Below are 455048 nucleotides of genomic sequence, written 5' to 3'. Positions count from 1 at the left end.
ATCCGTTGCATCAAACAAACACCGGCGCCTGGTGCGCCGGTTTCTTTATCAATTCACCACTCAGCGGAAATTCTTCTCGCGCCGGATCAACCCCACCGCCAGCGTCAGCGTCAGGATAAACAGCCAGATCAGCGACCATGCCGGCACCGACAGCCCCAGAACCGGCGGCAGCGGCGCGGTGCACAGGCCATCCGCGTAGAACACCTGCGGCAGCGCCTTGGCAGTCGGCAGCGCGTTGACCCAGTTCTCCAGCGGATCGATGCCGCAGCTGGCCTTGGGATTGAGCAGCAGCGACACGTGGTAGACCGCCACCGCAATCCCGGCAATGCCGGACAGCATGCCCAGGCCCTGCCACAGCGAGCGTGTATTCTGCGCCACGGCGGCCAGCAGCGAGAAGATGCCGATGCCGATAAAGGCAAAGCGCTGCATCACGCAGAGCGGGCAAGGCTGGTAGCCCTTTTCAAACTGCAGGTAGAGCGCAACGCCGACCAGGCCGAAGGAAACGAGGGCGATCAGCAGGAAATAGGCGCGTGAGTTGGCTTGCATAGTGGGTGATCAGGTAATCCGGTAAGCGGTGCCGTCAGTGGATGGCGCGGCATTGCTGCGCATTATTACCTATTTTGCAGCGCCTGCAGTTGGCGTCACATGCAGCGCAAGCCCCCTGCCCTGTGGCGGATTGACGCAGGGGTGCTATGCGCCGGCTGCCTGCTGCCTGCCACGCCGTACGCGGCAAACGGTACAGGCAATGGGGCCGCAAGGGGTGCCCTGGCGGCAACGCGGGATGCTCGAAACCCACGGCATCCTCACGCATGCCGAGCCTTTCCATGACCGCCCGCGAGCGGGCATTGGCGAGTGTCGTGAAAGACACGATCTCATCCAGCCCCAGCCGCTCAAAGCCCCAGGCAAGCGCGCCGCGTGCCGCCTCGGTCGCGTAGCCGCTGCCCCAGGCGTGCCGCGCCAGGCGCCAGGCGATCTCCACGCAGGGCGCGAACGGCAGCGCCGCGGTGGGCTCGTGCAGTCCGACAAACCCCAGGAAAACACCGTCCGCCTTGCGCTGCGCCACCCAGACGCCCCATCCCTTCGCTGCGATCAGGCTGCGGCAGTGGTCGGCCAACGCATCGCTTTCAACACGCGCCAGCGGCGCAGGGAAATAGCGCATCACCTGCGCGTCGGCATTGAGCGCGGCAAACGGCGCATAGTCCGCCTCGCGCCACTGGCGCAGCCGCAGGCGTTCGGTCTCGAAGGCGATGCCGTCGTCCATGGCTCAGTCCAGATGGCGCACGCGGTCGATGGCCTGCTCGATGCGTTCCACCGCGATCACTTCGAGCCCGTCGATCTTCTGTTTGGGCGCGTTCGCCTTAGGAATCACGGCGATCGTAAAGCCCAGCTTGGCGGCTTCCTTCAGACGCTCCTGCCCGCGCGGGCTGGGCCGGATCTCGCCGGCCAGGCCGACTTCGCCGAACACCACCAGGCCGCGCGGCAGCGGCTTGTTGCGCATCGACGAGTGGATCGACAGCAGCACCGCGAGATCGGCGGCGGGTTCGGTGATCTTGACCCCGCCCACAGCGTTGAGGAACACGTCCTGGTCAAAGCAGGCTATGCCCGCGTGCCGGTGCAGCACTGCCAGCAGCAGCGCCAGCCGGTTCTGCTCAAGGCCCACCGCCAGCCGGCGCGGGTTGGGCACATGGGCGGTATCGACCAGCGCCTGGATCTCCACCAGCAGCGGACGCGTGCCCTCCTGCGTCACCAGCACGCATGAGCCCGGCACGGTCTCTTCGTGCTGCGACAGGAACAGCGCCGACGGATTGCTGATGCCGCGCAGGCCGCGCTCGGTCATGGCAAACACGCCCAGCTCATTGACCGCGCCGAAGCGGTTCTTGAAGGCGCGGATCAGCCGGTGCGAGGAATGGGTATCGCCCTCGAAATACAGCACCGTATCGACGATATGCTCCAGCACGCGCGGACCGGCCAGGCTGCCTTCCTTGGTCACGTGGCCGACCAGGATGATGGTGATGCCGCTGCTCTTGGCAATGCGCGTCAGCTGCGCCGCGCATTCGCGCACCTGCGCGACCGAGCCCGGCGCGGAGGTCAACGCCTCGGAGTACAGCGTCTGGATCGAGTCGATCACCGCGACTTCGGGCTTTTCCACTTCCAGCGTGGCCTGGATCTTCTCCAGCTGGATTTCGGCGAGCAGCCCCAGTGACGGGCTTTCCACGCCCAGCCGCTGCGCGCGCAGCGCGATCTGCGCACCGGATTCTTCGCCGCTGACGTAGAGCACGCGGCGCTGGCCCGCAAGGTTGGCCAGTGCCTGCAGCAGCAGCGTGGACTTGCCGATGCCGGGATCGCCGCCGATCAGCACCACCCCGCCCGACACCAGGCCGCCGCCCAGCACGCGGTCGAATTCATCGATGCCGCTGGAAAAGCGCGGCACGTCGGCGGCATCGATCTCCGACAGCTTGCGCACCGTGGCCGAGGCCGCCAGCGGCTGGAAGCGCTTGTTCGCGGCGGACTCGGCCACCGTCTCCACCAGCGTGTTCCATTGCTGGCAATGCGGGCACTGGCCGGCCCAGCGCGGCGTGGTGCCGCCGCATTCAGTACATGTATAGACAGTCTTGGTCTTGGCCAACGGATGTCCTTGCAGGAAAAAACGAGCCGGGCCCACAAGTGGCCCGGCCGGCAGATGGCAAGTGCGCGGGCCAGCGCCCGCACCAACGCCCCGGATCAGGCCACGGCAGGCGCGGCGCTGTCCGAAGCCGTGATCGTCGCCACCGAGGTCGGCACGCGCGGGGCCAGTGCGCACATCAGCTCATAGCCCACCGTGCCGCTGGCTTGCGCCACCTCGTCGATCGGCAGGCCCTGGCCCCACAGCGTGACCGGGCTGCCGACCCTGGCCTTCGGGCACGGGGTCAGGTCCACGCACAGCATGTCCATCGACACGCGCCCGACCAGTTCGGTGCGCACGCCATCGACCAGCACCGGTGCGCGCTGCTCGCCCCAGCCCGACGCATGGCGCGGGTAGCCGTCGGCATAGCCGCATGCCACCACGCCGATGCGCATCGGCCGCTCGGCGGTGAACAAGGAGCCGTAGCCGACGGTATCGCCCGGCTGCAGGTCCTGCACCGAGATCAGTTCGCTGTGCAGCGACATGGCGGGCTGCAGGCCGGTGCCGGCAATATCGGCATCGCGCCCGGTCGGCGAGGCGCCATACAGGATGATGCCGGGGCGCACCCAGGCGCGGTGCGCCTGCGGGTGCCACAGCACTGCGGCCGAGTTCGACAGGCTGGCCTCCCCCGGCAGGTTGGCCGTAGCGGCGTCGAAAGCCTCGATCTGGTGGGCCACGCCTCGGGCACTATCCGCATCGGAAAAATGGGTCATATGGACGATACTGCCCACACAGGGCATGGCGCGTGCGCGCTCCCAGGCGGTACGGTAAGCGGCCGGATGGAAGCCGAGCCGGTTCATGCCGGTATTGAGCTTGAGCTGGATCGCCAGCGGTCCCTTGGCGCGTGCGCTTTCCAGCATGCGCAGTTGCTCGTCGCAATGGATCGCGGTGGTCAGGCGGTATTGTTCGATGACGGCAACATCCTGCGGCTGGAAGAAGCCCTCCAGCAGCAGGATCGGGCCCTGCCAGCCAAGGTCGCGCAGCAGCACGGCCTCGTTCAGGTCCAGCAGGCCGAAGCCGTCGGCGCCCCGCAGGGCGGCAAAGACGCGGCGGATGCCATGGCCGTAGGCATTGGCCTTGACCACCGCCCAGATGCGCGACTCCGGCGCCTTGCCGCGGATGATGTCGAGATTGTTGGCCAGGGCGGGTTGGTGGATGACAGCGTGGATGGGTCTTGGCATGGAAGTCACATCTCAGGAAGCGGACGAGCAAGCCGGCGGCGCCGCTGGCGGCGTGGGCGGCCGGCGCGGGCGCTGGAAGTACGGCTCTGTCTCAGTATCGATGGCGCAAACGTCACCTGTCGGTGTGCAGCAGCATGTTGCGGCGACTGGCATGCGGGAATGTGCGGAATTGGCACGCCCTTGTATCCCAGTCACCATATCGGTTCGACCACGCACCAGATCGGGGAAGACCCGGTCGGCTGGTCGCGATCGCAGCCGTTATTTGAACACATTCAGATGCCGTTGCCGGGGGTCATTGGGGAATCGGCACGGCAATCCGCTGTCAAAAAGAGCCCTTGCCGGGGTTCGGGAATGTCATGTTTTCGTGATATAAAGCCGGACGCTCCGGCCATGTTCTAAAAGCGAAGCATTATGTCAATGACTGTCAGGCAAGCCTCAAGGCGCCGCAGCGCAGCACCACAGACACAATTCGACACGGCCGCGGCACAAGGTTCCCTGCAAACCATGGCCTCCCCGGTGGGCGCCAGCCTGGCCAACCTGAGCGGAGCTCGCGATGGAGAAAAAGTCGACAGCATGAAGAAGGGTTTTTACACCATCATGGCCGCGCAGTTTTTTTCTTCGCTGGCCGACAATGCCTTACTGATCGCCGCCATCGCCCTTCTCACCGAATTGCATTCCCCGCAGTGGATGACCCCGCTGCTCAAGCTGTTCTTCGTTCTTTCCTACGTCGTTCTCGCCGCCTTCGTCGGCGCCTTTGCCGACTCCATGCCCAAGGGGCGGGTGATGCTCATCACCAACGCCATCAAGGTGGTCGGCTGCGCCATCATGATGTTCGGGCTGCACCCGCTGCTGGCGTATGGCGTGGTGGGATTCGGCGCGGCGGCGTACTCGCCGGCCAAGTACGGCATCCTGACCGAGCTGCTGCCGCCGGAGAAACTGGTGCTGGCCAATGGCTGGATCGAAGGCCTGACGGTGGGCTCGATCATCCTGGGCACCGTGGTCGGCGGCGCGCTGATTTCCGTGCACGTGTCAGGCATGCTGCTGCAGCTGGATGTCCCGTTCCTGAACACCGGCATCGACACCCCGGCCGAGGCCGCGATGGTGGTGATCATGCTGTTCTACGTGGTCGCCTCGATCTTCAACCTGTTCATCCCCGATACCGGCGCCCGCTATCCGGCGCAGGAAAAGAACCCGATCAGGCTGATCGCCGAGTTCGGCGACTGCTTCGTGGCGCTGTGGCGCGACAAGCTGGGACAGATCTCGCTGGCGGTGACCACGCTGTTCTGGGGCGTGGGCGCCACGCTGCAGTTCATCGTGCTGAAGTGGGCCGAGAAATCGCTGGGCCTGAACCTGTCCCAGGGCGCGCTGCTGCAGGCCGTGGTGGCCGTGGGCGTGGCCGTGGGCGCGATCCTGGCCGCGGCGCGCATCCCGCTGCGCAAGTCACTGTCGGTGCTGCCCTTTGGCGTGGCAATGGGCGCCACCGTGATGATCATGGCGTTCTACACCAAGGATGCAATGCCCAATGTCACGCTGGACGTGATGGGCCTGCAGATGCCGCTGTACATGGCCATTGCCTATGTGTTCCTGATGGTGGTGGGCGCCATGTCTGGCTACTTCGTGGTGCCGATGAACGCGCTGCTGCAGCACCGCGGGCACGTGCTGCTGTCGGCCGGCCACTCCATCGCGGTGCAGAACTTCAATGAGAACGTCTCGGTGCTGCTGATGCTGTGCCTGTATGCGCTGCTGATCAAGCTGAACGTGCCGATCGGCGTGGTCATCGTCGCACTGGGCCTGTTTATCTGCGTGACCATGGCGCTGGTGCTCAAGCTGCACAAGTACAACGCGCGCACCTTCAACTCGCTGGCGATGATCGGCGAGGACAAGCACCACTAGCCGGCGCAGCGAAGGTCAGGCCGCGTCCTGCGCGGCCTGCGGCCCCGGTCTTGGCGGCTCCGCCGCCCGCGCCAGCGCCCGCTCTTCCCACCCCGGCGGCACCACGAACCCGCGCGAGCATTCGCGCCACCAGCCTGGCGCCTCTGGCCCGGCCGGCTCCAGTTCGCACAGCATCACCGGAGATTCGCGCCGCCAGCCGTGGTCATGGCGCGGGTCGGCAAAGCGCTGCGCCAGCATCGCGCGCAGCGCGCCGGCTTCTTCCGTGCCGGATTCGGGCACCAGCGCGCCCGACAGCCAGCCGGTACGTGGCAGGCGGCACCAGCGCAAGCCGGGCCGAGCGGCTGCGCGGGCGGCCCAGTCATCGAGCGTGGACCACCAGCCGTGCAAATGGTCTGGCGCGATGCCCAGCGCATCCAGCCCCGGCGGCACCCGGCCATCGTGATAGAACAGCCAGCCCAGCAGGTAGACCTCGCTGCGGTCCACCGTATGTCCCAGCAGGGCCTGTGCCTCCGCGGTGCAGCCCAGCGGCAGCTGGCGGTGCACGATGTGGCCCAGCTTGTCGCCAAGGCGGTCGACCAGGTTCGGGCCGACGAAATCCTGCGCCCGCGCTACCTGGCTGTCGCCAGGCGCCATCAGGTAGAACTTGGCCGCCATCTCCCAGTGGACCACCGCGCCCGACGCCTGCTCGCGCCAGATAAAGTCCAGCTCACCCAGCGTGCGGATACCCTGCCGTCCTGCGCACCGCACCGGCACGTTGGCGGCCAGCAGCGACAGCCCCTGCATATGGCGCAGCGCAAAATGCAGCAGCCGCTCGGCATGGCGGCCCAGGCGCAGGCTGCGGCTGGCGGGATCCTGGTCGGGATCGTCGGCGGAAGGGGCGACGTGGCCGTCGGCCAGTTCGTCGATGGTGGCGGGCAGCGTGGCGGGGTCAGCGGCTTCCAGCCAGTGTTGCCAGGCGGCCAGCGTGCCGGCGGGCCAGCGCGCCGGGGCCGCGCCCGGCACCGCCGCCAGCAGCGGCGGCGAGAGCGTGGTCCAGGCCAGGTCGCGCGTGCGCGCCGACGCGGCGCGGCGCCACAGCGGCGGGCCCGACGGCCTGTTGCCGTCGCCGCCGCGGGTCAAGGAGAGGTCAGGCCCCAGCTCCCGCACGGTCATGGACCTCCCTGGCCAGGCACAGGTCTTCCCACGCGCGCGCCTTGTCGGTCAGGGTGCGCAGCAGGTAAGCCGGATGGTAGGTCACCACCACGGGGATACCTTCATAGCTATGTACGGTGCCGCGCAGCTTGCCGATGGGCGTGGTGCTGCGCAGCAGCGACTGCGCCGCAAAGCGGCCCAGCACCACGATCACCCTGGGCTTCACCAGCGCGATCTGGCGGCGCAGGAACGGCTCGCACTGCGCCACCTCCTCGGGCTCCGGGTTGCGGTTACCGGGCGGGCGGCACTTGAGCACGTTGGCGATAAACACATTGCGCCCGCGCGCCAGCCCGAGCGCGCCGAGCATATTGTCGAGCAGCTTGCCGGCCTGGCCCACGAAGGGCTCGCCCTGCAGGTCTTCGTTCTCGCCGGGGGCTTCGCCCACCAGCATCCATTCGGCCTGGCGGTCGCCCACGCCGAATACGGTATTGGTGCGGTGCTGGCACAGGCCGCACGCGGTGCAGCCGGCCACGGCGGCGTCCAGCGCCGGCCATTCCATGCTGGCAATGGCGGCTTCGCGATCTGCTTGCGCCGAGCCGGGTTCCGGGCCGGCCGGAACCAGAGCAGGCGCCGCCGGTGCCCGGGAGACCGGCGGCGCCACTGGCGCCGGCACCGGCATGGCGGGTTCCGCAGCCGGAGCGGCAACCACTGCGGCAACCTCGGCCACAGGCGCCTCGGCAACAGGCATCGCTGCCTGCGCCACGGCCACCTCCGGCGCAGCCTCTGCCTGCGCATCCGCGCGCTCGCGCGGCACCCATTCGGTCGGGATGCCCAGGACTTCCAGGAACTGTGCGCGGCGGCTCATGCCCTGCCCTCCGTGCCTTCATTGGCGGCGGACTCGGCCGGCCAGCTGCGGCGCAGCACCAGCGCATCCTCGCGCTTGCTGCCCAGGGCCGGGTAATAGCCCTTGCGGCGCCCGATCTCGGCAAACCCCGCCGCCTGGTACAGCGCGATCGCCCCGGTATTGGACGGCCGCACTTCCAGCAGCATGGTATGGATGCGGTGCGCGTGCGAGGTGGCCAGCACCACCGCCAGCATCAGCCGCCCCAGCCCCTGGCGCTGGCGCCGCGGCTCGACGGTGATATTGAGCAGGTGCATTTCATCGACCACCGGCATCAGCACGGCGTAGGCCACCAGCGTGCCAGCCGGGTCGCGCAGCGTCAGGCCGAGATGCCCGGACTTGACCGAGTTCTCGAAATTGCCGCGGGTCCACGGATGGCTGTAGGCACGCGCCTCGATGCCCGCCACGGCCGCCAGGTCGAGCGCGCTCATGCGGCCCAGCGCCCAGCCGTGCGGCAGCACCGGCATGGCGGGCACGGCCGGCCAGTGGTTGCGGGGATCGAGCGGATAGGCTGCACTCACGATGCGCTCCCGGTCTGGGCCGCGGCACGGGCGGCAGCGGCGGCTTCGCGTTCGGCGATGGTCTGCGCGACCTTGTCGCGCAGGTAGATCGGCATGGCCTGGTCGGCGTCGATGGCCTCGCCGCGCGCCAGTGCGCGCAGTGCAATCGCGATCATCGGCTGCGCATGGGGCATCGCCTCCGGCAGCACGCGCGCGGCACGCGCCAGGCCCGCCAGCCGCTCGCCGAAAACCGTCGAGGCATTGCCGGCCAGCCAGAAATCGCCGTCGGGCAGCGGCACGGTTTCCGGCGCGCTGACCTGCATCGGCGTGACTTCCGCCCATTCCCGCGCGCTGGCATGCCAGCGGAAAGCAGCGGAATAGGCTTCATCCATGCGCGCGTCCAGGGCCACCAGCACCGCGGTGTCGTCCGGCAGCGCCGGAGTAGCGGCGCGCGCGCGCTCGGCGCACGTCATCAGGGTATTGACCGGAACCACCGGCAGCCCGGCGCCGAAGGCCAGCCCCTGCGCCACGCCGCAGGCGGTGCGCAGGCCCGTGAACGAGCCCGGGCCGGCGCCAAAGGCAATCGCAGCGCAGTCCGCCAGCGCAATGCCGGCTTCGGCCAGCAGCTCGCCGGCAGCCGGCAGCACGCGTGCCGACGAGCGTGCACCAGTGTGCTCATGGCGCACCAGGCACTCGACTCCGGCACCCGGCACCGCACGTCCGAGCGCGACCGAGCACCACTCTGTAGAAGTTTCAACAGCAAGAATCCAGGACATGGCGCGATTGTATCCGGTGACGCCCGGAATCGAGGGCTTCTTCGGTTTTATACGGACGGCGCGGCGCCGCCGGGCGGCTATCATCGGCCTGCACTTTCGCAATCCAGACAGCACACACGGAGGAACCCCCATGAGCGACCTGCAGGCACGCTTCGACCAGGCCCAGATCGACGTCAAGCAACTGAGCGAGCGCCCCAGCAACATGTCCCTGCTGCGCCTGTACGCCCTGTTCAAGCAAGGCAGCGAAGGCGATGCCCACGGCGACAAGCCCGGCATGACCGACTTTGTCGGCCGCTACAAGTTTGAAGCCTGGGAAGCCCTGCGCGGCACCGCACGCGAACAGGCGATGGAGCAGTACATCGCGCTGGTGGAAGAACTGCGCAGCGGCGCAGCCAGCTAAGCCGGCGCAGCCAGGCCCGGCGGCCTCAGGCCGCCGGCACCGGCCGCGGCCGGATCCGCCACGCCGCGATCATCGCACTGGCAATCACCACGCCCACGGCCAGGAAGGTTTCATCGAAGGCACGGATGCGCGCCGCCTGCACGGCGGCGTCGCCGGCCTGGCCCAGCACCGCGCCGTGCTCCGCCAGCCGCCATTGCAGGCCCACGCCCGCCAGGCTCACGCCGATGGCGCCGCCCAGCTGGCGCAGGAAGTTGATGCAGCTCGAGCCCTGCGCGATCAGCGTGAAGTCCACCCCCCGCATTGCCCCCAGCGTCAGCGACGGCAGGATGCAGCCCAGCCCGATCCGCCCCAGCACCGCCAGCGCCACCAGCACCAGATATGGCGTGGAGCGCGAGCCCAGCGCCATCAGCAGGAACGACAGCGACAGCAGCGCCAGCCCGAACGACACCTGGATATGCGGCGCGATCTTGTGGGTGAAGCGCCCCGATATGGCGATCGTCAGCGCCAGCATCACGCCCGCCGGGAACAGCACCAGGCCCGCGCGCGACGGCGTGTATTCCAGCGCCATCTGCATATAGACCGGCAGCAGGTAGGTCGAGCCGAACAGCCCCGCGCCGTAGATAAAGGCCACCACCGCCCCGGCCGCGAACTGCCGGTAGCTGTAGAGCCGCAGGTTCATCAGCGGATGCGCCGCGCGCAGCTGCCACAGCACGAACGCCGCCAGCATCAGCACGCCGAAGCCCGACAGCGCCAGGCCCGCGGGCACGCTGTCGCGCATCTCGACCACGCCGTTGAGCAGGCTTACCGTGGCAATACCGGCCAGGCCCAGCCCGCGCCAGTCCAGCGGCTGGCGCTCGCCCATCATGATCGAGTCCACCGCCATGAAGCGCCGCGCCATCAGCACGCCGATCAGCGTCAGCGGCACCACCACGAAGAAGATCGAGCGCCAGCCGAAGGCCTCGACCAGGAAGCCACCCAGGCTGGGCCCCAGCGCCGGCGCCAGTACCACGCCAAAGCCGAACATGCTGATCGCCTTGCCCTGCTCGCGCTCTTCGAACACGCGCAGGATCAGGATATTGGGCAGCGGCTGCATAATGCCTGCGGCGACGCCTTCGGCCACGCGCATCGCGATCATCACGCCGTAGGTCGGTGAAAAGCCGCCAAAGAGCCCGCCCGCGCCCAGCAGCAGCGAGGCCCCCAGGAAGGTGCGGCGCAGCCCGTAGCGGTTCAGCAGCCAGGGCGTCAGCAGCATCGACAGCGTCATCGCAATCATGAAGCTGGCCGCCACCCATTGCGCCCGCTCCTGCCCCAGCACGAAATGCCGGCTCAGGTCCGGAATCGCTACGTTGATGATGGTGGACGAGACGATCGACGAGATCGTGCCCAGCATCAGCGTCACCAGCACCAGCCAGCGCAGCCGCTCGCCGTAGCGCACACGCAGCGCCAGCCGGGTCGGCAGACCCGGCCGCTGGCCGGAACCCTCCGGCGTGGCGGGACCCTCGCTCACCCCAGCCGTCCGGTGTCAGCGATCTCGCGGATCTTGCGCACGGTGTCGATATCGGCCTCGTGGTAGGCGGACTTGACGATCTCGGCATAGCGGTCATCGCCGCTGGCGTCGACCGCCGGCATGGTGGTGTTGTAGACAAAGCGCAGCAGCAGCGCGCCCGGGCCCGGGGTCTCGATCGCCATGGTCAGCGTGCCGCCGGCATGCTCGGCCGTGGCCGCGGTTTCATAGCGCACCTGCCGGCGCGGCTCGAACACCACATGGTCATGGATCGACGCCTCGCCAAAATGCAGCACGCGATCGATCCAGTTGTCGCCGCGGCCGACTACTTCGGCGCGGTCCAGCCCCAGCACGAAGAGTTCGGGCGACTCGGCGCGCAGCACCAGCCCTTGCCACAGCTGGTCAGGCGTCAGCGGATCCAGTTGAGGATTGCCTGGATCGTTGATCTCAACCAAGTGCTCGAAACGCAACTTCATTCTCCAGATCGTCAGTAAGTCGATATTATGAAGTCTCCGCGTATTCGGGAGACCTTTTTGTCTGCGCGGTGCAACATGGCTTGACACGGACCATTGCCCTTTATCGACCAATATCCACGCCAACTGGAGTCCCGCATGACTGCCGCGCCGCTGGCCGAAACCGATCCTCTGCAGATCCTTGTCTACGCCGACTCGCTGTCATGGGGCATCGTGCCCGGCACGCGCCGGCGCCTGCCCTTCCCGGTGCGCTGGCCCGGCCGGCTGGAACTGGGCCTGAACGCCGACGGCGGCGCCCCGGTGCGCGTCATCGAAGACTGCCTGAACGGCCGCCGCACGGTCTGGGACGACCCATTCAAACCCGGCCGCAACGGCCTGCACGGGCTGGCGCAGCGCGTTGAAATCCACTCGCCGCTGGCGCTGGTGGTCCTGATGCTGGGCAACAACGATTTCCAGTCGATGCACCCGCACAACGCCTGGCACGCCGCCCAGGGCATCGCCACGCTGGTGCAGGCGATCCGCAGCGCGCCGATCGAGCCGGGCATGCCGGTGCCTCCGGTGCTGGTCGTCACCCCACCCCCGATCCGCACTCCGCGCGGGCCGCTGGCGCCCAAGTTTGCTGGCGGCGAACATAAGTGGACGGGCCTGCCGCAAGCCGTGGCCGAGGTCTGCACGCAACTGGGCTGTCCGCTGTTCGACGCCGGCACCGTGATCCAGAGCAGCGAGGTCGACGGCGTGCACCTGGATGCCGACGCGCACCTGGCACTCGGCGACGCGCTGCGCCCGGTGGTGCGGGAGCTGTTGCGCGGCTAGCGCGCCGTTCCTGGCACCTGGCTGGCCGGCTGAAACATCACTCCTGACAGCAGTTGTCAGGAGACCCGGCGCACAATGCGGCCGCTTTCACACGGAACGCCGCCAGGAGGCTGTCATGGAGTTGCTGATCAATATCGATGTCGACGATTTGCCGCGTGGCATCGACTTCTACGCGCAGGGGCTTGGCCTGAGGCTGAACCGCAAGCTGTTCGACGGCACCGTTGCCGAAATGCTGGGCGGCAACACCCCCATCTACCTGCTCGCCAAGCCCGCCGGCACCCGCCCCACCACCCGCGCCGATACCCGGCGCGACTACCGCCGCCACTGGACGCCGGTCCACCTCGACTTCGTCGTGGCCAACCTGGAACAGGCCATCGAACGCGCGCTGGAAGCCGGCGCCGAGATCGAGGACTGGCCGCAGGACTTTGACTGGGGACGGCAGGCAAGGCTGTCGGACCCGTTCGGCCATGGCTTGTGCTTTATCGAGTGGAAGGGCCAGGGATATGGGGCGGTGGCCGGCTGAGCCAGTGGCGCACCGTCACCGTGGCGCCAATGATTACCGGCAGCAGGCCGGCACCGTTTCGCGTCCCGGTGACTTTTCAGCGCAAGACTGGCCTGATCCTGCTGGACCAACTCCGGATCGTGGACAAGTCCCGGCTGGTCAGGCGGGCCGGCGGCCTGAGTGACAGGATCGTGGAAGACACCTTGCGGACATTGCGCGAAGTCTTTGCAGGCTGAGCCTTGGCACAGAAGCATTTAATGCCGGCCATCTGGCGTTGTTTGGATTCATAAGCTTATGAAAAAGAAATAGACGCCAGATTCATTCCCGCCGCGCCATCTTGACGCAATTGCGTTAATCTGTGGCCCTTGCCCCGGTCAGGCGATCCCTGCCCAGGCGACTGTCTCACTCGCCACATAACCAGAATATCTCCAGAACTCCTATGCGCAGCACGTCTCTCATCAAGCGCCTGGCGGTCGCAGTGTCCGCCCTTGGTTTTTTCGCCGCCGGCAGCGCGTCGGCCCAGGAACAGACCATCCGCGTCGGCACGGTCAGCGGCCCGGATGCCGAAGTCTGGCAAGTCGTCCAGAAAGTGGCCAAGCGCAATGGCCTGAACGTCAAGGTCGTCGAGTTCAACGACTACGTGCAGCCCAACGCCGCACTGGATGCCGGTGACCTGGACGCCAACAGCTTCCAGCACCAGCCCTACCTGGACAGCCAGGTGAAGCAGCGCGGCTACAAGATGCAGAGCGTGGGCTACACCTATATCTCGCCGCTCGGCATCTACGCGAAGAGCCTGAAGTCGCCGAAGGACCTGCCGCAAGGCGCCAAGGTGGCCGTGCCCAACGACCCGTCCAATGAAAACCGCGCCCTGCTGCTGCTCCAGTCGCAAGGCGTGATCAAGCTGAAGGCAGGCGCCGGCACCAACGGTGTCAACGCCACGCCGCTGGACGTGGCCGAGAACCCGAAGAAGCTGAAGCTCGTGGAACTGGATGCAGCGCAGCTGGCCCGCGCCCTGCCCGATGTCAGCGCCGCCGTGATCAACACCAACTACGCGCTCGCGGCCGGCCTGCAGCCGACCAAGGACGCGATCGCACTGGAAGACATCCACAGCCCGTACGCCAACATCATCGTCGTGCGCACGCAGGACAAGGACAAGCCGTGGGTCAAGAAGCTGGTGGCAGCGTACCAGTCTGAAGACGTGCGCCAGTTCATGAAGGCCCAGTACAAGGGCGCGATGGTGCCGTCGTTCTGATTGCCCGTGGCACATCCGGATCGCCGTAACGCAGTCCGGCCAGCGATGCTGCGTGTGCCCGCCGGAGGTGCTTGCAAATTTGTGAACCTTCGGTAAAATGCGCCGCTCACCTTGCCCAGGTGGCGGAATTGGTAGACGCACTAGGTTCAGGTCCTAGCGGTGGCAACACTGTGGAGGTTCGAGTCCTCTCCTGGGCACCAGAGATTCAAGCAGAAAGCCCGCACAAAAGTGCGGGCTTTTTGTTTTTTGCGGCCGCCAACGGATATTGAAGCGGTTCAGCGTTGTTCCGGCTGCCCCAGAACCGGCGGAGCCGGCGGCGGCAGCGGCGTGGCAACCGGCTCCAGTCCGGTCGTTCGCACGATCGTGGCTGCCGCCGGGGACGCCAGGAACCGAACAAACCGCGAAGCCGCCGCGCTCTGGTGGCCCGCCACCATCCCGGCGGAGAAGAAGACGTGCTGCTGCAGTTCGGCTGGCACCCGGCTGCCCGCTGCCACCTTGCCCTCCGATATCAGCTTGTCGAGACCCGAGTCCGCCAGGATCACCACATCGAAGGTCTCGCCGCGTGCCAGCCGGCTGGGGAAGCCAACCACGTGGTTGGCGTGCTGGCGCTGGTGGAAGCCCGCCTCGGCATGGCCGTGCTGCCGGGCCTGGCACTGCCACGCGATCATCCCCGCATGTGCGCCATCGCGCTGACCGAGCCTGCCGCGGACCTTGTCCTGGCGCTGATACGCCGTCGCGACCGGGCGTTGCAGCCTGCGGCCAAGGCGCTGTTTGACATCCTCACTTCCGACGCTGACGTGTCCACCGATTGACCAGCAGCAGCGGCCCACCGCAGCTCAACCGGATTTCTTGCGCCAAAGCCGGCCGAGGGACTTGCAAAATCCGCAGCGCGCTGTAAAATCCGGCGCTCACCTTGCCCAGGTGGCGGAATTGGTAGACGCACTAGGTTCAGGTCCTAGCGGTGGCAACACTGTGGAGGTTCGAGTCCTCTCCTGGGCACCAAGGTTTCAAAGCGAAAAGCCCGCACGAACGTGCGGGCTTTTTGTTTTGCCGCGACGGACTCGTCATTCATCCGCGCACAGCTTTGCCGCCGTCTGGTCCAGCTGCGCCTTCACCATTGCCAGCAGCGAATACACGTTGTGGCAACCCTCCGAACGCTCGCTCTCGATTTCAACCAGCAACAGGATGGCACTCAGCCCGGCGCTGATTTGCTCAAAGGACTCGATCGTGCCGGCCGGCACGATATGCCGGGGTCCTGAAGGGTGATGGGTAGACATTTGCATCGCGCTTATCTCCTACTAGCCAGAGAGAGCCCGCCTGCCCAGACGAGAAGAAGGTGGCGGGCCTGACAACGGGGGTGACATACCGGGGAACCTCAGCAGAAGAAGACCCGGCCAGCCTTGCAGCTGCCCCGCCCGGCCCGCCATGGAAACATGGTTGCCCGCGCGACTCTTGATTGAATGAGATCGAATCTGCCGAGGTTCTTTCGGGTTGTCACCCCCGCTCACCGAACCCTTCGGTGAGGCCTGCAGTTTCTCGCCCCCGCCATCGTGCGGCGATAAGACGTTTCGCATTCGCCACTCCCCGCCCCCATCGCCTACAGTATTCCTATCCAAGGGCGCGGCCGACCCGCCTGACCTAAGAACTGCGGAGAACCACCGTGGGCAAACTGCAAGAGCGTCGCCGTTTCCTGGGAGCCGCGCTGGGCGGCCTGCTGGTCCCTGCCCTGCCCGCCTGCGGTGGGGATGACGACGATCCGCCCAGGCCGCCCGGTCCGGTTCCCGAATCCCAGATCACCCAGGCCATCGCCCAGATCGACAAGCTGGCCGCTGACCTGATGGCCAGTTCCGGCGTGCCGGGCATGGCCGTCGCCGTGGTGCGCGGCAATCAAACCGTTTACGCCAAAGGCTTTGGCCGCAGGCTGGTAACCGACCCCGCGCCGGTCGATGCCGACACTGTGTTCCAGCTTGCGTCGGTGTCAAAGCCCATCGGGGCAACCGTGGTGGCCCGGCAGGTCGGCCGCGGCGGCATCAGTTGGGATACGCCGGTGCGCGCGCACCTGCCGTGGTTCGCGCTCGCGGAAGCGGAAGTCACGGAAGCCGTCACCATTGGCGATCTCTACGCCCATCGCTCCGGCCTGCCCGACCACGCCGGCGACCGGCTTGAAGACATGGGCTTCGACCGCCAGCAGGTGCTGACGCGCCTGCGCTACCTGCCGCTGCATCCGTTCCGGGCGGTCTATGCGTACACCAACTTTGGCATGACCGCCGCCGCCGAGGCCGTGGCCACCGCGGCCGGCATCGACTGGGCCACGCTGTCCGAGCAGGCCATCTACCAACCGCTGGGCATGGCGCGCACCAGTTCGCGCTACGCCGACTTTGCCGCGCGCGACAACCGCGCCCTCGGCCATGTCAGGATCAACGGCGCCTGGGTGCAAGGCATGGGCACGATGCCGGATGCGCAGTCGCCCGCCGGGGGCGTCAGCTCATCCGTCAACGACATCGCGAAATGGCTGGCGATGCTGCTCGCCAAAGGCGAGTTCGCAGGCCAGCGCATCGTCGACGCCGCCGCGCTGGCACCCGCGCTGAGCCAGCAGATGCAAAGCAGCCCGCCCGTCAGCGGACGGCCGGCCGGCTACTACGGCTATGGCTTCAATGTCGGCACGACCGAACTCGGGCTGGCCTCCTATAACCACTCCGGCGCGTTCGCGGTGGGCGCGGCCACCAACCTTACCGCGGTGCCGTCGCTGAACCTGGCCATCGTCACGTTGACCAACGGCTATCCCATCGGCGTCCCGGAAACCCTGAACGCACAATTCTTCGATCTCGTGCAGTACGGCGCCATCCGGCGCGACTGGGGCAAGATCTATGGCGATGCGCTTGCGCCGCTGCTGGCACCGGAAGGCCGGCTGGTCGGCCAGGCACCCCCGGCCAACCCGCTGCCGGCGCGCGCACTCTCGGCTTACACCGGCATCTACCAGAACGACTACTACGGTCCGCTGCAGGTGGCCGACCAGGGCGGCACGCTGGTGATGACGCTGGGCGCCACCCCTCTCACCTTGCCGCTGAGCCACTGGGACGGCGACGTCTTTACCTTCACGCTCAATAACGAGAACGCGACGCCGGGCACGATCTCGCAAGCGGCGTTCTCCAGCGACCGCGTGTGGCTGGAGTATTACGACCACGAAGGATTGGGCATGTTTGTCCGCTAGTACTGCAAGTTGCCAGGCCAATTCATCCAGGGAAGAAAGACCATGACCAGACTGCGCGCCGTTCTCCTCGCCACCGTCATCGCCCTGCTCGGCGCCTGCGCGGCGCCCACGCCGCCAGCGGAGGCCCGGCGCCCGATGCCGGCCGGCCAGCCCACCGCCGGCAAGGCCGAAGTGCTGTGGCTGGGCCAGGCCGCCACGCGCATCACCACGCCCGGCGGCAAGGTCATCGTGGTCGACCCATGGCTCACCACCAATCCCAAGACGCCGCCAGGCTTCAAGCAGCTCTCGGCGCTGGGCAAGGTCGACCTGATTCTGGTCACGCACGCCCACAGCGACCACCTGGGCGATGCCCCCGCCCTGGCCAGGCTGACCAACGCGCCGATCTACAACGGCGGCGGCCTGGGCCAGGCCCTGGTCAGCCTGGGCATGGTCCCGGCCGCGCAGGCGCAGCGCTTCGGCAAGAGCGGCACGGTCATGCCCTTTGGCCCGACCGGCCCCAGAATCACCGCAGTGCATGCCGAACACTCGTCGGAACTGGCGCTGAAGAACCCCGCCACCGGCAAGGACGAAACCCACTACGGCGGTGAGCCCGTCGGCTACATCATCGAGCTGGAGAACGGCTTCAAGATCTGGCACATGGGCGATACGGGACTGTTCGGTGACATGCGGCTGATCGGGGAGGTCTACAAACCCGATCTCGTGCTGATCCCCATTGGCGGCCATTTCACCATGGGACCGCAGGAAGCCGCCATCGCGGTGCGCGACCTGATCCGGCCGCGCTTTGCGATCCCGATCCACTATCAGACCTCGCCGCAGTTGAGCGGGACACCGGAAGCGTTCAAGGCGGCGCTGGGCGCTGGCGCCGCGGCAGGCGTGATCGTGCCGCAGCCGGGGGAGAAGGTGGATTTCTGATGCCGGGATAATGCTCACGCAACGCGATATCGCCGAATGACCTCCGGATCCGGGTCGATGCCCAGGCCCGGGCCAGCGGGTACCGCGATCATGCCATCGCGCGGCACCACGGCATCGCCAAGCACCTGCGCCTCCATGTCGAAGTAGCGCCATTCGATCATGGCCGCGGCATCCCCCAGCGCTGCCGTGGCATGCATGCTGGCCAGCAGCCCCGGGCCGTCGTAGAAGGTATGGACCATCACTTGCGTGTTGTGCGCCTCGGCCAGCGCAAAGACGTTGCGCAAGGCGCTGATGCCACCCATCTTGGCCGGGCTGGGTTGCACCACATCGACGGCGCCCACGCTGAGCAGGTGCTGGAACTCCATCAGCGTGGTGGCATTCTCGCCGGCGGCGACCGGGATGGCGCACTGCTGGCGCAGGGCGGCCAGTCCGGCATAGTTCTCCGGCGGCCACAGGGGCTCTTCCAGCCACCGTAGCGACAAGGGTTCCAGCGCGCGCGCCATGTCGATGGCCTCATGGAGCGGCCACGGGCAGTTCGTATCCAGCGTGATCTCGATGTCCGGGCCCGCTGCTTTGCGGGCGGCGCGGATGACCGCGAGGTCGACCTCGTGCAGCTTCAGGCTCCGGTAGCCATCGGCGATGGCGCGGCTGACATTGACCGCCATCGTTTCGGGATCGGCATACCGGATCAGGCTGGCATAGGCAGGCAGGCGGTCCCGGCGCGCGCCGCCGAGCAGTTGGTGAACAGGCAGCCCGGCCGCTTTGCCGCAAAGGTCCCACAGGGCGATATCGAGCGCGGACAGCCCGTAGAAGATGGCCCCGCTGCGCCCGAAGACATGGAACCTGCGTTGCAGGTCCAGGCCGATGGCATCGATCCGGGTTGCGTCCCGGCCGAGGCAGGCCGGCGCCAGCATCTGTTCGATGGCCGCCTTGACCGCCGGAATCCCCACGAAGCCGAAGGTCTCGCCCCAGCCAACCAGCCCATCGTCGGTCGTCACCTTGAGCAGCAGCGAGTCGGCGGCCTGCATCCCGGCGCCGCCCCAGACGCCCGCGGCGGAGACGCCGCCCACCGTGAACGGAATGCGCAGGACGATGGCTTCGATGCTCGCGATCTTCATGGCGCCCTCCCTCCGTTACCCGCAGTCCGCCCGTGCAACGCATAAGGCGATGCCGGGCAGAGTTCAATATAGGCGAGAAGGCAAGCAACCGAGTGACGGCGGGTCGCCTACTCGATCGTCACCTTCCCGTCCTTCACCAGCCTGGCGAACTTGACCGTCTCGTCCTGGATCCGCTTGGCAAACTCCTGCGGCGTGCTCGCCATCGGCTCGGCCCCGACCGCCACCATGCGCTGCTGGAAGTCCGGCGATTTCACGATCTTGACGATCTCGGCGTTCAGCCGGGTGACGATGGGCGCTGGCGTGGCGGCCGGCGCCAGCACGCCGAACCAGGTGCCGATATCGAAGCCCTTCAGCCCCGCCTCTTCCAGCGTCGGCACATCAGGCAGGACGCTGGAGCGCCGCGCGGTGGTCACGGCCAGGGCGCGCAGCTTGCCCGACTTGATGTGCTGCAGCACCGGCGTCAGGGTATCGAACGACATCGTCACCTGTCCGCCGAGCAGATCGGTGGTCAGCGGGCCACTGCCCTTGTAGGGCACGTGCAGCAGCGGCGCACCCGTGGCGGCCTGGAACTGGGTGCCGATCAGGTGCTGCGCGGTGCCGTTGCCATTGGAGCCATAGGCAAACTCCGGCGCTGCCTTCTTCGCCAGGGCCACCAGTTCGCTGACGTCCTTCGCCGGCGTCTTGGCGGCATTGATGACCAGCACGTTGGGCACCATGGCGACCGTGGCAATGGGTGCCAGGTCCTTCTGGAAGCTGTAGGGCAGCTTCTTGTAGACGCTGCTGGCAATCGTATGGTGGACCGCGCCCATCAGCAGGGTGTAGCCGTCCGGCTTGCCCTTGGCGACGTAGTCCGCGCCCACGGTGGCGCCGGCGCCGGGCCGGTTCTCGACGATCACGGGCTGGCCCAGGCTCTTCGACAACTGGTCGCCCAGCGCGCGGGCCAGCACGTCGGTAGTCCCGCCCGACGGGAACGGCACCACCACGGTGATCGGCTTGGCCGGCCATTCCTGTGCCAGGCAAGTGCCGCTGAGGATAAAGCCGGCTGCCAGCACGGCCACGCCGGAAATACGACGCACGAGTTCAGTACCACGCATGCTTTGTCTCCTGAATGTTCTATGTTTGCAGCCGGTCTTCGGCTGATTAGTGCTTGATAGCGCCTTGGCCCCCTGATGTCTGCCTGCTGGACCTGCGCGATGCGCAGCAGGTTGGCGGTGCCGGCCACGGTGAACGGCAGGCCGGCCGAGATGACGATCTGCTGCCGGCCACGCCGAACTGCTCCTTCAGCACGGTGTGGCTGGCCAGGTTGGTCATCTCCAGCACATCCACCACTTCATGGCAGAGCACCGCAGGCTCCAGAGGCGCGCGTCAGCAAGATCGCGCGAAAGTCGTTGACGTTGGTCAGCGTGGGGCCGGTGATGACGGCATCCCCCAGCGCCTCGAAAAATCCATGGCCGTCGTTGGCGGCCAGCGCATCCTGCGGACGCAGTCCGGCGCGCCAGGCACGTTCCAGCGTGTCGGGGCCGATCACGGCACCCGCGATCTCTTCCTGGCCGTCGACGCCGTCGGTGTCGCCCGCAATCGCATGAATGCCGGGTTCGCCGCGCAGCGTCAGCGACAGCGACAGCAGTAACTCCACGTTCCTGCCGCCCCTGCCCGCGCCCCGCACTGTGACCGTGGTCTCGCCGCCGGACAGCAGCACGCACGGTGCCGCAAACAGCTGGCCATGCCTGGCGGCTGCCAGCGCGATACCGCCCATGACCTTGCCGACATCGCGGGCCTCACCTTCGATGGCGTCGCCCAGCACGTGCACGGCGAAGCCTGCGTCGCGGCCCACCTGCGCCGCCGCTTCCAGCGCCAGCCGGGGCGTGGCGATGAACTCGGTGCGGATGCGCGGCAGGCGCGGGGCGCCGGACTTGAGCGTCTCGGCCGCGTCGGACGCCAGCACTGCCATCACATTGGGCGGAAGGTCGATCGCATACTGCTTGACGATGGCCAGCGCATCGGCGCGCGTGGTCGGGTCAGGCACGGTCGGGCCAGAGGCGATATCGATGGGGTCATCGCCCGGCACATCGGAAACCAGCAGGTTCAGCACGCGCGCCGGATAGCATGCGGCTGCCAGCCGGCCGCCCTTGATGGCGGACAGGTGCCGGCGCACGCAATTCATCTCCGAAATCGTGGCGCCGGACTTCAGCAGCGCGCGATTGACGCGCTGCTTGTCGTCGAGCGTAATGCCGGCAAGCGGCAGCGGCAGCAGCGACGATCCGCCGCCGGAGACCAGGCAGATCACCAGGTCGTCCTCGGCCAGGCCCGCCACCATCGCCAGCATGCGCTGCGAAGCGGCCAGCCCGGCATCGTCCGGCACGGGGTGAGCGGCCTCCACGATCTCGATGCGCGAGCACGGCACCGCATAGCCGTAGCGGGTAACCACCAGGCCTTCAAGCGGCCCGGGCCATGCCGCTTCCAGCGCGCTCGCCATCGCCGCCGAGGCCTTGCCCGCGCCAATGACGACGGTGCGTCCGCGCGGCGGCGGCGGCAGGTGCCGCGCCAGGGTCCTGGCCGGCTGGCCGGCTGCGACCGCCGCATCGAACATGCGCCGCAGCAACACGTTGGGCTCGGAAAATTGCAGGCTCACGAAACGGCCCTTGCGCTCAGGCGGCCTTCGCTTGCTGGCCAGCGGCAAGCAGGTCGCACACCGCCCTGGTCACTTCAGCGGTAGTCGCCTTGCCGCCCAGGTCGCCGGTGTGCAGCGCGGGGTTGGCGGTGACGGCTTCGACGGCCTGCATCACGCGCTGCGCCGCCTCGTTTTCGCCCAGGTGTTCCAGCAGCATGACCACCGACCAGAAGGTGCCGACCGGGTTGGCCAGGCCCTTGCCCATGATGTCGAAGGCCGAGCCGTGGATGGGCTCGAACATCGACGGGTAGCGGCGCTCCGGATCGATATTGCCGGTCGGGGCGATGCCCAGGCTGCCAGCCAGCGCCGCCGCCAGGTCGCTCAGGATGTCGGCATGCAGGTTGGTGGCGACGATGGTGTCCAGCGAGGCCGGACGGTTCACCATGCGCGCCGTGGCCGCATCGACGAGTTCCTTGTCCCAGGTAACGTCCGGGAAGTCCCTGGCTACCTGCACGGCCACCTCATCCCACATCACCATGGCGTGACGCTGCGCGTTGGATTTGGTGATCACCGTCAGCAGCTTGCGCGGACGCGACTGGGCCAGCTTGAAGGCAAAGCGCAGGATGCGCTCCACCCCTACGCGGGTCATCATGCTGACGTCGGTGGCCGCCTCGATCGGGTGGCCCTGGTGCACGCGGCCGCCCACGCCCGAATACTCGCCTTCCGAGTTCTCGCGCACGATCACCCAGTTCAGGTCTTCCGCGGCGCAGCGCTTGAGCGGCGCATCGATGCCGGGCAGGATGCGCGTCGGGCGCACGTTGGCGTACTGGTCGAAGCCCTGGCAGATCTTCAGGCGCAGGCCCCAGAGCGTGATGTGATCGGGAATATGCGGGTCGCCGGCGGAGCCGAACAGGATGGCATCCTTGTCGCGCAGCGCATCCAGGCCGTCGGCGGGCATCATCACGCCGTGCTGGCGATAGTAGTCGCCACCCCAGTCGAAGTCTTCGAACTCAAAGCGGAAGTCAGCACCGGCAGCCGCCAGCGCCTCCATCACTTCACGGCCGGCCGGCACCACCTCCTTGCCAATGCCATCGCCGGGGATCGTTGCAATGCGGTACGTCTTCATCCGTGTCTCCTGGTCCAGATCGATTCAAATACGAGTTGAGTGCATGGGGCGGATTCTGGGCCGTGGACAAGGTTTTGGATCGCTTGTAGAGTTAAACCATTGTTAACCTGAAATTAAAGATGGAATGGCGCTATCGTCCGGCATCCAACCGTCAGAACTGGGATTCTTCACGTCGGTGGCCACGGCAGGCAGCCTGAGCGCGGCCGCGCGCGACCTTGGGATCACTACCGCCGCGGTCAGCAAGCGGCTGGCGCAGATGGAAGCGCGCATCGGCATGCCGCTGGTGACGCGCACCACGCGGCGCATGAGCCTGACGCCGGAGGGCGAGGTCTACCTGGAGCACGCGCGGCGCATCCTCAGCGAGATCGACGACCTGGACCAGATCCTGACCCGCTCAAAGGGCCGGCCGAGCGGCCTGCTGCGGGTCAATGCCACGCTGGGGTTCGGGCGCATGCATGTGGCGCCGGTGATTTCCGAGTATGTCGCCACCTACCCCGAGGTCGATGTCCAGCTCCAGCTGTCCGCCGACCCGCCGCCGCTGACCGAAGATGCCTTCGACGTCTGCGTCCGCTTCGGCCAGCCGCCCGACGCCCGCATCGTGGCCCGGAAGCTGGCGCCGAACCGGCGCCTGCTGTGCGCCTCGCCCAAGTACCTGCGCAGCCACGGCACCCCGCACACGCCCGCCGACCTGCGCCAGCACAACTGCATCGGCATCCGCCAGGGCAGCGACGCCTATGGCGTGTGGCGCCTGACCTCAGGCAAAGGGACCAAGGCGCGGACCGAATCGGTCCATGTGCGCGGCAACCTCACCACCAATGACGGCGAGATCGCGGTCAACTGGGCGCTGCAAGGCCACGGCATCCTGATGCGCGCCGAGTGGGACATCGAGCGGTTCCTGCGCAGTGGCCGCCTGGTGCAGGTACTGCCGCAATACGCGACGCCCGAGGCGGACATCTATGCCGTCTACCAGCAGCGGCACCAGCTGTCGTCCCGGATCCGGCTGTTCGTGGAATTCCTGGCGGCCAGGTTCAGTGAGTTTGGGAAGTAAACGCAGCAGGTTGTTTTCCGGCGTCCGGGCCGCCAGGCGTGTATTCGAATCTACCGGTTGAACGACCGGAAAGGGACAGAAGCGCCCAAACCCCGGGCCCGCGCCGCCCCCTGTGGAATCCCCACCGACGGCCCACAGATCACGATGGACCGCCTGTGCTGGCCGTTGGTCCACGGAGTGGGCGAGTGTATGCAAATTCCGCCATGGGCGGAACGCCCCGTTCGGGGGAAAAAAGAGACTAACGAGATTCGCTGCGGCACCAGAAGCGGACTGCGGTGCGGGCCCGGGCCAGCTAAATCGATCTTCACTTCAGATCTGAACGCAGCTTATGTGGGACGTTCCCCGCCCTTGACACGCGCTACCAGGCTTCCGTCCGGCCCAGGGCCGCGAGCAGTCGAGCGTTCAAGCAGGCGAAAGCAACTCAACCCCTATTGGCTCTCGATCCACTGAATCGCGAAGCGCATCAACTCCTTGCCGTTGGGGATGTCCAGCTTTTCCTTGATGTTGGCCTGATGCGCCTCGATGGTCTTGACGCTGCGATTCAGTTTCCCGGCGATCTGGCGGGTGCTGAAGCCAAGCCCGATCAGGTGCAGGACTTCGAACTCCCGTTCCGACAAGCTTGCGATCGAGCCCGCGCGGCTTCTTTGAGGAGCCTTCAGGGCCCGCGCCAGCTTGTCATGCATGGCGGCGCTCAGGTAGACATTGCCTGCCAGCACCTCGCGGATGGCATTCACAATATGCTCCGTGGCCTCGAGTTTCATCAGATACCCGTTGGCGCCTGCGCGCAGTGCGCGTTCGGCAAACAGCGTTTCGTCATGCATGCTGAGGACAAGGATTGCCAGCCTTGGATAGTGTTGCCGCAGCATCCTGACAAGATCCAGGCCGGAGTTCGAGTGCAGGCTGAGGTCGACAACGGCCACGTCAGGCTGGCAGGCCATCAACGCCAGAGCCTCTTCGGCACTGCCGGCCGCACAGCAGACGTGCAGGTCCTCATGCAGATTCAGCATTTGGCTTAACCCCTCGCGGATGATGGGGTGGTCATCCACGATCAGGATCTGGGTTGCGCGGCCCGGGCTAGATGGCTTCTGTTGCATGGCCCGGACTCTCTGGTATCGGATAGCTGATGGCAACCGTGGTGCCGCCCAGAGCATTGCGGGTGATCGTGCAGGAGCCGCCCAGGAGGCTCGCCCGGTGACGCAGGTTGTGAAGTCCCAGTCCCGAGGCACGCTCCATTTGCTCCGGGTCCACCCCCACCCCGTCGTCACTGATGGAAAGCCGCTGCATCCCGCCTTCGCGCTCAAGGTCGATCCCGATGTGGTGTCCCTGGCTGTATTTCAGCGCGTTGTTCACGGCTTCCTGCGCCGCACGATAAAGGTTGATCTGCATCGGCGGATCGAGCAAGTCCACGTCCGAGCCGATGCGCAGCGTGCAGTCAATGCCATCCAGCGCGCAGGTCGTCTGCGCCAGCCTCTGCAGGGCGAGCGCAAGGCCACCGGATTCCATGGCGACCGGGTCCAGGCCGTGGGCAATCTTGCGAGTCATCAAGGACGCCTGCTTCACCAGTCCGACGATGGTAGCCGCGTCCGCCGCAGCCGGGTGGCCATGCTTCTGCAGCGTTTGATTCAGGCTCGTGCAGTAGAAGCCCAGGCTGGTGAGGTGCTGCCCGAGGCCGTCATGCAGCTCCCGGCCGATGAGTCTCTGCTGCTGGTCGCCGATCCGGATCAGCTCCGCTTCCAGCAGGCGACGCCGCGCCATCTCCTGCTTCAGTTCATGGTTTGCCCGCTGCAGGTCCCGGGTTCGCTCCCGCACGCGCCCCTCCAGTTCGATGTGGGATGCCTGCAGCAGGCTATGGACGCGCTTCTCCTGGGCATGTGCCGCCACCAGCAGCAGCCCGGTGACTGCCACGACGTTCGCGAAGGCGCACCATCTCACAAGGCTATCCACTGGAGACACTGCGGCAAAGGGACCGGTGCCGTTGGTGGTGCCCCAGATGGCAACGATCGAGACCAGCAAGGTTGCGAAGGTGGTGCCAAGGTGATCGAAACGCAGAGCCGCCCAGATGATGAACGGAAGAATCGCCAGGGCTGAAGGGTAGTAGCCGTGCCCGGCAAGCTCGGGAGCGCCGAAGATGAGGTAACTTGCCCAGAGCATGGCAACGGTCAGTCCGCACGCTTCCACGGCCTGCTTTGTGGAGTGCACAGGGCCAGGACTCGCAAGCAGGCTGAGCAGGGGCGGAGCCACTACCAGCACCCCCATCATGTCACCGAGCCACCATTCCAGGACTGCTTTGCCGTACTCGGAAGCCGACACCCGGCCCCCGCCAAGGAGAGCAGTCGCACCAATCAGGGCACTCACTGCTGTGCTGACTGTCGCGGCCAGGATGATGAAGGCCAATACGTCCCTGACGCGGTCGAGGGTAATCCGGAACCGGGCCACGCGCGTCAACAGCAACGTGGCAGTCAAGGCTGCAGCCGTCGCGCCGAAGCCAATCAGCGCGGCCATTGGCAGTGGCACGCCGACCGACATATTGGCAAAAAAGGAGCCAATGGCAATTCCCGGGGCAGCTGCGAAACCCATGACAAGGAGCGCAACCAGGGCCACGCCGCTGGCAGGCCACACCAGAGACACCGCACCGCCCACTACTGCATAAGCCAGTCCCAGCTTTGCACTTGCGAAATACGCCAAAGCGACAAGTCCGGTATGGACGAAAAGTCTGAGCCTTAAGTTGCGCGGGACAATAAACATGGTTCGCTTCAAACCCCCGGGAACCGACACTGTCACATCCAGTCATTTCTGTGGTTAAACGGAATGACGACACTCTTGCGAAAGTGAATGTTCCATGCACCTGCGGCAAATCACGAGCCTGCACCGAATCGATGCAAGGCGAAGCGCTGCAAAACCATGGTGCCACAACACTACTATGAATCTACGCCAGAACTCCCTTGCGCGGTAAGAGTTGCCGGATGGATTCGATCGCCACCGTGCAGTAATGCAGGACTGAATCTGCCTGCCCACCGGCTAGGGCAATCCCCTAGCCTCTTTTCGGAAAAAAGCCCGATTCATATGCTTGTCGCCAAGGCCTACATTTCATTGCACTTGTGCGAAGTTGCGACCCTCAAACTGAAGCGAAAGAAGAATCGTTTCGGTGTTTTTGCAACGACCTGAAATGGAGGTAAGAAAAATGGTAAAGACAGTCATACTGCTCGCTGCGGCGGGTGCGGCGCTTAGTGCCGGAATCGCCTATGCCGGCATCGGGACGCGGGATGTCTACACTGACGGCGCCAGCGTGATGGGGCCGCGAGACCCATATTCCGATGGGGGCAAGACCACAAAGTTTGACGTCTATTCAGACGGGGCGAAAGTCTCGGATAGGCGCGACGTGTACACCGATGGCGCGAGAATCACCAACCGCGATGGACTCGTTGACCACAGCATGTAAGGAACTACAGAAAAGAGTGTCCCCTCAAAAAATTCGTGGCCGGGACTCAGCGTCTCCGGCCACAGACCAGCACCTCCCCCAAGTAACAGCCTCGGGGGATTTTTTTGCCGTGAGCGGAGCGGTATTGCCGAGGCCGCTGCAGCAGTCAACAGCAAAAAAATCGCTCCGACCGATGGCCGGATTTCAGTGCGGCCATGATGTCGCCAGTGTGCGGCTCCGCTGTCGGGGTTGCACCTTACGGAGTGCGCTTGCGCTGAAGCGCCACCCCCTGCTCGAGCAGCTTTTCGATCTGTGATTCCGTAAGGCCCGCCTCGCGCAGCACCTCCACCGTGTTCGCGCCGATCTCTTGCGGAGCTTCACGGTACGTTGCCGGCGTGCGGCTAAGCTTGACCGGCGAAGCGACCGACTTGAATTTTCCAATTTCAGCCACCATGCCCCGGTGTGCCGTGTGCGGGTGGTTCAGCGCCTCGACCACGTTGTGGATGACACCGCACGGCACGCCAACTGCCACCAGGCGTTCGAACAGCGACTGCGCTTCGAAGCGGCTGAAGGCGGCCTCAAGATCGCGCTTGAGCTCGAAACGATGCACGGCTCGCTGAGCATTGGTTGCGTAGCGCGCATCGACCGCCAGTTCCGTTCGGTCCACCGCTTCGCACAGCCGCTGAAACTGGCCATTGTTGCCGACCGCGAGATAGATGGGCTCGGTGGCAGTGGCATAGGTGTCGTAGGGCGCGATGTTCGGATGGCCATTGCCAGACCGCATCGGAGCCTTGGCGGTGAAGAGCGTGTTGATGGAGTGTGGGTATAGGGAGAACAGAGCGTTGTCATACAGTGCCGACTCAATGGACTGTCCTTTACCGCTGCGCTCACGCTCATGCAAGGCCAACAACACCCCGATCACGGCGCTCAGACCAGTCGTCACATCGACGATCGGCACCCCAACGCGCGTGGCCGTTCCATCCGGGTCACCGTTGATGCTCATGATGCCACCGAGCGCCTGTACCGCGGCGTCGTAGCCGGGCAGCCCACCGAGCGGCCCCGTCGCACCGAAGCCCGTGACACGACAATGGATCAGCCTTGGAAAGCGCAAGGAGAGCACGTCGTCGTACCCCATCCCCCAACGCTCCAGGGTGCCGACCTTGAAGTTCTCGATAAGCACGTCCGCTTCGGTGAGCAGCTGCATCAGTACTTCGCGTCCTTGCGGCAACGCGAGGTCGAGGCACACAGTGCGCTTGTTGCGATTGATGCCCGCGAAGTACGAAGCCATGCCAGCCTCATTAAAGGGCGGCCCCCAGGTGCGCGTCTCATCGCCCATCGGACCTTCCACCTTGATCACGTTGGCACCGTGATCCCCGAGGATCTGCGCACACAGGGGACCACCAAGTACGCGGGACAGATCCACGACCTTCAAGCCTTCCAGCGATGCCATGATTTCCAACCTCCGAAAAGTTGACGTTCGACGCGTGTGGTTCAGTTCGCCGCAAGCGGCGGCAGTTCGGCCCCCACGTTCCAGAGCGCCGGCCTGCGCTCCCGGGCGGCTGTCACGCCTTCCACCGCTTCGGAGCGCATCTGCTGCGCAAACTTGACGGAGGCAGTGTCCAGGTAGTGCGTCAATGCCTCGTGCGACTGTGCCGAAAGTGGGCGCATCTGCGTCAGAAGGCACTTGGTTGCAGCGCTGGCTGCGGGTGCCGTGGCAACGACGGACCCCAGAATTTCCCGCACGCGCGCAGGCAACGCCTCCTCGGATTCGGCAAGGTAATCCAGCAACCCGAGACGGTGGGCCTCCGCGCCATCGATCCGTTCACCGGTGAGCATGAGGCGGCGCGCTACTTGAACGCCAATGCGTGCGCTGACGAAAGGCAGGATTTGCCCGGGCACCAGGCCAATACCGGCCTCTGGAAAGCCGAACCGGGCCGCGGGTGAACCGATGGCGATATCCACCGCGCATACAAGGCCCGCGCCTCCGCCCATGGCTGCGCCGTGCACACAGGCCACCGTGACCTTCGACGACCGGATGAGCCGGGCAAGGAACTCGCCATAGCGCCGGTTACCCACCGCGATGGGATCCTGGCCATCCGCGCCGGGCTTGACCGCCAGGCGGTCCGAGATATTGCCGAGATCCCCACCAGCACTGAAGGCCTTTCCCGCTGCGGTGAAGAGGATGATCCGCACGTCATCCATTTGCTCGGCCTGATCAACCGCCTTTGACAAGGCCGCAACCATGTCGGCGCCCAGTGGATTCCTCGCATCGGATCGGTTAAGCTCGATGCGAAAAACGGCTCCGTGAACGACGGTGCGAACGAACGGTGCGTCCGTGATGACAGACGGCCCTGTAGCTTCGATAGGTGTGGAGGATACGCTGGAAGTCACGCTGTTCAATCCTGAATGTTAATGTTGGGAATCACGACAACTTGCAAGCGGCAGCCGCAACGCTATTCGACATGAGCTTTCGCAACCTTGACATCGGCCTGCTTCGCACGTTCGTTGCCGTGGCAGAGAAAGAAAACTTCGCTGTGGCGGCAGAGCAGGTCTTCCGCACCCAGGCGGCCGTGTCGCAGCAGATGCAAAAGCTGGAGACCGCGCTCGACTGCGTGTTGTTCGAGCGCGTTGGACGCAGCAAACGCCTGACCACGGCGGGCACCAGGCTCCTGGACTACGCGCGTCGCATCGTCGGCCTGAACGATGAGGCTTATCGCGCCATGACCCAGAGAGCCTTCGACGAACCGGTGAAAGTCGGAGCTTGCGCGGATGCCGTCGACTCGCTCATTCCCGAATACCTGAAGATGTGTGCAGAGGTTTTTCCCGGCCTGCGCGTGGACATCCAGGTTGGCCGCCGCCGTTGGCTGACCTCGTCCCTGCGCCGCGGCGAGATTGACCTGGTCGTCATGCTTGACCCTGTGCCCAACCCGGAGTTCGATCAGGTCGTGCTGCGCACCTCTCCCGTAACCTGGATCGCAGGCGCGCGATACCACCATCAGCCCGGCGCGCCGGTACCGCTCGTGCTCATCGAGGGGGCCTGTCCGTTTCATAGCATGGCAATCAAGTCCCTGTCGGACGCGAACATCCCCTGGCGTGTCGCTTTCCAAACCTCGACGCTGGCGGGTATCCGGGCGGCATTGCGAGCGGGCATGGGGGTCACGCCTCGCACCGTGGAGATGCTGGCCCCTGACCTGAAGGTCCTGGACCCTCACGCCGGCATGCCAGCGCTGCCGACCATCAGCTACCGGCTCTATGCGCGCACCGACAAGCTTAGCGAGAGCGCACTGGGCATCAGCCGCCTGATCTCGCCGCGCTGAACGTGCTATGGGCTTCATGGCTGCTGCATTCCCGCGTCAATGATGATTTTTCCCCAGAGCTTGGTGTCGCGCCGCTGCAACTCCTGCAGATGCATCGGGGCAACCTTGGCCGGAATCAGGCCCTTGCCGATGAGGAAATGACGACCATCGGGCGAGTCCAGCGTATCGGCGATCCAGCGCGACAACAGCCTGGCCACAGGCTGGGGCGTCGACGCGTTAGCGCTCCAGATGCCGATCCACGAACTGACGTCAAAGTCCGGGAATCCGCTTTCCGCCAGTGTCGGCACATCAGGTAATGACTGCACTCGTTCGGAGCTGGAGATTGCCAGGGCGCGCACGGTTCCGGCCTGGATCTGCGGCAGCGCGGTGACCATGTCGCACAGGTAGTAGTCGAACTGGCCGCCAAGCAGGTCCGTCATGGCCTGGCTGCTGTTCTTGTACGGAACGCTGACTGCCTTGACGCCTGCTCGTTGCTTGAACAACTCCCCGCTGATACGGCCTCCCACGTTGGCGCTCGCAAAGGAAAGCGGATTGCTCTCCTTCCTGGCCCATGCCAGGAACTCCTTGAACGTTGCTGCGTGAACACGCTTTGGATTCACGAGCAACACGAAGGGTGTGCTGGCCATTGTGGCCAGCGGCGTGAAGTCCGCTTCCGGGTCATAGGGAAGTTTGCGGTAGATGGTGGCGTTTGCCGCGTGCGTCGATGAGCCGGACACCAGCAGCGTGTAAGCATCGGTCGACGCGCGGACTGCAGCGTCGGCTGCAATGTTGCCGTCAGCACCGGACTTGTTTTCTACGATCACGGGCTTGCCGGCACGCCTGGAGAGTCCGTCGCCCACGAAACGCGCGATGCTGTCCGAAGCCCCGCCGGCTCCGTAAGCAACGATGATGCGCACCGGCTTGTCGATGCGATCAGTGCCGGGAGTGGACGTTGGCTGGGCGCTGGCTGCAGCGCCCCACAGGATGGCACCCAGCGCGCTCACGGCGACGCGGCATCGTCGCTTGGCGAGCCGCCGCGTGGTGCTCTGAGCTTGGTAGTCCGGTTGCTGTGTCGCTTGCATGGCTCATGTCTCCTGGTTCGTTGTCGGTCGCAAAGTGCCCTGCCGCCCGGTCAAGGTGTGGGCGCTGTCCCCGCTGTCCCCGCCGCCGTTTCTGGCAGAAGGTCCGCGGGACATTCGATTTCCATGTCCAGCAGCATCTGTGCATAGCACTTGCCCAGCGGATCGGAACGCAGGCTGCAGGAACCACCGCCACCCAGTGCCTTTTCCAGTACAAAGTTGAAGGCGCCGATTTCCGGCAGTTCGTAGCGTTTCACCGGGCCTTCAATCAGATGCGCAAAGTAGTCGCGTACCCTCTGCGCCGTCGCCTGCGCGCTGACCACAGGCAGCCACGCAGGATCGCGCACCATCAATCCGATGTTGGCATCGTTGCCTTTGTCGCCGCTGCGCCCGACCGCCAGTGTGCCGAGCGGAATACGCACGAGGCCGCGCGCGTCCTGCCGCGGCTCGTCCCCAGGCGGTCTCCGGGGCGTGTGCGAAGTCATTGCCGGCCGCTCCGAGGGCACACCACACGCCGGCACCGCCACCGTTGTCGCCGGCTCGTCAGCCAGCCTCCATTGCACCGTCACCTCCTGCTTGGGGAGCAGGAACGAGGCCGTGCGGATCACACTCTGGATATCCGAACGCCCGCCAAAGTGGCTGCGCGTTCCCGGCCCCATGGAGGTGCCGGCTGACGCCGCCTCCTTCTGCAAGAACGTCAACGCTTGCTTGTCATCGTGCTGGGCAGCAATGCGCAGCACCACCTCCCGGCTGTCTCGTACGCGACGATGCGGCCCGTACATGGATTCGGCGCCTAGCAACTCCACCAGGGTGTCGCTGTAGTCGGCATGGCCGGCCTTGGCCATCAGGCCGCGGCTACGCGCCAGCAGCGCTTGCGCCGTACGCTCGGCCTTCTCCAACGCCCGCTGTCCGCGAATGGCCATCATCAGTGCAATCTGGTAGCCCTGCTGGTAGGTCGCTGTCACCTTGTAGCAATCGCCGGGCGCCCTTCCCCGCGCCCCACTGACGCGCACGCGGCCGCCACTGGCTTCGAAGCCCGGCAGGTCCTCGATGCGGACCTCGGAGAAATCGCAGACCACATCAGGCAGCGCATAGGCCTGCGGATCACCGATCTCGTAGAGCAGCTGCTCGCCCACGGTCTGGCGCGTCACCAGTCCGCCCGCGTCACACGGCTGGTAGAGCTCGAATACGCCGTCGGCTGTCATGCGCACCAGCGGGTAGCCAATGTTGGTCCAGTCCGGTACGCGCTCCCAGTCCGTGAACAGCCCGCCCGTGGCCTGCGCCCCGCACTCCACCAGGTGGCCTGCAAGGCTGCCCTGCGCCAGCCGGTCGTAGTCCTGCATCGACCATCCGAACTCGTGGATGGCAATGCCAAGCAGCGCGGCACTATCCACGCAACGGCCGGTGACGACAATGTCCGCGCCGCCGTCCAGTGCCTCGGCAATGGGCAGGGCACCGAGGTAGGCATTGGCCGACATCAACCGCGGGAGGCTGGCATCGGCCTCGTCACCGGGCCAAGGCAGGAATCTCCCCTGAAGTGCCAGCACGTCGTCGCCGGATACGATCGCCACCTTCAGCTCCAGCCCTTGCTCTCGCGCCAAGGCAAGGATGGCATCGCGGCAGCCTGCCGGGTTAAGGCCGCCTGCGTTGGACACCAGGCGCACCCCATGCTGCTTCAGAGCCCGCAGGTTGGGCCTCAGCGCCGCGCTGACAAAATCCGTTGCATAACCCAGCTCCGGCGCCCGAAGGCGCGCTCGCTGAAGGATCGCCATGGTGGTCTCGGCCAGGTAGTCGAAGACGAGGTAGCCCAGTTCCGGCTCCTGCAGCAATTGCGGGACGGCAATCTGCGAGTCGCCCCAGAATCCCGATGCGCCGCCAATGACAACCGCGCGGCCGGACTTTGCGTTTTGGCCCATTCATGCTCTCCTGTAGTGTGTGCGGACGTGCTTGTGGTCGTGCCCCGCGGGTCCGATCTGCGTTTCGGCTTCCGTGCAGTCAGGTCGCCTCCTGGGCTTGGATGGCACCCTCCTCGGCGCCCGTGCCGACTTCGATCAGCACCTGGCCGGCATTGAGCTGCATGCCCTCCTGGACAAGCAGGCGCGCAATGCGTCCCGTGCTTGGCGCGGCCAGGGGCATTTCCATCTTCATGGACTCCATGACGGCCAGGGTCTGGCCTCGCTCGACGGCGTCGCCCTCACCCACCATGACGGCGATCACGCGCCCGCTCATCGGCGCCCGCACGCTGCCTCCCCGCGCCTCGCCGTCGCTGGCCTCGAAGCGCGCCAGCCGCCTGAACACGAAGGTATCCGCGCCATCCTGCAGCCACCATTCGTCGCGCCGAGGCGAGTCGCACAGCAGCTGGCGGTACACGCCATCGACGGCCAACCCGAGCGTGCCGCCATGTCCCCGGGCTGAGCCGGCGATCGGCGCCCAGTGCACATTGCCGACGCTGCAGACAGGCTCGTCGTCACACGCTTCGGAACGCTTCCCGTCGCGCGCGGGCACCGCTGCGCCAGCCCGGAAGCTGATGAGAACTTCGCCCCCGTCATCGGACGGCCGCAGTTCGACTGCGCTGGCCGTCCCTTGCGCGGCGGCGCCCGCGTTGAGCGCATGGGTCGCGTCCACGAGCCACAACGCCCGCGTCTGCGCCGGGCCAGCCGGCAGCCGGCGAATGCCAGATGACTCGCGGCCGACTGCGCCTGACAGCAGCAAGGCCGCCGCGGCGCGTGCATGCACCGACGGCTGTGCTCGCCAGGCCGGGCCGCCCATGTCTTCGCCCGCCAGGAAGTCGGTAGTGACTTCACCGGTCACGAAGCGTGAATGACGCAGACAGCGGGCGAGCAGGCCAAGGTTCGTTCGGACGCCCAGCAGCGCCGTGCGCTCGCAGGCCCGGACCAGGCGGTTGATGCTTTCCTCGCGCGTCTCGCCCCAGGACATGATCTTCCCGACCATGGAGTCGTAGTCGGAACCGATCTCCATGCCGTCCTGCAGCGCGCTATCAACGCGGATGTCGGGCGACGGCCGCCAGACGTCGACGCGGCCCACCTGAGGCAGAAAGCCCGCCGCAGGGTCCTCCGCACACAGCCGCACCTCGATGGCATGGCCGCGCATGCGTACATCCTCCTGCCCGAACGCGAGCCGCTCACCCTGGGCAATGCGCAGTTGCTGCTCCACCAGGTCCAGCCCCGTGACCAGTTCTGTCACGCCGTGCTCAACCTGGAGCCGCGTGTTCATCTCCATGAAATAGAAGCGTCCTTTTCCGTCAAGCAGGAATTCGAGCGTGCCGGCGCCCGTGTACCCGATGGCCTCGCAGGCGCGCACAGCGACCTCTCCCATCGCGCGGCGCAGCTCGGCGTTCACCGCGGGCGAAGGGGCTTCCTCGATGAGCTTCTGGAAGCGCCGCTGTGTCGAACAGTCGCGCTCACCGAGGTGCAAGCAGCGACCATGTTCATCGCACAGCACCTGGATCTCGATGTGTCGTCCCCGTTCGATGGCGCGCTCGATGATGATCTCGTCAGAGCCGAATGCGCCTGCCGCCTCGGAGCGCGCCTGTCGCAGCGCCGCCAGCAAGGTCGAGGCATCGCGCACGACCCGCATGCCGCGGCCGCCCCCGCCTGCCGCCGCCTTCAGGATGACCGGGAAGCCGATGCGCTCGACCGCAGCGATTGCCTCCTCGTCGGTCGCGCAGCCCTGTTCTCCTGGCACAGTCGGCACGCCGGCTTTCTGCATGGCGAGCTTTGCCTGGGCCTTGTTTCCCATCAACGCAATGACGTCTGCAGAGGGCCCTACGAAGGTAATTTCCGCATCGGCGACCGCCTGCGCGAACTCCGCGTTCTCAGACAGGAATCCATAGCCCGGATGTATCGCCTGGGCTCCGGTGCGCCGGCATGCCTCGATCAGCGCATGGGCATGCCGATAGCTGCGGGCAGCCTCGGCCGGTCCAATGCGCACGGCCAGATCGGCCTCGCGCACGTGGAGGCTGCGGGCATCGGCGTCCGAATAGACGGCGACCGTGCGCAAGCCGAGCTTGCGCGCGCTGCGCAGGACCCGCAGTGCGATTTCTCCGCGGTTGGCGACAAGCAGTGTGTCAAAGCGCATGTGACTCTCCGTTGATCAGGCCGCCCGTTTCGGCAGGATCCCCATGTGCTTGCAGATGATCGTCAGCATGATCTCGTCGGCTCCCCCGCCAATGGAGATCAGCCGCAGGTCCCGCCAGGCGCGCGATACACGGTTGTCCCAGGTGAAGCCCATGCCGCCCCAGTACTGCAGGCAGGAATCGGTCACCTCACGGCACAAGCGGCCGGCCTTGAGCTTGGCCATGGATGCCAGCTCGGTCATGTCGCCGCCCGACATGTGCACCTGTGCCGCGCGGTAGATAACGGATCGCAGCAGCTCGACTTCCGTCTTCAGCTCAGCCAGCCGGAAATGGACCGCCTGGTTGTCCAGGATCGAGCGCCCGAATGCCTTGCGCTGACGGGTGTATTCAATGGTTTCGTTGATCGCATTGGTGAGCGCGGTGACCCGGCGGGTAGCGCCACTGAGGCGCTCCTCCTGGAACTGACGCATCTGGTAGGTGAAGCCCATGCCCTCATCTCCGATGCGGTAGCGCTGGGGCACGCGAACGTCGTCGAAAAATACCTGGGCGGTGTCGGAGGACCACATGCCGACCTTCTTGATCTTGTTCATCGTGATGCCGGGACGCAGCTTCCCGCCTTCCCTCAGCGGCAGGCAGATGAGCGACTTGTTGCGGTGGATATCTCCATCGCTGGTGTTCGCCAACAGGCACATCCAGTCGGCTTGCAGCCCGTTCGTGATCCACATCTTGGAGCCGTTGATCACATAGTCGGAGCCATCCTTGCGCGCCGTGGTCTTCAGCGATGCCACGTCCGAACCGGCACCCGCTTCCGACACGCCCAGGCACACCACGAAGTCGCCCGCGACGGTCGGCTTGAGAAAGGTCTCCCGCAATTCGTCGGAGCCAAATCGCGCCAGCGCCGGAGTTGCCATGTCAGTCTGCACCGCGATGGCCATGCCGACGCCGCCTGCGCTGATGCCGCCGATGGCCTCGCAAAAGGCAATCTCATATGAGTAATCCAGCCCCATGCCGCCGAATTCCACGGGCTTGTTCACGCCGAGATAACCCGCCGAGCCGAGCTTCTTGAACACTTCGTGCGCGGGAAAGATTTCGTCAGCCTCCCATTTTTCGACATGGGGTTCGATCTCCCGGTCGATCAGCTTGCGTACGCTATCCTGCAGCGCGATGTGGTCGGGGGTCATCATCTTTCGTGTCTCCTTGTGGTTCGAAGGGATGGGGCGCGGCAAGCCGCCCGGCACGCGAAGGTGCCGGCGCGCAGCGCCGCCTTGTGGCTAGAGGCGGGCGACGCCGAACTGCATCGGTTGCACGGTGCGGTGCTTCGCCTGTTCCACCGTGGCCAGGGCCATGCCCAGCCAGGACCGCGTGTCTCTCGGGTCGATGATCCCGTCATCGAGCAGCAGGCTGCTGGTGTGGATCGCGCTGGATTGACGATCGAAGGTAGCGACGATGTCGCGGCTCTCGGCCTCGATCGCCCGTTCGTCGGCGGAGTTTCCGCTGCGGCGGGCGGCGTTCTCGGCGACCAGCCGCATGGTCATGGCGGCCTGCTCGCCGCCCATGACCGCCGTGCGCGCATTCGGCCAGGAGAAAAGGAAGTCGGGGCGAAAGGCGCGGCCGCACATGCCATAGTTGCCGGCGCCAAAGGACGAACCGCACAATATGGTCAGGCGCGGCACCGGCGCATTGGACAGCGCCTGGATCAGCTTGGCGCCGTGCTTGATCATCCCCGCCTGCTCATGCTCGCGCCCGACCATGAAGCCGGTGATGTTCTGCAGGAAGACAAGCGGCCGGCCCAACTGCACGCACGACTGGATGAACTGCGCCGCCTTGGTGGAGCCATCGCAGTCGAGCGGCCCATTGTTCGTCAGGATCCCCACGTGGTGCCCCTGGATACGGGCATGACCGCAGACGGTGTGAGCCCCGTACATCGCCTTGAATTCCCTGAAGCGGGATCCATCGACAATGCGCGCAATCACTTCGCGCATGTCGACGGGCGTGCGGGTGTCGACCGGCATCAGCCTCAGCAGGTCCCCGGCAGGCTCAAGGGGCTCGTCCCAGCTCTCGCCGCCCGGCACATCGCGCCAACCGATCGTATCCATCACCTCTCGCAGGCAGGCAATGCCATCAAGATCGTTGTCGGCGACGTGGTCGGCGAGGCCGGAGACGCTGGCGTGCATGTCGGCCCCACCGAGCTCCTCATCGCTCGCCTCCTCGCCTGTCGCGGCACGCAGCAACGAGGGCCCGGCCAGGTACGCATGGGCCTGGCGCCGCACCATGATGACGTGGTCGGAAAGTCCCGGCAGATAGGCACCACCAGCGGCCGAAGATCCATGGATGAGAGACACCACCGGCACGCCGGCCGCGGACAGCCGCGCCAGGTTGTAGAACATGCCGCCACCCACGACGAAGCGTTCGACCCGGTATTTGCGCAGGTTCCCCCCCGCGCTTTCGACCAACTGGACAAATGGCAGCTTCTGGGCAAGCGCAATCTCCTGCGCCCGAATCAGCTTCTGGCCGGTCAGCGCCTGCATCGCACCGGCGCTGATGCCCGAGTCGTTTACCGCGATCATGCAGCGCACCCCCTCGATATAGCCGATGCCGACTATGAGTGCCGCACCGGGTACGCTGGTGGCCGGGTCCGGATCTTCGAGGCCGCAATACCCGGCCAGGGTCATGAGTTCAAAGAACGGGCGGTCGGCGTCCAGCAGGTGCGCCAGCCGCTCCCGTGGCAACAGCTTGCCTCGGGCATGAAATGAATCTGCCGCCCTTGCAGATTTTCTGACCGTCCGTTGCTCCAGTTCCCGCACCTGGCCCAGCATCGCCAGCATGTGCTCACGGTTGCGTTCGGCGCCTGACGTCAAAGGACGTGCGCCTGAAATCGTTGCGTCCTGAGTGATATTGTTCTCTGCCATCTTCTGCCCTTGTGGCCATCGCATGCTGGCTCGTACGTGGATTCGAAGCGTGTCTGACTGCTGCATGATGGCCTCCTGGCACGAGAGCTTCCAGTTAGAAATTCATCCCGATTTGATAAGAAAACCTTATGTTTTCTCGTGGAAGTGCCTCACGCGGGAACGTGCAGCCGCACTCGCCGCCTGCCATGCCATGGCATCGCGTCGACAGCAGCCGACGCGGCATAGCGCGGAGCCGTCAAGGCACCGTTCAGGATCGAGTGGGAAATTTCGGGAAGCAGCAGCCCGCGGTCATGCCGCGGTGGAAGCCGAGACGTCATGGCCATCGTCCAGCGCGCAACCGCGCCGGCCGGCTCTTGGCCTGGCCAGCGCATCAACAATCAGCCGGTCTTCCAGATGCCGCTGGGGTGGCTGGCGTTTGTTGCGGCCATAATCTCGCCAGTGTGCTGGCCGCGCCGTGGAATCGCGCCCGCCGCCATGGCCTTGCCATCGAAGCGCGGCGCGGGGGCAGCCTGCAGATGGCCCTCCGCTTCGAAGTAGACGCCCCGCGCGGCAAGGTGCGGATGCCCGGCGGCCTCTTCCGGGCTCAGCACCGGGCCGAAACAGACGTCGGTGTTTTCCAGCAGAGCGCACCATTGCGCGCGAGTCCTGGTGGCAAAGAGTTCTTCGAAGTGCCGATGCAGCTCCGGCCAACGCTCGCGGTCCCATTGCCGGGCGAAGCGCGGATCCTCGGTCAGGCCCAGCTTTTCCAGCAGCAGCGCGTAGAACTGCGGCTCGATCGAGCCGAGCGTGACGAACTTCCCGTCCGCGCAGCGGTAGGTCGAATAGAAATGAGAGGCATCGTGGATATTGTTGCCGCGCTCGCCGGTGATGAAGCCCTTGCGGCGCGTGGACAGCAACAGCTGCAGCATATGGGCCGAGCCATCCACGATGGATGCATCCACCACGGTTCCCTTTCCGGTGGCGCGGGCGTTGAGGATGCCTGACAGCAGGCCCACCGCCAGGTAAAGCGCGCCACCGCCGACGTCGCCCACCACGGTAATGGCCGACGACGGCGGCTCTGCAGGCGTGCCGTGGTAGTACAGCGCGCCGGAAAGCGAGATGTAGTTGTTGTCATGCCCCGCGGCCTGCACCATCGGGCCGCTCTGCCCCCATCCTGTCATGCGCCCGTAGACCAGGCGGGGATTGCGTTGCAGGCAGACATCCGGGCCCAGCCCCAGGCGCTCCATGACGCCGGGGCGCATGCCTTCGATCAGCGCGTCGGCATCCTGGATCAGTGCCAGCACCAGCTCACGCCCTTCGGCCGTTTTCAGGTCGGCAACCACCGAGCGCTTGCCCCGGTTCAGCACGTAGCCTTCGGTGGATAGCGCCGCATCGTTGGCCGGTGCCGCGCGTTCCACGGCAATCACATCGGCGCCGAGATCGGCGAGGTGCATCGCGCAGAACGGGCCTGGACCGATCCCGCAAATCTCGACAACTTTTACACCGGAAAGCATGAACGATCCCCCTGATTCAGCATGAAAGTGAAGGTCTTCCGTACAGTACGTTGGAGTCTTGGAGGCTATCAGCCGTCCGGCCAGGCGCGGCCTCCCCGGAACAGGGAGGGCGGCCCGGCCTGCGACACCGCTCAGTCAAGCGTGATGCGCGCGTTGGCCGCGATCCGTCCCCAGATCTCGGCGTCGCGCCGCATCAGCTTCAGGAATGCCTCGGGCTCCAGCGTTCCCGGCTCCAGGCCTTGCTCACGAATCGCCGTTTGCATGGCCGGCTTGGCCAGGATTGCCAGCACCGCCGCGGATAGCTTGTCCGTCACCGCCTTCGGCGTCGCCGCCGGCACGAACAGGCCATACCAGCCGTTTGGCTCGAAATCACGGTAGCCCAGTTCGGTAAAGGTCGGCACCTCCGGCAGCAGCGCCAGCCGGCGCTCGCCCGTGACGGCCAGTACCTTGATCTTCGGGGAGTTGAGCGCGGCCTTGCCGCTGGCCACATCCACAAACCCGGAACTCACCTGCCCACCCAGCAAGTCCTGGATCAGTGGCGAGCCGCCCTTGTAGGCCACGTGGGTCAGGTCGACGTCCCCCTGCATCCGCAGCAATTCCCCGTGCATGTGGGAGGAGGTGCCGTTGCCGTAGGAGCCGTAGCTGATCTTGCCAGGCGTGGCCCGGGCCGCGGACAGCAGCTCGCTCACGCTGGCAACGCGGGTGGATACCGGAGCGGCAAATACGTCCGACGAGAGCGCCAGGCGCGCCAGCGGCGCGAAGTCGCGGAAGGTGTCATAGGGCAGTGACTTGTAGGCGCCCTGCAACTGCACCAGCGGCGTTGCGCCCAACAGCAGCGTATAGCCGTCCGGTGCAGCCTTCGCGACCGCGCCTGTGCCAATCGCGCCGCTGCCACCGGGCCTGTTCTCGACCACCACCGTCTGGCCCCACATCGCCGTCAGCTCGCGGCCGAGCAAGCGGGCCACGGTGTCGGATCCGCCTCCGGCCGGGAATGGCACGACCAGCCGGATGGGCTTTTGCGGATAGGCAGAATCGTCCGCGGCGTGCGACCAGGCCGGCAGTGCGGCGATGCACGCCAGCGCGGCCAGGGCAGCACGCCGCCGCGGCACAGTGATGATGGGCATGGGCCCTCCTTGGGGCAGGATTGGGTCAGTCGATCAATTCGAACTGCGGCAGGCTCACGTCGTCACTCGCCTTCTCGAACACCACTCGCACGCGCTTGCCGATAGCAATGGCCTCGGGCGATGCGTTGAGGATGTTCGCCATCATGCGCACACCTTCGTCAAGTTCGACGATGGCAACGGCGTACGGCAGCCGCGCCTTCATGAAGGCATTGGGTGCGCGATGGTTGATGGTGAAGGTATAGATCGAGCCAAAGCCGCAGACCTCCGTCCAGTCGACCTGGTCCGATTCGCACGCAAGGCACAGCGTGCGCGGATAGAACTGGCGGTGGCCACAGGCGCGGCAGCCTTGCACCACCAGCCGGCCCTGCGCCGCCGCATGCCAGTAGCCTTCGGTGATCTCGGTGGGACGCGGCAGGGGACGTTGTGCTTCGCTCATGCTTCAGACTCCGAGGATCATGGTGGTGTTGCAGGAGAAGACCAGTCCGGGCGCATGGCACAGCGCCAGTTCGGCATCGGGCAATTGCCGCTCGCCGCACTCCCCGCGCAACTGGCGCACGGCCTCGATCAGCACGAACATGCCGAACATGCCAGGGTGGCCGTAGGAAAGGCCGCCGCCGGAGGTATTGATGGGGAAGCGGCCACCCGGGCCCAGGGCGCCATCGGCGACGAAGGCACCGCCCTCGCCTCGCTTGCAAAAGCCCAGTTCTTCCAGCGACTGGATGACGCCGATGGTGAAGTGGTCATAGATCTGCACCACGTCGATGTCTTCGCGGGTGACGCCAGCCATGCCGAACGCTTCGTCCGCCGTCTCGGCGACGCGCGTATCCAGCCAGTCCGCCGTGCTGAACGGGGTGTAGTGGTGCGAGAAGGTCTCGGCTGCGCCCATCACATAGACCGGCTTCGACTTCAGGTCTCGGGCACGATCGGCGGAGGTGATGATCAGTGCGCCACCGCCATCCGTGACGAGGCAGCAGTCACGCGTACGCAGCGGCGACGCGATCACAGGCGACGCCATGACCTCCTCGATGCTGGTTTGCTCGCGCCGGTATGCCTTCGGATTCAGCTGCGCCCAGCGCCGCGCCGCCACTGCCACCTCGGCGAGATCCCTGGACGTGGTGCCGTAGCGATGCATGTGCAACTGGGCAACCATTGCGTAGTAGCCGATCGGGCTGAGCTGGCCATAAGGCGCGATGAACTGGCCACGCGGCGACTCCGGCGTATCCGGGGCGACGGCGCCACTCTTGCGCGAGCCGTCGGACAGTTGCGTACTGCCATAGGTCACCAGCGCCACCGAACACATGCCGGCGGCAATGGCCGCCATCGCATGGCGGATGTGCATCAGGTTGGACATGCCGCCGACGTTGCTGGAGTCGACGTACCGTGGCTGGATACCGAGGTATTCGGCCAGCTGCACGGTGGCAAAGCGGTCATCGGTATGCGCGAACACGGCATCCACATCGCGCAGCGACAGCCCCGCGCCCTGCAGCGCCAGCCGCGCGGCCTGCGCCTGCAACTCCAGTGCCGTCTTGCCGGGCACCTTGCCCAGGTCGGATTCCGCGGCACCCACGATGGCGACCGAGCGAGAGAGGTTCTTGGTCATGGTGAATTCAGAGTGCGCGCGCGATGACTTCGCGCATGATTTCGGCCGAACCGCCGTAGATCCGGTTCGGACGCACGTCGGTGTAGGCACGGGCGATGGGGTATTCGCGCATATAGCCGTAGCCGCCAAAGAACTGCATCAGGTCATCGATGGCCCGCGTGGCCTCGCCGGCCCAGTACTTGGCCATGGCGGCACCATCGGGCGTCAGCGTGCCGGCCAGGTATTGTTCAAGGCAGCTGTCGACGAAGGCACGCGTGGCACACGCATGCGTCTTGATTTCGGCCAGGCGGAAGCGGATGAACTGGTTGTCGATCAGCGCCTTGTCGAAGGCACGGCGTTCCTTGACATGCGCGATGGTCCAGTCAAGCGCCACCTCCAGCGCCACGGCGCAACGCAAGGCGATCAGCAGGCGCTCACGCACCAGCCCGCTCATGGCGTAGCCGAAGCCGGCATTGCGCTCGCCGACCAGCATGTCGTCCGGCACGAGGACGTCCTCGAAGAAGAGTTCAGCGGTGTCCTGGGCCTTCTGGCCGATCTTGTCCAGCAGGCGGCCGCGGCTGAACCCGGGGCTGGTGGTGTCGACCCAGAACAGGCTGATGCCGCGCGCACCGGCGGCCGGCTCTGTCTTGGCGAACACCAGCACGCGGTCAGCGTGGTAGCCATTGGTGATAAAGGTCTTCTGGCCGTTGAGCCGGTAACCACCATCCACCTTGACAGCGCTGGTGCGGATGGCCTTCAGGTCGCTACCCGCCCCCGGCTCGGTCATCGCGATCGATCCAACCACATCGCCGCTGGCCATGCGCGGCAGGAACTCACGCTTCTGCGCCTCGGTGCCGAACTCCAGCAGGTACGGCGCGACGTTCTCCGAGTGCGTGGTGAACCCCGTCACGCCGCTGGCCAGGGCCCGGGCGATCTCTTCCACCACGATGGCGCTGTGCAGGAAGTCGCCGCCGGCACCGCCGTAGGCTTCGGGCAAGCCGGGGCACAGCAGGCCGTGGGCGCCGGCATCGCGCCAGAGATCGCGCGGAACCAGGCCAGCGGCTTCCCATTCGGCGTGTCCGGGCATGACCTTGTCAGCCAGGAAACGGGCGACGCTGTCGCGGTACATCTCGTGCTCCGGCGCGAACATCTTGCGCGGCGCGTGGTAGCTGGCTTCTTGTCGGGACATGGCATCAGTTGCGCTCAATGCGCGATTCGGTTTTCGGTTGGCCAGTAGCTGGCCTTGACGGCGCGCTTGAGCAGCTTGCCGGTTTCGGTGCGCGGCAGCGCCGCGACGAAGTCGACCGAGCGCGGGCATTTGATCGGGGAGATCCTGCTGCGGCAAAGCGCGATCAGTTCTTCGGCCAGGACCGGCGACGCCCGCTCAGGCTCGTGCAACTGGACCACCGCCTTCACTTCCTCGCCGAACTCGGTATTCGGCACGCCGACCACCGCCACGTCGAAGACCGCCGGATGGCTCATCAGCACGTTCTCGGATTCCTGCGGATAGATATTGACGCCGCCAGAGACAATGGTGTTGGCAAGGCGGTCCGTGAGGTAAAGGAAGCCGTCGGCATCGACGTAGCCGACGTCCCCATAGGTGGCCCACCCACGGTCGTTATAGACCTGCCGGGTTTTCTCCGGATCATTGTGGTAAGCAAAGGTCCCGCCGCCGGAGAAGTAGACCACGCCGGTCTGGCCCTGCGGCACTTCATTGCCATCGTCGCCGACGATGTGTACCTGCCCGAACTCGGGCCGTCCGACCGACCCCTTGTGCGCGAGCCATTCCACGGAGTCCAGCGAGGTGCGCCCGACCAGTTCGGTGCCGCTGTAGAACTCATAGAGGATCGGCCCCCACCAGTCGATCATCTGCTGCTTGACTGAGATCGGACACGGCGCGGCGGCGTGGATCGCATAGCGCATGGTGGACAGGTCGAAGCGCTCGCGCTCCGCCGCAGTCAGCCGCAGCAAGCGCACGAACATGGTCGGCACCCACTGGCTATGGGTCACGCCGTAGCGCGCGATCGCATCCAGCGCCGCCAGCGGCTCGAACTTTTCCATCATGACCGAGGTGCCTCCGGCGCGCATCGTGGCCATGTTCCAGCGCACCGGGGCAGTGTGATAGAACGGCGCGGTCGACAGGTAGACCGTATCGCGGTCCAGCGACTTCCAGCCCAGGCGAGCGTCATCACCGGTGCGGAAAAAAGCGTTGGCGCCTTGCAGTGGACGCTTGATGCCCTTGGGCCTGCCCGTGGTGCCGGAAGAATATGAGAAGTCAGTTCCCTCCACCGTGCGCGGCAACGTGACATCGGCCGGCATCTGCTCCAGCCACGCTTCATAGTTGCTGTAGCCCGGCTCGCTCCCATCCAGAAGCACCCGCGTGACCCGAAGCGATGCCAGGGCGCCGGGCGCAAGGTCGCCAAGGGTCTGCGCCGAGCAGAACAGTACCCGGGCGCCACAGTCCTGCACGATGTACTCCACCTCGTCGGCTTTCAGGTGACGGCTGATCGTGGTGTAGTACAAGCCGATCCGGTGCGCGGCCCAAAGGATCTCGAAATAGCGGACATGGTTCTCCAGCAGCACGGCAATGCCGTCGCCCTCGCGCAGACCGGCAGCCAGCAGTGCGGCAGCGCACTGTCGCGAACGCTGCTCCAGTTCGGCCCACGTCACCGCCTGGCCGGACGGCACCATGCGGTAGGCAACCCGGTCGGGCGTGGCACGGGCGAATTGCTCGATCACGGACATCTTGACTCCTTGATTACGGATGCAGGTCGGCGACGCCGTGGCTCAGCACGACCACATTGCGCTCGTCTGCGAGCGCACGGAACCGGACCTGCCCTTCGCCGCGCCACATCTCCACGCGCAGCGTTTCACCAGGCACGAATGGCGATGAAAAGCGCACCGAAAGGCTGGCCAGGCGCGACGGATCGCCACCGCAAGCCTGCTTCAGCAGCGCCCGGCATGCCATGCCGTAAGTGCAAAGGCCATGCAGGATCGGCCGCTCGAAGCCGGCCTGCCGGGCGGCGGCGGGCAGTGCGTGGATGGGATTGCGATCGCCATTGAGGCGGTACAGCAAGGCCGCGGAAGGCTGGGTCGGCATCGACATGATCATGTCAGGCGCGCGCTCCGGCACCGCCGGCAATGGCTCGAGCGGTGCATCGCCGGGCGTGGCGGCGCAGGCAAAGCCACCATCAGCCCGGCAGAACGACACATGCTCGACGGTCGCCAGCAACTCGCCGCTGGCCTGGTCCTCGATGCGCCGCTCAGTGACCACCAGCGCGCCCTTGCCGGCGCCCTTGTCCACCACGCGGCTGACGCGCGTCTGGCTGCGTACCGCGCCAGACGCCGCGGGCACTGAAAAAAAGCGCATCCGGTGCTCGCCGTGCAGGATCTGCATCCAGTCGATGCCCGTACCCGGGTCGCTTGCCCATGCACCTGGCGCGCCGACGGTGGCGAGGAAGGTGGGCACCACGCTCAGTCCTTCCTCAAAGACAAAGGGCAAGTCCGCCTCGTCCATCGGATCGGTGCCAAAGCCGAGGCTCAGCGCATAGCGAATGTTGTCATTCGCCGCATAGCTGGAAACCTGGTCAAAGAACGCCCACGAGCGCAGGCGGTGATAGTCGATGGCCATCGCTGCGTACCTCCGTTCTCAGATCGGGTCCCAGGAAAACACCTCGGGCGAGCGCTCCAGCGGCGTGAAAGCGCGCTTCACCGCCGGCACGGCATGCTCCGCCAGCGTCTCCAGCGTCCAGCCTTCGGCGCGATGCACCGACGCCACCGGGCGCGGCTGGCTCATGACGATCAGCTCATTGCCGCGCACGGCCAGCACCTGGCCATTGACGTCCGCCGAATCATCGCCAGACAGGAACGCGGCAACCGGGGCAACCTGCTCCGGCTTCATCGCCTGCATCCGCTCAAGGCGCTTCTTCTCGGCCTCGGTTTCGCTGGGCAGCGTGCCGATCAGGCGGCTCCATGCGAACGGGGCAATACAGTTGGAACGGACATTGAAGCGGGCCATGTCCAGCGCGATGGATTTCGACAGCGCCACGATGCCAAGCTTGGCGGCGGCGTAATTGGCCTGCCCGAAATTGCCGACCAGGCCGGTGGTGGAGGTCATGTGGACGTAGGTGCCGCCTTGCTGTTCCTTGAAATAAGGCGCCGCGGCACGGCTGACAAAGTAAGCGCCGTTCAGGTGCACATCCAGTACCGCCTGCCATTCAGCGGTGCTCATCTTGTGGAAGATGCGGTCGCGCAGGATGCCGGCGTTGTTGATCACGCCATCGATGCGGCCGAACTCGCGGATGGCGGTATCGACAATGGCCTGCGCGCTCTCCGCAGTCGCGACCGAATCGGTGTTCGCCACAGCCTTCCCGCCGGCTGCGCGGATCTCGTCAACCACCTTCTGGGCTGGTCCGGCATCACTGCCCTCGCCGCTGCCGCTGGAGCCCAGGTCGTTGACGACCACCCTGGCGCCCTGCGCGCCGAGCAGCATGGCAATGGCACGGCCGATGCCATTGCCGGCTCCGGTGACGAGGATGACCTTGTCCTTGAAATTGTTTTGCATGGCGTTGTCTGCAAGAAGAGAGTGATGAATTTGTTCGCGCTTACTCGGGCTTGATGTTGCCGTCCTTGATGACCTGCTCCCAGCGGGCTTTTTCGGCGCGCACGAAGCTGTCGAACTGCCGCGTCGACCCGCCCGCGGCCGTACCGCCCTGCTGCGCCAGCTTCTCGCGCAGAGCAGGATCGGCCAGCGCCTTGTTGACGGCAACATTCAACGCCTGCACCACCGCGGGCGGCGTTCTGGACGAGACAAAGAGGCCGAGCCAGACCGAAACGTCGAAGTCGCGGTAACCGGATTCGGCCATGGTCGGCGTATCCGGGAGTTCCGGGGCACGCTGCCTTGTCGTGACCGCAAGCGCGCGCAGCTTGCCGGCTCGCACCAGCGGCAATGCGGTGATGAGGTTGTCCACCATGAAATCGACTTGCCCCGCCACCAGGTCGGTCAGCGCCGGCGATGCGCCCCGATAGATCACGTCGACGGCGGTAATGCCGGCGCGCTGCTTCAGCAGGTCCCCGGCGAGATGGCCGGAAGAACCGCTCGTCGACACCGCCATGGACAAGCCGTTGGGGCGCGTCCTGGCATAGGCCGCCAGCTCGGCAATGGTCTTGACCGGCAGTTTCGGGTTGACCACCACGACGTCCGGCATCGTCAGCACATGCGCCACCGGTGCAAAGTCCTCGAACTTGTAAGGCAGCTTGTCGTGCAATGCGTAGTTGGCCGCATTGGGGCCAAGGCTGCCCATCACCAGCGTGTGGCCGTCCGGTTCCGCGCGCAGCATGGCCTGCATCCCGATCACGCCGCCCGCGCCAGGCAGGTTCTCCACGACGACGGGCTGCCCCAGCTGCTCAGACAGCGTCTTGCCGAGCAGGCGGCTGGTCAGGTCAAGGATGCCGCCGGGCGAACTTGGCGCGATCAGGCGCAAAGGACGCTTGGCCTGGAAGGTCTCGGGGGACGGGCTGGCGAATGCAAGGCCCGAGGTGGACACGACAGCGAGGCAGGCTAGCGCCTGGCAAAGAAAACGCCGCTTCATGGTTGTCTCCTGTTTAATTTTTTTCGGACACTTATGTCCGCCTAGCGGTCATTACCGCCCGTTTTTTCGAACTTTACGTCCGGCCTTGCTACAATGTCAACCTGAAATCAGACCTCGTACAGACATGACTACTACCGACAACGATGGCTTCGTACGCTCTTTTGCCCGCGGACTGGCCGTTATCCACGCGCTCGGGCGCAGCGGCACGCACACCGTTGCCAGCATCACGGCATCCACTGGCCTGCCGCGGACCGTGGTGCGGCGGATCCTGCTCACGCTGTGCGAGCTGGGCTATGCGGCGGAATCCGAAACGCGGGGTTTTCGCCTGACCCCGAAGATCCTTACCCTCGGCATGACCTACCTGACCTCGCTGCCCTTCTGGGGGCACGCGCAACGCGCGCTGGAAACCCTGTGGACGCAGGTCACCGAGTCGTGCGGCATGTGTGTGTTCGACGGGCACGATGCGGTATATGTCCTGCGCATTCCGTCGCTGAAGATCCGCTCACTGGGGCTTGGCGTGGGCAGCCATGTGCCGGCCTTCGCCACAGCACCAGGCCGGGCGGTGCTGGGCTTCCAGACCACGGAATTTCTCTCGCAGTTTCTCGACGAGGCCTCCCTGCGCGCCTACACGGACCGCACCGTGCACGACAAGGCAGCATTGCTTGAAGCGTTCGCTGCCGTGCGCCGCGATGGCTATGCGTGGGTGGATGGAGAATTCGACCAGCACATCGCAGGCCTCGCCGTACCGGTACGCGACGAACACCACAACGTGGTGGCATCGATCAGCGTCAACCTGCCCTCGGGCGAAGTCACGAGGGAGGAAGCGGTGAAGCGCTTCCTGCCGCCCTTGCGAGCGGCCGCGGAACAGTTGACTGGCCTGGCGCCGGCATTCCTGAACCCGGTCGTGGTGCCCACGCAGCGTGAAGCAGCGGTCAGCATGCAAGCTTGAGCAAGGCTGCATGCCAGCAAACGCCGACTTCCAGTGTTGCTTGCGAAGTTCGTGCTTGAGCACCTTGCCGACGCTCGACAAAGGCAACGCCTCCACGAATTCAACGCTGCGGGGGACCTTGTAGCCGGCAATGCGTTCTCGGCAGCTTGTCGCCAACCTTCACGTCGGCGAAACGGGGGGGCTTGCATGGTTCTGTTCTCCTTGTGCGCGATCAGCCGCGGCGTTCCACCAGGGTGCTGCGCATGTCGGCGACATGTTCGCCGTCCTGGTTGGTCACGCGGGTGGTGTTGACGACAAGATGCAGCGCCCCCCCTCTTGTCGTGGACGTCGCTGACCGTCGTGTCGAAGTGCAGCGTGTCGCCGGCGTAGGCCATGCGGTGATAGTCGAAGGCCTGTTCAGCGTGCAGGATGCGGCCCAGGTCCATTTGCAGCACCTTCATGCGGTCGATGCCCGATGCGGCCGACACATCGCTGTTCAGGCACATGAAGAACGTCGGCGGCACCGGCAGTGAGCGATGCCCCGCGTCGCGCGCGGCGGCTTCGTCGATATAGACCGGATTCGTTTCGCCGGTTGCCTTGGCGAAGAAGCGCAGGCGCCCCTTCTCCACCTCGATGGAGCCTTTGCCGAGGTCCATGCCAATCATGCTCTTGTCAGCCATCTGATCTCCTCTGGATTGTCGGGATCTGGTTCAGCCGCGGCCGTACAGCGTCACCACGCAGGCGCCGCCCAGGCCGAGGTTGTGCTGCAGCGCCAGCTGCGCGCCTTCCACCTGCGTCGGACCGGCGCTGCCGCGGATCTGGCGAGTCAGCTCGTAGCACTGCGCGAGGCCGGTGGCGCCCAGCGGGTGGCCCTTGGACAGCAGCCCACCTGACGGGTTGACCACGACCTTGCCGCCGTAGGTGTTGTCACCGTCCCGCACCATCCTCTCGGCCTCGCCGGCCCTGGCGAAGCCCAGCGACTCATAGCTCAGCAGCTCGTTCTGCGCGAAGCAATCGTGCAGTTCGCAGACCTGGATATCCGACGGGCCGACGCCGGCCTGCTCGTACACGGCCTGCGCGCCCGCCTCGGCCATATGGAAGCCCACCAGGCCGATCATCGAAGGCGGCTCGAAGCTCGGGGCCACGTCGGTGGTCAGCGACTGGGCCAGGATGCGCACGTCGGTGCGCAGGTTGTGCTTGTTCGCGAAGGCTTCGGTGCAGACAATGGCAGCGGCGGCGCCGCAGGTCGGCGGGCAGGCCATCGAGCGGGTCATCACGCCGGGCCACATCACCTTCTCGGCCATCACGTCTGCTTCCGTGACGACGGTGCGGAACACGGCCAGCGGGTTGTTGGCAGCGTGGCGGCTGGCCTTGGCGCGGATCCTGGCGAAGGTCTCCAGCCTGGTGCCGTAGCGCTGCATGTGCTCGCGGCCGGCGCCGCCGAACAGCGTCAGCGCGCGCGGGCACGCCGGCCTCGACCGCATCCTGCACCATCGGGGCGGCGATGTTGGTGAACTCGACCATGGCCGCCTCGCGGTCAGTCCACGCGCTCTTCAGCGGGCCCGGCTGCATGAACTCGAAGCCCAGCGCCAGCGCGCATTCCACCGCGCCGCTCTCCACTGCCTGGCGCGCCACCATCCCCGCTGTCACAGCAGCCGCTCCGCCTCCTCGATCAGGGCGGTCGGCGACAGCATGTCGCCACGCGCGAACCGCACCAGTGCGATGGATCGCACCAGTGGAGGATCGCCCGGGACGTGGGCAGTGAGCAGGTCGATGTCGTATGCCGGCCCCGCGCTGTCCGCCGCGAGCAGCACGTTCATGGCACTAAGCCGCAAGTGTCTTTGCTCGATGGAAAAGCAGGAGCGTGCGTCCGCCAGGACCTCGGCCAGGCATTCCAGTTGACGGTCAAGCGCCCCGGTTTCGGGGCCGAGCTGCGCAAGTTCCTGCTCGTTCGCGGCAATCTGCCCGCCCAGGGCGGCCTGCTCGCCGGGACTTGCGTCGGCATCGCCGCCGAGCACCGAACGCATGCCGGTGCCTTGCTGCTGGAGCAGGCGCAGGCGCGCCACCAGCAGCGCCTGCTCGCGCGCGAGCACGTCGCGGCGTGACTTGCCGGCAGCGAAACGGGCGAGACCCTCCATGCTGAACTGATCGAACATGCGCCGGACAATTTCCTCGCGCAGCGCGGCCTCGCTGCGAGCGATGATCCTGACCTTGTGATCGCCGAAACTGACGGTGGTTTGCGGCACTTCCGTGCGCATGACATCCCCTTCCAGCGCAACCCCGAGCGTGCGCCGCTCGGTCATCGCCATCCCCAGCACCGCAAACGCCTGCGGCGCATCGGGCGACTGTTCGAAGAACGCGCGCAGTTCAGGAGAGCGGCTGAAGGCCAGCGGCACGTCACGCGGCGCGCCGAAGAAGGCGTGAACATAGGGATCGTCACCCCATGCCTGCATGCTGGCTTCCCGCGGCGCGGGAAGACCCTGGACGAGTTCGCGCACGTAGTCCTGCGCTTGCTCGAGCGCAGGCCGAAGCCGCTGCTGGTAGCGTGACACCAGCCGCAAGCGCGGATAGATCCGGGTCACGCGCTCGGTCAGCTCGGCAATCTCCTGCTTGCCGTGCGCATGGACTTGCGCATTGCGCCAGCGCAACCACCGCAGAAAACCCATTGGCATGCTCCCACCCGGCGCCGCCTTACTCAGCGGGCACGCCTGGGCGTGACAGAAATGGCAAGGGCTTCGGTGTAGACGGCCTGCACCTGGTCACCGCGTCTAACCGCCTTCAGTTGCTCCGGATCCTCGACATGCACGTCCACCGTCTTGCCCTTTGGCCCCTTGAGCGTCACCATGCCGGTCTTGGCGTTGACGGCCACCACATCGGCAGTGACCGTCACCTCGCGCCCGACCATGCCGCCGGGCTTGGCGCCAGGAGCGGCCCGCTCGGCGGTCTCGCGTTCGGTGCTGGAGCGCATGCCGCTCTGCTTGGCGAGAGCCACTGACAAGGCCTGCGTGTACTCGACGGTGACCATGTCGCCCACGCGGAGCTGCTCGAAGTTGCGCACGTCCTCGCCGACCTGTACGTCCGTGACCTTGCCCTGCTTGTTCTTGAGCGAAATGGTGCGCGTGGCGGCATCGATGGCCACCACCGTGGCAGTGGCCTTGACCGTGCCGGTGGTCCTGGTAGCCCCCACGCCCGACACCGTGTCCACGCGCGTCTCGGGCTGTGCCAGCACCGGAAGAGTTGCCGCGGCAAGTATCGCCGCCACGATTAGCTTGCTGGGATGCATGACTTACTCCTCGAGCCCCGTCTGCTGGCATGCCGTCGTTCGGCGGCGCCGGCACGACGCCGGCGCTTCTACCGGAAAGGTCTATAAACCATAGCATACGAACGGTTATTCGCCTGCCCCGCGTCCCTCACGCCACATTTGTCGTCGGCGTTCACGGACTGGCCCCTGATTCAGGTATTCGACTATCCACGCACGTCGGAGGCATGCCAATGCATCAACCCAAGATCGTCGTGGTCGGCGCAGGACTGGTTGGCGGCTCGGCGGCCCTGTTTGCGGCCGTGGCTATCCCGAGCGCGGAGGTGGTCATCATCGATGTTGCGCGAATCCGGGCCGAAGGCCAGGCGCTGGAAGCTCCCCCGCCGCGAAGCCAGCGGCCCCCGCAGGGCATCTCAAAGATCTCTGGAGATTTCTAGTCCCGGTGGGAATCGGCATCGTGCTCTGGTTCCTGCCGGCGCCGGCCGGCCTCGCGGTGAAGGCGTGGCACATGTTCGCGGTATTTGTCACCACCATCGCCGGCATCATGACCGCCCCTGCCCATGGCGGCCGTCGCCATCATCGGCGCCAAGGAAATCATCATGGCGGCAATTTTCCTTGGCTTGCTGGTGCTCTGGATTTTCGGTGAGGACCTGGCCATCGGCGCAACGCTGGCGGCGGCTCTCGGCGTCTCGCTGCTGTTCATCACCGGCGTGCTGACCTGGGAGGATGCCCTGAACGAGAAATCCGCCTGGGACACCATGATCTGGATCGGCCTGCTGATCATGCTGGCCTCCAAACTCAATGAGTACGGCATGGTTGCCTGGTTCGGCAAGGAGTTCGGGGCACACCTCGAGGGCTTCCACCGGCTGGCCGTCTATATGCTGGTGGCGGCGATCTATTGCTACGCTCACTACTCCTTCGCCAGCGCCACGGCACACATCAGCGCCCTCTTCCCGCTATCCATGGCGCTGATGGTCGCGGCCGGTATCCCGCCTTTCACCGCGGCGCTTTGATCGCGCATGCGCTAACAAGCACTTTTCATATTCTTTGGTTGGCGGAGCAAATCGCGCTAACAATAGCTTACATACACGGACATCCGCTTGATTTACCCTCCGCTGCCTGAACCTTGCCCGCCCGGGCCCACCACACGAAAAACAGGCAAAAATGAAGAAGATCCACGCGTACCCGCTGATGGCAATCGCCATGCTGACCGCCTCGGGGGCCGCCTTTGCGCAGCATGTCGTCGGGGGGATGGGCGAGGAAGTCAGGATCGGCGCGTTCTCCGGTCCGACGCACCGCACCGACAGCAGTCGCGGCACGCCCACTGGGCGCAGGGACAATACGGCAAAGCCAGGCCGGCAAGCCGCCGATCCGCGTAGCGCACGTCCGGTCAGCACGCGCGGACCTGCACCCACGCTTCCCGGCAAGCATTTGCCATAGCCGCGCACATGCGAACCTCACCGAAGCCAACCTGGCACAGAACCAGTTGCTGCCGGCACGGAACGCGTCAGCTGACGCCTATCACGGAGCGCTCGCCGCCGCGGCGACATTGGCGCTGGCAACCAGCTCGGTTGGCGCGGCGCGCGATGGGGGTGGATGGCCGGTGCGGTGACGCGGCCTGTGCCCTGCTCCCGGCGTCGGGGACGAAAGCAATGGGGGCGAAACCTTGTGGCACGCGCGCTTTTGCACGCACGAGAAGGCAGCGGGCCGGCCCAGATCAGCCCTGTCGCGGCTGCACCGTCGCCGCAAGGCCGGGCTTGCGCAGCATTTTCTCGACCTCTCCCGCATGCAGTTCCTCCAGCTGGATCAACTGCCGCGCATACTCCTCCAGCGCGACTGAGCGCCCCTCGACCAGGCTTAGCAGCTCACGGTACAGGTCCAGGGCCTCCATCTCGGTCGCGAGCGATTCACGCAGGATCGCGCCGATATCGGTCGTGTGGGTGTCCAGCAGCTCGCCGATGCCAAGCGAGGGATAGGCGCCGAGGGTCGTGATCCATTCGCCGGCCTGGTGCGCGTGCAGCAGCGACTCATTCGCCTGCTCACGCAGCCACGACACGATGGGAATGCGGCCGAAGCCGAATATCAGGAACGAATAGTGCGTGTAGCGCACTACCCCGGCGAGCTCGGCTTCGAGTATTCGATCCAGCACACCGACGACTTTCTCCTGTTCCATTTCCGTCATGGCAGGTTCCCCCCGTGAGGTGGATTCGACAGTACGCCAGCACCCGCGGCGGCACGCCGCGCAGTGTCTAGCGGTAGACGAGGACAGGAACCCGGCAGTGGGTAAGAACCTTCTGGGTTTCACTGCCGACCAGCAGCCCCTCCAGGCCCCTGCGGCCGTGCGACGCCATGAAGATCACGTCACACCCGTGCCTCGCGGCCGCATCGATGATGCCCTTGTAGGGTACCGAAGTCGTCATATCCGTTTCGCATGTGACTCCCGCGGCCCTGGCCGCAGCAACAACCGCTTCCAGCCTGGCGCTTGCATGTGCGGCCTCTTGCTCTTCGAAGGCCTTGCGCCTGGGATGGCCGGCATCGCCTGACGCCACGTAGGGATACTCTTCCATGCACGTATAGGCCGTCAGCCTGGCGCCGCCGGCTTTGACAAAGCCAATGGCCGCATCCATTGCCATTTTTGACAGTTCCGAGCCATCGGTGGCCAGCAAGATGTGCTTGAACACGATTCTTCTCCTTGGGCGATTGATCCCGGCGGGCAGCGACAGCCCGCCAGTCAAGTTCAGTATGGACAAGAATCCGCCTCTCGCCACCCACGCCGATGCACCCGCGCACACGCCGACGCTGCCGCGGCGCCCTCACCCATCGATCTTGAAGCCGATATCCTTGATGAACTGCCCCCAGCGCGCATGATCGGTCCGGATCTGCGCGGCGAAGGCCTCAGGCGTGACCGCCTGCGGCGGCAGCACGCCAACGCCTGCCAGCCGCTTCTGGTAGGCCGGGTCGGCCAGCACCTTGCGCACCGCAGCAGAGACCGCATCGACCGTGGCCTTGGGCATGGCCTTGGGGCCGAACAGCGCGAAATAGCCGCTGAGCTGCTCCATCTCAGGAAAGCCCTGCTCACGGAAGGTAGGCGCCCCGGGCGCCAGATCAGAGCGTTCCGGGATGGTGGTGGCCAGCGCCTTGGTCTTGCCGGCCTGGTATAGCGGCACGCCGGTGGTCAGGCCGTCGATCATCAGCGGCACCACGCCGCCCACGAGGTCCTGCGTGGCCGGCGCCGAGCCCTTGTACAGCACCGGTTCAAGGTTGGTGCCTGCCAGCCGGTTGAACAGCAGCGGACCGAAGTGCGACGAGGTGCCCGGACCGTACGAGGCCGAGTGGATCGGCTTGGTCGGATTCGCCTTGGAATAGGCGATCAGTTCCTTCAGCGTGGAGTACGGCGCATCCTTGTTGGCCGCCAGCAGCACCGGGGCGCGGCCAAGTTCCGCCAGCGCGGTGAGGTCGGTCAACGGGTCGTAAGGAACGCGGTTGATATGCGCGCCCGAGGTGGCCGAGGAACCCAGCGTCACCAGCAGCGTCTGCCCGTCATTCCTGGCGCGGATCACGTCCTGCGTGGCGGGAATGGTGGCCCCGCCGGGCTTGTTCTCCACCACCACCGACTGCCCGGTCACGCGCGTCAGGTAGTCGGCAAACAAACGTGCCACCACGTCGGTGCCGCCACCAGGCGGATAGGCCACGACCAGCCGGATGGCGCGCGCCGGCCACTGCTGCGCGATGGCGTGCGGCGCGACGCCGGCGGTCGCCGCGATGGCCGCGGCGCTCAGGAACTTTCGACGATCCATGTGTGAAGTCTCCGCGTTATCGTTGTTTGCCGCGATGGCGGCGGGTACTTCATGTTAGAGGCTGATGCGCCGTGGGACAGGCCCGGGTTTTCCTCCATGCGGCGGAGCCGGGCGCGGACTGCCGGTGGCTTGCCTGCCTTGCATTCGCCTACATCGCCTGCGGGCTGCTGCCGTTGTCGTCCCGCGTCATGCGCTGCGTTTCTGGCGCACGGTCGCCGGCACGCAAGTCCGCGCCGGCGAAAACCCCCGCGATCACCTCGCCTTGCCAGGAGAAATAGGGATTGAACGTCAGCCGCGCATGCACCTTGCCGGCTTCGCGATAGCCCCAGTCCGAATACCACACGGCCTCGCCACGCTCGCAAGCCCGCGTCGCCAACTCATCCTGCCCGTTCCAGCAGATGCGCAGGCGGCCCTGTTCCCCGTACAGCGGATTCGCCGGCGAGAACAGCAAACCCATATGGGAGAACTGGCTGATCCGCAATTGCGGCAGCGTATCGCCACGCACCAGCACGCGGCCGCTGTCCGCCGTGGTTTCCGGCCTCTGGCCATACCAGATCAGGCGGCTTGCGGGATGCGTAAACCTGTCCTGGAACACGGTCAGCAAATAGCGGGTATCGAGCACCGAATCGTGCTGCGCCACCGCCATGAAGACCGGCTTGTCGTAGGCCCCCTGCTCCAGCCGCAGGCGCGCCGCGCGACTGCTGCGGTAGAACTGGGCGAAGCCGTTGGTTGGCACCGTCATGTAGCGCACGGCGTTCTGCATCGGCCGGCGCCCGTCCGGCTCCAGCAGCCATGGGCGGATCCAGCCAATCAGCGGGGTCAGCCAGTCGTAGCGGCTGTTGGACTGGAATGCCGGTGAAAACAGCACCAGCCCCGCCACGTCCGGGTGAGCGTAGGCGTATTCAAGTGCCAGGTTGGCGCCAGTGGAGAAGCCTCCCAGGTAGACCTGCCCGACATCGCGGCGCAGCACCTCGGCCTGCTCCCGCACCACGCGCTGCCAGTCTTCCAGCGTCACGTCCAGCAGGTCCTCCGGCCGGGTGCCATGACCGGGCAGCAGCACGGTCCTGACCAGGAAGCCCTGCGCGGCGAGCTGCCGGGCGAGGTCATGGAACGACCACGGCGAATCGCCAAGGCCGTGGATCAGCAGGATGCCCTTCTCCGGCTTCGTTCCGGCACGGGACAGCGCCGGCAGCCATTCGCCGGGGCCGTTCCACGCGAGTTCGGCTGCCTTGTCGGCAAGCTGGAAGTGGCGCCGCGCCTGCAGCTGGCTGAGGGTTTCGCTACGGTAATCGCTGAAGCTCGCGCGCGCGGGCAGCGAGCCGCCGCTGCCGATGCCGGCGCACGCTGCCACGGTCAGTGCCATGGCACCCAGCACGGCCCTGGCTGCGTTCAGCTTGTTGCGGTTGGATCTCAACCTGTCCTCCACATCGTCTGCCCTCACTGGCAGCGTCGCTGCCGTGCGCCAGATTCCGGGCATGATGGCCCGGCCCTGCCAATCGATAAACCGCGTAGCTTAGCTGCCCGCAGCCAACGGCGTGCTGACAGGCAACTGGCAAAGCCGTCAGCAAGCACGCTGCGACTACCGCATGCGCGCGCGCCGCGGCCTTCCTGACAGCCCTGACAGGCTGGCGTCACCGTTCCAACCGCCTCCGTTGGCTATAAACCAGCATGCCAATGACTTGTGGATCCGGCGGGTCCGACTGCCATGCCTGCGTTCTCCCTCACCTCCTATCTGCTCGCGGCGCTCGGGCCTTATGCGCGACGGTTGTGGTTTGCAGCCGCGGCGCTCTGCGTGCTCGCGCTCGGCACGCTCGGCCTGGTCCGGCGCAGCCAGTCCGATGCGCCCCCACCGCCGCCACCGCCTGTTCCTGTGCGCGTGGCGCGCGTGGAGGCACGCGACGTCGCCCGCCAGGCGGAAAGCGTCGGCACCGTCCGGCCCTTGCGCGACGTGGTGGTGCGCACGCAGATCGACGGCCAGCTGATGCGCCTGCATGTGCGCGAAGGCCAGCAGGTGGCCCGCGGCGAGCTGCTGGCCTCGCTCGATGACCGGCCGATCCAGGCCGCACTGGGTCAGGCCCGCGCCACGCTGGCGATGAACCTGGCGCAGCTGCGCGCGGCCGAGCTCGACCTTGGGCGCTACCGCACGCTGATCGCCGCCGATGCCATCCCGCGCCAGACGCTGGACCAGCAGCTCGCCACCGTCGAGCAGCTGCGCGCCACCGTGCAGGGCAACCGCGCCGCTATCGTCGCCGAGGAAGTGCGCCTGTCATACACCCGCATCCGCTCGCCCATCGCCGGGCGCATCGGCTTGCGCAACGTCGATGAAGGCAACCTGGTGCGGGTCGGCGATGCCGACGGGATCTTCACCGTCACGCAGCTGTCGCCCATCACCGTGGAATTCACCATGCCGCAGTCGGCGCTGCCGGTGCTGCAACACCTGAGCGCCGGCGGCGCGAACGCGGCCGTGCACGCGCATGCACGCGACGGCGGCGCGCCGCTGGCGCAGGGGCGCCTGCTGGTGATCGACAGCCGCGTGGGCACCGGCAATGGCGCGGTCCGGGTCAAGGCCGAGTTCGACAACCGCGCCGGCGAGCTGTGGCCGGGCCAGTTTGTCGCGGTGCGGCTGCACACCGGGCTGCTGCGCGATGCGCTGGTGGCCCGGCCCGCGGTGCTGCGCTACGGCGAACAGGACCAGCCTTATGTGTTCCGCGTCAGGCCGGACAACACCGTGGAGATCGTGCCCGTCAGCGTGCGCTACCAGGACCGCCAGCAGGTCGTGCTGGAGGGCGTCGCCGCCGGTGACCAGCTGGTGTCGGACGGCCAGTCCCGGCTGCGCGCCGGCAGCCGCGTCTCCGTGCCGATCGCAACCCCGGCCCCGAGAGCCTGAAGTGAAATCATCCTCTTCGCTATATGGCTGGTGCATCGATCACCCGATCGGCACCGCCTTGCTGGCTGCCGCCCTGGTGCTGCTGGGTGCGGCCGCATATTTCCGGCTGCCGGTGGCACCGCTGCCCGAAGCCGAAGTGCCAACCATCCAGGTCAACGCCCTGCTGCCCGGCGCCAGCCCGGACACCATTGCCTCGTCGGTTGCCACACCGCTCGAAGTGCAGTTCAGCGCAATCCCCGGCATTGCCGAGATGACTTCGACCAGTGCGCTGGGCTCGGTCACCATCGTGCTGCAGTTCACGCTGGAGACCCGGCTCGACAGCGCCGTGCAAGAGGTACAGGCGGCCATCAACCGCGCCACCAGCCGGCTGCCGCCGGACATGCCGGCAATGCCGACCTGGCGCAAGGTCAATCCCGCGGACAGTCCGGTGGCGATCCTTGGCATCACCTCTGACACGCTGCCGCTGACCGAAGTCAGCGACTACGCCGAGCGCGTGCTGGTGCGCCAGCTCGGGCAGCTGCCGGGCGTGGGGCTGGTCAACGCCACCGGCCTGCGCCGCCCCGCGATCCGTGTGCAGGCCTCGCCGGCGGCGCTGGCCGGCGTGGGCCTGACGCTGGCCGACGTCCGCGGCGCAATCCGCGCGGCCAGCCGCAACGCGCCCAAGGGCGCGCTGTACGGCGAGGCGCGCGTCAGCACGCTGGAGACCAATGGGCAGTTGCTGGAACCGGACGACTATCGCGAGCTTGTCGTGGCCTGGCGCAACGGCGGCCCGGTATTCCTGAAAGACGTCGCGCGGGTTGCGGTCGGGCCTGAAGACGCCTACGTCAATGGCTTTCCGAATGGCCGGCCGGGCGTGGCGCTCGCCGTCATGCGCCAGCCCGGCGCCAACATCGTGCAGACCTTCGATCGCATCAACGAAGCGCTGCCGTCCCTGCGGCGTGCCTTGCCCGCCGATGTCCGCGTGGAGATCCTGAACGACCGTACCCGCACCATCCGCGCCTCGCTGCACGAGGTCGAGCTGACCCTGCTGATCGCTGTGATGCTGGTGATCGGCGTGATGGCGCTGTTCCTGCGCGAGTGGTCGGCCACGCTGATCGTGACGGCGGTGCTGGGCGTGTCGCTGGCGGCCACCTGCGCGGCGATGTACCTGATGGGGTTCAGCCTGAACAATCTCACGCTGGTGGCGGTGGTGGTGGCGGTCGGCTTTATCGTCGACGACGCCATCGTGGTGGTGGAGAACATCCACCGCTACCGCGAATCCGGACTCGGCCTGCGCGAGGCCGCGCGCCGCGGCGTGGCCGAGGTCGGGCCCACGGTAGTGTCGATCGGCCTGTCGCTGGTGGCGGTGTTTATCCCGTTGCTGTTCATGTCCGGGGTCGTGGGCCGCCTCTTCCGCGAATTCGCGCTGACCTCGGCGATGGCGATACTGATCTCGGTGGTGGTGTCGCTGACGCTGGCGCCCGCGCTGGCGGGCATCGCCATGCGCAAGGCGCATCACGATACGGGCGCGCGCCAGGCGGACCTGTCCACGTGGCTGGGGCAGCGCTACGCAGCCGGGCTGCGCTGGTGCCTGCGGCGCCAGGCGCGCGTGCTGGCGGTGTTCGGCCTGACGGTATGCGCCAGCGTGGCAGGCTTCGTGCTGATCCCCAAGGGCTTCTTCCCGCTGCAGGACACCGCATTCGTGCTGGGCACCTCGCAGGCGGCGGCGGATATCCCCCATGCGGACATGGTCGCCAAGCATCGCGCCCTCGCCGACATCATCGCTGCCGACCCGGCCGTGCTGACGGTCACCCATTCGGTCGGCATGACCGGCGGCAGCCAGACCCTGGCCAACGGCCGCTTCTGGATCGTGCTCAACGACCGTTCCGACCGCGACGTCTCGGCCAGCGGCCTGATCGACCGCCTGCGGCCCAGGCTGGCCGCGGTGCCGGGCATCCGGCTCTACCTGCGCGCAGCACAGGACATCAACATCGGCGCGGGGCAGCCGCGGGCCCAGTACCAGTACGTTCTCAAGGGCAACGAAACCGCCGAGCTCTATGCGTGGTCGCAGCGGCTCACCAGCGCGCTGCAAGGCGAGCCGCTCTACCGCGACCTGTCCAGCGACCTGCAGCTCGGCGCCAATGTCATCCGCATGCGCATCGACCGCGCGGCGGCAGCGCGGCTGGGTCTCACCTCAGCCGATATCGACGAGGCCCTCTACAACGCCTTCGGGCAGCGCCAGATCAACGAGTTCCAGACCGACACCAACCAGTATCAGGTGGTGCTTGAAGTCGACGACGACGGGCGCGGGCATATCGAGACGCTGCAGTCGTTCCGCCTGCGATCCCCGCTGTCGGGCGAGATGGTGCCGCTCGCCGCGGTGGCGAGCATCGCGCCGCCGGGCGCCGGGCCGGTCTCGATCCTGCACCACGGCATGCTCCCTGCGGTCAACCTGTCTTTCAACCTCGCGCCGGGCGCACCGCTGGGCGATGCGGTGGCACGGCTGGAGCAGGTACGGCAGCGCATCGGCATGCCGGCCGCCATCCAGGGCACGTTCCTGGGTTCGGCCCAGGCGTTCCAGGAGGCCCTGGCCGGGCAGCCCTGGCTGATCCTGGCGGCGCTGCTGGCGGTCTACATCATCCTTGGCGTGCTCTACGAAAGCCTGGCGCATCCGCTGACGATCCTGTCCACGCTGCCGTCGGCGGCCATTGGCGCGCTCGCGCTGCTGTGGCTGGGCGGGTTCGACTTTTCCATCATGGCGCTGATCGGCGTGATCCTGCTGATCGGCATCGTCAAGAAGAACGGCATCCTGCTGATCGATTTTGCGCTGGCGGCGCAGCGCACCCGCGGCATCAGCGCCGGCCAGGCGATCTACGAGGCGGCGCTCACACGCTTGCGCCCGATCATGATGACCACGCTGGCCGCATTGCTGGGCGCGGTGCCGCTGATGCTGGGCTTCGGCACCGGCGCGGAACTGCGCCAGCCGCTGGGCGTGGCCGTGGTAGGCGGCCTGCTGCTCAGCCAGGCGCTGACGCTCTTCACCACGCCAGTGGTCTACCTCGCGCTGGACCGGCTGTCCCGCTATCGCCGGCCCCTGGCGGCGGTGCCGGGCGCTGCCACACCTAATGGCAGGCCGTGATGGCTGCATGGGTGGTGGTGGGCTGCGGGGCTCAGCCGTTCGCGTCAGCGGGCCGTGGCTCGCTGCGCGCGCCGTCCGTGTACGTGTCGCGCGGTTCACGCACCCGGGCGCCGTCGCTGTACACATCGAAGCGGCCCTTGGCTGTCGCCGCGCTGGCCGCGCCATCGGTATACGGGTCAACGGCCCGCGGTGCAGCCTTGGCCGACAACGAAATGCTTGCGCCGACCATCATCAGCAAGGTCGGGATCAGGGCGCGCAGCAGCGCGGAACGGTGGCCTGTGCTGTCGTGGTGGTGGGATCGCTTGGGTGAGGTCATGGAAGGACTCCTGTGCAAGTGGGAAAACCGGCCCGGCCGGGCACGCATGGAGTCTAGGGAGCGCAGCCGACGCCACCCTGACGCAACGCTGACAATTGCGTCAGGCTGGAGCGGCGGCGCGTCTTCAAACAGTCTTTTCCACCAGTGTGAACAAAAGCGGCACGTGCTCCTGTCATGCTTGCGGAGCGCGCGCCGCAAGGCCTGGCCGCACAGCTTCGGTGCGGCACCGGGAAACTGACAGGATTGACAGGTTGGAGCCGCACACATCTTCTATATTGTTTAGATTCCGAGGATTGGACCAATGAAACTCTTGCTGGTCGAAGATGAGATCAAGACGGTCGATTACCTGCGCCGCGGCCTGTCCGAGAATGGCTACGTAGTCGATACCGCGCACAACGGCGTGGACGGCCTGCACCTGGCCTGTACCGAGCCCTACGACGCGATCGTGCTCGACGTGATGCTGCCCGCGCTGGATGGCGTCTCGGTGCTGAAGTCCCTGCGCCGCGAGCAGCAGACCCCGGTGCTGATGCTGACCGCGCGCGACGACCTGGATGACCGCCTCAATGCCTTCGATGCCGGCGCCGACGACTACCTGTCCAAGCCCTTCTCTTTTCTGGAGCTGCTGGCGCGGCTCAACGTGCTGACGCGGCGCGGCCGGCAGACTGAGCCGTCGCAGCTGACCGTGGGCGATCTGCGCATCGACCTGCTGTCGCGGCGCGCCACGCGCGGCACGCGGCGCCTGGAACTGAGCGCACGCGAATTCACGCTGTTGTCGGTGCTGGCCAGGCGGCAGGCGCAGATCGTGTCCAAGACCGCGATCACGGAACTGGTCTGGGACATCTCGTTCGACTGCAACACCAACGTGGTCGAAGTTGCGGTCAAGCGTTTGCGCGCCAAGCTGGACTGGCCCGGCGAAGCCAAGCTGCTGCATACCATCCGCGGCATGGGTTACGTGCTGGAGCACCGCGACGGATTGAGCGCATGAACCGGCAACGCTCGATCGCGGCGCGGCTGGCCGCCATGTTCGGGCTGGCGGCAGCCCTGGTCTTCACCGTCACCGGCATGGTGCTGTACCGCGTGCAGTGCGTGGAACTGGAAAAGCGCCAGCTCGGAGAGATCCGCGCCCGCTTCGACCTGGCCGGCACCAAGGCCGCGGGCCTGGGCACCGAAAAGCAATGGGAGCACTTTGCCGCCATGCTGCGCACCCTGACGCCGGCCGATCACAGCGTGCGCTACTTTGTCGAAAGTACCGACCGCCGCTTCGACTACGGCGAGCCCTTCCCGCGCGAGGCCGACACCAGCCCGCGCGCACCCGACGTGTGGGCGGTGGAGTTCGGCGACCACCGCTTCCTGATGCTGAAGCGCCGCATCCCGGCGCTGAATGATCGCCCCGAGGTGGCGCTCGCGGTCGCGGTGGACCAGGCGGCATTCTTCGAGACCAGCCGCACGCTTGGCATCGCCCTGGTGATGTCGTCGGTGCTCGGCGTGATCGCGGTGAGCCTGCTTGGCTGGCGCATTGCCAAGTCCGGCCTGGCGCCGATCGAGCGCCTGTCGCAACATGCCGGCGCGCTCGACCCCAAGCAGCTGGAGCACCTGCCCGACGCCGACCTGCCCGCCGAGCTGGGCGGCCTGGTGCATGCCTTCAACGGCGCGCTCGACAAGCTCGAGCACGCCTACCAGCAGCTATCCGCCTTCAATGCCGACGTCGCGCACGAACTGCGCACGCCGCTGGGCAATGTCATCGGCCAGACCCAGGTGGCGCTGTCGCGCCCGCGCAGCACCGAACAGCTTGAAGAGATCCTGCAGTCCAACCTGGAAGACCTGGAGCGCCTGAGCCGCATCGTGATCGACATGCTGTTCGTGGCGCAGTCCGACCGCGGGGCGCTGGCGCGCGACCTGGTCGAGGTCTCGGTCGCCCAGGAAGTCCGGCGCAGCGCGGACTTCCTCGACATGCTGTTCGAGGAAGCCGGCGCCACGCTGCACGTGACCGGCGATGCACGCGTGCGCGTCAACGTCTCGCTGCTGCAGCGCGCGCTGACCAACCTGATGAGCAACGCCCTGCAGCACGGCCGGCCCGGGCGGCCGGTGACGGTCACGATCGCGCAATCGGCGGACACGCTGACCATCGCCGTGCGCAATGAATCCGATCGCCTGCACACGATCCGGCCCGAGCGGCTGTTCGATCGCTTCTACCGCGCCGACGCCGCGCGCAGCGACAGCCGGCAGAACCACGGACTGGGGCTGGCCATCGTCAAGGCAATCGCCACCATGCACGGCGGCAGCGTGTTCGCGCAGGTGCAGGCGGACGCGATCCGGATCGGCATGACACTGCCGGTCAGCGAGCCGGCGCAAGCCGCACCCGCGCCGGCACGGCCGCTGCCGCGCCCCGCGGCGGCCTGATTGCGCCGTGTTGATGCCTCAGGCCGCGCCCCGGAGCGGCCCGAACCGCTCCACGTACAACCCCGCCACCCAATCGACAAACACCCGCACCCGCGGTGCCAGCTGCCGGTGGAACGGATACCGCGCCGACACCGGCAAGTCCGGGCAGGGCCAGGCCTCAAGCACCGGCACCAGCCGTCCCGCGCGCAGGTGCTCTTCCACGCGGAAGCGCGGCACCTGGATCAGGCCGCAGCCGGCCAGCGCCGCGCTGGTATAGCACTCGGCATCGCTTACCGAGATCCAGCCGCGCGCCTTGAACTCCTGCACCTCGCCATCGACGGTCAGCGTGAAGGGATAACGGCGGTCATGGTTGCGCGAGAAGAATCCCACGCCGATGTGCTGTGCCAGCTCCGACGGGTGTTCCGGTTTGCCATGCGCGGCCAGGTATGCGGGGCTGGCGCACAGCACCTCCGGCATTTCCGCCAGCCGCCGGGCCACCAGCGAGGAATCGCGCGGCTGGCCGGCACGCACCACGCAATCGATGCCCTCCCCGGCCAGGTCGACCAGCCGGTCGCCGCTGCTGACGATCAGGTCGATATGCGGATAGCGCTCCCGGAACTCGCCGATGCGCGGCAGGATGATCATGGTGGCGTGGGTGCCATGCAGGTCCAGCCGCAGCGTGCCGCGCGGGTTGGCCACCTGCGTGCTGAGCGAGGTCTCGGCGTCTTCCAGGTCCTGCAGCACGCGCTTGCTGCGCTCATAGAACGCCTGCCCGTCCAGCGTGGGGCGCACCTGGCGCGTGGTGCGCTCCAGCAGGCGCGCGCCGACGCGGGCCTCAAGTTCCTTGATGGCGTGCGTGGCGGTGGCGCGTGGCATGTCCAGCGCGCTGGCGGCGCCGGTGAAGGAGCCCAGTTCCACGATCCGGGTAAAGAGTTGCAGCGCGTCGAAGCGGTCCATGCGGAGGGGCTGTCATAGCGGAAAGGTCACTTCCGGATTGGAATCAGGTTCCGGGCGCGCGTCAAGCCAGATCTCCGCTCGCCTGTCCGGGGTCGGGTCCTTGACTGCGGGCAGGGACCACGAATCAGCCAGGCATCGATGCTGCTAGCCTATATTTCATTAATAGTCTTCTGCCGTTCTCCCACGTGTCCCGTGCCGGGCCATGTGGCGAGTATGCAATCCGGTTAGTGCTGGGAGATGGGATATGAGCGCCGTTCCTGAGTCGCGGGTCACCGGCACCACTTCGGCCCCAGGGAAACGTCCCGTCACTTCCACCCGGCATGTGTGGACCCGATACTGGGCCATTGCAAAACTTTACTGGTTCTCGCGGGAAAAATGGAAAGCCTCCGGCTTGCTGGTCCTGCTGATCCTGCTGCTGTTGGGCCAGACCCAGACCGAGGTACTGATCGTCCAGCAAACCGGTGAATTCACCTCGGCCCTGGCAGCGCAAGACGCGGATCGTTTCTGGGCCTCGATCAGGAAGTGTCTCTATATCCTGATGGTTGCCGTCCCCATCTACGCGGTCTATTACTACCTGAGGAACAAGCTGAGCCTGCTCTGGAGACGCTGGCTGACGCATCACTATCTGGACGGGTATTTCAAGGGCCGGGTCTACTACAAGCTCAATTCAGATGCCGCGATCGACAATCCGGACCAGCGCATCGCCGAGGACATCAATACCTTCACGCGGCAATCCCTGTTCTTCCTTTCAATCGGTATCGGCGCGCTGCTGCAGCTCATCGCCTTCAGCGCCGTCCTGTGGTCGATCTCAAGAGAGCTGGTCTACTTTCTTGTCATTTATGCCATTGCCGGTACATTTGTCTCCATCTTCTTCTTCGGCCGCGTCCTGATCGGCCTGAACTTCTTCCAGCTAAGGCGGGAGGCGGATTTCCGCTTCAGCCTGATCCGGGTGCGTGAGAACGCCGAGTCCATCGCTTTCTATCGCGGCGAGGCGCTGGAGTCATCCCATGTGAGAGGCCGTTTTGGCAAGGCCTTCCAGAATTTCGACCGGCTCATCAAGTGGCAGCTGAGCCTGAACATGTTCCAGTATGCCTATGGCTTCCTGACCATCCTGCTGCCCAGCGCCATCGTCGCTTCACGCGTGCTTTCCGGCGAGCTTGAAGTCGGCAGCGCCATCCAGGCGGCCGGCGCGTTCGCCGCCATCCTGAACGCGCTGACCGTGATCGTCGACAACTTTGAAGACCTGAGCCGCTTCGTGGCGGGGCTGGATCGACTGGACACATTCTCCATCTCGCTGACCGGGACGGCAGCAGCCTCCGTGAAGCCGGCCACCACGATCGAGTCCATCCATGACTCCCGCCTGGCGCTGGAACATGTGACCTTGCGCACGCCGAATCAGGAGCGAACGCTGGTCACCGACCTGACGCTGTCGGTCAACCCGGGAGAGGGCCTTCTTATCGTCGGCGCCAGCGGCGGCGGCAAAAGTTCGCTGATGCGCGCGATCGCCGGATTGTGGAACAACGGCACGGGATGCATCGTGCGGCCAGTGCCGCAGGAAATGCTGTTCCTGCCGCAGCATCCTTACATGGTGGTCGGCAGCCTGCGCAGCCAGTTGCTATACCCGAACCACATCGGCCAGCGGATCCCTGACGAGGAGCTTCTGAAGCTGCTGGAAGCGGTCAACCTGAAGGACATCGCCGGCCGCTTTGGCGGCCTGGACACGGAAGTGGACTGGGGCAAAGTCCTGTCCCTTGGCGAGCAGCAGCGGCTGACCATCGCCCGCGTACTGCTGTCAAAGCCGCGCTATGTCATGCTGGACGAAGCGACCAGTGCCCTGGATATCAGCAATGAGGAAGCCATGTACCAGTTGCTGGCCGACATGCAGTCGACGCTTGTCAGCGTCAGCCACCGGCCCACGCTGCTGAAGTTCCACCACCAGGTGCTGGAACTGCCCGGGAACGGAAAGTGGTGGCTGCATCCGACCAGGGACTATCGCTTTGGCTGGTAGGCATCCGGCCCGCCCCCAACCATCATCGTGCAGTGCTAACGTCGAACGTCGCCCAAATCGAGGACCAGTTGCTGTCGCAGCGCCTGCAAGGCAACCGCGCCGACCTGGGTTCGATGCGGCGCGGGCCGGTGCGGCTGCAACGGGCCCGCGCCGCGCATTCGCCTGGCGGCGCCTGGCCCAGCACCCTTACTGCATGTGCTGCCCGCCATTGATGGCGATATTGGACCCGGTCACGTAGGCCGCTTCCTCCGAGCACAGGTAGGCAATCAGCGCTGCGACTTCTTCCGGCTTGCCGACGCGGCCGACCGGAATCTGCGGCAGGATCTTGGTCTCCATGATTTCCTTGGGCACGGCGTTGACCATCTTGGTGGCAAGGTAGCCCGGAGAGACGGTGTTGACGGTCACGCCCTTCCTTGCCACTTCCAGCGCCAGCGACTTGGTGAAGCCGTGCATCCCGGCCTTGGCGGCGGCATAGTTGGTCTGGCCGAAGGCGCCCTTGGATGCGTTGACCGATGAGATGTTGATGATGCGTCCCCAGCCGCGTTCGACCATGCCTTCGCAAAGCGGCTTGGTGAGATTGAACACCGAGTCGAGATTGGTCCGCATCACGGCGTCCCAGTTCGGCTTGTCCATCTTCTTGAAGGCCATGTCGCGGGTAATGCCGGCGTTGTTCACCAGGATATCCACGCGGCCTACGTCAGCCAGGATCTGCGCCGCGCAAGCCTGGCAGGCATCGTAGTCGGATACATCCACCTCGTAGGCACGTATCTCGCGGCCGCCGGCGGCCATCGCGGCAAGCCAGTCCTGGGCGGCCGCATTGCCCGGCGAGTGCGTCACCACCACCGCATAGCCTGCGTCGTGCAGCTTGATGCTGATGGCTTCTCCCAGCCCACCCATACCACCTGTTACCAGTGCAATTTTCTTCATCATCCTGCCTGCTTCATTCTCGTAAAGTTGAAAGACCCCTGCCTTGCCGGGACGGGCTCTTGCCTGATTGTCCCGAGCACATTCCCGCTGCCCTGGCGCGGACAAAGCGAGGGCGAGCCGGGCCGGATGACTCCGGGCCCAGCTTGTATACCGATGCGGGAAGATTGGCGTCGCAGTGCTGTGGCCTGCAAGCCTGCGATCTATGTTCAGCGCGCTGGCCTGGCCTGCTTGGCCAGCCGCACGCCGTTATTGCTTGGAAGCGCGGGGCGCCGCCTGCTGGGCCGCGCCGGAGGCCGCTGCGGCGGTCTTGGCAAAGTTGGCCTTGGCGACTTCAGCCGTCTGCTTCGCGGCGTCCTGGAAGGATTGAAAGGTGCTGCTGGCGGCTGCAACGCTCGATTGCAGCAGCGCGGTGATCGCTTCAGACCCGGCTGGCGCGTTCTTCACGAAGTTGTCAACGAAGGCTTGCACATTGCGGTTGTGCTGTTCGTACTGGCCCTCGACTGCCTTGGTCAGCTCCACCTGCGTGTTCGATGCGATTTCGTACACATGGCGTGCATATGCAACCGCCTTCTCCGCGGCAGGCTGTGCCAGATTGCCCTGCACGGCGAACACTTCACGCAGGTCCTTTCCGGCCAGCACCGCTTCGATATTGCCCTGGCCTTCGGCAAGCGTCGTCCTGACTGCCTGCAGGTTCAACTCGGTCAACTTCTGGAAGCCGTCAAAAGCCATGTTCGTCAGCGCGAACAGTTGGTTCAGACTGGACTTTTGCACTGCAGCAAATTGCTCGGGCATAAAAGGGGACATGCAAAATCTCCTGTGGATTGATCGAACGGATTCGCGCAACAGATTGCAACGTGAATCCGCTTCGGTTTGGCTTCCGGATTGACAGCGCCACCAATCCTGCAGCGCAGCATCCGAGTGCGAATCCTAGAGGGTTTCCTCTAATTTGATCCCTAGGTATATACCCAAAAAGTCTTTAAAACAGGACAATAAAAGTGCATCGTACGTCTCTAAATTTACATGTGCTTACGCAGAAATGTTGCAGTGCATGACATGTGTAGGGCGCACTTCACCCCAGACGCTTGGAACGGATCTCTGAATACAGCAAGGGGAAAATGGAAATGAGCCCTGAGCGGCCACACAGGGCAGCCCGAGCTGCCGGTATGCCTCACGTCGCAGCCTTCCTGAGCCGCAACGCATTGGTAATGACCGAGGCAGAACTCAGGCTCATCGCCAGCGCCGCAATCATGGGCGACAACAACAGGCCTGTCATTGGATACAGAACGCCCGCCGCCAGCGGAACGCCCAATGCGTTATAAACGAACGCAAAACCGAGGTTCTGCTTCATGTTTCGAATGGTCGCTTGCGAGAGTTTCCGGGCACGGGCAATCCCGCGCAAATCCCCCTTGACCAGCGTGACCTGAGCGCTGTTCATCGCGACATCAGTGCCCGTGCCCATGGCAATACCGACGTCGGCCTTCGCCAGCGCCGGCGCATCGTTAATGCCGTCGCCCGCCATCGCCACCACCGCGCCTGCCTGTTGCAGCGAACTGACAAGTTCAAGCTTGTCCGCCGGCTTCACCTCGCCGTGGAACTCGTCAACGCCAAGTTTCCCGGCCACCGCCTTCGCCGTCGCAATCCCGTCGCCGGTCGCCATCACGACACGGATACCTTCTCCCCTGAGATGCGCCAGCGCCTCCGGCGTGGTGGCCTTGACCGGATCCGAAACGGCGAGCAGGCCAGCAAGCTTGCCATCGACGGCAAGATACATCACGCTGGCGCCTTGCGCCCGCAGCTCATCGGCCTGCGCCACGAGCGGATCGATGGGAACGCCTTCGGCTTCCATGAGCGCAGTATTCCCGATCGCGACCTTGCTGCCTCCCAACTTGCCTCTTACCCCAATCCCGGAGCTCGACTCGAAGCCCTCCGGCTTTTCCAACTGCAGGCCGCGCTCACGGGCTGCTGCAACAATCGCGGCAGCCAGGGGATGCTCGCTGCCCTGATCCAGGCTGGCAGCTAACCGCAGCATGTCCTCCTCGGCATAGCCATTGGTGCCGATCGCGCGCTCAAAAGCCGGCCGACCCTCGGTAAGCGTCCCGGTCTTGTCGACAATCAGGGTATCGACCTTGCGCAGGTTCTCGATTGCAGCGGCGTCGCGGAACAGCACGCCGCTGGAAGCGCCCTTCCCGCTTGCAACCATGATGGACATCGGCGTGGCGAGACCCAGCGCGCACGGACATGCGATGATCAGCACCGCGACGGCATTGATCAGTCCGAACACCCAGCTCGGCTCGGGGCCGAAGAGTCCCCACGCGACAAAGGTCAGCACCGCAATGCCGATGACACCGACGACGAAGACGCCGGCAACCTGGTCGGCCATCCGCTGCATCGGTGCCTTCGATCGCTGCGCTTGCGCCACCATCTGGACAATCTGGGACAGCACGGTCTGGGAGCCGACCTTTTCGGATTGGATGACAAGGCTGCCCGAAGTGTTCATCGTGGCGCCGATGACGCGGTCGCCGACGCGCTTGGTGGTCGGAATGGGCTCGCCAGTGATCATCGATTCGTCGACCGCGCTGGTGCCTTCCGTTACCACGCCATCGACCGGCACCTTCTCGCCGGGCCGCACGCGCAGCAGGTCGCCCACGTGGACATGGGCGAGCGGCACGTCCTCTTCGGCGCCGTCGGGACCGATACGCCGCGCCGTCTTGGGCGCCAGTCCCAGCAGCGACTTGATGGCGGCGGAAGTCTGGGAGCGGGCCTTGAGTTCAAGCAACTGACCCAGCAGCGTGAGGGAAATGATCACCGCCGCTGCCTCGAAGTAGGCACCGATACGGCCATGCTCGGCGAACACCTGCGGAAATGCGCCAGGTATGACGGTCGCAATGACGCTGTAGACATAGGCCGCACCGGTGCCGATTCCGATCAGCGTCCACATGTTCGGACTACGGTTGACGATCGAGTGGAAACACCGCACAAAGAACGGCCAGCCTGCCCACAGCACCACAGGCGTCGCCAGCGCAAGCTCGACCCAGCTCTGGGTCGACACCTCCATCCAGCCAAGACGATGCCCGAACATGGCCATGACGAACACCACACCGGTGAGCGGTAGCGTCCACCAGAAGCGGTGACGGAAATCCACCAGCTCGGGGTTCTCGCCTTCATCCAGTTCCGGCAACAACGGTTCCAACGCCATGCCGCACTTGGGGCAGTTGCCGGGATGATCCTGGCGGATCTCCGGGTGCATGGGACAGGTATAAATCGTTCCCTCGGCAGCGGGCTGCGCCGCCCCGGCTCCAGTGCCAGCCGGTTCATGAACATGGTCATGGTGATGCGCATGCTCGTGATGAACAGGACCGGACTGGTCCTGAGTCGAGCCATGTGCACCGGCGCTGTGGCGGCCAGGCTCGGTTGCATCGCGTTCGTTGCTTGTCCTGTTCATCCTGGCTGCTTCCTTCAGTTGTCGGGCCGGGCATCCACTGCGTCATCCGGCGTGCCTTTTACCTTCATGACACGCTCATGATGCGAAGACGACGGCCATTCGCGGTGGGACGTCCATGTCACGCCTGATGACCCCAGCCTAGAGGTTCCCATCGTTGGAAGGTCAAGGCCAAGGAAGCACGGGACTGTGCTCAAAGGCCAACGCGCCTCGGTCCAGGATCAGTTGGCCGCCAATGAGACGTCGCCTTCAGGGGCGAGGTCAGCCGCCGAAGAGATGACTACGGTCGATGGACGCGCACACCTTTTGCATTCGGCGCGCCCCGCAAGAGGACACCCAGGTCTACGGTGCTCCATGCCGTGGAGATGGACAACGCCGAAAGAACCAGCGTTGGGCGGCGAGGCAACCGCCTTGCCCTGTGCGTTTGGGCTCCCGTCAGCGCGCCTTGTTCGCAAGCCCTTCAACTTCAGCGCGCAGCCGCTCTTCCTGCTCCCGCAGTTCTGGCGTGAATTCAGCACCGAAGTCCTCGACCTCGAACAGCGGGCGAATTTCGATTTCGGACTCGCTTTCCATGGGATTGGGGCAGCGCCTGACCCATTCGACAGCCTCATCCATTGACTCGACTTGCCACAACCAGAACCCGGCAACGAGTTCGCTGGTCTGCGGGAACGGCCCGTCCGTCACAGTCCGCTGATCGCCCGAAAAGCGCACCCGCTTTCCCCTTGCGCTAGGGTGCAAGCCCTCGCCCGCAAGCATGACGCCCGCCTTGACGAGCTCTTCATTGAACTTGCCCATTGCCGCAAGCAACTCCGTGCTTGGCATCTTGCCGCTTTCTGATTCGCTCGTGGCCTTCACCATCACCATGACACGCATTGTGGTTCTCCTTGAAGGAATCGTTGGCGCCACAAGACCCCGAAGCGGGAACCGCCGCGGCGGCGGGCGCCGGAAGCAGGATCCAATCAGAATAGTTGAATTCGACGGCACCTGACTTGCGCGGACCGCGCCAGTACCTCTACAGTTCGACCAATGAAGAATGAAACCGCCGTAGCAGCGCTCGCTGCACTTGCCCAGGATTCCCGATTGGCGATCTTCCGCTTGCTGGTCCAGGCCGGCCCGGACGGCGTCAGCGCGGGCCGGATCCGCGAAGCGCTGGGTGTCGCACCCGCGACGCTGTCCTTCCATCTGAAAGAACTGGTCCACGCGGGTCTCATCAAGAATACGCAGGAAGGCAAGTTCGTGATCTACCGGGCGCAATTCGAGACGATGAACGCGCTCATTGCCTTCCTGACGGAACATTGCTGCCAAGGCAATCCGCAGGGCTGCGGCGTGCCGGAAGTGGCATGCAAGCCGGCGGCCACCAAAGGCCGCGGCGTCTCGACCGAAGCGGCCTGAGCCATGGCAGCCCGAGCATCACGGCCGCCGGGATCGGAGTGCCTTGGGGCGGGCGTCAGGCCTTGCGCCCCGCTTCATACCAACCTTGGGTCCGATTGACGATGCTGACCACCAGCAGCATGACCGGCACTTCAATCAGCACGCCGACCACCGTTGCCAGCGCCGCCCCGGACTTGAAGCCGAACAGGCTGATGGCCGTCGCCACGGCCAGCTCGAAGAAATTGCTGGCGCCGATCAGCGAGGACGGGCCCGCCACGCAATGCGCCACACCCAGTTTCCGGTTCAGCAGATACGCCAGGCCGGAGTTCAGGAACACCTGGATCAGGATGGGCACGGCCAGCAGCGCGATCACCAGCGGTTGCTCGATGATGGCCTGGCCCTGGAACGCGAACAGCAGCACCAGCGTCAGCAGCAGCGCGGCGATGGAATAAGGACCGAGCTTGCCCACGACCCGCTGGAAATGCGCCACGCCCTTGCTCAGCAGCAGCTTGCGCAACACCTGCGAAATCGCCACCGGCACCACGATATACAGCGCCACCGACGTCAGCAGCGTATCCCACGGCACCGTGATCGACGACAGGCCAAGCAGCAGCGCCACCACCGGCGCGAACGCCACCACCATGATGGCATCGTTCAGCGCCACCTGCGACAGCGTGAAATACGGGTCGCCCTTGCACAGCTGGCTCCACACGAACACCATCGCCGTGCACGGCGCCGCGGCCAGCAGGATCAGCCCGGCGATATAGCTGTCGAGCTGCTCGGCGGGCAGCATGGGCGCAAACAGGTGCCGCACGAACAGCCAGCCCAGCAGCGCCATCGAGAACGGCTTGACCGCCCAATTGATGAACAGCGTCACACCGATGCCGCGCCAGTGGGATTTCACCTGGCCCAGTGCGCCGAAGTCGATCTTCAGCAGCATCGGGATAATCATGATCCAGATGAGGATGCCGACCGGCAGGTTCACCTGGGCGTACTCCATGCTGCCGATCGCCTGGAACGCGCCCGGCATCGCCTGCCCCAGCGCAATCCCGACGACGATGCACAGGGCCACCCAGATGGTCAGGTAGCGTTCAAAGAAGCCGATGGCGGGCTTGGTCGAAATGGGGGCGTGGGTGGTTGCGTTCTGATTCATTGGAGTTCCGGCGCCTTCAGTTCTTCGCGATCGCGTTGAGCGCGTCCTGCAGCTGCGCATTGCTCATGCCTTCCAGCGGCAACGCCAGCAGTTGCAGCATGCGGTAGCCAATGGCCTCGCGCGTCAGCTCGAATGCCAGGCGCTTGCCCTCGTCGCCGCCCAGGGCGTTGGACGGATCGGCATAGCCCCAGTGCACCTTGACCGGGCTGCCCGGCCAATATGGGCACTGTTCCGCCGCGGCGCTGTCGCAGACCGTGATCACGATCCGCATTTCCGGCGCGTTGTCGCCGACGAATTCGTCCCAGCTTTTGCTGCGGTAGCCGCTCACGTCGACGCCGGCACTGGTCAGCGCTTCCAGTGCGAACGGGTTCAGGCGCCCGCTCGGTGCGCTGCCGGCGCTGAAGGCGCGCACATCCTTGCCGAGCTTGCTGGCCCAATGGTTGAGCATCCCTTCGCTCAGCACGCTGCGGGCAGAGTTGTGGGTGCACAGGATCAGAACGTTTGTAGTCATGGACAGTAAAGAGTCAGCGTTGGCCGATGTCCCGTACGGCCTGTTGCAGGCCTACGGCATCCAGTTTATCGATGGGGAGTGCGAGCAGGTACTCGATGCGTCGCGTGAGGATTACCGCCGCTTCGCGGACCAGCTTTTGCCTGCGCTCGTCCGATACTTCACCGGCTGCAGGATCCGCCACGCCCCAATGCGCGGTCATCGGCTGGCCCGGCCAGACCGGGCAGAGTTCACCGGCGGCCTTGTCGCACACCGTGAACACGAAGTGGAGCGCCGGGGCGCCATCTCGCGCGAATTCGTCCCAGCTCTTGCTGCGGAACCCGCCGGTCGGAAGACCCAGCTTTTCCAGCGCTTCCAGCGCGAACGGGTTCACCACGCCAGTCGGGTGGCTGCCTGCCGAATAGCCGCGGAAGCGGCCTTGGCCAAGATGGTTCATCAGTCCCTCGGCCAGGATCGAACGGGCCGAATTGCCGTTGCAGACGAAGAGAACGTTGTAGACGCTGGCGCTCATGGCGAGTCCTTAGCAGCACGACGAGTTGGAGTTCACTGCAATTCCGATCGGCTTGCCGCGCGGGGCACGCGGTGCACAGCAGGCGGAGCCTTCGGCGGACGCCGCTTCAGCCTTGCCTTCACCAAATACCGGGACGTTGCCCAGCGTATGGAAGTGCTCCCATGCAATGCCCTGCGGATCGGTGACCCAGTGCTTCTCACTGCGGGCATAGCAGCAAGTGGTTTCACCCTGGTCCAGCAGCGCCATGTCGGCCGCCTCGGCGCGCGCTTTCAGTTCAGCAAGCTCGGCGGCGTCATCGGTCTGGAAACCGAGATGGTCGACGCCCGTCCCCTGGCCGCGCGTGGAGATCGCGAAGTTGATGCGCGGATCCTCGAGCATCCATTTGGCGTAGTCGCTCTCGACTCGCGTCGGTTCAGCGGCAAAGAGCTTCGAATAGAAGGCAATGCTCTTGCCAAGGTCGTCGACATGGACGTGAACGTGAAAGCGCTTCATCGGAACATCTCCATCAGCAGTGGCAGGGAACCGCCGCTTTGTCCTCGACACCTTCGCAGCAATTGGCGGTCAGGTAGCCGAGCAACGCACTCATATGCGCGAAAGCGGCGCGGTAGATCAGGTTGCGTCCGTCCCGCTCCTGCGTCACCAGGCCGGCGTGTGCCAGTTCCTTCAGGTGGAACGACAGGGTGGCCGCAGGCACGTCCAGCCGCTCGGCCATCGCGCCGGGCGTCATGCCACCCGGGCCGGCGACGACCAGCATCCGGAAGACCTGGAGGCGCAGCCCGTGGGCCAAGGCTGCAAGGGAGCGGACAACATCATATTCTTCCATATTTCTACAATACTAGAAATATAGGATTGATGCAATGCCTGATCCGGTGAAGCGCCGCTGGCACCCTGCCCGTCGTCCGAGTTGTCCAGAGGACAACCGCGCCTGCGATAGCCGCGGACTAGTCCATCAGATCCGTGTACTCACCTTTCGCATAGGGCCGGGTGCGGTTCCACGGAGCGGGTTGCGGCAAGGCAGCGGCGGTCACCCGCGTGATCTTCTTTTGCGTGCCGCTGGCATTGCGCGACTGGACCAGGCGCGGATATTGGCCGGCCACGTCCCACTGGACCGTCACCTGTTCATCGCCGCGCTTCGCGCGGTACTCCTGCACACCGCCGCGTGCAGGACCGCTCGCGCTCATGGTCTTGAGCGCTGCCGGATCCAGCAGGTGGTAGGCGGTCGCCCATGAGCCGTCGAAGCCGATGTTGCCGTATTCGGCCGGGCTGACTTCGAAGGTCTTGCGCATGGCGTCGCTGACCAGCCGCACCGACAGCTTGCCGGACGGCTGCCGCTCGATCCAGCGCGCGGCGGCCGACATGTCCATGTGCTTGTGGCCCTTGTCTGCCTTGGCGTGCTCGGCTTCGTCGTGCGCCCCGTGCGGGATCTCGCGCTCGATCCAGACCGTGCCGCCCTCGCGGTAGACACGTTCGGTGAAGTAGATGTCGCGGCGCACGCCGTCGGCCCCGAGCGCCGACAACTCATGCTGCACGCGCAGCGCCAGCGGGCCGGAGGCCTTGGACGGTTCCGCCGCCACGGCAGTGAAGGCTGCCGAGACCAGCAGCAGTGCGAGGACGGGAGTGGCTTGCTTGGTTTTCATGAAATCCGTTCAGAAAGCGAAAATGCGCACGCCGGCAACCGGCGCGCGCATGGCATCAAAAGACCCTGTGCTCAGTCGTGCAGCAAGGCCGCGGCCGGCATCACAGGCCCAGCGCGGACTTTACGACGCTGAACACCTTGGTGTTGTCGATGGTGCCCTTGAGCGCGGCGTTGCCCGGCCCCGTCGAGAACAGCATCACATCGCCGCCGCCGTGGGTTTCCGAGCCCGGCGAGCCAAGGTTGACGCCAACTTCCTGCAGATAGCCGTCGGCCGTGGTGTCCACCAGCGCGGGGTTGTCGCGCGGGGTCTTGCGCGGACCGCCGCCGTTGCCGAACACCAGCGTGGTGTAAGGCAGGCCGTCGGCCGCCGTGGCCGGCTGCCTGGTCTTGATGTCCGTTGCCGTGCCCAGGATCGGGTTGCCGCGATGCGAGTAGCCGTTGATCGTCATCGTATGGTCGTGGTCGGCAGTGACCACGATCATCGTGTTCGACAGGTCCACCATCGACAGCGCACGCTTGATGGCATCGTCAAACGCGATCGTGTCTTCCAGCGCGCGCTTGGCGTTGGTGCCATGCAGCGCATGGTCGATCCGGCCGCCCTCCACCATCAGGAAATAGCCGTTGCCGTTCTTCTGCAGGATGCGGATGGCCTTCTCGGTCATGTCGGCCAGGCTGGGCTCGTCGACATTGTTCTTGACGCGGTCCAGCTCGTAGTTGAGGTGGTCCATGTTGAACAGGCCGAGCAGCTTGCTGGTGGATGCCGGGTCAACGGCCTTGAACGCGGTGCCGGTGGTCACGTAGGTGTAGCCCGGGAACTGCGTGGTCAGGTCGACGCCATCGGTGCGCTTGCCACCCGTGACGCTGTCGGGCAGGAACTGGCGGCGGCCGCCGCCAAGCAGCACGTCCAGGCCATCCTTGAGCGCGGTGTTGTAGCCGGCGTTGCCGGGCGTTGCCTGCGCGGCGATATTGTTCTCGCCGTCGCGGTGGCAGACGTGCGAGAAAGTGGCCGCCGGCGTTGCGTGGGTCACGCGCGTGGTGGTCACCGCGCCGACCGACTTGCCGGCGGCCTTGGCCAGTTCCAGCACGGTCACGACCGGCGCGCCGTTGCCGCTGGGACAGGTGCTGTCGCCGGCGCTGGTCACATAGGCCTTGCCGGTGCCGTCGCTGGCCTTGGTATCGGCCGACATCGAGATGACCTCGTTGTTCATCTTCACGCCGGTCATGTAGGCCGCCATCGACGGTGCGCTGTCGGTGGTCTGCGCGTCGTTCGAATACGTCTTCACGCGCGCGGTGCGCTTGAGCGACTCCATGTTGAGCTTGCCGGTCTCGCCATACTTGTAGATGCGCGAAGCGGTGACGGTGGTCGGGCCCATGCCGTCGCCCAGGAAGAAGATGACATTCTTGGCCTCGCCCGCGGCTTGCGCAGGGAGAGCAATGCAGGCGCAGGCAGCCGCAAGTGCGGACAGGCCGGTACGAATGATGAGTTTCATGGCGTTATTCCGTCAGCGATAGTGGCTTAGAGGCCGATGGCCGTCTTGATCAGGCCGAACACGTCGGTGTTGTCCATCACACCGGCGAAGGATTCGGCACCGTTGCCCAGTGCGCCGATAAAGACATCGGTGCCGCCATGGGTCTCGCCACCCGCCGCCGTCGGGATCGCGGCTTCCTGGTGATAGCTCTTGTCGTAGACCTGTGCATCGGTCAGCGCGGTGCGCGTGGCCGGGCGGTTCTCGCCGGTGCCGAAGCCGATAATGGTGAAAGGATTGCCGCCGGAGTCCGTGGACAGGGCGCCGGTCACGTAGTTCTTCAGCAGGCCCAGCACGCCGGGGTTGCTGTCGCTGGTGGGGCCGGTGCGCTTGGCGTAGCCGTTCAGCACCAGCGTGTGGTCATGGTCGGCGGTGACGACGATCAGCGTGTTCTTCAGGCCCGGGTCGATCACGTTGAGCTTGTCGATCGCGGTCTTGATCGCGGTGTCGAAGGCCACGGTGTCCTGCAGCGCCTTGCGCGCGGTGGTTTCATGCAATGCGTGGTCGATGCGGCCGCCTTCCACCATCAGGAAGAAGCCCTTCCTCTTCGCGGCAAGCACGTCGATGGCCTTGCCGGTCATCTCCGCCAGGCTCGGTTCATCGCCGGGCACGCGGTCCAGGTCGTAGGCCATATGGCTGGACGTGAACAACCCTGCCACCTTCTTCGCGCTGGCGGCGTCGATCTTGTCGAACTCGGCCTTGCTGGAAACGTAGGCATAGCCGGCCTTGGTCAGCTCGCCGACCAGGTCGCGGCCGTCGGTGCGGGCGCCGCCCGCGGCCTTGTTCTGGAAGTGCTTGCGGCCGCCGCCGAAGATCACATCGACGCCATCACCAAGCGCGCTGTTGTAGCCAGCGCCGTGCGGCACCAGTTGCGCGGCGATGGTGTTCTCGGCGTCGCGGTGGCACACGTGCGCGTAGGTCGTGGCGGGGGTTGCGTGCGTGATGCGGGTGGTGGTGACCACGCCGGTGCCGTAGCCTGCCGCCTTCATCTGCTCGAGCAGCGTCGGCACGCTCTGGCCGTTGCCGGAAGCCGGGCAGGTGCTGTCCGCGCCGGACAGGTAGTCCTTGCCGCTGGCGTCGAAGGCATTGGTCTCCGGCGTCATCGAGATGACTTCGTTGTTCATCTTGACGCCAGTCATGTAGGCCGCCATCGACGGCGCACTGTCGGTCACCTGCGCGTTGTTCGAATAGGTCCGGATAAACCCGCTCTCGGGGAGCGTATCCATGGTCAGGTCCCCATCCTCGCCGACCTTGTAGATCCGCGCCGCGGTCATGGTCGTCATGCCCATGCCGTCGCCAAGGAAGAACACGACGTTCTTCGCCGGCGCGGTGCTGCCGGCAGCCGGCGGCTGCGTGACCGGCGCATTGTTGTCATCATCGCTGCCGCACGACGCTACGGCCAGCGCCAGCAGCGGGGCTGCCAGTATTGAAAGACGCCTCATATTTCCTCCCCGTTGGTTTTGGCGGGAGGATGCACGACGAATATTTCGGCACCGTGACGTGTCACAGGACGGCATCGTTGCCGCTGCAGGAAAACATGCGAAAGTGCAGCATCAGGCCGTTCGCTATGTTCGCGAACGGCCCACCTGTGCGGCAAGCTGCCGCAGTAGCGATGCTGCCTGGTGGCGCCGAACACTGATATATTGTCGCCAAAACAGGCACCGCTCTCGTGAGCAAATCGCATCGCCGGCCATGGTTCGCCGGCTTCCTCCTCGTTGTCTTCCTGGCAGCCCAGCTGGCAGTGGCGGCGTACGCCTGTACCGGCAGCCGCTACCAGGCGGAACACAGCGGCACGATGGCGGCGATGACCGAATCCTGCGCCGATATGGCCGCCAGCGACACCCAGCAGGACATCGACCAGAGCGGGCTTTGCCTGGCGCATTGCCAGGCCGATTCCAGGAACGCCGACCATGCTTCGCCGCAGCTTCCGGCCTTCATGCCGGTGCTGATGCGCGTGCTTGAGCCAACGCGCGTGGTCCTGGCGGAGGTTCGCGTTGGGCTGCGCGCCGAGGCAGAGGCGCGCGCACCGCCTCCCCTCACCGTCCTTCACTGCAGTTTCCAGACTTAGCCTCCGGCTCGACGTCACCTGGTGCTGCCTGCTTCCATGCGGGCAGCAGTCGTCGTCCCTGGAGGCTTTATGCTTTTTCTACGTCACCTGTCCGTGGCGCTGCTCAGCGCGCCCGCAATCGGCCTGGCTGCGCCGCAAGGCGCGCCCGGGCAATCCGCCCCTTCCCTCTCCCTTGAGGAAGCCGTCGCGATCGCGAGCGCCCATGCCGGCGACGCCGAATCGTCGCGCGGCGCCGTGGAGGCCGCCGGGCAAATGGCCGTCGCCGCCGGCCGCCTGCCGGATCCCGTGCTCAAGCTCGGCGTCAACAACGTGCCGGTCAACGGCTCGGACGCGTTCTCGCTGAGCCGGGATTCCATGACCATGCGCTCGATCTCGGTGATGCAGGAATTCACGCGCGCGGACAAGCGCCGCGCCAGGGCCGCGCGCTTCGAAGCCGAAGCCGCCGCTGCCGACGCGCAGCGCACAGTGGGGCTGGCAGGCGTGCAGCGCAATGCGGTCAATGCCTGGCTCGACCGGTGGTATGCGGAGCAGGCCGGCGTGCTGCTCGGCCATCACGGCCATCCGCTTGAACTGGCGCTGCAGGCCGCCACCGCGGCCTACCGCGGCGGGCGCGGCTCGCGTGCGGAGGTACTGGCGATGGAGCTGGAAATCCAGAAGCTGCACGACCGCGAGGACGAGAACCGCGCCGCGCTGGCAACGGCCACGCTGAACCTGGAGCGCTGGGTCGGCGCCGCTGCGCGGCGCCCGCTGTCGGCGCGGCCACCGCTTGAAGTGCCGCCGGGCGCCCGGCAACTCGCCAGGGGCGAGTTCGAGGCCGTGCCCGAACTGTCGGCTGCGCAGCGCGACGTGGCGCTGGCCGAATCGGAGATCCAGGTGGCAACGGAAGCCCGCAAGCCGGACGTGACGGTCGAGCTGATGTACAGCCAGCGCGGCTCGGCCTACTCGAACATGGGCTCGCTCAATGTCAGCTTCCCATTGCCGTGGGACCGGGGCAACCGCCAGGACCGCGAAATCAGTGCGCGGCTGGCGCAGGCCAATGACGCGCGGGCCAGGCTGGAAATGGTCCGGCGCAATACCCAGGCCATGGTCGGCGCCAGGCTGGCCGAGCTGCAGCGCAACCTTGACCGGCTGCGGCGCTACGACGACAAGACCTTGCCGCTCGCGCGGGCACAGGCGGATGCGGCACTGACGGCCTACCGCGCCAGCACGGGCACCTTGGCGGCGGTCGCCGAAGCCAACCATCGCGCCATCGACACCGCCATGGATCGCCTGCTGCTTGAGGCAAAGACCGCGAAGCTGTGGGCGGACCTGAACTACCTGGTGCCATTGCCTACCGCCCAGGCCGAAGCCGCAGTGAGGGAGGCAAAATGAAGAAGCACATCATTGCAGCAGCAGCCGGGCTGGTCGTCGCCGGCATCGCCCTCTACGGCGCTTACCACTTCGGGTTCACGCGCGGCACACAGACTGCGCAACCGTCGAGCACGGCTGGCGCGCAATCCACCGTGCTCAAGGCCGGCGACATCGATCCGAAGACCGGCAGGAAGATCCTGTACTGGCACGATCCCATGGTGCCGGGCCAGCGCTTCGACAAGCCGGGCAAATCTCCCTTCATGGAGATGCAACTGGTGCCGGTCTACGCGGACGGCGATGGCAGCGGCAGCGGTGTCACCGTCGACAGCCATGTCGCGCAAAACCTCGGCATTCGCACCACCGAGGCAAAGCCTGGACGGCTGGCCGCGATGCTACAGGTGCCCGGCAATGTCGCCATCGACGAACGCAGCGTGCAGGTCATCCAGGCGCGCACCAACGCCTTTGTGCAGCACGTCGCGGTCCGGGCCACCCTTGACCCGGTCCGGCGCGGACAGGCGCTGGTCACCCTGTACTCGCCCGACTGGGTCGCGGCGCAAGAGGAATACCTGGCCGTGTCACGCATGGCAGCGAGCGAGCATCTGGACGACCTGCGCAGTGCTGCCAGGAATCGCATGCTGCAGGCAGGCATGACGCCGGGCCAGGTCAGTGCGGTCGAAAGATCCGGCAAGCCGCAGCCCGGTGTTGCCATCGCCAGCCCGGTCGATGGCCTCGTGACCGAGGTGGCGGTGCGCGAGGGCATGACCGTGTCGCCGGGCATGACGCTGTTCCGCCTGGCTGACCTGAGCCAGGTGTGGGTGATTGCCGAGGTACCAGAGGGCCAGGCCGGCACCATCCGGCCCGGCGCGGCGGCCACGGTACTGCAGGGCGGCACGGCCAGCCCCCTTGCCGGCAAGGTCGACGCCATCCTTCCCGACGTCAACCCGGCGACCCGCACCGTCAAGGCCCGCATCATCCTGCCCAACCCCGGCAGGCGCCTGCTGCCGGGCATGTTTGTCACGGTCGGCTTCGACAGTGGCGCGCAGAAGGAAGCGTTGCTGATCCCGTCGGAGTCGGTCATCCGCACCGGCCAGCGCAGTATCGTCATGGTCGATGCCGGCCAGGCAGGGTTCGTTGCCACTGAGATCAAGACCGGCCGCGAAGCCGATGGCATGGTCGAGGTGCTGGACGGACTGGCGCCGGGACAGAAAGTGGTCACGTCCGGCCAGTTCCTGATCGACTCGGAAGCCAGCCTGCGCGGCAGCGCGCAACGCATGTCCGCCCCGCTTGCGGCCTCCGCACCTGCCGCACCATCGGCCGAGCATGAAGGCACAGGCCGCATCGAAGCCGTGAACGGCAGCGAGAGCCTGACCATCTCGCATGGCCCCATCCCGTCGGCACAGTGGGGTGCGATGACCATGGATTTCGCCGCGCCGCCGACAGGCCTGCCCAAGGGACTGAAGCCTGGCGACCGCATCCGCTTCCGCTTCCACCTGGACCGCGACGGCGCGGCCATGCTGTCGTCGGTCGAGCCCGCCGGCACCGCCCAGGGAGCCCGGCCATGATCGCGCGCCTGATCCTGGCCTCGATCCGCCACCGCATCCTGGTCCTGCTGGCCACGGTGATGCTGACCGCATGGGGCCTGTGGGCGGTGCGAAGCACGCCGCTCGACGCCCTCCCCGACCTGTCCGATGTGCAAGTGATCATCCGCACGCCCTTCCCGGGCCAGGCGCCGCAGATCGTCGAGAACCAGGTTACGTATCCGCTGACCACCACCATGCTGTCGGTGCCCGGCGCCAGGACGGTCCGGGGTTACTCTTTCTTTGGCGATTCGTTCGTCTATGTGCTGTTCGAGGATGGCACCGACCTGTACTGGGCGCGCTCGCGCGTGCTGGAATACCTGAACCAGGTGCAGTCCCGCCTGCCTGCCGCGGCCAGGCCGGCGCTGGGGCCGGATGCCACCGGCGTCGGCTGGATCTACGAGTACGCGCTGGTGGACAAGACCGGCCAGCATGACCTCGGCCAGTTGCGCGCAATGCAGGACTGGTTCCTGCGCTTCGAACTGAAATCGCTGCCCAATGTGGCCGAGGTCGCTTCGCTGGGCGGCATGGTGAAGCAGTACCAGGTGGTGCTGCTGCCGGACCGGATGCGCGCCTACAACCTGTCGCAGGGCAAGGTGCTGGCGGCGCTCAGGGGCGCCAACCAGGAGGCCGGCGGGTCGGTGCTGGAAATGGGCGAGGCAGAGTATATGGTGCGCGCCAGCGGCTACCTGAAGACGCTCGACGATTTCCGGCAGATTCCGCTGGTGACCAGCGATGCCGGCATTCCTGTGCGGCTGGGCGATGTCGCCATCGTCCAGCTCGGCCCGGAGATGCGGCGCGGCATCGCCGAACTTGACGGCCAGGGCGAGGTTGCCGGCGGCGTGATCGTGATGCGCTCAGGCAAGAACGCGCTGGAAACCATCGAGGCGGTCAAGGCGAAGCTAGCCACGCTGCAGAAGAGCCTGCCTGCCGGTGTGCAGATCGTCACCACCTACGACCGCTCCGCGCTGATCAAGCGCGCGGTGGAAAACCTGACACACAAGCTGGCCGAAGAGTTCGCCGTGGTCGCGCTGGTGTGCCTGCTGTTCCTGTTCCACCTGCGTTCCGCGCTGGTGGCGATCGTGTCGCTGCCGCTGGGCGTGCTGGCCGCCTTTTTGGTGATGCGCTACCAGGGCATCAATGCCAACATCATGTCGCTGGGCGGCATTGCCATTGCCATTGGCGCCATGGTCGATGCCGCGGTCGTGATGATCGAGAACGCGCACAAGCAGCTGGAACACTGGCATGCCGAGAACCCCGGCCGGGAGCTGGCAGGGAACGAGCGCTGGGGCGTGATCGGCCGGGCCGCCACCGAGGTCGGGCCCGCGCTGTTCTTCTCGCTGCTGATCATCACGCTGTCGTTTATCCCGGTCTTTACGCTGGAGGCGCAGGAGGGCCGGCTGTTCTCGCCGCTGGCCTTTACCAAGACCTATTCCATGGCCGCGGCGGCGGGCCTGTCGGTGACGCTGGTGCCGGTGCTGATGGGCTACATGATCCGCGGCAGGATTCCTTCGGAGCAGTCCAACCCCTTGAACCGATGGCTGATCCGCGCCTATCGGCCGGTGCTGGCACGGGTGCTGGCCTACCCGAAGACCACCCTTGCGGTCGCCGCGGTGCTGCTGGCCGCGACGGCGTGGCCGATGCTGCGTACCGGCGCCGAATTCATGCCGCCGCTCGACGAGGGCGACCTGCTCTATATGCCGTCGGCATTGCCAGGCCTTTCCGCCGGCAAGGCGGCGCAGCTGCTGCAACAGACCGACCGCCTGATCAGGACCGTGCCCGAGGTGGCGACCGTATTCGGCAAGGCCGGCCGCGCCGATACCGCGACCGATCCGGCGCCCCTCGAGATGTTCGAGACCACCATCCAGTTCAAGCCGCGCGACCAGTGGCGTGCCGGCATGACCACCGACAAGCTGGTGGAAGAGCTCGATCGCGTGGTCAAGGTGCCGGGCCTGTCCAACATCTGGGTGCCGCCGATCCGCAACCGCATCGACATGCTTGCCACCGGCATCAAGAGCCCGGTCGGCATCAAGGTGGCGGGCGCGGACCTGAAGGAGATCGATCGCCTGGCAACGCGCATCGAGGAAGCCGTCAGGACAGTGCCGGGGGTGACGTCGGCACTGGCCGAGCGGCTGAGCGGCGGGCGCTATGTCGATATCGACATCAATCGCGTGGCGGCGGGCCGCTACGGGCTGAACATCGCGGATGTGCAGAGCGTGGTATCGTCGGCCATCGGCGGCGACAATGTGGGCGAGGTCGTCGACGGGCTGGCGCGCTTCCCTATCAACGTACGCTACCCGCGCGACTACCGCGACTCGGTGGAGCAACTGCGCAGCCTGCCCATCGTCACGGACAAGGGCCAGCAGATCGTGCTGTCCGACCTGGCGCGCATCCAGGTGGTGCAGGGAGCGCCGATGCTGCGCAGCGAAAATGCGCGACTGTCGGGCTGGGTGTATGTCGACATCCGCGGGCGTGACCTGCGCTCGGCCGTCCGGGATATGCAGGCCGCCGTTGCGAAAGCGGTGCCGATGCCGGCTGGCTATTCGCTGAGCTGGTCGGGGCAGTTCGAATACCTGGAGCGGGCCGCCGCAAAGCTGAAGGTGGTAGTGCCGTTCACGCTGCTGATCATCTTCGTGCTGCTGTACCTGGTGTTCGGCCGTCTCGATGAAGCCCTGCTCATCATGGGCACGCTGCCGCTGGCGCTGATCGGCGGCTTCTGGCTGCTCTACCTGCTGGGCTACAACCTGTCGGTTGCCGGCGTGGTCGGCTTCATCGCGCTGGCGGGCGTGGCGGCGGAATTCGGCGTGATCATGCTGCTCTACCTGAAGCAGGCATGGACCGCGCGCGCGAACCAGGGCGATGCCAGCCTGTCCGCGCTGCTTGAGGCCATCCAGGAAGGCGCGGTGCTGCGCGTGCGCCCCAAGGCAATGACCGTCGCCGTCATCCTTGCCGGCCTGGTGCCGATCATGTGGTCGCATGGCACCGGCTCCGAGGTCATGCAGCGCATTGCCGCGCCGATGGTGGGCGGCATGCTCACCGCGCCATTGCTTTCGCTCTTCGTGGTGCCGGCGGTGTATTTGCTGATGCGCCGGCGCCAGACCAGACCTCAACCAGTTTCCGTACACCCCTCACTTCAGAAGGAACCACTATGAATTCCATCAAGACGCTCGCCCTCGCGCTGGCTTTCGCCACCACGCCGGCCGCATTCGCAGCGGGATCGATGGACGGCATGGACATGAAGCCGTCCGCACCCGCGCAGCAGGCGCCGCAACCCGTGGCAGCCGAGATCAAGAAGATCGATGCGCAGGCCGGCAAGGTCACGCTCAGGCACGGACCGATCGCCAACCTCGGCATGGGACCGATGACCATGGCGTTCCCCGTCAAGGATCGCGCATCGCTGAAGGATTTCAAGGAGGGCGAGGCGGTATCCGTGACGTTCGACAACGTTGATGGCAAGCCTACGGTCATGCAAATGCGGCGCAAGTGAGGGCTACCGTCGCTGGAGGTGATTGCGCGTTCGGCGCGCAATCACTGTGTGCTCACGCTTTGGTGCCCAGACGCTCCTTCAGGAACTCGATAAAGCGCTGTGTCTTTGCCGGCAGCAAGCGTGTTTCGGTCAGCGCATAGACCGGCGTCGGCCTGGTCTGCCTGCCAGGCAATATCCGGCGCAGGCGGCCGGCCGCCACGTCCTCTGCCGCCACCTCCTCGGCCAGCAAGACCACGCCCAGGCCCAGCATTGCCAGGCGGCAGCATCTCCCCCGGTTGCTCGTGGGCGATCCGTGCTTCGTCCAGATGCGCTTGCAGCGCTCGTAGTAGAGCTGCCCGGCCTCGGTCAGCTCGACCTTGCGCATCGTGCGATGCAGCAGCCGCAGGCCAATGGCCTTCTCCAGCGCGCTGATCCGCCTGGAAAGCGCGTGTGCAGGAGGTGATTTTGGGTGCCCTGCAGGGCTGAGGGAGGCCGCCTATGCAGGCGGGGTGCAGGTGCAACCTGGCCTTGCCTGCGGACTGAGATCGTGCGCGCCTTGACCGCGGCGCATGCAATCAGCCCCGGCTGGTTGGACCGGGGCTGTCAGATAAGTTAGTGCAGTTGGCGCTTCAGGTCAGCAAGTTCCGAATGCATCGAACTGACTGCATCCTTGACCTTTGCATCGAGACTGCCGGCCTGCTGGCAAGCGCGGTCTGCACGATCACCGATCCGTTCGAGATCATCGACCCACTGCCGGATCCGATCCTCATCCTTGGAAGACACGACCTTCGATGCCGATTTGCACTCCTTGTCGAGCTCATCCACCCAGTTCATCAAGTCTTGTGGAATCCCCGTATCGGCATGACAAGTCCGGGATGTCTCGCTGATGGTTTGCTGCAGATGACTAAAACGTTGCTGCATTTCACTGGCTTGCAACATGATGCCCCCTTCGTGAACACCAATTCACATGAGTTCAGGCAGCAGATGATTGTGTGTTGCCTGTGCCATTGTCATTCGCCCGCATCAGTTGGCTGCCAATGAAGCTCCATTGCCCAGCCTCGAAGCGCGCGAAGGCACTTTTTCAGTCTAGGTCAAATTCAACCGCACGCTCCGATGTGATCGCCGGGGTTCCGCGGCATTACTAGGCATTAGCCGCGCCTCGCTATATCTTGAATTCAAGACAGTCCGGCGCTCGGGCTGAGCTACGGACATCGTAAATTGCCGGAGGCTGAAATGCTGGAAAAAAAGCGGTCTTACAAGGGATTCCACGTTGCGCTCTTCGTGCCGGAGGTGATTGAGCCAGGCAAGCCAGGCGGGCGAGTTCAGATCTCCACGCGCAATGAGGACATGGGCATCCGCTTTACGCCGGACTGGCCCCACCCGCCCGCAACGCTGGAGGAGGCAGAGGAATGGCTTTTCGCCTACGCCGCCGGGATCATCGATTGTGAACTGGCGGGCGGCTTCGGCATTGATCTCAGGAACGAGTAAGTCAGTCCGGCGACGAAAGATCTGTGGAAGCCGGTCGGCGCGTCTCCTGCGCCTGGCGGGGATGGCGGTGTTCGTGGAGATTCTGGCATGCCGTGCAGCGCGTGGCGGTCGGGTACGCTTGCAGGCGGGCGAAACGGATCGCCTGCTGGCAGTCAATACAGACGCCATACTGGCCGCTCCTCATCCGTGACCGGGCTGCTTCAATGTCAGCCAGTTGCATGCGATAGTGTTTCAGCATCGCGTCGCCCTGGCGCTGCACAGTCTTTTCGTCCGCCACTTCACCATCATCAAGGTGTTCACGTTGTGTTGGCGCCACAACAGGCGAATCCGCGGTTCCGGCGACGGCACGAATGCGCAACTCCTCAGCGTCCATTTGGGCCACCAACTTCGCCAACTCTTCCTTTGTCAGCCCGTCCATGACTGGCCTCCTGGGTAAACATCCTGCGGGTCGCACGTAAGCAGACCGTCCAGCGTGGCGCGTCTGGGCAATCGCACCTGGCGGGCACAGTTGTTGTATTGCCGCTCAGATGTGTCGCCACTTAGATCGAGGCTCCCGCAAGGGGCTGTAGCCATTTGCCGGCATGGCAAAAAACACGTGCCCCTTGCGGGACCAGCACGGGTCACTGCCGTGCAGGTCCCTCAGTCACGAATACCTAACGGTGGCTGGCAGCCAGCGCGACGATAGCGCCTGTGGTAGCCGCGATGGCGGCCACAGTACCCATGCTTTGCCACGGATGCTCATGAACGTAGCGATCGGTCGTTGTCGCCCACTCGGAGACTTTGGCGCGGCTTTCTTCGCGCAGCGTAACGATGCGCTCCTGCAGCGCGCGCTGCCGGGCCTTGAGTGCATGGCGCTCAAGGCTGGTCCCTACGCCGGTTTCGGCTTTGACATCATGAAGAAGTGCCTGAACGTCGGCCATCAGCGTATCGACGTCGCGGGCCAATGCGTCCTTGCGCATAGAGAAATCAGATTGGATGTCGTTCATCTTGCCCTCCTGTTAGCGAAATCATCGCGGTGCGTCGCGCAGCACGATTGGCACTGTGTCAAATATAGGACTGGGCTGACAGCCCGGCATGACAAAGAACACGCTACGACGAAGCCGTCCGGAAGGAGGCAAGAGGACCGTAGAACCAAGGCGACGGAAGCATCGCCGCGCTTACGCGCCAAGCCTTTTGTCGCTGATGGCTATCAGGTGCCGAATGCGGTACTGCCGACGCTGCCGCCCCCGTCCCGCCGGAACTGTACGCGGCGCTGCGCATGCAGGGAGTCGCGCGGCACCGGAGTCACGCCTTTCGCGTCCCTCGCCTTATCCGCTCCAAATATTTTCCTGAAGCGACCTCGATTCGCACCGTGTCCCCTTCCTTGACGAACTGAGGAACGAGAACTTCCATGCCGTTCTCCAGCGTGGCAGCCTTGAAGGTAGAGGATTCATGCTCGTGCAGGCCCGGCGGCGTGGACATGATGGTTACCTCGACCGCAGGGGGGAATGCGATGGTGACTGGCTCGCCCTCATAAAGCTGCACCGGGATTCGCATATTGGGACGAAGAAACTTCTGGTATGCGCCCATGGTTTCCGCAGGAAAACTGATCTGCTCGAAGGTGTCGGGATTCATGAAGAAAAAGGCGTCACCATCGGTGTACAGATATTCCATCTCCTGGTGATCAAGCGCGACCTCTTCGAGCTTGTTGCCCGGGTGTAACCGCAACTCCTTGATGTGGCCAGTCTTAAGGCTCTTGAACTTGGCGAAAACTGCGCTCCCCTGTTGGCCGCCGCCGGCGTGGTACCCGGCGCTGGTAACGCTATGAAGTTCACCTTCAAGCATGATGACCATGCCCGACTTCAGTTCGGAAGCTTCGACCATTGGTGTCTCCGCGTGGGCGGCAGGATTTCGCCTTCAGCCTAGCACACGCGGAACGAGAAACTCGATGGCGCTGACCGCATTGGGAGAATTGCGCACCGGCGACAGCGGGATGCTGCAGCGCCGCATGCACTAGGCTGACAGCAGGAAACGCCAGCGACGAATGTGCGACGCCGTCCAGTGTATTTGCCCTGGTTGCAGCGAGTAAAGGAATGGCAGCGTCCAGGCCTTTTGATTCGCATGGCCATCATCTATGATGTGATTCATGTAATCATCGTATTGCCATCTTGAGGATCCCATGGAGCAAAAGACCGCTCGGCTTACGTTGCTCATCGATCCCAACAAGAAGGCCGCCTTCGAGCGCCTCTGCGCACAACAGGATCTGACTGCCTCGCAGGTGATACGGCGGCTTATCCGCGACTACCTGGCCCAGCATGGCGTCCAGTACGTGCCCAGCGGCGTAGGCACGGACAAGGCGGAAGCCAAGGGCAAAGAGAGGCCACCGGTCGGCGCGTCGTCGCGGCGCGACGCGGCACCTCCTGCCAAGCGCCGTACGACCCGTCGTGGAGCCTGATCCATGAGCACCGTGCCCCCTCTCACGCAATGGCTCCATCTCGACTGGATGCTTGTTGTGGTTGGGGCCTGGCTGCTTATCGGCGTGGCAGGGGTCCTGGCGCTGCATCGGTTTGCCCTGGTATCCCACGTGCTGTTCCCCATCGGGGGACTGCTAGGGCTTGCGCTGTTCAGCCTGGCGCTGCACGCTGTGTCCGGCACGCCCGAGGCAGCCGTGCTGCCCATTGGCCTGCCATCGCTGCCGTTCCACGTCCGGCTCGACAGCCTGTCCGCCTACTTCCTGATGGTAATGGGGGGAGCGGCGGCTGGCATCTCCACGTTTGCGGCTGGCTACTTCCGCACGGGCGAAGGTACGCCGCCAGGCCTGCTTTGTCTTGAATACCACCTGTTTCTTGCCAGCATGGCCGGGGTGATCCTGGCCGACGACGCCTACTCGTTCATGGTGATGTGGGAAACCATGGCGCTGGCTTCATTCTTCCTGGTGACCGCCAACCACCGCATCGCCGAAGTGCGCGCCGCCGGCTATCTCTACATCACGATGGCGCGCATCGGGGCGATTGCGATTCTGCTGTGCTTTGGCGTGCTGCAGGCCAATACCGGCGACTATACGTTTGCCAACATGCGCGCCCAGGCGCTGACGCCGTTCTGGGCCTCCGCCGGTTTCCTGCTCGCGTTGTTCGGATTCGGCGCCAAGGCCGGCATCCTGCCTCTGCACATCTGGCTGCCGGAGGCGCATCCGGCCGCGCCGTCACCGGTATCGGCAATGATGAGCGGCGTCATGCTCAACACTGCCATCTACGGCCTGTTGCGCGTATCTTTCGACCTGCTGCCGATGCGCCTGTGGTGGTGGGGCGGATTGCTGCTGGCGATTGGATTGGCCACCGCGCTGTTCGGCGTGGTCTTCGCAGCTGTTCAGACCGACATGAAGCGGCTGCTGGCTTATTCGTCGATCGAGAACATGGGCCTGCTCTTCGTTGCCATGGGGCTGACACTGCTGTTCTCGGCCTACGGCATGAAGCCGATGGCCGCCCTCGCCCTGACGGCCGCGCTCTACCATGTCGCCAGCCATGCATTCTTCAAAAGCCTGCTTTTTCTGGGAACCGGTAGCGTGCTGCATGCCACCACCGAGAGAAGCCTGGGCAAGCTAGGCGGACTGATTCGCTACATGCCATGGGTGGGCTGGCTGACACTGCTGGGCGTGCTGGCCAGCGCCGGGCTGCCGCCGCTTGGCGGTTTCGTCTCGGAGTGGCTGCTGCTGCAGAGCTTCCTGTTCACGCCTGGTCTGCCGGAACCGATACTGACCATGCTGATCCCGGTGGTCGCCGCGCTGATTGCGCTGGTGGCGGCACTGGCCGGTTACACCATGGTCAAGTTCTTCGGCGTGATCTTCCTCGGCCAGCCCCGTGAGCCCAGACTGGTCAACGCGCACGACGCCGGCCGTTGGGAGCGCGCGGGCATGCTGTGGCTGGCGCTGGGCTGCATCGCGCTTGGCCTGCTGCCGACGCAATTCGTCCAGTTGATCGATCCGGTGACGCAGCAACTGGTGGCGAGCGGACTCGGCGCCCGGACCGCGGCCAGCAGCTGGCTGCTGGCGCCGAATGGCCTGGCCCAGGCCAGCTACGGGCCGGTTATTTTCCTGTCAGGCATCCTGGCCAGCGTTGCGCTCGCCTACCTGCTGGTGCGCCGCTTGTACCACGGTCGGCTTCGCCGCAGCCCGCCCTGGGCTTGCGGCTTTCCCTGGGGCACCGCGCGCATGCAGGACACTGCCGAGGGGTTCGGGCAGCCGATCCGCCAGATCTTTGAGCCGTTTTTCCTGATGCGCCGCGACCTGCCGACGCCATTCGATGAGCAGCCGCACTACCGGGTCACAGTGGCGGATCATTTTTGGCGCTGGATGTATGTCCCCGTGATCGATCTGGCGTCGTACCTGGCCCGGCTGATCGGCCTGATGCAACAGGGACGCATCTCGGTTTACCTGCTGTACAGCTTCCTGACCCTGGCCGCCACGCTGCTGGCCGTGATGTGAAGAGGGCCGCATGAACCTGACCGGGATCCTGTCACAGCTGCTTGAGATCGTGATTTCGATCGCGCTGGCGCCGCTGCTGACCGGCTGGGTCAATCAGTGGCGGGCCTGGCTGCAGAACAAGTCGGCACCCAGCCTCTGGCAGCCCTATCGCATGCTGCACAAGCTGTTCAACAAGGACTCGGTGGTCGCGGACAATGCCTCGCCGCTGTTCCGCGCCACGCCTTACGTGGTGTTCGGCTGCATGGCGCTGGCTTGCTCGATCGTCCCGACCGTGTCCACCGATCTGCCACTGGCACCGGCCGCCGACGCGATTGCCCTGGTCGGCCTGTTCGCGCTGGCGCGGGTTTTCATCTCGCTGGCGGCGATGGACGTCGGCACCGCTTTCGGGACCCTGGGAGCGCGGCGCGAGATGCTGATCGGCTTCCTGGCGGAACCGGCGCTGCTGATGGTGCTGTTCTCCGCCTCGCTGGTCTCCAAGTCGACCTCGCTCACCACCATCGTCGAGACGATTGCTCACCGGGACCTGGCCATCTATCCCGGCCTGGCGTTTGCCGGCGTGGCGTTCACCATGGTCTCCCTGGCCGAGAACGCCCGCATACCGGTCGACAATCCCGCCACCCACCTCGAGCTGACGATGATCCACGAGGCGCTGATCCTGGAATATTCGGGGCGGCATCTGGCCCTCCTTGAGTGGGCGGCAAGCCTGAAGCTGTTCGCCTATTCCTGCATCGGCCTGGCGCTGTTTTTCCCATGGGGCGTTGCAGAAGCGCAAGCTCCCCTGGCCATGCTGCTGGCGCTGCCCGCGCTGCTGTTCAAGCTCATGGTGGGCGGGATCCTGCTGGCGGCGCTGGAGACGGCGAGCGCCAAGATGCGCATCTTCCGCGTGCCGGAGTTCCTGGCCACCGCCTTTCTGCTGGCGGTGATCGGCATGCTGGTCCACTTGCTGCTGGCACGCTGAACCCCCGGAGGCCAGTCCAGTGACCGTACTCCTCACCCAGTTTGTCAACCTGCTCGGCGCGGTGCTGTTGATCCTCGCCTTCGCCATGATCTCGCAACGACGGATCCTGTCGCTGATCAACTTGTTCACGCTGCAGGGTGCGACCCTGGCCTTGGCCACGGCTATCGTCGGCTACGTGACGGGCCAGCCGCACCTCTACCTGTCGGCCGGCCTGACCGCGATCCTCAAGGCGTTGCTCATCCCTTATCTGCTGCACCGCGTGATCGATCGTCTCCGGATCCGCAGGGACGTCGAGACGCTGATCAACATTCCCACCACGATGCTGATCGGCATCCTGGTCGTGATCTTCGCCTTCAACCTCACCATGCCGATCTCGCGGCTGTCGCTGAAGCTCGCCAGCGGCACGCTGGGCATTGCGCTGGCCTGCGTGCTGCTGTCCTTCCTGATGATGATCACGCGCTCCAAGGCGGTGCCGCAGGTCATCGGCTTCCTGGCGATGGAGAACGGCCTCTTCTTTGCGGCCACCGCCGCGACCTATGGCATGCCGATGGTGGTCGAGCTGGGCATCGCGCTGGATGTGCTGATCGGCGTGCTGATCCTGGGCGTGTTCATGTTCCAGATCCGCGAGCAGTTCGACAGCCTGGACATCCGTCACCTTGAGAAGCTGAAGGAGGATTGAGTTGACCGCGCTGGCCTTTCTGCTTGGATTTCCGCTTGCCGGCGGGCTGGTGCTGGCGCTGACGGGACATCGCGAGCGCGCCCGCGACATCAATGTCGCCTTCAGCCTGGGCACATTCCTCGCCGCCTGCGTGCTGACGGCGCAAATCGTCGCCGATGGTCCCATGCTGGCATGGGACCGGGAGTTCTACATCGATGCCCTGAACGTCTTCCTGGTTGCGCTGACCGCGTTCGTGGGGCTGACCACCTCGATTTTTTCGCGGCCGTACATGCGGGTGGAGCACGACCACGGCAAGATGACGCCGCCGCGGCTGCGTCTGTACCACAGCATGTACCAGCTCTTCACCTTCACCATGCTGCTGGCGCTGACGACCAACAATATGGGTATCGTGTGGGTTGCGATGGAGGCCGCCACGCTGACCACGGTGCTGCTGGTCAGCGTCTACCGCACCGCCGCGAGCCTCGAGGCCGCCTGGAAGTACTTCATCCTGTGCGGGGTGGGGATTGCCCAGGCGCTGTTCGGTACGGTGCTGCTGTACATGGCCGCCGAGCAGGTCATCGGCCCGGAGGGCGGGGCCCTGCTGTGGACCAACCTGGACGCGGTCAAGCGCCAGCTCGATCCCAACATCATCACGCTGGCGTTTGCCTTCCTGTTTATCGGCTATGGCACCAAGGTCGGCCTGGTCCCACTGCACAACTGGCTGCCCGATGCCCACGCCGAGGGGCCAACCCCGGTATCCGCCGTGCTCTCCGGCCTGCTGCTCAATGTGGCGCTCTATGCCGTGCTGCGCTGCAAGGTGCTGACCGATGCGGCGCTTGGCAACCATCTGACCGGCCGCCTGATGATGGGGTTCGGCCTGCTATCGGTGGTCGCGGCTGTCTTCTTCCTGATCCGGCAACGCGACATCAAGCGCATGTTCGCGTATTCGTCCATCGAGCACATGGGCATGATGACCTTCGCCTTCGGCATGGGCGGGCCGATCGCCAGCTATGCCGGCCTGCTGCACATGACGGTGCATTCGCTGGTCAAGTCAGCGATCTTCTTCGCCGTCGGCCACGCCGCGCAGAAGGCGGGCACGCAAGTCATGGACGATATTCGCGGGTTGATCCGTGTCAGTCCCACGGTCGGCTGGGGCCTGATGGTAGGAGTGCTCGCCATCCTGGGCATGCCCCCGTTCGGGGTCTTTGCCAGCGAGTTCCTGATCGTCACCACCGCCATGCGCGAACAGCCGTGGGCCACGCCCTTCCTGCTGTTGGCACTTGGGCTGGCGTTCGCCGCGGTGTTCAGCCGGGTGCAGCCGATGGTCTTCGGCGACACCACGCTCATGCCGCTGGCGCATCCGCCAGCGCTGGTCCCGGTGTTCACGCACCTCGCCCTGGGGCTGATGCTGGGCCTCTATGTTCCGCCCTATCTCGACACCTGGTACCGGCAGGCAGCCGCAATGCTTGGGAGCTGAACCGATGACTCTGTCCGATCCCGGCCTCAACCTGGAGCGGTTGCCCGCGCCGCTGCCAGTCTGGCATGGCCGGGTCGATCCAGACGGCTGGTCGGTCACGGCCCGCGCGGTGGCGGACGCTGGCGGGCGCCTCGTTGCGCTGTGGGGCGTTGATCGGAGTGCCATCGGCGGCACGTTGACGGCATGCGTCACATACGCCGCGGCGCGGGGGCTGATGTGGCTCGAACTGCGACTGGATGGCGTCGCGCCCGCCGTGCCGGACCTGGCCGGCGTATTCCCATGCGCGGGCCGGATGCAACGTGCCATGACCGACCTGGTGGGTATCCCCGTGCAGGACAGCCGCGATGGCCGGCCCTGGCTGGACCACGGCCTGTGGCCGGCAGGGGCGCGGCCGCTGCAAGGCGGCGCGCCGGCGGGTGCGGCCACCGGCGGCATATTGCCTGCCAACTATCCTTTCGTGCGCGTGGAGGGCGACGGCGTGCACGAGATCGCGGTCGGGCCGGTGCATGCCGGCATCATCGAACCCGGCCACTTCCGCTTTTCGGTGGTCGGCGAGAAGGTGCTGCGGCTGGAGGAACACCTGGGCTACACCCACAAGGGCATCGAGCGGCGTTTCACCGAACTGGCGCCGCCCGAGGGCTACCGGTTGGCCGGCCGGGTCTCGGGCGATTCCACCGTGGCCTATGCCTGGGCCTATTGCATGGCGCTGGAGTCCGCCTGGCGCTGCGCGCCTCCACCGCGGGCGGACTGGCTGCGCGCCCTGATGCTCGAGCGTGAGCGGGTGGCCAATCACCTGGGTGACCTGGGGGCGCTGGGCAATGACGCGGGGCTGGCCTTCGGCCTGGCGCAATTCTCGCGCCTGCGCGAAGACTGGCAGCGGTTGTCCGCAGAGGCTTTCGGTCACCGGCTGATGATGGACGCCGTGGTACCGGGCGGCGTTGCGCAAGACCTGGCACCAGCCATGGCTGAGCGCCTGGAACAGCAGTGCGGTCACATCGAGCGGGAAGTACGCGTGCTGCGTGCGGTGTACGACGAACATGCGGGCCTGCAGGACCGATTTCTTGGAGCAGGCTGCGTCACGCCGCAGCTTGCCGCCCGGCTTGGGCTTACCGGCCTGGCCGGACGTGCCAGCGGTTGCGCCGCGGACCTGCGCTGCGACCATGCCTGGCGGCCCTACGATAGCGTCGCCGTGAAGATGGCCACGCACCGCGGCGGCGATGTCGCCGCCCGGGTGGCGGTGCGCTTCGATGAGGTGCTGGAGTCGCTGCGACTGATCCGTGCCATCTGTGCAGGCCTGCCGGAGGGTGCCACGCGAATCGTTCCGCAAGCGCCCGCCGGCGCCGCCATCGGGGTCGGATGGGTGGAGGGCTGGCGTGGCGAAGTCCTGGTCGCGCTCGACCTTGCCGATGACAGCCGCATTCTGCGCTGCCATTGCCACGACCCGTCGTGGCAGAACTGGCCGGTGCTGGAGCATGCCATCATCGGGAACATCGTGCCGGACTTTCCGCTGATCAACAAATCCTTCAACCTCAGCTATTCGGGGCACGATCTCTGATGTGGAAAATCCTCAGGCAGATCGCACATACCGGCATCGTTACTGAGCCTGCTCCGCGCGGCGCGGCGGACGAGGCCGCCTCCATCCAGCGCATCCACCGGGAGCTGCTCGACATTCTCGGGCAGGCGCTGACGATCCGGCAGGTCGACGCAGGCTCCTGCAATGGCTGCGAACTGGAAATCCACGCACTCGGCAATCCTTACTACAACATCGAAGGCCTGGGCATCAAGTTCGTCGCAAGCCCGCGCCATGCCGACATGCTCCTGGTGACGGGACCCGTTTCGCGTCATATGGAAGAGGCCCTGCTGCGCACCTATGCGGCAACCCCGGAGCCGAAACTGGTGGTGGCGATAGGCGACTGTGGCTGTACTGGCGGGATCTTCGGGGAGAGCTATGCGAGCTGCGGCCGCGTCGCCAATGTCATCCCGGTAGACATAACGGTGCCGGGCTGTCCACCGCCGCCGATAGAGATCCTGCGCGCAATACTAAGCGCCGTCCGGCAGACCGGTGCCACAAGACGCTAGTGATCCGGCCCTGGCAACAGCGGTGTGCACCTGAGGTGTGCACCTGAGCGTGGGCACCGGCTGGCCCCTTCCTGCATCACCCGCGTTCCTTCGCCACTGACCTTGGCGCTCCAAGCGTCGGCCGGGTGGCGTAGTCCACCTCGTACTGCTGCAAATAGTCGCGAATCATCTGGCGAACGACTTGGGATGGCGTCTGGTCCTGGGCGGCGCAGAGCGCCTCAAAGGCCTTTTTCTTCTCCGGATCGATCAATACGGTCAGGCGGGCAGTCTTGGATTCCATGCGTCTAACAATGTCATCATATAATAATGGAATTATAATAGTATACATCTCCAAGATGCGCCGGCATGTCTTAGTAGATGCTGGCAGGGCGCGCGGTCCCGCGCAAACGAGTCTTCAGGGGGCACAACTTTTTGATGAGGGGCGCAGTGGTAGAAGTGACGATAGCGGTAACTGCCGGGAATGCATTTCAAGGGCGGAATTCCGCACGGCTGGCTTTCACGGCCAATCAATTTGAGTGCGAGATCCTGCTTACCAGTGGCCCCTGGGTTGCAAACGCCAAGCGCGTGATGGAGGTCATGCGCCTGTCCGCCCGGGTGGGAACGCACATCCGCATCCAGGCGGACGGAGCGGACGAAGCCGCCGCTGTCGTCACCATCGCGGCATTGTTGCGGGGAGAGGCGCTTCCCAAGGCGCTTTGATGGAATCCTGAGCTATGCATGCCGACCGCACCTCGTTCGACGCCTACCTGAAGTTCCTTGCCGAGGCGAGCCACGACGGTACGCCCAAGGTGTTGGAAACCCAGCACGCCCTGTCCCTGCATTTCGACGCGCTCGCGACCCAGAGCTTCATGTCGCGCAAGGATCCCGACAAGCTCGTGCTGGGCTATACCCGGACGATGATGGGATTCCTGTTGTTGCACCCAGTCCCGGCCAGGATCTCAATGATCGGCCTGGGTGGCGGTTCGCTTGCCAAGTACTGCTACCGGCATCTGCCCAACACCAAGATCGTGGCAATTGAAATTAATCCGGCGGTCATCGCCCTGCGCGAGCAATTCCAGATCCCGCCGGACGACGAACGACTTGAGGTGGTTTGCGCAGATGGCGCCGACTATGTTGCGAACCAGGATGCGCGACCGGACGTGATCCTGGTGGACGGGTTTCTGGCCGATGGCATGCCGGTGCAGCTGGGGACGGCAGACTTCTATGCCGCCTGTCATGCCCGCCTGGCCGATACCGGCGTGCTGGTCGCGAATTTTCTCGAAAGCGATCCCGATATCCCGCTTTACCTGGAGGAAGTCAGCACCGCGTTCGGCCAGTCGATGTCGATTTCTCTTTCCGAAGACAGTTCCAACTACACGCTGTTTGCCTGGAAGGGGGCGCACAAGCTGCCCTCCCTGGACGCGCTGATTGCACGAGCGCGCATCCTGGAAACCGCGCATTCGCTAAGCCTGACCGCGGCCGCTCGCCGCCTGAAACGCGGCGAGCGCCTTGCGTCGGATCGTGCGGCCTGGTCGAAGCTGGCAAGACCGCAGCTCCGGTATTGACACCGCCCTCCCCCGCGCAAGCCTCCTTACCAACGCAACCATGCCTATCCTGTACTTGCGCAAGCTGACTGGGAAGGAGCGCAGTCCCGGCAGCAATCGGCAACTGGCCTGCTACCTGGCGTTTGTGGCCGGAGCAACCAACGCAGGCGGCTTCCTGGCCGTGCAGCAGTACACCTCGCACATGTCGGGCGTTGTGTCCGCCATGGCCGACAACCTGGCGCTTGGCAGTTTCTGGCTGATGTTGGACGGCCTTGGGGCCTTGCTGTCGTTCCTGGCGGGCGCCGCCTGCTCAGCGGTACTGATCAACTGGGCCCGGCGCGAGCGACTGCATAGCGAATACGCATTGCCGCTCATGCTGGAAGCCTTGTTGTTGGTGTGTTTTGGCCTGCTAGGCAGCAATCTCGAACACCACGAATGGTTGTTCGTGCCGGCAACAGTCATGGTGCTCTGTTTCATCATGGGCTTGCAAAATGCCATGGTCACCAAGCTGTCGAATGCCGAGATCCGCACCACGCACGTGACCGGCATGGTCACCGACATCGGTATCGAACTGGGCAAGCTGTTCTATTGGAACCTGTCCAGGGCCGATTCGAGCAAGCCGCCGGTGCTCGCCAATCGGCATAAGCTGCAGGTACTCATCACACTCGTCGTATTGTTCTTTGCCGGCGGCGTCATTGGCGCCCTGGGGTTCAAGCACGTCGGGTTCAGCGCCACACTTGCGCTGGCAACCCTGTTGCTTGCCCTCGCTGCGGTTCCGGTGCTGGACGATGTGCGTCTGCATTTGTGGCGCCGGGATCTTCTGGCTCATTTGATCGCACGTTCCCGGCGTTGGGCTCGCGCAGTCAAGGAAGATGTGCACGCCGTGTGGCTGGCCGCGCAAGATCCCCGCACGCCATGGTATGCGAAAGCACTGGCCTTGCCGGTCGCCGCCTATGCCTTGTCGCCCATTGACCTGTTTCCCGATTTCATTCCGGTGCTCGGCTATCTGGATGACGTGGTGGTGGTGCCGCTGGGCTTGTTGCTGGCAATACGGTGGATTCCGGTCGCGGTAATGCGCCAGCATCGCGCGGCGGCCGCGGCATCCGCCCACCGCCCCGTCAGCCACGTTGCGGCGCTGGTGATCGTGACGCTCTGGGCCGGTGCAGCGGTGTCGGCAATGATCTGGCTTGTGCAGCATCTGTCTGGGCGGGGAGGCACATGAAACGGCGGCCCGATCAGGCGCGGCCATCGGCCAGTCCCACAGCAAGGTCCCGGCCTGAGCTGACGACACGGCTCGATGGCCTCGTAGAGGGAAAGAGATGAGCGACGAACAGTATCACCGTGCCGTGGACCTGATCCACTTGCTCTATGCAGCACTGGCCGGCCTGATGACGCCCGGCGGCGGCGAGGAAGCCCGTGAGCTGGCCGAGAGCGCTATGCAAGAGGCGTCGGAATTCCTCAGACTACCGCCGGGGGCACGTTAGTTGAACTAGATCGCGGCGCACAGTTGGGTTGAATGTAGCGCGCATCCTACCTCGGCCAGCTCCTGACCGACTTTCTGATAACCGCACCAATGAATAGTCAAAAGATCAGATTTCTTCGCTCACGAATTCCCACATTTGAGTGCACCCCTGGATGTCATGACTGTTGTGGTCCTGTGACAACCTCAACGGAGGAAATGTCGAGGCTTCCCGTCAAAAGCGATGCCGAGCACGAAACGGCGCTGGCAAACCTGAGTTGCCCTCACCTTGATACCAAGGGATGCAGCGTGTATTCGGAGCGCCCGTTGATTTGTCGCTTGTTTGGAACGACCCCAAGGCTTGCCTGCCCGAACGGAAACCGGCCGGTCAGAATGATCGATCCGGAGATTGAACAAGAGATTCAGCGCTTCTTTCTAGAGACACGTCACGTGCTGGTCTGACTGAGGCATGAAGCTACCGCTGGCAACCGCTGTCAAACAGCCTCCCAGAGAGAGGCTCCTTCCACACAGAGCTTGCCATTCATTCTAACGTTCCATAGAATGAAAAAATGAGAACGTTAAAGAACCACCTGTACGAGCAGGTCGCGCGCATCGGGAAAGCCGTAGCCAGCCCGAAACGTCTGGAGCTTATCGAGCTTATGTGCCAGGGTGAGAAAACCGTCGAGGTTCTGGCCGCCCAGGCAGAAATCAGCGTGAAGCTCGCCAGCGCTCATCTCAAGGAGCTGCGCCAGGCTCGTCTCGTCGAGACCCGCAAGGATGGGAAGTACGTCCAGTACCGCCTGGCCAGCACCAGCGTGGCCGACCTCTGGGTAACGCTTCGTTCAGCGGCCGAGGAGCGGCTAGTGGAATTGCAGGTGGCCCTGGCGTCAATCATCGGGCATGGCGACGACCTCGAAGGATTCGACCGTGCTGCCATCTTGAAGAAGGCCAGGGCCGGAGAAGTGCTGGTTCTCGATGTGCGCCCAGCAGAGGAGTTCGCCACGGCCCACTTGCCGCATGCTCGCTCCCTGCCACTCGACGAACTCAGGAAGCGGCTTGCCGAGCTGCCCAAAGACATGCCCGTTGTCGCGTACTGCCGCGGCCCCTTCTGCCTGATGGCCAAGGACGCTGTCGAGTTCCTGCGCAAGAAGGGCTATCGCGCCTTCCACCTGACTGATGGCGTGGCCGAGTGGCGCGCTCACGGGCTGCCCATCGAGGCATAGGGCAAGGAGACGGATGTCATGGCACGGAAAGCGCGGGCCGACTAGGCGCCAGTGTCCAGACACAGGAAACCGTCATGTTCTTCCGCCAACGTCCCACTGAAAACGCCGCCTTTTCCTATTTCTTTGGATGTGCCGGCCGGCCGGACCTGGCCGGGAGAGAACGCGAAATGGCCGCCCGACTGCACGATAGCTTGCATCGCAAGCTGTTGAATCTCCCTGCCGAGCTTGAGATTTATCCTGGACATCAAGCCGGCAGCGCCTGCGGCGCAGGCCTTTCTGGCAAGCCTGCATCGACCATCGGGTTCGAGAAACGCTTCAACCCGATGCTCGCAATGTCGCGCGATGCCTTTGTCGATGCGGTGGTTGCCGACATCCCGCAGCAACCGGAGAACATGGCTCGCATCATAGAGGTCAATCTGCGTGGCATTAAGCCCGAAGGTGCGCGCGATTGAAGCCGCTCTCGATTGACTTCGGCATACGTGCCAATCTTGGCCAGATTCTGCAGCAACTGCTGCAGGTGCTGTTCGTAGGCATGACCATTGGCATGATGCGCAACGTTGTACCGGCGCTCGCCGAGACCGAGTTCGGCGTGCCACGTGGGTCGTTCATGCTACTGGTGGCCTTCGTCGTGGCATTCGGCTTCGTCAAGGGTGCTATGAACTTCGTTGCGGGTCGCCTGGCGGAGCACATCGGCCGCAAACGAGTGCTGCTCATCGGATGGCTTGTAGCGCTACCGATTCCGCTGCTTATCTATTTCGCGCCATCGTGGAACTGGATTGTCCTGGCAACTACCTTGCTCGGTGTGAATCAGGGCCTGACCTGGTCAATGACCCAGACGGCCAAGCTCGACATTACGCGAGCCGACCAGCGCGGCCTGGTTATCGGGCTGAACGAATTCTCTGGCTACGTGGGTGTCGCCGTGGCAGGAGTGGTCACGGGCTATGCGGCTTCCATCTCGGGTCCGCGCGAAGGATTGCTGTGGTTCGGCGCTGTCGTCATTGGGCTGGCGACATTGCTCGCCTGGCTGGTGGTGATGGAGACGCTGCCCTGGGCCCGGGCTGAGGTCAAACGCCACACCGCCGGCACATCCGCGACAGTGCTTCACCCACGCTACCCGCCGGGCGTAAGCGAGCAACCATCGAGCAGCGAGATGTTCGTCCTGATGAGTTGGCGCGACCGTCGAATGGCCGCGCTCTGCCAGGCCGGGCTAGTGGAGAAGTTCGTTGACGCGCTGGTTTGGGCCTTGTTTCCCATCTACCTGCACCAGCAGGGAGTGAGCCTGCCCGGCATTGGCTGGATAGTGGGTGTCTACGGCTTTACCTGGGGCGGTGCCCAGCTATTCACCGGTAGATTCTCGGACAAGGTCGGCCGTCAGCGCCTCAATGTCGGGGGTATGTGGGTGTGTGGCGCTGGCGTGGCCCTGCTGCCGCTAGGCAGCGGCTCGGTTTGGTGGAGCACCTCGGCCGCCGTGACCGGGCTGGGCATGGCGATGTTGTACCCCAATCTGAGCGCTGCGGTAGCCGACATCGCACACCCCAGTTGGCGGGCGTCTGCCATTGGCATCTACCGCTTCTGGCGCGACCTCGGGTATGGCATCGGCGCGCTCTGCCTGGGCGCAGCTGCAGCGCTCGGTGGCCGCGTCGAGAGTGCATTCTGGTTCGTCGCCATCGCGATGGGACTGTCTGGCCTTGTACTGTATCACTGGGGAGAGGAGACGCATCCGCGTCTCAACCCAGCACGCTGATTTCAAGCCACACGTACAGCTTCTGCATGGAAGCGCACAAGAATATGTTTGATGAGAACCCCGCGAGCGATCTCGCCGGACAAAAAAACGCCAACCCGTATCGGTTGGCGTTTTGCTTGGGGTATTACTGGTATCAGAACTGGTTCATGGTGTTGTCTTTACCCGCCGCTTTCAGGGCCGCTTCGCCGCTGAAATACTCCTTGTGGTCGTCGCCGATGTCCGAGCCGGACATGTTCTGGTGCTTGACGCAGGCGATGCCCTGACGGATTTCCTTACGCTGCACGCCAGCCACATAACCCAGCATGCCCTGGTCGCCGAAGTATTCCTTGGCCAGGTTGTCGGTCGACAGCGCGGCGGTGTGGTAGGTCGGCAGCGTAATCAGGTGGTGGAAGATACCTGCTTCGCGCGACGCGTCGGCCTGGAAGGTCCGGATCTTTTCGTCGGCGAGCTTCGCCAGTTCGGTCTGATCGTATTCCACGCTCATCAGCTGGGCGCGGTCATATGCCGACACATCCTTGCCCGCGGCCTTCATCGCGTCATACGCCTGCTGGCGGAAGTTCAGGGTCCAGTTGAACGACGGGCTGTTGTTGTACACCAGCTTGGCGTTCGGGATGACCTTGCGAATCTCGCTGACCATGCCGCCGATCTGGGCGATATGCGGCTTTTCGGTTTCGATCCACAGCAGGTCAGCGCCGTTTTGCAGTGCGGTGACGCAATCCAGTACGCAACGCGCTTCGCCCGTGCCGGCGCGGAACTGGAACAGGTTGCTGGGCAGGCGCTTGGGACGCAGCAGCTTGCCGTCGCGCTTGATGATGACGTCACCATTGCCCAGTTGGTCGGCCGACAACTCCTCGCAATCGAGGAAGGAATTGTACTGGTCGCCCAGGTCGCCCGGCGTGTTGGTCACGGCGATCTGCTTGGTCAGGCCGGCACCCAGCGAATCAGTACGGGCCACGATGATGCCGTCGTCCACGCCCAGTTCCAGGAAGGCGTAGCGGATGGCGCGGATCTTGGCCAGGAAGTCCTCATGCGGCACGGTGACCTTGCCATCCTGGTGGCCGCACTGCTTCTCGTCGGACACCTGGTTTTCGATCTGGATGCAGCATGCGCCCGCTTCGATGAACTGCTTGGCCAGCAGGTACGTTGCTTCGGCGTTGCCGAAACCCGCGTCGATGTCCGCGATGATGGGCACGACGTGGGTGACGTGGTTGTCGATCTTCGCCTGGATGGCGGCCTTGGCAGGGCCCTGGGCAGCGTCCAGCTCGCGGAACAGGCCGCCCAGCTCACGGGCGTCGGCCTGGCGCAGGAAGGTGTACAGCTCGCGGATCAGCGCGCTGACGGAGGTTTTTTCGTGCATCGACTGGTCCGGCAGCGGGCCGAACTCAGAGCGCAGCGCGGCCACCATCCAGCCGGACAGGTAAAGGTAGCGACGCTCGGTGCTGTTGAAGTGCTTCTTGATGGAGATCATCTTCTGCTGCCCGATGAAGCCGTGCCAGCAGCCCAGCGACTGGGTGTACTTCGACGAGTCGGCATCGTAGGCGGCCATGTCGGCGCGCATGATCTTGGCAGTGTACTTGGCGATGTCCAGGCCAGTCTTGAACTTGTTCTGGGCACGCATGCGGGCGGCATACTCGGGATTGATGGCATTCCACGCGCTGCCGTGGTTCTCTTTCAAACCGGCAACTGCCTTGATGTCGTCTTGATACTGGGCCATGGGAATTTCCTAAGAAGAAAGCGCGTTTGAAAAAAATAGTTGAGTGTGCTGGCGGATGTCGAGGCGAGCAGCGTGGGTTCATTGTAGGGCGTTCTTGATGCGTCGCGGCAAAGTCTTATATAAGACATAAGAGTTGATTTTTCCTTATTTTTCAATGAGATAAACACTAAATTCCGCAATGTGGAAAGCATTTTCAAGGAACGAAAGATAGCGCCGGGGGAAAGCCGGAGCAAATTCCACAATGTGAAACGCTCTTTCAGTTGCCGGAGGCAGGCCGGGCACGGATGGGATGATCGTCAGAAACCGGCCAGAGTCGGTCAATAAAAATGGGATCGGGCTACCACCGCGATGCGGCCATCCAGTGGTTTTGCGCACGCAGGTCTTCGAGATGTTCTTCGAGTAGGCACCCAGGCCGGGCATCGGCCTAGTGTGGCGCCTGCATGCCGAGATGCGACGCGCGCAGCGTCTGGCTGGGCAGCACGCCGAACAGCCGGCGGTACTGCATGGCGAACCGGCCGATGTCCCAGACCCCGAAGCGCATACAGATGCTCGTGACCGTCTCGCCTGCCTTGGCATGCTTCAGCGCCTGGCGCGCGTGGTGCAAGCGGTGGAGCACCAGGTACCGGTGGGGGCTGATGCCGACGTACCGGTTGAACACGTTGCGAATGGTACGTTCCGAGGCACTGGTAGCTGCGCACAGATCTTCAAGCAGGATGGGCGTGTGCCGCGCCGCTGCCAGCAAGTCCATGGCCTGGCTCAGGATGCGCCGGTGATTCTGGTGCCTGGCAGTGTCGGTGCTACGCGCGGCTAGCGGCAGCAGGGTGTTGAACGCGAGCCGGAGGAGTTCGCTGCGTGCGGTCTGCTCGCCAGCCGGGTGATGCAGTTGGGCAGGCTGGCGATCATCGATGAAGAGCAGGCGCTGGGTCAGCGCAAGCAGGGCGCCCAAGCTTGGACCGCCGGTCAGGACAAGATTGCGGGCGAGCAATGACAAGTCGGCATTGTCTGCGTATGTCGCCATCCACCGGCAGACGAGCTCGCATGGCATGGAGATTGTCATCCAGCTTGCCGGGCGGCTGGCGTCGATATGGAACATGCGGTCCGGCGCCATCCAGCCGATTGCATGGCGGTCGAACCGGCGCCCGTCGACCACCGTGCATTCATGTCCGCTCAGCGGCAGGAACAGGTTGAAGCATCCCGGCATGCCTGCACCACTGTAGATCGTCGCGGCGCCTTCCTGTCCGGCCATCAAGGCAACGCCATTCAGCTCGAGCACACGCAGGCGCCAGTCCCGTCGCTGCGCCGAGCGCAGCATGTACCGGCCGTTTACGCCATACAGTGACGCTTCGAATTCATCAAACTCCGCATAGCTGGCGTTGGTCATCGTCACCCTCTTGCGCTCAAGTGAATTGGAGTGCCCTGCGGCGGGATGGCTGACACCTGGCGCAGGCTCGGCAGGCACCATCCGATTTGCCGATTTTACGTAGCGTCTGGCCAGAGTCCAGGAGAATAATGGCCGTCACCGCGATGGTTGCCGACCGTGAAGCAGGCTGCCATGCCGCCAGCGCACAGGCTGGCGACGATCGCACACATCGGGTCCTCGAGCCGCCGCGGGCTTTCCAATCCCCTTCAGACGGAGCAAGCCATGGGAACGATTACAACCAGGGACGGGACCGAGATCTACTTCAAGGACTGGGGCGCGGGGCAACCAATCGTCTTTCATCACGGCTGGCCCCTGACCGCCGACGACTGGGATGCCCAGCTTCATTTCTTCCTGGCCAGGGGGTTCCGGGTCATTGCGCACGATCGCCGCGGCCACGGCCGCTCCACCCAGACCGCCATCGGCAATGAGATGGACACCTACGCCGCCGACGTGGCCGCGCTCGTTGCGCACCTCGACCTGAAGGACGCTGTCCATGTCGGCCACTCGACTGGCGGAGGTGAAGTGGCACGCTATGTCGCGAAGCATGGCGCCGGGCGCGTGGCCAAGGCGGTCCTGATCGGTGCCGTACCGCCGATCATGGTCAAGACGGACGCCAATCCGGGGGGCTTGCCGGTGGAGGTGTTTGACGGCTTTCGCGAGCGGGTAGCCACCGACCGCGCCCAGTTCTACAAGGAAGTGCCGGTGCCCTTCTATGGCTACAACCGCGACGGCGCCAAGGTCTCGGAAGGCGTGAAGGACAACTGGTGGCGACAGGGCATGATGGGCGGGGTCAAGGCCCAATACGATTGCATCAAGGCGTTCTCGGAAACCGACTTCACCGAAGACCTGAAGGCAATCGACGTGCCGGTGCTGGTCATGCACGGCGACGACGACCAGATCGTGCCCATCGGGGCCTCGGCCCCGTTGAGCGCGGAGCTGCTGCGCAACGGCACCCTGAAGGTCTACAAGGGCCTGGCGCATGGCATGTGCACGACCCATCCGGATCTCATCAACAACGATCTGCTGGCGTTCGTGCAACGCTGACCAGTGTCGCAGAGGCACGATTGCCAGTGCCAGGGAGGACGATCATGACAGGCCCCGCCTACACCAGCGAGTCCACCGGGCTTCTGCTGGTGGATCCGTACAACGATTTCCTGAGCGAAGGCGGCAAGCTGAACGGCCTGGCCAAGCCGGTGGCGGACAAACTCGGGACGCTGGCAAATCTGCGTGCGGTGACCAGCGCGGCGCGTTCGCGCGGCATACAGGTGTTCTACGTGCCGCACCATCGCGCCCGCCCGGACGAGCATCTCGGCTGGCAGCACGCCAGCCCCTACCAGCTCGGTGCCAGCCGCGCGCAGGTCTTTGCCGAAGGCACCTGGGGCGGAGACTGGCATCCTGATTTCCGCCCCATGGCCGGCGACGTGATTGTCCATGAGCACTGGGGCGGCAGCGGCTTCGCCAACACGGACCTGGATTTCCAGCTCAAGCAGCACGGCATCCGGCAGGTCGTCCTGGTGGGCTTGCTGGCGAACACCTGCATCGAAGCCACGGGGCGGTTCGCGGCGGAACTTGGCTACCATGTGACCCTGGTGCGGGACGCGACCGCGGCATTCTCGCCGGAAGCCTTGCATGCCGCGCATGAGATCAACGGGCCCACGTTCGCGCATGCCATCCTGACCACCGCCGCATTGCTCTCCGCGCTGGGCGCGCGCTGACGGGGAATTGCGCTACATTGACGGCTGCCCGCATGGGCAAAACCCCCGCATAACAGGAGGCATCATGGGCGAGTACACATCGATCGACGTAGCGGACGGCAACTTCCGGGCCTACCTTGCCAGGCCGACATCAGCGGCCAACGGCAAGGCCATTGTGGTGATCCAGGAGATCTTCGGCATCAACGACGACATGCGTGCCACCTGCGATCATTTCGCGCAACACGGTTTCACCGCCATCTGCCCGGATCTCTACTGGCGCCAGCAGCCGAACGTCGAACTCACCGACAAGAGCGATGCGGAATGGCAGAAGGCCCTGGCGCTCTACCAGGCCTTCGATGTCGATGCGGGCGTGGGCGACCTGGATGCGACCATCCAGTTCACGCGGCGGCTGGACGGCATTACCAGCGGCGTGGGCACGGTCGGCTACTGCCTTGGCGGACTGCTGGCATTCCTGACCGCAGTCCGCACCAATGCCGAAGCGGCTGTCTCCTACTACGGCGTCGGCATCGACAAGCATCTCGGCGAGGCCGCGACGTTCACCACGCCGCTGCTGATGCATATCGCCGAGGAAGATGAATTCGTGCCGCCGGAAGCGCGGGCGCGGATCGTCGCGGCGCTGTCGGACAAGCCCAATGTCGAGATATACACGTATCCCGGCTGCATGCACGCCTTCGCGCGAAACCAGGGCGTCCACTATGTCGCCGACGCCGCCGAACGGGCCAATGCCCGGACGCTTTCATTCTTCCAGGCTATGCCATAGCCTGCGCCGCAACCACGCTCCGTCCGGCGGGACCGGGAACGGCGCCGTTGCGGTCCCGTTCCGGTCGTACCGTGTCGCGCATGAGGCGACGCGATTAAGCCCGTAGGCGACCCTCAGTCTCCAACGGGCGAAAACTATCCTGGCTTGGCGCCTGATCCGATGATGAGTTCAAGCTCGGTCTTGAAGCCTTCACCGACGTCGAACTGCTTAAGGCATTCATAAACCTCGTTCCAGGCCCTCAATCTCGCCGCGACGTCGAGGTCCGCTACCACAGCCCGGTATGCCCCGGCGGCTTCCTGCATCAGTTGCAGAGCATCGGACGCGCTCGGCAAGACGAGCTGCGCTCGAACATGCTGTGTTTTCACATCGCCAAGACCGCTGTCGTTCATCAGGCGTTCCATCACGCCATCGCCTCCCAGTGCGAAGATTCCAGGTTGTCCGGGGGCGGGCGGAGACTTGCCCGCGTGGCGTAGAAGGATCGCCATCGGCTGGGCCATAAAGGGATTGTTGGCCGGCGTCGTGAAGACTAGCGCCGCGAAACGCGCGCCAGGCTTGAGTACGCGTCGGACAGATTCCAATGCCTCACCAGGTGACGGGAAAAGCATCAATCCCAATCGACACATCGCCGCGTCGAACGGCGCCAGTGTCTCGTCCAATTCGTCTACTGCGCATTCCAGCGTTTCGATATTCTGAAGACCGGCACGAGCGGCATTTCGGCGGACATGCTCCAGCATGGTGCCCGATATATCACTGGCGACCACTTCGCCGCCGGCACCCACACGCATCGCTGCCTGGATGCTCTGGCTGCCGGCACCGCAGGCCAGATCGAGAACGCGCATGCCCGGCCGGATACCGGCCATATCGATGAGCGTGTCCGTGGCGCCCGAAAGATTGGTGGCAAACACATGCTCCCACTTCGCCCAGCCGGGTGCTGCCGACTCCCACGTATTGCGAAGATTGGATTTCACGCTGCTGTCGGTCATCTGGAGACTCCCTCAGGACGCCGCCTGTACAGGAGCATTGTAGTGCGCAAGCGATGCGTGTGGCCCCCGTCATCCAGCGCCCGTAAGTTGGCGGCTTCGACGCAGAAGGCTTACGTTCTGCGCACATTTGGAGGCTGTGCCAGTGAGTGACCGCCTTCCTGAACGACTCCAACAGTTGAGTGGACACTCGATCGGCATCCCAAAAGAAAAAACCGCAGCCAAAGCTGCGGTTTTTTCATCCTGCTAGCACCCTACCCGCTTAAACTTCCTCATACAGCGGCAGCGTCAGAAACTCAGCAAAATCCTCCGACGTAGACATCTGCTCAAAAATCTCGGCAGCCCGGTCATAGGTCTTGGTATCGCCACCCACCAGTGCCTTCACCTTCGCCAGCTCTTCCGGAATCAGCTTGCGCACCAGCTCGGCCGTCACCTTGGTGCCGTCTTCCAGCTTGCCCTTCGGCGAGCGGATCCACTGCCACACCTGCGAGCGCGAGATCTCGGCAGTAGCAGCATCTTCCATCAGGTTGTGGATCGGCACGCAGCCGTTGCCATCCAGCCAGGCGCCCAGGTAGTGGATGCCGACGTTGATGTTCATGCGCAGGCCATGCTCGGTGATCGGCGTTTCCGGCTTGAAGTCGAGCAGGTCGGCGCCCTTCACTTGCACGTCGGGGCGTTGCTTGCCGAACTGGTTGGGCTTGTCGCCCAGCACTGCCACGAATTCCTTCATGGCCGGCTCGACCAGGCCCGGGTGGGCAACCCAGCCGCCGTCGTAGCCGTCGGTGGCATCGCGGCGCTTGTCGCTGATGATGCCTTCCATGGCGATGGCGTTCTTCTCCGGATCGTTCTTGATCGGGATCAGCGCGCTCATGCCGCCCATGGCGGGAGCGCCGCGGTGGTGGCAGGTCTTGAGCAGCAGCAGCGCGTAGGCACGCATGAACGGCGCGGTCATCGTGACCTTGGCGCGGTCGGCCAGGCAGAAGTCCTTGTCGTTCTTGAACTTCTTGATGCACGAGAAGATGTAGTCCCAGCGGCCGGCGTTCAGGCCAGCGCTGTGCTCGCGCAGTTCATACAGGATTTCGTCCATCTCGAACGCCGCCAGGATCGTTTCGATCAGCACGGTGGCCTTGATGGTGCCTTGCGGCAGGCCGATCTCGTTCTGCGCCATCACGAAGATGTCGTTCCACAGGCGCGCTTCCAGATGGCTTTCCATCTTGGGCAGGTAGAAGAACGGGCCGGCGCCGCGGGCGATCTGCTCGCGGGCGTTGTGGAACAGGAACAGCGCGAAGTCGAAGATGCCGCCCGAGATGCGCTTGCCGTCGATGGTGACGTGCTTCTCGTCCAGGTGCCAGCCGCGCGGACGCACTTGCAGGGTGGCGATCTTGTCGTTCAGCTTGTATTGCTTGCCCTTGGATTCCAGGGTCAGCGTGCGGCGCACGGCGGCCTTCAGGTTGACCTGGCCCTGCAGCTGGTTGTGCCAGTTGGGGGTGTTGGAATCCTCGAAGTCGGTCATGTAGCTGTCAGCGCCCGAGTTGAAGGCGTTGATGACCATCTTGGCCTCGACCGGGCCGGTGATTTCCACGCGGCGGCATTCCAGGGCCTGGGGGATCGGGGCAACCTTCCAGTCGCCTTCGCGGATGCTCTTGGTTTCCGGCAGGAAGTCGGGGATCTCACCGGCGTCCAGGCGCTTGGCGCGTTCCACGCGCGCGGCCAGCAGTTCCTGACGGCGCGGCTCAAAGGCGCGGTGCAGCTTGTCTACCAGGGCCAGGGCTTCCGGCGTGAGGATATCTTCGTAGGCCGGCAGGATCTCGCCGGTAATCTTCATGCCCGCGGGCAGCGTGATAGCCATCAGTCTTCTCCTGTGATCGATAGCGGTAAGGCTTGGTTGAAGGGACCCTGCTACACCGCCACGCCACGGACGCGGACGAATTCAAGCAGGTCGTTCATGTCGTGCCCGGTGCCGGAGGGGGCTACGTCGAGCCGCTCCGCCGGATGGCCGGCACGGTTGATCCAGAACGTGGTGTAGCCGAACCACGTGGCGCCGCAGGCGTCCCAGCCGTTGGACGAGACAAAGAGCATCTCTTCGGCGGGCAGGCTGAAGGCTTGCGGCCCCAGCGCGTAGGCGGCCGGCGCGGTCTTGTACTGGCGCACGGCGTCCACCGACAGCACGTGGTCGAACAGGCCATGCATGCCGGAGCTCTTGACCGAGATGTCCAGCATCTCGGCATTGCCGTTGGACAGGATGCCCAGCGGCAGCCCGGCGCGGCGCAGGCGCTTGAGCGCTCCCAGGTTCTCCGGGAACGCGGACAGGCACGCGTATTCCTTGAGCAGCTGCGCCTCGGCGGCTTCATCCAGTGTCAGGTTCAGGCGCTCGGCGGCGTAGCGCAGCGCGTCCACGGTGATCGCCCAGAACGGCTTGTAGCGCGAGCCATCGGGGGCGGCCATGGTGCGGATGCGCGTGTAGTCGATCTGCCGGTCCCGCCACAGCAGCGCCAGCGCCTCGCCGCGGCCCGGGAACAGTTGTTCCGCGCGCGCGGTGACGGAATACACGTCGAACAGCGTGCCATAGGCATCGAAGACGACTGCGCGGATCTTGTTCATGAGGGCCTGGGCAACCTGCAACGGTACGGGCGACTGGGTGGATGGACGAGCAGACCACAGCTGCGTGGCTCTGTACACCATTGAATGCATCGAATTGTAGGGAGACGCTGCAGTGCGGCAAAGTGGTCGCGGGTCACTTGATCTTTTACTTTTAGGCAACTAATCTTGGCTGACTAAAACAAAACTCCGCACCAAATCCTCCTCACTGCCGGCCATATGGACGCAACGCCACCGCTTGCGTGACCGTGCCGGCACACCGCAGGCACATCAGGCAAACATTTGTGGACCACTTCAAACAACTGGAGACCTTTGTATCCGTCGCGTCGCGCGGCAGCCTTTCCGCAGCGGCGGCGGCTGAAGGCGTGGCGCCGGCCATCATCGGGCGGCGCATCGACGCGCTGGAGGAGCGCCTGGGCGTCAAGCTGCTGGTACGGACCACGCGCAAGATCAGCCTGACCTTTGAAGGCTCTGCCTTCCTGGAAGACTGCCAGCGCATCCTGAACGACCTGCACAATGCCGAGGCCAGCGTCTCGGCGGGCGGGGTCAAGGCCAGCGGGCACCTGCGCGTGACCGCCCCGGCGGGCTACGGCCGCAAGCACGTGGCGCCGCTGGTGCCACTGTTTATTGAGTCGCATCCGGATGTGTCGATCACGCTGGACCTGTCTGACCGCGTGGTCGACCTGGTCAATGAAGGCTTCGACTGCGCCATCCGCCTGGGCGACCTGCCCGACTCCAGCCTGGTATCGATCCGGCTGGCCGAAACGCGCCGCGTGGTGGTGGCCTCGCCCGAGTACCTGGCGCGCGCCGGGCGCCCTATGGCGCCGGAAGACCTGCAGCGCCACAACTGCCTTGCCTTTGGCGCCAGCGCCAATGTGCAGCGTGGCTGGGTGTTCCAGGAGGAAGGCCGCGCGGTCACGGTCAAGGTCGGCGGCACCATGGAATGCAGCGACGGCGCGGTGCTGCATGAGTGGTGCCTGCAAGGCAACGGGCTGGCCTGGCGCTCCTGGTGGGAGGTCGGCAGCGAGATCGCCAGCGGGCGGCTGGTGACGGTGCTGGACGAGTTCCAGGCGCCGCCGATCGGCATCCATGCGGTGTTTCCACAGCGCAAGCACCTGCCGCTGCGGGTGCGGCTGTTTATCGATCACCTGAAGAACACCTACGGCAACCCGTCCTACTGGCGCCGGGCCGAACAGGCCGCAGCCCCCACGCCGGTCGCCGAGGTCCTGGCGGACTGAAGGATAGGCGCCTGCCGGTGTGCTGAGACGCTTTTATTGCAATTGATTCCGCGCAATGCCCTTCTCGGCACACTGACTACAATGGATTCGTGACAGGCGCTTACCGGCGCCCCGGCATCCGCCGATGCCAGCTGGCTGCCCTGCCCCGATCCCTAGTCAGAAAAGGAGCCCCGCATGTTCCAACATATCCTGCTACCCACCGACGGCTCGGAACTCTCCAAGAAAGCCATCAACGGCGGGCTGGAGCTCGCCAAGGCCATCGGCGCGCGCATCACGGCCTATGTCTGCCTGGAGGAGTACCCCTACACGCCGTTCAGCGAAATCGTGGTCGAAGCCCCGCAGGCCTTCAAGGACCGCATCGAGAACCAGGCCAAGCTGTATCTGAAAGAGGTCGAGAACCTGGCCACGGCGGCGGGCGTGACCTTCGACGCCGATATGTCGACCTTTGCGGTGCCCTACCTGGGCATCATCGACGCGGCCGAGCGCCATGGCTGCGACGTGATCTTCATGGCATCTCATGGCCGGCGCGGGTTGTCCGGCCTGCTGCTGGGCAGCGAGACGCAGAAGGTGCTGACGCATACCGACATCCCGGTGATCGTCTACCGCTGACCCCCGGGCGCACAGCGCCAGCAAAGCAAAACCGCCCGCACCGGCATGACCGGTGCGGGCGGCTTTTTGCTTGCGCAGGCCGCTTACGAAGCCTTGCTGATGCGCTGCTCGATATGCTTGGCGCGGTCTTCCGAGCCCGGGTGCGACGAGAACATGCCGGACTTGCCGCCGTCCAGCTTGGCCAGTTTCTGGAACGCCGTCACCAGGCCACGCGTGTTGGCCTTGTTCTTGGTCAGCAGGTCGAAGGAATAGTCATCCGCCGCGCTTTCCTGCGACTGCGAGAACTGCGCGTTGATCAGCTTCTCGCCCAGTTCGCCCAGTTGCGACTGCGACAGTGCCGCCACCGCGCCGTTGCCGGCAGCTGCCGCCGCGCCGCGTGCGGCCGTGGCGGTGTAGGCGACCTGCATGGCCTTCTTGGTGTGGCCCAGCGCCACGTGGCCCAGCTCATGGCCCAGCACGCCGCGCACTTCATCGTCGGTCATCATGTCCATCAGGCCGCTGTAGACACGCACGCAGCCATTGGCCATGGCCCAGGCGTTGACGTCCTTGGTCATGTAGACCTTGGCGTTGACGTTGGGCACGTCGCTGTTCTTCAGCCCGCTCATGATCTTGACCAGGCGCTTGCTGTAGGTGGTGTTGGCAGCGGCGATCTTGTTGGTCTTGTCCGATTCAGCGCAGGCCTGGTCGGACAGGCTCTTGACGTCGGCATCGGACAGCGTGGCAGCCTTGGCCAGCGAAGTGCCGGCGCTCATCACGCCATCGAGATTGGTGGGCATGCCGCCGGAACAGCCGGCCAGCAGTGCGGCCGCCATGGCGCAGGAAGCGAGCGAGAGAGATGCTTTCATGATGTTGTTCTTGGTGGGTAGCTCGGAAAGTGCCGATAAAGGCCACGGCACTTTAAGCCATCTCTCTTACGGCGGGAATCACCCAAATGCCGCAACTTGGCAAAAGTGACAATTTATTGCGTTTCAGCAAATTCGAGCCCGCCGCGGGCCCAGTGCTTCGATGTCGGCTCAAGCGGGGCCGCCCCCCCCAACCTGTTCGCAGGCAATCACTGCTTGCGACTGCCATCTCCCGTTTCGCTGCCGCCAACCTTGACATCTTGTGGGGGTAGTGACCGGGGCAGCGCTGACGCCGCCGCGTCCCCAATCGCCTCGATCTCCCGCGCGACTTCGTGCGCGCGGGTCGATAGTTGATATTTGAAATATCCAAAAGCGACAAGAGCCGCAAGCGCGTATGCGGTGACTGCCATCCAGACTGGAATACCCCACAGCGGCCGGAAGTTCCGTTCTTTGGAGACTTCCAGATCGCCGGATAGTGCATCCCGCACCGGCGGACGTTGTGACTTCAATAGTTCGTAGAGCTTCTGCCGGATATGCTCATGCTGCCGGTCTCCCCCGGTTTCCACCCGATAGCGGCCCATGAACCCAAGGCTCATGACGAGATAAAACAACTCGATCAGGTCGCATTTGCCGTGCGGGTCCTCAATGGCGCGGGCGAAAGCAGGCCGCCCTCTGGCATTTTCTCCGGCCAACGCAATACGTTCATTACTTCAACCCTCCGATTGATGGGTCCGCCTTAATTACCTCGCCGAATCTCACTAAGCGCGCTGCCTCTTCCTCACGATTCGCTTCGTCGTCCACCCGCCCGACTGCCACGTAAGGATCGTCGTCAGCAGGCCGAGCCCTTACCCTGTTGTAGCCGTTTGCATTTCCATCCATAACCATGACCTTGACGCGATCTCCTGGCAGGAAAATGACCCACATGCCATAAGTGGTTGTGCCATATTCGGGAATTTCCGCCTCAGCCTTGTACCAGGAACCCCATGCGTGCCCATCAAGTTTCTTGTTGGCGATCCAGCGGACCGTGACCTTTAGCCCTGGCCGCCAGCGGACCGGAAACGTGCCACAGCAGGCGCCACCGCTCTCTGTCGGTATATAGTCGGGTCTTACCGGAACAATGTTTGGCCCGCCGCCTCCGATGCCGTTGTCGTGCCCCGCTATGTTGAAGGTGTGAACGTAGTAAGGGGTGTAGTTCAGGCCCTCAACATCGCCTGACATCAGGGCGTCAGGATCGTCGTTTGGGAGAGTGCCAACAACGGAGCTTTGATTGCAGCCTGGCAGAATCGCGAGGCATACCGCCATCAAGGCCGACATGAACAAGGATTTCATGCGTTGACCTCCCGGTTCGCATTTTTCGCCAACTGCTCCCAGACGGATGGATGCACCCCATCCGCGCAGGCGATCATGGCTTGCCCGGAACGAGCACGCTCTTCCAAGGCGCGTCGCATTTCATCGTGGGCGTCGAAGTCGCGGCCGTATCGGTACGAGAGTTCGCAGAAGTACATTCGATCCGCTGGCTCTGTCAGCCCCCACTCGGCGGCACGCTGGTAACGGGGCAGAAAATCCATGAAGCGCGCGAGATAGGGACCTGCCCCATCCACCACGCTATCCTCTACGAGCGCCGCGAGCAACTGATCCGGCTCGCAGTGTTCCGCAGTCGGTCCAGTTGCTCCTGGCTAAGCTGGATGGAAAGCGGCGTATCCTGCGTGCTCTCGCCCTCCATCGGCCCGTCAATGCACTGCCATTCCTCGCTGTAGCCGCGGTATTTCCATTGCTGAATGGGTTGCATGATCCGCTCCACGATGTCGTCGCCCCAGACTTCCATCGTCACCAGCAGGTTGCGCGGGTCGTAGTAGCGAATCAGGGCGGTCATGCCTTCGCCAATGTCCGCAACGAGAAACTGATGCAAATGACGGGCGAGGCGGTCAATGTCCACGCGGCTCCAGATGAGCGTGAAGCATGGCGCCCGCAAATCCATCGCGTCGAATTGCGCCAGCCAGGGTGCTTTGGGATCGTCCACCCGCGCCAGGAACAGGCAGGCGTCGCCGGCATCGGCTTCGGGCAGGCCGGCATACACATTTCGAAAATCGGCGCCCGATTCGCGCAGCAATGCACCAATGCGAGTCGGATGCACGGCGCCATCGGCCAGCACGTAGATATGAACTACGCTTTCTTCTTCTGTCATCGAGCTGCTGTTCCTGGTTATTTATCGAGGAACCACGGCGGCATTGCGTGCGGCCGCCTTGAGCAGGCATTCCAGGCAGACTTGCCTCGCCTTTAGCTCCACCGGAAGACTGCTGGGACCGGTCAGGTTCTTGCTGGCCGCGTGCACGATCCACCCGCCATTGGTGCCGTTCTCAATGCCGCCTTCGTTCAGCTTGATGTAGCTGCCACCGCCGTCGAGCAGCACTTCCTTTGCCTTGAGGCTGATCTTCCCGGCAGTGGCGTTGATTTCAAGCTTTGCCAACAGGTTGATATTGTTCTTGAGAGCTTGCAGGTCGATGTCGCCCATGTTGGCAACCAGCTTCATGCCGGCTTCATATACGAACAGACACAGTGCCTTGCGAATGCTGGCAAAGAAGCCCCCGCCCGTGGTCACGGACAGGTGCTCCCCGGTAGTCAACGCAGTATGCGTGCCGCTGGCGATGTGCGTGGAACCCGCTGCGGTCGAGACAATGCCAGCGGGGCTCGCTGATACCAGGTGCGGCGCCGTGAACTCCTTCAGCTCGCCACCGCCCTGGATTTGCTCAAACTGCTTTTCCAGCAATCTTGCAATGTCGCGCTGTTCGCCATCCTGCGCCTGCGCCTCGGTCGCCTTGTCGCCCATGGTGCTGGCGATATCCAGGGCCTTTTGCATCAGTTGAATGACATCGCTGACATTCATCATGTTGCCTTCGGCGTTCCGGCGCGAGAAGGTGGTGATAAGCATGCCGAGTGCGGCACGCAGTGCTCCATGCGCATCGGTTCGAAGCTCAAAGCCTTCGCCGCGCTTGTCCTTGCGCCCCTCCCAATCGTTGACGCGGACGTTGTGGCCCAGCGCCAGCAGGCTGTTCTGGTGGTCCGACGCGACCTGCACCTGCTGCTGGCCCTGGGTATCGTCGTAAAGCGTGTGGTTGCGGCCTTCGCCGAACAGTTCCTTGCTCTGGTAGCCGGACAAGGCATGCTGGCTCGGCAGATCCCACGGCGGCAGGTTCAGCCGGTTATTGACCGGTCCCATGATGATGGGCCGGTCCGGGTCGCCACCCTCATAGCTGACAATGACTTCCTGGCCGATGCGAGGCAGGTGCGTGTTGCCGAAGCGGTCGCCGGAGGAGAAGCCGGTGACGCGAATCCAGCAGGAGCTATTCTCGTCGTAGCTGCCATAGCGGTCCCAGACGAATTGACAGCGCACCCTTCCCAGGTCATCACACCAGATTTCCTGATTGGCTGGGCCGACGACCCTGGCTTTGTGATGACCGCCGATGTAGGGCTTTTCGACCAGTTCAGGCCGGAAGATTTCGCTAGTGGGCTGCGCCTCGAACTCGACCTCGCAGCGCCAGGACTGGCCGCTGCCGGCGAACTCGCCCACGTCCTCGATCAGCAGGCGCGTGGCGAAAATCAGGTACTCGCAGTTGGCCTTGGTGCGCAGGAAGCGCTTGAGGGTAAAGGTATGGCCCGACGCCATCGCGCGCACATTACCCTTGCCGCGCGTCCGTACGCCGTGCTGCCGCAGGCGTTCCATGTTGATGCGCGCCAGCATCTCGCCTTCCTTGCGGGCATCGTTGCCGCTCTTGGGTTCGGCGTAATCGCCCGGCCAGTGATACAGCTCATAGGTCGCGTGGCTGGTGTCGCGCGGGTCGGCGGCGCAGACATTGAGGTCGGCGCGCGGTTGGTTGTGGTCGTAATCGCCTTGCGCCCAGGCCCCCGAGACGAGCCGGTCGCGCACCTCGAATTCGTGAAGGTGTTCCTCGTCCGCCCGGTCCGAGGATGGATACCAGCTAATGGCATGGTAGGCAGGGCTGGGGATATTCCGGAAAGCGCCATTGCCATCGGTCAACACCATGCGGTGGTGGCCGTCCGAATGCTCCCAGTGGAAATTCACGCCCCATTCCGCGAGCAGGCGGCGCACGAACTGGTAGTCCGTCTCGCCGGCCTGCATCTGAAATCGGCGCTTGGGATACTGGCTATCCAGCAGGCGGCGCTCGACCGGGAAAGTGTATTTGCTGAGCACCGCCTCCACGATTTCCAGCACAGTCATGTTCTGATAAGGCCGGATGGTGCTGGTGAGCGTGGCCAGCCACAGCCACGGGCGCAGGGTCAGGCGGTACAGGATGCGTTCGTGTTCGTAGTAGGGGCCGCGTACGTCCGTGACGAGGCCGGTAATCTCTCTCTTGCCGCTGCCGAAGCCGCCATCCGGACCGGTGCCGGAGCCGTCCAGCTCGATGCTGACGGTCAACTCCTTGCCTTGCATGGCCTCCATATCAAAGTCACCCGCCGGCCCGTATAGCACGTTGCGTTCGTCGGGCGTCTTCAGTTCCAGTTCGTATTCGAACAGGGAATTGATACTCTCGGTGCCGGACAGTTTGGAGAACAGCAGCAATGGCTGCCCCAACAGTTCCGGCAGACCGTCGCCGGAAACGGTGACGGTACGGAAGGAAAACCGCAATCGGCTACCCATGCAATCACGCTCCGTGGAAAGTGGACTGTCGCCGCCGTCAGCAGCCAGTGGCTCGGTCGTCCATCGACCAGCCAATGAGAGTGCAGCAACGCGGCCTCGATAATAGGAGCAGCGAAGTGGGGAATAAATCAGACGATTCCTAATTACGCAGCCCAAAACGCCTGAAAACAGAATTAAGCAAGACTGAAATCGCGTTAGGATCCCTATTCCGCAAAGACGTGCGGACACATGGACTGCGCTGACGCTTCAGAACTTTCCAATTGTGAAGAATTGAAAAGGCGGTAAGGCACGAAGCAAAAGGGGCGGCACACATAACTTGAGAATGCGCGCCGCTCTGGAAGATGCGGGCATTGACCTGTCCCGCGTCAGGCTTCTAAATAGCCGGCGTGAACCCGGCCAGGCTTGGGCGGTAACTCTGCATGGAGTTTGAGTTTTGAACACCCGTTGAACAGCTACCCGCTAACCCGCCCCCAGCATTGGAAAATAAAAAAACGCGCCGTCCCTGAGAGAGAACGGCGCGGCGCCTAAATCAGAAGGCGTGATGGTCGCACGCCTTCCTTAACCGCCGGACCCACGTTCCGGCGGGGGTGACCAGGAGAGTCAGGCCACTTTCTTGTCTTCGAAGAACTGCTCGTCTTCGGTCGAACCCTTCAGTGCGGTCGTCGACGACTGGCCGCCTTCGATGGTCTGGGTCACGGCGTCGAAGTAGCCGGTGCCGACTTCGCGCTGGTGCTTGACCGCGGTGAAGCCCTTCTCGGCGGCCTTGAACTCGGCTTCCTGCAGTTCCACGAACGCGCTCATCTGGTTGCGGGCGTAGCCGTAGGCCAGGTTGAACATCGAGTAGTTCAGCGAGTGGAAGCCGGCCAGCGTGATGAACTGGAACTTGTAGCCCATCGCGCCCAGTTCCCTCTGGAACTTGGCAATGGTGGCGTCGTCCAAGTTCTTCTTCCAGTTGAACGACGGCGAGCAGTTGTAGGCCAGCATCTTGCCCGGGAACTTGGCGTGCACGGCTTCGGCAAACTTCTTGGCGAACTCGAGGTCCGGCTTGCCGGTTTCGCACCACACCAGGTCAGCGACTTCAGCGTAGGCCAGGGCGCGCGAGATCGACTGCTCCAGGCCGTTGCGCACGCGGTAGAAACCTTCCACGGTGCGCTCGCCGGTGCAGAACGGCTTGTCGTTGTCGTCCACGTCCGAGGTCAGCAGGTCCGCGGCTTCGGCGTCTGTACGGGCGATCACCAGGGTCGGCACGCCCGAGACGTCGGCGGCCAGGCGCGCGGCGGTCAGCTTGGCGACGGCTTCGCGGGTCGGCACCAGCACCTTGCCGCCCATGTGGCCGCACTTCTTCACCGAAGCCAGTTGGTCTTCGAAGTGAACGCCGGCGGCGCCCGCTTCGATCATCGACTTCATCAGCTCGAAAGCGTTAAGCACGCCGCCGAAGCCGGCTTCGGCATCCGCCACGATCGGGGCGAAGAAGTCGGTGTCGCCCTTGCCTTCGCTCCACTGGATCTGGTCGGCGCGCTGGAAGGTGTTGTTGATGCGCTTGACGACTTGCGGCACCGAGTTGGCCGGGTATAGCGACTGGTCGGGGTACATTTCACCGGCCAGGTTGGCGTCGCCTGCGACTTGCCACCCCGACAGGTAAATAGCCTTCAGGCCGGCCTTCACTTGCTGCATGGCCTGGTTGCCAGTCAGCGCGCCGAGCGAGTTGACGAACGGCTCCGTGTGCAGCAGGTTCCACAGCTTCTCGGAACCGCGGCGGGCCAGGGTGTGCTCGACCTGGACCGAACCACGCAGGCGCACCACGTCTTCGGCGGTGAAATTGCGCTTGATCCCTTTCCAGCGGGGATTGGTATCCCAGTCTTTCTGCAGGGCCTGGATCTGTTCTTGGCGGGTCATGGTCACTCTCCTGATGATGCGGGGATGGCTGAGAATCTGTTGATCACCTGACCTGGGCTACGTCGCGGTGGCTGCGTCGCCTGCTGTTTTTCGCGCCTCATGTCATGAGTCTTATATAAGAGTGTAGAGAACCCTCCCGCGTTGCAACAACATTGATCTGCAGTCCTCGCTTAGTTTTTTTCTTACAATAATTCAATGGCTTATAGATTTTATTTCACGATGCGGGAAATGATCTTCCATCATGAGAAATGGCCTTGTGCTCCGCAAACCATGTATTTTTGCGGTCCAAAACATCTTTCCACATCGTGAAATATGCGCAGGATGCGCTGCCTTCGCTAGCGCAGGCGAGCGGCCAGCAGCGCCGGTGAGGCCGGCTCCCCTTCCATATGCTCGACAAATTCCCGCACCATGATGGCAAAGCCCTGGGCGTCGGCCAGCGGCAGCCAATGGTGCGCGGGCACGGTGCGGCGCCAGAGTTGCGTGGTCCAGCGGTGCACGTCTTCAGTTAGCGCCGGCTTCACATACCGGTCATGCAACGGCACGATCACCTGCACCGGCGCATGGGCATGACAGTGGCGCGGGGCACGCAGTACGGGCACGAAGTTGGCACGGTACAAGCGCACACCATGGCAACCGTCGGCTGTTTGTGTGGGGCTGGGCCCCGTGCGCAGGCCCTCGGTCAGGCGCAGGTAGCGCGGCCACGCACGGCCGAGCCACAGCCGCCAGGTCAGTTCAGGCAGCCACGGCAGGTGGAAGGCGCCGATATACCACGATGCTGCGAGCTGCCGCAGGGTCTTGCCCAACGCAGCCAGCGACCGCTGCCCGCGCAGTTCGCGCAAGCCGATTGCCGCGTGGTCCAGGCAGGGACCAGAGCATGAGGTGAATGAGGCGATGCGCCCTTGCAGCCGAGCATCGGTCACGAACTCCCAGCTCTGGATCGAACCCCAGTCATGGCCGACAAGGTGCACCGGGCGCTGCGGCGAGACCGCGTCGATGACTGCGATGAAGTCATCGGCAAGCTTCTGCAGCCGGTAAGCGTCAGTCGCGCGCGGCGCGGTTGAGCGCCCTGCCCCGCGCACGTCATAGGCCACCACGTGGAAGCGCCCCGCCAACTGCGCCGCCACGTCGTGCCAGACCTCGCTGCTGTCGGGATAGCCGTGCACCAGGACGATGGTGGGCCGCCCTGGCCCGGGCTCGCCCCAACTGGTGGCGCACAGCCGCACGTCGCCGGCGTGGATAAAGCACTGCCGGGGGAAGACCTGCGGCGGCAGGGATTGCGGAGCGTTCATGGCCGTCGATTCCATTGTTCGATGTCATCGCCGGCCATGCTACGCAAAAGCAAACGGCGCCGCGAATGGGCGCCGTCCGTTTGAAACGAGCCGGGGCTCAGGCCGCGGCGGTATCGCGTGCGCGGCGATAGGCCACCCAGTCGCCGCTGTCGATGCGCGGCAGCGTGGCCACCGCGGACTCGGCCACCGGATACAGCAGGCAGGCGACTGGCTGGCCGTTGTGCAACACGGCCCGTTCCTCGCGCACGAACAGCGTGGCCTGGCCGGGATAAACCTCTTCGATCTCGTCGAGCACCGGCAACAGCGCGTCGGCGATCTCGTAGAGATCGCCCACGACCGGCCCGCCACTGGCGTCCAGCACCAGGCCGGGATAGGTGCCGAAGTCATAGAGCCTGCCGGCCACCGTACCCGTGCCCAGCAGCGTGGGCGCGGCAATGCCGTGGCGCTGCGCGGCGGCGTTCAGGTCGTTGACCTCGCCGGCGCGCAGCGTGCCGTAGACAAAGACGCGCGGCATGCTCAGTTCCCCAGCCTTTCGTCCGAGACCAGCACGCCGTCGGCGTCGACGTAGATCCAGTTGCCCGGGCGCACCACTGCGCCGGGCATCTGCACCGCGACGTCGCTTTCGCCAACGTTGCGCTTCTGGCTTTTCTGCGGATGCACGGCCAGCGCGCGGATGCCGATGTCGCACACGTCCAGCTCGGCGGTATCGCGGATGCAGCCGTTGACGACGATGCCGACCCAGCCGTTCTTCTCGGCCAGCAGGCCAAGGTTGCCGCCCACCAGCGCGCAGCGCAGCGAGCCGCCACCGTCGATCACCAGCACGCGGCCCTGCCCCGGCGCTTCCAGCGCGGTCCGCACCAGCGAGTTGTCTTCGAACACCTTGAGCGTAGCCGCGGGGCCGGCAAAGGCGCCCTGCTTGCCGAAGGCGCGGAACACCGGCGCCATCACGCGCAGGGTGCCGTCGGCAAGGCGGTCTTCATGCGCGTCGCACAGGTCGGTGGTGACAGGCTTCATCGATGGTCTCCTGATAGGCAAGAAAGTATCCGGTCGGGCCGCTCGGCCTCACTGTTGCTGGCTGGCCAGCGCCTGCGCGCGGATGGCGCTCAGCGTGGTGCGCGGCGTGATCACGTCCGGGTCCACCTGGATCTCGATCAGCGTGGATACCGGTGCGGCCAATGCCTCGCGCAGTGCCGGGGCAAAGGCTTCGGTCGTGGTCACGGTGGCGCCGCGCGCACCATAGGCGCGCGCCAGCGCGGCAAAGTCGGGGTTGTGCAGCTCGGTGCCCGAGACATGGGTCGGGTATTCGCGTTCCTGGTGCATCCGGATGGTGCCGTACATGCCGTTATTGACGACGATGAAGATCACCGGCGCCTGGTATTGCATCGACGTAGCCAGTTCCTGGCCATTCATCAGGAAGCAGCCATCGCCGGCCAACGCCACCACGGTGCGTTGCGGGAACGCGATCTTGGCGCCGACCGCCGCCGGCACGCCATAGCCCATCGCGCCGCTGGTCGGGGCCAGCTGGCCGCGGCCGCCGCTGGTGAACGGGCGATAGTGGAAATAGCGGTGCAGCCAGCCGGCGTAGTTGCCGGCGCCATTGGTCACGACCGCGTCGGCCGGCAGCAGCTGGTCCAGCGTGCGGATGACTTCGGCCATGTCGACCCCCTGTCCCGTAAATGGGGGCGGCTGCAGGTAGCGTTCGTAGTCGGCGTGCGCGGCTTCTGTCCACGCCTGCCAGCGCGGCTCGGCCGTGGGCTGCAGGCCGGCCAGGCGCGCGGCAATGGCCGGCATCGACGCCTGGACCATCAGGTCGGCCTGGTAGACGCTGCCCAGCTCCTCGGCGCCGGCGTGCACGTGGATCAGCTTTTGCGCGGGCCGCGGCGCGGCGATCAGCGCGTAGCCGCCGGTGGTCATCTCGCCCAGGCGCGGGCCGATGGCCAGCACCAGGTCGGCATTGCGGACGCGCTCGGCCAGCGCTGGGTTGATGCCAATGCCGACATCGCCGGCGTAGTTGGGATGGCAGTTGTCGAACAGGTCCTGGCCGCGGAAGGCGCAGCCCACCGGCAGCGCGAAGCGCTCGGCAAAGGCCTGCAGGTCGGCGCAGGCCTGCGGCGTCCAGCCGCTGCCGCCGGCCAGCACGAAGGGACGCTCGGCGGCGTCGAGCATCTCGGCCAGCCGCGCGAGGTCGGCCTCGCCGGGCCAGCTCATGACGCGCTGGTAGGCCTGCAGCTGCGGCACTACCGCAGTCTGCGCCAGCATGTCTTCGGGCAGCGCCAGCACCACCGGGCCCGGACGGCCCGAGGTGGCGGTCTGGTAGGCGCGCGCAATGTATTCGGGGATGCGTTCGACCCGGTCGATCTGCGCCACCCACTTGGCCATCTGGCCGAACATGCGGCGGTAGTCGATTTCCTGGAAGGCCTCGCGGTCCATGAAGTCGGTGCCGACCTGGCCGATGAACAGAATCATCGGCGTCGAGTCCTGGAAGGCGGTGTGCACGCCGATACTGGCATTGGTGGCGCCCGGCCCGCGCGTGCAGAAGGCCAGCCCGGGGCGGCCGGTCAGCTTGCCGTAGGCCTCGGCCATCACCGCGGCCCCGCCCTCCTGGCGGCAGATGATGAAGCGCAACTGATCGCGGCGGCGGTGGAAGCCGTCGAGCACGGCCAGGTAGCTTTCGCCCGGCACGCCGAAGGCCAGCTCGGCGCCGTGCGCCAGCAGCGCATCGACCAGGATATGGCCGCCCGGCAGCGGCGTGCCGTGTTCGGGATCGTCAGGCTGGGTGGTGTTGGCCGGCGTCATTGACATGAAAGCATCCTCAGGCAATCGAATTCGGAAGGCGGTGCTTGGGTGGCCCGGCCCGGGCTAGGCGGCCTCCGCCTGGCCCGCCGCCGCGCCGCGGCGCGAGCGGTTGCCGTTGCCCACTGTCACCGCGGTGAAGATCGACAGCAGCTGGAAACCGCCGATCATGAAGAACACCCAGGCCGGCAGCTTTGCATCCATCAGCGCACCGAAGAACAGCGGGCCGCACGCCAGGCCGATATCCAGGCCCGAGTAGACCACGCCATAGACGCGCCCGGTGGCACCGGCGGGGGCGGCGGCGCGCACCAGCAGGTCACGCGACGGCCCGGCGGTACCGGCGCCAAAGCCGATCACGCCCATCAGCACCGGCACCAGCAGCGCCGGCACCAGGTTCAACCCGACCAGCACCGCCATCAGCCCCGATACCGTGAAGCTCACCGCGATCAGCCGGTCATGGTTGCTGGTGCGGCCGGCGGCAAAGCCACCGACTATCATGCCGCCGGCGCTGCACAGCATGTAGATGGTGTAGGACGCGGTCGCCAGCGTGAACGGCATGCCGTACAGGTAGGTCAGCGCGGTCGGGGCAAAGCTCTGGATGCCGGCCGCGGAGAACGTGGTCAGCAGGAAGAAGGCCCAGCACACCCACACCTGCGGCAGGCGCAGAAAGCCCAGCACGCTGCCGCCGGATGTGGCCACCCCGGCCGCAGCCTTGGCCGCGGGCCGGCCCACGGCGCCCTGCACTTCGCGCGGGTCCAGCACATGGCGCAGCACTACCAGCACGGCCAGCACGATAAAGGCGACTGCCGAGGCCGCCGCCAGCGCCACGCGCCAGCTGGCGAGGTTGGCGATCGCCACCAGGAACAGCGGCGCCGCCGCCCAGCCCAGGTTGCCGGAAATGCCGTGAACCGAAAACGCGTGTCCCAGCCGGGGCTGCGACACATGCTTGTTCAGCAGCGTGAAGTCGGCCGGGTGGAATACGCCATTGCCCAGCCCCGCCACGGCCGCGCCGAACAGCAGCGCGGCGTAGCCGGAACTGGTCGACAGCAGCAAGGCCGCGGCGCCCAGGAAGGCCAGCCCGGCAAACAGCACCGGCCGCGCGCCGAAGCGGTCGACCACAAAGCCGGACGCGGTCTGCACCACCGCCGAGACCGCGAAGAACACCGTCATCAGCAGGCCCAGCTCGGCATAGCTCAGGCCGAATTCCGCCTTGATCCATGGGAACAGCGGAGCCAGCAGCAGGTGGTAGAAGTGGGAGACCCCGTGAGCCAGGCCAACCAGCCCGATCACCTGGGCGTCATGACGAAGAGGGTTGCGCGTGGGATCGAGTGCGGCGGTGGACATGGCGCTGGTGGCAGGGGCTATGCGGCAGGACGGAAGGCGGCAGCCCAAAAAAATACGGGCCGAAGCCCGCATCATAGAGGAAAACCCCTGTCCTCTGCAGCCAGGTGGCGGCCACGCCTCCCGCCAACCGCGCTTACATCTGCTTGAACAGGTGCGCGTACTGTCGCGCCACCGGCAGCAGTTCAGGACGGTCGCGCAGCCGCAGCGACAGCCGTCCCAGCGACTGGTTGACCGCGCTGGCCACGCAGGTGATGTTGACCACGGTGCCGCGGTGCACCTGCCAGAAGCGCTCCGGGTCCAGCTGCTGGGTCAGCTCGCGCAGGCTGGTGCGGATCAGCGCTTCGCCGGCGCCGGAGACCACGTTGACGTACTTGTCGGTGGCCTCCAGGTAGATGACTTCGTCCACGGGGATGATGCGCACCTCCTGCCCCACCAGTGCCTTGATAAAGCGCAGGTACTGCCGCTGCGGCGCACCGCCCGGGCCTGGCGTGGCGTGCTCCAGCGATTCCAGCCGCGCCAGCAGCTGGCCAAGCCGGTCCGTCTCCGCGATCGAGGCTTCGGCCTCGGTGTCTTCATCGTCGGCGGGGCCGGCCAGGCGGTCCTTCAGACGCTGCACCGTGGCCTCAAGCCGTTCGCGCTGGACCGGCTTGAGCACATAGTCCACCGCGGCGCGCTCGAACGCCTCCAGCGCGAACTGGTCGTATGCGGTCACGAAGACCACCAGTGGCGGGGTGTCGAATTCGATCAGTTCGCGCGCCACGTCCATGCCGCTCATGCCCGGCATGCGGATATCCAGGAAGGCCACGCGCGGCTGGTGCTCGCGCGCCGCCGCCAGCGCGGCCACGCCGTCGTGGACCACGGAAACGATACGGGCCTCGGGCCACAGCGACATCAGTTCGGATTCCAGCACGCGCGCCAGCAGCGCTTCGTCGTCGGCGATCAGAAGGGTCGGGGTCATGGGGGCGTTGGGGTGGTGGATGGGTCCTGGCGTTGTCAGCGGCACCGCCACGGGCGGTGCCAGCCGTTCGTCTTGTCAGGCTTGCTGGCAGGCGGGGCGCCTCAGAGCCGTTGCATGGCTGGGGCCGATACTGGCATGCCCTCCGGCACGCTGGTGACTGTCTGGGTCAGGGTGGGCGCTTCGGCCGGGCGCTCCAGCGGCAGCGTCAGCCGCACCACCACGCCGCGCGGGGTGTTCTCCTCCATCTGCATGGAGGCCGCCGCGCCAAAGATGCGCGCCAGCCGCTCGCGCACATGGGTGATGCCCAGGCCCGAGCCCTTGCCCGAGGCATGACCGAAGCCCACGCCGGTATCGGCGATGATGACCTGCACCGCATTGTCGCCGGCCGCACGCGCCGACAGCCGGATATGGCCGCCGATCATGCAGGGCTCGATGCCGTGCGTGACCGCGTTTTCCACCAGCGGCTGGATCAGCATGGGCGGGATCTCCACCTTCGCCAGTTCGCGCGGCAGGTCGATGTCGAACGAGAGCCGCTGGCCGAAGCGCATGCCCTGGATGTCCAGGTAGCTGCGCAGCAGCTCGAACTCCTGCCGCAGCGTGCATTGCTCGGCGCGGGTATGCGCCAGCGACATGCGCAGGAAGCCGATCAGGCGCTGCAGCAGCTGGCGCGCGGCGGGCGGGTCGGTGGCGATCAGCCCGTCGAGGTTGGCCAGCGAGTTGAACAGGAAATGCGGCTCGATCTGCGCCTGCAGCGCCATCAGCTGTGCGCGCACCAGCTGCTTTTCGGCTTCCTCGCGCTGCAGGGCGTCCAGCGCGGCCTGGCGCTCCAGGGATGCGAGCTTCTCGCGCGACCAGTAGAAATAGATCATCGAGGCCGCGGCCAGCATGCCCACCACCAGGCACATGCGCAGCATGCCGCCGGCTTCGTCCGCCGACTTGGGCGGCAGGTCCAGCGCCACGCGCGTGGCCCAGCTGCCGAACACCACGCCCGCGGGCACCGCGGCGGCGGCCAGCAGCAGGAAGGGCCAGCGGCGCGGCCGGTCGTTCCACCAGATCACCACGCGCGGAATGTCGATCAGCACCCAGATCGACAAGCCGATCAGCTGGCTGTAGACAAAGTTGTGCCACAGGCTGCCGCCGGTCTGGAAGCCGTAGTTCAGGCTGATGGCGATCACCGAGTTCATGCACAGCACGAACAGCAGGTCGCGGCCGAGGATATTGAGCCGGGAGGGGATGGCGGTGGCGACGTTGGAGAAGCAGCGGTCCATGGCGTTCATGTTAGCGCGGACTGAGCCTGGCGCAACGGGAATGTGATGAGGCGGGCAGCGCGGGCCACCTCAGCCACCCTGCCCGGCACGCCGGCCGGCCAGCGCGCGCCACCATTGGCCGGACAGCACATAGCGCGGGAAGGTGATCCACTGCTCGGCCAGGATGCGGCCGGCGATGTCCGCCGGCCCGGCAAAGGGTTCCGGCGCGTGGGCTTCCAGCCGGTGCCCCCGGCCCTGCAGGGCCATCGACATGCCCATGCACACCAGCCCCAGCGCCACCGCCGGCAGGCTCAGGCGCAACAGGCCGTAGAGGCCCAGCACGGTGCCGGCCATGAACATCGGCACGGCCACGATATGCAGCAGCAGGTTGCGGGGATGCTGGTGGTTGCGGGCATAGCCGCGCCACTGCCAGCGCAGCAGCGGTTCGTCGTCGCGCATGATCGTCTCTGTCTCCCTTGTCCGGCCCTTGCAGACCGGCGGCCGCGCGCAAACTTTGTTGCACTGCGGTACACGTACGGCGCTCGCCGGATGGCAAGCCGCGGGCACGTGCAAGGAATGTACCCCTCACCCGGGCACGAAGAAAGTCTCTTGCGACGAACGGCGGGCACGGGGCGCGAACGGCACCGTGCCGGGGCGGACGGCGGCTGTCAGGCAGCGCCCGGGTGCCCCCTGCGCCGCCTGGCGATGGCCACAGCCAGGCCGGAATCAGGCCGCCAGGGCCTGGCGCTCCTGCTCGGACAGCGCGCTGCTGACGGTGTCGGGCGACAGGTGCGGCGCGAACATGTTGATAAAGGCGTGCGCATAGCCGCGCAGGTAGGCGCCCCGCCGCACCGCCACGCTGGTGGTGTTGGGCGCGAACAGGTGGTCGGCCGAGATCCGCACCAGGCCGGAATCCTTGCGCTCGTCATAGGCCATCGAGGCAATGATGCCCACGCCCAGGTCCAGTTCGGCGTAGGTCTTGATCACGTCGGCATCCAGCGCGGTCAGCACGATCTCCGGCTGCAGGCCGGCCTCGGCAAAGGCGCTGTCGATCTTGCGGCGGCCGGTGAAGCCGGCGTCATAGGTGATGAGCTGGAAGCCGGCCACGTCTTCGAGCGTGGGCTCGGGCAGGCGCGTGAGCGGATGGCCGGGCGAGACCACCAGCACGTGCTGCCAACTGTAGGCCTCGAACGAGGTCAGCCCGGCCTCGGTGGCCAGGGCCTCGGTGGCGATGCCGATATCGGCCTGCCCCGTCAGCAGCAGCTCAACGATATGCGTGGGCGACGCCTCCTGCAGTGCCAGCGTCACATGCGGGTATTCGCGGCGGAAGGCCTGCACCACGCGCGGCAGTGCATAGCGTGCCTGGGTGTGGGTGGTGGCAACGGTCAGGCGGCCGGTATGGCGGCCGGCGTATTCGTCGCCGGCCTGGCGCAGGTTCTCGGCCTCCAGCAGCAGGCGTTCGACGATGCGCACGATCTCGCGCCCGGGCTCGGTCAGGCCGGTCAGGCGTTTGCCGTAGCGCTCGAAGATCTCCACGCCCAGTTCTTCTTCCAGCTCGCGGATCTGGCGCGACACGCCGGGCTGCGAGGTGTAGAGCGCGTTGGCGACTTCGGTCAGGTTGAACTGGCGGCGCACCGCCTCGCGGATCGATCGGAGTTGCTGGAAGTTCATGACGTCGCCTTTTCTTGTTGGGTGGACGTGGTACGCGGTTGCGTGAACACGCGCAGCTGGCGCGGGCGCACCGCGAGCAGTTCGCCTTCGCGGAAGCCCGCATGGCGGAAGCGCTCCAGCGGCAGCGCGACTTCAATCACGTCCTGGTTGTCTTCACGTTCAAGTTCAAGCTGCGCCACCGGGCCCAGCGTCAGCGCGCGGCGCAGCGTCACGGCAATGCCGTCGGCGCCGGGCGAATAGCGTTCCAGGTCGAGGTCATGGGGGCGCACATAGGCCACCGCGTCGCCGGCGGTCTCATGGCCGCTGCCGACCACCGGCAGCACCGCTTCACCGGTATGCAGCAGGCCGCCGCTCTCGCCCACTTCCAGCCGGCCGTGGAAGAGGTTCACGTTGCCGAGGAAGCCGAACACGAAGGGCGTGGCCGGATGGTTGTAGACGGCCTCGGGCGAGCCGTACTGCTCCACGTGGCCGCGGTTCATCAGCACCACCTGGTCGGCCACTTCCAGCGCCTCTTCCTGGTCATGGGTGACGAACACGCTGGTCACGTGCAGTTCATCGTGCAGGCGGCGCAGCCAGCGGCGCAGTTCTTTGCGCACCTTGGCGTCGAGCGCGCCGAACGGTTCGTCCAGCAGCAGCACGCGCGGCTCCACCGCCAGGGCGCGCGCCAGCGCGATACGCTGGCGCTGACCGCCGGAGAGCTGCGACGGGTAGCGGTCGGCCAGCCAGTCGAGTTGCACCAGTTCCAGCAGCGAACGCACCTTGTCGCGGATCTGCGCTTCGCTCGGGCGCTCGGCGCGCGGCTTGACGCGCAGGCCGAAGGCCACGTTCTCGAACACGCTCATATGCTTGAACAGCGCGTAGTGCTGGAACACAAAGCCCACCTGGCGCTGGCGCACATGCTGGTCCGAGGCATCGCGCCCGGCCAGCACGATCTGGCCCGCATCGGCGCGCTCCAGGCCGGCGATGATGCGCAACAGCGTGGTCTTGCCGCAGCCGGACGGCCCCAGCAGCGCGGTCAGCTCGCCTTCGTCGAAATCGAGCGAGACGTTGTCCAGCGCGACAAAGTCGCCAAAGCGCTTCTCTACGTTCTTGACCTGGATGCTCATGATGCTTGTCCTTGCAAACTTGCCAGCGGCCGCTCTGGTGCAGCCTCTTCGGTTTCCTTGCGGGCGCGCAATTCCACCAGCGTCTTGATGCCGAGCGTGACCAGCGCCAGCAGCGTCAGCAGCGAAGCCACCGCAAAGGCCGCCGCGAAGTTGTACTCGTTGTAGAGGATCTCAACATGCAGCGGCATGGTGTTGGTCAGCCCGCGGATATGGCCCGATACCACCGAGACCGCACCGAACTCGCCCATCGCCCGCGCATTGCACAGGATCACGCCATACAGCAGGCCCCAGCGGATATTGGGCAGCGTGATATGGCGGAAGGTCTGCCAGCCCGAGGCGCCCAGCACGATCGCGGCCTCTTCCTCTTCACTGCCCTGCGCCTGCATCAGCGGGATCAGCTCGCGCGCAACAAAGGGGAAGGTCACGAAGATGGTGGCCAGCACGATGCCCGGCACCGCGAACATGATCTTGATGTCGTGCGCTTCCAGCCACGGTCCCAGCCAGCCCTGCGCACCGAACAGCAGCACGTAGACCAGGCCGGAAATCACCGGCGACACCGAGAACGGCAGGTCGATCAGCGTGATCAGCAGGTTCTTGCCGCGGAAGTCGAACTTGGCGATGGCCCAGGCCGCCGCCACGCCGAACACCACGTTCAGCGGCACCGCGATCGCCGCCACCGTCAGCGTGAGCTGGATCGCGGCGAGTGCGTCGGGTTCGATCAACGCTTCCCAGTAGGTCTGCACGCCCTTGCGCAAGGCTTCATAGAACACCGAAGCCAGCGGCACGAACAGGAACAGCGTGAGGAACAGCACCGCCACCGTGATCAGCGTGTAGCGTACCCACGGCGCTTCGCCGGTAGCGTCAAACCTGTGATGGGCCTGGGCGTTGGCTTGCCCGCCCAGGCGTCCCGCAACTGCGCCGGCCATGTCAGAACTCCTTGCCCGTGGCGGGCGCTTCAGGTGCCAGCGCGGCGCGCACACCGGATTGATGGCGGCGCGTCCAGGCCTGCAGCAGGTTGATCAGCAGCAGCAGCCCGAAGGAAATCACCAGCATCACCACCGCCACCGCGGTGGCGCCGGCGTAGTCGTATTGCTCCAGCTTGGAATAGATCATCAGCGGCGCGATCTCGGACACCATCGGCATGTTGCCGGAGATAAAGACCACCGAGCCGTACTCGCCGGTGGCGCGCGCGAACGATAGCGCAAACCCCGTCAGCAGCGCCGGCAGGATGGCGGGCAGGATCACGCGCTGGAAAGTCTGCAGGCGGTTGGCGCCGAGGCTGGAAGCGGCCTCCTCCAGCTCCTGCTCAACATCCTCCAGCACCGGCTGCACCGTGCGCACCACGAACGGCAGGCCGATAAAGGTCAGCGCCACCACCACGCCCAGCGGCGTAAACGCGACCTTGATGCCAAGCGGCTCGAGATAGCGGCCGATCCAGCCATTACCGGCAAACAGCGCCGTCAGCGCGATACCGGCCACCGCAGTGGGCAGCGCGAACGGCAGGTCCACCAGCGCGTCGATCAGGCGCTTGCCCGGGAAGCGGTAGCGCACCAGCACCCAGGCAACCACCAGCCCGAACACCGTATTGACGATGGCCGCCACCAGCGACGCGCCAAAGCTCAGCTGCAGCGACGCCACCACGCGCGGCGCCGTGACCGAGGTCCAGAACGCGTCCCACGTCATCGTGAAGGTCTTCAGGAACGTGGCCGACAGCGGGATCAGGACGATCAGCGTCAGGTAGAACAACGTGAAGCCCAGCGACAGGCCGAAGCCGGGCAGCACCGTAAAACGCTGCCTGGACGGCCTGCGCGGCGCGCGCGCGGCGCCGGAATCAGGGGCGCGAGGGGCGGCTGGCGGCGTGTCCGCGAGGGAAATGGATGGAGGCATGTCGTCTCGTCTGTGAGCGGTGCGCCGCCGGACCATGATGGCTGGCCCCGGCGGGCCGTTCTTTATGACGCCAGCGCATATTGCGCCGGCCTACGAGACAGATTCTGCAGAGTCATCCTTATAAACAGAACGAATCTTTATGAATTTTCTTAGACGGTTTAGATATAAGGGATAGTAGACACTACCTCGATGCCCGACTCCCAGGCGCCGGATGATTCACTTATGGAGCCGGTATCGCCTGCCTGCGCGATACGCTGGATCAGGGTATCGAGCAGCGCGAGGCCTTCAGGCCACTCGCCCAGTGCGGAATCGGCATTGATGTGGCCCAGGCTGCCCGCATCGACCAGTTCACTGCCCCACAGCGTGCCCCAGCTGAAAGCGGTGCGCTGCGGCATCCAGGGGTCGTTGCGGCTGGCGACCAGGATGGTCGGGAACGGCAGCCGGTAGGTCGGCAGCAGCGCCGCCACGCCAAATTTGTCCGGATCTGCCGGCGCCACCAGCAATGCGCCGGCAATGCCGACCGGATCCAGCGCCGCCTGGCGCAACGACGCCAGGCAGCCGAAGCTGTGCGCCACCAGCACCGCGCCGCGCGCGGCCACGCGCTGGGCGCGCATCACGCCTTCGGAGACGCGCTCGGCCCACAGCGGCAGGCTGGGGCGCGACCAGTCGTGCTGCTCCACCCGCTGCCAGTCGGGGAAGCGCTGCTCCCAGCGGCTCTGCCAGTGTCCCGGGCCGCTGCCGTGCAGCCCCGGTACAGTCAGCACCTGCAGGTGCCGCGGAATGTCCAGGCGCGTGCCATGGCCGCCGGATAGCCGGTTCGCTTGGGTCATACCACCTCCTTGTCCAATGCATGCGCGGCGCTCGCCAGGCCTGTGCGCAGCCCTGCCGCACTGACCGGCGCGCCGGCGAAGGCGCCCTGCCCCAGGCCGATGCCCGCGGCCTGCAGGCGCTCGACGCTTTCGGCGTTCTGCAGGCGCCGCCCGATCAGCGTTACGCCGGCGTTGGCCGCGCTGGCACGCAGGCCCGACAGCTGGCGGTCGGTCCAGGTGCGGCGCATGTCCAGCTTGAGCCAGTCCGGCAACGCGTGCGCCATCAGCGCACCGGCTTCCGCCGGATCCGACGCCTGCAGGCTTACCGCGAAGCCGTTGCGCCGATAGTTGCCAACGACATGCAATAGCAATGCCAGGTCGTCATTGGCGCTGGCCGGCACCTGGATCACAAAGCGCTCCAGCGGCAGCCCCAGCGACTGCAATGCGCGCCGGAAGGCAGCGCCGTGGTCGTCGGTGACGGCGGCCAGCAGCCGGTTATGCACGTTCAGCACCAGCTTGTGCTCGCCCTCGGCGGCAAAGTAGTTGATGGCATGCAGCAGGCGCGAAAGCCGGTCCAGCGACACCAGGCTGTTGTCGTCGGCCGCCATCGCAAACAGCTTCCATGCCGCCAGGCCCACGCCGTCCTCTGCGTAGGTGTGGATCGAACCTTCATGCGCCACCACCTGCCGGTCTGCCAGCGTCACCAGCGGCTCGAACGCGCTGGTCAGCGAGCAGTTGAAGAACTGGCCCTGCACCTGCCCGCGCGCGTCGCGCCACAATTGCCGGTCAGCCAGAGGCTGGCGCGGCAGCGATTCCAGATAACGTTGGAGCGCAGGCACTGCGCCCGCGGGTTCATGCACGCCTGGCATGGCATTCCTTGGGTTGACCGGGCCCCTCGGCCCCTTGGTCGGATTAGTGATGACGGGCGCGCCATGCGCCCTCTGTGCGGTCGCACCGCATCGGCCTGCCTGCTCATGATAGGAGGTCAGCGCGCGCGAGCGAATGAAGATTACGGCCTGTCGATATGCGCGGCGCACATTGCCGCGGGTGGCACGGTCACGCTGCCCAGCTCACGTTCAGCGGCGCGGTCGTGGCGGCCGGGTCGGCATGCGCACCTGCATGCGACGGTACCTGCGCCTGCGGCGCTTGCCGCATCACCCGCTTCAGCACCGCGGCCTCCAGCTGCGCAAAGCCCGCCGCGCCGCGTTCGCGCGGGCGCGCCAGCGCCACGCGCTCATCCATGGCAATGCGGCCGTCCTCGATCAGCACGATGCGGTCGGCCAGCGCCACTGCCTCCGACACATCGTGCGTAACCAGCAGCGCCGTGAAGCCAAGGCGGCGCCACAGCGATTCGATCAGCCCCTGCATCTCGATGCGCGTGAGCGCGTCCAGCGCGCCCAGCGGTTCATCCAGCAGCAACAACTGCGGGTGGTGAACCAGCGCGCGCGCCAGGGCCACGCGCTGGCGCTGGCCGCCGGAAAGCCGCGCGGGCCACTCCCTGGCGCGGTCGGCCAGGCCCACCTGCGCCAGCACATCGGCGGCTTCACCGCGGCGTGTGCGCGGCAGGCCCAGCGCGACGTTGTCCAGCACGCGCTTCCACGGCAGCAGCCTTGCGTCCTGGAACATCACGCGCACGTCGGCGTGCCGCGCGCGGCCTTTCGCCGCGGATTCACCGTCGACGGTGATACTGCCGCCATCGGCTGCTTCCAGTCCCGCCACCAGCCGCAGCAGCGTGCTCTTGCCGCAGCCGCTGCGCCCGACAATCGCCAGGAACTCGCCCGGCGCCACGTCCAGCGCCACGTTGTGCAGCACTTCGCGGCCGTCATAGCGCTTGACCACCTGGCGCACGTGCAGCGCCACGCCACCTGCCTTGCGCGGCGCCTCTGCCGCCGGCTGTGCCGCCTCGCGGCGCGCGAGGCCCGCTTCCAGTTCCACCAGCGCAGCCTGCTCTACCGGATACATCTGCATCTCGATCTCCTTGCTTGATTGGGACGACGGGCCGGTCAGGCCGCGGCGTAGCCCGGATGCCAGCGCAGCCAGTAGCGCTCCAGCCCGCGCGACAGCCAGTCGGCCAGCTTGCCCAGCAGCGCATAGAGCAGGATGCCCACCAGCACCACGTCGGTTTGCAGGAACTCACGCGCGTTCATGGTCATGTAGCCGATGCCCGATTGCGCGGAGATGGTCTCCGCCACGATCAGCACCACCCACATCAACCCGAGCGCGAAACGCACGCCTACCAGGATGCCCGGTAGCGCGCCGGGCAGGATGACCTCGCGGTACAGCTGCCAGCCGGACAGGCCGTAGCTGCGCGCCATCTCCACCAGCCCCGTATCGACCGAGCGGATGCCGTGATACGTGTTCAGGTAGACCGGGAAGAACACGCCCAGCGACACCAGGAACAGCTTGGCGGTCTCGTCGATGCCGAACCACAGGATCACCAGCGGGATCAAGGCCAGCGCCGGGATATTGCGCACCATCTGCAGCGAGCTGTCGAGCAGCGTGGCCGCGGTGCGGAAGGTGCCGGTCAGCAGCCCCAGCAGCAGGCCCAGCCCGCCGCCGATGGCAAACCCCACCAGCGCGCGCCAGGTGCTGACCCCGACGTGCTTCCACAGGTCGCCCGAGCGCGCCAGCTCCCACGCGGCCTGCACCACGGCCAGCGGGGCCGGCAGCACGCGGCTGGAGAGCCAGCCGTTCTGCGAGGCCAGCTGCCAGACAACGATCAGCAGCACCGGCACGATCCACGGAGCCAGCGCGCGCGCCAGCGCCCGAGGTCCCTGGCGCAGCGGCTGCAATAGAGGAGCGTTCATGGTTGCCCTCCCCTCAGCTCTGCGCGGCGCGCGGCACGATGCCAGTCGCCATGACTTCGCCGAACGGGCCCGACAGCACCTTGCCCGGCAGCTTGTCGCGCACCGAGCGCGGCAGCAGCGGGAACACCAGTTCGGCAAAGCGGTAGGCCTCTTCCAGGTGCGGGTAGCCGGACAGCACGAAGGTGTCGATGCCCAGCTCGGCGTATTCACGCATGCGCTCGGCCACGGTGTGCGGATCGCCGACCAGCGCGGTGCCGGCACCGCCGCGCACCAGGCCAACGCCAGCCCACAGGTTGGGGCTGATCTCCAGCGCCTCGCGCGTGCGGCGCGCGCCGCCCGCGTGCAGCGCGGCCATGCGGCGCTGCCCTTCGGAATCCATCTTGGCGAACACGGCTTGCGCACGCGCCACGGTCTCGTCATCGAGCCGGCTGATCAGGTCGTCCGCGGCAGCCCAGGCGGCGGCTTCGGTCTCGCGCACGATCACATGCAGGCGGATACCGAACTTCACCGTGCGGCCATGACGCGCGGCCTGCCGGCGCACGTCGTCGAGCTTCTGCGCCACGTCAGCGGGCGGCTCGCCCCAGGTCAGGTAGGTATCGACCTGCTCGCCGGCCAGCGCATGCGCCGGCGCCGACGAACCGCCGAAGTACACCGGCGGATGCGGTTGCTGCAGCGGCGGATAAAGGACGGTGGCCCCCTTCACGCTCAGGTGCTTGCCCTCGTAGTCCACCTTGTCGCCGTCATGGCTGGCGGCCAGCACCTGGCGCCAGATGCGCAGGAACTCGGCCGAGGCCTCGTAGCGCGCGGTGTGGTCCAGGAACAGGCCATCGCCTTCCAGCTCGGCGGTATCGCCACCGGTGACCAGGTTGATCAGCAGCCGGCCGTTGGAGATGCGGTCGAAGGTTGCCGCCATCCGTGCAGCCAGCGTCGGCGCCATCAGGCCGGGGCGCACCGCGACCAGGAATTTCAGGCGCTGCGTGACGGCGGCCAGGGCCGATGCGGCCACCCATGGGTCTTCGCATGAGCGCCCGGTCGGGATCAGCACGCCTTCGTAGCCCAGCGTATCGGCGGCGACGGCAACCTGCTTCAGGTAATCGAAGCTGACCTCGCGCGCGCCTTCCGAAGTGCCGAGGTAGCGGCTGTCGCCGTGGGTGGGGATGAACCAGAATACTTGCATGTCGTTGTCCTATTGTTCTTGCCGATGGAGGTGGCTATCGCTTCGCCTGCTGCTGCGGCACGTCCCAGCGCGCATCGGCCACCTTGACTGGCCTGGGGATCAGCTTGAGCGAGTGGAAGGCGTCGGCGATGCGCTGCTGCTCGGCCAGCACCCCGGCGCTGACCGGGCGTGCGCCGTACGAGAAGCGCGAAACGGCGAGCTCAAGCACATCGGCCGGCAGCCCGGTTTCGCCGGTCAGCACCGTGGTGGCCTCCTTTGGGTTGCTTTGCGCCCAGGTGCCCAGCGTGGCCAGTTCGTCCAGGATCAGGCTGACGATCTCCGGCTTGGCTTGTGCATAGGGGCGCGAGGCCAGGTAGAACTGGTGGTTGCTGACCACGTTCTTGCCGTCCGCGCCGCGGCCATCGGCGAGCACGCGCGCACCCAGTTGCTTCTCGGCCGCGGCGAGGAACGGGTCCCAGATCACCCAGGCATCGACCGCGCCGCGCTCGAAGGCGGCACGCGCATCCGCCGGCGGCAGGTAGACCGGCTGGATCTCGTTGTAAGGGATGCCGGCCTTCTCCAACTGGCGCACCAGCAGGTAATGCACGTTCGAGCCCTTGTTCAGCGCCACGCGCTTGCCGCGCAGTTCCGCCACCGAACGGATCGCCGAGCCCTTGGGCACGACGATGGCTTCCGCCACCGGCGCCGGCGGCTCATTGCCGACGTAGACCAGCTGCGCCCCCGCGGCCTGCGCAAAGATCGGCGGCGCCTCGCCGACGGTGCCGAAATCGACGGCACCGACGTTCAGCCCCTCAAGCAGTTGCGGGCCGGCGGGGAACTCGGTCCATTTGACGGTGATGCCTTGCGGCACCAGACGCTTTTCCAGCGTGCCGCGCGCCTTCAGCAGCGTCAGCGTGCCGTACTTCTGGTAGCCGATGCGCAGCACCTTGGGGTCGATGTTCTTCGACTGCGCTTCGGCGCGGCCGGGCAGTAGCCCATAGGCCAGGCCGGTGGCAAGCACCAGCGCGGCGGTAATCAGGCGGCGGCGCTGGTTGGCCGTGCGCAACGGGTTCGTCAGTGTCATGCGATGTCCTCCATGGCCCGGGGCAATGCCCTGCTGGCCGGATTGATGTCCAGGATGGCTGCGGCAGCACGCATCCCTGCCGGCCCCGCGTGGCGGGTGGCATGGCGTCGCTGCCGTCGCGCCGGGCAGGCCGGCGCCACTTCAGTCAATCAGTCAGTTCAGGCGGAACATCGCTCGGCCACCGCGATCGCGGCGGCACGCTGGACCAGGGCGCCGGGCACCACGTCGAGCGGCACCTCGATGCGGGAATGCGCCAGCGCATCGCGCACGCGCAGCACGCCCTCGTCCAGGCGCGCGGACAGCGCGGCATCGAAGCGCGCCTGGCGCACGCCGGCGGCGTCAAAGGATTCGATCTGCTGGTCCACGGCAAAGATGCCGGGCAGGATCTGGCGCGAGCCCAGCGCGGACAGCACCGGGCGCAGCGCGTAGTCGATCGCCAGCGCATGGGCCAGGCTGCCGCCGGTGGCAATCGGGAGCACGATCTTGTCGCGCAGGCCGGTCTGCGGCAGCAGGTCCAGGAAGGCCTTGAGCAGGCCGCTGTAGGCGGCCTTGTAGACCGGCGTGGCCAGTACCACCACCTGCGCCTCGGACACGGCATGCGTGGCGGCGGCGATGACGGGGTCGTCCACGCGTGCCGCCAGCAGCGGACCCGCCGGCAGTTCGCGCAGGTCGAGGTGGCGGGTGCGTTCGCCGGCAGCCTCGAGCGTGGCACGCAGGTGCGCCAGCACCAGGCCGGAGCGGGACTGGACCGACGGGCTGCCGGAGAGCGTCAGGATGGACATCGCGCTTCCTTCTTCTGATGGACCGGTCGGCGCCGCGGCCGCCCCACGCGGCCCGGCGCGCCGGTCTCGTGGGTTATTTCTTGCCGGGCTGGTAGATCTGGTCGAACGTGCCGCCATCGGCAAAGTGGGTCTTCTGGGCTTTCTGCCAGCCGCCGAAGGCTTCATCGATGGTGAACAGCTTCACCTTGGGGAAGTTGGCCGCGTACTTGGCCGCCACCTTCTGCGAGATCGGGCGGTAGTAGTTCTTGGCCGCGATCTCCTGGCCCTCGTCGGTGTACAGGAACTGCAGGTAGGCCTCGGCCGCCTTGCGCGTGCCCTTCTTGTCGACCACCTTGTCGACCACCGCCACCGGCGGCTCGGCCAGGATCGACACCGACGGCGCGACAATGTCGAACTTGTCCGGGCCCAGTTCCTTGATCGCCAGAATGGCTTCGTTCTCCCACGCGATCAGCACATCGCCCAGGCCGCGCTCGACAAAGGTGGTGGTGGCACCGCGCGCGCCCGAATCCAGCACCGGCACATGCTTGAGCAGCTCGCCGACAAACTCGCGCGCCTTGACGTCATTGCCGCCCGGCTGGCGCAGCGCATAACCCCACGCCGCCAGGTAGTTCCAGCGTGCGCCGCCCGAGGTCTTGGGATTGGGCGTGATCACCTGCACGCCCGGCTTGACCAGGTCGCCCCAGTCCTTGATGCCCTTGGGATTGCCCTTGCGCACCAGGAACACGATGGTCGAGGTGTACGGCGAGGCGTTGTGCGGCAGGCGCTTCTGCCAGTCCGGCTTGATCAGGCCCTTGTCGGCGATGGCGTCGATGTCATAGCCCAGCGCCAGCGTCACCACGTCGGCATCCAGCCCGTCGATCACCGAGCGCGCCTGCTTGCCCGAGCCGCCGTGCGACTGGCGCACGGTCACGGCGTCGCCGCCCTGGGCCTTCCAGGCCTTGGCAAAGGCGGCATTGACATCGACATACAGCTCGCGTGTCGGATCGTAGGAAACGTTCAGCAGGTTGGCGGCCGCAGCGGTCTGCGCCGCGCTCAGGGCGCCAAGTACGGCCAGGCTGATAGCCAGTTTGCGGATCATCTTGTGTTGCTCCCGTCAGTGTCGTGAATGGGCGCGAGGCGCCTCTTGCCTTGTCCGCCTTGGGTGGCGGACTTGTGTCAGGAGCAAGACTACCGAGGGGGCTATCTGAACGGAACGAATGGTTTCGCCGATCCTTTGCTGTTTTTTGCATAAGATCGGACGGAAATATGGACATGCCGGCGCACGGGGCATGCGGCATCGCTGAGCGGAAGGAGGATGATGGGTCACGCCCCAAAAAGAAAACGCCCGCACCGGCAAGCCGGTGCGGGCGAAGTTTCCGTTCTGGAAACGGGTAGACAAGTCATGAAGAGCGCCCCCGCATCTCCATGACAGGACGAATGTTATCGGCTTGCCTGCGACCTGGGGTTGATCAAGGTCAAGTGCGGGCCAGCCTGCCGCGCCTGCGCCTCAGCCGCCCTGGCGGGCGAGCAGGTCAGCCATTTCGTCGGCATGCTCCTCTTCCACCGCCAGGATGCCCTCCATCATCCGGCGCGAGGTCGGATCGCGTTCTCCCAGGAACTGGATGATCTCGCGATAGCTGTCGATGGCGATGCGCTCGGCCACCAGGTCTTCCTTGATCATTTCCGTCAGCGAAGTACCCGCCACATATTCAGCATGGGAGCGGCTGGTCAGGCCGTCGGGTGCGAAGTCGGGCTCGCCGCCAAGCTGGACGATGCGCTCGGCGATCTGGTCGGCATGGCCTTGTTCTTCATTGGAATGGGCCAGGAATTCATCGGCGACGCTCTTCGAGTTGGGCCCCTTGGCCATGTAGTAGTGTCGGCGATAGCGCAGCACGCAGACGATTTCGGTGGCCAGCGCATCGTTGAGCAGCTTCAGCACGGTATCGCGATCCGCGGCATAGCCCGCGGTCACGGCGCCATCGTCGATGTGCTTGCGGGCGCGCTCGCGCAATGTCTTGACGTCAGAGAGGAAAGGCTTGTCGGTCATTGAAGGGCTCCTTGGGGATGGGGCTGCGTCAGCGCAGCGCCTTGTACGGAAACTCAACCCTTCCGCAACGCGAGAAGTGTGCCACTCGGCGGATGGCGCGGAACGGCGCGGCTGGCGACGACCCGCGGCATCGTGGCGTGAAAAAATTGCACGGGACGGGACCGCCTTACACGCAACGCGCGATGGCAAGACGAAAAAAAGCCCCTGCGATGCAGCGCAGGGGCCTGACCATGATCGACCGCCTGTGTGCTCCGGCAGTCGATCGAGCCACGGTAGCCTTAGTCCAGCTTCCGCCCGAACGTGAACTCCCCGTCGACATAATCCACCGGCACCACATCCTTGGCGGCGAACTTGCCTTCCAGGATCGCCCGGGCCACCGGGTTCTCGATCTGCTGCTGGATCGCCCGCTTGAGCGGACGCGCGCCAAACACCGGGTCGTAGCCTGCGCTGGCGATCTTCTCCAGCGCCGTCTCGCTCACCTCCAGCGTCATGTCCATGCGGGCCAGGCGGGCCTGCAGGCGTTGCAGCTGGATGCGTGCGATCGACTCGATATGCTTCTGGTCGAGCGCGTGGAACACCACCACTTCATCGATCCGGTTCAGGAACTCCGGCCGGAAATGCGTGCGCACTTCCTGCCAGACCGCACCCTTGATCGCTTCCTGCGGCTCGCCGGTCATCGACTGGATGATCTGCGAACCCAGGTTGGACGTCATCACGATCACCGTGTTCTTGAAGTCCACGGTGCGGCCCTGGCCATCGGTCAGGCGGCCGTCGTCCAGCACCTGCAGCAGCACGTTGAAGACGTCCGGGTGGGCCTTCTCGACTTCATCCAGCAGCACCACGCTGTACGGCTTGCGGCGCACGGCCTCGGTCAGGTAGCCGCCTTCCTCGTAGCCCACGTATCCGGGCGGCGCGCCGATCAGGCGGCTGACGCTGTGCTTCTCCATGAATTCGCTCATGTCGATGCGGATCAGGTGCTCTTCCGAATCGAACATGAACTCGGCCAGGGCCTTGCACAACTCGGTCTTGCCGACGCCGGTCGGGCCCAGGAACAGGAACGAGCCATAGGGCCGGTTCTCGTCCGCAAGCCCGGCACGCGAACGGCGGATGGCATCGGACACCAGCCGCACGGCTTCGTCCTGGCCGACCACGCGCCCATGCAGCCGGTCTTCCATCTTGAGCAGCTTCTCGCGCTCGCCCTGCATCATCTTCGATACCGGGATGCCGGTGGCGCGGCTTACCACTTCGGCGATTTCCTCGGCGCCCACCTGGGTGCGCAGCAGCTTGTTGGGCTGCTTCTGCTCGCTGGCCTCGGCATCGGTCGCCGCCTTGAGCTTGCCTTCCAGGCCCGGCAGCTTGCCGTATTGCAGCTCGGCCACCTTGTCCAGCTTGCCTTCGCGCTGCAGCTTGGCGATCTCCAGCTTGACCTTCTCGATCTCTTCCTTGAGCGCGGCCGTGCCCTGCGCGGCGCCCTTCTCGGCTTTCCAGATCTCGTCCAGGTCGGCGTACTCCTTCTCCAGGCGCGCGATTTCCTGCTCGATCAGCTCCAGGCGCTTCATCGACGCCTCATCGGTCTCTTTCTTGACCGCCTCGCGCTCGATCTTCAGCTGGATGGTGCGGCGCTCGAGCTTGTCCATCGACTCCGGCTTGGAATCGATTTCCATCTTGATGCGCGCGGCCGCCTCGTCGATCAGGTCGATCGCCTTGTCGGGAAGGAAGCGGTCGGTGATATAGCGATGCGACAGCTCCGCCGCGGCGACGATGGCCGGGTCGGTGATTTCCACGCCGTGGTGCAGCTCATACTTTTCCTGCAGCCCGCGCAGGATGGCAATGGTGGCTTCAACGCTCGGCTCATCGACCAGCACCTTCTGGAAGCGGCGCTCCAGCGCGGCGTCCTTCTCGATGTACTTGCGGTACTCGTCCAGCGTGGTCGCGCCGATGCAGTGCAGCTCGCCGCGCGCGAGCGCCGGCTTGAGCATGTTGCCCGCGTCGATCGCGCCCTCGGCCTTGCCGGCGCCGACCATGGTGTGGATCTCGTCGATGAAGACGATGGTCTGGCCCTCGTCCTTGGCGACGTCGTTCAGCACCGCTTTCAGGCGCTCCTCGAACTCGCCGCGGTACTTGGCGCCGGCCAGCAGGCCGGCCATGTCCAGCACCAGCACGCGCTTGTTCTTCAGGCTCTCCGGCACTTCGCCGTTGACGATGCGCTGCGCCAGGCCTTCCACGATGGCGGTCTTGCCCACGCCCGGCTCGCCGATCAGCACCGGGTTGTTCTTGGTGCGGCGCTGCAGGATCTGGATGGCGCGGCGGATCTCGTCGTCACGGCCGATCACGGGATCGAGCTTGCCGATGCGGGCGCGCTCGGTCAGGTCGATGGTGTACTTCTTGAGGGCCTCGCGCTGGCCCTCGGCCTCGGCGCTGTTGACCGAATCGCCGCCGCGCACGGCCTGGATGGCCGACTCGAGCGACTTGCGGTTCAGGCCGTTTTCACGCGCGATGCGGCCGGCGTCGCCCTTGTCGTCGGCGACGGCCAGCAGGAACAGCTCGCTGGCGATGAACTGGTCGCCGCGCTTGATGGCTTCCTTCTCGGTGGCGTTGAGCAGGTTGACCAGGTCGCGGCCGATCTGGACCTCGCTGGTGCCCTGCACTTGCGGCAGGCGCTTGATGGCGGCGTCGAGCGCCGTCTGCAGGCCCTGCACGTTGACGCCGGCGCGCGCCAGCAGCGCCTTGGCGGCGCCGTCGTCCTGCGCCAGCAGTGCGCGCAGCAGGTGCTGCGGTTCGATGTATTGGTTGTCGTTGCCCAGTGCCAGGCTTTGCGCATCAGCCAGTGCTTCCTGGAACCGGGTGGTCAGCTTGTCAAGACGCATAAGGATTCCCTCTCTCGGATAAGGTCGTGTCCTGATGCGGGGGCGTCGGCGCCGGTCTTCGCTGCCGGAGCGCCCGTATGCCCTGCCGGACACTGGATGTCTTTCCGAAAGATAAGGCTTTGTCGCGACATTTCAAGGCCGCGCCGGCAAGCAATGACCCCGATCCGCTGCTATGTCGACAACCGCCGCTCCCACGCTCGCAAGTGCCGCAAGCGATACGCAGCTAGGCGGCGCGGCAGGCCCCCTTGTCCGCCAGGTTGCGCACCAGCACCAGTGATTCGCCCTGCACCACCACGCGCCCGTCCGCGCCGGTGACCACGCTGGCCAGGTTGACCAGGTCCTTGCCGGCGCGCAGCCGCATGATGCGCACGCATGCCGTCAGCGGCTCATCCAGCCGCGCGGCTGAAGCGAGGCGCAGCGACTGCTTCATCCACCCCGTGCCCCGTCCGGGCAGCCGCGTGCCGAGCAGGTCCGAGAACATGCCGGCCAGCAGCGGCAGCGGCACCACCGGCCCGCCAAACCCGCGCGCGCGGGCAAAGGCCGGATCGGCGTGGTAGGGGTTGGCGTCGCCGGTCAGGGTGATGTAGTCGTCCAGGTCCGCCTGGGTGAAGGCGCGTGCCGCACCGGCTTCCTGACCGGGGCGCAGGCCGTACAGTGAGGCGTCGCCCGCCTCTGGCGCCGGTGCCGTGTCGCCGGGCAGCCGGGCCAGTCCCTCCGGCCCGGCATCCGGCAGCCAGAGCGATTCGCCCACGGCCGTGACGCGCTGCGCCTCGCCCGGCCCGCCCGCGCTGCCAACGGTGGTGCCGTAGCCCGCCAGTCCCGCCGGAGTGTGCTGCGGCGCCAGCGCGATCTGCACTGTGTCGCCAACGAAGGCCGGCGTCGGGAACATCAGCGTCTGCCCGACCGGCAACGCCGGCCCTGGCAGCTGCCGCCAGGTGTGGGCGCACAGCAGCGAAAACAGGAACATGCCGTGCGCCACGGTGGCACCGAAATGCGTGCCACGGGCAAAGGCCGGATCGCAGTGGATCGGGTTGTCGTCGTGCGACAAGGCGGCGAAGCGGTCAAAGTCGCGCTGCGACAGCACGCGCGGCAGGGCATCGTTCATCAGTCAGGCACCTGTACGGCATTAGCGTTGACGGTAATCGCGTTGCCGGCCGCAGGCGACGCGGCGAACGGCGGCACGTTGGACGGCAGCAGCGCCGGCGCGGGCGTGTTGAGGGTGCCGCCGCGCGGCGTGGTGCGCAGCACCTGCGACGGCGGCAGCGCCTTGCCCGCGGTGAGGTTGTCGTAGACCGCATCCAGGGCCCGGTTCAGGTAGACGTGCAGCGGCACATAGCGGTTGCTGTAGCCCGGCACCAGGCCGATGAAGGCATCGAAGTGCTGGGCGTTCTCGACCTCCACGTATGACAGCTTGCTGGTCACGCCCTCCTGCTGCCGGTTCAGGCCGAGATACGGACGCGAGGTATGGTTGACCGGCAGCAGCCCGTCGCTGCGCCCGTGCACGATCACCGCCGGCTTGCCGCGCAGGTTGCCGTTGCGCAGCGTCAGCGCCTGGCCGGCCTGCAAGGCGCGTGCCGCGGCGTCGGAGCCGGCCAGCAGGCTGCGCAGGCAGTTGGCGCCGTCGTAGTTCAGGTCTTCACGCAGCGTCGACGGTGAAACAGACGCCAGGTTCAGGTACGGGCCATGCTGCGGATCGAGGTCATTGATCAGCTGGACCGGCGGCTGCGGCGGCACGCCGTTGCCGGTGGCGAACATCGACGCCAGCGCCGCGGGTGCGATTGCCGCGGGCTTCAGGTCGGTCAGCGTGCTGGCAAAGCTGTAGCCGCACAGCCGGTCGGTGACGCTGGCCTGCGCATAGGCGTTGGCATAGTTGACCGAGATCGCGGCGGCCACGTCGAACACGGCCAGCGACGGGTGCAGATCGTCCGATTCCGCTTCCCAGCCGGCGTCATGCAGCGCCTGCAGCGCGCTGGCGCTCTGTTCGTCCGTGTTCGCGCCGCTCACCAGCCCCTTTTCCGCCAGCGTCTGGCAGCGGTTGGCAAAGAACGTCGCCGTGGCCGGGTTGGTGTAGAACGGCGCCTGGGTCAGCGCGGTGGCCCGCGCGGCGCAGTGCTGCAGCAGGTTGGCCGTGGTGGTGTAGTCGTACAGCGTGCGGCCCGAAGCTGCCACCGGCGTCGCGCCGCGTTGCACCACGATGCCGGTATTGGGCGGCATGTTCAGGTTGGGCTCGCCCACCGCCACGCCGTCGATCAGCCCGCCGGCATCCTGCTCGGCCGCCGCCACCGCGGCACCGCCGCCGTTGGACACGCTGGACGCGATCACCACGATCCTGTCCTTGTCCAGGGTGCGCTGGCGGGTGCCGTTGGCCGACACGGCGCCGAAGCGGTCATTGATCGCCCAGATCGCAAATTCCACCGCCTGCAGCGTGAACTTGCCCCAGTCCTTCTCCGGGTTGCGCTGTGAATGCGCGTGCTTGAACGCCAGCCGGTGCGGGTTGGCAGCGGTGAAGTCCGCCAGCGAGGTGGCCCCCGCCGGCGCGGCAAACTGCGCGTTCTTGCCGGCCGCCGCGCGCGTGGCGCGGGTGCCGTCGATCAGCGGCACGGTGTCGGTATCCAGGTCATGCGGCGCGGCGCCGGTGCCCTTGTCGGTATAGGCTACCGCGCAGCCGCGCTTCAGGCCCCACTCGCCGGTGGCGATTGCGCCATAGACGCCGCGCGAACCGGACGAGGTAGCGGTGATCATGCATGGCTTCGAGGTGTTGAACGACGCGGGAATCTGCACCAGCATGGTCACGTTCTGCTGGCCCGAGCCATCGTCCGAAAAGGCCAGGTACTCCACGCCGGCCACCTTGCCGTCGGAACCGGTGACATTGCCCTGCGCGTCGACATTGGGGCCGTAGAGCGAGCCGTAGCCGCCGCTGGCGGTGGTGTCGACGATGGCACGATAGTTGGTATGGATCGCATAGCGCCGCAGCTCCGCCGCGGTCGGCGCGGTGGGATTGGCCGGCAGTGGCGCGGTGGCGCTGGCCAGGCCGTCCTTGCCCAGGCCCGCAGTGAGCAGGTCGTCGGTGGTGCCGTTGTAGCTGTTGATCGTGACCGTGCCGATATTCGCCGGCTTGGTATTGGGGTTGCTGCCGTTGCCGTTGTTGTTGTCATCGCCCGAGACGCAGGCGGCTGCCAGCATCGATGCGGCGGCCGCCAGCACCGTGAGCCTGAGGCGGCGTTTCTGTTTCTGCTGCGGCGGGATCTGCGTGGAATGCATGTCAACCTCCTCCTGTCGCACCCGGATGGCCGGGGCTGTCGAATTGTCTTCAGATCGAGGACTGCGGAGACTGCGAACTGCGGAAATCGGAAACACGGCAACCGCTGGCGCGGCCATGCGCCTCAGCCAGAAAACTGTGCGCGCAGCTTGTGTTTTTCCACCTTGCCGGACGGCGTGCGCGGCAGCGCGTCGAGAAAGCGCACATGGCGCGGCACCTTGTAGCCGGCCAGCTGCGCCTTGCAGTGGGCGATCACGGCATCGGTCTCCAGGACGGCGCCCGGGCGCAGCACCACCAACGCCATGCCGACCTCGCCCCAGCGCGCATCCGGCGTGCCGATTACTGCGGCCTCGGCCACGCCCGGCAGCTGGAACAGCACGTTCTCGACTTCGGCCGGATAGACGTTCTCGCCGCCCGAGATAAACATGTCCTTGGCCCGGTCGACGATGTAGTAGTCGCCGTCCTCGTCACGATAGGCGATATCGCCGGAATGCAGCCAGCCGCCGCGGATCGCGGCCGCAGTGGCCTCGGGCAGATTCCAGTAGCCTGGCGTCACGCCGGGGCCCTTGATCAGCAGTTCGCCACGCTCGCCCGGGCCCACGTCCAATCCAGCCGCATCGACGATGCGCGTCAGCATCGACCCCACCGGCTTGCCGATGGTGCCGATCTTGCGGCGCGCGGTGTCTTCGTCGCAGACAAAGACCGTGGGGCCGGTCTCGGTCATGCCGAAGCCGAAGCAGATGGTCACGCCCTTGGCCAGGTAGGCCTCCAGCAACGGCCTGGGCACCGGCGAGCCCCCCGCTGACATATTGCGCACGCCGGCGAAGTCCGCGTGCGCGAAGCGCGGGTGCTGGCTCAGGAACAGGTAGACCGCCGGCACCGCGAAGAACATGGTAATGCCCTCGCCGCCGGCGCGGTCGAGCTTGCCCAGCACCACCTGCGGCTCGAACTGCCGCATGATGTGCACCGTGCCGCCCGCGTGCAGCACCGGGTTGGCATACAGGTTCAGGCCGCCGGTGTGGAAGAACGGCAGCACATTGAGGAACACATCGTCGCGCGTGATCTTGTTTGCCAGCATCGCGTTGACGGCGTTGAAGAAAACCATGCCGTAGGTCTGGATCACGCCCTTGGGCTTGCCGGTGGTGCCGGAGGTGTAGAGCAGGTGCCAGACTTCGGACTCATCGCGGCACGGCATCTCGATGATGCGGCCGGAAGCGGCATCGAGCACTGCCTCGTACTCGGTCCAGCCGCCGGGAACGTCGGCGGCCTCGTCGTCGGCCAGGTGCAGCACCGCACGCAGCGGCATGGCGCGCGCGAGATCCGCGGCCACTGCGAGGAAGCCGTCGCCGGCCACCAGCACCTCGGGCGTGCAGTCCTGCAGGATCGGCAGCAGCTCCGCCGCCGGCAGGCGCCAGTTCAGGCACACCATCACCATGCCGGCCTTGGCACAGCCATACAGCATCTCGAAATAATCCGAGCTGTTGTGCGCCAGCACCGCCACGCGCGTGCCCGGCGCCAGTTGCAGGTGGTCGCGCAGGTATTCCGCGAAGCGGCTGGCGCGTTCGTCGAATTTACGATAGGTCACCTGGCGGCCGCTCTCCACGTCCACCAGCGCGACCTTGTCGGGGAAATGCTGCGCATTCTTGTGCAGCCAGTCGATGACGTACATGCGCTAGCCTCCGCTCAGCTTGCCACGTCCTGCACGGGCCCGGTGCCGCGCAGCCGCCCCACTACGCCCTGCGGGAAATAATAGACGCTCAGGATAAACAGCAAGCCCAGCCACAGCAGCCAGCGGTCCGGATGCAGCAGCGACGACAGCAGCGGCAGCGCGGCGGTGGCTTCGCTGGCCAGTTTCATCACGTCCTGCAGGTAGGTTTGCGCCACCAGGAACAGCACCGTGCCGATCACCGCGCCATAGAGCGTGCCCATGCCGCCGATCACCACGATCAGCAGGATGTCGACCATGATCTCGAACGACAGCGAGGTATCGGGCCCGTTGTAGCGCAGCCAGATCGCCATCAGCACGCCCGCCAGCGTGGCGAACATCGCCGACAGCACCGTCGACACGGTGCGGTACACCACGGTGCGGTAGCCGATCGCCTCGGCGCGGAAGTCGTTCTCGCGGATCGCCTGCAGCACCCGGCCAAAGGGCGAGTTGACAATGCGCAGCAGCACCAGGAACAGCACCACCGCGCCGGCAAACACCAGGTAGTAGCTGAGCAGCTTGCCGCTCAGCGGCACGCCCAGCCATTCGGCCTCGCCCAGCGTGAAGCCGGGACGCAGCACCTCCGGCACCTTGAAGGTCAGCCCGTCCTCGCCTCCGGTCCATTCGGACAGCTGCGACACCAGCGTGGCAAAGGCGGTCGCCACCGCCAGCGTGATCATGGCAAAGAAGATCGCGCGCACCCGCAGCGAGAACAGCCCGATCAGGAACGCCAGCAGCGCTGACACCGCGAGCGCACCCACGGTGCCGGCCAGCAGCGCGCCCCAGCCCGGCTCCATGCGCGACATGGCGATGGCCACGCCATAGCCACCGATGCCGAAGAACATGGTGTGGGCAAAGGAAACGATGCCGGTATAGCCCAGCAGCAGGTCATAGCTGGCCACCAGCACCACGAAGATGCAGATCTTGGCCGCCATGTTGAGCGCGCGCGCGCCGGGGAAGGCGAAGGGCGCGCACGCCAGGGCCGCCAGGATCACCAGCAGGATCACGGTCAGCACGCGGCTGCGCGGCAGGTCGCCGGAGAGAAGTCGGATCATGGTCGTTACCCTCAGCGCCGCGCCACCGGAAACAGCCCCTGCGGGCGCCACAGCAGCACCAGCATCATCAGCAGGATGTTGGAGAACAGAGCCACCTTTGGGAACAGGAAACCGGTGTAGTTGGCCATCAGCCCCACCAGCAGCGCACCGACAAAGCAGCCCGTGGTCGATCCCAGCCCGCCGATGATGATGACGATAAAGATCAGCACATTCACCTGCGCACCGATCGCCGCGGTGATGTTCTGCTGGTACAGCCCCCACAGCACCCCGCCCAGCCCCGCCAGCGCCGCACCCGCGACGAACACGCCGATAAACAGGCGCCGCACGCGGTAGCCAAGCGCTTCGACCATCTCGCGGTTCTCCACGCCGGCGCGGATCAGCAGGCCGATGCGGGTGCGATTCAGCAGCAACAGCATGGCGATAAAGATCACCAGCCCCAGCGCCATCGCGATCAGCCGGTATTTCTCGATGGCGGCATCGCCGAGCAGCACCGCGCCGCGGAAAGTGGTGGGCACCTGCAGCGCGATGGTCTCGGGGCCCCAGATTGCCTTGATCAGCTGCTCGGCCACGATCATGCCGCCCATCGTGATCAGGATCTGCTTCAGGTGCTGGCCGTAGACCGGGCGCACCACCACGCGCTCGAAGAACAGCCCGACCGCGCCCGCGGCCACCATGGCCGCCGCGATTGCCAGCGCAAACACGGCCAGGTTCTGCGCCAGGCTGTCGGCCTCGACCCAGCCCGCCATCGGCAGCAGCACCGACGCCGCCACGTAGGCGCCCAGCGCGATAAAGGCGCCGTGGCCGAAGTTGAGCACGTCCATCAGGCCGAACACCAGCGTCAGGCCGGAGGAGACGACGAAGATGATCATGCCCATCGCCAGGCCGGCAATGGTCAGCGTGAGCCAGGTCGACGGGCTGCCGACCAGCGGATAGGCCAGCAGCATCAGCAGCGGCGCCAGCGCCAGCGGGGTCCAGTCGAGGCGCACCTTGGGCAGGTCCGACGGTGCGGCGGCCGGCAAAGTCGTTGAAGTGGTCATGTGTATTGTCCCGCCTTACTGGTGCGCAGCCAGCGACAGCCCCAGCAGCTTCTGCTGCAGAGACTCGTCTTCAGCCAGCGCCGCCATCGTTCCCGTGTGCACCGTCCGCCCATCGTCCATCACCGCCACCGTATCCCCCACCGACTTCGCCATATGGAAGTTCTGCTCCACCAGCAGGATCGACACCTCGGTCTGCTTGAGCTCGCGGAACACATGGATCATGTTCTGGATGATGGCCGGCGCCAGGCCCTTGGTGGGCTCGTCGACGATCAGCAGCTGGCGCGGCTCGATGATGGCGCGCGCCACCGACAGCATCTGCTTCTGCCCGCCCGACAGCACGCCGGCGCGCTGCTGCCAGAAGGTCTTAAGCGCCGGGAACATGCGGAACACCCAGTCCAGCCGGCGCTCGTCGATGGCGCCGGTGCGCGCTGCCAGGCGCATGTTCTCGGCCACGGTCAGGTCGGAGAACACGCTCATGTTCTCCGGCACGTAGGCAATGCCGGCCTGCGCGATCGCGGGCGTGCTGTGGCGCGTGATGTCGGTGCCGTCAAAGGTCACCGTGCCCGCGCTGGCCTGCCACAGGCCCATGATGGTGCGCAGCGTGGTGGTCTTGCCGGCACCGTTGCGCCCCAGCAGCATGGTCACGCCGCCACGCGGCACCTCGAAGCTCACGCCGTGCAGGATGTGGTACGGGCCGATATGGGTCTGCACGCCCTGCAGCCGCAGGATCGGCCCGGTTGCTTGTGCGTCAGCCATGGCTGCCCTCCTCTTCCGGCATGCCCAGGTAAGCCTGCTGCACCACCGGCGAGGCGATCACCTCGGCCGGGTCGCCGTCGGCCACCAGGATGCCGTTGTGCAGCACGATGATGCGGTCGGCCAGCGAGCGCACCACGTCCATCTTGTGTTCGACCAGCAGCACGGTCTTGCTGCGGTCCTGGCGGATCTCGCGGATCAGGTCAAGGATCACCGGCACTTCATCAACGCTCATGCCCGCGGTGGGCTCGTCGAACATGAACACGCGCGGCTGCAGCGCCAGCAGGATGCCGACCTCCAGCTTGCGCTGGTCGCCGTGCGGCAGCGAGGCCACCGTCAGCTGGCGCTTGCCGGCCAGCGCCACGCGCTCCAGGATCGCCATGGCCTGCGCCTGCACGTCGCGGTGGCTGGTCCACATCGAGAACAGGTCGAGGCCGCGCTGCCGGCGCGCCTGCACCGCCAGGCGCACGTTCTCCAGCACCGACAGCTGCGGGAACAGGCTGGTCAGCTGGAAGGCGCGGCCGATGCCGCGGCGCGTCTTCTGCGACACCGGCAGGCGCGTCACGTCCTCGCCATCCAGCAGGATCTGCCCGGCCGTGGGCGGCAACTGGCCCGAGACCAGGTTGAAATACGTGGTCTTGCCGGCGCCGTTTGGGCCGACGATGCAGGTCAGCTCGCCGGGCCGGAACGCGCACGACACCGCATTGACGGCCACGTGGCCGCCAAAGCGGATGGTCAGGCCGCGCGTCTCCAGCAGCGGCTGCGCCCCGACGGCAGTCGCGCCGGCGTGCCCGGCGGCCGGCTGCGACGGCGCCGGCACGGACCGGGCGAAGGAGGCTGGCGCGTTCATCAGCGGTGGTTGCGCACGGGCACGGCCATCTCTTCGGGCTTGATCTCGCGCACGAGCTCAGGCACGCCCCAGGCGAAGGCCGGATCCACCTTGATCTTGAAGTGGTACATCGACTGCATGGCCTGGTGGTCTTCCTTGCGGAAGGTCATCTTGCCCTTGGGGGTGTCGAATGACATGCCTTCCATCGCCGTGATCAGCTTCTCGGTGCCGGTCTCGCCGCTGGTCTTCTTCAGCGCCTCGACCAGCGCGATGCCCGCGGTCATGCCGCCGGCCGTGAAGAAGTCGGGCGGCGCCTTGAACTTGCTGTAGTGGTTGGACACCAGCCACTCATTGGCCTTGTTCTTGGGGATGCCGAAGTAGTAGTACGTGGCCCCTTCCATGCCCGGGAAGTTCTTGTAGCTGGCCATCGCCGGCAGGATGTTGCCGCCGGTGGCAATCTCGATGCCGTAGCGCCTGGGATCCAGATCCGCGATCTTGAACGGGTTGCCGGCACCGGCCCAGATAATGAAGATCACCTTGCGGCCTGGCTTGTCCTTGAGCGAATCAAACAGCCGCTGCGCGCCTGCGGTGAAGTCCGTGGTACTGGTCGGCAGATATTCCTCGTGCACGATCCTGGCGTTCTTCAGCGCGCCCTTGAAGGCCTTGACGCCGTCGCGGCCAAAAGCGTAGTCCTGCGCCAGCGTGGCGATCTGCACGCCCGGCTTGTCCAGCGCCACGGCGTTGGAGATTGCGTCCTGCGACGAATTGCGGCCGGTGCGGAAGATATAGCGGTTCCACTTGTCGCCGGTGATCGAGTCGGCCACCGCGGGTTCGACCAGCAGCACCTTCTTGTATTCCTCTGCCACCGGCAGCATCGCCAGCGCGGTGCCGGAAGAGGTGGGGCCGACCGCGATATCGGCGCGGTCGTCGCTGTAGGCGGCGGCCAGCTGGGCCTTGGCCACGTCCGGCTTGCCCTGGGTGTCTTTCTCGATCACCACCAGCTTGTTGCCGTTGACGGTCATGGTGCCGTTGGTGGCGTACTCCAGGCCCATCATCAGGCCGGTCTGGGTCTGCTTGGCGTAGGCTTCGAGCGCGCCGGTCTTGTCATAGACGTGCGCGATGCGGATGTCCTTGGCCAGCGCGGTGCCGGCGGCAAGCAGGCCGGCGGCCATGACCAGGGCACGTACGGCGAGTGGGTTGCGTTGCATTGCTGTCTCCTGTGTTCGGTCTCGTTTGTGTTTGTCTGGATGAAACCTGCTGCAACTGCCTGGGAAAGCTCTACAGACTATTCGCGCGCGCGCCCTGCCAGGAAGCGCCGCATGCCGTCGGCGGTCTCGGCACTGGCGATCTGTGCGACAAAGGCCGCGCGCTCCCGCTCAAGGCCGGCCGCCAGGGTGTCGGCGTCCCAGCGCAACAGCGCGCGCGTGCGGGCCACGCTGCCCGGCACCTTGCGCATGACGCCGCGCGCCAGCGTCGCGGCATCGGCCTCGGCCGAACCCGGTGCGGCCAGCGCGGTGGCCAGGCCAAGTGCCTCTGCCTCCGGCGCGGCGACGATCGCATTGTTCAGCTGCCACGCGCGCGCCCGCGGCGTGCCGACCAGCTGCGGCAGCATCGCGGTCCAGCCGCCGTCCGGGCTGAAGCCAACCACCGTGTAGTACGGCGCGATGCGCGCATCCCGCGCCAGCACCGCCATGTCGCACGCCAGCACCAAACCCAGCGAGCCGCCCGTCAGCCAGCCCTCCACGGCCGCCACCACCGGGCAGCGCAGCGCTGCCAGGCGCAGGATCGAACGGTTCAGCAGTGCCAGCAGCCGGTCGGCGTAGCTGGCTATCGCGTCGCCCTGCGCAGCGAATGCCGCGACATCGCCGCCGGTGGAGAAATTTTTCCCGGCATGCGTCAGCACCACGGCATGGATCGCCGGGTCGGCTTCAATCTCGTCCAGCGCGGCGAGCAGCGCTTCCAGCAACTCGGGCACCAGGCTGTTGTGCCGCTGCGGCCGGTTCAGGCGCAGCAGCGCCACGCCATCGACGGCGCGCTCCCACTGCACCAGGGGTTCTGCGTCAGCGTTCATCGCGGCTGCAGGCCGTGCGAGATCAGGTCGAAGGCGGTGTCGACCACCTTCTCCATCGAAGGCGGGCGCTTCCAGCGCGCATAGCGCATGCCCAGGAAGTTGCTGATGCCGATCAGGCACCAGGCGCGCACCTCGGCATCGCCGGGCACGATCTCGCCCTGCTCCTCGGCGCGCGTCAGGCGCCGGCTGTAGAGCTCGGCAAACACCTGGAAATAGCTGCTGTAGATGGTCTCGTCCACCGAGTACGAATCCAGCACGATCCGGTACAGGTTCTTGTGGCGCGAAACGAAAGAGAGAAATGCCTTCAGGCCCAGGCGCTCGGCTTCCATCTGGGTGGCCGCGGCGGCAACGTGCTTGCGCAGGTGGGCGCGCACCAGTTCCAGCATGTGCGCGACCAGCGCGCGGAAGATGTCCTCCTTGTCCTTGAAATACAGGTAGAAAGTGCCCATCGCAACCTTGGCTTCCTGCGTGATCTCGGAGATCGACGCGGCGTAATAGCCTTTCTCACCGAACACCTTCTCGGCCGCGCGCAGCAGCGCCTCGCGCGTCTTCTGCCCGCGCGCGGTCTTGGGCGGGCAGATGCCGCCGGCATGGCCGGGTTCGCGGGTTGCGCCGGTTTCGGGCGGTGCGCCCGTGTCGGTCTGGGACATCTTGTCTCCGGTGGCGCTGCGCGCCTTGTCATTGGAATGCCAGCCGCTTCATGTCATGCCGGCGCAGGCAGGTGCCTCCTCCGCGCCTGCCTGCGCCGGGAATCGCCACTCAGGCAAAACCTGATAGCTGATTCATGTTTCATCGTATAAATTGCCCACCGTGGATGTCAATAGAGAGGCACCCTCACCCGGTGGCATCCAGGCCGCTGCCCTTTACCCTCCTGCCAGGAGAGAACCGTCGTTGGACGCTCCCGATTCGGCACCTGCCGGCCCCGCTTCGCCGCCGTTCGCCAGCCACCCGGCACGCGGCGCCTTGCCAGGCTGGCGCGAAACCGGCCAGGGACGGCCGCTGCTGTTGCTGCACGGCTGGTCCGTCACCGGCGAGGCCTTCGACGGCCAGCGGGCGCTCGCACTGGCGGGATTCCGCGTGATCGCGCCCGACCATGCCGGCCACGGCCTGTCGCGCGAGCGCGACGGCACCACGATCACGGCGCTGGCACGCGACGTCGCCGGACTGGTTGCACACCTCGGGCTGACAGACGTGGTGGTGGCTGGCTGGTCGATGGGGGCGATGGTGGCATGGGCGCTGCTGCGCGACCATCCGGGTCTTCCGCTGGCAGCGGTCGGCAGCATCGACATGACACCGAGGCTGGTGACCGATGCGGCCTGGCCGCATGGCCTGCACGGCCACTATGAGATTGCGCACGCCGCGCAGATGGCGGCCCGTATCCGGGCCGACTGGACCCGGCTGGCGCCGTCAGTCGCGCTGGGAATGTGGTCGGCGGGAAGGCGCCCGGAAGACGCCGCAATGCAGCGCATCGCGCACATGGCGGGCCAGTGCGATGCGTGGGCGCTTGCCGCTTTATGGGAAGACATGGCGCGCCAGGATTTCCGGGAGACATTGCGCGGTGCCGGGCTGCCGCTGTTCCACTTGTACGGGGAAGCCAGCCGGCTCTATGCGCCCGCGGTGGGCACCGCTACGCTCGCACTGCGGCCCGGAGCGGGATTCAGCGTGGTGGCCGGCGCCGGCCACAGCCCGCACATGGAGCAGCCGCAGGCATTCAATGCCGCGCTGCTGGGCCTGATCGCCCGGGCCGCGTCAGGCCAGCAGGCGGTAAGTCCAGAGGCCGAACGCGGTCAGCAGCAGTGAGCCGCCCAGGTGCAGCAGCAGGTGCAGCCCCGCCCAGCCATAGTCGCCGGCAATCAGGTTCGCCACCACCTCGCTGGAGAAGGTCGAGAACGTGGTCAGCCCGCCAAGGAAGCCGGTGATGGCCAGCAGGCGCCATTCCGGCGGCAGGCCCGCGTGCGTATCGAAGAACCCGACCGCCAGGCCGACCAGGTAGCCGCCCAGCAGGTTGGCCGCCAGCGTGCCATAGGGCAGCGCGGGATTGATCGCGTTCCACAGCACCGCAAAGCCCCAGCGCAGCCACGCACCCGCCGCGGCGCCTACGCCCACGGCGACAAAGCCGAGCGGCCCCATCAGGGCTGGCTCCCGCCCTGCTTCTCCGGTGGTGCGCCAGCATCGTCGCCGCTGGCATTGAACGATGCGATCCCCCAGCGCTGGAGGGCGGCTTCGTCGGTCACGCGGGCGTCGACCCAGCGCGCCCCTTCCGGGGTGTCTTCCTTCTTCCAGAACGGCGCTTCGGACTTGAGGTAGTCCATGATGAACTCGCACGCGGCAAAGGCATTGCCGCGATGCGCCGACGCCACCGCGACCATCACGATCTGGTCCAGCGGCTGCATCGGCCCGACGCGGTGGATGATGGTCACGCCCAGCAGCGCCCAGCGCGCGCACGCAGCCGCTTCGATCTGCGCCAGCGCCTTCTCGGTCATACCCGGATAGTGCTCAAGCTCCATCGCGCTGACCGCGCTGCCGTCGCTGACATCGCGCACCGTGCCGATAAAGCTGGCCACCGCGCCGACCGCCGGATTGCCGGCACGCAGCGCAGCGACTTCCGCGCCGAGATCGAAATCCTCACGCTGCACCCTGACGCTCATCTCAGCCTCCGGTCACTGGTGGGAAAAAGGCGACTTCGCAGCCGTCGGCAATCGCCGTATCGGGGCGCGCCACCGCATGGTCGACGGCCATGCGCAGCGCGCGGCCTTCGGCCAGAGCTTCGGCCCAGGGGCCGCCGCGCTGAATCAGCCAGTGGCGCAGTTCGCCCACGGTGCGCACGTCGGCCGGCACCTCGGCGCGCTCTTCAGCCACGCCCAGCTGCTCGCGCACGCTGGCAAAGAATCGGAGTTCGATGGTCATCACAGCTTCTGTGTCCTGGTAACGCTGGCCGGCTATGCGAGCAGGCCGTCAAACGGAATGAACTGCACGGTATCGCCGCGCGCGATCGGCTGGTTGGGCGGATTGTCGATCAGGCCGTCGCCCCAGACGGTGGAGGTCAGCACGCCCGAGCTCTGGTTGGGGAACAGGTCCAGGCCGCCCTCGGCATTGATGCGCGCGCGCAGGAACTCATTGCGGCGGTCGCCCTTGTTCAGTTCGAAGTCCGCGCGCAGCGGCAGGCGCCGCGGCGTCACGCCGGCCACGCCCTGCAGGCGCAGGATGAACGGGCGCACGAACAGCAGGAAGGTCACGAAGCTGGACACCGGGTTGCCCGGCAAACCCAGGAAGAACGCCGGCCCGGCATCGTTGTTGACCTGCCCGAACGCCAGCGGCTTGCCCGGCTTGATCGCGATCTGCCACATGTCGAGCCGCCCCTCGGCCTCGACCGCGGGCTTGATATGGTCTTCCTCGCCGACCGAAACGCCGCCCGAGGTGATGATCAGGTCGTGTCCCTGCGCCGCGCGGCGCAGCGTCTCGCGCGTAGCGGCCAGCGTGTCGGGAACGATGCCGAAGTCGCTGACCTCGCAGCCCAGGTTTTCCAGCAGGCCGCGCAGCGTGAAGCGGTTGGAGTTGTAGATGGCGCCTGGCTTGAGCGGCTCGCCCGGCATCGCCAGTTCATCGCCGGTGAAGAACACGGCGACGCGCACGCGCCGCACCACGTCCAGCTTCGCCTGGCCGACCGATGCGGCCAGCCCCAGCGCCTGCGGCGTCAGCCGCGTGCCGGCCGGCAGGATCACGCTGCCGGCCTCGATATCCTCGCCCGCGCGCCGCACCCATTCACCGGATTGCGGCACGTGGTTGACGATCACGTCCTCGCCCTCGGCGGTGCATTGCTCCTGCATCACCACGGCGTCGGCGCCCGGCGGGATCAGCCCGCCGGTGAAGATGCGCGCGGCGGTGCCGGGTTCCAGCGCGGTGCCGACATGGCCGGCGGGAATCCGTTGCGACACGCGCAGCCGCGTGCCGGCAGCGGGCACATCGCCCGCGCGCATGGCGTAGCCGTCCATCGAGGTATTGTCTGCCGGCGGCACGCGCAGCGTGCTGGTCACGGGCGCGGCCAGCACGCGGCCGTTGGCGTGGAGCGTGTCGATGGATTCAAGCTGCGCCAGCGGACGGGCGGCGCCGAGCAGCGCGTCGAGCGCCTGGGCCATGGTCAGCATCGGGGGGCGGGAAGGTGCTGCGGCTTGGGTCATGGTGCGATGTGGGAAAGTGTTGGCCCACGAAAAACGGCCCGCGCATTGCCGGCACCACTTGGTTGGGGCAGGCAATCCGGGGGCCGAAGATCGGGCCCGCAGCCTGATTGTAGCGAGTTGGCGCGGGCCCGGCATGCGGCAGCGCCGCAGCGGGCTGCACGCGCCCGCGCGCTTACAGGCCGGTGTGGCCGGCGATATAGGCCTTGACCTGTGCGGCGTCGGCCGGCATCACTTCAAAGCGCTGCGGCAGGCTCTCGATGCCCTCGAACTTTGCGGGGCGCTCCGGCTCGTGGCCGAGCGCTTCGCGGATAGTGTCGGCAAACTTGGCCGGCAGCGCGGTTTCCAGCACCACCATCGGCACGCCGGCGCTGAGATGCTCGCGCGCCACCTTGACGCCATCGGCGGTGTGGGTATCGATGGTGATGCCGTAGCGCGAAGACAGGTCGCGGATGGTCGCTACGCGGTCGTCGTGCGTGCTGCGGCCCGAGACAAAGCCGAACTCGCGGATGCGGTCGAATTCCGGCGTGCCCGACAGGTCGAAGCCGCCCTTCTCTTCCACGTCGCGGAACAGCACCACCAGCTTGCCGGCGTCCTGGCCGAGCAGGTCGAACACGAAGCGCTCGAAGTTCGAGGCCTTGGAAATATCCATGCTCGGGCTCGAGGTGTGGTACGTCTCGGCCGACTTGCGCACGCGGTAGGCACCGGTGCGGAAGAACTCGTCGAGCACGTCGTTCTCGTTGGTGGCCACTACCAGCTTGTCGATCGGCAGGCCCATCATGCGCGCGATATGGCCGGCGCAGACGTTGCCGAAGTTGCCCGACGGCACGCAGAACGACACCTTCTGGCCGGGGCCGCTGGTGGCCAGCAGCCAGCCCTTGAAGTAGTACACCACCTGGGCCACCACGCGTGCCCAGTTGATCGAGTTGACCGTGCCGATCTTCTGGCGCGCCTTGTAGTCGAGGTCGTTGGAGACCGCCTTGACGATGTCCTGGCAATCGTCGAACACGCCTTCGACGGCAAGGTTGAAGATGTTGGCGTCCTGCAGGCTGAACATCTGCGCGGTCTGGAACGCGCTCATCTTGCGGTGCGGGCTCAGCATGAACACGCGGATGCCGCGCTTGCCGCGCATGGCGTATTCTGCCGCGCTGCCGGTATCGCCGGAAGTCGCGCCCAGGATGTTCAGCTCCTGCCCGGCGCGGCCCAGCGCGTACTCGAACAGGTTGCCGAGCAGCTGCATCGCCATGTCCTTGAAGGCCAGCGTCGGGCCGTTGGACAGGCCCAGCAGTTGCAGCCTGGTGCCACCTTCCTCGCCGAGCGTGCGCAGCGGCGTGATGTCGGCGGTGTTGTCGCCCTCGCGCGCGTTGCAGTACACCTCGGGCGTATAGGTCTTGCGCGTCAGCGCGCGCAGGTCCTCGGCAGGAATATCGTCGCAGAACTTGCGCAGGATCTCGTAGGCCAGGTCGGCATACGACAGCTTGCGCCAGGCCTCCAGTTCGTCGGCGGTGACTTGCGGGTACTGCGTAGGCAGGTACAGCCCGCCGTCCGGCGCCAGGCCGCCCAGCAGGATCTCGGAAAACGATTGCGGCATCTCATGGCCGCGGGTCGACTGGTATTTCATGTGAATCAGCAGGTCCGGCCCTTAGTTCAGTTCTTCCATGCGCAGGCGCGTCACGGCGGACAGCACGGTGGGCAGCGCCTCGATCTTGGCGATCGCCGCGTTGACGTGCTTCTCGCGCGTGATGTGCGTGAGGATGATGATGTCGGTCTGCGGCTCGCCCTCGCGCGATTCCTTCTGCAGCATGGCGTCGATCGAGATGCCGCCCTCGGCCAGGATGCGGGTGATCTCGGCCAGCACGCCGGTCTCGTCGGCCACGCGCATGCGCAGGTAGTACGAGCTGTTGATCTCTTCGATCGGCAGCACCGGCACGCTCGACAGCTCGTCCGGCTGGAACGCCAGGTGCGGCACGCGGTGGTTGGGATCGGCGGTGTGCAGGCGGGTCACGTCGACCAGGTCAGCGATCACGGCCGAGGCGGTCGGCTCGGCGCCGGCACCCTTGCCGTAGTAGAGCGTCGCGCCCACGGCGTCGCCCTGCACCAGCACCGCGTTCATCGCGCCTTCGACGTTGGCGATCAGGCGCGAGGCCGGCACCAGCGTCGGATGCACGCGCAGCTCGACACCGTCGTCGCGGCGGCGGGTGATGCCCAGCAGCTTGATGCGGTAGCCCAGTTCCTCGGCGTACTTGATGTCGATGGCTGACAGCTTGGTGATGCCTTCCACGTGGGCCTTGTCGAACTGCACCGGCATGCCGAAGGCGATCGCGCTCATCAGCGTGACCTTGTGCGCGGCATCGACGCCTTCGATGTCGAAGGTCGGGTCGGCTTCGGCGTAGCCGAGCTGCTGGGCTTCCTTCAGCACCACGTCGAAATCGAGGCCCTTGTCGCGCATCTCGGACAGGATGAAGTTGGTGGTGCCGTTGATGATGCCGGCGATCCACTGGATGCGGTTGGCGGTCAGGCCCTCGCGCAGCGCCTTGATGATGGGGATGCCGCCGGCCACCGCGGCTTCGAAGGCGACGATCACGCCCTTCTTGCGCGCGGCTTCGAAGATCTCGTTGCCGTGCACGGCCAGCAGCGCCTTGTTGGCGGTGACCACGTGCTTGCCGTTCTCGATCGCCTTGAGCACCAGCTCACGCGCGATGCCGTAGCCGCCGATCAGTTCGATGACGATATCGATGTCCGGGCGGCTGACCACCTCGTTGGCGTCGCTGACGATCTCCACTTCCCCGTTGGTCAGTTCGCGCGCGCGTTCGGTGTTGAGATCGGCCACCACGGCAATCTCGATGCCGCGGCCGGCGCGGCGACGAATTTCTTCCTGATTGCGCTTGAGCACGTTGAACGTGCCGCTACCGACGGTACCGATGCCGAGCAGGCCAACTTTGATGGGGTTCATGGACAATCTTCTGAGTTGCTAAGGATGAATTGCGGCGCGGCCCGCGAAATCAGGCCGCTGCCTTGCCGTGGCGTTTTCGGTACGCCTCGAGGAAGCGCGCGATGCGGCCGATGGCCTCGCGCAGGTCTTCCTCGTGCGGCAGGAACACGATGCGGAAATGATCGGGCTTGGCCCAGTTGAAGCCCGAGCCCTGCACCAGCAGCACCTTGGACTCCTGCAGCAGTTCGTAGATGAACTCCTGGTCGTCCTGCACCGGGTACATCGACAGGTCGAGCTTGGGGAACAGGTACAGCGCCGCCTTGGGCTTGACGCAGGTAACACCCGGGATCGCGGTGATCAGCTCGTAGGCCAGGTCGCGCTGGCGGCGCAGGCGTCCGCCTTCATTGACCAGGTCGTTGATGCTCTGGTAGCCGCCCAGCGCGGTCTGGATCGCCCACTGGCCCGGAACGTTGGCGCACAGGCGCATCGACGACAGCATGTTCAGGCCTTCGATATAGTCGATGGCCGGGCGCTTGTCGCCCGACACCACCATCCAGCCGGCGCGGTAGCCGCATGAGCGGTAGTTCTTCGACAGGCCGTTGAAGGTCACGGTCAGCACGTCGGTCGAGAGCGAGGCGATCGAGGTGTGGGTGTGGCCGTCGTACAGGACCTTGTCGTAGATCTCGTCGGCATAGATGATCAGGCCGTGCTCGCGCGCGATGGCGACGATCTCGAGCAGCAGCTCGTCCGAATACAGCGCCCCGGTGGGGTTGTTCGGGTTGATGATGACGATGGCCTTGGTATGCGGCGTGATACGGGCGCGGATATCGGCCGGATCGGGCATCCAGTCGTTGGACTCGTCGCAGATATAGTGCACCGGCGTGCCGCCCGAGAGGCTCACCGCGGCGGTCCACAGCGGGTAGTCCGGCGCCGGCACCAGCACTTCGTCGCCGGCATTGAGCAGCGCGTTGACGGCCATCACGATCAGTTCGGAGGCACCGTTGCCCACATATATATCGTCCAGGCCAACGCCTTCGATATTTTTTTGCTGGGTATAGTGCATGATCGCCTTGCGTGCGGCGAAAATGCCCTTGGAATCAGAATAACCTGCCGAATTCGGCAGGTTTCGCATCATGTCCTGCTGAATCTCTTCCGGCGCGTCAAAGCCGAACACGGCCAGGTTGCCGATATTCAGCTTGATGATCTTGTGCCCTTCTTCCTCCATCTGCTTGGCCTTTTCCAGCACCGGTCCGCGGATGTCGTAGCAAACGTTATTGAGTTTGTTGGATTTCTGGATGGGTTTCACGGCGATGTCGGGCAAGCGTAGCGTGCCGCGTCGGCGGCACCGGACAGGGAATCTGGGCGAATCTGAATTAATGCCGAAGCCCCGTGCGGAAGCCCCGCGCCGGGGCGACGTCCGCTGCAATGCAACGCGAACGTGGCAGACAGGGAGGCAAAAGCTATAATTTATCGGATTATGACAGACTTCGGCAGGGATTCTTGCATTGCAGCGTGCGCTTGCCGCGCACACGCCAGGTGCCTGCGCACTGTCGTCCATCCTGTCGCCCACACCGTACCCGCCCGGGGTGCCGGCCATCCGCCCCACGGGCCGGCCCGCCAGCCCGTGGCGGCCGCCGCAGAGGCCTCCAAGTGAAACTCCACGCCGACCAGCCCCAATCGCTCAATACCGTCACGGCCTACGGGCCGGGCTACATCGAGATCAACCTCGTCCGTCACACCAACTCGGTCCTGGTCATGCCCGAGGGCGAGGTCCGGCCCTGGCCGGTCAGCCGCTTCGAAGACCTGGAGCCTGCGCATTTCGAGCAGCTGGTGGAACTCGGCCCCGAAGTGGTGCTGCTCGGCACCGGCTCGCGGCTGCGCTTCCCGCACCCGCGCCTGACCGCGTCGCTGTCGCGCCGCCATGTCGGGGTGGACGCCATGGACCTGCAGGCCGCCTGCCGCACCTACAACATCCTGATGGCGGAAGGCCGCAAGGTGGCGGCGGTGCTGCTGCTCGAAGCGGAAGCCGCCTGATCTTTGCAAAAGTTGAGCCGGCGCCACGCTTGAAGTCCGGCAGGGCGCCCCAATCTGCCCCGCCAAGGTGGCAGCCCCCTCACCCGATTCTCCCGATCCCCCTGCCCCTCCCCCAGGAGCCACAAGCATGACCGTCAGTCTGAACAAGGCCGTACCCGACTTCAGCGCGCCGATGACCGGCGACGCCACCTTCCGCCTTGCCGACTACCGCGGCAAGACGGTGGTGCTGTACTTCTACCCGAAGGACAACACGCCGGGTTGCACCACGGAGGCCATGAACTTCCGCGACCAGTATGAGGACTTCCAAAAGGCCGGCGTGCAGGTGTTCGGCATCTCGCGCGACAGCATCCGCTCGCACGAGAACTTCAAGGCCAAGCTTGAGCTGCCCTTCGAGCTGATCTCCGACGCCGACGAAGCCGTGTGCACGCTGTTCGATGTCATCAAGCTGAAAAAGCTCTATGGCAAGGAGCACCGGGGCATCGAGCGCAGCACCTTCATCATCGACGGCAAGGGCATCCTGCGCCACGAGCTGCGCGGCATCAAGGTGCCGAACCATGTTGACGAAGTCCTGGAAATCGTGCGCGGGCTCTGAGGTATCGCGTCGGTATCGGCCTTGCCACGACACGGACGCCAGCCCGGCCGTGCTGTGTCGCAACACGCCGTTGGCAAACCCAATTGCCAAACCCAAAACCTTCGGATACATTGGCCCGTAATGAGTTCAGATTCCGGATGCCACGCTGTTTCGACTCCCCGGCCCAGGCGGTTCGCGCCACAGGCCGGTAGCGGACCTGCCGTGTCGGCAGTCCGCAAAAGAGCCGCCAATCCTGTTATGCAGGCATGGCGGCTTTTTTGTTTGCAACCGCGTCTGTCCTCATGCCTGTCCGCGCCGGGAGCCTCGCGCATGCATGCCCCGGCCATCGGTCGCCACGCCGTCTCCGACGTATCGCGGCGTCGCGGCACGGATACCCTCGCCCCCTTCTTGTCCCCCTGAAAGGAAAGCCAAGCATGCCGCTGCCTACCATGCCCGCCAAGCCTGCCCAATTGCTGGATCCGAGCGAGTTTGCTCCGGTCTCCGCGGTGCCCAAGGCCAAAGCCGCCACACAGGGCAAGAAACCTGTGCCGGCGCTCGAGCGCGTGGCATTGCTGGAAACCGGCGACACCGAGGTGCCTGAGGTCCAGGCCCGCGCCGCCGGTGGCACCCGTGCCCGCAGCACCGAGACCCCGGCCGTATCGACGCCTGCCGTCAATGCCGCACCGGTCAGCCTGGTCAAGCCGTCCACCGGCCCCACGCGCCGCGCCCGCAAGTCCGAAGGCCCGAGCAAGCTGTTCGTGCTCGACACCAACGTGCTGATGCACGACCCGGCCTCGCTGTTCCGCTTCGAGGAACACGACATCTATCTGCCGATGATGACGCTCGAAGAGCTGGACAACCACAAGAAGGGCATGAGCGAAGTCGCGCGCAACGCGCGCATGGTCAGCCGCACGCTCGATTCGCTGGTGGGCGGCACCGACGGCGTGCTCGACGAAGGCCTGCCGCTGGCCAAGCTGGGCAACCGCGACGCGCAGGGCAAGCTGTTCTTCCAGACGCGCCTGAACGACATCAAGCTGCCTGAAGGCCTGCCGCAGGGCAAGGCCGACAACCAGATCCTGGGCGTGGTCAGCGCGCTGCAGCAGCAGTACCCCGAGCGCCAGGTCGTGCTGGTGTCGAAAGACATCAACATGCGCATCAAGGCGCGCGCACTGGGCCTGCCGGCCGAAGACTACTTCAACGACCAGGTCCTGGAAGACAAGGACCTGCTCTATGCCGGCGTGCTGCAGCTGCCCGGCGACTTCTGGACCAGGCACGGCAAGGGCGTGGAAAGCTGGCAGGACCCGAAGTCAGGCGCCATGTTCTACCGGCTCACCGGGCCGCTGGTGCCGTCGTTCCTGGTCAACCAGTTCGTCTACCTGGAACCGGTCGACGGCAGCCTGCCGCTGTACGCGCAGGTCAAGGAGATCAACGGCAAGACCGCGCTGCTGCAGACCCTCAAGGACTACACGCACCACAAGAACAATGTGTGGAGCGTGACCGCCCGCAACCGCGAGCAGAACTTCGCGCTCAACCTGCTGATGAACCCGGACATCGACTTCGTCACGCTGCTCGGCCAGGCCGGCACCGGCAAGACCCTGCTGGCGCTGGCAGCCGGGCTGGAACAGGTGCTGGACCAGAAGCAGTACAACGAGATCATCGTCACGCGCGCGACGGTGCCGGTGGGCGAAGACATCGGCTTCCTGCCCGGCACCGAGGAAGAGAAGATGCAGCCCTGGATGGGCGCGTTCGACGACAACCTCGAGGTGCTGCAGAAGAGCGACGACAGCGCCGGCGACTGGGGACGCGCCGCCACGCAGGAGCTGATCCGGTCGCGCATCAAGGTCAAGAGCATGAACTTCATGCGCGGGCGCACCTTCGTCAACAAGTTCGTCATCATCGACGAGGCACAGAACCTGACGCCCAAGCAGATGAAGACGCTGGTGACGCGCGCGGGCCCGGGTACCAAGATCATCTGCCTGGGCAATATCGCGCAGATCGACACGCCGTACCTGACCGAGGGTTCGTCGGGCCTGACCTACGTGGTCGACCGCTTCAAGGGCTGGAGCCACAGCGGCCATATCACGCTGGCGCGCGGCGAACGCTCGCGCCTGGCCGACCACGCCGGCGACGTGCTCTGACACCGGCAACCTGCGGGCGCGCCCTGCCGGTGGCGGGGCGCGCCCGCAGCGCCTGAGCACCGTCGTCAACGGCAAGCACTTTGGGGCTATGATGGCCCCATGTTTGCCGTTGCCCCGCATCCCCACTGGAGGCGTCGATGAATACCCAGCATCTGCCCGGCGGGCATGCGCCTGCCGTCGCCCACAGCCAGCACAGGCAGCGCCTTGCACTGGCCATGCTGGCAGCCGCCGGCATGGCGCTGGCCGCCAGCTGGCGCCCGGCCCATGCCGCCGCCGAAGAAATGGTGATCCGCACCATGGGCCCGGTCAGCTACGTCTGCGGCGGTGTCGCCGAGGACGAGCGCCAGGCGCTGGCCGCGAAGGAAAAGGACTTCAACATGGGCATCCTGTTCACCCAGGGTGCGAACGGTGAATTCCTGTCGGACGTGGCGGTCCGGCTGATGCGCGACGGGCAGGAAGTCGCCAGCTTCCGCGCCGCCGGCCCGCGCTGCCTGATACGTGCGCCCGAAGGCAGCTACAATATCGAGGCCAGTTACAAGGGCCAGGCCAAGTCCATCAAGGTCAGCACCGGTACGCGCAACGCCCAGCTACGCTGGTAGCGGCAAGGCTTCCGGTGCGCCGGCAGGCCGGCGACCGGAAACCCAGGATGCCATTGCGCCGTACCCGAATCCCTACCCATCCACTGCGTGCGCAGGGCCTGCTTGCCCAGGTCCGGCTGCCGCTGCTCTGCGCCACCGCCCTGCTGCTGGCGGCCTGCGCCAGTTCCCCGTCTTCGCGCCACGCCGGCCTGCCGCGGACGCCGGGCAAACCCATGATCGACCCCAGCGCCGGACTGGAAGAGATTTCGATCCAGGCGATGTCCCTGGTCGGCACACCCTATCGCTACGGCGGCAATACACCGGACTCCGGCTTCGACTGCAGCGGGCTGGTGCGCTACGTGGTGTCGCGCGCGGCCAATGTGAACCTGCCGCGCACCACCGAGGCGATGGGCGTCCGCGGCAGCTCGCTGGACCGCAGCGAAGTGGCATCCGGCGACCTGGTGTTCTTCAACACCACCGGCCGCGCCAATTCGCACGTGGGCATCTACGTCGGACAGAACCGCTTTGTCCATGCACCGTCGTCCGGCGGCACGGTCCGTCTCGAAGACATGGGCAAGCCTTACTGGGCCTCGCGCTACAACGGCGCGCGCCGCGTGGTCGCGGCGGTCAACCAGCCGCCCGCGCCAGTGGCAGCCCCGGCCGCGCCACCGCTGCCTGAGCCGGCGCCGGCCTCGGCACCGCTTGGGGTAGACGACGATCCCATCGCGGCCTTCGCCAACCAGTGAAGCGCCCAAACAAAAAGCCAGGCATCAGCCTGGCTTCTTGTTGGTACGGCGGCCCCTGCCTTACAGGATATGCCGCCCGATCCACCATGCGATCGCCGCCATGAAGGCCGACGCCGGGATCGTCAGCACCCAGGCCCAGACGATATTGCCGGCCACGCCCCAGCGCACCGCCGACATCTTCTGCGCCGAGCCGACGCCGACGATGGCGCCGGTGATGGTATGCGTGGTCGATACCGGCACGCCCAGCGCCGAGGCAAAGAACAGCGTAATCGCCCCGCCCGTCTCGGCGCAGAAGCCGCCGACCGGCTTGAGCTTGGTGATCTTCTGGCCCATGGTGCGCACGATCCGCCAGCCGCCGAACAGCGTGCCCATGCCGATGGCCACGTAGCAGCTGACGATCACCCAGGTCGGTGGCTGGCCGCCGGCGACCACATGGCCGCTGGCAATCAGCAGCATCCAGATGATGCCGATGGTCTTCTGCGCGTCATTGCCGCCGTGGCCCAGGCTGTACAGCGAGGCCGAAACCAGCTGCAGCCGGCGGAACCAGCGGTCCACCCGCGACGGCGGCGTGCGGAAGAAGGTCCAGCCCACCATCACCATCATCAGCGAACCGAGCAGGAAGCCCAGCAACGGCGAGACCAGGATGAACGCCACGGTCTTCAGCAGGCCGCTGCCCACCAGCGCGCCCGTGCCGGCCTTGGCCACCGCCGCACCCACCAGCCCGCCGATCAGCGCATGCGACGACGACGACGGGATGCCGTAATACCAGGTGATGACGTTCCAGGCGATCGCCCCGACCAGGGCCCCGAATATCACGTAGTGGTCGACGATATTGACGTCGATGGTGCCGGTCCCCACCGTGGCCGCCACCTTCAGGTGAAAGACAAAGATTGCGACGACGTTGCACATCGCCGCCATTGCCACCGCATGGTGCGGCTTGAGCACGCCGGTGGACACCACCGTGGCGATCGAGTTGGCCGCGTCGTGGAAGCCGTTCATGAAGTCGAACAGCAGCGCGAGCGCCACCAGCAAGGCGATCACCCACAGGCTCATTTGTATGGTCTGCATGCCGATTGCCGCCTCAGGCGTTTTCCAGGACGATGCCTTCGATGATGTTGGCGACGTCCTCGCACTTGTCGGTGATCGTCTCGAGCTGTTCGTAGATGGCCTTCAGCTTGATCAGGCGCTTGACGTCGGTCTCGTCGCGGAACAGCTTGGACATCGCCGAGCGCATCACGCGGTCGGCTTCAGATTCAAGCTGGTCGATCTGCTGGGCGGTCTTCAGGATGGTGCTGGCATTGCCCATGTCCTCGAGCAGGCCCACCGCGATCTTGACCTGGTCGCAGCACTGCACGCAGATGGCCGCCAGGCGCAGCGCTTCGTCGGTCAGGTTGGTCACGTCGTACAGCGAGATAGTCTCGGCCACGTCTTCCATCAGATCCAGGATGTCGTCCATGGTCGTGATGAGCTTGTGGATCTCGTCGCGATCCAGCGGCGTGATGAAGGTCTTGTGGAGCAGGTCGATGGTGTCGTGCGTGATCCGGTCGGCCTTCTTTTCAGTGGCCTGGACGCGGCGGGCATGGGCCTCGGCGTTGGGCAAGTCGTTGACCAGTGCCTGGAGCTCATGGGCGGCGGTCACCGCGCAGTCGGCATGCTGGTTGAAATATTCGAAGAACTTGCCCTCCGTGGGCATGAATCGGCCGAACATGGAATGTTCCTTGTGGCAGCGTGGTGACGCTGCTGATTGTGTTGCAGGATTGAGCGGACGCGTTGCATGACAGTCGCGGGTGGCGACTGTCATCAAAGCGCAATATTTTACAGGGTTACTGGGACATTGCCCGCGAATTTGGCGCAAACAAGACGGCGCCGCACGGACGATTGCAGGCTGGCTTGACTTCGTCAGGTATCGTTGTCGAAGAAAGCCGGGCCGCCGCTGAAGTTGTCGAACTTGGTGAACTGGCCCAGGAAGGTCAGGCGCACCGTGCCGATCGGGCCGTTACGCTGCTTGCCGATAATGATCTCGGCCGTGCCCTTGTCCTGGGAGTCTGCGTTATAGACTTCGTCGCGGTAGATGAACAGGATCACGTCGGCATCCTGTTCGATAGCGCCGGATTCGCGCAGGTCGGACATCACCGGACGCTTGTTGGGACGCTGTTCCAGGCTTCGGTTCAGCTGCGACAGTGCAATCACCGGACAGTTGAGTTCCTTGGCCAGACCCTTGAGCGAACGGGAGATTTCTGAAATTTCCGTGGCGCGGTTCTCGCCGCCGCCCGAACCTGACATCAGCTGGAGGTAATCGATGATGATCAGGCCAAGCTGCCCGCACTGGCGCGCCAGGCGCCGCGAACGGGCACGCAGCTCCATCGGGTTCAGCGCCGGAGTTTCGTCGATGAACAGCTGGGTGTCGTTCATGCGCTGGATCGCATGCGTCAGCCGCGGCCAGTCTTCATCCAGCAGGCGGCCAGTGCGCAGCCGGTGCTGGTCGAGGCGGCCTACCGAGCCGAGCATACGCATGGCCAGCTGGGTGCCCGCCATTTCCATCGAGAACACTGCCACCGGCAGGCCCTGCTCCACTGCCACATGCTCGCCGATGTTCAGCGAGAACGCGGTCTTGCCCATCGACGGGCGGCCGGCCACGATGATCAGGTCGCCCGGCTGCATGCCGCTGGTCATCTTGTCCAGGTCGATGAAGCCGGTCGGCACGCCGGTGACGTCGGTGGTGGAATCGCGGTGGTACAGCTCGTCGATGCGCTCGACCACCTGGGTCAGCAGCGGCTGGATTTCCTGGAAACCCTTCTGGCCGCGCGAGCCTTCTTCGGCAATCGCAAAAACCTTGGACTCGGCCTCATCCAGCAGCTCGCGCACCTCGCGGCCCTTGGGCGCGAACGCGGCCGAGGCGATATCGTCGGCCGCCGTCACCAGCTTGCGCAGCACCGAGCGCTCACGCACGATCTCCGCGTAGCGGCGGATATTGGCCGCGCTGGGCGTGTTCTGCGCCAGCGAATTCAGGTAGGCCAGCCCGCCCACCTCCTCGGCCTTGCCGGCGACCTGCAGCATTTCATAGACCGTGATCACGTCGGCCGGCTTGGTGGCCGAGATCAACCGGGCGATGCTCTGGAAGATCATCCGGTGGTCAAAACGATAGAAATCCGCCTCGGAAATGAAGTCCGCAATGCGGTCCCAGGCGGCGTTGTCCAGCAGCAGGCCACCCAGCACCGATTGCTCGGCTTCGATGGAATGCGGCGGGACTTTGAGGTTCTCGAGTTGGGGGTCGGCGACGGGCGCGTTCATGGGGAGGCATTATAACGGCGGGAGGACGCACTTCGCCGGACATTTGGCGACCGGGCAGGCAAAGACAAGCGGGCAACAAAAAAAGGCAGGAGCCGGGGCTCCTGCCTTTCTTGCTTGCGGTGCTTCAGCCGGCGCAGCGCGCCGGCAAGGCGGCACGTCCTTAGACGCTCTCACCCACGACCGACACGGTCACGTCGACCACGACGTCCGTGTGCAGCGCAACGCTGACCGGGTGGTCGCCCACCATCTTCAGCGGACCGTTCGGCATGCGAACCTGGGCCTTTTCCAGCTTGAAGCCTTGGCCAGCCAGGGCTTCAGCGATGTCGGCATTGGTCACGGAACCGAACAGGCGGCCGTCCACACCCGACTTCTGGCTGATCTGGACGCTCAGGCCGCTCAGCTTCTCGCCTTCGGCTTGCGCGGCGGCCAGCTTCTCGGCAGCGGCCTTTTCCAGCTCGGCGCGCTTGACTTCGAATTCGGCGATCGCGGTTTGCGTAGCACGGCGGGCCTTCTTGCCCGGGATCAGGAAGTTACGGGCGTAACCGTCCTTCACCTTGACGATGTCACCCAGGTTGCCCAGGTTGATGACTTTTTCCAGCAGAATAATTTGCATCGTATTCTCTCCTTAACGGACCTATGGCCTGATCAGTTCTTGTGCAGGTCGGTGTACGGCATCAGCGCGAGGAAACGCGCACGCTTGATGGCCGTATCCAGCTGACGCTGATAGTGAGCCTTGGTACCGGTCAGGCGGGCGGGCGTGATCTTGCCGTTGTCGCCGATGAAGTCCTTCAGGGTGTCCAGATCCTTGTAGTCGATCTGTTCCACGCCAGCCACGGTGAAGCGGCAGAAGCGCTTGCGCTTGAACAGCGGGTTCTGTTGCTGGAAGCGCTTCTTGTTCTTGTTGTCACGTTTGACGAATGCCATGATTCAATCCTTTTCGAATGCTTTACATCCAGTGATGTGAAAGACGAGAGCCTTGCTGTTGCGGTGCTTGCGGGCCAGGAATCCTTCGCAGTCGAGCAGCGTGCCGAGCGGTAAGCGCTCCAGACGCTGGCCAACCTGTCCGACCCCCATCGCTGAGATTGCAAACTCGACCTGCCGCGGCGTTTGCGCCTCGACGGCCTCGCCGCTGTACTGCAGGATGCAGTTCACGACGGGAACCCCGGCCGGGGTATAGCGCAGGGCATCGCGTTCCGCCAGGGTGGCGGCAAGCCGAAGCTGGTTCAACGCGGGACCTCTTGCTGGTTGCAATCCATGCTGCCGTAGCCGACGCTGTCAGCCATGGCGCGCACCGCAGTCCGCACTCAGGCGGCCTGGCCTTCGGTGGTCGTTTGCGCGGCCTTGCGGGCTTCTTCGCGCTGCACTTCCTTCATCATCGGCGAAGGTGCGGTCTCGGCCTTCTTGGTCTGCACGATCAGGTGGCGCAGGACGGCGTCGTTGAACTTGAACGCGTGTTCCAGTTCAGCCAGCGTTTCCTTGCCGCATTCGATGTTCAGGCAAACGTAGTGAGCCTTGGCCAGCTTCTGGATCATGTAAGCCATCTGGCGACGGCCCCAGTCTTCCACGCGGTGAACGTTGCCGTTCTGCGAGGTCACGAGCTGCTTGTAGCGCTCGATCATGGCCGGCACTTGTTCGCTCTGGTCCGGGTGGACGATGAAGACGATTTCGTAATGACGCATTGACGCTCCTTTTGGATTAGCCACCCGGGCGTCACGAGTCCGGTGTGGCAAGGTTGAATAGCCTTACATTATAGCGCGCATGGCGGCAAGTGCGCAAGCCGCTGATTACACAGGCAAATCAGTACACAGGCAAATCAGGCGTTGGCAAACACGGCCTGCAGCCTTGCCGGATCCCGCGCCAGGCCTGAGTCGGCTGCCAGCGCCAGGGCCAGCAGCACGCGCGCCTTATAGGGATTGAGGTCCGTTGCGGAAACAAAAGCTCCATCCGTCGGGCTGAGCTGGGGCGGAATCGCCACATGGCCGGCCCCGGTGCGGGAACTGCGCACCACGGCCACCCCCGCGGCAGCGGCATCGGCCAGCGCCCCGGCCAGCACCTCATGCACCGAGCCATTGCCGGCGGCAGCCACCACCAGCCCGGCTATACCCGCGCGGACCAGCGCATCCACTGCCACCCTGCCCGGCTGCGCGTAGCTCGCCACGATCTCCACCATCGGCCACGCCGCCGGCATCGGCCCGATCACCCAGGCCGCGCGTGGCGCGCGGGCGAAGCGCACGTAGTCGTCCTGCACGAAACCCAGCGGCCCGCAGGCCGAGACAAAGGCGTCCACCGCCGATGTGTGGGCCTTGGCCACATCCCGCGCAGCGTGGATCTGCTGGTTCAGCACCACCAGCACACCCTTGCCGCGCGCATCGGGATGAGCGGCCACGCGCACCGCATCCAGCAGGTTCAGCGGCCCATCGGCCGACAGCGACGTCGACGGCCGCATTGCCGCTGTCATCACCACGGGCACCGGACACGATTGCGTCAGGTGCAGCGCCATCGCAGTTTCTTCCAGCGTATCGGTGCCGTGGGTGATCACGATGCCAGCCACGTCGGGCTGCGCGGACCAGTGCTCAACCCGCGCCGCCAGCGTTTGCCAGAGCGTGAAGGTCATGTCCTTGCTGTCGACCTGGGCCACCTGCTCGGCCTCGATGCGAGCCGCCGACTGCAGCGCGGGCACCGCTGCCAGCAACGACGACACCGGCACGGTCGCCGCCTGGTAGCGTGCGCTGCTGGCAGAGTTTCCGGCCGCGCCAGCAATGGTGCCGCCGGTGGCCAGTACGACGATGCGAGGCAATTGGGTCATGGAGCGTGCAAAGAAAGTGGAAAGGCAGGAATGCCGATTGTAACGGGCGCGCCCCGCCTCGCCGCGGCTCTCGCCGGTGATCCGCATTCCGTCCATGAGACACGCCCCAAAAATTCTGCTTGCGCTCAGGCCGATACTGTATAAAATCACAGCATACTGTTTAAACATACAGTGCCCGGTCAGACGGATGCAGGATAAAGGATCGACCGATCCTCTTACCCGAAACCCCGCGGCCCCGCACGGAACGGCGATCCCATGGCGACCCTGACACCCCGGCAGCAGCAGATTTTCGATCTGATCCGCAACACGATCCGCCGCACCGGCTTTCCGCCCACGCGCGCCGAAATCGCCGCAGAGTTTGGCTTCTCCTCGCCCAATGCCGCGGAAGAACACCTGAGGGCGCTGGCACGCAAGGGCGTGATCGAACTGACCCCGGGCGCTTCACGCGGCATCCGCCTGAAGGTGGCACACAGCGATTCGGAAATGCCCGACCAGTTTTCGTTGCCGATGGCCGGCGTGATGCAGCTGACGCTGCCGCTGGTGGGCCGCGTTGCTGCCGGCAGCCCGATACTCGCCGCCGAGCATATCGACCGCCAGTACCAGGTCGACGCCTCGGTCTTCGACGAACGCCCCGATTACCTGCTGCGAGTGCGCGGCCTGAGCATGCGCGATGCCGGCATCCTCGACGGCGACCTGCTGGCCGTGCGCCGCGCCAGCGAAGCCGCCAACGGCAAGATCGTGGTGGCGCGCCTGGGTGATGACGTGACCGTCAAGCGCCTGCAGCGGCGCGGTGGCCATATCGAACTGATCGCAGAAAACCCGGACTTCACCAACATCATCGTGGAGCCTGGCGAGGAGTTCTCGCTGGAAGGCATCGCCGTCGGGCTGATCCGATCTTCCGGCTTCTAGCCGGGCACCGCAGGCCAACCGCCTGCGCGGGCCCACCCGCTTCCATTGCTTTGCAGACGCCGCCCGGCTTGCCGGGTGTTGACCCCGCTTTGCCTAAAAGAGGTGCCACCATGCCGCAAATCCACCAAGTCGCCGCCCGTCGCCCGGTCAAGCCCGTGCCGTTCCGCCAGAGCAAGGGCGTACGCGTCTACCAGGGTACGCAGCGCCGCACCATGGTCGGCAGCATGGCGGCGATCTGCCGCATGCTTGAACTCGAAACCGCCGAAAAGCTGGCCGCCTGAAATCTGCCGGCTGTCTCCGAGCAGCTGCGGGCGCCGTCCTCAGCTACGCGGCGCACACGCCTTGGCTTCGGCTTCCAGCTCCGTCGGCGTCAGCTGCGGGAACCACGTATCGCTCTTGCGCAGCTCCAGCGCCGTACCATCCGGCTTCGCCGTCAGCGAAATCAGATAGGCGTATTGGTATTCACCGCCAGACGTGGTCTGGCCGATGCGGATCTCGGTCTGGCTCTTCGCCGGATAGTTGACGACCGCGGCGTCATCGCCCAGATTGTTGCGCAGGCATTTCGCAACCTCACCCATCTTGGCGGGCGTGAACAAGCGCATCGGCGCACGCGCGCGAATGTCCTTTTCAGAAGTGCCGGTGGCACACCCTGCCACCATGGCTGCCATCGCTACGCCAACCGCTGCCGCTCGAACAGACATACCGCCCCCGGGAAATGCAGAACGGCGCCCTCGCGAGGCGCCGTTCTGGGAAATGCTTTGGGGTGGCTGATGGGACTCGAACCCACGACGACAGGAATCTCAATCCCGGCATCAATCGCCATTTTCCCCTTTGGAATCAACGCTTTCGGCCTCGTTTTTTTCCCATGAACGCTCAATTTTTCACAAGCATTCATGCGGCTTCTACGGGTGCCGTGGGAAAAATTGTAACCCGTGCGAGCCCCATGCGCCACCTCAATTTTTGGCCCGCCAACGGCGCCCCTTGCCTGCAGCAACCCCCGAGACATACCCGACCACCACCGGCGCAAACTTTCCGTAGCCCGCCTTGTACGCGGCTTTTTTGCATGATTTTTGCATGGCGGAGCAAGGAGGGGATGACCACTGTGGCCGAGATCTGGCGGAAAGAAGCAGTGATCTAAAGCGTGCCGGAGACCGCCGGCGTCATGGCTTACACCACGCCGCCATCCGGGATCGAGCGAGCCGAAACAGATCGGGAATCGTCGTTGTGCTTAATGATCTCGGCCATCTCCGCGCGCGAGACATCCACGATGTCGTCAAGCTCAAGCCCTTCTGCATACGTAAGCGCCTCTTCACCGCGCGCAATATGAAAAATCGTGCCCCGCCAGCTGTCCACGCCGTCCCCGGGACCGGATAGGCGGATGCCAAACTCGACATCCTGATCAAGGACGCGAACGGTCACTAGATCTCCCACGTCAACTTGAATACCGTCAACCGCGTATTCTCGGGCCACGACTATCACGGGCCGTTGCGTGTAGCCTCTGGCAAATATCGCTTGCATTTTTCGCTCCCGCTGAGCATCGCCCCAAACTGCAGAGGCAACCGGGACATCCACGACAGGCGTGGGACCGCTTGTTCCTGCGCTTTGACTGCAATGCATCGAGCTCGCTACACTGCGACGGCGAGGTACAGCCCGCCCAGAATGATCAGCCCAGCAACCAGCGCGAAGTAATAGCGCGCGCCGTGCACGGGGAGTTCTGGGTGGCCGGGTAGGTGAGAAACGTGGCGCTTCATCGCGGTTAGCGTGCAGAAGACTGAGTTAAGCATAGGCCTCTGAGAACAGGAACGCCATGTTGGCACCGGCGCCTGACGACGGCTCGAATACACCCTCCCTTCGATCTCTCGACCCGACCGAGGGCTTTTTTGCACGGATCGGCGGTTTTGCACAACGTATAGCGCGCTTTCCTGACACGAATGCGCCTCTGACCAGCTATTTGCCATCTCCATCCACGAAGGTAGGAGGTTGCCCGACATCGAGTTCGACTCATCGCGCCTACAACGAAGACATGCCCCAACCAAGGAGGTGCATTAATGTCTGTCAATACCGTCCAGGTTGTGCTGACCGAAGAATCCCGATGGGCCGTAGAAACCGATGATCCAAGCGGCACGCGTGTAACCTATCCCTCCCGCGGCGCAGCGATTGCCGCAGGCGTTCAAATGGCAATGGCGCAGGATGCCGTCCTCACGATCCATGGCGTGGAAAACGAGCCAAGTGAGATCGATTTTCGCGATTGCGACGCGAGCGCGCTCACTTGCATCCGTGATGCCGATTAAGGTCATGCCCTCAGTTGGATTCTAAGTGGGCGGTCCTGCGACACGCCTGCCTCCACTTCGGGCCCTCGCCACCCTGGTCGAGGGCTTTTCTTTTGCCAGACAGGCCCGATTGAGCATCTGTCCAACATTGATTGCTCATGTGTAGGCCCTAGACTCGAATTGCATACTGATGCGGGGGTCCCAAAATGCGACACGTTCACATCATGCCGCATCTCGGCCATTGGGACATCTGTCGAGACGGCAGTCCGAATATCCCGTTCACTACGAAAGCGGACGCCGTCCGTGACGGCTGGACAGCCGCCTGTGCCGAACGCGTCGATCTCTACGTTCACAGGCTAGACGGGACAATGCACCGGTACTTGAGCCGGGTCGATGGAACCAATCCAGAGCGCGACGAAGAATAGCGCCGGCATGCTTGCTGGGAAGAAACGCCTGATCGTCTCGTCTGGGTCGCCGGCGGCTAGCGCGTTGCCGAGTTGGTCGACGGCGATCAGCACGTTTCAGAAGTAGCGCTTCATCACTCCCCTCCTTCGCGGGGCGGCCAGCAGCGAACTCGCCGGCCACCCGGCCGCGCAGACCCTTCGGCGCCCCTTTCAACATCCGATCTGCGCTCGGCGTCGCCATCTGCTTGACGCGGCTCTGCAACTGGCGCCCGTTGATCAGGATGGGTGATTCCGGGTTCTTTTCGTTCCAGCTATGCAGCCAGGCTGACGCCCGGTCCTGAATGCCCTTGTCGCGCTCGGCCAGGCCGCGCGACCAGAGATCCAGGATGTCGGCTTGCGTCTTCTGCACCAGGGCGATGTCCTGGCGCGTCGGCATGCGGCGGCGGGTGAGTACCGACATCGACAACGGCGGCTCGGCATTTCCCACGTCGTTCAACAGGGACTACCCGAACGAGATAGTTGGCGGCATGACCCTTCGCGACTACTTCGCCGCGAAGGTTGTCGTTGGCGATGAAATCGGCGTCCGCTATGCGGAGCAACTGCTCGGCCGCGCCATGCCTGACTACGCCGCCCACCCGCTAGCCAACGCGATCTTCTGGGCTGATGCGCGTGCCCGCCTCCGCTACATCGAGGCCGACGCCATGCTCGCCGCTAGGGAGGCAGCATGACAACCCTGAAGGCATACGAGGTCCACTTCGGCGATCACCACGAAGCTCGAGCGCAGGTCCGCCGACGCCTACGACTTCGCGGCACACGCCAACCCATCGACCACCCACCGTCACTACGATCGGCGCAAGGTCAAACGGGCAGCAGCAACAGAATAAGGGAGCAGAAAACAGAAACGGCACCAGTGGCGCCGTGGGGAAATTCCGCATCATGGGACGGTTAGAAAGCCCGTAAGGCCTTGATGCGAAAGAAAATTTGGGGTGGCTGATGGGACTCGAACCCACGACGACAGGAATCACAATCCTGGACTCTACCAACTGAGCTACAGCCACCGTAGAGGTCATCAGCGCGTTACGTTGCTGATCGACGAAAACCAAGATTATACAAACAGTTTGCCGGAATGGCTAGTATTCCGCACAATTTTTTTGAGAGAAAAGCTCAGGTTCTGGACGGGCTCCACTTTGCTTCAAGCAGCACTGCCTGCTTGATGGCTTCGACGGTCTCCGCTTCGGTATCGAACTGCCCCAACAGGCGGCGCGACTTGCCGTTCAGCACGGCTTCCTGCAACGCCTTGCCAGCAGCTTCCGAAGTGCCGGGATGCCAGCAGTAGCGTGCCGTCCATTTGCCGTCCTGCAGTTGCTCGGCAACCCAGATCACCCTGAAGTCTTCATAGACAACGCCGAACGGCGCTTCGTTTTCCACGTTTTCTTTTTCCACGCTGCTCCCCCTGCCGGCTCGGTCCGCATGCCATGCCTTGTCTCGCCTGGGGCTATGCGAGGGATCGTATCACGGCCGCCGACCAGGGCGCCCGCCCGGCGCTGGCACCTTCGCGCCTGCCGCTGATTCGCTCGCGGAAATATGCTGTGCACAGCCCCTACCTCTGCAGGGTTCATGCCGCAAATGCGCGAAGCGATACTTGTGCCTGAGGGACATTGACCCCCCTCGACCTTCCCGTCAGGCGGCCCGCCCCATCGGGCCGCCTGCCTCTTTTTGGCCACCCTGCCTTCTCATTGTCGTGGCGCCAGCACCTGGCGAAGGAACCTCACGAGCATCTGAGAGCCCAATCGACGTCATCGACAAAAATCGACACGTCTACGAACGGCAGGAAACGGGAATGCAAATCAAGTGTAGATGGCCAGCGCGGATTCTTGCGCTGACGGCATTGGCGGCCACCTTGCTCGGCGGATGCGCTGGCGGCGGGGTCGACGGCAGGGAATCGAGCATCACGACGTACGGCACGCTGGACGTAGGCATCAGCCATACGCGCTAGCCTGCTGGCGTGACCGATGGAACTCTTTACGGGGACAACCGTCTAATCCCCTCGTCGGCGCAAGCAAAGCGAGCGCGCAAAAAAAGAGTCCGCAGCGCGGACTCTTAAATTTAGCGATCTCAAATGCCCTGAAGGCGGTTGCACTGTAACTGTCATCCTGGGAATGCACCATTCGGGTAAACGAAGAGCAACAAGCCTGGCGTAGCAACAAGAGTACGGCGACGAAAAAAAAGCCCGCCGAAGCGGGCTAATAATCAGTTGAAGAAAGCCCTGTATTCGAGGGCAGGCACAGTGTATGAAAGTGCCCTGCCTCAGCGAATTAGGGGAATCCCTTTCCTGGCGCCGGTTTCCGGGCGATCAGGCATTGCAAGTGCGGCGCGCGGTACCCCCGCGCAGCCATGCACATTTTCACGATTCGGAGTTAGAGCGCGGCCTCGGCAGAACGCGCAGCCCACGCTCGCTTACGCGGCCAGAGGCTCTTGTGCCTGCGGCCGCAAGTGCGCGCGCGCCTCTTCGAACAGTGCATCCACATCGGCTCGCGTGCGTGCCGCATTCATGCGCTTGGCATCCGACAGCACGCGGCGCCAGCCACGTCCGCCCGCGATGCCACGATGCAGGCCAAGCATGTGGCGCGTGACCGCGCCCATATAGCCACCCCGCTCCACCAGGTCGCCGATATAGCGCTGCATCGCCAGCTCGACATCGAGCCGCGACGGCGCCGGCGCACTCGCATCGCCATAGAAGCGCGCATCCATTTCGGCCAATACATAGGGCTGATGGTATGCCTCGCGACCGATCATCACGCCATCGACGTGCTCGAGGTGGGCCGCCACCTCGTCATAGCTGACGATGCCACCGTTGATCAGGATCTCCAGCTCAGGAAACTCCTGCTTCAGCTGGTACGCCACCTCATAGCGCAGCGGCGGAATCTCACGGTTTTCTTTCGGGCTCAGGCCCTTCAGGATCGCATTGCGCGCGTGGACGATAAACGTGCCGCAACCCGCCTCGGCCACCCGGCCGACGAAATCACGAACAAAATCGTAGTGCTCGATCTTGTCGATGCCGATGCGATGCTTGACGGTGACCGGGATATCCACCGCATCGCGCATCGCCTTGACGCAGTCGGCCACCAGTTGCGGCTCGGCCATCAGGCACGCGCCGAAGGCCCCGCGCTGCACGCGCTCGGACGGGCAGCCGCAGTTCAGGTTGACTTCCGCATAGCCCCACTGCTGCCCCAGCTTGGCCGCCATGGCAAGATCTGCCGGCTCGCTGCCGCCCAACTGCAGCGCGACCGGGTGTTCGGCCGCATCGAAGTCCAGGTGGCGCGGGACGTCGCCATGCAGCAGCGCGCCGGTGGTCACCATCTCGGTGTACAGCCAGGTGTGGCGGCTGAGCTGGCGGTGGAACATGCGGCAATGGCGGTCGGTCCAGTCCATCATCGGGGCCACGGATACCCGGCGCGGGCTTGCAGCAGCGATCTTCCCTTGATAATCAGTCATTTCACAACGATCCGCCTGGACCGATATTCCTACTTAGAAAAACTCAAAAACTGCCTCGTCAGCCTGTCGGGAAACGGCAAGTTCGCTGATGAGCGGAAGCGCTTGAGTTTACCATCGAGGGCAGATCGAGATCGATCGAAGCAACACAGGTGCACTCGCGATGCTGAAACGGCTCCTTGGCATCACTCCACGTGCACGGCTTAACTGGGCTATAGAAGACGTGCAGCACAGATAACATGCACATTCGGACTGCGCTGATTGATTCCCGAAGCCCTCTGCGTGCAAATGGGAACGTGCGCGCCCGCCCCTGACAGGGGCCCCGCACCACCGCGCGGCAGGATGATTTTCAACACTGGGAAATTACAAGCATCTTCAACAGATGCTGCCTGCATTCTCAGGCTCATCAACATCAAGGCCGGGCGATGGCCGGGCTGTACGACAGCCTGGGGAACCCGGCGCATTGGGTTGCAGCCACGCCGGGGACAAACGTGTTTGGCCGAAGCAATTTCACGATCCACGGCGGAAGCTACCCTGGCTCTGCAGGTTGCATCGACTTCACCAGTTCAATGAACTCCTTTGCCAAGGAGTTTTTGTACTATGCGAAAGACATGGAACTGGAAGTTCGCTATTAAGGCTGTCGGTTCCGGCATCCTCGGTCTCGTCGCCATGCTGATGCTTGTAGAGATACGGGGAGCCTGGACAGGCCCTGAAAACTATCCGTTCGGCGGCCAAGGACCATCTGCGGCGATGTGGGCATATCAATCACAGGCGAACTACCTGCTGTCGTGCTTCGCACTCCTGCTTGGTTACTCACTTGCAATTTGGGCGTTGCTGGCAATGAACCGCAGCATTTGGCTGCGCTGGCTGGCCGGGATGCCGGTGCTTCTCCTCTGGGCATGGATGGCACTCGATGGTTCTCGACTCGACCTCTGAACGTTCGCTGACAGGAGCCGGGGCGGATGCGCACGCCTTCGTAACCTGACACGTCCCCCCAAACCGCGGTTACAGGCTACCGCGTCGAGGTTCACAGCGCCCGGCCCCCGCAGTATCACCGCGGCGCAGTCCGCTCGATCCAGCCTGCAAACGTCGTCAGAAATTTGCCGAGAAAGCCCTTGGTCGATTCATTGGCGATCCCGCCCTGCTCATCAAACAGCTTGTCGACGCCGCTGATATACGCCTCAGGCTGCTGCAGCATCGGGACATTGAGGAACACCATCGACTGGCGCAGGTGCTGGTTGGCACCGAAGCCACCGATGGCGCCGGGCGAAGCGCTGATGACGGCGCCAGGCTTGCCGTCCCAGACGCTGCTGCCGTAGGGCCGCGAGCCCACGTCGATGGCGTTCTTCAGCGGCGCGGGCACGGAGCGGTTGTATTCCGGGGTCACGAACAACACGGCGTCGGCGCGGCGGACGCGGTCGCGGAACGTGGTCCAGGCCTGGGTAGGTTTGTCGTCCAGGTCCTGGTTGTACAGCTGCAGCTCGCCGATCTCGACAATCTCCAGCTTGAGTTGCTGCGGCGCCAGCGCGATCAGCGCCTTGGCCAGTTTGCGGTTGTATGACTCCTTGCGCAGGCTTCCCACCAGTACAACGACATCACGAGGATTACTCATTGCGGCTCCTTTGACTGTGTGGACGGAATGACGCGGACGGCGCACGCGGCCAGGGTTGGCCTGGCCGCGTGCGCCGGTCCAGCCGTCACTCTACCCGAGTCGGCGCCGCCACGTCCTGCGCAGCGGATGTCAGGCAGTCTTGCCGAGCGACGCCAGCGGATGTTCCTCGGCGCGCCACGGGCTGTCGAAGAACGACAGCACCTTCTCGCGGCTGACATCATCAAGCCGCGCATGCTGCCAGCGCGGCTTGTGGTCCTTGTCGACAGCCAGTGCGCGGATGCCCTCGACACCGTCGCCGTTGCGGAACACGTAATGCATCATGTCCAGTTCCATGCGCAGCTCGTCTTCGAGCGACATGCTGCGCGCACGGCGGATCTGCTCCAGCGTCACGCACAGCATCAGTGGCGAGCGGCTGCGCAGCATGGCGGCGGTCTGCGCGGCCCAGTCGCCCGGGGCGTCGCTGACGGCGGCGAGGATGTCCGGCATGGTGTTGCCCGCGAACAGGCTGTCGATCTGCGCCGACAACCCGGCCAGCGTGCTTTGCGCCGGCACGCAGTCATCGCGGTGCGCAGCGGTAAAGCCTTCGATGTGCGCCAGCACGGCGTCGCCGCTGGCAAACTGCTGCGTGCGCAGCGAATCGACCAGCTCGGCCAGCCGGTTGCGCGGCAGATAGGCGTCGGCCAGCCCGGCGTAGAGTGCGTCGGCGGCATGGATCACGGTGCCGGTCAGCCCCAGGTACTCGCCGATGCGGCCCGGCGTGCGCGCGAGGAACCAGCCGCCGCCCACATCCGGGAACAGGCCGATATTGGTTTCCGGCATCGCCATCTTGGTGCGATCGGTGACCAGGCGCAGCCGCGCCCCTTGCGAGATGCCCATGCCGCCACCCATCACCACGCCGTCCATCAGTGCGATATAGGGCTTGGCATAGCGGTGGATCAGGAAGTTCAGCGCGTATTCTTCGACAAAGAACTGGTCGAGCAGCGGATCGCCTTCGTGCGCAGCCTTGTGAAAATAGCGGATATCGCCCCCGGCGCAGAAGGCCTTGCCGCCGGCACCGGCAACCACCACGGCCGCCACCTCGGGTGCGGCGGCCCAGGTCTGCAGCGCCTGGGTGATGGCGCGGATCATGTCGAGCGACAGGGCGTTGAGCGCCTGCGGGCGGTTCAGCGTCAGGTATCCGATGCCACCGCGGACCTCGGTCGTGACGAATTCAGTCATGTCGTACTCCTCCAATGCAACTCGCGATTTTACGCCAGTCGCATCGGCAAGCGCACCCCTGTGGGCAGCTTGCTGCGCATGTGCAGTCACTGCGCATGCGCCCGGCACCGTCACGCCAGCCGGAACGTCGCCACCAGCGAGGTCAGGCGCTGCGCCTGGTCTTCGAGCGATGCCGCCGCGGCGGCCGCCTGCTCCACCAGCGCCGCATTCTGCTGCGTCATGCTGTCCATCTGCGACACCGCCACGTTGACCTGCTCGATGCCGTTGGACTGCTCGTCCGAGGCCGCGCTGATATCGCCGATGATGGCCCTGACACGCTGCACCGCGTCGACGATGTCCTGCATCGCCCGACCGGCGTCATCGACCAGCCCCGAGCCCTCACGCACATTGGCCACCGAGGCGCCGATCAGCGCGCGGATTTCCTTCGATGCGCCGGCGCAGCGCTGCGCCAGGTCGCGCACATCGCCAGCCACCACGGCAAATCCCCGGCCGTGCTCGCCGGCACGCGCGGCTTCCACGGCCGCGTTCAGCGCCAGGATATTGGTCTGGAACGCAACCTTCTCGATCACGTCGATGATGTCGACGATCTTGCCCGAGCTGGCATCGATCGATTGCATGACGTTGACCACGCGCAGCACGGCCTCGCTGCCGCGCTCGGCCAGGCTCGCGGCATCCGTTGCCAGCCCGCGGGCCTCGCGCGCGCTGTCGGCATTCTGGCGCACGGTACTGGTCAGTTCCTCCATGCTGGAGGCGGTCTCTTCCAGCGAGGCCGCCTGCTGCTCGGTACGCTGCGACAGGTCGGCGTTGCCGCTGGCGATCTGCTTGCTGGCCGAGGCAATCGAGTCCGCGCCGCCACGCACGTCGCCCACCATGGCCACCAGGCTGGCCTGCATCCGTCCCAGCATGCCGAGCATGCGCGCGGTCTCGTTGCGCGCCGACTCATCGGCCAGCACCTCGCCGCCGGAAGCGGCGACGCTCAGGTCGCCACCCGCGATCTTCTCGAAACGCCCGATCGCAGTATCCAGCGGCTGCACGATCGAACGGCGCAGGCGCCATGCCACCACGGTGCTGAATGCCAGGCCCACTGCCAGCACGCATGCCGACAGCGCGAACAGGTTGCGATAGCGTTGCTGCGATGCCTCGTAGACCTGCTTGGCGCTGGCCACCTGCAGCTTGTTCAGTTCGGCATTGACGGCGGTGAAGGCGATGTCGAGCTGCGGGATGGTTTCGAGCACGGCCTTCATCACGCCATCGCGGTCGCCGGCATGCAGCGCAGTGATCATCGGCGCGACACCCTGCTTGAAGAGCGCATCGCGCCTGGCGGTGACATCCTCCACCGCCCTGGCTTCGTCAGCCGAGCGCGGCAAGGCGAGATAGGCCTGCCAGGCCTTCTCTGAATCGCGCGCAAAGCCTTCCGCGGTCGCGGCGCGCGCCTTGGCATCGGCGGGGTCCGTGGCGAAGGTCGCCTGGTCCAGCAGTACGCGCACCAGCAGCTGGTTCGAACGCGCTTCGGCCAGGTTGACCGCGGCCGACAGCTGCTGCCCATAGATCTGGTGCGTCGCCTCGTTGCTGCGCGACATGCCGAGCCAACCCACTGCGCCGACAATCAACAACAACAAGTTTGTGACGATGGTGAGGAACCACAATCTGGCTCCGATGGTAGTGTTCTTGAACATGAAGGCTCCGGGGGAAGAGGAATCGGGGAAATCGGGAGCGCGAGCCGCGCCGCCGCCCTGTTCAACTACGGCACGCTGGCTGCGTCCTTTACCGGTATTCACCACCTTCACACGCGTGACAGAATTGCGTGGCAGTACAGCAATCCACCATGTGGCGGATGCGCCGCGAGACCCCGCGCAGCGCCGTTTGGAGGAGTCCCTCGTGGCAATTCCATGCGGAATATGCAAACTGGCGGCATGAACACTGAATCGCTCGATCCCGGACTGGTGCTGCTGGCCTTTGCGCCAGTGTTCCTGCTGACCATCGGCGCCGAGGCATGGTACTGGGCCCGCCGCGACCCGACCGTCTACAGCCTGCGCGACACCGTATCCAACGCAGCGCTGGCGCTGATGCACCAGGCCTCGGATGCGTTCTTCCTCTGGCTGATGATCCGCACGGTCTATACCTGGTGCTACCAGCACGGCCTGCGCGCCATGCCCGAGACCCTGTGGTCATTCGCGCTGCTATTGCTGCTGCAGGACTTTCTCTATTACTGGTTCCACCGCGCCAGCCACCGCGTGCGCTGGCTGTGGGCTTCGCACGTGACGCACCATTCGTCGGAAGGCATGAATTTCTCGACGGCGTTCCGGCAGAGCCTGACGTATCCGCTCTCAGGCATGTGGCTGTTCTGGATTCCGCTGGCATGGATCGGCTTCACGCCGGACTGGGTGATCCTGGCGGTCGGCGTGAACCTGGCCTTCCAGTTCTTCGTGCATACGCGGCTGGGGCAACGCTGGCAGCTGATCGAGTCGCTACTGAATACGCCATCGGTCCATCGCGTCCACCATGCGAAGAACCCGCAGTACATCGACCGCAACTACGCCGGTGTGCTGACGATCTGGGACCGCCTGTTCGGCACCTTCGTCCCCGAGCATGAGGCCCCGGTGTACGGCATCACCCGCCAGGTGCGCACCCATAACCCGCTGACGCTGACCTTCCACGAATGGCGTGACATGTTCGCCGATGCCTGGCGCGATCGCGACCTGCGCTACCTGTGGAAGCCGCCCGAGTGGCGCAGCCCGCGCGCACCGGCACTGGAGCCGCTGCCCGGCACGCAATAAAAAACCGCGCCTTCGGGGCGCGGTTTTTTTATTGCCGGCGTCAGCGCTTATGCGCCTTCGCGGGAAGCACGCTTGCGCTCGTGCTCCTTCAGGTGGCGCTTGCGCAGGCGGATGCTCTTGGGCGTGAGCTCGACCAGTTCGTCGTCGGCGATGAATTCCACCGCATATTCGAGCGACATCTGGATCGGCGGCACCAGGCGCACGGCTTCGTCTGTACCCGAAGCACGAACGTTGGTCAGCTGCTTGCCCTTGATCGGGTTGACCACCAGGTCGTTGTCGCGGCTGTGGATGCCGATGATCATGCCTTCGTACAGCGCATCGCCCGGCTTGACGAACATGCGGCCACGGTCCTGCAGCTTCCACAGCGCGTAAGCCACGGCGTCGCCGTCGTCCTGCGAGATCAGCACGCCGTTGTGGCGCTCGCCCAGGCCGCCCTCGCGCACCGGCGCGTAGTCGTCGAAGATATGGCTGATCAGGCCGGTGCCGCGCGTCAGCGTCATGAACTCGCCCTGGAAACCGATCAGGCCACGGGCCGGGATGCGGTATTCCAGGCGGGTACGGCCCTTGCCGTCCGACGCCATGTCGAGCAGTTCGCCCTTGCGGCGGCCCAGCTCTTCCATCACGCCGCCCTGGTGGCTGTCTTCGACGTCCACGGTCAGCAGTTCGTACGGCTCGCACTTGACGCCGTCGATTTCCTTGAACACCACGCGCGGACGCGACACGGCCAGCTCGTAGCCTTCGCGGCGCATGTTTTCCAGCAGGATGGTCAGGTGCAGTTCACCGCGGCCAGACACTTCAAAGATGGTGTCGTCGCCGGTATCGGCCACGCGCAGCGCCACGTTGGACTTCAGTTCGCGGTCCAGGCGCTCGCGCAGCTGGCGGCTGGTCACGAATTTGCCTTCACGGCCGGCCAGCGGCGAGGTGTTGACGCAGAAGTTCATGGTCAGCGTCGGCTCGTCCACCTTCAGCATCGGCAGCGCGTCCTGGGCCTCCGGCGCGCACACGGTGCAGCCGATACCCAGTTCTTCGATGCCGTTGATCAGCACGATGTCGCCGGCTTCGGCCTCGGACACGATCTCGCGCTCCAGGCCCTGGAACTTCAGCACCTGGTTGATGCGGCCCTTGATCGGGTTGCCTTCCGGGCCGAACTTGACCACCACGTCCTGCAGCGGACGGGCGCGGCCACGCGAAATGCGGCCCACGCCGATCTTGCCGACGTAGCTGGAGTAGTCCAGCGAGATGATCTGCAGCTGCAGGGGGCCGTCCCGATCGTCGTCACGCACCGGCACCTTGTCCAGCACGGTCTCGAACAGCGGCTTCATGTCGCCGTCGCGCACGTCTTCGGTCAGGCCGGCAAAGCCGTTCAGGCCCGAGGCGTAGATCACCGGGAAGTCGAGCTGCTCGTCGGTGGCGCCCAGCTTGTCGAACAGGTCGAAGGTCTGGTTGATGACCCAGTCCGGGCGCGCGCCCGGGCGGTCGATCTTGTTGACCACCACGATCGGCTTCAGGCCCAGCGCCAGCGCCTTGCGCGTGACGAAGCGGGTCTGGGGCATCGGGCCCTCGACCGCATCGACCAGCAGCAGCACGCCGTCGACCATCGACAGCACGCGCTCCACTTCACCGCCGAAGTCGGCGTGGCCCGGGGTGTCGACGATATTGATATGGGTGCCGTTGTACTCGACGGCACAGTTCTTCGCGAGAATCGTGATCCCGCGTTCCTTTTCCAGGTCGTTCGAGTCCATCACCCGCTCGGCGACTTGCTGGTTGTCGCGGAAGGTGCCTGCCTGGCGCAGGAGCTGGTCGACCAGGGTGGTCTTGCCATGATCGACGTGGGCGATGATGGCGATATTTCGGATGGCGCGGGTCATTGCTGCGTCTCGCTTTGGAGAATCTGAGGTAACCCAACATTCTAGCATGTTGCAGCGCAAGACGCGTTGATCGGAACCGCCACTTACCGAATGAATATCATTGCGAAAAGTGGAATAACCAATTTCCGTTCTTGCTTATCGTTAAACGTGAACATATATTTGCCTCAGCAAAGATTGCAAAGGCAAAGATGTCACGGCTCCCTTCCTCCGATCAACCAGCCGAATCCACGGCCGGCCTGTTCGATCCCGCCCAGTACCAGATGTGCGACAGCGTCGGCTACCTGATGCAGCGCGCCAGGAACATGCTGGCGCACGGGGTCGAGCAGGAAGTCAGCAGCCTGGACATCACGCAGGCACAAGCCAGCTGCCTGATGATGCTGGCGACCGGCCGCGCCTCGACCGTCACCGACCTGGGCCGCGAACTGAATACCGACATGGGCTCGGTCACGCGCCTGCTCAGCCGCATGGAAAAGCGCGGGCTGATCGAACGCCGGCGCCGCGACGCCGACCGCCGCGTGGTCGACCTGTCGGTCACGCCACAGGGCCAGGAACTGGTGGAACGGCTGCCCGCCATCTTCTGCAAGGTGCTTGCCCACCACTTCCGCGGTTTTTCCGAGGATGAGATCCAACTGCTGCGCAGCATGCTGCGACGGATCATCGAAAACAACAGCGGGTAGCGGGCGTGCCTGCCGGCTTCCGGCAAGCCAGAACGTCCGGTCAACCGGACCCCGCAACAGCCCGTAGAAAAAAACAGCATGGCTCCGGCAACGGAGCGTCATCATGAAACCAGCTCTCACTCCCCAAGCCTCCCAGCCAGCCCGCACAAGCGCGCTCGTGCGCCGCGCCGGCACACTGGCGCTGACCGCCGTGGCCGTGGCGGTGCTGGCCGGCTGCGCGGCCCTTGGCAATTCGCACAGCACGCAGACCGTGGCCGACCCGGCCACGATGGCCACCTCGCAGACCTTGCCCGACGAGCATGGCCAGTGGCCCTCGCAGGATTGGGTCGCGCAGTTCAAGGACCCCCAGCTGAGCGCCCTGGTCGATGAGGCGGTCAAGGACAACCCGAGCCTGCAGGCCGCGTTCGCCCGCGTGGAAGCCTCGCGCGCCATGGCCGATGCCACCCGCAGCGCGCTCTATCCGCACCTTGAGTTCGAAGGCAGCCTGATCCGCCAGCGCTTCTCCGAGAAAGACCTGTTCGAAGGCACCCCGCTGGCGGGATCGTGGCAGAACCAGTCGCGCCTGCAGGTGGGCCTGTCCTATGACTTCGATTTCTGGGGCAAGAACCGCGACGCGCTCGAAGCCGCGCTCTCCGACGACCGCGCCGCCGAGGCGGAAAGCCAGGCCTCGCGCCTGATCCTGGCCACCTCGATCGCCCGCAACTACGCCCGCCTGGCTGCGCTGTATGCCCAGCACGACGTGGCAGAGCGCGCCATCGCCCAGCGCAGCGACCTGACCGAGCTGTCGCGCCAGCGCCTGGCCGCCGGCCTCGACACCCAGGTCGAGACCACGCAGGCGCGCGGCACGGTGGCTGCTTCGCGCACCGACCTGCAGCGCGTCGACGAGGAAATCGCCCTGGCGCGCAACCAGCTTGCAGCGCTGCTGGGCAAGGGCCCGGACCGCGGCCTGCAGATCCAGCGCCCGGTGCTGCTGGCGCAGGCCACGCCGACGCTGCCCGACAACCTGACCATCGGCCTGCTGGGCCGCCGGCCGGACCTGGTGGCGGCACGCTGGCGCGTGGAGGCGGCGTCCAAGGACATCAGTGTCGCCAAGAAAGAGTTCCTGCCTGACGTCAGCCTGACCGCCTTTGCCGGCCTGGCCGCGCTGGATCCGTCCAACCTGCTGATGGGCGTCAGCCGCACCTTCGGCATCGGCCCGACCATCCGCCTGCCGATCTTCGAAGGCGGCAAGCTGCGCGCCAACCTGAAGGGCAAGTACGCCGGCTACGACATCGCCGTGGCCAACTACAACCAGGCCCTGGTCGATGCGCTGCGCGAGACCGCCGACACCATGACCAGCATCCGCAGCGTCGACAAGCAGATCCAGACCCAGCGCGAAGCGCTGGACCTGGCCGAGCACGCCTATGCGCTGGCCACCACCCGCTACAAGGCCGGCCTGGGCACGCAGCTGACCGTGCTGAACGCCGAGAGCAATGTGCTGCAGCAGCGCCGCCTGGCGACCGACCTGCAGGCGCGCCGGCTGGACCTGCAGATGGGCCTGATGAAGGCGCTCGGCGGCGGCTACGAGGAGCCTGCGGAAGGCCACGAGAGCGCGGGCCACGGACCGGCGCAGCAACAGCACAACACCCAGGCGGGCGCCCGCGGCTGATCCGCGCACCCAGTGATCGAAGACAAGATTATTCAGAAGACATCATGAGCAACAACCAGCAAGCGGCCGGCACCAACGCCCCCCAGCACCCTGCCCAGCAAGCGCCGGCCACCACCAACAACAACGGCAAGCGCAAGCGCATGCTGCTGTCGCTGACCGCGGCAATCGTGGTCGCCGGCATCGGCTATGGCGTTTACTGGGGCATGTACGCCCGCCACTTTGAAAACACCGACGACGCCTATGTCGCCGGCAACGTGGTCCAGGTCACGCCGCTGGTGGGCGGCACCGTGGTGTCGATCTCCGCCGACGACACGCAGCTGGTCACCGCCGGCCAGCCGCTGATCCAGCTTGATCGCGCCGATTCGCAAGTGGCACTGGAACAGGCCGAGGCCCAGCTGGCACAGGCCGTGCGCGAAGTGCGCACGCTGTACGTCAACAACGGCTCGCTCGCCGCCAACGTGGCGCTGCGCGAAGCCGACGTGGCCAAGGCCCGCGACGACCTGCGCCGCCGCCAGGCCATCGCCGGCTCGGGCGCGGTCTCGAATGAAGAGATCTCGCATGCGCAGTCCGCGCTCAAGGGTGCGGAGTCGGCGCTGCTGGCCGCGCGCGAGCAGCTGGCGTCGAACAAGGTGCTGACCGACCAGACCACGGTGGAGAAGCACCCCAACGTGCAGCGCGCCGCCGCCAGCCTGCGCTCGGCCTACCTGTCGTTCGCGCGCTCGGCCATGCCGGCGCCGGTCACCGGCTACGTTGCCAAGCGCTCGGTGCAGGTCGGCCAGCGCGTGGCCGCCGGCGCGCCGCTGATGGCCGTGGTGCCGCTGGACCAGGTCTGGGTCGACGCCAACTTCAAGGAAGTGCAGATCACGCATATGCGCATCGGCCAGCCGGTGACGCTGGAAGCCGACGTGTACGGCTCCAAGGTGGAATACCAGGGCAAGGTCGCAGGCTTCTCGGCAGGTACCGGCTCGGCCTTCTCGCTGCTGCCGGCGCAGAACGCCACCGGCAACTGGATCAAGGTGGTGCAGCGCCTGCCGGTGCGCATCGCGCTTGACCCGCAGCAGCTCAAGGACCACCCGCTGCGCGTGGGCCTGTCGATGACCGTCAAGGTCGACGTGCGCCGCGAGGAAGGCGCCGCCATGGCCCCTGCCGCGCCGGCCAAGCCGATGCAGACCGATGTCTACGACAAGGTTGCGCAGGACGCCGACCAGCTGATCGCGCGCATCATCGCCGCCAACAACGGCGGCCGCAGCACCGGCCTGCCCTCGGCCAGCGCCGCCAACGCCAAGCCCGCCAACACCTGACCATGGCCATCTCCCCCTCCGCCGCGCAGTCCGGCGGCAGCCAGGCGCCGGCGCGGCCCGTCCGGCCGCTGGCACCGCAGCAGCCGCAGCCGCTGACCGGCGGCAAGCTGGTGGTCGGCACCATCGCGCTGTCACTGGCCACGTTCATGAACGTGCTGGACTCGTCGATCGCCAACGTATCGATCCCGGCGATTTCAGGCGACCTGGGCGTGGCGCCCAACCAGGGCACATGGGTCATCACCTCGTTTGCGGTGGCCAATGCGATCTCGGTGCCGCTGACCGGCTGGCTGACCACGCGCTTCGGCGCGGTGCGGCTGTTCATCACCTCGATCCTGCTGTTCGTGCTGGCATCGTGGCTGTGCGGCGTCGCTCCCAACCTCGAGACGCTGCTGGCCGCACGGGTCCTGCAGGGCGCGGTGGCCGGGCCGATGATCCCGCTGTCGCAGTCGCTGCTGCTGTCGAGCTATCCGCCGCAGAAGAGCACCATGGCACTGGCACTGTGGGGCATGACCACGCTGGTGGCGCCGATCATGGGCCCGCTGCTGGGCGGCTGGATCTCGGACAACATGACCTGGCCGTGGATCTTCTACATCAACGTGCCGGTGGGCATCGTCACGGCCTATGTCACCTGGGCCATCTACAAGGACCGCGAAACCCCGACCAGGGTGCTGCCGATCGACCGCATCGGCCTGGCGCTGCTGGTGATCTGGGTGGGCTCGATGCAGCTGATGCTCGACAAGGGCAAGGAACTGGACTGGTTCCACTCGACCGAGATCGTGGTGCTGACGCTGGTGGCGATTGTCGGTTTCCTGTTCTTCCTGATCTGGGAAAGCCATGAGAAGCACCCGGTCGTCGATATCAGCCTGTTCAAGGGCCGCAACTTCAGCGCCGGCGTGGTCGCCATCTCCGTGGCATACGGGCTGTTCTTCGGCAACCTGGTGATCCTGCCGCTGTGGCTGCAGACGATTGTCGGCTATACGGCCACGGACGCGGGCATCGTGATGGCGCCGGTAGGGATCTTTGCGATCCTGCTGTCGCCGCTGATTGGCAAGAACCTGCCGAAAATGGATGCCCGCTGGGTGGCCACGGCCGCGTTCATCACCTTCGGCATCGTCAGCCTGATGCGCGCCGGCTTCACGACCCAGGTGGACACCCGCACGCTGATGATCCCGACCCTGATCCAGGGCGCAGCCATGGCGATGTTCTTCATCCCGTTGACCTCGATCATCCTGTCGGGCCAGCCGCCGGAAAGGATTCCGGCGGCGTCAGGACTGTCCAACTTCGTCCGGATCACGTTCGGGGCCATCGGCGCTTCGATTTCGACCACGCTCTGGGAAAACCGGACGGCGCTGCACCATGCGCAACTGGTGGAACAGGTCACCCCGTACAACCCGGCCTACCACGACCAGCTCAACCACCTGATGCAGATGGGCATGAGCCAGGCCCAGGCGATCGGCGTGATCGAGCGCAATATCACCCAGCAGGCGGCCATGCTCGGCGCCAACGATATCTTCTGGATCTCGGGGATGCTGTTCTTCGTGCTGATCGGCTTTGTCTGGCTGACGCGGCCGGCCAAGGGCGGCGGCGGGTCAGCGGATGCGTTGGCGGCGCACTGACCCCACCTCTCCGGTTTTCAAGAACTTGGCCCCTGATCGGGGCCGTTTTTTTTTGCTTCGCCGCGGCGTTGCCGCGCCGGGAATGTCCCCCTTGTGTTCCTGTCTTCGTGCCTCTATTATTTGCAAACCAATTTACGGAACCTTGGTTCCAAAAAATGGAACCATAAACAGGTAAGAAGACGTGGAGCATGGAGCGGCGGAGTGAGCATTCTTGAAGGCGTGGAAAGCGTCCTGGACATGTTCGGGCATCACCGGCACGAGATCACTTTTAACGATGTCCTGGACGAACTTGGCCTTGCCAAGAGCTCGGCCTCGCGCCTGCTCGCCCAGATGGTGCGCTACCGCCTGCTGGAACTGCAGCCGTCCACGCGGCGCTACCGCCCTGGCGCGCTGCTGATCCGCGCCGCGCAGGCTGCTGCACAGGCGCATCCTTTCGACGAGCAATGCCGCGAGATCCTGGCCACGCTGTCCGATGCCACCGGCTTCACCGCCTACCTGTCGATGCTGGACGGCACCGACACCGTCGTGCTGCAACGCCTGAACGGAAGCAACCCGGTGCAGGTGCTGTCACCGCCCGGCGCACGCCGGCCGGCATTCACCACAGCGATGGGCCGGGTACTGCTGTCGCGCCTGCCCGAGCCTGAATTCAACTCGCGCTATGGCGCCGCCGGCACCCGCAAGCTGCCGGATGCACCCGCAGGCTGTCCCGCCACGGTCGCCGAGCTGCGCGAGCGTGTGGCGACGGCCCGCGCCGAGCGCAGCGCCATCGCCGTGAATGAAGGCATGCCCGGCATCGGCGCCGTGGCCGCCACGCTGGCAGATCCGCTCTCAGGCGACGTGCGTGGGCTGTGCCTGTCTTTCACCGCGATGCAGGTCAGCCAGGCCCAGGCCCAGGCGCTGCGCGCGACGCTGGTGCAGGCCGTGGCACCCGTGGGACAGCGCATCGGCGACCCACTGTGGCTCGACGCCACCCCACTTATCTAGACTTCGCCGCAACGACTTATGGAACTCCTGTTACTCAGCAACTCCAGCAGCGACGCCGGCTACCTGGTCCACGCCCAGGCGGCAATCCGGGACCTGGCCGCCGGCCGCAAGACTGCCTGCTTCATCCCGTTCGCCGGGGTCACGCGCGACTGGGACACCTACGAGACGTTGGTCCGCGACGCCTTCGCGCCGGTCGGCATCGCGGTGCAATCGCTGCACCGGCAGGCCGAGCCGGCGGCAGCCGTGCGCGCCATCGAGGCGGCTGAACTGATCGTCGTTGGCGGCGGCAACACGTTCCGCTTGCTGCAATGCCTGCGCGAGCGCGGCCTGCTGGCGGCGATCTCGGCGCGGGTGCGATCCGGTGCGGCGCGCTATATCGGCTGGAGCGCTGGCGCCAACCTGGCCTGCCCGACCATCAGCACCACCAACGACATGCCGGTGGCCGACCCGGGCGGCCTGGACGCGCTGGCGCTGGTCCCCTTCCAGATCAACCCGCACTACTTCAACCTGGTCGTGCCCGGCTTCCGCGGCGAAACGCGCGACCAGCGCCTGGCCGAATTCACCGTGCTGCAGCCCGACATGCCAGTGCTGGGGCTGCCCGAAGGCAACTGGGTGCGGGTCTCGGACGATCGCCTCGAAATGGGCGGCGCCCATCCCGCGCGCTGGTTCAGGGGCGCGGACATTGCCGACGTGCAGCCCGGCGCGCTGTCGCTGCCGCGCTGAATTTGCCGGCCTGAGTCCCTGCGTACAGAACCCCACCCCAGCCCCAGGAAGTCAAGCAAGATGTCTATCAAGCAGGTTATTGAATCGATCGAGCTGCTGTCGGCAGCGAATGTCGACGGCGCAGCCGTCGCCTCACTGCTGCGCTCGCGCGGCCTGGACGATGTCACCGTCACGCGCGTGGAAGAGAACGGCCTCTACACCGATTTCCTCGCCTGCACGGTGCCCGGACAGAACCCGGACGCGCCCGCACTTGGCGTGGTGGGCCGGCTGGGCGGCGTCGGTGCACGCCCGGCCGTGACGGGACTGGTGTCCGATGCCGACGGCGCCATCGTGGCCGTCGCCAGCGCGTTGAAGCTGGCCGACATGGCCGCCACCGGCGACGTGCTGGCCGGTCCGGTGCGCATCCACACCCATATCTGCCCGCATGCCGCCACACGGCCGCATCATCCGGTGCCGATGATGAAATCGCCCTTTGCGATGCGCACGATGATGTCGCATGAGGTGCACCCGCGCATGGCGGCGATCCTGTCGGTCGACACCACGCGCGGCAACCGCTTTGTCAACCGCCGCGGCGTGGCGCTGACGCCGGTGGCCAAAGAAGGCTGGCTGCTGCGCCTGCCGGAGCGGATGCTGGACCTGATGGGATGGGTCAGCGGCGAACTGCCGATGGTGTTGCCATTGACCACCCAGGACATCACGCCGTATGAGAACGGCCTGTGGCACGTCAACTCGATCATGCAGCCGGCCATCGTGACCCCTGCCCCGGTGGTGGGCGTGGCGCTGACCGCGCAGACCACTGTGCCAGGCTGCGCAACCGGCGTCACCAACGCCTTCGACATCGACGTGGCGACGCGCTTCTGCATCGAGGTGGCGAAGCAGTTCGGCCAGGGCCAGTGCGACTTCTACGACGCGGTCGAGTGGGCCGAGCTGCAGCGCCGCTATGGCTCGCTGGCCCATCTGCAGACCGTGGGAACCGAGGCATGAACACGCCTGCCGCACGCCAGCCACGCGTGGCCTTCGTCACCATCGGGCAGGCGCCCAGGACAGACGTGGTACCGCAGATGATTGCCGACCTGGGCCTGCCGGCCACTGTGGAAGAGTTCGGCATCCTGGACGCGCTGGGCCCGCAAGATATTGCCGCGCTGGCGCCCGCGCCCGGCGAGTACCGCTTTGCCAGCCGGCTGCGTGACGGCACGCAGGCGGTGATGGGCAAGCCGGTGGCCGAGGCCATGCTGGCCCGGCTGATGACCTCGCTGGACGACGGCCGCTTCGACGCCCTGGTGCCGCTGTGCACCGGCACCGCCCTGCCGCCGATGCGGACCCTGGTCATCGAACCGCAGCAGGTAGTGGACCATCTGACCGTGGCGCTGGCGCAGGGCTGCAAGCGGCTCGGCATCGTATTGCCGCTGGAGGCCCAGGTAAGCAGCTTCCACCTGATCCAGCCGGTGCCCTGCGAACTGCGCGTCACCCATGCCTCGCCTTATACCGACGCCAGCACCGATCGCTTCGCGCAGGCGGGCGAGACGCTGCGCGGCTGCGACCTGGTGGTGATGCACTGCATGGGCTACACCGAAGCCATGCGGGCCGAGGTGGCGCGCCATGCCGGCGCGCCGGTGCTGCTCTCCAACCGCATGGTGGCAAGGCTGCTGGGACAGGTACTGGCTGGTGCCGCGGCCTGAATCCAGGCACGAAGCGAATCCATTTTCGGGTAAGGGCAAGCCCGCTGACAGATTGCCCATGACACTGCTGGAGTGGAAGTAACAATGAAACAGGTGGCGAAGTGGATGGGGCCGCTGGCACGCGGCATGATGTGGATGAGCCTGGGCGCGGCGGTGATCCCGGGCGCGCAGGCGCAGGAGTGGAAGCCGGCCAAGCCGGTGCGCCTGCTGGTGGGCTTTGCGCCCGGCGGCTCGGCCGATCTGCTGGCGCGCCTGGTGCAGGCGCCGCTGTCGGAAAGCCTGGGGGTTCCGGTGGTGGTGGAGAACGTGCCGGGTGCGGGTGGCAATATCGCCGCCGACAAGCTGGCCAAGGCCCCGGCCGACGGCTACACCATCGGCATGGGCGCCGCCGGCGCGATGGCGGTGACCCACGTGCTCAACCCCAAGGGCACGCCATACAAGGCGGATGATTTCACGCCCATCGCCATGCTGGCCACCCAGCCGAATGTCGTGATCGTCAATCCGGCCCTGCCGGTCAAGACCATGGCCGACTTCGTCGCCTACGTCAAAAAGACGCCGCAGGTCACCTACGGCACCGCCGGCGTCGGCACGTCAAATCACCTGATTGCCGAAACCATGCTGCACCGTCTTGGCATCGACATGGTCCATGCGCCGTACAAGGGTGCCACCCCGGTGATCACCGACCTGATGGGCGGGCATATCGCCATGACGGTCGACAACATCACCACCGCGGCGACGCTGGCCAAGACCGGCAAGGTCAAGGCGCTGGCAGTCACCGGCAGCAAGCGCTCGCCCCTGTTGCCGGACGTGCCGACGCTTGCCGAGAGCGGACTGAAGGACTTCAACATGCCGACCTGGCAAGGCATCTTCGGGCCGAAGGACCTGCCGAAGGCAATCGTGGTCCGCTACAACCAGGCGCTGGTCAAGGCCTTGGCGAACCCGGAAGTCAGGAAGAAGATGGCTGAATTCGGCTCCGAGCCCGTGGGCGATACGCCGGAGCATTTCGCCGGGTTCCTCGCCCAGGACCGCAAGATGTGGGCCGATGTCATCAAGACGGCCAAGATCACGCTCGAGTAATTGCTGACGGGGCGGCCATTTACGCCCCTCACGCAATTTACAGCTTGACCAGCCGCTCCGGCCGCAACGCGCCTTCGCGCATGCGTGCCACGCCCAGCAGCCGGGCTGGTTCGCCGGCATAGACGCGCGCCAGCGCATCCTCGGCCAGCCCGGTGTCGGCCGGCAGGTCGCGCTGAGCGATGCGCTGGCCCTGCAGGAAGCGCGCTGCGGAGACCTCGTCCAGATGCACCGGCGCACACTTCTGCAGCAAGGCGTCCACAGGTGCCAGCATGGCCGGGCGCTGCGAGTCGTCGCGCTGCTCGATCTGCTCCAGGGTCACCGCGCCGTCCAGCGTCAGGTCGCCCACGGCGATCCGGCGCAGTCCGGTCAGGTGCGCGCCGCAGCCCAGCGCTTCGCCGATGTCCTCGGCCAGCGTGCGGATATAGGTGCCCTTGCTGCACGTCACCCGCATCGTGAACGACGGGGCTTCGGGCAAGGCGCACTCCAGCAGCGCAATCGAACGGATGGTGACGCGGCGCGCCGCGCGCTCCACGGTCTGGCCGGCGCGCGCGTATTCATACAGCGGGCGGCCGTCCTTCTTCAGCGCCGAATGCATCGGCGGCACCTGTTCGATCTCGCCGAGGAAGCTTGCCAGCGCCTGCTCCACTGCGGCGCAATCGCAGGTGACCTCGCGCACGTCGAGCAGTTCGCCTTCGGCGTCGCCCGTGCTCGAGCGCGAGCCCAGCCGCACTACGGCGTCATAGGTCTTGTCCGCTTCCAGCAGGTCCTGCGAAAACTTGGTGGCTTCGCCGAAGCACAGCGGCAGCAGCCCCGTGGCAAGCGGATCCAGCGTGCCGGTATGGCCGGCCTTGGCCGCGCGCAAGAGGCGCTTGGCGCGCACCAGCGCGTCGTTGGACGACAGGCCCAGCGGCTTGTCGAGCAGCAACACACCATGGACCTCGCGGCGCGGCAGGCGCGGCGGACGGTTGGCGTTGGAATCGGTCATCGGGAGAAAGCGGGAGGCGGGACGGCGATGCGGCGCGGATGGCGGCAACGTAAACGTAGTGGCCGCGAAACCCATGCCAGGGCGGCATGGGCGCCGGCTTCAGTCGTCTTTCGAACGCGTGGCGTTCGCTTCGTTGATCAGCTTGGACATCTCGATCGCATGTTCGACCGAGGTATCGTGGAAGAAGCGCAGCGTCGGCACGGTATGGATGTGCAGGCGCTTGTACAGCAGCGAGTGCAGGTAGCCGGCCTTTTCGTTCAGGATGGCTTCCGCCTCGGCGGCTTCGGCGCCCAGCACGGTGAAGTACACCTTGGCGTGCGCGTAGTCCGGCGTCAGCGCGACCGACTGCAGCGTGACCAGGCCGAGGCGCGGGTCGCGCAGTTCGCGCTGGATCATCTCGGCCAGGTCCTTCTGGATCTGGTCGGAGATGCGGAGATTGCGGGAGGAGATACTGCCTTTCTTGGCCATTCAATACAGTCTGGTCGAGATGACAACGGCAGGCCGAAGCCTGCCGTTGCTTGCGACGCCTTACAGCGTACGCGCCACCTCTGTGATTTCGTACACCTCGAGCTGGTCGCCTTCCTGAACATCGTTGAAGTTCTTGATCGACAGACCGCACTCGAAGCCTTGCTTCACTTCCTTCACATCGTCCTTGAAACGCTTGAGCGAATCCAGCTCGCCGTCGTGGATGACCACGTTGTTGCGCAGCACGCGCACCAGCGAGTTGCGCTTGACCAGGCCGTCGGTGACCATACAGCCGGCCACCGCACCGATCTTCGGCACGCGGAACACCTGACGTACCTCGACCTGGCCGATGGTGGTCTCGCGCTTCTCCGGCGCCAGCATGCCCGACATCGCCGCCTTGATCTCGTCTACCGCATCGTAAATGATGTTGTAGTAGCGGATATCGATGCCGTTGTGCTCGGCCAGCTTGCGCGCACCGGCGTCGGCACGCACGTTGAAGCCGATGATGACCGCCTTCGAAGCCGTCGCCAGGTTGACGTCGGATTCGGAGATGCCACCCACGCCGCCATGCACGATCTGCACGCGCACTTCGGCGGTCGACAGCTTCTGCAGCGACTGCACCAGCGCTTCCTGCGAACCCTGCACGTCGGCCTTGACGATCAACGGCAGCGTCTGCACTTCGCCTTCGGCCATCTGCTCGAGCATGTTCTCCAGCTTGGCGGCCTGTTGCTTGGCCAGCTTCACGTCGCGGAACTTGCCCTGGCGGAACAGCGCGATTTCACGTGCCTTGCGCTCGTCCGGCAGCACCAGCACTTCTTCACCGGCGGCAGGCACTTCCGACAGACCCTGGATTTCCACCGGGATCGACGGGCCGGCTTCCTTGGTCGGCTTGCCGTTCTCGTCCAGCATGGCACGCACGCGGCCGTAGGCGCTGCCAGCCAGGACCACGTCACCACGCTTGAGCGTGCCGCTGCTGACCAGGATGGTCGCGATCGGGCCCTTGCCCTTGTCCAGCTGGGCTTCCACCACCAGGCCCTTGGCCGGGGCATCCACCGGAGCGGTCAGTTCCAGCACTTCGGCTTGCAGCAGCACTTGCTCGAGCAGGTCTTCCACACCGGTACCCATCTTGGCGGAAACCGGCACGAACGGCGAATCGCCGCCGTATTCTTCCGGCACCACCTGCTCCGCCACCAGTTCCTGCTTGACGCGGTCCGGGTTGGCATCGGGCTTGTCGATCTTGTTGATCGCCACCACGATCGGCACACCGGCAGCCTTGGCATGCGCAATGGCTTCCTTGGTCTGCGGCATCACGCCGTCGTCGGCGGCCACCACCAGGATCACGATATCGGTCGCCTTGGCACCGCGGGCACGCATGGCCGTGAAGGCCTCGTGACCCGGGGTATCCAGGAACGTGATCACGCCGCGGTCGGTTTCCACATGGTAGGCACCGATGTGCTGCGTAATCCCGCCGGCTTCGCCCGCGGCCACCTTGGTGCGGCGGATGTAGTCCAGCAGCGAGGTCTTGCCGTGGTCGACGTGACCCATCACGGTCACCACCGGCGGACGCGGCAGCAGCTCGGCGTCGGTGTGTTCCTCACCGCCCACCACCAGCAGCGCTTCCGGATCGTCCAGCTTGGCGGCATACGCCTTGTGGCCCATTTCTTCCACCACGATCATGGCGGTTTCCTGGTCCAGCACCTGGTTGATGGTCACCATCTGGCCGAGCTTCATCATCTGCTTGATGACCTCGGATGCCTTGACGGCCATCTTGTGCGCCAGGTCGGCCACCGAGACGGTTTCCGGCACGTGCACTTCACGCACCACCGGCTCGGTCGGCGCCTGGAAGCTGCTGCGGCTGTCGTCGTGCTGCTGCTGCCTGCCGCCGCGGCCACGCGGGCCACCGCGCCAGCCGCCCACGCCACCCGAAGTATCGCCGCGGGTCTTCAGGCCGCTGCCCTTCTTGCGGCTGCTGTCGTCCTGCCAGCCCGCCTTCACGACCTTGCCCTTCTTGTCGGCGGTTGCCGTGGTCGTGGTCGTGGTGGCCGGCTTCTTTTCGTCCTTCTTCGCTTCCGTGGTCGCACCGGCCGGCTTCACCGGCTTGTGCAGCGTACCGGTCTGCTCGGCCTTCTTCTCTTCAGCCTTGCGCTCGGACGGCGCCTTCAGCACGCGCGGCGGCGCGTTCAGCATCTGCTGGATCGCACGGGCCTCGGCTTCGGCAGCCTCGCGGCGCTTGCGCGCAGCGACTTCCTGCTCTGCGCGGGCCTTGTCGGCGGCAGCCTTGGCTTCGTCGGCAGCCTTCTGCGCCTCGGCGCGTTCGGCGGTGACGCGTGCCTTCTCGTCCTCTGCCTTCTTGCGCGAGGAATCCTCGTTGGCCTCGGTCACGGCGCGCGACGCGGCAGCCTCTTCCTCCGCCTTGCGGGCGGCGAGTTCGGCCTGGCGGCGCTGTTCAGCCTCCAGCGCTTCCTGGCGGGCGCGGCGCTCGGCTTCCTCGCGCTCGGCTGCCTCGCGGGCGGCCTTGGCTTCAGCTTCCTGGCGCGCCAGCAGTTCGGCCTGCTGGCGTTCTTCCTCGTCGCGGCGAGCTTCCTCGACAGCATCGACGACAGGCGCCTGGGCTTCGACCGCGTCGGCCTGGGCATCGGGCGCAGCTTCGTCGCGCTTGATCAGCACGCGCTTCTTGCGCACTTCCACCTGGACCGTGCGGGTCTTGCCAGTGCCATCCGACTGGCGGATCTCGGAGGTTTCGCGCTTGGTCAGTGTGATCTTCTTGCGGGAGCTGTCGTCGGCCTGGCCGTGCGAACGCTTCAGATAGTCCAGCAGCCTGGTCTTATCCGATTCCGTGATGATGTCTTCTGGCGTCGCTTTGCCCACCCCAGCCGCCTGCAATTGTTCCAGCAGGGCAGCTGCGCTGCGACTCAGTTCTGCGGCCAGTTGGGCAACTGTTGTGCTTGCCATTCAAACCCTTTCAATGCTTGGTTTCTACGTCGGGACAAATCGTTGCGGAAAGCGCGCCCGGGCCAGGTGTAGGCCGGCCCGGCCGTGTCCCTCAGTTGAACCAATGTTCCCGTGCTTTCATGATCAGCGACTTGGCTTCTTCCTCGCTGACACCGGTCATCTCGACCAGCTCGTCCACGGCCAGTTCGGCCAGGTCGTCACGCGTATGGATATCGCCTTCGGCCAGCTTGCCGATCAGTTCCGGGTTGAGGCCGTCGAGCGAGCGCAGGTCCTGCGACACCTCTTCCACCTTTTCTTCCCGGGCCAGTTCCATCGTCAGGAGCGCATCACGCGCGCGATTGCGCAGCTCGTTGACGGTGTCTTCGTCAAAGGCCTCGATCTCCATCATTTCACTGATGGGGACATAAGCCACTTCTTCCAGCGTGGAGAAGCCTTCCTCGATCAGGATGTCGGCAACTTCCTCATCCACGTCCAGCTTGGACATGAACAGCTTGCGCACGACATCGCTCTCTTCGGCCTGCTTCTGCGCCGACTCTTCCTGCGTCATGATGTTGATCTGCCAGCCGGTCAGCTCGGTCGCCAGGCGCACGTTCTGACCGCTGCGGCCGATCGAGACGGCGAGGTTTTCCTCGTCGACCACGACGTCCATGCTGTGCTTTTCTTCATCGACCACGATCGACTGCACCTGTGCCGGTGCCAGCGCGCCGATCACGAACTGCGCCGGGTCTTCCGACCACAGCACGATGTCCACGGCCTCGCCGCCGATCTCGTTGCGCACCGCGGTGACGCGGGTACCGCGCACGCCGACGCAGGTGCCGATCGGGTCGATGCGCTTGTCATGCGCGACCACGGCGATCTTGGCGCGCACGCCCGGATCACGGGCAGCCGCCTTGATCTCCAGCAGGCCTTGTTCCATTTCCGGCACTTCGTTCTCGAAGAGCTTGATCAGGAACTCGGGCGCGGTGCGCGACAGTTCAATCTGCGGGCCGCGCGCGGCGCGGTCCACATTCAGGATATACGCACGCACGCGGTCACCGGTGCGCAGGTTTTCCTTGGGGATGATCTGGTCGCGGGCCAGCAGCGCTTCCACGCGGCCGGACTCGACGATCAGGCCCTTCTTGTCGGCGCGCTTGACCGTGCCGGTCATGATCTTCTCGCCGCGATCCAGGTAGTCGTTCAGGATCTGCTCGCGCTCGGCGTCGCGGATGCGCTGCAGGATCACCTGCTTGGCAGCCTGCGCACCGATGCGGCCGAACTCGACCGACTCGATCTGCTGCTCGATAAAGTCACCCAGCTCGATGCTGGGGTTTTCATCGCGGGCTTCGAACAGCAGGATCTGCTTGTCCGGCTCTTGCAGGCCCAGCTCGTCGGGAACGACCAGCCAGCGGCGGAAGGTTTCATGCTCGCCCGACTCGCGATCGATCGCGACACGGATATCCACGTCTTCCTCGAAACGCTTCTTGGTGGCCGAGGCGAGCGCCGCCTCCAGGGCACCGAATACCACATCCTTGTCGACGTTCTTCTCACGCGCAAGCGCATCGACGAGCAACAGAACTTCGCGGCTCATTGCTTGTTCCCTTTTCTTTGATTTCCTTTGAAGTCGATCACCGGCACCAGGCGTGCCTTGTCGACATCGGATACGGCAAATTCCAGCAGCGCCGGGCCATCTTTGCCTTCGAACTCCAGGCCAATCTTCTCCTCGCCCGCCGCGCCGGTGGGCTCGCGCAGGATGCCTGTGAAGTTCTTCTGTCCGTTGACGGGCAGGCGCAGCGTCACGCGCGCCTCCTCGCCGGCAAAGCGGACGTAGTCGGCCAGCTTCTTCAGCGGCCGGTCCAGTCCGGGCGACGAGACCTCGAGGCGTTCATAGTCGACGTTCTCGACCGTGAACACGTGGGTGAGCTGGCGGCTCACCTTTTCACAATCCTCGATGGCAATGCCGGTTTCAGGCTGATCGATATAGACACGCAGCAATCCGGCCGGGGCACGCTCGAGCTCGACCAGCTCATATCCCATGCCGCTTAGGGTGGTTTCGATCAAATCTGCCAGATGCACTGTTATCCCGAGTAATGGCCATCAACACCGTGGCAGGCAAACCCGCCGGTGCCGTCCGGGACGACCCTGCTGCAGCCCTGCCTGTCCGCCATCCCCCCGCCCCAGCGGAGAGAACCGAAAAACGGGCGAACCAAAAAAAAATGGGCGCAATGCCCATCATTCGCCCATCCTCGACGAGGATGGCTTTTTGAATAGACTTGAATTATACGCGGATTATGTCGAAAAGGCAAAAGCCAGACATTTCCGTGCACTGAATCCGGCGCCGGCGGGCGTTCAACCCGCCATGCGCCGGATTCAGCGCTTATCGGTTGCCGCCGCGGTTGCCACCACGGTTGCCGCCGCCACCGCCACTACCGCCGCGCGGGGAACGGTTGCCGCCCGGCTTCGACGCCTTCGGCATCACATTGCCGTTGGCTTCGCCGCCGCCGCGACGCGGCTTGCCCTGACCCTGGCCACCCAGGCCGCCCTGACCACCCTGACCGCGCATGCCACCCATGCCGCCCATGCCGGCGCCACCACGTCCCTGGCGTGCGCCAGTGCCGCGCCCGCCGCCCAGGCTGGCCGCGTGCGAGGTCAGCAAGGTGGGCCCGTGGGTGATATAGCCCATCGAGGTCTTCATCGGATCCGGCTGGCTGCTGCGGCCGCCGCTACCGCCCCGGGCGCCGCCCTGGTCGAAGCGCGGCAGGCCGTCCATGCCCGTGGGCATCGGCATGCCGGCAATCGCGGCTTCGGTGCGCTGCTTGCGCCCGCCTACCTTGGTGGCGCCCTTGGGAGCCTGCTCGCCCTTGCCGGGCACCTTCAGGCCGACACCGGCCATCAGCGCCTTGACGTCATTGGGCTCGACTTCCTGCCAGCGGCCGCGCTTGAGGCCACGCGGCAGCAGGAACTGGCCGTAGCGGGTGCGGATCAGGCGCGACACGGTCAGCCCGACCGCCTCGAACATGCGGCGCACTTCACGGTTGCGGCCTTCGGTCAGGGCCACGTGGTACCACTGGTTGACGCCTTCACCGCCGCCGTCGGCAATGCGCAGGAAATTGGCCTCGCCGTCATCGAGCTTGATGCCATGCAGCAGGCGCTGGCGGTCGGCCTCGGCCAGCTCGCCCAGCGTGCGCACCGCGTACTCGCGCTCCACGCCATAGCGCGGATGCATGAAACGGTTGGCAATATCACCAGAGGTGGTGAAGATCAGCAGGCCTTCAGTATTGAAGTCCAGGCGGCCCACCGCGACCCACTTGCCGGTCTTGATGCGCGGCAGGCTGTCGAACACAGTCGGACGGCCTTCCGGATCGGACTGGCTGACGATCTCGCCGGCGGGCTTGTGGTACAGCAGCACGCGCGGCGGCTTGGTCGACACCTTGCGGTGGATCAGCTTGCCGTTCACGCGGACCTGGTCCGCCGGCAGGATGCGCTGGCCGATATGGGCCGGCAGGCCGTTGACCGAAACGCGGCCCTGCAGGATCAGTTCTTCCATCTCGCGGCGCGAGCCCAGCCCGCCCTCGGCCAGCACCTTGTGCAGCTTGGGCGCGTCGTCGTCGGCCGACAGCTCGCGCACCGGCTTGGCCTTGGTGCGCGGAATGACGGTGTCTTCGTTGTCGTACTGCTCAGAGATCACGAAGCGGAACAGGTCTTCGCTGCTCGCCGTGGTCTTGTCCCCGCCGCCCTGGCCCTTGCGGGGCGCCTGCGGCTTGCCGCCATCCTTGCGGCGGCCCTGCTGCCGCGCACCGGCACCCTGCGCCTCGCCCGGCGCTGCCGCCTTGCCTGAGCGCTGGACCGGCTTGCGCTTGCGGCCGGGCTGCTCAGGCTTGTCGGTGCCTTCGGCCCTGGCCGCACGGTCGACCTTTTCTGCCTTGCTGGTGCCCTGGCCGCCTTGGCTACCCTGGCCACCCTCGCCCTGCCCCGTCTTGCGCTTGCCGCGGCCACGCTGGCCACCGCGCGCACCGCCCGCCGCCTGTGCGGCGCCCGCTTCACCGGCATCGGCCTGGCCGCCGGCGCCTTCGGCGCCCTCGCCGCGGTCCTGTGCCTGGCGGCGCGATGCGACCAGGTTCCTCAGCCCGCGGCGCAGCCCCTTGCGGCGGGGCGCGGCTTCGCTGCCCGATCCGGGTTCTGCGGCGCCGGTGTCGGCGGGTGCGCCCGCATTGCGGGTGTCTTGCTCAACGGAATCAGACAAGATATTCACTATCGGATGTTGCATGTTGTTCAGTTCGGCACGCGCTCGTCGTGCTCGCTCGGGTGCGGCGGGGTGCCGTTGTCCGGCAAATCGCCCCGCGCCCCGTCCGGATTGGGTGCGGCTGGTTCGGTGGAAGCGGCCTCGGCGGCATCGTCGGCTGCAGCTTGCAGCGGTTGCGCGTCAAAGCCATTGGCGCCTTGGTCGACCGGGCCGGTCGTCTCGGCTTCGTTTGCGACGGATGCTTCAGCCACATCCGCCGCATGCGCGGCGGGGTTGGCAAAAGCCTCTTCGTCGGCGCTGGCCGCCTTGTTTGCAGCCAGGTCTTCAAAATTGATGGCCTGCTGTTCCAGCAGGGTTGCCTGCGCCTGCGCCTGGGCATCTTCCAGCGGCGGCAGCTCATCCAGCGTACGCAGGCCAAGATCGTCCAGGAACGCCTTGGTGGTCGCATACAGCGCCGGCCTGCCCGGCACGTCGCGGTGTCCGATCACCTCGATCCAGCTGCGGTCCTCAAGCTTCTTGATGACTTCCGTGCTGACCGTCACGCCGCGGATTTCCTCGATATCGCCGCGGGTCACCGGCTGCCGGTAGGCAATGATCGCCAGTGTTTCCATCACCGCGCGCGAATATTTTGGCGGCTTTTCTGGATTCAGCCGATCCAGGTATTCACGCATTTCCGGCCGGCTCTGGAAGCGCCAGCCGCTGGCCAGGGCCACCAGTTCCACGCCGCGCGGCCGCCAGTCCTGCCGCAGTTCATCAAGCAGCACGCGGATGGTGTCTGCGCCGACGTCGTCGTCAAACAGCCGCCGCAGATCATTGACGCGCAACGGTTCCTGCGCGCAGATCAGCGCCGTCTCGAGGACGATCTTCGCCTCTTGGGTATTCATGTTGATGGTGTGCAGCCTGTCTTTGCACCTGCTCCCGGACGGATCCGGGGCACCGGAGATTTTGGATACAGCGGTGCGAAAGCCACCGCCATCTCATTGCGCAGCTAGCCGGATACCTGCTGCATCCAAGCCGTGCACTTCCCTATCTTTGCATCGAGTTGCCGGGCGTTCCGGCAGGAGATCGTTCGCATGCCGTTATGGGCCAGCCAGCGAACCTCTTGCGTAGCGCGTCCGCACATACCGGACGTCGCTGTCAGCGAACTGAAGGCCTCGGACGCAAGAAAAACGGGTATCGGGAGCAAGGCCGGCATCGCCAACACCGCAGTGCCAGCCGGACTTTTGAACCAGATCTTTTGAACCGGATGGACTGTGGGGACGGGACGGGCATCGAAAACCTTCCGCTTCCCCTGCCCTGAACTCACCTTCTGGTATGAAGGCCGCCTGGCGCTGCTCGCCCGCTGCTTACCGCGGCTCACAAGACACCGCGCGATACCGCAATGTTGGCGATTGTATGGCATTCCCGCCCCCGCCTGCAACCATCATCCGTTGCCGGCGCAGCGCCGGCGCCTCAGAACACCAGGCAGAATCCATGCTCGGCCAGCGAATGTGGCAACAGCACCGCTCGCGCAATGCCAAGGCCGCCGAACGCCATTACCGCCAGGCCGGCCCCCAGGCGCACGCCGGGACGTCGCGACAGCGTACGCAAATAGCCTGACAGGCCGGAGAGCACCAGCAGGTTAGGCAGTGTGCCGAGCCCGAACACGCCCATCACGAGTGCGCCGGACGCCGCATTGCCCGCCAGCAGCGCGAGCGTGAGCGCCCCATAGACCATGCCGCACGGCACCAGCCCCCACGCCAGGCCCACGCCGTATCGCCGCGCCAGGCCGCCGCGTGCGCGCACAAAGGACGGCATGCCGCGTGCCACGCCACCCAGCCGGCGCGCCACCGCTGCGCTGGCACGCGACGCCAGCCGCTCCAGCCAGTCGACGGTAAACGTGTTGCCGCGCAGCAACCGCCAGCCCGACCACAGCAGCATGACGCTGCCCGCGCCGAACAGCCAGCGCTGCACCGGCAGATAGTCCTGTTTCCACGCCGAAGCACCGACCGCGCCTAGCGCGGCCCCAAGCAGCATATAGGTCGAGATCCGGCCCAGGTGCATTATCAGCAACTCGCCGAGCCAGGCGGCACGGCTGGGCACCAGACTGATCGTCGCCGCCGCGCCGTGACGCTGCTCCACGGCCAGCGCCACGCCGCCGCACATGGCGGCGCAGTGGACCCCGCCCAGCAAAGCCAGCAGAAAAACGCTGATCAGTACGCCAAGTGTCAATTCTCACTCCCTACCACATCACATCGCACGGTAAAATGCCGTTATCGCGCCCTCGCTGCCATTTCTAGCAGGTTCCAATTGCTCACCTCCATTCCCATTACCGAGATGTCACCACGCTGCTCCACCTGTGCGATGGGGCAGCTGTGCCTTCCGGTCGGCATGTCGCAGCAAGACCTCGCCAAGATGGACACGCTGGTTCAGGAACGCATCCGTGTGCACAAGGGTGAAACCCTGTATCGCATGGGCGATCCGCTCACCGCGGTCTATGCCGTGCGCTTTGGCACGCTCAAGACCCACGTCACCACTGAAGACGGCCGCTCGCAGATTACCGGCTTCCACCTGCCCGGCGAAATTGTCGGTCTCGACGGGCTGGGCGAGATGCAGCATGCCTCCGATGCCGCCGCGCTGGAGGACACCGAAGTCTGCGTGGTCCGCATGAGCGAGTTGCAGTCCCTGTCGGCAGACCTGCCGTCGCTGCAGCAGCAGTTCCTGCGCCTGATGGGCAAGGAAATCACGCATGACCAACTGATGCTGGTCACGCTGGGCTCGATGCGCGCCGAGGAACGGCTTGCCGCCTTCCTGATCAACCTCTCTGAGCGCCTGTCGGCACGCGGCTATTCGGCGTCCGAGTTCGTGATGCGCATGAGCCGCGAAGAGATCGGCAGCTACCTGGGCCTGAAGCTCGAAACCGTCAGCCGCCTGTTCTCCCGCTTTGCCGAAGCCGGCCTGATCCAGATTCGCCAGCGCCACGTCAAGCTCGTGGACATCGACGGCATCAAGCAGCTCTACAGCCGCTCCTGCTAAGCGGCCAAGGCGCTGCCAGGTACCGCATGCGGACATGGCAGCGCAGACCTCACACCGATCCGCTTATTCCAGTTCGTCGGTATCGCTGAGCCGCGTCGGCATGGTGTAGAGCGTCAGTCCGCTGGACAACGCGCAGAACACCCAGGCCATCAGGAAACCAACGGTGTAGACCGATTCGCGGGACGCTTCGATCGGCTGGCCGAAGAAGTTCAGGTCACCGGGATCCACCACCGAAAACACCGTCGCGGTCGCGAACCCGGCCATCAGGAACGCCGGCCAGAGTACCCACATCAGCCAGCGCAACCTCATGGCTGCCTCACAGCGGCAGCCTTGGGCGGCGCGGCGTCGGCCTTCTCGACCACCAGGCCATGGCGCGTTGCACCCTGCACCGGCATGTCCGGATGCGTGGATGCCAGCCAGATCGTCACGCCACACGCCACCATCGCCACCAGCGGGCCGCTCATCAACAGCCACGGCCACGGCTCCTTCCACCACGGATTGCCTTGCTGACTCATCTTGCCCCCTTCATCTTGACGACCTAGCTTCACAAATCGCGCGGCACGATGAAACTGGTGGATTGCCGGATTTCGGCATGCCCCTGCTCCGTGCCTTCGCTCGTCACCGTCACGTTGATCTTGTGCGTGCCCTGCGCCGCGGCCTCGATCGGCACGCGGATCCGGATCGGCAGCAACCGGTTGGACGTCGGCGCCAGCGATTCGGCCTGCTTATCGTATTCCACGGTCAGGTTCTTCAGTTCGTCGCTGTCGGCGCGCACGCTGATCTGCATCGGCGCTTCGGTGGTGTTGATCAGCTGCAGGCGATAGACATTCTCGATCCAGCGGCCTTCCACTTCACGGCCGAGCGCACCACGGTCGCGGATGATGTCGACCTTCAGCGGCGTGCGCAGCGCGATCGAAGCCATGAACCCGGCCAGCAACGCCACCCAGATCACGGAATAAATGACCACGCGCGGGCGCAGCAGGCGCTTGCGTGATGCCGCCGCGGACAAGCCCTTGCGCATCGCGTTTTCCGAGGTGTACCGGATCAGGCCGCGCGGATATTCCATCTTGTCCATGACCTGGTCGCAGGCGTCGATGCAGGCGCCGCAGCCGATGCACTCGTACTGCAGGCCGTCGCGGATATCGATGCCCGTCGGGCACACCTGCACGCAGATGCTGCAGTTGACGCAGTCGCCAAGCCCCGCCTTGTGGTGGTCGGTCTTGCGCGACCGGCTTCCGCGCGGCTCGCCGCGGCCGACGTCGTAGGTCACGACATAGGTATCGCGATCCACCATCACGCTCTGGAAACGCGCATACGGGCACATGTACTTGCACACCTGCTCGCGCATGAAGCCCGCATTGCCCCAGGTGGCGAACGCGTAGAACAGCATCCAGAACGACTGCCACGGCCCCAGCGACAGGCTGAGCACCTCGCCGCCCAGTTCGCGGATCGGTGCGAAATAGCCGATGAAGGTAAAGCCGGTCCAGAGCGCAATCAGCACCCACAGGAAGTGCTTGGTCGCCTTGAGACGGAACTTGCGCAGGCTCCACGGATCGCCATCGAGCCGGATGCGGGCGATGCGGTCGCCTTCGACCCGCCGCTCGATCCACATGAAGATCTCGGTGTAGACCGTCTGCGGACAGGCATAGCCGCAGAACAGCCGCCCCGCGATCGCCGTGAACAGGAACAGCGCCAGCGCCGAGATGACCAGCAGCACCGCCAGGTAGATGACGTCCTGCGGCCACAGCACCAGCCCGAAGATGTAGAACTTGCGCTCGCCAAGGTCAAACAGCACGGCCTGGCGGCCATTCCATTGGAGCCAGGGCGTGCCGTAGTAGATCAGCTGGGTCAGGATCACCAGCCAGACCCGCCAGCTGGAGAATGCGCCCGTCACCGAGCGCGGGTAGATCTTGCGGCGGACCTCGTAGAGCGTTTCGTCAGAGGTCTCGCCCGGCGCAGCGGCCGACCGTTGCAGGTCGGCCGCCCGGGCCATTTCTTCGGTCCCGGGTGCGTTCATGGGCATGCTCTCCCGCGAGCTGCCAGCGCCCGCTCACATGAGTCGTCGGTCATTGCCCGGCTCCGCCCCCAGTATTGGACAGACCCCAGACATAGGCCGTCAGCATCCGGATGCGTTCAGGCGTCAGGATCTCCTCATGCGCAGGCATGTGGTTGTTATGGCCCTTCAGGATTGCGTCGACGATACTGCCTTCCGAGCTGCCATACAGCCAGACGTTGTCCGCCAGGTTGGGCGCGCCGAGCGCCTGGTTGCCCTTGCCGCCGGCGCCGTGGCATGCCACGCAGGTCGTCTTGAAGGCGCCCTCGCCACGCGACGCACGGATCGGGTCCGACGACAGGCCCGACAGCGAGCGCACGTATTGCGCCACGTCGCCCGCCTGCTTGGCGTCGATGGCCGCGGCAAACGGCGGCATCACGCCATTGCGGCCCTTGGTGATGGTCTGCTGGATGATGTCGGGTTCGCCACCATAGAGCCAGTCGCTGTCTGTCAGGTTCGGAAAGCCGCGGCTGCCGCGCGCGTCCGAGCCGTGGCATTGTGCGCAGTAGTTCAGGAACAGGCGCTGGCCGATCTCGCGCGCCTGCGGATCCGCCGCCACCTGCTTGACGTCCATCTTCAGGTACTTGGAGTAGATCTCGTTCTGCATTTTCTCCTGCGCCGCGCGGTGCGCGGCAAGTTCGCCCTGCGTGGAGAACTTCAGCACGCCGGCATACGAACCCAGTCCCGGATACAGCACCAGGTAGGCCAGGCTGAAGATGCAGGCCAGCAGGAACATCCACATCCACCAGCGCGGCAACGGGTTGTTCAGCTCGCGCAGGTCACCGTCCCAGACATGGCCGGTGTCTTCAGTGCCGCCGGTGGTCTTGGCGACCTTGCGTTGCGAGAACAGCAGCCACACGCACCAGACGATGCCGATGAGCGCGATAGCGGCAATGTAATAACTCCAGAATTCGGAAATGAAATCGCTCATGGCTAGGTGTTCCGGCTCGATGTTGTCGTGGTTTCGTCAGGCAGCGCGAACGGCAGCATGGCGGATTCCCGGTTAGCGGCCTGCCGGCCGGCGGACCAGGCCCACCAGCAGATCCCCAGGAAGACGACCATCGACACGACGGTCGCAATGGCAGTGATCATGGCCATGGCTTACTCCTTGGGTGCCGCAGCCGCGGCGGAATCCACGCGGACGTTGCGGCGGTTGGTGCCCAGGCCTTGCAGGTAGGCAACCAGCGCATCTTCTTCGGTCTTGCCCTTGAGCTCGTCCGGTGCCTTGGCGATCTCGGCATCCGTGTACGGCACGCCCAGGCGCACCAGCGCGCGCATGCGGGCCTGGATGTCGTTGGTGGGCAGCTCGGCCTTTTCCAGCCACGGGTACGATGGCATCACGGATTCCGGCACCACGTCGCGCGGATTGCGCAGGTGGATGCGCTGCCAGTCATCCGAGTAGCGCCCGCCCACGCGCGCCAGGTCGGGACCGGTGCGCTTGGAGCCCCACAGGAACGGGTGGTCGTAGACCGACTCGCCCGCCGTGGAGAAGTGGCCGTAGCGCTCGGTCTCGGCCTGCAGCGTGCGGACCTGCTGCGAGTGGCAGCCGACGCAGCCTTCACGGATATAGATATCGCGGCCCATCAGCCGCAGCGGCGAATACGGGGTGATGCCCGGATCCGGCTCGGTGGTGGAGTGCTGGAAGAACAGCGGCACGATCTGGACCAGACCCGCAATGCTGACCACGAGGATCGTGCAGATGATCAGCCAGCCGATGTTCTTCTCCAGCGTTTCGTGGGAAAAGAAGCGTTGTTTGTCGGACATCTTTCTATCCTGGATTGATCAGTGGGCAGAGGCAGTGATGCTGGCCGGAATCGGCGCATCCACGGCGGGCTTGCCGACGATGGTCTTGAGCACGTTGTAGGCCATCAGCAGCATGCCGGACAGGAAGCACAGGCCACCCAGCAAGCGAATCAGGTAGAACGGGTACTTGGCCTTGACCGCTTCGACGAAGGCATAGGTCAGCGTGCCGTCAGGCTGCGTGGCGCGCCACATCAGGCCTTCCATCACCCCGGCGATCCACATCGAGGCGATATACAGCACCACGCCAATGGTCGCGATCCAGAAGTGCCACTCGATCAGCCGGACGCTGTACATCTGCTTCTCACCGAACAGACGCGGAATCAGGTAGTAGAGCGAGCCGATCGAGATCATCGCGACCCAGCCCAGCGCGCCCGAGTGCACGTGACCGATGGTCCAGTCCGTGTAGTGCGAGAGCGCGTTGACGGTCTTGATCGACATCATCGAGCCTTCGAACGTGGCCATGCCGTAGAACGACAGCGCCACCACCAGGAACTTCAGGATGGGGTCGGTGCGCAGCTTGTGCCAGGCCCCCGACAGGGTCATGATGCCGTTGATCATGCCGCCCCACGACGGCGCCAGCAGGATCAGCGAGAACACCATGCCCAGCGACTGTGCCCAGTCCGGCAGCGCGGTGTACTGCAGGTGGTGCGGGCCGGCCCACATGTAGGTGAAGTTCAGCGCCCAGAAGTGGACGATGGACAGGCGGTAGGAGTAGATCGGGCGCTCGGCCTGCTTGGGAATGAAGTAGTACATCATCCCCAGGAAGCTGGTGGTCAGGAAGAAGCCCACGGCGTTATGGCCGTACCACCACTGGATCATCGCGTCCTGCACGCCGGCATAGGCCGAGTAGGACTTCCACAGCGACACCGGCATCTCGATGTTGTTGACGATGTGCAGCAGCGCGATGGTCAGGATGTAGGCGCCAAAGAACCAGTTGGCGACGTAGATATGCCGGGTCTTGCGCTTGACGATGGTGCCGAAGAACACGATCGCGTAGGCCACCCAGACCGCGGTGATCAGCAGGTCGATCGGCCATTCCAGTTCCGCGTATTCCTTGGAGCTGGTGATCCCCAGCGGCAGCGTGATGGCGGCGGCGACGATGACCAGTTGCCAGCCCCAGAACGTGAACGCGGCCAGCGGGCCGCAGAACAGGCGGGCCTGGCAGGTGCGCTGGACCACGTAGTACGAGGTCGCGAACAGCGCGCTGCCGCCGAAGGCGAAGATCACCGCATTGGTATGCAACGGCCGCAGCCGGCCAAACGACAGCCAGGGTGTGTTGAAGTTGAGTTCGGGCCAGATCAGCTGTGCTGCCAGCAGCACGCCGACGGCCATGCCGACGATCCCCCAGACTACCGTCATGACAGCGAACTGTCTTACGACGCCGTAATTGAAGGTGTCGACGCGTGAAGACGCGGCAGTGACATCCATTCAGACCCCCAAAGCTTAGAGAAAAGAAAAAACCTACTGACAGTGTGACTTTAGAAAAACCATGCTGCATGTGCGTTGATCTTTATCAAGTCGCTCAGGGCATGCATGGAACCTGCGTGCTGGGCCCTGGTCGGAGGGCGCGCCGCGCGGCGGGTTCATGGCTTGTCGTTGTCCAGCAGGATCGATTCGGCGGGCCGGTCCAGGTCGTCGTACTGCCCGGCATGGAGGGCCCACCACAGCGCGCCCGCGATGACCACGACAAGCACCAGGCTCATCGGCACCAGCAGGTAAAGCGTTTCCATCTGTCAGACTCCCTTGTGGCGCGGCTTGCCGGCGCGCAGCAGGCGCCAGGCATTGGCCACTACCAGCAACGACGACAGCGACATGCCGATGCCGGCCATCCAGGCCGTGACCAGCCCCGTCGCTGCGAGCGGGATGGCCACGACGTTGTAGAAGAAGGCCCAGCCCAGGTTCTGGCGCACCACCCGGCGCGTCCGGCGCGACACCGCCAGTGCGGTGGCGATCTCGGCCACGCCGCCGTGCGTCAGCACCGCGTCCGCACCGGCCTGGGCCAGCGGCGCGCCGCTGCCGATGGCGATCGACACCTGGGCCTGCGCCAGCACCGGCGCATCGTTGATGCCATCGCCCACGGCCAGCACCACCGCCCCGCCCTGCTGCAGCCGCGCGACGTAGTCGCGCTTGCCTTCCGGGGTGACCGCGCCGGCTACGCAGGCTATGCCGAAGTGCGACGCCCACCAGTGGACCGCTTCGGCGTGATCGCCCGATACCAGGTGGCAGCGCACGCCAAGTTCACGCAGCCGCACGAGCAACTGCGGCGTCTGCGTCCGCTCCACATCGGCCAGGACGAAGCGCGCCAGCGGACCCGCTGGCGCGCCCAGCCACACCACGGTAGCGCCAGGATGGTCCGCGTCGCTGCGCCAGGTGTCCGGTGCCTGGCCGCTGTCGGGCGCCAGCGCCGCGACAAAGTCGGCGCGGCCGAGCCGCAGGCGTTGGCCATCGACGATCGCCTCCAGGCCCTGACCCGGGACGTTGCGCATGTCGGACACCTGGAGCGACATGCCGGAGTTACCCTGCGCCGCGGCCACCAGCGCGCGCGCGATCGGATGTTCGCCACCGCGCTCCATCGCGGTGGCCAGCGCCTGGCATCGGGTCCGATCGGCGTCAGCCAGCGGCTCGACCGCGGCCACGGCAAAGCGCCCTTCGGTCAGCGTGCCGGTCTTGTCGAGCACCACGTCGGTGACGCGCGCCAGCGTCTCCAGCGCGTGGCCGCGTGTCAGCAGCACGCCGCGGCGCGACAGCGCCGCACCGGCCGCGGCCAGCGCGGCCGGCGTGGCCAGCGACAAGGCGCACGGGCAACTGACCACCAGCACCGCAATCGTCACCAGCAAGGCGCGCGACGGATCGATCCAGAGACCCCATACCAGCCCGGTCAGCGCCGCCAGCCCCAGCAGCGTCGCCACGAACCAGCCCGCGACGCGGTCGGCCAGCGTGGCAAGGCGCGGCTTTTCAGCCAGCGCGCGGTCCAGCACCGCGACGATCTCGGCCAGGCGGGTGCCGGCGCCGACGCGCGTGATCCGCAGTTCGAGCGGGCTTGCCGTATTGAAGCTGCCGGCCAGCACGGTCTCGCCGGCGGCGCGGCGCACCGGGCGGCTCTCGCCGGTCAGCATGGATTCGTCGAGTTCGCTCGCGCCCGCCACCACGGCGCCATCGGCGGGAACGATCTCGCCGGCCTTGACGCGGATCAGATCGCCCGCACGCAGGCGCGCGACCGGCACACGCTCGCCGGCCTCACCCGTCGCGACCAACCGTTCGCAGGTGGCCGGCAGCTGGCGCGCCAGCATCTCGGCGCCGCTGCGCGAGGCCTGGCGCACGCGCAGTTCCAGGTAGCGGGCCAGCAGCAGGAAGGCGACGAACATCGTCACCGAATCGAAATACACCTCACCCACTCCGCGCACCGTGGCCAGCGCGCTGGCGGCAAAGCCGGCGCCGATGCCGATCGCCACCGGCACGTCCATACCCATGTGGCGCTGGCGCAGGCTGCGCCAGGCACCGGCAAAGATCGGCGAGGCGGCATAGAACACCACCGGCAGCGTCAGGGCGAAGCTGGCCCAGCGCATCAGCTGGAGCTGGCCAGGGTCGATGGTGGCCTCGTGCGTGTAGATCGGCCACGCATACATCATGACCTGCATCATGCCGAGCATGGCCACCGCCATGCGCATCAGCAGCCCGCGGCGCGCGCGGCGGTCCTGCTGGTCGGTGCGCGAGACTTCGAACGGCCAGGCCATGTAGCCGATGCCGGCCAGCGCGGCCAGCAGCCCCGCCACCGTCTGGGCGCCATCGCGCCAGCGCACCACCACGCGCCGCGTGGCGACATTGGCGACCGCGGACTCAACGCCCGGCTGGCGGCTCAGGTGCTGTTCGATCAGCCACGCGCAAGCGGCACAGCGGATGTTCTCTGGCGCCAGCGTGATCTCGGCGCGGCCGCTGTCCAGCGGGCGGACAAACTGGGCGCGCAACTCAGGGGTGTCGTAGGCGGCCCAGATCGGTTCGGCCTCGCGACGGGCGTCGTCGTCGATGGGGCGGGCGAAGCGGGCTTCATCCCCGTACAGGTGCGCAAAGCCGGCCGCATGGAGGGTCTGCGCCAATGCCTGGCAACCGCCGCAGCAGAACACCCGGCGGCTGCCGTCCAGCTCGGCGGCAAGCGGCTCGGTGTCCGTGACGGGCAGGCCGCAATGGAAGCAGGCCAGCCGCGCACCGGCGTCGGCAGCCGGGCCCAAGGCATCACGGAGCGCGGACGGCGGGTACGGTGCCAGTAAGCTGGCTGAAGGACTGGTGACTGGGGGCGACGACATGGGAACCTTTTTCTACCCGATGGAGGGTATATGCGGGCCCCCGAATCGACCTTGATATAGGTCAATGCGGCCCGGCAATCGTCGCGCCGGGCCGGAAAACAACGCTCAGGTGAGCGTGGTATCCATGGTGCGGCGCTCGGATTCCAGGTATTCGCGCGATTGCATCTCGATGATGCGCGATACGGTCCGATGGAACTCATTGGCCATCTGGCCTTCGGTGTAGAGTTCGTCCGCGGGCACTTCCGCCGACATCAGCAGCTTGACCTTGTGGTCGTAGAAGACATCGATCAGCCAGGTGAAGCGGCGTGCCTCGGACGACATGCGCGGCGTCATGCGCGGCACGTCGGACAGGATCACGGTGTGGAACTGGGACGCCAGCTCCAGGTAGTCGTTCTGTGAGCGCGGGCCGCCGCACAGCGTGGCAAAGTCGAACCACACCACGCCGTTGGCCTTGCGCAGCGCACGCAACTCGCGATGCTCGATATGCAGCAGCGGCGACTCGTCGGCCACGCCGGCAATCGAGGTGAAGGCGTCGCGCAGCGCGGAACTGGCCTTGGCGCCGAGCGGCGTGTGGTACGCCTGCACCTGCTCCAGCGCGCGCTTGCGATAGTCGATGCCCGCGTCGACGTTGAGCACGTCGAGCTTCCGCTGCAGCAGCGCGATGGCCGGCAGCACGCGGTCGCGGTGCAGGCCATCCGGATACAGCAGGTCCGGGCGGTAGTTGGAGGTCATCACGAACTGCACGCCGTTCTCGAACATCTGCTGCAGCAGCCGATGCAGGATCATCGCGTCGGCGACGTCGCTGACGTGGAATTCATCGAAGCAGATCAGCCGGAAGCGGCGCGCGATGCGTCTGGCCAGCTCATCCAGCGGATCGGGACGGCCGCGCAGCTCTTCGAGCTGGCGATGGACCTCGCGCATGAACTCATGGAAATGCAGCCGCGTCTTGCGCACCACCGGCACGCAGGTATAGAAGCTGTCCATCAGGAAGGACTTGCCGCGCCCCACCCCACCCCACAGGTAGACGCCCTTGGGCACGTCGGGACGGACCAGCAGCTTCTTCAGCGCATTGTTGCGGCGGCTCTTGTAGGCCACCCATTCGTCGTAGCACTGCTGCAGCCGGGCCACGGCACGCAATTGCGCTTCGTCGGACTGGTAGCCGCGCTCCTTCAGTTCCTTCTCGTAGTACTCGGTGACGTTCATGCTGACGGGTTCCTGCGGCACGGGCCGCAAGTGAAAACGGCGCGCCGCGGATGCGGCGCGCCGGTACTCAGGCAATGCGAAGCATGCGCCTTACATATTAAGCTGACGCTTGTCGACGGCCAGCGCGGCTTCGCGCATGACTTCCGACATCGACGGGTGCGGGTGGCAGACGCGGCCGATATCCTCGCTGGCGGCCTTGAACTCCATCGCCACCACGGCTTCGGCGATCAGGTCCGAGGCGTTGGCGGCAACGATGTGCACGCCCAGGATCTCGTCGGTCTTGGCGTCGGCCAGCATCTTGACGAAGCCGTCGGCGTGGCCCATGCCCAGTGCACGGCCGTTGGCCATGAACGGGAACTGGCCGGCCTTGTACTCGCGGCCTTCGGCCTTGAGCTGGGCTTCGGTCTTGCCTACCCATGCGATTTCCGGGAAGGTGTAGATCACCCACGGAACGCAGTTGTAGTCGATATGCGGCTTCTGGCCGGCGATGCGCTCGGCCACGGCCACGCCTTCGTCCTCGGCCTTGTGCGCCAGCATCGGGCCGCGCACCACGTCGCCGATGGCCCACAGGCCCGGCACCTTGGTGGCGCAGTGGTCGTCCACCTCGATGAAGCCGCGCTGGTCCGCGGCCAGGCCGACGGCGTCCAGGCCCAGGTTGTCGGTATTGGGCACGCGGCCAACCGACACGATCAGGCGATCGACCTCCAGGGTCTGCGCCTTGCCGTCCTTGTCAGTGTACTTGACGGTCACGCCGTTCTTGCCGGTCGTCACTTCGTTGACGTTCACGCCGAGGCTGAACTTCAGGCCCTGCTTGGTCAGCTGCTTCTGCGCTTCCTTGGCCACGCCTTCGTCGGCGGCGCCCAGGAACGCGGGCAGCGCTTCCAGCACGGTCACATCGGAGCCCAGGCGGCGCCACACCGAGCCCAGTTCCAGGCCGATCACGCCGGCACCGATCACGCCCAGCTTCTTCGGCACTGCGGGGAACTTGAGCGCGCCCTCGTTATCGCTGACCAGGTCATTGTCGACCTTGATGCCCGGCAGGTGGCGAGCCTTCGAACCGGTGGCGATGATGACCTGCTTGGCGGTCACGACTTCACCGGCAACGTCGACCTGGAAGCCCTCGGCGCTCTTGCCGACGAACTTGCCGTAGCCCTTGAGCAGCGTCACCTTGTTCTTGCGGAACAGGAACTCGATACCCTTGGTCATCTTGCCAACGATGTCGTCCTTGCGCTTGAGCATCTTGGCCACGTCGACCTTGACGTCGCCCACGGTGATGCCGTGGTCGCCCAGGTGGTGCTGGACGTTCTCGAACTCCTCCGAGGAAGCCAGCAGCGCCTTGGAGGGGATGCAGCCCACGTTCAGACAGGTGCCGCCCAGGCGGGCTTCGCCCTTGGGATCGTCATACGGATTGCCTTCGCAGCAGGCCACGTTCAGGCCCAGCTGGCCGGCGCGGATGGCGGCGATGTAGCCGCCGGGGCCGGCGCCGATCACCAGCACGTCGAATTGTTTGCTCATGGAAATTCCTTTGTGGGCGCCGGCGACAGCTTGTGCCGGCGCGCCTTCATCACGGGGGAAGCGCGCCCCGCGCACGGCAGGCGTGCGCGGGGGGACCGTTAATTACAGGTCCAGCAGCAGGCGGGCCGGATCTTCCAGCGCGTCCTTCATGGCCACCAGGCCCAGCACGGCTTCACGGCCGTCGATGATGCGGTGGTCATAAGACATCGCCAGGTAGTTCATCGGGCGGATCACGATCTGGCCGTCTTCCACCACCGGGCGGTCCTTGGTGGCGTGCACGCCCAGGATGGCCGATTGCGGCGGGTTGATGATCGGGGTCGACAGCATCGAACCGAACACGCCGCCGTTGGAGATCGAGAAGGTACCGCCGGTCAGTTCTTCCAGCGACAGCTTGCCGTCACGGGCCTTGACGCCGAACTCGGCAATCTTCTTCTCGATGTCGGCCAGGCTCATCTGGTCGGCATTGCGCAGGATGGGCACCACCAGGCCACGCGGCGAACCCACGGCGATGCCGATGTCGAAGTAGCCGTGGTAGACAATGTCGTTGCCGTCGATCGAAGCATTGATCAGCGGGAACTTCTTCAGCGCGTGCACCGCGGCCTTGACGAAGAACGACATGAAGCCCAGCTTGACGCCGTGTTCCTTCTCGAAGCGGTCCTTGTACTTGTTGCGCAGGTCCATCACCGGCTTCATGTTCACTTCATTGAAGGTGGTGAGGATGGCGTTGGTCGATTGCGATTGCAGCAGGCGCTCGGCGATACGGGCGCGCAGACGGCTCATCGGCACGCGCTCTTCCGGGCGGTCGCCCAGCGCGGCAAAGTCAACCGGGGCCGAAACCTGCTGCAGCGCCGGCTTGGCGGCAGCCGGAGCCGGAGCAGCCTTGGCGGCCGGGGCAGCAGCAGCGGCCAGCGCGTCACCCTTGGTGATGCGGCCGTCCTTGCCGGTGCCTGCAACCTGGCCAGCCGACAGGCCGGCTTCTGCCATCAGCTTGGCAGCCGACGGCATCGCCACACCACCTGCGGCGGCCGGAGCGGCGACAGCAGCGGCAGGTGCCGGGGCAGCGGCGGCAGGTGCCGGAGCGGCAGCAGCCGGTGCGGCGGCGCCAGCGGTGGCTTCGGTGTCGATCTTGGCGATGATCTCATCGGCCACGACGGTGTCGCCGTCGTTCTTGACGATAATCGACAGGACACCAGCCGACGGGGCCGGCACTTCCAGCACGACCTTGTCGGTTTCGATCTCGATCAGGATTTCGTCCTGTGCAACAGCCTCGCCCGGCTTCTTCTTCCAGTTGAGCATGGTCGCTTCGGCGACCGATTCGGAGAGCTGCGGAACCTTGACGTCAACGATAGCCATGGTTGTGAATTCCTCGTGTTATGCGTGTTGTCTTTATGCTGGCTATGCCACGGCGGCCGTCTGCGCGCGCCGCCGTAGCTGCCGCTTGATTACTTGGTCAGAACAAAGCCCTTGAGCTTGGCGAAGGCAGCCTCCAGCAGCGCCTTCTGTTGCTCGTTGTGCTTTGCGTAGTAGCCCACTGCCGGCGAAGCCGAAGCGGGACGACCGGCATAACCGAGCTTCTGGCCATCCGTCATGTTTTCCATGATGTAGTGCTGCACGAAGAACCAGGCACCCTGGTTCTGCGGCTCGTCCTGGCACCACACGATTTCGGTGGCGTTCGGATACTTCTTGAGTTCTGCTGCCACAGCCTTGTGCGGGAACGGATACAGCTGTTCCAGGCGGATCACCGCCGTATCATTGGCCTCGCGTTCCTTGCGCGTGTTGACCAGGTCGTAGTAGACCTTGCCCGAGCACATGATGACGCGCTTGACCTTGCTGGCGTTGAGCTCTTCGTGGTCAGGGATGACCGTCTCGAAGTGGCCCTTGGCCAGGTCCGACAGCGGCGACACAGCGTCCTTGTTACGCAGCAGCGACTTCGGCGTCATGATCACCAGCGGCTTGCGGAACAGACGGATCATCTGTCGGCGCAGCAGGTGGAAGATCTGGGCCGGCGTGGTCGGCTGGCAGACCTGCATGTTGTGGTCCGCGCAAAGCTGCAGGAAGCGCTCGATACGGGCCGAGCTGTGTTCCGGGCCCTGGCCTTCGTAGCCGTGCGGCAGCATCAGCGTCAGGCCCGAGGCACGGCCCCACTTTACTTCACCCGACGAGATGAACTGGTCGATCACCACCTGGGCGCCGTTGACGAAGTCGCCGAACTGGGCTTCCCAGATCACCAGCGCGTTCGGTTCGGCGGCCGAGTAGCCGTATTCGAAGCCGAGCACGGCCTCTTCGGACAGCACCGAGTCGATCACCGTGAACGGTGCCTGGTTTTCCGACACGTTCTGCAGCGGCACGTAGCTGCCGGCATCCCAGCGCTCGCGGGCCTGGTCGTGCAGCACGGCGTGGCGGTGGGTGAAGGTGCCGCGGCCAGCGTCCTGGCCGGTGATACGCACCGGGTAGCCCGACGACACCAGCGAGGCGAAGGCCAGGTGCTCACCCATGCCCCAGTCCAGCGGCTGGTCGCCGCGGCCCATGTTGGCGCGGTCCTTGACGACCTTCTCCACCAGCGGGTGCAGCTTCAGGGTCTCAGGCGTGGTGGTGATGCGTTCGGCCAGGCGCTTGAGCTCGGTCACCGGCACGGCGGTGTCGGCGGCGTCGGTCCACTTGCGGTTCAGGAACGGCATCCAGTCCACGGCGAACTTGTTCTTGAAGTTCGACAGGACGGGGTCGGCGGTGTGCTTGCCGGCGTCCATCGCGGCGCGGTATGCCTTGACCTTCTCGTCGCCGAACTCGGCCGGGACCAGGTTCTGCGCGGCCAGCTTGTCAGCGTACAGCTTGCGCGTGCCGGGGTGCTGGGCGATCTTCTTGTACATCAGCGGCTGCGTGACCGCCGGGGTGTCCTGCTCGTTGTGGCCCAGCTTGCGGAAGCAGATGATGTCGACCACGACATCCTTCTTGAACTCCATGCGGAAGTCCACGGCCAGCTGCATGGCGTACACCACGGCTTCGGGATCGTCGCCGTTCACGTGCAGCACCGGGGCCTCGATCATCTTGACCACGTCCGTGCAGTACAGCGTCGAACGCGCGTCGCGCGGGTCGGAGGTAGTGAAGCCGATCTGGTTGTTGATGACGATGTGCATCGAGCCGCCCGTGCCGTAGCCGCGGGTCTGCGCGAGGTTCAGCGTCTCCATCACCACGCCCTGGCCGGCAAAGGCCGCATCGCCGTGCACCTGCACCGGCAGCACTTCCTTGTGGCCGACTTCGCCGCGGCGTTCCTGGCGGGCCTTGGCCGAGCCTTCGACCACCGGGTTGACGATTTCCAGGTGCGACGGATTGAACGCCAGCGACAGGTGGACCGGGCCGCCTTCGGTCGAGACATCGCTCGAGAAGCCCTTGTGGTACTTGACGTCACCGGCCGGCAGGTCGTCGACGTGCTTGCCTTCGAATTCGGCGAACAGGTCGGCGGGCATCTTGCCCAGGGTGTTGACCAGCACGTTCAGGCGGCCACGGTGGGCCATGCCGATCACGATTTCCTGCACGCCCTTGCTGCCGGCGTGCTGGATCAGCTCGTCCATGGCGGCGATGAAGCTTTCGCCGCCTTCCAGCGAGAAGCGCTTCTGGCCGACGTACTTGGTGTGCAGGAAGCGCTCCAGGCCTTCAGCCGCGGTCAGGCGGTCCAGGATGTGCTTCTTCTTTTCCAGCGTGAACACGGGCTTGGAACGCGTGGTTTCCAGGCGCTCCTGCCACCAGCGCTTCTGCGCCTGGTCGCTCACGTACATGAATTCGAAACCGATGGTGCCGCAGTAGGTTTCGCGCAGGTTGTTGAGCAGCTCGCGCAGGCTCATCGACTCCTTGCCAAAGTAGGTATTGCTGGCATTGAAGACGATGTCGAGGTCTGCTTCGGAGAAACCGTAGAACGCCGGGTCCAGATCCGGCAGGGGCGGACGCTCCTGGCGCTTGAGCGGATCCAGGTCGGCCCAGTGCGAACCGATGTTGCGGTAGGCGGCGATCAGCTGGGTAGCAGCGACGCGCTTGCGGCCCATGTCGGAATCGGCCGAGGCAACGATGGTCCTGATGGGGCCTTGCTTGGCGCGCTCGGCGAACGAGGCAACGATGGGGGCGTGGGGGATATCCCGGCCGTTCGAGCCGTCGACCGCAGGAACGTTCTGCATGGCGTCGAAATACGCGCGCCAATTGTCGGGAACCGAGGCGGGGTTCTGGAGGTAGGCCTCGTACAGTTCTTCGACATACGGGGCGTTACCGCCGAAGAGGTACGAGTTGCTCTGATACTGCTGCATCATGGGACGCTCACTATTCTCCGGGAATGCCGGAGTTCAGCGGGTTATTCAACCTTCCGCGACACGGCTTGACCGGTTAGCGGATCGCAAACAACTCTTGGGAGCCCAACTGAGGCGCCTACACAAACGGCACCGCTTGGGTGCCGCGTGTGATGGCTTCCTCACAAGGCCCGAAAGGGCAAGTTGTGCGGGGAAGGACCTAAAGTCTTCACGGCGTTAAGAATAGCATGAATTGCCTTTGATCAATGTGGACTTTTCGCGATACGAAACACCTACCCACGACAATTCGGTTCGCAATCAGCGAACTAGCAACACCCGCACAACAATTTGAATCAAGGCGCGATCTGGTCGACGGCGTCTGTGATCAGCCCGTCCAGGCCCCAGGCCAGCAACTGCGCCGCCCGCGCCGGATCGTTCACGGTATAGCAGAGGACCCGGAAACCGGCCGCGTGCGCGGCGGCGATCACGCCGGCATCCAGTTCGCGGTGGTTGGCATCCAGCGCCACGCAGCCCAGCCGGCGCAGCCGCTCCAGCCAGTCCGCGGGCAGCTGGTCGAGCAGCAGCGCGCGCGGCAGGTCCGGCGCGACGCGCGCCGCGGCGGCCAGCGCCTCTTCAGAAAACGATGACAGCAACGGCGGCACCGCGGCAGCCGCCCACAGCGACTGCGCGTCCAGCGCCACTGCCGCACCGGTGCGCGCCTCGGTGCCGGGCACTGGCTTGATCTCGATATTGACCATCAAGCCGTTGGCCTGGGTATAGCGTGCGATGGCCGCCAGCGTCGGCACGGGCTCGCCGGCGAAGGCGGGGCTGTGCCACGTGCCGGCGTCCAGCTGCGCGAGTTCGCCCAGTGTCAGCGCATCCACCCTGCCCTGGCCGCTGGTGGTGCGGTCCAGCGTGGCGTCGTGCATCAGCACCGGCTTGCCGTCGGCCGACAGCTTCACGTCGAACTCGAACATCCGGTAGCCAAAGCCGGCGCCGTGGCGAAACGCTGCCAGCGTGTTCTCCGGCGCCAGCTTGCCGGCGCCGCGGTGCGCGATATGGCTCGGGTACCGCCAGGCAGTGTCGGTTACGCTGGTCATGTCAGGCCTCGATGCGCTTGCCCGTATCGGGCGCAAAGAAATGCAGGTGCTCCGCCGACGACGTCACCGGCAGGCGGTCGCCGGCGCGCACGTGCGCATGGCTGTCCAGGCGCACCACCACCGCCTGTCCGCCAAGCGAGCCATAGGCAAAGGAATCCGCGCCGAGGGCCTCGACCACGCGCACATCGACTTCGGCGATGGCCTCATGCGCGGCGCACGGCTCGATATGCTCCGGGCGCAGCCCCAGCAGTGCCTGCTCCGGCAGGTGCAGCCCCATCGGCAGGTGCCCCAGCGTGGCGTTGGCGGCCTCGCCTTCCTTCGCCACCACGCGCATCTGCGCGCCAGTGTCGCCGCCGGCGTTGCGCGCCACCGGGATCAGGTTCATCGGCGGCGAGCCGATAAAGCCGGCCACGAAGGTGCTGGCCGGACGCGAATAGACTTCCAGCGGCGTGCCGATCTGCTCGACGCGTCCGGCGTTGAGCACCATCATGCGGTCGGCCAGCGTCATCGCCTCGACCTGGTCGTGCGTGACGTACAGGCTGGTGGTGCCCAGGCGCCGGTGCAGCTCCTTCAGTTCCAGCCGCATCTGCACGCGCAGCTTGGCGTCCAGGTTGGACAGCGGCTCGTCGAACAGGAACACCGCCGGCTCGCGCACGATGGCGCGGCCCATGGCCACGCGCTGGCGCTGTCCGCCCGATAGCTGGCGCGGCTTGCGGTCCAGCAGCGGCGCCAGCTCCAGGATGCCGGCGGCATGGTTCACCCGCTGCGCGATCTCGGCCTTGGCCATGCCGCGGATCTTCAGGCCGTAGGCCATGTTGTCGTACACGCTCATATGCGGATAGAGCGCGTAGTTCTGGAACACCATGGCGATGTCCCGCTCGGCCGGCTCCAGGTTATTCACGACCTTGTCGCCGATATGGATTTCGCCGCCGGTGATGGTTTCCAGCCCCGCCACCATGCGCAGCAGCGTGGACTTGCCGCAGCCCGAGGGGCCGACGATGACGATGAATTCGCCGTCGGCGATCTCCATGTCGATGCCGTGCACCACCTGGACGCTGCCGGCGTAGGTTTTCTGAACGTTGCGTAGCGACAGTTTTGCCATTGCTGTTGTCCTGCGCGTGGCTCGTGGCCACCGCGCCTTATTTTTCCGTTTCGACCAGGCCCTTGACGAACCACTTCTGCATCAGCACCACCACCACCGCCGGCGGGATCATCGCCAGCATCACGGTGGCCATCACCAGGTTCCAGTCGGTGGCCGCGTCACCCGAGCGCGAGATCATCTGCGTCACGCCCACCACCACCGGCGTCATCGACTTCTGCGTGGTGATCAGCAGCGGCCACAGGTACTGGTTCCAGCCGTAGATAAACTGGATCACGAAGAGCGCGGCGATGCTGGTGCGCGACAGCGGCAGCACCACGTCCCAGAAGAATCGCAGCGGCCCGGCGCCGTCGATGCGCGCGGCCTCGGCCAGCTCGTCCGGAATGGTCAGGAAGAACTGGCGGAACAGGAAGGTGGCGGTGGCCGACGCGATGATCGGGACGGTCAGGCCAAAGTAACTGTCCAGCATGCCGAGGTCCGACACCACCTTGTAGGTCGGCAGGATGCGCACCTCCACCGGCAGCATCAGCGTGATGAAGATCAGCCAGAAGAAGGTCTTGCGCAGCGGGAACTTGAAATAGACGATGGCAAAGGCCGAGATGATCGAGATCGCGATCTTGCCCAGCGCAATGCCCAGCGCCATGATCAGGCTGTTCTTCATCATGGTCGAGACAGGCGATGCGGCCTCGCCCACGCCCTGGAACAGCACGGTGCGATAGTTCTCGATCAGGTGGCTGCCTGGGATCAGCGTCATCGGCGCGTCCAGCACCTCTTCGGCGGTCAGCGTGGACGCAACGAAGGTCAGGTACACCGGGAACACCACGATCACGATGCCCAGGATCAGCACCGCATGGCTCAGGAAATCAAGGAAGGGGCGACGTTCTACCATGTGCTGTCTCCGTCAGTACTGGACCTTGCGTTCAACATAGCGGAACTGCACCACGGTCAGCGCGATCACGATCACCATCAGCACCACCGACTGCGCGGCCGAGCCCCCGATGTCCATGCCGCGGAAGCCGTCATGGAAGACCTTGTAGACCAGCGTGTTGGTCGAATTGAACGGGCCGCCGTGGGTGACCGCGTCGATGATCGCGAAGGTATCGAAGAACGCGTAGACCACGTTGATCACCATCAGGAAGAAGGTGGTCGGCGACAGCAGCGGGAACATGATCGACCAGAAGCGGCGCCATGGGCCGGCGCCGTCGATGGCGGCGGCCTCGATCAGCGAGCGCGGGATGCTCTGCAGACCCGCCAGGAAGAACAGGAAGTTGTAGCTGATCTGCTTCCAGGCGGCGGCCAGCACCACCAGCAGCAATGCCTGGTCGCCATTGAGCAGGAAGTTCCATTCCACGCCGAGCTTGCGCAGCGCATAGGACACCACGCCCAGCGTCGGGTTGAACATGAACATCCACAGCACGCCGGCCACGGCCGGCGCCACCGCATACGGCCAGATCAGCAACGTCTTGTAGCCGACGGCGCCGCGGATGATGCGGTCGGCAAAATAGGCCAGCAGCAGCGCGGTAGTCAGGCCCACCACGGTCACGCCCACGGCAAAGATGGCGGTGGTCTGGAACGACTCCACGTACAGCGGGTCGTTCCACAGCATGCGGAAGTTGTCGAGGCCGACGAACTCAAGGTTGATGCCGAAGGCATCCTGCTGCAGCATCGACTGGTACAGCGCCTGCCCGGCGGGCAGGAAGAAGAAGATCAGCGTGATCGCGATCTGCGGCAACACCAGCAGATACGGCAGCCACGGCGAACGGAAAACGACGCGTTTTTCCATGAACGGATTCCGGCGAATGCTGCGGGTCGCGGCATCGGACTAGGTACGGAGTTGCGGAGGGCCCCGATCGGTGAGACAGGGCCGTCCACAATGCAATCGGGCGGAGGTTTCGCCACCGCCCGATTGTCACATCAGCTTGCTGGCTATGCCGGCTTACTCGCGGGCAGTCTTCTGGAAGCGCTCCAGCAGATCATTGCCGCGGGCCACGGCCGAGTCCAGCGCCGCCTTGGGCTCCTTCTTGCCGGCCCAGACGGCTTCCAGTTCCTCGTCCACCACGGTGCGGATCTGCACCATGTTGCCCAGGCGCACGCCGCGCGACTTGTCGGTGGTCTTGACCACCATCTGCTGCACCGACACATCGGCACCCGGGTTCTTGTCGTAGTAGCCCGATTTCTTCGTCATCTCGTAGGCGGCCATCGTCACCGGCAGGTAGCCGGTGGCCTGGTGCCAGTCAGACTGGATCTCGGGGCGCGACAGGAAATTGAAGAACTTGGCCACGCCCTTGTACTCGTCGGGCTTCTTGCCGCCCATCACCCACAGCGAAGCGCCGCCGATGATGGTGTTCTGCGGGGCACCCTGCACCTCCGGGTAATACGGCAGCTGTGCCACCGCGAACGCGAACTTGGCATTCTTGCGGATATTGGCCAGCGATGCCGACGAGCCGGTGAACATCGCGCACTCGCCGTTGTAGAACTTGGCCTGCGACTCAGCCTTGCGCCCGCCGTAGCTGAAATAGCCCTTCTTCACCATGTCCTGCAGGTTGGTGATGTGCTTGACGTGCAGCGGGCTGTTGAAGAGCAGGCGCGTGTCGGTGCCGCCGAAGCCGTTGTTCTTGGTCGCGTACAGCGTGTTGTGCCAGGCCGAGAAGCTCTCCAGGTGGACCCAGCCCTGCCAGTCGGTGGTGTAGGCGCAGTTGGTGCCCGAGGCCTTGAGCTTGGCCGAGTACTGCATCACCTCGGGCCAGGTCTTGGGCGGCTTTTCCGGATCCAGGCCGGCCTTCTTGAAGGCGTCCTTGTTGTAGTAGAACACCGTGGTCGAGCTGTTGAACGGGAACGACAGCATCTCGCCCTTGGACGAGGTGTAGTAGCCCGCCACCGCCGGGATATAGGCCTTCTGGTCGAACTTCTCGCCGGCGTCCTTCATCACCGCCGATACCGGCTTGATCGCGCCCTTGGCGCTCATCATGGTGGCGGTGCCCACTTCAAACACCTGCAGGATGGCGGGCGAGCCACCGGCGCGGAAGGCCGCAATGCCCGCAGCCATGGTTTCGTCGTAGTTGCCCTTGTTGACCGGCACCACCTTGTATTCGGACTGGCTGGCGTTGAACTTGTTGGCGATCTCGTTCACCTTGTCGTTCAGGGCGCCCTGCATGGCGTGCCACCACTGGATTTCAACGGCGGCGTGGGCGCTGCCGGCCCCGGTCAGGGCTGCCAGCGCTGCGAGTTTGAGCACGGTACGGGATAAGGACATCGGTGGCTCTCCTTTGGTCTGTCTGTTCCGGTCGGTCGAAAATCCGACAGTATGTGATTTTTTTGTGACAGCGGCATGTTACGCCTGTCGCACCTGAGCTAGCAAATCAGCAGATTCACCAGTATGGCCAGTACGATGCCTTTTGCAGTGCAATAAGGGAAATTGCCGCCAGATCCGCGGTTACAATGGCCCGCCATGCAATCCCTGAACAAGCTCTCTAATTCCGTGCTGCAGCGCGTGCGCGGCGTGCTGACCGACATCGACGGCACCCTGACCACCGACGGGCGGCTGCCGGCCTCGACCTACCTGGCGCTCGACGGGCTGCGCCGCGCGGGCCTGCACGTGATCCCGGTCACCGGGCGCTGCATCGCCTGGGCCGAGATCCTGACCCGGCTGTGGCCGGTCGACGCCATCATCGGCGAGAACGGTGCGTTCTACTCGCACTTGCACAACGGCCGCCTGCAGACCCGCTTCCTGGACGATGCCGCCACGCGCGCGCGCAACCTGGAGCGCATCGAAGCGCTGGGCCAGCGCATCGTGCGCGAAGTGCCGGGCTGCGCGCTGGCCTCGGACCAGGCCTGGCATGCCGCCGACCTGGCCATCGACCATGCCGAGGACGTCGCGCCGTTGCCTGCAGACGCCGTGGCCCGCATCGCCGCCATCATGCGCGAGGCCGGCATGACCGCCACGGTCAGCTCGATCCATGTCAACGGCTGGTTCGGCCTGCACGACAAGCTGTCGATGAGCAGGCTGTGCGTGGCCGAACTGCTGGGCGAAGACGTGGACGCGCGCCGCGACGAATGGCTGTTTATCGGCGATTCGGCCAACGATGCCAGCATGTTCGCCCACTTTCCGCTGTCGGTTGGCGTGGCCAATGTGCGCGACATCCTGCCGCAGCTGCCGGTGCCGCCGGCCTATATCACCGCAGCGGCCGGTGGCGAGGGCTTTGCCGAGATGGCGCAGCGGCTGGTCGAAGCGCGCGGCTGAATACCTCACGCAAAACAAGAAAACCGGCCGGGAAAGTCCCGGCCGGTTTTTCTGGTCACCCGCCCTGCCCTGGCTCAGTCGAACCCAAGCTCCTGCAGCTTGCGCGTGATGGTATTGCGCCCGATCCCGAGCCGGGTCGCCGCCTCGACGCGGCGCCCGCGCGTGACACCCAGCGCGGCCTCCAGCACGGCCTTCTCGAAGCGGCGCGTCAGCACATCCATGACCTCCGGCTGGCCGGCTTCGAGCATTGCCCGTGCTTCGCCGGCGAGCAGGCTTTCCCAGCCGGCCGAGGCCAGGGCCGGGACCACCGTCGCCACGGACGCGGGCCGGACTGCGGTGGCCGTGTCGGCCTCTGCCACCGTCGTCGCGTAGCCGCCGTAGTCGGCCAGGTCAGGCGCGCTTTCATACTCGGGCGCGCGCGCTTCGGCAACGCGCTCGGGCCGCGGCGCATTGACCGGCTCGCTGGTGCCGGCTTCCAGCATCTCGCGCGGCAGGTCCTTGACCTCGATGGTCTGGGCCGGCGCCATCACGGTCAGCCAGTTGCACAGGTTCTCCAGCTGGCGCACGTTGCCGGGGAATGGCAGCGTGCTGACATAGGCCAGCGCTTCGTCGGACATGCGCTTGGGCTCGACGCCCAGTTCCTTGGCGCTCTTCTGCAGGAAATGACGCGCCAGCAGCGTGATGTCCTCCGGGCGTTCGCGCAGCGGCGGCAGGCGCAACCGGATCACGTTCAGGCGGTGGAACAAGTCCTCGCGGAACAGCCCTTCCTTGACGCGCAGCTCCAGGTTCTGGTGGGTGGCGGCAATCACGCGCACATTGGCGCGCAAGGGGTTGTGGCCGCCGACACGATAGAAGTTGCCATCGGACAGCACGCGCAGCAGGCGCGTCTGCAGGTCGAACGGCATATCGCCGATTTCGTCGAGGAACAGCGTGCCGCCCTCGGCCTGCTCGAAGCGGCCGCGCCGCATGGTCTGCGCACCGGTGAAGGCGCCGCGCTCATGGCCGAACAGTTCGGATTCGAGCAGGTCCTTGGGGATGGCCGCGGTATTGAGCGCGATAAAGGGACCGTTGGCACGCGGGCTGTGCTTGTGCAGCGCGCGTGCGACCAGCTCCTTGCCGGTGCCAGACTCGCCGGTGATCATCACCGTCACGTTGGACTGCGAGAGCCGGCCGATGGCGCGGAACACGTCCTGCATCGCCGGCGCCTGGCCGAGGATCTCGGGCGCATCGACGAGGCGGTCGTCCAGTTCTTCCTCGCGCAGGCTTTCTTCCAGCGCGCGGCGGATCAGCTCAACCGCCTTGTCGACATCGAAGGGCTTGGCCAGGTATTCGAAGGCACCGCCCTGGAACGCGGCCACGGCGCTGTCCAGGTCAGAGTAGGCCGTCATCACGATGACCGGCAGGCCCGGATGCCGCGCCTTGATGGCCTGCAGCAGGTCCAGGCCCGATCCGCCGGGCATGCGGATATCCGATATCAGCACCTGGGGCTGGTCTTCTTCCAGCGCGGCCAGCGCATCCCGCACATTGGTGAAGCTGCGCGAGAGCAGGCTTTCACGGGCCAGGGCCTTTTCCAGGACCCAGCGGATTGATTGATCGTCGTCGACTATCCAGATCGGCTTCATGTGCGTCGCTTGTCTGCTCGGTGTCATTTGGTCTTCCGCATGCCCGGCCACGGCGGATGCACCATCGCTCGCGGACGGCAGCAAAAGCTAGTGCAGCGGCAGCAGGATGCGGAAGTCGGTACAGCCCGGCCTGCTCTCGCATTCGATCAAGCCCTCGTGCTGCTGCACGAAGGTTTGAGCGAGTGTGAGACCGAGTCCGCTGCCGCCATCCCTGCCCGATACCAGCGGATAGAAGATGCGTTCGCGGATGTCTTCGGAAATTCCCGGGCCGTTGTCGATGACATGCAAGTCCAATGCCAGCTTGAACAAGCGCTTGGCAATCGTGACCTGGCGCGCCACGCGCGTGCGCAGCACGATCTGTGCATCGCCGCGCGCCATGCGGTCGGCCAGCGCCTGCGCGGCGTTGTGCACGATGTTGAGCACGGCCTGGATCAGTTGCTCCATGTCGCCCTGCAGCTCGGGCAGGCTGGCGTCGTAGTCGCGCACGATCTCCAGCCCGTTGGGGAACTCCGCCAGCACCACCGAGCGCACGCGCTCCAGCACTTCGTGGATATTCAGGCTGGACACGATATGCGGATGCCGGTGCGGCTCCAGCAGCCGGTCCACCAGCGTCTGCAGCCGGTCCGATTCCTTGATGATGACCTGCGTGTATTCGCGCAGCGAGCGCTCCGGCAGCTCGAACTCCAGCAGCTGCGCCGCGCCGCGAATGCCGCCCAGCGGGTTCTTGATTTCGTGGGCCAGGTTGCGGATCAGTTCCTTGTTGGCCGAGGTCAGGTCCAGGATGCGTTCTTCGCGTTCGCTGCGCACCTTCTGTTCATTGGGCAGGATTTCCACCACCACGGTGTCGCCGACCGCTTCCAGCGCGGAGATCACCACGTGCACATGGGCCGGCTCCTGCAGCGGCGGGTGCAGGATCAGGTCCTGCCGGCGCACGTCGAACTGCCGCGTGACCACGGTGTCGATCATGCTGTGCAGCTCATCGGAACGCCCGAACAGGTCAGGCAGCGTCAGCTCCACCATGCCCTTGCGCGACACGCCGAAGGTGGCTTCAGCGGCCGGGTTCGCAAAGACGACGCGCAGCCCCGGCTGCTGCACCAGCAGCACCGGGTTGGCCACTACGTCCAGGCCGGCATGGAACGCCACGGCGCCCATGGTCAGCACCTGGGCGCTGCCTTCGGCCGGCGCCGCATCAGCCGCCGGCGATTCGCCACGGGCGCCGTCGGCACCGCTGGCCTTGCGCGACACTCCGCGAATCAGGCGACGCATAAGACTAGTCCTTCAAATTGCCAAGCTCGCGCCGCAGCGACGCCGCATTGGCCTCGCTGCGGGCGATGTCGTCGCGCAGCGCTGCCGTGCGATCGAGGTATTTCTGATAGTTGCGCTCATTGCCCTGGCGCTCCGGCTGGCCGTTGTTGTACTCGGCACGCAGCGCCTGCAGCTTGGCCTCTTCGGCCTGCAGCTCCTGCGAGAGCACCGCGCGGCGCTCACCGTCGCGGCTCTTCTGCGTGGCACTGTCCACGCGCGGGAAGCTGGTGCCGCCAGCCGCCGCGCCGGCGGTGCTGCCAGCGCCCTTGGCCGGCGCAGCGGTACGCCCGCCCGGGACCGTCACCACCTCCGGCAGGTTCAGCTTCTTGCAGCCCTTGCCCGCGTTGCCATTGCGATACTCGGGCACGCCATTGGGCCCGGTGCAGACATAGACGTCCGAGGACTGCGCGGAAGACTGCCCGGCCCACGCGCCCAGCGTCAGCGCCACAGCACTCACCAGAACAGGGAATCCGAGACGAAATTGGTGCAGAGATCGGGGCAAGGTCAGGGTCCGGCGGGCCGTGCGTGAAGAGGCGTCCATGAACATGGCGTTAGGCTTGAACGGGATGGAACACGATTCCCCATTCTAGCGAGCAAAGCAAAAAGGGACAGCCGAAGCCGCCCCTTTCTGGTGCAACTGTTGCCCGGCCACAACCTGCGTCATTCCCGGGCAAAGGCCGCTTACAGCGAGTAGTACATTTCGAACTCGACCGGGTGCGTGGTCATGCGGAAACGCGTGACTTCTTCCATCTTCAGTTCGATGTAGGCATCGATCATCGAGTTCGAGAACACGCCGCCGCGGGTCAGGAACTCGCGGTCGTTGTCCAGGTACTCCAGCGCCTGGTCCAGGCTCGAGCACACGGTCGGGATCTTTGCATCCTCTTCCGGCGGCAGGTCGTACAGGTTCTTGTCGGCAGCTTCGCCCGGGTGGATCTTGTTCATCACGCCATCCAGGCCGGCCATCAGCAGCGCCGAGAAGCCCAGGTACGGGTTCATCAGCGGATCCGGGAAGCGGGTCTCGATGCGGCGGCCCTTCGGGTTGGCCACATACGGGATGCGGATCGAAGCCGAGCGGTTGCGGGCCGAGTAGGCCAGCTTCACCGGAGCTTCGAAGCCCGGCACCAGGCGCTTGTACGAGTTCGTGCCCGGGTTGGTGATGGCATTCAGGGCACGGGCGTGCTTGATGATGCCGCCGATGTAGTACAGCGCGAATTCCGACAGGCCGGCGTAGCCGTTGCCCGCGAACAGGTTCTGGCCGTCCTTCCACACGGACTGGTGCACGTGCATGCCCGAACCGTTGTCGCCAACGATCGGCTTCGGCATGAAGGTGGCGGTCTTGCCGTAGGTGTGGGCGACGTTCTGGATCACGTACTTCTGCATCTGGGTCCAGTCGGCGCGCTGCACCAGCGTGCTGAAGCGGGTGCCGATTTCGTTCTGGCCCTGGCCAGCCACTTCGTGGTGGTGGACTTCAACGGGGATGCCCAGCGATTCCAGGATCAGGCACATTTCCGAACGCATGTCCTGGAAGGTGTCGATCGGGGCGACCGGGAAGTAGCCGCCCTTCTTGCCCGGACGGTGGCCGCTGTTGCCGTGCTCGAATTCCTTGGCCGACGACCACGGGGCTTCTTCGGAATGGATCTTCACGAAGCAGCCTTGCATGTCGACGTTCCAGGTCACGCCGTCGAAGATGAAGAACTCGGGCTCCGGACCAAAGAAAGCGGTGTCGCCCAGGCCGGTGCTCTTCAGGTAGGCTTCGGCGCGCTTGGCGATGGAACGCGGGTCGCGGTCATAGCCCTTGCCGTCCGACGGCTCGACCACGTCGCAGGACAGCACCAGCGTCGGCTCTTCGTAGAACGGGTCGATGTGGGCGGTGTTCGAATCCGGCATCAGCAGCATGTCTGAAGCTTCGATACCCTTCCAGCCGGCGATCGACGAACCGTCGAAGGCGTGGCCGCTTTCGAACTTGTCTTCATCGAAGTGCGACACGGGCACGGACACGTGTTGCTCCTTGCCTTTGGTATCGGTGAAACGGAAATCGACGAACTTGACGTCGTTTTCCTTCACCAGCTTCATCACGTCTGCAACGCTGTGGGCCATGCCAATCTCCTGGATATTCGGCGGAAGTCTGAGAAAGCCAATTCTTGGGCCTGTCGTCACCGGCGCCGATGCATGCTCTGCCGCGCCGTCCCGACCAGCCACGAAAGGACGAAGAATGTTAGCAGAAAGCGTGCCATGCGAACGCCCCACCGCCACCGGCAGCCCGAAAAAAGTGCAACGTCGGCGAACCGCGCACCGCGGCGGCGTAAGCGAAGCAGCGGCTCGGCTGCCGAGTGGCGCACCGGTTACACGCATTTCGGCGTAGCGCCCCCTAATAAAACACCACAATGGTGCATTCAGCAAGGCGTCGCACTTGAACAGTGCGGATGCACCAAAAGGAGTCACCCGACGCCCCAACAGCAGTCAATGAGGCTTCGAATCGGCCCGGCGCTATAGAATAGTGCGTTGCGGCTTTGCCGCCTCCAATTCCATTCCTCAAATTTGTCACGCAGATGACCACCCGAGACGATCTCCTCCAGGCCGCCCGCCAGCGCCAGCAACAGAACCAGCTCCCGTATTTTGGCGCGCTGTCGCCGCAGGAAGCCTTTGCGCTGCTGCAGAACGATCCTTCCGCCGTGCTGGTCGACGTGCGCACCCAGGCCGAACTGGACTGGGTCGGCGGCGTTGACGTGCCGGATGCGCAGTTCGCCCATGTCGAATGGATGTCCTATCCGGGCGGTGCGCAGAATGCCCGCTTTGTCGAAGAGCTGAGGGCACGCGTTCCGGCCGACGTGCCGGTGCTGTTCCTGTGCCGCAGCGCGGCGCGCTCCAAGCACGCCGCGCGCGTGGCCACCGAAGCCGGCTACCACTTCGCCATGGACGTGCTGGAAGGCTTCGAGGGCAACCGCGACGACCACCACCACCGCAAGACTGTTGAAGGCTGGTGCGTGCGCGGACTGCCGTGGCACGGCGCCTGATCGCGGTCGGGCCAGAATGAGAGAAGGGGCAGCCAAGGCTGCCCCTTCTTCTTGCGACCCGTGCCGCCTTAAGCCTGCGCCGCTTCGCGCGGCGGCTGCTCCACGATCTCGAACCCCATCGCCTGCACGCCTGCGAGCAGCATCGCATAGGCCGGTGCCAGCAGATCGGCCGGGCCCTTGACCCCCAGGTCGATATGGCGGCGCGCGAAGCGGTCGCCGCGCTGCACGTCGCCGACCGAGGGCAGGCTGAACACGCGGATGCCCGGATGCGCCGCTTCGACCTTCTCCATCAGCGGCGTCAGCGTGGACTCCGGCGCCTCGAACACGTAGAAGGCCCGCTCCTGCTGCTGCACCTGGTGGAACAGGTGCGCATAGTCGTGGTCCAGCACCCATTCCATCATCGGCCATGCCATCACCGGGAATCCCGGCATGAAGTGGTGGTGACCGACCGAAAAGCCCGGGATGCGGTTGTAGCTGTTGGGAATGATGCGCGCGCCCTTGGGGAACTCGCCCATTTTGAAGCGGTGCTGGTTTTCCGGCTGATTCAGGTCGGCCTTGACCGGGTCGCCGCCCGCGGTCTCGGCAATGCGCAGCGCAATCAGTTCGCGCGCCTCGGGATGCAGCACCAGCGGCACGCCCAGCGCGGCGGCCACGCACTGGCGGGTGTGATCGTCCGGCGTGGCGCCGATGCCGCCGGTGCAGAACACCACGTCCGGGCCGGCCAGCGTGCGCCGCAGCGTGGCGGTGATGCGGGCTCGGTCATCGCCGACGTATTCGGCCCAGTCCAGCGCCAGCCCGCGCGCGCCCAGCAGTTCGATGGTGCGGCGCAGATGCTTGTCTTCACGCCGCCCCGACAGGATCTCGTCGCCAATGACGATCAGGCCAAAACCCATATTGCCCTCGCTTCAGGAATTTTCGATGCGGCGCACGTCGCTCGGCGCCAGGTCGATGACGTCGCCGTCAAGCGCCGGCTGGTCCGGCTGATGCGCCGGCGGCTGGGCCGGCACCGCCGCGCGCTCGGCCCGCAGCTGCGCCAGCGCGCGCAGGCAGAAGTGGCCGAACCACAGCGCCGAGAAGATAAAGATCAGCACATACAGCCACAGCGTGCCGGCCAGCACGAACGGAAACAGGAAGATCACCGCCGCCGACGACACCCACAGCAGCGTCGGCGCCGAGCCCAGCAGCCCCACCGCCACCCCGATCACCAGCAGCGGCGTGCGGTGGCGGCGCACCAGCGTCTTGCGCTCTTCGGCGCTGGCGTGGTCGGCGAGCGCGTCATACGTCATCACGCGGTAGGTCAGCCAGCCCCACAGCACCGGCGGGATCAGCGCAAAGAACGGCGGGATCAGCCACAGCGGCAGCGTCACCAGCACCAGCACCAGGAACACCAGCGTGCTGCCCAGCGACTGGAACACGCTGCCCAGGATGCTGCCGCCATGGGCCTTGGCCAGGTCCGGGTAGCTGCGCTCCAGGTGGCGCACCACCGCCGGCACCGAGAACACGCCGATAAACATCAGCATCGAGGCAATCACCAGCGGGATTGCCAGTGCCGCCACGAACAGCGGCGCCACGATGGTGCGCATCGATTGCAGGCCGAACCAGTCGAGCGCGCTGTAGATCCAGCTGGTCAGGATGGAGGTCTCCAGGAAGCTGCGCGTGGCGCCCATGATGGGGTCCCAGCCCCACCAGAGCAGACCGCCCCACAGCAGCGTGGCCAGGACGAAAGGCAGCACGGTCAGCATCAGCATGCGGGGATGCAGCTGGCTGACCAGCGCGCGGCCAAACGAGCGGAAGATATCGTTCATGCAGTCGAAGGCAGACAGGAGGAAAGGCGCCGGGCGCGGCAGAAGTCCGACTGGGCCGGACCGGCGGCAACCCGGAACACTAGCATACGCCGCTTGCCGCCGCGGCGCGCCGTGTTGCGCCGCGGGTGGAGGACTACCTCCAGACCCGCCGTTTCAGCGCAGCCGCAGCAGCCGCTTGATGCCGTACCACTGGTGCGCCAGGAAGCCCGCGCCGTAGTCGTGGCCCTTGCCCAGCGGCGGCGGCAGCTGGTCGCGGATGCCGGTCGGGTGGTAGGTCTCGGTGAAGACCGCGGTGCCGAGCAGCATGTCCCACCACGGGAAGATCACGCCGTAGTTGCAGCCGCCCAGCTTGGCCGGTGCGCCGTCGGCCTCATGGCCGATGCCCACGGCGTGGTGGGTGCGATGAAAGCGCGGCGAGATCAGCAGCCGCTCGCCGATGGCGCCGAAGTGCAGTCGCACGTTGGCATGCTGCAGGCTCTGCAGCAACTGCGACAACGCCACCAGCAGCACGTACTGCGACGGCTCCACGCCCACGCCCAGCGCCACCAGCGCGAACACCAGATCGCGCAGCATGTCGTCCAGCAGGTGGTTGCGGTTGTCGCTCCACAGCGTCATCTGGCGCTGGCTGTGGTGCACCGCATGCAGATGCCACCACCAGCGGAACGAATGCGACAGCCGGTGGTACCAGTAGTCGAGGAAGTCGAACAGCAGCAGGTAGACAAAGAAGCTGACCAGCGGCACCGAGGTCACGCCCGGCCACCAGTCTTCCACATTGATGCGGTGCCAGCCCATCAGCCGCAGGTCGCCTTCCAGGGCGTCGGTCAGCGGCGCGAGCAGGAAGAACATGGCCAGCCGGAACAGCCCGAGCCGGTGGATCACCGTGTAGAAGATATCGGTGCGGATGCCGGCGCGGTCGGATACCGGCTCGACCGGGCGCCATTTCTCCAGCGGCCCCAGGATCAATGCCATCACCACGATCTGCACCAGGCCCACCAGCAGCCACTCGGTGCCGGTGAAGGCTTCCTCGGCATAGCGGCCAAACCCGAGGTCGTAGACCACGGGCAGCACCACGTCCTGGAACAGCGTGCCCTCGACCTGGCCGATCCAGCCGTTCAGCGTCTCCCACATCAGCGCCTGCCCTCCTTTTGCCCGACTGGCTGCGGCCTGGCGATCCAGTCGCGGTAGGCCGGGTGCTCGCGCAGCGTCGCGAAACAGAATCCCTTGCGCTCAAGGCCGGCGAGCAGCGGCTCCAGCACGCCGGGCGCCCACGGATCCTTGCGCGACCAGATGCCCAGGTGCGCCATGGTGATATCGCCGTCGCGCAGGTTGGCCAGCGCGCGTTCCAGCAGCGCCGCGTTGGGATAGCGGTCGGACGACAGCTCGTCGCCCAGGAACCCGGCCGGCGCCCAGCCGACGTGGCGGAAGCCGCACTGCTCGGCCCATTGCACCGTCTGCGGGGCGGTGCGCCCGCCCGGGGCGCGCCACAGCGGCACCATGGCGGCGCCGGTCATGCCGTGGAAGGCGTCGGCGCTGCGCCGCAGCTCCTGGCAGAATCCGGCCGCGTCCATGACCATGTCCTTGCCCGCCTGCGTGCCGAACTGCGGCCTCATGGTCACATGCCCGGCGTGCACGCTGCGCAGGTAGACATGGTCGAAGGTATGCGTGCCAAAGGCGTGGCCGTCGGCCACCAGTGACTTCCAGTACGGCGCCCAGGATGGGTCCAGCGAACTGTCCTGGCGCACGGTCGGCTCATTGGCCAGGAAGAAGGTGGCGCGGATATGGTGGCGGCGCAGCGTATCGGCGATCAACTGCGCCTGGCTCATGCTGCCGGTGTCGAAGGTCAGGTAAAGCGTGCCGGCCGGGCACGCCTTGGCGCCAGGCTTGGGCACGTCAGCCGCCTGCAGCGCCGACGGCAGGACGCAGGCAAGCGCCAGCGCAGCCAGCAGCCTGCCCAGCCGTCCGGATCGCGATGCCCTGGTATCGTCCATGGTCCCTGCCCTGCCCGGTCAATACAGCGGCGCGCGAGTGCGGAAATAGATGCCGTGCGGCGAGCGCCCGACGCGCACGGTCTTGACCAGCTTGCGGCTGGCCACGTCGACCAGGCCGACCGAGCGCGCCCAGCGGAAGGTGACCCACAGCGTCTTGCCGTCGGCGGTCAGCTCCATGTCGTCCGGGCCCGGCGGCAGGCCGGTGATGTCGCCGACCTTGGCCAGCGTCTGCTGGTCGATGATGCTGATGCTGCTCGTGACCCGGTTGCTGAGGAACAGGTGGCGCTTGTCGCCGACCGCGCGGAAGTTGTGCGCGCCCTTGCCGGTCTGGATCTGCTTGACCACCGTGCGCGTGCGCCAGTCGATCACGGCCACGTAATCAGCCCCGGTCATGCCGACCAGCAGGTATTTCTGGTCCGGCGTGACCCAGATGCCCGCCGGCGCCGAGCCGGTTTCCATGCGCCACATCACGTTCTGCGTGACCAGGTCGATGGCTGCCACCTCATTGGAGTCCTGCAGCGTGATGAAGGCGATGCGGCTGTCGGCGGTAAAGGCGATATGGCTGGGGGTCTTGGCCAGCGGGAACTGTTTGGCCAGCTTCAGCGCCTTGCCGTCCCAGCGGTAGAGGTCGACACGGTCGAGCCGGTTGCCGGTGGCGACAAACCACTTCTGGTCCGGCGAGAAGCCGATCTGGTACGGGTCGTCGACATTGGGCACGCGCTGCTGGACCTTGCCCGAGACCGGGTCCAGGAACACCAGGTCGTTGCCGACCGCGTTGGCAACGATCAGCGACTTGTCGTCCGGCGTTGCGATCAGGTGGTGCGGTTCCTTGCCGATCGGGAAGGTCTCCAGCACCTTCTGGGTATTCTTGTCGATTAGCGTGACGGTTGCATCACCTGAATTCAGGATCACCACCACTTCCGCCGATGCCGGTGCGGCCAGCAGGCCCAGCGCCAGGGCGCCCACCGTGAAACCACCAGCTACAACACGACGCAATGCGAACCGCAGCGCAAACATAAGACCCGCCAGAAGAAGACTGAACCGGCGATTCTAACGGTTGAGCACGAAAATCCGCTGACGCCGCGGCCGAACTCGATCAAGATTTTGGCAGATTGTTGCGCCGGAGCGACCATTTGCGGTTCGCCCCGGCATTGCGCCCCGCGCCGGCGCTCAGCGCTGCATCGATTCCCACACTTTCTGCAGCCGCTTGACCGACATCGGCACCGGTGTGCGCAGCTCCTGGGCGAACAGCGCGATGCGCAGCTCCTCCAGCATCCAGCGGAATTCCTCCAGCCGCGCGTCCTCGCCGCCGCGGCCCTGAGTGCGCAGCTGCTTTTCGGCCCGCTGCCACTGCTGCACCAGCGGCGCCATCTCCTGCGTGCGCTGGGTGTCGCGCGCCGGGTCGCCCTTGAGCTTGTCCACCCGCATGGCGATGCCCTTCAGGTAGCGCGGGAAATGGACCAGTTGCGTGTATGGGGTCTCGTCGACAAAGCGCTTGCCCATCAGCCGCCCGAGCTGCGCTTCCATGTCCGCATGGGGCCCGGCGAACGGCTTGGCCTGCAGCAGCTTGCGCGGCAGTCCGGCGTACTCGGCCAGGATGGTCCCCACCAGCCGCGCGATCTCCTGCGCCAGCAGCGACAGCCGGGTGCGGCCCTCATCCTTGCGTGCATTGAACTCGGCCTCGTTGCGCGGCAGCGGCGCCTGCATGCAGGCACGCTCCAGCGCCAGCATCACGACCTGTTCGCGCAGCATCTCCTGCGTGCCCAGCGTCATGTACTGCATCGCCATCTGCTGCAGGCCCGGGATGTTCTTCTCGATGAACTTGACCTGCTCGCGCAGCTGCAGCGCAAACAGCCGGCGCAGCCCCAGGTGGTGGACGCGGGCGGCTTCCTGCGGGTCGTCGAAGACTTCCACGTCGCAGTGCGTGCCGCGATCGACCAGCGCGGGGTAGCCGAACAGGGTCTGGCTGCCCTTGCGGATCTCCAGCAGCTCGGGCAGCTCACCGAAGGTCCAGCCGGTCAGTCCCTCGTACTTGCCGGGCTCGGCCGCGGCCAGCGGCGCCGCCTGCTCCGGGGCCTGGGTTGCCGCCTGTGCCGCGGCTTGCGCGGCCACCCGCTGGAACGACTGCTGCGCCTGCCCGCCCAGCTCGGCGCGCAGCTGGGCCAGGTTGCGGCCCATCTCAAGCTGGCGGCCGTGCTCGTCGACCACCTTGAAGTTCATCGTATGGTGCGCGGGCAGCGTTTCCAGCTTGAAGTCGGCGCGCTTGACCATGGTGCCGGTCTGCTCGCGGATATCGGCAATCAGCACGTCCAGCAGCTCGCCCTCGCCAAGCGGCTGGCGCGCGACAAAGGCCGCGGCATATTCCGGCAGCGGCACGCAGTGGCGGCGCAGCTTCTGCGGCAGCGACTTGAGCAGCAGGTGCACCTTCTCCTTGATCATGCCCGGCACCAGCCAGTCGGCACGCTCCTGGCGCACCTGGTTGAGTGCGTACAGCGGCACGGTCAGGGTCACGCCGTCGCGGTGGCTGCCTGGCTCGAAGTGGTAGGTCAGCCCCATGTCCACCCCGGCCACGTTCATGGCCTTGGGGAACAGGTCGGTGGTGATGCCGGCCGCCTCGTGCCGCATCAGCTCGTCGCGGTTCAGGTACAGCAGCTTGCGGTCCTTGCCGCTCTCTGCCTGGTACCACTGCTCGAAGCTGGCCTGCTGGCAGATGTCGGCGGGAATCGCGCGATCGTAGAAGGCGTAGATCAGTTCGTCGTCGACCAGCACGTCCTGGCGGCGCGACTTGTGCTCCAGGTTCTCGATCTCGCGCACCAGGCGCTGGTTGTGCGCGTAGAACGGCAGGCGCGTGTCGAACTCGCCCTCGACCAGCGCACGGCGGATAAAGATCTCGCGCGCTTCCTGCGGGTTCATCGGGCCGTAGTGCACGCGCCGGTGCTGGTAGACCACCAGCCCGTACAGCGTGGCGCGCTCCAGCGCCAGCACCTGGCCCGCCTTCTTTTCCCAGTGCGGATCGCTCCAGCTGACCTTGAGCAGGTGACGGCCCACCTGTTCCAGCCACTCCGGCTCGATGCGCGCCAGCGTGCGCGCGAACAGCCGGCTGGTCTCGACCAGCTCGGCCGCGACGATCCAGCGCCCGACCTTGCGCGCGATCAGCGAGCCCGGCCACAGGTGGAACTTGATGCCGCGCGCGCCCAGGTATTCGCGGCCCTTGCCGTCGCCATCCTCGATGCGGCAGCCGACATTGCCCAGCAGGCCGGTCAGCAGCGCCTTGTGCACCTGCTCATAGGTGGGCTCGCTGTCGTTCAGGCGCCAGCCCTGCTCGGTCACCGTGGTCAGCAGTTGCGAATGCACGTCGCGCCACTCGCGCAGCCGCAGGTGCGACAGGAAGTGGGCGCGGCACTGGTCCTGCAGCTGGCGGTTGGACTTCTTGTGCGCGACCGCGTCCTCGAACCACTTCCACAGCCTGACCCAGCCCAGGAACTCGGACTTCTCGTCCATGAACTTGCGGTGCGCCTGGTCGGCGGCTTCCTGCGCCTCCTGCGGGCGGTCGCGCGGGTCCTGCACCGACAGCGCGCTGGCGATGACCAGCACCTCGCGCAGGCAGTGATGCTCGCGCGCGGCCAGGATCATGCGCGCCACGCGCGGGTCCAGCGGCAGCTTGGCCAGCTGGCGCCCGGTGCCGGTAAGCTGGTTGGCGTCGTCGACCGCGCCCAGTTCCTGCAGCAGCTGGTAGCCGTCGGCAACGGCGCGGCCCAGCGGCGGCTCGATAAACGGGAACGACTCGATCTCGGTCAGCCGCAGCGCCTTCATGCGCAGGATCACCGCGGCCAGCGACGAGCGCAGGATCTCGGGGTCGGTAAAGCGCGGCCGGCCGGCGAAATCGGACTCCTCATACAGCCGGATGCACACGCCGTTGGCAACCCGGCCGCAACGGCCAGCGCGCTGGTTGGCAGCGGCCTGCGAGATCGACTCGACCTGCAGTTGCTCGACCTTGTTGCGGTACGAGTAGCGCTTGACCCGCGCCAGCCCGGTATCGACCACGTAGCGGATGCCCGGCACCGTCAGCGAGGTTTCGGCGACGTTGGTCGCCAGCACGATGCGCCGCGCGTTGGACGGCTTGAACACCCGCTCCTGCTCCTGCACCGACAGCCGCGCAAACAGCGGCAGGATCTCGGTATGCGGCGGGTGGTGCTTGCGCAGCGCCTCGGCGGCTTCGCGGATCTCGCGCTCGCCGGGCAGGAACACCAGCACATCGCCCGGGCCGACGCGGCACACCTCGTCGACCGCCTCGACAATGCCGTCGTACAGGTCGCGCTCGCGCGCCTGCGGGCTGCGCGGCGCGCCCGCGGGCACGTCCTCGGTGATCGGACGGTAGCGCACTTCCACCGGGTACAGGCGGCCGCTGACCTCGATCACCGGCGCCGGCTTGTCGCCCGAGGCGAAATGCTGGGCAAAGCGCTGGGCATCGATGGTGGCCGAGGTGATGATCACCTTCAGGTCCGGGCGCTTCGGCAGGATCTGGCGCAGGTAGCCGATCAGGAAGTCGATGTTCAGGCTGCGCTCGTGCGCCTCATCGATGATCAGCGTGTCGTAGGCGCGCAGCAGCGGATCGTTCTGAGTCTCGGCCAGCAGGATGCCGTCGGTCATCAGCTTGACCGACGCCCCCGACGACATGGTGTCGTTGAAACGCACCTGGTAGCCCACGTGCTCGCCCAGCGGCGTGCCGATCTCCTGCGCAATGCGTTTGGCGGTCGAGGTGGCGGCGATGCGCCGCGGCTGGGTGTGGCCGATCAGCCCCCCACCCTCGCGCCCCGGGCCGCGCCCGATCGACAGGCAGATCTTGGGCAGCTGGGTGGTCTTGCCCGAGCCGGTCTCGCCCGAGACGATCACCACTTGGTTGGCCAGCAGCGCCGCGGCGATCTCGTCGCGGCGGCCGGAGACCGGCAGGGCCTCCGGGAAGGTGATGGGCGGCAGCGGGTTGACCGGCCTTGGCGCACGCGGCGCACGCGCCTCGCGGGGACCGCGTGGCGGGCGCTGCCCGGCTTCACCGGCCGGCCGGGCAGCGGCTGGCTGCGCACGGACGTCCGGCTTCCTGGCCGGGCCTGGGGCCGGCCGGGGCTGGGTTGGGGAGGCTGGCTGAGCGGCACCGGCGCGCTGGCGCGGCGCGGCGGGTGGTTTAGGCTTGACGGGGCGTTGTTCTGACATTGGCCGGGATTATAATCCGCGGGATGAACGCCAGAACCGACGCGCCGCAGACGGCGCCTGCCTCCTCACCCGCCGCCCCCGTGCCGGCGCAGCCGCCCGCGGCTGAATTCCCCGCGCCTGCCCCGACCTCCCCCGTGCCCGCCGCCCCGGCGCCCACGGCGGCCGAGCCCGAGCGCAGCGGCCCCGACCACCAGCAGTTCGTCGACTGGCTGCGCATGGTGGCGCCGTATATCCATGCCTTCCGCGGCAAGACCTTTGTGATCGCCTTCGCCGGAGAACTGGTCAAGTCGGGCGTGCTCAATGCGCTGGTCAACGACGTCGCGCTGCTGCACGCCATGGGCATGCAGATCGTGCTGGTGCACGGCTCGCGCCCGCAGGTGGAAGAACAGCTGGCGCTGCGCCATGTCGAGTCACAGTTCGTCGATGGCGTGCGCGTCACCGACAACGCCGCGCTCGAATGCGCCAAGGAAGCCGCCGGCGAACTGCGCCTGGACATCGAGGCCGCCTTCAGCCAGGGCCTGCCCAATACGCCGATGGCCGGCGCCCAGCTGTCGGTGATCTCCGGCAACTTCGTGACTGCCCGCCCGGTCGGCATCGTCAACGGCACCGACTACCAGCACACCGGCCTGGTGCGCAAGATCGACGCCGAGTCCGTGCGCATGTCGCTGTCGCACGGCAAGGTGGTGCTGCTGTCGCCGCTGGGCTTCTCGCCCACCGGCCAGGCCTTCAACCTGTCGATGGAAGACGTGGCCAGCGCCACCGCCACGGCGCTCAAGGCCGACAAGCTGATCTTCATCACCGAGGTGCCGGGCGTGCCCGATCCGGTCGGCAAGATGATGCAGGAAATGTCCCTGCGCACCGCCGTGGAGCGCCTGCAAAACAACCATCTGCCGCCGGACGTGGCCAACTACCTGCAGCACCTGGTCAAGGCGCTCAAGGGCGGTGTGCCGCGTGCGCACCTGATCCCCTATTCGCTCGACGGTGCGGTGCTGCTGGAACTGTTCCTGCACGACGGCGTCGGCACCATGCTGTCCGACACCGACCTGGAAAGCCTGCGCGAAGCCACGCTCGACGACGTCGGCGGCATCGTCCAGCTGATCGCCCCGCTGGAGCAGGATGGCACGCTGGTGCCGCGCGGACGCCACCTGATCGAGCGCGATATCTCCAACTTCTCGGTGATCGAGCACGACGGCGTGCTGTTCGGCTGCGCGGCGCTCTACGACTACCCGCGCGAGAACATGGGCGAGATGGCCTGCCTGACGGTATCGCAGGAAGCCCAGGGCACCGGCGACGGCGAGCGCCTGCTCAAGCGCATCGAGCGCCGCGCCCGCGCGCTCGGCCTGGAGAAGCTGTTCGTGCTCACCACCCGGACCGAACACTGGTTCCTGAAGCGCGGTTTCGTCCACGCCAACGTCGACGACCTGCCCGAGGACAAGCGCAAGCTCTACAACTGGCAGCGCAAGTCCATGGTGCTGATGAAAAAGCTCTGAAGCCGTAGGGGCAATCGCCGCAGCGCCGCGGCCCGGTGCCCCGCTTGGCTACAATAGCGCCAGCGCCGAAGCTCTAACGAACATACCAAGGAGTCCCCATGGCCCGCATGGTCCAATGCATCAAGCTGAACAAGGAAGCCGAAGGCCTCGACTTCCCGCCGCTGCCCGGCGAACTGGGCAAGAAGATCTGGCAAAGCGTGTCGAAGGAAGCCTGGGCTGGCTGGCTCAAGCACCAGACCATGCTGATCAACGAAAACCGCCTGAACATGGCCGATGCGCGCGCGCGCCAGTACCTGCTCAAGCAGACCGAGAAGTACTTCTTCGGCGAGGGCGCCGACCAGGCGCAGGGCTACGTGCCGCCGCAGTCCTGAACCGGACCGGCCAATGACAAAAGGGGTGCCTCAGGCACCCCTTTTTGCTTGGCAGCGGACGACTTTGCTCAGTAGTCAGTGCGCTGCACGCCGTCGCCGGTGCCCAGCAGCAACACATCCGCGCCGCGCAACGCGAACAGGCCCACCGTGACCACGCCCGGCACCTGGTTGACGGCCTGTTCCAGGCCGCGCGGATCGTCGATCTTCAGGCCGGCCACGTCCAGGATCACATTGCCGTTGTCGGTCTTGTAGATGCCGCCTTCCTTGGTCATGCGCAGACGCGGCTGGCCACCCAGGGCCTGCAGCTTGCGCGCCACCGCTGCACGTGCCATCGGAATCACCTCGACCGGCAGCGGGAAGGTGCCCATGGTCTGGACCAGCTTGCTGCCGTCGGCGATGCAGACAAAGCGCTTCGCGACCGAAGCCACGATCTTCTCGCGCGTGAGCGCCCCGCCGCCGCCCTTGATCATGGCGCCGCTGGCGTCGATCTCGTCGGCGCCGTCGACATACACCGGGATCTCGTCGACTTCGTTCAGGTCCAGCACCTTGAAGCCGTGCTGCTGCAGGCGGCGCGTGGAGGCCTCGGAGCTCGACACCGCACCGGCGAAGCGCTCCTTGAATGCCGCCACGGCGTCAATGAAGAGATTGGCAGTGGAGCCAGTGCCCACCCCGAGCACTGCCCCTTCGGGCACTTCCTGCTTCACGTAGTCGGCGGCAGCTTGCGCGACCAGCGCCTTGAGTTCATCCTGAGTCATGACAACAGCCAGATTGCGTTGGGGGAAACGCGTAGTGTAGCGGATTGCGGCGGCAGGTCACGCGGGCGACGGTACAATGGACCGGACCGGGTGCCGTACGCGCACCCCTGATGCCCGCGAACGATTTTGCAGACGCACAAGCAGACGACCAAGCGACCATGAACCAGCTCGAACAACTCAGGCAGTTCACCACGGTAGTGGCCGATACCGGCGACTTCCAGCTGATGAAGCAGTACACCCCGCAGGACGCGACCACCAATCCGTCGCTGATCCTGAAGGCCGTGCAAAAGCCCGAATACCGGCACCTGCTGGAGAAGGCGGTACAGGACCACCACGGCAACGGCGGCGTCGATGCGGTGATGGACGAAGTGCTGATCGCCTTCGGCTGCGAGATCCTGGCGATCGTGCCAGGCCGCGTCTCGACCGAAGTCGATGCGCGCCTGTCCTTCGACACCGAGGCCAGCGTGGCCAAGGCGCGCCACCTGATCCAGCTGTATGAGCAGCGCGGCATTGCGCGCGAACGCGTGCTGATCAAGATTGCCTCCACCTGGGAAGGCATCCGCGCAGCCGAGATCCTGCAGCGCGACGGCATCCGCTGCAACATGACGCTGCTGTTCTCGCTGGTGCAGGCGGTGGCGTGCGCCGAGGCCGGCGCGCAGCTGATCTCGCCCTTCGTCGGCCGCATCTTCGACTGGTACAAGAAGCAGGCCGGCGAGCAATGGGACGCGGCCGCCAATGGCGGCGACAACGACCCCGGCGTGCGCTCGGTGCGCCAGATCTACGACTACTACAAGAAGTTCGGCTACCCGACCGAGGTGATGGGCGCCAGCTTCCGCAGCACCACGCAGATCCTGTCGCTGGCCGGCTGCGACCTGCTCACCATCAGCCCCGAGCTGCTCGAGCAGCTCGCGGCCGGCCAGGGCCCGGTGGCGCACAAGCTGTCGGTGGACCAGGCCCAGGCCGCCAATATCGCCCGCATCGCGGCCGACGAGCCGGCCTTCCGCTGGCAGTTGAATGAGGATGCGATGGCGACCGAGAAGCTGGCCGAAGGCATCCGCCTGTTTGCGGCGGATGCGGTCAAGCTGGAGAAGCTGATCGGCGAGATTGCGAAGTAAGGATGGTCCGGGCGGCAACGCCCGGATCCAGGCTCAGCCGGCCGAGGGCGCCGGCTGCGGCGGCCACAGCAATGGCAGACATGCCCCCGCCGCGGCGGACAGCACGATATCCGCGGTCTGGTCCAGCGCCGACGGCTGCGGATTGACCACGATCACCGGCGCGCCATGCTCGCGCGCCAGGCCCGGCAGCCCCGCCGCCGGATAGACCAGCCCCGAGGTGCCGACCACCAGGCACAGGTCGCAGTGCTGCGCCGCATGCTCGGCGCGGTAGCGCGCCACGCGCGGCAGGTCCTCGCCGAACCACACCACGCCCGGACGCATCAGCGCGCCGCACAGGTTGCAGCGCGGCGGCATGCCGGGCAGCGCGGTCGCCTCGTTGCAGCGTCCGCACCCGTCCAGCCATTTGTTGGCGAACAGGTTGCCATGCAGTTCGATCACGCCCGCGCTGCCGGCGCGCTGGTGCAGGCCGTCCACGTTCTGCGTGACCAGCGTGAAAGGTCTCTGCGCAGCCAGCGCGACCAGCGCATGGTGCGCCGGGTTGGGATGCACGGCTGCGACCAGCTCGCGCCGATGCAGGTACCACTCCCAGACCAGCGCCGGCTGGCGGCGGTAGGCGTCCTCGCTGGCCAGCTCTTCCGGGTCGAACTGCTGCCACAGCCCGGTCATCGCGTCGCGGAAGGTCGGCACGCCGGATTCGGCGGAAATGCCGGCGCCGGTCAGCACGAAGATATTGCCGGCGGCCGCGATCAGCCGGCGTGCTTCCTCAAGCCCCGGCATGTCAAGGAGACCGTAATCAGCGGCCATGGACTTATCGCGGCAGGCGCCGCTGGCGCACGGCTTCGTACAGGCATACGCCGCTGGCGACCGAGACGTTCAGGCTTTCCACACCGCCCGCCATCGGGATGCCGACCAGCTCGTCGCAGGTCTCGCGCGTCAGGCGGCGCATGCCCTCGCCCTCGGCGCCCATCACGATCGCGGTCGGCCCCTTGAAGTCGATGTCATACAGCGATTTTTCGGTGCCGTCGGCGGTGCCGATGACCCAGATGCCGCGTTCCTGCAGCTCACGCAGGGTGCGGGCCAGGTTGGTGACGGTGATATAGGGCACGGTCTCGGCGGCGCCGCTGGCGACCTTGGCCACGGTGGCATTGAGGCCGACGCTGCGGTCCTTGGGGGCGATCACGGCATGCGCGCCGGCGCCGTCGGCCACGCGCAGGCAGGCACCCAGGTTGTGGGGGTCGGTGACGCCGTCCAGCACCAGCAGCAGCGGCGTGCCTTCGATGCCGTCGAGCAGTTCATCCAGGTTCAGCGCCAGTGCCACGTCTTCGGCACGTGCCACCACGCCCTGGTGGCGGTCGGTGCCGGCCATGCCGCGCAGGCGCTCGGCATCGACCGGATGCAGGCGCACGCCCAGGCTTTCGGCCAGGCGCACGAAGTCCTGCATGCGCCGGTCGCGGCGCGCGGATTCGATATAGACATCGGTCACGCCCTTGGCATCTTGGCGCAGGCGTGCGGTGACGGCGTGAAAGCCGATCAGGAGTTTGTTTTTAGCCATGGCGCGATTGTACTCGCCCTCTCGCCCCCGGCAGCAGGCCGGGGGCGAGAGGCGGCGGCATGGCAGCCCCCGCAAGCTTCAGCGCTTGCGCGGGGTGCGCGGGCTCTTGGCCGGCGTCTTGCCCGCGGGCTTGGCCTGGTGCGACTTGGAGGCCGGCTTGTGCGGCTTCTCCAGGTGCGCGGGCTTGGGCTTGGCCGCGCGCTTGGCCGGCTTGCCGCCGGTCTTCACGTGCGGCCTGAGCGGCGTGATCACGGCCTCGAACACCGGCTGCTCCTCGATCACGCGGTCCAGCGTCTCGTCGAACGACTCTTCCGGCTTGGACGAGCCGCCCAGCAGCGCCGCCAGCTGGCGGCCCTTCTTGCGTGCTGGCACCGCATGGGCGGCGGGCACGCGCGGCTGGGTCTCGGTGCCCCCCGCGCGGGCGCGCAGGGTTTTCGCCGACGGCTCCTGCACCAGGCGGAAGTCGATCTTGCGCGCATCCAGGTCCACGCGCGATACCTGCACGCGCACGCGGTCGGTCAGGCGGTAGCGGATGCCGGTGCGCTCGCCGCGCAGTTCGTTGCGGGCCTCGTCGTACTGGAAGTAGTCGCTGCCCAGCTCGGTCACGTGGACCAGGCCTTCCACGTACAGCTCGTCGAGCTGCACGAAGATGCCGAACGAGGTCACGGCGCTGACGGTGCCGGCGTAGTCGCTGCCCAGCTTGTCGCGCATGAAGTAGCACTTGAGCCAGGCCTCGACATCGCGCGAAGCCTCGTCCGCGCGGCGCTCATTGGCCGAGCAGTGCAGGCCAAGCTCGTCCCAGATGGCCTCGTTGCGCCTGGCGCGCGCCGCGGTCAGTTCTGCCTTCTGCTCGGCGTCCTTGGCCTGCAGCCGGCGCGCCTTGGGCGAGATCGCGGTATTCAGCTCGGTCCCGTGCGCAAACGCCGGCTGGTACTTGGTATGTGCCAGCACCGCCTTGATCGCGCGGTGCACCAGCAGGTCGGGGTAGCGGCGGATCGGGCTGGTGAAGTGCGCGTAGGCCTCGTACGACAGGCCGAAGTGGCCGATATTGTCCGGGCTGTACACCGCCTGCTGCATCGAGCGCAGCAGCATGGTCTGCAGCATCGGCGCGTCGGGACGGGACTTGATCTTGTCCATCACCTCGGCGTAGTCCGATGCCTGCGGCTTGTCGCCGCCGCCCAGCGACAGGCCGGCGGTGCGCAGGAAGTCGCGCAGGTTCTTCAGCTTCTCTTCGCTGGGGCCCGCGTGGATGCGGTACAGCGCCGGGTGCTTGAAGCGTTCGAGGAAGTCGGCCGCGCAGACGTTGGCGGTCAGCATGCACTCCTCGATCAGCCGGTGCGCATCGTTGCGCGTGCGCGGCAGGATCTGCTCGATCTTGCCCTGCGCGTTGCAGACGATATAGGTCTCGGTGGTGTCGAAGTCGATCGCGCCGCGCGCGCGCCGTGCCTTGAGCAGGACCTGGAACAACTCATACAGGTTCTGCAGGTGCGGCACCAGCTCGCCGCGCTTGTGCGCCTCGGGGCCCTTGGTGTTGGACAGCACCGACCAGACCTCGTTGTAGGTCAGGCGCGCGGTCGAATGCATCACGGCCGGGTAGAACTGGTAGCCCTTGAGCTCGCCCTTGGCGGTGATCACGGCATCGCACACCATGCACAGCCGGTCCACGTGCGGATTGAGCGAGCACAGCCCGTTGGACAGCTTCTCCGGCAGCATCGGGATCACGCGGCGCGGGAAGTAGACCGAAGTGGCCCGGTCCAGCGCATCCGCATCCAGCGGGGTGCCGGGGCGCACATAGTGCGACACGTCGGCGATCGCCACGATCAGGCGCCAGCCCTTGGCGCGGCCGATCTTGACCGGCTCGCAATAGACCGCATCGTCGAAGTCGCGTGCGTCTTCGCCGTCGATGGTCACCAGCGGGATGTCGCGCAGGTCGATGCGGTGGTCCAGGTCGGCCTGGCGCACCTCGTCGGGCAGCGCGGAGGCTTCCTGGGCAGCGGCCGGCGAGAACGCATGTGGCACGCCGTACTTGCGCACGGCGATCTCGATCTCCATGCCGGGATCGTCGATTTCGCCCAGCACCTCCACCACGCGGCCCACCGGCTGCACGTAGCGGTCGGGGAATTCGATCAGCTCGACGCTGACCACCTGCCCCACCCGTGCCTTGCCCTGCGCCTTGGGCGGGATCAGGATGTCCTGGCTGATGCGCTTGTCTTCAGGCGCCACCACCAGCACGCCGCCTTCACTGAGCAGACGGCCGATGACAAAACGGTTGGCGCGCTCGATGATCTCGACGATCTGCCCTTCAGGGCGCCCGCGCCGGTCGTAGCCCACCACGCGCACCTGCGCGCGGTCGTTGTGCATGGCCTTCTGCAGCTCGCGCTCGGGCAGGAAGATGTCGTCTTCGCCGTCGTCGCGGATCAGGAAGCCGAAGCCGTCGCGGTGACCTTGCACCCGGCCGGTGACGAAGTTCGGCTGATGGGCAAGCTCATAGCGGCCCTTGCGGTTCAGCTCGATCTGGCCGTCGCGCTCCATGGCCGCCAGGCGCTTCTGGAAACCGTCATGCTCTTTGCGCGTGACGGAGAGGGCCTTGGCAATATCGCCGGCCGACTGGGGGGATCCCGACGTTCTCAGCACGCCCAGGATTTCTTCCCGGCTGGGGATCGGATAGTTGTTCTGATTCAATTTTTTCTGGAAACTATTTGACAAAATTCTCGCGCTCTCTATAATGAGCGCTTCGGTTGTTTCGACACCTGCCCAGGTGGCGGAATTGGTAGACGCACTAGGTTCAGGTCCTAGCGGTGGCAACACTGTGGAGGTTCGAGTCCTCTCCTGGGCACCAAGTTACCGGAAAAACCCGCAGCGCTTTCGAGCCCTGCGGGTTTTTTGTTTTTGACGCCTGTTTCGCGCATCAGATCCGGCAACTTGCACTCCTTGCTTGGCGGCCATGCCGCGATGTCATACCTGCGAGCGTACGGGTTTTTTCCCGTCCGTGAAACCGCGCACCGTACCCCGCGCGACAGCCGAACCACAACGGTACGGCAATGTCGAGGAGTGTAACAGCTTCAGTGGCGATTCCGGCATTCCACCGGCCATTGGCTGCCACATCGGCGTATTACCTCCTTCCCTCCCGGTACTCCGCCCTCCTTGCGCTCCTGTCCGTGCTTGACATGCCCGACCATGTGTAACTATCATGGTTTCACATTGCACCTGACATCCCGAGCACAAGCGTTGAGCACAAGCAGCCGGTTCGCCGTGGCAGTCCACATCCTTACCCTGCTCGCCAGTTCGGCCGAGCCGGTGCCCTCGTCGCTGATCGCCGCCAGCGTGGGCACCAACCCGGCGCTGATCCGGCGGCTGGTCGGTCAACTGGCTGAAGCCGGGCTGGTGGCGACCACCATGGGCAGCACCGGCGGCGCCACGCTGGCGCGCCCGGCTGCGTCAATCACGCTGCTCGACGTGTTCCGCGTGGTGGAAACCACCGCGCTGATCACGCTGCACCAGAGCGCGCCCAACCCGGCCTGCCCGGTCGGGCGCGAGATCACCGGTGCGCTGCGCAAGGTCGCGGACCGTGCGCAGGCGGCCATGGACGATACCCTTGCCGGCGCCACCATCGCCAGCATGCTCGCCGATGTCGAAGGCAACAGCCAGCGCCGCAAGCGCTGAATTTTTTTGCCCCGATATGTAACCACAATGGTTTCATATCAACCTGACCGAAAGAAGGAGTGACCATGAAGATCGCAATCATCGGCGCCACCGGCCGTGTTGGCACGCGCCTGACCGACGAAGCCCTGCGCCGCGGCCACCAGGTGACCGCCATTGCGCGCCAGGCCAGCAAACTGCCCGCACGCGACGGCGTGACCACCGCGGACGTGGACGGCGCCGACGGCGCCGCACTGGCTGCCGCCCTGGCCGGCAACGACGTGGTCATCAGCAGCGCGCGCTTTGCGCAGCTGAACGCGCAGCAGGTGACCTCGGCCGTGCGCCAGGCCGGCGTGCCGCGCCTGCTGGTGGTGGGTGGCGCCGGCAGCCTCCATGTCGCGCCGGGGGTGCAATTGGTCGACACCCCGAACTTCCCCGATGCCTACAAGCCCGAAGCCCTCGCAGGCCGCGACTTCCTCAACGCGCTGCGCGGCGAACAACAGATCGACTGGACCTTCCTGTCGCCGTCGGCACTGTTCGAGCCGGGCGAGCGTACCGGAAAGTTCCGCGTTGGCGAGGAAAACCTGCTGAGCGACGCAGCAGGCAAGAGCTGGATCTCGATGGAAGACTATGCCATCGCGATGCTCGATGAGATCGAAAAGCCGGCGCATTCGCGCCAGCGTTTCACGGTCGGCTATTAAGCCGGCCGCCGGGGGCCGCCCGTAGCGGCAGGCCCCGGCACAAGCGCATCAGGCCTGCGCGCCGTCGTCCTGGCTGGCGCGCTTGCCGCGCTTGAGCCAGGCGGCCAGGTTGTGCGGGCGCAGCGTGTCGTACTCTTCGAACGGCTGGTGGATCCACGGGTTCGACGGCAGGAAGGTCACGTGGTAGTCCGGCTCGACCTTCGAGCACGCCTTGTACCACAGCACGGCCGAACGCACCTCGGTCACGGCCGGATAGCGTTCCTTCAGGTGGCGGCCCACACGTTCCAGCGTGATGCCCGAATCCACCAGGTCGTCGACCAGCAGCACCCTGCCCGTCAGTTCGCCGCGGGTCATGGTGATGTACTGAGCGATGTCCAGGTTGCCCTGCTGCGTGCCCGCGGCCTCGCGGTAGCTGCTGGTGGCCAGGATGGCCAGCGGCACGTCGAAGATGCGCGACATCTGGTCGCCCACGCGCAGCCCGCCGCGCGCCAGGCACAGGATCTTGTCGAACTTCCAGCCCGACTCATGCACGTTCAGCGACAGGCGTGCGATCAGGCGATGGTATTCGTCCCAGGAGACCCACAGGTTCTCGTCATCGTTCGTTGGCAGGTTCATCGTTTTACTCTTTGTATCGTCGGGTCGGTTGACCGATATGGCTCGGCCCGCTTGCGCGGGCCGATTTATTTCTGGCGGGCCGCAGCGCTCGTGGCGCCGCAGCCTGGTGGTGGGCTGCTGCCGGGTCAGGCCTTGTACGGATGACGCAGCAGGATGGTCTCGTCGCGGTCCGGGCCGGTCGAGATCATGTCGATCGGAATGCCGACCACTTCTTCCACGCGCTTCAGGTAGACGCGGGCCTGCTCGGGCAGCGCGTCCCACGTCTTCACGCCGAAGGTCGACTCGTTCCAGCCGGGGAATTCCTCGTAGACCGGCACGCAGCGAGCCACGGCATCAGAGCCGCGCGGCAGGATGTCGACGGTCTTGCCGTCGAGCTCGTAGCCCACGCACAGCTTGATGGTTTCCAGGCCATCGAGCACGTCCAGCTTGGTCATGCACAGGCCCGACACGCCGTTGATCTGCACCGAGCGCTTGAGCGCGGCGGCATCCAGCCAGCCGGTGCGGCGCGGACGGCCGGTGACCGAACCGAATTCCTTGCCGACGTTGGCCAGGCGCACGCCGACCGGGTCCTGGCGCGACGGGTTGTCGTTGTCGTACAGCTCGCTCGGGAACGGGCCCGCGCCCACGCGCGTGCAGTAGGCCTTGGTGATGCCCAGGATGTAGTTCAGGCGGCCCGGGCCGACGCCGGCGCCCGCCGCGGCAGCACCGGCCACGCAGTTGCTCGAGGTCACGAACGGATAGGTGCCGTGGTCCACGTCCAGCAGCGTGCCTTGCGCGCCTTCGAACATCAGGTTGCCGCCGGCGGCATTGACCGCGTACAGCTCGGCCGACACGTCGGCCACCATCGGCGCCAGGCGCGGCGCGTAGGCCAGCGCTTCGTCCAGGGTCTGCTGGAAGTCCACGGCTTCGGCGCCCAGGTACTGGGTCAGCATGAAGTTGTGGTAGTCCAGGTTCTCGCGCAGGCGCTCGGCGAACTGCTGCGGATCGAACAGGTCCTGCACGCGCAGCGCGCGGCGGGCCACCTTGTCTTCATAGGCCGGGCCAATGCCACGGCCGGTGGTGCCGATCTTGGCGGCGCCACGGCGCGCTTCGCGCGCCTTGTCGATGGCAACGTGGTACGGCAGGATCAGCGTGGCAGCCTCGGAAATGCGCAGGCGGCTCTGCACCTGCAGGCCTGCGCCTTCGAGCTCTTCGATTTCACGGAACAAAGCTTCGGGCGACAGCACCACACCGTTGCCGATGTAGCAGACCGTGCCGTCGCGCATGATCCCGGACGGGATCAGGCGGAGAATGGTCTTCTTGCCACCGATGATCAGCGTGTGGCCAGCGTTGTGGCCACCCTGGAACCGCACCACACCCTGTGCCTGGTCGGTAAGCCAATCGACGATTTTTCCTTTGCCTTCGTCACCCCATTGGGTGCCGATCACGACGACATTGCGTCCCTGGCCTACTGCGGATGCGGACATATTGCTTTGGTCAATAGGTTAAAAACGTATTCTACTCTTGTTGCCGGGCGATTCTCGATTTTTGGGCACGCCCGGCGCCCAAGCGTCAGCGCGGCACCACGGCCCAGCCGGCATCCTGGCGCACCAGCTGCCGGTCGCAGTTGAATTCATCGAGCTCGTGGGTATGGCCGGGCAGCGACTGGATCACGATCTCGCCGGCCGCGCGCAGCGCGGAAATCGCGGCCCGGAGTGCCGGATCCGCATCCCAGGGCGCAAAAATCGCCTGGGCGCGCACTTCCACGGGCGACAGCGCCGCCACTTCTCGCAGATCCAGCGAGAAACCCGTGGCCGGGCGCGCACGGCCGAAGGCCTCGCCCACCTTGTCGTAACGGCCGCCGCGCGCCACGTAATTGGGCAGGCCAGCAACATAGGCCGCGAACATCACGCCACTGTGATAGTGGTAACCGCGCAAATCCGACAGGTCGATATTCACGCTGGCTCCGCGCACCTGCACCGCCAGTGCCGCCAGTTCGTCCAGCGCGCGGCCGATGGCCGGGCTGGCCGGCAGCGTCGCGCGCGCGCGATCGATCACGTCCACGCCGCCGTACAGCGTCGGCAGCGCCAGCAGCGCATCGCGCTCGGTCTGCGGCATACCCACGGTCAGTTCGCGCAGGGCCGGCACATCCTTGGTTTCCAGCGCGGCAAAGAGCGCGTCCTCGATCTTGCGGATCGACGGCAGGCCCGCCAGCAGCGCTTCCAGGATGCCGGCATGGCACATGTCGATGCGGACATCGGACAACCCCGCCGCCTGCAGCGCGGCCAGCATCAGGTCCTGGATCTCGATGTCGGCTTCCAGGCCGGCATGGCCATAGATCTCGGCGCCGATCTGGATCGGCTCGCGCGTGGCGTGGAAGCCCGCCGGGCGCGCATGCAGCACGTTGCCCGCGTAGCACAGGCGGGTCACGCCCGGGCGGTTCAGCAGGTGCGCGTCGATGCGCGCCACCTGCGGCGTGATATCTGCACGCAGGCCCATGGTGCGGCCCGACAGCTGGTCCACCAGCTTGAGCGTGCGCAGGTCCAGGTCATGGCCGGTGCCGGTCAGCAGCGACTCCAGGTATTCCAGCATCGGCGGCATCACCAGCTCATAGCCGTAGGTGCGGAACAGGTCCAGCATGCGGCGGCGCAGTTCTTCGATCTTGCGCGCTTCCGACGGCAGCACGTCGGCAATGTTTTCTGGCAGCAGCCAATGGTTGGACATAGTGAATCTCTTCTCAGTCAATCTCTTCTCAGTCATTCGGACCACCTCGCGAGGCAATGCCCCAAGGCACCGGTCCTTGACCAGAAACGTCATCGCAGGCGCCACGCGCCCGCGCCATCACCCGGCGAGGATGGCTCCAGCCGGACAAAACCCCGGCAAGCCGGGGTTTCGTCAATTCGCCACACGGACAAGCGACGGTGCTAGCGCTTGCCTCCGGATCCGCCCGAGGCCGCCGCGGCGGCACCACCGCTGGAGCGCATGTAGCGGAAGAACTCGGAGTTGGGCTCAAGCACCAGCACGTCGCGCTTGTCGCGGAAGGTGTTGCGGTAAGCCTCCATGCTGCGCCAGAACTGCGCGAACTGCGGATCGCGGCCAAACGCGTCGGCATAGATCTGCGAGGCCTTGGCATCGCCCTGGCCCTTGATCACCTGGGCGTCGCGGTAGGCCTCGGCCAGCACCACTTCGCGCTGGCGGTCGGCATCGGCGCGGATCTTCTCGCCCTCGGCGGCGCCAGTTGAGCGCAGTTCGTTGGCCACGCGCTTGCGCTCGGCCTCCATGCGGCGGTACACCGATTCGCTGATCGCGGGCAGCAGGTCAACGCGCTTGAGGCGCACGTCCAGGATCTCGACGCCGACCGACTTGGCATATTCAGCCATGCCGTTGCGGATGGCCTGCATCACCTGCTCGCGCTCGCCGGCGACCACGTCGGCCACGGTGCGCTTGCCGAACTCCTCGCGCGCCACCGAGTCGATGCGCTGGGTCATGCGGTCCTGCGCGCCGCGCAGGTTGCCGCCGAAGGCCACGAAGAACTTGCGCGGATCGGTGATGCGCCATTTGACGAACCAGTCCACCACCATGCTCTTCTTCTCGGCGGTCAGGAAACGCTCGTTGGCGGCGACGTCGATGGTCTGCAGGCGGCGGTCCATGAACACCACGTTCTGGAACGGCGGCGGCAGCTTGAAGTGCAGGCCGGGCTCGCGCACCACCTGCTTGATCTGGCCGAAGGCGAACACCACGGCGTACTGGCGCTGGTCGACCACGAACAGCATGGACGAAACCACGGCCAGCAGGATGAAAAAGCCAATCGCGAAGGAAATCAGTCGGTTCATGACGGTCTCCTCAGCGCGAGTCGCGGTCGCGGTTGCGCAGCGCTTCGCGCGAGCGGGCGTCCGTCGATGCATCCGGCGCGGACGCCGGCGGGCTGGCCGCACCCGGTTGGCCCGGCTGCGGCGCAGCGCGGCCGTCGGCCTGTGCCATCAGCTTGTCCAGCGGCAGGTAGAGAAGATTGTTGCCCTGGCGCGCGTCCACCAGCACCTTGGTCGAATTGGTGTAGATCTGCTGCATGGTTTCCAGATAGATGCGGTCGCGCGTCACCTGCGGCGCCTTGGCGTATTCGGTCTGCACCGAACGGAAGCGCGAGGCATCGCCCTCGGCCTGCGCCACCACGCGGGAGCGGTAGGCTTCGGACTCTTCCTTCAGGCGCGCCGCGGTACCCTTGGCGCGCGGGAGGATGTCATTGGCATAGGCCTGGCCTTCGCTGATCGCGCGCTCGCGGTCCTGGCTGGCCTTGTTGACGTCGTCGAACGCGGCCTGCACCTGCTCGGGCGGCTGCACGCTCTGCACGTTCACGGACAGCACGCGGATGCCGGTCTTGTACGCCGTCAGGATGGCCTGGATCGACTTGGCCAGTTGCTGCGCGATCTGTTCGCGGCTCTCGTACAGCACCGCGTCCATCTTGTTGCGGCCGACGATCTCGCGCACCGAGGTCTCGGCGGCCTGCGTCACCAGCTCTTCATCGCCACCGCGGTCGGTCTTGTTGAAGAACAGGAATTCGCCGGCGTCCTGGATCACGTACTGCACGGTAAAGCGCACGTCGATGATGTTCTCGTCCTGCGTCAGCATCGACGAGTCCTTCAGGTTGCTGTCCTTGATCGAGGTGGAGCGCCCCACCTCGACCGAACGCACCGCCGACAGGTTGACGATCTCGGCCGACTGGACCGGCCAGGGCATGCGCCAGTTGATGCCGGGGCCGGTGGAGTACTTGAACTTGCCGAACTGCAGGATCACCGCGGTCTGGCCTTCCTGAACCATGAAGAAGCCGCTGGCCAGCCAGATGCCGACCACGGCCGCGACGATCACGCCAGCGCCCACCCCCGAGCCCTTGCCCGGCGTGCGCGGACCGCCAAAGCCCTGGTTGTTGCCGCCGCCGTTGTCCTTGCGGCCGAGCAGGCCGTTCAGGCGGCGGTTGAAGTCGCGCCACAGTTCGTCCAGGTCGGGCGGGCCGCCGTCCTGCTGCGGGCGCTGGTTCTGCTGGCGGTTGTCGTCGCGACCGTCCTTCTTGTCGTCGTCGTCCTGACCGTTGCGACCCCAGCGCGGATCGTTCAGCGAGAAGATGGCGCGCAGGCGCTGCCAGCCCGCGCGCAGCGCGAAGCGGCCGCCTGGTGTCAGGCTCGAATCAGCATTCCGGGGAAACTGGGGCATGAAGTGCACGGGTCCGGGGAAGTTTGTAACAGGGGGATTCTAGCAGTCATCCGAGCCACTTTTGGCCAATTCGCGCAATCCCGGCAGCAATCGCACCGGGATTGGGCAGAACGGCCGGAGCACTGGCGGCGAACTGACGGCAACTTGACAGGCTACAGCCTGTCCGAATCCCCCGCATCAGCGTCGTCGCTGCCGTCAGCCACGCCGCCCTCATCTGCACTGCCATCATCGCCGGCATCGGCGTACTGGGGCACGTCGGCCAGGCGCGGGTCATAGGGTTGCGGCTCGGGCGGGCGGCTGGCCAGCCATTGCGCCACCTCGACCACGGCCTCGCGCAGCGCATCCAGGCCCATGCCCTCGCGCGCGCTCAGGAACACGCGGGTGGGGATGCCGTCCTCGTCGCGCTCCAGGCGCGGGCCCTGCTCCAGCAGCTCGGGCGCGGCATCGATCTTGTTCATCACCACGATCTGCGGGATGTCCAGCGCGTTGATTTCCGCCAGCACGCGGTTGACCTGCTCGATCTGCTCGTGGCGCACCGGGCTCGATGCATCCACCACATGCAGCAGCAGGTCGGCATGCACGGTCTCGTCCAGCGTGGCGCGGAATGCCGCCACCAGTTGCGTGGGCAGGTCGCGGATAAAGCCGACCGTGTCGGACAGCACCACGTTGCCCAGCCCGTCCAGGAACAGGCGGCGCGAGGTGGTGTCGAGCGTGGCGAACAGCTGGTCGGCCGCATAGGCGCCAGCCTTGGTCAGCGCATTGAACAGCGTCGACTTGCCCGCGTTGGTATAGCCCACCAGCGAAATGCTGAGCGTGTCATTGCGCGCGCGCGCGCGCCGCTGCGTGCTGTGCTGGCGCTGCAGCCGCGACAGATCGGACTTGAGCCGCTTGGCGCGCTCGTCCAGCATGCGCCGGTCCAGCTCGAGCTGGCGCTCGCCGGGGCCGCCGCGCATGCCGATGCCGCCCTTCTGCCGCTCCAGGTGGCTCCACGCGCGGACCAGCCGCGACGCGCGGTACTGGACCTGCGCCAGCTCCACCTGCACCTTGCCCACGTGGCTCTGCGCGCGCTGCCCGAAGATGTCCAGGATCAGGCCGGTGCGGTCGATCACGTGGCGGTTCAGGAAGCGCTCCAGGTTGCGCTGCTGTGCCGGGCTCAGGGCGTGGTTGAACACCACCACGTCGGCATCCAGCGCGTCGGCGGCCTCCTTCAGCTCCTCGGCCTTGCCCGAGCCGATGAACAGCGCCGGATCCGGCCGCGAGCGGCGGCCCGTCAACGTATGCACCGGCACAGAGCCAGCGGTAGAGGTCAGCAGCGCCAGTTCGCTGAGGCTTTCCTGGAAATCATGCTTGCCGAAGTCGACGCCGACCAGAATGGCGCGCGAAGGGGCGGTATTTGAAGTGGCTCTGGGGTCCAAGGGCGGGCGCGAAAGCGCAGGGAAAAACGGGTTCAGGGGGAAGGCGGGCGGATGTCGGACACTGTCCCGGCCCCTGCCGGGACAGGCCGCCGCATGATGCGGAACGTGGCGGCAGCGGTGGCGGCATTGGCAACCGCCAGGCCGCGCGGCACCGGGCGCAATGGCGCACCGGCGCCGGGCATCGGTGCGGCGCCGCGGGGCGCCCGCACGATGCCCGCAAGGAGATCAGGCCTCGGCGGCGTCATCCACGCGGAAATTGACCGCGCGCGCAGGAACGACAGTGGAAATCGCATGCTTGTAGACCATCTGCGTCACGGTGTTGCGCAGCAGGACGACATACTGGTCGAACGATTCGATATTGCCTTGCAGCTTGATGCCATTGACGAGGTAGATGGAAACCGGCACGTGCTCTTTGCGCAGCGCGTTCAGGAACGGGCCTTGTAGCAGTTGCCCTTTGTTGCTCATGGCACACTCCAAATTTATAGGTTTAGTGGTGAATGATGGGGATGGAAATCCCCGGTTCAAGTCAGGCGGCGCAAAAACGCGCCAGAAAAAAGATCAAAAACGGTACCAAGTCGGCGTCAATGCACAGGGAACCCCTGCTACCGCAAATTTAGCCGCAGTTCCAAACGAACGCAAACGAAAACTTGCCCCGCCAGGAATCCGATTCCGGACTCAATCCTTCGAGTCCGCGTACGGATTTTTGTTCGTACGAAATTCGATGCGAAGAGGGGTGCCCTTTAGCTTGAATGCCGTACGGAAACGATTTTCCAGGTAGCGCCGGTAGGTTTCCGCAACGCCCGAGAGCGCATTGCCGTGGATCACGATAATGGGCGGATTCGAGCCGCCCTGGTGCGCGTAGCGCAGCTTGGGCCGCGACGCGCCGACCCGCTTGGGCTGCTGGAATTCCACCGCTTCCTGCAGCACACGCGTGAGCTGCGGCGTCGGCAGCTTGACCATGGCCGCGGCGAACGCGTCATCGACCGAACGCATCAGCGCGCCAATGCCGGTACGCTCGCGTGCCGAGACAAAATGGAAATTCGCGAAGCTAAGGAATTGCAGCTTGCGTTCCAGGTCATGCTTGATGCGGTCGCGGGTATGGCCGTCCAGCCCATCCCATTTATTGACGCCCACCACCAGTGCGCGGCCCGATTCCACGATAAAGCCGGCGATATGCGCGTCCTGGTCGGAAATATCCTGTTGCGCATCGAGCAGCAGGATCACCACATTGGCATCGGCGATCGACTGCAGCGTCTTGACCACCGAGAACTTCTCGATCGCCTCGAACACCTTGCCGCGCCGGCGCAAGCCTGCCGTGTCGATCAGCGTGTAGGGCTTGCCGCCGCGCTCGAACTCCACGTAGATGGCATCCCGGGTGGTGCCGGGCATGTCGAACGCGATCACGCGCTCTTCGCCGATCAGCGTGTTGACCAGCGTGGATTTCCCCACATTGGGGCGCCCGACGATGGCGATCTTGACGCCCTTGCCTTCGTCCGGAATCTCTTCGCCCAGCTCGGGGCGCTCCTGGACCGCGAGTTCGATGGCTTCGTCGACCAGTTCGCTCACGCCGTCGCCGTGGGCAGCGGAGATCGCGTACGGATCGCCCATGCCCAGCTCATAGAAGTCGGCCGCCACCGAGGTGTACTTCATGCCCTCGGCCTTGTTGACCGCCAGCATGATGCGCCGTCCGGTCTTGCGCAGGTAGTCGGCGATGGCGCGGTCCTGCGGCGCCAGGCCCAGGCGGCCGTCGACGATGAAGATCACCACGTCAGCCTCGACCACGGCCTGCTTGGTCTGCTTGGCCATCTCGGCGACGATGCCTTCCTTGACCACCGGCTCGAAGCCGCCAGTATCGATGGCGATGAACGGACGTTCGCCGATGCGCCCTTCCCCGTAATGGCGGTCGCGCGTCAGGCCCGGCAGGTCGGCGACAAGGGCGTCGCGCGATCGGGTCATGCGGTTAAATAGCGTCGACTTGCCCACATTGGGGCGGCCGACAAGTGCGATAACTGGTTTCATGCAATAAACGGAAACGGGGGCCGGCACGCCGCCCCCCGGTAACTCCGGAGTCAATGGATCCGACGGCACGCCGCGCCACCTAGGGCGCGGTCTGCCGCTTGTCCTGTCGGGCGCGGCGCCGGGTCAACGGACCCGCTGCAATTGCCGCGCTAAGGATCATGCTACCGGATTCGGCGCTGGCCGTACCGACAGGTGTACGGCAGCGCGCATTGGATTCCTGTCAGCCAGGCTGGAAACCGTAGACGTCGCCGTCGCGGGTCTGGATTACCAGGGTCTGCCCCGCCACCACGGGCGCGGCGGTGATGGCACTGCCATCGGTCTTCATGCGTGCGATGACCTGGCCGTCTTCGCGCGACAGGAAGTGTACATAACCTTCAAAGTCGCCCATTACCACCGAGCGGCCCAGGGCCAGCGGCGCGCCCAGGCGGCGATTGCGCAGGTCGTTGTTCTTCCAGCGCTCGTTGCCGTTCTGGCGGTCGAACGCATGCACGACCGACTGCTCGTCGCTGGCGTAAATTGCATTGTCATCCTGCGCCGGGCCGCTCGGCGACGAGAAATCCTTGCCCCACTGCGGCTGCCCGCTGGCCAGTTCCAGGCAGGCCACCCGGCCCTGGAAGGTGGTGGCGCAGACCTGGCGCCCGCTCACCATCGGCAGGCCGGTGACGTCGTTCAGGCGCTCGATCTCCGACACGCCCTTCGGGTACGAGACCGCACTCTCCCAGCGCAGCACGCCGTTGCCCGGCGTCAGCACGCCCAGCTTGCCGCCGGGGAAGCCCATCACGATGCCGTCGCCGGCAAACACCATCCCCATCGCCGCGCGCAGGTTCAGCGGCGTCTGCGAACGCTGGTAGATCCAGCGGCGCTCGCCGGTCTCGGCGTCCAGGCCGAATACGCGCGTGTCGGTGGTGCGCACCACCACCAGGCCATTGCCGACCAGCGGCGCCGACAGCACCTCGCCGTTGACCTGCTTCTTCCAGATCTGCTTGCCGCTGGCGTCAAAGGCATAGATGGCGCCCTTCTCGCCGGCGACCGCCGTCACCGAGCCATCACTGCCCGGACCCGAGGTCAGGTCCAGGTCGGCCTTGGACTTCCACAGCACGCGCCCGCTGGCGCCTTCCAGCGCCATCACGTTGCCGTTATTGGACGACACGTAGACGTTGTTGCCCGCCGCGGCCGGCTGCATCGAATAGGGGCCGCTCTTGCCCACGTCGGCCTTCCAGGCCTGGCGCACCGACAGCGTGCCCGAGACCGGCTTGAGCTCGGCGGGCGGGTGCTTGTTTTCCTTGCTGAACAGCGAGCAGCCGCCCAGTGTGGCCAGGCAGGCAACCGCCACCAGCGCACGGGTCATGGCGCGGGCGGGCTGGCGATGTACGGCACGGGAAAGCACTGACGTCATAGGGTTACGGTCCTGTTTATACGATCCGCTGGATATGCGGTGTTTGCATGCGTTCGGGCGCGGCCGGATCAGGCCGTGCCCAGCGCATCAAGCTTGAACTGGATGATCTGGCGCATCGCCGGCTCTTCCTGGCCCAGCTTGTCCAGCGCCTTGCGATAGGCCGTGCGCGCATCGTCGCGCTTGTCCTGCGCGGCGAGCAGGTCGCCGCGGCGGTCGGCATACAGCGCCACGAACGCTGCCGGCGGTTCATCCTTGAGCAGCGCCAGGCCCTTGTCGTAGGCCTTCTCGTCGAGCAGCACGCCGGCCAGGCGCACGCGCGCCAGGTGCGAATACTCCTGGTCGCCATGGTCGATGGCCCATTGCAGCTGGCTCTTGGCCGCGGCGAGGTCGCCCGCATCGTACAGCACGCGGCCCGCGACCAGCGCGCTCATCTGGCCATAGGCGGTGCGGCCGTACTTGTCTTCCAGGTCGGTCGCGGCGCGCTTGATGCGCTCGATGTCGCGCGCCTCGGCGGCCTTGAGCACCTGCTCGTACAGCACCGCGGCCTCGCCGGCCTGCTTGCGTTCCCAGTACTTCCAGCCGTTCCAGCCGGCGAACGCCAGCAGCGCGACGATCAGCACCCAGGTCAGCGCATTGCCGTACTGGCGCCACCAGGCCTTCAGATTCTCAAGCTGTTCCTGTTCTTCTAGATCGTAAGCCATGTCGAGGCAATCACCTGCGTTGGGTTAGGTACTCGTGTACTGGGTTTTCCGGGTGGCCGGTGCGCGATTTATTCGCTGGCGCCGACCATGGCGTCGATCAGGTAATCGACCAGTCCCTCGGCCGGCACGGTGGCCTGTTGTCCACCGCCTTCGGCCTGCTCGCGCTGGCGAAGTTCCTTGACCTGGACCACGCCGGCAGCCACTTCGTCGTCGCCAATGATAACGGCATAGGCCGCGCCGCTTGTGTCGGCGCGCTTCATCTGCGACTTGAAGCTGCCGCCCTTGCCGTCGGGGCTGGCGTGCAGCACCACGTCCAGGCCTGCGTCGCGCAGCCGTTCCGCGGCGATCATCGCCTGCTGCGCGGCGGCTTCGCCCTGGTGCACCAGGTAGACGTCGCAGCCCGCCGCGTCGGGCACCACGCCCTCTTCGCGGATCAGCTCGATGATGCGCTCGATGCCCATGGCCCAGCCGCAGGCCGGCGCCGGCTTGCCGCCCATCTGCGCGATCAGCGGGTCATAGCGCCCGCCGCCGGCGATGGTGCCCTGCGCACCCAGCTTGTCGGTGATCCACTCGAACACCGTCAGGTTGTAGTAGTCCAGGCCACGCACCAGGCGCGGATTGATCTTGAACGGGATGTTGTTGGCCTTGAGCAGGCGCTGCACGCCCTCGAAGTGCGCCAGCGACTCCTCGCCCAGGAAATCGATCAGCTTGGGCGCGTTCGCCGCCATCTCCTGCAGCGCCGGGTTCTTGGTGTCCAGCACGCGCAGCGGATTGGTGTACAGGCGGCGCTTGCTGTCGTCGTCCAGGATGTCCTGGAAGCCTTCCAGGTACTTGATCAGCTGTTCGCGGTGCGCGGCGCGTTCATGGGCCTGCCCCAGCGAATTGAGCTCCAGGCGCACGCCAACCAGGCCCAGGTCGTCCCACAGGCGCTGGCACATCAGGATGATTTCGGCATCCACGTCCGGGCCGGCAAAGCCCAGCGCCTCGGCGCCGAGCTGGTGGAACTGGCGGTAGCGGCCGCGCTGCGGACGCTCGTGGCGGAACATCGGGCCGGTGTACCACAGGCGCTTGGGGCCGTCGTACAGCAGATTGTGCTCGATGGTGGCGCGCACGGCCGCGGCGGTGCCTTCGGGGCGCAGCGTCAGCTGCTCGCCGTTGAGCGAATCGGTGAAGGAGTACATCTCCTTCTCGACGATGTCAGTGACCTCGCCGATGCCGCGCACGAACAGCTGCGTATGCTCGACGATCGGCGTGCGGATCTGCTGGTAGCCGTAGGCACGCAGCATGGCGCGTGCGGCATTCTCGAAATGCTCCCACAGCGGCGCGTCCGCCGGCAGCATGTCGTTCATGCCCTTCACGCCCTGCAGGGCCTTGGCGGGGCGCACCTTCGGTTCGGTCTTGGCACCGCCTGCGGCGGCAACGTTCTCGGATTGCGTCATTCTGTTCTTGTCAGGCTGCTGGCACCCGGCCGGTCCGGCTCAGGCTGCCACTTCTTTGTCGGCCCGCGCAGCGCCCGGGCCGTAATGTGTGCGAACGTATTCATCTACGATCGCCTGGAATTCTTCTGCAATGCGCTCGCCGCGCAGCGTCTTCACCTTGACGCCGTCGACGAACACCGGCGCCGCCGGCGATTCACCCGAGCCCGGCAGCGAGATGCCGATGTTGGCGTGCTTGCTCTCGCCCGGGCCATTGACGATGCAGCCCATCACGGCCACATCCATTTCCTCGACGCCCGGGTAGGCGGTCTTCCATTGCGGCATCTGCTCGCGCAGATAGGCCTGGATGCTTGCCGCCAGCTCCTGGAAAACGGTGCTGGTGGTGCGGCCACAGCCCGGGCACGCAATCACCATCGGGGTGAAGTTGCGCATGCCCATGGTCTGCAGGATCTCCTGCCCCACGTACACCTCTTTCTCGCGCGGCGCGCCGGGTTCAGGCGTCAGCGAGATGCGGATGGTGTCGCCGATGCCTTCCTGCAGCAGCACCGACAGCGCCGCGGTCGACGCCACGATGCCCTTGCTGCCCATCCCGGCCTCGGTCAGCCCGAGGTGCAGCGCGTAGTCGCAGCGGCGTGCCAGCTCGCGGTACACCGCGACCAGTTCCTGCACCTGCGACACCTTGCACGACAGGATGATCTGGTCGCCCGGCAGGCCGATTTCCTCGGCCTTCTTGGCCGAGTCGATGGCCGAGGTGATCAGCGCCTCGATCATCACGCTCTGCGCCGGCCACGGCTCGGCGCGCCCGGCGTTCTCGTCCATGATCCGTGCCAGCAGGTCCTGGTCCAGGCTGCCCCAGTTCACGCCGATGCGCACCGGCTTGTGGTAGCGGCACGCCATCTCGATCATCTGCGCGAACTGCGTGTCGCGCTTGGCGCCCTGGCCGACATTGCCGGGGTTGATCCGGTACTTGGACAGCGCCTCGGCACAGGCCGGATAGTCCTGCAGCAGCTTGTGGCCGTTGTAGTGGAAGTCGCCCACCAGCGGCACGTCCACGCCCATGCGGTCGAGCTGCTCGCGGATCGACGGCACCGCGGCGGCGGCCTCGGGCGTGTTCACCGTGATGCGCACGATCTCCGAGCCCGCACGCGCCAGTTCCTTGACCTGGATGGCCGTGCCGATGGCGTCGACCGTATCCGTGTTGGTCATCGACTGCACGCGCACCGGCGCACCGCCGCCAATGGTCACCACATTGTCGCCCCACGCAACGCGCGCCTGGCGCGTCTGGCGGCGCGGCAGCGGACCGGGCAGGACCGGGAGACAGAGCTGTTGGTTCATAGCGTTACCACCTTGCAAAGACGCACCTCGCGCCCGCGTCAGGGCAGCGTCAGGCGCGCCACGTTGTTGCGGTTGGCTGCCTTCAGGTCGACCGGCGTGCCATTGCGCGTCAGCGACTCGACGCCCTTGACGTTGCCGATCACCACCTTGTATGGGGCCGTGCCGCCACCGGCCACGGTCTGGCCAGCCTTGGCGGTACCGCCCATGACGATCTTGCCGCTATTGTCCCGGATCTCATACCAGGTATCGGCGGCAAAACGGATCTGCAGTTCGCCCTCTCCTGCTGGCGCAGCCGGTGCCGCGGCAGCTGCAGGCGCGGAAGCGGCTGCGGGCGCCAGCGCGGCCACGGGGGCCGCGGCGGCACTGGCCGGAGCGGTTTCGGCAGACGGCGCCGGCGAATCGCTGGCGGCCATGACCGGCGGCAGCACCGCCGTCACGGTGCCGGCTTCCGTGCTCTGGATCACGGCAGGCGCTTCAGCCGTTACGGTCTCGGCAGCGCTGCTGCGCGCATCGATCCATGCGCGGATATGGTCAAGCCCGAACCAGCCGCCCGCGGCCACCAGCACGGCCACCAGCGCCAGCCAGACCCAGCGGCCGCCGTTGCCGCCCGAGCGGAAGCGGTTGCGGTCGTCGAAGGCCGCATTGATGCCACCTTCGCGCTGCCGGGCAATTTCCGCCACCTGCGCCACCGGGCGCGGCTGGAAGCGTGCCAGCAGCGGGTCGATGTCGACGTGCAGCATGCGCGCATAGGCACGCATCACGCCCTTGGCGAAGGTCACGTCGGGCAGTGCCTGCAGGTTGCCGGCCTCGATCGCGCGCAGCTTGCCTGCAGCCACCTTCAGGCGCGCGCTGACGTCTTCCACCGACATGCGCTGCGCCTCGCGCTCGCGCGCCAGCGCTGCGCCGATCTCGCGTGCGGCAGCTTCGCGTTCTCCTTCGTGCGCGCCCCCGCCGACTTGTTGCGTCGGTACGGCCTGGCCTGCGGCGCGGTCGTGCTCACTCATCCCATGCTCCTTGTTCGTAGGCGGTCAACTCACGCGAGTCGGGGAAGCGGCTGCGCAGTTGCGCCCCAAGCGCATCCTGCGTGCGGCTGTCGCCCTGACGGTGGGCAATGCGCGCTCCCAGCCAGAGGGATTGCGCATTGACATATTGGCTGTTGTTGACGCGCTGGATATATTGCCGGGCCTGCGCGAAGTCGCCGCGCCGGTAGAAGACCAGCGCGAGGTTGGTGTTGGCCACCGGGTTGTTGCGGTCGTAGCCGAGCGCGGCCTTCAGGTTCTTTTCCGCTTCGGCGCTGTGGCCCTGGCGCAGTTCGCACGCGCCCAGGCTGATCAGCGGCTTGGCGGGGCCGCCTGCTGACGGCGCCGCCATCGCGCGCTGCAGCATCGGCACGGCCTCGCCGTAGCGCCCTTCCTGGCACAGGAACCAGCCGTAGTTGTTGAGCAGGTCGCCGTCGTTGGCACGCATCGACACCGCCGTGCGGAAGCTGTCGTCGGCCAGCGTGCGCTCATTCATGTTCATGTAGATCAGCGCGCGCACATGGTAGGCATCGGCAAGCGCCGGATCGATGGCAATGGCCTGCTTGATCTCGTCAAGGGCGACCGCGTTCTGGCCGGCCTCCAGATAGTTGGTGGCGAGCTGCAGCCGGATGCCGGCACGGCGCCTTGCATCGGTCTGGTCGGAAGCGGTCTGGGGATCCTGCGCCGGCGCATGCGGCAGCTGGCAGCCGGACAACATCAGCAGCCCCAGCAGGGCCGCAGCGATCAGACGGATCATGCAGGGCGAACCTCCCGAGGCTGGCCGGAAGCAGCGACCGGCACCAGTGGCGTGATCTTGCCGAACTTGCCGCGCTCGACCAGGCGCGTGCGGTCCTTCACCTCACCGGCAAGCTGGCCGCAGGCGGCGTCGATATCGTCGCCGCGGGTCTTGCGGATGGTGGTCACGATCCCTGCGTCCATCAGCACCTGCGCAAAGCGCCGGATCTGATCGTTGTTGGAGCGCTTCAGGCCCGATTCGGGGAAGGGATTGAACGGGATCAGGTTGAACTTGCACGGCACGTCGGCCACAAGCTTCAGCAGTTCCCGCGCATGCTCGACGCCGTCGTTGACGCCGTCCAGCATGCAGTATTCGAAAGTAATGAAATCGCGCGGCGCGAATTCCAGGTAGCGGCGGCATGCCGCCATCAGTTCGGCCAGCGGGTACTTCTTGTTCAGCGGCACCAGCACGTCGCGCAAGGCGTCATTGGACGCGTGCAGCGACACGGCGAGAGCCACCGGGAGATCCTTGGACAGCCGGTCCATCATCGGCACCACGCCGGAGGTGGACAGCGTCACGCGGCGGCGCGACAGGCCGTAGGCGTTGTCGTCGAGCATCAGGCGCATGGCCGGCACGACAGCATCGTAGTTCAGCAGCGGCTCGCCCATGCCCATCATCACCACGTTGGAGATAACGCGGTCGTCCTTGGGGCCGCGGCCCAGTTGTTCGCGCATGGCGAACTCCGCCATCCACAGCTGGCCGATGATTTCACCGGTGCTGAGGTTGCGCGAGAAGCCTTGCTTGCCGGTGGAACAGAAGCGGCAGTTGACGGCGCACCCTGCCTGCGAGGAAACGCACAGCGTGCCGCGCGTTTCCTCGGGGATGTAGACCGTTTCCACCGCGTTGCCCTGGCCCACGTCGAGCAGCCACTTGCGCGTGCCGTCGGCCGACAGGTGGTCGGTAATGGCGGCAGGCGCGCGGATCTCGGCCCGCGTCGCGAGCTTTTCGCGCAGCGACTTGGCGAGATCCGACATGGCGTCGAAGCGGCTGGCACCGTAGTGGTGGATCCAGCGTTGCAGTTGCCGCGCACGGAACGGCTTCTCGCCGAGCTCGCCGCAATAAGCGGTGAGCGCGTCCGCGTCGAGGTCGAGCAGGTTGACGAGAGCGTTCATGGCGGCAAACTCAGCTTCGGTGTCAGTCTAGTCCTGGCAGCAGCGCCGGACAATCAGCGGCTGTAGACGTTCATGCCCGGGAAGAAGAACGACACTTCCACGGCAGCCGTTTCAGCGGCGTCCGAGCCGTGCACGGCGTTGGCGTCGATGCTGTCGGCAAAATCGGCGCGGATGGTGCCCTTCTCGGCCTTCTTAGGGTCGGTGGCGCCCATCAGGTCACGGTTCTTGGCGATGGCGTTCTCGCCTTCCAGGGCCTGGATCATGACCGGGCCGGAAACCATGAAATCCACCAGGTCCTTGAAGAACGGACGCTCCTTGTGGACAGCGTAGAACTGCTCGGCTTCGCCGCGCGACAGGTGCACCATCTTGGCAGCAACGATCTTCAGGCCGGCGGCCTCGAAACGGGCGTAGATCTGGCCAATGACATTCTTGGCCACGGCATCCGGCTTGATAATCGACAGGGTGCGTTCGATCGCCATGAAAAACTCCGAAAAATGAAGGGGTTACAAATGGATTAAACGTGCGATTCTAGCACGAAGACTATGACCCTTTCGAGGGTCTTCCCTGCTCTGGCGTGTGTCGGGCCGCCCTTGCCGCACAACCGGTCGCAAAGTGCGCCAATGAGCACATTACAACCTTGTCATGCCAGGAACACGCCGCCCCGGCTAACATCCAATGTGAGCGGCACCGAACGGCGCAAAGCATGCAATAGGTGACTCATGAGTTACCTCGCCCTTGCAATTTAGCCTCCCAGGTGCCACATTGACGATGGTTCCGTCCGGGTTCCATACGAATCTTCGCATCCGAAGCCTCGCAGCCCGGCGCCTCACCGTTTTGAGACAGGAGTCACCATGGATAACAAGCTGAACACCTACGGTTTCGGCAACAGTGCGTCGACCGTCACTGACGTCGTCGTTCGCAACCGGGTCTTGCGCAACACTTACTGGCTGCTGGCCCTCTCGATGATCCCCACCGTGCTCGGCGCGTGGATCGGCGTGGCCACCGGCTTCAGCTTCATGGCGGGCAACCCGTTCCTGTCGCTGATCCTGTTCCTGGGCATTGCGTTCGGGTTCTTCTACGGTATCGAGAAGACCAAGAACAGCAGCATGGGCGTGGTCCTGCTGCTGGCCTTCACGTTCTTCATGGGGCTAATGCTGTCGCGGCTGATCGGCGTGACGCTGCAGTTCTCCAACGGGCCGGCGCTGATCATGTATGCCTTTGGCGGCACGGCGGCGGTATTCGGCGCAATGGCGACCATCGCCACGGTCAGCAAGCGTGATTTCTCCGGCCTGGGCAAGTTCCTGTTCGTCGGCGTGATCCTGCTGATCCTGGCCAGCGTCGCCAATATCTGGCTGCAGCTGCCCTCGCTGATGATCACGGTGTCGGTGATCGCCATCGGTATCTTCTCGGCGTACATCCTGTTCGATGTGCAGCGCGTGGTAAACGGCGGCGAGACCAACTACATCACCGCCACGCTGGCAATCTACCTGGACGTGTACAATGTCTTCGTCAACCTGCTGGCGCTGCTGGGCATCTTCGGCGGCAGCCGCGAGTGACGGCAACCTCCCCTGCAGCATGAAAAAACCGGCCTGATGGCCGGTTTTTCTTTGGTGCGACTTGCGCGATCAGCCGCGCTCGAACACCGCGATCGACTCCACGTGCGAGGTGTGCGGGAACATGTTGACCACGCCCGCGCCGGCGAGCCGGTAGCCCGCCCCGTGCACCAGCAGGCCGGCGTCGCGCGCCAGCGTGGCTGGGCTGCACGAGACGTAGACGATGCGCTGCGGCAGCACGTTGCTGCCCTGCTGCGCCAGTTCGCCCAGCGCCTTGCACACGGCCAGCGCACCTTCGCGCGGCGGATCGACCAGCCAGCGGTCAAAGCGGCCCAGCGCGGCAATGTCCTCGGCCGTGACCTCGAACAGGTTGCGGCATGCAAACTCGGTCCTGGCCGCCAGCCCGTTGTATTCGGCGTTGGCCAGCGCACGCGTGGTCAGCGCCTCGCTGCCTTCGATGCCCATCACCGACTTGCCCTGCGTGGCCAGCGGCAGCGTGAAGTTGCCGATGCCGCAGAACAGGTCGAGCAGGCGGTCCTGCGGCTGCGCGTCCAGCAAGCGCAGCGCGCGGCCGATCAGCACGCGGTTGATCTGGTGATTCACCTGGGTGAAATCGGTCGGCTTGAACGGCATGCGGATGCCGAATTCCGGCAGCGTATAGGCCAGCTCGGCATCGGCCGGGTAGAACGGGTAGACCGTATCCGGGCCCTTGGGCTGCAGCCAGAACTGCACCTTGTGCTGGTCGGCGAAGGCGCGCAGCAGGTCCTTGTCGGCATCGGTCAGCGGCTCCAGGATGCGCAGCACCAGCGCGGTGACTTCCTGCCCCACGGCCAGCTCGATCTGCGGCATGCGGTCGCGGATCGACAGGCCGCCGACCAGCTCGCGCAGCGGCACCAGCATGGCCGACACGTGCGGCGGCAGGATCTCGCAACGGGTCATGTCGGCCACATAGCTGCTCTTGCGCTCATGGAAGCCGACCAGCACCCCACCCTTCTTGGCCACATGGCGCACAGTCAGCCGCGCGCGGTAGCGATAGCCCCAGTCCGGCCCGGCGATGGGACGGAACACCACGTCGGGCTTCACCTTGGACAGGTGCCACAGGTTGTCTTCCAGCACGCGCTGCTTGATCGCCAGCTGGGCACGCGAATCGAGATGCTGCATCGAGCACCCGCCGCAGACCCCGAAATGCTGGCAGCCGGGCTTCACGCGCATCACCGATTCCTGCCGGACCTCGACCAGGTGGGCCTGCTCGTAGCTGGGCTTGCGGCGAAAGCTGCGGTAGCTGACGGTCTCGCCGGGCAGCGCGCCTTCGACGAAGATCACCTTGCCGGGCGTGCCGTCCTCATTCAGCAGGCGGCCAACGCCGCGGGCCTCCATGTCGAGGCTGTCGATCGACACCACGGGATCGGCCGCGGGGGCGCCAGCGTCGGCGCGGACACGGGACTCTTTTGCGACGGGAGCAGCACCTTGATCGGCAACAGCGGCCGCGGCTGCCGGCGTTTCTTGTGGGGAGGACACGGCTTGGGACATCAGACGAAACCTGACATATTGTTTTGTGAAAGCGGGATTGTATGCCAGACCGGGCCGGCATCGGCGGCTGCTTCCCGGCGACGTGACGGAGACGGCAAATGGAACTGATTTCCTGGAATATCCAATGGGGTCGCGGCGCCGACGGGCATGTCGACCTGGGCCGGCAGGTCGACACCTTGCGCGGCATTGCCGATGCCGACGTCATCTGCCTGCAGGAGGTCACGCGCGGCTTCGGTGAACTGCGCGGCAGCCCGGGGGAAGACCAGGTGACGGAGTTGACTGCCCTGCTGCCCGGCTACCACCTGCTCTACGCGCCTGGTGTCGACCGGCGCACCGCCACCGGAGGACGCAAGCAGTTCGGCAACCTCATCGCCACGCGCCTGCCGGTGCGCGAAGTCTTCCGCCACGCCCTGCCCTGGCCGGCGGACCCGCAAGTGGCCTCGATGCCGCGCGTGGCGCTGGAAGCCTCGGTCGAAGTCAGCACCCGGCGGCTGCGCGTGATCTGCACGCACCTGGAGTATTACTCATCACACCAGCGCGCCGCCCAGGCCGAAGCCTTGCGCACCTGGCACGCCGAAGCCTGCGACCATGCGCGCCGCCCCGGCCGCAGCGAGAAATGGCCGGGCCCGTTCACGCCGGAGCCGCGCCCGGCCGAGGCCGTCCTGTGCGGCGACTTCAATAGCAAGCCTGACGATATCGCCTACCGCCGTGTGCTCGAGCCCTTTGACGATGCCACGCCGCCCTGGCGCGATGCCTGGCTGCACACACACCCAGGCCAGCCGCATGCGCCGACCTGCGCCCTGTACGACAAGGAGCAATGGCCGGAGCCGCCGTTCGCCTGCGATTTCATGTTCGTGACCGAGAATCTCGCCGGGCGGATCCGGCGCTGCGAGGTCGATGCCGATACGGCCAGCTCGGACCACCAGCCGATCCTGCTGTCGCTGGATTTGTGAATTCGTGTCGGCGGCGCGTCGCCGCCGTGCTCAGTCGAGGTCTTCGGCTTCGGGCGTGAGACGCTGCAGCCGGAATGCCTGCAGGTATTCCATCCACTGCTCGCCGGGCAGTTCGGCCAATGACTCCTGGACGAACTCCATCTCGATGTCGAACTCGCGCGGCGACATGCCGCCGCGCATCAGCTGGAAGCGGCAGTACATCAGGTAGGTGTTGACGACGTCGGTCTCGCAATAGGCGCGGATCTCGTCGAGCTGGCCGGCCTGGAACGCCTGCCAGACCTTGCTGCCGTCCATCCCCAGCTTGCCCGGGAAGCCGCACAGCTTGGCCAGGTCATCCAGCGGCGCGCTGGCGCGGGGCTGGTACATCGCCAGCAGGTCCATCAGGTCCAGGTGCCGCATGTGGTAGCGGCTGATGTAGTTGTTCCACTTGAAGTCGCGGCTGTCGTCGTCGCGGCCCTCGCCCATCTCCCAGTAGCGCGGCGCGGTGACGCCGTTGACCAGGCCGCGATAATGCAGCACCGGCAGGTCAAAGCCGCCGCCGTTCCATGAAACCAGTTGCGGGCTGTAGCGCGCGATCAGTTCATAGAACTTCTGGATCAGCGTGGCCTCGCCGTCTTCCGGCGTGCCGAGCGAGCCGACGTGGAACACCGCCGAGCCGTCGCGGTGCGTGCGGCGCAGCACGCAGGAAATCGCGGCGATGCGCTGCAGGTAGTGCGGGAGAAAATCGCTGCCGGTCTTTTCGCGGCGGGCGGCAAACGCATGCTCGGCGACTTCGGCGTCGCTCATCGCATCGGGATGGTCATGCAAACGGCGCAGGCCGGCAACATCGGGAATGGTCTCGATGTCGAATACCAGCACAGGGGTCATAGAACAGCGTCCTTCCTGACACCTTGCGAAGCGAAATGCCGCTTGAGCTTGACCAGCGCCTCCTGCTGGATCTGGCGCACGCGCTCGCGCGTGAGGCCCATTTCCTCGGCCAGCTCTTCCAGCGTGGCGGGCTCGATATGGTTGAGGCCGAAGCGGCGCTCCACCACATAGCGATGCTTTTCCGACAGGCGCGCCAGCCAGAGCTTCATCAGCCCTTCCAGCTCGCGGTGCGCCACCTCCTGGTCGGGGGCGGCGTTGTGCTCGTCGGAGAGGAAATCCAGGAGGCTCGAGCCGGGATCGAGATCGAACGGCGTATCGAGCGAGGTGGTATGTTCGTTGAGTGCCAGGACGTCCTGCACTTCGTCCGGCGTCTTGCCCAGCAGGTGGGCGATGTCTTCAAGGCTGGCGTCGCGCCCGTCGGTGCCGCCCTTCTCCAGATGGCGCTTGGCGCGCAGCACCTGGTTGAGTTCGCGGATCACGTGGACCGGCAGGCGGACCGTGCGCGCCTGGTTCATGATGGCGCGCTCGATGCTCTGGCGGATCCACCAGGTCGCGTACGTCGAGAAGCGGAAACCGCGCGACGGATCGAATTTTTCAATCGCGTGCATCAGGCCCAGGTTGCCTTCCTCGATCAGATCGAGCAGCGGCACGCCGCGATTGAGGTAGCCCTTGGCGATACTGACCACCAGCCGCAGGTTGCGCTCGATCATGACCTGGCGCGCGGCAAAGTCGCCGTCCTTGGCCAGCGTGGAGAAATGCAGCTCTTCCGGGGCCGACAGCAGCGGCTTGATGCTGATGCGGTTCAGGTAGTGCTGGACGGTGTCCGCAGCCAGCTCGGTATGCAGCACGGTGCGGAAATCATCATGCTCGGGGGCGGCACTGTCGGTGCCATTTTCCGCGCTCTCTTCTTCCTCGTCTTCCGACTCGTCCTCGTCGTCGTCGCGCACGATGCGCTCACTGTCGTCGGCAAGCAGGTCGGCCTCGCGCAGGCCCACCGAAGTGGACGTGGCGATGGGCTCGTCGGTCACGGGAATCAGTTCGGCGGCGAGATCAGGCTCGAAGCCTTCAGCATCGGCGCGCGCGTCGGGATGTGCCACACCAGCCTTCACTTCCGGCTGCTTGGGACGGCGAGCCCTGCTTACGGTTCCGGAGGAGACAGTTTTCTGGCGTGGCATGAACCCTCACTGTGGCGGCAGGTACCGCATCGGATCAACCGGTTTTCCGTTCTTGCGGACTTCGAAGTGAAGCTTTACCCGGTCGGTATCGCTGTTGCCCATCTCCGCAATCTTCTGGCCTTTTCGGACCGCGGATTGCTCAGCCACGAGCACCTTGTCGTTGTGCCCGTAAGCAGTAAGAAATGTCTCATTGTGTTTGATGATGACAAGATTCCCGTAGCCGCGCAAGGGGCCAACGTGAATCACCCGACCATCGTCCGCGGCCAGCACCGCATCGCCCTTCTTGCCCGCAATATCGATGCCTTTATTACCCTTGTCGTCGAATTTCCCGACCGTCTGGCCGGTTGCCGGCCAGGCCAGCTTCATCGAGCCATCGGTGACCGGCGCGGCGGCCGCGGCGGGCGCGGCGGGCGTTGCCGCAGGCGCCGAAGCGGCCGCGGCCGGAGGCACCGGCGTGGCGGCCGGGCGGGCCTGGTCGATCGGCTGCGCCTGCACCGTGCCCGGCGCCACCGGCATGGTGGCCACGCCGGGCGCAGTGTTGACGTCGGCACCCGGCGGCACGATGCGCAGCAGCTGGCCGACCTCGATCTGGTTCACATTGGTCAGGTTGTTCCACGTTGCCACATCGCGATACGACTGGCCGTTCTCCAGCGCGATTCGGTAAAGGGTATCGCCTCGCTTGACCCGATAGTATCCGGGGGGTGCCGGTTCCAGCGTCGCGGCCGTGGTACCGGAAGTGGAGGTACGGTCAACCACAGGTGCCGGCATCGGCGAATTGGCGCAGGCGGCCAGCAGGGCCGTCAGCGCCGAGGCCGCAAAAAGTTGTCCGGCGCGTGCGAAATATTGCGATTTCACGATGTTGTGCATAGTTCGACTCAGATGGTGCCCGATTTTAAGGGCACAAAGAAAACGGCTTCAAGCGCGGTTCTGTGAAATCGATGGCGGTTGCGCCGCTCGATCAGCAACAGCTGCTGCGTGACGGTCTGGCCTGGCACGCCCGCCGGCGGCATCACCGCCACCGGGGCGATCAGGCGCCCACCGATGGCCAGCTGCTCCAGCAGCGCCTCGGGCACCTCCATGCCGGCCGCGGCCAGGATGATGGCCGAAAACGGCGCCGCCTGGGGCAGCCCCAGCATGCCGTCGCCGTAGTGCAGGCGCAGGTTGGGCACGCGCAGCGGCCGCAGGTTGGCCTTGGCCTGCTCGTGCAGCGGGCGGATGCGCTCGATCGAGAAGACCTCGCGCGCGACCTGGCTCAGCACCGCGGCCTGGTAGCCGCAGCCGGTGCCGATCTCGAGCACGCGCTCCAGCGGCGCGTCGGCGGCCAGGCCCTCGCGCAGCAGCTCGATCATGCGCGCCACCACCGACGGCTTGGAAATGGTCTGCTGGTGGCCGATCGGCAGCGCGGCGTCCTCATACGCCTGCGATGCCAGTCCCGGCTCGACGAACAGGTGGCGCGGCACGGTGGCAATGGCCGACAGCACGCGCTCGTCGCGGATGCCCGCGGCACGCAGCCGCGCCGCCAGCGCCGCGCGCGCGCGTGCCGAGGCCATGCCGCCGCCGCCCGCGGTGGCCGCCGAGGCGCGTTGCTCGACCGCGCTTGCAGGCACCGGCGCGGGCGCCGGTGCGGCGGTGCGCGGCAGGCGCGGCTTGGCCGGCTTGGCTGGCGCCGGTGTGGGCGCGGCCGGCCGCGGCGTGCCCACGGCAGGCAAGCCGGCGGTGCGGGCCGGTGCGGGCTTGCGCTCGACTACCGCATCGAGCGGCAGCGGAAACTTGTTGCGAGGGGGCGTGGTGCTCATCGGGGGCGCGACACTGCGGATCGGTGGCCTACTTCAACCACTGGTCGAGCGCGTCGAGCTGCCCGCGGTGCGTCAGGTCGAGCTGCAACGGCGTGAGCGAGACATAGCCCGCCGCAGCTGCATGGAAATCGGTACCCTCGCTGGCATCGCGCGCATCGCCCGCCGGGCCGATCCAGTAGTTGGTGTCGCCGCGCGGATTGACCTGCGTGATCACCGGCTGCGACGGATGGCGCTTGCCCAGGCGCGTGGCACGGTAGCCCTTGATATGTTCGAACGGCAGGTTCGGGATATTGACGTTGAGCAGGAACGGCTCGGCCGGCGGCGTGCCGATGATGCGCTCCACCACGGTGCGCGCCACGCGTGCCGCGGCGTCCAGGTGCTCCCAGCCCTTGTCCACCTGCGAGAAGGCGACCGACGGAATGCCCAGCAGGTAGCCCTCGATGGCGGCGGCGACGGTGCCGGAGTACAGCACGTCTTCGCCCATGTTCTGTCCCTGGTTGATGCCGGACACCACCAGGTCGGGTTTCTCTTCCAGCAGGCCCGTCAGCGCGATATGCACGCAGTCGGTCGGTGTTCCGTTGACGAAGCGAAAACCTTTTTGCACGCCTTCGCGCGCTTCGTAGATCGACAGCGGCCGCTGCAGGGTCAGGGAGTTGGAGGCACCGCTATGGTTCTGCTCCGGCGCGATGACCGTGATCCGGCCCAGCGGCGCGAGCGCGGCATGCAAAACGGCCAGTCCCGGCGCGAGATAACCGTCGTCGTTGGCGAGAAGGATATGCATGGCGCGATTGTACCTGAGCGCGCGCGCGCAAGCGGCCCCTGCGCCGCCCTGAAAGCACGTTTCTGGCGCTGTATGCAGGCCGCAAATAACCACCTCCATAGCTTGGACATGGAACAGAACGACCGTGCTATTTCTACGCTACACTTGCCCTGCCCGCCCGCATAAGCTTGACTGGCGTGAAATGCCACCAACATCACCGGAGACAAGATGAAAGCCGTACTGTGCAAAGCCTGGGGCCCGCCCGATTCGCTGACCATCGAAACCCTGCCTGACCTGGTGCCGGCCAAGGGCGAAGTGGTCATCGACGTCAAGGCGGCCGCCGTCAACTTCCCGGATGTGCTCATCATCCAGAACAAATACCAGGCCAAGCCTGCCCTGCCGTTCAGCCCGGGCTCGGAGCTGGCCGGCGTGGTCAATGCGGTCGGCGAAGGCGTCACCCACGTCAAGCCCGGCGACAAGGTGATCGCCTACCTGGGCAACGGCGCGTTCGCCAGCCAGGCCAAGGCGCCTGCGGCGTCAGTGGTGCCGATGCCGCCCGGCATCGACTTCGAGACCGCGGCGGCGTTCACGCTGACCTACGGCACCTCACACCACGCGGTCATCGACCGGGGCGAGCTGAAGGCCGGCCAGACCATGCTGGTGCTGGGCGCGGCCGGCGGCGTGGGCCTGGCGGCGATCGAGATCGGCAAGGCCATCGGCGCGCGCGTGATCGCCGCCGCCTCGACCGACGAGAAGCTGGCGGTGTGCAAGGAGCACGGCGCCGACGCGCTGATCAACTACAGCACCGAGGACCTGCGCGAACGCATCAAGGCGCTGACCGACGGCAAGGGTCCGGACGTGATCTATGACCCGGTGGGCGGCATCTATGCCGAACCGGCCTTCCGTTCGATCGGCTGGCGCGGCCGCTACCTGGTAGTGGGTTTTGCCAACGGCGAGATCCCCAAGCTGCCGCTGAACCTGGCGCTGCTCAAGGGCGCCTCGCTGGTGGGCGTGTTCTGGGGCGACTTCGTGCGGCGCGAGCCCAAGGCCAACCAGGCCAATATGGCGCAGATGCTGGGCTGGATGAAGGAAGGCAAGATCCGCCCGCATATCTCGGCGCGCTATCCGCTGGAGCAGGCTCCGCAGGCGCTCAAGGACATGGAAGCGCGCAAGGTCACCGGCAAGATCGTGATCGTGCCCTGAGCGGCACGCACGCCGGCGGCGCGCCCTGCCCGCCGGTAAAAGAAGGGCGCAAGGCGTGCGGCTACGCCCTGCGCCCGGCTGAGGCAACGCGCCTCAAGCTGCCAGCCGCCCTCGATGGCGCACACCCATGCGCCAGGCGGCCGGCAGTTCCCAACAGGCCGATGAGGCCATTCCGGCCATTCAGGCCATTCAGGCCGCCCCTTCCTCAGAAGCGGTGCTGCAGGCCGGCCATGACGCCGGTCTGGTTGTTGGCGAAGCCGACCAGGTCGCGCGAGACGCTGACGTTCTGCCCGTTGCGCGCATCGGCATAGCCCACCGACAGGTAGGCCAGCGTGCGCTTGGACAGCGCGTACTGGCCGCGCAGCGAGAACAGGATCGGGTCGGCGTTGTTGCCGCCCTTGATGTTCTGCTTGTAGACCGCGCCGTACAGCGTGAAGGCCGGCGTGAAGTCATAGCTGGCGCCGCCCCAGTACATGTCGCTGCGGTCCGTCGCCGCGCCGGTGGTGAAGGTGCGCTTGTAGTTGCGGTAGCCGGCAAACAGCTTCAGGTCGCCGAAGTCATAGCTGGCGCCGGCATGGATGCCCTGGATGTAGTCGGTGCTGTCGGCCGGCGTGGTGCTGCTGCCGGCGCCGTTCTGGCGGTCCCAGGTGGCGGCCGCGGCAAACTTGCCGGCGCTGTAGCCCACCCCCAGCGCGTACTTGGACGAGCTCTTGAAGTCCCCCGCCACCTCGCCCATGGCCACGGTGGCGCCCAGCTTCAGGCCGCCGAAGCTGCCGTCATAGCGGACCGCGTTCGAGGCGCGCGAGAACAGGCCGTCCTTGCGGCCGCCGGTGGCGGTCGACGAAGTAGCCCACGAATAGGCCGGCGCGTAGCCCATCGGGTCGAACGGCAGCATGAAGTCGTAGGTCGTGGTAAAGGTGCGGCCCAGCACCACCTGGCCGTAGCGGCTTGCCAGGCCCACCGTGGCACGGCGATCGAACAGCGTGTTGTCGGTGTCCAGCCTGCCGGTGTCGATGGCGATGCCGCTTTCCAGGGCGAAGATCGCCTTCAGGCCGCCGCCCAGGTCTTCGCTGCCGCGGATGCCCCAGCGCGAGGTGTTCTTGCCGCCCGAGGTCAGCTTGACCGCCGAGCCGTCCGGACCCGCGTGGCTGACATATTCGATGCCGGCGTCCACCAGGCCATACATGGTCACGCTCGATTGGGCGGATGCCGATCCGGCCGCAGCCAGACCCATCGCTGCGAATGCCATTGCCCTACGCTTCATGCTATCTCCTTGCTTGTGCTTGTTGTGTGAATCATTAGCCGGCCGGATGGTAGGGGACGCGCACTTTCAGTTCGCTTTCGGAATGCAGGCTTTTCGCGGGCACGGCGCCGCTGCGGGATTGGGGGTTTCCCTAGCTTCTAAGCCGGCGCACTTCCCTGTATCTGTCTGGCCTCGGCCGTTCCGGCCGGATTTCCGTATTGCCGCCTGACTGCCCTGCCCCATGCGTATCCTGCTTGCCGAAGACAACGTGATGCTGGCCAATTCCCTGAGCCAGGCCCTGGGCCAGGCCGGCTTCACGGTCGACTGCATGCACGACGGCCGCAGCGCCGACAACCTGCTCAGCACGCAGGACTACGCGCTGCTGATCCTGGACCTGGGCCTGCCCGGACTGGACGGCCTGGAAGTGCTGCGCCGCCTGCGCCAGCGCCGCAACCCGCTGCCGGTGCTGATCCTGACCGCGCACGGCTCGGTCGAAGACCGCGTGCGCGGCCTGGACCTGGGCGCCGACGACTACCTGGCCAAGCCCTTCGACCTGTCCGAACTGGAAGCGCGCGCCCGCGCGCTGATCCGCCGTGCCCACGGGCATGAGAGCACGCAGATCGCCTGCGGCCCGCTGCACTACGACAGCGTCAGCCGTGCCGTCCTGCTGCACGGCGAGCTGCTGCCGCTGACCGGGCGCGAACGCGCCGTGCTCGAGGTGCTGCTGCTGCGCGATGGGCGCGCGGTGAACAAGGCGGCGCTGTCGGAGAAGATCTTCGGCATCGACGAATCGGTCAACCCGGATGCAATCGAGATCTACGTGCACCGGCTGCGCAAGAAGCTCGACGGCAGCGGCGTGGCCATCGTCACGCTGCGCGGGCTGGGCTATCTGCTCGAAGCGCGGCCGGCGGCATGAGGCTTCCACGACAGGCGCCCAGCCTGCGCCTGCAGCTGTCGCTATGGCTGCTGCTGCCGCTGATGGCCCTGCTCGCCTTCGATGCGTGGCTGACCTATGAGCGCGCCATGTCTGCCGCGCATATCGCCTTCGACCGCACGCTGGAGGCGTCGCTGCGCGCAATGCGCGAAGGCATCCGCCTGCGCGAGGGGCGGCTCCAGGTCGACGTGCCAAACCTCGCGCTGGAACTCTTCGACGACCAAGCCGGCCCGCGCATCTTCTACCGCATCCGCGACGAGGACGGCGCAACCGTGACCGGCTACGACGACCTGCCGATGCCGGCCGAGGCGCCGCTGCGGCTGTACCGCACCGAGTTCTACGACACTGTCTTCCGCGAGCACCCGCTGCGCATGGCGGCCCAGGCGCTGCCGGTGCACGACGTGGGCTCGGCACGCACGCGCCTGGTGTGGGTGCTGGTGGGCGAAACCATCGAGCCGCGCCAGCTGCTGGCGCGCGACATCCTGATCGGCTCGCTGCTGCAGGAGCTGATGCTGGTGACGCTGGCGCTGGGCATCGTCTGGCTCGGCGTGCGGCGCGGGCTGCGGCCGCTGAACCGGCTCTCCGACACGGTGGCGCGACGCGGCACGCAGCTCGACCCGATCGAGCAGAAGGACCTGCCCGCCGAGATGAAGCCGCTGGTGCAGGCGCTGAACCAGTACATGGACCGGCTCCACGGCATGGTGCAGGCGCGCAAGCGCTTCTTTGCCGATGCTGCGCACCAGCTCAAGACGCCGCTGGCGATCATCCAGGCGCAGTCCGAGCTGGCGCTGCGCGAGCGCGACGCTGAACGCGTGCGCGAGCATATGCGGCTGCTGCACGGCACCGTGCGCCATGCCTCCAAGGGGGTACAGCAGCTGCTGTCGCTGTCGCGGCTGGAGCCTGATGCGGGCTATATGCCCACGCTCGGGCCGCTGCGGCTCGATGCGCTGGCGCAAGGCGTGGCACTGGACTGGGCGCCGGTGGCGCGTGGCAGCGAGGTCGACCTGGGCTTCGAGCAGGAAGGGTCGGTGGAGGTCGCCGGGCAGGCGGAGCTGCTGCAGGAGCTGACGGGCAATCTGATCGACAACGCGATCCGCTATGCGGGGCGCGGTGCGGTGGTCACGGTGCGCGTGGCGCTGCACGGCGGCGTGCCGCGGCTGCAGGTGATCGACAACGGCCCCGGCATTGCTCCGGCAGAGCGCGATGCGGTGTTCCGGCGCTTCTATCGCGGCGAGAGCGGACAGTCCGTGGAAGGGACCGGGCTGGGGCTGTCGATCGTGCGCGAGATCGCGCGGCTGCATGGTGCAGCGGTGGAGCTTGCGGATACGCCCGGAGGCGGGCTAACGGTGTCTGTAAACTTCAGCGCTGCCGGCCACAAACCCGAGACTTGCTCTTGACCGCTTGGGCGCCCCCTCTCCCGCAAGCGGGAGAGGGGGCAAACCGCCGGCCAGCAACGCTTACCGGCAAGTCCTGCATCAAAGCTTCTCCGTCTCCCCGCTCTTCGGCTGCCACTTCATCAGCCGCTTCTCACCCATGCCGACCATCCAGTCCAGCACCAGCGCAAACGCCGTCAGCACCACGATGCCGGCAAACACGGTATTGATGTCGAAGGTGCCTTCGGCCTGCAGGATCAGGTAGCCCACGCCGCGCGCCGAGCCCAGGTATTCGCCCACCACCGCGCCCACGAAGGCCAGGCCCACCGAGGTATGCAGCGACGAGAACACCCAGCTGGTGGCGCTGGGCAGGTAGACATGGCGCAGCAGCTGCTTCTGGTTGGCGCCCAGCATGCGCGCGTTGGCCAGCACCACCGGGCTCACTTCCTTGACGCCCTGGTAGACGTTGAAGAAGACGATGAAGAACACCAGCGTCACCGCCAGCGCCACCTTCGACCAGATGCCCAGGCCGAACCAGACCGCGAAGATCGGTGCCAGGATCACGCGCGGCATCGAGTTCATGGCCTTGACGTAGGGGTCGAGGATGGCCGAGGTCATCGGGCTCAGCGCCAGCCACAGGCCCACGCCCAGCCCCGCCACCGTGCCGATGCCGAAGGCCAGCACGGTTTCGATCAGCGTCACGCCCAGGTGCAGGTAGATATCGCGCTCGACGATAAACCAGCTCCAGATGCGCTGCGCCACCATCAGCGGTTCGCCGAAGAAAAAGGCAACCTGCTGCGAGCGCGTGGCCATATGCCACACGCCGAGGATCACCACCAGGACGAGCAGCTGCCAGACGCGCAACATGCCCTTGGAATCAGTACGGAATGCCATCGGGATTCAGGTCTTGTTAGGTTGGAGGGCTCACGCCACCTTGCGCTGCTGGGCGTAGCCCTTGAGCACTTCCTCGCGCAGCACGTCCCAGATCGCGGCGTGCAGCTCGACAAAACGCGGATGGTTGCGGATCTCGGCCACGTCGCGCGGGCGCGGCAGGTCGATCTCGAACTCGCCGATCGGGTGTGTGCCGGGGCCGGCCGACAGCACCACCACACGGTCGCTCATGGCAATGGCCTCGTCCAGGTCGTGGGTGATGAAGAGCACGGCCTTGCGCTTGGCGGCCCACAGCTCCAGCACCTCGTTCTCCATCAGCTGGCGGGTCTGGATATCCAGCGCCGAGAACGGTTCGTCCATCAGGATGATGTCCGGGTCCAGCACCAGCGTCTGCGCCAGCGCAACACGCTTGCGCATGCCGCCCGAGAGCTGGTGCGGATAGCGGTCGCCAAAGCCGCCCAGGCCCACGCGGCGCAGCCATTCCTCGCCCTGCTGCACGGCCTCGGCGCGCGCCACGCCGCGGAACTCCAGGCCGGCGACGACGTTGTCCAGCGCGCTGCGCCAGGGCATCAGCGCCTCGGTCTGGAACATATAGCCGGCGCGGCGGTTGATGCCGCGCAGGGGCTCGCCGAACACGCGAATCTCGCCGCTGGAGGGTTCCAGCAGGCCGGCGCCGACGTTGAGCAGCGTGGATTTGCCGCAGCCGGTGGGGCCGACCACGGAGACGAATTCGCCGGGCTGGATCGACAGCGTGACGTCCTGGACCGCGGTATAGCGCTGGCTGCGGTCATCGCGCGAGACAAAAGTGCAGGTGACCTTGTCGAGGGAAAGTGCGGGAGTGCTCATGGTGAACCGTCTCGGTCCCGCCGTGGCGGCGCCGGGGGGCGCGGCGCGGGCGGGTGATGATGGATTGGCCGTCAAGGATTCAAAGCAAAGGCCCGCTGCGGACAGCGGGCCGATGGCATCGACGGCGAGGGTCTTACTTGTACTTGGCGTTGGCCTTCTGCACGAAGGCGTTGGTGTAGGTCTCTTCCAGCTTGACCGGCTTGCCCTTGAGCTCGGCGTCGAACTGGCTCAGCGCGTTGAACGCGGTGCGCGGGCCGTCGGCCGGCATGGTGCCGTCCGGCGAGATCGCTTCCTTGACCTTTTCCCACGCGGCCAGGTACAGCGCGCGGTCACCCAGCAGGTAGCTTTCCGGCACAGTCTTGACGATGTCCGACGGGCCCGCCTTCTGCAGCCACTTGAGCGCGCGCACCATGGCATTGGTCAGCGCCTGCGTGGTGTTGGGGTTCTGCTGGATAAACGCCTGCGACGCATACAGGCAGCCCGACGGCATGTTGCCGCCGAACACGGCCTGGGTGTCCTTGAGCGTGCGGGTGTCCGAGGCGATGCGCACTTCGTTCTTCTGCGTCAGCATCGAGATCACCGGGTCCAGGTTGGCCATCGCATCGATCTGGCCCGAGCGCATCGCTGCCACCGCACCGGCGCTGGCGCCCACGCCGATGAACGACACGTCCGAAGGCTTCAGCCCGGACTTGGCCAGCACGAAGTTGGCCATCATGTTGGTCGACGAACCCGGCGCGGTCACGCCGATCTTCTTGCCCTTCAGGTCGGCGATCGACTTGAAGTTGGGCATGGTCTTGTTCGACACCACCAGCACGATCTGCGGGGCGCGGCCCTGCAGCACGAATTCCTGGTAGCGCTGGCCCTTGGCCTGCAGGTTGATGGTGTGCTCGTAGGCGCCCGAGACCACGTCGGCGCTGCCGCCCACCACGGCCTGCAGCGCCTTGGCACCGCCGGCGAAGTCGACGATCTCGACGTCCAGCCCTTCTTCCTTGAAGTAGCCGAGGCGCTCGGCAATGGTCAGCGGCAGGTAATAGAACAGGTTCTTGCCGCCCACCGCGATGGTGACCTTGGTCTTCTCGGGCTTGCCCTGTGCCTGCGCCTGGCCGAAGGTGAACCAGCCGGCCAGGAACAGCGCCAGCGCGATCAGGAATTGCTTCCAGAATTTCTTGTTATACATGCGAGATCTCCTACCCGTGTGGACTGGCGCTGCGGCGACATGCGCTCGAAGGGGGCGCGCCGCGGTGCGGCAAATTGCGATGCTACCGGACGGTGCGATGCACCGCATCGGTATCAACACCTAGCAAACCCGCCAGCATAACGCCCTTACCTTTCGATCACCTTGCCGCAGCCCGCGCCATCATTCCGCGTGGATGTCGGCGGACTTGATCACCTTGCCCCAGCGCGCGAGTTCCGCCTTCTGGTACTGACCCAGCTGCTGCGGGTTCATGTACTTGGCCTCGGCGCCCAGGTCCTCGGCCTTCTTGCGGAAGGCTTCGGTGCGCATGATCTTGTCGATTTCGCCAGTCAGCTTGTCGATCACCGGCTTGGGCGTGCCTGCCGGTGCGTACATCGCGAACCACGACGACACGTCCAGGTCGGGGTAGCCGGCCTCGGGCGCCGACGGCACGTCCTTCAGGCTGGGCAGGCGGGTCTTGCTGGTCACCACCAGCGGACGCAGCTTGCCGGCGGCGATATGGGCCATCAGCGGCGGCGGCGTGGTGATGGTCAGGTCCACCGAGCCGCCCAGCAGGTCGGTCATGGCCGGACCGGTACCCTTGTAGGGCACGTGCGTGATTTTCGTGCCGGCCATCTGGTTCAGCAGCTCGGTCGAGACGTGCTGCAGCGAGCCGTTGCCCGACGAGGCGTAGTTGAGCTTGTCCGGATTGGCCTTGGCGTAGGCCACCAGTTCCTTCAGCGACTTGACCGGCAGGCTCGGGCGCACCACCAGCACCTGCGGCGCCGACAGGATGTTGGCCACCGGCGCAAAGTCCTTGACCGGGTCCCACGACAGGTTCTTGACCAGCAGCGGCGTGATCACGTGGAAGCCCGAGTACTGCAGCATCAGCGTGTAGCCGTCCGGCTTGGCCCGCGCCACCAGTTGCGCGGCGATGCTGCCGTTGCCGCCGGGACGGTTGTCCACCACCACCGGCTGGCCGAGCGCCTTGGACAGCGGTTCCGCAATCATGCGCGCCGCGATGTCGGTGGTGCCACCGGCCGCGGCCGATACCACCAGCGTCACCGGACGGGCGGGATAGGTACCGTCCTGCGCCAGGGCGACGGGCGCGAACCATGCCGCACCGAGTGCCGCCAGCGTGGCGGCTACGGCCTTGCGCCGTGCGGGCATGGCGGACTTGCGTTGAAGGGCTTGCTTCATGAGGGTCTCCGTTATCTGTTGGATGTGTTGTTCTTGTCTGGGTGCCGGCTATGCCTGCCCGGCGAAATGCTCCGCCATCCAGGCCGGCGGCTGGTGCGTGCGCAGGCGCGGGCCGGCGCTCAGCAGCTGGCTGTGGAGGTCGCGCCCGACCAGCGCCGGCATGCCGGCCACCACCTCGAGCAGCGCGCCCAGGTCGACGCCGGTCTTGACGCCCATGCAGTCGAACATGTGGACCAGGTCTTCGGTGCTGACGTTGCCACTGGCACCGGGGGCGTAAGGGCAGCCACCCAGGCCGCCGGCGGCCGCGTCGAAGCGCGTCACGCCGGTCTGCCAGGCAGCCAGGGCATTGGCCAGGCCCATGCCGCGGGTGTTGTGCAGGTGGATGGTCAGGCCGGTATCGGGCAGCGCGGCCTGGAAGGCCTCGCACAGCGCCGCGACCTGGTCCGGGTAGGCCATGCCGGTGGTGTCGCACAGCGTGATGCCGTCCGCGCCGGCCTCGGCGAAGCGGGTGGCCAGTGCCATCACCGCGGCGCTGTCGACCTCGCCCTCGAAGGGACAGCCGAACACGGTCGACAGCGAAATATTGACCGGCACTCCGGCGCCGCGCGCCGCCTCGATCATCGCCAGCAATTGCGCTTGCGACTGCTCGCGCGTCATGCGCAGGTTGGCGCGGTTGTGGGTCTCGCTGGCCGACATCACCAGGTTGACCTCGTCCGGCCGGCACGACAGCGCACGCTCCAGCCCGCGCAGATTGGGCACCAGCGCGGTGTAGCGAACGCCCGGGTGGCGCCGCATGCGGTGCATCAGTGCCTCGGCGTCGGCCAGCGCCGGGATGGCGCGGGCCGAGGTGAACGAGGTGGCTTCGATGCGGGCAAAGCCGCAGGCCGACAGCGCGTCGAGAAAGGCGACCTTGGCATCGGTCGGCACCACCACCGGCTCGATCTGCAGGCCGTCGCGCGGCGCGACTTCGTTGATCTCGACGCGGGCGGGACCGCTCAGTTTGGTGGCGGCGCTCATGCGATCACCTTGCGCGCACGCAGGTCGGCGATGGCGGCGTCGTCGAAGCCTGCCTGCTTCAGCACCGTATCGGTATGCTCGCCGAGCGTCGGCGCGCGGTCATGGATCTCGCCGGGGCTGGCCGACAGCTTGGGCACCACGCCCGGCACTTCCACCGTGAGTCCGCCGGCCGAGGTCACCGACTCGATCACGCCGCGGGCGCGGTAGTGCGGGTCTTCGGCAATGTCCTTGACGGTATAGATGCGGCCCGACGGCACCTGCGCGTCGCGCAGCAGGGCCAGCGCCGAGTCCACCGTCTGCGTGCGGGTCCAGTCGGCGATGGCGGCATCGATCTCGTCGACGCGCTTCACGCGGCCATCGTTCTGCGCCAGCGACGGATCGTCGGCCAGGTCGGGCCGGCCGATGGCCAGCATCATGCGCTTGAAGATGGCGTCGCCATTGGCCGCCACCAGCACGTATTCGCCGCTGGCACAGGGGTACGCGTTGGACGGCGCGATCCCCGGCAGCGCGCCGCCGGCGGGCTGCCGCACCGCGCCAAAAGCCGAGTATTCCGGCAGCAGACTTTCGCTCAGGTTGAACAGCGACTCGTACAGCGCCACGTCGATGACCTGGCCTTCGCCGCCGCGCGCGTCGCGCTGGTACAGCGCCAGCAGCACGCCCATGGCGCCGTGCAGGCCGGCGATGGTGTCGCCCAGCGACAGGCCGGCGCGCACCGGCGCGCGGCCGGGCTCGCCGGTCAGGTGGCGCAGGCCGGCCATGGCTTCGGCCACCGCGGCAAAGCCGGGCTCATCCTTCTTCGGCCCGGTCTGGCCATAGCCCGACACGCGCAGCATGATCAGGCGCGGGTTGTCGGCATGCAGCACGTCCCAGCCCAGGCCCCACTTCTCCATGGTGCCGGGGCGGAAGTTCTCGATCAGCACGTCGGCCTCGGCGGCCAGCTTGCGCACCAGTGCCTGGCCTTCCGGCTGGCGCAGGTCGATGCAGATCGACTCCTTGTTGCGCGACTGCGCCTCCCACCAGACCGAGGTGCCTTCATGCAGCATGCGCCATTTGCGCAGCGGGTCGCCCTGCCCCGGCGGCTCCACCTTGATGATGTGGGCGCCAAAGTCGGCCAGGGTCTTGGCGGCAAAGGGGCCGGCGATGAGTTGTCCGAGTTCGAGGACGCGAATGCCCTCGAGGATCTGTTGCGCCATGGGGTGTCTCCGTGCGATGCGGTGTCTTGTTGCAGTGCGGCAAGCCCAATGACTGGCTTGTCATACATTGCGTTCGAACGGAGTGTGCCCCAGCAGGGGGCCTGCCAGGAATCGGCAATCGGAGAAGCGGGCTTTCTCGGAACGCGAAAGGCTGCGGAGCCGCTCAGCGCGGGCGCGTCAGAACGGCGCCCGGTCCCCGCACAGGTGGGTGATCAGCAGACGGGCCGAGACTGTCAGCCCGGCCGGGTCGCGCAGCCCGATCAGCAGCGAGCGGCGCGCCCAGGCGTCTTGCAGCGACACCAGCGACAGCCCCATCGACTTGACGTGCGGCTCGGCAGCGATGCGCGGCAGCACGCCCACGCCCAGACCGGCCATCACCATGCGGCACATGGCATCGAAGCTGCGCACCTGGATGCGCAGCCGGAACGGCCGGTCGAGCCGGCTGCTCTCCTCGAGCAGGCGCGCGGCCAGCGAGGTTTCCTGCGGCAGGCTGACGAAGTCGAATTCCAGCGTATCGGCATAGTGCACCGGGCCGCGCGCGGCCAGCGGATGGTTGGGCGGCGTGATGATGACCAGCTCGTCCTGCCGGTACTCGATCGTCATCAGCCCGGCCGCGGGGGTGCGGTCGGCAAAGATGCCCACGTCGGCGCGGTTCTCGACCAGCGCGGCGACGATATCGCGGCTGTTCTGCTCTTCCAGCTCGATGCGGATGGTGGGATGACGCTGCATGAACGACGCCAGGTCGTCGGGCAGGAACTGCGTGATCGCCGAGGTGTTGGCGCACACCCGCACCTGCCCGCGCACGCCCGAGGCGTAGTCCGACATCACGCCGGCCATGCGTTCGACGTCCTGCAGGATGGTCAGCGCATGGTGGAAGCAGGCCTGGCCGGCCTCGGTCAGCTGCACGCCGGCGGCATGGCGGAAGAACAGCGGCGCGCCGACCGCGGTTTCCAGGTCGGAGATGCGCTTGCTGGCGGCGGCCACGGCCAGGTGCGACTGGCGCGCGCCGGCCGAGATGCTGCCCTGCCGGGCCACGGCGACGAACAAGCCAAGCGTGACGAGATCGAAGCGGGCCAGGTTCATGGGAGAGGCAGGCGACTGAAGAAGGCGGAAGAACGCGGTGACCGGCGCGCGGGCAATCGGCCCCGCGCGATCGTGCTCAGAGGTTGCGGCGGTCCATCACCGCACGCGCGATGGTGCCGGCATCGACGTACTCCAGCTCGCCGCCCACCGGCACGCCGCGCGCCAGGCGCGACACCTTGAGGCCGCGCGCCTTGAGCATTTCGCCGATGTAGTGCGCGGTGGCCTCGCCTTCGCTGGTGAAGTTGGTGGCGACGATGACTTCGCCGACCGGGCCGCCCAGCTCGGGCTCGGTGGCGCGCGCGAGCAGCCGGTCAAGATGGATCTCGCGCGGGCCGATGCCGTCCAGCGGCGAGAGCCGGCCCATCAGCACGAAGTACTTGCCGCGGTAGGTCAGGGTCTGCTCGATCATGACCTGGTCGGCCGGGGTTTCCACCACGCACAGCACCGAGGCGTCGCGGCGGTCGTCCAGGCAGGTCTCGCAGATCTCCTGCTCGGTGAAGGTATTGCAGCGCTGGCAATGGCGGATATGGTCCGCCGCGCCGCGCAGCGCATCGCCCAGCTTGCGCGCGCCCTCGCGGTCGTGCTGCAGCAGGTGGTAGGCCATGCGCTGGGCGGACTTGGGCCCGACGCCGGGCAGCACCCGCAGCGCTTCGACCAGTGCCTGCAGCGAGGTCGGGGACGATGCCTTCACAGTGGCGTTCAGAACGGCAGCTTGAAGCCCGGGGGCAGCGGCAGGCCCGAGGTCATCGAGCCCATCTTTTCCTGCGAGGTGGCTTCGGCCTTGCGCACGGCGTCATTGAAGGCGGCGGCGACCAGGTCTTCCAGCAGGTCCTTGTCTTCGCCCTCGGCCAGCAGGCTGGGGTCGATGGTGACGCGCTTGACGTCGTTCTTGCAGGTCATGACCACCTTGACGAGACCGGCGCCGGACTGGCCCTCGACCTCGATCTGGGCCAGCTGCTCCTGCATCTTCTTCATGTTTTCCTGCATCTGCTGGGCTTGCTTCATCAGCCCGGCGAGTTGACCTTTCATCATGATGGAATGCTCCTGGATTCGGTAAGAAATTCGGTGAAGTAAGTTCGGTAAAGCAAACGCAGGCCGCGGATCAGGCGGCGCGCGGCTGGATCGAGCCCGGCACGATCTGGCCGCCAAAATCGCGCAGCAGGCCCTGGACAAAGGGATCGGCCTCGATCACGGCCTCGGCTTGGCGCTGGCGCTCGGCGCGCGCCTCGGCATCGGCGGCCGCGGCCGTGATGGAAACCCCGCCGACTTCGCAGACCACGCGCACCGGCTCGCCGAAGTGGTCGCACAGCGCCTGCTGCAGCCGCTCGGACACGCCGTTCTCGCCCAGGGCCGCGACCGGGATGCGCAGGTGGAAGGTACGTCCGACCACCTGGGTCAGTTCGCTCTGGTAGGCCAGCTGCTGCGCCAGGCCCTTCAAGGGCAGGCCGGCGGCCAGCACCGGCCATTCGCCGGTGAAGGCCGGCGGGGTGCCATCCTCGCCCGCTGCTGGCGGGCGCGGGGCGACGAACTTGGCGGACTCTGCCGGCGCCGCGGCTGGCTGCACCGGAGCGGTCTCGCGCGCCGGCTCGGCCTCGCGCGCGGGCGCCCGGCGCGGCCCGGCGGCACGCGCTGCCGGTTCGTTGAAACCGTTGTCGCGGTAGCCAGGATCGCTGTCATAGGGGCCGATGACCGGCAGGTCAGGCGGCAGCTCTTCCCACGGCGGCACATCGCTGCCACCCGCCAGCTCCCAGGGCGGCACGGATTCCGGCTCCGCCTGGCGCGCGGCGGGCCGTGCCGGCGCTGCCGGCGACTGCATGGGCGCCTTCGCAACCGGTGCCGGCGGCCGACTCACGGCTGCCGCGCCGGGCGCGCGCAAGGGTTGGGCCGGCGGGCGCTGCGCGGCAGCCGGCGCTGGCGCCATGGCCGGCGGCGGCGCCTTGCGGCCGCCCCCACGGGCAGCGGAAGCCTGGCGGGCGGCCGCCAGCGCGGCGGCGGCGGGCGACATGGCCCCGTTGCCGGCGCCAGCGGCCGGCCGTGCCGGCGCAGCTTCAGGGGATGCAGGGACAGCGGCAGGTGCGGCAGCGGGTTCAGCCACTGCCACGGGCTGGACCGCCCGTGCGGGCATAGGGGCAGGGACCGGGGCCGCCGCAGCACCGGCCTTGGCCTGTTCGGCGGCATTGGCCACAGCCGTCGCATGGCGGGTATCAACGGTTTGCGCGGCTTCGGCACCACGCTGGCGCGCAGGCGCGGCACCACCGCCCTGCCCTTGCGCCGTAGTGGGTTCAGACGACGGCCGGAACGCCAGCATGCGCAGCAGCGTCATGGTGAAGCCGGCGTACTCGTCCGGCGCGAGCGCCAGCTCGCTGCGGCCGAGGTTGGCGATCTGGTAGAACAGCTGCACTTCCTGCGCGTCGAACACCCCGGCCAGGCGCCGCACCTCATCGGCTTCGGGCCATTCGTCCTGCACCGAGGCCGGCACGGCCTGCGCCAGCGCCACCTTGTGCAGCAGCGAGCCCAGGTCCTGCAGCGCGCCGGCAAACGACAGGCTGCGGTCGGCCATGGCATCGGCAATCGCCAGCATGGCGGCGCCGTCCTCGGCGGCCAGCGCATCGAGCAACTGCACCAGGTAGCCCTGGTCGATCGCGCCCAGCATGCCGCGCACCGCGTCTTCCGAGACCTGGCCCGCGCTGTAGGCGATGGCCTGGTCGGTCAGCGACAGCGCATCGCGCATCGAGCCGTGCGCGGCCTGGGCCAGCAGGCGCAGCGCATTGCCGTCGTGGCCGATGCCTTCCTGCGCCAGAATATGGTCCAGGTGCGAGACGATATGCCCCGGCGGCATCTGCTTGAGGTTGAACTGCAGGCAGCGCGACAGCACCGTGACCGGAATCTTCTGCGGATCGGTGGTGGCGAGAATGAACTTGACGTGCCCGGGCGGCTCTTCCAGCGTCTTCAGCATGGCGTTGAAGGCGTGGTTGGTGAGCATATGCACTTCGTCGATCATGTAGACCTTGAAGCGCCCGGAGGTCGGGGCGTAGACCGCCTTGTCCAGCAGCTGCGCCATCTCGTCGACGCCGCGGTTGGAGGCGGCGTCCATCTCGATGTAGTCGACGAAGCGGCCGCTGTCGATCTCCTGGCAGGCCTTGCACTGCCCGCACGGCTGGGCGGTGATGCCGCCGTTGCCGTCAGGGCCGGTGCAGTTCAGGGCCTTGGCCAGGATCCGCGACAGCGTGGTCTTGCCGACCCCGCGCGTGCCGGTGAACAGGTAGGCATGGTGCAGCCGCTGCTGTTCCAGCGCGTGCGTGAGCGCGCGGACCACGTGCTCCTGGCCGACCAGCGTGGTGAAATCCCTGGGGCGCCATTTGCGCGCTAGAACTTGATAACTCATGGCGGCGATTGTAGCAAAATGCAGCCCCCCTCCGGCCGCCGCCGCCCCGACCTCGCGGTCTTTATTCGCCACGCGCCGCGCGGGCTGGCTCCGGTGGCCGCAACCAGCCCGCGGCGTGGCTCAGCCGCACTCGCCCACGTAGCCGCAATTAGCGCATTTGGCGCATCCGTCGACCTTGTGCAGGGCGTGCGCGCCACACTCCGGACACGGCTTGCCGGTGCCGACACCGGGGGTGCCGGGGGCTCGGACCGGGCTGGCGAGATCCGCCCCGGCATCCGGCGCCTGCCCCCCGCCTTCGCGCTGGGCCAGCCTGGCCGCCAGCGCGGCTACCGGCACCTGGCCGCCCTCGGCATCCAGGAAGCCGCGCTTGATCAGGATGCGCTGCAGCGCGTAGCTGAGCGCGGCCACTTCGGAATCATGGAAGCGCGGCACCTCGGTACCGTCCTGGCGCAGCAGCGTACCGTAGCGCACCGTGCCCTTGTCCCACACCACGTTGCGCATATCCGCCAATGCCTTGGCCACCGAGCCGCCAGAGCGCGCCACCATCGACAACAGCCGCATGGTCGAGGTGATCCACTGCTGGCCCTCGCTGCGCTGCCCCGCCGGCATGAAGAACTCCACCGGGCGCTCGATCTCCACCGGCTTGCCGTCGGCAACGCCGGCGACGCGCATGAAGTTGACGGTCAGGTAGACGGTCTTGTGGCCCTCGTAGGTCAGGTATTCGACCTTGGACGTCACCCCCTCCAGGTCGCCCACCGGCCGGCTGCCGAAGGGGCGAACCAACGGATTATCGTCGGCCACGGCAGCGGGAGCCACCGCCGGCGCCTCTACTGACAGCACGGCCCCCAGTACCGAATTGGGGCGATAGGTCGCCAGCCCCTTCAGGCCGGCCTTCCACGCCTCCAGGTACAGGTTGCGGAAGGCTTCGTACGGATAATCCTCCGGCACGTTGACGGTCTTGCTGATGCTGGTGTCGATATACGGCTGCACCGCTTCCAGCATCCGCATATGGTCCAGCGCCGACATCTGCAGCGCGGTGACGAAGGCATCCGGCAACTGGGCCATGTCGGCCCCCATGTGACGGTAAAGCCGCCAGGCATGATCCGCCACCTCGAAGCTGCGGTAGCTGTTGTCCGGCATCCGCTTCTTGCGGTTATAGGTCCACGAGAAGGCGGGCTCGATGCCATTGGACGCATTGTCGGCAAAGGCCAGCGTGATGGTGCCGGTGGGTGCGATCGACAGCAGGTGCGAATTGCGCAGCCCGTTGCGCGCAATGGCATCGCGCAAGCGTTCCGGCAGCCGGCCGGCAAACCCGCTCTGCAGGTAGGCGTTGGCATCGAACAGGGGGAAGGCGCCCTTCTCCACCGCCAGTTCGGTCGACGCCAGGTAGGCATCGTCGCGCATGCGTTCCGAGATCCGCGCCGCCAGCTGCCGCGCCGGCTCGGTGTCATAGCGCAGGCCCAGCATCACCAGCGCGCTGCCCAGCCCCAGGAAGCCCAGCCCGACGCGGCGCTTGGCGTGGGCCTCGGCCTGTTGTTCGGGCAACGGCCAGAAGGTCACGTCGAGCACGTTGTCGAGCATGCGCGTGGCCACGCGCACCACTTCGGCAAAGGCATCGAAATCGAATTCGGCCTGCGGCGAGAACGGCTGGCGCACGAAGCGCGTCAGGTTGATCGAGCCCAGGCAGCAGCAGCCATAGGACGGCAGCGGCTGCTCGGCGCACGGGTTGGTGGCCTCGATGCGCTCGCAGTAATAAAGGTTGTTGTCGGCGTTGATCTGCGACAGGAACAGGATGCCCGGCTCGGCATGGTCGTAGGTGGCCTGCATGACCTGGTCCCACAGGTTGCGCGCTGGCACGCGCCGGTACACCCACTGGCCGTCGTCGCGGCGATAGGCGCCCGCGGCGATCATGTCGGCACCCGGCTCGGCCTCATGCACCAGTTCGACCTCGCCGTCGGCCTGCACGGCCTGCATGAAGGCATCAGTGACGCCGATGGAGATATTGAAGTTGCTGAGGTCGCCCTTGTCCTTGGCGTGGATAAAGCTCTCGATATCCGGATGGTCGCAGCGCAGCACGCCCATCTGCGCGCCGCGGCGCGCGCCGGCGGATTCCACGGTGGCGCACGATGCATCGAACACCTTCATGAACGACACCGGCCCCGAGGCGCGCGAATGCGTGGCCCGCACCAGCGCGCCGGCCGGTCGGATCGCCGAGAAGTCATAGCCCACGCCGCCGCCGCGGCGCATGGTTTCGGCGGCCTGCGCCACCGCCGTGTAGATGCTGGGGCGGCCTTCGCGCGGCTCCGACACCGAATCGCCCACCGGCTGCACGAAACAGTTGATCAGCGTGGCCTGGATGCCGGTGCCCGCCGCCGAGTTGATGCGTCCGGCCGGCACGAAGCCGTTTTCCTGCGCCCACAGGAAGCGCGCGCTCCAGGCCTCGCGCTGGTCCTCGGGTTCGGCCTGGGCCAGCGCGCGCGCCACGCGTTGCCTGACATCGGCAATGCTGCGCTCTTCGCCCTTGGCGTATTTCTCGATCAGGACTTCGGTGGAGATTTCCTGCGGCGCCAGGGCGCCGCGAATGATCTGGTCGTTTGCGTTCATGTATTGGCTCACCACGGTCTGGGTCGGTGAATGGTCGGGCCGCCGCGGCCCGCGTTACCTGCGCCAGATCAAGCCGACGCATTTGCCGCGGGCAATGACCCACCACTGCAAAGGGCATTCAACGCAATTTCTCCGCGGTATCGCGGTCTGGGGTACAATGCCGCTCGGACGGGCCTCCTCGCATGGTGGCGCGGTCAACCTGGTCAGGTCGGGAACGAAGCAGCCACAGCCGTTTTCCGCCAGTGCCGAGGGTCAGGCTCGTCCACCTCACACCCCTCCTGCCGTACCCCTCCCGCTATCTCCGCACGCACGAGTCGTTCGCAGCGCAGTCCCTGTCACTTTAGTACAGCCGGGCCACGAGCGCGCGCGCCGCACATCCCATTTTGCGCCGATTCTGGCACCCTGTCCGGGTGCCACGCCAGCCGTCAGAACAGCGAGCCCTGCTGCGGCATCGGCGGCGCCAGACGCTCGGCGGGAATCCATTCGCCGTCCGCGGTGGCCACGCCGGCCTCGATACGCTTGCCCGGGAACATCGGCGCAAGCGCGGCCGCATAGCGGCCCAGCTGCGCGCGGTAGGCTTCATGCTCCTGCGGCAGGAGCCGCAGCTTGTAGTCGACGATCACCACGCGGTCGTCGAACTCCACCAGCCGGTCGATACGCAGCAGCCTGCCGCGCGCGTCATAGAGTTCGACTTCATTGCGCGCGCTGCGGGCGTCCCCCGCCCCCAGCAACGGCGCCAGTGCCGGCGCGCGCAGCATCGCAGCCACCGCCTCCAGCGCTTGCGCCACCTGTTGCCGCCACGCCTGCCGTGCCGCCCCGGTGTGCGCGCCCGTCAGCGGGAACCAGCGCAATACGGTGTCGATCCCCGGCACGCCGGCAAAGGCTTCGGGATAGCGCGTCAGGCGTTCCAGCAAGGCATGCACCAGCTCGCCGTGGCGGGCGGCCGCAGCGTTGAAGACGATGCCGTCGGGCTCGTCTTCGGCCTCGCCCTCTTCTTCAAACCCGATCCCCTGCCGCGCATCCACCGCATCGCGATAGCGCAGCCGGAAGTCGGTAAAGCGCACCGGCTCGCTCAGGCGCGCGGGCATCGGAGCCTGGTCCTGCGCATCGGCCAGCTCGCCCGGATAGGCCGGCACCATCTCGCCGACGCCTGCGGCCTGCAGCCGCACATACCAACTGCCGGCGATCTCGGCATTGCCCTCGCCCGAACCGCTGCGGCTGGCACGGCCCTTGACCCCGCTGACCAGCAGGCCCTGCTGCGCGCGCGTCATGGCCACGTACAGCAGGTTCCAGTTCTCGCGCTCGCCCAGCGCCGCCTCCGCCTCGAACAACGGCGCCCGCGCCAGCCCGCGCTCGCTGCGCTTGCCGTAGGCCGAGAAATGCCGAGGCACCGGCGACGACGGCGGCCAGTCGACCAGGATGCCGCCCCGGTCCGCGGCCGGCTCACTGTGGTTGGCATCGAGCAGCACCACGAACGGCGCCTCCAGGCCCTTGGCCGCATGCACGGTCAGGATATGGACCGCGTCGAGGCCGGCAAACGCCGAATCGTCCTCGGCCGGCTCCACGTCTTCGGCGCTCTCGCCCATGCCGCCTTCATCGGGGCTTTCGCCCTCGTCGCCGCGGCGGATTTCCTGCAGCTCGTCGATAAATTTCGGCAGGCTCGGATAGCGCCCGCCGTCGAGGTCAAGCGACAGCTTCAGGAAGGCGTCGAGGTTGGCCAGCACCTGTTCGCGGATATCCGGCGGCGCGGCCTCGGCATAACGGCGCCGCACTTCGCCGCCGTGGAAGATCTGGTCAATCAGGTCATGCACCGGCCGGTGCGGCGCGACGCGCAACCACTGGCGCAAGCGCTGCACGCCTTCGCGCAGCGCATCGGATACGTGTTCGGGCAGGCCGCCTGACTCGATGCGTGCCCACCAGCCGCCCTCGCCTTCGATCCGGGCCAGCGCCAGCAGGTCGTCGTCTGACGCTCCCACCAGCGGGCTCTTCAGCACGTGCGCGAGATCCAGGTCCGATTCCGGCGTCATCAGGAACGCCAGCAACGCCGACAGGTCCAGCGCCTCGAGCGTGGCCAGCAGGCCGCCGCGGCGCGGGCTCAGGCACGGGATGCCGGCCTCGCGCAGCGCGCGCTCATAGTCAGCCAGATGGGTCTTGCGGCGCACCAGCAGATGCATGTCGCTCCAGCGCGCGGGGCGCTGTTCGCCGCCCTCATGGACCGGCACGGTGTCGCGCACCAGGCGCAGCCACGCGGCCACGCGCCGGCCCTCTTCCAGCCGCAGCGAATCGCCGGCCTGCCGGCGTGGCTGCAGCAGCGTGTCGCGATGGGCGGAGGCGGCTTCGGCGGACTTGTCCTCTGCACCATCGTCAACGGCGTCTTCGGCCTTGTCCTCGGGCTCCACCAGCGGCAGCAGCCAGACCGGCCCGTTGCCTCCGGCCAGTGCCGTGGTCTGGGTCGCGTACAGCGGATAGCGGCCCTCGGCGCGTGCGGTGTCGAACACGGCGTTGACCCAGTCCAGCACTTCGGCACGGTTGCGCCGGGTGCGGTTGGTGCGCAGCACGGTGGCGCCGAACGTATCGCGCAGCATCTCGCCGGCCGCGCCGAACAGCCGTGCATCGGCGCGCCGGAAGCGGTAGATCGACTGCTTGGGATCGCCCACCAGGAACACCGTCGGGCGCTCGCCCAGGCCCGCATAGCCGGCCAGCCAGCCCTGCAGGATGCGCCACTGCAGCGGGTTGGTGTCCTGGAACTCGTCGAGCAGCAGATGGCGGTAACGCGCGTCCAGCCGCACCTGCAGGTACGTGGCGGTCTCTTCGTCCGACATCAGGCGCGCGGCCTGCCATTCCAGGTCGGCGAAGTCCATCGCGCGCTGCTCGTCCTTGTGCCGCTGGTAGCGCGTCAGCAAGGCATCGCCGATGCAGAACAGCGCGCGGTTGATCGCCAGCACCGCGGCTTCGCAACAACGCGCGCTGATGTCGTCAAGCATGGCGCAGATCGAGGCATGCTCGTCCAGCAACGCATCGACCATGCCTTCGCCGCCGGCGGCCTTGACCAGCGCCGCGGTGCGCCGCAGCGAACGCGGGCCGCCGGTGGTGGTGAAGAACGCGGCGCGCAACTGCGCGAACGCCCGTTCGGCGGGCTTGCCGGGCGCCGCGCCCGCTTCGCGCCACGCGGTGATCGCCATCAGCGCATCGGTGATGCGGGCGGCGTGGGTCTGCTCAGTCTTGCCGGCCGCGCCCAGGCGCAGCGCCAGCGACTCGCAGGCATCGCGCCAGCCTTCGTCGGACAGCGCCTGCAGCAGCACGTCGCCCCGGGCGTCTTCGCCCAGGCAGTCGGACAGCGCCTGCAGCGGGTCGCCGCCCTCCTGCATCGCCCACCATTCGCTGCGGGCATGGAACATCGCGTCCAGCAGCGCGCGTGCCTGGAAGTCGCCCACGGTATCGACCAGCGTTTCCCACGCGGCGCGCAAGTCGGTGTATTGCTCCGTGGCCAGCGCGCGCCAGACCGGGGCCCAAGCTTCGCGTTTCATGCGCAGCGCATCTTCGCGCAGCGCCGCGCCCGGCACGATGCCCGAGGCCAGCGGCGCGCCACGCAGCAGCGTGCCGAACCAGCCGTGGAAGGTATCGATGGCCATGCGCCCGGGCGCGGCCAGCACCTGCGCATGCAGGCGCCGCGCACGCGGCAGCGCCTCGCGCGCGGCGTCATGCGTCAGGCCGCGCTGCACCAGCGCTGCGACCACGTCTTCATCGCTGTCGCGCGACATCTGTGCCAGCACCTCCAGCAGGCGGTCGCGCATTTCTTCGGCGGCCTTGCGCGTGAAGGTGATGGCCAGGATCTCGTGCGGCGCGGCGCCGGCCAGCAGCAGGCGCACCAGCCGCGCCACCAGCAGCCAGGTCTTGCCGCTGCCGGCACAGGCCTCTACCACCACCGAGCGCGCGGGATCGCAGGCGGCGCGCGTGAACTCGGCCTCGGAAACGGGCTCGCCGTCGCGCTGGTAAGGCTGGACGTGGTGCGGATCGTGGGGCGTCATGATGTCAGCGCCGGCACGGCGGTGGATTCCCAGAAGCCCTTGCGGCACAGGCCGCGGGCGGTGCAATACAGGCAGGCGGAGGCATCGCCGAAGGCCGGCAGCCTGGCACCCTGGCGCAGGCGCATGACGTCGTCGCGCATCTGCCGTTCCAGCCAGATGACGGCGGCTTCAAAATCGGGCAGGCCGACTTCGCGCTGCGCCGCCGCTGCGCCCTCGCGCGCGCCTTCGAGCGATACCCAGCTGCCCGCTGCCGCATCGGCGCGCAGCAGGCCGTAGAACGGCAGCTGGCAGTCTTCCCCGACCTCGGCCAGCTTGCGCTTGAGGCGGGTGGCGCTCTGCGTCTTGTAGTCGAGCACGGCATGCGCCCCGCCCGGGCCCTGGTCAAGCCGGTCGATGCGCCCGGTCAGGCGCAGCGGCTGGCCGTCGGGCATCGGCAGGTCGATGCCGGCGTCGAGCTCGCCGCCGCGCCAGAACCAGCCCTCGGCCTCGCGCGCGGATTGCCAGGCGACATACGACGGCATCACCTCGCGCCAGCGCCGGTAGTAGGCAATGGCATTGCCGTCCTCGGCCATCAGCGCGCCGAACACGGCTTCGGAAATCTCGGCCAGGCGGGCCAGGCGCCGGTCTTCCGCCAGCGTCTCGCCACGCTCGCGGCGCGCCTGCAGGTCCTTGTGGTAGCGCAGCAGCACGTGGTGCAGGTGTTCGCCGATCTCGCGTTTCTCCAGCTCGTCGCTGACTGTCTCCAACCCGGCCAGGCCCAGCATGCGGCCGGCGAAGAACTGGTAGGGGCAGCGGCGCAGCATGTTGTAGGCCTGCGCGCTCCAGCGCACCGGCACCAGCGCGGGCTCCGCCGCCGGCGCCGGCATGCCCTGCGGATCGGCAAAGGTCTCGTGCGCCTGTGCTGCGGCGGAGGCTTCGATGCTGACGCCCGCGCGCGCGCAGCACGCCGCCAGGCGCTCGATCCAGCCCGACACATGATGCGGCTCGCCGCGGCTGCCGTAGCGTTGCCAGGTCAGCACCACGTCGTCGTTGTTCAGCAGCACCTCGGCCAGGTCGCGCGCCTGTTGCGCAAAGCGGGCCTCGCGGTCTTCCAGGTCCAGCTCGCGCCGCATCTGGTTGGAGAAGAACATCAGCTCGGCGGCGCTGGACGGCAGTTGCGCGTCATCGCAGCCAACGATCACCACGCCCTCGAAGCGGCGCATGCGCGCGCCGTTCAGCGGCAGGATGGTGATGCGCGCCGGGCCGCTGGCCGAGGGCTCCTTGTAGGCGACCGATTCCAGCAGCGCCGACAGCATCGCGCGGAACTCGCCCTGCGACAGCGTGGCATGGCCGCCGGTCTCGTCCAGCGGCAACTCCTGCAGCCGCGCCAGCGCATCGAGCAGCTGGCTGCCGGCATCGTCCGCGGCCAGCGCTGCGCGCATGCCGAGGCCGTCGAGCATGCCGTCGAGCCGTTCCAGCCAGGTTGCCAGCGGATGCTGCGCGAGGCCGCGCGGCCAGCGCGCCGCCTCGTCGGCGAGCACGGCGATGAGCGCGTGCGCGGCGTGGCGCGGCGCTTCGGCGGCACCCTCGTCTTCCGTGGCAGCTTGCTGCGCCGCGGTCGGTGCGTGGCCGAACAGCTGGCGCAGGCGCGCCCAGCCGCCGGTGATGCCCTCGCGCCGCACCTGGCGCTCCAGCAGCGCGATGGCCGCGCCGCGCCCGGCAACCTCCGGCAGGCAGAACGGGCTCTTGAGCAGGTCCAGCAGCGCGGCGGTGTCGCCGTCGCGCACCAACAGGTCGAACCAGCGCATCAGCGCGGCGGCCGCGCGCGTGGTGGAAAGCTTCCAGCCGGTCTCGTCGCGCACCGGTGCGCCGGCGCGCGCCAGCAGGGCACGGGCGCGCCGCGCCACCACGCGGTCGTGCGCGACCAGCGCCACCTGGCGGCGGCCTTCATTGAGCCACTGCACCAGCTGCGCGGCTGCCGCGGCGGCTTCATCCTCGAAGCGCGCGCTGCCGACCACGCGGATCGACGGACGCTGCGGCGGCAGCGCAGGCATGGCCGGCGCGGGGGCGACGGCTTCGGCATCATCGACGATCCTTGCTTCCGGCCATAGCGCCAGCAGGGTCTGGTACCAGTCGGCATCGCTCCCGCCCTGCCCGGTCCAGTCATAGCCGACCTGCAGCACCGGCACCAGCTCGGCGGCATCGCGCAGGAACGCGGCTTCAAGCGGCGTGGGCGGGGTCGGGGCAATCCAGATCACCGGGCCGCGCAGCTGCTGCGACAGCTCGCGCAAGGCGCGGCGCCGCGCCGGCAGCGGATCGTCCGGGCCGGACAGCGCCTGCCAGAATGCCAGCACGATGCGCGCCTCTTCGCCGAGGAAGCGCTCGGACAGATGCGAATAGGTCCGTTCCAGCGCGCCCTGCAGCAGGCCGGCGCGATCGTCGCCGTCGATCTCGTCATCGTCGCGGATGGCGGCGTCTTCGAGCCAGCGCGCGTTAAGCTCGTCGCAGATCGACAGCAGCGTCTGCGACAGGCCCCATGCGGCGGTCTCGTTCTGGGCGCCGAAGGCGCGGCGCAGCCAATCCTGCCCGCGCACCGCCTGCTGCACGGCCAGCAGGCGTGCGGCCGGGCTGCGCACCGGGGCGCCCTCGGGCGGCAGGTCGAGCAGCCAGTGGCCCAGCGTCAGCACGCGCGGCAGCAGCCGCGGGCTGCCCGACGCGCGCGCGGCGGCGTCCAGTGCCTGGCGCACGCCCGGGATCTGCGCCGCGGTGGGCACGACCACGTGCGCGCCCGCCTCCGGCGCGCCGCAGCGGTCGAGGAAATACCAGGCAGCGGTGGCCGCCTGGTCGAGGAAATCAGGGCCAGGGCGGAAACGTAGCGACGTCATGGGCGCGTGGGGCGCAGCCCGGAATGGCTGCGCGAACTGCGTCGGTCGGCGAAAGCGTCAGGATGCAACGGAAACAATACGGGCGCCGCCGGCCTGGGCGGCTGGCGGCAAGTGTGATGCAGGGCAGGCGGAACCGGCTCAGTCCGAACCGCCTTCCAGCCGGGCGCGGATTTCGCGCGCGGTCTCGAGCAGGCCCTCATAGCCGGAGCGCGCATGCTCGGGCAGGTCCGGGTCGCCCACCAGGGTACCGAGGGTCTCGATGATGCTGTAGACCAGGCCGCGTGCGGCACCGCTGGCGATGCTGTTGGTCTCCACGGCGCTGCTGATATGGTCCAGCGCATCGCTCAGGTGGTCCACGTCCGGCGCCTGGCCGGGCTCGGGCTGCGAAGGCTTGCGGGGATCGGTGTTCATGTCGATGACCTAGTCAGTGGCGCAGGATGCAAGATTGGTCCGCTGGCGCCGCCTGCGGACCGCTTTCTATTCTACGCGCACGCCACACTCAATCGGCACCGCGCGGCGCGCACAAGTGCATTCTATGACACACCCTCCCGCACGCCGCAAGCGATTACCCGAATCTCTCGGCGCCATAGAAAATAAGCATTTCAATGAATCCTCCGATTGCAGCAGAATCATTTCCGTGCCGGCGCGCTTTCGAGTGTTTGCCAGGCCGGTCTTGAAAATCGGCAAACTGGTAACATATCGGCAGCACCGGGCGCGGCAGCGGCCCCCACAGCCTGTTTGCGGGCTGCGGAGGCAGCCCGACGGGTCCGCGCAATCTCGTGTAAGGTAACGGTTCGGCCCTCCGAAGTCTCCAGCCTTCAACATAAACAGAGCGAAACCAGAGGTTTTCCGCCATGAGCGAACAAATCAAGTATGTGAGCGACGCCTCCTTCGATGCTGACGTCCTCCAGTCCGACAAACCCGTCCTGCTCGACTTCTGGGCGGAATGGTGCGGCCCCTGCAAGATGATCGCGCCGATCCTGGACGAAGTCGCCAAGGACTATGGCGACAAGCTGCAGATCGCCAAGATCAATGTCGATGAAAACCAGCAGGTGCCGGCCAAGTTCGGCATCCGCGGCATCCCGACGCTGATCCTGTTCAAGAACGGCGCGGTCGCGGCCCAGAAGGTCGGCGCGCTGTCCAAGTCGCAACTGACCGCCTTCCTCGACGGCAACCTGTAAGCTGCGCGCCGGGACCTGACCCACGGTCCCGGTTTTGTCACGATCCGACGTGCGTGCGCCACATCCTGGCGGCCCGGTCGGATTGTGCTAAGATGCCACCAACAACTCCCCGAGCGTTCGCTCATTTCCCCCCTTCCCTTTAGGTCTCGCCCGTCCGGGCCCATCTGTACCCCTCGTCTATGCACCTGACAGAACTCAAATCGCTTCACGTGTCTGCGCTTCTCGAAATGGCGGCTACGCTCGAGATCGACAACGCACAACGGATGCGCAAACAGGAACTGATGTTTGCGATCCTGAAGAAGCGCGCCAAGATGGGCGAAACCATCTTTGGAGACGGCACGCTGGAGGTGCTGCCCGACGGCTTCGGCTTCCTGCGCTCGCCCGAAACCTCGTATCTGGCCAGCACGGATGACATCTACATCAGTCCGTCCCAGATCCGCCGCTTCAACCTGCACACCGGCGATTCGATCGAGGGTGAAGTGCGTACGCCCAAGGACGGCGAACGCTACTTTGCACTGGTCAAGGTGGACAAGGTCAACGGGCAGCCGCCCGAAGCGGTCAAGAACCGCATCATGTTCGAGAACCTGACGCCGCTGCACCCGAACCGGCCGCTCACGCTCGAACGCGATATCAAGGCTGAAGAGAACATCACCGGCCGCATCATCGACATGATCGCGCCGATCGGCCGCGGCCAGCGTGCGCTGCTGGTGGCGTCGCCCAAGTCCGGCAAGACCGTGATGCTGCAGCACATCGCCCACGCGATTGCCAACAACCATCCGGAAGCGGACCTGTTCGTGCTGCTGATCGACGAGCGCCCGGAAGAAGTGACCGAGATGATGCGTTCGGTGCGCGGCGAAGTGGTTGCGTCGACCTTCGACGAACCGGCCATCCGCCACGTTCAGGTTGCCGAAATGGTGATCGAGAAGGCCAAGCGCCTGGTCGAACTGAAGCGCGACGTCGTGATCCTGCTGGACTCGATCACCCGTCTGGCGCGTGCCTACAACACCGTGGTGCCGGCCTCGGGCAAAGTGCTGACCGGTGGTGTGGACGCCAACGCGCTGCAGCGCCCGAAGCGCTTCTTCGGTGCCGCGCGCAACCTGGAAGAAGGCGGTTCGCTGACCATCATCGCCACCGCGCTGATCGAAACCGGCAGCCGCATGGACGACGTGATCTATGAAGAGTTCAAGGGCACCGGCAATATGGAAGTGCACCTGGAACGCCGCCTGGCCGAGAAGCGCGTCTACCCGTCGATCAACCTGAACAAGTCGGGCACGCGCCGCGAAGAGTTGCTGATCAAGCCGGAAATCCTGCAGAAGATCTGGATCCTGCGCAAGTTCATCTCCGACATGGATGAAGTGCAGGCGATGGAATTCATCATGGACAAGATGAAGGCCACGAAGAACAACGCCGAGTTTTTCGATATGATGCGCAGAGGCGGCTGAGCCCTTGCTGCAGCGTCAACGCAGCATCGCCGCAAGGCGGACAGGAAGGCGTGCCACGGCACGCCTTTTTTGTTGCCCGACCTTTTTTGTTGCCGGACCATTTCACAGCGCACCGCGCTACGCCCATGCTCGGCAAACTGACCTCATTCCTGCGCACCCGCTCGCGGGCCCGCAAGCTGGAGCACTACGCCATCCCCGATGCGCTGTGGGCGCGCACGGTCGCCACGCTGCCGTTCGTGCAGCGCTACGGCAGCGAAGACCTGGCGGCGCTGCGCGAACTGGCCACGCTGTTCATCGCCGACAAGGAATACTCCACCGCGCACGACCTGCCGCTGGCCGACGACATGGTGGCCAGCGTTGCCGTGCAGGCCTGCGTGCCGATCCTGAAGCTGGGGCTGCCTTGGTACCGGGGCTGGCACGGCATCGTGCTCTACCCGGGCGAGTTCATCATCCGCCGGACCGTGCAGGACGAGATCGGCCTAGTGCACGGCGTGGTCGAGGAAGCCAGCGGCGAGGCCTGGGAGCACGGGCCGGTGATCCTGTCCTGGCCCGACGTGCACACCCCCGGGGCCGGCATCGACAGCGACCACGAACTGCCGGCCGATACCTACAACGTGGTCATCCACGAGTTCGCCCACAAGCTGGACATGCTCGACGGCGAGCCCGACGGCGTGCCGCCCTTCTCGCGCGTGCTGCACCCGGACATAGACGCGGAAGCCTGGGCCGAGACCTTCCTGACCGAGTACGACCGCTTTGCCGAGTCCTGGGAGGCACGCGACGAGGCCGACTGGGAGCACCCGGAGCGGCTGCCGCCGGCGCTGCGCATCATCGACCCATATGGGACCGAGGCGCCGAGCGAGTTCTTTGCCGTGACGTCAGAGGCATTTTTTGTCGAGCCGACCGGGCTGGCGCGGCACTGGCCGGTTGTATACCAGTCGCTGGCCGCCTTCTATCGCCAGGACCCGGCCTCCATGTGATGCTTTTGCCATATTCATGCACAACACTTTCTGTGCCGCTCGTGGCGCAGCCTCTTCCCCAAGTATTTGTTTTTCTGCCATAATCCCGGTTTGCCCGTTACCGGCAAGTGGTTCGTTCGTCGCCGCGCCATGCACGCTCTCGCCCTCGGCGGAGAACAGCGGATTGCAACGGACTGGCTACCCAACCAGAAAGGACTCATCATGAAAGAAGGCATTCACCCGAATTACCGCGAAGTCGTGTTCCAGGACATGTCCAGCGACTTCAGCTTCATCACCCGCTCGACCATCCAGACCAAGGACAAGATCGTGAAGGACGGCAAGGAATACCCGCTGGCCAAGATCGAAGTCTCGTCGGAATCGCACCCGTTCTACACCGGCACCCAGAAGATCATGGACACGGCCGGCCGCGTGGAAAAGTTCCGCCAGAAGTTCGGCAACAAGCTGGGCAAGGCTGCGAAGTAAATCGCTTTCAGCGAACCCCGCTTCGCAAGGCCCGCGGACAGATGCTCCGGGGCCTGTGCGAAACAGCAAAGAGGCAGCATCGGCTGCCTCTTTGCTTTTGTGCCGGACCACGACCGGTACCGCCGCATTCATTGGATTTACCCCACACCCCGTGAGGCTTCCACGCCATGCCACGGCCCGCGCGGCCGCCGCATGCGCGATACTGTGGCCTTCGCGCCATTGCGCCACGGCCCGACCTGAGCATCGATGCGTCAAGCCAATACCTCCCCCGTCCAGTTGACCGCTGCCGCGACCGGCGCCCTGCCGCGCGCGCTGCTGCTGGCGATCTGCATCATCTATGGCCTGGTCGGCCTGTTCGGCCGCGACCCGTGGAAGAACGAGGACGCCGCCGGCTTTGGCGTGATGTGGCAGCTGGCCACCGGCAACCTGCACGACTGGCTGATGCCGAATATCGTCGGCCGCCCGTACAGCGAGGACGGCCCGCTGGTGTTCTGGATCGGCGCGCTGATGATCCGCGGCTTCGGCAGCTGGCTGGGCGCGGCCGACGCCGCGCGGCTGGCCACGGCGCTGTTCTTCTTCGCGACCTGCGCCTGCATCTGGTACACCACCTACCTGCTGGGCCGGCGCGACGAGGTCCAGCCATTTGCCTATGCCTTCGGCGGCCAGCCCAACGCGCGCGATTACGGCCGCACGCTGGCCGACGGCGCGCTGCTGATCTTCCTGGCCTGCGTGGGCCTGGCCATGCGCGGGCACGAGACCACGCCGCAGGTCGGCCAGGTCGCCTTTATCGCACTGGCCCTGTACGGCATGGTGCGCAGCCTCGACAAGCCCATCCAGGGCAGCCTGGTCTATGGTGCCGCGCTGGGCGGACTGGCGCTGGCCAGCGGGCCCCTGCTGCCGCTGGCGCTGCTGGGTGGCAGCGCGGTCTGCGCACTGGTGTGCAAGCCGCTGCCGTGGCGGCGCCTGGCCGCCATCGGCATTCCGCTGGCGCTGCTGATGGTGTCGGCGTGGCTGGCGGCCGCCTACTTCGGCGCGGCCGACCGCGACGAGGCGGTGACCTTCATCCGCGAATGGTCGCGCTATGACCGCCGCAGCTACGGCTCGCCCAATGTGGCGACCTTCGGCTTCAACGTGCGCAACCTGTTCCTGTACACGTGGCCGGTCTGGCCGATCGCGGGCTGGGCCTGGATCGCGTGGACCGGCATGCGCCGCGCCCCCCATGTGGCGGCGCCGCTGGCGCTGCTGCTGCCGGTGCTGGTGCTGCTGTTCCTGCAGCGCAGTGCCGGCGACGTGCAGTTCATCCTGCTGCTGCCGCCGATGGCCGTGCTGGCCGCATTCGCGCTGCCCACGCTGGCGCGCGGCGTGATCAACGCGATCGACTGGTTCGCGCTGCTGTTCTTCACCATCTTCGGTGGCACGGTCTGGTTCATGTGGATCGCCAAGACCACCGGCTGGCCGCCGCGCATCGCACGCAACGTCTTCCGCCAGCTGCCCGGCTACCAGCATGAGTTCACCATTGCCGCGGTGGTGTTCGCGCTGGCGGCCACGGTCGCGTGGGTGCTGATCGTGCGCTGGCGGCTGTCGCGCGCGCCCAAGCAGATCTGGCGCCCGGTGGTGATTTCCGCCGCCGGCACCACCCTGATGTGGGTCATGGCAATGACGCTGTGGCTGCCCTCGATCAACTACGGCAAGACCTACCGCGACGTGGCCCAGGCCGCGGCGATGGCGCTGCCGCCTGCCTACCAGTGCGTCCAGCCGATCCGCATGGGCGATGCGCAGCTGGCGTCGTTCGCCTATTTCGGCCATATCCGCTTTGGCGGCCCCAACGACGGCTGCGACGTGCTGCTGCGCCATGACGCGGTCGACTATGGCGAGCCGGGCAATATCTCGCATTTCGAGTGGCGGCTGATCTGGGAAGGCCGCCGCCCCGCGGACCGCGACGAGCGCTTCCGCATGTACCGGCTGGTCGATACCGCGCGCGCCGTCCATCCGCGCCCCGACCTGCCGCGGCGCCGCCTGCCGCGCCAGCCCTGAGCCCTTTCCGGCGTCACCACCACCGCAGCGCCTGTCGCGCCATCGAACCATTCCGGCCGCAGGCGGCTGCGGGGCTGACCATCCAGCCCTGACCAAGCCTGCCGAGCCCTGAATGACCCTGCTCCAAGACCTTCGCCGTATCGCCAGCCTGGCCGGCCCGGTGCTGGCCGGCCAGCTTGCCGTTATCGCCTTTGGCGTCATCGATACCGTGATGGCCGGGCGCGCCTCGGCGACCGACCTGGCCGCCGTGGGCCTGGGCGGCTCGATCTACGTCACCATCTATATCAGCCTGATGGGCGTATTGCAGGCGCTGTCGCCCATCGCCGGGCAGCTCTATGGCGCCGGCCGCATCGAGGCGATCGGCGCCGAGGTCCGGCAGGCCGCATGGCTGGGCGCCGCACTGGCGATTCCGGGCGTGCTGCTGCTGGCCTTCCCGGCCCCGCTGCTCGCTTTCGCCAAGGCGCCGCCCGAACTGGTCGAGAAAGCCACCGCCTACCTGCATTTCGGTGCCTTCGGGCTGCCGGCGGCGCTGGCATTCCGCATCTACTCGGCGCTGAACAATGCGCTGTCGCGCCCGGTCATGGTGACGGTGCTGCAGATCGGCGGGCTGGCGCTGAAGGTGCCGCTCAATGCCTGGTTCATCCACGGCGGCCTGGGCGTGCCGGCGATGGGCGGCCCCGGCTGCGGCCTGGCCTCGACGCTGATCAGCTGGGCCTGGTGCATCGCCGGGCTGCTGATCCTGCGCTACGGCAGCGCCTATCACCCGCTGCGGATCTTCAGTATGTGGAGCTGGCCGGCTGCCGCCCCGCTGCGCGCGCTGCTGCGGCTGGGCGTGCCGATGGGCCTGACCTACCTGATCGAGATCACCTCGTTCACGCTGATGTCGATCTTCATCACGCGCCTGGGCACGGTCACGCTGGCCGGGCACCAGATCATCGCCAACCTGGGCGCGGTGGCCTACATGCTGCCGCTGTCGCTGGGGATTGCCACCTCGACGCTGGTGGCACAGCATCTCGGCGCGCGCGACCTGGCCGGCGCCAGCCGCCTTGCCTGGCGAGGTATCCGCATGGCGGTGACGCTGGCGGTGCTGACCGGTGCCCTGCTGTGGCTGCTGCGCAAGCCGGTGCTGCATGCCTACGCGAGCGATCCCGCGGTGGTCGCGGCAGCGCTGCCGCTGGTGCTGTTCGTGGCGTTCTACCAGGCCTTCGACGCGGTGCAGGTGATGACGGCGTTTATCCTGCGCGCGTACAAGATCGCGCTGATTCCGACGCTGATCTATGCCGGCTCGCTGTGGGGCATCGGACTGGGCGGGGGTTATGTGCTGGGCTTCGGGCTGATCGAGGGCATGCCCGACTTCACACGCGGCGCCAGCGGCTTCTGGCTGGCCAACAGCATCAGCCTGGCGATTGCAGGCGTGCTGCTGGTGCGGTATTTCAGCCGGGTCAGCAAGGATCCGGAAAACTGACTCTGGCACTGGCCGCTCGCAAGGGCGGCGGCCGCATTTTCAGTAACCGGAAAAGAAAAACGCCCGCTTGCGCGGGCGTTCTAATTTGGCGGAGTGGACGGGACTCGCCCACATGCCGCGGGCCGCGGCTGCGCTTGCAAGCGCAGCCCTTCGAGCCCCGCCGGAAGCCGCGCAGGCGGCTTCCTCCACTCCGGAAAAGAAAAACGCCCGCTTACGCGGGCGTTCTAATTTGGCGGAGTGGACGGGACTCGAACCCGCGACCCCCGGCGTGACAGGCCGGTATTCTAACCGACTGAACTACCACTCCTTAGTCGGCGTCTTCCGAAGCTTCGCTTCAGTCGACTGGGCGTCTGATTACGCCCTGTTGTTATGGCGTCCCCTAGGGGATTCGAACCCCTGTACTCACCGTGAAAGGGTGATGTCCTAGGCCTCTAGACGAAGGGGACAGAAACTTGTTTTACAACGCGCTTTCTGTCTTGCGCTGGAAAGTCCGCCATCATAGCAGGCTTTTTCGCGCCTGGGAAGCTTCTTTTCAGACGCATCCCAAATTCTGGTGGAGCTAAGCGGGATCGAACCGCTGACCTCTTGCATGCCATGCAAGCGCTCTCCCAGCTGAGCTATAGCCCCGTATCCGATACTGCTGGACGGTTACTGCTGGAACCACCTTCGCTGTCTGCCGCTTACCGCAGCATTTGCAGCGAAGACAGGATTATATAGCGAATTTCGCAACGAATGCAACATTTTTTATTGCGTTTGCGGCGATTAACGACATAATGCCTCACCCAAAGAAAAACCCGCATGGCGCAAACCATGCGGGTTCAGTTTTGGCGGAGTGGACGGGACTCGAACCCGCGACCCCCGGCGTGACAGGCCGGTATTCTAACCGACTGAACTACCACTCCTTAGTCGGCGTCTTCCGAAGCTTCGCTTCAGTCGACTGGGCGTCTGATTACGCCCTGTTGTTATGGCGTCCCCTAGGGGATTCGAACCCCTGTACTCACCGTGAAAGGGTGATGTCCTAGGCCTCTAGACGAAGGGGACAGAAACTTGTCTTTCAACACGTTCCGTCTGGCGCCACCCTAAACAACCTGGATGACACCTAAATCTTGGTGGAGCTAAGCGGGATCGAACCGCTGACCTCTTGCATGCCATGCAAGCGCTCTCCCAGCTGAGCTATAGCCCCATGGTACTGCTCTTTACTGCAACTTGCTGCGTTTTCGCCTGAATTAACTACCGTTTCAAGCGAAGCCAAGATTATATATCAACTATTAATCTTTGCAAGCTCCCGTTTCAGCTTTTTTCGCTTTCCCGTCACTTCAAAAATCAGTTCGGAGATTGCGAAGATCCTTGCGGATCCGCCAGCCCGCTTGGTCAGGGACCGCGCCGCAGGGAGAAAGAGATTATGCGCAAGTCCGGCCCGGAGCGCAAGCCCCCGGCGCGGACTTTTTGCGACTTTTTATGCAGCTGCCGCCAGGCGGCGCAGCACCGTGTCGCGGCCGAACAGTTCCAGCACCGCATCGATGCCTGGCGTCTGCAGCTGGCCGGCCACCAGCAGGCGCACCGGCATGGCCAGCTTGGGCATCTTCAGGCCGAACTCGGCCAGCACGGCCTTGAAGGTGGCGCTGATGGCTTCGCGCTTCCATTCCGGCAGCGCGGCCAGCTGGTTGGCCAGCGCCGCCAGCGCGGGCTGGATTTCCGGGGTCAGGTGCTCGGCCTTGAGCGCGGCATCCGCCTGCGGCTCGCCGCGATAGAACAGCAGCGCCGCCTGCGCGACCTCCTTCAGCGTATTGGCGCGGTCCTTCACCAGCGCCACCACGCCGGCCAGGTCCGCCCCTTCCACCTTGCCGCCGAGCGCCTCGATAAACGGCTGCGTCAGCGTGGCCAGGCGCTGGTTGTCGCCGACCTTGATGTAGTGGTTGTTCAGCCAGGCCAGCTTCTCGGGGTTGTACTGGGCGGGCGACTTGCCCAGGTGCTCCAGGTCGAACCATTCAACGAACTGCTCGCGCGAGAAGATCTCGGCGTCGCCGTGGGCCCAGCCCAGGCGCGCCAGGTAGTTCAGCACGGCTTCGGGCAGATAGCCCTCGTCGCGGTAGCCGGTCACGGCCATGGCGCCATGGCGCTTGCTCATCTTCTCGCCCTGCTCGTTGAGCACGGTCGGCAGGTGGGCGTAGACCGGCGGCGTGCCGCCCAGCGCGCGGATGATGTTGATCTGACGCGGGGTGTTGTTGACGTGGTCGTCGCCGCGAATCACGTGGGTGATCTTCATATCGAGGTCGTCCACCACCACGCAGAAGTTGTACGTGGGGGTGCCGTCCGGGCGCGCGATCACCAGGTCGTCGAGTTCGTCGTTGGAGATCTCGATGCGGCCCTTGACCGCGTCATCCCACACCACGCTGCCGCCGATCGGATTCTTGAAGCGGATCACCGGATCGACCCCTGCCGGCGGCTCGGGCAGGACCTTGCCCGGCTCGGGACGCCAGAAGCCGTTGTAGCGCGGCTTCTCGCCGCGCTCGCGCTGGGCTTCGCGCAGGGCATCCAGCTCTTCGGTGCTCATGTAGCAGCGGTAGGCCAGGCCGGACTCAACCATCTGCGCGACCACTTCACGATAGCGGTCCATGCGCTGCATCTGGTAGAACGGACCTTCGTCGATATCCATCTCCAGCCAGGCCATGCTCTCGAGAATCACGTCGACCGCTTCCTGCGACGAACGCTCGACGTCGGTGTCTTCGATGCGCAGGATAAAGTCGCCCTTCATGCGGCGGGCGAAGGCCCAGGGATAGAGCGCGGAGCGGATATTGCCGAGGTGGATAAAACCGGTCGGGCTCGGCGCAAAGCGGGTGCGGACGCGTTGGGTCATGGTCAGGGGCAGAAACAAGAAAGCCCGCGCGCAGCGGCGCGCAGGCTGGTGTATGTGCAGGTCTTACATTATACCAACGCGCATCCCTCGCCCCGCCCGGCGTGCCAGCGCCGTGCGGAATCATTTATGCTTGCGCCGGTCTGAGGTGATGCCGCTGATCCAGGCAATTCGATGCCAGCCCCATTGAGGAGCGCCCGCATCACATCCCTGTATCCGCCGGTCCCACCTGGCTACTGATCTCGCTTCATGCAACGACGTCATTTCCTCGGTATCTCCGCGGCCGCCCTGCTGGCGGGCTGCTCGTTCGGCCCGCGTCCCGCGCCGCCGCTCGCCACCACCCCGCCCGCGCCGCGGCCCGTCAAGATCGGCCTGGCGCTGGGCGGCGGCGCGGCGCGCGGCTTTGCCCATATCGGCGTGATCAAGGCGCTCGAAGCGCAAGGCATCCATGCCGACCTGGTCACCGGCACCAGCGCCGGCGCGGTCGTGGCGGCGCTTTACGCCAGCGGACTGAATGGCTTCCAGCTGAACAAGCTGGCGCTGACCATGGACGAGGCTGCCATCGCCGACTGGGCCCTGCCCTTCGGCACCCGCTTCGGCGGCTGGCTCAAGGGCGAGGCGCTGCAGAACTACATCAACCGGCTGGTGCAGAACCGGACCATCGAGGCCATGAAGCTGCCGCTGGGCATTGTCGCCACCGATCTCAAGAGCGGCGAGAAAATCCTGTTCCGCCGCGGCAACACAGGCCAGGCCGTGCGCGCGTCGAGCAGCGTGCCCGGGGTGTTCCAGCCGGTGTCGATCCAGGGTCACGACTATGTCGACGGCGGCCTGGTCGAGCCGGTGCCGGTGGATTCCGCGCGCGGCATGGGCGCGGACTTTGTCATCGCGGTCAACATCTCGGCCGACCCGTCGGCGCAGAAGAACGCGGGCCAGAGCGGCGTGCTGCTGCAGACCACCGCGATCATGGGCCAGTCGATCAACAAGATGGCACTGGCGCGCGCCGACGTGGTGATCCGCCCCGAGCTGCCCGATATGGGCGGCAGCGACTTCAACGCCCGCAACCGAGCCATACTGGCCGGCGAACAGGCCACCACGGCGGTGATGGCAACGCTGCGGCAGCGGCTGGAACAGGCCCGCCTGGCACCGGCCGGAACGGTCGCAGTGCAATAGCCCGGGGAGCACGCCCCGCCAAAGAAAAAAGGACTGTCGCAGCAGTCCTTTTTGCTTGTAGCGCGCCGGAAACTCAGCCGCCGTACATCGATGCGCGGACAACCTTGGGGTCATAGCGCTTGAGCGTCTCGACCATGTCGCCGAGGCCATCGGCGCCGCCCTCCTTGCCATCCTCGATGCGGCGGGCGCCGTTGTAGCGGGTCACCCAGTAAGACGCACGCATGTCGTCGACTCGGATCTTGCTGCCCGTGGACGGGGCATGCACGAACTTGTTGTCGCCGATATAGATGCCGACGTGCGAGAAGGTCTGGCGCATGGTGTTGAAGAACACCAGGTCGCCCGGACGCAGGTCGGTGGCCGCCACGGTGGTGCCGACACGGCTGATTTCGACAGAGCGGCGCGGCAGCATGAAGCCGAAGGTGTCCTGGAACACGTAGCGGACGAAGCCGCTGCAGTCCAGGCCGGATTCGGGGCTGTTGCCGCCGAAGCGGTAACGCACGCCAATCAGGCCCAGCGCATTCATGACCAGGTCGCCAGCCTTGCTGGCAACGTTGCTGGTGGAATTCACCACCGACGACAGCAAGCCGCGCTTGCCTTCCGCATGCGAATCCGCGGCGTGGGCCGTGGCATCGATACGGGCGTCGGCATCCTTGAATACCGTATCCGCCAGCACTCCATTCGACACAGTCGCACCGCAGACAATGGCAATTCCGACGGCGGCACGCGCCAGGGAATGAAGTACCGATCGCTGCATTGGTTCTCCCGTTGATCGTTCCAAAGCAAGCCCCGGCACAAGTCCGGGGCAGCTGGTTATATGTGAAATTCGCGTGAACTTCGCGAGAAATTCATGTGAACCTGCGGGGTGAACCCTATGCAACATCCGCACCAGGCTTTCCGGGCCTGTCTTGCACCGCAAACGTGCTATGCACGATCCAATGCGTCGGACGGACCACCCCCAAAACTAGTTCTCGCGGGATGGTAAAGGGTTGTCATTCACATGTCAAAGTTCGTTACAAATTCGCCGGATTTGACTGGCGAATCAAGGATATAGGCGGGAATTCGCACCTTGTTTATCGGATTGATCCGAACAACCGGATGCTAGCCAGGCGGGGCCGCGGCGTTGCTGCGCCGCACACCTCCGGGTCAGCCAGCGCCGACCTGCGCCGCCGCCATCAGCTTGCGCGTATAGGGGTGCTGGGGTGCGCCCAGCACCGCTTCGGTGTCGCCGGCCTCGACCACCTCCCCTGCCTTCATCACGAAAACCCGATGCGCCATGGCCCGGATCACCGCCAGGTCATGGCTGATGAACAGGTAGGTGAGGTTGTACTTGTGCTGCAGCTGGGACAGCAGCGCCAGCACCTGCTGCTGGATCGACACGTCCAGCGCCGAGGTGGGCTCGTCCAGCACCAGGATCTGCGGCTTGAGGATCAGCACCCGGGCAATGGCGATGCGCTGCCGCTGCCCGCCCGAGAATTCATGCGGATAGCGGCCCAGCGCGGTGCGGTCCAGGCCGACCTCGCGCAGGGCTTCGATCACGCGCTGGCGCGTGCCCTCGTGCGACAGCCCGGGCTGGTGCAGCGCCAGGCCTTCGCCGACGATCTGCTCGATGGTCATGCGCGGCGCCAGCGAGCCGAACGGGTCCTGGAACACCACCTGCATGCGCGCGCGCAACTGGCGGCGATCGTCGCGCGTGGCGGTGTCGAAGCTGCGGCCGAGGAAATGGATGGTGCCGCCGCTCTTGCGCTGCAGCGCCAGCACGGTATGCGCCAGCGTGGTCTTGCCCGAACCGGACTCGCCGACGATGCCGACGGTCTCGCCCTCGCGCAGCTGGAAGTCCACGTCCTTGACCGCCGCAAACTGGTCCTTGCCGAACCAGCCGGCCAGCCCGCGGCGCTTGCGCGCGTAGTTGACGCTCAGCTTGCGCGCTTCCAGCAGCACCGGCGCCAGCGGCACCAGCGGCAGCACCTCGCGCCTGGGGCGGCTGTCGATCAGCTTGCGGGTGTAGGGGTGCTGGGGGGCGGCAAACACCTGCGCGGTCTCGCCGGTCTCGACCAGCACGCCCTTCTCCATCACGCCCACGCGCTGGGCAAAGGAACGCACCAGGTTGAGGTCATGGGTGATCAGCATCACCGCCATGCCGAACTCGGCCTGCAGGTCACGCAGCAGGTCCATGATCTGGGCGCGGATGGTCACGTCCAGCGCCGTGGTCGGCTCGTCGGCGAGCAGCAGCTTGGGGCGGCAGGCCAGCGCCATGGCGATCATGGCGCGCTGGCGCTGGCCGCCCGAGAGCTGGTGCGGGAAGCTGTCGAAGCGGTGCGCGGCGTCGCTAATGCCGGTGCGCTCCAGCAGCGCGATGGCGCGCTCGCGCGCGGCGCGGCGGTCCAGGCCCTCGTGCAGCGCCAGCGTCTCGACGATCTGGTTGCCGATGGTGTACAGCGGGTTGAGCGCCGTCATCGGCTCCTGGAAAATCATCGCGATCTCGGCGCCGCGGATGCCGCGCATCTCGCGGTCCGACACCTCCAGCAGGTTCTTGCCCTCGAAGCGGATCGCGCCGTCGTAGTAGGCGTCTTCCACCAGCCGCAGCATCGCCAGCGCGGTCACGGTCTTGCCCGAGCCCGACTCGCCCACCAGCGCGTAGCGCTCGCCCGCGCGCAGGTCGAAGCTGACTTCACGCACGGCACGGGTGGCATGCTCGCCGTGGCCGAAGGTGACGGAAAGTTTGTCGACGCACATCAGCGTGGAACCGGGCGCCGGCGTCGCGGCCGGCGCCACGGCCGGCTGGATCACGGGAGACACCGCGGTCATGGCGTGGCCTCCGGTGCCGCCCCGGTCGGCGCGCCGGCCGGGATCTTGGGTTCGACCCGGCCGCGCAGCGCCGCCAGGCCCAGGCGGGTATCGAAGGCATCGCGCAGCGCGTCGCCCATGAAGGTCAGCAGCAGCAGCGTGACCACCAGCACCGCGAAGGTCGACAGCGAAATCCACCACGCATCCAGGTTGGCCTTGCCCTGCGCCAGCAGCTCGCCCAGGCTGGGCGTGGTCGGCGGCACGCCCATGCCGAGGAAGTCCAGGCTGGTCAGCGCCAGGATCGCGGCGCTCATGCGGAACGGCAGGAAGGTGATCACCGGGGTCAGGCTGTTGGGCAGGATATGGCGCCACATGATCTGCACGTTGGACAGGCCCAGCGCGCGCGCGGCCTTGACGTAGTCGAGCGAGCGGTTGCGGTAGAACTCGGCGCGCACGTAGTCGGACAGGCCCATCCAGCCGAACAGCGACAGCAGGATGATCAGCAGCGCCAGGCTGGGCTCGAAGATCGAGGCAAAGATGATCAGCAGGTACAGCTCCGGCATCGAGCTCCAGATCTCGATGGCACGCTGCGAGAACAGGTCGAAGCGCCCGCCGAAGAAGCCCATCAGCGCCCCGGTCAGCGTGCCCACCAGCACCCCGATCACGGTCAGCGCCAGGCTGAACAGCACCGACACGCGGAAGCCATACAGCAGCCGGGCCAGGATGTCGCGGCCGCGGTCGTCGGTGCCCAGCCAGTTCTCTGCCGACGGCGGCGCCGGGTTGGGCTCCTTGGCAAAGTAGTTGAGCGAGTCGTACGAATAATGGTTCAGCGGGAACACCGCGAAGTTGCCGTTGGTGGTGATGCGGTCGCGGATATACGGATCGAGGTAGTCCGCGGGCGTGGCGAAATCGCCGTCGAAGGTGGTTTCCGGGTAGACCTTGACGATGGGGAAATACCATTCGCCCTTGTAGTGCACCACCAGCGGCCGGTTGCTGGACAGCAGCTCGGCGCCCAGGCTCAGCACGAAGATGACCACGAAGATCACCAGGCTCCAGTAGCCGCGCCGGTTGCGGCGAAAGCGCTGCCAGGCGCGCTGGCGCGGCGAAGGCGAATGCGGCAGCCCGTTGGGGGCCGCGTGCGTGAACAGTTTCATCGGTGCAAGCCCTCGAAATGGATGCGCGGGTCCACCAGCACGTAGCAGACATCGGAGATCAGGCGCGTGACCAGCCCGATCAGCGTGAACAGGTAGAGCGTGCCCAGCACCACCGGATAGTCGCGCCGCAGCACCGCCTCATAAGACAGCAGGCCCAGCCCGTCGAGCGAGAACAGCGTCTCGATCAGCAGCGAGCCGGTGAAGAAGGCGCCGATGAACGCGGCCGGGAATCCCGTCACCAGCGGGATCAGCGCGTTGCGGAACACGTGCTTCCACAGCACGCGGCGCTCGCCCAGGCCCTTGGCGCGCGCGGTCAGCACGTATTGCTTGCGGATTTCCTCAAGGAAGGCATTCTTGGTCAGCATGGTGACCACCGCGAAGCTGCCCACCACCGATGCCGTGATCGGCAGCACCAGGTGCCACAGGTAGTCCATCACCTTGCCCATCAGCGAGAGCTGCTCCCAGTTGTCGGAGGTCAGCCCGCGCAGCGGGAACCACTGCACGAAGGTGCCGCCGCCGAACAGCACCAGCAGCAGCACGCCCAGCACGAAGCCGGGGATGGCATAGCCCACCAGCACGATGATGCTGGTCACCACGTCAAAGCGGCTGCCCGCGCGGATGGCCTTGGAAATGCCCAGCGGCACCGATATCAGGTAGGTCAGGAAGAAGGTCCACAAACCCAGGCTGACCGACACCGGCAGCTTGGACTTGACCAGCTCCCACACGCTGCGGTGCTGGAAATAGCTCTGGCCCAGGTCGAACTGGGCAAAGCGCTTGAGCATCAGGAAGTAGCGCTCCAGCGGCGGTTTGTCAAAGCCATACAGGGCCTGGATCTCCTTGATCTTCTCGGGGTCGACGCCGCGCCGCCCGCGGTATTCGGCGCCACCGCCGCTGGCTTCGCCGGCACCGCCCCGCCCTTTCAGTTCCATCATCATCTGCTCGACCGGGCCACCCGGCACGAACTGGATCACCACGAAGGTCAGCGTGATGACCCCGATCAACGTCGGGATCATCAGCAGAATGCGCTTGAGCAGGTAGGCAAGCATCGGCCGGTCCTCTTCCTTGTCTTGTTCGCGGCGGGCGCGTCAGCGTGCCTGCGGCTGCAGGTCCGTGCGCCACCATTGGCTCAGGATCCAGCCTTCGGCCGTGTAGTAATAGGGAAGGCGCTCCGGGTAGGCCAGCGTCTTGCGGTAGGACACGCGGTGCGATGCGCTGTACCAGTTCGGCACGATGTAGTAGCCATGCATCAGCACCCGGTCCAGCGCCCGCCCGGCGGTGACCAGTTCCTGCCGGGTATGGGCGTGCAAGACGTTATCCACCAGCTTGTCGACCACGGGCGACTTCAGCCCGAACAGGTTGTCCGAGCCCGGCGTGCCGGCCGCCTCGCTGGAAAAGCGGTCGCGCAGCTCGTTGCCGGGGCTTTGCGAGTCGGGAAAGCGGATCGACACCATGTCGAAGTCGAAATCCTCCAGCCGCTTCTGGTACAGCGCAAAGTCCGTGGTGCGCTGGTTCACCTGGATACCAAGCTTCTCCAGGTTGCGCACATAGGTGGTGATGACGCGGCTCATGGCGCCGCCGTCGTCGAGGAACTCGAACACCAGCGTCTCGCCCTTGGCGTTGCGCAGCGCGCCATCCGTATAGGTCCAGCCGGCCTGGGCCAGCAGGCGCCGTGCCTGGCGCAGGTTGTCGCGCAGCGAACGCGGCGCCGCAGTGCTGGGCTGGACCACGTCCGGGCCGAACACCTCCGGCGGCAATTCCGCACGCAGCGGCTCAAGCAACGCCAGCTCGCCCGGGCTGGGTCGGCCATCGAAGGTGGCGCTGGCGGCCAGCTCGCTGTTGGAGAACCAGCTGTCCAGCCGCCTGTAGGCGCCGTAGAACAACTGCCGGTTCAGCCATTCGAAGTCCAGCGCAAGGATCAGGGCCTGGCGCACGCGCACGTCCTGGAACACCGGCTTGCGCATATTCATCACGAAGCCCTGCATGCCTGCACCGTTGCGGTGCGGGAACTCGGTCTTCAGCAGCTCGCCGTTGCGAAAGCGGGTGCCCTGGTAGCTCTTGGCCCAGTTCTTGGCCTTGTATTCGACGATGGCGTCGAACTCCCCTGCCTTGAATGCCTCGAGCTTGGCGGTCTCGTCCTTGTACAGGCGGTAGGCCACGCGCGCGAAATTGAAGGTGCCGCGGCGCACCGCGAGATCCTTGCCCCAGTACTTCGGGTCGCGCTGGAAGATGATGCCGCGGCCGGCGTCATAGCGCTCGATCAGGTAGGGGCCACTGGTGACCGGCGGCTCGAAGGTCAGCTTCTCGAACGGAACCTTGGCCGTCCATTTCTTCGAGAACACCGGCAGCGAGCCTACGATCAGCGGCAGCTCGCGGTTGCGCTGCTTGAATTCGAAGCGCACTGTGCGCTCGCCGGCGACGATCACCGCCTTCACATCGGTACACATGCTGCGATAGCCCGGACTCGAGGCCTTGCTCATCAGCATGTCATAAGAATATTTGACATCCGACGCCAGCACCGGGTCGCCATTGGAGAAGCGCGCCTGGGGCCGGATGGTGAACGTGACCGACAGCTCGTCCGGCGCCACCGTGACATCCTCGGCGAGCAAGCCATAGGCGCTCGCGCTCTCGTCGGCGCTGCTGATCAGCAGCGACTCGAACATCAGCGCGTTCAGGCCGGGCGCCGACGTGCCCTTCAGCGTGAACGGATTGAACTTGTCGAAACTGGTGCGCCGGTCCGGATTGGCGAGTGTCAGCGTGCCGCCGGCGGGTGCATTGGGATTGGCATAGTCGAAATGCCGGAAATCCGCCTGGTACTTCAGGTCCCCGTGCAGCGCGAAGCCATGCGCCGCCAGCGCCGGATTTGAAAAGAGAGAGACCCCCGCCGCCAGCGCCATCGCCAGCCCGCTTGCGACCCAACCGCGCAGTACCGCATCCCGCCGGAAGCACTGCCATGCCGCCTGAAGCGGCCAACGTGCTTGAATAGGCATCCCGTTGGATTCCTCCACTATGACCTGTGGGGCCCGGCATTCTGCGGCCGGGCCAAGTATGAGACAATTTTACATGCGTCGGGGGTGGCGCCAGCCATCCGGACATTCCCTCTGCGCGGCGCAATAAAAACGGCCGCAAGACAGCAAAGCACGCGCACGGCCGCACGGCGGACGCACGAAGCGTGCCTGATACACCACCTTGGAGAACTTATGGGATTTCTGGCAGGTAAGCGGATCCTGATCACCGGCTTGCTCTCTAACCGGTCGATCGCCTATGGCATCGCGTCGGCGTGCAAACGCGAAGGCGCCGAACTGGCCTTCACCTATGTCGGCGAACGGTTCAAGGACCGGATCAGCGACTTTGCCAAGGAATTCGGCAGCGACCTGGTGTTCGAATGCGACGTCGGCAGCGACGAGCAGATCGCCGCGACCTTCGCCGCGCTGGGCCAGCGCTGGGATAAGTTCGACGGCCTGGTGCACTCGATCGGCTTCGCGCCGCGCGAGGCGATCGCCGGCGACTTCCTGGAAGGCCTGTCGCGCGAAGGTTTCCGCATCGCCCATGACATCTCCGCCTACAGCTTCCCGGCGCTGGCCAAGGCCGCGCTGCCGCTGCTATCGGACAAGGCCTCGCTGCTGACGCTGACCTACCTGGGCGCAGAGCGCGTGGTTCCCAACTACAACACCATGGGCCTGGCCAAGGCCTCGCTGGAAGCCAGCGTGCGCTACCTGGCCTCGTCGGTCGGTCCGCGTGGCATCCGCGCCAACGGCATCTCCGCCGGCCCGATCAAGACCCTGGCCGCCTCGGGCATCAAGGGCTTCGGCAAGCTGCTCGGCCACTTCGAGCAGGCCGCGCCGCTGCGCCGCAACGTCACCATCGAAGAAGTCGGCAACGTGGCCGCCTTCCTGCTGTCCGACCTGGCCAGCGGCGTGACCGGTGAGATCACCTATGTCGACGGCGGCTTCAACGTGGTCGGCGCCAGCGTCGCGGACGCAGAGTAAGCCCGTCCCGCCAGCGGACCGCGGATGAAAAAGGGGTGCCCGATGAGGCACCCCTTTTTTGTTCCTTGCAGACCTGCGCGCGCACCCACCAGGTCCGCCTGCATCACGCCTGCGCCGCGACTGGCGCGCCCTGCCGGCCCATGCTCAGCATCGACCACGCATAGACCACCAGGCCGCCCAGCGCCAGCAGCAGGCCGACCCAGCCGGTGGACTCCCAGCCGTAGCCGGCGGCAATGGTCACCCCGCCCAGCCACGCGCCGAGCGCGTTGGCCATGTTGAAGGCCGAGTGGTTGAGGGCCGCGGCCAGCGTCTGCGCGTCGCCGGAGACATCCATCAGCCGGATCTGCAAGGCCGGGCCCAGTGCCACCGTGGTGCCCACCAGCAGCACATTGATGGCAGCCAGCCAGGGATGCGACGCGGTCAAGGCGAAGGCGCCCAGCACCAGCGCCGCCCACACCAGCACGCCGCCGATGGTCGGCATCAATGCCTTGTCGGCCAGCTTCGCGCCGGCAAGGTTGCCCGCCACCGTGCCGATGCCGAACAAGGCCAGCACCACCGGGATACCCGCCGCCGGCATATGCGCCAGCTCGAGCATGGTCGGCTTGATATAGCTGAACACCGAGAACATGCCGCCGAAGCCGATCGCACCGATACCGAGCGTCAGCCAGACCTGCTTGCGCTTGAGCGCCGACAGCTCGCGCAGCGGGCTGGCACGCCGGTCGGCCGGCACGAACGGGACCCACCGCCACACCAGCAGCGCCGTCAGTGCACCGAGGGCACCGACAATCACGAAGGCCGAGCGCCAGCCCAGCCAGGTGCCGACCGTGGCGGCGATCGGCACGCCCACCAGCGTGGCAGTGGTCAGGCCCAGCATCACCAGCCCCACCGCCTGCGCGCGCCGTTCGCGCGGGACCAGGCTGGCGGCCACCAGCGCCGCCACGCCAAAGTACGTGCCATGCGGAAAACCCGTGAGCAGGCGCGCCACCATCATCGACAGATAGGAAGGCGCCAGCGCGCTGGCGATATTGCCGGCGGCAAACACCGCCATCAGCGCGATCAGCAGGTTGCGCCGCGGCCAGCGCGCGCCCAGCACCGCCAGCAGCGGCGCGCCGATGACCACGCCCAGCGCATAGGCGCTGATCAGGTGGCCGGCTTGCGGGATGGAGATGGCGAGGTCGCTGGCGGCATCGGGCAGCAGGCCCATGATGACGAATTCGCCGGTGCCGATGCCGAAGCTGCCGACCCCGAGCGCCAGCAGCGGCAGGCGGCCGGATGGATTGCTATCGCGGAAAGAAACGGAAGTGTCTGCGCCGCGGACGGGATCCGCGGCGGAATGTGCATGTGGGGCGGCCATGTACAGGATTGCAGGATGTTCAACAAAATGCCGCCCGCTGACGGGCGAGGTCAGTGCCCTCGCCTCTGATCGATCCAGCGTGCTCCTGTGCGGCGCGCAGGCTGTATTGTGCGGCAAAACCGCAAATCTTGCCCGCGCCGGCCTGACTGGCCGGCGTTGCTTACTTGGTCACGTGGACCAGCCGGTGCCACCAGTACCGAAGCGAGTGCTTCGCTATGCCGAACACCGGCTTGTGGTGGATGCCCACCCGGATGATGTAGCCGTAGACCCCGACCAACGCGGCCAGGAACACAAGGGACCAGACGACCCCTGCACTGTCGGTCTCAGTCATTTCTTCTTCTTGGCGACCTCATCGTGCCCGCGAAACTGGACCGTGCTGAAGGGTGAGGCCGGCACGGATGGCTTTTTCGGTTGCTTGGGTTTCTTGGCTTCGCGGCTGCTGCGTAGTTGACTCTTGGCCATGATGGGCTCCTGAATGGCTTGCCTGGAGATAATGGCAATCCCAGCATACGCGCTAAATCGCCGGCGAAGGAAATATCTTTCGCGAAGAACGCGCCATGCGCTCCAGCAGGCCGCAGGGACACATGCCCAGCTTGCGGGAAACAGGCGCATACTGGGGGCGGCAGCACCGGCTGGCGCCAGCAAGCCCAACACGCACGGCGTACCGTGACCGGACAGGAGTCTGCAATGGCACTGAATTTTCCCAATCCCAGCCGCAGCTACGATGCGGCGCGGCACTGCGTTTGCTTCTGGGGCTACGACAACGCGCGCGAAGTGGCCTTTCAGGTCACTGACGAAATCCTTCTGCGCCTGAGCCACCAGGGTGCCGCGGAAGAATCCGCCCTTCTCGCCACCTTCGACCATCATCGGGACCAGATCCTGCAACTGGCCAGGGACCTCTACAACCCCGGGGAACGTACCACCTACACGATTTCCTGACCGGGAAAACGCAGCGCGGCGGTGGGGCCAGGCCTGTGCCTGGCCCCACCGCCGCGCTGCTTTGTGGCGCCCGCTATGCTTGCTCGCCGTGCAATCATCAGAGTTTCCCTGGATCGTTGAATGGCGAGTGCAGCCGGCCGAAGAGTCGCCCGCGGCGGGCCAGCTTTCGCAGAGATCGGGATGCATCGATTGCCCGACCCCGCCCGCGATTCGGCATCCGATATTAGAACCGTCCCAGTCCCGGCCCGGGCTGCGCCCGACGCCCCCATCCCTATGGCCCCTCGTCCTGCCGCAGCTTGGCCGGGTTGCGCTTGATCACGTCCAGCACCGCCGCGGTCATCACTGCGGTGGAGACGCCGAACATCAGGATGCCGTTGGCCGCCTCGAGCGGCCCCAGCAAGCGCCGGGCTTCGGACATGACGATATCGCCGTAGCCCAGCGTGGCGAAGTTCACGCCCGAGTGATAGAGCGCGGTGGCGAAATCGCCGAACTCGCCCAACAGCATGAACAAGACGGCCCAGATCGCCATCTGCACGAAGTTGCCGAGCAACATCAGCACCATCACGACCGACAACAGCAGGATGTCCTGCCCGAGCGATTCGCGGCCTTGCCGGACATGCTTGAAGCGCACGTAGTAGCGCAGGCAGATAGCCACGAAGACCGCCTGCAGCAGCAGGCAGAGCAGCATTACGGGAAGGCCGATCAGCAGGTTGCTCAGCATGACCGGCCTCTTCAGCGGGCATGCCGTCGTGCGCCGCGCGGCTGGTCGAGCAGCTCGATCATCAGCCAGGCATACAGCGTGACGCCGACAAACAGGCCCATGCGCACGGCGAAGGCGGTATAGACATCCTTCCCGGCCGCGCTGTCCTGCACGGACTGGCCCAGCAGGATGATCAGCGTCACCAGAGTGTTCACCCAGAAGCCTGGCGGGTACCGCGACGGGCTGAGGCCATACAGCTTGCGCGCCGCCAGCAGGCCAAACAGCAGCATCCACAGGAAGTACATCCACAAATGCACGAACAGGCTGAGTGCGCACCAGAACAGGATGGCCAGCACGCCACCGAACAAGGTCGAGCCAAGCAGTTCGCGCCCGGCGCCGCGTGCCGTGGTGGTGCAGCTTTGCCGGCCGAGGCTGACCGCTTTCATGATGATCGGGATGTACGCGGCCGGGTCGTTCAGCGCCAGCAGGAAGGCCGGCATCACCACCAGCGCCGCACGCAGCGCAATCCAGGCGGCCTGGTCATCCGGCAAGGCCTTGGCCGCAGGCCGCGCCTGCGCGCCGGCCGGTTCGGGAAAGAGCCAGTGGCAAAGTGCCAGCACCACGACCGCGACGAGCAGCCCCTTGACCAGGGCACCGATGACCATGACCGCCAGCCCGAAATCGAAGGTGCCCGCCGCCGAGATCATGGTCAGGCCGATCACCAGGAAGGTGGAGACCAGGTTGTTGCCGCCGCGCAGTCCGTAGCTAAAGGCCAGGAACAGGCACAGGCCGATCATCAGCACGCCGCTGACGGGGTAGTAGCGCAGCATGGGGATCAGCAGCAGGCCAGTGCCGGTGGTCAGCATCACGACCAGCACCAGGCCCAGCCCGGCCTTGGGCGACACCGGCTGGTTGACGCTGGCCAGCAGGAACACGCCGAGCACCGGCGCGAGCATGGGGATCGGCAGGCCCAGGCCGAAGCTGGCCGCCAGGCACAGCGCGGTGCCGCTCGCCACGCGCAGCGAACGCTGGGCGCGTGGATCGCGCGCGGGCATCGGCAGCACCGGGCTGTCAGTAGACATAGGAAAGCCAGCTCATCAGGTACAGGAATACACGGCCGAGCGGATTGAGCGGGTTGCCCTGGGTGGGAAACGCCATGACCTCGGCCTGCCCGCCCACGCGAATGCCGCGCATCGAGGCGAGTTCGCCCTGGGCAATCTCGACCACCACCGGGAAGCGTTGCGCCGGACGCAGCCAGTCTCGGCTGTTCTGCACCGTCGGCAAGCTGCCCGGCGGCGTGCTCGGGCCGACGTTGACGCCATAGCCGACACTGCGCACCCGGCCCTCAAAGATCCTGCCCGGCAGCGCATCCAGCACGATGGCAACCGGCGTGCCGGGCTCGACACGGCCCAGGTTGTTCTCGGTCATCTCCGCGCTGATCCACAGATCGTGGATCGCGATCAGCGTCATGACCGGATTGCCGGCCGCGGCAAACTGGCCGGCATCGGTGCGCAGGTCGGTGACCAGCCCGGCGGCGCGCGCCCGCACCTGCGTATTGGCGAGATCCAGTTCGGCCTTTTCCAGGGCAGTGGCGGCGCTGCGCAGCTTGGCGTTCTCTTCCTCGCTGCCCCCCTGCTGTTCGCGCGCACGCTGGACCTCGGCCTTGGCGGCGGCGACCTGGCTGACAGCCTGCTCGAGGCTGGCGCGCGCCACCTCCAGACGGCGCAGGGAAATGGTGCCGGGATCATCGCTGTACAGGCGCTCCAGGCGGTCCCTGTCCTGGCGCGCCTTGAGCTCGTTGGCGCGTGCTGCGCGCAGCGATGCCTGCGCCGATTCGATGCCCGCGGTGCTGGCGCCGATCTGCCGGCGTGTCGACTCCAGATCGGCGCGGGCGCGGTCCACGGCAATCTTGTAGTGCTGGGGATCCACCTCGAACAGGACAGTGCCTGCCGCGACGTCCTGGTTGTTGCGCACATGCACCTTGGTCACACGCCCGGACACTTCCGCCGCAACCGGCACCACGAAAGCCTGTACCCGCGCCTGCTGCGTGTACGGGGTCAACCGGTCGGCAAACAGGTACCAGGTCAGGCTGATGACGATCAGCAAGAGCACCCAGCGCACGCCCTTCCTTGCCGGGTCGGCGGCGGGCGGCGGTGCGCTGGGCGCTGGGGCTGCGGTGGGTTGCGGGGCATCGCTCATCGGCACTCGCTCAGGGAGATCTACCTCTGCTTCACTGGGAGGCTGGCACCGGCGGACGGCGGGCCCGGTTCATCCAGCAGGTTCCCCCAGTCGGTGCGTTGCTGCATCTGCTGACGGGTGGCCGGGTCCACCAGTGGCTGCTCGCTGTGCCAGCTGCCGCCGAGGGCCTTGTACAAGGCGATCAGGTTGCTGACGGCATTGCTGCGGTTGACCAGGTAGGCGTCCTGCTGGGTGGCCAGCGCACGCTGAGCATCCAGCACGCGCTGGAAGTCCGAGTAGCCTTCGCGGTAGAGCGCGTTGGCCAGCGTCAGCGAACGCCTGGCGGCCAGCGCGCTGTCGCGCAGGATCTGCTCGCGATCCAGCGCCTTGATCAGGGCACTGGCGGCATCGTCGGCCTCGCGCGCCGCCTGCCGCACGGCATCCTGGTAGGCGACGATCAGCTGCTGCAGGCGGGCGTCCTGCACGCGCACGGTGTTCTTGATGCGGCCGTAGTCGAACACGCTCCAGCGCAGGCTGGGGCCACCGATCAGGGCCAGGCTGTTGGGCGTGCCGGCCAGCGTGCTGGCGGACCAGACAATGCTGCCCAGCAACGTCAGCGACGGATAGAGATCGGCTTCGGCCACGCCGATCAGCGCCGATTGCGCGGCAATCTGCAGCTCGGCGGCGCGAATATCCGGACGGCGCAACAACAGGCTGGCAGGCACATCCTGCAGTACCGCGCGATCGATCAGTGGAATCACCCCTTCCTTGCCCACCAGTTCCGGCAGCTCCGGCAACGGGCCTGGCGGGCGGCCCATCAGCACCGCCAGGGCATTGCGGGTGCGCATGATCTGGCTTTCAAATTCAGGAATGCTGCTCAGGGTGCCCAGGTACTGCGTCTTCGCTTGCTGCAGGTCGAGCTCGTCGGTCTCGCCACTCTTGAACAGCCGCTCGGTGATCTCAAGGCTGCGCTTTTGCAGCGCTGCGTTGTCGCGGGCGATGCGCAGCCGTGCCTCGGCCGTGCGCAGCGCAAAGTAGGTCTCAGCCACCTGGGCGCGCAGCAGCACCAGCACATCGTCGCGGTTGGCTCGGGCGGCAAAATAGACAGCATCGGCAGATTCGATGGCGCGGCTGAAGCGGCCCCAGAAATCGAGTTCCCAGCCGATGTCGAAGCCCGCGCTGTATTGCCAGAAGCGGCTGTTCTGCGGGTTCAGGCCGCCGGCCTGCCGGCGGTCCGTGTACAGGGCATCGGCACTGGCCTGCTGCAGTTGCGGGAAGCGCCCGCTCTGGGCAATGCCCAGTTGGGCGCGCGCTTCCATCACGCGCAGGCCGGCAATCCGCAGGCTGGCATTGTGCGCGTCGGCTTCGGCGACCAGGCGTTCGAGCGTCGGGTCGGCAAAGACCTGCCACCACTCGCGGATGTCGGGCTGGGCCCGCTGCTCGGTCGCCTGCTCAAGCGCCGGGCTGTGCCACTGCTGCGTCCAGGGCGCATGCTGCGGCTGGAAATCCGGCCCCAGGCGCGCGCAGCCGCCAAGGCAACAGGCGCAGGCCAGCAATGCGCGCAGCGGATGATTCCAGCGCGACATGCGTGACCCCGGACCACTTCAGGTCTGTTGCTGGTTGCCGGGATCCGCTTGCGGCGGCGGGTCTTCCACCCATTGCCAGAACAGCTGATACCCGACCGCAAGCACCACCGGACCGATAAACAGGCCGATCACGCCGCCTGTCACCATGCCGCCCAGGGCACCGATCAATACCACCGGCATCGGCACATCGACGCCGCGCCCGAGCAGCAGTGGCTTGAGCACGTTGTCGGCCAGTCCCGCCACGAAGACATAGATGGCGAAGACGATAGTGGCAACGCTGGCACCTTCCGTGGCAAAGACATAGATGATCACCGGCACCGTGATCAGCGTTGCCGGCAACTGCGCGATGCCCAGCAGCAGCACGGCCATGGCCAGCACGCCCGCGGCAGGAACCCCCTTGATCACAAAACCTATGCCGATCAGCAGCATCTGGATGAAGGCGATGCCGACCACGCCCTGCGCCACAGCACGGATGGTCGCGGTGCATAGCGTGGCGATGCGCTGGCCCCGCTCCAGGCCGAAAATGCGCGAGGCAATCTGCACGGTGCTGCGGTTGCCGGCCTCGCCGTAGGCCATGAAGATGCCCCCGATAATCAGCGCGAAGACGAAGATCAGCAGCCCCTTGCCGATGCCGGCGGCTGCGGCCAGCACGGCCAGGCTGATTTCCTTGATCTGAGGCGCCAGCGTCTGCACCACGCTGGCCAGGTCCGAGGCGGCTTGCAGCCAGAGGTCATACAGGCGCTGGCCAACCAGCGGCCAGCTGGCGACCGACTCATGCGGTGGCGGAATATGAATGCCTTCGCTCTTGACGATGGCGATCGCATTCTCCATCGAGTCGATCATGGCGGCGCCCAGCAGGTAGGCTGGCAGCGCAATGATGGCGATGGCGGCCAGCACGATCAGCGTGGCGGCGCGGCCGTCCTTGTTGCCCAGCCTGCGCCTGAGCCTGACCTGGAGCGGGTAGATGGTCACCGCCAGGATCACGGACCAGACAATGAGATCGAGGAAGGGGCGGAATATCCGGAAGCAGAAGATTGCCAGCACCGCGATCAGCCCGGCACGGATCAGCACATCGAGTAGTCCGCGGGACAGCGCTCTCTCTGAAGTGGGCGTGGGCAACATCGCTTGTCTCCCTGCAGATCACCGCAAAGGTACCGGATCGGCGGCCTCACCGCCGCGCATTCGCCAAGCCAGGTTAAGTACCGGTCTCTTGGGCAGGTGAAATCCAGTCTAGACGAGTGGCCGCGCCGGGACAACCTCAAAACGTATGCCAATCGCTACATTGGCCGACTAGTATTGGGGGAGTTGCAGCACGCCGACCCGCCCGGTCCGGTTCGTCCTGCAGTCGCCGCGGGGGACCTATTGCCAGATCGCCGACCTCAGCCTTGGCCGTCATTTCGATGCTGCTTCTGCTTGCCGCCTGCGCCTCCCGGCCAGTCAATCCGACGAGCGCGCACGCGGACCAGGGTGCCGGCTATCGCTTCTTCACGCGCCCCCAGTATTCGGCGGACAACGAAAACCTGGTCATCCTCGCCTTCTCAGGGGGCGGTACGCGCGCGGCGGCATTGCCCATATTGCGACGATCGAGTCAGTGCAAGGCCCCCCACGTAATGCGGGGAGCCTGGCCGGAAATCCCTTCATCAACTCTTGCAGGTCTGCCGAAATCATTGCCGACTTCCTTCGAGCCGACACGGAACCCGGCTGATATGCAGTTGCAAGACTGTAGGCAGTCCTTGGCCGGCTCATCACAGCGATGGTCGAGCATGGCGGCCGTCCATAACCGGTTCTGTTGTCCCAAAGTATCTCCGTTTTCGCAGGCAGGCGAACCCCAACAATCGAGCGTGCGCCGGTTGCAGGCACCACATCGGTTACCGACCGCTACCTCTTACGAAGTAATTTAGCAGGGCTCCAGAAACTGTTGCACCGGGTCACCGTCGATCGACGACGGCGCAAGACCTGACACCCTAACAATGCGCTGCCAGCGCTCTAGTTCAGTCTCCACCCGTCTTGCGAGAAGTTCGGAACCGCCCGGCTCGGGGGCTGCGCCGTAGCTCTCGAAGCCCTCTTTGACCTCTGGATCCCGTAGGACTGCAGCCAAGGCGCCATTGAGCTGCTCCACCATCGTGGCAGCAGTTCCCGCCGGGGCAAACAGACCATACCACTGAGTCAATTCCATGCCCCTCACGCCCAACTCCGCAAGCGTCGGTACTTCTGGCAGCACTGGCAGACGTTTGGGTCCGGCGACTGCCAGTGCTCGCAACTGACCGGCACCCACCGGCCGATACGCTGTCAGCAGGCTCGCGAACATAACCTGTGTCCGTCCATCAATGGTCGACGCGATGGCAGGCGCTGCGCCCTCGAAGGTAGTACTGCGCATCGAAGTGCCAGTGGCCAGTTGGAAAAGCTCTGCGGCAAAGTGCGGCGGTGTACCGTCCCCTGCGGACGCGTAGCGAAACCTTCCAGGCTCGCGCTTCATGTGGGCGACCAGCGTACCCAGGTCAAGCGGCGTCTGCATTGGATTCGCCACCAACAATATCGGTGACGATCCTATAAGCCCGACCGGAGAAAAAGACGAAACCGGATCATACCCAACAGGTTGCAGGGCCGGATTCATTGAATGAGTTCCAATATAGCCGAGCAAGAGCGTCTGACCATCGGGTACTGCCCGCGCCACGTACTCGCAGGCGATGCCGCCGTTGGCACCGGGACGGTTATCGATGATGACGTCATGCCCCAGCAGTCGCCCAAGCCTGGGACCAATAAGATGTGCCACAAGATCGTTGCCGCCTCCGGCACGGGTTGGTACGATGATCCGCAATGAATGCCGAGCCGAGGCCTGCTTTACTCGGCTGCCTTCCGGCCGCGAGAAGACATATTCGGGCAGATGGAGCTGACCTTCTATGATCTTGCGTGCCGTTCGAACGAGAGCCGCTCTTGTTACAGTAGCCGCATCGCCCTCCCCCTCCAATTCCACCTCCACTTCGATCCGTCCCGCTGGGTGCAAGACGACAAGTGCGTGGCGGCCGGGCAATCGGGTCAATTGGCTAGCAACCGTCCCAGGTAAGGCGAATGCGCTGGCAACGCCGATGGCGCCGGTGACTGCATGCGACGCATGACATTTGCGGGGCGTAAAGTAGCGCGACGTAATGCTTTCCGGCGAATCGCCGGGGCTGACCAGGACTGGCTTTGGAATAACGCTGTCCGAGACGTCGCCCAGCCCCATCAACTGCCCAGCCTGCAAGCGCAGCGCTTCCAGACGCGCAAGCAGTATCGGATCATTGTCGAGCGTGGCCGGCGCCTCGCGTCCACTGACACCGAGGTCGCGTGCCCGGACGAGCATCAATGGCATCGCCGCATCGATACAAGTCACTTCGATGCCGTCAATCAGGTCAACGCGGTTGCCCGTCGGAAAGACCTTTCCGGTCACTGCGCCCCACGCATCGACGAAATCGAGCAAGATTGGTGACCCAGTGCCCGCAACGCCATCGATTCGAGTGTCGCCGTCATAGGTGACCCGCCCATTAGGCGTGCGGACCGTCACATCGATTCGCGAGCCTGTATTGACGTTGTGAACGCGCACGCGGGTTGAGCCGAGTTGGGCTGCAACCAGGCCTTGCTCGATCGCAAAGGGTGCGACTCCGGAAAGCATATTGCCGCAGTTGGGCCGGGTGTCCACCGAGGAGTTACCCACTCCTACCTGTACGAACAGGTAGTCAAGGTCACAGCCGGGTTGCGTGGATCGCGAAACAATCGCCACCTTGCTGTTCAGCGTGCTACCGCCGCCCACCCCGTCCAGTTGAAGCGGGTCGGAGGCACCGATGGCACCGATCAACGCCTGGTCGCGAGCCTCTACGCTTTCGGGCAGCCACTCCCGCAGAAAGAACGGCCCGCGCGAGGTGCCGGCTCGCATCAGCACGCAAGGTATTGTCTTGCTCATCTCAGTCCGCCTTCAGTTTTGCCGCCTGAACTACTTTCTTCCACTTGACCTGTTCCTCCTGAATAAATGTTCGCATCTGGGCCGTGGACATGGTCGTAACCTCTGCGCCTTGTCCCTCCAAACGCTGGACAACGGCTTTATCCTTCAACGCCTGGTTTAATGCCTTGTTCAATGCTTCTACAACGGGGGCTGGTGTGTTCGCGGGGGCGAAGATGGCATACCACTGGGAAACATCAACGTCGTCGATCCCTTGTTCCTTCAGCGTGGGCAACTCTGGCATCAGCGAAGAGCGCTTGCTGCCTGCAATCCCGACCGCCTTCAGCTTGCCGTTCTTCAACTGGGGCATGGCGGTGAAAAGACTCGGAAACATCACTTGTGTCTGCCCGGCAACTGTGTCGTTAATCGCCGGAGCTGACCCCTTATACGGCACATGAAGCATCTCGGTGCCGGTCGAGAGTTTGAACATCTCCGCGGCAAAATGCGGAGCGGTTCCATTGCCCGCCGACGCGTAACTGATCTTTCCTGGCGTTGCTTTGAGTAGCGTCACGACTCCCTTGGCATCGTTGGCCTTCAGGTTTGGATTGACGACCATCACGGTTGCCGAAGAACCCACCATGCCAACGGGCACAAAATCCTTAACGGGATCGTACCGAAGCTTCTGCAGCGCAGGGTTCATGGCATGTGTCGCCACGTAGCCGAGTAGCAACGTGTAGCCGTCCGGTGGGGCACGCATGACAAACTCACTGGCAATCGCGCCGTTCGCCCCCGCTTTGTTGTCGACCACGATTGTCTGATTGAGAATGGTCGACATTGCCTGGCCAACTACCCGCGCCATGGCGTCATTAGCGCCTCCCGCTGCGGTGGGCACTACCAGCGAAATTCTCTTGTCAGGGAACGCACCAAAGGCGCTGACGCTGCCAAGTGATACCGCGATCGCAATGCTGCAAAGTAAAAGTCGCTTCGATGATTGCATCTGTCTGCTCCGTATGATGTGGTTTTTTGGTCGGCCTACTGGAGCCGTCTGGTCATGTTCGTGGTTTCCCTTCTTTTAGTGAATTGAATTTTTAGGATCAATTGATGCACAATGCGCATCAGTGATGACGCTCGGGAAAGTGCAATGACCATCAACTTCAACCTCAATGATTTGCAGGCGTTTCGTGCCGTTGCCGAACTGAATAGCTTCCGCAAGGCGGCTACCTCCCTGAACGTCTCACAGCCGGCCTTTAGCCGTCGCATAGACAAGCTTGAAGAGGCCTTGGGAGTGCGCTTACTCGACCGCACCACCCGCCGGGTTAGCCTTACGACCGTCGGCCGGGATTTCGACCGAAAGGTAAAGGAGATACTTGACGAACTGGATCAGGCACTGCTGGGCATACGCGGAGTGACAACGACGCGGATGGGGGAAGTGACTATTGCTTGCGTACCGTCGACGGTTTATTACTTCTTGCCGCAAGTCATCTCGCGTTACCACGCGCAGTATCCGAAGATTCGGGTAAAGATTCTGGATGCCAGCGCAAACGAGGTACTGTCAGCGGTGTCGCGCAGTGAAGCAGATTTCGGGATCGATTTCGTGGGAGGCCAAGAGCCAGACATTGAATTCAGGCCCTTGCTGGAGGAACGGTTCGTTGCGGCCTGCCGTCGCGATCATCCACTCGCGGAGCGACGGCAAGTGACCTGGGCAGACCTCGCCGAATATGACTACATCTCGGTCAGCAAAGCTTCCGGCAACCGGCTGCTCCTCGATCAGGCGCTTTCGAACGTGTCACGATTGCCGCAGAGTATCTACGAGACGCAGCACGTCACCACGACCTTGGGCTTGGTCGAAGCCGGGCTTGGCATCGCAGCGGTGCCATCCATCGCCATGCCAGGTCCAGATCATCCGCTTCTAGTTAGTGTCCCACTAACCGACCCGGTCGTGACGCGCAAAATTGGGTTAATACGCCGCAAGAGCCGATCCTTAACACCTGCCGCGCAGCAGCTCTATGACTTCCTTTGCGAAACACGACCAAGACGTGGCGCGCCCGCCGGCAAACGGCGTGGCAAATAATCGCCCCGCGGACCGACCTTGGCGCGCCGACGGCTCACGGACGGCAGGCCGGCATGCTCTTCTTGGCAGTGCGTCTTAGCGCCGGCTAGCCAGTACCCTGTCGACCATTACGCCGGCTTGGCCAAGATTGTTGCGTGGATCGCACATGGCCTCGAGTTGTGCGCGTGACACGTGGCTGCTTACTTCCGGATGTGCCGCGAGGATGTCGATCAAGGGTCGGTTGTTGGCAATGGCCTCGCGGCAAAGGTCATAGACCAGATCGTGCGCATACTCGCGCCCAATATATGGACCCAGGCCCATCATCACCGCCTCAGACATAACTAGCCCGTTTGTCATGTCGATATTCGCGCGCATGCGAGCCGCGTCCACTTCCAAGCCCTGCAACACGAACTTCGCCTGCTTCAGGGCACCGGAAATCAGGCAAAAAATCTCCGGTAGGGATACCCATTCGATCTCCCACGGGCCTGTTGAACGCTCGTGATCAGCCACCATCGCATCCATCAGGGCCGCCGCGTGCTGCCGTGCAACCGAGATGTTGGCGTGGATGTACAGGCACGAAATCGGGTTGCGCTTCTGCGGCATGGTCGATGAAGAGCCGCGCCCCGGCGCAAAGGGTTCGAACACCTCGGCAACTTCGGTCTGCATCATGAGCTTCACGTCCATGGCGATCTTGCCGAGCGAGCCGCCGACGAGTCCGAGAAACGCGCCCACTTCGGCAATCGTATCGCGCACCGTGTGCCAGGAGATCAGTGGCTGCGCCAGCCCAAGTTCCTTCATCAACGCAGCCTGTGTTTCCATGGCTCCCGTCTGCAACGAGGAAAGCGTACCGGATGCGCCGCCGAACTCACCCATTAGCACTCGCGGCTTCAACTGCTGTAGCCGCTCGCGGTGGCGCTCGATGCCAGCAAGGATGCTGGCCATCTTGTAGCCGAACGTAATAGGGGTGGCTTGCTGCAGGTTGGACCGACCGATCACCGGCGTGTCGCGGTACTGCTTCGCCAGCGTCGCAAGCGCGTCAGCGATGTCGTCGAGATCCGACTCGATCAGTGCCAGGCCCTCGCGCATCTGCAACACCGCCGCTGTGTCGGTAATGTCCTGGGTGGTGGCACCCCAATGGCAGAATTCGCCAAGCCCATCCCGGCAGTTCGCGTTGATCTGGTTGACCACCGCGATAATCGGATATCCGATCTGTTCAGTCTTTGCCTTGAGCCTAACCCAGTCAATTTGGGAAAGTTCGCAATTCTTGACGATCTCGTCGGCCGCTTCCTGCGGGATGATGCCAAGCTCACCTTGCACTTTTGCCAATGCTCGCTCGATGTCCAGGTATTTAGCCGTGCGGTTTTCATCGGACCACACTTCGCGCATGCGCGCGTCGCTAAACATGTCGCCAAAAATGCGGGAATCAATGATGGTGGAAGCCATAGGTTATGTCTCCGTTAGGTCACATGTATGGTGCGCTAGGCCAGGCGTTACACAACGCTATCAGCGCGCATCACGGCGATTTCGTCGGAGGCGTATCCAAGCTCCGCGAGAATTGTGTCGGTGTGCTGACCAAGTGCCGGTATCGGATCCATACGCGGCCCTTCGTTCCAGGTTCCTGGGGGCAAGAGAGCCGGCAGCATGCCCTTGGGCGAGTCGACTTCAGTCCAGCGGCCGCGCGCCTTGAGTTGAGCATGCTCCCACACCCCCTGCATGTCATTGACACTGGCATTCGCGATCTGGGCCAACTCCAATCGCTGCACCACTTGGGCACCGGTTAGAGGCAAAAAGGCATCTACGATGATCTGCCTCAGTGCAGTGCGCTCGGCCACGCGTCTCGAGTTTGAGCTAAAGCGGGGATCTTCGATCAGTTCGGGCCGCTGGAGCACTGTGTTGCAGAAGTTTGCCCATTCCCGCTCGTTCTGCAACCCCAACATTACTGTCGCCCCATCGCCAGCCGGAAACGGTCCATAGGGGTAGATTGTGGCGTGGCTTGCGCCCGTGCGCTGCGGCGGCTGTGCCCCATCAAAAGCGTAGTAGAGAGGGTAACTATTCCATTCCGCCAGCGCCTCTAGCATGGAGATGTCAATACGTTGCCCTCGGCCCGTCTGATTGCGTTGTAACAGAGCGGCCAGAATGTTTGTGTAGGCATACATGCCGGCGGCGATATCGGCAATGGAAGGCCCAGCCTTGCAAGGCACGTCAGGCGTCCCCGTCACGGACAGAAATCCGGCTTCGCTCTGAACGAGAAGGTCATAGGCCTTCTTGTCGCGGTATGGTCCAGGATTCTTCGGGTTGTCGCCATAGCCCGAAATATCACACACAATGATTTGGGGCTTTACGGCGGAAAGCGTTTCGTAGCCCAGACCAAGCCGTGCTGCGGCGCCTGGTGCGAGGTTCTGAACCACCACGTCCGCCTTTTCCTCAATCAGACGCTGTAATACGCCAGCCGCGGCCGGGTGCTTGACATCGAGCGTCAGGCTTTCCTTCGAGCGGTTTGTCCAGACGAAATGCGAGGCCAGGCCACGGACCCGCTCATCGTAACCACGGGCGAAATCGCCGACCCCAGGCCGCTCGATCTTAATAACTCGTGCACCCAGATCGGCAAGCTGCCGTGTGGCAAAAGGCGCCGCAATCGCGTGTTCAAATGTGACAACCGTGATGTCTTTGAGGGGTTGCATCAGGATCTTCCGTAAAGCGAAATCAGCGAAGGACTGCCGTGGCGTCCATGGTCAGCCAGCCCTCGTGGTCGGATGCCCACAAGCGAACTGTTTTGCCGTCAGACTGCGGTTGACCGCTGACCCGGAAGGGATGCAGGTCGAAGGTCGGGCGCACCGCACGGAATCGAAAGCTGGCGACCTCTGCCTGGGGCAATTCACGCCGCAGCAGATCCAGTAGCAACGTAGCGATCAGCGGGCCGTGGACAATCAAGCCGGGGTAGCCTTCGACCTCTGTCACGTAGCGACGGTCATAGTGGATGCGATGCCCATTGAAAGTCAGGGCCGAATAGCGGAACAGCAAGACGTCGTCCGGAACAATTTGGCGCTGCCAAGCCGCTTCCGCGGGCGCCGCTTGGGGCATGACAGGCGCCTCGCCCGACTGCTGTGCCTCTCGGTAAACGATGTCGTGAAACTCCACTAACGCCGGTTCCGCAGTACCGATGGCGCGGATCTCATGACGCACTCTTACAAATACTAACTTTCCGGTCCGCCCCTCCTTGCTTGTAACATCGTCGATGACGGAGGTGCGCTGGATCTTGTCGCCCACCCGAAGTGGATGGCGAAACTCGAATTGGCCGCCTGCCCACATGCGGCGGGGCAATGGCACAGGGGGTAGAAAGCCGCCGCGCTTGGCATGGCCATCGTGCCCAATTTCGCTTTGACGATGCATGGGTAAGAAATAAAGCCAATGCCACAGTGGCGGCAATGGAGTGCCTGCTGTCTGCGCTGCTGCGGGGTAATCCATCGTCGCACGCAGCGCTGCGATCGGCGCGGCAGTGACTGTGTCCTCCCACTGCTCGCTGCGTCCAATCCACGTCCTGGGGTCAACTGCCTGTTCGTCCACTGCTGGCTCCTTGCATTTGTGCTAGCCCGAATGCCGTTCACGCGCGGGACCAGCGGAGTTAGATCAATTCGAAGAATAGTTGGGCACATTGAAGCGCCGACGCACCAGTTAGCCGCCTGGCAGAACAATGGACCGCTCTAGAAGCGATGTCGCAAGCCGATGCCACCGCCGACTTTGCTGCCTTTCACTCCCATGAAGGTGGGCAGCGCATAGGCACCGTTGATGCGATTGAAATCAATTTCGGCGTAAATGTCAGTGCGCTTTGAAAGGTTGTAGTCCGCGACGCCGGTCACCATAATGCGGCTGCCGGAGGCATTGCGCTGGCGGTCGTAGTGCGACGCAACGGATAGCGTGAGAGCAGAGGTAGCCGCCACAGCGAAGCCGCCACTGAATACATCGTTTCGCGTCGGGCTCACATCGAATCGATTGTTTAGATAGCCGAAGGTTAGCTTGACTATCCCCCATTGATAGTTGCCACCCACGCCCCAGACTTTTCTCGACTCGGGCGTGGTTAGCGCGTTGGCCTGCTGCCAGAAGCCACCGACGTCCACCGGTCCCTGCTTATAGCCGAGAGTTGCGCCGTAACTAGAGCTCGGCTTCATATGACCCGACACTTCGCCAAAGGTGTAATACGCTCCCGCAGATAGCGCTCCCCATTGTCCGACGTATTTCGCCATGTTGTCTTGGCGCGGTCCCGTATAGCCGTTAAAGATGGTGACTGCGTCCAGATTGGGGTGACCGTTAGGCTGAAAGCGGGCGGTCGCATCGTAGCCGGTGGTGAATTGCCGGCCGAACGTTAGCCTACCGAAGCGCTCGTGGTTCAATCCGACCCATGCCTGCCTTCCAAACAAACGCCCCTGACCGCCGGTACTCTGCTGTCCATAGTTTGCCGTTGTGGTGCCTTGCTGCGATACGCCGGTCGAGGGATCAAAGCCACTCTCCAAATTGAAGATGGCGGACAATCCGCCTCCGAGCGCCTCGTTGCCCCGCATGCCCCAGCGTGAGCCGTTGAAATAGCCGTCGGTTAACGCAGCCAACTTATTGTCGCCCTGGTTATTGTTTGAGTAGCGAATGGTGGTATCGATGATGCCGTACAGGCTTACTCCGGACGAACTCTGTGCCTGAACAGTAGTAGTGATCGCAATTCCAAGGACCGCCCCGGCCGCCAACTTCCCGTTTAACCGACTTTTCCGTTCTTGTTCGATGCCCATCCTATCTCCCCATTTCGGCTTATTGTCGTCACCTCCCCCTGCCCCGCGAACGGGAAAGGCGAATTGATGCCAGTTTGCAGAGACAACTTGCAGAGGGGAATTGCAATGTTTCGATGAATTGATGCATTCCTTGCATCAAAACAGGAGGGATTGCTGCCACGTAGACGGCGCGAGAAGTTGCCGCCATTAATGGGCTGAAATGCGCGCAAGGCGGGGCGAGACGTGGCTAACAGTCACGACGGCCTCACATAAGCCTTTCGACGCACCCCCGGCGGTTTCCATCCAATCTCCGATTGCCAATCCGCATGTTTGGCATGCGTCGCCGACCGGCCAAAGGGCGGGTCACGTCGGGGCACTCGAAAACCTTCGCAAACGGGATGGGTCCTTTTGCGAGAGCTTCCCTGCAACACCGCCCCTATCGCACAGACCGCCGCCCCGCGCTATGCGCCCGTCATTGCAGATCCGGCCGTCTTGGCGCCGGCCACCACCGCGACAGCACAGGCCGCCAGCGCCGCCTACGAATTCGACATGGACGTGGACGTGTTCCACCCGGTGGTGGCGCGCAACGGCATGGTGGCGACGGAGCAGGAACCGGCCACGCGGATCGGCCTGGACATCCTGAAGGCTGGCGGCAACGCGGTGGACGCGGCGGTGGCGGTGGGCTTCGCGCACGCGGTAGCCCTACCCAATGCCGGCAATATCGGCGGAGGGGGCTTCATGGTGGTCCACGACGCGAAGAGAGGTCCGCCACGCTGGCGGCGTCGCGCAGCCGATAAAGTCGGCCACTGACCGTTCTGAGCTCCATGGCACTCGCATCGAAGGCCAGAATTGCCCGCAGATTGCCCACTGACGTGGGGCGCGCTTCGGCCTGCGCGGGCGACACCCCGCAAACCCTTGATTTCACTGGCGCGTCCTAGAGGATTCGAACCTCTGACCGCTCGCTTAGAAGGCGAGTGCTCTATCCAACTGAGCTAAGGACGCGAAGGCGGCATTCTACCGCAGCACCGCTGCGCAGTGACAAGCGGCGCAGGTCAGGATGCGGCGCGCGGCTGTCCGCGCGTGATGTAGTGGCCATCGGCCGCGCCGCCATCGGTGCCCGCCTCGCTGCCTGCCGGATGCAGGGACACGCAGTTGCGCCCTTTCAGCTTGGCGTCGTATAGCGCACGGTCGGCACGGCGCATCAACGCATCGGCGCCTTCGCCCGGCTGCCGCGCCGCCAGGCCGATGCTGACGGTATAGGCGATCGGATCGGGCTCGGACGGGCATGGCGTGGCGCGCACCGCCGTGGCCAGCCGCAGGCAGGCCAGCCGGCCCTGCTCCAGCGCCGTATCCGGCATCAGGATGGCAAATTCCTCGCCGCCCAGGCGCCCCGCCACCTCGAGCTGGCCAAAATTCTTGCGCAGCTGCCCGGCGAAATGCCGCAGCACGCTGTCGCCCGCCAGGTGGCCGTAGACATCATTGATTGCCTTGAAGTGATCGAGGTCGACAAAGGCCACCGTCAGGGGCTTGCGCTGCCGCTCGGCGCGCAGGCAGGCTGCCTCCAGCTCTTCCCAGAACGCGCCGCGCAGCAGCACATCGGTCAGGTCGTCATGGCGCGCGCGCCGCTCCAGCATACGCCGCAGCCGGTCGTGTGCCATCAGCGCAAAGCTGACCGACACGCCCACCAGTGCAAAGATATTGAGCATGGCGAGCTCGCCGTCCCACGGCATCGGCCGCGGCCAGGCGCCGCCCTGCATGACTGCCGCCAGCGGCAGCGCCACGGTCCATGCGTTGATGGCCGCCGCGGCGATGACGATCAATACCAGCGACAACGCTGCCAGCCGGCCGGTGCCGCGCGTGGCCGGCACCGACGGCCACGCGCTGCGGGCCAGGTCCAGCAGCAGTGCGATGTGGCACATCGTCAGCAGCGGTGCCATCTCCGGCATCAGCGGCGGCACGGCAAGATATTGAGGCGCCAGGTCGTGCCAGGCCACCGCCGCCGCGGCTGCCAGGTTCAGCGCCAGCAACGGCGCGGCGCGGCCGGGCCGGCCCGCGAAATGCCGCGCGCCCACTGCCATGACCGAGAGCGCCGCCAGCAGTGCCAGGTCGCTCGATTCCAGTACCAGCCACAGCGGGCGCAGTTCCTGCACCGCTGCCAGGGCCGCTGCCATTGCGGCCAGCACGCTTCCCAGCGCCCACGACGTCAGGCCGCTGCGATCCATGCCCGCCGAGCGGCGCAACACCACGCAAACCACAGCCATCTGCAGGGCGAACAACCCCGCGATGAGCACAACTATGTGCGACTGAAACATCTTCATTCCCGTCCAAGGTGACAAGCGGTGCGCCGCATGGCGCCGCTGTTACCTGCTCTTTACCGGTCCTGTGTCGGACCGTTGTTATCAAAGCCGCATACCCGGTTTCAGAACGCCTGGCGCCGCCGGCCGGCAGACGCAAACACGTCGAGGCGCCCGCCGCGGGCGGGAGCGCCGTTATTGTTGTGGTGATCAGGTCAGTCCGGAAGGAATAGGCAAACCGGGCGTTCCCAAAAGCACGCCGGTCGGACTGGTGCGGTGTGCGGATTATCCCAGCGCGCAAACCCAAGTCAAGCCAAAGCGTCCCCGCCAGAAGGGGGAGCAGGCCGGCAAGGCTGAGTGCGCCAGAGCGGGCATCATCACATTAGATTGACCGCGATCGCGGGGCCCGGCTACAATGGCGGGCTTCGGAGCGTAGCGCAGCCTGGTAGCGCATCTGATTTGGGATCAGAGGGTCGTAGGTTCGAATCCTATCGCTCCGACCAGAAATACCCAGTGGAAACAACGGCCTGGATCGAAAGATCCAGGCCGTTTTTCTTTTCAGCCAAGCGGCCTCCAAGCGCCGTACAGGTCTGTTCTCACCACTGCAGCAAGTCCGGCCAGATCAGCGCCCCCGCGAACAGCATCAGCATCACCGCAACGATGACCAGCCCCCGGCTTGGGCCAGCATGGCTGGTCTCAACCTTTGGCATCCATGACTGGCCGGCGTCGGCCGGGACCGCAGGTAACGGCGGCGGCGCCGATGGCACAGGCACGCTGATCGCAATACGCGGCACGAAGTCGGACTCGGCCAGCAGGAAGCCCATGGGCGTGGCTTGGTCGGCTGCACCCATGTGCTGGAACAGCAACCTGGACAGCGCCAGGCAATCATCCAGCGCAACCTGCGGCCGGGGCCGGAAGATGCGCAGGTGCTCGCACAGCGTATCGAGCTTGTGGTTGGGGGCATGGAAGTACTGGGACCAGCGGACCTGGCGCACCGAGCAGCGCCAGCGCTTGTGCTGGATGTCGGGAAGCACTTTTCCCAGCATTCGCGCGTGGAATTCGGCGCCGTGGGCGACCAGCACATCCGCGTCGTCGACGATGGCGCGGATGGCATCGACGTCAAAGCGCCGCCCGCGCAGCATCTCCGCGGTCAACCCGTGCGTGCCGGTGGCAGCTTCACCGATCGGCACGGTGGGCTCCTGCGAACCGTAATAGTCAGTGATCTCCCGCAATAGCGTGCCAGCCCGCGGCGCCACTTCGACAAGCAACAGGCCGATGCTGACAGGCTCGTCCGCTGGCGTGAGCCCGGTGGTTTCGGTACTGACGATTGCAACCCGCATGGGCTCGGTACTCCGGTGTAGCCGCCCGCGGGCATGGTTGGCGGCGGCCGCTCTGATCGTTTGCCTCTAGGTTAGTGCGAGCGCGTTAAACGTCATATCAACCAGATGGGCTAGCTGAAAGAGCGCCAGCCGGGAGGATGCCGGCTGCTACCCCCTCCCCCATCTCCATCTCCTGGTTCAGGCAGGCTGCTGCCCCGTTTCGCCACGCCGTCTCTCGAGATTGCAATAGACGTCGGCCGCCACCAACCCGAAGAGCGCGTGGGCGAACAGGCTTTCCCAGCCGCGGGCCTCGTCGAACCAGTTGAAGTAGGTCCCCAGCAGATAGAAATTGACCAGGTAGACCACCACGCCAAACACGATCCCGACCACCGAGGCCAGCCACAGACTGGAATCGAAGCGGAATGACGACAGAATCATCGCCAGCACCGCCGCCAGGATGATCGACAGCGCGAAGTGCACCGTCCCCGCCGAAAGCACGACTGTCCAGTTGAAGGCATCAGCAGACAGGGCTTCACGTCCGAGGATGATGGCCGCGACCATCTTCACGGTGCCCCAGGCGCCCTGGTACAGCAGGAAGCGCGCCGTCAGCAGTTCCAGCACCATGTAGACCGCGCCGGCAATCAGCCCCGCCACCACGGCGGCCCGCCAGTCCGGCCGGCAGCGAACGTAGCGGTGCGATTCCAGATGGAGTTCCATGGCAGTCTCCTTGCGAGATCCGGCCCGGCAAGGCCGTACGAGTTAGTTCTAGCTCATATGGGGCAAATACCAAGCCGGCCAGACCGCAAGACGCGCCTTTCAAGGCACATGAATTGCCGACTTTGGCGGCACGGTGCAACCGCCGCGGCCGGCCATCTGCCGCAACGTGCCGGCCATGCTGCAACTGCGTACGTGATACAATGTCAAAGTAGCCCCCGGGGTGTCCGTGCATCCCTGTAACCGGGCGTTCTCACCAGCGCGCTCTTCGCGAGCGAACAGCAGCCGCCGGCGCGGGCCTTCCGCGACGACACCAAACTGGCGAACCACCGGGTACAACCTGCCCGCCTGCTCCGCAAAGCACACGGCCTCCCCGGCCGTCAGCGGCCAGGCCGTCGCCCAAGCCATCCGCGCCCGTTGGGCGATACCGCTGACAGGACCGAGCATCAGGCGCCGCAGTCCGCGTGAGCTTGCCCCGAACAACCCAAGGCGCGCTTCGCCGCAATCGGCGAAACATGCCGCGGTTCCGCGCCGTACCGGGCGAACCGAACAGGATTTTTAAAATCGCAACCACGCAGCCTTCACGGGCTGCCGAAAAGGAAGACAGATTGGCTAAGGAAGAACTCATTGAATTTGGCGGCGTGGTGTCGGAAGCCCTGCCTGACAACCGCTATCGGGTCACGCTGGAAAACGGCGTCGAAATCTGGGCATACGCTTCGGGCAAGATGCAGAAGCACCGCATCCGCATCCTGGCCGGCGACCGTGTCACCCTGGAAATGTCGCCCTATGACCTGACCAAGGGACGCATCAACTTCCGCCACAAGTCCTGAGTTTCTGCACGGCCCCGGCGATACCGCATGCGCGGCTGTCGCCCGCGCCGCGGCCGTTGTGCGCCGACGCGCTGTCACGCCGCTGACACCGCGCCTGGACACACTTGCGGGCTGCCCGACAGGCAGCCTGCTTCCGTTTACGCGCCGCGTGCAGCCTGGCCTGCGCACCGGCGCGGGCCAGCTGGCGCTTGCACCGGTCGGGCCGCTTCACCATACTCGAAGCTCGCTCATTGCCCCGTCCGACATGAACCTGATCCTGTGGCGCCACGCCGAAGCCGAAGACCTCCCCGACGCGCTCAGCCTGAGCCGCCATGCCGACCTGCAGCGGCCACTGACACGCCGCGGCCGCAAGCAGGCGGAGGTATCCGCCAAATGGCTGCGCGCGCATCTGCCGGCCGACACCCGCGTCCTTTGCAGCCCTGCGCTGCGCACCCGCGAAACGGCGGCCGCGCTGTCTGCCGAGGCGGAGATCAGTGACGCCCTTGCGCCCGGCGCCGACGTCAGCGCAGTGCTTGCAGCAGTCGAGTGGCCGGAACGCCCCGAGCACGTGGTGGTAGTCGGGCACCAGCCCTGGATCGGCCGCGTCGCCAGCCTGCTGCTGGCCGGCTCGGAAATGAACTGGAGCGTGCGCAAGAGCGGCATCTGGTGGTTGACCGGCCGCACCCGCGAAAGCGAGGCGCAGACCGTGCTGCGCGCCGTCATCAACCCCGAATTCCTCTGAGCCCCGCCCCACCCCGCATGCCAGGTGCCGCCTGACGGCACCTGGCCCATTTTGTCCCGCCAAAATCAGAAATAGCTGATGGCGGGCGGAATCTCCCGTAAGTAGAGTGGCCTTGGCGCCTCTTCCGGTGCCGATAGCAGGTGTCACGGAGATTCCCCATGAATGGCCCGGCCGATCGTTATATTGACGTCGAGGATCGCGACTCACACCCTGACCCATCGCCCGAAAGCGCCCGACCGTCCGCCCTGGCAGGTGACGTCACGGAACCGTCATCCGCGGGTCACGGCAATGTCACCCACTCTCACTACATTGCATCGCAACAGTTTCGTCACCAAAAGGACATACTGATGCGAGATCTGCCGACGCCCACCCAGCCGCTTTTCGACTCTCTGCCCAATGGCCTTGGTGGCCAGACGGCGCGGAGCCGTCTTCATCGCCAATCAGATACACCGGCACATGAATCGCCTGTTCTCAGCGTGGCGTGGGCGCGCCACCAGGACGAAGTAGTCGAAGCCCAGCGCCTGCGCTACAAGGTTTTTGCCGAGGAAATGGGCGCGCGCCTGACCTCTTCGGTGCCGGAGCTGGACATCGACATGTTCGATGCCTACTGCGACCACCTGATCGTGCGCGACATGGCCACGCTGCGCGTGGTGGGCACCTACCGCGTGCTGCCGCCGCACCAGGCCAAGCGCCTGGGCTGCCTGTACGCGGAATCTGAATTCGACCTGGTACGCCTGGGCCACCTGCGCCCCAAGATGCTGGAACTGGGCCGCTCCTGTGTGCACCGCGACTACCGTTCGGGCAGCGTCATCATGGCGCTGTGGGGCGGCCTGGGCGAGTACCTGCAGCGTTGGGGCATCGAATCGATGCTCGGCTGCGCCAGCGTGCCGATGAACGACGGCGGCCACTACGCGGCCAGCCTGCACCGGCTGTTCAGCGAGCGCTCGCTGGCGCCAATCGAATACCACGCCTTCCCGCGCGTGCCGCTGCCGGTCGAGGACCTGAACCAGCAGCTGGACGTCGAGCCGCCCGCGCTGATCAAGGGCTACCTGCGCCTGGGCGCAAAGATCTGCGGCCAGCCGGCCTGGGATCCGGACTTCAACGTGGCTGACTTCCTGACGCTGCTGCGCGTGAACGACATGAACCCGCGCTACGCCCGTCACTTCCTCGGCCTGAACAACGCCGCCTGAGCGGCGCCAGCTGCCTGTCAGCGGCCGCCGCCCCGGCGGCCGCCCTCCGCACTGCGCTCAGTCATAGATGACCTTGTAGCGCTTGCCGATCCGCTGCCATTCATCAGCCTCCTGCGCCAGGCTGTATTCGATCAGCGGATTGGCCTCGATCCACGCCTTCGGCAAGCGCACGGTGAAGCCTTCGTCCAGCGCCTCGGCCAACTGGCTCACGCGGATATCGGGCAAGGCCACGTCCGAGCGGCGGCGGCACAGCACAAAGGCCAGGCGCAGGCTGAACAGCATGCGCCAGTCGACGAACCTGCCGCTGCCCGACAGCTTGCCGAGCTTGCCCGCATGGCCCAGCAGCAGCGTCGCCAGCCGCGCCTGGTCGGTCTTGGAAAAGCCCGGCATATCGGCGTGGGTGGCGATATAGGCCGAATGCTTGTGGTAGCCGCTGTGCGAGATCGACATGCCGGTCTCATGCAGGCTGGCGGCCCAGCCCAGCAGCGCCAGGTTGTCCTCGCGCCGTTCGTTGGCCGGCTCCGGGAACTGTGACAGCAGCGTCTGCGCGGCACGGCGCACGCGGCCGGACTGGGCCCGGTCCACGCCATAGCGGCGCATGAACTGGTCCACCGTGACGGTGCGCATGTCCTCGTGGTGGCTGCGTCCGAGCAGGTCGTACAGCACACCTAGCCGCAGCGCGCCGTCGGTGACATCCATGCGCTCGATATCGAGTTCGGCAAACACGCCCAGCATGATCGACAAGCCGCCCGGCAGCACCGGGATGCGGTCCGCCTTGAGGCCGGTCAGCTTGACGCGGTTGGTGTTCTCGGCCTTGATCAGCGCGCGCTTGAGGCGCTCCAGCCCTTCGCGCGTGATACCGTGCTCGGCGGTGCTGTCGTTCATGCCATTGAGTTCGATCAGCTCGGCCAGCGCGCGTGCCGTGCCCGACGAGCCGACCGCCTGCTCCCAGCCCGTGGCCCGGTACTGGCGCACCAGCACCTGGATCTCGCGGCGCGCGGCCAGCTCGGCCTGCTTCATCGCGTATTCATCGACGTTGCCGCTGGGGAAGAACTGGCGGCTGTGCGACACGCAGCCGATATACAGGCTTTCCATCAGCTTGGACTGGTAGCCGTTGCCGATGATGAACTCGGTCGAGCCGCCGCCGATATCGACCACCAGGCGGTTGCCCTGGCAGGCCGGGGCGTCGTGCGAGGCCCCGAGGTAGATCAGCCGCGCTTCCTCGCGCCCGGCGATCACTTCGATCGGGAAGCCCAGCGCGCTTTCGGCCTCGATCAGGAACTCGGACGCGTTCTTGGCCACGCGCAATGTGTTGGTGGCAACGGCGCGCACCTGGTTGGGCGCGAACTCGCGCAGCCGGTCGCCGAAGCGCCGCAGCGCATCGATACCGCGGCGCCGCGCGGGCTGGTCCAGGTATTTGTCGGGCGTCAGGCCGGCGGCCAGGCGGACCGGCTCGCGCAGCGCGTCAACCTGGAAGATCTGGCTGGCCGGGCCATTGGCCGTGGGGGTCTCGTCCACCCGCCCGATCATCAGGCGGAAGCTGTTCGAACCCATATCGACGGCAGCCAGCAGGCGTGGGGTGTTATTCATCGTGTGCTAGGAGGGCTGGTTCGCGTTGGCGTTGCGTGGCGCGGCAGGTGCGCTCTGGTGCCTTGGCCTGCCGGCGTTCGCGCCCGGGAAAAATATGTCCTGATCATGTCTGCATCATGACAAAATCAAACTGTCATAAAAGTGACACGTTTTTATGAAAAAGTCGCCACATTACCAAAAGAAGGTCATGCTCATGTCGACGACTCCGTCCAGTACGCTGCTCAACCGCGAACTGGGCATCCTGGAATTCAATGCCCGCGTGCTGGCGCAAGCGGCGGACCCGAAGGTCCCGCTGCTGGAGCGGCTGAAATTCATCTGCATCGTGTCCAGCAACCTGGACGAGTTCTTTGAAATCCGCATGGCGGGCCTGAAGGAACAGATGCGCGACAACGCTTCGGGGCTGACGCCGGACGGCCTGTCATTCCAGCAGACCTACCAGCTCGTCACCGAGCGCACGCAACGGCTTGTGGCTTCGCAGTATGACATGCTGCAGAACACCATTTTTCCACTACTTGAAAAAGAGGGGGTCTTTTTCCACCTGACCACCACCTGGACCGACGCCCAGCGCGAATGGGCGCGCGAGTTCTTCCAGCGCGAACTGGGGCCGGTGCTGACCCCGATTGCACTGGATCCCGCCCACCCCTTTCCCCGCGTGCTCAACAAGAGCCTGAACTTCGTGGTGGAATTGTCCGGCAAGGACGCCTTCGGCCGCGAGGCCGACCTGGCCATCGTGCAGGCGCCGCGCGCGCTGCCGCGCGTGGTAAAGATGCCGGAGAAGCTGTCGGGCTACCCGTATGGCTTTGTGATGCTGTCGTCCTTCATGCAGGGCTTCGTGCATGAGCTGTTCCCGGCGATTGCCGTGCACGGCTGCTACCAGTTCCGCGTCACGCGCAACTCCGACCTGTTCGTCTCGGAAGACGAGATCACCGACCTGCGCGAGGCGCTGCAGGGCGAGCTGCCCACGCGCCATTTCGGCGACACGGTGCGCCTGGAAGTCTCGTCGGACACGCCGGCACCGCTGGCACGCCGGCTGCTGCTGGAATCGGGCCTCGCCGAGCAGGACCTGTATCGTGTTTCCGGCCCGGTGAACCTGGTGCGGCTGATGCAGATCCCCGACATGGTGGACCGGCCCGCGCTGAAGTTTGCGCCATATGTGCCCGCGCCGGTCAAGGCCTTCTCCGCCGGCGCGTCAATGTTCGACGTGATGCGCCAGCAGGACGTGTTGCTGCACCACCCGTACGAGAGCTTCAGTTCCGTGCTCGACCTGCTGCAGCTGGCCGCGGCCGACCCCAACGTGGTCGCGATCAAGCAGACCGTCTATCGCACCGGCAATGAGTCGCTGGTGATGGAAGCACTGATGACTGCCGCGCGCAACGGCAAGGAAGTGACCGTGGTGGTGGAGCTGCTGGCGCGCTTTGACGAGGAAACCAACATCAACTGGGCCGAGCGCCTGGAATCCGCGGGCGCACACGTGATCTACGGCGTGGTCGGCCACAAGTGCCACGCCAAGATGCTGCTGATCGTGCGGCGCGAGCCCACCGGCCCCAAGGCCAAGCAGGTCAAGCTGCGGCGCTACGCCCACCTCGGCACCGGCAACTACCATCCGCGCACCGCCCGCCTCTACACCGACTTCGGCCTGCTGACGGCCAACGAGGAGATCTGCGAAGACGTGCATCACGTGTTCCAGCTGCTGACCGGCACCGCCGGCACCATCCGGCTGAACCACCTGTGGCAGTCGCCCTTCACCATGCAGAGCAACCTGGTCGACCATATCCGCGCCGAGGCCCGCAACGCGCGCGCCGGCAAGCCCGCGCGCATCATCGCCAAGATGAACGCGCTGCTGGAGCCATCGATCATCGACGAGCTGTACAAGGCCTCGCGCGCGGGGGTGAAGATCGACCTGATCGTGCGCGGCGTGTGTGCGCTGATGCCGGGCGTGCCGGGCATGTCCGAGAACATCTCGGTGCGCTCGATCATCGGCCGCTTCCTGGAACACCACCGGGTCTACTACTTCTACGCCGGCGGCGAAGAGGTGCTGTACCTGTCCAGCGCCGACTGGATGGACCGCAACCTGTTCCGCCGCGTGGAAGTTGCCTTCCCGGTGCTGGACAAGGCGCTGAAGGCACGCGTCATCAAGGAAAGCCTGCAGGTGCACCTGCGCGACAACGCCTCGGCGTGGATCATGCAGCCGGACGGCAACTATGCACGCAAGCAGACGCGCTCGAAGCGTCCACATGTGAGTCAGAACGATATGCTGGTGATGTTTGGGGGGATGCCCTGAGCGGGCTTCTGTTGCCCACCTTGCGCCAGGAGCCGAGGAGGCTTCCCTGAGGCATAACATGCAAAACCCCGCCGCGGCGGGGTTTTCCTTTACGGGTCAGGCGGCGCGCCGCGAGGTGTCCGGCGACTGCGGCGGCGCGGTCGGGCCGCTGCCTGGCGCTGGCATGTCCGCGCCCTCCCCGGCCGAACGCAGGCTGCGTTCAAGCGGGAAGATCACGCGGAACACGCTGCCCCGGCCCTCTTCGCTGGTCACGCGCAGGTCCGCATGGTGGCGTGACAGCACGTGCTTGACGATGGCCAGCCCCAGCCCGGTGCCGCCGGTGTCGCGCGAGCGGCTGCGGTCCACGCGGTAGAAGCGCTCGGTCAGCCGGGGAATATGCTCGGGAGCGATGCCCAGGCCGGTATCGGCCACCGAGAACACGGCATGACCCTCTTCCCAGGCCAGCCTGATGGTGATGCGCCCCCCGTCCGGCGTGTAGCGCACGGCGTTCGACACCAGGTTGCCCAGCGCCGACAGCAGTTCGGTCTCGGCGCCACGCATGCCGACGGTCGGGTCGATCTCGGCCGAGACCTGGTGCCGTCCCTGCGACAGCGCCTCGGCGTCGTGGGTCAGGTGCGCCACCATGGCACGGATCGGCACGATGTCATTGCCGGGCGGCTGCGCATCGCTTTCCAGCTTGGCCAGCGCCAGCAGGTCTTCGACGATGCTCTGCATGCGCACCGACTGCGCCAGCATCATGTCGATGTAGCGGCGCCGGTCGTCTTCCGACACCGGCAGGTCGCGCACGGTTTCCAGGAAGCCGGTCAGCACCGTCAGCGGCGTCTTCAGTTCGTGCGACACGTTGGCAACGAAGTCGCGCCGCATCGCCTCGGTGTTTTCGAGCTTGGTGATGTCCTGCGTGATCACCAGCTTGCGGTTGTCGCCATAGGGCAGGATCTGCACCGCGATCACGCTGTGCTTGTGCTCGCCCATGTCGCGCATCACCAGTGGGTCATCGAAGCGCTGCCGGGTCAGGTAGTGGACGAACTCGGGGCGGCGGATCAGGTGGGTGATGCGCTGGCGCACGTCGCGCCGCGCGTTCAGGCCGAAATGCTGCTCGGCCACGTCGTTGCACCACTCGATCTGGTCGGCGTCGTCCAGCATCAGCACGCCGTTGGGCGAAGCCTGGATGGCCTGGATAAAGCGCGTGTGCTGCTGCTCGACCTGCAGCACCTGGGTGCGCCAGCGCTTGACCAGCCGGTGCAGCCGGTAATACACCTCGCCCCAAAGCCCGAGTGCACTGGGGATCTCGCCGTAGACCGGCGCATCAAGCACCTTCCACAGGCGGTTGATCTGGTACAAGTAGTAGAACAGCAGCCCGAGCAGCGATACGCATGCCAGCGCCAGCGCTGGCACCGGGCCCACGGCCAGGTAAACACCGGCGGACAGCACCAGCAGGCTGATCAGGATGGCCACGGAACGGGCCCAGATGACATTCATGCGCAGGGTTCAGGCTCGCAGCCACGGAAGGCTGCAGGGTTGCGACGGAGTGTGCCACGAATGCGCCGCGCCCTGCCAGCAGCGTGGGCTCTGGCAGGGCAGCACGTCGAGCCGCCCTCCCATGTCCGGCGCGTCAGGCGCCGGGCGTGCGCGCCAGGCGGTAGCCACTGCCGCGCACGGTTTCGATCATATTGCTGTAGCCGCCGGGGGTGAGCGCGGCGCGCAGGCGCTTGATATGGACGTCGACGGTACGCTCCTCGACAAAGACATGGTCGCCCCAGACCTGGTCGAGCAGTTGCGAGCGGCTGTGCACGCGTTCCGGATGCGTCATCAGGAAGTGCAGCAGGCGGAACTCGGTCGGACCCAGCTCCAGCTTGATCGCGCCGCTGTCGTCCTGGCCGGTGACACGGTGCGTGGCCGGGTCCAGGCGCAGGCCGTTGATGGCCACCACATCGTCGGTCAGCTGCGGCGCACGGCGGCGCAGCACCGCCTTGATCCGCGCCAGCAGTTCCTTGGGCGAGAACGGCTTGGTGACGTAGTCGTCGGCGCCGGCCTCAAGCCCCATCACCTTGTCCTGCTCCTCGCCGCGGGCGGTCAGCATGATGATGGGGATCTGGCGGGTGCGGTCGTTGGCCCGCAACTCCTTGGCGAAGTTCGCGCCCGACTTGCCCGGGAGCATCCAGTCGAGCAGCACCAGGTCGGGCAGCACATCGCTCATCAGCGACAGCGCCTGCTCGGCGTTGTAGGCCCGGATCGGATAGTGCCCCGCGTGCTGCAGGTTCACGGCGATCAGTTCGGCGATCGCCGGTTCGTCTTCGACAACGAGAATACTGCTTGGCATGTAATTGTTCTCCGTGGGCGGCTGAGTTCAGCTCAGCGCTTCGCGCTCCATGTCCTCGCGCGAGACATGGCGGACGTCCGTCCCCTTGACAATGTAAATGATAAATTCCGCGATGTTCTTGGCGTGATCGCCAATGCGCTCCACCGCCTTGGCGATGAACAGGAAATCCAGCGCGACCGAGATCGTACGCGGGTCTTCCATCATGTACGTGATCAGCTTGCGCACGAAGCCGCGGAATTCCTCGTCGATGGCCTTGTCGTCCTTGACGATGCGCGCCGCCGCCACGGTGTCCAGGCGCGCAAAGGCGTCCAGCGCCTGGCGCAGCAGCGAGATCGCCATCTCGCCCGAGAGCTTGACCTCGGCGTAATTGATGCTGTGCGCCGACGCGTCTTCCATGATGTGCTTGGTGCGCTTGGCGATCTTCTCGGCCTCGTCGCCGGCGCGCTCCAGGTTGGTGATGGTCTTGGAGATGGCCATCACCAGGCGCAGGTCGCGCGCGGTCGGCTGGCGCCGGGCAATGATGTTGCCGCAGTCGGCATCGATCTCGACTTCCAGCGCGTTGAGCTGGATCTCCCGGGCGATGACCTGGTCGGCGGTCTCGCCATCGAAGTCGGACAGCGCGCGCATGGCGAGCTCGATCTGCGACTCGACCAGGCCGCCCATCTGCAGCAGCTTGGTGTTGATCGCGTTGAGGTCGGCGTCGAACTGAGTCGACAGGTGCTTGTCTGGCATGGGATTCTCCTGGCCGCTTATGGATATGCTACGCCCTGCGGTAACGATCAGCCGAACCGGCCGGTAATGTAGTCTTCCGTTTCCTTGCGGTGCGGCTTGATGAAGATCTTCTCGGTCTCGCCGAACTCGATCAGTTCGCCCAGGTACATGTAGGCGGTGTAGTCCGAGCAGCGCGCCGCCTGCTGCATGTTGTGGGTAACGATCACGACCGTGTACTCGTCCTTCAGCTCCGCGATCAGTTCCTCGATGCGGCCGGTGGAAATCGGATCGAGTGCCGAGCACGGCTCGTCCAGCAGCAACACTTCCGGGCGGATGGCAATGCCGCGCGCGATGCACAGGCGCTGCTGCTGGCCGCCGGACAGGCCGTAGCCGGACTGATGCAGCTTGTCCTTGGCCTCGTTCCACAGCGCCGCCTTGGTCAGCGCCCATTCCACGCGGTCGTCCATCTCCGAGCGCGACAGCTTCTCGAACAGGCGCACGCCGAAGGCGATGTTGTCGTAGATCGACATCGGGAACGGTGTCGGCTTCTGGAACACCATGCCGACCTTGGCGCGCAGCAGCGCGATGTCCTGGCGCGCGGTCAGCAGGTTGTCGCCGTCCATGTTGATCTCACCCTCGGCGCGCTGCTCGGGATACAGCGCATACATCTTGTTGAAGGTGCGCAGCAGCGTCGACTTGCCGCACCCCGACGGTCCGATGAAGGCCGTGACCTTGCGGTCGGGGATCGACATGTTGATGTCCTTCAGCGCATGGAACTGGCCGTAGTAGAAGTTCAGGTTGCGCACGTCGATCTTGGCGCGTACCGAATCGGGAATGTCGATGACGGTGGAGGTCATTGCGTTTCTCGCTTGCAGTCTTTGGGCGGGACGGTTTGCGTGGTCCGGCCGCTTATTTCTTGAACAGGATGCGCGCCAGGATATTCAGGGCCAGCACGCCGATCGTAATCAGGAACACACCCGCCCAGGCCAGTTGCTGCCATTCGGTGAACGGGCTCATGGCAAAGCGGAAGATCGTCACCGGCAGGTTGGCCATCGGCTTGTTCAGGTCGCTGGTCCAGAACTGATTGGACAGCGCGGTGAACAGCAGCGGCGCGGTCTCGCCGGCGATACGGGCGACGGCCAGCAACACCCCGGTCACAATGCCGGCGTAGGATGACTTCACCGTGATCGACAGCACCATCTTCCACTTGGGCGTGCCGAGTGCGAAGGCCGCCTCGCGCAGCGCGTTGGGCACCAGGTTCAGCATGTTCTCGGTGGTGCGCACCACGATCGGCACCTGCAGCAGCGCCAGCGCGCAGATCCCGGCCCAGCCCGAGAAGTGGCCCATGCGGGTCACCACCAGCGCGTAGACAAAGAGGCCGATCACAATCGACGGCGCCGACAGCAGGATGTCGTTGATAAAGCGGATAAAGCTGGCCAGCGGCGAGCTCTTGCCGTACTCGGCCAGGTAGATGCCGGCCAGGATGCCCAGCGGCGTGCCGAACAGCGTGGCCATGCCGACCATCACGAAGCTGCCGAAGATGGCGTTGGCCAGGCCGCCGCCAGCGGTATTCGGCGCCGGGGTCATCTGCGTGAACAGGTCCAGCGACAGGCCGCCCACGCCCAGCGTGACGGTGGTCCACAGGATCCACGCCAGCCAGAACAGGCCGAAGCCCATCGCCACCAGCGAGGCGGTCAGTGCATACAGGTTGGTGCGGCGGCGGCGCGCCTGCAGCCGGGTGCGGATGGCATCCGCGTCGGCACGGACCGCCGGGATCGATGCGGTTGACACAGCTTGACTCGCGCTCATTTGGTTCCCTCATTCTTTGCCAGTCGCAGCAGCAGCAGCTTGGACAGCGCCAGCACCACGAAGGTAATGAAGAACAGGATCAGGCCCAGTTCCATCAGCGCCGCGGTGTGCAGGCCGGCGCCGGCTTCGGCGAATTCGTTGGCGAGCGCCGAGGTGATGCTGTTGCCCGGCGAGAACAGCGAGGCGCTGTCCAGCAGGTTGGTGTTGCCGATCACGAAGGTGACGGCCATGGTCTCGCCCAGTGCGCGGCCCAGGCCCAGCATCACGCCGCCGATGACACCGGCGCGGGTGTAGGGCAGCACCACGTTCCACATCACTTCCCAGGTGGTGCAGCCCACGCCGTAGGCCGATTCCTTGAGCAGCACCGGGGTGACTTCAAACACGTCGCGCATCACCGAAGCGATGTACGGGATGATCATGATCGCCAGGATCACGCCCGCGCACAGCAGGCCGATGCCCAGCGGCGCGCCCTGGAACAGCTTGCCGACCACCGGCAGCTGGCCCACCGTGGCGGCCAGGGGCTTCTGGAAATACTCGCCGAAGATCGGCGCGAACACGAGCAGGCCCCACATGCCGTAGACGATCGACGGCACCGCGGCGAGCAGTTCGATGGCCGTGCCCAGCGGGCGGCGCAGCCAGGCCGGCGACAGCTCGGTCAGGAACAGCGCGATGCCGAAGCTCACCGGCACCGCGATGATCAGCGCGATCAGCGAGGTCACGATGGTGCCGTAGATGGGCACCAGCGCGCCATAGACATCGGCGGGAGGATCCCACTCCGCGGTCCACAGGAAGCGCGCACCGAAGGTCTGGATCGACGGCCAGGCGCTGATCGCGAGCGAGACGATGATGCCGCCCAGCAGCAGCAGGGTCACGATCGCGGCGCCCCGCGTCAGGCCGCCGAACAGGATGTCGCCCATGCGGCTCGGGGGCTGGACGTTGCGGATCTCGGAGGGGGTAGTCGCCATGTCGGGAATTCAGGGTGGATCGCCGCTCCCGCCTGGGCGGGAGCCTGGTGTCCGGGCCAGTTTCGGGCAGCCCGGCCACCGGCCCCGCACTCGCGCGGGGCCGGCGATGCCGTCAGGATCAGTACAGCGCCTTGCCCGAGGCGTCCTTGACGCTGGTCTTCCAGGTCGAACGGATCTGGTTCACAACGTTTTCCGGCAGCGGCACGTAGTCAAGGTCGGCGGCCATGTTGGCGCCGCTCTTGTAGGCCCAGTCGAAGAACTTCAGCACTTCGGCACCCTGCGCGGCCTTTTCCTGGTTCTTGTGGACCAGGATGAAGGTGGCGCCCGCGATCGGCCAGGCTTCCTTGCCCGGCTGGTTGGTCAGGATCTGGTAGTAGGTCTTGCTCCAGTCCGCACCGGCGGCGGCAGCCTTGAAGGCATCGTCGCCCGGCTTGACCACGGCACCCGACGCGTTCTTCATGTTCACGTGGGTCATCTTGTTCTGCTTGGCGTAGGCGTACTCGACGTAGCCGATGGCGCCGTTCAGGCGCTGCACGAAGGCGGCGACGCCCTCGTTGCCCTTGCCGCCGGTGCCGCCGCCCGGCCAGTTGACCGTGGTGCCCTCGCCCACCGCGCTCTTCCAGTCCGGGCTGACCTTGGACAGGTAGTTGGTGAAGATGAAGGTAGTGCCCGAACCGTCGGCGCGGCGCACCGGCAGGATGTCCTGGCTCGGCAGCTTGGCTTGCGGGTTCAGCGCCTTGATCGCGGGGTCATCCCACTTCTTGATCTTGCCCAGGTAGATATTGGCCAGCACTTCGCCCGTGATGGTCAGATCGCCCGGCTTTACGCCCTGCAGGTTGATCACCGGCACCACGCCGCCGATCACGGTCGGGAACTGGACCAGGCCCTGCTTGTTCAGGTCCTCGTCCTTCAGCGGCGCGTCCGAGGCACCGAAATCGACCGTCTTGGCGCCGATCTGCTTGATCCCGCCCGACGAGCCGATGGATTGATAGTTGACCTTATTACCCGTTGCTTTTTGGTATGCGTCGGCCCACTTGGAATACACGGGCGCCGGGAAAGAAGCGCCTGCACCGGTAATTTCCGCCGCGAACGCAGTACCCGCCACCACCATCGAAACGATGCCTGCCACGGCAGTCTTGACCAGCTTCATATGTCCTCCAGAGAACATTGGTTGGGAATGACAAATTTTTGACAAGACGAACTCTATGCTCCCTGTATGACAATTCCGTGACATCTTTAAATCTTCTTGGAACCGGCCTCCAGCAAGGGATCGCCGCGGCCATCCGGCAATCATGGTGACGCAATATGACGGCGGTTAATTGCGCTATAGAATAAAAAAACGCCGGGACTGGCCCGGCGTTCCTGGTCAGGGGGCGGCGTATCAGGCGCCCAAGGCATCGGCCAGCCGCCTGGCCGCGCGCTCGGCCATTTCAGCCTGCTCGGCCTCGACCATCACGCGCACCACCGGCTCGGTGCCGGAGGCACGGATCAGCACCCGGCCGCGCCCCTCCAGTTCAGGCTCGACCGCCGCGCGCGCGGCCTGCAGGCCGGCATGCGACTGCCAGTCGAAGCCTTTCTGCACGCGCACGTTGATGAGCGTCTGCGGGAACAGCCTTACGCCCTCGAGCAACTGCGCCAGAGTCTTGCCGCTGCGGCGCAGCGCGGCCAGCACCTGCAGCGCCGACACGATGCCGTCGCCGGTGCTGTGGCGGTCCAGGCACAGCAGGTGGCCGGAGCCCTCGCCGCCCAGAGTCCAGCTGCGCTTGTTCAACTCTTCCAGCACATAGCGGTCACCCACCTTGGCGCGCACGAATTCCACGCCCTGGCGCTTGAGCGCGAGCTCCACCGCCATATTGGTCATCAGCGTGCCCACGGCACCCGGCACCGCCTGGCCAGCGGCCTGGCGGTCGCGCACGATCAGATACAGCAGTTCGTCGCCGTTGTAGAGACGGCCGTCGGCATCCACCACCTGCAAGCGGTCGGCGTCGCCGTCAAAGGCCAGGCCCAGGTCAGCGCCATGGGCCTTGACCGCCTCAACCAGCTTGGCCGGCGCGGTGGCGCCGTAGCCGTCGTTGATATTGCGGCCGTCCGGCTGGTTGCCGATCGAAACCACGTCGGCGCCCAGCTCATGGAACACGTGCGGCGCGATGTGGTAGGCGGCGCCATGGGCGCAGTCGACCACCAGTTTCAGGCCGTACAGGTCCTGCTCATGCGGGAAGGTGCTCTTGCAGAACTCGATATAGCGGCCGGGCGCATCGTTGATGCGGCGCGCGCGGCCCAGGTCATCGGACGGCGCGCACACCATCGGCTCTTCGATGGCAGCCTCGATCTCTGCCTCGACCGCATCGGGCAGCTTGTCGCCGTCGGCCGAAAAGAACTTGATGCCGTTGTCGTAGTAGGGATTGTGGCTGGCCGAGATCACCACGCCGGCGGACAGCCGCAGCGCCCGCGTCAGATAGGCGATGCCCGGCGTCGGCAGCGGGCCGGTCAGCAGCACGTGCACGCCGGCCGAGGTGAAGCCGGCTTCCAGCGCCGCTTCCAGCATATAGCCGGAAATGCGCGTGTCCTTGCCGATCAGCACGGTCGGCTTGCCTTGCCCGGTCTTGGCGCCGTGGGCCAGCACCTTGCCGGCCGCATGGCCCAGGCGCATCACGAAGTCCGGCGTGATCGGCGCCTCGCCGACCCTGCCCCGCACGCCATCTGTCCCGAAATACTTGCGTGTCATTCGCTGATTCCCTTTCTTTACTCTGATCGTTGTTCTGCCTGCGGTGGCCGCGGCTGGTTCAGGCCGCGCCAACGGACTCGTTGCGCACCGCCCACCAGGTCTTCACGGCGTCCACCGTCTGCTCCACATCATGCACGCGCACGATAAATGCTCCGCGCTCCAGCGCACACACCGCGGCGGCAATGCTGGCGGCAACACGCTGCTGCGGCGGCCGGCCACCAAGGACCGCGCCCAGCGTGGACTTGCGCGAGATGCCAGCCAGCACCGGCAGGCCCTCAAGCGCCAGCCGCGGCAGTTGGCCGAGCAGGCGCAGATTATGATCGGGTGTCTTGCCGAAGCCAAACCCCGGATCGAGGGAGATGCGCGCATCGTCGATGCCGGCAGCGCGCAGCACGGCAATGCGCTCGGCAAGGAACCCGGCCACCTCGGCGACCACGTCATCGTAGTGCGGGTCTTCCTGCATGGTCTGCGGATCGCGCTGCATATGCATCACGCACAGGCCCGCCTGCCCCGCCGCCACGGCCTCGACCGCGCCCGGCATGCGGAAACCCCAGATATCGTTGATGAGATCGGCTCCGGCCGCAAGCGCGGCGCGCATGACCTCGGGCTTGTAGGTATCGACCGAGAGCGGCTTGCCGCAGTCGCGCAGTGCTTCCACCACCGGGATCACGCGCGCCAGTTCGTCTTCCAGCGGCAGCGCCGCCGAACCGGGCCGGCTGGATTCCCCGCCGATGTCGATGATGTCAACGCCCTCGGCGATCATCTGCCCGGCATGGCGCAGCGCCGCGTCCCGGCTGGCATGCTGGCCGCCATCCGAGAAGGAATCGGGCGTGACGTTGAGGATACCCATCACCAGCGGGCGCTGGTCCAGGGCAAAGCGAAAACGGCCGCACTGGAAATACCTGGTCTGAGAAGTCTGCTGCAAGGTAGGAATGCTTGATTCAATCCGGGCGCGGCAGATGCCGCGCAAAAGGAAAAGCCGGTGCACCAGGCACCGGCTTCAGGGACAGGCACTACACAGCCATCACTACGGCGTCGTCTGTGGACGAACCAGGATCAGGCCGTGGCGGGCGCGTTGGTCGGCGCCACCGGCGAACCGCCCGGAGGCGTGCTGCCGCCGCCGTTCGGGCCCGACGCGCTGCGCGGCGGACGCGGCGGCTTGCCGGCCATGATGTCGTTGACCTGGTCGGCATCGATGGTTTCCCATTCCATCAGCGCGTTGGTCATGGCTTCGACCTTGTCGCGGTTCTCTTCGAGCAGGCGCTTGGCCAGCGCGTATTGCTCGTCGATGATGCGGCGGATCTCGGCGTCGACCTTCTGCTGCGTGGCTTCCGACACCGTCTTCGACGACAGCTTGCCGAACATGCCATCCTGCTCGGTATCCACGTAGACCATGGCACCCAGCGAATCGCTCATGCCGAAGCGGGTCACCATGTCGCGGGCGAGCTTGGTGGCGCGCTCGAAGTCGTTGGAAGCACCGGTGCTCATGGCGTTGAGGAAGACCTCTTCCGCCGCACGGCCGCCGAAGAGGATGGCAACCTCTTCCAGCATGCTGTCCTTGTACTTCGAATACTTGTCATGCTCCGGCAGCTGCCAGGTCACACCCAGCGCCCAGCCACGCGGCATGATGGTGACCTTGTGCACCGGGTCAGCCTTGGGCAGCAGCTTGGCCACTACCGCATGGCCCGACTCATGGTAAGCCGTGGCCCGGCGCTCTTCTTCGCGCATGACCGTCGACTTGCGCTCCGGACCCATGTAGATCTTGTCCTTGGCGTCCTCGAAGTCCTGCATGTCGACCACGCGCTTGCTCCGGCGGGCGGCAAACAGTGCGGCTTCGTTGACCAGGTTGGCCAGGTCCGCGCCCGAGAAGCCCGGGGTGCCGCGCGCGATGATCGAGGCGTCGACATCGTTGCCGATCGGCACCTTGCGCATATGGACCTTCAGGATCTGCTCGCGGCCGCGGATGTCCGGCAGGCCCACGTAGACCTGGCGGTCGAAACGGCCCGGACGCAGCAGCGCCTTGTCCAGCACGTCGGCACGGTTGGTCGCGGCGATCACGATCACGCCCGAGTTGGCCTCGAAGCCGTCCATCTCGACCAGCATCTGGTTCAGGGTCTGCTCGCGCTCGTCGTTGCCGCCGCCCATGCCGGCGCCACGATGGCGGCCGACCGCGTCGATTTCATCGATGAACACGATGCAGGGTGCCTGCTTCTTGGCGTTCTCGAACATGTCGCGCACGCGGGCCGCGCCCACGCCGACGAACATTTCCACAAAGTCGGAACCCGAGATGCTGAAGAACGGCACCTTGGCCTCGCCGGCAATGGCGCGCGCCAGCAGCGTCTTGCCGGTACCCGGAGGGCCTACCAGCAGCACGCCGCGCGGGATGCGCCCGCCCAGCTTCTGGAATTTCTGCGGGTCCTTCAGGAAGTCGACCAGCTCGACCACTTCTTCCTTGGACTCGTCGCAGCCGGCGACGTCCTGGAACGTGACGGCGTTCTGGTTCTCGTCGATCAGGCGCGCACGCGACTTGCCGAATGAGAAAGCGCCGCCTTTGCCGCCCCCCTGCATCTGGCGCATCATGTAGAACCAGAACACGATGATCAGCAGGGTCGGCCCGAGGTAATACAGGGCCTGCACCAGCACGTTGGGTTCGTCGTCCGCCTTGCCGGTCACCTGGACGCCGTACTTCATCAGGTCGCCGACCATCCAGATGTCGCCCGGCGAGATGATGGTGTACTTGGCGCCTTCCTTAGGCGAGACCACCAGGTTGCGGCCCTGCACGTCGACACGCGACACCTTGCCATTCTTGGCGTCATCCATGAACTGCGAATAGGTGACGCTGTCCTGCGCACGGGGCTTGTCGAACTGCTTGAAGACGGTAAACAACACCAGCGCGATTACGAGCCAGATTGCCGCCTTTTGAAACAGGTTGTTATTCAAGGCCGAACTCCTTTGCAATTGCCTTGCCAACGGATAGCTGCATTGTAATGCAGCGCCCGCCCTCGGGGGGAAACAGAGAAACTATGATGCCGATAGCACCGGGTGGGGCACTTTCCACGCTTCTTTTTTCGCCCTGGCTTGTATCGAGACCGGTCAATCCACTGCCTTGAGGTAGCGCCCAAGGATAAAGGTTTCGGAAGACTTGTCGCGAGACGCCTTGGGCTTGCGTTTCGCAACCACTTTGAAATGCCGTTTGAACTTCTCCACGATCTGGCTGTAGCCGCTCCCGTGGAAGCACTTTACCAGCAATGCCCCCTCCGGCTTAAGGTGGGCCTGCGCAAATTCCAGCGCCAGGTCGCACAGGTACTCGATCCGTGCTGCATCGGCGAAGGCCACACCGGACAAATTGGGGGCCATGTCCGACAAAACAAGGTCAATCTTGTTACCGCCGGAGGCGTCCAGCACCACACTTTCCAGTTCGCGGAAGACTGATTCCTCGCGAAAGTCACCCTGGATGAAAGTGACGTCGGCGACCGGTTCCATCGGCAGCAGGTCGATCGCGACCACGGCGCCATCGATCCTGCCGTCCTTGGCCCGGGGCGAGTCCGCCAGCTTGTTGCGGGCGTACTGGCTCCAGCTGCCCGGCGCCGCGCCCAGGTCGACGATCACCTGCCCCGGGCGGATCAGCTTGTCCTGCTCGTCGATCTCCTTGAGCTTGTAGGCCGCGCGGGCGCGATAGCCCTCGCGCTGGGCCATTTTCACGTACGGATCGTTGATGTGGTCGTGCAGCCACGAATGATTGAACTTGTTTTTTGCCATGCCAGTTACCAGCCTGTTCCCTGCCCCGCCCGCCGGTCAATGCCGCCCGCGAAGGTTTTCCTACTGTTTTGATGATTTTGCTGCCCGACAGTGCCGGATTGACGGATAATACGCGCCAATCCGCATCCCGACCGCCGGCTCGCCTTATCAGCTGCCGGCTTGCCGCCCCCGGGCGGCCGTCGGCAGCCTGTCCTTGCCCGACCCGCCGTGTCACGACCGGCGCGGGCTGCAGCGCCCGATTTCCAGCGCCCACGCGCTCTATCACTATTTCAAGCGCCTAATAATCAGCGCCAACTTATGCCTGCTCTACAACTAGTCCCTGCCCAGCGCTCTGACCTGCGCTCCCGTGCCCATGCCCTGAACCCGGTCGTGATGGTCGGCGCCGAAGGCCTGACCCGTGCCGTACTGGCCGAGATCGACCGCAGCCTGGCCGCCCACGACCTGATCAAGATCCGCGTGTTCGGCGACGATCGCGATGCGCGCATCGCCATCTACGAGGAAATCTGCGACCAGCTCAGCGCCGCGCCGATCCAGCATATCGGCAAGCTGCTGGTGGTCTGGCGTCCGGGCGAAGCGCGCCTGAAGGAAAACCAGGCCGAAGACCTGGGCCGCCACACCCCCGCCCGCCGTGGCGGCGCGGCCCCGCGCACGGTGACGGTCAAGAAGCCCAGCGCCGCGCCGAACCGCCGTCCGACCCGCAAGGAAGTCACGGTGCTTGGCAACGAGCGCGTCACCGCCGGCGGCAATGTGAAGCGTTCGCGCGCACGCCCGACCAGCCAGAAGAAGAAGGCGCTGGGCTGAGCACGATCAGCTGAAGCATGGCGGGGTCGCTGCCAGGCGACGCCCGATGCCGGCACGCCACGCCCGTGGCGGTGCCGGCGGCCGGCCTCATTCCCCGGCCGAACGCGGCGCCGAAGCGCGCCACACCAGCACCAGCGCCAGCAGGCTTTGCAGCAGGTAGAAGGCGCTCGACACGCCGTGCAGCATGCCGAACTGCGCCTTGTAAGGCGATTCCGAAACGCCGACGCCCAGCGCCAGCGCCTTTTCCTTCAGGCCGGCCATGAACGGCTGGGTGCCGAAGTAGCCCGCCAGCACGCAGCACAACATGCCCAGCACCAGCCAGCGCAGGCCGCGATAGCGGTGGGCACCGCGCCGGATCATCACGTTGCACAGCACCAGCTGCAGCACGCCGATGGTGACCCCGACGATGGCCTCGGTATGGAACAGGTGCCCGGCGATCATGCCCGCCATCTCGCGGCTGGGCAGCACCGAGAACAAGGTCGGCGCCACCATGTAGCCGACGGTCCAGAGGCTGCCTGCCCACACCACCGTCAGCAGCAGGAAGATGCGGTGCGGCAGCGGCGGCAGATTGTTATAGGAATTGGAGAACACGTGCCGGTCTTTCCGGTGGGCCGGGCCAGGTGCAAGCCTGCCGGCCGGGCCGGCGTCAGATATAGCGTACGGTAATGACTTCGTACTCGCGCTCGCCACCAGGGGCCAGCACGGTTGCGACGTCGCCTTCGAACTTGCCGATCAGCGCACGCGCGATGGGCGAGCTGACTGAGATCTTGCCGACGTCGATGTCGGCTTCGTCATCGCCCACGATCTGGTAGCTGACGGGACTGCCGGACTCCAGGTCTTCCAGGTCCACAGTCGCGCCAAAGACGATGCGGCCGTCGGTGTCCAGCTGGGTCGGGTCGATGATCTGCGCGGCCGACAGCTTGGCCTCCACTTCCAGGATGCGGCCTTCGATAAAGGCTTGCTTTTCCTTGGCGGCGTCGTATTCGGCGTTTTCAGACAGGTCGCCCTGTGCGCGGGCTTCCGAGATCGCATTGATCACCGCCGGACGCTCGACAGCCTTCAGGCGCTGCAACTCCTCCTTCAGGAGCTCTGCGCCACGCTTGGTAATCGGAATGGTGCTCATGTCTTCGTTCAACAAAAAAATGAGCCGCAGCGGAGCTGGAGCCATCCCTGGCCAATGCTGCCAGGGCACTTCCGCTCAACCGCGGCTTTCAGACAGGACCGAATGCGGGCACGCCGCATCGATCGGCGAATTTGACGTAGTTTAGGCCAGGAAGCCCGCCGGCAGCAACTCCGGCGGGCTTCCTGGCCTTGACCGGGCGCAATGCGCCCGGCCAGTGGCGATGTGCCGCTTGCCTTACCTGCGGGGCTTCAGGCCAGCGAGGCGTGCAGGCTCTGCAGGTCGTAGACCTCCAGGCTCTGCATGTGCTTCAGGCCCTCCACCGCGGCGCGGGCGCCGGCGATGGTGGTGTAGTAAGGAATGCGGTGGGCCAGCGCCGAGGTCCGGATCGAGCGCGAATCGGCAATCGCGGTGCGGGTTTCGTCCACGGTGGTGAACACCAGCGCCAGTTCGCCGTTCTTGATCATGTCCACGATATGCGGACGGCCGTCCTTGACCTTGTTGACGGTCTTGACCGGGATGCCGGCGGCCTCGATGGCCGACGCGGTGCCGCGGGTGGCAACGATCGGGTAGCCCATGTCGTGCAGCATGCGTGCCACGCCAACGGCGCGCGGCTTGTCGCTGTCCTTCACGGTGATCAGCACGGTGCCCTTCTCCGGCAGGCGCGAACCCGCGGCCAGCTGGCTCTTGAACAGCGCCTCGCCGAAGGCCTTGCCCACGCCCATCACTTCGCCGGTCGAGCGCATTTCAGGTCCGAGGACCGGATCGACGCCCGGGAACTTGTTGAACGGGAACACCGCTTCCTTGACGCTGTAGTACGGCGGGATGACTTCTTCGCCGATACCCTGCTCGTCCAGCGACTGGCCCGCCATGCAGCGCGCGGCGATCTTGGCCAACTGCAAGCCGGTGGCCTTGGACACGTACGGCACGGTGCGCGAGGCGCGCGGGTTCACTTCCAGCACGTAGACGGTATCGACGCCGTCGTTCTGCTGGATCGCGAACTGCACGTTCATCAGGCCGATCACGTTCAGCGCCTTGGCCATCGCGGCGGTCTGGCGCTTCAGTTCAGCCACGGTCTCGGCCGACAGCGAGTACGGCGGCAGCGAGCACGCGGAGTCGCCCGAGTGCACGCCAGCCTGCTCGATGTGCTCCATCACGCCGCCGATGAAGACGCGCTTGCCGTCGGAGATGGCATCGACGTCGCACTCGATGGCGTCGTTCAGGAAGCGGTCCAGCAGCACCGGGGAATCGTTCGAGACCTTGACGGCCTCGCGCATGTAGCGCTCGAGGTCGCGCGGCTCATGCACGATTTCCATGGCGCGGCCGCCCAGCACGTACGACGGGCGCACCACCAGCGGGTAGCCGATTTCTTCGGCCAGGCGCAGCGCTTCGTCCTCGGCACGCGCGGTGCGGTTGGGCGGCTGGCGCAGGCCCAGTTCCTGCAGCAGCTTCTGGAAGCGCTCGCGGTCCTCGGCCGCGTCGATCATGTCGGGGCTGGTGCCGATGATGGGCACGCCGTTGGCTTCCAGGTCCAGCGCCAGCTTCAGCGGGGTCTGGCCGCCGTACTGCACGATCACGCCGACCGGCTTCTCGAGCGCGACGATCTCCAGCACGTCTTCGAGCGTCAGCGGCTCGAAGTACAGGCGGTCCGAGGTGTCATAGTCGGTCGACACGGTTTCCGGGTTACAGTTGACCATGATGGTCTCGTACCCGTCTTCGCGCAGCGCCAGCGCGGCGTGCACGCAGCAGTAGTCGAACTCGATGCCCTGGCCGATCCGGTTCGGGCCGCCGCCCAGCACCATGATCTTCTTCTTGTCGGTCGGCTGCGCCTCGCACTCGCCATGCTCGGCCTCGTAGGTCGAGTACATGTAGGCGGTGTTGGTGGCGAACTCGGCCGCGCAGGTGTCCACGCGCTTGTAGACCGGGCGCACGTTCTGGGCGATGCGCGCTTCGCGCACGGCCTTGGCGTCGGTCTTCAGCAGCTTGGCCAGGCGGCGGTCGGAGAAGCCCTTCTGCTTCAGGAAGCGCAGCTCGGCGGTCGACAGGCTTTCCAGCGTGCGCGCCTTGACCAGGCCTTCGGTCTTGATGATGTCTTCGATCTGGGCCAGGAACCACGGGTCGATGTCGGTCTCGGCATAGACCTCTTCCAGCGACATGCCCAGGCGGAAGGCGTCGCCCACGTACCAGATGCGGTCGGGGCCGGCTTCGCCGATTTCCTCGACGACCTCGTCACGGTCCGTCGACTTTTCGTCCAGGCCGTCGACGCCCACTTCCAGGCCGCGCAGGGCCTTCTGGAACGATTCCTGGAAGGTGCGGCCCATCGCCATCACCTCGCCCACCGACTTCATCTGGGTGGTCAGGTGGCTGTCGGCCTGCGGGAATTTCTCAAACGCGAAACGCGGCACCTTGGTGACCACGTAGTCGATCGACGGCTCGAACGAGGCCGGGGTCGCGCCGCCGGTGATCTCGTTCTTCAGCTCGTCCAGCGTGTAGCCCACGGCCAGCTTGGCCGCGACCTTGGCGATCGGGAAGCCGGTGGCCTTGGAGGCCAGCGCCGACGAACGCGACACCCGCGGGTTCATCTCGATGACGATCATGCGACCGTCCTTCGGGTTGATCGAGAACTGCACGTTGGAGCCGCCGGTGTCGACACCGATCTCGCGCAGCACGGCCAGCGACGCGTTGCGCAGGATCTGGTATTCCTTGTCGGTCAGGGTCTGCGCCGGAGCGACGGTGATCGAGTCGCCGGTGTGGATGCCCATCGGGTCCAGGTTCTCGATCGAGCAGATGATGATGCAGTTGTCCTTCTTGTCGCGGACGACTTCCATCTCATACTCTTTCCAGCCCAGCAGCGATTCTTCGATCAGCAGCTCGCGCGTCGGCGACAGGTCCAGGCCGCGCTTGCAGATCTCTTCGAATTCTTCGCGGTTGTAGGCGATGCCGCCGCCGCTGCCGCCCAGCGTGAACGACGGGCGGATCACGATCGGGTAGCCGCCGGTACCGGTTTCCTGGGCAATGCGCGACTGCACGGCCATGGCTTCGTCCATCGAGTGGGCGATGCCCGACTTGGCCGAACCCAGACCGATCTTGGTCATGGCGTCCTTGAACTTCTGGCGGTCCTCGGCCTTGTCGATGGCTTCCGGCGAGGCGCCGATCAGCTCGACCTTGTACTTGTCCAGCACGCCGTGACGGTGCAGGTCCAGCGCGCAGTTCAGCGCGGTCTGGCCGCCCATGGTCGGCAGGATCGCGTCCGGGCGCTCCTTCTCGATGATGCGCTCGACCACTTCCCAGGTGATCGGCTCGATGTAGGTCACATCGGCCGTGTTGGGGTCGGTCATGATGGTCGCCGGGTTCGAATTGACCAGGATGACCTTGAAGCCTTCCTCGCGCAGCGCCTTGCAGGCCTGGGCGCCGGAGTAGTCGAACTCGCACGCCTGGCCGATGATGATGGGGCCCGCGCCGATAATCAGGATGCTCTTGATGTCTGTGCGTTTTGGCATTGCACGCTCTCTTTATGGGCCGGCCCGCCTTGCCTGCGGACCGCGCCGGTAATCAGGGAATCCGTCAGGATTCAAAAATATCGTCTTGCTCAGTTCATCGTGGCCGTCGCCAGCTTGGCGCCGAAGCCGATGAACATCGCGCCCACCCCGCTCGACATGCCCGCCGACAGGCGCCGGCGGCGCCGGAATGCGTCGGCCAGCTTCGCGCCCACGAAGATGATCGTGGTCAGGTAGGCAAAGCTGCAGAACTGGGCGACCAGGCCCAGCACGGAGAACGACAGCACCGGGTAAGCGAAGGCCGGGTCGACAAACTGGATGAAGAACGAGATGAAGAACAGGATCGCCTTCGGGTTCAGCAGGCTGATCAGCAACGCCTTGCGGAACGGGTCGGACTGGTCGGCCTTGCTAACCGGCGCGGCGGCGGCGGCATCGCCGCGTGCGGCCCAGTTGCGCAGCGCGCCGCGCAGCATGCTGAAACCAATCCACGCCAGGTAGGCCGCGCCGACGTACTTCACCACGTAGAACAGCGCCGGGCTGGCCTTGAGCAGCGAGGCCACGCCCGCCGCCGACAGCACCATCAGCACGAAGTCGCCCAGGAACACCCCGCACGCGCCCTTGTAGCCGGCGCGCACGCCGCGCTGCGCCGCCACCGACAGCACGTACATCGAGTTCGGCCCCGGCAGCAGCACGATAAAGATCGTGCCCAGCACATAGGTCCAGAAATCGGTGATGCCGAAAGCGGTATGCATGAAGGCGTTCATGGGATGTCCCTGAGGTCTGCGCTGTTCTTCTTGCCCGCTTACTTGCGCGCGTCCGTCATCAGCTTGATGAAGCGGTCGAACAGGTAAGCCACGTCGTTCGGACCGGGCGACGCCTCCGGATGGCCCTGGAAGCAGAAGGCCGGCTTGTCGGTCAGCGCGAAACCCTGCAGCGAACCGTCGAACAGCGACTTGTGCGTCACGCGCACATTCGACGGCAGCGTGTCCGCATCGACCGCGAAGCCGTGGTTCTGCGACGTGATCACCACGCGGCCATCGTCCAGGTCCTTGACCGGGTGGTTGGCGCCATGGTGGCCGAACTTCATTTTCAGGGTCTTGGCGCCTACTGCCAGCGCCATGATCTGGTGGCCCAGGCAGATGCCGAAGGTCGGGATGCCGCGCTCGATGAACTCGCGCGTGGCGGCGATGGCATAGTCGCACGGCTCGGGGTCACCGGGGCCGTTGGACAGGAACACGCCGTCCGGATTCAGCGCCAGCGCGTCGGCGGCGCTCGCCTGCGCGGGCAGCACCGTGACCTTGCAGCCGCGCTCGGCCAGCATGCGCAGGATGTTGTACTTGACGCCGTAGTCATAGGCGACCACGTGGAATTGCGGCTGGTCCTGCTTGCCGTAGCCTTCGCCCAGCTTCCATTCGGACTGGGTCCACTCGTACGGTTCCTTGACCGAGACTACCTTGGCCAGGTCCATGCCGGCCAGGCCGGGGAACGAGCGGGCCAGGTCGATGGCCTTCTGGACATTGTCTTCGCCGGCCAGGATGCAGCCGTTCTGGGCACCCTTTTCACGCAGGATACGCGTCAGCTTGCGCGTATCGATGCCGGCGATGGCCACCACCTTTTCCTGCTTCAGGTAGTGGGCAAGGGTGTGCTCCTTGCGGAAGTTCGAGGCCAGGATCGGCAGATCCTTGATGATCAGGCCGGCGGCATGGACTTTCGTGGCTTCGACATCCTCAGGATTGACCCCGTAGTTACCGATATGCGGATACGTCAGCGTGACGATCTGCCGGGAGTAACTCGGGTCGGTGAGGATTTCCTGGTAACCGGTGATGGCGGTGTTGAACACCACTTCACCGATGGTATGGCCGGAAGCGCCAATGGAATAGCCACGAAAGACCGTGCCGTCTGCAAGCGCGAGAATGGCGGACGGAAAAGACGGTAACACGGGTAGGCTCCTGCTGGACTCACCCCGTGACCGACCAATCGACGCCTCGTGCCTCCCAGGCTGGATCCGTGACGGCGGCAGCGGCATTGCGCCGATGCGGTCGGATCCGGTTGCGACATGCTCCTTGCGTCACATTGAATGCGGACAGCAAAGGCGGCGCGGCTGGGGGCGGCGGAAGGTGGAAAGCGGTAGGCGCTAGGGTGAAGGGTTCTGAAAGCGAAACTTTCGAATTATATCCCGCGCCACCCAATTTCTCAAGTTTTCAAGGACTTGCACGCGGCAGGCAGCGGCGGCGCCACGCCGCCGGCCACCGTCCTGCCCTGTGCCTGCTACGTTACGCCCGCGGCGGCACGACCGCCGTGACCTCGATTTCCACCTTGGCGCGCGGCTCCACCAGGTCCGCAACCTCGACCGCCGTCATCGCCGGGAAGTGGCGGCCGATGATGGCCCGGTAATGCTGGCCGATCGCCCCATAGGCGCCGACATATTCCGCCTTGTCCTTCACATACCAGGTCATGCGCACGATATGCTCGGGCAGCGCGTCTCCGGCCGCCAGCACGGCAACCACGTTGCGCAGCGCCTGCGCCACCTGCAGGCCGAAGTCGTCGGTCTCGAATTCACATTTGCCGGTCCAGCCGATCTGGCCGCTGACAAAGAGGAGGCGGCTGCCGACCTGCATTTCGGTCATGGTGCCGTTGGCGTAGCCACGCGGAGGCGCCCAGTCGGGCGGCTGCAGGATGTTCATGATGCGTTTTCCTGTTGATTATCTGTATGAGTGAATGGAATTCGGGGATTCAGGCCGTCGCGACCAGGTAGGCCGACATGGCCTCGCGCACGGCATCGGGCAGCGGCTGCGGAGCAATCGAGCCGGTATCGACGCAGACCAGCCGCTGCGTCACTTCCATGCGGGTATCGTCATGCGGGCCGGCGAAGCGGATCGCGAGGGTAAAGCTGGACTGGCCCAGCTTCAGCACGCGCAGTTCCCGCGTCAGCACCTCGCCCAGCCGGCTCGGAGCCAGGAAGCGGCACTCCAGCTCGGCGGTCGGCACGCCAGTTCGGCCCTCGCCATGCATGGCGTCGAAGGGCCAGCCCAGCGCCTCGCTGAACCAGTCTTCGATCAGGTCGTTGAGCATCTCGAAATAGCGCGGGTAGAACACGATGCCCGCGGCGTCGCAGTGCTTGAAGCGCACCAGGACGGTGCTGCGGAACACGGGGCTCATGGCTTCCCCGCCTGGTTGACGCCGCCATTGCCGCCGCCATTGCCCTGCTCCGCCATCTGCCGCAGCCGGAAGCGCTGCAGCTTGCCGGTCTCGGTGCGCGGCAGCGCCGGCACGAACACAATGCGGCGCGGATACTTGTAGGGCGCGATCTGGCGCTTCACGTAGTCCTGCAGCGCGGTGCGGGTAGCGTCGTCCGCCGCCACGCCCTCGCGCAGCACCACATAGGCCATCACCACCTGGCCGCGCCCGTCGTCGGGCGCGCCGACCACACCGCATTCGGCCACTGCCTCGTGCTGCATCAGTGCGCTTTCCACCTCCGGCCCGGCGATGTTGTAGCCGGCCGAGATGATCATGTCGTCCGAACGCGCCTGGTAGAAGTAGTAGCCGTCCTCGTCAACGAAAAAGGTATCACCCGGCAGGTTCCAGCCCGCCTTCACATAGTTGGACTGGCGCGGATCGTCCAGGTAGCGGCAGCCGGTTGGCCCCTGCACCGCGAGCTTGCCGACCTGCCCCGGCGGCAGGGGCTGCATGTTCTCGTCGACGATCTGCGCGACATAGCCCGGCACCACGCGCCCGATCGCGCCCGGCCTGACCTCGGCGCCGGCGCTGGAGATAAAGATATGCATCATCTCCGTGCCGCCGATGCCGTCGGTCATCTCGATGCCGGTGGCCGCCTTCCAGCTCTGGCGCGTGGCGTCCGGCAGGGCTTCGCCGGCCGACACGCTCTTCTTCAGGCTGGACAGGTCGTAGCGCGGCGCCAGCGCTGCCATCTGCCGGTAGAAGGTCGGGGCGGTAAAGACGATGGTGGCGCGGAAATCCTGGATCAGCCCGAGCAGCGTCTCTGGCGTCAGCTTCTCGGCCAGCACGGCGCTGGCGCCGATGCGCAGCGGGAAACACAGCATGCCGCCCAGCCCGAAGGTGAACGCGATCGGCGGTGTGCCGCAGAACACGTCGTCGGGCTGCGGGCGCAGCACGTGGCGCGGGAACAGGTCGCACATGGCCAGCACGTCGCGATGGAAGTGCATGGTGCCCTTGGGCTGGCCGGTGGTGCCGCTGGTAAAGGCGATCAGGCAGACGTCGTCGCTGGCGGTGTCGCAGGCCTCGAAGGCATCCGGCTTGCCCGCCATCGCCGCCTCCAGCGAACCCTCGCCTTCACCGTTGAAGTACAGCGTGCGCGCCAGGCTCGGGCAGTGGAATTCGCCGCCCGCCTGCTGGTTGGCATCGAGTTCCTCGCGCAGCCGCGCATCGCACAGCGCGGCGCCGACCTGGGCCTTGTCGATGATCTGCTTCAGTTCCTTGGCGCGCAGCAGCGGCATGGTCGGCACCGCGACCAGGCCCGCCTTGAGCGTGGCCAGCCAGCTGGCGGCCATCATCAGGTTGTTGGGCCCGCGCAGCAGCACGCGATTGCCGGGCACCAGCTGCATGTCCTCGACCAGCACATGGGCGATGCGGTTCACCAGCGCCGCCAGCTGCGCATACGTGACCGCCTCGATCTGTCCGTCGCGGCGATGGCGGATGGCGATGCGCTCGCCGCGGCCTTCGCGCACGTGGCGGTCTACCAGCTCCACCGCGGCATTCATCCGCTCAGGGTAGTCGGTATCGGCATTGAAGCGGAACACCGGCCACATATCGGGCGGCGGCAGGCGGTCGCGCGCGAAGGTATCGAGGTGGGCTGTGGTCGCCATGGCTTGTCTCCTGTCTGCTCTGTATCGGTACGGCAGTTCGTGGGTGGCACGCGGGGGCGTCAGGCTTTGCGCCCGGCCAGCGTCTCGCGCGCAATGATCAGCTTCTGCACTTCGGTGGCGCCTTCATAGATGCGCAGCGAGCGGATCTCGCGGTACAGGCTTTCCACCCGCGTGCCGACCTTGACGCCCAGGCCGCCGAACATCTGCACCGCACGGTCGATCACCTGCTGTGCGTTCTCGGTCGCCACCATCTTGGCCATGGCCGCCTCGCGCGTGGTGCGCTGGCCCTTGACATCGCGCAGCCAGGCCGCGCGGTAGGTCAGCAGCGCCGCGGCGTCGATCGCGGTGGCCATGTCGCCGATGGCGGCCTGGGTCAGCTGCAGGTCGGCCAGCACGCCGCCGAACATCGGGCGCGCGCAGGCGCGCGCCAGAGCATCGTCAAGCGCGGCGCGGCCAAAGCCCAGCGCAGCCGCCGCGACCGAGGCACGGAAGATGTCGAGCGTCATCATCGCCACCTTGAAGCCCTGCCCCGCCTCGCCCAGCCGGTTGCCCACGGGCACGCGGCAGTCGTCGAAACGCAGCGTGGCGAGCGGGTGCGGCGCCATCACGTCGATGCGCTCGGCGATGGTCAGGCCCGGCGTATCGGCGTCCACCACAAAGGCGGAGATGCCGCGCGCGCCCGACGCCTCGCCGGTGCGCACGAACACGCAGTAGAAGTCGGCAATGCCGCCGTTGGAAATCCAGGTCTTGGCGCCATCGATCACATAGTGGCTGCCGTCGTCCGACAGCCGTGCGCTGCACTGCATGGCGGCCACATCGGAACCGGCCTCTGGCTCGGACAGCGCAAACGCGGCAATCGCCTCGCCGCGGGCCACGCGCGGCAGGTAATGCGCGCGCAGCGCATCGCTGCCGGCCAGCGAGATCGCGCCCGAGCCCAGCCCCTGCATGGCAAAGGCAAAATCGGCCAGGCCGTCATGGCGCGCCAGGGTCTCGCGCAGCAGGCACAGCGAGCGCGAATCCAGCGCCGGCAGCGCGCCGCCGTGCGCGGCCGGCACGCAGTAGCGCAGCCAGCCGGCCTCGCCCAGCTGGCGCACCAGCGCGCGGCAGGCGGCGTCGGTATCGCTGTGGTCGACATGGAGGTGTTGCGCGCACCAGGCGTCCAGTTCGCGCTCCAGTGTGCGGTGCGCGTCGTCGAACAGCGGCAGGTCGAGATAGGTCTTGTCGGACATGGCGCTTCAGTCCCCTTCGAACACCGGCTTGGTCTTGGCGACGAAGGCCTCGTAGGCGCGGCGGAAGTCGCGCGTCTGCATGCAGATGGCCTGGGCTTCGGCCTCGGCCTCGATGGCCTCGTCCAGCCCCATGTTCCATTCCTGGTGCAGCAGCTTCTTGGTCACACCATGCGCAAAGGTCGGGCCGGCGGCCAGTTGCGCGGCCAGCGTCTGCGCCTGGGCCAGCACCGATTCGGACGGATGCAGCGCATTGAAGAAGCCCCACTGCAGGCCCTCTTCCGCGCTCATCGAGCGGCCGGTGTAGAGCAGCTCGCTGGCACGCCCCTGCCCGATCACGCGCGGCAGCAGCGTGCACGCGCCCATGTCGGCGCCGGCCAGGCCGACGCGCGTGAACAGGAACGCGGTCTTGGCCTGCGCCGTGCCCAGGCGCATGTCGGAGGCCAGCGCCATCATCGCGCCGGCGCCGGCGCAGATGCCGTCGACCGCGCTCACCACCGGCTGCGGGCAGGCGCGCATGGCCTTGACCAGGTCGCCGGTCATGCGCGTGAAGTCGAGCAGCTCAGGCATGGTCATGCGCGTGAGAGGCCCAATGATCTCGTGCACGTCGCCGCCCGAGCAGTAGTTGCCGCCCGCGCCCGTCACCACCACCGCCTTGATGTCGCTGGCATAGCACAGGCCGCGGAACAGATCGCGCAGCTCGGCGTAGGAATCGAAAGTCAGCGGGTTCTTGCGCTCCGGCCGGTTCAGCGTCACGGTGCCGACCTTGCCGTCGCCGGACACCGACCACAGGAAGTGCTCCGGCTGGTAGCCGGCAAAGCTGCGCTTGTGGTGGCGCATGTCGAGTGCGATCTCTGTCATGGGTTCTCTCTCAGGTCCTTGTTCTGTCGTTGTCAGCCGGCCATCACCTCGCCGCCGGCCACCGGGATTGCCTGGCCGGTGATCGCCGCGGCGGACGGCTGGCACAGCCAGGCCACGGCGTCGGCCACTTCCTCGGGCTGCACCAGGCGGCGCTGCGGATTGCGCGCGGCCAGTTCAGCGCGGGCCTCGGTTTCAGTGCGGCCGGTCTTGCCGACGATATTGGCCACCGCGTCGCGCACGATGTCGGTTTCGGTATAGCCCGGGCAGACCGCGTTGACGGTCACGCCCTTGGCCGCGGTTTCCAGCGCCAGCGCGCGCGTCAGGCCGATCACCCCATGCTTGGCCGCGCAATAGCCACTGACATAGCCATAGCCGATCAGTCCGGCCGTGCTCGCCACATTGACGATACGGCCCCAGCCCGCGTCGAGCATCGCCGGCAGCGCCGCCTGCGTGCACAGGAAGGTGCCGGTCAGGTTCACGTCCAGCATGCGCTGCCACAGCGCGGCATTGGTCTTCAGGAACGGTGCGCTGTGCGCCTGGCCGGCATTGTTGATCAGCATCGACACCGGGCCGGACTGTTCCGCGGCGGCGGCGAAGGCGCGTGCCACGCTGTCGGCATCGGCAATATCGGCCGTGACAAAGGAGACTACGGCGCCTGCGGGGGCGACCTCACGCAGCGCTTGTACAGTCGCCTGCAACGCGCCGGCATCGCGGCCCAGCAGCGTCACGCTGGCGCCGTCGGCCAGCAGCCGGCGCGCGATTGCCGCGCCGATGCCGCGCCCGCCGCCGGTGACCAGCGCGTGGCGCCCTGACAATGAACCCGTGCTGCCCGTCATCCCTGCTTCTCCTGCGCCGCGGCGCGTTCCAGGTTGGTTTCAAGTTGCCGCTTGCCGGCCTGGTACTGCTTGGGCCAGGTGATATCGCGGTAGCCGATGCGCGCCGCTTCCTGCAGCGTCCAGGCCGGGTTGGCCAGGTGCGGCCGCGCGATCGCGCACAGGTCGGCACGGCCCGCGGCGATGATCGAGTCGACATGGTCGGCCTCGAAGATCGCGCCCACGGCAATGGTGGCGATGCCGGCCTCGTTGCGGATGCGGTCGGCAAACGGGGTCTGGTACATGCGGCCGTAGACCGGAGCCTGGTCCGGGCTGACCTGGCCCGACGAGCAGTCGATCATGTCGGCGCCGGCGGCCTTGAACGCGCGTGCGATCTCGATCGCATCGTCGGGGGTGATGCCGCCTTCGACCCAGTCGTGCGCCGAGATGCGCACCGACATCGGCTTGTGTTCCGGCCACACTTCACGCACCGCGGCAAACACCTCCAGCGGGTAGCGCAGCCGTGCGGCCAGCGAACCGCCGTATTCATCTTCCCGCGTATTGGTCAGCGGCGAGATAAAGCTCGACAGCAGGTAGCCATGCGCGCAATGCAGTTCCAGCCAGTCGAAGCCGGCCTCGGCGGCGCGGCGCGCGCTGGCGACGAAGTCATCGCGCACACGGTCCATGTCTGCGCGCGTCATCTCGCGCGGGGTCTGCGACTCGCCCGGCAGGTAGGGCAGCGGCGAGGCCGAGATCACCGGCCAGTTGCCTTCCGACAGCGGATGGTCCATTGCCTCCCAGCCGAGCTGGGTCGAACCCTTGCGGCCCGAGTGGCCGATCTGCATGGCGATGCGCGCATCGCTGTTGGCATGCACGAAGTCGACGATGCGGCGCCAGGCGTCGCGCTGCGCGTCGTTCCACAAACCCGGGCATCCCGGCGTGATGCGCGCATCGGGCGACACGCAGGTCATCTCCGCCACCACCATGCCGGCGCCGCCCAGCGCGCGCGAACCCAGGTGGACCAGGTGGAAGTCGCCGGGCACGCCGTCGGTGCATGAGTACATCGCCATCGGCGACACCACCACGCGATTCTTCAGCGTGACGCCGCGCACGCGGAACGGCGTGAACATCGGCGGCAGCGGCTGGTGCTCGCGCAGTTGCAGGCTTTCCGGTTGCACGCCGGCCTGCCGCGCCAGCCAGTGCTCGAACTGCGCCACGTAGTCCGCATCGCGCACGCGCAGATTCTCATGCGAGATGCGCTGCGAGCGGGTCAGCAGGGAATAGGCGAACTGCTCCGGCGGCAGGCTGCCCGCGTAACGCTCGACGTTCTCGAACCATTCGGTCGAGTTGCGCGCCGCGTTCTGGATCTTCAGCACTTCCACGCCGCGCGTGGCTTCGTAGCGCGACAGTGCATCGGGCAGGCCGTCATGACCCCTGCCACGGATTTCCTCGGCCAGGTCAATCGCATCTTCCAACGCCAGCTTGGTTCCCGAACCGATCGAGAAGTGCGCGGTGTGCGCGGCATCGCCCATCAGCACCACCGGCACGCGGCGGCCGTCGGGCAAGGTGTTCCAATGCACCCATTGGCGGCAGATCACGCGCGGGAAGCGGATCCAGATCGCCGAGCCGCGCAGGTGCGCCGCATTGGTGATCAGCTTGTTGCCGTCGAGGTAGCGCGCGAACAGGCGCTCGCAGTAGGCCACGCCCTCTTCCTGGCTCATCTGCTCGATGCCCGCGGCGCGCCAGACCGACTCCGGGGCCTCGACGATAAAGGTCGAGGTGGTGTCGTCAAAGCGGTAGGCGTGCGCCTGGAACCAGCCGTGCTCGGTCTTCTCGAAGGCAAAGGTGAAGGCGTCGAACAGCTTGTGCGTGCCCATCCAGACAAAGCGGCACTGGCGCGTGTCGATGTCAGGCTGGAAGGTGTCGGCGTAGCGGGTGCGGATGCGGCTGTTCAGGCCGTCCGAGGCGATCACCAGGTCGGCCTGGTATTGCATCGCCAGCGCCTGGTCGTCGGACACATCGGTCTCGAACACCAGCTTCACGCCCAGCGCCTCGCAGCGTGCCTGCAGGATATTGAGCAGGCGCTTGCGGCCGATGCCGATAAAGCCATGGCCGCCGGAGCGGATGGTGCGCCCGCCGATATGGATGTCGATATCGTCCCAGTGGTTGAAGGCCGCGTTGATCTCGGCCGCGCTGACCGGGTCGGCTTGCTTCAGGTTGTCCATGGTGGCGTCAGAGAACACCACGCCCCAGCCGAAGGTGTCGTAGGGCCGGTTGCGCTCGACCACGATGACCTCGTTGGCCGGATCCTGCAGCTTCATCAGCAGCCCGAAGTACAGGCCTGCCGGGCCACCACCAATACAAAGCACTCGCATCTGTCGCCTCCTGCCGGCTGCGCCGGGCACCTTTGCCCAGGATCACACCGCCATCTAGATGATGTCTAAATATTTTATACTTCAAATATTAGACTGCATCACGGCCGATGGCAAGGGCGGGAGGCGGAGTGCCCCGCACGGCACCCGCATCCCACGCCCTCAGCCCGCCATCTAGCCTTTCAGCGCTGCCTGCAACTGTTCCAGCGCACCCGGGTCCTCGATCGTGGTCAGGTCGCCCGGATCGCGCCCTTCGGCCACCGCCTGCATGGCGCGCCGCAGCAACTTGCCGGAGCGGGTCTTGGGCAGTGCATTGACAAAGAATACGCGCGCCGGCCGCGCCACGGCACCCAGTTGCTGCTCCACCGTCTTCATCAACTCGCCCTCCAATGCCAGCCGCGCTTCGGCCGTGGCCGTGCGCGCCGGATCGCGGGCGATGCAGAAGGCCATCGCCACCTGCCCCTTGAGCGCGTCCTGCACGCCCACCACCGCCACCTCGGCCACGGCAGCGTTGGACGACAGGCTTTCCTCGATCTCGCGGGTGCCCAGCCGGTGGCCGGCAACGTTGATCACGTCGTCGGTGCGGCCCAGGATAAAAACATAGCCGTCGGCGTCGCGCACGCCCCAGTCGAAGGTCGAATAGCACAGCCGGTTCGGCACCGCCTGCCAGTAGGTGCGCACGAAGCGGTCGTCGTCGCCCCAGACCGTGCTCATGCATCCCGGCGGCAGCGGGCCGTCGATGGCGACCACACCCTTCTGCCCCGGCGGGCATTCAGCGCCGGTGTTCTCGTCGACGATCTTCAGGTCATAGCCGTAGGCGGGCACGCCGGGCGAGCCCAGCTTGGGCGGCAGCGCCTCGATGCCGCGCTGGATCGCGAGGATCGGCCAGCCGGATTCGGTCTGCCAGTAGTTGTCGACCACGGGCTTGCCCAGGCCGTCCTGGATCCAGCGCGCGGTGGGCTCGTCCAGCGGCTCGCCGGCCAGGAACAGCAGGCGCAGGCTGGACAGGTCGTAGCGGGTCAGCCAGGCCGGGTCCTGCTTCTTCAGCACGCGGATCGCGGTCGGCGCGCTGAACATCAGGTTGACCTTGTATTGCTCCACCAGCCGCCACAGGATGCCACCGTCGGGGCGGATCGGCGTGCCTTCATACATCAGCGTGGCCATGCCGGCCAGCAGCGGGCCGTAGACGATATAGCTGTGCCCCACCACCCAGCCGATGTCCGACGCGGTGAACATGGTGTCGCCGGGCTTGCCGCAGAAGATGTATTCCATCGAGGTGGCCAGCGCCACCGCGTAGCCGCCGGTATCGCGCTGCACGCCCTTGGGCTTGCCGGTGGTGCCGGAGGTGTATAGCACGTACGACGGCTCGCTCGATTCCAGCCACACGCACGGCACCTGCACGCCGGCCACGCGTTCGCGCCAGGCGGCGTAGTCCTCATCGCGGCCCTCGGTACGGGGCATTTGCGCCAGTTGCCGGTCCACCAGCAGCACCTTCCCGGGCTGGTGCGACGAGAGCCGGATGGCCTCGTCCAGCAGCGGCTTGTAGGGCACCACCTTGCCGGCACGCGAGCCGGCGTCGGCGCTGACCACCACGCGCGGCCGGGCATCCTCGATGCGCGCGGCCAGGCTGACCGAGGCAAAGCCGCCGAACACCACCGAATGGATCGCGCCGATGCGCGCGCAGGCCAGCATGGCAAAGGCGGCTTCCGGGATCATCGGCATGTAGATCAGCACGCGGTCGCCCTTCTGCACGTCCAGGCCCTGCAGGATCGCGGCCATGCGGCTGACTTCGTCGTGCAGCTCGGCGTAGGTAAAGGTGCGGGCCTGGTCGGTCTCGGTCGAGACCCAGTGCAGCGCCGGCTGGCTGGCGCGGGCCGCCAGGTGGCGGTCGACCGCGTTGTGGCACAGGTTGGTGCGCCCGCCGACGAACCAGCGCGTAAAGGGCGCGCGGCTGTTGTCGAGCACCTGGCCGAACGGGGTTTCCCAGTCGATGCGCGCCGCCTGTTCGGCCCAGAACCCCTCGGGGTCGGCCAGCGAACGGGCATGCACGGCATGGCTTGCCGTCATGTCTGTCTCCTCCGCGTCTGCGGTCATTGTGATGATGACCGTAGTTTGCCACCGGCGCGGGTGCGCGTGGACACAGATTCGGAGAGGGGCGCGCGGGCCCCGGGGGCCGGCACATGAAAAAAAGGGGCGTGCCGACGGCATCGCCCCTTCTTGCGCCATGCGGCGGACCAGCCGGCGCCCGCATTCGTCAGCGGGCCTTGGCCCCCTTGGCGCCGGCCTTGGCCGACGCCTTGACGTTCGGCCCCGGCTTGGACTCGCGCACCACGCGCGCCGGCGTCGCCTTGACTGCCGTGCGCCGCGAGGCCGCCTCGACGGTGACGCGCTTGCGCGGCTCCGCCTTGCCCGCCTTGCCCTTGGCCGAGACCCGCACGATGCCGCCCTTGCTGCTTCGCTCGGAACGCTCTGCACGGTCGGCGCGCTCGGCACGGTCGGCCTGTTCGGCCCGCGCCGCCCGCACCGCGCCGGCGCCGCGCACCGGCACCATCAGCACCAGGCTCTGCCCGGCGACCAACTTGGTGCCGGAGAGCTTGTTCCACGATTGCACCTGCCCCGCCGAGACGCCATAGCGCCGCGCCACCGAGGCCACGGTGTCGCGCCGCCCGGCACGCACCACCACGCGGCGCGCATCCGGCAAATCAGGCTCCATCGCCAGCATGGCACTGTCGGCCAGGGTCGCGCTGATATCCTGGTCGTGGCGGCCCGAGCGCGGGATCATCACGGTCGAGCCGGCCTTCAGGCGCATGCCTTTCGGGATGCTGTTGATCTCGCGCAGCGTATCGGCGTCGACGTTCAGCCGTGCCGCCAGCGCTTCGATACGCTCGCGGCTGTCCACCGTCACCGCCGACCAGCTCGACAACCCGCCGCGGTAGGTGTTCAGGTTGTACTGGAAGCGCTCGGCGTTATCGAACGGCAGCAGGATCTGCGGGTTGGACGCGCCCAGGATCACCGGCCGGTTGAACGACGGATTGAGCGCCTTGAATTCCTCTACCGACATGTCCGCCAGCTTGGCCGCCAGGTTCACGTCGATATCGCGCGAGGTGGTCACCGTGACAAAGTACGGGTGGTCCGGGATCTCGGGCAGCTTGACGCCATACGCAGCCGGGTTGGCGATGATGTTCTTGACCGCCTGCAGCTTCGGCACGTAGTAGCGCGTCTCGTTGGGCATGGGCAGGCTGGCGTAGTCGGTCGGCAGCCCGCGCGCCTGGTTGCGTGCGATCGCGCGCGACACCGCGCCCTCGCCCCAGTTGTAAGCCGCCAGCGCCAGGTGCCAGTCGCCGAACATATCGTAGAGCCGCGCCAGGTAGTCCAGCGCGGCGTCGGTCGAGGCCAGCACGTCGCGGCGCTCGTCACGGAACATGTTCTGCTTCAGGTTGTACGACTTGCCGGTACTCGGGATGAACTGCCACATGCCCGCCGCCTTGGCGGTGGACTGCGCCTGCGGGTTGAACGCGCTCTCGACGAACGGCAGCAGCGCCAGCTCGGTCGGCATCTTGCGCCGTTCCAGCTCTTCTACGATGTGGTACAGGTAGCGGCTTGAGCGCCCGACCATCCGTTCCATGTATTCCGGCCGCTGCGCATACCACTGGGTGCGGTCATCGACCAGCGTGCCCTCCAGGTCCTGCATGGCAAAGCCGCGCCGGATGCGATCCCAGATGTCGTTGGACGGGCCGCGCAGCCAGTCCAGGCCACCCTGGTCGACATTGATCGTGGATGCGGAAGAAAGCGCCGATTTGTCGCTGAGCGAGTTGAGCGGGTCCTGGCGCTTGGCGGTCTGGGCGGTCGCGGCGCCGTTGGCGCCATCAGGCGGCGTTGGGGTGCTGGCGCACGCTGCAAGCAGCGCGGCGCACGCGACCACCGCCAGTAATCGACCAATTTTCATTAAGTTCTCGAATCGTGACGCCAAAAGGATGCGTGATGCTAAAAAAAACCGCGTATCGCGTCAATCAGATTTTCCATATGGCCAGTATCCGCCGGGCAGCCGGAAAGCCTTGCGGCGCAAGGCCCGGCAGGGTTCAGCGGAAATTGTCCTTCCAGCCGCGCAGCGCACCGAAGGCCTGCGCATCGCCCGTGGCGGCCCCGCCCTGCGCCGCCACCGCCGCGCGCACCGCGGGCTCGCGCGAGCGCAGGAAGGGATTGACCTCGCGCTCATGAGCGATGGTGGTCGGCAGCGTCGGCTGGTCCGCCGCGCGCAGCGCGTCGACCCGCTGCTCCCATGCCGCCAGCGCGGCATTGGCCGGTTCCACCGCCCGTGCAAAGCGCACATTGCTGCGCGTATATTCGTGCGCGCAATAGACGCGGGTATCGCCCGGCAGTGCCGCCAGCTTGTCGAGCGAGTCCAGCATCTGTGCCGGCGTGCCTTCGAACAGACGCCCGCAGCCACTGGCAAACAGCGTATCGCCACAGAAGACCGCCGGGCCGGCTTCGCCCAGGTCGCCCACATAGGCGATATGGCCGGCGGTGTGCCCGGGCACGTCCAGCACGCGCAGCGTCAGCGCCGGCGTCTCTAGCGTCACGACATCGCCTTCGCGCAGGGCCCGGGTGCGCCCGCCAATGCGTTCGCCGGCGGGCCCCAGCACCGGCATCGGCGCGCCCGACGACGTGCGCGGGTGCGCCGCCAGCAACTCGGCTACCCCGCCCTGGTGATCGCCGTGGTGATGGGTGATTACAATAGCGCCCAGAGCCAGACCGCTTTGCGCCAGGAAGCGCTCCACCGGCGCGGCCTCGCCGGGATCGACCACGGCGGCGCTATGACCGTCGTGGATGGCCCAGATATAGTTATCCTGGAACGCCGGGATCGGCTCAACCTTCAACATGCGCATGCTCCTATGTCCAATCGTCCCAATCATCCGATTGTAAGCTGGGAAGACTGGCTGGCCTCGCCGCCCGGTGAGTACATGCTGCGCTGGGAGGCGCAGCAGTACGACCGGATCGTGACCGACATCTTCGGCTACCACGCCGTCCAGTTGGGCCTGCCCTTTATCGACACCCTGCGCGAGAACCGGATGCCGTTCTCGGCGCTGGCGCTGGACCCTTCCAGTGGACCGCACGGGCCGCGCGCCGCACATCCCGACGCGCGCCAGTTGCTGTGCCGCTTCGACGAGCTGCCGTTCGACACCCAGAGCATCGACCTGGTCACCCTGCCCCACATCCTGGAATTCGCCGAAGACCCGCATGAAGTGCTGCGCGAGGTCTCGCGGGTGCTGATGCCCGAGGGGCGCGTGGTGGTCACCTGCTTCAACCCGATGAGCCTGTGGGGCGCGCGCCAGGGCATGAACCGGCTCGGCGCCACGCCCTTCCTGCCGACGGACGCGCAGCAGATCGGCTTCGTGCGCATCAAGGACTGGCTCAAGCTGCTGGGCTTCGATATCATCCGCGGCCGCTTCGGCTGCTACTGCCCGCCCTACCGCACCGACCGCTGGCTGCAGCGCGCCGCCTTCATGGAAAAGGCCGGTGACCGCTGGTGGCCGATCTTCGGCGCGGTCTATATGATCTCGGCGATCAAGCGCGTGCGCAATATCCGCCTGGTCGGCCCGGCCTGGAAGAGCAAGCCGGCGCTGGCTCCGGTGTCATCGCCCGTGGCCACGCCTACCGGCACCCACGGCAAGACCCCCGGCGAAGAGCGCTGACGCCGGCGCGCGCCCGCGCTCTCACCCGATTCGCCCTCAAAGCGCCACCTGCCCGGCGGGTGGCCACCTTGGAATCACATGCAAGAAGTCACGATCTACTCCGACGGCGCCTGCAAGGGCAATCCCGGCCGCGGCGGCTGGGGCGCGGTGCTCGTCGCCGGCGCCAGCGAGAAAGAAATGTTCGGCGGCGAGCCCAACACTACCAACAACCGCATGGAAATGACCGCCGTGATCGAAGCATTGCGCGCGCTCAAGCGTCCCTGCGTCGTGCGTGTCTATACCGACTCGCAGTATGTCCAGAAGGGCATCAGCGAATGGCTGCCCGGCTGGAAGGCCCGCGGGTGGAAGACCGCCGACAAGAAGCCTGTCAAGAACGCCGACCTGTGGCAGGAACTGGACACCCTGGCGCAGCCGCACCAGATCTCCTGGCACTGGGTGCGCGGCCACAACGGCCACCCCGGCAATGAGCGCGCCGACGCGCTGGCCAACCGCGGCGTCGAATCGATCGGCCGCTGATCCCTCTCGCTAACAAGAAACCGCGGGGCGCCCACGCAGCTCCGCTAGAATGCCCGCCATGCGACAAATCGTTCTCGACACCGAAACCACCGGCCTGAGTGCCGCCACCGGCGACCGCCTGATCGAAATCGGCTGCGTCGAGCTGATGAACCGCCGCCTGACGGGGCGCCACCTGCACTTCTACGTCAACCCGGAACGCGATATCGACGAGGGCGCGATCGCCGTGCACGGCATCACGGTCGAGTTCCTGGCCGACAAGCCCCGCTTTGCCGAAGTCGTCAACGACATCCGCGAGTTCATCCAGGATGCCGAGCTGATCATCCACAACGCGCCGTTCGACCTGGGCTTCCTCGACATGGAATTCCAGCTGCTGGGCCTGCCGCCGTTCCGCCAGCATGCCGGCAATGTGATCGACACCCTGCGCGAAGCCCGCCAGATGTTCCCCGGCAAGCGCAACTCGCTCGACGCCCTGTGCGACCGCCTGGGCATCAGCAACGCCCACCGCACGCTGCACGGCGCCCTGCTGGATGCCGAGCTGCTGGCCGAGGTCTACCTGGCCATGACGCGCGGCCAGGATTCGCTGGTGATCGACATGCACGACAGCACCGCAGGCCACGGCGGCGCGGTTGCCGCGGCCGACCTGTCGCGCCTGGCCCTGCCCGTGCTGCGCGCCACGGACGAAGAGCAGCAGGCCCATCTCGCCCTGCTCAAGGGCCTGGACAAGGCCAGCGGCGGCAAGACGGTGTGGCAGGAAGCCCCCGCGGCAGAACCCGGAAGCCTGGCCGCCTGACAAAAATCAAAAAAGGGCTTTACAAGATACAAGAACCTCTGCATAATCTCATTTCTCCGCTGCACGACGGCAACGACGGCGCAGTAAGGGGTGGTTAGCTCAGCGGTAGAGCACTGCCTTCACACGGCAGGGGTCACAGGTTCAATCCCTGTACCACCCACCAGATTCGCGGGAAGCCGCATGGAAGAAGGCCCTCAGACGAAAGTCGAGGGCCTTTTTTCATTGCCGCAAAACCTCGCGGAATGCCCTTTTGGCGCAAAAGTGGCGCAGTCAGACAATCGGCCCGGACACGACCAATCACTTGTCTGGAGCAGGAATGGCATCGATCTGGAAACGAGGCGACTATTGGCGCGTCGCGATCCGTAAGCGCGGTTACCCACCCCAAGCGCGCACCTTCGATACAAAAGCTGACGCTGAGAGCTGGGCTCGCCAGGTGGAGGTCGAAATGGATCGAGGGTCCTTCGTCGACCGCCGGGAGGCTGAGCGGAACACTCTTGGAGACCTTCTCCTCCGGTACAGCGAAGAGATCTCGCCCCACAAGAAAGGTGGTGAGCAAGAAGTCCTTCGAATTCGCAAGCTACGTTCTGACCCTATTGCCCACTACAAGATTGCCGCCCTCACTGGCAAGGTCCTGGCGGCATACCGAGACCGTCGCCTCAAGGGCGACGGCGAGCGACGCCCGGTTTCCGGATCAACAGTAAATCGGGAGCTAACCCTCATCAGCCATGTCTTGAATGTCGCCAACAAGGAATGGGACATACACCTGGCTATCAACCCAGTCTCGACGATCAGGCGGCCCCGCGAAAGCCGCGGTCGCACCCGCAGGCTCGGGGCTGCAGAAGAGGCCCGTCTGTTTGCCGAACTATCTGCCAGCCCACGCAATGGGCGTGGCCACTATGACAAAGGCGGTTCGCGGAACCCGAGCATCTTGCCGTTGACGATCCTCGCATTGGAAACAGCCATGCGCCGCGGCGAGCTACTAAGCCTGCGGTGGTCGGACGTATTCCTTGAAGATCGCTTTGTACGCTTGCACGACTCGAAAAATGGTGAGTCGAGGGATGTCCCCCTTTCAACCAAGGCTGTGAGCACCCTCGCCCCGCTGGCAGAGCTCGCGACATCGGCCTCGGACAGAGTGTTTCCAACATCTGCTGACGCCGTTAAAAAGGCCTTTACGCGCGCCTGCGAACGGGCTGGCATCGAGAACTTTCGGTTTCACGACCTCCGGCATGAGGGAACGTCGCGAATAGCCGAACGCTTGGACAACGTCCTGGAACTGTCGGCGGTCACGGGCCACAAGACACTTCAAATGCTTCGACGTTACTACCACCCCCGAGCCAAGGATCTCGCATTAAAGCTCGGCTAGAAGCGCCTTATAGATCCCTTAATCGAGTTCCGCAATTACGAACGGGGACGAATGCGGTGGTTGCACCCCGCCGCATCCGCTGACCACAACAAACCTATAGAGGTCTTGCTATGGCTGACACCATTCAATCTATTCACCCTTTGCGAGCCCTGTCCCAGGACAGCACCTTGTCTTGCGTGCTGGACTTGGAGGATCCGTTCCGTATGACGCTGGAGCGTCTGGAGGGCCTGATCGCGGCAGAGCCAGAGGGCGAGATCCGCGCATATCTTTTCGGCCTGTACGACATGCGCCGGGCCGCCGTCTACGCCGGGGGAGCCTGACATGCGGCGCGCGCTATTGCTTACCGCTGCCCTGACCGGAGCTTGCCCAGCAGGGGCCCAGACTGTGGCGGATATCCTGCGGGCTGGCCAAGCCGCCGAGGCAGCGCTTGAAGCCCAGCGGCAGGTAGAGGAACGGGCTGTGTGGAAGGCCAACGAGGAGGCCATCGACAACACCCTGGTGTGGACGTGCACCTGTGTAAATGGTCAGGATATCTGGAGCTTCAAGACCGTCAGGCAGATACGAGCCGAGAGCGGGGTCAGAACCGAACGCTCGCAGGCCCTATTCAACGCCTACCCGCAGATGAGCACACAGCTCAACGCGCAGCTGACCAACCGTTGCCAATAACGGTCTATGGCAGGCTTCATGTCGCTCGCCATGAAGCACGAATTCGTTGGACTGCCCTGCACCAGCTGCTCACTGTCTCCTGCCGACCCACTCCTGCCCTTCGTTAAAGCTTGGCGAGTGACTCAAGTTTGGGCCAGAGCGGTCGTCGAAACGGCGTGCCTCGGTAGACAACGCTAAAGGCCGAGGCTGCCTGCCAGTCGCTGCGCTAGTCCATCGCGGCGGAAGGCTTCCACAACGTGGTCGATGAATGCGCGTGTCTTGCCGGGCATCAGGGTGCGCGTAGGGTAGTACAACGAAATGGCGCCGGCGTCGGCGTACCAGCGCGGAAGTACGCGTACGAGTTCGCCACGTTCGATCCATGGCAGCACATCGGGTACCGCCAGCAGTGCCACGCCCAGACCCAGCAGCGCGGCTTCCCGCATGGCGGCCGGGTCGCTGACGACAATGCGTTCGCGCATGGTCGTGGCAACCTCGTTGCCGGCGGCATCGCGCATAGTCCAGTGGCGCGTGCGTCCGGTGCGCCCGGAGCGCATGACGATGCCGTCCATGACGTTCAGCATGGCCGGATCGGCAGGCAGCGTGCGTTCCCGCAGATACGCAGGCGACGCCACCGCGACGATATGCGCGGGTGCCAGTGGGCGCGACACAAGACCCGGCGCCAGTTCGAAGCCTCCGCCTATGGCTGCGTCGAAGCCCTCGGCAATCAAGTCGATGGCGCGATTCTCGAAATGCCATTCCGGGCGGATCGCGGGGTAACGCTGCAGGAAATCAGGGAGCAACGGCATCACGTAAGCCACGCCGAACGACGGCGCCAGGCTGACTTTCAGCACGCCGGCCGGTTCGCCGTGGTCGTTCGACATGGCGGCGATGGCGGCTTGCAGCGCGTCCAGGTTGCCGCCAATGGAGGCAAGGAAGCGTTCGCCAGCCTCGGTAAGCGTCAGCTTGCGCGTCGAGCGCTGGAACAGTCGCACGCCCAGATTGCGCTCGAGCATTGCCACGTTGCGGCTGACGGCCGCGGGGGTCAGGGCCAGTCGGCGACCCGCCGCCGAAAAGCTGCCGGTTTCGGCGCTGCGCACAAAGGATTCGAGGTTGGCGAGGGTTTCCATCCGGCTCAGCTTACACGATTGCTTGAAGATGATTCCAGTCATTCATTACTAATCATCGCGCAATCGAACACCCATACTCCGTTCACACCTTGTGATTCACCCCAACGGAGAAAGAAATGACTCAACAGACCCTTCCCCTGGCCGGCAAGATCGCCCTCGTTACCGGCGGATCGCGCTCCATCGGCGCCGCCATCGCCCGCCGCCTGGCCGCCGACGGCGCGGCCGTAGCGCTGACCTACAGTGCCTCAGCGGACAAGGCCGCCACGGTAGTGCGCGAGATCGAAGCAGCCGGCGGCCGCGCCATCGCGCTCGCCGCGGACGCCGGCGATGCGGCCGCGGTGCGCCGGGCCGTGGCAGCGACGGTCGACGCCTTCGGCGGCCTCGACATCCTCGTCAACAACGCCGGCCTGAGCTTGGGCGGTGCCATCGAGGACATCGCGTTCGACACCTACGAGCGCATGATTGCGGTGAACGTGACCGGCGTATTCGTGGCCACGCAGGAAGCGGTGCGCCATATGAAGACGGGCGGGCGGGTGATTCACATCGGTTCATCGATGGCGCGCTACGCGGCGTTTCCAACGGCATCGCTCTACACGCTGACCAAGGGCGCGATCGCAGGCTTCAATCGCAGCCTGGTGCGCGACCTGGGGCCGAAAGGCATCACGGTCAACACCGTCCACCCCGGCCCGACCGACACCGATATGAATCCCGCCGGCGGCCCGGTCAGCGAGATCGTGGGACCCGGCATTGCCCTGGGACGATACGGGCAGCCGCATGAGATTGCCGGCGTGGTGGCGTTCCTCGCCGGTCCGGACGCAGCCTTCGTCACCGGTGCCGAGATCGTTGCCGATGGCGGCTTCACCGCCTGAACCGGGAGACCGTCATGCAAGCAAGCTACGGAAAGACCATTGGCATCATCGGCGCGGGCGCAATCGGCACGGCGTTTGCCACGGCGCTGGCACGCCACGGCATCCAGGCGGTGCTGGCCAACAGCCGTGGGCCTGAAACGCTGCAGGATGCCGTGCAAGCCATCGGGCCTTCGATCCGCCCGGGCACGCGCGAGCAAGCCGCGGCGCAAGACATCGTGCTGGTGGCCGTCAACTGGTCGAAGCTGCCGCAGGCGCTGGCCGGGTTGCCGGACTTTGGCGGGCGCATTGTCATCGATGCCAACAACCCGATCGAGGCGCCGCTGTTTCGCCCCGCGGACCTGCATGGCCGCTCGTCGAGCGCAGTGTTTGCAGACCTGGTGCCCGGCGCGCGTGTCGTGAAGGCGTTCAATCACCTGCAGCCCGCGCTGGTCGCCGGCGATCCGCAAGCTGAAGGTGGCCGCCGCGTGATGTTCATGTCGGGTGACGATGCGAACGCCAAAGCCGAGGTGGCCAAGTTGATCGATCGCCTCGGGTTCTTCGGCATCGATCTCGGTTCGCTCGACGGGGGCGGAAGACAGCATCAGTTTCCTGGAGGACCGCTGGCCGCGCTGAATCTGGTGAGGTTGGGTTGACTTGAAGGGCGGGACTGGAGCAATCGAAACAGAAACCCGCTATCGATAGTCCGGCAAGCTCCACATAGTGAACCCGTCCGCTGTGTCAGAGCTTCGGCCATTCAGTCAGAGGGCCCGGCCGTCGCTTTCTGGCCGGCAAGGGACCTCCACTGGTCAGCTCCTCGTTGGCTTGTGGCGACCCACTTAGCGTCGTTTCCACCTAGTGTTCCAAGGGTGCGATCAGACTTCCCTGCGTTCAGACGCCTTAGACTGGACAGAGCGGCATTTGTCGACGCGTCAACGTCCCTCCCAGAGCCATTAAAGTTTGCGGCGGCGCGGTCGCACTGGGCGCATTGTTGCGATTTTGTAAGGCCGGCGCGCCTTCCCCTTGTGTCTCAGGAAAATGTGAGGCTACACTCTTCCCCGTCAGTCTTCGCTAGGAGCTGAAGAGGTGCCAGCACGAGCTACTTGGCTGGTTCCCGTGTATGCCTTGTTAAGGGCGAGCGGGTTTCGAAGTATCCGAAATCTTCCTGTACACAGGATCGCTCATGCCCTCGACTCTCGCGCGTCTGCGCGCCCGCGCCTTCCATCGTCAATCCGGCCGTTGCTTCTATTGCTGCTGCCCCATGTGGGAGCAATCCATGGAAGCGTTCGCAGCGACCTTCCATCTCTCCAGTCGGCAGGCTCGACACCTTCAATGCACGGCCGAGCATCTACATGCCCGAGTCGATGGCGGTGGGGACTCCCAAAGCAACATCGTGGCCGCCTGCCGGCTTTGCAATGCCCGCCGACACCAAGGTAAAGCAGCGCGGGACGCCGCCCATCACAAGGAATATGTAGAGCGGCTCATGCGCCGGAGACGGTGGCACCACCCCTGGGTCTTCGAAAGGCTGCTGCGTTCAGGCGGGGGGTGAACCCGCCGACCCCCGCCGCGACGATTCCAGATTGGGTGAAAGCTCTCCAACATTCCAGCTCCAACCAAGCTTACGGCTGAGCATATCCTGCAGCCGAGGCATGCTCGAAACCCAGCACTTCCGCATCACCTCGGGAGAGGGAACCATATCCTCGGGATGCCGCGCAAAGTAGCGCTCACTGGCGTGAACGATGCCTTCAGCTTCAAGGGGAAAGCGAGATTGGATAACCACCGCGGCGAGGCGAAAAATGTTCGCTTCCCGTTGGTCGCGTGCCACGGTCACCTGTCCGCGTCCGGTTGCAGCGCAGCGGAGCAGCAGTTCGTCCTCGACATCCCTTCCGTTTTCCACGGCTAATGCCTTCCTCAAAGCTGGGTGAACTGCCATTCCAGATTGGGTGAAAGGTTCGCTATGCGCTCCATGCAGCACTCACCCGGGAATCGCACCCCGTCAGTTCGAGTCTGCGGCAGGCCCCCTCTACTCCTTCCTCGAGGGCCTCGGAGGAAGATAGACAATGGTAGCGCGCCGCTTCTTCGGCGTGGCAAGGACCTGGTCACCGGCGGGAGGCAATCCAGCAGCCTTGGCCTGCGCAATCGCCTTCTCAATGCCGCGGCCAACGTCCTCTTGGAACCGCTCGCTCATGATGTATTGGGTGAGTTTCGTTGCCATGCTGGTACTCCTTTCCTCCTAGTCTACCAACCTCAGAACTCCGGCGCAGCCAGCGAAGTGCGTTGACCACGTATCAGGTCGAAAAGACGCCGCCGGCCCTCGGCAACCCGCTTGTCCCGGAGCACGGTCTTGCTCATGTACCAGATGCCAGCAGGGATTGCACAGACCCACCAGTCGACCCAGCCATTCATTAAAAACAGTGCCAACGGCGCGCTTAGCACAAACACGAATACATGAACCGCAAGCCAGTGCAGCGCGATCGCACCAAAAGCCGAAACGACCGCAAAGCGCAACATGTACGATCCGGAAGATTGGGGCAGTCGGGCTCGTCCAGCCATGTCAAACACCTTACCCATCGTCCGATCTTCAAAGCCCACGAGTTCCAGACTTGCCAGATCTTGGCCGTCCTGACCAGCGTAGTACGCTGTCACCATATTGCCGACACGAATCGGGAAGCCTGGATTGACAAGCCTGAGTACTGCAGACTTACCGTCGCGCAGGCGCAGCCATACTGAATATGTGTGATAGGTATCTATCTGAACGTCACGCAGTTGCTGATTCAGATTGCGCGTGGCGCGGGTTCGATGCGACGTCTCCACTGAAACATCGGCAATAGTGCCGCTTAGTGCGACAACACCCAACGCGGTGCCAAGAAAATCGACCGCCCCAACTGACTCGTACATGGCCATACATGCGAAAGTTGAACTTTGATAGGGTGAGTCGATCTCGCCCGAAATCGACGCATCTCAATTCTTCCCGAAATGCAAAAGACCACGCAAGCAATTTCATGCGACAAACTGCAGGGCGATCATTGCCCCTGCCAACATCCCAGCCATAAAGCCCAAGCCGGCCAACAAGAATCTGGTTTCTTTAAGGCTCTCGATGTACTGCGCATTGGCCTGCGCCTTTGCCAAACGGGCCTGCTTCCGTTCCGCCGCGCCGGCCAACCACTCCTGCCATTTGCCATATCGCTGCGCGATGATTTCCGCGCACTCTTCCGCAGGTAGTTCTGTTGTCGCCAGCTCGTTTGCCGTCCGCCACGCCCAATTGAAGCCTTGCGGCAGGTTTTCAGCTTCGTCCTGGTAGTCATATAGGCCAGAAGACTGCCACAGATCCGCGCCATCAATGGAGCCGGCACGGAGATATAACACGAGCATCATGGCACCAAAGGCGGCGTTGTGATGGTGCTGGTCAGGCAAAAGACGGTGTGCGGCCTCATGGAGATAAGTGCTGAGGATCGCTGAACGCCGTGGTTGTCGCACAGTTGGCTCCACAAGGCATCGGCCAATTGCGATTTCGCCTTGCTCGGTATATTCGCTCGCAGCGCAGAACCCGGCCCACAGAGTGTGGGCTGAAGGGCTGTCCATGACCAAGACCGGTATAGGGTTCATGCGCAAGCGTTCGAACAGGTGCGTGGGCATCGCCGCAGCCAGCGCTGGCGGGGGTGTCACTTCGGCTTGGCGTAGAGCCTTTACCGGGCTGCTTACTTGCATAGATTAGTAGGAAGTAGTTTGAACTTGACGAATGGCCCGTGGGAGCGTCGCAATGACCGACTCGCAGTGGCCCGACGCGAAATCGACGTGAGGTCGCACTCCCCCGGGCCGATACTCCGCTTTCGCCACTTGCATTTGCTCATGCGGGTATCACGGCTTGGACGCACGCAGTTTCGGCACGGTGGCCGCTCCAGCGCCTTTGTCGGCAGCAGAGGCCTTCACCACCGGCTGCCCGTCAGCCTTTGATGCCGGGACGGCAGAGAACGATCGGAACTGTGTTGCCACACTCGCAACGATTCCGGCCGCATTGGCAGCAGCACTGTAGTCGCCAGGCATGGTCTGCATGATTGTCGCGGCAGCTGCGTTCAGCGCCAGATTCACCTCCCTGACCTGCTTGCCCACGGCAGCATTGGAGACTTCCGCTGCCTTGATGGACGCCATAAGGTGCTCGCTGGTTTCCTTGGCCAGCCCGTTGGGGCCCAGAGACTTTGCCAGCTTCGCGTTGACACCAAGGGCGTGAGCCACGCCCTCGCCGATCAAGCCGTCGCGCAGCAATTCCTCTGCTGCCAGGCGAACGACCAGCGCCTGCGTGTAGTCCGCGCGCTTCCGAGTCGCCGGGGTGTTGCGCATCTCACGCTGGACTTCAGCACGTAGTCGCTTTCCACCCGCCGAATCCCCCTCCAGCTCGCAATAGCGGGCGTACAGCGCGATCTTCAGCAGGTCCCTGACGCAGCCGTGCTGGGCCGCATTTTCCAATTCCCGGGCCTTCTGGCGCGCCCGCGCCTCCCTGCGACGACGCTCCAGCTCAGCCTTGCGGCGCAGCTCCTGCAGCTCGGCCTGCTGGCCAAGCTGCAGCGGCATCGTCAGCAGGGCATTGAGCCGACGTTCGAGCTGGGGCAAATCCACTTCCCACGGGATGCACAGATCCTTGGTGGCTTCGGCGAGGTCGTCTCGGATCTTCTCGCGCTCGGCCTCCTGCCGACGCTCAATGCGGATCTGCTCCACCTCCGCCAGGCGCGCCGTGCGGACCTGGTGGTACAGCGTGCCGGCCTTGGGCAAGGCGGGACCAATCTTCGGTTCCGGCTTCGCCGGCGCGGGCGGCTCCCAGCCAGGCACAACTTCACGAACGTGCTTGGCAAATAGCCACCGCACCTCGAGCACCATGTCACGCTTGTTCCAGCTGCGGTCCTTCATGGAGCCGTTCCGTTTGAAAAAACGCTTCGCGTCGAAGTGCTCGCCATCGGTCGGGCGGTCCGAAAACATCAGGTGCAGGTGGACATTCCGCCCGCCGTCGCCGGCCTGCCGGTCATGCACGGCGAGCCGGTAGGCAAAGCGGTCACCCAGCAGCGATTGGGTGAACTCGCGCGCCCAGGCAATCGGATCCGCGGCTTCGCGCGGGATGGCGGCCTCGACCTCGAGATATGCGCGCCCGTTCTTGCGCTCATTGGCGTCCGCCGCCGCGAAGAACTTATATGCGTCGCCGCACGCCCAGGCAGGCAGGTTGCCATCGACCACTGCCCGCACATCGTCGCGGTCGGCATACTTTCCCTCACCCCTCACGTAGGCGGCGTGCGCGGCACCGTTGCCAACTTTGCCACGCTTAAAGGATACGTGAGGGGATGCCATGTTCTGTCAGAGCGCGTGGGAGGAAGACATGTATCGGGGTGTCGGGGCATGGCCCTGACCGCGGTCGTTTGAATGGAGTGCGAAGCAAGCCATTCAAACGAGGAATCGCGCTTGGGAGGGGCACCCTCCCAAGGACCCTCCCGACAACCACCATCAGCATGCAACCTCCTTCGCCTCCGCGCGCGCCAACGACTTCCGCCGGCGGACCGATGCCGTCTTTCTCCGCGACCAGCATCCCCGGCCAGCCACCGCGACTAAATCACCCCACGAGACCTCTACTTGGTAACGTGCATCCGCGCGATGGGTATGCGGCATACATGAACGCATAAATCGGGGCACCACCAGGGTGAGCACGGTTTTTTTGGGGGAGCCTGCCGTGGACATGGCGCTGACGCGCCAGCGTGTGGACAAACCGTGGACGGCGATGGACAACCCTACCGGGTTGACCACGCGCCGCCCACCGCTTGCCCCCACTTGCCCACCGCAGCTGCTGGTTTGCCATGCGTAGGCACGAGCTGACCAAGAAGAAATAACGCCGGCGTTCACACCTTGCTGATGACTCTGTTTCCCGCCACTATCACTGCGCCCTCACGGCACCTTGCTGCACTTTTGCTGCACCCTCAGTGCACGCTCACTGCACCCTGACTGCACTATCACTGCAATATCAGGGCATGAAACCGGCAGGTACACTGCATGTTCAGTGCGCTTGCCCTGCACCCTCATTCGAACCGCTTCAGCCAAGCTGTGGACATGGTCCACCCGCACCACCTTAGGGACCGACCATGACGCGGCGGATGAACAACCCTTCCGGGTTGCCCACACACAGCCCACCGCCCGCCCACAACAGCCAGCGGTCTGCCACGCGACGGCAAGGGCTAACCGAGGTGAGAACCTGCCCCTGTTCTGCAAGCCAAACCGGCGATGACTGGCCACGTCTCGCGCGCGCCGCGCGCCCGGATCGAGGCGCACGGGTCCCCGCGCCGCTAGGCGCAAGGGAGAGCGGCGACCCGAAGGGGCGATCCGACACTGCCGATTCAAATGGACTTGGCTCTTGAGAGACTGCATAAGCAAATCGTCTACTGGTGCAGCTGGCTACCGGTTTGAGTGGATGCGCGACCAAATCACCTCGCCGGCCTTAGTTCCGGCACCCTTAGCATGAGCCGGCAATCCACGCCGGCGCTTATAGCTCGGCAATTGGCTACGGATTTAGTCTGCCAGTGCCGTCCCGTGTCTGAAGGAGCGTCCGCAGATTTTCTCGCCCCTTCTCCCGGCTGGTATGGGACTGGTGTACCGATGATCCATGCACAACTGAATCCGTCGTCGCTTGATCACGCCGACGGGCCACGACCCGCCCCAGATCGATGACGAAGCTACCCTTCTTGCAGCGACGGACGACCGCTGCAACCCAACCCTGGATACTTGCGATCCCGTCACGCTTTCCCAACGCGGCCGCCTCCAGGCAACCTGCCAGCTCGTCGACAATCTTCTGCGCAGTAGGCATGTCCATTTCACTTCGATCAAGACAAGCAACCACTACATCTTTGTGAGGCTCAACGGCTCGAGCCCAAAACAGCTCCCGGTAGCGGGAGGCAGTGCAACTGCCCGCGGCAGCGATGGGCGCCTGGGTCGTAGTTGATTGTTTTTTACTTAGATGTTTTTTCTTGTCTGGTACTTCTATATTGCCGGCAGAACCGGCCTCGGGTAAGCCGGAGTCGGAGGTCCCAGTTCCGGATCGACCGGGGTTGCGCTGCCCGGATCCGTGAGCACCATCTCCGGGAAAGCCGCCCATGGTCGAAGGTCGGCTCATTGGGACGGGATTGAAGACGATGTTCCAGAGCCATTGACCCCTCGGCCCATGAGCTCTTCGACGTCTTAAGTATCCTGCCGCCTCCAGCTCGCGAGAGATCCGCCCCCAACGGTCCTTTCCAAGCTCTAGTCGCGACTGAAGAACTCCGACTAGAATCTGCCAGCCGGCAGGCTTCACGGCCAGCCAGGCAGCAACAGCCCTAGTATCCAGCCCCAGGCGGCTGTCTTCCAGCAACGCCTCAGGTACGGAGCCGTAGCGCACATCGTAGTGAACGTGAACTACGCCGCCACTGTGGTTCTGAAAACGATCGTCAGCCATTAAGGCCCTTATGGTTGGTTGCGGCTGCAGGACTTCGGATCAGCACTACAAGAGGGGCGCGACCAGATCACCCCAAGGTAAAACGCACAAGTTTGCGTGCACGCGCTTGTCCGAGCGCCGTCGAATGATCGTTAGCAAGAGGTGCGCTATCAGAAGGGGACCTCTGCAAATCGCCCTGGCGAGGCCGACCCCGCCTCCTTGCAGTCTCTATCTCACGCGGCTTCGCGCTCGACAGGCTGTCTATCCAATCTCGGACATCACCGGCACGCCAGCGAATGCATCGGTTCTGGCGAAGGACCGGTTGAGGAAATGAATCCTCGTCTCGCCGAAGCATGTGGTAGATAGCGTTTCGGCTCTTGCCAAGCAATTCGGCAAGTTCTTCGGGCGACAAAAGCGCGCATCTATCCATGTTTGCGAACGCCACGCGGAAATCCACTCTCGATTTGTCGGCGGTCTTCATCTGTCATGTTTCCTCGCTATCCAAGTGCTGATAGGATGCTTTGAGTCACATCTGCCAGCAAAAGGGAATTCCACGAGGTTTCGAATGGGGCGACATCGAGACGGTAAGTACGGTCAGCAGCGAATGAAGGGCGCCACAGTTGCCCTGCTTTGCCTGATCGAGAAACGTTCCGGGCTATCTCCAGCACAACTGGAGGCCAAGTTCGGGTTGGGGTTGCGGGACATGTTTGACCAGGAGACTGGCCAGGAATGGCTGCGCTACAGGCACATGGAGGGGACCTACAGCAAGTCGGGCCAGGCCTTGTCCATAGCCAAGCTGTTTGATGTTGCTACCCTTGCCCACGAGCTTGGCTACGTTACAGAAGACGAGCTGCTGCCTTTAGGCCTCGTGGACCTTGCTTCCGCCGATGCCCTTGGTGCCCGCCTCGACAGCGAGCGAGCTGCACTGAAGCTATTTCGACGCGGATTGATGAATCTGGCCCATGGCAAGCTGCCTTTACCGCCTGGTGGTTCGAAAGGTGGGAGACCGCGACCTCCGCGCTGCGCGTCTGAAGCCGCGGTTACGTATCAGGAGTGGACTGCGAAGATTCAAGAGCTCGGATGCGAGGTGTTTGAAGACCGAGCGGAAATCGAAGAGCAAGAGCGAACACTTAGAGATCAAGCCCAGCAGGAAGGCCGCCTAGTCACGGCTGTAGACTATGACGGCCTGCCAGACTGGATACGGCCATTCGATCCCGTGCGCCCAAACGGCGGCGCATTGAATCGCCTCCGAATACGTTTCTCCTTCGGCCAATTAGATCAGCCGTGGCTACCCGACGACAAGCGGCTGCCCGGCTTGCCCCAGCCTTCTTTTGACATATGGCCGGCAACGGATGAGGAGATTGACCTATTCTTCGAGAGCTTTCAGGAAAATATCGACCAAGCGTCCAGAAAGTCAACTGCGGACAACTGACCGCAGCGGACTCCCGCCGCGCGGCCGCATCTCGCTCCCTCTTCATGTGGGCCGGCAAAGAAAGGCTTGCAAGGTGCTGGCAAACTCCTGAATGACCTCATGATGGCGATCGCAAAGGAGCTTGAAGATCTCTTCCTGCGAGAAAATCTTGTTGCGAGTTACGTACTTGTATAGGGCCTTGGGGCCTTGCTGCTCCGCCGAAATGCGCGGCTGGAAATCTGGGCATTGATGTTCTTCCCAGAAGGCCTTCTCGACACTCTCTAGCGGCATGCAGTAGGTCTTCGGCCCTTGGGCGTGCTTGGCGTGTTTTTGGTCGCCGTCCAGGATGGAAATAACGTCTTCCGTCGGGCCAAGGAATCCATCGCGATCATTACGCGCCATGAGATCGACGACCTGACCCGCCCCACCAACTTCAATTAAATAATAGCTATAAAAGGTAGGTGGGCAGTAGTGACGGATTACAAACGACAGAAACTCCTTGAGCACCTCATCCTCGGTGAGAATATATCTGTCACGGCCTGTGAACCCGAACATCAAGCTCTTCACATAGCTGAAAGATACCGGTACGAGCGTTGCACCTTCGGCGTTCCGTTCCATATAAAGCAGTTCGTTGCTCTGCAGCGTCTGCATCATTGCTAGAGAATGGCTCGTGAAGACGATATTCACGTGGTATTCAGTGCAGAGTGTCCGAAGCTCCGCGGTGAGGCGAGCCTGGGCTGCGGCGTCCAGTGAAATGTCGATCTCGTCGATTACGACGAGCCGTTGGCCCTTACGTACCCTGCGATAAAGATTAATAAGGAAGTATTCGCCAGAGCTGAAATAATCCTCACGCAGATAGCGGCCGCCCGGAAGGGTGATGCAGCAGCACGATCCTGTACGCAATCGTACCTCGATCAGATCGTCGAATCGTCGTTCGCCATAGATGCGCGACAAGAACTCTATGAGCTCCTCGGGTTTTCGGTAATCCCCCAAGATGGTCGCCCGCCGGATCTCGTGATCGGACTCGCTAAGCGCTCGGAAGAAATTGAACCGATGCCCATGGGGCATCGGCAGCTCAACCGATATCTGCGCCTTCAACGCTTCTGGAATAGGCGCCTTACAGTTGAGCATGCGCAGGTTGTCGTCATACCAGAACAGGAATTCTTGGGCGCCAAAACGGTAGCAAATCTTGCTGCCATGATGAAAAATGCCATCCGATGATGTGCGGGTAAAGGTGTCGGCCAACGTGAAGTTGAGAATCGCCTTGGCTAGCGTAGTTTTCCCCGAGCCATTCTTACCCACAATGCAGAGCAGTTGGTTTCGCGCAAGATCGATCTCGAAGCTGAGCGCTTTTATTGGGCGGATTTCCGCCAGCTCGACTGAGAAGTGCATACCCTAGCCAAAGGAGCGGTGCAGGAATAGATCCACCACAGCCGCGCCGAACTTCTTGCGCAGCTTCTGCAGATAGGATTGGTCCACGGTGTTCGCGTAATTCAGAAGGCCAGCCAACCGTGCCTCGACCTTCTGCGCATCTCCATCTGCGCGATCCGCAAATTTCGCCCTGTCCTTGATATAGAAGTGGATTAGTACCTCGATCTCAGATTTGATACTCGCGTCCACCGAAATGGTCCCATTGGGCAACAGTACCATCCCCAGGAGCCTGATCTTGCTGCCAGTTCGAAGCAGCTTGGATTTTCCAGGATGCAGGGCCAGGTCGCCGTCCATGTATTCGACGAAGAATGCCCCGAGTGTTTCCTCGATGCCATCTAGCGAGGCGAACTCCTTGGCGGATACCACCATGTCGTCGGAGTAACGCGTGTAGATCAACCCCCTCGAGGCGCAATACCACTGTACCGCATTGTCGAACGGCAATAGCGCGGCATTGCTTATTGTCGGCGACGTGGAAAAGCCCATGGGCAAGCAATCGTCGACGCTCACCAGGTCAAGGATACGCTCCAACCACTGATCTAAATCGGCGACGGGAGATGAGTCTTTCCCAGAAAGAATGGTTTGTCGGATGCGATGGCGTTTGAGGCTGGGGAAGAAATCGGCAATGTCGCAAACGAAGAAAAACTTGCTTTGCGCATGCCTGCTCACCGCGTCGTAGGCGCTCACGCCTTTTCGATACGAGAAAACCACTTCCTCATTCTGCGGTAGAAAGTCGAGCAGGAAGAGCCTCAGGAACTCGTGGTAGGCACGCAGCTTGTCGTCGGGACTGAGAACCTCCCTCGTCTTGCCCTGCTTGCAGAAGCGGTGGCGGACGTACTTCTGGGCCACTGGACCACGCGCGAAATCGTCGAACGAACGCTTGCTGTGGTACATAGCCTCGAAAAGCGTCTCAAGTGGCTTTTTATTCACAATTACCTTCTGGGCTACCCATCGATGCACGCGACCTATCGCCTCGTATATACTAGCAAAATGCCAGCCGACTAGGAGTAGCTCCAGTCACATAGGCTGGCCTCTAGGCCGTCTGATCTACTTGTGTGGCGTGCCCATGTCAATGGGCCGCCACACAGGGCGTAGATTCCTCCTCTCTTCCCCCCGATTTTCCGCCGCAGTGCCCCTCCTTGGGACATGCCACCCTTTCCGAAGTGACCAATCGTGCGCGCGTGACTCGAATCGGCTGGGCGGAAGCCATTTTTCATTCAATCCGAGTCAGGATAGCGACCTATCCTGCGTGCTCGACCTGGAGAACCCCTTCTACGAGACCTTGGAGCGGCTGGAAGGGCTGATCACGGCCCAGCCGCGGGCGAGATCAGAGTCTATCTCTACGGCCTGTGGGACATGCGCCGGGCCGTTATCTACGCCGGGGGGAGCCTGACATGCGGCGCGCACCATTGCTGGCCGCCGACTTGGCCGGAGCCCGCCCGGCAAGGGCCGAGATCGTGGCAGACATCCCGCGGGCTGGGCAAGCTGCTGAAGCCGCCCTCGAAGCCCGCAGGCAGGCAGAGGAACGGGCCGTGCGGAGTAACACCATGGTCTGGACCTGCAGCTGCGTGCAAGGCTATGAGATGGGGCTTCAAGACGATTAAGCAGATCCGCGCCGAGTGCGAATTGAAGGCCCAGCGCTCCCACGCCCTATTCGACGCCTACCCGAAGATGAGCACGCAACTCAACTCGCAGCTGACGAACCGTTTGCCAGTATTGGCTAATGGGCAGGCGTTTGCCTGACTATCGGCAGTGCTCATCTTTTCGCAAACGCCACCCCAGCCGCGCCACCCCAGCCGCGCCTGCACCAGCGAGCGACCGGCCATCGCTCACCGGTGCTGTTGGCAGCCGGCCAAGGTGAGCCAACAATTCAATGGCCTGTTGACCAATACCTGGAGATCGGCGGTGCAGGTCCTGGGCCGCCTATTGTCGTAGTAGCTGGCCGCAACGGATCGAGCCGAGATATGGCCGCCCCCTCGGAGCCCCCGGCGCTACTAGCCACGGTTAAACAGCCCCAATACGGCTCGCCCGGACCGATCACGGATCGCGGCGGAGCCAAATATTTGCTTGCGCCCCGCAGGATCTGGCTTGTCCATGCACAGCACTCTTGTAATAGACTGCTGAACACGCACCACTCCCAAAACAAAGGGTTATTTATGACCGCCATATCAGCTTCATTGGACCAGCCCCTCGACATCAACGAAGACCAAGTTGACGAATGGTATGAGTCCGAGGACGATCAAACCGATGTTTCAGTGTCAAGTACCTCGGACGACATTGAAAGGAAATACGCGGAAACTCAACTGAGAGTCGTCCGTTCCACAATGGATTTCACCCTGCATCAACTCCAGGCATCCCTACGCGAATCAAACTACATAAACATGGCTCCCGGATATCAACGGCGTGCCCGCTGGGACCGAAAAAAGAAGTCGCTACTAATTGAATCCATTCTTTTGAATGTACCCATCCCATCACTCTTCCTGTTCGAGGCAAACTATAATCAATACGAAGTGATGGATGGCCGGCAGCGACTAGAGACAATCACCGATTTTCTAGACAATGATTTTGCGCTAACCGGCCTGGAATATTGGCCAGAAATCAACTCGAAGCGGTTTCGTGATCTCCCCGAGGCAGTTAGACGCGGACTACTACGACGCACAATAGGTGCCGTGGTATTACTTGCAGAAACTGCTCGTGGCGATGGCGATTTTGATATTAGAATGGTGCTCTTCAGACGACTTAATACCGGAGGAGTAAAATTAAATCCTCAAGAATTAAGAAATGCAGCATTTCCAGGCACCTTCAATGCGATGATCAAGCGCCTGTCTCGAGAAGACAGCTTTGCCAATGTATGGGGCATCCCTCGCAGAACAGAAAATGAGGAAAAAGAACCCGCTCCCGAACTCACAAAGAATATTCTCTATCAATCGATGATGGATTGCGAACTCGTTTTACGATTTTTTGCGATTCGTGAGACTATCTCGGGAGAGACAAAGGGTTCGCTACGTCACATCCTCGATCGGACAATGAGGAAATACAGGAATATTTCCAATGATGATGCCGACAAACTTGGGGCACTATTCACCTCAAGTATCAACACTCTCATCCGACTGATTGGCCCCGATTTCATCGTTCTTCCAGGGACCAAGCGGCCCAGTCGCCCCTTGTACGACGCCCTTATGGTCGCAGCTAGTACCCTGTCCGATTCCTCACCGCCACCGCAGTTCGCAGAGCCTCTCACTGTAAAGGACAGGCTTACCAAAGCCCTCAGCACAAAGGAGGATTACGATATTCTCGTGGGCCGCGGGAACACTGTAGAAGCAATCAAGGCTCGCGTGGCGCTTGCAAGAACGATCCTTTCGGCCTGAGGCGCGCATGGACCTTATCCTTTCCGAGTTTCAGCGAGACCTTGTGACCATTTCCCGGCAATTGGACTTACTCGACGAAATCAAGAAATTCTCGGCGACCTCTGAGTTATCGGAGAGATATGTCCGATCATCAACGATCGACAGGGAGCGAAAGTCGAGTGCAAGCACAGAAATCCGCAAGTATCTCCGCCAAGCAAATACCTTACATCAATGCACCCGGAATTCACACCAGGGGTTGCCTGTCGTTAGCGGTACGATGATCCTCTACATTGCAGGACGATTCGAAGAGTACACACGTACTTCGTTTGAGGACCTTTGCCAACGATTGGCTCAGCGGGCATCATCATTTAGGGCGTTGCCAAAGAAGATGCAGGATAGCTTAGTCGTGTTCACTGCGATCGTGATGCAATCACCAAGGAAGTATCAACATGGCGACGGCGCAGTTGCTTCTTTCACCAAAAACTTGGCAGCCAATCTATCAGCCGAAGCCACGATCGATAATATCAATTATCAGTGCCTTTCGATTACTGAAACAAATATGAAGCCTGACACCCTTACGGATCTTTATGACCGTATCGGCGCGAAGGAAATATGGAAGAAATTAGGACAACAGGCCTCGATTCAAGCCTACTTTATGACGCAAGATCCCACAAATGCTGAATCGCTTGCGAAGCAAAAATTGACAGCGCTAATGGACGATAGAAACTCGATCGCACATCCGTCCACCTCGATCGTATGGCCGGATACCGAAGTCGTTCGAAAGTATATTGCGTTTCTCGACGTTCTGGCCGCCGCCCTTTCCAGTGTTTCTAGCGTGTTTGCGGCGACACTGTGTCGTAATGAACAAGACACCCAGGTCACGGCAAGAGCCGGGTGAAGCTCTCCTCTCACTAGCCCTTGCAACGGTCTCCCAGGACGACTCGCTCAGGATGATATTGGTTTCGTTGTTTCTTCCCGACTCAGCGCCTCACTTTGGGCTTAGCTTCGGCCAAGAACCAGACGACCGGCTCAGGCCTGACGAAAGGCTGCTTCCGACCCCGAAGCCGCCTCACCTAGTCGTCTGGGACGCCGTCCGGGCGCAATAATCCTGCTTCAGTCCCTTTCGCCCCCTCAGCCCACGCTAGATTTCGCAGCGCGCGGCGCCCGCCACTGCCGGGCCGACAGCGGATAGCTCCAGCACTGCGAATCAATCCAGGCGTACTTCACCGTCCTTCGCGAAGTACTCCGGAAGGTCGTAACTCACCACGGCATGCGGCGCAAAATGGGCGCAGCGCGGAGCGCAATTGAAGGCGCACGGGCGATACTCAACGCATCTAAAATCCCGTAAACTCAAGCACATACAGGAAAACTGTATGCACATAGCTGGGCCTTCTTCTGATTCACACGGCAGGGGTCACAGGTTCAATCCCTGTACCACCACCAGACAAATGGCCAGCAACTGCCTAAGTTGCCAGGAAACCCAGACAGCGCAAGCTCTCTGGGTTTTTTGTTGCCCGGCGTTTGCCCACGTTTTCTACCCTCCCCGGAAAACCGTGGTTCATCACGCCAATCAAGGAATGCTCGCCTGGCATATTTGCGGCTGGCGCGCATACTTGTCCACAGGACGACGGGCCAGGCAGGCACAGCCCCCACGAGCACAGCCCCTATCGCCTATCCGATCATCGACGCAGCTTTCGGGAGTCCGCCATGCCCGATTCACCCAGGACGACGATCCATGCCGGCGCGACCGTGCCGCCGGAGGATGCTCAGACACGGGAGCCGGTGCTGGACGTCGTGGATCGCGTCTCCGAGATGTGCTTCGGCCTGTTCATGGCGCTCACTTTTGTCGGCGCGGTGTCGAGCGGCACGGGTGGCCCGGATGCCAGCCGCACCATGATGCATGCCGCGCTGGGCTGCAACCTGGCCTGGGGCATGGTGGACGCGGTCATGTTCCTGATCCGTACGCTGGCGAACCGCGGCCAGCGGATCTCCCTGGCACTTGCCGTCAGGAATGCTAACGACCAGGCCACGGCGATCGGCCTGATTCGCGATGCGCTGCCTCGCGCAACGAAGTCGCTGGTCACCGACAAGGAACTGGAAGCCATGCGGGCACGGCTTGCCGCCGCCCCGGCACTGCCGCCCCGCCCCCGCCTGAACATGGCCGACCTGATCGGTGCCGTGCACATCTTCTTTATCGTTGTACTGGCCACGTTTCCGGTCGCACTGCCGTTCGTACTGCTGGACGATGTCAAACTGGCGCTACTGATCTCGCGCGGGCTGACCCTGGCCATGCTGTTCGCCGCCGGGTGGGCGCTGGGCCACTATGCCGGCTTTGGCGGCTGGGTCACTGGCGCAGCCATGACTGCGCTGGGCGTGGTCATGACCATCGCCATTATCGCGCTGGGCGGCTGAGATGCGAGGCGCGATCCTGCTGCTTGCCGCCGCCCTTGGCGCGGGCACGGTCCAGGCACAGGAGCCGCCCCAGCCCGCGCCGGATGCCGCCGGGCAGGCGGCCGGCTCGCCCTGGACCTTCTCGGCAACAGGCTACTGGAACATGCCGCGCCAGAGCGGCGACTACCTCTCCGGCATCTTCATCGCCGAAAGGAAGCAGCTTCACCTCGAGGCAAGAAGCAACTACGAGGCAGTCCACTCGCAGTCAGCCTTCATCGGCTGGACTTTCTCGGGCGGCGAAACCATCCAGTTCAAGGCGACCCCCATCGTTGGCTTCGTGGGAGGCTCCACCCACGGCCTGATCGGCGGAATCGAGGCCAGCGTCGCAGTGAGCAAGTTCGACTACTACATCGAAGCCGAATACCTGGATGCGCGCGGCGAAGAGCCGGGCTATCTCTACGCCTGGAGCGAACTTGGCTTCCGCCCGGTCGAATGGCTGAGGCTGGGCCTGGTCGCGCAACGTACCCGGATCTACGGGGGAGGCCGCGAACTCCAGCGAGGCGGCTTTTTCCAGGTCACGGTGCGCAGGTTCACGGCGGGCTTCTACTGGTTCAACCCGGGCTCGACGGACCAGGTCGCGATCCTTTCGCTGGGCGTGAGCTTCTAGGCCCCAGCCACGTCGCGACGCAACCTTTCCGTTGCCGGCGACAAGGCTTATCTCATATCCGCCCACTCACTCGCCGGCTACCTTGACTGCTCCGACCTGCACCGGAGCACGACTTGCCGTCCCCCTGCCTCCCCACCGCGACCGAAACAGAACTCGCCCTGCCCTGGACCGGCCGCAACCCGGTCAGTGCCGGCTGGTTCGAGATGCGTCCGGCGCGCGTGCCGCGTGATGCGCTGCCGGTCTATGACGAAGACATGGATTGCATCATCGGCTACCACCGCAGCTTTGCCTCGGTGGCTTCCACCTATGACCTGACGGGCCATGTCGTGGCGCTGGATGCATGCGTGGATGAAGCTGGCGCGGGGCGCGCATCGCTGCTGGTTGCCGGCACGCTGTGGCAGCCGCGTGCGCGCGGCATGACGCGCAGCGGCGCCGAGGGCGAAGGACTGGCGGCGCCCGCGGCGACGCTGGCGCGGCTGCGCGGGCGCTTCATCGCACTGGCTCGGCAGCCACTGCATTTCACGCTGGCCGCGCTGGCGGACATGCAGGAGCCGGAGCGGTTCGTGCCGCTGCATATCCTGCGGCTGGCGATGCGCTGCGGCACGCGCCTCGCTGCAGCAGCGGAAATGGCACGCTTTGTCGCGCCGATCACGAGGCGGGGCGTGCCGACCGCACTGGAATTGACGCTGCGCCCGCGCGACCATACCGTGCTGCGCGTGCGCACCTGGCCTGTCGCTGGTTAGCCGTGCCAGGCCCCTGCGTCCGCGACGACCGTGGCGAAGCGGTCGTTCAACGCGGCCAGCGTGCTGCGGTGGAGATCGGCCGCAGGTACGGCGGGGCCGCCCAGCGGGTCAGGCAGGTCGCGCGTGGCGCAGGCCGCGGCCACGACGGTGCTGCGATAGCCGTGGTCGAGCGCCGAGCGCACCGTGGCGCTTACGCACATATGCGTCTGGAAGCCGGCCACGATCAGCTCCTTGCGGCCGAGCCTGGCCAGTTCGTCGGCCAGGGTGGTGCCGGCGAAGCTGTTGGGCAAGCCCTTGGTGACGGTAATCTCACCGGCCTGCGGCCCCACCCCTTCAATGAAGGCGGCATACGGCCCGGTCGGATCGAACGCCATGCTGCCCGGCCGGCCGTGGTGCGCGACATGGATTACCGGCGTGCCGTGGCGGCGCGCCAGCGCCAGCAGCTGCGCGCAGGCAGCCACGGCCGCGGGCATGCCGGCCAGCGGCAGGCGGCCGTCGACGTATTCGCGTTGATGGTCGATCAGGATCAGGACGGCGGCTTCCCAGGCGGAAGGGGTGCGGCTGGCGCCGGCCAGGTCGAGCAGCGTAGTCGGTGTAGTCATTGGCGTTTGGGCTGGAAAGGAATCAGGAACGGGCAATCAGGAACCGCGAGACGGGCCCGCCACATCGCGGGCCATCCCGCATGCTACTGCCAAGACGGAATCGGTGCATGAGTGCGCGTGGCGATCTCGCCACCGGCCAGGCCCTTCCCTGTAGCGCGGCCGGCACGTTGCGCTGGCACCCTGGCGCGCTGTTGCAAACAGTTGCGAATTTCATCTTGACATCTGCTAATCTTGATTTCACGTCCCGGACAGGATCTCGGGTCGGCAACACAATGCGCCGGGACGAGGATACGGGTCAGTGCGCACAAGAAATAAGTCAATCATGCAGCACTCTTTGAAGTACCGGATGGCGTTCGCCACGGCGGGTGTGGTGACGCTGATCATCGTGCTGCGCGCGCTCTACGCGCAGTACTACGCCTACGACGGCCTGAAGAACTTGCAGCAGACGCAGCAGGACACGCTGGTCAAGATGGTGGCCGAGCAGCTCGATGAAAAGCTGCAGGGCCGCGCCACCGTCCTGCGGCGCGTGGCAAGCCAGCTCTCCCCCATGCTTTCGGTAAAGCCGGCCGAACTGCGCCGGGCCGTGGAGGGCATGGTGGAAATGCCCGAGACTTTCAACGCCGTCTTCCTGGCCGCGCCCGACGGACACCTGGTGTTCAGCACCGCCGTGCCGGATGGCGTGCGCCTGCGCGTGGACGACCGCGACTATTTCCGCGATATCCAGCAGGGCCAGGCGTTCGCGGTGTCGGACCTGATCCAGGGCAAGCAGACCAATGCCCCCGGCGTAGTGCTGGCAGTGCCGCTGCACGGACCGGGTGGCGAGCTGCGCGGCGTGGTCGGGGGCGTCCTGAACCTCGCGGACAGCAACTTCCTGCGCGAGCTTGCGCACAGCCGCGTGGGCACTACCGGCAGCTTCTGCCTGGTTTCCTCCGGCACCAATCCCCGCTATGCAATGCACCCGGACGCTGCCCGCGTGCTGAGCCCCGCACGCGCGATCGGCGAAGCCTGCGGCGCCGATCACGCCCCCGCCTTCCTGGAAGTCCTGACGCCGACGCAGCCGATCGTGGCGCGCCATCTGCTGGCATCCAACGGCTGGGAGTTGGTGGCGGTCCTGCCGGCAGCCGAAGCCTACGCGCCGCTGCTCGCGGTGCGCCAACGGACCCTGGTCATCGGCGCCATCACCATGCTGCTTGCCGCCGCGATGATGTGGCTGGTCATGCGCCGCCTGCTTGAACCGCTGCAGCGGCTGCACCGCGCTGTGCGCCAGATCGGCACCAACCCGGCCGCGGTGGCGGACCTGCCCGTCGGCCGCGCCGACGAGATCGGCGAACTGGCCGCGACCTTCGCCGAGGTGGTGGCGCAGCTGTCGGAGCGCGAAGCCGCGCTGAAAGCGGCCAAGGACCGCGCCGCCGAAAGCGAGAAGCGCATCGAGGCGATCGCCAACCATGTGCCGGACTTTGTCTCGTTCATCGACATGCAGCAGCGCTACGTCTTCGTCAACCAGGCCTATGCGCAGCGCTATGGCGTGCCGGCGCAGCAGATCGTGGGGCTGTCGCTGCGCGAACTGTGGGGCACGCAGGAATACCTGGCCTGCCAGCCGTACCTGGAGCAGGCCTGCGCCGGGCGCGCGGTGACGTTCACCCGTGAAAGCGCTGATGGCACCGAATGCATGGAGATCACCTGCCAGCCGGCCTGGAACGATGTGCAGGATACCGTCATCGGCCTGCACATGTTCGGGCGCAATGTCACCCATGAGCGCGAAAAACTGCGCAGCCTGGAAGCACAGACCATCTCCGACTACCTCACCGGCCTGCTCAACCGCAAGGGTTTCGACCGGCGCCTGGCCGAATGCATGGCCCGCGCCAGCGCCGACGGGCGCTCGCTGGCGCTGCTGCTGGTGGACCTGGACGACTTCAAGGGCGTCAACGACAGCTTTGGCCATCCGGTGGGCGACCAGTTGCTGGTCGCCTTTGCGCAGCGGCTGCGCGCCTGCGTGCGCAAGGGCGACGCGGTCGCGCGCATCGGCGGCGATGAGTTTGCGGTGATCCTGGACGGCGTTGCCGACCGCCAGGCCATGGCATCCATCGCCAACACCATCGTGCAGGCCGCGCGCATGCCCTTCGTGATCGATGGCCACACGCTGGCGGCCTCGGCCAGCGTCGGCTCGGCCATCCATGACGCGCGCCACACCATGACCGCGAGCGAGTTGTTCATGCACGCCGACATGGCGCTGTACGAGGCCAAGCGGCACGGCAAGGCGCGTTATGCGGTGCAGGCGGCGGCAGAGGCCCAATCGGAAACATCGGACTTGACCACGTAAGGCATTCAACCGTCGCCGGCAGCATCAACGCCTCGGCGCCTCAGCGCACCTTCCCCTCCTTCCACGCCTGCAGCAGCTTGTCGTAAGGAATGGTCTCGCCCTTCGGCTTTTCGTTGGCCAGCTTCTGCCACGGCGCATGGTCGTTCGACAGCCACTTGCCCGGGTCTCCCTTCGGGTTGAGCCTGGGCGCGCAGTTGCTCATGCCGGCGCGTTGCAGCCGCGCCATGACCTGGTCCATCTCTTCGGCCAGCGTGTCCATGGCGGCTTGCGGCGTCTTCTCGCCGGTCACCGCGGTGGCCACGTTCTTCCACCACAGCTGGGCCAGCTTCGGATAGTCGGGGACGTTGGTGCCGGTCGGCGTCCACGCCACGCGCGCGGGGCTGCGGTAGAACTCGATCAGCCCACCGTACTTGGCCGCGTTCCTGGTCAGGTAGTCGTGGTGGATGTCGCTGTCGCGGATAAAGGTCAGCCCGGTCAGCGACTTCTTCAGCGAGACCGTCTTGGATGTCACGAACTGCGCATACAGCCAGGCGCCCGCCAGCTTGTTGGGATCGGTGTTCTTGAAGAAGGTCCAGGAGCCCACGTCCTGGTAGCCGTTCTGCATGCCCTGCTTCCAGTACGGGCCGTACGGCGACGGCGCCATGCGCCACTTGGGCGAGCCGTCGGCGTTGACCACCGGCAGGCCCTTCCTGGTCATGTCCGCGGTGAAGGCGGTGTACCAGAAGATCTGCTGCGCCACCTGGCCTTGCGCGGGGACCGGGCCGGCCTCGGAGAAGGTCATGCCCATCGCCTGCGGCGGCGCGTACTTCTTCATCCAGTCGATGTACTTGGTCAGCGCATAGACCGCCGCCGGGCTGTTGGTGGCACCGCCGCGCGACACCGAGGCGCCGACCGGCGTGCACTTGTCCTCGGCCACGCGGATGCCCCACTCGTCCACCGGCATGCCGTTGGGAAGGCCCTTGTCGGCGGTGCCGGCCATCGACAGCCAGGCGTCGGTGAAGCGCCAGCCCAGCGACGGATCCTTCTTGCCGTAGTCCATGTGCCCGTAGACCTTCTTGCCGTCGAGCTCCTTCACGTCGTTGGTGAAGAAGTTGGCGATGTCCTCATAGGCTGACCAGTTGGTCGGCACACCCAGGTCGTAGCCGTACTTGGCCTTGAACTTGTCCTGCAGGTCCTTGCGCGCGAACCAGTCGGCGCGGAACCAGTACAGGTTGGCAAACTGCTGGTCGGGCAGCTGGTACAGCTTGCCGTCCGGCGCGGTGGTGAACTTGGTGCCGATAAAGTCCTTCACATCCAGCCCGGGGTTGGTCCACTCCTTGCCGGCGCCGTTCATATAGTCGGTCAGCGGCAAGATCGAGCCGTAGCGGTAGTGCGTGCCGATCAGGTCCGAGTCAGAGATCCAGCCGTCGTAGATCGACTTGCCGGACTGCATCGAGGTCTGCAGCTTCTCGACCACATCGCCTTCCTGGATCAGGTCGTGCTTGACCTTGATGCCGGTGATCTCCTCGAACGCCTTGGCCAGCGTCTTGGACTCGTACTCGTGCGTGGTAATGGTTTCGGACACGACGCTGATCTGCGTGACCCCCCTGGCCTTGAGCTTGGCGGCGGCGTCGATGAACCACTTCATTTCGGCCTGCTGCTTGTCCTTGGCCAGCGACGAGGGCTGGAACTCATTGTCGATCCACTTCTTGGCCTCAGCCTCGCCCGCCGAGGCGGACCCACAAGCCAGCGCAGCCGCGCAGGCAAGGGCTGACATCCCCAACTTCACGTGCACATTCATCAGTGTCTCCTCAAGATTTCCCCTCCCCGGCTGTGGTCGTGGTGGCGGCCCCGGGGCAGGGATAAGCCGCAAACCTTCCATTTAACCCTGATGCCTGCGAATAAACGGCTAGCCCTTGCGCATGATCAGCGCCAGCACCAGCATCGATACCCCGAAGCTGATCCAGACCGACGGCTCTTCGGGCAGCGACAGCCAAGCGGTGACTTTCTCGCCCAGTCCCACCCACGCCAGGTTGACCCAGGCGGCGCACATCAGCCCGATAAACAAGCGGTCGCCACGCGTGGTCGCGATCGGCAGGAAGCCCTTGCGCAGCACCGACGGCGCGCGTATTTCCCAGATAGTCATGGTGATCAGCATGACTACGATGCAGCCGAAGAACACCGCCACCGGTATCGTCCAGACCATCCAGCTCAGCATTGCGCCGTCTCCTTGTGTTGTGATCAGGGTTGCGCCGCGCGCTTACACGCGACCCATCGCGAAGCCCTTCGCGATGTAATGCCGCACGAACCAGATCACGATGCCGCCGGGCACGATGGTCAGCACGCCGGCCGCGGCCAGCACGCCCCAGTCCATGCCCGATGCCGACACCGTGCGCGTCATGGTGGCGACGATGGGCTTGGCATTGACCGAGGTCAGCGTGCGCGCCAGCAGCAGCTCGACCCAGCTGAACATGAAGCAGAAGAACGCCGCCACGCCCACGCCGGCCTTGATCAGCGGCAGGAAGATGGTCAGGAAGAAGCGCGGGAACGAGTAGCCGTCGACATACGCGGTCTCGTCGATCTCGCGCGGCACGCCCGACATGAAGCCCTCCAGGATCCACACCGCCAGCGGCACGTTGAAGACCAGGTGCGCCAGCGCCACGCCCAGGTGGGTATCCATCAGCCCGATGGTGCTGTAGAGCTGGAAGAACGGCAGCAGGAACACCGCGGGCGGCGTCATGCGGTTGGTCAGCAGCCAGAAGAACACATGCTTGTCGCCGATGAACTGGTAGCGCGAAAAGGCATAGGCGGCCGGCAACGCCACGCTGATCGAGATCATCGTGTTCATCGCCACGTAGATCATCGAGTTGACGTAGCCCGAATACCAGGACGGGTCGGTGAAGATGGTCTTGTAATGCTGCAGCGTGAATTCCGCGGGCCACAGCGACAGCGTGGAGACGATCTCCTCGTTGGTCTTGAACGACATGTTCACCATCCAGTAGATCGGCACGATGGCGAACAGCAGGTAGACCAGCAGGAAGCCGGCGCGCCACCAGGTGGCGCGGTTGGCGGGGGGGCGCATCTCAGCCATGGGGCATGTCCTCGCTGCCGGCGGTGCCCGCGCGCTGCATCCAGTTATAGAGGATGAAGCACATGAGCAGGATGATCAGGAAATAGACGATGGAAAACGCTGCCGCCGGGCCCAGGTCGAACTGGCCCACGGCCTTCTGCGTCAGGTACTGCGACAGGAAGGTGGTGGCGTTGCCGGGGCCGCCGCCGGTCAGCACGAACGGCTCGGTATAGATCATGAAGCTGTCCATGAAGCGCAGCAGCACCGCGATCATCAGCACGCCGCGCAGCTTGGGCAGCTGGATATAGCGGAACACCGCCAGGCGCGAGGCGCCGTCGATCTGCGCGGCCTGGTAGTAGGCGTCGGGGATGGCGCGCAGTCCGGCGTAGCACAGCAGCGCCACCAGCGGCGTCCAGTGCCAGACGTCCATCACCAGCACCGTGACCCAGGCATCGAAAGCGCTGCCGGTGTAGTTGTAGTCGAACCCCAACGCCTCGAGAGCGGCACCGAGCAGGCCGATATCGGTGCGCCCGAAGATCTGCCAGATGGTGCCGACCACGTTCCACGGGATCAGCAGCGACAGCGCGATGATCACCAGCACCGTTGATGCCTTCCAGCCCCTGGCCGGCATCGACAGCGCCAGCAGGATGCCGAGCGGGATCTCCACCAGCAGCACCGCCAGCGAGAAGCCCAGCTGGCGCAGCAGCGCGTCGTGCAGCTCGCCATCGCGCAACACGGTGCCGAACCATTCGGTGCCGACAAAGACGCGCCGCTCGGGCGAGATGATGTCCTGCACCGAGTAGTTGACGATGGTCATCAGCGGCAGGATCGCGGAGAACGCCACGCACACCACCACCGGCAACACCAGCAGCCAGGCCTTCTGGTTGACGGGCTTCATGGCACCAGTTCCTCGTTGACGTAGTAGCAGGTATGGCGGTTGAACACCGACAGCCAGGCCGTGTCGCCCAGGCGCAGATCGGCCGCCTCGATACCCAGCCGCGCGCGCAGCGTACCGGCCAGTGCGCCCGCCTCCTGCACTCCGCCGGTCAGCAGCCAGTAAGTGCCGATGTCCTGCGCGCGCTCGACCCGCACCGGCACCGCCTGCGCGTCGCTCTCCGGCGCCAGGCGCAGGTACTCGGGCCGCACGCCGATGCGGAAGCTGCCGGCCTCGCGCAGCGCCGCTTCAACTGACGGCGACAACTCCGGCATGTAGCGGCGACCCGCCAGCTCGATCGCGCCGTCGCGCCACTGCCCGGTCAGGAAATTCATGCCCGGCGAGCCGATGAAATGCCCGACGAAGGTATGCGCGGGACGCTCGAACAGCGCATCCGCCGGCCCCACCTGCACCGCCTTGCCGCGCGACATCACCACCACCTGGTCGGCAAAGGTCAGCGCCTCGGTCTGGTCGTGCGTCACGTAGATCAGCGTCAGGCGGAATTCGTGGTGGATTTCCTTGAGCTTGCGCCGCAGCTGCCATTTGAGCTGCGGGTCGATCACCGTCAGCGGCTCGTCGAAGAGGATGGCCGACACGTCCTGGCGCACCAGCCCGCGCCCCAGCGAGATCTTCTGCTTGGCGTCCGCGGCCAGGCCGCTGGCGCGGCGATCGAGCGTGGCCGACAGGTCCAGCATCTCGGCCACGCGCCCTACCCGCTCGCGCACCTGGGCTTCCGGCACGCCGCGGTTGCGCAGCGGGAAGGCCAGGTTCTCGCCGACGGTCATGGTGTCGTAGATCACCGGGAACTGGAACACCTGGGCGATATTGCGCGCCTGCGGCGTGGCAACGGTCACGTCGCGGCCATCGAAGGCGATGGTGCCGTGCGAGGGCCGCAGCAGCCCGGAAATGCAGTTCAGCAGCGTGGTCTTGCCGCAGCCGGACGGGCCCAGCAGCGCATAGGCGCCGCCGTCTTCGAACGTGAATTGCAGCGGCAGCAGCGCGTAGTCCTCGTCGGTACGCGGATTTGGCACATAGGAGTGCGCCAGGTCCAGGTCGATGCGCGCCATCTCAGGCCCCTGCCCCGGCAGCCGCGGCCGCGCCGCCGGGCACGTCCGCCGCCAGCCCGCCCGGCCGGCGCGGCGCATGGATGCGGCGCCCGTCGGCGTCGAACAGATAGATCTGCTCGGGCAGCAGGTGCAGTGACACCGGCTCGCCCAGCGCCAGGTCGAGCACGCCGGCGAACTGTGCCACCAGGTTGCCCACCGGGGTATCGGCGTGGACGAAGGTGTCCGAGCCGGACAGCTCGGCCAGCGCCACGCGCCCCGGCACCGCCACCGCGCCCGGCTCACCGGCCAGGCGCAATGCCGACGCGCGTACCCCCACCGTGACCGGGCCGTCGTGCCCGCCCGCGCCGGGCACCGGCACTGAGATGTCGCCGGCCAGCGTGACCCGGCCGCCCTGCAGCCGGCCCTCGACCAGGTTCATCGGCGGATCGTTGAAAGCGCGCGCCACGCGCAGCGAATCGGGGTAGTGGAAGACCTGGGGCGTGGGGCCGTACTGCAGCAGTTCGCCGGCGTCCAGCACCGCGGTATGGCCGCCCAGCAGCAGCGCTTCGCCGGGCTCGGTGGTGGCATAGACCACGGTGGCGTCGCCATGCGCGAACAGCTGCGCCAGTTCCTCGCGCAGTTCTTCGCGCAGCTTGTAGTCAAGGTTGACCAGCGGCTCGTCCAGCAGCATCAGCGGCGCCTCCTTGGCCAGCGCACGCGCCAGTGCCACGCGCTGCTGCTGCCCGCCGGAGAGCTCGGACGGATAGCGGTCCAGCAGGTGGTCGATATGCAGCCGCCCGGCCAGCTCGCGCACGCGCGCGGCAATCTCTGCGGCCGGCGCCTTGCGCAGCAGCCGCAGCGGCGAGGCGATGTTGTCGAAAACCTTGAGCGACGGGTAGTTGATGAACTGCTGGTAGACCATCGATACATTGCGCTCGCGCACCGGCATGCCGGTCACGTCATGGCCGTCGACCAGCACGCGGCCGGCGCTGGGCCGGTCCAGCCCGGCCATCAGCCGCATCAGCGAGGTCTTGCCCGCCTGCGTCGCGCCCAGCAGGATGGTCACCGCGCCCGGAACCGGCGCGAGCGTCATCGGAAAGAGATACGCCTGCGAACCTGCCTGCTGTGCGACGCCTTCCAAACGTAGCTGCATCCGGTCTCCATGTTCGATATGCTTCCCGCAGCACAGCTTTGGCGCGCGATGCAGGCACAAAAGTCTTGGCTTGACGTTCGTTTTAGCAACAAAACGAACGTAAAACAATAGTGCACTGCATCATTTGTTTTCGTTTCTGTTTGAACTAGAATCCCGGCATGACCCTGAATCCCCGCCAGACGGCCCTGCTCGAAGAAGTCCGCACCCAGGGCTTTGCCTCCATCGACGAACTTGCGCGCAAATTCGGCGTCACGCTCCAGACGGTGCGCCGCGATGTCAACCTGCTGGCCGGGAACGGCATGCTGGCGCGCTTCCATGGCGGGGTGCGGGTGGAGGGCTCCACCACCGAGAACATCGCCTACCGGCAGCGGCAGGTGCTCAACGCCGAGGGCAAGGCGCGCATCGCGCGCGCGGTGGCCGCTGCGGTGCCCGAGGGCTGCTCGCTGATCCTGAACATCGGCACCACGGTGGAAGAGATAGCGCGCGAACTGATGCACCACCGCGGGCTGCGCGTGATCACCAACAACCTGAATGTGGCCAATATCCTTGCCGACAACCCCGATTGCGAGGTCATCGTCGCCGGCGGCGTGCTGCGCTCACGCGACCGCGGCATCGTGGGCGAGGCCACGGTGGAGTTCATCCGCCAGTTCAAGGTGGATATCGGGCTGATCGGCATCTCGGGCATCGAGACCGACGGCACGCTGCGCGACTACGATTTCCGCGAGGTCAAGGTGGCGCGGACCATCATCGAGCATTCACGCGAGGTGTGGCTGGCGGCGGACGCCAGCAAGTTCAATCGCCAGGCGATGGTGGAGCTGGCGCATGTGTCGCAGGTCGACCGGCTCTTTACCGACGAGCCGCTGGCAGCGCCGTTCGACCAGATCGTGGCCGACAGTGGGGTGAAGTGTGTGGTGGCGGAGCGGGAGTGAGCGCGCCGGGGACCGGCTTGAGGCTGCCTTGCTGGCGGTGATGCCCGGCGCCTCGCTCTTGCGACAGGCCAGCCCTCTCCCCCGGCCCTTCTCCCGCAAGCGGGAGAGGGGCGAACACCGAGGGTCGGGCAGAGAATTACTTGAACACCACGGTCTTGTGGCCGTTCAGCAGGATACGGTGTTCGGCATGCCACTTGACCGCGCGCGCCAGTGCCACGCATTCCACGTCGCGGCCGACGGCGGTCAGTTGCTCCGGGTCCATGCTGTGGTCCACGCGCTCGATCTCCTGCTCGATGATCGGGCCTTCGTCCAGGTCGGCGGTGACATAGTGCGCGGTCGCGCCGATCAGCTTCACGCCGCGCTCATGCGCCTGGTAGTACGGCTTGGCGCCCTTGAAGCTGGGCAGGAACGAGTGGTGGATATTGATCGCGCGGCCGGCCAGCTTGCGGCACAGGTCATCGGACAGCACCTGCATGTAGCGCGCCAGCACCACCAGGTCGATCTTCTGCTCCTGCACCACGTCGAACACGCGCGCTTCCTGCGCTGCCTTCTGCTCGGCCGAGGCGTTCATCAGCGGCAGGTGGAAGAACGGCACGTCATACGATGCCGCCAGCTGGTAGAAGTCGCGGTGGTTCGAGACGATGGCCGCGATCTCGACCGGCAGGCCGCCCACCTTGGCGCGGAACAGCAGGTCGTTCAGGCAGTGGCCGATCTTGGACACCATGATCATCACGCGCGGCTTGACCGCGGCGTCGTTCAGCTCCCACTGCATGCTGAACTGGTCGCCCACCGGCGCGAACGCGGCCTTCAGCGTGTCCAGGTCCGGGCCGCCGGCGGCCGGCGTGAAATGCACGCGCATGAAGAAGCGGCCGGCGTACTCGTCACCGTACTGGTCGGAATCGACGATATTGCAGCCGTGCTGGAACAGCAGGCCCGAGACGGCATGGACAATGCCCGGCTGGTCAGGGCACGAGAGGGTCAGGATGAATCCGGTGTTGCTCATGGTGTGTTGTTCTGTCGGAGTGGCGCGGCGCAAGGCCGGAAAAATCAGGTCAGCGCGGTCGGCAAGACCGGCACAGGCGGAACCCGCGGCGACGGCTCAGGCGCGATGGTCAGGACCGAGCCAGCCGCGCCGCCCAAGGGCATCCAGCGTCACCAGTGTCGCATCAACCGTCATGGCGCCGGCCGACATGATAGCAAGCAATGCGGCCACATCGACGCGCCGGTGCTCGCTGACCTCGCCATCCTGGTTGCGCGGCGTGAAGCCGGGCGGCAGCAGCAGGTCGTAGACGTAGACCTGCTCCCACTGTACGCCTTCGGGCAGGTCGCGCAGCACCTCGATCATGCCGTGGGCCTGCGCGCCCTGCGCCAGCGCGGGCGGGATGCCGGATTCTTCCTCGCATTCGCGCACCAGCGTCGCCAGCGGATCGCTGCCGTGCGGCATGCCGCCGGCGACCAGGTTGTCCCACATGCCGGGGTCGACCGACTTGGCCGGGCTGCGCCGCGAGATCCACAGGGCGGGACCGCCGTCGACATCGCCATCCACAATGCCGTTCATGTGCGAGGCAAAGGTCAGCAGCCCGAGAAAGCGCGCCGCCGCGCGCTCCACCACGGCAAGTGCGGGCGCGTCCTGCGCAGGGGTGACCGCGAACAGTTCGTCACGCCAGCCGCGCACATGGCCGGCATCGGCCAGCTGGCGGGCCAGCGCCTGCAGCGCGGCGCTGCGCGCGTCGAAGTCATTGCGCCCGGGCAGCAGTTCTGCCGCCGTGGTGCCATCGGCCAGGCGCTCGTCCGGGCCGAGGATGGCGCCCATACCGCGCAAGATTGCCGCATGGGCACGCGGCAGCCAGCCAACCTGCTGGCCTGCCGCCATCAGGCGCAGCTTGGCGGCGGCGTCGAAGCCGCTGCGCGCCGCCAGCGAGGCGGCGATCTGCGCGGCGGGATCGGCGGCGAAGTTGCCTGCGGCGTCCGCGGGCGGCAAGGAAGACGTTTCAGCCATCAGGAATCCATGCGCCGGCCGGGCCGGCGTGCTTTGTCATTGTCAGGATTGAACGCATGAACCAGCCAGCCGCGCAGGCCCAGCGCCCTGCATCGTCCCAGCTTCCCACCGAGCCGCAATATGTGCTGGCGCTCGACCAGGGCACCAGCAGCTCGCGGGCCATCCTGTTCGACCATGCCGGCAATGTGGTGCGGCTCGCGCAGCGCGAGTTCCGCCAATATTACCCACATCCCGGCCATGTCGAGCACGACCCCTACGAGATCTGGCAATCGCAGCTGGCGGTGGCGCACGCGGTGCTGTCCGATGCCGGCATCTCGGCCGCGCAGGTGCGCGCCATCGGCATCACCAACCAGCGCGAGACCACTGTGCTGTGGGACCGCAAGACCGGCGAGCCGGTCGGGCGCGCGCTGGTCTGGCAGGACCGCCGCACCGCGCCCATGTGCGAGGCGCTGCAGGCCGCCGGCCACGGCGAGCTGTTCCGCGACAAGACCGGCCTGATCATCGATGCCTACTTCTCCGGCACCAAGCTGCGCTGGATGCTCGACAACATCGAAGGCGCGCGCGAACGCGCCCAGCGCGGCGAGCTGGCCTTCGGCACCGTCGACAGCTGGCTGATCTGGCAGTTGACCGACGGCGCGCGCCATGTCACCGATGTGTCAAATGCCTCGCGCACCATGCTGTTCAATATCCACAACTTCGAGTGGGACGATGCGCTGCTGGCGCTGCTGGACATCCCGCACGCGCTGCTGCCCGAGGTGGTGGCGTCCAGCGGCGAGGTGGCGCGCACCTCGGCGCGGCTGTTCGGCATGCAGATCCCCATTGCCGGCATCGCCGGCGACCAGCAGGCCGCCACCTTCGGCCAGGCCTGCCTGTCGCCGGGCATGGCCAAGAACACCTACGGCACCGGCTGCTTCCTGCTGATGAATACCGGCTCGCAGCCGGTCACGTCGCACAACCGGCTGCTGACCACGATCGGCTGGCAGATCCGCGGCCAGACGCAATATTGCCTGGAAGGCGGCGTGTTCATGGGCGGCGCCACCATCCAGTGGCTGCGCGACGGCCTCAAGATCATCAATAGCGCTCCCGAGGTCGAGCCGCTGGCGCGCCAGTGCGACGACACCGGCGGCGTGGTGCTGGTGCCCGCCTTTGCCGGCCTGGGCGCGCCGCACTGGGACCCGTTTGCACGCGGCACGCTGGTTGGCATGACGCGCGGCACCGGCCGGCCGCAGATCGCGCGCGCGGCGCTGGAATCGATCGCGCTGCAGAGCGTCGACGTGCTGGAAGCCATGCGGAAGGATGCCGGCATCTCGCTGGCCGAACTGCGCGTGGACGGTGGCGCCTCGCGCAGCGACCTGCTGATGCAGATGCAGGCCGACCTGCTCGGCACCCCGGTGGTCCGCCCGCGCGTGACCGAAACCACCGCGCTGGGCGCCGCCTACCTGGCGGGACTGGCCACCGGTTACTGGAGCGATCCGGCGGAGATCGCGCAGCAATGGCAGGTGGAGCGGCGCTTTGAGCCGAACCTGTCGGCTGACGCGCGCGGCCACCGGCTGGCGCGCTGGCATCGCGCAGTCGACCGCGCGCGCGACTGGGCGCGCGAGGACGAAGCCAGCGGCAGCCACGCCTGAGCGCCGGCCCACCCCGAACACACCCCCAAGAAAAGCGTCATGCAGAGAGTCTCCACCCCGATCCAGCCCCCCGACCGCGCCGCCCTGCTCGCCACCCTGGAGCGCGAGCCGCGCTGGGATGTGATCGTCATCGGCGGCGGCGCCACCGGCCTGGGCACCGCAGTCGACGCCGCCTCGCGCGGCTACCGCACGCTGCTGGTCGAAGCCGCGGATTTTGCCAAGGGCACCTCCAGCAAGGCCACCAAGCTGGTGCATGGCGGCGTGCGCTACCTGGCCCAGGGCAATATCAGCCTGGTGCGCGAGGCCCTGCACGAGCGCGGCCTGCTGGCGCGCAACGCGCCGCACCTGGTGTGGCCGCTGGGCTTCGTGGTGCCGGCCTACCAGCTGTTCGACCAGCCCTTCTACGGCATCGGCCTCAAGGTCTACGACATGCTGGCCGGCGACCTCAACCTGGCCGGCAGCCGCTGGCTGAACCACCGCGAGGTGCTGGCCGCGGCGCCCAACCTGGCCGAGCACGTCGGCGGGCGTCCGCTGCGCGGCGGCAACCTGTATTTCGACGGCCAGTTCGACGATGCGCGGCTGGCGGTGGCGCTGATGCGCACGCTGTTCGACGTGGGCGGCACCGCGCTCAACTACATGCGCGTGACGGGCCTGAGCCAGCAAGGCGGCGTGATCAGCGGCGTGACCGTGCAGGATGTGCTCGGCGACGCCACCTTCCACCTGCGCGCCGACTGCGTGATCAACGCCACCGGCGTGTGGGTCGATGCGATCCGGCAGATGGAAGACGGCCACGCGCGCGCCATGGTCGCGCCCAGCCAGGGCGTGCACCTGACGCTGCCGCGCAGCTTCCTGCCGGGCGAGCGCGCCATCCTGATCCCCAAGACCGACGACGGCCGGGTGCTGTTCGTGGTGCCCTGGAACGGCCACACCATCGTCGGCACCACCGACACCCCGCGCCGCGACCTGCCGCTGGAACCAGACGCCGGCGCCGACGACGTCGACTTCATCCTGGAAACCGCGTCGCGCTACCTCGCCAGGGACCCGACCCGCGCCGACGTCACCAGTGTCTGGGCCGGCCTGCGGCCGCTGGTGCGGGCCACCGGCGAGGCCTCTACCGCGTCGCTGTCGCGCGAGCATACGATCCTGGTGTCCAAGGCCGGGCTGATCACCGTCACCGGCGGCAAGTGGACCACTTACCGCAAGATGGCTGAAGACGTGATCGAGACCGCGATCCAGCGCCAGATGGTGCGCGCGGCCCCGTGCGTGACCGCCGAGCTGCCCCTGCACGGCGCGGCGGGGCTGCCGGCCGGGCTGCCGCCGCCGGATTCAGGCTCGCCGGACCGCTACTACGGCAATGAGCTGGACCTGCTGCGCGCGCTGCCCGGATATGACCGCATGCTGGCACCGGCGTCAGGCCTGACCGAAGCGCACGTGCGCTTTGCGGCCCGGCACGAACTGGCGCGCCGGGTCGAGGACGTGCTGGCCCGCCGCAACCGCGCGCTGTTCCTGGACGCGCGCGCCGCCGTGGACGCCGCGCCGGCCGTGGCCGCTATTCTGGCCGAGGAACTCGGCGAGGACGAGGCCTGGCAGGCGCGCGAAATCGAGAGTTTCCGCACGCTCGCCGCCGGCTACATGCTCGGCTGACCCGGACGCTGGCGCCGCCCCTCTCAACTGGCTGACAGTCCACCCATCGACCAAGGCAAAGCCATGACCACTCGCCCGATCCTGTCCTGCGCCCGCGCCGTGGCCCTGCTCGCAACCCTCGGCGCATGCGCCGCGGCACACGCCGCCCGTGCGCCCGGCATCGACGGCGTGCGCTTCCCGGACGTGCGCGCCGTGCGCTACCAGTGCGACGGCGGCAAGACGCTTTCCGTGCGCTATTTCAACAGTCCGGACAACCAGGCGGCGGTGTTCCGCATCGATGGCAAGCCCGTGCTGGCGGTCAGCACCGTGTCGGCCTCCGGCGCGCGCTATGCCGGCGGCCGCTACGAATGGTGGACCAAGGGCGAGGAAGGCACGCTGCGCGACCTGATGCAGGCCGAAAACGCCGCGCCGGCGCTGGCCAACTGCCAGGCAAAGCCCTAAGCGCCACGTCAACGTTTGAGGTGGCGGCGTTCCGGGCGATAATGCGGGGATTGAATCAGGGAGAACACCATGGACGAGATTGAAGATCTGTCCGATCTGCCGATGCCCCGCTTTATCTGGGGCTTCGCCGTTATCGCAGGCAAAGGCGGCGAGGTCATGCACGACGAGTTCGAGTATCTGACCCATACCCGCAGCCCGCGCTTCACCTGCCGCGTGGTCGAGCTAGAAGACATGCCGGCGGAAAGCGAGGAAGACGCCATCGATGGCCGCATCGTCCATGAAGACGATCCGAGCCGGATGTTCTATATCACCGATGCCGGCATGGCGCTGGTCAATTTCCAGCTGTTCGACAAGATGCCGGACAAGCAGAAATTCAAGCGCATCTGCGACGAAGCCATCGCCAACTGGATGCTGCGCCGCGAATTCCTTGACGAAGAAGAGGACTGACCCGCTCGCGACCTGATGGGGTCAGGCAGGTGGCCGCGGGCGCGGCCACCATATTTCAGCTCTGGCCCTGCTCCGGCGGCAACGCGCCCGCCAGCAGCTCATTGAGCAGCCCGGTCATGCCACCCGGGTGATCCACGGCAAGCGCTTGCAGGCGCTTGACCAGCGTGCCGTCCAGCTTGCACGCAAAGGGCACCAGACCTTGCTCCTGGTCCAGCCGGCGCTGTTCGCGCCGGTCCGGGCGCGCAGCGCCGCCGGGAATACCCCGGCCCGCCGAAGCCTGCTTCAGGCTGTTGGCGATCTTCAGGCCCTTGTTTTTTTCCAGGTCCGTTTTCTTCACGGCATTATCCGAAAGTCTGTAGAGGCCGGTATTGTACGCACTCGCGGCACCCACCGGCCGCAACGCGACCGGCGCCGCTATTCGTTGCCGACTTCGATCAGTTCGGCAGCCACCCGCTGGATTTCCGCATAGACAGGAATGGCCTCCATCGGCCCGGTGCAGCCCACGGCCGTGGCCTGGCTGGCATCGGCGCCAGGCGGCAGGAACACAAAGGCCATGCCGGGCTGCCAGCCGGGATGCTTGCGCAGGCTGTCATTGAGGATGTCGAGATACTGCGCGCGCGTGAAAACGTGCTTTGCCATTGCTACCTCCGGTATCCGCCGCCGATGTGCCGCGTGGGCGCGGTTGTCATGGCGGCGATCGTAGCATGGCAAGGCCACCCGGCGTCACCGTGCTGCGCCCGGTGGCCGGCACCTCAGCACTCGCCCTTCTTGGCGTGGCCGGGTGGGCAGTGATAGCCCTTGTCCTTGTGGCCCTTATCCTTCTGCCCCTTGTCCTTGTACCCGCCCTGGTCCCAGCGACCCGGCACCAGCACCCAGCCGTCGCGCGACTGGATCCAGCGCGGCGACTCATAGATATAGCCGGGGCGTTCACGTTCCCAGCGCCCCTTCTTCCAGGCGTGCTTGTGGTGGTGATCATCCCAGTCCCAGTAGCCCGGCATCCAGACATAGCCGGAGCGCGGTGCGGGCACGACCTCGTAGATCGGGGCCGGCGGTGGTACGCCGATGGCAATATTGACCGACACCTGGGCCATCGACGCCGCACTGAACGTCAGGCCGGAACCCAGCAGGGCCGCCAGCAGGAGGACCTTGGCCGGCCGGAGCGCGCGATGTGTCATGGGAGTCCTTTCTTGTGGAGGAACATGCCCACAGTCTAGCGCGCACCGATCCCGGCGCAATGTAAGAAACGGTATCCGTTGATCACAAAGATGCCGGCGCGCAACACTGGCCCAGCCTAGTGGTCTTCGGCCATCGCCTTGAGCTGGGCCTCGCCCGCTACCCGCGCGGCATCCGAGGTGGTGAAGGTGTCGTCCGAGACGATGGCGCGCCGGATCTGCTGCGCGCCGAAGTCCACCAGCGCGATGACCCACACATAGCGCCCCGCCTGGGGCGCCGTTTGCACAAAGGCCTTCAGGTTGTTCCGCGATTCACTTGCCATGATCCATCTCCTGGTGAGACGTGCCGCAGCACAGGTGTCTGGGAACTCTAGCACATGGCTCGCCCGCTCACCGGGCGGCGGCCTCGGTGGCGAAGTCACGCAATTCGCGCACCCGCGCGGCGCTCATGCGGGCCATGCAGGTCGCTCCGGCCACGCGCGCGGCCGTGCCGCCGGCCGGATTGGCCACATAGGCGCAATTGGCCTGGCGGAATTCCAGCCAGGCACGCTGCGCCACCCGCAACTGGCCGGTGCGCGGCGCTTCCAGCCGCCGCAGCAAGCCTTGATAGGCGCTGTTCAGCGCCACGTCCTGGACCCGTGTTTCGACCGCAGCGCAGCCGAGGATGTCGGCAGTCGAGATGGCCTTGGCCATGCAGCGTTCATATTCAGCGCTCAGGCCATTGCCTTGCTCGGCGCGGGCCGGTGCGCCCGCCATTGCAAGGCCAAGGACGGCAAGACATGCGATGACGCGCATAACGGCTCTCCCATTGCCAGGTGGTGACGCGACGATGCAGGGCCATGCCGGGGCATCGGGCCGCTCAGGCCAGCCAGCGCCCCAGCGTGGCCACGGCGATATTGACCAGCCCGAGCACCAGGTTGGTCCCCACCGCCTGCCGGATGCGGTTCAGCGCGGCACCGGCGGCCGGCCAGTCCTGGGCATCCACGGCCCGGCCCAGCACGCGATACGGCCCAAACCACACGTAGCAGAAAATCACCGTCATGACGAGGCCGACGCCCATCATCAGGTGCCAGTTGCGTGGGGCAGCGGACATGCCCACTGCCGCCATCATCGCCGCACCGCTCAGCAGGATCGCGATCACCGCCGCCCATACCCACGGGAAGAAGCGGGCAAACACGCCGCGCCAGAGCCGCAGCCGCGGCGGCGGTTCCAGCACGGTGCCGGCCACCGGCCGCAGGCACAGGTAGGCGAAGAACATGCCGCCCACCCAGACGGCAACGCCGGCAACGTGCAGGAAGCGGAAAAGCGGGTCGGCAATCATGGCGGCATGCGGCGGCGAGGCGCGCGTTGGGGACGATGGACCCATTCTAAGTGTTGTGCCCGCCACGGCGAAGCGCTGCGCGCGTTCCCGCGTGACTTCAGGAAAACGACCCAAAACCGTTAAACATTCCGTATCACGCCGCGTCGCAAACGGGCCCCACGCAAGCATGCCCGCACAAGCGGGTTCCGGGGCGGATTCCGCCCGTGCCGGACGCTTGACCGCCCGGAACCAGCCCCCGGACAATAACCGCGGCTGCGGCCAGCCCACCATCCATACAGGCCGTACCGAACCTCCTTTCCCAGACCATGGCTCCTGCCCCAGCCAGCGCCCTTCCCAGTGCCGATTCCACCCGACGTCCACCGCTGCTGCGCCGCGCCCTGCCGGCCCTGCTCGCCGTGACGCTGGCGGTGCTGCCGGCCATGCTGCCGCCGGCGGTGACGGCGCAGCCCGCGCCGCAGCGCACCGACCTGGTCGCGCGCGTGGTCTTCAGCCTGCTGGGGTATGCACGCTGGCCGGTTGAGCGCGACCCGGTGCGGCTGTGCGTGGACAGCACCAGCCGCTACTCCGCGCGGCTGATGGAAGGCGGCACGCTCGCCAACGGTCGCCCGGTGCGCGCGCGCCAGGTCGACGTGCTGGCCGACATGCTGCATCCGGCCTGCGATGCCCTCTACATCGGCGCCATGAACGAAGCCCGCCGCAAGCGGCTGTCGGGCGAGCTGACCGGCCGCCCTGTGCTGGTGATCGCCGAGGAAGACTTCGAGTGCGAGGTCGGCAGCATGTTCTGCCTGAACATCCGCGACCAGCAGGTCTCGTTCCGCGTCAACCTCGACACGCTCGCCCGCAGCGGCGTGCACGTGCACCCCGGCGTGCTGCAGCTGGGCCGCCGCAAGGGAGCGCCGTCATGAGCGCCCACCAGCCGGCGCGCGGCAACGGCGCCCGCCCCACCCTCTACAGCGTGCTGCGCCGGATCCACCTGGGCGTGGCGCTGATCGCGGTATTTACTGCCGGGGTATCGCTGACCGCCCTCGGCCTGACCGCACTGCGCGTCTATGCCGACCACAACGTGCGGCTGGTGGCCCGCTCGATCGCCTACACCCTGGAGGCGCCGGTCGTATTCCGCGACCAGGCGGCCACCGGCGAGACACTGGCGGCCATCGCCGCGTCCGAGGACATCGCGCGCGCCACCGTCTACGACCACGGCAACCACGTGCTGGCCGAATGGCAGCGCCCCGGCCAGGCGCCACTGACCGGCTTGCGCCACGTGCTGAGCGAGTGGCTGAGCATGGGGGTCGTGGAACAACCGATCCTGCACCAGACGCAACAGGTCGGCATGCTGCGCGTCAGTGGCGATCCCCGCAACCTGCTGCATTTCCTGCTGCGCGGCGCGCTCGGCCTGCTTGGCTGCCTGCTGCTGACCGCCGTCGGCGCCCACTACCTGGCCAGCCGGCTGCTGGTGCAGATCGTCGAGCCGCTGCGCAACCTGATGCGCGTGGCGCACGCGGTGCGTTCCAAGCGCGATTTCGCGCAGCGCACGCCGCCGGCCAGCATCGCGGAACTCAATGCCCTCAGCGAGGACTTCAACGGCCTGCTGGACGAACTGCAGACCTGGCAGAACCAGATGCAGCACGAGAACCGCTCGCTCGCCCACCGCGCCAACCACGATGCGCTGACCGGCCTGCTCAACCGCGCCGCCTTCGTCGAAGCGCTGGAGCACGCTGTGCGCCATGCCGCTGCCAACGACGAATACGCGGCCGTGCTGTACCTGGACAGTGACGATTTCAAGAACATCAACGACCGCCACGGCCATGCCGCCGGCGATGCCGTGCTGGTGGCCGTGGCCCAGCGCATCCGCGCCAGCCTGCGCGCCGGCGACACCGTGGCACGCATCGGCGGCGACGAATTCGCCGTGCTGGCCGCAGCGCTGCGCGCGCCGCGCGACGCCATCCATATCGCCGAGCATATCCTGCAGGCGATGTCCGCCCCGATCGACCTGCCCGACGGCAGCACGGTGCAGGCGTCGCTCAGCATCGGCCTGGCCGTCTTCCCTGTCCACGCGCAAGGCAGCCAGGCGCTGCTGCACGCGGCCGACGCCGCCATGTACGGCGCCAAGCGGCGCTCCGGCGGCACTTGGCAAAGCGCCGAGCCGCGCCTGGACGTCACGCAATGAGAACCCGCATGCCCGAACGCCTGACCCCGCCCTGCTGGAAGTCCCTGTGGAAACTCTGGCTCGCCGCCGTCGTGCTGGCGGGGCTGTCGCTGGCCGGCTGCCAGACCGCGCCGCCCGCCACCGGGCTGTCTCCGGCCCAGGTCGCGGTGCTGAAGCAGGAAGGCTTCGCCCTGACCGATGAAGGCTGGGAACTCGGCTTGTCAGACAAGCTGCTGTTCGGATTCAATGAGGACCTGATCGACGCTGAGCGCGCCGCCAATGTGCAGCGCCTCGGGCGGGCGCTGAAGGGCGCGGGCATCGAGCGCCTGCGCGTGGATGGCCACACCGACGACGCGGGCTCGGCCGAATACAACCAGTCGCTGTCAGTGCGGCGCGCCGAAGCGGTGGCAAGGCTGCTGGCGGGCGCCGGCTTTGCGCCGGAAAACATCGAAGTTCGCGGACGGGGCAAGAGCCGCCCAGTGGCCGACAACCGCACCGCCGCCGGACGCAGCGAGAACCGGCGCGTCGCCATCGTCGTATCGGTCGAGTAGGACGACGGCCGGCGCTTCAGTCCCCGAACGGATTGGGCGCGCGGTTCTCCGGCGCGTCGCTCAGGTCGAACTCGTCGCGCACCTTGTCGACCACCGCGCGGATGCTGGCCTCGTAGCCGGACGCATTGCCGAAGCCCGTCATATTCCAGTTGCGCCCGCGCGCATCGCGCGCGTGCGGCACAGGCGCCGGCACCCGGACCTTGGCGCCGTCCTCGCCGATTTCATAGATTTGCTGGATGCGCCGGCTCACCTCGTCCTGCAGGGCACGCCGGCCACGCTCACGCTTGGCCATGGCTGACTCCTCGATCGATCCCGAGGCATCCTAGCACGCACGCAAATCAGCTCAAAGCGCAGCCTTGGCAGCCTGGTACGCAGCGTAAAGCCGGCCAAAGACCGGCCCCGGCACCCCCTTGCCGATGGCGCGGCCATCGATGGTCACCACTGGCAGCAGCTCCTTGCTGGCCGACGACAGCATCACCTCATCGGCGGCGAACACCTCTTCCTTCGCAATGCGGCGCGCCTCCAGCGCAATCCCCAGCGCGGCACAGACCTCTTCCATGAACCCGTAGCGGATGCCTTCCAGGATCAGGTTGTCCTTGGGCGGCGCCATCACGCGGCCATCGCGCACCACCCACACATTAGACGCCGACGCCTCGGTCAGCCAGCCATCCCGGAACTGGATCGCCTCGATCACGCCGTGCTCCACCGCATGCTGCGCCGCCAGCACGTTGCCCAGCAGCGACGTCGACTTGATCTGGCAGTTCAGCCAGCGCCGGTCCTCCATCGTCACGCACGCCACGCCCTGCTCAAGCATCTGCGCCGACGGCAACGCCATCGGGTTGGTCATGATCAGCACCGTCGGCACGACCTCCTTCGGAAACGCATGCGTGCGCTTGGCGACGCCGCGCGACACCTGGATGTAGACCAGCTGGTCCGACAGGCCGTTGGCCTCGACCACCTCGCCGACCAGCTCCAGCCACTGCCCGGCGCTGTATGGATCGGGAATCCCGATGCCCTCCAGGCTGCGGTGCAGGCGGGCCAGATGCTGGTCCGCGCGGAATGGCTTGCCGTTGTAGTAAGGGATGACTTCGTAGATGCCATCGCCAAAGATGAAGCCGCGGTCGAGGACGGGGATGCGGGCTTCGGAGAGAGGGGTCAGGGTGCCGTTGAGGTGAACGATGGGTTCGGACATTGGGGCAAGTGCCATAGATTCGAAATAGATGCCTGATTCTTTCACGGGCAGGCACACAGGTTCATGCAATTTGCGCATGAGGTTGGCTACCCGTGCCAAGCCGGCGCCGGCGCGCAGGCTCAGGCTGGCGGCAGCGCTTTCGACAGCAGCACAGTGGTAAAGCCGCTGTCCCAGCTTTCGTCGGGATAGAAATCGATCTCGGCATAACCATGGCGCCGGTAGAACGAGCGGCTTTGCACGTTGAATGTGTCCGTCTCCAGCCTCGCCTCGCAATGCCCGGCGCGGGCAATCTCGCCTTCGGCATGGGCCAGCAGCGCCCCGCCCAGCCCCATGCGTTGCCATGCCCGCCCGACATGCAGGGCCCAGACAAAATTGTTTTCCCAATCCACCATCGCGGCGGGCACGCCATCCACGCAGGCTACGCGGAATGCTTGCAGGCGCGCTTCGACGTAGCTTCGGGTCTTGCCTTGCCGTTCAAAGGCAGCTGCCGCGGCGGCTGTCAATTGCGGCTTCCAGGTGCCGAGGTAGGTGTCGGTCAGGATGGCTTCCACCGCTTGCGCGTCTGCGGGCAAGGCGGGGCGGATTTCGAGTTGGAAGGTGAGTTTGGTCATGGCCGGGAGGATACCGGGCACCGGGTAAATGGCGGAAGCCCTCTCACGGACACTAAAACTTGGCGGACAGAACGACTGGCTTGGCACGCTCAGCCAATCCGGCGCCGAGATGGCTGGCATAGCCATGTCGCCTTGCGGCAACACCTCTATTTAGAGGGATGCGCGATACAAGGTCCTATACGACCATCGCTCACGGGCGATCCCGCGACTCGCCCACTACTACTTCAGCCCTCGCCTACCCTGGCCGAGGGCTTTTCTTTGAGCCCTTCAGGCATACGAAGCCACCAGAGACTGGAAACAAAAAAGCCGCCCAGGCGGGCGGCTTTGCTTTGCATAGTGTTCTGGCGGAGAGAGGGGGATTCGAACCCCCGATAGGCTATTAACCTATACACGCTTTCCAGGCGTGCGACTTAAACCACTCATCCATCTCTCCGGGAAGTCCGAGATTATAGCAGAGTTGCCTGGCGAATCCAGTGCCTCGTCGCCGTATCCCCCCTTACTTGACAACCCCATTCGCCCTACCCCTTGCGCAGGTAGCTCACCAGCCGGTCGATCACCGGTGCATTGCGTGGCGTCAGCAGGCTGACGATGATGGCCACGGCGAAGCCCGCCGGCACACCGAAGGCGCCGGAGGCGATCGGGTCGACGCCGAACCAGCGGTTGCCGAAGATGCCGGTCATGCGGGTGAAGAACGGGTAGTTGACGATGATGTAGTAGACCGCCACGCCCAGCCCGGCGGCCATGCCGGCGACTGCGCCGGCGGCGGTGGTGCGGCGCCAGAAGATGCCGAGGACCAGTACCGGAAAGAAGCTGGAGGCGGCCAGCGAGAACGCAGCGCCGACCAGGAAGAGGATATTGCCGGGGCGCAGCGATGTGACGTAGGAGGCAAAAAGCGCCACGCCCAGCAACACGATCTTGGCGGTGGTGACGCGCCGCTGGTGGCTCGCCTGGCGGTCGACCATGTGATAGAAGACGTCGTGCGAGAGCGCATTGGCGATGGTCAGCAACAGGCCGTCGGCGGTGGACAGCGCCGCGGCCAGGGCGCCGGCGGCGATCAGGCCGGAGATCACGTATGGCAGGCCGGCGATTTCCGGGGCGGCCAGCACGATCATGTCGGGCTGGAGCAGGATCTCGGCCCATTGCACGATGCCGTCGCCGTTGACATCGCGGATGCCGAACACGGGTGGATCGACCTTGCGCCATTGCACCACCCACTGCGGCAATTCGGCGTAGGGGGTTCCCACCAGGTGCTGGAAGAACTCGAATTTGACCAACGCTGCCAGCGTGGGCGCGGACACGTACAGCAAGGCGATGAAGAACACGGCCCAGGCCACGGAGTTGCGCGTTTCCTTGACCGACGGGGTGGTGTAGAGCCGCGTCAGGATGTGCGGCAGGCTGGCGGTGCCGACCATCAGGCAGAACACCAGCAGGACAAAATTCAGCCGCTTGGTCTTGCGCTCCTGCTCCGATGCCGCGGGATAGGGTTCGGTCGATGACAGCGAATGGCGGCTGCGGGCCAGTGCGTCTGCCCGCTGCTGGTTCCACTGCTGCTGTGCCGCCGCGGGGTCGCGCGGGAATTCCAGCCGTTCGCGCTCCAGCGACTTGATGTCGCGCAGCGGGGCATTGCGCGTGCGCAGGTCCTGCAGCCGCGCGTCGAGCGCGTCACGCTCCTGGGCAAAGGAATCGGGCAGCCGGGCGATGCGCTCCTGCAGCAGGATGGCCTGCTGCCGGTAGTACTCGCGCACGGCCTGCTCGGCCGGCTCGCGCTCCAGCTGCTGCTCGCGCGCGTCGAGTTGCGACAGCAGCGTGCCGTAGCTGAGCTGCGGCAACGCTTCGTGGTGATGCTTCCACGCGATCATCGATACCGTGACCAGGAAGGCGACGATCATCATGATGTACTGCGCCACCTGCGTCCATGTGACCGCGCGCATGCCGCCCAGGAACGAGCACACCAGGATGCCGGCCAGCCCGAAGAAGATGCCGACGGCAAACTCCACGCCGATAAAGCGCGTCACCACCAGCCCCACGCCCTGGATCTGCGCAACCAGGTAGACGAAGGAGCAGAGCGAGGCCGCCAGCACCGCGATCGCGCGCACTGGCAGGTTGCCGCCGGGCTTGCCGTTGCCGTAGCGCGCCGCGAGGAAATCGGGAATGGTGTAGCCGCCGTACTTGCGTAGGTACGGCGCCAGCAGGAAGGCCACCAGGCAGTAGCCGCCGGTCCAGCCCATCACATAGGCCAGCCCTTCGTAGCCCGAGGCAAACAGGATGCCGGCCAGGCCGATGAAGGACGCCGCGCTCATCCAGTCGGCGGCAATCGCCATGCCGTTGAACAGCGCCGGCACGCGCCGCGAGGCAACGTAGTACTCGTTCAGGTCAGAGGTGCGGCAGATCAGGCCGATGCAGGCATAGATCGCGATGGTGATGAAGAGGAAGACGTAGCCGAGCCACAGCGCATCGGCATTGGACTTTTCAAGCAGCCCCATCATGCCGACGAAGCCGAACAACCCTAGCGTGAACAGGCCGTAGTACAGCAGCAACCGTCGGCGAAAGCGCGACTGGGCTTCAGGCATTGGGGACGGTCCGTGGTCGGTGGGGGGCTATCGTAACAAACCCGCCGGCGCGCGGGAACGCGGCGGCGGGTTCAAGGGCTCGATCGGGCCGAAGCCAGACGATCACTGCGCCTGCTTGAGCTGCTCCAGGATGGCCGGATTCTCCAGCGTCGAGGTGTCCTGCGTGATCTCCTCCCCCTTGGCCAGCGACCGCAGCAGGCGCCGCATGATCTTGCCCGAGCGCGTCTTGGGCAGGTTGTCGCCAAAGCGGATGTCCTTGGGCTTGGCGATCGGGCCGATCTCCTTGCCGACCCAGTTGCGCAGCTCCGTCGCGATCTTGACGGCCTCTTCGCCAGTCGGACGCGAACGCTTGAGCACGACGAAGGCGCAGATGGCCTCGCCGGTCATGTCGTCGGGGCGGCCCACCACGGCGGCTTCAGCCACCAGCGGGTTGGACACCAGCGCGGACTCGATCTCCATCGTCCCCATGCGGTGGCCCGACACGTTCAGCACGTCGTCGATGCGGCCCATGATGGTGAAGTAGCCGGTGTCCTTGTCGCGGATCGAGCCGTCGCCGGCCAGGTAGAGCTTGCCGCCGAGCTCTTCGGGGAAGTAGCTCTTCCTGAAGCGCTCCGGATCGCCCCAGATGGTGCGGATCATGGCCGGCCACGGACGCTTGACCACCAGGATGCCGCCGTTGCCGTTGGGCACGTCATGGCCGGTCTCGTCGACGATGGCGGCCATGATGCCCGGCAGCGGCAGCGTGCACGAACCCGGCACCAGCGGCGTCGCGCCCGGCAGCGGCGTGATCATGTGGCCGCCGGTCTCGGTCTGCCAGAAGGTGTCGACGATCGGGCAGCGCTCGTTGCCGATGTTCTTGTAGTACCACATCCAGGCTTCGGGGTTGATCGGCTCGCCCACGGTGCCGAGCAGGCGCAGGCTGGACAGGTCGTACTGTTTCGGGTGGATCTTCTCGTCGGCCTCGGCGGCCTTGATCAGCGAGCGGATCGCGGTCGGCGCGGTGTAGAAGATGCTGACCTTGTGGCGCGCGATCATGTCCCAGAAGCGGCCGGCGTTGGGGTAGGTCGGCACGCCTTCGAACACCACCTGGGTGGCGCCCGCGGCCAGCGGGCCGTAGGCAATATAGGTGTGGCCGGTGACCCAGCCGATGTCCGCGGTACACCAGAACAGGTCGTCGGGCTTGATGTCGAAGGTCCACTTCATTGTCATCAGCGCCCACAGCAGGTAGCCGCCGGTGCTGTGCTGCACGCCCTTGGGCTTGCCGGTGGAGCCGGAGGTGTAGAGCACGAACAGCGGGTGCTCGGCGCTCACCGGCTCGGCTTCGCAGGTATCCGGCTGGCCGGCGCTGACATCTTCCATCCAGCGGTCGCGGCCTTCGGTCCAGGCAACCTTGCCGCCGGTGCGGCGGTAGACGATCACGTTCCTGACGGCCTCGCAGCCGCCCAGCGCCAGCGCGTCATCGGCGATGGCCTTGAGCGGCAGCGCCTTGCCGCCGCGCATCTGCTCGTCGGCGGTGATCAGCGCCACCGCGCCCACGTCCACCAGCCGCTCCTGCAGCGACTTGGCCGAGAAGCCGCCGAACACCACCGAGTGCGTGGCGCCCAGGCGTGCGCAGGCCTGCATCGCGACCACGCCTTCGACCGACATCGGCATGTAGATCACCACGCGGTCGCCCTTCCTGATGCCGAGCGCCTTCAGGCCGTTGGCGAAGCGGCACACCTTGCCATGCAGCTCGCGGTAGGTGACGCGCGTCACGCTGCCGTCGTCGGCCTCGAACACGATCGCGACCTTGTCCGCATTGCCGTTCTGCAGATTGCGGTCCAGGCAGTTGTAAGAGGCGTTGAGCTCGCCGTCTTCGAACCACTTGTAGAACGGTGCGTTGCTTTGGTCCAGCACCTTGGTGAAGGGCTTGGTCCAGTGCAGCAGCTCGCGCGCGTGGCGCGCCCAGAAACCTTCATAGTCACGCTCGGCTTCGTCGCACAGCGCCTGGTAGGCCTCCATGCTGGGGATCGCGGCCTGGCTGGCGAAGCCTTCGGGCGGGTTGAACACGCGATGCTCTTGCATCACCGATTCGATGGCGGACATAGGTTTGTCTCCTGATTTTGGACTGGCTTTGGCTGCCACGTTACGCCCGACGGCTTACTTAAACCTGACGGTAAGACCTGACGGTGGGCCGGGGCGTGCCTGCAACTTGTTGCAATGCAGCGGGAAAAATCCACGCACGTGCCGCGAAAGTGCAGCCTTCTCCATTAGGCTAGCACAGCTATAATGCCGCGAGTTCCATACCTGATCGCGGCGCTTACCCTTGCCGCTCCTGCCGGCTCAGCACCCGCCGCGGCGCCCGCCGGAAGACCAAGGCCGTACCCGTGCCCGCCAACCCTTCAGCATTCTCCCCGGTCTACGCCCTCTTCCTGGTTGCCTCGATGGCACTGGTCGGCAGCAACGTGGGCCTCGGCAAATCGATCATCGCGCATGTGCCGGTGCTGCTGTTCGCGCTGCTGCGTTTTGTCATTGCCATCGTCTGCCTGGCGCCCTGGTACCGGCCCGCGCGCATGCGCCGGGTCTCGCGCGGGGAATGGCTGAACCTGTTCCTGCAGGCGTTCTTCGGCACCTTCCTGTTTACGCTGCTGATGCTCAATGGCGTGCGGCTGACCAGCGCCATGGCGGCCGGCGTGATCACCAGCACCATCCCGGCCACGGTGGCGATCCTGTCGTGGCTGCTGCTGCGCGAACGGCTGTCGCGGCGCACGGTGGCATCGGTGCTGCTGGCGATGACCGGCATCGCCGTGCTGAATATCGCCCGGGGCGACGCGCACGGTGCCGGCAGCGGCAGCCAGGCATGGCTGGGCAACCTGATGATCATGGGCGCGGTGGTGTGCGAATCGATCTACGTGATCCTGTCGCGCCGGCTCACGCAGACGCTGGCCGCGATCGAGATCTGTGCCTACACGCATTTGATTGGCGGACTGCTGATGCTGCCGCTGGGGCTGGTGCCGCTGCTGGGCTTCGATGCGTCGACGGTGCCCACGCAGACCTGGCTGATGCTGCTGTGGTATGCGCTGTCGGCGAGCGTGTTCTCGTTCTGGCTGTGGATGAAGGGAATCCGCCATGTGCCGGCGCAGCTGGCGGGGGTGTTCACCTCGGTGCTGCCAGTGGCGGCTGCCACCTACGGCATCGTCTTCCTGGGCGAGCAGCCGGGCTGGCCGCATGGGGTGGCGCTGGCGTGCGTGCTGGCCGGGATCGTGCTGGCCAGCTGGCCGGGGCGGATCGCGCGCGGCGCGTGGCGCGGCAAGGCGGCCGGCGCCGATCCCGGCGCCGCGGGCTGAGCCACGCCGGCGACGAACGGTTCGGTTACGGTCGGTAACACCGCCCGGTCATCGGCGCTTGGTACAATCCACGCCGCCTTTCAACTCGCTGACACCGCCCCGCCCATGGCTTCCAATCCAATGACCAGGCCGCAGACCATGCGGCCGATCCCGAGCATCATCTTCGCGTCGCGCTGGCTGCAGTTGCCGCTTTACCTGGGCCTGATCGTGGCCCAGGGCGTCTATGTCTACCACTTCCTGGTCGAGGTCTGGCATCTGCTGGCGCATGTGACCGAGTTCGACGAGAACAAGATCATGCTGGTGGTGCTGGGCCTGATCGACGTGGTGATGATCTCCAACCTGCTGATCATGGTGATCGTGGGCGGCTATGAGACCTTTGTCTCGCGCCTGGGCATCGACAACCACCCGGACGAGCCGGAATGGCTGGACCACGTCAACGCCGGGGTGCTCAAGGTCAAGCTGTCGATGGCGCTGATCGGGATTTCGTCGATCCACCTGCTCAAGACCTTTATCGATGCCGAGCAACGGACCACGCACACCATCATGTGGCAGGTGGCCATCCATATTGCCTTCCTGCTGTCGGCAGTCGCCATGGCCTGGGTGGACCGGATGGTGTCGCACCCGGCCGGCGCAGCTGCCAAGCACTAATCACATTAATGCGCCATCGGACGCCTAGTCCCAGCCAGACCGCGGCCATGTGCCGCGGTTTTTGCTTTTGGGCCCGCCCCCACGCAGGCAGCGGCGTTTGCCGCACATTATCGGCTGTAGACGGATGTATGCAGCCGGGCAGAGCGCCCCGGCTCAGTGTATGATTTCAGGCTGTGTTTCACCGCTGCCCTCCCCCACAAAATGACTGTCATCAAGCAAGAAGACCTCATCCAGAGCGTCGCCGACTCCCTGCAGTACATCAGCTACTACCACCCGATGGACTACATCACCAGCCTGGGCCGCGCCTATGAGCTGGAGCAGAGCCCGGCGGCCAAGGACGCGATCGCGCAGATCCTGACCAACAGCCGCATGTGCGCCGAGGGCAAGCGCCCGATCTGCCAGGACACCGGCATTGTCACGATCTTCGTCAAGGTGGGGATGGACGTGCGCTGGGATGGCGCCACCATGGGCCTGACCGACATGATCAACGAGGGTGTGCGCCGCGGCTACACGCATCCGGATAACGTGCTGCGCGCCTCGATCGTCAGCCCGCCCGAAGGCGGCCGCAAGAACACCAAGGACAACACCCCGGCTGTGATCCACTACGAAGTGGTGCCGGGCAACACCGTCGACATCCAGGTTGCGGCCAAGGGCGGCGGCTCGGAGAACAAGTCCAAGTTCGTGATGCTGAACCCGTCCGACTCGATCGTCGACTGGGTGCTGAAGACCGTGCCGACCATGGGCGCCGGCTGGTGCCCGCCGGGCATGCTGGGCATCGGCATCGGCGGCACCGCCGAGAAGGCCATGGTGATGGCCAAGGAATCGCTGATGGAGTCCATCGACATCCAGGACATCATCGCCCGCGGCCCCAAGGACTGGGTCGAGGAACTGCGCGTCGAGCTGTACGAGAAGGTCAACGCGCTGGGCATCGGCGCGCAGGGCCTGGGCGGCCTGGCCACCGTGCTGGACGTCAAGATCATGGCCTGCCCGACCCATGCCGCGTCCAAGCCGGTCGCGATGATCCCCAACTGCGCCGCCACCCGCCACGTGCACTTCACGCTGGACGGCAGCGGCCCGGCCAAGCTGGAAGCGCCTGACCTGTCGCAATGGCCGAAGGTAGAGTGGGCCCCGAACACCGAGACCTCCAAGCGCGTCGACCTGAACACGCTGACGCCGGAAGAAGTCGCCTCGTGGAAGCCGGGCCAGACCCTGCTGCTCAATGGCAAGATGCTGACCGGCCGCGACGCCGCGCACAAGCGCATCGCCGACATGCTGGCCAAGGGCGAGAAGCTGCCGGTGGACTTCAAGAACCGCGTGATCTACTACGTTGGCCCGGTCGATCCGGTGCGCGACGAGGCGGTCGGCCCGGCCGGCCCCACCACCGCCACGCGCATGGACAAGTTCACCGAGATGATGCTGGCCGAAACCGGCCTGATCTCGATGATCGGCAAGGCCGAGCGCGGCCCGGTGGCGATCGAGGCCATCAAGAAGCACAAGTCGGCCTACCTGATGGCCGTGGGCGGCGCCGCCTACCTGGTGGCCAAGGCGATCAAGGAAGCCAAGGTGGTCGGCTTCGAAGACCTCGGCATGGAAGCGATCTACGAGTTCGACGTCAAGGACATGCCGGTGACGGTCGCCGTGGACAGCGAAGGCACCTCGGTGCACAAGACCGGCCCCGCGGAATGGCAGGCCAAGATCGGCAAGATCCCGGTCGCCGCGCTGTAAGCCTGGCAGGACGGTAGAATCTGCCGTCGCGCTCGAAAAAGAAGCCGGGTTCCGACCCGGCTTTTTTCTACCTTGTTTCTTGTCGTCCCTGCACCCCAGTGAATCCCGCACCCATCGGCGTCTTCGATTCCGGCCTTGGCGGCCTGTCCGTGCTGCGCGAGATCCGCGCGCTGCTGCCCCATGAATCGGTGCTGTACCTCGCCGATTCGAAATACGCCCCGTACGGCGAGAAGCCCGAGAAGTTTGTCGAAGCGCGCACCCTGCAGGCCTGCGAATGGCTGATCGCCCAAGGCTGCAAGGCGCTGGTGATCGCCTGCAACACGGCCACCGGCCACGCTGTGGAGCTGCTGCGCAAGCAACTGCCGCTACCAATCATCGGTGTGGAACCCGGCCTGAAACCTGCCGCCGCGGCCAGCCGCAGTAAGGTGGTGGGCGTGCTGGCCACCGCCAATACGCTCAAGAGCGCCAAGTTCGCGCGCCTGCTGGCGTCTCTGGATGGTGAAAGCCGTTTTATCTGCGAAGCCGGCCTGGGCCTGGTATCGCTGATCGAGCAAGGCGACATCGATGGCCCGGCCGTGCGCGAGCGCCTCGATACCTACCTCACGCCCATGCTCGAAGCCGGCGCCGACACGCTGGTGCTGGGCTGCACCCACTACCCTTTTCTCTCCGGCACGATCCGCGCGATGGTTGGCGACCAGCTGGCACTGGTCGACACCGGCAGCGCCATTGCGCGCCAGCTGGCACGCAAGCTGGCCGAACACAAGCTGGCCGCCGCGCCCGATGCCACGCCGCACGACCGCTTTGCCTCGACCAAGGACGCCGCGCACCTGCGCGCGATGGCAGCCACGCTGCTGCAGGTGGAAGCGGATGCGGAAACCGTGGTGATCGAGCCGGCGCCGGCGCTCTGACCTCTGACCGGCGCCTTCCCCTACTGCAGGAAGCCCAGTGGCCGGTGCTCCCGCACCTCGGGCTTGATCGCGTGCTCCTGGCGCAGCTGTGCCAGGAACTCATCCGGCGTAAGCGCCTCGCCCAACAGCACGCACTGGCGCTTGACCGTGGCGAAGTCGCCCGGCGTCAGGCAATCCATCGTATCCAGTTCACGGCGCATGCTGTCGGTCAGGCCGGCGGCATCGCCGTCGAGCGCCTCGTCGACAAACATCGCCACGCGCTGCGCGGGCTTGAGCGCCAGGAAGCGGATCTTGAAAGAGAAGCGGCGCAGCGCCGCCTCGTCGATGCGGTCGAACAGGTTGGTGGTGCAGATAAAGATGCCGTTAAAGCGCTCCATGCCCTGCAGCATCTCGTTGACCTCGGAGATCTCATAGTTGCGCACCGCCTGCTGGCGGCTCTGCATGAAGCTGTCGGCCTCATCCAGCAGCAGCACCGCCCCATCCTCTTCGGCGCGCGCGAACATGGCGGCGATCTGCTGCTCGGTCTCGCCCACATACTTGCTCATCAGGTCGGAGGCGCGGCGGATCATCAGTGGCAGGTCCAGCTCGGACGCGATATGCTCGGCCAGCGCGGTCTTGCCGGTGCCGGGCGGGCCGTAGAAGCACAGCGTGCCGCGCTGGCGCACGCGCAGCGCGTCGACGATCTTGACCACCTCGTAGCGGGTTTCCAGGTGCAGGTTCTCCAGCCGGTAGTGCGTGACCACCGGCCGCGCCTCGGCCTCGGGGCGCAGACCCATGGCGCGGTCGGCGTGTTCCAGCTGGCGCAGGATCAGCGCTTCCACCGGCTCTTCCACGTCGGGCCGTGCCAGCTCGACAAAGCGCGCGGCCGACTGCACCTGCGCGGGCGTCAGCGTCTTGCGCCCGGCCAGCCCGGTGATAAATGCGTCGCTGACGTCCAGCCCGCCCAGGTGCTTGCGGATGATGTTCTCGCGCACCAGCGGCGGCGGGATCTTCAGCTCCAGGTGGAACTGGAAACGGCGCAGGTAGGCCGGGTCGATCTGCCGGATCGAATTCGAGATCCAGATCACCGGCACCGGGTTCTGCTCTAGCGTCTGGTTGACCCAGGCCTTGCCGTTGACCGAGGCGCGCGTGTCTTCCTGGCCGAACAGGCTCATCAGCTCGCGCGCGCTGCCCGGGAAGACGTCTTCCACCTCATCGAACAGCAGCGCGGTATGGGCACGCCCGCGCAGGAAGGCCTGCGACACCTGCAGCGAGCGGTAGCGGTCCTTGCCCGACAGGCTGTTGCCGTCGCGGTCCAGGCAATCGACTTCATACAGCTCGCAGCCCGCCTCGCGCGCCAGCAGCCGCGCGAACTCGGTCTTGCCGGTGCCGGGCGGCCCGTAGATCAGCACGTTGACTCCGCTCGCATGCTGGCGCGTGGCATTGGACAGCAGCGCGCACAGGTAGCGCGCGTCGGTCTCGACATGGGGATAGTCGGCAGTGGTCAGCGTGGGCGGCGCGGCCGGGCGGGTGAAGACCGCCATCATCTCGGCTTCGTTGGCGTAGTTGCCCAGCAGCACGTGCAGCAGCCGGTCCGAGAGCCGCATCAGGTCGCCCAGGTCGGTCACGCTGTTTTCCGGCAGCGGCTGTTCGATCAGGTTCAGCGTCTCCAGCCGCGAGCCCGGGCGCAGCGAGGCGGCCACGTCGGCCGCGCCGGCGCCGGTCAGCCCGGCCAGGATCTGGAACGCTTCCTGGCTGTGCGCCACCTTGCAGTCGACCATCACCGCGCGCAGGTCGCGCTTGTACTTGGCCAGCGCCGCGTACAGCAGCAGCTTGCGCTCGTGCTCGGGCAGGTCCAGCACATGGCTGAGCATGTCGATATTGCGCACCAGCAGTACGCGCTCGCCTTCCAGGCGCTGGGCGATGGCAGCGGCCGAAGCATCGAACACGGCGAACATGTCCTTGGCGTGGTGCTTGACGTACTCGTCCAGGTAATAGAACAGCGCGCTTTCGTCGAAAGCGCTGTTCCATTGGCCGTGGCGGTCCAGGAATTCCTCAGGGGTCAGGCGGGCGGTGCCCTTCCAGGCGGGCATGTCGGCGCAGCGCGCGGCCAGGAAGCGCTGCACGCGCAGCACCACGCCGTACGGCCACACCATCTCCTGCGCGCTGACGGTCAGGACATCGTTGATATTGCTGCGCAGGTTGAAGCGCGGGCCCAGCGCGCAGACCACGCGCAGGGCAAACTGCGCGCACATCCAGTCCAATGCTGAACTGGACGATGTGCCAGGCATGGAGCGCAGAATCGTCGATCGGTCATCTTCAGCAAAACGTGTGAAGTCCATGAACGGGTCCCCGAGCGCGCTGTGCGCGATGGCGGGGCCGCGACCGGGGCACCGCCACGTCTGCAGTTTCTTCCTATGCTAGCGCGCTTTGGTACCGACCGCGCATGCCTGTGCGCCACGGGCACCGGCAATTGTGGCCTGGGGCACCGAAGCGCAGCAAAGTGCCAGAGCGCGCCAGCGCGCATGCACCGCTGCATCACCTCCCGAAATGCTGCCTGGACTTGCCGGTATAACGTGCCGGGCCAGAAAATTCCAGTTGCGACGCACAAATTACAAAAAATAAGAATCATTATCGTTTATACTAGCCCGCTGACACGCTGCCCCAGAGTGGCGCTCCCACGGCAACCCAGTTGAAGGAGCGTTTATCATGGAATTGCTGCTTAGCCTGCTGGTTGGTTGCGGCATCTCGCTGATCCTGTTTTATCGCAAGTGACGGCGCACAGCGCCGCCGCGGTGCCACCGCTGGCAGACTTTTGTTGTTGACACATGTTCGACCAACGCTTCCTCAAGATTACGCTCGCCGTACTGCTGTTCCACGTCGGCCTGCTCTACCTGATCCAAAGCGGCCTGGGCCGCAAGCTGACCGAGGCGGTGATCTCGCCGGAAATCGTCGCGCGCATCATCCCGCTGGAGCCTCCCAAGCAGGAAGCCCCGCCGGAGCCGCCCAAACCCAAGCCCAAGCAGGAAACCCCGCCCAAGCAGGTGAAGGTGACCACGCCCAAGCCGACCCCGCCGCAGCCCAAGCCAACCCCGCAGCCGGTAGCCAGCCTGCCGCCAACACCGAACGCGCCCGAGGCTCCTCCCGCGCCGCCGGCACCCCCGGCACCGGCACCTGAGCCCGCCCCGGCGCCGGTATCCGCCGCGCCGCGTGCGGTCGGCATCGGCGAAATCCAGTGCACGGCGCCGCAACCGAAGTATCCTTCCCAGTCACGCCGCATGGGCGAGACCGGCAAGGCCGTGGTGCGCCTGACCACCGACGAAAGCGGCAAGGTCGTGAAGACTTCCGTCGTATCCTCGAGCGGTTCATCGCGCCTGGACCAGGCCGCGGTAGAGGCCGTGCAGGCCATGCGCTGCAAGCCTTACATGGACAACGGCCGCGCCGTCGCCGTCACGGCGCAGCAGCCGATTGGCTTCGAACTGAACTGACCGCCCCAGATTTCCGATCTCTGATCTGACCTAAACCAAGCGAACTCACCAGGAACCAACACATGCAGGACCTCGGACTCTCCCACCTCTGGACGCAAGGCGACTTCGTCATGCGTGCGACCGCGATCATTCTGCTGATCATGTCGCTCGCCTCATGGATCGTGATCCTTACCAAGGCGTGGGATCTGGTGCGCCTGAAGAAGATGGCGCACGGCGCGGAAAAGCGCTTCTGGCATTCGGACGATTTCGACCACGCGCTCGAAACCCTGGGCGCCGGCGACTCCAACCCGTTCCGCACGCTGGCCATCGCCGGCAAGGAGGCCGCCCAGCACCACCGCGCCAGCCAGCCGCAGCTGCACGACGTGATGGATATCTCCGACTGGTTGACCCGCTCGCTCAAGAGCTCCATCGACGACTCGGTGGCGCACATGCAATCGGGCCTGGCAGTGCTGGCTTCGGTGGGCTCGACCGCACCGTTCGTGGGCCTGTTCGGCACCGTGTGGGGCATCTACCACGCTCTGATCGGCATCGGCGCCTCGGGCGTGCCGACCATCGACAAGGTGGCCGGTCCCGTGGGCGAGGCGCTGATCATGACCGCCTTCGGCCTGGCCGTGGCAATTCCCGCCGTGCTGGGCTATAACGCCCTCACCCGCGGCAACAAGTCGGTGATCTCGAAGCTCAACCGCTTTGCCCACGACCTGCACGCCTACTTCGTCACCGGCGCGCGCGTGCGCCCCACCGGCGCCCGCGCCGAGGACGGTACCGTGCGCCTGGCCGCGGCTCAGCGCTAAACCGCAAGCAAGGAAGTCATCATGGCATTCGGTACTCTCGACGGCGACGACGACGAGGTGATGAGCGAGATCAACATGACGCCGCTGGTCGACGTCATGCTGGTGCTGCTGATCATCTTCATCATCACCATCCCCGTGATCAACCACGCGGTGAAGATCGACCTGCCGCGCGCCACCAACACCCCGAACGACCCGAAGCCGCAGAATATCAACGTCTCGATCGACGCTGCCGGCAAGGTCTTCTGGAACCAGGTGGAAGTGGACCAGGCCACGCTGGCAAGCAATATCGCGCTGGCCGCGCAGCAGCAGCCGCAGCCTGAGCTGCACCTGCGCGCGGACCGCGAGGTGCGCTACGAGCGCGTGGCCGAGGTCATGGCCGCCGCGCAGCACGGCGGCCTGGGCAAGATCGGCTTTATCACCGAACCCAAGCAGTAGGCGGGCGCCGCCAGGCGCTCCGGAACGACAAAGGGCACCTCAGGGTGCCCTTTGTCGTTGATGGCGCCGAGTCATGGCGCCAGCCTGCGCTGCGTCGCCTCTTGCGCCCCCTTCTAACCGCACTTGGTCGTTCCGCGAATCTTAGTCAGAGGCTATTGTAATGATAACAATTCTCATTTAATATCTTTCCATCGACTGCGCCATGACCGGCGCGCCCTTTTTGCAGAACGGAGCCAGAAGATGAGCACACTTTCCCTGCCGCTGTCGCAACCGCGTGAAGTCACCCGCCGCCGGCTGTCGCTGCGCCGCGTCGAGGTCGCCGCGCAACCGCGCCGCGAGGCCAGCGCGAAGGCGGCACCGTCGACCATCGCATCCGTGAAATCCGCGGTGGCGGCCCTGCCCGCCCGGCTCGAGGCACTGGTGCGCGACAGCCTGTCGCCAGCGCCTGCCGGCGAGGCGGTGGCCCTGGATGCCATCATGCGCGGCGCCAGCACCCTGCCGATCCTGCACAACGGCGATGTCTACACGCTGCGCGTCACGCGCTACGGCAAGCTGATCCTGACGAAATGACGCGGCCCCGCGGCGATACCGCAAGGTTGAAGCCAGAGGGAAGCGATCTAGACCCGCGTTGGGCGCGGGTGCCACGTACGTGGCAGTAAAGACTTTTGTGGGGACCACCTCGGAACGAGGTGTTGGGCAGTAGCCAGGTACTGGTGCCGCGGGCGGGATTCAGACCCCACGCCGGGCCGACCGTACCCAGCCATGCCCTCTTTTATGCCGCCCCGCAGGCCATGCCTGCGGGGCATTTTCATGCGCCGGCACAGTGGCCGGCGCAAGGGCTTTACAGGCCCAGCGCAGCGATGCCGGCACGCGCGATCTGCGCGTCTTCGGTCGACTTCACGCCCGACACGCCCACGGCACCGACCACCTGATCGTTGCAGACGATGGGCACGCCGCCCTCCAGCATGCCTTGCAGTACCGGCGCCGTCATGAACGAGTAGCGGCCGTTGTTGATCATGTCTTCGTATACCTTCGACTCGCGACGGCCCAGCGCCGAGGTACGGGCCTTTTCGCCGGCAATATAGGCCGAGATCGGCGCGGCACCATCCAGGCGCTGCATCGCCAGCAGATGGCCGCCATCGTCCACCACGACGATCGACACGGCCCATTGATGATTCTTCGCCTCGGTTTCCGCAGCGGCCATGATCTTCTTCACGTCGTCTGCCGTCAGAACCGTCTTTTGCTGCATGCCGCTCTCCTGGTCATTCATTTGGTTGAGGCCGAAGTATAGCGCCGCACCCCCGCCATCGTCATGACAGGCGCCCCATTGCGGTGCGCCGGAGCGCGGGGAAAAACAAAAATGGCCCGCGCTTGGCGGGCCATTCATCATGGACGGACAACAGCGATTCAGGCGCCGTCCGAGTACGGATCCGGCTTGCCCATGCGCGCGCCATCGGTGTATGGATCGGGCTTGCCGAGGCGGGCACCGTCGGTGAACGGATCAACCTTGCCCATCTTGGCACCATCGGTGTACGGGTCCGTCTTGCCGACCCTGGCGCCGTCCAGGTACGGATCGACCTTGCCGACGGCGGCAAATGCGGAGGTGGAAAGCGCGCCCAGCGCGGCCAGGGCTGCGACGGCAGCAACGGCTTGTGTGATCTTCATGGATATTCCCCTTGCTATTGTTAGTCGAGGCACCGTACAGCACTTCGCGGTGCCGTCATCACGATGTCACAACGGTAGTTTAGGGGAAAACCCTTATGACGATAGAGATGACGCTTTGAGCAGTCTGTTCAAATAATTTGACTACGCTCAGCAAGGGGTCGAATTTCCGGGAACTGGCTTCAGCGCCTCATGTCGCAGTGCGGCAGGAAAAAAGAAAGGACCCCGGAGGGCCCCTTCTCTTTCAAAAAGCTTGCGCAGCTCGAACGGGCGATCAGTCGTCGCGCCAACGGCCATGACCATGGCCATGCCCACGGCCACGATGGTATCCCGGCGGGCCATAGTAGCCGCGGTGGCCGCCGTAATAGCGCGGCGGGCCGTAGTAGCCAGGACCGTAATAGACCGGACGCGGTCGTACCACCACCGGGGGCGGGCCGTAGTAGACCGGCGCAGGTGCCACCACGACAGGCGGCGGTGCATAGTAAGCCGGGGCTGGCGGATAATAGGCGGGCGCGCCAACCACTACGCCCGGCACGCCGATTGCCACGCCGACGCTCACATGGGCCATTGCTGCCCCGGAAGCAAGCCCGGCTGCGACACCGAATGCTACGAGCCACCAACGTTTCATATCCGCCTCTCAAAGTGAGATTTCTCTTAATCCGTATTGTAGGGGTTCGGAATTTTCCAGGTGCAACGGCAAGGTCGACATTGTTACCAGCCGTAACAGCGGCGTCACTTTTTCGCGCGCCAGGCGCCCGCAGCAGTAACGCGCTTGCATCCGGGATGCCGAGCCACCACAATACCGGGCTTGCCGTGCGGCCGTGGAGAAATTGGTAGACTCAGCAGACTTAAAATCTGCCGCCTTTCCAGGCTTACGGGTTCGAGTCCCGTCGGCCGCACCAGGGTGTACAGCCCCCCTCCGCTCCCGCTTCAAAATAAAAGAAGGGGCCATCGGCCCCCTTCTTTTGCTGCCTTCAGCTCCGCGCGCGTCAGGCCATCGCGTAGCACATCAGCGCACCCACCCCCATCAGGAACACGAACAGCACACCGGCCAGCGCCAGCGGCTTGCGTCCGGCGCGCACCAGATCGCCGATGCGGGTGTGCAGGCCGATCGCCAGCATCGCGCAGGCCAGCAGCCAGTTGTCCAGCGCGATCAGCGGCGCCTTCCAGGCAGTGGGCACGGTGCCGGCCGAGTTGACCGCCATCACTGCGACAAACCCCACCGCGAACCACGGCACCGACTTCAGGATGCCATGCAGGCGGCTGCCGCCTGCGGTGCCTTGCTCGGCTTGCTCGCCGCCCTGCGGCCACAGCGCCATCACCAGCAGCAGCGGGCCCAATGCCAGCACGCGCACCATCTTGGCCACCACGGCAGCGTCGGCGGTCGGCTCGCTGATCATCTTGCCGGCGGCGATCACCTGGGCCACCTCGTGCAGCGTCGCGCCGGTAAAGATGCCGAACATGCGCTCGCTGACGGCCCAGTGCCAGTGGCCGGTCGCCAGTTCGTACAGATAGGGATAAAGCAGCATGCCGACGGTGCCGAACAGCACCACCGTCGCCACCGCCACGGCGGTCTGTTTGTCGTCGGTGCGCACCACCGATGATACGGCGATGGCCGCGGCGGCACCGCAGATGGCGCTGCCGGAGCTGACCAGGATCGCTTCGCGGCGGCTCAGGCCGAAGAACGTCGTACCCACCCAGGTGCCGAACAGCAGCGTGGCCACCAGCATGGTCAGCGGCACCACGATGCCCGGCAGGCCCAGGGCGACAATCGAGGCAAAGGTCAGGCGCAGCCCGTACAGCGCCACGCCCAGCCGCAGCAGGTGGTGGCGTGCGACTTGCATGCCGGGGGCCAGCGGCGCCAGCCAGTGGCGCGGCAGCGTGTTGGCCGCGACCATGCCGGCGCACATGGCCAGCGTCAGCGCGCTGAGCCCGTAGCGCGCCACGGCCGGATGCTCGGCCAGCGCAATCGCCAGCCAGGCAATGCCGCCCAGCGGTACCAGCGTCAGCAGGCGCTGCGACCACGGCGGCGGCAAGGCCGGCGCGGCGGCCGGGGTGGTGCGAGTGCGGGGGGCGGAGACGGAGGACATGGCAGGCTCGGGTCGTGTTCTTTAGTGACTCAAGCGTACTGGCCCCCCGCTAACCCGTAAAACGGGTAATATCGTTATGCGTTATTGATTATATCGATATGGACCACCGCCCCGATCCCCGGCCCGAACATCGTCCCCTGCGCCTGACGCTGCGCCAGCTGTCCGTCTTCGTTGCCGTGGCCCAGCATGGCAGCACCATGGCGGCGGCGCAGGCACTTGCGATGTCGCAGTCGGCCGTCAGCGCCTCGCTGGCCGAGCTTGAGCGCGCG

At 65.7% G+C, this 455048-nt stretch carries 417 protein-coding genes, 15 tRNA genes, 1 other RNA gene and 8 pseudogenes (1 of these 441 running past the window's edge); 140 read left to right on the top strand and 301 right to left on the bottom strand.

Annotation, left to right across the window (positions count from 1 at the left end; all coding sequences use genetic code 11):
- Positions 1–60: 60 nt before the first annotated feature.
- From I6H87_RS15330 to alr, 4 genes and pseudogenes are all read right to left on the bottom strand, one after another.
- On the bottom strand, positions 61–546 hold the full coding sequence (locus I6H87_RS15330) for a disulfide bond formation protein B (RefSeq protein WP_010810635.1): 486 nt from the start codon (positions 544–546) through the stop codon (positions 61–63).
- Between the two features lie 157 nt (positions 547–703).
- Positions 704–1261, bottom strand: a pseudogene (locus tag I6H87_RS15325) (GNAT family N-acetyltransferase); the annotation flags it as partial.
- A gap of 3 nt (positions 1262–1264) precedes the next feature.
- Complete coding sequence (radA, locus tag I6H87_RS15320; protein ID WP_010810633.1) at positions 1265–2626, bottom strand: DNA repair protein RadA; 1362 nt, start codon at positions 2624–2626, stop codon at positions 1265–1267.
- A 95-nt stretch (positions 2627–2721) separates the two neighbouring features.
- Positions 2722–3843, bottom strand: a complete 1122-nt coding sequence (gene alr / locus I6H87_RS15315) for an alanine racemase (RefSeq protein ID WP_010810632.1) — start codon at positions 3841–3843, stop codon at positions 2722–2724.
- A 573-nt stretch (positions 3844–4416) separates the two neighbouring features.
- Between alr and lplT the strand changes: the two genes are divergently transcribed.
- Positions 4417–5736 carry a lysophospholipid transporter LplT gene (lplT, locus tag I6H87_RS15310; protein WP_010810631.1) on the top strand — a complete coding sequence of 440 codons (1320 nt, stop codon included), beginning with the start codon at positions 4417–4419 and terminating at the stop codon, positions 5734–5736.
- 15 nt (positions 5737–5751) lie between these two features.
- Here the strand turns inward: lplT and I6H87_RS15305 are convergent, their stop codons facing one another.
- Genes I6H87_RS15305 through tsaB form a run of 4 tightly spaced genes read right to left on the bottom strand, consistent with a single transcriptional unit; the run spans position 5752 to position 9044 of the window.
- Entirely contained in the window at positions 5752–6888 is a 1137-nt protein-coding gene (locus I6H87_RS15305; RefSeq protein WP_011615501.1) for a DUF1853 family protein, read from the bottom strand.
- Positions 6863–7732: a uracil-DNA glycosylase gene (locus I6H87_RS15300; protein WP_010810629.1), complete on the bottom strand. Its 870-nt coding sequence runs from the start codon at positions 7730–7732 to the stop codon at positions 6863–6865. Before I6H87_RS15300 ends, I6H87_RS15305 begins: the two co-directional genes overlap by 26 nt.
- Positions 7729–8289, bottom strand: coding sequence for a ribosomal protein S18-alanine N-acetyltransferase (gene rimI / locus I6H87_RS15295; protein WP_011615503.1), 561 nt, complete (start codon positions 8287–8289; stop codon positions 7729–7731). Before rimI ends, I6H87_RS15300 begins: the two co-directional genes overlap by 4 nt.
- A complete protein-coding gene (gene tsaB, locus I6H87_RS15290; RefSeq protein WP_041687412.1) occupies positions 8286–9044 on the bottom strand; it encodes a tRNA (adenosine(37)-N6)-threonylcarbamoyltransferase complex dimerization subunit type 1 TsaB in 759 nt (252 codons plus the stop codon). Before tsaB ends, rimI begins: the two co-directional genes overlap by 4 nt.
- A 130-nt stretch (positions 9045–9174) precedes the next feature.
- Here tsaB and I6H87_RS15285 point away from each other — a divergent pair, with 130 nt between their 5' ends.
- Positions 9175–9444, top strand: coding sequence for an acyl-CoA-binding protein (locus I6H87_RS15285; protein ID WP_011615505.1), 270 nt, complete (start codon positions 9175–9177; stop codon positions 9442–9444).
- A gap of 25 nt (positions 9445–9469) precedes the next feature.
- Here I6H87_RS15285 and I6H87_RS15280 read toward each other — a convergent pair whose 3' ends face one another.
- Both I6H87_RS15280 and I6H87_RS15275 read right to left on the bottom strand, forming a co-directional pair.
- Positions 9470–10951, bottom strand: a complete 1482-nt coding sequence (locus I6H87_RS15280) for a DHA2 family efflux MFS transporter permease subunit (RefSeq protein WP_010810625.1) — start codon at positions 10949–10951, stop codon at positions 9470–9472.
- Positions 10948–11424: an SRPBCC family protein gene (locus I6H87_RS15275; protein WP_010810624.1), complete on the bottom strand. Its 477-nt coding sequence runs from the start codon at positions 11422–11424 to the stop codon at positions 10948–10950. The genes I6H87_RS15280 and I6H87_RS15275 overlap by 4 nt, the downstream gene beginning before the upstream one ends.
- A 135-nt stretch (positions 11425–11559) precedes the next feature.
- On the opposite strand from I6H87_RS15275, the gene I6H87_RS15270 reads away from it, so the two are divergent.
- From I6H87_RS15270 to I6H87_RS15250, 5 genes are all read left to right on the top strand, one after another.
- Complete coding sequence (locus tag I6H87_RS15270) at positions 11560–12234, top strand: SGNH/GDSL hydrolase family protein (protein WP_011615506.1); 675 nt, start codon at positions 11560–11562, stop codon at positions 12232–12234.
- Positions 12235–12349: 115 nt separating this feature from the next.
- The gene (locus I6H87_RS15265; protein ID WP_010810622.1) at positions 12350–12757 is read left to right on the top strand and encodes a VOC family protein; all 408 of its coding nucleotides are present in this window, start codon (positions 12350–12352) and stop codon (positions 12755–12757) included.
- Positions 12709–12972 (top strand): type II toxin-antitoxin system PemK/MazF family toxin, encoded by a 264-nt coding sequence (locus I6H87_RS15260; RefSeq protein ID WP_051398483.1) that lies wholly within the window; start codon positions 12709–12711, stop codon positions 12970–12972. The genes I6H87_RS15265 and I6H87_RS15260 overlap by 49 nt, the downstream gene beginning before the upstream one ends.
- Before the next feature lie 203 nt (positions 12973–13175).
- On the top strand, positions 13176–13988 hold the full coding sequence (locus tag I6H87_RS15255) for a MetQ/NlpA family ABC transporter substrate-binding protein (RefSeq protein ID WP_010810620.1): 813 nt from the start codon (positions 13176–13178) through the stop codon (positions 13986–13988).
- A gap of 113 nt (positions 13989–14101) precedes the next feature.
- Positions 14102–14188, top strand: a tRNA-Leu gene (locus tag I6H87_RS15250).
- 75 nt (positions 14189–14263) lie between these two features.
- On the opposite strand, the pseudogene I6H87_RS15245 reads toward I6H87_RS15250, so the two are convergent.
- Positions 14264–14566, bottom strand: a pseudogene (locus I6H87_RS15245) (substrate-binding domain-containing protein); the annotation flags it as partial.
- 12 nt (positions 14567–14578) lie between these two features.
- Here I6H87_RS15245 and I6H87_RS15240 point away from each other — a divergent pair.
- Both I6H87_RS15240 and I6H87_RS15235 read left to right on the top strand, forming a co-directional pair.
- A complete protein-coding gene (locus I6H87_RS15240; RefSeq protein WP_041687414.1) occupies positions 14579–14800 on the top strand; it encodes a LysR substrate-binding domain-containing protein in 222 nt (73 codons plus the stop codon).
- A gap of 103 nt (positions 14801–14903) precedes the next feature.
- A tRNA-Leu gene (locus tag I6H87_RS15235) sits at positions 14904–14990 on the top strand.
- A 62-nt stretch (positions 14991–15052) separates the two neighbouring features.
- On the opposite strand, the gene I6H87_RS15230 is transcribed toward I6H87_RS15235, so the two are convergent.
- A complete protein-coding gene (locus tag I6H87_RS15230; protein WP_037024065.1) occupies positions 15053–15271 on the bottom strand; it encodes a DUF1484 family protein in 219 nt (72 codons plus the stop codon).
- A 377-nt stretch (positions 15272–15648) separates the two neighbouring features.
- On the opposite strand from I6H87_RS15230, the gene I6H87_RS15225 reads away from it, so the two are divergent.
- Positions 15649–17199: a serine hydrolase gene (locus I6H87_RS15225; protein ID WP_011615509.1), complete on the top strand. Its 1551-nt coding sequence runs from the start codon at positions 15649–15651 to the stop codon at positions 17197–17199.
- Between the two features lie 42 nt (positions 17200–17241).
- Positions 17242–18111: a metal-dependent hydrolase gene (locus I6H87_RS15220; RefSeq protein ID WP_010810615.1), complete on the top strand. Its 870-nt coding sequence runs from the start codon at positions 17242–17244 to the stop codon at positions 18109–18111.
- A 14-nt stretch (positions 18112–18125) separates the two neighbouring features.
- On the opposite strand, the gene I6H87_RS15215 is transcribed toward I6H87_RS15220, so the two are convergent.
- The 5 genes and pseudogenes from I6H87_RS15215 to I6H87_RS15200 all read right to left on the bottom strand — a co-directional run bounded on the left by I6H87_RS15215 (position 18126) and on the right by I6H87_RS15200 (position 22966).
- A complete protein-coding gene (locus I6H87_RS15215; RefSeq protein ID WP_011615510.1) occupies positions 18126–19229 on the bottom strand; it encodes a mandelate racemase/muconate lactonizing enzyme family protein in 1104 nt (367 codons plus the stop codon).
- 107 nt (positions 19230–19336) lie between these two features.
- A complete protein-coding gene (locus I6H87_RS15210) occupies positions 19337–20323 on the bottom strand; it encodes a tripartite tricarboxylate transporter substrate binding protein (RefSeq protein WP_011615511.1) in 987 nt (328 codons plus the stop codon).
- Between the two features lie 86 nt (positions 20324–20409).
- Positions 20410–20576: pseudogene (locus I6H87_RS34885) on the bottom strand (pyruvate kinase); the annotation flags it as partial.
- The gene (locus I6H87_RS15205; RefSeq protein ID WP_051398530.1) at positions 20560–21819 is read right to left on the bottom strand and encodes a glycerate kinase type-2 family protein; all 1260 of its coding nucleotides are present in this window, start codon (positions 21817–21819) and stop codon (positions 20560–20562) included. The gene I6H87_RS15205 and the pseudogene I6H87_RS34885, both read right to left, overlap by 17 nt.
- 58 nt (positions 21820–21877) lie before the next feature.
- Positions 21878–22966 (bottom strand): tartrate dehydrogenase, encoded by a 1089-nt coding sequence (locus I6H87_RS15200; protein ID WP_010810612.1) that lies wholly within the window; start codon positions 22964–22966, stop codon positions 21878–21880.
- Between the two features lie 124 nt (positions 22967–23090).
- On the opposite strand from I6H87_RS15200, the gene I6H87_RS15195 reads away from it, so the two are divergent.
- Positions 23091–24014 (top strand): LysR family transcriptional regulator, encoded by a 924-nt coding sequence (locus I6H87_RS15195; RefSeq protein WP_010810611.1) that lies wholly within the window; start codon positions 23091–23093, stop codon positions 24012–24014.
- Positions 24015–24442: 428 nt separating this feature from the next.
- On the opposite strand, the gene I6H87_RS15190 is transcribed toward I6H87_RS15195, so the two are convergent.
- The 4 genes from I6H87_RS15190 to I6H87_RS15175 all read right to left on the bottom strand — a co-directional run bounded on the left by I6H87_RS15190 (position 24443) and on the right by I6H87_RS15175 (position 29823).
- Positions 24443–25108, bottom strand: a complete 666-nt coding sequence (locus I6H87_RS15190) for a response regulator (RefSeq protein WP_081050274.1) — start codon at positions 25106–25108, stop codon at positions 24443–24445.
- Positions 25089–26759, bottom strand: a complete 1671-nt coding sequence (locus I6H87_RS15185; RefSeq protein ID WP_010810609.1) for an MASE1 domain-containing protein — start codon at positions 26757–26759, stop codon at positions 25089–25091. The genes I6H87_RS15190 and I6H87_RS15185 overlap by 20 nt, the downstream gene beginning before the upstream one ends.
- A gap of 929 nt (positions 26760–27688) precedes the next feature.
- Complete coding sequence (locus I6H87_RS15180; RefSeq protein ID WP_010810607.1) at positions 27689–28882, bottom strand: CaiB/BaiF CoA transferase family protein; 1194 nt, start codon at positions 28880–28882, stop codon at positions 27689–27691.
- A 41-nt stretch (positions 28883–28923) separates the two neighbouring features.
- Positions 28924–29823 (bottom strand): enoyl-CoA hydratase/isomerase family protein, encoded by a 900-nt coding sequence (locus I6H87_RS15175; protein WP_231881348.1) that lies wholly within the window; start codon positions 29821–29823, stop codon positions 28924–28926.
- Between the two features lie 71 nt (positions 29824–29894).
- On the opposite strand from I6H87_RS15175, the gene I6H87_RS15170 reads away from it, so the two are divergent.
- On the top strand, positions 29895–30749 hold the full coding sequence (locus I6H87_RS15170) for a LysR substrate-binding domain-containing protein (RefSeq protein ID WP_010810605.1): 855 nt from the start codon (positions 29895–29897) through the stop codon (positions 30747–30749).
- A 14-nt stretch (positions 30750–30763) separates the two neighbouring features.
- On the opposite strand, the gene I6H87_RS15165 is transcribed toward I6H87_RS15170, so the two are convergent.
- From I6H87_RS15165 to I6H87_RS15100, 14 genes are all read right to left on the bottom strand, one after another.
- Positions 30764–31810 carry a Bug family tripartite tricarboxylate transporter substrate binding protein gene (locus I6H87_RS15165; RefSeq protein WP_011615513.1) on the bottom strand — a complete coding sequence of 349 codons (1047 nt, stop codon included), beginning with the start codon at positions 31808–31810 and terminating at the stop codon, positions 30764–30766.
- 50 nt (positions 31811–31860) lie between these two features.
- Positions 31861–33723 carry an acyclic terpene utilization AtuA family protein gene (locus tag I6H87_RS15160; RefSeq protein ID WP_010810603.1) on the bottom strand — a complete coding sequence of 621 codons (1863 nt, stop codon included), beginning with the start codon at positions 33721–33723 and terminating at the stop codon, positions 31861–31863.
- Between the two features lie 79 nt (positions 33724–33802).
- Positions 33803–35905, bottom strand: coding sequence for an acetyl/propionyl/methylcrotonyl-CoA carboxylase subunit alpha (locus tag I6H87_RS15155; protein ID WP_011615514.1), 2103 nt, complete (start codon positions 35903–35905; stop codon positions 33803–33805).
- 15 nt (positions 35906–35920) lie between these two features.
- Complete coding sequence (locus I6H87_RS15150; protein ID WP_010810601.1) at positions 35921–37087, bottom strand: acyl-CoA dehydrogenase family protein; 1167 nt, start codon at positions 37085–37087, stop codon at positions 35921–35923.
- 87 nt (positions 37088–37174) lie between these two features.
- Entirely contained in the window at positions 37175–38728 is a 1554-nt protein-coding gene (locus I6H87_RS15145; RefSeq protein WP_231881425.1) for an acyl-CoA carboxylase subunit beta, read from the bottom strand.
- A gap of 461 nt (positions 38729–39189) precedes the next feature.
- On the bottom strand, positions 39190–40305 hold the full coding sequence (locus tag I6H87_RS15140) for a CaiB/BaiF CoA transferase family protein (protein WP_011615516.1): 1116 nt from the start codon (positions 40303–40305) through the stop codon (positions 39190–39192).
- A gap of 131 nt (positions 40306–40436) precedes the next feature.
- The gene (locus tag I6H87_RS15135) at positions 40437–41429 is read right to left on the bottom strand and encodes a tripartite tricarboxylate transporter substrate binding protein (protein ID WP_011615517.1); all 993 of its coding nucleotides are present in this window, start codon (positions 41427–41429) and stop codon (positions 40437–40439) included.
- Positions 41430–41454: 25 nt separating this feature from the next.
- Complete coding sequence (locus tag I6H87_RS15130) at positions 41455–41865, bottom strand: Zn-ribbon domain-containing OB-fold protein (protein ID WP_011615518.1); 411 nt, start codon at positions 41863–41865, stop codon at positions 41455–41457.
- 3 nt (positions 41866–41868) lie between these two features.
- Positions 41869–43029 carry an acetyl-CoA acetyltransferase gene (locus I6H87_RS15125; protein WP_011615519.1) on the bottom strand — a complete coding sequence of 387 codons (1161 nt, stop codon included), beginning with the start codon at positions 43027–43029 and terminating at the stop codon, positions 41869–41871.
- Between the two features lie 7 nt (positions 43030–43036).
- Entirely contained in the window at positions 43037–44197 is a 1161-nt protein-coding gene (locus tag I6H87_RS15120; RefSeq protein ID WP_011615520.1) for an acyl-CoA dehydrogenase family protein, read from the bottom strand.
- A gap of 14 nt (positions 44198–44211) precedes the next feature.
- On the bottom strand, positions 44212–45753 hold the full coding sequence (locus I6H87_RS15115) for an acyl-CoA synthetase (protein ID WP_011615521.1): 1542 nt from the start codon (positions 45751–45753) through the stop codon (positions 44212–44214).
- 13 nt (positions 45754–45766) lie between these two features.
- The gene (locus I6H87_RS15110) at positions 45767–46639 is read right to left on the bottom strand and encodes a MaoC/PaaZ C-terminal domain-containing protein (protein WP_010810593.1); all 873 of its coding nucleotides are present in this window, start codon (positions 46637–46639) and stop codon (positions 45767–45769) included.
- A gap of 18 nt (positions 46640–46657) precedes the next feature.
- Positions 46658–47572 carry an SDR family NAD(P)-dependent oxidoreductase gene (locus I6H87_RS15105; RefSeq protein WP_011615522.1) on the bottom strand — a complete coding sequence of 305 codons (915 nt, stop codon included), beginning with the start codon at positions 47570–47572 and terminating at the stop codon, positions 46658–46660.
- Positions 47573–47612: 40 nt separating this feature from the next.
- Complete coding sequence (locus tag I6H87_RS15100; protein ID WP_011615523.1) at positions 47613–48599, bottom strand: Bug family tripartite tricarboxylate transporter substrate binding protein; 987 nt, start codon at positions 48597–48599, stop codon at positions 47613–47615.
- Between the two features lie 124 nt (positions 48600–48723).
- Between I6H87_RS15100 and I6H87_RS15095 the strand changes: the two genes are divergently transcribed.
- The gene (locus tag I6H87_RS15095; RefSeq protein ID WP_010810590.1) at positions 48724–49548 is read left to right on the top strand and encodes an IclR family transcriptional regulator domain-containing protein; all 825 of its coding nucleotides are present in this window, start codon (positions 48724–48726) and stop codon (positions 49546–49548) included.
- A gap of 211 nt (positions 49549–49759) precedes the next feature.
- On the opposite strand, the pseudogene I6H87_RS15090 reads toward I6H87_RS15095, so the two are convergent.
- From I6H87_RS15090 to I6H87_RS15075, 4 genes and pseudogenes are all read right to left on the bottom strand, one after another.
- Positions 49760–50207: pseudogene (locus I6H87_RS15090) on the bottom strand (MaoC family dehydratase N-terminal domain-containing protein).
- Positions 50208–50237: 30 nt separating this feature from the next.
- Positions 50238–51174 (bottom strand): annotated as a pseudogene (locus I6H87_RS15085) (thiolase C-terminal domain-containing protein); the annotation flags it as partial.
- Positions 51174–52193, bottom strand: coding sequence for a hypothetical protein (locus tag I6H87_RS15080; RefSeq protein WP_010810586.1), 1020 nt, complete (start codon positions 52191–52193; stop codon positions 51174–51176). The pseudogene I6H87_RS15085 and the gene I6H87_RS15080, both read right to left, overlap by 1 nt.
- Positions 52194–52222: 29 nt before the next feature.
- On the bottom strand, positions 52223–52810 hold the full coding sequence (locus I6H87_RS15075) for a hypothetical protein (protein ID WP_011615525.1): 588 nt from the start codon (positions 52808–52810) through the stop codon (positions 52223–52225).
- 209 nt (positions 52811–53019) lie between these two features.
- Between I6H87_RS15075 and I6H87_RS15070 the strand changes: the two genes are divergently transcribed.
- From I6H87_RS15070 to I6H87_RS15060, 4 genes are all read left to right on the top strand, one after another.
- Positions 53020–53223, top strand: a complete 204-nt coding sequence (locus tag I6H87_RS15070; RefSeq protein ID WP_011615526.1) for a hypothetical protein — start codon at positions 53020–53022, stop codon at positions 53221–53223.
- Between the two features lie 5 nt (positions 53224–53228).
- Positions 53229–53432, top strand: coding sequence for an anion permease (locus tag I6H87_RS34325; RefSeq protein WP_307162078.1), 204 nt, complete (start codon positions 53229–53231; stop codon positions 53430–53432).
- Entirely contained in the window at positions 53347–53799 is a 453-nt protein-coding gene (locus tag I6H87_RS15065; RefSeq protein ID WP_010810584.1) for an anion permease, read from the top strand. Before I6H87_RS34325 ends, I6H87_RS15065 begins: the two co-directional genes overlap by 86 nt.
- Positions 53800–53950: 151 nt before the next feature.
- The gene (locus I6H87_RS15060; RefSeq protein ID WP_010810583.1) at positions 53951–54226 is read left to right on the top strand and encodes a hypothetical protein; all 276 of its coding nucleotides are present in this window, start codon (positions 53951–53953) and stop codon (positions 54224–54226) included.
- A gap of 277 nt (positions 54227–54503) precedes the next feature.
- Here the strand turns inward: I6H87_RS15060 and I6H87_RS15055 are convergent, their stop codons facing one another.
- The 4 genes from I6H87_RS15055 to I6H87_RS15040 all read right to left on the bottom strand — a co-directional run bounded on the left by I6H87_RS15055 (position 54504) and on the right by I6H87_RS15040 (position 57997).
- Complete coding sequence (locus I6H87_RS15055; protein WP_010810582.1) at positions 54504–54968, bottom strand: ferritin-like domain-containing protein; 465 nt, start codon at positions 54966–54968, stop codon at positions 54504–54506.
- A gap of 67 nt (positions 54969–55035) precedes the next feature.
- On the bottom strand, positions 55036–55467 hold the full coding sequence (locus tag I6H87_RS15050; RefSeq protein WP_010810581.1) for a universal stress protein: 432 nt from the start codon (positions 55465–55467) through the stop codon (positions 55036–55038).
- Between the two features lie 132 nt (positions 55468–55599).
- Positions 55600–56583, bottom strand: coding sequence for a Bug family tripartite tricarboxylate transporter substrate binding protein (locus I6H87_RS15045; protein ID WP_010810580.1), 984 nt, complete (start codon positions 56581–56583; stop codon positions 55600–55602).
- 148 nt (positions 56584–56731) lie between these two features.
- On the bottom strand, positions 56732–57997 hold the full coding sequence (locus I6H87_RS15040; protein WP_231881351.1) for an alpha/beta hydrolase: 1266 nt from the start codon (positions 57995–57997) through the stop codon (positions 56732–56734).
- 291 nt (positions 57998–58288) lie between these two features.
- Here I6H87_RS15040 and I6H87_RS15035 point away from each other — a divergent pair, with 291 nt between their 5' ends.
- Both I6H87_RS15035 and I6H87_RS15030 read left to right on the top strand, forming a co-directional pair.
- The gene (locus I6H87_RS15035; protein WP_011615528.1) at positions 58289–59470 is read left to right on the top strand and encodes an efflux RND transporter periplasmic adaptor subunit; all 1182 of its coding nucleotides are present in this window, start codon (positions 58289–58291) and stop codon (positions 59468–59470) included.
- A 1-nt stretch (position 59471) separates the two neighbouring features.
- Positions 59472–62588, top strand: a complete 3117-nt coding sequence (locus I6H87_RS15030; protein WP_011615529.1) for an efflux RND transporter permease subunit — start codon at positions 59472–59474, stop codon at positions 62586–62588.
- Between the two features lie 31 nt (positions 62589–62619).
- Here the strand turns inward: I6H87_RS15030 and I6H87_RS15025 are convergent, their stop codons facing one another.
- Entirely contained in the window at positions 62620–62904 is a 285-nt protein-coding gene (locus tag I6H87_RS15025; protein WP_011615530.1) for a hypothetical protein, read from the bottom strand.
- Positions 62905–63205: 301 nt separating this feature from the next.
- On the opposite strand from I6H87_RS15025, the gene I6H87_RS15020 reads away from it, so the two are divergent.
- Positions 63206–63889 carry a heavy metal response regulator transcription factor gene (locus tag I6H87_RS15020; protein ID WP_010810575.1) on the top strand — a complete coding sequence of 228 codons (684 nt, stop codon included), beginning with the start codon at positions 63206–63208 and terminating at the stop codon, positions 63887–63889.
- Positions 63886–65304, top strand: a complete 1419-nt coding sequence (locus I6H87_RS15015; protein WP_011615531.1) for a heavy metal sensor histidine kinase — start codon at positions 63886–63888, stop codon at positions 65302–65304. The genes I6H87_RS15020 and I6H87_RS15015 overlap by 4 nt, the downstream gene beginning before the upstream one ends.
- Before the next feature lie 18 nt (positions 65305–65322).
- On the opposite strand, the gene I6H87_RS15010 is transcribed toward I6H87_RS15015, so the two are convergent.
- Positions 65323–66240, bottom strand: coding sequence for a LysR family transcriptional regulator (locus I6H87_RS15010; RefSeq protein ID WP_011615532.1), 918 nt, complete (start codon positions 66238–66240; stop codon positions 65323–65325).
- A gap of 244 nt (positions 66241–66484) precedes the next feature.
- Here I6H87_RS15010 and I6H87_RS15005 point away from each other — a divergent pair, with 244 nt between their 5' ends.
- Positions 66485–68248 (top strand): ABC transporter ATP-binding protein/permease, encoded by a 1764-nt coding sequence (locus tag I6H87_RS15005; RefSeq protein WP_011615533.1) that lies wholly within the window; start codon positions 66485–66487, stop codon positions 68246–68248.
- Positions 68249–68292: 44 nt separating this feature from the next.
- Positions 68293–68400, top strand: a pseudogene (locus I6H87_RS34320) (magnesium transporter CorA); the annotation flags it as partial.
- Positions 68401–68434: 34 nt separating this feature from the next.
- Here I6H87_RS34320 and phbB read toward each other — a convergent pair.
- The 4 genes from phbB to I6H87_RS14985 all read right to left on the bottom strand — a co-directional run bounded on the left by phbB (position 68435) and on the right by I6H87_RS14985 (position 73487).
- On the bottom strand, positions 68435–69178 hold the full coding sequence (phbB, locus tag I6H87_RS15000) for an acetoacetyl-CoA reductase (protein WP_041687420.1): 744 nt from the start codon (positions 69176–69178) through the stop codon (positions 68435–68437).
- A 243-nt stretch (positions 69179–69421) separates the two neighbouring features.
- Positions 69422–69979 carry a TIGR01841 family phasin PhaP3 gene (gene phaP3 / locus I6H87_RS14995; protein ID WP_011615535.1) on the bottom strand — a complete coding sequence of 186 codons (558 nt, stop codon included), beginning with the start codon at positions 69977–69979 and terminating at the stop codon, positions 69422–69424.
- A gap of 364 nt (positions 69980–70343) precedes the next feature.
- Entirely contained in the window at positions 70344–72422 is a 2079-nt protein-coding gene (locus tag I6H87_RS14990; protein ID WP_011615536.1) for a copper-transporting P-type ATPase, read from the bottom strand.
- Positions 72423–73049: 627 nt separating this feature from the next.
- On the bottom strand, positions 73050–73487 hold the full coding sequence (locus I6H87_RS14985) for a YciI family protein (protein WP_011615537.1): 438 nt from the start codon (positions 73485–73487) through the stop codon (positions 73050–73052).
- A gap of 153 nt (positions 73488–73640) precedes the next feature.
- On the opposite strand from I6H87_RS14985, the gene I6H87_RS14980 reads away from it, so the two are divergent.
- Positions 73641–74006 (top strand): ArsR/SmtB family transcription factor, encoded by a 366-nt coding sequence (locus I6H87_RS14980; protein WP_011615538.1) that lies wholly within the window; start codon positions 73641–73643, stop codon positions 74004–74006.
- A gap of 55 nt (positions 74007–74061) precedes the next feature.
- On the opposite strand, the gene arsB is transcribed toward I6H87_RS14980, so the two are convergent.
- From arsB to I6H87_RS14940, 8 genes are all read right to left on the bottom strand, one after another.
- The gene (gene arsB, locus I6H87_RS14975) at positions 74062–75138 is read right to left on the bottom strand and encodes an ACR3 family arsenite efflux transporter (RefSeq protein ID WP_010810566.1); all 1077 of its coding nucleotides are present in this window, start codon (positions 75136–75138) and stop codon (positions 74062–74064) included.
- A gap of 16 nt (positions 75139–75154) precedes the next feature.
- Positions 75155–75649, bottom strand: a complete 495-nt coding sequence (locus I6H87_RS14970) for an arsenate reductase ArsC (protein ID WP_011615539.1) — start codon at positions 75647–75649, stop codon at positions 75155–75157.
- Positions 75650–75662: 13 nt separating this feature from the next.
- On the bottom strand, positions 75663–76157 hold the full coding sequence (locus tag I6H87_RS14965; RefSeq protein ID WP_011615540.1) for an arsenate reductase ArsC: 495 nt from the start codon (positions 76155–76157) through the stop codon (positions 75663–75665).
- Between the two features lie 9 nt (positions 76158–76166).
- Complete coding sequence (locus I6H87_RS14960; RefSeq protein ID WP_011615541.1) at positions 76167–76649, bottom strand: ArsI/CadI family heavy metal resistance metalloenzyme; 483 nt, start codon at positions 76647–76649, stop codon at positions 76167–76169.
- A gap of 13 nt (positions 76650–76662) precedes the next feature.
- Positions 76663–76980, bottom strand: a complete 318-nt coding sequence (locus I6H87_RS14955) for an ArsR/SmtB family transcription factor (protein ID WP_010810562.1) — start codon at positions 76978–76980, stop codon at positions 76663–76665.
- A 118-nt stretch (positions 76981–77098) separates the two neighbouring features.
- The gene (locus I6H87_RS14950; protein ID WP_010810561.1) at positions 77099–77794 is read right to left on the bottom strand and encodes a hypothetical protein; all 696 of its coding nucleotides are present in this window, start codon (positions 77792–77794) and stop codon (positions 77099–77101) included.
- A gap of 100 nt (positions 77795–77894) precedes the next feature.
- A complete protein-coding gene (locus I6H87_RS14945; protein ID WP_011615543.1) occupies positions 77895–79283 on the bottom strand; it encodes an alkaline phosphatase in 1389 nt (462 codons plus the stop codon).
- A 26-nt stretch (positions 79284–79309) separates the two neighbouring features.
- Positions 79310–80761 carry an alkaline phosphatase gene (locus I6H87_RS14940; protein WP_011615544.1) on the bottom strand — a complete coding sequence of 484 codons (1452 nt, stop codon included), beginning with the start codon at positions 80759–80761 and terminating at the stop codon, positions 79310–79312.
- Positions 80762–80988: 227 nt separating this feature from the next.
- Here I6H87_RS14940 and I6H87_RS14935 point away from each other — a divergent pair, with 227 nt between their 5' ends.
- The 5 genes from I6H87_RS14935 to I6H87_RS14915 all read left to right on the top strand — a co-directional run bounded on the left by I6H87_RS14935 (position 80989) and on the right by I6H87_RS14915 (position 87801).
- The gene (locus tag I6H87_RS14935; RefSeq protein WP_010810558.1) at positions 80989–81387 is read left to right on the top strand and encodes a hypothetical protein; all 399 of its coding nucleotides are present in this window, start codon (positions 80989–80991) and stop codon (positions 81385–81387) included.
- A gap of 69 nt (positions 81388–81456) precedes the next feature.
- Positions 81457–82758, top strand: a complete 1302-nt coding sequence (locus I6H87_RS14930; RefSeq protein ID WP_011615545.1) for a TolC family protein — start codon at positions 81457–81459, stop codon at positions 82756–82758.
- Positions 82755–84299 carry an efflux RND transporter periplasmic adaptor subunit gene (locus tag I6H87_RS14925; RefSeq protein ID WP_011615546.1) on the top strand — a complete coding sequence of 515 codons (1545 nt, stop codon included), beginning with the start codon at positions 82755–82757 and terminating at the stop codon, positions 84297–84299. The genes I6H87_RS14930 and I6H87_RS14925 overlap by 4 nt, the downstream gene beginning before the upstream one ends.
- Positions 84296–87466: an efflux RND transporter permease subunit gene (locus tag I6H87_RS14920; RefSeq protein ID WP_011615547.1), complete on the top strand. Its 3171-nt coding sequence runs from the start codon at positions 84296–84298 to the stop codon at positions 87464–87466. The genes I6H87_RS14925 and I6H87_RS14920 overlap by 4 nt, the downstream gene beginning before the upstream one ends.
- Entirely contained in the window at positions 87463–87801 is a 339-nt protein-coding gene (locus I6H87_RS14915; protein WP_010810554.1) for a copper-binding protein, read from the top strand. Before I6H87_RS14920 ends, I6H87_RS14915 begins: the two co-directional genes overlap by 4 nt.
- 52 nt (positions 87802–87853) lie before the next feature.
- Here the strand turns inward: I6H87_RS14915 and I6H87_RS14910 are convergent.
- Together I6H87_RS14910 and I6H87_RS14905 are read right to left on the bottom strand one after the other, a co-directional pair.
- Positions 87854–88237: pseudogene (locus I6H87_RS14910) on the bottom strand (LysR substrate-binding domain-containing protein); the annotation flags it as partial.
- Positions 88238–88392: 155 nt separating this feature from the next.
- Positions 88393–88719, bottom strand: a complete 327-nt coding sequence (locus tag I6H87_RS14905; RefSeq protein WP_010810552.1) for a hypothetical protein — start codon at positions 88717–88719, stop codon at positions 88393–88395.
- A 294-nt stretch (positions 88720–89013) separates the two neighbouring features.
- Here I6H87_RS14905 and I6H87_RS14900 point away from each other — a divergent pair, with 294 nt between their 5' ends.
- A complete protein-coding gene (locus tag I6H87_RS14900; RefSeq protein ID WP_010810551.1) occupies positions 89014–89268 on the top strand; it encodes a hypothetical protein in 255 nt (84 codons plus the stop codon).
- Position 89269: 1 nt separating this feature from the next.
- On the opposite strand, the gene I6H87_RS14895 is transcribed toward I6H87_RS14900, so the two are convergent.
- The 3 genes from I6H87_RS14895 to I6H87_RS14885 form a co-directional block, all read right to left on the bottom strand.
- Positions 89270–89686: a TraR/DksA family transcriptional regulator gene (locus I6H87_RS14895; RefSeq protein WP_010810550.1), complete on the bottom strand. Its 417-nt coding sequence runs from the start codon at positions 89684–89686 to the stop codon at positions 89270–89272.
- Positions 89687–89921: 235 nt separating this feature from the next.
- Positions 89922–90254: a glycine zipper domain-containing protein gene (locus I6H87_RS14890; protein ID WP_010810549.1), complete on the bottom strand. Its 333-nt coding sequence runs from the start codon at positions 90252–90254 to the stop codon at positions 89922–89924.
- Between the two features lie 298 nt (positions 90255–90552).
- Positions 90553–91131 carry an elongation factor P gene (locus I6H87_RS14885; protein WP_010810548.1) on the bottom strand — a complete coding sequence of 193 codons (579 nt, stop codon included), beginning with the start codon at positions 91129–91131 and terminating at the stop codon, positions 90553–90555.
- A 295-nt stretch (positions 91132–91426) separates the two neighbouring features.
- Between I6H87_RS14885 and I6H87_RS34880 the strand changes: the two genes are divergently transcribed.
- From I6H87_RS34880 to I6H87_RS14850, 7 genes are read left to right on the top strand one after another with little or no spacing between them, the layout of a single operon-like run.
- Positions 91427–91702 (top strand): ribbon-helix-helix protein, CopG family, encoded by a 276-nt coding sequence (locus I6H87_RS34880; RefSeq protein ID WP_010810547.1) that lies wholly within the window; start codon positions 91427–91429, stop codon positions 91700–91702.
- Positions 91703–91705: 3 nt separating this feature from the next.
- Positions 91706–93727 (top strand): hydrogenase 4 subunit B, encoded by a 2022-nt coding sequence (gene hyfB / locus I6H87_RS14875; protein WP_010810546.1) that lies wholly within the window; start codon positions 91706–91708, stop codon positions 93725–93727.
- A gap of 10 nt (positions 93728–93737) precedes the next feature.
- Positions 93738–94685 (top strand): respiratory chain complex I subunit 1 family protein, encoded by a 948-nt coding sequence (locus I6H87_RS14870; protein WP_010810545.1) that lies wholly within the window; start codon positions 93738–93740, stop codon positions 94683–94685.
- A gap of 19 nt (positions 94686–94704) precedes the next feature.
- Positions 94705–95364, top strand: coding sequence for a formate hydrogenlyase (locus I6H87_RS14865; protein ID WP_010810544.1), 660 nt, complete (start codon positions 94705–94707; stop codon positions 95362–95364).
- Between the two features lies 1 nt (position 95365).
- Positions 95366–96820: a hydrogenase 4 subunit F gene (locus tag I6H87_RS14860; RefSeq protein WP_010810543.1), complete on the top strand. Its 1455-nt coding sequence runs from the start codon at positions 95366–95368 to the stop codon at positions 96818–96820.
- A gap of 4 nt (positions 96821–96824) precedes the next feature.
- The gene (locus I6H87_RS14855) at positions 96825–98375 is read left to right on the top strand and encodes a hydrogenase large subunit (RefSeq protein ID WP_010810542.1); all 1551 of its coding nucleotides are present in this window, start codon (positions 96825–96827) and stop codon (positions 98373–98375) included.
- A complete protein-coding gene (locus I6H87_RS14850; RefSeq protein ID WP_010810541.1) occupies positions 98375–98899 on the top strand; it encodes an NADH-quinone oxidoreductase subunit B family protein in 525 nt (174 codons plus the stop codon). The genes I6H87_RS14855 and I6H87_RS14850 overlap by 1 nt, the downstream gene beginning before the upstream one ends.
- Positions 98900–98975: 76 nt before the next feature.
- Here the strand turns inward: I6H87_RS14850 and I6H87_RS14845 are convergent, their stop codons facing one another.
- Positions 98976–99179 carry a ribbon-helix-helix protein, CopG family gene (locus I6H87_RS14845; protein WP_010810540.1) on the bottom strand — a complete coding sequence of 68 codons (204 nt, stop codon included), beginning with the start codon at positions 99177–99179 and terminating at the stop codon, positions 98976–98978.
- A gap of 146 nt (positions 99180–99325) precedes the next feature.
- On the opposite strand from I6H87_RS14845, the gene I6H87_RS14840 reads away from it, so the two are divergent.
- The 8 genes from I6H87_RS14840 to I6H87_RS14805 all read left to right on the top strand — a co-directional run bounded on the left by I6H87_RS14840 (position 99326) and on the right by I6H87_RS14805 (position 104848).
- Entirely contained in the window at positions 99326–99598 is a 273-nt protein-coding gene (locus I6H87_RS14840; protein WP_136227778.1) for an HPr family phosphocarrier protein, read from the top strand.
- A gap of 14 nt (positions 99599–99612) precedes the next feature.
- Positions 99613–100443: a fused MFS/spermidine synthase gene (locus I6H87_RS14835; RefSeq protein WP_011615550.1), complete on the top strand. Its 831-nt coding sequence runs from the start codon at positions 99613–99615 to the stop codon at positions 100441–100443.
- Between the two features lie 40 nt (positions 100444–100483).
- Entirely contained in the window at positions 100484–101644 is a 1161-nt protein-coding gene (locus I6H87_RS14830) for a DUF1275 domain-containing transporter (protein WP_010810537.1), read from the top strand.
- Between the two features lie 97 nt (positions 101645–101741).
- On the top strand, positions 101742–101906 hold the full coding sequence (locus I6H87_RS14825; protein WP_011615551.1) for a hypothetical protein: 165 nt from the start codon (positions 101742–101744) through the stop codon (positions 101904–101906).
- A gap of 194 nt (positions 101907–102100) precedes the next feature.
- Positions 102101–102343 carry a YkgJ family cysteine cluster protein gene (locus tag I6H87_RS14820; RefSeq protein WP_231881352.1) on the top strand — a complete coding sequence of 81 codons (243 nt, stop codon included), beginning with the start codon at positions 102101–102103 and terminating at the stop codon, positions 102341–102343.
- 107 nt (positions 102344–102450) lie between these two features.
- On the top strand, positions 102451–103104 hold the full coding sequence (locus tag I6H87_RS14815; RefSeq protein WP_010810534.1) for an ArsR/SmtB family transcription factor: 654 nt from the start codon (positions 102451–102453) through the stop codon (positions 103102–103104).
- Positions 103105–103178: 74 nt separating this feature from the next.
- Positions 103179–103556 (top strand): MBL fold metallo-hydrolase, encoded by a 378-nt coding sequence (locus I6H87_RS14810; RefSeq protein WP_011615552.1) that lies wholly within the window; start codon positions 103179–103181, stop codon positions 103554–103556.
- The gene (locus I6H87_RS14805) at positions 103553–104848 is read left to right on the top strand and encodes an MFS transporter (protein WP_010810532.1); all 1296 of its coding nucleotides are present in this window, start codon (positions 103553–103555) and stop codon (positions 104846–104848) included. Before I6H87_RS14810 ends, I6H87_RS14805 begins: the two co-directional genes overlap by 4 nt.
- A 133-nt stretch (positions 104849–104981) precedes the next feature.
- Here I6H87_RS14805 and I6H87_RS14800 read toward each other — a convergent pair whose 3' ends face one another.
- The 3 genes from I6H87_RS14800 to I6H87_RS14790 all read right to left on the bottom strand — a co-directional run bounded on the left by I6H87_RS14800 (position 104982) and on the right by I6H87_RS14790 (position 107943).
- The gene (locus I6H87_RS14800; protein WP_010810531.1) at positions 104982–106562 is read right to left on the bottom strand and encodes an isocitrate lyase; all 1581 of its coding nucleotides are present in this window, start codon (positions 106560–106562) and stop codon (positions 104982–104984) included.
- A gap of 144 nt (positions 106563–106706) precedes the next feature.
- Positions 106707–106937 (bottom strand): hypothetical protein, encoded by a 231-nt coding sequence (locus I6H87_RS14795; RefSeq protein ID WP_136227779.1) that lies wholly within the window; start codon positions 106935–106937, stop codon positions 106707–106709.
- Between the two features lie 49 nt (positions 106938–106986).
- A complete protein-coding gene (locus tag I6H87_RS14790; RefSeq protein WP_011615553.1) occupies positions 106987–107943 on the bottom strand; it encodes a helix-turn-helix domain-containing protein in 957 nt (318 codons plus the stop codon).
- A gap of 261 nt (positions 107944–108204) precedes the next feature.
- On the opposite strand from I6H87_RS14790, the gene I6H87_RS14785 reads away from it, so the two are divergent.
- The 3 genes from I6H87_RS14785 to I6H87_RS14775 all read left to right on the top strand — a co-directional run bounded on the left by I6H87_RS14785 (position 108205) and on the right by I6H87_RS14775 (position 110457).
- Positions 108205–109026 carry an alpha/beta fold hydrolase gene (locus I6H87_RS14785; protein WP_010810529.1) on the top strand — a complete coding sequence of 274 codons (822 nt, stop codon included), beginning with the start codon at positions 108205–108207 and terminating at the stop codon, positions 109024–109026.
- Between the two features lie 44 nt (positions 109027–109070).
- On the top strand, positions 109071–109697 hold the full coding sequence (locus tag I6H87_RS14780) for a cysteine hydrolase family protein (RefSeq protein WP_010810528.1): 627 nt from the start codon (positions 109071–109073) through the stop codon (positions 109695–109697).
- 64 nt (positions 109698–109761) lie between these two features.
- Positions 109762–110457 (top strand): dienelactone hydrolase family protein, encoded by a 696-nt coding sequence (locus I6H87_RS14775; protein WP_011615554.1) that lies wholly within the window; start codon positions 109762–109764, stop codon positions 110455–110457.
- A 134-nt stretch (positions 110458–110591) separates the two neighbouring features.
- On the opposite strand, the gene I6H87_RS14770 is transcribed toward I6H87_RS14775, so the two are convergent.
- The 3 genes from I6H87_RS14770 to I6H87_RS14760 all read right to left on the bottom strand — a co-directional run bounded on the left by I6H87_RS14770 (position 110592) and on the right by I6H87_RS14760 (position 114038).
- A complete protein-coding gene (locus tag I6H87_RS14770; RefSeq protein ID WP_010810526.1) occupies positions 110592–111440 on the bottom strand; it encodes a class I SAM-dependent methyltransferase in 849 nt (282 codons plus the stop codon).
- Between the two features lie 259 nt (positions 111441–111699).
- Positions 111700–113286 (bottom strand): malate synthase A, encoded by a 1587-nt coding sequence (aceB, locus tag I6H87_RS14765; RefSeq protein WP_011615555.1) that lies wholly within the window; start codon positions 113284–113286, stop codon positions 111700–111702.
- 50 nt (positions 113287–113336) lie between these two features.
- On the bottom strand, positions 113337–114038 hold the full coding sequence (locus I6H87_RS14760) for a haloacid dehalogenase type II (RefSeq protein WP_010810524.1): 702 nt from the start codon (positions 114036–114038) through the stop codon (positions 113337–113339).
- Positions 114039–114319: 281 nt separating this feature from the next.
- Between I6H87_RS14760 and I6H87_RS14755 the strand changes: the two genes are divergently transcribed.
- Together I6H87_RS14755 and I6H87_RS14750 are read left to right on the top strand one after the other, a co-directional pair.
- On the top strand, positions 114320–115273 hold the full coding sequence (locus tag I6H87_RS14755; protein WP_010810523.1) for a LysR family transcriptional regulator: 954 nt from the start codon (positions 114320–114322) through the stop codon (positions 115271–115273).
- Positions 115274–115447: 174 nt separating this feature from the next.
- Entirely contained in the window at positions 115448–115882 is a 435-nt protein-coding gene (locus tag I6H87_RS14750; protein WP_010810522.1) for a universal stress protein, read from the top strand.
- Positions 115883–115965: 83 nt separating this feature from the next.
- Here the strand turns inward: I6H87_RS14750 and loiP are convergent, their stop codons facing one another.
- The 39 genes from loiP to I6H87_RS14560 all read right to left on the bottom strand — a co-directional run bounded on the left by loiP (position 115966) and on the right by I6H87_RS14560 (position 158462).
- Positions 115966–116727 carry a metalloprotease LoiP gene (gene loiP, locus I6H87_RS14745; protein ID WP_081225757.1) on the bottom strand — a complete coding sequence of 254 codons (762 nt, stop codon included), beginning with the start codon at positions 116725–116727 and terminating at the stop codon, positions 115966–115968.
- Positions 116728–116933: 206 nt separating this feature from the next.
- Entirely contained in the window at positions 116934–117416 is a 483-nt protein-coding gene (locus I6H87_RS14740) for a DotU family type IV/VI secretion system protein (protein WP_011615557.1), read from the bottom strand.
- A gap of 13 nt (positions 117417–117429) precedes the next feature.
- Entirely contained in the window at positions 117430–118053 is a 624-nt protein-coding gene (locus tag I6H87_RS14735) for a DUF3304 domain-containing protein (protein ID WP_011615558.1), read from the bottom strand.
- Entirely contained in the window at positions 118050–118292 is a 243-nt protein-coding gene (locus tag I6H87_RS34310; protein ID WP_231881353.1) for a hypothetical protein, read from the bottom strand. The genes I6H87_RS14735 and I6H87_RS34310 overlap by 4 nt, the downstream gene beginning before the upstream one ends.
- Before the next feature lie 44 nt (positions 118293–118336).
- The gene (locus I6H87_RS14730; protein WP_011615560.1) at positions 118337–118909 is read right to left on the bottom strand and encodes a DUF4123 domain-containing protein; all 573 of its coding nucleotides are present in this window, start codon (positions 118907–118909) and stop codon (positions 118337–118339) included.
- Between the two features lie 21 nt (positions 118910–118930).
- A complete protein-coding gene (locus I6H87_RS14725; protein ID WP_011615561.1) occupies positions 118931–121381 on the bottom strand; it encodes a type VI secretion system Vgr family protein in 2451 nt (816 codons plus the stop codon).
- 600 nt (positions 121382–121981) lie between these two features.
- Entirely contained in the window at positions 121982–123277 is a 1296-nt protein-coding gene (gene aceA / locus I6H87_RS14720) for an isocitrate lyase (protein ID WP_010810514.1), read from the bottom strand.
- A gap of 335 nt (positions 123278–123612) precedes the next feature.
- Entirely contained in the window at positions 123613–124581 is a 969-nt protein-coding gene (locus I6H87_RS14715) for an alpha/beta fold hydrolase (RefSeq protein WP_041687425.1), read from the bottom strand.
- An 82-nt stretch (positions 124582–124663) separates the two neighbouring features.
- Complete coding sequence (locus tag I6H87_RS14710; RefSeq protein ID WP_011615563.1) at positions 124664–125080, bottom strand: gamma-glutamylcyclotransferase family protein; 417 nt, start codon at positions 125078–125080, stop codon at positions 124664–124666.
- Between the two features lie 2 nt (positions 125081–125082).
- Positions 125083–125580 carry a ribonuclease E activity regulator RraA gene (gene rraA / locus I6H87_RS14705; protein ID WP_011615564.1) on the bottom strand — a complete coding sequence of 166 codons (498 nt, stop codon included), beginning with the start codon at positions 125578–125580 and terminating at the stop codon, positions 125083–125085.
- Positions 125581–125628: 48 nt separating this feature from the next.
- Entirely contained in the window at positions 125629–127368 is a 1740-nt protein-coding gene (locus tag I6H87_RS14700) for a thiamine pyrophosphate-binding protein (protein WP_371852237.1), read from the bottom strand.
- Positions 127369–127425: 57 nt separating this feature from the next.
- Entirely contained in the window at positions 127426–128703 is a 1278-nt protein-coding gene (locus I6H87_RS14695) for an MFS transporter (protein ID WP_037024085.1), read from the bottom strand.
- Between the two features lie 133 nt (positions 128704–128836).
- The gene (locus I6H87_RS14690) at positions 128837–129661 is read right to left on the bottom strand and encodes a LytR/AlgR family response regulator transcription factor (RefSeq protein ID WP_010810508.1); all 825 of its coding nucleotides are present in this window, start codon (positions 129659–129661) and stop codon (positions 128837–128839) included.
- A gap of 101 nt (positions 129662–129762) precedes the next feature.
- The gene (locus I6H87_RS14685) at positions 129763–130938 is read right to left on the bottom strand and encodes a sensor histidine kinase (protein WP_011615567.1); all 1176 of its coding nucleotides are present in this window, start codon (positions 130936–130938) and stop codon (positions 129763–129765) included.
- A 60-nt stretch (positions 130939–130998) separates the two neighbouring features.
- Complete coding sequence (locus I6H87_RS14680) at positions 130999–131367, bottom strand: DUF962 domain-containing protein (protein WP_010810506.1); 369 nt, start codon at positions 131365–131367, stop codon at positions 130999–131001.
- 267 nt (positions 131368–131634) lie between these two features.
- Positions 131635–132579: a CysB family HTH-type transcriptional regulator gene (locus I6H87_RS14675; RefSeq protein WP_010810505.1), complete on the bottom strand. Its 945-nt coding sequence runs from the start codon at positions 132577–132579 to the stop codon at positions 131635–131637.
- The gene (locus tag I6H87_RS14670; protein WP_010810504.1) at positions 132576–133685 is read right to left on the bottom strand and encodes a sulfate/molybdate ABC transporter ATP-binding protein; all 1110 of its coding nucleotides are present in this window, start codon (positions 133683–133685) and stop codon (positions 132576–132578) included. The genes I6H87_RS14675 and I6H87_RS14670 overlap by 4 nt, the downstream gene beginning before the upstream one ends.
- Positions 133682–134611, bottom strand: a complete 930-nt coding sequence (gene cysW, locus I6H87_RS14665; RefSeq protein ID WP_010810503.1) for a sulfate ABC transporter permease subunit CysW — start codon at positions 134609–134611, stop codon at positions 133682–133684. The genes I6H87_RS14670 and cysW overlap by 4 nt, the downstream gene beginning before the upstream one ends.
- Position 134612: 1 nt before the next feature.
- Positions 134613–135572 (bottom strand): sulfate ABC transporter permease subunit CysT, encoded by a 960-nt coding sequence (cysT, locus tag I6H87_RS14660; protein WP_011615568.1) that lies wholly within the window; start codon positions 135570–135572, stop codon positions 134613–134615.
- Between the two features lie 158 nt (positions 135573–135730).
- A complete protein-coding gene (locus I6H87_RS14655) occupies positions 135731–136402 on the bottom strand; it encodes an RBBP9/YdeN family alpha/beta hydrolase (RefSeq protein ID WP_010810501.1) in 672 nt (223 codons plus the stop codon).
- Positions 136399–137250 carry an EAL domain-containing protein gene (locus I6H87_RS14650; RefSeq protein ID WP_011615569.1) on the bottom strand — a complete coding sequence of 284 codons (852 nt, stop codon included), beginning with the start codon at positions 137248–137250 and terminating at the stop codon, positions 136399–136401. The genes I6H87_RS14655 and I6H87_RS14650 overlap by 4 nt, the downstream gene beginning before the upstream one ends.
- Before the next feature lie 187 nt (positions 137251–137437).
- The gene (locus I6H87_RS14645) at positions 137438–138349 is read right to left on the bottom strand and encodes an ATP-binding cassette domain-containing protein (RefSeq protein ID WP_011615570.1); all 912 of its coding nucleotides are present in this window, start codon (positions 138347–138349) and stop codon (positions 137438–137440) included.
- Positions 138350–138384: 35 nt separating this feature from the next.
- Entirely contained in the window at positions 138385–139188 is an 804-nt protein-coding gene (gene ssuC / locus I6H87_RS14640; protein ID WP_011615571.1) for an aliphatic sulfonate ABC transporter permease SsuC, read from the bottom strand.
- 13 nt (positions 139189–139201) lie between these two features.
- Positions 139202–140365, bottom strand: a complete 1164-nt coding sequence (ssuD, locus tag I6H87_RS14635) for an FMNH2-dependent alkanesulfonate monooxygenase (protein ID WP_011615572.1) — start codon at positions 140363–140365, stop codon at positions 139202–139204.
- Between the two features lie 34 nt (positions 140366–140399).
- Positions 140400–141428: a sulfonate ABC transporter substrate-binding protein gene (locus I6H87_RS14630; protein WP_011615573.1), complete on the bottom strand. Its 1029-nt coding sequence runs from the start codon at positions 141426–141428 to the stop codon at positions 140400–140402.
- Positions 141429–141586: 158 nt separating this feature from the next.
- Positions 141587–142210, bottom strand: coding sequence for an NADPH-dependent FMN reductase (ssuE, locus tag I6H87_RS14625; protein ID WP_010810495.1), 624 nt, complete (start codon positions 142208–142210; stop codon positions 141587–141589).
- Between the two features lie 73 nt (positions 142211–142283).
- Positions 142284–143288 carry a sulfate ABC transporter substrate-binding protein gene (locus I6H87_RS14620; protein ID WP_010810494.1) on the bottom strand — a complete coding sequence of 335 codons (1005 nt, stop codon included), beginning with the start codon at positions 143286–143288 and terminating at the stop codon, positions 142284–142286.
- A gap of 408 nt (positions 143289–143696) precedes the next feature.
- Complete coding sequence (locus I6H87_RS14615) at positions 143697–144236, bottom strand: ferritin-like domain-containing protein (RefSeq protein ID WP_010810493.1); 540 nt, start codon at positions 144234–144236, stop codon at positions 143697–143699.
- Positions 144237–144514: 278 nt separating this feature from the next.
- Complete coding sequence (gene clpB / locus I6H87_RS14610; RefSeq protein ID WP_010810492.1) at positions 144515–147103, bottom strand: ATP-dependent chaperone ClpB; 2589 nt, start codon at positions 147101–147103, stop codon at positions 144515–144517.
- Between the two features lie 223 nt (positions 147104–147326).
- Entirely contained in the window at positions 147327–148208 is an 882-nt protein-coding gene (locus tag I6H87_RS14605) for a MaoC/PaaZ C-terminal domain-containing protein (protein WP_011615574.1), read from the bottom strand.
- A complete protein-coding gene (gene phaZ2 / locus I6H87_RS14600; protein WP_011615575.1) occupies positions 148208–150364 on the bottom strand; it encodes a D-(-)-3-hydroxybutyrate oligomer hydrolase in 2157 nt (718 codons plus the stop codon). Before phaZ2 ends, I6H87_RS14605 begins: the two co-directional genes overlap by 1 nt.
- Before the next feature lie 122 nt (positions 150365–150486).
- On the bottom strand, positions 150487–152031 hold the full coding sequence (locus tag I6H87_RS14595) for an acyl-CoA synthetase (protein ID WP_011615576.1): 1545 nt from the start codon (positions 152029–152031) through the stop codon (positions 150487–150489).
- A gap of 14 nt (positions 152032–152045) precedes the next feature.
- Positions 152046–153122, bottom strand: a complete 1077-nt coding sequence (locus I6H87_RS14590) for a branched-chain amino acid ABC transporter permease (protein WP_010810488.1) — start codon at positions 153120–153122, stop codon at positions 152046–152048.
- Positions 153123–153133: 11 nt separating this feature from the next.
- On the bottom strand, positions 153134–154159 hold the full coding sequence (locus tag I6H87_RS14585; RefSeq protein ID WP_010810487.1) for a branched-chain amino acid ABC transporter permease: 1026 nt from the start codon (positions 154157–154159) through the stop codon (positions 153134–153136).
- Positions 154160–154174: 15 nt separating this feature from the next.
- Positions 154175–154915 (bottom strand): ABC transporter ATP-binding protein, encoded by a 741-nt coding sequence (locus tag I6H87_RS14580; protein WP_011615577.1) that lies wholly within the window; start codon positions 154913–154915, stop codon positions 154175–154177.
- Positions 154908–155669, bottom strand: coding sequence for an ABC transporter ATP-binding protein (locus I6H87_RS14575; RefSeq protein ID WP_041687806.1), 762 nt, complete (start codon positions 155667–155669; stop codon positions 154908–154910). Before I6H87_RS14575 ends, I6H87_RS14580 begins: the two co-directional genes overlap by 8 nt.
- A gap of 92 nt (positions 155670–155761) precedes the next feature.
- Positions 155762–156949 carry a substrate-binding domain-containing protein gene (locus I6H87_RS14570; RefSeq protein ID WP_010810484.1) on the bottom strand — a complete coding sequence of 396 codons (1188 nt, stop codon included), beginning with the start codon at positions 156947–156949 and terminating at the stop codon, positions 155762–155764.
- A 77-nt stretch (positions 156950–157026) separates the two neighbouring features.
- Positions 157027–157812 (bottom strand): enoyl-CoA hydratase/isomerase family protein, encoded by a 786-nt coding sequence (locus tag I6H87_RS14565; protein WP_011615579.1) that lies wholly within the window; start codon positions 157810–157812, stop codon positions 157027–157029.
- A complete protein-coding gene (locus tag I6H87_RS14560) occupies positions 157809–158462 on the bottom strand; it encodes a TetR/AcrR family transcriptional regulator (protein WP_010810482.1) in 654 nt (217 codons plus the stop codon). Before I6H87_RS14560 ends, I6H87_RS14565 begins: the two co-directional genes overlap by 4 nt.
- A 241-nt stretch (positions 158463–158703) precedes the next feature.
- On the opposite strand from I6H87_RS14560, the gene I6H87_RS14555 reads away from it, so the two are divergent.
- Positions 158704–159612, top strand: coding sequence for an alpha/beta fold hydrolase (locus I6H87_RS14555; protein ID WP_011615580.1), 909 nt, complete (start codon positions 158704–158706; stop codon positions 159610–159612).
- On the opposite strand, the gene crcB is transcribed toward I6H87_RS14555, so the two are convergent.
- The 7 genes from crcB to I6H87_RS14520 form a co-directional block, all read right to left on the bottom strand.
- A complete protein-coding gene (crcB, locus tag I6H87_RS14550) occupies positions 159562–159942 on the bottom strand; it encodes a fluoride efflux transporter CrcB (protein ID WP_010810480.1) in 381 nt (126 codons plus the stop codon). The genes I6H87_RS14555 and crcB overlap by 51 nt on opposite strands.
- Positions 159942–160460, bottom strand: a complete 519-nt coding sequence (locus I6H87_RS14545; protein WP_011615581.1) for a molybdenum cofactor biosynthesis protein MoaE — start codon at positions 160458–160460, stop codon at positions 159942–159944. Before I6H87_RS14545 ends, crcB begins: the two co-directional genes overlap by 1 nt.
- A gap of 1 nt (position 160461) precedes the next feature.
- Positions 160462–160719 carry a molybdopterin converting factor subunit 1 gene (gene moaD, locus I6H87_RS14540; RefSeq protein ID WP_011615582.1) on the bottom strand — a complete coding sequence of 86 codons (258 nt, stop codon included), beginning with the start codon at positions 160717–160719 and terminating at the stop codon, positions 160462–160464.
- Between the two features lie 32 nt (positions 160720–160751).
- Complete coding sequence (locus I6H87_RS14535) at positions 160752–161990, bottom strand: molybdopterin molybdotransferase MoeA (RefSeq protein WP_037024094.1); 1239 nt, start codon at positions 161988–161990, stop codon at positions 160752–160754.
- 172 nt (positions 161991–162162) lie between these two features.
- Positions 162163–163608, bottom strand: coding sequence for a threonine synthase (thrC, locus tag I6H87_RS14530; RefSeq protein ID WP_011615583.1), 1446 nt, complete (start codon positions 163606–163608; stop codon positions 162163–162165).
- A gap of 21 nt (positions 163609–163629) precedes the next feature.
- Complete coding sequence (locus tag I6H87_RS14525) at positions 163630–164940, bottom strand: homoserine dehydrogenase (protein WP_011615584.1); 1311 nt, start codon at positions 164938–164940, stop codon at positions 163630–163632.
- 49 nt (positions 164941–164989) lie between these two features.
- The gene (locus I6H87_RS14520; protein ID WP_010810474.1) at positions 164990–166225 is read right to left on the bottom strand and encodes a pyridoxal phosphate-dependent aminotransferase; all 1236 of its coding nucleotides are present in this window, start codon (positions 166223–166225) and stop codon (positions 164990–164992) included.
- Positions 166226–166569: 344 nt separating this feature from the next.
- Here I6H87_RS14520 and I6H87_RS14515 point away from each other — a divergent pair, with 344 nt between their 5' ends.
- From I6H87_RS14515 to I6H87_RS14495, 5 genes are all read left to right on the top strand, one after another.
- Positions 166570–166953 (top strand): Mth938-like domain-containing protein, encoded by a 384-nt coding sequence (locus tag I6H87_RS14515; RefSeq protein WP_010810473.1) that lies wholly within the window; start codon positions 166570–166572, stop codon positions 166951–166953.
- A gap of 127 nt (positions 166954–167080) precedes the next feature.
- The gene (locus I6H87_RS14510; protein ID WP_010810472.1) at positions 167081–167545 is read left to right on the top strand and encodes a peroxiredoxin; all 465 of its coding nucleotides are present in this window, start codon (positions 167081–167083) and stop codon (positions 167543–167545) included.
- A gap of 413 nt (positions 167546–167958) precedes the next feature.
- Entirely contained in the window at positions 167959–169662 is a 1704-nt protein-coding gene (locus I6H87_RS14505) for a PhoH family protein (protein WP_010810471.1), read from the top strand.
- Positions 169663–169799: 137 nt separating this feature from the next.
- A complete protein-coding gene (locus tag I6H87_RS14500; RefSeq protein WP_011615585.1) occupies positions 169800–170261 on the top strand; it encodes a hypothetical protein in 462 nt (153 codons plus the stop codon).
- Positions 170262–170308: 47 nt separating this feature from the next.
- Entirely contained in the window at positions 170309–170986 is a 678-nt protein-coding gene (locus I6H87_RS14495) for a C40 family peptidase (protein WP_010809519.1), read from the top strand.
- Between the two features lie 60 nt (positions 170987–171046).
- On the opposite strand, the gene I6H87_RS14490 is transcribed toward I6H87_RS14495, so the two are convergent.
- From I6H87_RS14490 to I6H87_RS14455, 8 genes are all read right to left on the bottom strand, one after another.
- Entirely contained in the window at positions 171047–172054 is a 1008-nt protein-coding gene (locus I6H87_RS14490; RefSeq protein ID WP_010809518.1) for an inorganic phosphate transporter, read from the bottom strand.
- Positions 172055–172067: 13 nt separating this feature from the next.
- Complete coding sequence (locus tag I6H87_RS14485) at positions 172068–172694, bottom strand: DUF47 domain-containing protein (RefSeq protein WP_010809517.1); 627 nt, start codon at positions 172692–172694, stop codon at positions 172068–172070.
- A 191-nt stretch (positions 172695–172885) separates the two neighbouring features.
- Positions 172886–174277, bottom strand: coding sequence for a replicative DNA helicase (locus tag I6H87_RS14480; protein WP_010809516.1), 1392 nt, complete (start codon positions 174275–174277; stop codon positions 172886–172888).
- A 160-nt stretch (positions 174278–174437) separates the two neighbouring features.
- Complete coding sequence (gene rplI, locus I6H87_RS14475) at positions 174438–174890, bottom strand: 50S ribosomal protein L9 (RefSeq protein WP_010809515.1); 453 nt, start codon at positions 174888–174890, stop codon at positions 174438–174440.
- Positions 174891–174922: 32 nt separating this feature from the next.
- Positions 174923–175201, bottom strand: coding sequence for a 30S ribosomal protein S18 (gene rpsR, locus I6H87_RS14470; RefSeq protein ID WP_006163606.1), 279 nt, complete (start codon positions 175199–175201; stop codon positions 174923–174925).
- A 3-nt stretch (positions 175202–175204) separates the two neighbouring features.
- Positions 175205–175504, bottom strand: a complete 300-nt coding sequence (priB, locus tag I6H87_RS14465) for a primosomal replication protein N (RefSeq protein ID WP_011615586.1) — start codon at positions 175502–175504, stop codon at positions 175205–175207.
- Between the two features lie 77 nt (positions 175505–175581).
- Entirely contained in the window at positions 175582–175956 is a 375-nt protein-coding gene (gene rpsF / locus I6H87_RS14460) for a 30S ribosomal protein S6 (RefSeq protein WP_010809513.1), read from the bottom strand.
- 134 nt (positions 175957–176090) lie between these two features.
- Positions 176091–177083, bottom strand: a complete 993-nt coding sequence (locus I6H87_RS14455; protein WP_041687807.1) for an asparaginase — start codon at positions 177081–177083, stop codon at positions 176091–176093.
- 255 nt (positions 177084–177338) lie between these two features.
- On the opposite strand from I6H87_RS14455, the gene lexA reads away from it, so the two are divergent.
- Together lexA and I6H87_RS14445 are read left to right on the top strand one after the other, a co-directional pair.
- Positions 177339–177992: a transcriptional repressor LexA gene (gene lexA, locus I6H87_RS14450; RefSeq protein WP_011615588.1), complete on the top strand. Its 654-nt coding sequence runs from the start codon at positions 177339–177341 to the stop codon at positions 177990–177992.
- Between the two features lie 110 nt (positions 177993–178102).
- Positions 178103–178273, top strand: a complete 171-nt coding sequence (locus tag I6H87_RS14445; RefSeq protein WP_010809510.1) for a hypothetical protein — start codon at positions 178103–178105, stop codon at positions 178271–178273.
- A 39-nt stretch (positions 178274–178312) separates the two neighbouring features.
- Here the strand turns inward: I6H87_RS14445 and I6H87_RS14440 are convergent, their stop codons facing one another.
- Entirely contained in the window at positions 178313–178660 is a 348-nt protein-coding gene (locus I6H87_RS14440; RefSeq protein WP_011615589.1) for a hypothetical protein, read from the bottom strand.
- 499 nt (positions 178661–179159) lie between these two features.
- On the bottom strand, positions 179160–179510 hold the full coding sequence (locus tag I6H87_RS14435) for a hypothetical protein (RefSeq protein WP_011615590.1): 351 nt from the start codon (positions 179508–179510) through the stop codon (positions 179160–179162).
- Between the two features lie 530 nt (positions 179511–180040).
- On the opposite strand from I6H87_RS14435, the gene I6H87_RS14430 reads away from it, so the two are divergent.
- The 3 genes from I6H87_RS14430 to I6H87_RS14420 all read left to right on the top strand — a co-directional run bounded on the left by I6H87_RS14430 (position 180041) and on the right by I6H87_RS14420 (position 181394).
- Positions 180041–180283 carry a DUF2188 domain-containing protein gene (locus tag I6H87_RS14430; protein ID WP_011615591.1) on the top strand — a complete coding sequence of 81 codons (243 nt, stop codon included), beginning with the start codon at positions 180041–180043 and terminating at the stop codon, positions 180281–180283.
- A gap of 185 nt (positions 180284–180468) precedes the next feature.
- On the top strand, positions 180469–180687 hold the full coding sequence (locus I6H87_RS34875; protein ID WP_081050264.1) for a DUF2188 domain-containing protein: 219 nt from the start codon (positions 180469–180471) through the stop codon (positions 180685–180687).
- Between the two features lie 395 nt (positions 180688–181082).
- Positions 181083–181394, top strand: a complete 312-nt coding sequence (locus tag I6H87_RS14420) for a hypothetical protein (protein WP_136227780.1) — start codon at positions 181083–181085, stop codon at positions 181392–181394.
- A 254-nt stretch (positions 181395–181648) separates the two neighbouring features.
- Here the strand turns inward: I6H87_RS14420 and I6H87_RS14415 are convergent.
- The 4 genes from I6H87_RS14415 to dusA all read right to left on the bottom strand — a co-directional run bounded on the left by I6H87_RS14415 (position 181649) and on the right by dusA (position 184161).
- Positions 181649–181724 (bottom strand) — tRNA-His (locus tag I6H87_RS14415).
- A 106-nt stretch (positions 181725–181830) separates the two neighbouring features.
- Entirely contained in the window at positions 181831–182109 is a 279-nt protein-coding gene (locus tag I6H87_RS14410) for a hypothetical protein (protein WP_011615592.1), read from the bottom strand.
- Between the two features lie 325 nt (positions 182110–182434).
- The gene (locus I6H87_RS14405; protein WP_155737068.1) at positions 182435–182653 is read right to left on the bottom strand and encodes a hypothetical protein; all 219 of its coding nucleotides are present in this window, start codon (positions 182651–182653) and stop codon (positions 182435–182437) included.
- Between the two features lie 470 nt (positions 182654–183123).
- Entirely contained in the window at positions 183124–184161 is a 1038-nt protein-coding gene (gene dusA / locus I6H87_RS14400; protein WP_011615594.1) for a tRNA dihydrouridine(20/20a) synthase DusA, read from the bottom strand.
- 597 nt (positions 184162–184758) lie between these two features.
- On the opposite strand from dusA, the gene I6H87_RS14395 reads away from it, so the two are divergent.
- Entirely contained in the window at positions 184759–185094 is a 336-nt protein-coding gene (locus I6H87_RS14395) for a hypothetical protein (RefSeq protein WP_041687431.1), read from the top strand.
- Positions 185095–185209: 115 nt separating this feature from the next.
- Here I6H87_RS14395 and I6H87_RS14390 read toward each other — a convergent pair whose 3' ends face one another.
- The 3 genes from I6H87_RS14390 to I6H87_RS14380 form a co-directional block, all read right to left on the bottom strand.
- Entirely contained in the window at positions 185210–185770 is a 561-nt protein-coding gene (locus I6H87_RS14390) for an NADPH-dependent FMN reductase (protein ID WP_010809499.1), read from the bottom strand.
- Between the two features lie 129 nt (positions 185771–185899).
- Positions 185900–186988, bottom strand: a complete 1089-nt coding sequence (locus I6H87_RS14385) for an enoyl-CoA hydratase/isomerase family protein (protein WP_011615595.1) — start codon at positions 186986–186988, stop codon at positions 185900–185902.
- 110 nt (positions 186989–187098) lie between these two features.
- The gene (locus I6H87_RS14380) at positions 187099–188664 is read right to left on the bottom strand and encodes a methyl-accepting chemotaxis protein (RefSeq protein ID WP_010809497.1); all 1566 of its coding nucleotides are present in this window, start codon (positions 188662–188664) and stop codon (positions 187099–187101) included.
- Positions 188665–188901: 237 nt separating this feature from the next.
- Between I6H87_RS14380 and I6H87_RS14375 the strand changes: the two genes are divergently transcribed.
- Entirely contained in the window at positions 188902–189765 is an 864-nt protein-coding gene (locus I6H87_RS14375) for a sterol desaturase family protein (RefSeq protein WP_011615596.1), read from the top strand.
- Between the two features lie 47 nt (positions 189766–189812).
- On the opposite strand, the gene typA is transcribed toward I6H87_RS14375, so the two are convergent.
- The gene (gene typA / locus I6H87_RS14370) at positions 189813–191633 is read right to left on the bottom strand and encodes a translational GTPase TypA (protein ID WP_010809495.1); all 1821 of its coding nucleotides are present in this window, start codon (positions 191631–191633) and stop codon (positions 189813–189815) included.
- 188 nt (positions 191634–191821) lie between these two features.
- On the opposite strand from typA, the gene I6H87_RS14365 reads away from it, so the two are divergent.
- The 9 genes from I6H87_RS14365 to I6H87_RS14325 all read left to right on the top strand — a co-directional run bounded on the left by I6H87_RS14365 (position 191822) and on the right by I6H87_RS14325 (position 201338).
- On the top strand, positions 191822–192310 hold the full coding sequence (locus tag I6H87_RS14365; RefSeq protein ID WP_010809494.1) for a MarR family winged helix-turn-helix transcriptional regulator: 489 nt from the start codon (positions 191822–191824) through the stop codon (positions 192308–192310).
- Positions 192311–192413: 103 nt separating this feature from the next.
- The gene (locus I6H87_RS14360; RefSeq protein WP_011615597.1) at positions 192414–193958 is read left to right on the top strand and encodes an AdeC/AdeK/OprM family multidrug efflux complex outer membrane factor; all 1545 of its coding nucleotides are present in this window, start codon (positions 192414–192416) and stop codon (positions 193956–193958) included.
- 44 nt (positions 193959–194002) lie between these two features.
- Positions 194003–195259, top strand: coding sequence for an HlyD/EmrA/EmrK family protein (locus I6H87_RS14355; protein ID WP_011615598.1), 1257 nt, complete (start codon positions 194003–194005; stop codon positions 195257–195259).
- Between the two features lie 2 nt (positions 195260–195261).
- Positions 195262–196875 carry a DHA2 family efflux MFS transporter permease subunit gene (locus I6H87_RS14350; RefSeq protein ID WP_011615599.1) on the top strand — a complete coding sequence of 538 codons (1614 nt, stop codon included), beginning with the start codon at positions 195262–195264 and terminating at the stop codon, positions 196873–196875.
- Between the two features lie 201 nt (positions 196876–197076).
- Complete coding sequence (locus I6H87_RS14345) at positions 197077–197859, top strand: IclR family transcriptional regulator (protein WP_011615600.1); 783 nt, start codon at positions 197077–197079, stop codon at positions 197857–197859.
- A gap of 18 nt (positions 197860–197877) precedes the next feature.
- Complete coding sequence (gene pepE / locus I6H87_RS14340) at positions 197878–198582, top strand: dipeptidase PepE (protein WP_010809489.1); 705 nt, start codon at positions 197878–197880, stop codon at positions 198580–198582.
- Positions 198583–198642: 60 nt separating this feature from the next.
- Entirely contained in the window at positions 198643–199566 is a 924-nt protein-coding gene (locus tag I6H87_RS14335; RefSeq protein ID WP_011615601.1) for a DUF1177 domain-containing protein, read from the top strand.
- Complete coding sequence (locus tag I6H87_RS14330) at positions 199563–200261, top strand: AroM family protein (RefSeq protein ID WP_010809487.1); 699 nt, start codon at positions 199563–199565, stop codon at positions 200259–200261. Before I6H87_RS14335 ends, I6H87_RS14330 begins: the two co-directional genes overlap by 4 nt.
- Before the next feature lie 84 nt (positions 200262–200345).
- Complete coding sequence (locus tag I6H87_RS14325; protein WP_011615602.1) at positions 200346–201338, top strand: Bug family tripartite tricarboxylate transporter substrate binding protein; 993 nt, start codon at positions 200346–200348, stop codon at positions 201336–201338.
- Positions 201339–201375: 37 nt separating this feature from the next.
- Here the strand turns inward: I6H87_RS14325 and truB are convergent, their stop codons facing one another.
- From truB to I6H87_RS14285, 8 genes are all read right to left on the bottom strand, one after another.
- Entirely contained in the window at positions 201376–202323 is a 948-nt protein-coding gene (truB, locus tag I6H87_RS14320; protein WP_010809485.1) for a tRNA pseudouridine(55) synthase TruB, read from the bottom strand.
- A gap of 99 nt (positions 202324–202422) precedes the next feature.
- Complete coding sequence (rbfA, locus tag I6H87_RS14315; protein WP_010809484.1) at positions 202423–202791, bottom strand: 30S ribosome-binding factor RbfA; 369 nt, start codon at positions 202789–202791, stop codon at positions 202423–202425.
- 60 nt (positions 202792–202851) lie between these two features.
- Positions 202852–205740, bottom strand: coding sequence for a translation initiation factor IF-2 (gene infB, locus I6H87_RS14310; protein WP_010809483.1), 2889 nt, complete (start codon positions 205738–205740; stop codon positions 202852–202854).
- Positions 205741–205831: 91 nt separating this feature from the next.
- A complete protein-coding gene (gene nusA, locus I6H87_RS14305; RefSeq protein ID WP_010809482.1) occupies positions 205832–207307 on the bottom strand; it encodes a transcription termination factor NusA in 1476 nt (491 codons plus the stop codon).
- On the bottom strand, positions 207304–207792 hold the full coding sequence (gene rimP, locus I6H87_RS14300) for a ribosome maturation factor RimP (protein ID WP_010809481.1): 489 nt from the start codon (positions 207790–207792) through the stop codon (positions 207304–207306). The genes nusA and rimP overlap by 4 nt, the downstream gene beginning before the upstream one ends.
- A gap of 301 nt (positions 207793–208093) precedes the next feature.
- Complete coding sequence (gene rluB, locus I6H87_RS14295; protein WP_011615604.1) at positions 208094–209983, bottom strand: 23S rRNA pseudouridine(2605) synthase RluB; 1890 nt, start codon at positions 209981–209983, stop codon at positions 208094–208096.
- Between the two features lie 5 nt (positions 209984–209988).
- Complete coding sequence (scpB, locus tag I6H87_RS14290; RefSeq protein WP_010809479.1) at positions 209989–210843, bottom strand: SMC-Scp complex subunit ScpB; 855 nt, start codon at positions 210841–210843, stop codon at positions 209989–209991.
- Between the two features lie 568 nt (positions 210844–211411).
- Entirely contained in the window at positions 211412–212170 is a 759-nt protein-coding gene (locus tag I6H87_RS14285; RefSeq protein WP_011615605.1) for a sulfite exporter TauE/SafE family protein, read from the bottom strand.
- A 78-nt stretch (positions 212171–212248) separates the two neighbouring features.
- Between I6H87_RS14285 and fnr the strand changes: the two genes are divergently transcribed.
- Complete coding sequence (fnr, locus tag I6H87_RS14280; RefSeq protein ID WP_010809477.1) at positions 212249–212974, top strand: fumarate/nitrate reduction transcriptional regulator Fnr; 726 nt, start codon at positions 212249–212251, stop codon at positions 212972–212974.
- Positions 212975–213037: 63 nt separating this feature from the next.
- Here fnr and I6H87_RS14275 read toward each other — a convergent pair whose 3' ends face one another.
- The 18 genes from I6H87_RS14275 to ugpB form a co-directional block, all read right to left on the bottom strand.
- The gene (locus I6H87_RS14275; protein ID WP_010809476.1) at positions 213038–213283 is read right to left on the bottom strand and encodes a hypothetical protein; all 246 of its coding nucleotides are present in this window, start codon (positions 213281–213283) and stop codon (positions 213038–213040) included.
- The gene (locus I6H87_RS14270; RefSeq protein WP_011615606.1) at positions 213280–213489 is read right to left on the bottom strand and encodes a membrane protein; all 210 of its coding nucleotides are present in this window, start codon (positions 213487–213489) and stop codon (positions 213280–213282) included. Before I6H87_RS14270 ends, I6H87_RS14275 begins: the two co-directional genes overlap by 4 nt.
- A gap of 29 nt (positions 213490–213518) precedes the next feature.
- Complete coding sequence (gene ccoG, locus I6H87_RS14265) at positions 213519–214991, bottom strand: cytochrome c oxidase accessory protein CcoG (RefSeq protein WP_041687434.1); 1473 nt, start codon at positions 214989–214991, stop codon at positions 213519–213521.
- A 49-nt stretch (positions 214992–215040) separates the two neighbouring features.
- Positions 215041–215958 (bottom strand): cytochrome-c oxidase, cbb3-type subunit III, encoded by a 918-nt coding sequence (gene ccoP / locus I6H87_RS14260; RefSeq protein WP_011615608.1) that lies wholly within the window; start codon positions 215956–215958, stop codon positions 215041–215043.
- Positions 215959–215960: 2 nt separating this feature from the next.
- Positions 215961–216125 carry a cbb3-type cytochrome oxidase subunit 3 gene (locus I6H87_RS14255; RefSeq protein ID WP_010809472.1) on the bottom strand — a complete coding sequence of 55 codons (165 nt, stop codon included), beginning with the start codon at positions 216123–216125 and terminating at the stop codon, positions 215961–215963.
- A 3-nt stretch (positions 216126–216128) separates the two neighbouring features.
- The gene (gene ccoO / locus I6H87_RS14250) at positions 216129–216791 is read right to left on the bottom strand and encodes a cytochrome-c oxidase, cbb3-type subunit II (protein ID WP_010809471.1); all 663 of its coding nucleotides are present in this window, start codon (positions 216789–216791) and stop codon (positions 216129–216131) included.
- A gap of 18 nt (positions 216792–216809) precedes the next feature.
- A complete protein-coding gene (gene ccoN, locus I6H87_RS14245; protein ID WP_010809470.1) occupies positions 216810–218258 on the bottom strand; it encodes a cytochrome-c oxidase, cbb3-type subunit I in 1449 nt (482 codons plus the stop codon).
- 155 nt (positions 218259–218413) lie between these two features.
- Complete coding sequence (gene ccoS, locus I6H87_RS14240; protein ID WP_010809469.1) at positions 218414–218560, bottom strand: cbb3-type cytochrome oxidase assembly protein CcoS; 147 nt, start codon at positions 218558–218560, stop codon at positions 218414–218416.
- Positions 218561–218563: 3 nt separating this feature from the next.
- Positions 218564–221131, bottom strand: coding sequence for a heavy metal translocating P-type ATPase (locus I6H87_RS14235; protein ID WP_037024106.1), 2568 nt, complete (start codon positions 221129–221131; stop codon positions 218564–218566).
- A gap of 105 nt (positions 221132–221236) precedes the next feature.
- Positions 221237–222334, bottom strand: coding sequence for a cell division protein ZapE (gene zapE / locus I6H87_RS14230; RefSeq protein WP_011615610.1), 1098 nt, complete (start codon positions 222332–222334; stop codon positions 221237–221239).
- A gap of 90 nt (positions 222335–222424) precedes the next feature.
- Entirely contained in the window at positions 222425–223849 is a 1425-nt protein-coding gene (gene lpdA / locus I6H87_RS14225) for a dihydrolipoyl dehydrogenase (protein WP_010809466.1), read from the bottom strand.
- A gap of 102 nt (positions 223850–223951) precedes the next feature.
- Complete coding sequence (gene odhB, locus I6H87_RS14220) at positions 223952–225202, bottom strand: 2-oxoglutarate dehydrogenase complex dihydrolipoyllysine-residue succinyltransferase (RefSeq protein ID WP_010809465.1); 1251 nt, start codon at positions 225200–225202, stop codon at positions 223952–223954.
- Between the two features lie 89 nt (positions 225203–225291).
- Positions 225292–228144, bottom strand: a complete 2853-nt coding sequence (locus I6H87_RS14215) for a 2-oxoglutarate dehydrogenase E1 component (protein ID WP_010809464.1) — start codon at positions 228142–228144, stop codon at positions 225292–225294.
- 329 nt (positions 228145–228473) lie between these two features.
- Positions 228474–229220 carry a glycerophosphodiester phosphodiesterase gene (gene ugpQ / locus I6H87_RS14210; RefSeq protein ID WP_010809463.1) on the bottom strand — a complete coding sequence of 249 codons (747 nt, stop codon included), beginning with the start codon at positions 229218–229220 and terminating at the stop codon, positions 228474–228476.
- Position 229221: 1 nt separating this feature from the next.
- Positions 229222–230322, bottom strand: a complete 1101-nt coding sequence (locus I6H87_RS14205; protein WP_010809462.1) for a sn-glycerol-3-phosphate import ATP-binding protein UgpC — start codon at positions 230320–230322, stop codon at positions 229222–229224.
- A gap of 37 nt (positions 230323–230359) precedes the next feature.
- The gene (gene ugpE / locus I6H87_RS14200) at positions 230360–231208 is read right to left on the bottom strand and encodes a sn-glycerol-3-phosphate ABC transporter permease UgpE (RefSeq protein WP_010809461.1); all 849 of its coding nucleotides are present in this window, start codon (positions 231206–231208) and stop codon (positions 230360–230362) included.
- Between the two features lie 12 nt (positions 231209–231220).
- Complete coding sequence (gene ugpA / locus I6H87_RS14195; RefSeq protein ID WP_010809460.1) at positions 231221–232102, bottom strand: sn-glycerol-3-phosphate ABC transporter permease UgpA; 882 nt, start codon at positions 232100–232102, stop codon at positions 231221–231223.
- A 153-nt stretch (positions 232103–232255) separates the two neighbouring features.
- Positions 232256–233572, bottom strand: coding sequence for a sn-glycerol-3-phosphate ABC transporter substrate-binding protein UgpB (gene ugpB / locus I6H87_RS14190; RefSeq protein WP_010809459.1), 1317 nt, complete (start codon positions 233570–233572; stop codon positions 232256–232258).
- A gap of 195 nt (positions 233573–233767) precedes the next feature.
- On the opposite strand from ugpB, the gene I6H87_RS14185 reads away from it, so the two are divergent.
- The gene (locus I6H87_RS14185) at positions 233768–234559 is read left to right on the top strand and encodes an HAD-IIB family hydrolase (protein WP_011615611.1); all 792 of its coding nucleotides are present in this window, start codon (positions 233768–233770) and stop codon (positions 234557–234559) included.
- Between the two features lie 74 nt (positions 234560–234633).
- Here I6H87_RS14185 and ntrC read toward each other — a convergent pair whose 3' ends face one another.
- From ntrC to I6H87_RS14165, 4 genes are all read right to left on the bottom strand, one after another.
- The gene (gene ntrC / locus I6H87_RS14180) at positions 234634–236181 is read right to left on the bottom strand and encodes a nitrogen regulation protein NR(I) (RefSeq protein WP_011615612.1); all 1548 of its coding nucleotides are present in this window, start codon (positions 236179–236181) and stop codon (positions 234634–234636) included.
- A gap of 87 nt (positions 236182–236268) precedes the next feature.
- Entirely contained in the window at positions 236269–237447 is a 1179-nt protein-coding gene (glnL, locus tag I6H87_RS14175; protein WP_010809456.1) for a nitrogen regulation protein NR(II), read from the bottom strand.
- Between the two features lie 4 nt (positions 237448–237451).
- On the bottom strand, positions 237452–238027 hold the full coding sequence (locus I6H87_RS14170; RefSeq protein ID WP_011615613.1) for a hypothetical protein: 576 nt from the start codon (positions 238025–238027) through the stop codon (positions 237452–237454).
- A gap of 140 nt (positions 238028–238167) precedes the next feature.
- On the bottom strand, positions 238168–239583 hold the full coding sequence (locus tag I6H87_RS14165; RefSeq protein WP_010809454.1) for a 3-hydroxylaminophenol mutase: 1416 nt from the start codon (positions 239581–239583) through the stop codon (positions 238168–238170).
- A 452-nt stretch (positions 239584–240035) separates the two neighbouring features.
- Between I6H87_RS14165 and I6H87_RS14160 the strand changes: the two genes are divergently transcribed.
- Positions 240036–240500 carry a rhodanese-like domain-containing protein gene (locus I6H87_RS14160; protein WP_010809453.1) on the top strand — a complete coding sequence of 155 codons (465 nt, stop codon included), beginning with the start codon at positions 240036–240038 and terminating at the stop codon, positions 240498–240500.
- Positions 240501–240568: 68 nt separating this feature from the next.
- Here the strand turns inward: I6H87_RS14160 and I6H87_RS14155 are convergent, their stop codons facing one another.
- The 6 genes from I6H87_RS14155 to hrpA form a co-directional block, all read right to left on the bottom strand.
- Positions 240569–241393 (bottom strand): competence/damage-inducible protein A, encoded by an 825-nt coding sequence (locus I6H87_RS14155; protein ID WP_011615614.1) that lies wholly within the window; start codon positions 241391–241393, stop codon positions 240569–240571.
- Positions 241394–241405: 12 nt separating this feature from the next.
- The gene (locus I6H87_RS14150; protein ID WP_010809451.1) at positions 241406–242305 is read right to left on the bottom strand and encodes an EI24 domain-containing protein; all 900 of its coding nucleotides are present in this window, start codon (positions 242303–242305) and stop codon (positions 241406–241408) included.
- A gap of 153 nt (positions 242306–242458) precedes the next feature.
- Complete coding sequence (locus I6H87_RS14145; RefSeq protein WP_011615615.1) at positions 242459–243433, bottom strand: sterol desaturase family protein; 975 nt, start codon at positions 243431–243433, stop codon at positions 242459–242461.
- The gene (locus I6H87_RS14140) at positions 243433–244293 is read right to left on the bottom strand and encodes a polysaccharide deacetylase family protein (RefSeq protein ID WP_011615616.1); all 861 of its coding nucleotides are present in this window, start codon (positions 244291–244293) and stop codon (positions 243433–243435) included. The genes I6H87_RS14145 and I6H87_RS14140 overlap by 1 nt, the downstream gene beginning before the upstream one ends.
- A gap of 18 nt (positions 244294–244311) precedes the next feature.
- Positions 244312–245310 carry a YVTN family beta-propeller repeat protein gene (locus I6H87_RS14135; RefSeq protein ID WP_011615617.1) on the bottom strand — a complete coding sequence of 333 codons (999 nt, stop codon included), beginning with the start codon at positions 245308–245310 and terminating at the stop codon, positions 244312–244314.
- Positions 245311–245463: 153 nt separating this feature from the next.
- On the bottom strand, positions 245464–249501 hold the full coding sequence (gene hrpA, locus I6H87_RS14130) for an ATP-dependent RNA helicase HrpA (protein ID WP_011615618.1): 4038 nt from the start codon (positions 249499–249501) through the stop codon (positions 245464–245466).
- 23 nt (positions 249502–249524) lie between these two features.
- Between hrpA and argA the strand changes: the two genes are divergently transcribed.
- Both argA and I6H87_RS14120 read left to right on the top strand, forming a co-directional pair.
- The gene (gene argA / locus I6H87_RS14125; RefSeq protein WP_010809446.1) at positions 249525–250991 is read left to right on the top strand and encodes an amino-acid N-acetyltransferase; all 1467 of its coding nucleotides are present in this window, start codon (positions 249525–249527) and stop codon (positions 250989–250991) included.
- Between the two features lie 98 nt (positions 250992–251089).
- Positions 251090–251362: an oxidative damage protection protein gene (locus I6H87_RS14120; protein ID WP_010809445.1), complete on the top strand. Its 273-nt coding sequence runs from the start codon at positions 251090–251092 to the stop codon at positions 251360–251362.
- A 68-nt stretch (positions 251363–251430) separates the two neighbouring features.
- On the opposite strand, the gene rpiA is transcribed toward I6H87_RS14120, so the two are convergent.
- Entirely contained in the window at positions 251431–252117 is a 687-nt protein-coding gene (gene rpiA, locus I6H87_RS14115; protein WP_011615619.1) for a ribose-5-phosphate isomerase RpiA, read from the bottom strand.
- Positions 252118–252275: 158 nt separating this feature from the next.
- Here rpiA and tal point away from each other — a divergent pair, with 158 nt between their 5' ends.
- The gene (tal, locus tag I6H87_RS14110; protein WP_010809443.1) at positions 252276–253232 is read left to right on the top strand and encodes a transaldolase; all 957 of its coding nucleotides are present in this window, start codon (positions 252276–252278) and stop codon (positions 253230–253232) included.
- Between the two features lie 33 nt (positions 253233–253265).
- Here the strand turns inward: tal and I6H87_RS14105 are convergent, their stop codons facing one another.
- From I6H87_RS14105 to rnr, 3 genes are all read right to left on the bottom strand, one after another.
- Entirely contained in the window at positions 253266–254036 is a 771-nt protein-coding gene (locus tag I6H87_RS14105) for an SIR2 family NAD-dependent protein deacylase (RefSeq protein ID WP_051398485.1), read from the bottom strand.
- A 4-nt stretch (positions 254037–254040) separates the two neighbouring features.
- Entirely contained in the window at positions 254041–254784 is a 744-nt protein-coding gene (gene rlmB, locus I6H87_RS14100; protein WP_010809441.1) for a 23S rRNA (guanosine(2251)-2'-O)-methyltransferase RlmB, read from the bottom strand.
- 78 nt (positions 254785–254862) lie between these two features.
- Positions 254863–257466, bottom strand: coding sequence for a ribonuclease R (gene rnr, locus I6H87_RS14095; RefSeq protein WP_010809440.1), 2604 nt, complete (start codon positions 257464–257466; stop codon positions 254863–254865).
- 70 nt (positions 257467–257536) lie between these two features.
- Here rnr and I6H87_RS14090 point away from each other — a divergent pair.
- The 3 genes from I6H87_RS14090 (at position 257537) to I6H87_RS14080 (ending at position 259124) form a co-directional block, all read left to right on the top strand.
- Positions 257537–257623: transfer RNA gene (locus tag I6H87_RS14090), tRNA-Leu, on the top strand.
- Between the two features lie 389 nt (positions 257624–258012).
- The gene (locus tag I6H87_RS14085; RefSeq protein ID WP_010809439.1) at positions 258013–258447 is read left to right on the top strand and encodes an Rrf2 family transcriptional regulator; all 435 of its coding nucleotides are present in this window, start codon (positions 258013–258015) and stop codon (positions 258445–258447) included.
- Positions 258448–258512: 65 nt separating this feature from the next.
- Positions 258513–259124 (top strand): NAD(P)-dependent oxidoreductase, encoded by a 612-nt coding sequence (locus I6H87_RS14080; RefSeq protein WP_010809438.1) that lies wholly within the window; start codon positions 258513–258515, stop codon positions 259122–259124.
- A 48-nt stretch (positions 259125–259172) separates the two neighbouring features.
- Here the strand turns inward: I6H87_RS14080 and I6H87_RS14075 are convergent, their stop codons facing one another.
- The 16 genes from I6H87_RS14075 to ndk form a co-directional block, all read right to left on the bottom strand.
- Positions 259173–259739, bottom strand: a complete 567-nt coding sequence (locus I6H87_RS14075; protein ID WP_010809437.1) for a phosphoribosyltransferase — start codon at positions 259737–259739, stop codon at positions 259173–259175.
- Positions 259740–259864: 125 nt separating this feature from the next.
- Entirely contained in the window at positions 259865–261205 is a 1341-nt protein-coding gene (locus tag I6H87_RS14070; RefSeq protein ID WP_010809436.1) for an adenylosuccinate synthase, read from the bottom strand.
- 85 nt (positions 261206–261290) lie between these two features.
- The gene (locus I6H87_RS14065) at positions 261291–262442 is read right to left on the bottom strand and encodes an ATP phosphoribosyltransferase regulatory subunit (RefSeq protein ID WP_010809435.1); all 1152 of its coding nucleotides are present in this window, start codon (positions 262440–262442) and stop codon (positions 261291–261293) included.
- Between the two features lie 200 nt (positions 262443–262642).
- Positions 262643–263551, bottom strand: coding sequence for a protease modulator HflC (gene hflC, locus I6H87_RS14060; RefSeq protein ID WP_010809434.1), 909 nt, complete (start codon positions 263549–263551; stop codon positions 262643–262645).
- Between the two features lie 10 nt (positions 263552–263561).
- Positions 263562–264923 (bottom strand): FtsH protease activity modulator HflK, encoded by a 1362-nt coding sequence (hflK, locus tag I6H87_RS14055; protein WP_010809433.1) that lies wholly within the window; start codon positions 264921–264923, stop codon positions 263562–263564.
- A 152-nt stretch (positions 264924–265075) separates the two neighbouring features.
- Positions 265076–266338 carry a GTPase HflX gene (hflX, locus tag I6H87_RS14050; RefSeq protein ID WP_010809432.1) on the bottom strand — a complete coding sequence of 421 codons (1263 nt, stop codon included), beginning with the start codon at positions 266336–266338 and terminating at the stop codon, positions 265076–265078.
- 225 nt (positions 266339–266563) lie between these two features.
- Positions 266564–266803 carry an RNA chaperone Hfq gene (hfq, locus tag I6H87_RS14045; protein WP_011615623.1) on the bottom strand — a complete coding sequence of 80 codons (240 nt, stop codon included), beginning with the start codon at positions 266801–266803 and terminating at the stop codon, positions 266564–266566.
- 210 nt (positions 266804–267013) lie between these two features.
- Entirely contained in the window at positions 267014–268357 is a 1344-nt protein-coding gene (der, locus tag I6H87_RS14040; RefSeq protein ID WP_010809430.1) for a ribosome biogenesis GTPase Der, read from the bottom strand.
- Between the two features lie 220 nt (positions 268358–268577).
- Positions 268578–269753, bottom strand: coding sequence for an outer membrane protein assembly factor BamB (gene bamB, locus I6H87_RS14035; protein WP_011615625.1), 1176 nt, complete (start codon positions 269751–269753; stop codon positions 268578–268580).
- Positions 269754–269821: 68 nt separating this feature from the next.
- Positions 269822–270454, bottom strand: a complete 633-nt coding sequence (locus I6H87_RS14030; RefSeq protein WP_010809428.1) for a tetratricopeptide repeat protein — start codon at positions 270452–270454, stop codon at positions 269822–269824.
- A gap of 68 nt (positions 270455–270522) precedes the next feature.
- Complete coding sequence (gene hisS, locus I6H87_RS14025) at positions 270523–271893, bottom strand: histidine--tRNA ligase (protein WP_010809427.1); 1371 nt, start codon at positions 271891–271893, stop codon at positions 270523–270525.
- A gap of 39 nt (positions 271894–271932) precedes the next feature.
- On the bottom strand, positions 271933–273225 hold the full coding sequence (gene ispG / locus I6H87_RS14020) for a flavodoxin-dependent (E)-4-hydroxy-3-methylbut-2-enyl-diphosphate synthase (RefSeq protein ID WP_010809426.1): 1293 nt from the start codon (positions 273223–273225) through the stop codon (positions 271933–271935).
- 38 nt (positions 273226–273263) lie between these two features.
- Entirely contained in the window at positions 273264–274229 is a 966-nt protein-coding gene (locus I6H87_RS14015; protein ID WP_010809425.1) for a RodZ domain-containing protein, read from the bottom strand.
- Positions 274222–275001 (bottom strand): type IV pilus biogenesis/stability protein PilW, encoded by a 780-nt coding sequence (gene pilW, locus I6H87_RS14010; protein WP_010809424.1) that lies wholly within the window; start codon positions 274999–275001, stop codon positions 274222–274224. Before pilW ends, I6H87_RS14015 begins: the two co-directional genes overlap by 8 nt.
- Positions 274998–276152, bottom strand: coding sequence for a dual-specificity RNA methyltransferase RlmN (rlmN, locus tag I6H87_RS14005; RefSeq protein ID WP_011615626.1), 1155 nt, complete (start codon positions 276150–276152; stop codon positions 274998–275000). The genes pilW and rlmN overlap by 4 nt, the downstream gene beginning before the upstream one ends.
- Before the next feature lie 53 nt (positions 276153–276205).
- On the bottom strand, positions 276206–276631 hold the full coding sequence (ndk, locus tag I6H87_RS14000; protein WP_010809422.1) for a nucleoside-diphosphate kinase: 426 nt from the start codon (positions 276629–276631) through the stop codon (positions 276206–276208).
- 372 nt (positions 276632–277003) lie between these two features.
- Between ndk and I6H87_RS13995 the strand changes: the two genes are divergently transcribed.
- The gene (locus I6H87_RS13995) at positions 277004–277708 is read left to right on the top strand and encodes a Bax inhibitor-1/YccA family protein (RefSeq protein WP_010809421.1); all 705 of its coding nucleotides are present in this window, start codon (positions 277004–277006) and stop codon (positions 277706–277708) included.
- Positions 277709–277777: 69 nt separating this feature from the next.
- Here I6H87_RS13995 and rlmD read toward each other — a convergent pair whose 3' ends face one another.
- Positions 277778–279082, bottom strand: a complete 1305-nt coding sequence (gene rlmD, locus I6H87_RS13990; RefSeq protein WP_037024144.1) for a 23S rRNA (uracil(1939)-C(5))-methyltransferase RlmD — start codon at positions 279080–279082, stop codon at positions 277778–277780.
- Between the two features lie 251 nt (positions 279083–279333).
- Between rlmD and I6H87_RS13985 the strand changes: the two genes are divergently transcribed.
- Positions 279334–280188, top strand: coding sequence for an endonuclease/exonuclease/phosphatase family protein (locus I6H87_RS13985; protein WP_010809419.1), 855 nt, complete (start codon positions 279334–279336; stop codon positions 280186–280188).
- A 30-nt stretch (positions 280189–280218) separates the two neighbouring features.
- Here I6H87_RS13985 and I6H87_RS13980 read toward each other — a convergent pair whose 3' ends face one another.
- The 5 genes from I6H87_RS13980 to surE are packed head-to-tail and all read right to left on the bottom strand — an operon-like array spanning position 280219 to position 284807.
- The gene (locus I6H87_RS13980) at positions 280219–281055 is read right to left on the bottom strand and encodes a 3'-5' exonuclease (RefSeq protein ID WP_011615627.1); all 837 of its coding nucleotides are present in this window, start codon (positions 281053–281055) and stop codon (positions 280219–280221) included.
- On the bottom strand, positions 281052–282230 hold the full coding sequence (gene rpoS, locus I6H87_RS13975; RefSeq protein ID WP_011615628.1) for an RNA polymerase sigma factor RpoS: 1179 nt from the start codon (positions 282228–282230) through the stop codon (positions 281052–281054). The genes I6H87_RS13980 and rpoS overlap by 4 nt, the downstream gene beginning before the upstream one ends.
- Positions 282231–282236: 6 nt before the next feature.
- A complete protein-coding gene (locus tag I6H87_RS13970; RefSeq protein ID WP_058697189.1) occupies positions 282237–283097 on the bottom strand; it encodes a peptidoglycan DD-metalloendopeptidase family protein in 861 nt (286 codons plus the stop codon).
- A gap of 8 nt (positions 283098–283105) precedes the next feature.
- Complete coding sequence (locus I6H87_RS13965) at positions 283106–284026, bottom strand: protein-L-isoaspartate(D-aspartate) O-methyltransferase (protein WP_011615630.1); 921 nt, start codon at positions 284024–284026, stop codon at positions 283106–283108.
- A gap of 28 nt (positions 284027–284054) precedes the next feature.
- Positions 284055–284807, bottom strand: a complete 753-nt coding sequence (gene surE, locus I6H87_RS13960; protein WP_010814245.1) for a 5'/3'-nucleotidase SurE — start codon at positions 284805–284807, stop codon at positions 284055–284057.
- 207 nt (positions 284808–285014) lie between these two features.
- Here surE and I6H87_RS13955 point away from each other — a divergent pair, with 207 nt between their 5' ends.
- On the top strand, positions 285015–285989 hold the full coding sequence (locus tag I6H87_RS13955) for an NADPH:quinone oxidoreductase family protein (protein WP_010814246.1): 975 nt from the start codon (positions 285015–285017) through the stop codon (positions 285987–285989).
- Between the two features lie 205 nt (positions 285990–286194).
- Here I6H87_RS13955 and I6H87_RS13950 read toward each other — a convergent pair whose 3' ends face one another.
- Positions 286195–287253, bottom strand: a complete 1059-nt coding sequence (locus I6H87_RS13950; RefSeq protein ID WP_037024946.1) for a porin — start codon at positions 287251–287253, stop codon at positions 286195–286197.
- Positions 287254–287473: 220 nt separating this feature from the next.
- On the opposite strand from I6H87_RS13950, the gene I6H87_RS13945 reads away from it, so the two are divergent.
- Both I6H87_RS13945 and I6H87_RS13940 read left to right on the top strand, forming a co-directional pair.
- On the top strand, positions 287474–288148 hold the full coding sequence (locus I6H87_RS13945; RefSeq protein WP_010814248.1) for a response regulator: 675 nt from the start codon (positions 287474–287476) through the stop codon (positions 288146–288148).
- Positions 288145–289563, top strand: a complete 1419-nt coding sequence (locus I6H87_RS13940) for a sensor histidine kinase (RefSeq protein WP_010814249.1) — start codon at positions 288145–288147, stop codon at positions 289561–289563. The genes I6H87_RS13945 and I6H87_RS13940 overlap by 4 nt, the downstream gene beginning before the upstream one ends.
- Before the next feature lie 78 nt (positions 289564–289641).
- On the opposite strand, the gene I6H87_RS13935 is transcribed toward I6H87_RS13940, so the two are convergent.
- From I6H87_RS13935 to I6H87_RS13885, 11 genes are all read right to left on the bottom strand, one after another.
- On the bottom strand, positions 289642–290433 hold the full coding sequence (locus tag I6H87_RS13935) for an ABC transporter permease (protein ID WP_010814250.1): 792 nt from the start codon (positions 290431–290433) through the stop codon (positions 289642–289644).
- A gap of 30 nt (positions 290434–290463) precedes the next feature.
- On the bottom strand, positions 290464–291276 hold the full coding sequence (locus I6H87_RS13930; protein ID WP_010814251.1) for an ABC transporter ATP-binding protein: 813 nt from the start codon (positions 291274–291276) through the stop codon (positions 290464–290466).
- A 133-nt stretch (positions 291277–291409) separates the two neighbouring features.
- Positions 291410–292453 carry an ABC transporter substrate-binding protein gene (locus tag I6H87_RS13925; protein ID WP_010814252.1) on the bottom strand — a complete coding sequence of 348 codons (1044 nt, stop codon included), beginning with the start codon at positions 292451–292453 and terminating at the stop codon, positions 291410–291412.
- Positions 292454–292633: 180 nt separating this feature from the next.
- On the bottom strand, positions 292634–293650 hold the full coding sequence (locus I6H87_RS13920; protein WP_011615631.1) for a Bug family tripartite tricarboxylate transporter substrate binding protein: 1017 nt from the start codon (positions 293648–293650) through the stop codon (positions 292634–292636).
- A gap of 48 nt (positions 293651–293698) precedes the next feature.
- On the bottom strand, positions 293699–294667 hold the full coding sequence (locus tag I6H87_RS13915; protein ID WP_010814254.1) for a hydroxymethylglutaryl-CoA lyase: 969 nt from the start codon (positions 294665–294667) through the stop codon (positions 293699–293701).
- Positions 294664–295860, bottom strand: a complete 1197-nt coding sequence (locus I6H87_RS13910) for a CaiB/BaiF CoA transferase family protein (protein ID WP_010814255.1) — start codon at positions 295858–295860, stop codon at positions 294664–294666. Before I6H87_RS13910 ends, I6H87_RS13915 begins: the two co-directional genes overlap by 4 nt.
- A gap of 177 nt (positions 295861–296037) precedes the next feature.
- Complete coding sequence (locus tag I6H87_RS13905) at positions 296038–296943, bottom strand: LysR family transcriptional regulator (protein ID WP_010814256.1); 906 nt, start codon at positions 296941–296943, stop codon at positions 296038–296040.
- Between the two features lie 76 nt (positions 296944–297019).
- Positions 297020–297634, bottom strand: coding sequence for a recombination mediator RecR (gene recR, locus I6H87_RS13900; RefSeq protein ID WP_010814257.1), 615 nt, complete (start codon positions 297632–297634; stop codon positions 297020–297022).
- A gap of 8 nt (positions 297635–297642) precedes the next feature.
- Positions 297643–297975: a YbaB/EbfC family nucleoid-associated protein gene (locus I6H87_RS13895; RefSeq protein WP_010814258.1), complete on the bottom strand. Its 333-nt coding sequence runs from the start codon at positions 297973–297975 to the stop codon at positions 297643–297645.
- A 70-nt stretch (positions 297976–298045) separates the two neighbouring features.
- Positions 298046–300328, bottom strand: a complete 2283-nt coding sequence (locus tag I6H87_RS13890) for a DNA polymerase III subunit gamma/tau (protein WP_041687440.1) — start codon at positions 300326–300328, stop codon at positions 298046–298048.
- Between the two features lie 120 nt (positions 300329–300448).
- Entirely contained in the window at positions 300449–302932 is a 2484-nt protein-coding gene (locus I6H87_RS13885; protein ID WP_010814261.1) for an adenosylcobalamin-dependent ribonucleoside-diphosphate reductase, read from the bottom strand.
- Positions 302933–303099: 167 nt separating this feature from the next.
- Here I6H87_RS13885 and ffs point away from each other — a divergent pair.
- An RNA gene (gene ffs / locus I6H87_RS13880) (signal recognition particle sRNA small type) lies at positions 303100–303198 on the top strand.
- Between the two features lie 159 nt (positions 303199–303357).
- On the opposite strand, the gene I6H87_RS13875 is transcribed toward ffs, so the two are convergent.
- The 3 genes from I6H87_RS13875 to I6H87_RS13865 form a co-directional block, all read right to left on the bottom strand.
- Complete coding sequence (locus tag I6H87_RS13875; RefSeq protein WP_011615634.1) at positions 303358–306960, bottom strand: UvrD-helicase domain-containing protein; 3603 nt, start codon at positions 306958–306960, stop codon at positions 303358–303360.
- Positions 306957–309824, bottom strand: coding sequence for a PD-(D/E)XK nuclease family protein (locus I6H87_RS13870; RefSeq protein WP_011615635.1), 2868 nt, complete (start codon positions 309822–309824; stop codon positions 306957–306959). The genes I6H87_RS13875 and I6H87_RS13870 overlap by 4 nt, the downstream gene beginning before the upstream one ends.
- A gap of 138 nt (positions 309825–309962) precedes the next feature.
- Positions 309963–310235 carry a hypothetical protein gene (locus tag I6H87_RS13865; protein ID WP_011615636.1) on the bottom strand — a complete coding sequence of 91 codons (273 nt, stop codon included), beginning with the start codon at positions 310233–310235 and terminating at the stop codon, positions 309963–309965.
- 443 nt (positions 310236–310678) lie between these two features.
- Here I6H87_RS13865 and trxA point away from each other — a divergent pair, with 443 nt between their 5' ends.
- The 6 genes from trxA to I6H87_RS13835 all read left to right on the top strand — a co-directional run bounded on the left by trxA (position 310679) and on the right by I6H87_RS13835 (position 317385).
- Positions 310679–311005 carry a thioredoxin TrxA gene (gene trxA / locus I6H87_RS13860; RefSeq protein WP_010814265.1) on the top strand — a complete coding sequence of 109 codons (327 nt, stop codon included), beginning with the start codon at positions 310679–310681 and terminating at the stop codon, positions 311003–311005.
- Between the two features lie 179 nt (positions 311006–311184).
- Complete coding sequence (rho, locus tag I6H87_RS13855) at positions 311185–312447, top strand: transcription termination factor Rho (protein WP_010814266.1); 1263 nt, start codon at positions 311185–311187, stop codon at positions 312445–312447.
- A gap of 125 nt (positions 312448–312572) precedes the next feature.
- On the top strand, positions 312573–313424 hold the full coding sequence (locus tag I6H87_RS13850; protein ID WP_010814267.1) for a M90 family metallopeptidase: 852 nt from the start codon (positions 312573–312575) through the stop codon (positions 313422–313424).
- Positions 313425–313625: 201 nt separating this feature from the next.
- Positions 313626–313886 (top strand): type B 50S ribosomal protein L31, encoded by a 261-nt coding sequence (locus I6H87_RS13845; RefSeq protein ID WP_010814268.1) that lies wholly within the window; start codon positions 313626–313628, stop codon positions 313884–313886.
- A gap of 246 nt (positions 313887–314132) precedes the next feature.
- On the top strand, positions 314133–315920 hold the full coding sequence (locus I6H87_RS13840) for an ArnT family glycosyltransferase (RefSeq protein ID WP_011615638.1): 1788 nt from the start codon (positions 314133–314135) through the stop codon (positions 315918–315920).
- Positions 315921–316032: 112 nt separating this feature from the next.
- Positions 316033–317385, top strand: a complete 1353-nt coding sequence (locus I6H87_RS13835) for an MATE family efflux transporter (RefSeq protein ID WP_011615639.1) — start codon at positions 316033–316035, stop codon at positions 317383–317385.
- Between the two features lie 230 nt (positions 317386–317615).
- Here I6H87_RS13835 and I6H87_RS13830 read toward each other — a convergent pair.
- The 7 genes from I6H87_RS13830 to gltX form a co-directional block, all read right to left on the bottom strand.
- Positions 317616–317692 (bottom strand) — tRNA-Asp (locus I6H87_RS13830).
- Between the two features lie 63 nt (positions 317693–317755).
- A tRNA-Glu gene (locus I6H87_RS13825) sits at positions 317756–317831 on the bottom strand.
- 105 nt (positions 317832–317936) lie between these two features.
- Positions 317937–318012, bottom strand: a tRNA-Ala gene (locus I6H87_RS13820).
- A 198-nt stretch (positions 318013–318210) separates the two neighbouring features.
- Positions 318211–318287: transfer RNA gene (locus I6H87_RS13815), tRNA-Asp, on the bottom strand.
- Positions 318288–318350: 63 nt separating this feature from the next.
- Positions 318351–318426: transfer RNA gene (locus tag I6H87_RS13810), tRNA-Glu, on the bottom strand.
- Between the two features lie 66 nt (positions 318427–318492).
- Positions 318493–318568, bottom strand: a tRNA-Ala gene (locus tag I6H87_RS13805).
- 273 nt (positions 318569–318841) lie between these two features.
- Entirely contained in the window at positions 318842–320242 is a 1401-nt protein-coding gene (gene gltX, locus I6H87_RS13800; protein WP_011615640.1) for a glutamate--tRNA ligase, read from the bottom strand.
- Between the two features lie 246 nt (positions 320243–320488).
- Here gltX and I6H87_RS13795 point away from each other — a divergent pair, with 246 nt between their 5' ends.
- A complete protein-coding gene (locus tag I6H87_RS13795; protein WP_058697198.1) occupies positions 320489–321409 on the top strand; it encodes a patatin-like phospholipase family protein in 921 nt (306 codons plus the stop codon).
- 73 nt (positions 321410–321482) lie between these two features.
- On the opposite strand, the gene I6H87_RS13790 is transcribed toward I6H87_RS13795, so the two are convergent.
- The 5 genes from I6H87_RS13790 to I6H87_RS13770 all read right to left on the bottom strand — a co-directional run bounded on the left by I6H87_RS13790 (position 321483) and on the right by I6H87_RS13770 (position 328334).
- Positions 321483–322163, bottom strand: coding sequence for a C40 family peptidase (locus I6H87_RS13790; protein WP_010814273.1), 681 nt, complete (start codon positions 322161–322163; stop codon positions 321483–321485).
- Between the two features lie 389 nt (positions 322164–322552).
- Positions 322553–324214 carry an ABC transporter ATP-binding protein gene (locus I6H87_RS13785; protein WP_011615642.1) on the bottom strand — a complete coding sequence of 554 codons (1662 nt, stop codon included), beginning with the start codon at positions 324212–324214 and terminating at the stop codon, positions 322553–322555.
- Positions 324211–325347, bottom strand: a complete 1137-nt coding sequence (locus I6H87_RS13780; RefSeq protein WP_010814275.1) for an ABC transporter permease — start codon at positions 325345–325347, stop codon at positions 324211–324213. Before I6H87_RS13780 ends, I6H87_RS13785 begins: the two co-directional genes overlap by 4 nt.
- Positions 325344–326393 (bottom strand): microcin C ABC transporter permease YejB, encoded by a 1050-nt coding sequence (locus tag I6H87_RS13775; RefSeq protein ID WP_010814276.1) that lies wholly within the window; start codon positions 326391–326393, stop codon positions 325344–325346. The genes I6H87_RS13780 and I6H87_RS13775 overlap by 4 nt, the downstream gene beginning before the upstream one ends.
- Before the next feature lie 39 nt (positions 326394–326432).
- Positions 326433–328334 (bottom strand): extracellular solute-binding protein, encoded by a 1902-nt coding sequence (locus I6H87_RS13770; RefSeq protein WP_011615643.1) that lies wholly within the window; start codon positions 328332–328334, stop codon positions 326433–326435.
- 210 nt (positions 328335–328544) lie between these two features.
- Between I6H87_RS13770 and fabI the strand changes: the two genes are divergently transcribed.
- The gene (fabI, locus tag I6H87_RS13765) at positions 328545–329333 is read left to right on the top strand and encodes an enoyl-ACP reductase FabI (RefSeq protein ID WP_010814278.1); all 789 of its coding nucleotides are present in this window, start codon (positions 328545–328547) and stop codon (positions 329331–329333) included.
- A gap of 103 nt (positions 329334–329436) precedes the next feature.
- On the opposite strand, the gene I6H87_RS13760 is transcribed toward fabI, so the two are convergent.
- From I6H87_RS13760 to I6H87_RS34700, 3 genes are all read right to left on the bottom strand, one after another.
- Complete coding sequence (locus I6H87_RS13760) at positions 329437–330687, bottom strand: MFS transporter (protein ID WP_010814279.1); 1251 nt, start codon at positions 330685–330687, stop codon at positions 329437–329439.
- 160 nt (positions 330688–330847) lie between these two features.
- Positions 330848–331018, bottom strand: a complete 171-nt coding sequence (locus tag I6H87_RS13755; RefSeq protein ID WP_010814280.1) for a hypothetical protein — start codon at positions 331016–331018, stop codon at positions 330848–330850.
- Entirely contained in the window at positions 331015–331149 is a 135-nt protein-coding gene (locus I6H87_RS34700; protein WP_013957262.1) for a hypothetical protein, read from the bottom strand. Before I6H87_RS34700 ends, I6H87_RS13755 begins: the two co-directional genes overlap by 4 nt.
- 225 nt (positions 331150–331374) lie before the next feature.
- Here I6H87_RS34700 and I6H87_RS13750 point away from each other — a divergent pair, with 225 nt between their 5' ends.
- Positions 331375–331626: a DUF1488 family protein gene (locus I6H87_RS13750; protein ID WP_010814281.1), complete on the top strand. Its 252-nt coding sequence runs from the start codon at positions 331375–331377 to the stop codon at positions 331624–331626.
- A gap of 271 nt (positions 331627–331897) precedes the next feature.
- On the opposite strand, the gene I6H87_RS13745 is transcribed toward I6H87_RS13750, so the two are convergent.
- From I6H87_RS13745 to I6H87_RS13715, 7 genes are all read right to left on the bottom strand, one after another.
- Complete coding sequence (locus I6H87_RS13745) at positions 331898–332347, bottom strand: potassium channel family protein (protein ID WP_011615644.1); 450 nt, start codon at positions 332345–332347, stop codon at positions 331898–331900.
- Between the two features lie 11 nt (positions 332348–332358).
- The gene (locus I6H87_RS13740; RefSeq protein ID WP_011615645.1) at positions 332359–333408 is read right to left on the bottom strand and encodes a DUF2955 domain-containing protein; all 1050 of its coding nucleotides are present in this window, start codon (positions 333406–333408) and stop codon (positions 332359–332361) included.
- Positions 333398–334525, bottom strand: a complete 1128-nt coding sequence (locus I6H87_RS13735) for an HlyD family secretion protein (protein ID WP_041687443.1) — start codon at positions 334523–334525, stop codon at positions 333398–333400. Before I6H87_RS13735 ends, I6H87_RS13740 begins: the two co-directional genes overlap by 11 nt.
- A gap of 20 nt (positions 334526–334545) precedes the next feature.
- The gene (locus I6H87_RS13730; protein WP_010814285.1) at positions 334546–336090 is read right to left on the bottom strand and encodes an efflux transporter outer membrane subunit; all 1545 of its coding nucleotides are present in this window, start codon (positions 336088–336090) and stop codon (positions 334546–334548) included.
- 18 nt (positions 336091–336108) lie between these two features.
- Positions 336109–337212, bottom strand: a complete 1104-nt coding sequence (locus I6H87_RS13725; protein ID WP_010814286.1) for an AI-2E family transporter — start codon at positions 337210–337212, stop codon at positions 336109–336111.
- A gap of 775 nt (positions 337213–337987) precedes the next feature.
- A complete protein-coding gene (locus I6H87_RS13720) occupies positions 337988–340027 on the bottom strand; it encodes a 4-oxalomesaconate tautomerase (RefSeq protein WP_011615647.1) in 2040 nt (679 codons plus the stop codon).
- 1 nt (position 340028) lies between these two features.
- Positions 340029–341000, bottom strand: a complete 972-nt coding sequence (locus tag I6H87_RS13715) for a Bug family tripartite tricarboxylate transporter substrate binding protein (RefSeq protein ID WP_011615648.1) — start codon at positions 340998–341000, stop codon at positions 340029–340031.
- Positions 341001–341144: 144 nt separating this feature from the next.
- Here I6H87_RS13715 and I6H87_RS13710 point away from each other — a divergent pair, with 144 nt between their 5' ends.
- Positions 341145–342074, top strand: a complete 930-nt coding sequence (locus tag I6H87_RS13710) for a LysR family transcriptional regulator (protein ID WP_010814292.1) — start codon at positions 341145–341147, stop codon at positions 342072–342074.
- 75 nt (positions 342075–342149) lie between these two features.
- On the opposite strand, the gene I6H87_RS13705 is transcribed toward I6H87_RS13710, so the two are convergent.
- From I6H87_RS13705 to I6H87_RS13690, 4 genes are all read right to left on the bottom strand, one after another.
- The gene (locus tag I6H87_RS13705) at positions 342150–343496 is read right to left on the bottom strand and encodes a class-II fumarase/aspartase family protein (RefSeq protein ID WP_011615649.1); all 1347 of its coding nucleotides are present in this window, start codon (positions 343494–343496) and stop codon (positions 342150–342152) included.
- Positions 343497–343543: 47 nt separating this feature from the next.
- Entirely contained in the window at positions 343544–344734 is a 1191-nt protein-coding gene (locus tag I6H87_RS13700; protein WP_011615650.1) for a CaiB/BaiF CoA transferase family protein, read from the bottom strand.
- A gap of 22 nt (positions 344735–344756) precedes the next feature.
- On the bottom strand, positions 344757–345617 hold the full coding sequence (locus I6H87_RS13695) for an HTD2 family dehydratase (RefSeq protein ID WP_011615651.1): 861 nt from the start codon (positions 345615–345617) through the stop codon (positions 344757–344759).
- 137 nt (positions 345618–345754) lie between these two features.
- Positions 345755–346828 (bottom strand): porin, encoded by a 1074-nt coding sequence (locus I6H87_RS13690; RefSeq protein ID WP_010814296.1) that lies wholly within the window; start codon positions 346826–346828, stop codon positions 345755–345757.
- A 417-nt stretch (positions 346829–347245) separates the two neighbouring features.
- Here I6H87_RS13690 and I6H87_RS13685 point away from each other — a divergent pair.
- Positions 347246–347572 (top strand): annotated as a pseudogene (locus I6H87_RS13685) (gamma-glutamyltransferase); the annotation flags it as partial.
- A 160-nt stretch (positions 347573–347732) separates the two neighbouring features.
- On the opposite strand, the gene I6H87_RS13680 reads toward I6H87_RS13685, so the two are convergent.
- Positions 347733–347809: transfer RNA gene (locus tag I6H87_RS13680), tRNA-Arg, on the bottom strand.
- A gap of 50 nt (positions 347810–347859) precedes the next feature.
- Positions 347860–349119, bottom strand: a complete 1260-nt coding sequence (locus I6H87_RS13675; protein WP_011615652.1) for a GGDEF domain-containing protein — start codon at positions 349117–349119, stop codon at positions 347860–347862.
- 408 nt (positions 349120–349527) lie between these two features.
- Here I6H87_RS13675 and I6H87_RS13670 point away from each other — a divergent pair.
- Positions 349528–349604, top strand: a tRNA-Pro gene (locus I6H87_RS13670).
- A 93-nt stretch (positions 349605–349697) separates the two neighbouring features.
- Here the strand turns inward: I6H87_RS13670 and I6H87_RS13665 are convergent.
- Complete coding sequence (locus I6H87_RS13665; protein WP_010814299.1) at positions 349698–350441, bottom strand: DNA polymerase III subunit epsilon; 744 nt, start codon at positions 350439–350441, stop codon at positions 349698–349700.
- Between the two features lie 177 nt (positions 350442–350618).
- Positions 350619–351137, bottom strand: coding sequence for a hypothetical protein (locus I6H87_RS13660; protein ID WP_010814300.1), 519 nt, complete (start codon positions 351135–351137; stop codon positions 350619–350621).
- A gap of 605 nt (positions 351138–351742) precedes the next feature.
- Between I6H87_RS13660 and infA the strand changes: the two genes are divergently transcribed.
- The 3 genes from infA (at position 351743) to I6H87_RS13645 (ending at position 353875) form a co-directional block, all read left to right on the top strand.
- A complete protein-coding gene (gene infA / locus I6H87_RS13655; RefSeq protein ID WP_008641674.1) occupies positions 351743–351964 on the top strand; it encodes a translation initiation factor IF-1 in 222 nt (73 codons plus the stop codon).
- A gap of 244 nt (positions 351965–352208) precedes the next feature.
- Complete coding sequence (locus tag I6H87_RS13650) at positions 352209–352685, top strand: SixA phosphatase family protein (protein ID WP_010814302.1); 477 nt, start codon at positions 352209–352211, stop codon at positions 352683–352685.
- Between the two features lie 347 nt (positions 352686–353032).
- Entirely contained in the window at positions 353033–353875 is an 843-nt protein-coding gene (locus I6H87_RS13645) for a GNAT family N-acetyltransferase (protein ID WP_011615654.1), read from the top strand.
- Between the two features lie 57 nt (positions 353876–353932).
- Here I6H87_RS13645 and ppx read toward each other — a convergent pair whose 3' ends face one another.
- Positions 353933–355465 (bottom strand): exopolyphosphatase, encoded by a 1533-nt coding sequence (gene ppx / locus I6H87_RS13640; protein WP_010814304.1) that lies wholly within the window; start codon positions 355463–355465, stop codon positions 353933–353935.
- A 193-nt stretch (positions 355466–355658) separates the two neighbouring features.
- On the opposite strand from ppx, the gene ppk1 reads away from it, so the two are divergent.
- Entirely contained in the window at positions 355659–357746 is a 2088-nt protein-coding gene (gene ppk1, locus I6H87_RS13635) for a polyphosphate kinase 1 (protein WP_011615655.1), read from the top strand.
- Positions 357747–357842: 96 nt separating this feature from the next.
- Here ppk1 and phoR read toward each other — a convergent pair whose 3' ends face one another.
- From phoR to I6H87_RS13580, 11 genes are all read right to left on the bottom strand, one after another.
- Positions 357843–359225 carry a phosphate regulon sensor histidine kinase PhoR gene (phoR, locus tag I6H87_RS13630; protein ID WP_010814306.1) on the bottom strand — a complete coding sequence of 461 codons (1383 nt, stop codon included), beginning with the start codon at positions 359223–359225 and terminating at the stop codon, positions 357843–357845.
- A 133-nt stretch (positions 359226–359358) separates the two neighbouring features.
- Positions 359359–360066, bottom strand: a complete 708-nt coding sequence (gene phoB / locus I6H87_RS13625) for a phosphate regulon transcriptional regulator PhoB (protein WP_010814307.1) — start codon at positions 360064–360066, stop codon at positions 359359–359361.
- A 27-nt stretch (positions 360067–360093) separates the two neighbouring features.
- Positions 360094–360798 (bottom strand): phosphate signaling complex protein PhoU, encoded by a 705-nt coding sequence (gene phoU, locus I6H87_RS13620; protein WP_010814308.1) that lies wholly within the window; start codon positions 360796–360798, stop codon positions 360094–360096.
- Between the two features lie 47 nt (positions 360799–360845).
- Positions 360846–361634 carry a phosphate ABC transporter ATP-binding protein PstB gene (pstB, locus tag I6H87_RS13615; RefSeq protein ID WP_010814309.1) on the bottom strand — a complete coding sequence of 263 codons (789 nt, stop codon included), beginning with the start codon at positions 361632–361634 and terminating at the stop codon, positions 360846–360848.
- Between the two features lie 52 nt (positions 361635–361686).
- A complete protein-coding gene (gene pstA / locus I6H87_RS13610) occupies positions 361687–362586 on the bottom strand; it encodes a phosphate ABC transporter permease PstA (protein WP_011615656.1) in 900 nt (299 codons plus the stop codon).
- Positions 362583–363551 (bottom strand): phosphate ABC transporter permease PstC, encoded by a 969-nt coding sequence (gene pstC / locus I6H87_RS13605; protein ID WP_011615657.1) that lies wholly within the window; start codon positions 363549–363551, stop codon positions 362583–362585. The genes pstA and pstC overlap by 4 nt, the downstream gene beginning before the upstream one ends.
- A gap of 118 nt (positions 363552–363669) precedes the next feature.
- Positions 363670–364701, bottom strand: a complete 1032-nt coding sequence (gene pstS, locus I6H87_RS13600) for a phosphate ABC transporter substrate-binding protein PstS (protein WP_010814312.1) — start codon at positions 364699–364701, stop codon at positions 363670–363672.
- Between the two features lie 231 nt (positions 364702–364932).
- The gene (gene glmM / locus I6H87_RS13595) at positions 364933–366276 is read right to left on the bottom strand and encodes a phosphoglucosamine mutase (RefSeq protein WP_010814313.1); all 1344 of its coding nucleotides are present in this window, start codon (positions 366274–366276) and stop codon (positions 364933–364935) included.
- 58 nt (positions 366277–366334) lie between these two features.
- Positions 366335–367201, bottom strand: coding sequence for a dihydropteroate synthase (folP, locus tag I6H87_RS13590; protein ID WP_041687450.1), 867 nt, complete (start codon positions 367199–367201; stop codon positions 366335–366337).
- Positions 367202–367332: 131 nt separating this feature from the next.
- Positions 367333–369216, bottom strand: coding sequence for an ATP-dependent zinc metalloprotease FtsH (ftsH, locus tag I6H87_RS13585; protein WP_010814315.1), 1884 nt, complete (start codon positions 369214–369216; stop codon positions 367333–367335).
- Between the two features lie 153 nt (positions 369217–369369).
- A complete protein-coding gene (locus I6H87_RS13580; protein WP_010814316.1) occupies positions 369370–370035 on the bottom strand; it encodes an RlmE family RNA methyltransferase in 666 nt (221 codons plus the stop codon).
- Positions 370036–370332: 297 nt separating this feature from the next.
- Here I6H87_RS13580 and I6H87_RS13575 point away from each other — a divergent pair, with 297 nt between their 5' ends.
- Positions 370333–370836: a YhbY family RNA-binding protein gene (locus I6H87_RS13575; RefSeq protein WP_010814317.1), complete on the top strand. Its 504-nt coding sequence runs from the start codon at positions 370333–370335 to the stop codon at positions 370834–370836.
- Between the two features lie 87 nt (positions 370837–370923).
- Here the strand turns inward: I6H87_RS13575 and I6H87_RS13570 are convergent, their stop codons facing one another.
- The 15 genes from I6H87_RS13570 to gloB all read right to left on the bottom strand — a co-directional run bounded on the left by I6H87_RS13570 (position 370924) and on the right by gloB (position 390448).
- Positions 370924–371427, bottom strand: a complete 504-nt coding sequence (locus I6H87_RS13570) for a DUF4149 domain-containing protein (protein WP_010814318.1) — start codon at positions 371425–371427, stop codon at positions 370924–370926.
- A gap of 55 nt (positions 371428–371482) precedes the next feature.
- Entirely contained in the window at positions 371483–371959 is a 477-nt protein-coding gene (gene greA / locus I6H87_RS13565) for a transcription elongation factor GreA (RefSeq protein ID WP_010814319.1), read from the bottom strand.
- A 248-nt stretch (positions 371960–372207) separates the two neighbouring features.
- Complete coding sequence (gene carB / locus I6H87_RS13560; protein WP_010814320.1) at positions 372208–375456, bottom strand: carbamoyl-phosphate synthase large subunit; 3249 nt, start codon at positions 375454–375456, stop codon at positions 372208–372210.
- Positions 375457–375545: 89 nt separating this feature from the next.
- Complete coding sequence (gene leuE / locus I6H87_RS13555) at positions 375546–376217, bottom strand: leucine efflux protein LeuE (RefSeq protein ID WP_011615659.1); 672 nt, start codon at positions 376215–376217, stop codon at positions 375546–375548.
- A gap of 38 nt (positions 376218–376255) precedes the next feature.
- The gene (gene carA, locus I6H87_RS13550; RefSeq protein ID WP_010814322.1) at positions 376256–377392 is read right to left on the bottom strand and encodes a glutamine-hydrolyzing carbamoyl-phosphate synthase small subunit; all 1137 of its coding nucleotides are present in this window, start codon (positions 377390–377392) and stop codon (positions 376256–376258) included.
- Positions 377393–377726: 334 nt separating this feature from the next.
- A complete protein-coding gene (locus I6H87_RS13545) occupies positions 377727–378137 on the bottom strand; it encodes a RidA family protein (RefSeq protein ID WP_010814323.1) in 411 nt (136 codons plus the stop codon).
- 49 nt (positions 378138–378186) lie between these two features.
- On the bottom strand, positions 378187–378612 hold the full coding sequence (locus I6H87_RS13540) for an acyl-CoA thioesterase (protein WP_010814324.1): 426 nt from the start codon (positions 378610–378612) through the stop codon (positions 378187–378189).
- Positions 378609–380297 (bottom strand): AMP-binding protein, encoded by a 1689-nt coding sequence (locus I6H87_RS13535; protein ID WP_011615660.1) that lies wholly within the window; start codon positions 380295–380297, stop codon positions 378609–378611. Before I6H87_RS13535 ends, I6H87_RS13540 begins: the two co-directional genes overlap by 4 nt.
- 59 nt (positions 380298–380356) lie before the next feature.
- Positions 380357–381526, bottom strand: a complete 1170-nt coding sequence (locus tag I6H87_RS13530; protein ID WP_011615661.1) for an acyl-CoA dehydrogenase family protein — start codon at positions 381524–381526, stop codon at positions 380357–380359.
- A gap of 6 nt (positions 381527–381532) precedes the next feature.
- Positions 381533–382384: an enoyl-CoA hydratase family protein gene (locus I6H87_RS13525; RefSeq protein WP_010814327.1), complete on the bottom strand. Its 852-nt coding sequence runs from the start codon at positions 382382–382384 to the stop codon at positions 381533–381535.
- Between the two features lie 32 nt (positions 382385–382416).
- Positions 382417–383220 (bottom strand): SDR family NAD(P)-dependent oxidoreductase, encoded by an 804-nt coding sequence (locus I6H87_RS13520; protein ID WP_011615662.1) that lies wholly within the window; start codon positions 383218–383220, stop codon positions 382417–382419.
- Positions 383217–385571, bottom strand: a complete 2355-nt coding sequence (locus I6H87_RS13515) for a bifunctional salicylyl-CoA 5-hydroxylase/oxidoreductase (protein ID WP_010814329.1) — start codon at positions 385569–385571, stop codon at positions 383217–383219. Before I6H87_RS13515 ends, I6H87_RS13520 begins: the two co-directional genes overlap by 4 nt.
- Positions 385572–385742: 171 nt before the next feature.
- The gene (locus I6H87_RS13510; RefSeq protein WP_010814330.1) at positions 385743–387635 is read right to left on the bottom strand and encodes a propionate--CoA ligase; all 1893 of its coding nucleotides are present in this window, start codon (positions 387633–387635) and stop codon (positions 385743–385745) included.
- A 187-nt stretch (positions 387636–387822) separates the two neighbouring features.
- Positions 387823–389514, bottom strand: a complete 1692-nt coding sequence (locus I6H87_RS13505; RefSeq protein ID WP_011615663.1) for a transglycosylase SLT domain-containing protein — start codon at positions 389512–389514, stop codon at positions 387823–387825.
- A 133-nt stretch (positions 389515–389647) separates the two neighbouring features.
- Positions 389648–390448, bottom strand: a complete 801-nt coding sequence (gloB, locus tag I6H87_RS13500; RefSeq protein ID WP_010814332.1) for a hydroxyacylglutathione hydrolase — start codon at positions 390446–390448, stop codon at positions 389648–389650.
- Positions 390449–390460: 12 nt separating this feature from the next.
- Between gloB and I6H87_RS13495 the strand changes: the two genes are divergently transcribed.
- From I6H87_RS13495 to I6H87_RS13465, 7 genes are all read left to right on the top strand, one after another.
- The gene (locus I6H87_RS13495; protein WP_010814333.1) at positions 390461–391261 is read left to right on the top strand and encodes a methyltransferase domain-containing protein; all 801 of its coding nucleotides are present in this window, start codon (positions 390461–390463) and stop codon (positions 391259–391261) included.
- 78 nt (positions 391262–391339) lie between these two features.
- Entirely contained in the window at positions 391340–391777 is a 438-nt protein-coding gene (gene rnhA / locus I6H87_RS13490; protein ID WP_011615666.1) for a ribonuclease HI, read from the top strand.
- A gap of 49 nt (positions 391778–391826) precedes the next feature.
- Positions 391827–392567: a DNA polymerase III subunit epsilon gene (gene dnaQ / locus I6H87_RS13485; RefSeq protein WP_011615667.1), complete on the top strand. Its 741-nt coding sequence runs from the start codon at positions 391827–391829 to the stop codon at positions 392565–392567.
- A gap of 88 nt (positions 392568–392655) precedes the next feature.
- Positions 392656–392730 (top strand) — tRNA-Val (locus I6H87_RS13480).
- 153 nt (positions 392731–392883) lie between these two features.
- The gene (locus I6H87_RS13475; RefSeq protein WP_011615668.1) at positions 392884–393930 is read left to right on the top strand and encodes a site-specific integrase; all 1047 of its coding nucleotides are present in this window, start codon (positions 392884–392886) and stop codon (positions 393928–393930) included.
- Positions 393931–394040: 110 nt separating this feature from the next.
- A complete protein-coding gene (locus I6H87_RS13470) occupies positions 394041–394250 on the top strand; it encodes a hypothetical protein (protein ID WP_011615669.1) in 210 nt (69 codons plus the stop codon).
- A 1-nt stretch (position 394251) separates the two neighbouring features.
- Positions 394252–394596, top strand: a complete 345-nt coding sequence (locus I6H87_RS13465) for a hypothetical protein (protein WP_011615670.1) — start codon at positions 394252–394254, stop codon at positions 394594–394596.
- 173 nt (positions 394597–394769) lie between these two features.
- Here the strand turns inward: I6H87_RS13465 and I6H87_RS13460 are convergent, their stop codons facing one another.
- Positions 394770–395702: a LysR family transcriptional regulator gene (locus tag I6H87_RS13460; protein ID WP_011615671.1), complete on the bottom strand. Its 933-nt coding sequence runs from the start codon at positions 395700–395702 to the stop codon at positions 394770–394772.
- A gap of 116 nt (positions 395703–395818) precedes the next feature.
- Here I6H87_RS13460 and I6H87_RS13455 point away from each other — a divergent pair, with 116 nt between their 5' ends.
- The 3 genes from I6H87_RS13455 (at position 395819) to I6H87_RS34870 (ending at position 398096) form a co-directional block, all read left to right on the top strand.
- Positions 395819–396571 (top strand): SDR family oxidoreductase, encoded by a 753-nt coding sequence (locus I6H87_RS13455; RefSeq protein WP_011615672.1) that lies wholly within the window; start codon positions 395819–395821, stop codon positions 396569–396571.
- A 14-nt stretch (positions 396572–396585) separates the two neighbouring features.
- Positions 396586–397203, top strand: coding sequence for an NADPH-dependent F420 reductase (locus tag I6H87_RS13450; RefSeq protein ID WP_011615673.1), 618 nt, complete (start codon positions 396586–396588; stop codon positions 397201–397203).
- 527 nt (positions 397204–397730) lie between these two features.
- Positions 397731–398096 (top strand): HNH endonuclease, encoded by a 366-nt coding sequence (locus I6H87_RS34870; protein WP_011615674.1) that lies wholly within the window; start codon positions 397731–397733, stop codon positions 398094–398096.
- A 474-nt stretch (positions 398097–398570) separates the two neighbouring features.
- Here the strand turns inward: I6H87_RS34870 and I6H87_RS13440 are convergent, their stop codons facing one another.
- From I6H87_RS13440 to I6H87_RS13420, 5 genes are all read right to left on the bottom strand, one after another.
- Positions 398571–398762, bottom strand: coding sequence for a hypothetical protein (locus I6H87_RS13440; protein ID WP_011615676.1), 192 nt, complete (start codon positions 398760–398762; stop codon positions 398571–398573).
- 32 nt (positions 398763–398794) lie between these two features.
- Entirely contained in the window at positions 398795–399445 is a 651-nt protein-coding gene (locus tag I6H87_RS13435; protein ID WP_136227783.1) for a hypothetical protein, read from the bottom strand.
- A gap of 102 nt (positions 399446–399547) precedes the next feature.
- Positions 399548–400183 carry a hypothetical protein gene (locus I6H87_RS13430; protein WP_041687455.1) on the bottom strand — a complete coding sequence of 212 codons (636 nt, stop codon included), beginning with the start codon at positions 400181–400183 and terminating at the stop codon, positions 399548–399550.
- Between the two features lie 222 nt (positions 400184–400405).
- On the bottom strand, positions 400406–401881 hold the full coding sequence (locus I6H87_RS13425; RefSeq protein WP_081225788.1) for a MobA/MobL family protein: 1476 nt from the start codon (positions 401879–401881) through the stop codon (positions 400406–400408).
- A 2192-nt stretch (positions 401882–404073) separates the two neighbouring features.
- Positions 404074–404466, bottom strand: coding sequence for a helix-turn-helix transcriptional regulator (locus I6H87_RS13420; protein WP_011615684.1), 393 nt, complete (start codon positions 404464–404466; stop codon positions 404074–404076).
- 123 nt (positions 404467–404589) lie between these two features.
- Here I6H87_RS13420 and I6H87_RS13415 point away from each other — a divergent pair, with 123 nt between their 5' ends.
- On the top strand, positions 404590–405417 hold the full coding sequence (locus I6H87_RS13415; RefSeq protein ID WP_062804606.1) for a hypothetical protein: 828 nt from the start codon (positions 404590–404592) through the stop codon (positions 405415–405417).
- A 42-nt stretch (positions 405418–405459) separates the two neighbouring features.
- Here I6H87_RS13415 and I6H87_RS13410 read toward each other — a convergent pair whose 3' ends face one another.
- Both I6H87_RS13410 and I6H87_RS13405 read right to left on the bottom strand, forming a co-directional pair.
- The gene (locus I6H87_RS13410; RefSeq protein ID WP_011615686.1) at positions 405460–406788 is read right to left on the bottom strand and encodes an AAA family ATPase; all 1329 of its coding nucleotides are present in this window, start codon (positions 406786–406788) and stop codon (positions 405460–405462) included.
- Between the two features lie 3 nt (positions 406789–406791).
- On the bottom strand, positions 406792–407754 hold the full coding sequence (locus tag I6H87_RS13405; protein ID WP_041687810.1) for a reverse transcriptase family protein: 963 nt from the start codon (positions 407752–407754) through the stop codon (positions 406792–406794).
- Positions 407755–408788: 1034 nt separating this feature from the next.
- On the opposite strand from I6H87_RS13405, the gene I6H87_RS13400 reads away from it, so the two are divergent.
- The 5 genes from I6H87_RS13400 to I6H87_RS13380 all read left to right on the top strand — a co-directional run bounded on the left by I6H87_RS13400 (position 408789) and on the right by I6H87_RS13380 (position 413972).
- Positions 408789–410192 carry a DUF262 domain-containing protein gene (locus tag I6H87_RS13400; RefSeq protein ID WP_136227784.1) on the top strand — a complete coding sequence of 468 codons (1404 nt, stop codon included), beginning with the start codon at positions 408789–408791 and terminating at the stop codon, positions 410190–410192.
- A 7-nt stretch (positions 410193–410199) separates the two neighbouring features.
- Positions 410200–411069: a HEPN domain-containing protein gene (locus I6H87_RS13395; protein ID WP_011615691.1), complete on the top strand. Its 870-nt coding sequence runs from the start codon at positions 410200–410202 to the stop codon at positions 411067–411069.
- 809 nt (positions 411070–411878) lie between these two features.
- Positions 411879–412583 (top strand): VIT1/CCC1 transporter family protein, encoded by a 705-nt coding sequence (locus tag I6H87_RS13390; RefSeq protein WP_010814336.1) that lies wholly within the window; start codon positions 411879–411881, stop codon positions 412581–412583.
- A 1-nt stretch (position 412584) separates the two neighbouring features.
- On the top strand, positions 412585–413229 hold the full coding sequence (locus I6H87_RS13385) for a hypothetical protein (protein WP_010814337.1): 645 nt from the start codon (positions 412585–412587) through the stop codon (positions 413227–413229).
- A gap of 113 nt (positions 413230–413342) precedes the next feature.
- Positions 413343–413972, top strand: a complete 630-nt coding sequence (locus I6H87_RS13380) for a hypothetical protein (protein ID WP_011615692.1) — start codon at positions 413343–413345, stop codon at positions 413970–413972.
- Here I6H87_RS13380 and I6H87_RS13375 read toward each other — a convergent pair.
- Positions 413969–414574 (bottom strand): cysteine hydrolase family protein, encoded by a 606-nt coding sequence (locus tag I6H87_RS13375; protein ID WP_010814339.1) that lies wholly within the window; start codon positions 414572–414574, stop codon positions 413969–413971. The genes I6H87_RS13380 and I6H87_RS13375 overlap by 4 nt on opposite strands.
- 322 nt (positions 414575–414896) lie before the next feature.
- Here I6H87_RS13375 and I6H87_RS13370 point away from each other — a divergent pair, with 322 nt between their 5' ends.
- Positions 414897–416894 (top strand): sensor domain-containing diguanylate cyclase, encoded by a 1998-nt coding sequence (locus I6H87_RS13370; protein WP_231881357.1) that lies wholly within the window; start codon positions 414897–414899, stop codon positions 416892–416894.
- Between the two features lie 40 nt (positions 416895–416934).
- On the opposite strand, the gene I6H87_RS13365 is transcribed toward I6H87_RS13370, so the two are convergent.
- The 6 genes from I6H87_RS13365 to I6H87_RS13340 form a co-directional block, all read right to left on the bottom strand.
- Complete coding sequence (locus I6H87_RS13365; RefSeq protein WP_041687812.1) at positions 416935–418662, bottom strand: ABC transporter substrate-binding protein; 1728 nt, start codon at positions 418660–418662, stop codon at positions 416935–416937.
- A gap of 120 nt (positions 418663–418782) precedes the next feature.
- Positions 418783–419091, bottom strand: a complete 309-nt coding sequence (locus I6H87_RS13360) for a DUF2160 domain-containing protein (protein ID WP_010814342.1) — start codon at positions 419089–419091, stop codon at positions 418783–418785.
- A 42-nt stretch (positions 419092–419133) separates the two neighbouring features.
- The gene (locus I6H87_RS13355) at positions 419134–419964 is read right to left on the bottom strand and encodes a carbohydrate ABC transporter permease (protein WP_011615695.1); all 831 of its coding nucleotides are present in this window, start codon (positions 419962–419964) and stop codon (positions 419134–419136) included.
- Positions 419957–420841: a carbohydrate ABC transporter permease gene (locus I6H87_RS13350; RefSeq protein WP_011615696.1), complete on the bottom strand. Its 885-nt coding sequence runs from the start codon at positions 420839–420841 to the stop codon at positions 419957–419959. The genes I6H87_RS13355 and I6H87_RS13350 overlap by 8 nt, the downstream gene beginning before the upstream one ends.
- The gene (locus I6H87_RS13345; RefSeq protein ID WP_011615697.1) at positions 420838–421944 is read right to left on the bottom strand and encodes an ABC transporter ATP-binding protein; all 1107 of its coding nucleotides are present in this window, start codon (positions 421942–421944) and stop codon (positions 420838–420840) included. Before I6H87_RS13345 ends, I6H87_RS13350 begins: the two co-directional genes overlap by 4 nt.
- A 1-nt stretch (position 421945) precedes the next feature.
- Positions 421946–423076, bottom strand: a complete 1131-nt coding sequence (locus tag I6H87_RS13340) for an ABC transporter ATP-binding protein (protein WP_011615698.1) — start codon at positions 423074–423076, stop codon at positions 421946–421948.
- Between the two features lie 158 nt (positions 423077–423234).
- Here I6H87_RS13340 and I6H87_RS13335 point away from each other — a divergent pair, with 158 nt between their 5' ends.
- Positions 423235–424005 carry a DeoR/GlpR family DNA-binding transcription regulator gene (locus I6H87_RS13335; protein WP_010814347.1) on the top strand — a complete coding sequence of 257 codons (771 nt, stop codon included), beginning with the start codon at positions 423235–423237 and terminating at the stop codon, positions 424003–424005.
- A gap of 136 nt (positions 424006–424141) precedes the next feature.
- Here I6H87_RS13335 and purU read toward each other — a convergent pair whose 3' ends face one another.
- Entirely contained in the window at positions 424142–425008 is an 867-nt protein-coding gene (purU, locus tag I6H87_RS13330) for a formyltetrahydrofolate deformylase (RefSeq protein ID WP_011615699.1), read from the bottom strand.
- A 96-nt stretch (positions 425009–425104) separates the two neighbouring features.
- A complete protein-coding gene (locus tag I6H87_RS13325) occupies positions 425105–426004 on the bottom strand; it encodes an NUDIX hydrolase (protein ID WP_011615700.1) in 900 nt (299 codons plus the stop codon).
- A gap of 56 nt (positions 426005–426060) precedes the next feature.
- Between I6H87_RS13325 and glpK the strand changes: the two genes are divergently transcribed.
- The 4 genes from glpK (at position 426061) to I6H87_RS13305 (ending at position 430164) form a co-directional block, all read left to right on the top strand.
- Positions 426061–427632, top strand: a complete 1572-nt coding sequence (glpK, locus tag I6H87_RS13320; RefSeq protein ID WP_011615701.1) for a glycerol kinase GlpK — start codon at positions 426061–426063, stop codon at positions 427630–427632.
- A gap of 39 nt (positions 427633–427671) precedes the next feature.
- The gene (locus I6H87_RS13315; RefSeq protein ID WP_010814351.1) at positions 427672–429276 is read left to right on the top strand and encodes a glycerol-3-phosphate dehydrogenase/oxidase; all 1605 of its coding nucleotides are present in this window, start codon (positions 427672–427674) and stop codon (positions 429274–429276) included.
- A gap of 63 nt (positions 429277–429339) precedes the next feature.
- Positions 429340–429717, top strand: coding sequence for an MliC family protein (locus I6H87_RS13310; protein ID WP_011615702.1), 378 nt, complete (start codon positions 429340–429342; stop codon positions 429715–429717).
- 69 nt (positions 429718–429786) lie between these two features.
- A complete protein-coding gene (locus tag I6H87_RS13305) occupies positions 429787–430164 on the top strand; it encodes a hypothetical protein (RefSeq protein ID WP_010814353.1) in 378 nt (125 codons plus the stop codon).
- A 55-nt stretch (positions 430165–430219) separates the two neighbouring features.
- Here the strand turns inward: I6H87_RS13305 and I6H87_RS13300 are convergent, their stop codons facing one another.
- The 6 genes from I6H87_RS13300 to I6H87_RS13275 all read right to left on the bottom strand — a co-directional run bounded on the left by I6H87_RS13300 (position 430220) and on the right by I6H87_RS13275 (position 432657).
- Positions 430220–430501 carry a hypothetical protein gene (locus tag I6H87_RS13300; protein WP_010814354.1) on the bottom strand — a complete coding sequence of 94 codons (282 nt, stop codon included), beginning with the start codon at positions 430499–430501 and terminating at the stop codon, positions 430220–430222.
- 77 nt (positions 430502–430578) lie between these two features.
- Positions 430579–430803 (bottom strand): hypothetical protein, encoded by a 225-nt coding sequence (locus I6H87_RS13295; RefSeq protein WP_010814355.1) that lies wholly within the window; start codon positions 430801–430803, stop codon positions 430579–430581.
- 113 nt (positions 430804–430916) lie between these two features.
- A complete protein-coding gene (locus I6H87_RS13290) occupies positions 430917–431339 on the bottom strand; it encodes a YXWGXW repeat-containing protein (protein ID WP_010814356.1) in 423 nt (140 codons plus the stop codon).
- 116 nt (positions 431340–431455) lie between these two features.
- Positions 431456–431659: a hypothetical protein gene (locus tag I6H87_RS13285; RefSeq protein WP_010814357.1), complete on the bottom strand. Its 204-nt coding sequence runs from the start codon at positions 431657–431659 to the stop codon at positions 431456–431458.
- Positions 431660–431726: 67 nt separating this feature from the next.
- Complete coding sequence (locus tag I6H87_RS13280; RefSeq protein ID WP_010814358.1) at positions 431727–432131, bottom strand: lysozyme inhibitor LprI family protein; 405 nt, start codon at positions 432129–432131, stop codon at positions 431727–431729.
- Positions 432132–432195: 64 nt separating this feature from the next.
- The gene (locus tag I6H87_RS13275) at positions 432196–432657 is read right to left on the bottom strand and encodes a CopD family protein (RefSeq protein ID WP_010814359.1); all 462 of its coding nucleotides are present in this window, start codon (positions 432655–432657) and stop codon (positions 432196–432198) included.
- A 305-nt stretch (positions 432658–432962) separates the two neighbouring features.
- Between I6H87_RS13275 and I6H87_RS13270 the strand changes: the two genes are divergently transcribed.
- Genes I6H87_RS13270 through I6H87_RS13260 form a run of 3 tightly spaced genes read left to right on the top strand, consistent with a single transcriptional unit; the run spans position 432963 to position 435354 of the window.
- Complete coding sequence (locus tag I6H87_RS13270; RefSeq protein ID WP_011615706.1) at positions 432963–433562, top strand: regulatory sequestration protein YfiR; 600 nt, start codon at positions 432963–432965, stop codon at positions 433560–433562.
- A complete protein-coding gene (locus tag I6H87_RS13265) occupies positions 433559–434824 on the top strand; it encodes a diguanylate cyclase DgcN/YfiN (protein WP_010814361.1) in 1266 nt (421 codons plus the stop codon). Before I6H87_RS13270 ends, I6H87_RS13265 begins: the two co-directional genes overlap by 4 nt.
- An 8-nt stretch (positions 434825–434832) precedes the next feature.
- Positions 434833–435354 carry an outer membrane lipoprotein YfiB gene (locus I6H87_RS13260; RefSeq protein WP_041687459.1) on the top strand — a complete coding sequence of 174 codons (522 nt, stop codon included), beginning with the start codon at positions 434833–434835 and terminating at the stop codon, positions 435352–435354.
- Between the two features lie 16 nt (positions 435355–435370).
- Here I6H87_RS13260 and I6H87_RS13255 read toward each other — a convergent pair whose 3' ends face one another.
- The 6 genes from I6H87_RS13255 to acs all read right to left on the bottom strand — a co-directional run bounded on the left by I6H87_RS13255 (position 435371) and on the right by acs (position 441812).
- A complete protein-coding gene (locus tag I6H87_RS13255) occupies positions 435371–435646 on the bottom strand; it encodes a hypothetical protein (protein ID WP_010814363.1) in 276 nt (91 codons plus the stop codon).
- A 51-nt stretch (positions 435647–435697) separates the two neighbouring features.
- Positions 435698–436546, bottom strand: a complete 849-nt coding sequence (locus tag I6H87_RS13250; protein WP_010814364.1) for a D-amino acid aminotransferase — start codon at positions 436544–436546, stop codon at positions 435698–435700.
- Positions 436547–436665: 119 nt separating this feature from the next.
- Positions 436666–437157 (bottom strand): GNAT family N-acetyltransferase, encoded by a 492-nt coding sequence (locus I6H87_RS13245; RefSeq protein ID WP_011615708.1) that lies wholly within the window; start codon positions 437155–437157, stop codon positions 436666–436668.
- Positions 437158–437499: 342 nt separating this feature from the next.
- A tRNA-Ser gene (locus tag I6H87_RS13240) sits at positions 437500–437590 on the bottom strand.
- An 85-nt stretch (positions 437591–437675) separates the two neighbouring features.
- The gene (locus I6H87_RS13235; RefSeq protein WP_010814366.1) at positions 437676–439727 is read right to left on the bottom strand and encodes a VC_2705 family sodium/solute symporter; all 2052 of its coding nucleotides are present in this window, start codon (positions 439725–439727) and stop codon (positions 437676–437678) included.
- A 102-nt stretch (positions 439728–439829) separates the two neighbouring features.
- Entirely contained in the window at positions 439830–441812 is a 1983-nt protein-coding gene (gene acs, locus I6H87_RS13230; protein ID WP_011615709.1) for an acetate--CoA ligase, read from the bottom strand.
- A 281-nt stretch (positions 441813–442093) separates the two neighbouring features.
- Between acs and I6H87_RS13225 the strand changes: the two genes are divergently transcribed.
- The 4 genes from I6H87_RS13225 (at position 442094) to murI (ending at position 446334) form a co-directional block, all read left to right on the top strand.
- Complete coding sequence (locus tag I6H87_RS13225; protein ID WP_011615710.1) at positions 442094–443053, top strand: DMT family transporter; 960 nt, start codon at positions 442094–442096, stop codon at positions 443051–443053.
- A 105-nt stretch (positions 443054–443158) separates the two neighbouring features.
- Positions 443159–443701: a TIGR00645 family protein gene (locus I6H87_RS13220; RefSeq protein WP_037024644.1), complete on the top strand. Its 543-nt coding sequence runs from the start codon at positions 443159–443161 to the stop codon at positions 443699–443701.
- 201 nt (positions 443702–443902) lie between these two features.
- Positions 443903–445426, top strand: a complete 1524-nt coding sequence (locus tag I6H87_RS13215; protein ID WP_010814713.1) for a fumarate hydratase — start codon at positions 443903–443905, stop codon at positions 445424–445426.
- 98 nt (positions 445427–445524) lie between these two features.
- Positions 445525–446334 (top strand): glutamate racemase, encoded by an 810-nt coding sequence (gene murI, locus I6H87_RS13210; RefSeq protein ID WP_010814712.1) that lies wholly within the window; start codon positions 445525–445527, stop codon positions 446332–446334.
- 20 nt (positions 446335–446354) lie between these two features.
- Here murI and I6H87_RS13205 read toward each other — a convergent pair whose 3' ends face one another.
- Entirely contained in the window at positions 446355–448655 is a 2301-nt protein-coding gene (locus I6H87_RS13205) for an AAA family ATPase (protein WP_011615711.1), read from the bottom strand.
- A gap of 486 nt (positions 448656–449141) precedes the next feature.
- Between I6H87_RS13205 and I6H87_RS13200 the strand changes: the two genes are divergently transcribed.
- From I6H87_RS13200 to I6H87_RS13185, 4 genes are all read left to right on the top strand, one after another.
- Positions 449142–449801, top strand: a complete 660-nt coding sequence (locus I6H87_RS13200; RefSeq protein ID WP_010814709.1) for an energy transducer TonB — start codon at positions 449142–449144, stop codon at positions 449799–449801.
- A 62-nt stretch (positions 449802–449863) separates the two neighbouring features.
- Positions 449864–450592, top strand: a complete 729-nt coding sequence (locus I6H87_RS13195; protein ID WP_010814708.1) for a MotA/TolQ/ExbB proton channel family protein — start codon at positions 449864–449866, stop codon at positions 450590–450592.
- A 21-nt stretch (positions 450593–450613) separates the two neighbouring features.
- On the top strand, positions 450614–451027 hold the full coding sequence (locus I6H87_RS13190; RefSeq protein ID WP_010814707.1) for an ExbD/TolR family protein: 414 nt from the start codon (positions 450614–450616) through the stop codon (positions 451025–451027).
- Between the two features lie 240 nt (positions 451028–451267).
- Positions 451268–451597, top strand: a complete 330-nt coding sequence (locus tag I6H87_RS13185) for a hemin uptake protein HemP (protein WP_010814706.1) — start codon at positions 451268–451270, stop codon at positions 451595–451597.
- A 271-nt stretch (positions 451598–451868) separates the two neighbouring features.
- Here the strand turns inward: I6H87_RS13185 and I6H87_RS13180 are convergent, their stop codons facing one another.
- From I6H87_RS13180 to I6H87_RS13170, 3 genes are all read right to left on the bottom strand, one after another.
- Positions 451869–452276, bottom strand: a complete 408-nt coding sequence (locus I6H87_RS13180) for a heme-binding protein (protein WP_010814705.1) — start codon at positions 452274–452276, stop codon at positions 451869–451871.
- A gap of 158 nt (positions 452277–452434) precedes the next feature.
- Positions 452435–452692: a hypothetical protein gene (locus I6H87_RS13175; RefSeq protein WP_010814704.1), complete on the bottom strand. Its 258-nt coding sequence runs from the start codon at positions 452690–452692 to the stop codon at positions 452435–452437.
- Positions 452693–452963: 271 nt separating this feature from the next.
- Positions 452964–453317 (bottom strand): hypothetical protein, encoded by a 354-nt coding sequence (locus tag I6H87_RS13170; RefSeq protein WP_011615713.1) that lies wholly within the window; start codon positions 453315–453317, stop codon positions 452964–452966.
- A gap of 187 nt (positions 453318–453504) precedes the next feature.
- On the opposite strand from I6H87_RS13170, the gene I6H87_RS13165 reads away from it, so the two are divergent.
- Positions 453505–453591: transfer RNA gene (locus tag I6H87_RS13165), tRNA-Leu, on the top strand.
- Positions 453592–453678: 87 nt separating this feature from the next.
- Here I6H87_RS13165 and I6H87_RS13160 read toward each other — a convergent pair.
- Positions 453679–454779 carry a YeiH family protein gene (locus I6H87_RS13160; protein WP_011615714.1) on the bottom strand — a complete coding sequence of 367 codons (1101 nt, stop codon included), beginning with the start codon at positions 454777–454779 and terminating at the stop codon, positions 453679–453681.
- Between the two features lie 98 nt (positions 454780–454877).
- Between I6H87_RS13160 and I6H87_RS13155 the strand changes: the two genes are divergently transcribed.
- Positions 454878–455048, top strand: partial view of a LysR family transcriptional regulator gene (locus tag I6H87_RS13155; protein WP_011615715.1) — the beginning only. It continues 759 nt past the right edge of the window; only the first 171 of its 930 coding nucleotides appear in the window; the start codon lies at positions 454878–454880; its stop codon lies off the right edge, out of view.

Origin of the sequence: Cupriavidus necator (genome assembly GCF_016127575.1) — a bacterium.
GTDB classification, from domain to species: domain Bacteria; phylum Pseudomonadota; class Gammaproteobacteria; order Burkholderiales; family Burkholderiaceae; genus Cupriavidus; species Cupriavidus necator_D.
The sequence above is the reverse complement of the archived record's forward strand: the minus strand, read 5'-3'. Positions and strand labels throughout refer to the sequence as shown.

Coding starts and splice junctions, on each gene's coding strand:
- I6H87_RS15330 (WP_010810635.1), bottom strand. CDS start 546: ATGCAAGCCAACTCACGCGCCTATTTCCTGCTGATCGCCCTCGTTTCC.
- alr (WP_010810632.1), bottom strand. CDS start 3,843: ATGCCAAGACCCATCCACGCTGTCATCCACCAACCCGCCCTGGCCAAC.
- lplT (WP_010810631.1), top strand. CDS start 4,417: ATGAAGAAGGGTTTTTACACCATCATGGCCGCGCAGTTTTTTTCTTCG.
- I6H87_RS15305 (WP_011615501.1), bottom strand. CDS start 6,888: ATGACCGTGCGGGAGCTGGGGCCTGACCTCTCCTTGACCCGCGGCGGC.
- I6H87_RS15300 (WP_010810629.1), bottom strand. CDS start 7,732: ATGAGCCGCCGCGCACAGTTCCTGGAAGTCCTGGGCATCCCGACCGAA.
- tsaB (WP_041687412.1), bottom strand. CDS start 9,044: ATGTCCTGGATTCTTGCTGTTGAAACTTCTACAGAGTGGTGCTCGGTC.
- I6H87_RS15285 (WP_011615505.1), top strand. CDS start 9,175: ATGAGCGACCTGCAGGCACGCTTCGACCAGGCCCAGATCGACGTCAAG.
- I6H87_RS15275 (WP_010810624.1), bottom strand. CDS start 11,424: ATGAAGTTGCGTTTCGAGCACTTGGTTGAGATCAACGATCCAGGCAAT.
- I6H87_RS15270 (WP_011615506.1), top strand. CDS start 11,560: ATGACTGCCGCGCCGCTGGCCGAAACCGATCCTCTGCAGATCCTTGTC.
- I6H87_RS15265 (WP_010810622.1), top strand. CDS start 12,350: ATGGAGTTGCTGATCAATATCGATGTCGACGATTTGCCGCGTGGCATC.
- I6H87_RS15255 (WP_010810620.1), top strand. CDS start 13,176: ATGCGCAGCACGTCTCTCATCAAGCGCCTGGCGGTCGCAGTGTCCGCC.
- I6H87_RS15230 (WP_037024065.1), bottom strand. CDS start 15,271: ATGCAAATGTCTACCCATCACCCTTCAGGACCCCGGCATATCGTGCCG.
- I6H87_RS15220 (WP_010810615.1), top strand. CDS start 17,242: ATGACCAGACTGCGCGCCGTTCTCCTCGCCACCGTCATCGCCCTGCTC.
- I6H87_RS15215 (WP_011615510.1), bottom strand. CDS start 19,229: ATGAAGATCGCGAGCATCGAAGCCATCGTCCTGCGCATTCCGTTCACG.
- I6H87_RS15210 (WP_011615511.1), bottom strand. CDS start 20,323: ATGCGTGGTACTGAACTCGTGCGTCGTATTTCCGGCGTGGCCGTGCTG.
- I6H87_RS15205 (WP_051398530.1), bottom strand. CDS start 21,819: ATGTTCGATGCGGCGGTCGCAGCCGGCCAGCCGGCCAGGACCCTGGCG.
- I6H87_RS15200 (WP_010810612.1), bottom strand. CDS start 22,966: ATGAAGACGTACCGCATTGCAACGATCCCCGGCGATGGCATTGGCAAG.
- I6H87_RS15195 (WP_010810611.1), top strand. CDS start 23,091: ATGGCGCTATCGTCCGGCATCCAACCGTCAGAACTGGGATTCTTCACG.
- I6H87_RS15190 (WP_081050274.1), bottom strand. CDS start 25,108: ATGCAACAGAAGCCATCTAGCCCGGGCCGCGCAACCCAGATCCTGATC.
- I6H87_RS15185 (WP_010810609.1), bottom strand. CDS start 26,759: ATGTTTATTGTCCCGCGCAACTTAAGGCTCAGACTTTTCGTCCATACC.
- I6H87_RS15180 (WP_010810607.1), bottom strand. CDS start 28,882: ATGGCATCGCTGGAAGGCTTGAAGGTCGTGGATCTGTCCCGCGTACTT.
- I6H87_RS15170 (WP_010810605.1), top strand. CDS start 29,895: ATGAGCTTTCGCAACCTTGACATCGGCCTGCTTCGCACGTTCGTTGCC.
- I6H87_RS15165 (WP_011615513.1), bottom strand. CDS start 31,810: ATGCAAGCGACACAGCAACCGGACTACCAAGCTCAGAGCACCACGCGG.
- I6H87_RS15160 (WP_010810603.1), bottom strand. CDS start 33,723: ATGGGCCAAAACGCAAAGTCCGGCCGCGCGGTTGTCATTGGCGGCGCA.
- I6H87_RS15155 (WP_011615514.1), bottom strand. CDS start 35,905: ATGCGCTTTGACACACTGCTTGTCGCCAACCGCGGAGAAATCGCACTG.
- I6H87_RS15150 (WP_010810601.1), bottom strand. CDS start 37,087: ATGATGACCCCCGACCACATCGCGCTGCAGGATAGCGTACGCAAGCTG.
- I6H87_RS15145 (WP_231881425.1), bottom strand. CDS start 38,728: ATGCTGGCGATGCTGGGCCAGGTGCGGGAACTGGAGCAACGGACGGTC.
- I6H87_RS15140 (WP_011615516.1), bottom strand. CDS start 40,305: ATGCTTTCCGGTGTAAAAGTTGTCGAGATTTGCGGGATCGGTCCAGGC.
- I6H87_RS15135 (WP_011615517.1), bottom strand. CDS start 41,429: ATGCCCATCATCACTGTGCCGCGGCGGCGTGCTGCCCTGGCCGCGCTG.
- I6H87_RS15130 (WP_011615518.1), bottom strand. CDS start 41,865: ATGAGCGAAGCACAACGTCCCCTGCCGCGTCCCACCGAGATCACCGAA.
- I6H87_RS15125 (WP_011615519.1), bottom strand. CDS start 43,029: ATGACCAAGAACCTCTCTCGCTCGGTCGCCATCGTGGGTGCCGCGGAA.
- I6H87_RS15120 (WP_011615520.1), bottom strand. CDS start 44,197: ATGTCCCGACAAGAAGCCAGCTACCACGCGCCGCGCAAGATGTTCGCG.
- I6H87_RS15115 (WP_011615521.1), bottom strand. CDS start 45,753: ATGTCCGTGATCGAGCAATTCGCCCGTGCCACGCCCGACCGGGTTGCC.
- I6H87_RS15110 (WP_010810593.1), bottom strand. CDS start 46,639: ATGGCCATCGACTATCACCGCCTGCGCTCGTGGGCGTTCTTTGACCAG.
- I6H87_RS15105 (WP_011615522.1), bottom strand. CDS start 47,572: ATGCAAAACAATTTCAAGGACAAGGTCATCCTCGTCACCGGAGCCGGC.
- I6H87_RS15100 (WP_011615523.1), bottom strand. CDS start 48,599: ATGAAGCGGCGTTTTCTTTGCCAGGCGCTAGCCTGCCTCGCTGTCGTG.
- I6H87_RS15095 (WP_010810590.1), top strand. CDS start 48,724: ATGACTACTACCGACAACGATGGCTTCGTACGCTCTTTTGCCCGCGGA.
- I6H87_RS15080 (WP_010810586.1), bottom strand. CDS start 52,193: ATGGGTTTTCTGCGGTGGTTGCGCTGGCGCAATGCGCAAGTCCATGCG.
- I6H87_RS15075 (WP_011615525.1), bottom strand. CDS start 52,810: ATGCATCCCAGCAAGCTAATCGTGGCGGCGATACTTGCCGCGGCAACT.
- I6H87_RS15070 (WP_011615526.1), top strand. CDS start 53,020: ATGCATCAACCCAAGATCGTCGTGGTCGGCGCAGGACTGGTTGGCGGC.
- I6H87_RS15065 (WP_010810584.1), top strand. CDS start 53,347: ATGGCGGCCGTCGCCATCATCGGCGCCAAGGAAATCATCATGGCGGCA.
- I6H87_RS15060 (WP_010810583.1), top strand. CDS start 53,951: ATGAAGAAGATCCACGCGTACCCGCTGATGGCAATCGCCATGCTGACC.
- I6H87_RS15055 (WP_010810582.1), bottom strand. CDS start 54,968: ATGACGGAAATGGAACAGGAGAAAGTCGTCGGTGTGCTGGATCGAATA.
- I6H87_RS15045 (WP_010810580.1), bottom strand. CDS start 56,583: ATGGATCGTCGAAAGTTCCTGAGCGCCGCGGCCATCGCGGCGACCGCC.
- I6H87_RS15035 (WP_011615528.1), top strand. CDS start 58,289: ATGCCTGCGTTCTCCCTCACCTCCTATCTGCTCGCGGCGCTCGGGCCT.
- I6H87_RS15025 (WP_011615530.1), bottom strand. CDS start 62,904: ATGACCTCACCCAAGCGATCCCACCACCACGACAGCACAGGCCACCGT.
- I6H87_RS15020 (WP_010810575.1), top strand. CDS start 63,206: ATGAAACTCTTGCTGGTCGAAGATGAGATCAAGACGGTCGATTACCTG.
- I6H87_RS15015 (WP_011615531.1), top strand. CDS start 63,886: ATGAACCGGCAACGCTCGATCGCGGCGCGGCTGGCCGCCATGTTCGGG.
- I6H87_RS15010 (WP_011615532.1), bottom strand. CDS start 66,240: ATGGACCGCTTCGACGCGCTGCAACTCTTTACCCGGATCGTGGAACTG.
- I6H87_RS15005 (WP_011615533.1), top strand. CDS start 66,485: ATGAGCGCCGTTCCTGAGTCGCGGGTCACCGGCACCACTTCGGCCCCA.
- phbB (WP_041687420.1), bottom strand. CDS start 69,178: ATGATGAAGAAAATTGCACTGGTAACAGGTGGTATGGGTGGGCTGGGA.
- phaP3 (WP_011615535.1), bottom strand. CDS start 69,979: ATGTCCCCTTTTATGCCCGAGCAATTTGCTGCAGTGCAAAAGTCCAGT.
- I6H87_RS14990 (WP_011615536.1), bottom strand. CDS start 72,422: ATGCACCCGGAGATCCGCCAGGATCATCCCGGCAACTGCCCCAAGTGC.
- I6H87_RS14985 (WP_011615537.1), bottom strand. CDS start 73,487: ATGCGTGTCATGGTGATGGTGAAGGCCACGAGCGAATCAGAAAGCGGC.
- I6H87_RS14980 (WP_011615538.1), top strand. CDS start 73,641: ATGAAGAATGAAACCGCCGTAGCAGCGCTCGCTGCACTTGCCCAGGAT.
- arsB (WP_010810566.1), bottom strand. CDS start 75,138: ATGAATCAGAACGCAACCACCCACGCCCCCATTTCGACCAAGCCCGCC.
- I6H87_RS14970 (WP_011615539.1), bottom strand. CDS start 75,649: ATGACTACAAACGTTCTGATCCTGTGCACCCACAACTCTGCCCGCAGC.
- I6H87_RS14965 (WP_011615540.1), bottom strand. CDS start 76,157: ATGAGCGCCAGCGTCTACAACGTTCTCTTCGTCTGCAACGGCAATTCG.
- I6H87_RS14960 (WP_011615541.1), bottom strand. CDS start 76,649: ATGAAGCGCTTTCACGTTCACGTCCATGTCGACGACCTTGGCAAGAGC.
- I6H87_RS14955 (WP_010810562.1), bottom strand. CDS start 76,980: ATGGAAGAATATGATGTTGTCCGCTCCCTTGCAGCCTTGGCCCACGGG.
- I6H87_RS14950 (WP_010810561.1), bottom strand. CDS start 77,794: ATGAAAACCAAGCAAGCCACTCCCGTCCTCGCACTGCTGCTGGTCTCG.
- I6H87_RS14945 (WP_011615543.1), bottom strand. CDS start 79,283: ATGAAACTCATCATTCGTACCGGCCTGTCCGCACTTGCGGCTGCCTGC.
- I6H87_RS14940 (WP_011615544.1), bottom strand. CDS start 80,761: ATGAGGCGTCTTTCAATACTGGCAGCCCCGCTGCTGGCGCTGGCCGTA.
- I6H87_RS14930 (WP_011615545.1), top strand. CDS start 81,457: ATGCTTTTTCTACGTCACCTGTCCGTGGCGCTGCTCAGCGCGCCCGCA.
- I6H87_RS14925 (WP_011615546.1), top strand. CDS start 82,755: ATGAAGAAGCACATCATTGCAGCAGCAGCCGGGCTGGTCGTCGCCGGC.
- I6H87_RS14920 (WP_011615547.1), top strand. CDS start 84,296: ATGATCGCGCGCCTGATCCTGGCCTCGATCCGCCACCGCATCCTGGTC.
- I6H87_RS14915 (WP_010810554.1), top strand. CDS start 87,463: ATGAATTCCATCAAGACGCTCGCCCTCGCGCTGGCTTTCGCCACCACG.
- I6H87_RS14905 (WP_010810552.1), bottom strand. CDS start 88,719: ATGTTGCAAGCCAGTGAAATGCAGCAACGTTTTAGTCATCTGCAGCAA.
- I6H87_RS14900 (WP_010810551.1), top strand. CDS start 89,014: ATGCTGGAAAAAAAGCGGTCTTACAAGGGATTCCACGTTGCGCTCTTC.
- I6H87_RS14895 (WP_010810550.1), bottom strand. CDS start 89,686: ATGGACGGGCTGACAAAGGAAGAGTTGGCGAAGTTGGTGGCCCAAATG.
- I6H87_RS14890 (WP_010810549.1), bottom strand. CDS start 90,254: ATGAACGACATCCAATCTGATTTCTCTATGCGCAAGGACGCATTGGCC.
- I6H87_RS14885 (WP_010810548.1), bottom strand. CDS start 91,131: ATGGTCGAAGCTTCCGAACTGAAGTCGGGCATGGTCATCATGCTTGAA.
- I6H87_RS34880 (WP_010810547.1), top strand. CDS start 91,427: ATGGAGCAAAAGACCGCTCGGCTTACGTTGCTCATCGATCCCAACAAG.
- hyfB (WP_010810546.1), top strand. CDS start 91,706: ATGAGCACCGTGCCCCCTCTCACGCAATGGCTCCATCTCGACTGGATG.
- I6H87_RS14870 (WP_010810545.1), top strand. CDS start 93,738: ATGAACCTGACCGGGATCCTGTCACAGCTGCTTGAGATCGTGATTTCG.
- I6H87_RS14855 (WP_010810542.1), top strand. CDS start 96,825: ATGACTCTGTCCGATCCCGGCCTCAACCTGGAGCGGTTGCCCGCGCCG.
- I6H87_RS14850 (WP_010810541.1), top strand. CDS start 98,375: ATGTGGAAAATCCTCAGGCAGATCGCACATACCGGCATCGTTACTGAG.
- I6H87_RS14845 (WP_010810540.1), bottom strand. CDS start 99,179: ATGGAATCCAAGACTGCCCGCCTGACCGTATTGATCGATCCGGAGAAG.
- I6H87_RS14835 (WP_011615550.1), top strand. CDS start 99,613: ATGCATGCCGACCGCACCTCGTTCGACGCCTACCTGAAGTTCCTTGCC.
- I6H87_RS14830 (WP_010810537.1), top strand. CDS start 100,484: ATGCCTATCCTGTACTTGCGCAAGCTGACTGGGAAGGAGCGCAGTCCC.
- I6H87_RS14825 (WP_011615551.1), top strand. CDS start 101,742: ATGAGCGACGAACAGTATCACCGTGCCGTGGACCTGATCCACTTGCTC.
- I6H87_RS14820 (WP_231881352.1), top strand. CDS start 102,101: ATGTCGAGGCTTCCCGTCAAAAGCGATGCCGAGCACGAAACGGCGCTG.
- I6H87_RS14815 (WP_010810534.1), top strand. CDS start 102,451: ATGAGAACGTTAAAGAACCACCTGTACGAGCAGGTCGCGCGCATCGGG.
- I6H87_RS14810 (WP_011615552.1), top strand. CDS start 103,179: ATGTTCTTCCGCCAACGTCCCACTGAAAACGCCGCCTTTTCCTATTTC.
- I6H87_RS14800 (WP_010810531.1), bottom strand. CDS start 106,562: ATGGCCCAGTATCAAGACGACATCAAGGCAGTTGCCGGTTTGAAAGAG.
- I6H87_RS14790 (WP_011615553.1), bottom strand. CDS start 107,943: ATGACCAACGCCAGCTATGCGGAGTTTGATGAATTCGAAGCGTCACTG.
- I6H87_RS14785 (WP_010810529.1), top strand. CDS start 108,205: ATGGGAACGATTACAACCAGGGACGGGACCGAGATCTACTTCAAGGAC.
- I6H87_RS14780 (WP_010810528.1), top strand. CDS start 109,071: ATGACAGGCCCCGCCTACACCAGCGAGTCCACCGGGCTTCTGCTGGTG.
- I6H87_RS14775 (WP_011615554.1), top strand. CDS start 109,762: ATGGGCGAGTACACATCGATCGACGTAGCGGACGGCAACTTCCGGGCC.
- I6H87_RS14770 (WP_010810526.1), bottom strand. CDS start 111,440: ATGACCGACAGCAGCGTGAAATCCAATCTTCGCAATACGTGGGAGTCG.
- aceB (WP_011615555.1), bottom strand. CDS start 113,286: ATGGCTATCACGCTGCCCGCGGGCATGAAGATTACCGGCGAGATCCTG.
- I6H87_RS14760 (WP_010810524.1), bottom strand. CDS start 114,038: ATGAACAAGATCCGCGCAGTCGTCTTCGATGCCTATGGCACGCTGTTC.
- I6H87_RS14750 (WP_010810522.1), top strand. CDS start 115,448: ATGTTCCAACATATCCTGCTACCCACCGACGGCTCGGAACTCTCCAAG.
- loiP (WP_081225757.1), bottom strand. CDS start 116,727: ATGAAAGCATCTCTCTCGCTCGCTTCCTGCGCCATGGCGGCCGCACTG.
- I6H87_RS14735 (WP_011615558.1), bottom strand. CDS start 118,053: ATGAAATCCTTGTTCATGTCGGCCTTGATGGCGGTATGCCTCGCGATT.
- I6H87_RS34310 (WP_231881353.1), bottom strand. CDS start 118,292: ATGGATTTTCTGCCCCGTTACCAGCGTGCCGCCGAGTGGGGGCTGACA.
- I6H87_RS14730 (WP_011615560.1), bottom strand. CDS start 118,909: ATGACAGAAGAAGAAAGCGTAGTTCATATCTACGTGCTGGCCGATGGC.
- I6H87_RS14725 (WP_011615561.1), bottom strand. CDS start 121,381: ATGGGTAGCCGATTGCGGTTTTCCTTCCGTACCGTCACCGTTTCCGGC.
- aceA (WP_010810514.1), bottom strand. CDS start 123,277: ATGACCCGCCAAGAACAGATCCAGGCCCTGCAGAAAGACTGGGATACC.
- I6H87_RS14715 (WP_041687425.1), bottom strand. CDS start 124,581: ATGGAATCGACGGCCATGAACGCTCCGCAATCCCTGCCGCCGCAGGTC.
- I6H87_RS14710 (WP_011615563.1), bottom strand. CDS start 125,080: ATGCCGCGCGTCTTTGTCTACGGCACGCTGCGCGCCGGCGAGGTCAAC.
- rraA (WP_011615564.1), bottom strand. CDS start 125,580: ATGAAGCCTGTCACCACCGACCTGTGCGACGCGCATGAAGACCGCCTT.
- I6H87_RS14700 (WP_371852237.1), bottom strand. CDS start 127,368: ATGTCAATGACGCCGGCCAACACCACCCAGCCTGACGATCCCGAACAC.
- I6H87_RS14695 (WP_037024085.1), bottom strand. CDS start 128,703: ATGTCCACCGCCGCACTCGATCCCACGCGCAACCCTCTTCGTCATGAC.
- I6H87_RS14690 (WP_010810508.1), bottom strand. CDS start 129,661: ATGACCCCGACCCTTCTGATCGCCGACGACGAAGCGCTGCTGGCGCGC.
- I6H87_RS14685 (WP_011615567.1), bottom strand. CDS start 130,938: ATGAACGCCATGGACCGCTGCTTCTCCAACGTCGCCACCGCCATCCCC.
- I6H87_RS14680 (WP_010810506.1), bottom strand. CDS start 131,367: ATGCGCGACGACGAACCGCTGCTGCGCTGGCAGTGGCGCGGCTATGCC.
- I6H87_RS14675 (WP_010810505.1), bottom strand. CDS start 132,579: ATGAACTTCCAGCAACTCCGATCGATCCGCGAGGCGGTGCGCCGCCAG.
- I6H87_RS14670 (WP_010810504.1), bottom strand. CDS start 133,685: ATGAGCATCCAGGTCAAGAACGTAGAGAAGCGCTTTGGCGACTTTGTC.
- cysW (WP_010810503.1), bottom strand. CDS start 134,611: ATGGCCGGCGCAGTTGCGGGACGCCTGGGCGGGCAAGCCAACGCCCAG.
- cysT (WP_011615568.1), bottom strand. CDS start 135,572: ATGCCTCCATCCATTTCCCTCGCGGACACGCCGCCAGCCGCCCCTCGC.
- I6H87_RS14655 (WP_010810501.1), bottom strand. CDS start 136,402: ATGACCCAAGCGAACCGGCTATCCGGCGGCCATGGCACGCGCCTGGAC.
- I6H87_RS14650 (WP_011615569.1), bottom strand. CDS start 137,250: ATGCCAGGCGTGCATGAACCCGCGGGCGCAGTGCCTGCGCTCCAACGT.
- I6H87_RS14645 (WP_011615570.1), bottom strand. CDS start 138,349: ATGCAGATGTATCCGGTAGAGCAGGCTGCGCTGGTGGAACTGGAAGCG.
- ssuC (WP_011615571.1), bottom strand. CDS start 139,188: ATGAACGCTCCTCTATTGCAGCCGCTGCGCCAGGGACCTCGGGCGCTG.
- ssuD (WP_011615572.1), bottom strand. CDS start 140,365: ATGCAAGTATTCTGGTTCATCCCCACCCACGGCGACAGCCGCTACCTC.
- I6H87_RS14630 (WP_011615573.1), bottom strand. CDS start 141,428: ATGACACTGACGAACCCGTTGCGCACGGCCAACCAGCGCCGCCGCCTG.
- ssuE (WP_010810495.1), bottom strand. CDS start 142,210: ATGTCCATCCTGACGCTCTCCGGCAGCCCGTCGGTCCAGTCCCGCTCC.
- I6H87_RS14620 (WP_010810494.1), bottom strand. CDS start 143,288: ATGATCCGCAAACTGGCTATCAGCCTGGCCGTACTTGGCGCCCTGAGC.
- I6H87_RS14615 (WP_010810493.1), bottom strand. CDS start 144,236: ATGACCGACAAGCCTTTCCTCTCTGACGTCAAGACATTGCGCGAGCGC.
- clpB (WP_010810492.1), bottom strand. CDS start 147,103: ATGCGTCTTGACAAGCTGACCACCCGGTTCCAGGAAGCACTGGCTGAT.
- I6H87_RS14605 (WP_011615574.1), bottom strand. CDS start 148,208: ATGAACGATGCCCTGCCGCGCGTGCTGTCGCAGCGCGACTTTGACCGC.
- phaZ2 (WP_011615575.1), bottom strand. CDS start 150,364: ATGCATTCCACGCAGATCCCGCCGCAGCAGAAACAGAAACGCCGCCTC.
- I6H87_RS14595 (WP_011615576.1), bottom strand. CDS start 152,031: ATGTACGTCATCGACTGGCTGCACAAGAATGCGCAGCATTTCCCCGAC.
- I6H87_RS14590 (WP_010810488.1), bottom strand. CDS start 153,122: ATGATCCGACTTCTCTCCGGCGACCTGCCGCGCAGCCGCGTGCTGACC.
- I6H87_RS14585 (WP_010810487.1), bottom strand. CDS start 154,159: ATGACCACTTCAACGACTTTGCCGGCCGCCGCACCGTCGGACCTGCCC.
- I6H87_RS14580 (WP_011615577.1), bottom strand. CDS start 154,915: ATGGCTGACGCACAAGCAACCGGGCCGATCCTGCGGCTGCAGGGCGTG.
- I6H87_RS14570 (WP_010810484.1), bottom strand. CDS start 156,949: ATGCAACGCAACCCACTCGCCGTACGTGCCCTGGTCATGGCCGCCGGC.
- I6H87_RS14565 (WP_011615579.1), bottom strand. CDS start 157,812: ATGAACGCTGACGCAGAACCCCTGGTGCAGTGGGAGCGCGCCGTCGAT.
- I6H87_RS14560 (WP_010810482.1), bottom strand. CDS start 158,462: ATGTCCCAGACCGACACGGGCGCACCGCCCGAAACCGGCGCAACCCGC.
- crcB (WP_010810480.1), bottom strand. CDS start 159,942: ATGGGGCCGCTCGGCTTTGTCGCCGTGGGCGTAGGCGCCGCGGCGGGT.
- I6H87_RS14545 (WP_011615581.1), bottom strand. CDS start 160,460: ATGAGCGTCAGGGTGCAGCGTGAGGATTTCGATCTCGGCGCGGAAGTC.
- moaD (WP_011615582.1), bottom strand. CDS start 160,719: ATGACCATCGAACTCCGATTCTTTGCCAGCGTGCGCGAGCAGCTGGGC.
- I6H87_RS14535 (WP_037024094.1), bottom strand. CDS start 161,990: ATGACCCAAGCCGCAGCACCTTCCCGCCCCCCGATGCTGACCATGGCC.
- thrC (WP_011615583.1), bottom strand. CDS start 163,608: ATGAAATACCAGTCGACCCGCGGCCATGAGATGCCGCAATCGTTTTCC.
- I6H87_RS14525 (WP_011615584.1), bottom strand. CDS start 164,940: ATGAACCCCATCAAAGTTGGCCTGCTCGGCATCGGTACCGTCGGTAGC.
- I6H87_RS14510 (WP_010810472.1), top strand. CDS start 167,081: ATGACCGTCAGTCTGAACAAGGCCGTACCCGACTTCAGCGCGCCGATG.
- I6H87_RS14505 (WP_010810471.1), top strand. CDS start 167,959: ATGCCGCTGCCTACCATGCCCGCCAAGCCTGCCCAATTGCTGGATCCG.
- I6H87_RS14500 (WP_011615585.1), top strand. CDS start 169,800: ATGAATACCCAGCATCTGCCCGGCGGGCATGCGCCTGCCGTCGCCCAC.
- I6H87_RS14495 (WP_010809519.1), top strand. CDS start 170,309: ATGCCATTGCGCCGTACCCGAATCCCTACCCATCCACTGCGTGCGCAG.
- I6H87_RS14490 (WP_010809518.1), bottom strand. CDS start 172,054: ATGCAGACCATACAAATGAGCCTGTGGGTGATCGCCTTGCTGGTGGCG.
- I6H87_RS14485 (WP_010809517.1), bottom strand. CDS start 172,694: ATGTTCGGCCGATTCATGCCCACGGAGGGCAAGTTCTTCGAATATTTC.
- I6H87_RS14480 (WP_010809516.1), bottom strand. CDS start 174,277: ATGAACGCGCCCGTCGCCGACCCCCAACTCGAGAACCTCAAAGTCCCG.
- rplI (WP_010809515.1), bottom strand. CDS start 174,890: ATGCAAATTATTCTGCTGGAAAAAGTCATCAACCTGGGCAACCTGGGT.
- rpsR (WP_006163606.1), bottom strand. CDS start 175,201: ATGGCATTCGTCAAACGTGACAACAAGAACAAGAAGCGCTTCCAGCAA.
- rpsF (WP_010809513.1), bottom strand. CDS start 175,956: ATGCGTCATTACGAAATCGTCTTCATCGTCCACCCGGACCAGAGCGAA.
- I6H87_RS14455 (WP_041687807.1), bottom strand. CDS start 177,083: ATGACCCAATTGCCTCGCATCGTCGTACTGGCCACCGGCGGCACCATT.
- lexA (WP_011615588.1), top strand. CDS start 177,339: ATGGCGACCCTGACACCCCGGCAGCAGCAGATTTTCGATCTGATCCGC.
- I6H87_RS14445 (WP_010809510.1), top strand. CDS start 178,103: ATGCCGCAAATCCACCAAGTCGCCGCCCGTCGCCCGGTCAAGCCCGTG.
- I6H87_RS14440 (WP_011615589.1), bottom strand. CDS start 178,660: ATGGCAGCCATGGTGGCAGGGTGTGCCACCGGCACTTCTGAAAAGGAC.
- I6H87_RS14435 (WP_011615590.1), bottom strand. CDS start 179,510: ATGCAAGCGATATTTGCCAGAGGCTACACGCAACGGCCCGTGATAGTC.
- I6H87_RS14430 (WP_011615591.1), top strand. CDS start 180,041: ATGTCTGTCAATACCGTCCAGGTTGTGCTGACCGAAGAATCCCGATGG.
- I6H87_RS34875 (WP_081050264.1), top strand. CDS start 180,469: ATGCGACACGTTCACATCATGCCGCATCTCGGCCATTGGGACATCTGT.
- I6H87_RS14420 (WP_136227780.1), top strand. CDS start 181,083: ATGTCCTGGCGCGTCGGCATGCGGCGGCGGGTGAGTACCGACATCGAC.
- I6H87_RS14405 (WP_155737068.1), bottom strand. CDS start 182,653: ATGGCTGATGCCTACGTCCAGCGTGCCGTACGTCGTGATGCTCGATTC.
- dusA (WP_011615594.1), bottom strand. CDS start 184,161: ATGACTGATTATCAAGGGAAGATCGCTGCTGCAAGCCCGCGCCGGGTA.
- I6H87_RS14395 (WP_041687431.1), top strand. CDS start 184,759: ATGCGAAAGACATGGAACTGGAAGTTCGCTATTAAGGCTGTCGGTTCC.
- I6H87_RS14390 (WP_010809499.1), bottom strand. CDS start 185,770: ATGAGTAATCCTCGTGATGTCGTTGTACTGGTGGGAAGCCTGCGCAAG.
- I6H87_RS14385 (WP_011615595.1), bottom strand. CDS start 186,988: ATGACTGAATTCGTCACGACCGAGGTCCGCGGTGGCATCGGATACCTG.
- I6H87_RS14380 (WP_010809497.1), bottom strand. CDS start 188,664: ATGTTCAAGAACACTACCATCGGAGCCAGATTGTGGTTCCTCACCATC.
- I6H87_RS14375 (WP_011615596.1), top strand. CDS start 188,902: ATGAACACTGAATCGCTCGATCCCGGACTGGTGCTGCTGGCCTTTGCG.
- typA (WP_010809495.1), bottom strand. CDS start 191,633: ATGACCCGCGCCATCCGAAATATCGCCATCATCGCCCACGTCGATCAT.
- I6H87_RS14365 (WP_010809494.1), top strand. CDS start 191,822: ATGTCACGGCTCCCTTCCTCCGATCAACCAGCCGAATCCACGGCCGGC.
- I6H87_RS14360 (WP_011615597.1), top strand. CDS start 192,414: ATGAAACCAGCTCTCACTCCCCAAGCCTCCCAGCCAGCCCGCACAAGC.
- I6H87_RS14355 (WP_011615598.1), top strand. CDS start 194,003: ATGAGCAACAACCAGCAAGCGGCCGGCACCAACGCCCCCCAGCACCCT.
- I6H87_RS14350 (WP_011615599.1), top strand. CDS start 195,262: ATGGCCATCTCCCCCTCCGCCGCGCAGTCCGGCGGCAGCCAGGCGCCG.
- pepE (WP_010809489.1), top strand. CDS start 197,878: ATGGAACTCCTGTTACTCAGCAACTCCAGCAGCGACGCCGGCTACCTG.
- I6H87_RS14335 (WP_011615601.1), top strand. CDS start 198,643: ATGTCTATCAAGCAGGTTATTGAATCGATCGAGCTGCTGTCGGCAGCG.
- I6H87_RS14330 (WP_010809487.1), top strand. CDS start 199,563: ATGAACACGCCTGCCGCACGCCAGCCACGCGTGGCCTTCGTCACCATC.
- I6H87_RS14325 (WP_011615602.1), top strand. CDS start 200,346: ATGAAACAGGTGGCGAAGTGGATGGGGCCGCTGGCACGCGGCATGATG.
- truB (WP_010809485.1), bottom strand. CDS start 202,323: ATGACCGATTCCAACGCCAACCGTCCGCCGCGCCTGCCGCGCCGCGAG.
- rbfA (WP_010809484.1), bottom strand. CDS start 202,791: ATGGCCAAGAAAGGCAGTATCTCCTCCCGCAATCTCCGCATCTCCGAC.
- infB (WP_010809483.1), bottom strand. CDS start 205,740: ATGGCAAGCACAACAGTTGCCCAACTGGCCGCAGAACTGAGTCGCAGC.
- nusA (WP_010809482.1), bottom strand. CDS start 207,307: ATGAGCCGCGAAGTTCTGTTGCTCGTCGATGCGCTTGCGCGTGAGAAG.
- rluB (WP_011615604.1), bottom strand. CDS start 209,983: ATGCAACATCCGATAGTGAATATCTTGTCTGATTCCGTTGAGCAAGAC.
- scpB (WP_010809479.1), bottom strand. CDS start 210,843: ATGAATACCCAAGAGGCGAAGATCGTCCTCGAGACGGCGCTGATCTGC.
- I6H87_RS14275 (WP_010809476.1), bottom strand. CDS start 213,283: ATGAGGTTGCGCTGGCTGATGTGGGTACTCTGGCCGGCGTTCCTGATG.
- I6H87_RS14270 (WP_011615606.1), bottom strand. CDS start 213,489: ATGAGTCAGCAAGGCAATCCGTGGTGGAAGGAGCCGTGGCCGTGGCTG.
- ccoG (WP_041687434.1), bottom strand. CDS start 214,991: ATGAACGCACCCGGGACCGAAGAAATGGCCCGGGCGGCCGACCTGCAA.
- ccoP (WP_011615608.1), bottom strand. CDS start 215,958: ATGAGCGATTTCATTTCCGAATTCTGGAGTTATTACATTGCCGCTATC.
- I6H87_RS14255 (WP_010809472.1), bottom strand. CDS start 216,125: ATGGCCATGATCACTGCCATTGCGACCGTCGTGTCGATGGTCGTCTTC.
- ccoO (WP_010809471.1), bottom strand. CDS start 216,791: ATGTCCGACAAACAACGCTTCTTTTCCCACGAAACGCTGGAGAAGAAC.
- ccoN (WP_010809470.1), bottom strand. CDS start 218,258: ATGGATGTCACTGCCGCGTCTTCACGCGTCGACACCTTCAATTACGGC.
- ccoS (WP_010809469.1), bottom strand. CDS start 218,560: ATGGAAACGCTTTACCTGCTGGTGCCGATGAGCCTGGTGCTTGTCGTG.
- I6H87_RS14235 (WP_037024106.1), bottom strand. CDS start 221,131: ATGTCGTCGCCCCCAGTCACCAGTCCTTCAGCCAGCTTACTGGCACCG.
- zapE (WP_011615610.1), bottom strand. CDS start 222,334: ATGAACGTCACCGAGTACTACGAGAAGGAACTGAAGGAGCGCGGCTAC.
- lpdA (WP_010809466.1), bottom strand. CDS start 223,849: ATGAGCAAACAATTCGACGTGCTGGTGATCGGCGCCGGCCCCGGCGGC.
- odhB (WP_010809465.1), bottom strand. CDS start 225,202: ATGGCTATCGTTGACGTCAAGGTTCCGCAGCTCTCCGAATCGGTCGCC.
- I6H87_RS14215 (WP_010809464.1), bottom strand. CDS start 228,144: ATGATGCAGCAGTATCAGAGCAACTCGTACCTCTTCGGCGGTAACGCC.
- ugpQ (WP_010809463.1), bottom strand. CDS start 229,220: ATGACCAGCGTAACCGACACTGCCTGGCGGTACCCGAGCCATATCGCG.
- I6H87_RS14205 (WP_010809462.1), bottom strand. CDS start 230,322: ATGGCAAAACTGTCGCTACGCAACGTTCAGAAAACCTACGCCGGCAGC.
- ugpE (WP_010809461.1), bottom strand. CDS start 231,208: ATGGTAGAACGTCGCCCCTTCCTTGATTTCCTGAGCCATGCGGTGCTG.
- ugpA (WP_010809460.1), bottom strand. CDS start 232,102: ATGGAAAAACGCGTCGTTTTCCGTTCGCCGTGGCTGCCGTATCTGCTG.
- ugpB (WP_010809459.1), bottom strand. CDS start 233,572: ATGTCCTTATCCCGTACCGTGCTCAAACTCGCAGCGCTGGCAGCCCTG.
- I6H87_RS14185 (WP_011615611.1), top strand. CDS start 233,768: ATGCAATCCCTGAACAAGCTCTCTAATTCCGTGCTGCAGCGCGTGCGC.
- ntrC (WP_011615612.1), bottom strand. CDS start 236,181: ATGAAGCCGATCTGGATAGTCGACGACGATCAATCAATCCGCTGGGTC.
- glnL (WP_010809456.1), bottom strand. CDS start 237,447: ATGCGTCGCCTGATTCGCGGAGTGTCGCGCAAGGCCAGCGGTGCCGAC.
- I6H87_RS14170 (WP_011615613.1), bottom strand. CDS start 238,027: ATGGACGCCTCTTCACGCACGGCCCGCCGGACCCTGACCTTGCCCCGA.
- I6H87_RS14165 (WP_010809454.1), bottom strand. CDS start 239,583: ATGGCCCACAGCGTTGCAGACGTGATGAAGCTGGTGAAGGAAAACGAC.
- I6H87_RS14160 (WP_010809453.1), top strand. CDS start 240,036: ATGACCACCCGAGACGATCTCCTCCAGGCCGCCCGCCAGCGCCAGCAA.
- I6H87_RS14155 (WP_011615614.1), bottom strand. CDS start 241,393: ATGGGTTTTGGCCTGATCGTCATTGGCGACGAGATCCTGTCGGGGCGG.
- I6H87_RS14150 (WP_010809451.1), bottom strand. CDS start 242,305: ATGAACGATATCTTCCGCTCGTTTGGCCGCGCGCTGGTCAGCCAGCTG.
- I6H87_RS14145 (WP_011615615.1), bottom strand. CDS start 243,433: ATGTGGGAGACGCTGAACGGCTGGATCGGCCAGGTCGAGGGCACGCTG.
- I6H87_RS14140 (WP_011615616.1), bottom strand. CDS start 244,293: ATGGACGATACCAGGGCATCGCGATCCGGACGGCTGGGCAGGCTGCTG.
- I6H87_RS14135 (WP_011615617.1), bottom strand. CDS start 245,310: ATGTTTGCGCTGCGGTTCGCATTGCGTCGTGTTGTAGCTGGTGGTTTC.
- hrpA (WP_011615618.1), bottom strand. CDS start 249,501: ATGTCAGAACAACGCCCCGTCAAGCCTAAACCACCCGCCGCGCCGCGC.
- argA (WP_010809446.1), top strand. CDS start 249,525: ATGAACGCCAGAACCGACGCGCCGCAGACGGCGCCTGCCTCCTCACCC.
- I6H87_RS14120 (WP_010809445.1), top strand. CDS start 251,090: ATGGCCCGCATGGTCCAATGCATCAAGCTGAACAAGGAAGCCGAAGGC.
- rpiA (WP_011615619.1), bottom strand. CDS start 252,117: ATGACTCAGGATGAACTCAAGGCGCTGGTCGCGCAAGCTGCCGCCGAC.
- tal (WP_010809443.1), top strand. CDS start 252,276: ATGAACCAGCTCGAACAACTCAGGCAGTTCACCACGGTAGTGGCCGAT.
- I6H87_RS14105 (WP_051398485.1), bottom strand. CDS start 254,036: ATGGCCGCTGATTACGGTCTCCTTGACATGCCGGGGCTTGAGGAAGCA.
- rlmB (WP_010809441.1), bottom strand. CDS start 254,784: ATGGCTAAAAACAAACTCCTGATCGGCTTTCACGCCGTCACCGCACGC.
- I6H87_RS14080 (WP_010809438.1), top strand. CDS start 258,513: ATGAAGATCGCAATCATCGGCGCCACCGGCCGTGTTGGCACGCGCCTG.
- I6H87_RS14075 (WP_010809437.1), bottom strand. CDS start 259,739: ATGAACCTGCCAACGAACGATGACGAGAACCTGTGGGTCTCCTGGGAC.
- I6H87_RS14070 (WP_010809436.1), bottom strand. CDS start 261,205: ATGTCCGCATCCGCAGTAGGCCAGGGACGCAATGTCGTCGTGATCGGC.
- I6H87_RS14065 (WP_010809435.1), bottom strand. CDS start 262,442: ATGTCCAACCATTGGCTGCTGCCAGAAAACATTGCCGACGTGCTGCCG.
- hflC (WP_010809434.1), bottom strand. CDS start 263,551: ATGAACCGACTGATTTCCTTCGCGATTGGCTTTTTCATCCTGCTGGCC.
- hflK (WP_010809433.1), bottom strand. CDS start 264,923: ATGCCCCAGTTTCCCCGGAATGCTGATTCGAGCCTGACACCAGGCGGC.
- hfq (WP_011615623.1), bottom strand. CDS start 266,803: ATGAGCAACAAAGGGCAACTGCTACAAGGCCCGTTCCTGAACGCGCTG.
- der (WP_010809430.1), bottom strand. CDS start 268,357: ATGAAACCAGTTATCGCACTTGTCGGCCGCCCCAATGTGGGCAAGTCG.
- bamB (WP_011615625.1), bottom strand. CDS start 269,753: ATGACGTCAGTGCTTTCCCGTGCCGTACATCGCCAGCCCGCCCGCGCC.
- I6H87_RS14030 (WP_010809428.1), bottom strand. CDS start 270,454: ATGGCTTACGATCTAGAAGAACAGGAACAGCTTGAGAATCTGAAGGCC.
- hisS (WP_010809427.1), bottom strand. CDS start 271,893: ATGACGCAATCCGAGAACGTTGCCGCCGCAGGCGGTGCCAAGACCGAA.
- ispG (WP_010809426.1), bottom strand. CDS start 273,225: ATGAACCAACAGCTCTGTCTCCCGGTCCTGCCCGGTCCGCTGCCGCGC.
- I6H87_RS14015 (WP_010809425.1), bottom strand. CDS start 274,229: ATGAGTGAGCACGACCGCGCCGCAGGCCAGGCCGTACCGACGCAACAA.
- pilW (WP_010809424.1), bottom strand. CDS start 275,001: ATGATCCGTCTGATCGCTGCGGCCCTGCTGGGGCTGCTGATGTTGTCC.
- rlmN (WP_011615626.1), bottom strand. CDS start 276,152: ATGAACGCTCTCGTCAACCTGCTCGACCTCGACGCGGACGCGCTCACC.
- ndk (WP_010809422.1), bottom strand. CDS start 276,631: ATGGCGATCGAACGCACCCTGTCGATTATCAAGCCGGATGCCGTGGCC.
- I6H87_RS13995 (WP_010809421.1), top strand. CDS start 277,004: ATGGATAACAAGCTGAACACCTACGGTTTCGGCAACAGTGCGTCGACC.
- rlmD (WP_037024144.1), bottom strand. CDS start 279,082: ATGGAGGCCCGCGGCGTTGGCCGCCTGCTGAATGAGGACGGCACGCCC.
- I6H87_RS13985 (WP_010809419.1), top strand. CDS start 279,334: ATGGAACTGATTTCCTGGAATATCCAATGGGGTCGCGGCGCCGACGGG.
- I6H87_RS13980 (WP_011615627.1), bottom strand. CDS start 281,055: ATGACCCCTGTGCTGGTATTCGACATCGAGACCATTCCCGATGTTGCC.
- rpoS (WP_011615628.1), bottom strand. CDS start 282,230: ATGCCACGCCAGAAAACTGTCTCCTCCGGAACCGTAAGCAGGGCTCGC.
- I6H87_RS13970 (WP_058697189.1), bottom strand. CDS start 283,097: ATGCACAACATCGTGAAATCGCAATATTTCGCACGCGCCGGACAACTT.
- I6H87_RS13965 (WP_011615630.1), bottom strand. CDS start 284,026: ATGAGCACCACGCCCCCTCGCAACAAGTTTCCGCTGCCGCTCGATGCG.
- surE (WP_010814245.1), bottom strand. CDS start 284,807: ATGCATATCCTTCTCGCCAACGACGACGGTTATCTCGCGCCGGGACTG.
- I6H87_RS13955 (WP_010814246.1), top strand. CDS start 285,015: ATGAAAGCCGTACTGTGCAAAGCCTGGGGCCCGCCCGATTCGCTGACC.
- I6H87_RS13950 (WP_037024946.1), bottom strand. CDS start 287,253: ATGAAGCGTAGGGCAATGGCATTCGCAGCGATGGGTCTGGCTGCGGCC.
- I6H87_RS13945 (WP_010814248.1), top strand. CDS start 287,474: ATGCGTATCCTGCTTGCCGAAGACAACGTGATGCTGGCCAATTCCCTG.
- I6H87_RS13940 (WP_010814249.1), top strand. CDS start 288,145: ATGAGGCTTCCACGACAGGCGCCCAGCCTGCGCCTGCAGCTGTCGCTA.
- I6H87_RS13935 (WP_010814250.1), bottom strand. CDS start 290,433: ATGGCATTCCGTACTGATTCCAAGGGCATGTTGCGCGTCTGGCAGCTG.
- I6H87_RS13930 (WP_010814251.1), bottom strand. CDS start 291,276: ATGAGCACTCCCGCACTTTCCCTCGACAAGGTCACCTGCACTTTTGTC.
- I6H87_RS13925 (WP_010814252.1), bottom strand. CDS start 292,453: ATGTATAACAAGAAATTCTGGAAGCAATTCCTGATCGCGCTGGCGCTG.
- I6H87_RS13920 (WP_011615631.1), bottom strand. CDS start 293,650: ATGAAGCAAGCCCTTCAACGCAAGTCCGCCATGCCCGCACGGCGCAAG.
- I6H87_RS13915 (WP_010814254.1), bottom strand. CDS start 294,667: ATGAGCGCCGCCACCAAACTGAGCGGTCCCGCCCGCGTCGAGATCAAC.
- I6H87_RS13910 (WP_010814255.1), bottom strand. CDS start 295,860: ATGGCGCAACAGATCCTCGAGGGCATTCGCGTCCTCGAACTCGGACAA.
- I6H87_RS13905 (WP_010814256.1), bottom strand. CDS start 296,943: ATGAACCTGGCCCGCTTCGATCTCGTCACGCTTGGCTTGTTCGTCGCC.
- I6H87_RS13895 (WP_010814258.1), bottom strand. CDS start 297,975: ATGATGAAAGGTCAACTCGCCGGGCTGATGAAGCAAGCCCAGCAGATG.
- I6H87_RS13890 (WP_041687440.1), bottom strand. CDS start 300,328: ATGAGTTATCAAGTTCTAGCGCGCAAATGGCGCCCCAGGGATTTCACC.
- I6H87_RS13885 (WP_010814261.1), bottom strand. CDS start 302,932: ATGAACGCAAACGACCAGATCATTCGCGGCGCCCTGGCGCCGCAGGAA.
- I6H87_RS13875 (WP_011615634.1), bottom strand. CDS start 306,960: ATGACGCCCCACGATCCGCACCACGTCCAGCCTTACCAGCGCGACGGC.
- I6H87_RS13870 (WP_011615635.1), bottom strand. CDS start 309,824: ATGACGTCGCTACGTTTCCGCCCTGGCCCTGATTTCCTCGACCAGGCG.
- I6H87_RS13865 (WP_011615636.1), bottom strand. CDS start 310,235: ATGAACACCGATCCCCGCAAGCCTTCGCAGCCCGAGCCCGGCCAGGCG.
- trxA (WP_010814265.1), top strand. CDS start 310,679: ATGAGCGAACAAATCAAGTATGTGAGCGACGCCTCCTTCGATGCTGAC.
- rho (WP_010814266.1), top strand. CDS start 311,185: ATGCACCTGACAGAACTCAAATCGCTTCACGTGTCTGCGCTTCTCGAA.
- I6H87_RS13850 (WP_010814267.1), top strand. CDS start 312,573: ATGCTCGGCAAACTGACCTCATTCCTGCGCACCCGCTCGCGGGCCCGC.
- I6H87_RS13845 (WP_010814268.1), top strand. CDS start 313,626: ATGAAAGAAGGCATTCACCCGAATTACCGCGAAGTCGTGTTCCAGGAC.
- I6H87_RS13840 (WP_011615638.1), top strand. CDS start 314,133: ATGCGTCAAGCCAATACCTCCCCCGTCCAGTTGACCGCTGCCGCGACC.
- I6H87_RS13835 (WP_011615639.1), top strand. CDS start 316,033: ATGACCCTGCTCCAAGACCTTCGCCGTATCGCCAGCCTGGCCGGCCCG.
- gltX (WP_011615640.1), bottom strand. CDS start 320,242: ATGACCCAACGCGTCCGCACCCGCTTTGCGCCGAGCCCGACCGGTTTT.
- I6H87_RS13795 (WP_058697198.1), top strand. CDS start 320,489: ATGCAACGACGTCATTTCCTCGGTATCTCCGCGGCCGCCCTGCTGGCG.
- I6H87_RS13790 (WP_010814273.1), bottom strand. CDS start 322,163: ATGCAGCGATCGGTACTTCATTCCCTGGCGCGTGCCGCCGTCGGAATT.
- I6H87_RS13785 (WP_011615642.1), bottom strand. CDS start 324,214: ATGACCGCGGTGTCTCCCGTGATCCAGCCGGCCGTGGCGCCGGCCGCG.
- I6H87_RS13780 (WP_010814275.1), bottom strand. CDS start 325,347: ATGAAACTGTTCACGCACGCGGCCCCCAACGGGCTGCCGCATTCGCCT.
- I6H87_RS13775 (WP_010814276.1), bottom strand. CDS start 326,393: ATGCTTGCCTACCTGCTCAAGCGCATTCTGCTGATGATCCCGACGTTG.
- I6H87_RS13770 (WP_011615643.1), bottom strand. CDS start 328,334: ATGCCTATTCAAGCACGTTGGCCGCTTCAGGCGGCATGGCAGTGCTTC.
- fabI (WP_010814278.1), top strand. CDS start 328,545: ATGGGATTTCTGGCAGGTAAGCGGATCCTGATCACCGGCTTGCTCTCT.
- I6H87_RS13760 (WP_010814279.1), bottom strand. CDS start 330,687: ATGGCCGCCCCACATGCACATTCCGCCGCGGATCCCGTCCGCGGCGCA.
- I6H87_RS13755 (WP_010814280.1), bottom strand. CDS start 331,018: ATGACTGAGACCGACAGTGCAGGGGTCGTCTGGTCCCTTGTGTTCCTG.
- I6H87_RS34700 (WP_013957262.1), bottom strand. CDS start 331,149: ATGGCCAAGAGTCAACTACGCAGCAGCCGCGAAGCCAAGAAACCCAAG.
- I6H87_RS13750 (WP_010814281.1), top strand. CDS start 331,375: ATGGCACTGAATTTTCCCAATCCCAGCCGCAGCTACGATGCGGCGCGG.
- I6H87_RS13745 (WP_011615644.1), bottom strand. CDS start 332,347: ATGCTGAGCAACCTGCTGATCGGCCTTCCCGTAATGCTGCTCTGCCTG.
- I6H87_RS13740 (WP_011615645.1), bottom strand. CDS start 333,408: ATGTCTACTGACAGCCCGGTGCTGCCGATGCCCGCGCGCGATCCACGC.
- I6H87_RS13735 (WP_041687443.1), bottom strand. CDS start 334,525: ATGAGCGATGCCCCGCAACCCACCGCAGCCCCAGCGCCCAGCGCACCG.
- I6H87_RS13730 (WP_010814285.1), bottom strand. CDS start 336,090: ATGTCGCGCTGGAATCATCCGCTGCGCGCATTGCTGGCCTGCGCCTGT.
- I6H87_RS13725 (WP_010814286.1), bottom strand. CDS start 337,212: ATGTTGCCCACGCCCACTTCAGAGAGAGCGCTGTCCCGCGGACTACTC.
- I6H87_RS13720 (WP_011615647.1), bottom strand. CDS start 340,027: ATGAGCAAGACAATACCTTGCGTGCTGATGCGAGCCGGCACCTCGCGC.
- I6H87_RS13715 (WP_011615648.1), bottom strand. CDS start 341,000: ATGCAATCATCGAAGCGACTTTTACTTTGCAGCATTGCGATCGCGGTA.
- I6H87_RS13710 (WP_010814292.1), top strand. CDS start 341,145: ATGACCATCAACTTCAACCTCAATGATTTGCAGGCGTTTCGTGCCGTT.
- I6H87_RS13705 (WP_011615649.1), bottom strand. CDS start 343,496: ATGGCTTCCACCATCATTGATTCCCGCATTTTTGGCGACATGTTTAGC.
- I6H87_RS13700 (WP_011615650.1), bottom strand. CDS start 344,734: ATGCAACCCCTCAAAGACATCACGGTTGTCACATTTGAACACGCGATT.
- I6H87_RS13690 (WP_010814296.1), bottom strand. CDS start 346,828: ATGGGCATCGAACAAGAACGGAAAAGTCGGTTAAACGGGAAGTTGGCG.
- I6H87_RS13675 (WP_011615652.1), bottom strand. CDS start 349,119: ATGTTTCAGTCGCACATAGTTGTGCTCATCGCGGGGTTGTTCGCCCTG.
- I6H87_RS13665 (WP_010814299.1), bottom strand. CDS start 350,441: ATGCGGGTTGCAATCGTCAGTACCGAAACCACCGGGCTCACGCCAGCG.
- I6H87_RS13660 (WP_010814300.1), bottom strand. CDS start 351,137: ATGGAACTCCATCTGGAATCGCACCGCTACGTTCGCTGCCGGCCGGAC.
- I6H87_RS13650 (WP_010814302.1), top strand. CDS start 352,209: ATGAACCTGATCCTGTGGCGCCACGCCGAAGCCGAAGACCTCCCCGAC.
- I6H87_RS13645 (WP_011615654.1), top strand. CDS start 353,033: ATGCGAGATCTGCCGACGCCCACCCAGCCGCTTTTCGACTCTCTGCCC.
- ppx (WP_010814304.1), bottom strand. CDS start 355,465: ATGAATAACACCCCACGCCTGCTGGCTGCCGTCGATATGGGTTCGAAC.
- ppk1 (WP_011615655.1), top strand. CDS start 355,659: ATGTCGACGACTCCGTCCAGTACGCTGCTCAACCGCGAACTGGGCATC.
- phoR (WP_010814306.1), bottom strand. CDS start 359,225: ATGAATGTCATCTGGGCCCGTTCCGTGGCCATCCTGATCAGCCTGCTG.
- phoB (WP_010814307.1), bottom strand. CDS start 360,066: ATGCCAAGCAGTATTCTCGTTGTCGAAGACGAACCGGCGATCGCCGAA.
- phoU (WP_010814308.1), bottom strand. CDS start 360,798: ATGCCAGACAAGCACCTGTCGACTCAGTTCGACGCCGACCTCAACGCG.
- pstB (WP_010814309.1), bottom strand. CDS start 361,634: ATGACCTCCACCGTCATCGACATTCCCGATTCGGTACGCGCCAAGATC.
- pstA (WP_011615656.1), bottom strand. CDS start 362,586: ATGAGCGCGAGTCAAGCTGTGTCAACCGCATCGATCCCGGCGGTCCGT.
- pstC (WP_011615657.1), bottom strand. CDS start 363,551: ATGGCGACTACCCCCTCCGAGATCCGCAACGTCCAGCCCCCGAGCCGC.
- pstS (WP_010814312.1), bottom strand. CDS start 364,701: ATGAAGCTGGTCAAGACTGCCGTGGCAGGCATCGTTTCGATGGTGGTG.
- glmM (WP_010814313.1), bottom strand. CDS start 366,276: ATGACACGCAAGTATTTCGGGACAGATGGCGTGCGGGGCAGGGTCGGC.
- I6H87_RS13580 (WP_010814316.1), bottom strand. CDS start 370,035: ATGGCAAAAAACAAGTTCAATCATTCGTGGCTGCACGACCACATCAAC.
- I6H87_RS13575 (WP_010814317.1), top strand. CDS start 370,333: ATGCCTGCTCTACAACTAGTCCCTGCCCAGCGCTCTGACCTGCGCTCC.
- greA (WP_010814319.1), bottom strand. CDS start 371,959: ATGAGCACCATTCCGATTACCAAGCGTGGCGCAGAGCTCCTGAAGGAG.
- carB (WP_010814320.1), bottom strand. CDS start 375,456: ATGCCAAAACGCACAGACATCAAGAGCATCCTGATTATCGGCGCGGGC.
- leuE (WP_011615659.1), bottom strand. CDS start 376,217: ATGAACGCCTTCATGCATACCGCTTTCGGCATCACCGATTTCTGGACC.
- I6H87_RS13545 (WP_010814323.1), bottom strand. CDS start 378,137: ATGAACATCCTGCAGCCGCCCGACTGGGCGCCTCCGCGTGGCTACGCC.
- I6H87_RS13540 (WP_010814324.1), bottom strand. CDS start 378,612: ATGAGCCCCGTGTTCCGCAGCACCGTCCTGGTGCGCTTCAAGCACTGC.
- I6H87_RS13535 (WP_011615660.1), bottom strand. CDS start 380,297: ATGGCGACCACAGCCCACCTCGATACCTTCGCGCGCGACCGCCTGCCG.
- I6H87_RS13530 (WP_011615661.1), bottom strand. CDS start 381,526: ATGTCCGACAAGACCTATCTCGACCTGCCGCTGTTCGACGACGCGCAC.
- I6H87_RS13525 (WP_010814327.1), bottom strand. CDS start 382,384: ATGACAGAGATCGCACTCGACATGCGCCACCACAAGCGCAGCTTTGCC.
- I6H87_RS13520 (WP_011615662.1), bottom strand. CDS start 383,220: ATGACGGGCAGCACGGGTTCATTGTCAGGGCGCCACGCGCTGGTCACC.
- I6H87_RS13515 (WP_010814329.1), bottom strand. CDS start 385,571: ATGCGAGTGCTTTGTATTGGTGGTGGCCCGGCAGGCCTGTACTTCGGG.
- I6H87_RS13510 (WP_010814330.1), bottom strand. CDS start 387,635: ATGACGGCAAGCCATGCCGTGCATGCCCGTTCGCTGGCCGACCCCGAG.
- I6H87_RS13505 (WP_011615663.1), bottom strand. CDS start 389,514: ATGAAAATTGGTCGATTACTGGCGGTGGTCGCGTGCGCCGCGCTGCTT.
- gloB (WP_010814332.1), bottom strand. CDS start 390,448: ATGTTGAAGGTTGAGCCGATCCCGGCGTTCCAGGATAACTATATCTGG.
- I6H87_RS13495 (WP_010814333.1), top strand. CDS start 390,461: ATGTCCAATCGTCCCAATCATCCGATTGTAAGCTGGGAAGACTGGCTG.
- rnhA (WP_011615666.1), top strand. CDS start 391,340: ATGCAAGAAGTCACGATCTACTCCGACGGCGCCTGCAAGGGCAATCCC.
- dnaQ (WP_011615667.1), top strand. CDS start 391,827: ATGCCCGCCATGCGACAAATCGTTCTCGACACCGAAACCACCGGCCTG.
- I6H87_RS13475 (WP_011615668.1), top strand. CDS start 392,884: ATGGCATCGATCTGGAAACGAGGCGACTATTGGCGCGTCGCGATCCGT.
- I6H87_RS13470 (WP_011615669.1), top strand. CDS start 394,041: ATGGCTGACACCATTCAATCTATTCACCCTTTGCGAGCCCTGTCCCAG.
- I6H87_RS13465 (WP_011615670.1), top strand. CDS start 394,252: ATGCGGCGCGCGCTATTGCTTACCGCTGCCCTGACCGGAGCTTGCCCA.
- I6H87_RS13460 (WP_011615671.1), bottom strand. CDS start 395,702: ATGGAAACCCTCGCCAACCTCGAATCCTTTGTGCGCAGCGCCGAAACC.
- I6H87_RS13455 (WP_011615672.1), top strand. CDS start 395,819: ATGACTCAACAGACCCTTCCCCTGGCCGGCAAGATCGCCCTCGTTACC.
- I6H87_RS13450 (WP_011615673.1), top strand. CDS start 396,586: ATGCAAGCAAGCTACGGAAAGACCATTGGCATCATCGGCGCGGGCGCA.
- I6H87_RS34870 (WP_011615674.1), top strand. CDS start 397,731: ATGCCCTCGACTCTCGCGCGTCTGCGCGCCCGCGCCTTCCATCGTCAA.
- I6H87_RS13440 (WP_011615676.1), bottom strand. CDS start 398,762: ATGGCAACGAAACTCACCCAATACATCATGAGCGAGCGGTTCCAAGAG.
- I6H87_RS13435 (WP_136227783.1), bottom strand. CDS start 399,445: ATGTACGAGTCAGTTGGGGCGGTCGATTTTCTTGGCACCGCGTTGGGT.
- I6H87_RS13430 (WP_041687455.1), bottom strand. CDS start 400,183: ATGCCCACGCACCTGTTCGAACGCTTGCGCATGAACCCTATACCGGTC.
- I6H87_RS13425 (WP_081225788.1), bottom strand. CDS start 401,881: ATGGCATCCCCTCACGTATCCTTTAAGCGTGGCAAAGTTGGCAACGGT.
- I6H87_RS13420 (WP_011615684.1), bottom strand. CDS start 404,466: ATGAAGACCGCCGACAAATCGAGAGTGGATTTCCGCGTGGCGTTCGCA.
- I6H87_RS13415 (WP_062804606.1), top strand. CDS start 404,590: ATGAAGGGCGCCACAGTTGCCCTGCTTTGCCTGATCGAGAAACGTTCC.
- I6H87_RS13410 (WP_011615686.1), bottom strand. CDS start 406,788: ATGCACTTCTCAGTCGAGCTGGCGGAAATCCGCCCAATAAAAGCGCTC.
- I6H87_RS13400 (WP_136227784.1), top strand. CDS start 408,789: ATGGCCGCCCCCTCGGAGCCCCCGGCGCTACTAGCCACGGTTAAACAG.
- I6H87_RS13395 (WP_011615691.1), top strand. CDS start 410,200: ATGGACCTTATCCTTTCCGAGTTTCAGCGAGACCTTGTGACCATTTCC.
- I6H87_RS13390 (WP_010814336.1), top strand. CDS start 411,879: ATGCCCGATTCACCCAGGACGACGATCCATGCCGGCGCGACCGTGCCG.
- I6H87_RS13385 (WP_010814337.1), top strand. CDS start 412,585: ATGCGAGGCGCGATCCTGCTGCTTGCCGCCGCCCTTGGCGCGGGCACG.
- I6H87_RS13375 (WP_010814339.1), bottom strand. CDS start 414,574: ATGACTACACCGACTACGCTGCTCGACCTGGCCGGCGCCAGCCGCACC.
- I6H87_RS13370 (WP_231881357.1), top strand. CDS start 414,897: ATGCAGCACTCTTTGAAGTACCGGATGGCGTTCGCCACGGCGGGTGTG.
- I6H87_RS13360 (WP_010814342.1), bottom strand. CDS start 419,091: ATGCTGAGCTGGATGGTCTGGACGATACCGGTGGCGGTGTTCTTCGGC.
- I6H87_RS13355 (WP_011615695.1), bottom strand. CDS start 419,964: ATGGCTGAGATGCGCCCCCCCGCCAACCGCGCCACCTGGTGGCGCGCC.
- I6H87_RS13350 (WP_011615696.1), bottom strand. CDS start 420,841: ATGAAGCCCGTCAACCAGAAGGCCTGGCTGCTGGTGTTGCCGGTGGTG.
- I6H87_RS13345 (WP_011615697.1), bottom strand. CDS start 421,944: ATGGCGCGCATCGACCTGGACCTGGCGCACTCCTATGTGCCAAATCCG.
- I6H87_RS13340 (WP_011615698.1), bottom strand. CDS start 423,076: ATGCAGCTACGTTTGGAAGGCGTCGCACAGCAGGCAGGTTCGCAGGCG.
- I6H87_RS13335 (WP_010814347.1), top strand. CDS start 423,235: ATGACCCTGAATCCCCGCCAGACGGCCCTGCTCGAAGAAGTCCGCACC.
- purU (WP_011615699.1), bottom strand. CDS start 425,008: ATGAGCAACACCGGATTCATCCTGACCCTCTCGTGCCCTGACCAGCCG.
- I6H87_RS13325 (WP_011615700.1), bottom strand. CDS start 426,004: ATGGCTGAAACGTCTTCCTTGCCGCCCGCGGACGCCGCAGGCAACTTC.
- glpK (WP_011615701.1), top strand. CDS start 426,061: ATGAACCAGCCAGCCGCGCAGGCCCAGCGCCCTGCATCGTCCCAGCTT.
- I6H87_RS13315 (WP_010814351.1), top strand. CDS start 427,672: ATGCAGAGAGTCTCCACCCCGATCCAGCCCCCCGACCGCGCCGCCCTG.
- I6H87_RS13310 (WP_011615702.1), top strand. CDS start 429,340: ATGACCACTCGCCCGATCCTGTCCTGCGCCCGCGCCGTGGCCCTGCTC.
- I6H87_RS13305 (WP_010814353.1), top strand. CDS start 429,787: ATGGACGAGATTGAAGATCTGTCCGATCTGCCGATGCCCCGCTTTATC.
- I6H87_RS13295 (WP_010814355.1), bottom strand. CDS start 430,803: ATGGCAAAGCACGTTTTCACGCGCGCGCAGTATCTCGACATCCTCAAT.
- I6H87_RS13290 (WP_010814356.1), bottom strand. CDS start 431,339: ATGACACATCGCGCGCTCCGGCCGGCCAAGGTCCTCCTGCTGGCGGCC.
- I6H87_RS13285 (WP_010814357.1), bottom strand. CDS start 431,659: ATGGCAAGTGAATCGCGGAACAACCTGAAGGCCTTTGTGCAAACGGCG.
- I6H87_RS13280 (WP_010814358.1), bottom strand. CDS start 432,131: ATGCGCGTCATCGCATGTCTTGCCGTCCTTGGCCTTGCAATGGCGGGC.
- I6H87_RS13275 (WP_010814359.1), bottom strand. CDS start 432,657: ATGATTGCCGACCCGCTTTTCCGCTTCCTGCACGTTGCCGGCGTTGCC.
- I6H87_RS13270 (WP_011615706.1), top strand. CDS start 432,963: ATGGCTCCTGCCCCAGCCAGCGCCCTTCCCAGTGCCGATTCCACCCGA.
- I6H87_RS13265 (WP_010814361.1), top strand. CDS start 433,559: ATGAGCGCCCACCAGCCGGCGCGCGGCAACGGCGCCCGCCCCACCCTC.
- I6H87_RS13260 (WP_041687459.1), top strand. CDS start 434,833: ATGCCCGAACGCCTGACCCCGCCCTGCTGGAAGTCCCTGTGGAAACTC.
- I6H87_RS13255 (WP_010814363.1), bottom strand. CDS start 435,646: ATGGCCAAGCGTGAGCGTGGCCGGCGTGCCCTGCAGGACGAGGTGAGC.
- I6H87_RS13250 (WP_010814364.1), bottom strand. CDS start 436,546: ATGTCCGAACCCATCGTTCACCTCAACGGCACCCTGACCCCTCTCTCC.
- I6H87_RS13245 (WP_011615708.1), bottom strand. CDS start 437,157: ATGACCAAACTCACCTTCCAACTCGAAATCCGCCCCGCCTTGCCCGCA.
- I6H87_RS13235 (WP_010814366.1), bottom strand. CDS start 439,727: ATGCCTGAAGCCCAGTCGCGCTTTCGCCGACGGTTGCTGCTGTACTAC.
- acs (WP_011615709.1), bottom strand. CDS start 441,812: ATGTCCGCCATCGAATCGGTGATGCAAGAGCATCGCGTGTTCAACCCG.
- I6H87_RS13220 (WP_037024644.1), top strand. CDS start 443,159: ATGGCTTCCAATCCAATGACCAGGCCGCAGACCATGCGGCCGATCCCG.
- I6H87_RS13215 (WP_010814713.1), top strand. CDS start 443,903: ATGACTGTCATCAAGCAAGAAGACCTCATCCAGAGCGTCGCCGACTCC.
- I6H87_RS13205 (WP_011615711.1), bottom strand. CDS start 448,655: ATGGACTTCACACGTTTTGCTGAAGATGACCGATCGACGATTCTGCGC.
- I6H87_RS13200 (WP_010814709.1), top strand. CDS start 449,142: ATGTTCGACCAACGCTTCCTCAAGATTACGCTCGCCGTACTGCTGTTC.
- I6H87_RS13195 (WP_010814708.1), top strand. CDS start 449,864: ATGCAGGACCTCGGACTCTCCCACCTCTGGACGCAAGGCGACTTCGTC.
- I6H87_RS13190 (WP_010814707.1), top strand. CDS start 450,614: ATGGCATTCGGTACTCTCGACGGCGACGACGACGAGGTGATGAGCGAG.
- I6H87_RS13185 (WP_010814706.1), top strand. CDS start 451,268: ATGAGCACACTTTCCCTGCCGCTGTCGCAACCGCGTGAAGTCACCCGC.
- I6H87_RS13180 (WP_010814705.1), bottom strand. CDS start 452,276: ATGCAGCAAAAGACGGTTCTGACGGCAGACGACGTGAAGAAGATCATG.
- I6H87_RS13175 (WP_010814704.1), bottom strand. CDS start 452,692: ATGAAGATCACACAAGCCGTTGCTGCCGTCGCAGCCCTGGCCGCGCTG.
- I6H87_RS13170 (WP_011615713.1), bottom strand. CDS start 453,317: ATGAAACGTTGGTGGCTCGTAGCATTCGGTGTCGCAGCCGGGCTTGCT.
- I6H87_RS13160 (WP_011615714.1), bottom strand. CDS start 454,779: ATGTCCTCCGTCTCCGCCCCCCGCACTCGCACCACCCCGGCCGCCGCG.